This is a genomic window from Paenibacillus sp. FSL R5-0766, from assembly GCF_037971845.1.
Taxonomy (GTDB): domain Bacteria; phylum Bacillota; class Bacilli; order Paenibacillales; family Paenibacillaceae; genus Paenibacillus.
This window is the reverse complement of sequence record NZ_CP150227.1, coordinates 576,714-1,038,086: the sequence shown is the minus strand read 5'-3', so window position 1 is coordinate 1,038,086 and position 461,373 is coordinate 576,714. Positions and strand designations below refer to the sequence as shown.

The 461,373-nt window shown below is 46.8% G+C and carries 393 protein-coding genes, 9 rRNA genes, 1 pseudogene and 6 riboswitches (2 of these 409 running past the window's edge); of the genes and pseudogenes, 111 read left to right on the top strand and 292 right to left on the bottom strand.

Features of this window, described 5'->3' with window-relative positions:
- Positions 1-674 carry the 3' portion of an aldo/keto reductase family protein gene (locus MKY66_RS04700; protein ID WP_076213201.1) on the top strand. Its footprint begins 316 nt before the window's first position, so the window shows 674 of its 990 coding nt (coding positions 317-990); the start codon falls outside the window, past its left edge; the stop codon is at positions 672-674.
- A 199-nt stretch (positions 675-873) separates the two neighbouring features.
- On the opposite strand, the gene MKY66_RS04695 is transcribed toward MKY66_RS04700, so the two are convergent.
- From MKY66_RS04695 to MKY66_RS04680, 4 genes are all read right to left on the bottom strand, one after another.
- Positions 874-1,761 (bottom strand): LysR family transcriptional regulator, encoded by an 888-nt coding sequence (locus MKY66_RS04695; RefSeq protein WP_076213579.1) that lies wholly within the window; start codon positions 1,759-1,761, stop codon positions 874-876.
- Positions 1,762-1,792: 31 nt separating this feature from the next.
- Positions 1,793-2,263, bottom strand: a complete 471-nt coding sequence (locus tag MKY66_RS04690) for an SMI1/KNR4 family protein (protein ID WP_076213200.1) — start codon at positions 2,261-2,263, stop codon at positions 1,793-1,795.
- 110 nt (positions 2,264-2,373) lie between these two features.
- Positions 2,374-3,474, bottom strand: coding sequence for a beta-eliminating lyase-related protein (locus MKY66_RS04685; protein ID WP_076213197.1), 1,101 nt, complete (start codon positions 3,472-3,474; stop codon positions 2,374-2,376).
- Between the two features lie 54 nt (positions 3,475-3,528).
- Positions 3,529-4,389: a LysR family transcriptional regulator gene (locus tag MKY66_RS04680; protein ID WP_076213194.1), complete on the bottom strand. Its 861-nt coding sequence runs from the start codon at positions 4,387-4,389 to the stop codon at positions 3,529-3,531.
- A gap of 181 nt (positions 4,390-4,570) precedes the next feature.
- Between MKY66_RS04680 and MKY66_RS04675 the strand changes: the two genes are divergently transcribed.
- From MKY66_RS04675 to MKY66_RS04660, 4 genes are all read left to right on the top strand, one after another.
- A complete protein-coding gene (locus tag MKY66_RS04675) occupies positions 4,571-5,560 on the top strand; it encodes a zinc-binding dehydrogenase (protein ID WP_076213192.1) in 990 nt (329 codons plus the stop codon).
- 393 nt (positions 5,561-5,953) lie between these two features.
- A complete protein-coding gene (locus tag MKY66_RS04670; protein ID WP_076213187.1) occupies positions 5,954-6,172 on the top strand; it encodes a bacteriocin immunity protein in 219 nt (72 codons plus the stop codon).
- Positions 6,173-6,199: 27 nt separating this feature from the next.
- Positions 6,200-6,430, top strand: a complete 231-nt coding sequence (locus tag MKY66_RS04665) for a hypothetical protein (RefSeq protein ID WP_076213184.1) — start codon at positions 6,200-6,202, stop codon at positions 6,428-6,430.
- A 75-nt stretch (positions 6,431-6,505) separates the two neighbouring features.
- Positions 6,506-7,294 carry a formate/nitrite transporter family protein gene (locus tag MKY66_RS04660; RefSeq protein ID WP_017690511.1) on the top strand — a complete coding sequence of 263 codons (789 nt, stop codon included), beginning with the start codon at positions 6,506-6,508 and terminating at the stop codon, positions 7,292-7,294.
- Between the two features lie 263 nt (positions 7,295-7,557).
- Here MKY66_RS04660 and MKY66_RS04655 read toward each other — a convergent pair whose 3' ends face one another.
- From MKY66_RS04655 to nirB, 8 genes are all read right to left on the bottom strand, one after another.
- Complete coding sequence (locus MKY66_RS04655) at positions 7,558-8,544, bottom strand: WXG100 family type VII secretion target (RefSeq protein ID WP_076213182.1); 987 nt, start codon at positions 8,542-8,544, stop codon at positions 7,558-7,560.
- A gap of 69 nt (positions 8,545-8,613) precedes the next feature.
- Positions 8,614-9,054: an acetyltransferase gene (locus tag MKY66_RS04650; protein WP_076213179.1), complete on the bottom strand. Its 441-nt coding sequence runs from the start codon at positions 9,052-9,054 to the stop codon at positions 8,614-8,616.
- Between the two features lie 154 nt (positions 9,055-9,208).
- Positions 9,209-10,777: a glycoside hydrolase family 30 beta sandwich domain-containing protein gene (locus MKY66_RS04645; protein ID WP_076213576.1), complete on the bottom strand. Its 1,569-nt coding sequence runs from the start codon at positions 10,775-10,777 to the stop codon at positions 9,209-9,211.
- Positions 10,778-10,923: 146 nt separating this feature from the next.
- On the bottom strand, positions 10,924-13,635 hold the full coding sequence (locus MKY66_RS04640; RefSeq protein WP_076213176.1) for a beta-glucosidase: 2,712 nt from the start codon (positions 13,633-13,635) through the stop codon (positions 10,924-10,926).
- Positions 13,636-14,297: 662 nt separating this feature from the next.
- A complete protein-coding gene (locus tag MKY66_RS04635) occupies positions 14,298-19,268 on the bottom strand; it encodes a DUF4132 domain-containing protein (protein WP_076213174.1) in 4,971 nt (1,656 codons plus the stop codon).
- Positions 19,269-19,292: 24 nt separating this feature from the next.
- The gene (locus tag MKY66_RS04630) at positions 19,293-19,712 is read right to left on the bottom strand and encodes a hypothetical protein (RefSeq protein ID WP_076213171.1); all 420 of its coding nucleotides are present in this window, start codon (positions 19,710-19,712) and stop codon (positions 19,293-19,295) included.
- Positions 19,713-20,054: 342 nt separating this feature from the next.
- Entirely contained in the window at positions 20,055-22,187 is a 2,133-nt protein-coding gene (locus tag MKY66_RS04625; RefSeq protein WP_076213573.1) for a molybdopterin oxidoreductase family protein, read from the bottom strand.
- Between the two features lie 21 nt (positions 22,188-22,208).
- On the bottom strand, positions 22,209-24,323 hold the full coding sequence (gene nirB / locus MKY66_RS04620) for a nitrite reductase large subunit NirB (protein WP_076213168.1): 2,115 nt from the start codon (positions 24,321-24,323) through the stop codon (positions 22,209-22,211).
- Positions 24,324-24,748: 425 nt separating this feature from the next.
- Here nirB and MKY66_RS04615 point away from each other — a divergent pair, with 425 nt between their 5' ends.
- Entirely contained in the window at positions 24,749-25,978 is a 1,230-nt protein-coding gene (locus MKY66_RS04615; RefSeq protein ID WP_076213570.1) for a nitrate/nitrite transporter, read from the top strand.
- A 130-nt stretch (positions 25,979-26,108) separates the two neighbouring features.
- Here MKY66_RS04615 and fabF read toward each other — a convergent pair whose 3' ends face one another.
- A complete protein-coding gene (fabF, locus tag MKY66_RS04610; protein WP_076213567.1) occupies positions 26,109-27,347 on the bottom strand; it encodes a beta-ketoacyl-ACP synthase II in 1,239 nt (412 codons plus the stop codon).
- Between the two features lie 143 nt (positions 27,348-27,490).
- Here fabF and MKY66_RS04605 point away from each other — a divergent pair, with 143 nt between their 5' ends.
- Together MKY66_RS04605 and MKY66_RS04600 are read left to right on the top strand one after the other, a co-directional pair.
- Positions 27,491-28,354: a helix-turn-helix transcriptional regulator gene (locus MKY66_RS04605; protein ID WP_076213166.1), complete on the top strand. Its 864-nt coding sequence runs from the start codon at positions 27,491-27,493 to the stop codon at positions 28,352-28,354.
- A gap of 149 nt (positions 28,355-28,503) precedes the next feature.
- A complete protein-coding gene (locus MKY66_RS04600; RefSeq protein ID WP_076213163.1) occupies positions 28,504-29,178 on the top strand; it encodes a response regulator transcription factor in 675 nt (224 codons plus the stop codon).
- Positions 29,179-29,197: 19 nt separating this feature from the next.
- Here the strand turns inward: MKY66_RS04600 and MKY66_RS04595 are convergent, their stop codons facing one another.
- The 10 genes from MKY66_RS04595 to MKY66_RS04550 form a co-directional block, all read right to left on the bottom strand.
- Entirely contained in the window at positions 29,198-32,440 is a 3,243-nt protein-coding gene (locus MKY66_RS04595) for a response regulator (RefSeq protein WP_076213144.1), read from the bottom strand.
- A 177-nt stretch (positions 32,441-32,617) separates the two neighbouring features.
- Positions 32,618-32,923, bottom strand: a complete 306-nt coding sequence (locus MKY66_RS04590; RefSeq protein ID WP_036672654.1) for a PAS domain-containing protein — start codon at positions 32,921-32,923, stop codon at positions 32,618-32,620.
- 72 nt (positions 32,924-32,995) lie between these two features.
- Positions 32,996-34,993, bottom strand: a complete 1,998-nt coding sequence (locus tag MKY66_RS04585) for a methyl-accepting chemotaxis protein (RefSeq protein ID WP_076213142.1) — start codon at positions 34,991-34,993, stop codon at positions 32,996-32,998.
- 539 nt (positions 34,994-35,532) lie between these two features.
- Positions 35,533-36,390, bottom strand: a complete 858-nt coding sequence (locus MKY66_RS04580) for a MetQ/NlpA family ABC transporter substrate-binding protein (protein ID WP_083657230.1) — start codon at positions 36,388-36,390, stop codon at positions 35,533-35,535.
- A gap of 46 nt (positions 36,391-36,436) precedes the next feature.
- Positions 36,437-37,108 (bottom strand): methionine ABC transporter permease, encoded by a 672-nt coding sequence (locus MKY66_RS04575; protein WP_076213137.1) that lies wholly within the window; start codon positions 37,106-37,108, stop codon positions 36,437-36,439.
- On the bottom strand, positions 37,105-37,914 hold the full coding sequence (locus tag MKY66_RS04570; RefSeq protein WP_076213134.1) for an ATP-binding cassette domain-containing protein: 810 nt from the start codon (positions 37,912-37,914) through the stop codon (positions 37,105-37,107). The genes MKY66_RS04575 and MKY66_RS04570 overlap by 4 nt, the downstream gene beginning before the upstream one ends.
- 131 nt (positions 37,915-38,045) lie before the next feature.
- Complete coding sequence (locus MKY66_RS04565; RefSeq protein WP_076213131.1) at positions 38,046-40,349, bottom strand: PQQ-binding-like beta-propeller repeat protein; 2,304 nt, start codon at positions 40,347-40,349, stop codon at positions 38,046-38,048.
- A gap of 102 nt (positions 40,350-40,451) precedes the next feature.
- Positions 40,452-41,246, bottom strand: coding sequence for an energy-coupling factor transporter transmembrane component T (locus MKY66_RS04560; protein WP_076213129.1), 795 nt, complete (start codon positions 41,244-41,246; stop codon positions 40,452-40,454).
- The gene (locus MKY66_RS04555) at positions 41,221-42,792 is read right to left on the bottom strand and encodes an ABC transporter ATP-binding protein (protein ID WP_076213126.1); all 1,572 of its coding nucleotides are present in this window, start codon (positions 42,790-42,792) and stop codon (positions 41,221-41,223) included. Before MKY66_RS04555 ends, MKY66_RS04560 begins: the two co-directional genes overlap by 26 nt.
- Complete coding sequence (locus tag MKY66_RS04550; protein ID WP_076213124.1) at positions 42,793-43,386, bottom strand: ECF transporter S component; 594 nt, start codon at positions 43,384-43,386, stop codon at positions 42,793-42,795.
- 442 nt (positions 43,387-43,828) lie between these two features.
- Positions 43,829-43,939, bottom strand: a riboswitch (TPP riboswitch).
- Between the two features lie 166 nt (positions 43,940-44,105).
- Between MKY66_RS04550 and MKY66_RS04545 the strand changes: the two genes are divergently transcribed.
- Positions 44,106-45,059, top strand: a complete 954-nt coding sequence (locus tag MKY66_RS04545) for a copper amine oxidase N-terminal domain-containing protein (protein WP_076213121.1) — start codon at positions 44,106-44,108, stop codon at positions 45,057-45,059.
- 185 nt (positions 45,060-45,244) lie between these two features.
- Here the strand turns inward: MKY66_RS04545 and MKY66_RS04540 are convergent, their stop codons facing one another.
- Together MKY66_RS04540 and MKY66_RS04535 are read right to left on the bottom strand one after the other, a co-directional pair.
- On the bottom strand, positions 45,245-45,913 hold the full coding sequence (locus MKY66_RS04540; protein WP_036606151.1) for a pectate lyase: 669 nt from the start codon (positions 45,911-45,913) through the stop codon (positions 45,245-45,247).
- A 349-nt stretch (positions 45,914-46,262) separates the two neighbouring features.
- Positions 46,263-47,138, bottom strand: a complete 876-nt coding sequence (locus MKY66_RS04535) for a radical SAM/SPASM domain-containing protein (RefSeq protein WP_036606150.1) — start codon at positions 47,136-47,138, stop codon at positions 46,263-46,265.
- Between the two features lie 218 nt (positions 47,139-47,356).
- Positions 47,357-47,459: riboswitch (TPP riboswitch) on the top strand.
- A gap of 161 nt (positions 47,460-47,620) precedes the next feature.
- Between MKY66_RS04535 and MKY66_RS04530 the strand changes: the two genes are divergently transcribed.
- From MKY66_RS04530 to MKY66_RS04500, 7 genes are all read left to right on the top strand, one after another.
- On the top strand, positions 47,621-48,388 hold the full coding sequence (locus tag MKY66_RS04530; protein WP_076213119.1) for an ABC transporter ATP-binding protein: 768 nt from the start codon (positions 47,621-47,623) through the stop codon (positions 48,386-48,388).
- A complete protein-coding gene (locus MKY66_RS04525; protein WP_083657207.1) occupies positions 48,375-49,193 on the top strand; it encodes an ABC transporter permease in 819 nt (272 codons plus the stop codon). The genes MKY66_RS04530 and MKY66_RS04525 overlap by 14 nt, the downstream gene beginning before the upstream one ends.
- Positions 49,194-49,253: 60 nt before the next feature.
- A complete protein-coding gene (locus tag MKY66_RS04520; protein WP_076213117.1) occupies positions 49,254-50,327 on the top strand; it encodes an ABC transporter substrate-binding protein in 1,074 nt (357 codons plus the stop codon).
- Positions 50,328-50,492: 165 nt separating this feature from the next.
- Positions 50,493-51,305 (top strand): hydroxyethylthiazole kinase, encoded by an 813-nt coding sequence (thiM, locus tag MKY66_RS04515; protein ID WP_076213115.1) that lies wholly within the window; start codon positions 50,493-50,495, stop codon positions 51,303-51,305.
- The gene (gene thiD, locus MKY66_RS04510; RefSeq protein WP_076213113.1) at positions 51,302-52,114 is read left to right on the top strand and encodes a bifunctional hydroxymethylpyrimidine kinase/phosphomethylpyrimidine kinase; all 813 of its coding nucleotides are present in this window, start codon (positions 51,302-51,304) and stop codon (positions 52,112-52,114) included. The genes thiM and thiD overlap by 4 nt, the downstream gene beginning before the upstream one ends.
- Entirely contained in the window at positions 52,114-52,779 is a 666-nt protein-coding gene (thiE, locus tag MKY66_RS04505) for a thiamine phosphate synthase (RefSeq protein ID WP_076213110.1), read from the top strand. Before thiD ends, thiE begins: the two co-directional genes overlap by 1 nt.
- A 314-nt stretch (positions 52,780-53,093) precedes the next feature.
- Positions 53,094-53,837 carry a MerR family transcriptional regulator gene (locus tag MKY66_RS04500; protein WP_076213107.1) on the top strand — a complete coding sequence of 248 codons (744 nt, stop codon included), beginning with the start codon at positions 53,094-53,096 and terminating at the stop codon, positions 53,835-53,837.
- A gap of 554 nt (positions 53,838-54,391) precedes the next feature.
- Here MKY66_RS04500 and MKY66_RS04495 read toward each other — a convergent pair.
- The 14 genes from MKY66_RS04495 to MKY66_RS04430 form a co-directional block, all read right to left on the bottom strand.
- Positions 54,392-54,874: a hypothetical protein gene (locus MKY66_RS04495; RefSeq protein ID WP_150366312.1), complete on the bottom strand. Its 483-nt coding sequence runs from the start codon at positions 54,872-54,874 to the stop codon at positions 54,392-54,394.
- A gap of 329 nt (positions 54,875-55,203) precedes the next feature.
- On the bottom strand, positions 55,204-55,860 hold the full coding sequence (locus tag MKY66_RS04490) for a deoxynucleoside kinase (RefSeq protein WP_036672670.1): 657 nt from the start codon (positions 55,858-55,860) through the stop codon (positions 55,204-55,206).
- Positions 55,857-56,480, bottom strand: a complete 624-nt coding sequence (locus MKY66_RS04485; RefSeq protein WP_017690540.1) for a deoxynucleoside kinase — start codon at positions 56,478-56,480, stop codon at positions 55,857-55,859. The genes MKY66_RS04490 and MKY66_RS04485 overlap by 4 nt, the downstream gene beginning before the upstream one ends.
- Before the next feature lie 186 nt (positions 56,481-56,666).
- Positions 56,667-56,783: ribosomal RNA gene (gene rrf / locus MKY66_RS04480) — 5S ribosomal RNA — on the bottom strand.
- Between the two features lie 75 nt (positions 56,784-56,858).
- A 23S ribosomal RNA gene (locus MKY66_RS04475) occupies positions 56,859-59,908 on the bottom strand.
- A 309-nt stretch (positions 59,909-60,217) separates the two neighbouring features.
- Positions 60,218-61,770: ribosomal RNA gene (locus tag MKY66_RS04470) — 16S ribosomal RNA — on the bottom strand.
- The 16S, 23S and 5S rRNA genes sit together here, the layout of an rRNA operon.
- Before the next feature lie 704 nt (positions 61,771-62,474).
- Positions 62,475-63,650: an ABC transporter permease gene (locus MKY66_RS04465; RefSeq protein ID WP_076217243.1), complete on the bottom strand. Its 1,176-nt coding sequence runs from the start codon at positions 63,648-63,650 to the stop codon at positions 62,475-62,477.
- Between the two features lie 80 nt (positions 63,651-63,730).
- Positions 63,731-64,162: a MarR family transcriptional regulator gene (locus MKY66_RS04460; protein ID WP_076217244.1), complete on the bottom strand. Its 432-nt coding sequence runs from the start codon at positions 64,160-64,162 to the stop codon at positions 63,731-63,733.
- Positions 64,163-64,326: 164 nt separating this feature from the next.
- Positions 64,327-64,494 (bottom strand): DUF3934 family protein, encoded by a 168-nt coding sequence (locus MKY66_RS04455; RefSeq protein ID WP_074093608.1) that lies wholly within the window; start codon positions 64,492-64,494, stop codon positions 64,327-64,329.
- Between the two features lie 137 nt (positions 64,495-64,631).
- Positions 64,632-65,852 (bottom strand): MFS transporter, encoded by a 1,221-nt coding sequence (locus MKY66_RS04450; RefSeq protein WP_076217245.1) that lies wholly within the window; start codon positions 65,850-65,852, stop codon positions 64,632-64,634.
- 32 nt (positions 65,853-65,884) lie between these two features.
- A complete protein-coding gene (locus MKY66_RS04445) occupies positions 65,885-66,484 on the bottom strand; it encodes a TetR/AcrR family transcriptional regulator (protein WP_076217252.1) in 600 nt (199 codons plus the stop codon).
- 121 nt (positions 66,485-66,605) lie between these two features.
- Positions 66,606-67,754, bottom strand: a complete 1,149-nt coding sequence (locus MKY66_RS04440; protein ID WP_076217246.1) for a trypsin-like peptidase domain-containing protein — start codon at positions 67,752-67,754, stop codon at positions 66,606-66,608.
- Positions 67,755-67,765: 11 nt separating this feature from the next.
- Entirely contained in the window at positions 67,766-68,881 is a 1,116-nt protein-coding gene (locus MKY66_RS04435) for a hypothetical protein (protein ID WP_076217247.1), read from the bottom strand.
- Between the two features lie 288 nt (positions 68,882-69,169).
- Entirely contained in the window at positions 69,170-69,586 is a 417-nt protein-coding gene (locus tag MKY66_RS04430; protein ID WP_076217253.1) for a VOC family protein, read from the bottom strand.
- Between the two features lie 279 nt (positions 69,587-69,865).
- Between MKY66_RS04430 and MKY66_RS04425 the strand changes: the two genes are divergently transcribed.
- On the top strand, positions 69,866-70,621 hold the full coding sequence (locus MKY66_RS04425; protein ID WP_076217248.1) for a class I SAM-dependent methyltransferase: 756 nt from the start codon (positions 69,866-69,868) through the stop codon (positions 70,619-70,621).
- Positions 70,622-70,732: 111 nt separating this feature from the next.
- Here the strand turns inward: MKY66_RS04425 and MKY66_RS04420 are convergent, their stop codons facing one another.
- Positions 70,733-72,820 (bottom strand): penicillin-binding transpeptidase domain-containing protein, encoded by a 2,088-nt coding sequence (locus MKY66_RS04420; protein WP_076217249.1) that lies wholly within the window; start codon positions 72,818-72,820, stop codon positions 70,733-70,735.
- A 177-nt stretch (positions 72,821-72,997) separates the two neighbouring features.
- Between MKY66_RS04420 and MKY66_RS04415 the strand changes: the two genes are divergently transcribed.
- Positions 72,998-73,402: a CBS domain-containing protein gene (locus MKY66_RS04415; protein WP_047840578.1), complete on the top strand. Its 405-nt coding sequence runs from the start codon at positions 72,998-73,000 to the stop codon at positions 73,400-73,402.
- A gap of 101 nt (positions 73,403-73,503) precedes the next feature.
- Here MKY66_RS04415 and MKY66_RS04410 read toward each other — a convergent pair whose 3' ends face one another.
- The 4 genes from MKY66_RS04410 to MKY66_RS04395 all read right to left on the bottom strand — a co-directional run bounded on the left by MKY66_RS04410 (position 73,504) and on the right by MKY66_RS04395 (position 76,705).
- Positions 73,504-73,944 (bottom strand): hypothetical protein, encoded by a 441-nt coding sequence (locus MKY66_RS04410; RefSeq protein ID WP_076217250.1) that lies wholly within the window; start codon positions 73,942-73,944, stop codon positions 73,504-73,506.
- A complete protein-coding gene (locus MKY66_RS04405) occupies positions 73,941-74,390 on the bottom strand; it encodes a hypothetical protein (protein WP_076217251.1) in 450 nt (149 codons plus the stop codon). Before MKY66_RS04405 ends, MKY66_RS04410 begins: the two co-directional genes overlap by 4 nt.
- A gap of 409 nt (positions 74,391-74,799) precedes the next feature.
- Positions 74,800-76,086: an IS110 family transposase gene (locus tag MKY66_RS04400; protein ID WP_339806924.1), complete on the bottom strand. Its 1,287-nt coding sequence runs from the start codon at positions 76,084-76,086 to the stop codon at positions 74,800-74,802.
- A gap of 142 nt (positions 76,087-76,228) precedes the next feature.
- Positions 76,229-76,705, bottom strand: coding sequence for a GyrI-like domain-containing protein (locus MKY66_RS04395; protein WP_076214907.1), 477 nt, complete (start codon positions 76,703-76,705; stop codon positions 76,229-76,231).
- A gap of 376 nt (positions 76,706-77,081) precedes the next feature.
- On the opposite strand from MKY66_RS04395, the gene MKY66_RS04390 reads away from it, so the two are divergent.
- The gene (locus MKY66_RS04390) at positions 77,082-77,648 is read left to right on the top strand and encodes a hypothetical protein (protein ID WP_339806922.1); all 567 of its coding nucleotides are present in this window, start codon (positions 77,082-77,084) and stop codon (positions 77,646-77,648) included.
- A 257-nt stretch (positions 77,649-77,905) separates the two neighbouring features.
- Positions 77,906-80,125 carry an S-layer homology domain-containing protein gene (locus MKY66_RS04385; RefSeq protein WP_339806920.1) on the top strand — a complete coding sequence of 740 codons (2,220 nt, stop codon included), beginning with the start codon at positions 77,906-77,908 and terminating at the stop codon, positions 80,123-80,125.
- Between the two features lie 144 nt (positions 80,126-80,269).
- Here the strand turns inward: MKY66_RS04385 and MKY66_RS04380 are convergent, their stop codons facing one another.
- From MKY66_RS04380 to MKY66_RS04350, 7 genes are all read right to left on the bottom strand, one after another.
- Positions 80,270-81,256, bottom strand: coding sequence for a phosphotransferase (locus tag MKY66_RS04380; RefSeq protein WP_076214915.1), 987 nt, complete (start codon positions 81,254-81,256; stop codon positions 80,270-80,272).
- A gap of 405 nt (positions 81,257-81,661) precedes the next feature.
- Positions 81,662-82,210 carry a hypothetical protein gene (locus tag MKY66_RS04375; RefSeq protein ID WP_143760375.1) on the bottom strand — a complete coding sequence of 183 codons (549 nt, stop codon included), beginning with the start codon at positions 82,208-82,210 and terminating at the stop codon, positions 81,662-81,664.
- Between the two features lie 4 nt (positions 82,211-82,214).
- The gene (locus MKY66_RS04370) at positions 82,215-83,798 is read right to left on the bottom strand and encodes a glycosyltransferase family 39 protein (protein ID WP_076214920.1); all 1,584 of its coding nucleotides are present in this window, start codon (positions 83,796-83,798) and stop codon (positions 82,215-82,217) included.
- Between the two features lie 198 nt (positions 83,799-83,996).
- Positions 83,997-84,206 carry a helix-turn-helix transcriptional regulator gene (locus MKY66_RS04365; RefSeq protein ID WP_036605982.1) on the bottom strand — a complete coding sequence of 70 codons (210 nt, stop codon included), beginning with the start codon at positions 84,204-84,206 and terminating at the stop codon, positions 83,997-83,999.
- Between the two features lie 319 nt (positions 84,207-84,525).
- Positions 84,526-85,059 (bottom strand): isochorismatase family protein, encoded by a 534-nt coding sequence (locus tag MKY66_RS04360; RefSeq protein WP_076214922.1) that lies wholly within the window; start codon positions 85,057-85,059, stop codon positions 84,526-84,528.
- 42 nt (positions 85,060-85,101) lie between these two features.
- Positions 85,102-85,488, bottom strand: a complete 387-nt coding sequence (locus tag MKY66_RS04355) for a DUF1801 domain-containing protein (protein WP_076214925.1) — start codon at positions 85,486-85,488, stop codon at positions 85,102-85,104.
- A 141-nt stretch (positions 85,489-85,629) separates the two neighbouring features.
- The gene (locus MKY66_RS04350) at positions 85,630-86,292 is read right to left on the bottom strand and encodes a SprT family zinc-dependent metalloprotease (RefSeq protein ID WP_076214927.1); all 663 of its coding nucleotides are present in this window, start codon (positions 86,290-86,292) and stop codon (positions 85,630-85,632) included.
- A 149-nt stretch (positions 86,293-86,441) separates the two neighbouring features.
- Here MKY66_RS04350 and MKY66_RS04345 point away from each other — a divergent pair, with 149 nt between their 5' ends.
- Positions 86,442-87,209: a GNAT family N-acetyltransferase gene (locus tag MKY66_RS04345; RefSeq protein ID WP_076214929.1), complete on the top strand. Its 768-nt coding sequence runs from the start codon at positions 86,442-86,444 to the stop codon at positions 87,207-87,209.
- Positions 87,210-87,297: 88 nt separating this feature from the next.
- Here the strand turns inward: MKY66_RS04345 and MKY66_RS04340 are convergent, their stop codons facing one another.
- From MKY66_RS04340 to MKY66_RS04310, 7 genes are read right to left on the bottom strand one after another with little or no spacing between them, the layout of a single operon-like run.
- Complete coding sequence (locus MKY66_RS04340; protein WP_256704310.1) at positions 87,298-88,506, bottom strand: clostripain-related cysteine peptidase; 1,209 nt, start codon at positions 88,504-88,506, stop codon at positions 87,298-87,300.
- Between the two features lie 23 nt (positions 88,507-88,529).
- On the bottom strand, positions 88,530-88,991 hold the full coding sequence (locus tag MKY66_RS04335; RefSeq protein WP_076214931.1) for a GNAT family N-acetyltransferase: 462 nt from the start codon (positions 88,989-88,991) through the stop codon (positions 88,530-88,532).
- A gap of 14 nt (positions 88,992-89,005) precedes the next feature.
- Positions 89,006-90,811 carry an ABC transporter ATP-binding protein gene (locus MKY66_RS04330; protein WP_256704311.1) on the bottom strand — a complete coding sequence of 602 codons (1,806 nt, stop codon included), beginning with the start codon at positions 90,809-90,811 and terminating at the stop codon, positions 89,006-89,008.
- On the bottom strand, positions 90,808-92,757 hold the full coding sequence (locus MKY66_RS04325) for an ABC transporter ATP-binding protein (protein ID WP_076214934.1): 1,950 nt from the start codon (positions 92,755-92,757) through the stop codon (positions 90,808-90,810). Before MKY66_RS04325 ends, MKY66_RS04330 begins: the two co-directional genes overlap by 4 nt.
- Before the next feature lie 46 nt (positions 92,758-92,803).
- Entirely contained in the window at positions 92,804-94,810 is a 2,007-nt protein-coding gene (locus MKY66_RS04320; RefSeq protein WP_076214937.1) for an asparagine synthetase B family protein, read from the bottom strand.
- Positions 94,807-95,271 carry a lasso peptide biosynthesis B2 protein gene (locus tag MKY66_RS04315; protein ID WP_076214939.1) on the bottom strand — a complete coding sequence of 155 codons (465 nt, stop codon included), beginning with the start codon at positions 95,269-95,271 and terminating at the stop codon, positions 94,807-94,809. The genes MKY66_RS04320 and MKY66_RS04315 overlap by 4 nt, the downstream gene beginning before the upstream one ends.
- Positions 95,268-95,537 (bottom strand): PqqD family peptide modification chaperone, encoded by a 270-nt coding sequence (locus MKY66_RS04310; RefSeq protein ID WP_076214942.1) that lies wholly within the window; start codon positions 95,535-95,537, stop codon positions 95,268-95,270. Before MKY66_RS04310 ends, MKY66_RS04315 begins: the two co-directional genes overlap by 4 nt.
- 378 nt (positions 95,538-95,915) lie before the next feature.
- Between MKY66_RS04310 and MKY66_RS04305 the strand changes: the two genes are divergently transcribed.
- Positions 95,916-96,542: a response regulator transcription factor gene (locus MKY66_RS04305; protein WP_076214944.1), complete on the top strand. Its 627-nt coding sequence runs from the start codon at positions 95,916-95,918 to the stop codon at positions 96,540-96,542.
- A 139-nt stretch (positions 96,543-96,681) separates the two neighbouring features.
- On the opposite strand, the gene MKY66_RS04300 is transcribed toward MKY66_RS04305, so the two are convergent.
- Both MKY66_RS04300 and MKY66_RS04295 read right to left on the bottom strand, forming a co-directional pair.
- Positions 96,682-99,060: a glycosyl hydrolase family 65 protein gene (locus tag MKY66_RS04300; RefSeq protein WP_076214947.1), complete on the bottom strand. Its 2,379-nt coding sequence runs from the start codon at positions 99,058-99,060 to the stop codon at positions 96,682-96,684.
- Positions 99,061-99,189: 129 nt separating this feature from the next.
- Positions 99,190-99,609, bottom strand: coding sequence for an ester cyclase (locus tag MKY66_RS04295; RefSeq protein ID WP_076214949.1), 420 nt, complete (start codon positions 99,607-99,609; stop codon positions 99,190-99,192).
- Between the two features lie 306 nt (positions 99,610-99,915).
- On the opposite strand from MKY66_RS04295, the gene MKY66_RS04290 reads away from it, so the two are divergent.
- Positions 99,916-102,438 carry a transglutaminase-like domain-containing protein gene (locus MKY66_RS04290; RefSeq protein ID WP_076214951.1) on the top strand — a complete coding sequence of 841 codons (2,523 nt, stop codon included), beginning with the start codon at positions 99,916-99,918 and terminating at the stop codon, positions 102,436-102,438.
- Between the two features lie 70 nt (positions 102,439-102,508).
- On the opposite strand, the gene MKY66_RS04285 is transcribed toward MKY66_RS04290, so the two are convergent.
- Positions 102,509-103,504 carry a hypothetical protein gene (locus MKY66_RS04285; RefSeq protein WP_076214954.1) on the bottom strand — a complete coding sequence of 332 codons (996 nt, stop codon included), beginning with the start codon at positions 103,502-103,504 and terminating at the stop codon, positions 102,509-102,511.
- 257 nt (positions 103,505-103,761) lie between these two features.
- Positions 103,762-104,664 (bottom strand): SDR family oxidoreductase, encoded by a 903-nt coding sequence (locus tag MKY66_RS04280; RefSeq protein WP_076214957.1) that lies wholly within the window; start codon positions 104,662-104,664, stop codon positions 103,762-103,764.
- A gap of 353 nt (positions 104,665-105,017) precedes the next feature.
- On the opposite strand from MKY66_RS04280, the gene MKY66_RS04275 reads away from it, so the two are divergent.
- Positions 105,018-106,022 (top strand): MerR family transcriptional regulator, encoded by a 1,005-nt coding sequence (locus MKY66_RS04275; protein WP_076214959.1) that lies wholly within the window; start codon positions 105,018-105,020, stop codon positions 106,020-106,022.
- Positions 106,023-106,048: 26 nt separating this feature from the next.
- Here MKY66_RS04275 and MKY66_RS04270 read toward each other — a convergent pair whose 3' ends face one another.
- Positions 106,049-107,578 (bottom strand): acetylhydrolase, encoded by a 1,530-nt coding sequence (locus MKY66_RS04270; RefSeq protein ID WP_076214962.1) that lies wholly within the window; start codon positions 107,576-107,578, stop codon positions 106,049-106,051.
- A gap of 61 nt (positions 107,579-107,639) precedes the next feature.
- Between MKY66_RS04270 and MKY66_RS04265 the strand changes: the two genes are divergently transcribed.
- The 3 genes from MKY66_RS04265 (at position 107,640) to MKY66_RS04255 (ending at position 109,338) form a co-directional block, all read left to right on the top strand.
- On the top strand, positions 107,640-107,861 hold the full coding sequence (locus MKY66_RS04265) for a hypothetical protein (RefSeq protein ID WP_076214964.1): 222 nt from the start codon (positions 107,640-107,642) through the stop codon (positions 107,859-107,861).
- 46 nt (positions 107,862-107,907) lie between these two features.
- Positions 107,908-108,273, top strand: coding sequence for a DUF6713 family protein (locus MKY66_RS04260; RefSeq protein WP_076214967.1), 366 nt, complete (start codon positions 107,908-107,910; stop codon positions 108,271-108,273).
- A 72-nt stretch (positions 108,274-108,345) separates the two neighbouring features.
- Positions 108,346-109,338: a DUF4003 family protein gene (locus tag MKY66_RS04255; protein ID WP_076214969.1), complete on the top strand. Its 993-nt coding sequence runs from the start codon at positions 108,346-108,348 to the stop codon at positions 109,336-109,338.
- A gap of 106 nt (positions 109,339-109,444) precedes the next feature.
- Here MKY66_RS04255 and MKY66_RS04250 read toward each other — a convergent pair whose 3' ends face one another.
- The 3 genes from MKY66_RS04250 to MKY66_RS04240 form a co-directional block, all read right to left on the bottom strand.
- The gene (locus tag MKY66_RS04250) at positions 109,445-110,440 is read right to left on the bottom strand and encodes a phosphotransferase (protein ID WP_076214972.1); all 996 of its coding nucleotides are present in this window, start codon (positions 110,438-110,440) and stop codon (positions 109,445-109,447) included.
- Positions 110,441-110,608: 168 nt separating this feature from the next.
- On the bottom strand, positions 110,609-112,384 hold the full coding sequence (gene sulP, locus MKY66_RS04245) for a sulfate permease (protein ID WP_076214975.1): 1,776 nt from the start codon (positions 112,382-112,384) through the stop codon (positions 110,609-110,611).
- Between the two features lie 166 nt (positions 112,385-112,550).
- Positions 112,551-112,880 carry a metalloregulator ArsR/SmtB family transcription factor gene (locus tag MKY66_RS04240; RefSeq protein ID WP_017690603.1) on the bottom strand — a complete coding sequence of 110 codons (330 nt, stop codon included), beginning with the start codon at positions 112,878-112,880 and terminating at the stop codon, positions 112,551-112,553.
- 194 nt (positions 112,881-113,074) lie between these two features.
- Between MKY66_RS04240 and MKY66_RS04235 the strand changes: the two genes are divergently transcribed.
- Positions 113,075-114,019 carry an alpha/beta hydrolase gene (locus tag MKY66_RS04235; protein ID WP_076214978.1) on the top strand — a complete coding sequence of 315 codons (945 nt, stop codon included), beginning with the start codon at positions 113,075-113,077 and terminating at the stop codon, positions 114,017-114,019.
- 123 nt (positions 114,020-114,142) lie between these two features.
- Here the strand turns inward: MKY66_RS04235 and MKY66_RS04230 are convergent, their stop codons facing one another.
- From MKY66_RS04230 to MKY66_RS04190, 9 genes are all read right to left on the bottom strand, one after another.
- Complete coding sequence (locus tag MKY66_RS04230; RefSeq protein WP_076214980.1) at positions 114,143-115,720, bottom strand: glycoside hydrolase family 43 protein; 1,578 nt, start codon at positions 115,718-115,720, stop codon at positions 114,143-114,145.
- Positions 115,717-116,550 (bottom strand): carbohydrate ABC transporter permease, encoded by an 834-nt coding sequence (locus tag MKY66_RS04225; protein WP_081745822.1) that lies wholly within the window; start codon positions 116,548-116,550, stop codon positions 115,717-115,719. The genes MKY66_RS04230 and MKY66_RS04225 overlap by 4 nt, the downstream gene beginning before the upstream one ends.
- An 81-nt stretch (positions 116,551-116,631) precedes the next feature.
- Positions 116,632-117,606, bottom strand: coding sequence for an ABC transporter permease subunit (locus MKY66_RS04220; RefSeq protein ID WP_036606005.1), 975 nt, complete (start codon positions 117,604-117,606; stop codon positions 116,632-116,634).
- A gap of 136 nt (positions 117,607-117,742) precedes the next feature.
- Entirely contained in the window at positions 117,743-119,416 is a 1,674-nt protein-coding gene (locus MKY66_RS04215) for an extracellular solute-binding protein (protein WP_256704312.1), read from the bottom strand.
- 175 nt (positions 119,417-119,591) lie between these two features.
- Complete coding sequence (locus MKY66_RS04210) at positions 119,592-121,166, bottom strand: response regulator (protein ID WP_076214986.1); 1,575 nt, start codon at positions 121,164-121,166, stop codon at positions 119,592-119,594.
- Positions 121,167-121,177: 11 nt separating this feature from the next.
- Positions 121,178-122,980, bottom strand: coding sequence for a sensor histidine kinase (locus MKY66_RS04205; RefSeq protein ID WP_076214989.1), 1,803 nt, complete (start codon positions 122,978-122,980; stop codon positions 121,178-121,180).
- A 199-nt stretch (positions 122,981-123,179) separates the two neighbouring features.
- A complete protein-coding gene (locus MKY66_RS04200) occupies positions 123,180-124,028 on the bottom strand; it encodes a GNAT family N-acetyltransferase (RefSeq protein WP_076214992.1) in 849 nt (282 codons plus the stop codon).
- Between the two features lie 210 nt (positions 124,029-124,238).
- A complete protein-coding gene (gene gnpA / locus MKY66_RS04195) occupies positions 124,239-126,419 on the bottom strand; it encodes a 1,3-beta-galactosyl-N-acetylhexosamine phosphorylase (RefSeq protein WP_076214995.1) in 2,181 nt (726 codons plus the stop codon).
- Between the two features lie 13 nt (positions 126,420-126,432).
- A complete protein-coding gene (locus MKY66_RS04190) occupies positions 126,433-127,452 on the bottom strand; it encodes a glycoside hydrolase family 88 protein (protein ID WP_076214998.1) in 1,020 nt (339 codons plus the stop codon).
- Between the two features lie 171 nt (positions 127,453-127,623).
- On the opposite strand from MKY66_RS04190, the gene MKY66_RS04185 reads away from it, so the two are divergent.
- Positions 127,624-128,571, top strand: a complete 948-nt coding sequence (locus MKY66_RS04185) for an AraC family transcriptional regulator (protein WP_076215001.1) — start codon at positions 127,624-127,626, stop codon at positions 128,569-128,571.
- 47 nt (positions 128,572-128,618) lie between these two features.
- Complete coding sequence (locus tag MKY66_RS04180) at positions 128,619-128,750, top strand: hypothetical protein (RefSeq protein WP_256704313.1); 132 nt, start codon at positions 128,619-128,621, stop codon at positions 128,748-128,750.
- 171 nt (positions 128,751-128,921) lie between these two features.
- On the opposite strand, the gene MKY66_RS04175 is transcribed toward MKY66_RS04180, so the two are convergent.
- The 4 genes from MKY66_RS04175 to lpdA form a co-directional block, all read right to left on the bottom strand.
- On the bottom strand, positions 128,922-130,103 hold the full coding sequence (locus tag MKY66_RS04175) for a DUF4317 domain-containing protein (protein ID WP_036668338.1): 1,182 nt from the start codon (positions 130,101-130,103) through the stop codon (positions 128,922-128,924).
- Positions 130,104-130,466: 363 nt separating this feature from the next.
- Positions 130,467-131,639 (bottom strand): ABC transporter permease, encoded by a 1,173-nt coding sequence (locus MKY66_RS04170; protein WP_076215004.1) that lies wholly within the window; start codon positions 131,637-131,639, stop codon positions 130,467-130,469.
- Positions 131,623-132,255, bottom strand: a complete 633-nt coding sequence (locus tag MKY66_RS04165; RefSeq protein WP_076215007.1) for an HlyD family efflux transporter periplasmic adaptor subunit — start codon at positions 132,253-132,255, stop codon at positions 131,623-131,625. Before MKY66_RS04165 ends, MKY66_RS04170 begins: the two co-directional genes overlap by 17 nt.
- Positions 132,256-132,476: 221 nt before the next feature.
- The gene (gene lpdA, locus MKY66_RS04160) at positions 132,477-133,880 is read right to left on the bottom strand and encodes a dihydrolipoyl dehydrogenase (RefSeq protein ID WP_076215010.1); all 1,404 of its coding nucleotides are present in this window, start codon (positions 133,878-133,880) and stop codon (positions 132,477-132,479) included.
- Between the two features lie 201 nt (positions 133,881-134,081).
- On the opposite strand from lpdA, the gene MKY66_RS04155 reads away from it, so the two are divergent.
- Positions 134,082-134,657 (top strand): TetR/AcrR family transcriptional regulator, encoded by a 576-nt coding sequence (locus MKY66_RS04155; RefSeq protein WP_074093544.1) that lies wholly within the window; start codon positions 134,082-134,084, stop codon positions 134,655-134,657.
- 578 nt (positions 134,658-135,235) lie between these two features.
- Here MKY66_RS04155 and MKY66_RS04150 read toward each other — a convergent pair.
- Positions 135,236-135,943, bottom strand: coding sequence for a DNA alkylation repair protein (locus MKY66_RS04150; RefSeq protein ID WP_076215013.1), 708 nt, complete (start codon positions 135,941-135,943; stop codon positions 135,236-135,238).
- Between the two features lie 514 nt (positions 135,944-136,457).
- On the opposite strand from MKY66_RS04150, the gene MKY66_RS04145 reads away from it, so the two are divergent.
- Both MKY66_RS04145 and MKY66_RS04140 read left to right on the top strand, forming a co-directional pair.
- Complete coding sequence (locus tag MKY66_RS04145) at positions 136,458-137,621, top strand: glycoside hydrolase family 27 protein (protein ID WP_076215015.1); 1,164 nt, start codon at positions 136,458-136,460, stop codon at positions 137,619-137,621.
- Positions 137,622-137,825 (top strand): hypothetical protein, encoded by a 204-nt coding sequence (locus MKY66_RS04140; protein WP_074093540.1) that lies wholly within the window; start codon positions 137,622-137,624, stop codon positions 137,823-137,825.
- A gap of 2 nt (positions 137,826-137,827) precedes the next feature.
- On the opposite strand, the gene MKY66_RS04135 is transcribed toward MKY66_RS04140, so the two are convergent.
- Positions 137,828-138,637, bottom strand: a complete 810-nt coding sequence (locus tag MKY66_RS04135; RefSeq protein WP_076215018.1) for an AraC family transcriptional regulator — start codon at positions 138,635-138,637, stop codon at positions 137,828-137,830.
- 81 nt (positions 138,638-138,718) lie between these two features.
- Between MKY66_RS04135 and MKY66_RS04130 the strand changes: the two genes are divergently transcribed.
- Complete coding sequence (locus MKY66_RS04130; RefSeq protein WP_076215021.1) at positions 138,719-140,254, top strand: carboxylesterase family protein; 1,536 nt, start codon at positions 138,719-138,721, stop codon at positions 140,252-140,254.
- A 236-nt stretch (positions 140,255-140,490) separates the two neighbouring features.
- Here MKY66_RS04130 and MKY66_RS04125 read toward each other — a convergent pair whose 3' ends face one another.
- Both MKY66_RS04125 and MKY66_RS04120 read right to left on the bottom strand, forming a co-directional pair.
- Positions 140,491-141,834: a HAMP domain-containing sensor histidine kinase gene (locus MKY66_RS04125; protein WP_076215024.1), complete on the bottom strand. Its 1,344-nt coding sequence runs from the start codon at positions 141,832-141,834 to the stop codon at positions 140,491-140,493.
- A complete protein-coding gene (locus tag MKY66_RS04120; RefSeq protein WP_076215027.1) occupies positions 141,827-142,519 on the bottom strand; it encodes a response regulator transcription factor in 693 nt (230 codons plus the stop codon). Before MKY66_RS04120 ends, MKY66_RS04125 begins: the two co-directional genes overlap by 8 nt.
- 159 nt (positions 142,520-142,678) lie before the next feature.
- Between MKY66_RS04120 and MKY66_RS04115 the strand changes: the two genes are divergently transcribed.
- Together MKY66_RS04115 and MKY66_RS04110 are read left to right on the top strand one after the other, a co-directional pair.
- A complete protein-coding gene (locus MKY66_RS04115) occupies positions 142,679-143,440 on the top strand; it encodes a TVP38/TMEM64 family protein (protein WP_076215029.1) in 762 nt (253 codons plus the stop codon).
- A 41-nt stretch (positions 143,441-143,481) separates the two neighbouring features.
- Positions 143,482-144,060: a GNAT family N-acetyltransferase gene (locus MKY66_RS04110; protein ID WP_076215032.1), complete on the top strand. Its 579-nt coding sequence runs from the start codon at positions 143,482-143,484 to the stop codon at positions 144,058-144,060.
- A gap of 195 nt (positions 144,061-144,255) precedes the next feature.
- Here the strand turns inward: MKY66_RS04110 and MKY66_RS04105 are convergent, their stop codons facing one another.
- Together MKY66_RS04105 and MKY66_RS04100 are read right to left on the bottom strand one after the other, a co-directional pair.
- Positions 144,256-145,422, bottom strand: a complete 1,167-nt coding sequence (locus MKY66_RS04105; RefSeq protein ID WP_076215035.1) for a cobalamin-independent methionine synthase II family protein — start codon at positions 145,420-145,422, stop codon at positions 144,256-144,258.
- 114 nt (positions 145,423-145,536) lie between these two features.
- Positions 145,537-146,106: a hypothetical protein gene (locus MKY66_RS04100; RefSeq protein ID WP_076215038.1), complete on the bottom strand. Its 570-nt coding sequence runs from the start codon at positions 146,104-146,106 to the stop codon at positions 145,537-145,539.
- Between the two features lie 252 nt (positions 146,107-146,358).
- On the opposite strand from MKY66_RS04100, the gene MKY66_RS04095 reads away from it, so the two are divergent.
- On the top strand, positions 146,359-147,414 hold the full coding sequence (locus MKY66_RS04095; protein ID WP_076215040.1) for an ankyrin repeat domain-containing protein: 1,056 nt from the start codon (positions 146,359-146,361) through the stop codon (positions 147,412-147,414).
- A 98-nt stretch (positions 147,415-147,512) separates the two neighbouring features.
- Here the strand turns inward: MKY66_RS04095 and MKY66_RS04090 are convergent, their stop codons facing one another.
- Positions 147,513-148,487: a tRNA-dihydrouridine synthase gene (locus MKY66_RS04090; protein ID WP_076215043.1), complete on the bottom strand. Its 975-nt coding sequence runs from the start codon at positions 148,485-148,487 to the stop codon at positions 147,513-147,515.
- A 387-nt stretch (positions 148,488-148,874) separates the two neighbouring features.
- Here MKY66_RS04090 and MKY66_RS04085 point away from each other — a divergent pair, with 387 nt between their 5' ends.
- From MKY66_RS04085 to MKY66_RS04075, 3 genes are all read left to right on the top strand, one after another.
- Positions 148,875-149,081, top strand: a complete 207-nt coding sequence (locus MKY66_RS04085; RefSeq protein ID WP_076215046.1) for a DUF2536 family protein — start codon at positions 148,875-148,877, stop codon at positions 149,079-149,081.
- Between the two features lie 260 nt (positions 149,082-149,341).
- Complete coding sequence (locus tag MKY66_RS04080) at positions 149,342-150,220, top strand: GNAT family N-acetyltransferase (protein ID WP_076215049.1); 879 nt, start codon at positions 149,342-149,344, stop codon at positions 150,218-150,220.
- Positions 150,221-150,474: 254 nt separating this feature from the next.
- The gene (locus MKY66_RS04075) at positions 150,475-152,241 is read left to right on the top strand and encodes a leucine-rich repeat domain-containing protein (RefSeq protein ID WP_256704314.1); all 1,767 of its coding nucleotides are present in this window, start codon (positions 150,475-150,477) and stop codon (positions 152,239-152,241) included.
- 138 nt (positions 152,242-152,379) lie between these two features.
- On the opposite strand, the gene MKY66_RS04070 is transcribed toward MKY66_RS04075, so the two are convergent.
- Positions 152,380-152,961, bottom strand: coding sequence for a TetR/AcrR family transcriptional regulator (locus MKY66_RS04070; RefSeq protein ID WP_076215055.1), 582 nt, complete (start codon positions 152,959-152,961; stop codon positions 152,380-152,382).
- 149 nt (positions 152,962-153,110) lie between these two features.
- Between MKY66_RS04070 and MKY66_RS04065 the strand changes: the two genes are divergently transcribed.
- A complete protein-coding gene (locus tag MKY66_RS04065) occupies positions 153,111-154,049 on the top strand; it encodes a 2-dehydropantoate 2-reductase N-terminal domain-containing protein (RefSeq protein ID WP_076215058.1) in 939 nt (312 codons plus the stop codon).
- 128 nt (positions 154,050-154,177) lie between these two features.
- Here the strand turns inward: MKY66_RS04065 and rlmD are convergent, their stop codons facing one another.
- From rlmD to tnpA, 4 genes are all read right to left on the bottom strand, one after another.
- Complete coding sequence (gene rlmD, locus MKY66_RS04060) at positions 154,178-155,779, bottom strand: 23S rRNA (uracil(1939)-C(5))-methyltransferase RlmD (RefSeq protein WP_076215061.1); 1,602 nt, start codon at positions 155,777-155,779, stop codon at positions 154,178-154,180.
- 28 nt (positions 155,780-155,807) lie between these two features.
- A complete protein-coding gene (locus MKY66_RS04055) occupies positions 155,808-156,689 on the bottom strand; it encodes a diacylglycerol kinase (RefSeq protein ID WP_017690659.1) in 882 nt (293 codons plus the stop codon).
- A 364-nt stretch (positions 156,690-157,053) separates the two neighbouring features.
- On the bottom strand, positions 157,054-158,133 hold the full coding sequence (locus MKY66_RS04050) for an RNA-guided endonuclease TnpB family protein (protein WP_076215064.1): 1,080 nt from the start codon (positions 158,131-158,133) through the stop codon (positions 157,054-157,056).
- A 5-nt stretch (positions 158,134-158,138) separates the two neighbouring features.
- Positions 158,139-158,537 carry an IS200/IS605 family transposase gene (tnpA, locus tag MKY66_RS04045; protein WP_047840510.1) on the bottom strand — a complete coding sequence of 133 codons (399 nt, stop codon included), beginning with the start codon at positions 158,535-158,537 and terminating at the stop codon, positions 158,139-158,141.
- Positions 158,538-159,004: 467 nt separating this feature from the next.
- Here tnpA and MKY66_RS04040 point away from each other — a divergent pair, with 467 nt between their 5' ends.
- The gene (locus MKY66_RS04040) at positions 159,005-159,721 is read left to right on the top strand and encodes an NPP1 family protein (protein WP_076215067.1); all 717 of its coding nucleotides are present in this window, start codon (positions 159,005-159,007) and stop codon (positions 159,719-159,721) included.
- A 189-nt stretch (positions 159,722-159,910) separates the two neighbouring features.
- Here the strand turns inward: MKY66_RS04040 and MKY66_RS04035 are convergent, their stop codons facing one another.
- Entirely contained in the window at positions 159,911-160,327 is a 417-nt protein-coding gene (locus tag MKY66_RS04035) for a DUF4395 family protein (RefSeq protein ID WP_076215070.1), read from the bottom strand.
- A 71-nt stretch (positions 160,328-160,398) separates the two neighbouring features.
- Positions 160,399-161,325 carry a 2-dehydropantoate 2-reductase N-terminal domain-containing protein gene (locus tag MKY66_RS04030; protein WP_076215073.1) on the bottom strand — a complete coding sequence of 309 codons (927 nt, stop codon included), beginning with the start codon at positions 161,323-161,325 and terminating at the stop codon, positions 160,399-160,401.
- Positions 161,326-161,493: 168 nt separating this feature from the next.
- Here MKY66_RS04030 and MKY66_RS04025 point away from each other — a divergent pair, with 168 nt between their 5' ends.
- Positions 161,494-162,063 (top strand): TetR/AcrR family transcriptional regulator, encoded by a 570-nt coding sequence (locus MKY66_RS04025; RefSeq protein ID WP_076215076.1) that lies wholly within the window; start codon positions 161,494-161,496, stop codon positions 162,061-162,063.
- Positions 162,064-162,208: 145 nt separating this feature from the next.
- Here the strand turns inward: MKY66_RS04025 and MKY66_RS04020 are convergent, their stop codons facing one another.
- Positions 162,209-162,994 carry a CbiX/SirB N-terminal domain-containing protein gene (locus tag MKY66_RS04020; RefSeq protein ID WP_076215079.1) on the bottom strand — a complete coding sequence of 262 codons (786 nt, stop codon included), beginning with the start codon at positions 162,992-162,994 and terminating at the stop codon, positions 162,209-162,211.
- 1 nt (position 162,995) lies between these two features.
- Positions 162,996-163,286: a YerC/YecD family TrpR-related protein gene (locus MKY66_RS04015; RefSeq protein WP_017690665.1), complete on the bottom strand. Its 291-nt coding sequence runs from the start codon at positions 163,284-163,286 to the stop codon at positions 162,996-162,998.
- A gap of 452 nt (positions 163,287-163,738) precedes the next feature.
- On the opposite strand from MKY66_RS04015, the gene MKY66_RS04010 reads away from it, so the two are divergent.
- A complete protein-coding gene (locus MKY66_RS04010; RefSeq protein WP_179088568.1) occupies positions 163,739-164,374 on the top strand; it encodes a hypothetical protein in 636 nt (211 codons plus the stop codon).
- A 133-nt stretch (positions 164,375-164,507) separates the two neighbouring features.
- Entirely contained in the window at positions 164,508-165,596 is a 1,089-nt protein-coding gene (locus tag MKY66_RS04005; RefSeq protein WP_076215082.1) for a DNA alkylation repair protein, read from the top strand.
- Between the two features lie 283 nt (positions 165,597-165,879).
- Here MKY66_RS04005 and corA read toward each other — a convergent pair whose 3' ends face one another.
- From corA to MKY66_RS03985, 4 genes are all read right to left on the bottom strand, one after another.
- On the bottom strand, positions 165,880-166,839 hold the full coding sequence (corA, locus tag MKY66_RS04000; protein ID WP_076215085.1) for a magnesium/cobalt transporter CorA: 960 nt from the start codon (positions 166,837-166,839) through the stop codon (positions 165,880-165,882).
- A 307-nt stretch (positions 166,840-167,146) separates the two neighbouring features.
- Positions 167,147-168,136, bottom strand: a complete 990-nt coding sequence (locus tag MKY66_RS03995) for an inorganic phosphate transporter (RefSeq protein WP_076215088.1) — start codon at positions 168,134-168,136, stop codon at positions 167,147-167,149.
- Positions 168,137-168,150: 14 nt separating this feature from the next.
- Positions 168,151-168,768, bottom strand: a complete 618-nt coding sequence (locus MKY66_RS03990) for a DUF47 family protein (RefSeq protein ID WP_076215091.1) — start codon at positions 168,766-168,768, stop codon at positions 168,151-168,153.
- 316 nt (positions 168,769-169,084) lie between these two features.
- Positions 169,085-170,161 (bottom strand): DUF3048 domain-containing protein, encoded by a 1,077-nt coding sequence (locus MKY66_RS03985; RefSeq protein ID WP_083657297.1) that lies wholly within the window; start codon positions 170,159-170,161, stop codon positions 169,085-169,087.
- Between the two features lie 338 nt (positions 170,162-170,499).
- On the opposite strand from MKY66_RS03985, the gene MKY66_RS03980 reads away from it, so the two are divergent.
- Positions 170,500-171,042 carry a DoxX family protein gene (locus tag MKY66_RS03980; protein WP_017690672.1) on the top strand — a complete coding sequence of 181 codons (543 nt, stop codon included), beginning with the start codon at positions 170,500-170,502 and terminating at the stop codon, positions 171,040-171,042.
- A 156-nt stretch (positions 171,043-171,198) separates the two neighbouring features.
- Positions 171,199-171,411 (top strand): hypothetical protein, encoded by a 213-nt coding sequence (locus MKY66_RS03975; RefSeq protein ID WP_017690673.1) that lies wholly within the window; start codon positions 171,199-171,201, stop codon positions 171,409-171,411.
- Between the two features lie 168 nt (positions 171,412-171,579).
- On the opposite strand, the gene MKY66_RS03970 is transcribed toward MKY66_RS03975, so the two are convergent.
- The 3 genes from MKY66_RS03970 to MKY66_RS03960 all read right to left on the bottom strand — a co-directional run bounded on the left by MKY66_RS03970 (position 171,580) and on the right by MKY66_RS03960 (position 173,787).
- Entirely contained in the window at positions 171,580-172,365 is a 786-nt protein-coding gene (locus MKY66_RS03970) for a class III extradiol ring-cleavage dioxygenase (RefSeq protein WP_017690674.1), read from the bottom strand.
- Between the two features lie 103 nt (positions 172,366-172,468).
- Positions 172,469-173,299 (bottom strand): alpha/beta fold hydrolase, encoded by an 831-nt coding sequence (locus MKY66_RS03965; protein ID WP_036606057.1) that lies wholly within the window; start codon positions 173,297-173,299, stop codon positions 172,469-172,471.
- Between the two features lie 254 nt (positions 173,300-173,553).
- Positions 173,554-173,787 (bottom strand): hypothetical protein, encoded by a 234-nt coding sequence (locus MKY66_RS03960; protein WP_047840502.1) that lies wholly within the window; start codon positions 173,785-173,787, stop codon positions 173,554-173,556.
- A gap of 412 nt (positions 173,788-174,199) precedes the next feature.
- Here MKY66_RS03960 and MKY66_RS03955 point away from each other — a divergent pair, with 412 nt between their 5' ends.
- The gene (locus MKY66_RS03955) at positions 174,200-175,012 is read left to right on the top strand and encodes a DUF1129 family protein (RefSeq protein WP_083657299.1); all 813 of its coding nucleotides are present in this window, start codon (positions 174,200-174,202) and stop codon (positions 175,010-175,012) included.
- A gap of 25 nt (positions 175,013-175,037) precedes the next feature.
- Here the strand turns inward: MKY66_RS03955 and MKY66_RS03950 are convergent, their stop codons facing one another.
- Both MKY66_RS03950 and MKY66_RS03945 read right to left on the bottom strand, forming a co-directional pair.
- Positions 175,038-175,943, bottom strand: a complete 906-nt coding sequence (locus MKY66_RS03950; protein WP_076215094.1) for an AraC family transcriptional regulator — start codon at positions 175,941-175,943, stop codon at positions 175,038-175,040.
- Positions 175,944-176,248: 305 nt separating this feature from the next.
- Positions 176,249-179,386 (bottom strand): copper amine oxidase N-terminal domain-containing protein, encoded by a 3,138-nt coding sequence (locus tag MKY66_RS03945; protein ID WP_179088569.1) that lies wholly within the window; start codon positions 179,384-179,386, stop codon positions 176,249-176,251.
- Between the two features lie 314 nt (positions 179,387-179,700).
- Here MKY66_RS03945 and MKY66_RS03940 point away from each other — a divergent pair, with 314 nt between their 5' ends.
- Positions 179,701-180,669, top strand: a complete 969-nt coding sequence (locus tag MKY66_RS03940; RefSeq protein ID WP_076215100.1) for a hypothetical protein — start codon at positions 179,701-179,703, stop codon at positions 180,667-180,669.
- A gap of 154 nt (positions 180,670-180,823) precedes the next feature.
- Here the strand turns inward: MKY66_RS03940 and MKY66_RS03935 are convergent, their stop codons facing one another.
- From MKY66_RS03935 to MKY66_RS03825, 23 genes are all read right to left on the bottom strand, one after another.
- Entirely contained in the window at positions 180,824-181,426 is a 603-nt protein-coding gene (locus MKY66_RS03935; RefSeq protein WP_339806892.1) for a GNAT family N-acetyltransferase, read from the bottom strand.
- On the bottom strand, positions 181,426-182,718 hold the full coding sequence (ilvA, locus tag MKY66_RS03930; RefSeq protein ID WP_017690682.1) for a threonine ammonia-lyase IlvA: 1,293 nt from the start codon (positions 182,716-182,718) through the stop codon (positions 181,426-181,428). Before ilvA ends, MKY66_RS03935 begins: the two co-directional genes overlap by 1 nt.
- A gap of 63 nt (positions 182,719-182,781) precedes the next feature.
- A complete protein-coding gene (locus MKY66_RS03925; RefSeq protein WP_076215105.1) occupies positions 182,782-183,672 on the bottom strand; it encodes an alpha/beta hydrolase in 891 nt (296 codons plus the stop codon).
- 381 nt (positions 183,673-184,053) lie between these two features.
- Positions 184,054-184,659, bottom strand: coding sequence for an alpha/beta hydrolase (locus tag MKY66_RS03920; protein WP_076215168.1), 606 nt, complete (start codon positions 184,657-184,659; stop codon positions 184,054-184,056).
- Positions 184,660-184,673: 14 nt separating this feature from the next.
- Positions 184,674-185,627 carry a ring-cleaving dioxygenase gene (locus tag MKY66_RS03915; protein WP_143760376.1) on the bottom strand — a complete coding sequence of 318 codons (954 nt, stop codon included), beginning with the start codon at positions 185,625-185,627 and terminating at the stop codon, positions 184,674-184,676.
- 240 nt (positions 185,628-185,867) lie between these two features.
- On the bottom strand, positions 185,868-186,950 hold the full coding sequence (locus MKY66_RS03910) for a hemolysin family protein (protein ID WP_076215108.1): 1,083 nt from the start codon (positions 186,948-186,950) through the stop codon (positions 185,868-185,870).
- A gap of 281 nt (positions 186,951-187,231) precedes the next feature.
- Entirely contained in the window at positions 187,232-188,569 is a 1,338-nt protein-coding gene (locus MKY66_RS03905; protein WP_076215111.1) for a hemolysin family protein, read from the bottom strand.
- Positions 188,570-189,277: 708 nt separating this feature from the next.
- A complete protein-coding gene (gene purD / locus MKY66_RS03900; RefSeq protein WP_076215114.1) occupies positions 189,278-190,543 on the bottom strand; it encodes a phosphoribosylamine--glycine ligase in 1,266 nt (421 codons plus the stop codon).
- 128 nt (positions 190,544-190,671) lie between these two features.
- Positions 190,672-192,219, bottom strand: a complete 1,548-nt coding sequence (gene purH / locus MKY66_RS03895) for a bifunctional phosphoribosylaminoimidazolecarboxamide formyltransferase/IMP cyclohydrolase (protein ID WP_076215117.1) — start codon at positions 192,217-192,219, stop codon at positions 190,672-190,674.
- A gap of 295 nt (positions 192,220-192,514) precedes the next feature.
- Entirely contained in the window at positions 192,515-193,132 is a 618-nt protein-coding gene (gene purN, locus MKY66_RS03890) for a phosphoribosylglycinamide formyltransferase (protein WP_076215120.1), read from the bottom strand.
- Positions 193,132-194,172 (bottom strand): phosphoribosylformylglycinamidine cyclo-ligase, encoded by a 1,041-nt coding sequence (purM, locus tag MKY66_RS03885; protein WP_076215123.1) that lies wholly within the window; start codon positions 194,170-194,172, stop codon positions 193,132-193,134. Before purM ends, purN begins: the two co-directional genes overlap by 1 nt.
- Before the next feature lie 442 nt (positions 194,173-194,614).
- Positions 194,615-196,093: an amidophosphoribosyltransferase gene (gene purF / locus MKY66_RS03880; protein ID WP_076215126.1), complete on the bottom strand. Its 1,479-nt coding sequence runs from the start codon at positions 196,091-196,093 to the stop codon at positions 194,615-194,617.
- Positions 196,078-198,321, bottom strand: coding sequence for a phosphoribosylformylglycinamidine synthase subunit PurL (gene purL, locus MKY66_RS03875; protein WP_076215129.1), 2,244 nt, complete (start codon positions 198,319-198,321; stop codon positions 196,078-196,080). The genes purF and purL overlap by 16 nt, the downstream gene beginning before the upstream one ends.
- Entirely contained in the window at positions 198,299-198,988 is a 690-nt protein-coding gene (gene purQ, locus MKY66_RS03870) for a phosphoribosylformylglycinamidine synthase subunit PurQ (protein ID WP_036606071.1), read from the bottom strand. Before purQ ends, purL begins: the two co-directional genes overlap by 23 nt.
- A 4-nt stretch (positions 198,989-198,992) precedes the next feature.
- Complete coding sequence (gene purS, locus MKY66_RS03865) at positions 198,993-199,238, bottom strand: phosphoribosylformylglycinamidine synthase subunit PurS (protein WP_017690695.1); 246 nt, start codon at positions 199,236-199,238, stop codon at positions 198,993-198,995.
- A gap of 556 nt (positions 199,239-199,794) precedes the next feature.
- Positions 199,795-200,667: a phosphoribosylaminoimidazolesuccinocarboxamide synthase gene (locus tag MKY66_RS03860; RefSeq protein WP_076215132.1), complete on the bottom strand. Its 873-nt coding sequence runs from the start codon at positions 200,665-200,667 to the stop codon at positions 199,795-199,797.
- 234 nt (positions 200,668-200,901) lie between these two features.
- On the bottom strand, positions 200,902-202,200 hold the full coding sequence (gene purB / locus MKY66_RS03855; RefSeq protein WP_036668399.1) for an adenylosuccinate lyase: 1,299 nt from the start codon (positions 202,198-202,200) through the stop codon (positions 200,902-200,904).
- Positions 202,197-203,399 (bottom strand): 5-(carboxyamino)imidazole ribonucleotide synthase, encoded by a 1,203-nt coding sequence (gene purK / locus MKY66_RS03850; RefSeq protein WP_076215135.1) that lies wholly within the window; start codon positions 203,397-203,399, stop codon positions 202,197-202,199. Before purK ends, purB begins: the two co-directional genes overlap by 4 nt.
- Positions 203,396-203,881 (bottom strand): 5-(carboxyamino)imidazole ribonucleotide mutase, encoded by a 486-nt coding sequence (purE, locus tag MKY66_RS03845; RefSeq protein WP_076215138.1) that lies wholly within the window; start codon positions 203,879-203,881, stop codon positions 203,396-203,398. The genes purK and purE overlap by 4 nt, the downstream gene beginning before the upstream one ends.
- Positions 203,882-204,074: 193 nt before the next feature.
- Positions 204,075-204,176, bottom strand: a riboswitch (purine riboswitch).
- Positions 204,177-204,449: 273 nt separating this feature from the next.
- A complete protein-coding gene (locus MKY66_RS03840) occupies positions 204,450-204,884 on the bottom strand; it encodes a universal stress protein (protein WP_076215141.1) in 435 nt (144 codons plus the stop codon).
- Between the two features lie 211 nt (positions 204,885-205,095).
- Positions 205,096-205,359 carry a DUF1294 domain-containing protein gene (locus MKY66_RS03835; protein ID WP_017690702.1) on the bottom strand — a complete coding sequence of 88 codons (264 nt, stop codon included), beginning with the start codon at positions 205,357-205,359 and terminating at the stop codon, positions 205,096-205,098.
- A gap of 126 nt (positions 205,360-205,485) precedes the next feature.
- Positions 205,486-205,623, bottom strand: a complete 138-nt coding sequence (locus tag MKY66_RS03830; RefSeq protein WP_017690703.1) for a hypothetical protein — start codon at positions 205,621-205,623, stop codon at positions 205,486-205,488.
- A gap of 161 nt (positions 205,624-205,784) precedes the next feature.
- Positions 205,785-207,914: a DNA topoisomerase III gene (locus tag MKY66_RS03825; protein WP_076215144.1), complete on the bottom strand. Its 2,130-nt coding sequence runs from the start codon at positions 207,912-207,914 to the stop codon at positions 205,785-205,787.
- Between the two features lie 372 nt (positions 207,915-208,286).
- On the opposite strand from MKY66_RS03825, the gene MKY66_RS03820 reads away from it, so the two are divergent.
- Positions 208,287-210,221, top strand: coding sequence for an amidase family protein (locus MKY66_RS03820; protein WP_076215147.1), 1,935 nt, complete (start codon positions 208,287-208,289; stop codon positions 210,219-210,221).
- A 174-nt stretch (positions 210,222-210,395) separates the two neighbouring features.
- On the opposite strand, the gene MKY66_RS03815 is transcribed toward MKY66_RS03820, so the two are convergent.
- Positions 210,396-211,403 carry a ketoacyl-ACP synthase III gene (locus MKY66_RS03815; RefSeq protein WP_076215150.1) on the bottom strand — a complete coding sequence of 336 codons (1,008 nt, stop codon included), beginning with the start codon at positions 211,401-211,403 and terminating at the stop codon, positions 210,396-210,398.
- A 300-nt stretch (positions 211,404-211,703) separates the two neighbouring features.
- On the opposite strand from MKY66_RS03815, the gene MKY66_RS03810 reads away from it, so the two are divergent.
- Positions 211,704-212,258: an NADPH-dependent FMN reductase gene (locus MKY66_RS03810; protein ID WP_076215153.1), complete on the top strand. Its 555-nt coding sequence runs from the start codon at positions 211,704-211,706 to the stop codon at positions 212,256-212,258.
- A 183-nt stretch (positions 212,259-212,441) separates the two neighbouring features.
- Here the strand turns inward: MKY66_RS03810 and rrf (MKY66_RS03805) are convergent.
- From rrf (MKY66_RS03805) to MKY66_RS03785, 5 genes are all read right to left on the bottom strand, one after another.
- Positions 212,442-212,558: ribosomal RNA gene (rrf, locus tag MKY66_RS03805) — 5S ribosomal RNA — on the bottom strand.
- A gap of 78 nt (positions 212,559-212,636) precedes the next feature.
- Positions 212,637-215,564 (bottom strand): 23S ribosomal RNA (locus tag MKY66_RS03800).
- 312 nt (positions 215,565-215,876) lie between these two features.
- Positions 215,877-217,429, bottom strand: a 16S ribosomal RNA gene (locus MKY66_RS03795).
- 775 nt (positions 217,430-218,204) lie between these two features.
- Positions 218,205-219,581 carry an NCS2 family permease gene (locus tag MKY66_RS03790; protein ID WP_047841443.1) on the bottom strand — a complete coding sequence of 459 codons (1,377 nt, stop codon included), beginning with the start codon at positions 219,579-219,581 and terminating at the stop codon, positions 218,205-218,207.
- A gap of 171 nt (positions 219,582-219,752) precedes the next feature.
- Positions 219,753-219,852, bottom strand: a riboswitch (purine riboswitch).
- Between the two features lie 402 nt (positions 219,853-220,254).
- Positions 220,255-220,488 carry a hypothetical protein gene (locus MKY66_RS03785; RefSeq protein ID WP_339806890.1) on the bottom strand — a complete coding sequence of 78 codons (234 nt, stop codon included), beginning with the start codon at positions 220,486-220,488 and terminating at the stop codon, positions 220,255-220,257.
- Between the two features lie 255 nt (positions 220,489-220,743).
- Here MKY66_RS03785 and MKY66_RS03780 point away from each other — a divergent pair, with 255 nt between their 5' ends.
- A complete protein-coding gene (locus MKY66_RS03780; RefSeq protein ID WP_076217189.1) occupies positions 220,744-222,000 on the top strand; it encodes a hypothetical protein in 1,257 nt (418 codons plus the stop codon).
- A 102-nt stretch (positions 222,001-222,102) separates the two neighbouring features.
- Here the strand turns inward: MKY66_RS03780 and guaA are convergent, their stop codons facing one another.
- The 5 genes from guaA to MKY66_RS03755 all read right to left on the bottom strand — a co-directional run bounded on the left by guaA (position 222,103) and on the right by MKY66_RS03755 (position 229,892).
- On the bottom strand, positions 222,103-223,641 hold the full coding sequence (gene guaA, locus MKY66_RS03775; protein ID WP_076217188.1) for a glutamine-hydrolyzing GMP synthase: 1,539 nt from the start codon (positions 223,639-223,641) through the stop codon (positions 222,103-222,105).
- 380 nt (positions 223,642-224,021) lie between these two features.
- A complete protein-coding gene (locus MKY66_RS03770) occupies positions 224,022-226,307 on the bottom strand; it encodes a transglutaminase-like domain-containing protein (RefSeq protein ID WP_076217187.1) in 2,286 nt (761 codons plus the stop codon).
- Entirely contained in the window at positions 226,294-227,565 is a 1,272-nt protein-coding gene (locus tag MKY66_RS03765) for a DUF58 domain-containing protein (protein ID WP_076217186.1), read from the bottom strand. Before MKY66_RS03765 ends, MKY66_RS03770 begins: the two co-directional genes overlap by 14 nt.
- Positions 227,562-228,536 carry a MoxR family ATPase gene (locus MKY66_RS03760; protein ID WP_339806887.1) on the bottom strand — a complete coding sequence of 325 codons (975 nt, stop codon included), beginning with the start codon at positions 228,534-228,536 and terminating at the stop codon, positions 227,562-227,564. The genes MKY66_RS03765 and MKY66_RS03760 overlap by 4 nt, the downstream gene beginning before the upstream one ends.
- A gap of 117 nt (positions 228,537-228,653) precedes the next feature.
- A complete protein-coding gene (locus MKY66_RS03755; RefSeq protein WP_339806885.1) occupies positions 228,654-229,892 on the bottom strand; it encodes a polysaccharide deacetylase family protein in 1,239 nt (412 codons plus the stop codon).
- Between the two features lie 303 nt (positions 229,893-230,195).
- On the opposite strand from MKY66_RS03755, the gene MKY66_RS03750 reads away from it, so the two are divergent.
- From MKY66_RS03750 to MKY66_RS03725, 6 genes are all read left to right on the top strand, one after another.
- A complete protein-coding gene (locus tag MKY66_RS03750) occupies positions 230,196-230,843 on the top strand; it encodes a DedA family protein (protein WP_076217183.1) in 648 nt (215 codons plus the stop codon).
- Positions 230,844-230,972: 129 nt separating this feature from the next.
- The gene (locus MKY66_RS03745) at positions 230,973-232,487 is read left to right on the top strand and encodes a spore germination protein (RefSeq protein ID WP_076217182.1); all 1,515 of its coding nucleotides are present in this window, start codon (positions 230,973-230,975) and stop codon (positions 232,485-232,487) included.
- Positions 232,488-232,507: 20 nt separating this feature from the next.
- Positions 232,508-233,707, top strand: a complete 1,200-nt coding sequence (locus MKY66_RS03740; RefSeq protein ID WP_076217181.1) for a Ger(x)C family spore germination protein — start codon at positions 232,508-232,510, stop codon at positions 233,705-233,707.
- A gap of 15 nt (positions 233,708-233,722) precedes the next feature.
- Complete coding sequence (locus MKY66_RS03735; RefSeq protein ID WP_076217180.1) at positions 233,723-233,959, top strand: hypothetical protein; 237 nt, start codon at positions 233,723-233,725, stop codon at positions 233,957-233,959.
- Between the two features lie 21 nt (positions 233,960-233,980).
- Positions 233,981-235,105: an endospore germination permease gene (locus MKY66_RS03730; RefSeq protein WP_076217179.1), complete on the top strand. Its 1,125-nt coding sequence runs from the start codon at positions 233,981-233,983 to the stop codon at positions 235,103-235,105.
- A gap of 47 nt (positions 235,106-235,152) precedes the next feature.
- Entirely contained in the window at positions 235,153-236,256 is a 1,104-nt protein-coding gene (locus MKY66_RS03725) for an endospore germination permease (RefSeq protein ID WP_076217178.1), read from the top strand.
- Positions 236,257-236,353: 97 nt separating this feature from the next.
- Here MKY66_RS03725 and bcp read toward each other — a convergent pair whose 3' ends face one another.
- The 4 genes from bcp to MKY66_RS03705 are packed head-to-tail and all read right to left on the bottom strand — an operon-like array spanning position 236,354 to position 239,497.
- Entirely contained in the window at positions 236,354-236,818 is a 465-nt protein-coding gene (bcp, locus tag MKY66_RS03720; protein WP_076217177.1) for a thioredoxin-dependent thiol peroxidase, read from the bottom strand.
- A gap of 45 nt (positions 236,819-236,863) precedes the next feature.
- Entirely contained in the window at positions 236,864-237,649 is a 786-nt protein-coding gene (locus MKY66_RS03715) for an ABC-2 family transporter protein (RefSeq protein WP_076217176.1), read from the bottom strand.
- A 5-nt stretch (positions 237,650-237,654) separates the two neighbouring features.
- Positions 237,655-238,449, bottom strand: a complete 795-nt coding sequence (locus MKY66_RS03710) for an ABC-2 family transporter protein (protein WP_036614077.1) — start codon at positions 238,447-238,449, stop codon at positions 237,655-237,657.
- Position 238,450: 1 nt separating this feature from the next.
- The gene (locus MKY66_RS03705; RefSeq protein WP_076217175.1) at positions 238,451-239,497 is read right to left on the bottom strand and encodes an ABC transporter ATP-binding protein; all 1,047 of its coding nucleotides are present in this window, start codon (positions 239,495-239,497) and stop codon (positions 238,451-238,453) included.
- A gap of 215 nt (positions 239,498-239,712) precedes the next feature.
- Between MKY66_RS03705 and MKY66_RS03700 the strand changes: the two genes are divergently transcribed.
- A complete protein-coding gene (locus tag MKY66_RS03700; RefSeq protein ID WP_076217174.1) occupies positions 239,713-240,756 on the top strand; it encodes an LCP family protein in 1,044 nt (347 codons plus the stop codon).
- Between the two features lie 136 nt (positions 240,757-240,892).
- Positions 240,893-242,239, top strand: a complete 1,347-nt coding sequence (locus MKY66_RS03695) for a glutamate-1-semialdehyde 2,1-aminomutase (protein ID WP_076217173.1) — start codon at positions 240,893-240,895, stop codon at positions 242,237-242,239.
- 111 nt (positions 242,240-242,350) lie between these two features.
- Here the strand turns inward: MKY66_RS03695 and MKY66_RS03690 are convergent, their stop codons facing one another.
- Positions 242,351-243,745, bottom strand: coding sequence for a PLP-dependent aminotransferase family protein (locus MKY66_RS03690; protein WP_076217172.1), 1,395 nt, complete (start codon positions 243,743-243,745; stop codon positions 242,351-242,353).
- 159 nt (positions 243,746-243,904) lie between these two features.
- Between MKY66_RS03690 and MKY66_RS03685 the strand changes: the two genes are divergently transcribed.
- From MKY66_RS03685 to MKY66_RS03670, 4 genes are all read left to right on the top strand, one after another.
- The gene (locus MKY66_RS03685; protein WP_076217171.1) at positions 243,905-244,840 is read left to right on the top strand and encodes a DMT family transporter; all 936 of its coding nucleotides are present in this window, start codon (positions 243,905-243,907) and stop codon (positions 244,838-244,840) included.
- A gap of 174 nt (positions 244,841-245,014) precedes the next feature.
- Positions 245,015-246,121: an endospore germination permease gene (locus MKY66_RS03680; protein WP_076217170.1), complete on the top strand. Its 1,107-nt coding sequence runs from the start codon at positions 245,015-245,017 to the stop codon at positions 246,119-246,121.
- Positions 246,102-247,571 (top strand): spore germination protein, encoded by a 1,470-nt coding sequence (locus MKY66_RS03675; protein WP_076217169.1) that lies wholly within the window; start codon positions 246,102-246,104, stop codon positions 247,569-247,571. The genes MKY66_RS03680 and MKY66_RS03675 overlap by 20 nt, the downstream gene beginning before the upstream one ends.
- Entirely contained in the window at positions 247,568-248,725 is a 1,158-nt protein-coding gene (locus MKY66_RS03670; RefSeq protein ID WP_179088606.1) for a Ger(x)C family spore germination protein, read from the top strand. The genes MKY66_RS03675 and MKY66_RS03670 overlap by 4 nt, the downstream gene beginning before the upstream one ends.
- A 90-nt stretch (positions 248,726-248,815) precedes the next feature.
- Here MKY66_RS03670 and MKY66_RS03665 read toward each other — a convergent pair whose 3' ends face one another.
- The 14 genes from MKY66_RS03665 to MKY66_RS03600 form a co-directional block, all read right to left on the bottom strand.
- Positions 248,816-249,232, bottom strand: coding sequence for a sensory rhodopsin transducer (locus MKY66_RS03665; protein WP_076217168.1), 417 nt, complete (start codon positions 249,230-249,232; stop codon positions 248,816-248,818).
- Positions 249,233-250,150: 918 nt separating this feature from the next.
- On the bottom strand, positions 250,151-251,392 hold the full coding sequence (locus MKY66_RS03660; protein ID WP_256704368.1) for a rhamnogalacturonan acetylesterase: 1,242 nt from the start codon (positions 251,390-251,392) through the stop codon (positions 250,151-250,153).
- 72 nt (positions 251,393-251,464) lie between these two features.
- Positions 251,465-252,304, bottom strand: a complete 840-nt coding sequence (locus MKY66_RS03655; RefSeq protein ID WP_076216735.1) for a carbohydrate ABC transporter permease — start codon at positions 252,302-252,304, stop codon at positions 251,465-251,467.
- A gap of 2 nt (positions 252,305-252,306) precedes the next feature.
- Positions 252,307-253,209: a sugar ABC transporter permease gene (locus tag MKY66_RS03650; protein ID WP_047841423.1), complete on the bottom strand. Its 903-nt coding sequence runs from the start codon at positions 253,207-253,209 to the stop codon at positions 252,307-252,309.
- A gap of 139 nt (positions 253,210-253,348) precedes the next feature.
- On the bottom strand, positions 253,349-254,632 hold the full coding sequence (locus tag MKY66_RS03645) for a sugar ABC transporter substrate-binding protein (RefSeq protein WP_076216734.1): 1,284 nt from the start codon (positions 254,630-254,632) through the stop codon (positions 253,349-253,351).
- Positions 254,633-254,853: 221 nt separating this feature from the next.
- Positions 254,854-256,407 (bottom strand): response regulator transcription factor, encoded by a 1,554-nt coding sequence (locus MKY66_RS03640; RefSeq protein WP_076216733.1) that lies wholly within the window; start codon positions 256,405-256,407, stop codon positions 254,854-254,856.
- Positions 256,382-258,169: a histidine kinase gene (locus MKY66_RS03635; RefSeq protein WP_076216732.1), complete on the bottom strand. Its 1,788-nt coding sequence runs from the start codon at positions 258,167-258,169 to the stop codon at positions 256,382-256,384. The genes MKY66_RS03640 and MKY66_RS03635 overlap by 26 nt, the downstream gene beginning before the upstream one ends.
- 250 nt (positions 258,170-258,419) lie before the next feature.
- Positions 258,420-259,742, bottom strand: coding sequence for a stalk domain-containing protein (locus MKY66_RS03630; RefSeq protein ID WP_076216731.1), 1,323 nt, complete (start codon positions 259,740-259,742; stop codon positions 258,420-258,422).
- 201 nt (positions 259,743-259,943) lie between these two features.
- Positions 259,944-260,234, bottom strand: a complete 291-nt coding sequence (locus tag MKY66_RS03625; protein ID WP_076216730.1) for a hypothetical protein — start codon at positions 260,232-260,234, stop codon at positions 259,944-259,946.
- Between the two features lie 230 nt (positions 260,235-260,464).
- Positions 260,465-261,337 carry an inositol monophosphatase family protein gene (locus MKY66_RS03620; RefSeq protein WP_076216729.1) on the bottom strand — a complete coding sequence of 291 codons (873 nt, stop codon included), beginning with the start codon at positions 261,335-261,337 and terminating at the stop codon, positions 260,465-260,467.
- A gap of 98 nt (positions 261,338-261,435) precedes the next feature.
- Complete coding sequence (uvsE, locus tag MKY66_RS03615; protein WP_076216728.1) at positions 261,436-262,437, bottom strand: UV DNA damage repair endonuclease UvsE; 1,002 nt, start codon at positions 262,435-262,437, stop codon at positions 261,436-261,438.
- A gap of 155 nt (positions 262,438-262,592) precedes the next feature.
- Complete coding sequence (locus MKY66_RS03610; RefSeq protein WP_017690758.1) at positions 262,593-262,916, bottom strand: hypothetical protein; 324 nt, start codon at positions 262,914-262,916, stop codon at positions 262,593-262,595.
- A gap of 30 nt (positions 262,917-262,946) precedes the next feature.
- Positions 262,947-264,047 carry a D-alanine--D-alanine ligase gene (locus MKY66_RS03605; RefSeq protein ID WP_036614110.1) on the bottom strand — a complete coding sequence of 367 codons (1,101 nt, stop codon included), beginning with the start codon at positions 264,045-264,047 and terminating at the stop codon, positions 262,947-262,949.
- A gap of 137 nt (positions 264,048-264,184) precedes the next feature.
- Positions 264,185-265,189 (bottom strand): amidase domain-containing protein, encoded by a 1,005-nt coding sequence (locus MKY66_RS03600; protein ID WP_036614248.1) that lies wholly within the window; start codon positions 265,187-265,189, stop codon positions 264,185-264,187.
- 377 nt (positions 265,190-265,566) lie between these two features.
- On the opposite strand from MKY66_RS03600, the gene acnA reads away from it, so the two are divergent.
- A complete protein-coding gene (gene acnA / locus MKY66_RS03595; RefSeq protein WP_076216727.1) occupies positions 265,567-268,281 on the top strand; it encodes an aconitate hydratase AcnA in 2,715 nt (904 codons plus the stop codon).
- Between the two features lie 136 nt (positions 268,282-268,417).
- Here the strand turns inward: acnA and MKY66_RS03590 are convergent, their stop codons facing one another.
- The 5 genes from MKY66_RS03590 to MKY66_RS03570 all read right to left on the bottom strand — a co-directional run bounded on the left by MKY66_RS03590 (position 268,418) and on the right by MKY66_RS03570 (position 271,968).
- Positions 268,418-268,627, bottom strand: coding sequence for a hypothetical protein (locus MKY66_RS03590; protein ID WP_076216726.1), 210 nt, complete (start codon positions 268,625-268,627; stop codon positions 268,418-268,420).
- Between the two features lie 13 nt (positions 268,628-268,640).
- On the bottom strand, positions 268,641-269,201 hold the full coding sequence (locus MKY66_RS03585) for a VanZ family protein (RefSeq protein WP_076216725.1): 561 nt from the start codon (positions 269,199-269,201) through the stop codon (positions 268,641-268,643).
- A 28-nt stretch (positions 269,202-269,229) separates the two neighbouring features.
- Positions 269,230-270,093, bottom strand: a complete 864-nt coding sequence (locus MKY66_RS03580; protein ID WP_076216724.1) for a M15 family metallopeptidase — start codon at positions 270,091-270,093, stop codon at positions 269,230-269,232.
- A gap of 98 nt (positions 270,094-270,191) precedes the next feature.
- Positions 270,192-271,280 carry a HAMP domain-containing sensor histidine kinase gene (locus MKY66_RS03575; RefSeq protein ID WP_076216723.1) on the bottom strand — a complete coding sequence of 363 codons (1,089 nt, stop codon included), beginning with the start codon at positions 271,278-271,280 and terminating at the stop codon, positions 270,192-270,194.
- On the bottom strand, positions 271,273-271,968 hold the full coding sequence (locus tag MKY66_RS03570; RefSeq protein ID WP_076216722.1) for a response regulator transcription factor: 696 nt from the start codon (positions 271,966-271,968) through the stop codon (positions 271,273-271,275). Before MKY66_RS03570 ends, MKY66_RS03575 begins: the two co-directional genes overlap by 8 nt.
- Positions 271,969-272,052: 84 nt before the next feature.
- On the opposite strand from MKY66_RS03570, the gene MKY66_RS03565 reads away from it, so the two are divergent.
- The 4 genes from MKY66_RS03565 (at position 272,053) to MKY66_RS03550 (ending at position 275,401) form a co-directional block, all read left to right on the top strand.
- The gene (locus MKY66_RS03565; RefSeq protein WP_076216721.1) at positions 272,053-273,003 is read left to right on the top strand and encodes a YafY family protein; all 951 of its coding nucleotides are present in this window, start codon (positions 272,053-272,055) and stop codon (positions 273,001-273,003) included.
- A 73-nt stretch (positions 273,004-273,076) separates the two neighbouring features.
- Positions 273,077-273,898 (top strand): zinc ribbon domain-containing protein, encoded by an 822-nt coding sequence (locus tag MKY66_RS03560; RefSeq protein WP_076216720.1) that lies wholly within the window; start codon positions 273,077-273,079, stop codon positions 273,896-273,898.
- 466 nt (positions 273,899-274,364) lie between these two features.
- The gene (locus MKY66_RS03555) at positions 274,365-274,532 is read left to right on the top strand and encodes a hypothetical protein (protein ID WP_017690769.1); all 168 of its coding nucleotides are present in this window, start codon (positions 274,365-274,367) and stop codon (positions 274,530-274,532) included.
- A 182-nt stretch (positions 274,533-274,714) separates the two neighbouring features.
- Positions 274,715-275,401, top strand: coding sequence for a hypothetical protein (locus MKY66_RS03550; protein WP_076216719.1), 687 nt, complete (start codon positions 274,715-274,717; stop codon positions 275,399-275,401).
- Between the two features lie 453 nt (positions 275,402-275,854).
- Here MKY66_RS03550 and thiC read toward each other — a convergent pair whose 3' ends face one another.
- Positions 275,855-277,639, bottom strand: coding sequence for a phosphomethylpyrimidine synthase ThiC (thiC, locus tag MKY66_RS03545; protein ID WP_143760399.1), 1,785 nt, complete (start codon positions 277,637-277,639; stop codon positions 275,855-275,857).
- Positions 277,640-278,060: 421 nt separating this feature from the next.
- Positions 278,061-278,174: riboswitch (TPP riboswitch) on the bottom strand.
- 148 nt (positions 278,175-278,322) lie between these two features.
- Entirely contained in the window at positions 278,323-279,066 is a 744-nt protein-coding gene (locus MKY66_RS03540) for an IclR family transcriptional regulator (protein ID WP_076216717.1), read from the bottom strand.
- A gap of 359 nt (positions 279,067-279,425) precedes the next feature.
- Here MKY66_RS03540 and MKY66_RS03535 point away from each other — a divergent pair, with 359 nt between their 5' ends.
- Positions 279,426-280,451, top strand: coding sequence for an alpha/beta hydrolase (locus MKY66_RS03535; protein ID WP_076216716.1), 1,026 nt, complete (start codon positions 279,426-279,428; stop codon positions 280,449-280,451).
- A gap of 150 nt (positions 280,452-280,601) precedes the next feature.
- Positions 280,602-281,882 (top strand): Fe-Mn family superoxide dismutase, encoded by a 1,281-nt coding sequence (locus MKY66_RS03530; RefSeq protein WP_076216715.1) that lies wholly within the window; start codon positions 280,602-280,604, stop codon positions 281,880-281,882.
- Positions 281,883-282,029: 147 nt separating this feature from the next.
- Here MKY66_RS03530 and MKY66_RS03525 read toward each other — a convergent pair whose 3' ends face one another.
- From MKY66_RS03525 to MKY66_RS03490, 8 genes are all read right to left on the bottom strand, one after another.
- On the bottom strand, positions 282,030-282,254 hold the full coding sequence (locus MKY66_RS03525; RefSeq protein WP_036614132.1) for a hypothetical protein: 225 nt from the start codon (positions 282,252-282,254) through the stop codon (positions 282,030-282,032).
- Positions 282,255-282,324: 70 nt separating this feature from the next.
- Positions 282,325-283,179, bottom strand: coding sequence for a lipoate--protein ligase (locus MKY66_RS03520; RefSeq protein ID WP_083657391.1), 855 nt, complete (start codon positions 283,177-283,179; stop codon positions 282,325-282,327).
- 189 nt (positions 283,180-283,368) lie between these two features.
- On the bottom strand, positions 283,369-283,962 hold the full coding sequence (folE, locus tag MKY66_RS03515) for a GTP cyclohydrolase I FolE (protein WP_036668229.1): 594 nt from the start codon (positions 283,960-283,962) through the stop codon (positions 283,369-283,371).
- Between the two features lie 113 nt (positions 283,963-284,075).
- The gene (locus MKY66_RS03510; RefSeq protein ID WP_017690778.1) at positions 284,076-284,339 is read right to left on the bottom strand and encodes a YneF family protein; all 264 of its coding nucleotides are present in this window, start codon (positions 284,337-284,339) and stop codon (positions 284,076-284,078) included.
- Positions 284,340-284,505: 166 nt separating this feature from the next.
- Positions 284,506-285,537, bottom strand: a complete 1,032-nt coding sequence (locus MKY66_RS03505; protein ID WP_076216714.1) for an HD domain-containing phosphohydrolase — start codon at positions 285,535-285,537, stop codon at positions 284,506-284,508.
- A 15-nt stretch (positions 285,538-285,552) separates the two neighbouring features.
- Positions 285,553-287,433 (bottom strand): tRNA epoxyqueuosine(34) reductase QueG, encoded by a 1,881-nt coding sequence (gene queG, locus MKY66_RS03500; RefSeq protein ID WP_076216713.1) that lies wholly within the window; start codon positions 287,431-287,433, stop codon positions 285,553-285,555.
- 171 nt (positions 287,434-287,604) lie between these two features.
- Complete coding sequence (lepB, locus tag MKY66_RS03495) at positions 287,605-288,210, bottom strand: signal peptidase I (protein WP_240768333.1); 606 nt, start codon at positions 288,208-288,210, stop codon at positions 287,605-287,607.
- A 326-nt stretch (positions 288,211-288,536) separates the two neighbouring features.
- Positions 288,537-288,962: a GNAT family N-acetyltransferase gene (locus tag MKY66_RS03490; RefSeq protein WP_017690782.1), complete on the bottom strand. Its 426-nt coding sequence runs from the start codon at positions 288,960-288,962 to the stop codon at positions 288,537-288,539.
- Positions 288,963-289,380: 418 nt separating this feature from the next.
- Between MKY66_RS03490 and MKY66_RS03485 the strand changes: the two genes are divergently transcribed.
- Complete coding sequence (locus tag MKY66_RS03485) at positions 289,381-289,992, top strand: superoxide dismutase (RefSeq protein ID WP_036614138.1); 612 nt, start codon at positions 289,381-289,383, stop codon at positions 289,990-289,992.
- A 265-nt stretch (positions 289,993-290,257) separates the two neighbouring features.
- On the opposite strand, the gene mutY is transcribed toward MKY66_RS03485, so the two are convergent.
- Both mutY and acpS read right to left on the bottom strand, forming a co-directional pair.
- The gene (gene mutY, locus MKY66_RS03480) at positions 290,258-291,622 is read right to left on the bottom strand and encodes an A/G-specific adenine glycosylase (RefSeq protein ID WP_076216712.1); all 1,365 of its coding nucleotides are present in this window, start codon (positions 291,620-291,622) and stop codon (positions 290,258-290,260) included.
- A gap of 29 nt (positions 291,623-291,651) precedes the next feature.
- Positions 291,652-292,050, bottom strand: a complete 399-nt coding sequence (gene acpS / locus MKY66_RS03475; protein ID WP_076216711.1) for a holo-ACP synthase — start codon at positions 292,048-292,050, stop codon at positions 291,652-291,654.
- Between the two features lie 374 nt (positions 292,051-292,424).
- On the opposite strand from acpS, the gene MKY66_RS03470 reads away from it, so the two are divergent.
- Positions 292,425-293,240, top strand: coding sequence for an alpha/beta fold hydrolase (locus MKY66_RS03470; RefSeq protein WP_076216710.1), 816 nt, complete (start codon positions 292,425-292,427; stop codon positions 293,238-293,240).
- A 161-nt stretch (positions 293,241-293,401) separates the two neighbouring features.
- Here the strand turns inward: MKY66_RS03470 and nadE are convergent, their stop codons facing one another.
- The 3 genes from nadE to MKY66_RS03455 all read right to left on the bottom strand — a co-directional run bounded on the left by nadE (position 293,402) and on the right by MKY66_RS03455 (position 296,703).
- A complete protein-coding gene (gene nadE / locus MKY66_RS03465) occupies positions 293,402-294,211 on the bottom strand; it encodes an ammonia-dependent NAD(+) synthetase (protein WP_076216709.1) in 810 nt (269 codons plus the stop codon).
- A gap of 140 nt (positions 294,212-294,351) precedes the next feature.
- On the bottom strand, positions 294,352-294,786 hold the full coding sequence (locus tag MKY66_RS03460) for a BrxA/BrxB family bacilliredoxin (RefSeq protein WP_017690788.1): 435 nt from the start codon (positions 294,784-294,786) through the stop codon (positions 294,352-294,354).
- Positions 294,787-295,008: 222 nt separating this feature from the next.
- The gene (locus tag MKY66_RS03455) at positions 295,009-296,703 is read right to left on the bottom strand and encodes an ATP-binding protein (RefSeq protein ID WP_179088587.1); all 1,695 of its coding nucleotides are present in this window, start codon (positions 296,701-296,703) and stop codon (positions 295,009-295,011) included.
- 195 nt (positions 296,704-296,898) lie between these two features.
- On the opposite strand from MKY66_RS03455, the gene MKY66_RS03450 reads away from it, so the two are divergent.
- Positions 296,899-298,167, top strand: a complete 1,269-nt coding sequence (locus MKY66_RS03450; RefSeq protein WP_076216708.1) for an NAD(P)/FAD-dependent oxidoreductase — start codon at positions 296,899-296,901, stop codon at positions 298,165-298,167.
- A 177-nt stretch (positions 298,168-298,344) separates the two neighbouring features.
- Here the strand turns inward: MKY66_RS03450 and MKY66_RS03445 are convergent, their stop codons facing one another.
- The 3 genes from MKY66_RS03445 to MKY66_RS03435 all read right to left on the bottom strand — a co-directional run bounded on the left by MKY66_RS03445 (position 298,345) and on the right by MKY66_RS03435 (position 300,841).
- A complete protein-coding gene (locus MKY66_RS03445) occupies positions 298,345-298,728 on the bottom strand; it encodes a hypothetical protein (protein ID WP_076216707.1) in 384 nt (127 codons plus the stop codon).
- 112 nt (positions 298,729-298,840) lie between these two features.
- Complete coding sequence (locus MKY66_RS03440; protein WP_076216706.1) at positions 298,841-300,088, bottom strand: ABC transporter permease; 1,248 nt, start codon at positions 300,086-300,088, stop codon at positions 298,841-298,843.
- Between the two features lie 21 nt (positions 300,089-300,109).
- On the bottom strand, positions 300,110-300,841 hold the full coding sequence (locus tag MKY66_RS03435; protein WP_076216705.1) for an ABC transporter ATP-binding protein: 732 nt from the start codon (positions 300,839-300,841) through the stop codon (positions 300,110-300,112).
- 195 nt (positions 300,842-301,036) lie between these two features.
- Between MKY66_RS03435 and MKY66_RS03430 the strand changes: the two genes are divergently transcribed.
- A complete protein-coding gene (locus MKY66_RS03430) occupies positions 301,037-301,330 on the top strand; it encodes an AbrB/MazE/SpoVT family DNA-binding domain-containing protein (protein WP_105405851.1) in 294 nt (97 codons plus the stop codon).
- A gap of 1 nt (position 301,331) precedes the next feature.
- Positions 301,332-301,739 carry a type II toxin-antitoxin system death-on-curing family toxin gene (locus MKY66_RS03425; RefSeq protein WP_076216703.1) on the top strand — a complete coding sequence of 136 codons (408 nt, stop codon included), beginning with the start codon at positions 301,332-301,334 and terminating at the stop codon, positions 301,737-301,739.
- A gap of 63 nt (positions 301,740-301,802) precedes the next feature.
- On the opposite strand, the gene MKY66_RS03420 is transcribed toward MKY66_RS03425, so the two are convergent.
- From MKY66_RS03420 to MKY66_RS03385, 8 genes are all read right to left on the bottom strand, one after another.
- Positions 301,803-303,104, bottom strand: a complete 1,302-nt coding sequence (locus MKY66_RS03420) for a hypothetical protein (protein WP_076216702.1) — start codon at positions 303,102-303,104, stop codon at positions 301,803-301,805.
- Between the two features lie 49 nt (positions 303,105-303,153).
- Positions 303,154-304,503 carry a hypothetical protein gene (locus MKY66_RS03415; protein ID WP_076216701.1) on the bottom strand — a complete coding sequence of 450 codons (1,350 nt, stop codon included), beginning with the start codon at positions 304,501-304,503 and terminating at the stop codon, positions 303,154-303,156.
- A 206-nt stretch (positions 304,504-304,709) separates the two neighbouring features.
- Positions 304,710-305,840, bottom strand: coding sequence for an MFS transporter (locus tag MKY66_RS03410; RefSeq protein WP_256704365.1), 1,131 nt, complete (start codon positions 305,838-305,840; stop codon positions 304,710-304,712).
- Between the two features lie 186 nt (positions 305,841-306,026).
- A complete protein-coding gene (locus MKY66_RS03405) occupies positions 306,027-306,881 on the bottom strand; it encodes a hypothetical protein (RefSeq protein WP_076216700.1) in 855 nt (284 codons plus the stop codon).
- A gap of 140 nt (positions 306,882-307,021) precedes the next feature.
- Entirely contained in the window at positions 307,022-308,332 is a 1,311-nt protein-coding gene (locus tag MKY66_RS03400) for a PIN domain-containing protein (protein ID WP_076216699.1), read from the bottom strand.
- A 275-nt stretch (positions 308,333-308,607) separates the two neighbouring features.
- Complete coding sequence (locus tag MKY66_RS03395; protein WP_076216698.1) at positions 308,608-308,988, bottom strand: hypothetical protein; 381 nt, start codon at positions 308,986-308,988, stop codon at positions 308,608-308,610.
- On the bottom strand, positions 308,963-309,313 hold the full coding sequence (locus MKY66_RS03390; RefSeq protein ID WP_076216697.1) for a hypothetical protein: 351 nt from the start codon (positions 309,311-309,313) through the stop codon (positions 308,963-308,965). Before MKY66_RS03390 ends, MKY66_RS03395 begins: the two co-directional genes overlap by 26 nt.
- Positions 309,314-309,401: 88 nt before the next feature.
- On the bottom strand, positions 309,402-309,542 hold the full coding sequence (locus MKY66_RS03385) for a hypothetical protein (RefSeq protein ID WP_256704364.1): 141 nt from the start codon (positions 309,540-309,542) through the stop codon (positions 309,402-309,404).
- 331 nt (positions 309,543-309,873) lie between these two features.
- Between MKY66_RS03385 and MKY66_RS03380 the strand changes: the two genes are divergently transcribed.
- Positions 309,874-310,335, top strand: coding sequence for a MarR family transcriptional regulator (locus tag MKY66_RS03380; protein ID WP_076216696.1), 462 nt, complete (start codon positions 309,874-309,876; stop codon positions 310,333-310,335).
- A gap of 99 nt (positions 310,336-310,434) precedes the next feature.
- Here the strand turns inward: MKY66_RS03380 and MKY66_RS03375 are convergent, their stop codons facing one another.
- From MKY66_RS03375 to MKY66_RS03365, 3 genes are all read right to left on the bottom strand, one after another.
- Positions 310,435-311,958, bottom strand: a complete 1,524-nt coding sequence (locus tag MKY66_RS03375; protein WP_076216695.1) for an MDR family MFS transporter — start codon at positions 311,956-311,958, stop codon at positions 310,435-310,437.
- A gap of 217 nt (positions 311,959-312,175) precedes the next feature.
- The gene (locus tag MKY66_RS03370) at positions 312,176-312,748 is read right to left on the bottom strand and encodes a GNAT family protein (protein WP_076216694.1); all 573 of its coding nucleotides are present in this window, start codon (positions 312,746-312,748) and stop codon (positions 312,176-312,178) included.
- A 199-nt stretch (positions 312,749-312,947) separates the two neighbouring features.
- Positions 312,948-313,244 carry a hypothetical protein gene (locus MKY66_RS03365; RefSeq protein WP_036614170.1) on the bottom strand — a complete coding sequence of 99 codons (297 nt, stop codon included), beginning with the start codon at positions 313,242-313,244 and terminating at the stop codon, positions 312,948-312,950.
- A 185-nt stretch (positions 313,245-313,429) separates the two neighbouring features.
- On the opposite strand from MKY66_RS03365, the gene MKY66_RS03360 reads away from it, so the two are divergent.
- Positions 313,430-313,927 carry a GAF domain-containing protein gene (locus tag MKY66_RS03360; protein WP_036614172.1) on the top strand — a complete coding sequence of 166 codons (498 nt, stop codon included), beginning with the start codon at positions 313,430-313,432 and terminating at the stop codon, positions 313,925-313,927.
- 151 nt (positions 313,928-314,078) lie between these two features.
- Here the strand turns inward: MKY66_RS03360 and MKY66_RS03355 are convergent, their stop codons facing one another.
- From MKY66_RS03355 to MKY66_RS03325, 7 genes are all read right to left on the bottom strand, one after another.
- Positions 314,079-314,891: a TipAS antibiotic-recognition domain-containing protein gene (locus tag MKY66_RS03355; RefSeq protein ID WP_076216693.1), complete on the bottom strand. Its 813-nt coding sequence runs from the start codon at positions 314,889-314,891 to the stop codon at positions 314,079-314,081.
- 369 nt (positions 314,892-315,260) lie between these two features.
- A complete protein-coding gene (locus MKY66_RS03350; RefSeq protein WP_076216692.1) occupies positions 315,261-316,685 on the bottom strand; it encodes an aldehyde dehydrogenase family protein in 1,425 nt (474 codons plus the stop codon).
- A 162-nt stretch (positions 316,686-316,847) separates the two neighbouring features.
- Positions 316,848-317,270, bottom strand: a complete 423-nt coding sequence (locus MKY66_RS03345) for a universal stress protein (protein ID WP_083657389.1) — start codon at positions 317,268-317,270, stop codon at positions 316,848-316,850.
- An 18-nt stretch (positions 317,271-317,288) separates the two neighbouring features.
- Positions 317,289-318,509, bottom strand: coding sequence for an MFS transporter (locus tag MKY66_RS03340; protein WP_036614180.1), 1,221 nt, complete (start codon positions 318,507-318,509; stop codon positions 317,289-317,291).
- A gap of 230 nt (positions 318,510-318,739) precedes the next feature.
- A complete protein-coding gene (locus tag MKY66_RS03335) occupies positions 318,740-319,192 on the bottom strand; it encodes a MerR family transcriptional regulator (protein WP_076216690.1) in 453 nt (150 codons plus the stop codon).
- Positions 319,193-319,390: 198 nt separating this feature from the next.
- Positions 319,391-319,753, bottom strand: a complete 363-nt coding sequence (locus tag MKY66_RS03330) for an SdpI family protein (protein ID WP_076216689.1) — start codon at positions 319,751-319,753, stop codon at positions 319,391-319,393.
- Between the two features lie 103 nt (positions 319,754-319,856).
- Positions 319,857-322,211: a heavy metal translocating P-type ATPase gene (locus MKY66_RS03325; RefSeq protein ID WP_076216688.1), complete on the bottom strand. Its 2,355-nt coding sequence runs from the start codon at positions 322,209-322,211 to the stop codon at positions 319,857-319,859.
- 226 nt (positions 322,212-322,437) lie between these two features.
- On the opposite strand from MKY66_RS03325, the gene MKY66_RS03320 reads away from it, so the two are divergent.
- Positions 322,438-322,809, top strand: a complete 372-nt coding sequence (locus tag MKY66_RS03320) for a metalloregulator ArsR/SmtB family transcription factor (protein ID WP_036614212.1) — start codon at positions 322,438-322,440, stop codon at positions 322,807-322,809.
- A 151-nt stretch (positions 322,810-322,960) separates the two neighbouring features.
- On the opposite strand, the gene MKY66_RS03315 is transcribed toward MKY66_RS03320, so the two are convergent.
- The 11 genes from MKY66_RS03315 to MKY66_RS03265 form a co-directional block, all read right to left on the bottom strand.
- On the bottom strand, positions 322,961-324,121 hold the full coding sequence (locus MKY66_RS03315) for an AI-2E family transporter (RefSeq protein WP_047841385.1): 1,161 nt from the start codon (positions 324,119-324,121) through the stop codon (positions 322,961-322,963).
- Positions 324,122-324,452: 331 nt separating this feature from the next.
- Positions 324,453-325,487 (bottom strand): LLM class flavin-dependent oxidoreductase, encoded by a 1,035-nt coding sequence (locus tag MKY66_RS03310; protein ID WP_076216687.1) that lies wholly within the window; start codon positions 325,485-325,487, stop codon positions 324,453-324,455.
- A gap of 159 nt (positions 325,488-325,646) precedes the next feature.
- Positions 325,647-325,958 (bottom strand): metalloregulator ArsR/SmtB family transcription factor, encoded by a 312-nt coding sequence (locus MKY66_RS03305; RefSeq protein ID WP_036668255.1) that lies wholly within the window; start codon positions 325,956-325,958, stop codon positions 325,647-325,649.
- Positions 325,959-326,072: 114 nt separating this feature from the next.
- On the bottom strand, positions 326,073-326,654 hold the full coding sequence (locus tag MKY66_RS03300; RefSeq protein ID WP_076216686.1) for an NAD(P)H-dependent oxidoreductase: 582 nt from the start codon (positions 326,652-326,654) through the stop codon (positions 326,073-326,075).
- 167 nt (positions 326,655-326,821) lie between these two features.
- Positions 326,822-327,244 carry a MarR family transcriptional regulator gene (locus MKY66_RS03295; RefSeq protein ID WP_076216685.1) on the bottom strand — a complete coding sequence of 141 codons (423 nt, stop codon included), beginning with the start codon at positions 327,242-327,244 and terminating at the stop codon, positions 326,822-326,824.
- A gap of 181 nt (positions 327,245-327,425) precedes the next feature.
- Positions 327,426-328,103 carry an NAD(P)H-dependent oxidoreductase gene (locus MKY66_RS03290; protein WP_076216684.1) on the bottom strand — a complete coding sequence of 226 codons (678 nt, stop codon included), beginning with the start codon at positions 328,101-328,103 and terminating at the stop codon, positions 327,426-327,428.
- 209 nt (positions 328,104-328,312) lie between these two features.
- Entirely contained in the window at positions 328,313-330,058 is a 1,746-nt protein-coding gene (locus MKY66_RS03285) for a methyl-accepting chemotaxis protein (RefSeq protein ID WP_076216683.1), read from the bottom strand.
- 195 nt (positions 330,059-330,253) lie between these two features.
- The gene (locus MKY66_RS03280; protein ID WP_076216682.1) at positions 330,254-330,712 is read right to left on the bottom strand and encodes a DUF523 domain-containing protein; all 459 of its coding nucleotides are present in this window, start codon (positions 330,710-330,712) and stop codon (positions 330,254-330,256) included.
- A gap of 58 nt (positions 330,713-330,770) precedes the next feature.
- Positions 330,771-332,054, bottom strand: a complete 1,284-nt coding sequence (locus MKY66_RS03275) for a hypothetical protein (protein WP_076216681.1) — start codon at positions 332,052-332,054, stop codon at positions 330,771-330,773.
- Positions 332,051-332,629 carry an RNA polymerase sigma factor gene (locus MKY66_RS03270; RefSeq protein ID WP_076216680.1) on the bottom strand — a complete coding sequence of 193 codons (579 nt, stop codon included), beginning with the start codon at positions 332,627-332,629 and terminating at the stop codon, positions 332,051-332,053. The genes MKY66_RS03275 and MKY66_RS03270 overlap by 4 nt, the downstream gene beginning before the upstream one ends.
- Before the next feature lie 233 nt (positions 332,630-332,862).
- Positions 332,863-333,597: a class I SAM-dependent methyltransferase gene (locus MKY66_RS03265; RefSeq protein WP_076216679.1), complete on the bottom strand. Its 735-nt coding sequence runs from the start codon at positions 333,595-333,597 to the stop codon at positions 332,863-332,865.
- Between the two features lie 162 nt (positions 333,598-333,759).
- Between MKY66_RS03265 and MKY66_RS03260 the strand changes: the two genes are divergently transcribed.
- Both MKY66_RS03260 and MKY66_RS03255 read left to right on the top strand, forming a co-directional pair.
- Positions 333,760-335,115 carry an MATE family efflux transporter gene (locus MKY66_RS03260; RefSeq protein WP_076216678.1) on the top strand — a complete coding sequence of 452 codons (1,356 nt, stop codon included), beginning with the start codon at positions 333,760-333,762 and terminating at the stop codon, positions 335,113-335,115.
- Positions 335,116-335,496: 381 nt separating this feature from the next.
- Positions 335,497-335,919, top strand: coding sequence for a hypothetical protein (locus tag MKY66_RS03255; protein ID WP_076216677.1), 423 nt, complete (start codon positions 335,497-335,499; stop codon positions 335,917-335,919).
- 159 nt (positions 335,920-336,078) lie between these two features.
- On the opposite strand, the gene rrf (MKY66_RS03250) is transcribed toward MKY66_RS03255, so the two are convergent.
- The 4 genes from rrf (MKY66_RS03250) to MKY66_RS03235 form a co-directional block, all read right to left on the bottom strand.
- Positions 336,079-336,195, bottom strand: a 5S ribosomal RNA gene (gene rrf / locus MKY66_RS03250).
- Between the two features lie 74 nt (positions 336,196-336,269).
- Positions 336,270-339,317 (bottom strand): 23S ribosomal RNA (locus MKY66_RS03245).
- Between the two features lie 304 nt (positions 339,318-339,621).
- Positions 339,622-341,174, bottom strand: a 16S ribosomal RNA gene (locus tag MKY66_RS03240).
- A gap of 536 nt (positions 341,175-341,710) precedes the next feature.
- A complete protein-coding gene (locus tag MKY66_RS03235) occupies positions 341,711-342,931 on the bottom strand; it encodes a TraB/GumN family protein (RefSeq protein ID WP_076215453.1) in 1,221 nt (406 codons plus the stop codon).
- Positions 342,932-343,371: 440 nt separating this feature from the next.
- Between MKY66_RS03235 and MKY66_RS03230 the strand changes: the two genes are divergently transcribed.
- From MKY66_RS03230 to MKY66_RS03200, 7 genes are all read left to right on the top strand, one after another.
- On the top strand, positions 343,372-344,055 hold the full coding sequence (locus MKY66_RS03230) for a response regulator transcription factor (protein ID WP_076215458.1): 684 nt from the start codon (positions 343,372-343,374) through the stop codon (positions 344,053-344,055).
- 351 nt (positions 344,056-344,406) lie between these two features.
- Positions 344,407-345,114, top strand: a complete 708-nt coding sequence (locus MKY66_RS03225) for an ATP-binding protein (RefSeq protein WP_339806859.1) — start codon at positions 344,407-344,409, stop codon at positions 345,112-345,114.
- A gap of 139 nt (positions 345,115-345,253) precedes the next feature.
- Positions 345,254-346,036, top strand: a complete 783-nt coding sequence (locus MKY66_RS03220) for an ABC transporter ATP-binding protein (protein ID WP_076215463.1) — start codon at positions 345,254-345,256, stop codon at positions 346,034-346,036.
- On the top strand, positions 346,023-347,957 hold the full coding sequence (locus MKY66_RS03215) for an ABC transporter permease (protein ID WP_076215466.1): 1,935 nt from the start codon (positions 346,023-346,025) through the stop codon (positions 347,955-347,957). Before MKY66_RS03220 ends, MKY66_RS03215 begins: the two co-directional genes overlap by 14 nt.
- 26 nt (positions 347,958-347,983) lie before the next feature.
- Positions 347,984-348,340: a YxeA family protein gene (locus MKY66_RS03210; protein ID WP_076215469.1), complete on the top strand. Its 357-nt coding sequence runs from the start codon at positions 347,984-347,986 to the stop codon at positions 348,338-348,340.
- Between the two features lie 119 nt (positions 348,341-348,459).
- Complete coding sequence (locus tag MKY66_RS03205; RefSeq protein ID WP_076215471.1) at positions 348,460-349,173, top strand: response regulator transcription factor; 714 nt, start codon at positions 348,460-348,462, stop codon at positions 349,171-349,173.
- Between the two features lie 40 nt (positions 349,174-349,213).
- A complete protein-coding gene (locus MKY66_RS03200) occupies positions 349,214-351,100 on the top strand; it encodes an ATP-binding protein (RefSeq protein ID WP_179088571.1) in 1,887 nt (628 codons plus the stop codon).
- A gap of 207 nt (positions 351,101-351,307) precedes the next feature.
- On the opposite strand, the gene MKY66_RS03195 is transcribed toward MKY66_RS03200, so the two are convergent.
- Positions 351,308-352,675, bottom strand: coding sequence for an extracellular solute-binding protein (locus MKY66_RS03195; RefSeq protein ID WP_076215477.1), 1,368 nt, complete (start codon positions 352,673-352,675; stop codon positions 351,308-351,310).
- A 206-nt stretch (positions 352,676-352,881) separates the two neighbouring features.
- Here MKY66_RS03195 and MKY66_RS03190 point away from each other — a divergent pair.
- Positions 352,882-353,010, top strand: a pseudogene (locus MKY66_RS03190) (DNA-binding response regulator); the annotation flags it as partial.
- A 371-nt stretch (positions 353,011-353,381) separates the two neighbouring features.
- Here MKY66_RS03190 and MKY66_RS03185 read toward each other — a convergent pair.
- From MKY66_RS03185 to MKY66_RS03165, 5 genes are all read right to left on the bottom strand, one after another.
- A complete protein-coding gene (locus MKY66_RS03185; RefSeq protein ID WP_076215482.1) occupies positions 353,382-354,677 on the bottom strand; it encodes an ABC transporter permease in 1,296 nt (431 codons plus the stop codon).
- Positions 354,670-355,572, bottom strand: a complete 903-nt coding sequence (locus MKY66_RS03180) for an ATP-binding cassette domain-containing protein (RefSeq protein WP_036668607.1) — start codon at positions 355,570-355,572, stop codon at positions 354,670-354,672. Before MKY66_RS03180 ends, MKY66_RS03185 begins: the two co-directional genes overlap by 8 nt.
- A gap of 20 nt (positions 355,573-355,592) precedes the next feature.
- Positions 355,593-356,489, bottom strand: a complete 897-nt coding sequence (locus tag MKY66_RS03175; RefSeq protein ID WP_076215484.1) for an ABC transporter ATP-binding protein — start codon at positions 356,487-356,489, stop codon at positions 355,593-355,595.
- A gap of 14 nt (positions 356,490-356,503) precedes the next feature.
- On the bottom strand, positions 356,504-356,893 hold the full coding sequence (locus MKY66_RS03170) for a GntR family transcriptional regulator (protein ID WP_036613231.1): 390 nt from the start codon (positions 356,891-356,893) through the stop codon (positions 356,504-356,506).
- An 89-nt stretch (positions 356,894-356,982) separates the two neighbouring features.
- The gene (locus MKY66_RS03165; protein WP_076215682.1) at positions 356,983-357,696 is read right to left on the bottom strand and encodes a hypothetical protein; all 714 of its coding nucleotides are present in this window, start codon (positions 357,694-357,696) and stop codon (positions 356,983-356,985) included.
- A 209-nt stretch (positions 357,697-357,905) separates the two neighbouring features.
- Here MKY66_RS03165 and MKY66_RS03160 point away from each other — a divergent pair, with 209 nt between their 5' ends.
- Positions 357,906-358,235, top strand: a complete 330-nt coding sequence (locus MKY66_RS03160) for a hypothetical protein (protein WP_076215486.1) — start codon at positions 357,906-357,908, stop codon at positions 358,233-358,235.
- Positions 358,236-358,345: 110 nt separating this feature from the next.
- Here the strand turns inward: MKY66_RS03160 and MKY66_RS03155 are convergent, their stop codons facing one another.
- The 9 genes from MKY66_RS03155 to MKY66_RS03115 form a co-directional block, all read right to left on the bottom strand.
- Complete coding sequence (locus tag MKY66_RS03155; RefSeq protein ID WP_076215489.1) at positions 358,346-358,717, bottom strand: hypothetical protein; 372 nt, start codon at positions 358,715-358,717, stop codon at positions 358,346-358,348.
- Between the two features lie 142 nt (positions 358,718-358,859).
- Complete coding sequence (locus MKY66_RS03150; RefSeq protein ID WP_036613174.1) at positions 358,860-359,324, bottom strand: DUF420 domain-containing protein; 465 nt, start codon at positions 359,322-359,324, stop codon at positions 358,860-358,862.
- A gap of 34 nt (positions 359,325-359,358) precedes the next feature.
- Positions 359,359-360,282: a cytochrome c oxidase assembly factor CtaG gene (gene ctaG / locus MKY66_RS03145; protein WP_076215497.1), complete on the bottom strand. Its 924-nt coding sequence runs from the start codon at positions 360,280-360,282 to the stop codon at positions 359,359-359,361.
- Positions 360,283-360,390: 108 nt separating this feature from the next.
- Positions 360,391-360,711 (bottom strand): cytochrome C oxidase subunit IV family protein, encoded by a 321-nt coding sequence (locus MKY66_RS03140; RefSeq protein ID WP_036613178.1) that lies wholly within the window; start codon positions 360,709-360,711, stop codon positions 360,391-360,393.
- Positions 360,712-360,714: 3 nt separating this feature from the next.
- Positions 360,715-361,341 carry a cytochrome c oxidase subunit 3 gene (locus tag MKY66_RS03135; protein WP_076215499.1) on the bottom strand — a complete coding sequence of 209 codons (627 nt, stop codon included), beginning with the start codon at positions 361,339-361,341 and terminating at the stop codon, positions 360,715-360,717.
- Positions 361,338-363,227 carry a cytochrome c oxidase subunit I gene (ctaD, locus tag MKY66_RS03130; protein WP_076215502.1) on the bottom strand — a complete coding sequence of 630 codons (1,890 nt, stop codon included), beginning with the start codon at positions 363,225-363,227 and terminating at the stop codon, positions 361,338-361,340. Before ctaD ends, MKY66_RS03135 begins: the two co-directional genes overlap by 4 nt.
- A 32-nt stretch (positions 363,228-363,259) precedes the next feature.
- Positions 363,260-364,312: a cytochrome c oxidase subunit II gene (gene coxB / locus MKY66_RS03125; protein WP_047840266.1), complete on the bottom strand. Its 1,053-nt coding sequence runs from the start codon at positions 364,310-364,312 to the stop codon at positions 363,260-363,262.
- Between the two features lie 565 nt (positions 364,313-364,877).
- A complete protein-coding gene (map, locus tag MKY66_RS03120) occupies positions 364,878-365,639 on the bottom strand; it encodes a type I methionyl aminopeptidase (RefSeq protein ID WP_076215505.1) in 762 nt (253 codons plus the stop codon).
- 133 nt (positions 365,640-365,772) lie between these two features.
- On the bottom strand, positions 365,773-365,961 hold the full coding sequence (locus MKY66_RS03115; RefSeq protein WP_017690840.1) for a hypothetical protein: 189 nt from the start codon (positions 365,959-365,961) through the stop codon (positions 365,773-365,775).
- 399 nt (positions 365,962-366,360) lie between these two features.
- On the opposite strand from MKY66_RS03115, the gene MKY66_RS03110 reads away from it, so the two are divergent.
- Positions 366,361-366,636, top strand: coding sequence for a transposase (locus MKY66_RS03110; protein ID WP_076215507.1), 276 nt, complete (start codon positions 366,361-366,363; stop codon positions 366,634-366,636).
- 196 nt (positions 366,637-366,832) lie between these two features.
- Complete coding sequence (locus tag MKY66_RS03105) at positions 366,833-367,171, top strand: hypothetical protein (RefSeq protein ID WP_076215510.1); 339 nt, start codon at positions 366,833-366,835, stop codon at positions 367,169-367,171.
- Positions 367,172-367,441: 270 nt separating this feature from the next.
- Here the strand turns inward: MKY66_RS03105 and MKY66_RS03100 are convergent, their stop codons facing one another.
- Together MKY66_RS03100 and MKY66_RS03095 are read right to left on the bottom strand one after the other, a co-directional pair.
- The gene (locus tag MKY66_RS03100; RefSeq protein WP_076215513.1) at positions 367,442-368,803 is read right to left on the bottom strand and encodes a nucleobase:cation symporter-2 family protein; all 1,362 of its coding nucleotides are present in this window, start codon (positions 368,801-368,803) and stop codon (positions 367,442-367,444) included.
- 1 nt (position 368,804) lies between these two features.
- Positions 368,805-369,392, bottom strand: a complete 588-nt coding sequence (locus MKY66_RS03095; RefSeq protein WP_036613196.1) for a xanthine phosphoribosyltransferase — start codon at positions 369,390-369,392, stop codon at positions 368,805-368,807.
- A 300-nt stretch (positions 369,393-369,692) separates the two neighbouring features.
- Positions 369,693-369,792, bottom strand: a riboswitch (purine riboswitch).
- A 270-nt stretch (positions 369,793-370,062) separates the two neighbouring features.
- On the opposite strand from MKY66_RS03095, the gene mscL reads away from it, so the two are divergent.
- A complete protein-coding gene (gene mscL / locus MKY66_RS03090; RefSeq protein ID WP_076215515.1) occupies positions 370,063-370,557 on the top strand; it encodes a large conductance mechanosensitive channel protein MscL in 495 nt (164 codons plus the stop codon).
- Positions 370,558-370,798: 241 nt separating this feature from the next.
- Here the strand turns inward: mscL and MKY66_RS03085 are convergent, their stop codons facing one another.
- On the bottom strand, positions 370,799-371,101 hold the full coding sequence (locus MKY66_RS03085; RefSeq protein ID WP_076215518.1) for a hypothetical protein: 303 nt from the start codon (positions 371,099-371,101) through the stop codon (positions 370,799-370,801).
- A 79-nt stretch (positions 371,102-371,180) separates the two neighbouring features.
- Here MKY66_RS03085 and MKY66_RS03080 point away from each other — a divergent pair, with 79 nt between their 5' ends.
- Complete coding sequence (locus MKY66_RS03080; RefSeq protein WP_076215520.1) at positions 371,181-371,873, top strand: NUDIX domain-containing protein; 693 nt, start codon at positions 371,181-371,183, stop codon at positions 371,871-371,873.
- A 254-nt stretch (positions 371,874-372,127) separates the two neighbouring features.
- On the opposite strand, the gene MKY66_RS03075 is transcribed toward MKY66_RS03080, so the two are convergent.
- The gene (locus tag MKY66_RS03075) at positions 372,128-372,934 is read right to left on the bottom strand and encodes a TrmB family transcriptional regulator (RefSeq protein WP_076215523.1); all 807 of its coding nucleotides are present in this window, start codon (positions 372,932-372,934) and stop codon (positions 372,128-372,130) included.
- Between the two features lie 78 nt (positions 372,935-373,012).
- Positions 373,013-373,828 (bottom strand): zinc ribbon domain-containing protein, encoded by an 816-nt coding sequence (locus tag MKY66_RS03070; protein ID WP_076215526.1) that lies wholly within the window; start codon positions 373,826-373,828, stop codon positions 373,013-373,015.
- 398 nt (positions 373,829-374,226) lie between these two features.
- Here MKY66_RS03070 and MKY66_RS03065 point away from each other — a divergent pair, with 398 nt between their 5' ends.
- Positions 374,227-376,809: a UvrD-helicase domain-containing protein gene (locus tag MKY66_RS03065; RefSeq protein WP_076215528.1), complete on the top strand. Its 2,583-nt coding sequence runs from the start codon at positions 374,227-374,229 to the stop codon at positions 376,807-376,809.
- Between the two features lie 149 nt (positions 376,810-376,958).
- On the top strand, positions 376,959-377,327 hold the full coding sequence (locus tag MKY66_RS03060) for a hypothetical protein (RefSeq protein ID WP_076215531.1): 369 nt from the start codon (positions 376,959-376,961) through the stop codon (positions 377,325-377,327).
- A 90-nt stretch (positions 377,328-377,417) separates the two neighbouring features.
- On the opposite strand, the gene MKY66_RS03055 is transcribed toward MKY66_RS03060, so the two are convergent.
- Positions 377,418-378,488: a Gfo/Idh/MocA family oxidoreductase gene (locus tag MKY66_RS03055; protein WP_076215533.1), complete on the bottom strand. Its 1,071-nt coding sequence runs from the start codon at positions 378,486-378,488 to the stop codon at positions 377,418-377,420.
- Positions 378,489-378,535: 47 nt separating this feature from the next.
- Positions 378,536-379,012: a GNAT family N-acetyltransferase gene (locus MKY66_RS03050; protein ID WP_062837317.1), complete on the bottom strand. Its 477-nt coding sequence runs from the start codon at positions 379,010-379,012 to the stop codon at positions 378,536-378,538.
- A gap of 261 nt (positions 379,013-379,273) precedes the next feature.
- Here MKY66_RS03050 and MKY66_RS03045 point away from each other — a divergent pair, with 261 nt between their 5' ends.
- Positions 379,274-380,332 carry a copper amine oxidase N-terminal domain-containing protein gene (locus MKY66_RS03045; protein ID WP_339806844.1) on the top strand — a complete coding sequence of 353 codons (1,059 nt, stop codon included), beginning with the start codon at positions 379,274-379,276 and terminating at the stop codon, positions 380,330-380,332.
- Positions 380,333-380,934: 602 nt separating this feature from the next.
- Here MKY66_RS03045 and MKY66_RS03040 read toward each other — a convergent pair.
- The 11 genes from MKY66_RS03040 to MKY66_RS02990 form a co-directional block, all read right to left on the bottom strand.
- The gene (locus MKY66_RS03040) at positions 380,935-381,336 is read right to left on the bottom strand and encodes a RidA family protein (protein WP_076215537.1); all 402 of its coding nucleotides are present in this window, start codon (positions 381,334-381,336) and stop codon (positions 380,935-380,937) included.
- Between the two features lie 234 nt (positions 381,337-381,570).
- Positions 381,571-382,545, bottom strand: a complete 975-nt coding sequence (locus tag MKY66_RS03035; RefSeq protein WP_076215540.1) for a M15 family metallopeptidase — start codon at positions 382,543-382,545, stop codon at positions 381,571-381,573.
- Positions 382,546-382,971: 426 nt separating this feature from the next.
- Positions 382,972-383,784, bottom strand: a complete 813-nt coding sequence (locus MKY66_RS03030) for a hypothetical protein (protein WP_339806841.1) — start codon at positions 383,782-383,784, stop codon at positions 382,972-382,974.
- A gap of 46 nt (positions 383,785-383,830) precedes the next feature.
- Positions 383,831-387,034, bottom strand: a complete 3,204-nt coding sequence (locus MKY66_RS03025; RefSeq protein WP_076215546.1) for a DEAD/DEAH box helicase — start codon at positions 387,032-387,034, stop codon at positions 383,831-383,833.
- Between the two features lie 205 nt (positions 387,035-387,239).
- Positions 387,240-387,659, bottom strand: coding sequence for a chemotaxis protein CheW (locus MKY66_RS03020; protein WP_169480758.1), 420 nt, complete (start codon positions 387,657-387,659; stop codon positions 387,240-387,242).
- 625 nt (positions 387,660-388,284) lie between these two features.
- Entirely contained in the window at positions 388,285-389,232 is a 948-nt protein-coding gene (locus MKY66_RS03015; RefSeq protein WP_076215549.1) for an aminopeptidase, read from the bottom strand.
- Positions 389,233-389,325: 93 nt separating this feature from the next.
- A complete protein-coding gene (locus MKY66_RS03010) occupies positions 389,326-391,257 on the bottom strand; it encodes an alpha/beta fold hydrolase (protein WP_076215687.1) in 1,932 nt (643 codons plus the stop codon).
- 81 nt (positions 391,258-391,338) lie between these two features.
- Positions 391,339-391,905, bottom strand: a complete 567-nt coding sequence (locus MKY66_RS03005) for a TetR/AcrR family transcriptional regulator (protein WP_036607516.1) — start codon at positions 391,903-391,905, stop codon at positions 391,339-391,341.
- A 472-nt stretch (positions 391,906-392,377) separates the two neighbouring features.
- Positions 392,378-393,676 carry an ABC transporter substrate-binding protein gene (locus tag MKY66_RS03000; RefSeq protein WP_036607334.1) on the bottom strand — a complete coding sequence of 433 codons (1,299 nt, stop codon included), beginning with the start codon at positions 393,674-393,676 and terminating at the stop codon, positions 392,378-392,380.
- 767 nt (positions 393,677-394,443) lie between these two features.
- Positions 394,444-395,280, bottom strand: a complete 837-nt coding sequence (locus tag MKY66_RS02995) for a carbohydrate ABC transporter permease (protein WP_076215555.1) — start codon at positions 395,278-395,280, stop codon at positions 394,444-394,446.
- Positions 395,280-396,161 carry a sugar ABC transporter permease gene (locus tag MKY66_RS02990; protein WP_036607341.1) on the bottom strand — a complete coding sequence of 294 codons (882 nt, stop codon included), beginning with the start codon at positions 396,159-396,161 and terminating at the stop codon, positions 395,280-395,282. The genes MKY66_RS02995 and MKY66_RS02990 overlap by 1 nt, the downstream gene beginning before the upstream one ends.
- Before the next feature lie 143 nt (positions 396,162-396,304).
- Between MKY66_RS02990 and MKY66_RS02985 the strand changes: the two genes are divergently transcribed.
- Both MKY66_RS02985 and MKY66_RS02980 read left to right on the top strand, forming a co-directional pair.
- Complete coding sequence (locus MKY66_RS02985) at positions 396,305-398,134, top strand: sensor histidine kinase (protein WP_076215557.1); 1,830 nt, start codon at positions 396,305-396,307, stop codon at positions 398,132-398,134.
- A 5-nt stretch (positions 398,135-398,139) separates the two neighbouring features.
- A complete protein-coding gene (locus tag MKY66_RS02980) occupies positions 398,140-399,768 on the top strand; it encodes a response regulator (RefSeq protein WP_076215560.1) in 1,629 nt (542 codons plus the stop codon).
- A gap of 360 nt (positions 399,769-400,128) precedes the next feature.
- On the opposite strand, the gene MKY66_RS02975 is transcribed toward MKY66_RS02980, so the two are convergent.
- Positions 400,129-401,094 carry an arsenic resistance protein gene (locus tag MKY66_RS02975; RefSeq protein WP_076215563.1) on the bottom strand — a complete coding sequence of 322 codons (966 nt, stop codon included), beginning with the start codon at positions 401,092-401,094 and terminating at the stop codon, positions 400,129-400,131.
- Between the two features lie 225 nt (positions 401,095-401,319).
- On the opposite strand from MKY66_RS02975, the gene MKY66_RS02970 reads away from it, so the two are divergent.
- Entirely contained in the window at positions 401,320-402,078 is a 759-nt protein-coding gene (locus tag MKY66_RS02970) for a tryptophan-rich sensory protein (protein ID WP_076215566.1), read from the top strand.
- A gap of 105 nt (positions 402,079-402,183) precedes the next feature.
- Here MKY66_RS02970 and MKY66_RS02965 read toward each other — a convergent pair whose 3' ends face one another.
- From MKY66_RS02965 to MKY66_RS02950, 4 genes are all read right to left on the bottom strand, one after another.
- Entirely contained in the window at positions 402,184-402,558 is a 375-nt protein-coding gene (locus MKY66_RS02965; protein ID WP_076215569.1) for a RidA family protein, read from the bottom strand.
- Positions 402,559-402,707: 149 nt separating this feature from the next.
- A complete protein-coding gene (locus MKY66_RS02960) occupies positions 402,708-403,364 on the bottom strand; it encodes an oxidoreductase (protein ID WP_076215689.1) in 657 nt (218 codons plus the stop codon).
- A 154-nt stretch (positions 403,365-403,518) separates the two neighbouring features.
- Entirely contained in the window at positions 403,519-404,730 is a 1,212-nt protein-coding gene (locus tag MKY66_RS02955; protein ID WP_179088572.1) for an MFS transporter, read from the bottom strand.
- A gap of 154 nt (positions 404,731-404,884) precedes the next feature.
- Positions 404,885-406,300, bottom strand: coding sequence for an ATP-binding protein (locus MKY66_RS02950; protein ID WP_076215575.1), 1,416 nt, complete (start codon positions 406,298-406,300; stop codon positions 404,885-404,887).
- A 240-nt stretch (positions 406,301-406,540) separates the two neighbouring features.
- Between MKY66_RS02950 and MKY66_RS02945 the strand changes: the two genes are divergently transcribed.
- Positions 406,541-407,194, top strand: a complete 654-nt coding sequence (locus tag MKY66_RS02945; protein WP_083657323.1) for a phosphatase PAP2 family protein — start codon at positions 406,541-406,543, stop codon at positions 407,192-407,194.
- A 4-nt stretch (positions 407,195-407,198) separates the two neighbouring features.
- Here the strand turns inward: MKY66_RS02945 and MKY66_RS02940 are convergent, their stop codons facing one another.
- The 6 genes from MKY66_RS02940 to MKY66_RS02915 all read right to left on the bottom strand — a co-directional run bounded on the left by MKY66_RS02940 (position 407,199) and on the right by MKY66_RS02915 (position 412,277).
- Positions 407,199-408,710, bottom strand: a complete 1,512-nt coding sequence (locus MKY66_RS02940; protein ID WP_076215578.1) for an HD domain-containing phosphohydrolase — start codon at positions 408,708-408,710, stop codon at positions 407,199-407,201.
- A 191-nt stretch (positions 408,711-408,901) separates the two neighbouring features.
- On the bottom strand, positions 408,902-409,885 hold the full coding sequence (locus tag MKY66_RS02935) for an anti-sigma factor (protein ID WP_076215581.1): 984 nt from the start codon (positions 409,883-409,885) through the stop codon (positions 408,902-408,904).
- Positions 409,882-410,478 (bottom strand): sigma-70 family RNA polymerase sigma factor, encoded by a 597-nt coding sequence (locus MKY66_RS02930; RefSeq protein WP_076215584.1) that lies wholly within the window; start codon positions 410,476-410,478, stop codon positions 409,882-409,884. Before MKY66_RS02930 ends, MKY66_RS02935 begins: the two co-directional genes overlap by 4 nt.
- A 968-nt stretch (positions 410,479-411,446) precedes the next feature.
- The gene (locus tag MKY66_RS02925) at positions 411,447-411,758 is read right to left on the bottom strand and encodes a hypothetical protein (protein ID WP_076215587.1); all 312 of its coding nucleotides are present in this window, start codon (positions 411,756-411,758) and stop codon (positions 411,447-411,449) included.
- Positions 411,759-412,021: 263 nt separating this feature from the next.
- Positions 412,022-412,129: a sporulation protein YjcZ gene (locus tag MKY66_RS02920; protein WP_201028111.1), complete on the bottom strand. Its 108-nt coding sequence runs from the start codon at positions 412,127-412,129 to the stop codon at positions 412,022-412,024.
- Positions 412,130-412,172: 43 nt separating this feature from the next.
- Positions 412,173-412,277 carry a hypothetical protein gene (locus tag MKY66_RS02915; protein ID WP_017690880.1) on the bottom strand — a complete coding sequence of 35 codons (105 nt, stop codon included), beginning with the start codon at positions 412,275-412,277 and terminating at the stop codon, positions 412,173-412,175.
- A gap of 290 nt (positions 412,278-412,567) precedes the next feature.
- Here MKY66_RS02915 and MKY66_RS02910 point away from each other — a divergent pair, with 290 nt between their 5' ends.
- Positions 412,568-413,596 carry a PsbP-related protein gene (locus MKY66_RS02910; RefSeq protein WP_076215590.1) on the top strand — a complete coding sequence of 343 codons (1,029 nt, stop codon included), beginning with the start codon at positions 412,568-412,570 and terminating at the stop codon, positions 413,594-413,596.
- 180 nt (positions 413,597-413,776) lie between these two features.
- Here the strand turns inward: MKY66_RS02910 and MKY66_RS02905 are convergent, their stop codons facing one another.
- Positions 413,777-414,103 (bottom strand): MTH1187 family thiamine-binding protein, encoded by a 327-nt coding sequence (locus tag MKY66_RS02905; protein ID WP_076215593.1) that lies wholly within the window; start codon positions 414,101-414,103, stop codon positions 413,777-413,779.
- A gap of 774 nt (positions 414,104-414,877) precedes the next feature.
- On the opposite strand from MKY66_RS02905, the gene MKY66_RS02900 reads away from it, so the two are divergent.
- Positions 414,878-417,196 (top strand): ribonucleoside-diphosphate reductase subunit alpha, encoded by a 2,319-nt coding sequence (locus tag MKY66_RS02900; RefSeq protein ID WP_076215595.1) that lies wholly within the window; start codon positions 414,878-414,880, stop codon positions 417,194-417,196.
- A gap of 178 nt (positions 417,197-417,374) precedes the next feature.
- Positions 417,375-418,406 carry a ribonucleotide-diphosphate reductase subunit beta gene (locus MKY66_RS02895; protein ID WP_036607380.1) on the top strand — a complete coding sequence of 344 codons (1,032 nt, stop codon included), beginning with the start codon at positions 417,375-417,377 and terminating at the stop codon, positions 418,404-418,406.
- Positions 418,407-418,789: 383 nt separating this feature from the next.
- Here MKY66_RS02895 and MKY66_RS02890 read toward each other — a convergent pair whose 3' ends face one another.
- Positions 418,790-419,497 (bottom strand): helix-turn-helix domain-containing protein, encoded by a 708-nt coding sequence (locus MKY66_RS02890; RefSeq protein ID WP_076215598.1) that lies wholly within the window; start codon positions 419,495-419,497, stop codon positions 418,790-418,792.
- Between the two features lie 212 nt (positions 419,498-419,709).
- On the opposite strand from MKY66_RS02890, the gene MKY66_RS02885 reads away from it, so the two are divergent.
- Both MKY66_RS02885 and MKY66_RS02880 read left to right on the top strand, forming a co-directional pair.
- Positions 419,710-420,684: an SMI1/KNR4 family protein gene (locus tag MKY66_RS02885; RefSeq protein WP_076215601.1), complete on the top strand. Its 975-nt coding sequence runs from the start codon at positions 419,710-419,712 to the stop codon at positions 420,682-420,684.
- Positions 420,685-420,705: 21 nt separating this feature from the next.
- Complete coding sequence (locus MKY66_RS02880; RefSeq protein ID WP_076215604.1) at positions 420,706-421,740, top strand: aminoglycoside phosphotransferase family protein; 1,035 nt, start codon at positions 420,706-420,708, stop codon at positions 421,738-421,740.
- A gap of 127 nt (positions 421,741-421,867) precedes the next feature.
- On the opposite strand, the gene MKY66_RS02875 is transcribed toward MKY66_RS02880, so the two are convergent.
- From MKY66_RS02875 to MKY66_RS02735, 29 genes are all read right to left on the bottom strand, one after another.
- Complete coding sequence (locus MKY66_RS02875; protein ID WP_076215607.1) at positions 421,868-423,121, bottom strand: MFS transporter; 1,254 nt, start codon at positions 423,119-423,121, stop codon at positions 421,868-421,870.
- On the bottom strand, positions 423,099-423,701 hold the full coding sequence (locus MKY66_RS02870; RefSeq protein WP_076215609.1) for a non-canonical purine NTP pyrophosphatase: 603 nt from the start codon (positions 423,699-423,701) through the stop codon (positions 423,099-423,101). Before MKY66_RS02870 ends, MKY66_RS02875 begins: the two co-directional genes overlap by 23 nt.
- 14 nt (positions 423,702-423,715) lie before the next feature.
- Positions 423,716-424,384: a ribulose-phosphate 3-epimerase gene (locus MKY66_RS02865; RefSeq protein ID WP_083657325.1), complete on the bottom strand. Its 669-nt coding sequence runs from the start codon at positions 424,382-424,384 to the stop codon at positions 423,716-423,718.
- Entirely contained in the window at positions 424,381-425,265 is an 885-nt protein-coding gene (gene prs / locus MKY66_RS02860) for a ribose-phosphate diphosphokinase (RefSeq protein ID WP_076215612.1), read from the bottom strand. The genes MKY66_RS02865 and prs overlap by 4 nt, the downstream gene beginning before the upstream one ends.
- A complete protein-coding gene (locus tag MKY66_RS02855) occupies positions 425,258-425,764 on the bottom strand; it encodes a phosphoribosyltransferase family protein (RefSeq protein WP_076215614.1) in 507 nt (168 codons plus the stop codon). Before MKY66_RS02855 ends, prs begins: the two co-directional genes overlap by 8 nt.
- The gene (gene aepX, locus MKY66_RS02850; RefSeq protein WP_076215617.1) at positions 425,761-426,681 is read right to left on the bottom strand and encodes a phosphoenolpyruvate mutase; all 921 of its coding nucleotides are present in this window, start codon (positions 426,679-426,681) and stop codon (positions 425,761-425,763) included. Before aepX ends, MKY66_RS02855 begins: the two co-directional genes overlap by 4 nt.
- Before the next feature lie 16 nt (positions 426,682-426,697).
- Positions 426,698-427,723: a type II glyceraldehyde-3-phosphate dehydrogenase gene (locus tag MKY66_RS02845; RefSeq protein ID WP_076215620.1), complete on the bottom strand. Its 1,026-nt coding sequence runs from the start codon at positions 427,721-427,723 to the stop codon at positions 426,698-426,700.
- 12 nt (positions 427,724-427,735) lie between these two features.
- Positions 427,736-428,266, bottom strand: coding sequence for a hypothetical protein (locus tag MKY66_RS02840; RefSeq protein WP_339806826.1), 531 nt, complete (start codon positions 428,264-428,266; stop codon positions 427,736-427,738).
- A 31-nt stretch (positions 428,267-428,297) separates the two neighbouring features.
- Positions 428,298-429,302 carry an isocitrate/isopropylmalate family dehydrogenase gene (locus MKY66_RS02835; RefSeq protein WP_076215624.1) on the bottom strand — a complete coding sequence of 335 codons (1,005 nt, stop codon included), beginning with the start codon at positions 429,300-429,302 and terminating at the stop codon, positions 428,298-428,300.
- Entirely contained in the window at positions 429,295-429,792 is a 498-nt protein-coding gene (locus MKY66_RS02830) for a 3-isopropylmalate dehydratase (RefSeq protein WP_076215627.1), read from the bottom strand. The genes MKY66_RS02835 and MKY66_RS02830 overlap by 8 nt, the downstream gene beginning before the upstream one ends.
- A complete protein-coding gene (locus MKY66_RS02825; RefSeq protein WP_076215629.1) occupies positions 429,782-431,065 on the bottom strand; it encodes a 3-isopropylmalate dehydratase large subunit in 1,284 nt (427 codons plus the stop codon). The genes MKY66_RS02830 and MKY66_RS02825 overlap by 11 nt, the downstream gene beginning before the upstream one ends.
- Before the next feature lie 14 nt (positions 431,066-431,079).
- On the bottom strand, positions 431,080-432,210 hold the full coding sequence (locus MKY66_RS02820) for a homocitrate synthase family protein (RefSeq protein WP_076215632.1): 1,131 nt from the start codon (positions 432,208-432,210) through the stop codon (positions 431,080-431,082).
- Between the two features lie 322 nt (positions 432,211-432,532).
- Entirely contained in the window at positions 432,533-434,344 is a 1,812-nt protein-coding gene (locus MKY66_RS02815) for a S9 family peptidase (protein ID WP_076215634.1), read from the bottom strand.
- Between the two features lie 124 nt (positions 434,345-434,468).
- Positions 434,469-435,125 (bottom strand): 4'-phosphopantetheinyl transferase superfamily protein, encoded by a 657-nt coding sequence (locus MKY66_RS02810; RefSeq protein WP_143760383.1) that lies wholly within the window; start codon positions 435,123-435,125, stop codon positions 434,469-434,471.
- A gap of 135 nt (positions 435,126-435,260) precedes the next feature.
- Positions 435,261-436,478, bottom strand: a complete 1,218-nt coding sequence (locus MKY66_RS02805; protein ID WP_076215639.1) for a pitrilysin family protein — start codon at positions 436,476-436,478, stop codon at positions 435,261-435,263.
- A 15-nt stretch (positions 436,479-436,493) separates the two neighbouring features.
- Positions 436,494-437,801 carry an insulinase family protein gene (locus MKY66_RS02800; RefSeq protein ID WP_076215642.1) on the bottom strand — a complete coding sequence of 436 codons (1,308 nt, stop codon included), beginning with the start codon at positions 437,799-437,801 and terminating at the stop codon, positions 436,494-436,496.
- A 25-nt stretch (positions 437,802-437,826) separates the two neighbouring features.
- Complete coding sequence (locus MKY66_RS02795; RefSeq protein WP_076215644.1) at positions 437,827-438,804, bottom strand: hypothetical protein; 978 nt, start codon at positions 438,802-438,804, stop codon at positions 437,827-437,829.
- Positions 438,801-439,934 (bottom strand): arginase family protein, encoded by a 1,134-nt coding sequence (locus MKY66_RS02790; protein WP_076215647.1) that lies wholly within the window; start codon positions 439,932-439,934, stop codon positions 438,801-438,803. The genes MKY66_RS02795 and MKY66_RS02790 overlap by 4 nt, the downstream gene beginning before the upstream one ends.
- A gap of 33 nt (positions 439,935-439,967) precedes the next feature.
- Positions 439,968-441,347: an MATE family efflux transporter gene (locus tag MKY66_RS02785; protein ID WP_076215649.1), complete on the bottom strand. Its 1,380-nt coding sequence runs from the start codon at positions 441,345-441,347 to the stop codon at positions 439,968-439,970.
- Positions 441,348-441,366: 19 nt separating this feature from the next.
- Positions 441,367-442,320 (bottom strand): hypothetical protein, encoded by a 954-nt coding sequence (locus tag MKY66_RS02780; protein WP_076215652.1) that lies wholly within the window; start codon positions 442,318-442,320, stop codon positions 441,367-441,369.
- The gene (locus MKY66_RS02775; RefSeq protein WP_083657329.1) at positions 442,313-443,470 is read right to left on the bottom strand and encodes an acyl-CoA dehydrogenase family protein; all 1,158 of its coding nucleotides are present in this window, start codon (positions 443,468-443,470) and stop codon (positions 442,313-442,315) included. Before MKY66_RS02775 ends, MKY66_RS02780 begins: the two co-directional genes overlap by 8 nt.
- Positions 443,470-444,204: a hypothetical protein gene (locus MKY66_RS02770; protein WP_076215657.1), complete on the bottom strand. Its 735-nt coding sequence runs from the start codon at positions 444,202-444,204 to the stop codon at positions 443,470-443,472. Before MKY66_RS02770 ends, MKY66_RS02775 begins: the two co-directional genes overlap by 1 nt.
- A 25-nt stretch (positions 444,205-444,229) precedes the next feature.
- Positions 444,230-445,177, bottom strand: a complete 948-nt coding sequence (locus tag MKY66_RS02765; protein ID WP_076215659.1) for a ketoacyl-ACP synthase III family protein — start codon at positions 445,175-445,177, stop codon at positions 444,230-444,232.
- A gap of 19 nt (positions 445,178-445,196) precedes the next feature.
- The gene (locus MKY66_RS02760) at positions 445,197-446,069 is read right to left on the bottom strand and encodes a hypothetical protein (RefSeq protein ID WP_076215662.1); all 873 of its coding nucleotides are present in this window, start codon (positions 446,067-446,069) and stop codon (positions 445,197-445,199) included.
- On the bottom strand, positions 446,069-446,329 hold the full coding sequence (locus MKY66_RS02755) for a phosphopantetheine-binding protein (protein ID WP_076215664.1): 261 nt from the start codon (positions 446,327-446,329) through the stop codon (positions 446,069-446,071). Before MKY66_RS02755 ends, MKY66_RS02760 begins: the two co-directional genes overlap by 1 nt.
- 15 nt (positions 446,330-446,344) lie before the next feature.
- Positions 446,345-447,634: a diaminopimelate decarboxylase gene (gene lysA, locus MKY66_RS02750; protein WP_076215667.1), complete on the bottom strand. Its 1,290-nt coding sequence runs from the start codon at positions 447,632-447,634 to the stop codon at positions 446,345-446,347.
- Entirely contained in the window at positions 447,635-449,023 is a 1,389-nt protein-coding gene (locus MKY66_RS02745; RefSeq protein WP_339806814.1) for an ATP-grasp domain-containing protein, read from the bottom strand.
- Complete coding sequence (locus MKY66_RS02740) at positions 448,965-449,972, bottom strand: ketoacyl-ACP synthase III family protein (protein WP_076215672.1); 1,008 nt, start codon at positions 449,970-449,972, stop codon at positions 448,965-448,967. The genes MKY66_RS02745 and MKY66_RS02740 overlap by 59 nt, the downstream gene beginning before the upstream one ends.
- Before the next feature lie 118 nt (positions 449,973-450,090).
- Entirely contained in the window at positions 450,091-450,312 is a 222-nt protein-coding gene (locus MKY66_RS02735; RefSeq protein ID WP_047840312.1) for a hypothetical protein, read from the bottom strand.
- A 188-nt stretch (positions 450,313-450,500) separates the two neighbouring features.
- Between MKY66_RS02735 and MKY66_RS02730 the strand changes: the two genes are divergently transcribed.
- On the top strand, positions 450,501-451,751 hold the full coding sequence (locus MKY66_RS02730; protein ID WP_179088573.1) for a helix-turn-helix transcriptional regulator: 1,251 nt from the start codon (positions 450,501-450,503) through the stop codon (positions 451,749-451,751).
- A 26-nt stretch (positions 451,752-451,777) separates the two neighbouring features.
- On the opposite strand, the gene MKY66_RS02725 is transcribed toward MKY66_RS02730, so the two are convergent.
- Positions 451,778-452,086: a hypothetical protein gene (locus MKY66_RS02725; RefSeq protein ID WP_047840314.1), complete on the bottom strand. Its 309-nt coding sequence runs from the start codon at positions 452,084-452,086 to the stop codon at positions 451,778-451,780.
- A 23-nt stretch (positions 452,087-452,109) separates the two neighbouring features.
- Positions 452,110-452,529 carry a metallothiol transferase FosB gene (fosB, locus tag MKY66_RS02720; RefSeq protein ID WP_036672156.1) on the bottom strand — a complete coding sequence of 140 codons (420 nt, stop codon included), beginning with the start codon at positions 452,527-452,529 and terminating at the stop codon, positions 452,110-452,112.
- A gap of 157 nt (positions 452,530-452,686) precedes the next feature.
- On the opposite strand from fosB, the gene MKY66_RS02715 reads away from it, so the two are divergent.
- The 4 genes from MKY66_RS02715 to MKY66_RS02700 all read left to right on the top strand — a co-directional run bounded on the left by MKY66_RS02715 (position 452,687) and on the right by MKY66_RS02700 (position 458,434).
- Entirely contained in the window at positions 452,687-453,586 is a 900-nt protein-coding gene (locus MKY66_RS02715) for a glucose 1-dehydrogenase (RefSeq protein WP_076215677.1), read from the top strand.
- A gap of 182 nt (positions 453,587-453,768) precedes the next feature.
- The gene (locus tag MKY66_RS02710) at positions 453,769-455,379 is read left to right on the top strand and encodes a gamma-glutamyltransferase family protein (protein ID WP_076215697.1); all 1,611 of its coding nucleotides are present in this window, start codon (positions 453,769-453,771) and stop codon (positions 455,377-455,379) included.
- Positions 455,380-455,747: 368 nt separating this feature from the next.
- On the top strand, positions 455,748-456,755 hold the full coding sequence (locus tag MKY66_RS02705; protein WP_083657335.1) for a BMP family ABC transporter substrate-binding protein: 1,008 nt from the start codon (positions 455,748-455,750) through the stop codon (positions 456,753-456,755).
- Between the two features lie 26 nt (positions 456,756-456,781).
- Complete coding sequence (locus MKY66_RS02700; RefSeq protein WP_076215680.1) at positions 456,782-458,434, top strand: methyl-accepting chemotaxis protein; 1,653 nt, start codon at positions 456,782-456,784, stop codon at positions 458,432-458,434.
- 725 nt (positions 458,435-459,159) lie between these two features.
- Here MKY66_RS02700 and MKY66_RS02695 read toward each other — a convergent pair.
- Positions 459,160-460,278 carry an IS110 family transposase gene (locus MKY66_RS02695; protein ID WP_076217270.1) on the bottom strand — a complete coding sequence of 373 codons (1,119 nt, stop codon included), beginning with the start codon at positions 460,276-460,278 and terminating at the stop codon, positions 459,160-459,162.
- A gap of 205 nt (positions 460,279-460,483) precedes the next feature.
- Positions 460,484-461,373, bottom strand: partial view of an NAD(P)H-hydrate dehydratase gene (locus tag MKY66_RS02690; protein ID WP_076216066.1) — the 3' portion only. It continues 790 nt past the right edge of the window; only the last 890 of its 1,680 coding nucleotides appear in the window; the start codon falls outside the window, past its right edge; it ends in the stop codon at positions 460,484-460,486.

The following is a 461,373-nucleotide window of genomic DNA, read 5'->3' as shown; positions in this document are numbered from 1 at the left end:
CATTACGGCGCTTACAGACGGATTATATCGATGTCTATTACGCTCACCGTTATGATTACAACACTCCGCTGGAAGAGACGTTTCTGGCATTCTCCGATCTGGTGCGTCAGGGCAAAGTTCATTACATTGGCGTAAGTGAATGGAACGCAGATCAGATTGCACGAGCAGCCGCTTTGGCGAAGGAACTTCATGTCCCCTTTATTGCAAGTCAGCCCCAGTATTCAATGTTATGGCGTGTGATTGAGCAAGAAGTGGTGCCTGCAAGCGACCAAGCAGGACTTGGACAGATTACATGGTCTCCTCTGGCTCAGGGTATACTATCAGGCAAATATGCGCCTAACGAAGCATTGCCCACCGGATCACGCGCAGCTGCTGAGGCAGGAGCACCCTTTTTCAATAAACTGGCTGGTCAGTGGTTACGTGAAGATGCTCTTACCGCTGTGCAACAGCTTGTTCCACTCGCTAAAGAGATTGGTCTAACTCTTCCTCAACTCGCTGTGGCGTGGGTTCTACAACATTCGTATGTTAGTTCCGTGATTATCGGTGCATCCCGGCCAGAGCAGGTATTGGAAAATGTAAAAGCCTCCGGTGTGAAACTGGACCCTGCGATCATGACTCGTATTGATGAAATATTGAATCCATGGATTGAGCGTGATCCAACCAAGACGGGATAGTTTCTTTTTTTACTACTCACAACATACTAAGTTGTACTAATCATTTACACGAGAACGGAGAGGACAGAAAAAACCTGAAAAAGCGGAGCGTTCGCCTTTATCACCAGATTTTCCCCTTGAGAAAAGGGATCGAAAAAAATCTGGGGATAACAGCGATTGGAAGGTTGTTCTGTCATCGCAGTGTAAGTGTAAATAACCTTTAGCGCAACTCATATTCCCCATCAACAAAGTTCATAAAACGTGATACCACTTCCTGATTCATATCCGTCCGCCATGCCGTGTACAACGGTACGGAGGGCGGATTTTCTTGTAATGGAAGAAAGACTACACCCTTTCGCTGGAACACATCCACCGATGACGGAACAATGGAAATGCCCATGCCCGCCGCAACGAGATTCACAATCGTATACATCTGGATCGCTTCCTGCGTAATTCGAGGATCTACGCCATGCTCCCTGCAATAATCCAGAACGAGACGATGGAACGGAGAACCCAGATGCCGTGGGAATAAAATAAAATCTTCATCCGCCAGTTCTCGAATTGAAACTTGAGTCTGAGAAGCCAACGGGTGATGATCTGGCAATACGGCAATCAACGTTTCCATCTGACAGGGGCGGAACGAGACATGACGAGTATCTTCCTGATATCGCAAAAATCCAATATGGATCTGTCCGTCTTCCAGAGCCTGCAATTGTTGGGACGAAGTCATCTCACGCAGCGTCAATTCAATCTGCGGATACGCAGCGCGAAATTTCCTAAGGACATCCACCATAATGCTCCCCGAAGCCGAATCCACAAAGGCTATGGTTATATGCCCGATGATGCCCTGATCTGCTTTTTGCGTAAGCTGAATGGATCGTTCGAGCTGGGCCATGATTAGCCTGGCCTGTTCCAGAAATACCGCACCTGCCGGGGTGAGACGAACCATTTTTCTGGTGCGCTCCAACAGCTTCACGCCAAGCTCATCCTCTAAATTCTGAATCTGCTGGCTCAGCGGTGGTTGCGTCATATTTAATTTTTCCGCTGCACGGTGGAAATGAAGTTCTTCTGCCACGGTGATAAAGTATCTTAACTTTCGAATATCCATAAGCCGATTGCGCATCCTTCCGTCTACCTTGTTAATTCATTTGTTCCTGAACCCAGATTGCCGACTCAGCCAGCATTGTCATCAATTCATTAAAATCCACAGCAATCTCCCGCAGAGGAGTTTCCCCTGCATCGTGGATCAACATCATTATCTTGCCTGAACTTTGATCCAGTATAGCCGTACTTCCTTCACCAAATCCACCAATCGGGAAAGGCTGGAGGTCAGCTGGCAGCTCGTATTCTTTCTCATATTCACGGTATACTTCCAAAAAATCCGGATAAGCCCAGCTCAGTTCTTTCACCGAATACAAGGCAGGATCGCCAAAATTACATGCACCGAATTCAAGCAAAAGTGCGCGATACGCTGCGGGCAGTTTTACATTATACTTTTGCTCAAAATCCTCAATGCTCTGTTGCGTTTCAGGAGTACATCCTTCTCCCATTGTTGTATTGTAGGCTTTTACCAAAAGATCACGAATCGGTTCCAATTCTATCGACGTCACTTGAACTCCCCCTTTTAGGTACCTTTCGTCACTGATCAGCCGTTGTGAATTCAATAGTTCTGAAGCGCAACACCTTACCCAAAAAAGAGTCGAACATTAAAATCAACTTTTTATCTCACCTGTTTACGCAACTCTTGATCCAGCCATTCCAGTGCTGCACGCAGCTTGTCCTGGGGAACTTTCTCATAACGATCACCCATAGACAATTCAAAGGCACAGCTGTTCCCACTCGTCTTGTTCAGATATGAAGTCATTCCTATGCCATACTGCTTAGCCATTTGCACCAGAATTGGTTCAACTTCGGCAGCAGCGAGCGCAAAGTGCACATGAAACATATTCGATACCGGTACCTCGGGTAACGTTTGTATCCCGTGACACGCATTCAGTAGTAAGGCGAGTTCTTGAGCCTGCTCGTAATACAACTCCATTTTGCCAATCCGTTCATTGAAATAATACTGAGAACTCAGAATATACGGATACAGGCCGATCAGATCTCCGCCGTGCCGACGTTTCCATACTTTCGATTCCTGCATCACATCGGGATCTCCCGCCAATATAGCCCCCGCAATACCTCCAATGCCTTTATAAAAGGACACATACACCGTATCAAACAAACTGCAAATCTCCGCAGGCGTTTTCTGATAATAGGGAGTAATCTCAAACAGGCGTGCCCCGTCCAGATGCAGCTTAATCCCGCGTTCACGACAATAGGCCGAGATCGCTTCCAACTCTTCATACGCTGGCAATTGCCCGCCAATCTCGCGTTGCGGCAGTTCCAACAGCAGACAGGAAATGTCCTCATCGAGCGCCTGTACATCTTGCAAACGAATCAAACGATCCTTGTCCGCAAGCAAAATTGATTCAATCTGATGCAGCTCTTTCAGTCCGTCTTCCTCATGGATTTCCAGATGACACAGAGGGTGGTAAGCTACTCGCTTTACTCCTTTGCGATCACACCAGATCCGTAATGCAATCTGCTGTGCCATCGTTCCACTTGGAAAAAATACCGCCGATTCCTTGCCAAGAACGTTAGCCATCTGTTGCTGAAATTCTTCAATGAGGGGGCCGTTGCCGTAGTGATCACTGAACACCTCGCCATCGATCTGGTCCAGTACGTTCTGAAGTACCTTCACTTGGCGACTACCATGACCACCTACAATAAAGTCTGCCTGATTAAAGGCATCACCCAACGTTAACGCAGTTTCTTTCAAGATCACTCACTCCTTTATAGTGCATGTTCATAAACGGACTTTATGAACAACCTCTTATCGTTCTGGTTCTGTAATAATCTCAACCAAAGCGCTGAGCGCACTAGATATATGTTCACCACGGGAATATACAAATCCTACTTCCAACCGGCAATAGGGGTCGGGCAAAGACATCACCGCGATCTCGCCTCTTAATTCTGCTTTGGTAACCGAAGAACGTGGCAGCAATGATACACCAAGCCCGGCAGATACACCATTTAGAATCGTGTCCAGTGTTCCATATTCCATGATGTTAAGCGTGTGGATACCCTGATCTTTCAAAAAGGATTCCGCCTGATCGCGATGAGTGCATCCGATCTCAAAAAACAACATCGGCCTGGACAATAACGTGTACATCTCATGCGCTCCAGGTTCAGCGATCAACACCAATTCCTCGTCATACATCTTCATATAATTCAGCTCAGGATGATCAATCGGGCCATATATTAAGGCTCCATGCAATTCATGTTGGATGACCTTCTGGTTCAATTCATGGGTCCCACCCGTGACAAGCGAATGTTGTACTTCCGGGTAGCATGAAGTATATTCAGCCAAGAGCGGCGTCAGAAAAGTAGAAGCTGCTGTCTCTATGGCACCTAGACGAAGCATGCCCGCTGGTGGGTTACCCACTTGTGTGGCCTGCTCTGCTTCATATAATAATTCCAATATTCTATCCGCATACCCAAGCAGGTTCTCTCCTGCTGGTGTAAGCGACATCCCCCGATTGGAACGATGAAATAGCGGTACTTGCAGTTGGGTCTCCAACTGTTTAATCCGTGCTGTTACATTGGACTGCACATAATTAAGTGAGAGCGCAGCTTTACTGATACTACCTTCGCGGGCAACCGCCTGAAATATTTTCAAATCACCTGCATCCATACCCTGATCACCTGCCCGTCGTTATATCGGCATTCTGCATCATCCGATTCATGCAAAGTGCTTATCTATTATTTTCAATGATACTGACAATCATTTTTGTTCATTTTACGTGAATCTGCTCCGTCTGTACAATGAGGCTCAGTAGTGAAATCTGGCTACACAGACAGGAGGAATATTGAACATGAAAGCTATTATCCATTCGGGCCAGAGTGGCCTTGCAGGTCTTCAATATACAGAGTCAATCTCTCGGGCACCAGAAGCCGGGGAAGTGCAGATTCAATTAAAATCCGCTGGTATCAACCATCGGGATCTATTCATCATGGCGGGACGCGGAACCCAGGACACCCCGCTCATTCCCGGTTCCGATGGAGCAGGGATTATCGTAGCGATTGGCGAAAGCGTAAGAGGGTTCGCGATAGGAGATGAAGTCATTATCCATCCTACGCTTGGTTGGGAACATGCATCTGAAGTGCCGACCGTACCCGATATTGTTGGTGGCCCTACGGATGGAACGCTGGCTCAATATATAACGTTGCCTGCTGAAAATACCCTGCCTAAGCCAGCCCACCTATCCTGGGAGGAAGCAGGTGTGCTGTCCCTTTCAGCCCTGACGGCCTATCGCGCCTTATTCACTCGTGGTGTATTGAAGCAAGGTGAACATGTCCTCATTCCCGGTATTGGCGGTGGTGTAGCGACCTATGCCCTCCTCATGGCAGTGGCGGCTGGTGCCAAGGTGACCGTCACCTCCAGAAGTGAAGCCAAAAGAAATGAAGCTCTGCGTTTGGGCGCTGCCCAGGCACTGGATAGTCATGCCGATTGGAGTATGCAGAACGATATGGAACCTGTGGACATCATCTTGGATAGCATCGGACAAGCCATGTTCCCAAAATATTTTGATATAATCAGACCAGGTGGACGTATCGTGATGTATGGTGCAAGTTCGGGGGATGATCTGACCGTACCCATTCGCTCTATCTTCTTCCCGCAGATCAGTCTGATCGGCACCTCTATGGGCAGCCGTGAGGAGTTTGTCCAAATGCTGCAGTGGGTGGAACAACATGATATACATCCTGTAATTGATGGCGTATATCCATTGCAAGACGTAGCAAAAGCATTCGAACGCATGGAAAAAGGCGCGCAATTTGGTAATCTGGCTATCCTTATGGAGTGATATCTATTTTGAGATGGGCCTTCATGAATTGTTGAAAATTGATTTACGATAATGGGGTGAATCCATCTGACCCGTCTAGCTAAACGTATACTAATTTTTCTTGTTGCTATTATGCTTTTGGCCCAAATTCCTATGTTAAAAGAAACCTTAGCCCGCGGAGTTACTACGTTATATGTGAAGATAAAGTATCCCGAACATTCCTTTCAATTCCAAGACTTCAACTACGAGTCTCATTTCGGGAACTATATCATTTCATATACTGATCAAGACGAACAACTCATTAGTCTGATGCTTGAGCCCAAATTTTTTCCGGTGCTCATTATATATGATCCTTTGAATCAGCCCATGAAAGACTAGTTAGTTCACACTCTGAATCATTCAGGAGGTATCGATATGGATAATCGATTGCATTTGGTCGAATTGGTTCGCAAACTGATGGACTCTGAAGGAACGGAAGCCGAGTTGGATGACATGTTGACGGAGCTACAGCAGCAGGTACCATATGCGGAGATCAGTAATCTGATTTTTTGGGATGATCGAGACCTGACGCCTGAACAGATTGTGGAAGAAGCCTTGGCTTCCCATCCAATCATTCTTCCGCCCCAATCATAATATTGTTCAGGAGGTGAACGATAGGATATGTCTGACATGTCTGATTTAAATCATAATAAAAACAATGAACACCCTGATTTTAACGAAATCAGCGGTGAAGAAAACATATTAGTCAGAGGAGCGGCCTTTGCTATGCTTGTTGCACATCAACAAGTTAATGGTGCAGCATCCGCGCTAGAATCACTTCAATCCGATCCTGATTTTGGCTCTTCTGCAATGCGTGTACTGCATTCGAATCAAGGAAATAATAATCAATAAACCAAGTTTGATCTCCCCAATTTCCATAATTTCGTTATAATGGTAAGCAAGACATCATGCTATTGGAGGAGAATTATGGAAACGGAAGCTTTACGCAACGTGGAACAACTAGCTTTGAAGAAACACAAGATATACAAACAAAGCTTAATCAGGTACCTTGCACGCTCCATGTTGGCCAGTATGTTTATCGGATTCGGCGTCATCGTGGCGTTTAAGACAGGTAACTTCTTTTATATGGAGCAGTCCCCGTTTACCTATCCGATGGCGGCAATTACATTTGGCGCGGCCATCATTCTGATCGCCTATGGCGGGGGTGACCTGTTCACGGGAAATACGTTTTATTACACGTATGCGGCGCTGCGCAAGAAGCTGCGCTGGTTCGAAGTGATCAAACTGTGGATTGCGAGTTATAGTGGTAACCTGATGGGCGCAGCCGTGTTTGCCTTGTTAATCTACCTGACCGGATTGTTCGACTCGTCTCAGGTGAACGGTTTTCTGTTAAGCGTGGTGGAGCATAAGATGGAAGTTCCAACCATGCAGCTCTTTTTCCGGGGAATCCTGTGTAACTGGCTTGTATGTATGGCGTTTTTTGTCCCGATGTTCATGAAGGAGAATGGAGCCAAAATGTTTGCCATGATGCTCTTTGTGTTCTGCTTCTTCATCTCGGGATATGAGCACAGCATCGCCAATATGTGTACGTTCGCGATTGCACTTGTGCTGAATCACCCGGGGACGATCTCATTTGAAGGCGTGCTTCACAACCTGGTTCCCGTGACCTTGGGTAATCTGGTGGGTGGTGTGCTGCTGATGGGCTTCATGTATTATGCGGTGAACAAACCGTTTCTGGATGAAGAGACGCATTAATCTTTGGCAAAAAAGATCTCCTTACAGCCCGGTCCATCGACCGTGGCTGCTCGGTAAGGAGAACACAAAAAACCCCGGCAACCTTCCCATCTCAGGGAGAAGATTGCCGGGGTGTTTCTCTATAGGCAGGCTCACGGATAAGCCGCCTGCCCTCCACACGCATAGCCATGTGATACACAATCACATGGCTCCATGCAGTGGGTTGGCAAGCAGGCCGCAACCAGGTACCCCTGCGTTGCCCGCTTGCCAACCCCATCCGTGGCTTAGAAGTAATCCCGCCACGGCGTATATTCAATATCGTTGTCGCCACGCGTGACCACGATCATATTTTCCATTTTGCCCGTTTCCTTATTGGTACGGTAGATCATCGTACGTGTCTCGCCTTCTTCCGGCACAGAGAACAGGAACTTGTCCGCGACGAAGGAAGAACCCAATCCAGTGGCATGTTCTGTAAAGGCAGAGCCTGTCTTGCTTGTAAGCAGCAGACCAATGCCGTAGGCTGTAGCCGTTTGTGCCACTTTGCCAAAGAGATGCTCGCCTTGACTGGTCGTATGCGTTTGCTCCGAATACTTATATTTTTCCGTATCCTTGCTATAATCTACCACATTGCCCTGTTTATCCAGACTGATGGTTGTCGTTTCGCCCTTATCGCTTTTTACCTGATACGTACCCACGATGGAATCCTCGGTAATTTTCACCGTCTTGCCCGTATTGGGGTCAGTCTGATAGATTACATCTTCATACTGAAGCCGAATGATGTTCATGCTGGCCTGAATCTGTTGCGCCAGTTCTTCGTCACCCATCTCTTTGGCTTTCTTCAGCATTTCATCATAGTTCTGGTATTTCTCAGCATCCTTCTCATCCCATTCATCCATGTTCTTTGGTGGACCTGGCGTTTTGTCCAGATCATCGCCTTTATTTTTGCCCATGGTTGATAGCGCCCGCGCTGCGGTCAGCGCCGTCATGATTGCCTGGCTCACCGCCTCTTCATCTGTCGTACGGAAACGCTCGGCAATCTTCTTAAGCTCCGACTGAATGGACAGAACCAGTTCCAGAACAGATTTCATCGTACCTTGAGCCGGTGAATAATCGTTATAAAAACGCTCACGCTCCATGCCATCCCAGTTGCTGCGCATGATACTCATCTTGCCGTCCAATGTGGACATGAAGCCCGATAATTGCTGATGTGCCTGAGCGAACTGCCCACTGACCGTCTCCAGTTGTTCCGGTGTCACCTTGATCTGTGTCATCCTGCACACTCCTCTTCGTGTTCATTAACATCCTGTGGTCAACCAATGACGCTCTCTCTCAACCTGTTCCTATATGATCTCCAGATGCAACAGTGGAAACGGATTACCGGAACTATCCAATTCAGATCGCCCCATCTGTACAAATCCCATCTTTTCATAGAATCGGGCTGCCCCAGTATTCTGCTCATTAACATCCACCTTGAGGTGACGGCCTTTGATTTTGAAGGTATGGTTTATTAGCAGACGTCCCAGACCCTGTCCGTGTTGGCTCGGATCTACAAATAACATCTCGATAAAGTTATCATCCAAACCAATAAAACCCACGGGTTGTTGCTCCGTATTCAGCGCTTCCCAAACCTCGACTTGCCTTTGTTGCAACACATCACTCACCACTTTTTTGTAGAACTGAATGTGATGCTCTTCCAAAAACGTATGTGTTGCCCGAACAGAACTCTCCCAGATCTCGACCAACTTGTCATGATCCTGTTCCCGATATGCAACGACTAACATGTCCGACGTATGCTCCTTCTCTATTAAAAGTAAAAGGTTATGTAAAAGCCCGATCCTGGGATCGGACTTGTTTAATACATCAAATTTGAAATAACTCTACGTTTATTTTATCATGTTCATCATTCAATCTGTACCCATAATTTCCAATATTGAGTCAACGTTCTACCTCCGTTTTTGGCTTCCAACGGAAGGTTGCTGCCGATTGGGAAGGCAGTATATATCGAAAAGAATCTCCATCTATGACTACATCAAAGGAAACTTCTGCCTCACCCGTGTTAGCTGCAACCAGCACCATCGTTCCATCTGGATTGCGGAAGGTTACGTTCTCGATCTTGCCCTGTTCTTGCGTGGAATCCACTCTCACAGCTCCTGGACGTACATAACGGCTGATGTGGCCTAACGCATAATACTCGACATTTCTCGTGATTTCATCACTGTCGGGGTCAATCGTCACAACCCCACGACAGTTCTCACAGCCACCGTTCGTGGGTCCACCTTGCGGATCGAGTGCGATGTTCCAGAGCAGCACATTTTTTGCCCAGTTACGAGGTGCACCAATGATGAGATTGGACATCTGCCAGCTCAGATTCTCGCCAAAATCTGGACTCCACTCCCCACCACTACATTCGGTAAAATAGATATTTTTGTCTGGGAAGCGCTCATGCACTTCCGACATGGCAGATGGATCACCTGCATAACAGTGGAAAGCAGATCCATCGATATAAGCAGCAGCCTGCTCATCACCAAGCACCTTGTCGGTATATTCAACCGCCTGATCCCAGTTATGATCATACGCGATGATTCGCGTGTCCAGTCCCGCATCCTGTAGAGCCGGGCCGAGATAATCCTGAATGAACATCGCTTGTTCTTCAGCTCCCATACTCATACTCGGATATTTGTCCGAGGTGAACTCCGGTTCATTTTGCAACGTGATCCCGTAGATGGGAATGTCCTTTGTCTGATAAGCTTTGATATATTTCACAAAATATCTTGCGTACGCTTCGTACACCTGAGGATCGTTGTAATCCAGATACCAACCGTTCGTGGTCTTCTCCCCATACTTCATCCAGGCCGGGGCCGTCCACGGGGTACCCAACACTTTAAGATCCGGTTTCAGCCAAGTCACACGCTCCAGCATATTCACAACTTCCTGATCTTTATCGATCGAAAAGTGTTCCATGTCATAATCCGTGCCAGACTCGATATCATCATAGGTATAACTTGAAGCCAAACCTGATTCATCCACTGAATAATCGGAAGCACCAATTGTATGACGTACCATATCCATGTTCAGCCCTTCCATCGTAAACAGTTCCTTCAGCAGTTGCTCTTGTTGTTCCTCTGAAAGCTGGTTGATCAGATGTGCCGACGACCCCGTCATCGCTGCGCCAAATCCATCCATGGTCTGATACGTCTTGTCCGGGTCAATCTGTATGGTAAACTCCGACGAAGACGTGTCTGACTCCTGCGTTGAAAAAACTGAAGAACTTGTGTTTGCATCATGGTGATCGATAATTGGAATGGGCTTCTGTGGTGTAAGCAGATTTTGCTGATCTCCCGTGGTTAACCAGACTTCGGCCGTTCTCTGCTTATCCACAACCGGTGTCGGAGCGGGTTGTTCACTTCGGTTGAAGATAAGCCCGATTCCTATACCGATACAACAAACAGCTGCGATCAACAGGATCATCCATCGTTTGGAATGCTCTCGCCAGCCTATGTTCATCATGCTTCACTATCCTTCCATTGTGGAAAAAGCCGCGGCCACTAGGCCACGACTAAATTTCCTAATCTATATAAAGTAGAACCAACTGCATTTGACACAAATAACTTCACTGGGAGAACAACTTTTCGATCTCCCTGATTGCACTTTTATTTACCAGACTTGCTTCCGATATTCACACTGCCTGTCAGACGAATATCATCGGATGCACTGCCGACATACACTTGAACTTTACCCTTAGGCATTACCCATTCATGTGATGTTTCATCCCAATAGGACAGTGCGCTGCGATCCAGTTGAATGTTGACCCGCTGCTGCTTGCCTGCTTTGAGATCAATCTTCGCCCAGCCAGCAAGTTGTTTCTTCGGAGTCTCGACTTTGGTTGGCAGATTGCCAACATAGACCTGTACAACTTCTGCACCGTCAACTTTACCGGTATTACGCAGATTCAGGGATACTTCTACGGTTTCCTTATCACCTTTACCAGTGTTCTTCACATGTAGATTACGATAATTAAAATCGGTATACGACAGTCCGTGTCCAAAAGCAAACGCCGGTGTCATGCCTTCTTTGTCATATCCTTTATACCCTACAAAAATACCCTCGGAATAGTTGCCCACCCCGTTAACACCCGGGAATTGTTCCGCAGTGGATACCGGGGTCTGGGAATCATCTGATGGGAACGTCACCGGCAACTTACCGGATGGATTCACATCACCAAACAGCACACGTGCCACTGCATTACCTTGTTCCTGACCTGCATACCAAGCCTGAACGATGGATGGCACTTCTTTTTGCCAGGAATCCATTTCAACAGCGCGACCACTCATTTGCACCACAATCGTTTTTGGATTGGCTGCTGCTACCTTGCGGATCAGCTGCTCCTGGTTATTCGGCAGCTTCAGGTCGGAACGGTCGACGTAACCTTCACTGTCATACGTACGAGTTACCACGACGGCAACATCTGATTTTTTTGCCAGATCAACTGCTTTTTGCATTTTGATATCCACAGCGTCTTCTGGAGCTTCCCAGCCAAAACGAACCTGCGCACCCATATCATGATTGGTCTGTACCGGGAAATCCGTACGATACTCAATTCGAATATTGTGGGACTCGCCTTCTTTGAACGTGATTTCTTTATTCGTTGTACTCAATGTTTCACCTTGATTGTCTACGAGTAACTTATCATCCACATACAGTTTTGCGGAACCTAGACTGGTCAGGGACAGTTTATATTCACCCGTTTGAGGTGCTGTGATCGCCCCTGTCCAACGAGCAGACATTTTGGCATTGAATTTCGTAGGTGTCACTGGAAGCTTGGAAGATTGCGCGTTAAAACCTTCATAGTTGTAGAATCCAAGATTCATATTAACCTGATGATCTGTTCGGACCAAAGAAGGATTACCCTCCATATCTTTATTCGTCCAGTATTCAGCACGCAGACCGTATTCCGCACGATCTGTACCATAGTCTCTTTCACTTTCCTGAGCATCCGCTGGTGATAAAAGAGTAGAAGGTACGGCGGATGGTCCATTAAATGCATCTCCTGCGGAGATAGGATCCGTTCCGGCAGCATATTTTACATCCACACCGTTACCAGCACGGTTACGAATGCCTTGCAGCGGACTTACAGTATACGTTGGATTAACCAGACTGCTACCTCCACCAGCAGCCGATGCGTTATCTGCATCCGGTCCGATGACAGCGATGGATTTCACGTTTTTCTTGGACAGCGGCAGTGTATTATCGTTGTTTTGCAAAAGAACCATGCTCTCTTCTGCAATTTCACGTGCCTGTTTGCCGTCTTTCTTGGCATTGATTTGTGTATTTGTTACCGGGTTATCAAACAGCCCTTTATCGAACATTTGAAGCAAAATGCGTCTAACCTTCTCATCAATGGTTTGCTCGCTGACTTCGCCATTGTTCACGGCTTCCAGTAGCTTACTTCCCCATTTGCCGTAAGGCTCTCCAGGTGTCTCCAGATCCAGACCCGCATTAGCAGATTTGGCCGTGCTGAAGTTTGCGCCGTAGTCACTCATGACAAACCCTTCGAAGCCAAACTGATTCTTAAGGACATCTGTCAGCATCTCCTTGTTCTCACAAGCATATGTACCGTTCACCTGGTTAAATGAACACATTGCTGAACCAAGATCCGCTTTTTCGACCATCGCCTGGAACGGACGTGCATAGACTTCCTGAATGGCACGTTCGCTGGCTGTTGCATTGGTCGTGAAACGTTCCGTCTCCTGGTTGTTCAGGATATAGTGTTTCGCTGTAGCAATAACTGGATTACTTTGAATCCCGTTCACATACGCTGCACCCATGCCGGAAGCCAGTAGCGGATCTTCCCCGAGAGATTCGAAGTTCCGGGAACCCCATGGTGTACGTGCAATATCCAGCCCAGGGCCGAGCACTACATTATGTGTTGTATCATGTGCTTCCTGACCGATCAGATCGCCATATTTCTTGGCCAGATTGGTATCCCAGGAAGCGGCAAGCGCGATGGGTGCAGGCAATGCCGTGGACTTTTTGTCCTGCACATCCGGGTTAGCCACACGTACTCCTGCGGGTCCATCTGCCATCTGTAATGCCGGAATGCCGAGGCGCTCCAATCCATCATTATAGAAACCATAATAGTTATTTACTTTACCAGTTACGAATCCAACTTTCTCCTCCAGCGTCATCTCCTTGAGCAACAGCTCGGTGCGTTCTTCCGCAGATAGAGATGTGTTCATCCATGGCCGATCGGCCCCGGATTCCGCCTCCGCGGCGAAGGCGTGTAACGGCATAGCCGCCACCGCCACGATGATTAATAACATAAACCATCGTTTGAGGAAAATCAGATTGAGTCTTCTGTTCATGTTGTAAGCTCTCCTTCTCTCTTGATCATTTTTCTTGTGCACATATTGAATACATGTATACAAGGGAATGCAAACTGGCTTGATCCCAGTCTTTCAAGCATTCAGGTCGTCCTGCACATGGCTTCCGAAACTGCAGCCTGCAAGCCAGTCAGCAGATTTCGCTTTCTAACGATAGCCGACATGATCATGAATTACATCCCCTTAAATTTGGTAAATGACCGATTAGAACAAGCCTAGTTCTTTGGAATCACCATATTAATAATTCAGATAACAAGATAAGAAAACGAATTATTTACATTTCCGTAACTACTTTAGAACAGATTCTTAACTTTTAAAAACAGTCGGTTCGACCCACTCCCAATCAACCAATTAATGCAATTAATTATCAGATTAAGGAATATACCCACACACTCTGGGTCCTAAGTCTATTTGAAAACGGAACCAATCCGGTCCATTGAAATATCCAAAAATATAAAAGCAACTGAGGTCCCTTTTAACAGGTTCTTCAGCTGCCTTTATGTTGGAATTGCTCCATATTGTTCACTTTCCGACCATGATTCTTGTTCTACACTCGTTATATTGAGATTCGAAGTTACATTGAAATCGGAGTAACAAATAAAAAACCGCCCCAAGAGGGGCGGCTCACTTCTGTTCAATCACTTCTAGTTCTGTAATTGTGCAAGAATCTGCGGGTCCTTAATCTTTTTATCTTCAGCGAGCAACATCACCTTGGACAGAATCTCAGCTGTTCTCGGATCTTCATCCAGGAATGGCAGGAAGATTCGCCCCCGATGCTGACTGTGCACCGGAACAATATGAAGTGCACCTGTGGCTTGTTTGAACACATTACCACTTCCCAGATGAACAGCATACTCACCTAATTCACCATCAATTCGTGCGTAATTCCCGTCCAAACGTACATTGTCGATCTTCAGCAGACGCAACGACTCATTCACAATGACGTGGCGCATCTCGATTGTTGTCAGGCTGGCTTCCGGATCTACGCCTCCCACATGTGCAACGCTGACCACCAGATCGATATCACGCATAACTTCGGAGAAGAACGTCAGCGGCACATCTTGCAGCGCTACAGGTTTGTAGCTCTTGCGATCGTAGAACTGCACCGTCTCCAAGGTAGGTGCTTCGGTATCTGCTGGTGAGAACCAATCTGCCATGGCATAGAGATTCGCGATCAGATTATGCTCATAACTTACCTTCTGCAGACCTTCCTCATAACTGACAGTCCATTGGCGTCCTTTCAGCAGAGCTACTGCTTTTTTCGGTTGAATCTGATACCCGGCATATCGGCGAGACACCGTACCATTAGCCAATTCGTCCTCGTTAGGAAGATACAGCTCACGGAATACCTGCTTGAACGGCTGACGCTCCTGACGGGTGAACAGATCCCGCTGGAACTCACTCCAGCTTCCGCTCTGATACAGATGAAGCGGATGAGCAATCAACAGTTGATCCTGTTCCGCTAGTGCCTGGATCGTACCCTCCGGTCCTGGAGCAACCAATCCACTGGACGATACATCGAATCTCCCAGTCATGTCACCTGACTGGAAGACAAGTGTTCTTACCAGCGGTTGTATAACCGGATTTTGCATCAGACTGGCAATTTCCTCACGTGTAAATGACGTTCCAGCAGTCATCGAACGTTCCAGCTCCTGCCGTGCACGGCGATACTGATCCACCAGATCCGATTTCAGCTCTTTCAGTTCAGCGATATATCCATCTTTTTTGAACCGGGCAGGTACAGATTTGAGTGTCTTGCTTTTGCTAACGATAACCATCTCGGGTTGGCCTTCCTCATCAATGACCAATTGTGCCGTCGTGTCAGCATCCAATGCATGAGGTTCAAAGAAGGATTTCATCTCATCCAACTTACGTGCTTCCATGTCCCACATCAGCCGCGTAACATCGGCATAACCTGCATTACGAGCAAGATTGCCCAGTGCAATCTGTGAGGCCACACCTTCACTGGCACGGCGTTGCGCACCGAATTGTTTGCTCTGCATCAGGAACTTCTGAATGAAGTCGTATCGCTCACGCAGATCCTGTTCGCGATTTACAGCGAATGGAATCAAACTGTAGGTTAACAAATGATCCTTGTTTCGCTTGTCTGACACGGACTCACGCATATCGTCCAATCGAAGCTTGCCCAGTGCAGCATCTGCGAACAATTGGGATCTGCGGTGATTAGATCCCCCGGAAATGTACTTGGCACAATCGTATAACAGATTGAATCGTTCCTCTCCGACAGCAGCATAGGCTTCTTCAAACCATGCGATATCAAACGCACCTTCATTAAAGTCCTGTGGTGAGATTGGAGAATAGTGGGCCACGATGGTTTCTTTCTCCGCAGTAAAGCGTTCATTAATATGGGCATGGAAGTACCAGGCTGCACTGCGAAGACCTTCCCATCCCAGATGTTTCGCTACAATCTCCATCCACTGCGGGGCGTACATGGCTGCTTCCAGCAATTTTTTCTCATTCACCGGATACTTATGGAGCAACTCCCCAAGACGCTTATCATCTTCTCCATCCCGTGGATGACAATTCTGAATTAAATAGCTAAACGTCTCTTTACGTGTTGTGTTGTCTCCATAACTATAGATATATCCACGGACAAATGTATCCTGATCCATCGCCGAGACCAGATGTACCCAGTGTTCCATGCCTTCAATTCGATCCAGTTTCATGGCAAGTGTGCTTACTTCTGTAGAGAGTTCTCCCCGGGTCAGCTCAATCTCCAGAATGCGATCGACCACCGCATCTCGCAATTGAACAAGCTTCGGATCACTCGCGATCATTTCTGTACGAGTGGATGTTAAGTCCCGAATAAACAACAGACGATTCCCACCGACCAGCACCTGTCGATATATCTCTTGATCATCAATCAGGTTCAACTGGTACGCACGCAGGAAATCTTCAAGTGACAGTAAAGACAGCGGCTGACTACTCTCTACAAGACTGGTGAACTGGTAAGCCGTCTGGAAGAACCGTCTGAAGCTGTTATCGTCATGGATTTTGCCACGAACTACATAATTCCAAGGTCCAGTCATAATATGAAGCATACCTGACTCTTTCTCGAGTTGATCAGCAGGCATACTTGCGATGATGGAGGCCCAGGTTTTCTCAGCTATTTCAAACGTGTCGATCGGATCGCTATCCTGAAATGCCGCCGATATCAGTGCCACTACCTGATCCTTATACGTTAACGAATCCAGCATCTGCTGCAGCTTTTCGATGTCATCCAGAGGATAGATCCGTTCGGCAAACGACTTGCGCCAGCCTTCCAATAACGGAATCTTCTGCAATTCGTCATAGTCATACTGCTCACGGAAATAACTGTAATGGTCGCTCAAATTGCCATTGAACTCCCCGAGCTGTATAGCCATGTATAGCTGCATCAGTTCCACACTGTTGAACTCGGCATGTTGAATATAGTTCTCCCATACGTCATGAAGCGGGAACTGTTCCATCTGCTTCATTTCATTCCGCTCTCCATACGGAACCTTGGAGCGAAGACTCGCTCCGACTAACAATGTGTCTTTATAGCCAGCGTAGTATTCCACTTGATACTCATAATCCCTGTGTTCATGCACTAATTCACTAAGTCCCTCCAGAAATGGTCTGGTCTTATCCAGAGAGAGTGTAAAAATATCCTTCGGATTATGGCCCTTGAGATCACGCTTCTCATCCAGCAATGGCTCACGTCGCTTCGGATCAAATAAACCAAATCCATTAGAAACTGTGTAACGTCTCCCCTGATCAGTCAGCTTATCCAGTAGTTTCTGTTCCTTGGCAGTGGGTGTCTCAATCAGCTGCGCCAATGGCTGCAATTGCTCCTGCTGATCTATCCGCTCTGGATCTGCCGCAATCTCGGTCAATAATTCTAGCGCACCCAAGCGCTGCAGTTCACTCTTGGCCTGCAAAAGTCGCTTCAGCGAGACCTCCAATTGGTCCACAGGTTGCAGTAACAATACATGGATGACCTTCTGACGAAGTGAGCCTGTTTTGAGCTTCATCAACGCCTCCATCTGTTTCATCTCATCAACCGTCAACGTGAGCAGCTTCGCTTTGGCGAGTGCACTCTCCCGATTACTGATGCTTTTATCGGACAAACTCTCAAACACAAACTGTCTTTGCACCTCATTATCAGGATGCTGAACAAACTGGGACAACAGTTCTCCGCGTAGTTCCGGGCTTAAACGGTCCTTGATTGCGATGACCTCCCCGATCCATTCCGGGTCCATATCATAAGCGGCCAAATATAACATTTTCTTGACTACATCATCCGTATCCATCCGGTAGTGAACATACTCAAGTACACCCGATGGTCCACCTGACCCGCCTTTTGGAATGGCACCCAGCATCTGTTTGAACCGATCAAAGTCCTGACGCCGCAAGGCCTTATCTCCAAGAGCAGGCAATGGCCACACGTAGACGCTACGCTGATTCTCTCCATTCTCAAAACTCCAGTTGTACATATACATCGCATCATAGTTGGTCACAATCCAGTGCATCAACTCGGTGTCCTGCGCCTCCAGATAACGACGTGCAATGTTCAAACGAAGCTCTCTGTTCTGGCTGTTAGCCAGTACGTATTGGGCAACAATCTTCTGATATAACTGACCTTGATCCATAATCTCGATTATCTTGCTCTTCAATTCATTCTCTTCAATGACCGCTGTCGCCCACAGACTGATAAAGAGTTTGTTGGCGTTAGCTTCCTGCTGCCAGGCCTCGCGTACTTCTGCTTGCACAAGCGCCTGATAGGCCTGTTCAATCAACTGTGCGGCAACACGCTGGTTGGCTGCTTCTAGGCCGATCCCCGTCCATACGGCAAGCGCTCTTACCACAGAACTGAAACGAATCAGGTTGTTGTCGATAATGATTTTTAATATGTAAATATAGGCTTCCAGTGTCCCTTCATCCATCCGCTCCACAATGCTTTGGCGCAGCCCTTCCTGCAACCTTGCTGCAACGAGCAGCTCACCCACCATCTGATAGGCATCCGCCTGATCGCTCATGAATATACCTTTGATCATTTCATGGGTTAACAGCGCCGTCTGATTGTCACCATAGATAATATCATGCAGCGCCTGCTTCATATCTCCGCCCTGATGATCCAGTTCATAAGCGATACAATCCGCCAGGACCCAACGGATCTCATGCAGATAATCCAGCTTGTACTCACGAAGTGACACATATTCTTCCAAAGAGAAGTTTTTCATTTCCATACGGAACAATCCCATCAGTTTGCGAATGACCTGTTCTACATGCTGCTCCGGATCGGATGTGCGAAAAGGCCGGCGTTCATAGTTGTTACTGTATGGGAAACGAGTCGCACGCTCTGCAATATAACGGAATCGTGCAACCAATGACTCGCTCGCCAGATGCTGGAGCACACCCAACAGTGGCTCGAATAATGTTTTCTGCGTTTCTGCAGCCAACCTTCCAAGCAACTTATCAGTATTCAAAAACATCTTTTCGTCTCCACGCAAATACGTAGACCCGGCGATCTCCACAACATAGCCTGCCAGCTCAAGCTGTACCCCTGTCAACGACTTGGCTCTTTCCTGCAATCCATCCATATACACCTGTACTTGCTCTTCCTGATTCATCCTGTTCTCCTCCTTCATCGCTCTTTACCAAAGACGTCCGGCAAGCATTGTAAAACGAATAAACACCACGTTATCTCCGTCTTTTACAACAAGTGACTCATCCAGTTCCTGCAATTCTTCATCGTTGAGAAACACTTTATACAACCCATCCTCATAGGCGGTTATCGCTGTATCCATCGCAACTTCCAGATCAGGAACACCCTCATTGTATACTGCGCCAAACCCGACTTTCCCCACCGCTCCTTGCGCGTCAATATCATCCGGCATCAGGTAGGCGAACAATTCTGCCTGTTGTTTCTTGTCCTGAAGCGCTTTTACTTGTACAGCCACCATGTTCTCAATGAGCTGCCTTAACGTATGAGTTGTTTCCGGAAGTTCGGCAGCTTGCTTGGCAAGTACCGGCTTGCGTTTGCCCAGACTTTTTACCGTTATCCATACATTCACTGCATTACCTCCCTTGTCCTGCTCTATTTGAAGAAGCTTCCATAAGCCCCGATATCTATACCACGATGCGGAATATCCTAAACTCGAAATGACGATCTGTCTCTAAATAAAATATAAAATACGTACATATGTACCCCTAATGAACATCATAACTAAAATTCAATCCATATTCATGAGCCAATCCTCATGTTTACGTGGAACCACGGAACTATGGCATACTTGCGTACATATACGCAAAAAAAGCCGCACAGTCTCATATAAATATGGACTGTGCAGCCGCTTAGCTACCATTAGAACAGCTTATGATGCCTGAGAACCTTTATAAACTGAAACCTGCATGAATCATCTGGCCAAGCGCAAAGGTCGAATGGTTACGGCCACTGTCTTGAACCCAGGCATTCGGCAGAACGGATCTAGCTCTGGTCTGGTGGCCCGATTCACATTCTGAATGCCACCCCAATGCATCGGCACGAACAAGGTATCCTCCCGAATCGAATCTTTGATGCGCGAACGAACCGTGAAGCTTCCATACGTCGATTGAATCTCTACCCACTCTCCATCGTGAATACGATAACGGGCAGCGGTAGCCGGGTGAAGTTCAACAAAGTTCTCCAATTCACGAGCTGCCAGTGCCGGACTTCGATGTGTCTGCACCCCTGTAAGATAATGAGGCAGCACACGCCCATTGGTGAGAATTAGGGGGAATTTCGGCGATACATCATTCCAGCCCGGGCTGGATTCAAATGTGAATGCCGCTTTGCCGTCCGGGTGAGCGAATCGTTCACCGAACAGCAGTCCTTCTCCCTGATCCTCCAGGGCAGAACACGGCCAGTATACCCCTTTCCCGTTACGCAAACGCTCATAGGTAATGCCATAGTAATCAGCCACTCCGCCGCGGCTCGCCACCCGAAGCTCATTAAATATATCCTCAGCATTGTCATATTCAAAGTAAGAAGCTTTACCCAATTGCGCGGCAATCCGGCATAATATATCCCAATCATCAAGCGTTTCTCCCGGCGCAGGTAGCCCCTGTTCACGGAGCAGAACACGCCCCTCCAGATTGGTCAGTGTACCTTCATTCTCCATATAAGATGTAACCGGCAGAACCAGATCAGCCATGCGCGCTGTCTCCGATAGGAACATATCTGCCACGATCAGAAAGTCCAGCTTGCGCAGACCTTCTTCCACCAAACGCACATTGGGATTGGATACGACCGGGTTGGAGCCCATTACAAGCAACGCCCGAATCTCCTGATCATGGACCTTCTCCATCATCTCGTAGGCGGATACCCCTTTGCCTGGCAAACTTGCAGGGTCTACACCCCAGACGGATGCCACATAGGCACGATCGGCTTCATTTTCAATGGATCGATAGCCCGGCAGCTGGTCAGCCTTCTGTCCATGCTCCCGTCCGCCTTGCCCATTTCCTTGACCTGTGATGGCACCATATCCGCATCCTTCTCGGCCGATTTTGCCAGTCGCGAGCACCAAGTTCAAAAAGTGTCTGACGGCCATATGTCCATCCGTCTGTTGTTCCACACCACGTGCTGTCATGATCATGCCTGTCTCTGCCTCACCGTAAGCCATCGCAGCCTGACGAATCAGCGCCAGATCAACCCCGCACGCTTGTGCCGCCTGTTCGAGTTGCAGATCAGCCAACCCTTGTATCAATTGCTCGTAACCATGCGTTCGTTTGTCTATAAAATGAGGGTTCACCAATCCGGCATCCATAATCACCTTCAACATGGCATCCGCTAGCAGAGCATCCATGCCGGGTTTCACCTGCAAGTGAAGGTCAGCAATGGCTGCGGTTGCCGTCTTGCGTGGATCAATAACAATAATGAAGGCTCCGTTCTCCTTCGCCTGATTAAAGTATGGCAGAAGGGTAGGTTGGCATTCTGCAATATTGGTACCTGCAAGTACAATGCAGCCTGCCTTGGGAATATCGGACAAACGAAACGTCAATCCACGATCCATCCCGAACACCTTACTGCCAGCTGAAGCCGCAGCTGACATGCAGAACCGTCCATTATAGTCGATATATTTTGTCCCCAATGCAACTCTGGCGAACTTGCCGAGCAGATAGGCTGTTTCATTGGTCAAAGATCCGCCTCCGTAGACTCCGACCGTATCTGCTCCGTATGAATCTTTCAAGTCCTGAAACCGCTCTGCGATGGTCTGAATGGCCTCCTCCCAGGAACAGGATTCAAGCTCGCCATTGCGACGAATGAGCGGATGCATTAATCGTTGACCACTGAGCGCATGTTGATGAGCATTCATACCCTTCACACACAACCTGCCCTGGGAGGCTTCATTCGGAACACCCTGAACCGTATACTCACCACGACGCTGGCCCGCAACAGGTGCAGCCAATTCTTCAACAGTCATCTTGCACTGCACACTGCAATACGGACACTGGGTTTCCTTAACATAGAGCTTGGAGGCTGTTGGTTCTGAACTCACGGATAATCCCATCTTTCCATCCCCGCCTTTCATCTATATATCAGCTTGAAGTGTAGCTGCAAGTTCCTTCTGTAACTGGTCATCCAGCAGCGTTTCCCGAATGGACATGAATCCCAATCGTTCCGTCCATGCCCATAACGGCTCATCATACCAAGCGGTTTGGCGATACCATTGAAGGCAGGCTGATGCGAGTGCTGCCGCTTGTACCTCTGTTTCAGCCACCCCGAGCAAGCCACCTTGTTTGACCGGATGTTCTGCATGACCGCCTGCATAGATCTCCCAACCAGCTGGTGAAGCCAGCAAGCCGATATCTTGCACCAGTGCGCTCACCAACGAACCAGGCCCTGGTGCAACGCCCATATTTACCGGCGACGGCATCGCAGCACCGATCCAACTCGCACGAAGCTGTGCAGCCAAACCACCTGCATCCCTTGCATAGGATAACAGTGGAATATGATCATCCCAGCGCACCTGAACCTCTGAGTGACCTTCAATCTCTCGAACAACTATCGTTCCTCCGGATACCTGTAAGTAATAATGAATTACGGGGCGACATACAGAGCAACCATGTTCCGAATCCCAACCCAGCTTCTGCAAGATCAATGATATGTCTGGTAGCCCTACCTCCATAACAACGATGTCATCCAGCATTTCCTTTAGTTCTGCATGCCCAAGCTCCGTACAACTGCAGACCGGCAATGAAGCAGGTTTATCCGGTATGGCGACCACTACAGTACCCCCGTTATTTTTCAGGTTATGTGTATGTTTTAATAGAGCAGCCACCATCGGGCGACAGCCACCGCATGAACCAGAAGCCTTGGTCTGCTCCTTCACCTGATCTGCCGTCTCGAGACCCTGTTCCTGAATAGCTTTCATAATGGCAGCCTTGGTCACATTGTTGCAGGCACATACGGTCTCTTGAGCCGGTAATGCCGCCGCAGCCACTTCAGCTGGATCCGGGGCCCCTTCACGCGGTGCCAATTCCGCCACATCCGCACCTCGTTGCACAAGTCCAAGCAATGCTGTTCCTTCGGTTGTATCTCCAAATAAAATGGCTCCACGCACTTTGCCAGCCTGCATCAGTACTTTTTTGTATGTGCCTTGAATGCCATCCAGATGTTGAATTGCGGTCTGCATGCCTTCCCCGCTAATCTCACCCGCCGAGAAAACATCAACTCCTGATACCTTCAGTTGTGAATAAGGAATTGAACCCTTATATTCAGAAGTTTCCTTTCCACAGAGCGTACGTGCGAGCACCTTCCCCTGTTCGTATAAGGGGGCCACCAGACCATAACTGATTCCCCGATGTTCAGCACATTCCCCAACTGCGTAGATATCCGGTACACTAGTGCGCATATAATCATCCACCATGATTGCCCGATTCGTAGCGATTCCGCTTCGTCTAGCCAGGTCCACATTCGGCCGAATCCCAACAGCGACAATGACAACCTGAGCTTCAAGCTTGGAACCATCTGTAAAGAGCAGCCCCTGCGCCTGCAATCGCCCGGTAATTTTCTGCGTATTTTTGGCCAAAAGAAAGGACATACCCTGCCCTTCAAGTTCCTGTTGAAGCATCGCGGCAGCATTCTGATCCAACTGCCGGTTCATAATGTAATGTGCGTTATGGACCACCACAGCTTCCATGCCCAAATGCAGCAACCCGCGCGCAGCCTCCAGCCCAAGCAATCCGCCACCAATGACGGCGGCCTTGCGATAGGTTTTGGAATAATCAGACATGCGCGTACAATCATCAATCGTTCGGAAGGACATGACCCGCTCTTTATCAATCCCCGGAATCGGTGGGATAAAAGGTGAAGAACCTGTCGCCAGAATCAGGACATCATAGGTTTCTTTTAGTCCAGATTCAGTCTCTATATATTTTCCACGGATATCAATGCGGTGTACCGTTTCACCTGTACATAGCCGGATATGATGCTCGGCATACCAAGTCCAATCATTGATAATGATATCCTGTAACGAATGCTCGCCCTGCAATACTTTTGATAACATGATCCGATTGTAGTTGGGACGGGGTTCATTACCGTAGATTACAATCTCATACGTATCAGGCTCCAGTGCGATAATCTCTTCGACACACTTCACTCCAGCCATGCCATTCCCGATAATTACCAGTTTGCTTCTGCTCATGGGCTGCCCCCTATCTCTCTCACCTGAAAATAAACAGAAAAATCCCTTCTCCATGATTCGGAAAAGGGCACCGTTGCCTCCGGAATCCACACGCCTTTGTGTGGATTCATATTAGATTCAGATTAAGGGAATCCGAATCTAATGTCAACTAAATTAACATTAAAATTGTGAACAACGATTAAAAAATGAATTATTTAAAATCCCATGTAATTTTTGTTGACATATACATTTTCTCTTGATTATAATTTGAATCAAAATCACAGTGCTGTGATCAACTCAGATGCGGGAACACAATGACGTGTACCGCCTGTCGGCAACGGGGCCGCAAATCGTTCAGATCTGGACGAATTGCGGCCTTTTTCTGCCTTAACAAGCACATAGACAAATCACGAAGATCTCAATTGGATGAGGAGCGATGATGGATGATGGAGAGCAAAAGTTTTTGGAAAAGCGGGCATAAGCCCACCCTATTCGGAGCGTTTATGTATTTTGACATCAGTTTTATGATATGGGGAATGTTGGGTCCACTCGCAGTTGTGATAGCATTGGACTATCCGATGACTCCACTGGAAAAGGCCAATCTGGTCGCATTGCCTATCCTTGGTGGCTCCATCCTGCGGCTTGTGCTTGGCTTCATGTCTGATTATATAGGTCCGAAATTGACCGCACAGATTGGAATGCTCGTCACGCTGGTTCCTTTATTACTCGGCTGGTTATGGGTTGACTCTTTAAGCCAACTGTATGTGGTGGCACTCTTGCTGGGTGTCGCAGGCGCTTCCTTTGCTGCTGCGCTACCTCTGGCAGGCCAATGGTATGGCAAAGAGCATCAGGGTCTGGCCATGGGTATTGCCGGGGCGGGTAACAGTGGAACCGTACTAGCGACGTTGTTTGCCAATCGTTTGGCTACGCATTTTGGCAGCTGGGAAGTTGTGTTTGGACTTGCTATTATACCGATCGCTATCGTATTCATCCTCTTTTCCATCTTTGCCAAGAATAGCCCTAACCGACCTGAACCCAAGAAATTGTCCCAATATGGAAGTCTGCTTAAACAAAAAGATGCTTGGGTATTCTGTGCCTTCTATTGTGTAACCTTTGGTGGTTTCGTTGGATTATGTAACTATCTCACCATCTTCTTCAACACCCAGTATGGGCTCTCTCCTGTTCGTGCCGCAGACATTACCACCTTCTGTGTGATCGCAGGCAGTTTCTTCCGGCCTGTAGGGGGTTATCTGGCGGACAAAATTGGCGGAACCCGCATGCTGACTTTCCTGTACACTGGAGCCTGCATCATGTTGATCGGAGTATCCTTCATGCCACCGCTTCCTGTGGTAGTAGTCATGCTGTTCCTCGGTATGATGTGTCTGGGAGCCGGAAATGGCTCCGTGTTCCAACTGGTTCCCCAACGTTTCGGCAATGAGATTGGCCTGATGACAGGTATTGTGGGTGCCGCTGGCGGATTGGGCGGGTATGCACTGCCGCTGATTCTCGGTCAACTGTATAGTAGCTATCAATCCTATACACCAGGTTTTGTCATTCTTAGCCTGATTGCAGCTGCTTCCCTGTTCCTGGTTCTCTTCATGCAATCCCGCTGGCGTGTGAGCTGGTTGAGCCGAGGTAACAAAGGCATGGCGGAATCGACATCCCTCTCTTCCTGAGGCGTACAACCACTTGGCCGCTAACCAAGGTACAGTGTATGTGGATGATCCCGAAGTCGAAGTAAGCAAAGAACAGCGCAGCCCGATGGGTCTACGCTGTTCTTTCTGCTTAAAGCTGCTTTCTTTCTGCTTAAGATGAATATTTTTGAAGAATAATAACCGCATTATGACCGCCAAAACCAAAGGAATTAGACATCCCAATCCGCAAATCTGCTTTTCTTGCCTCGTTTGGCACATAATCCAGATCACATTCGGGGTCCTTCTGCTCCTGATTGATGGTCGGAGGAATGATGCCATGCCGCAGACTTTGAATAAGTGAGATCGCCTCCGCACCGCCTGCTGCACCAAGCATATGTCCCGTCATGGACTTATTCGCTGTGACCGGAATATCATAAGCACTTGTCCCGAAAAGTTGCTTAATCGCTCTTGTCTCAGACAGATCACCTGCCTCCGTACTGGTGGCATGAGCGTTAATCACATCAATGTCCTCAGGTCCAATCTGAGCTTCTTTCAGTGATGCTTTCATCGCCAGATATGCACCCCGCCCTTCCGGGTGGGTAGCTACCATATGATACGCATCTGAACTGGCACCATATCCAATTACTTCAGCAAGAATATTCGCCCCTCTTGCTAGAGCATGAGATAGTGACTCAACGATCAGAATTCCGGCGCCCTCCGCCATGACAAAACCGTCTCTCCCCGCATCAAATGGACGGCTTGCTGCTTGGAACGCTTCATTTCGTGTAGACAACGCTGTCGCATTACCAAAGCTTGCCAGTGACACCTCTGTTACAGCAGCCTCTGTTCCCCCAGCAATAATAACATCGGCTCCGCCATGACGAATTAACCGGAAAGCCTCTCCAATGGCTGTATTGCCAATGGAACAAGCGGTTACTGGCGACAATGTCGGTCCCCAGCAACCAAACCTCATACTAACCATAGCTGCCGCCATATTGGATATCATCATGGGTACCAGTGTTGGGCTGACTCGCGCAGGTCCCCGATCGGACAGGACCTTGCCTTGTTCCATCAATGTCTGGATGCCGCCTATGCCTGAACCAATATATACCCCTACGCGTTCGCGGTCCAGTTCGTCCATCACAAGACCCGATTGTGATACAGCCTGATCCGCAGCAGCAACAGCAAATTGAACGAATCGATCCATGCGCCTTGCTTCCTTGCGTCCAAAACGTTCTTCACCATCAAAGTCACGGACCACACCAGCGATTTTCGTTTTGTACGAAGCTGTATCAAAATGTTCTATATGCGATATACCTGATCTACCCTCAATCAATCCGTTCCAGAATGTATCTACATTATTTCCCAAAGGAGAGATAACTCCCATTCCCGTAATCACGACTCGTTCCATGTCCATTCCATCCTCCTTCAATGCTGTTGTCTACCTTACGCTTACGCTCTGCTACTAATAGTGCACTTTCGAATATCCTATTACAAGTTGTCAATTATAATAGTATAATGACTACCATGATAACGAGGATTGAAGGTGATGGATTGAACTACGATGTCAGGTTACAGGCATTGTCCACTTTTCTGAAAACACAGCGTTCCAAAATTTCTCCCGAATCGGTCGGTTTACCCACTGGAAGTCGGAGAAGAACGCCTGGGCTGAGGAGAGAAGAGGTTTCCCAACTGGCAGGAGTGAGTACAACATGGTATACCTGGCTTGAACAAGGTCGGGATATTCAGGTATCCCATTCCGTGTTGGATAACATTGCTTCAGCACTGAGGCTTACTGCGGATGAACGAAAGTATCTGTTTTCGCTCGCCATGGAGCATCATACAGAGCTGCCCACACTGGAAGAAGAACCGGTTCAACTTCACCCTTCCTTGCAGAAAATTTTGCAAGAACTTCATCACTGCCCTACCGTGATCTCGGATCGGCGTTGTTACATTGTCGGCTGGAATGACGCAGCCCGCCATGTTTTTATGGACTTTGAACAGATTGCCCCCGAACAGCGGAATATGATCAGTCTGTTATTTGATCGCAAGGAATTTCGCAGGCTTGCGGTGAACTGGGAGGACTTTGTTAGCGGATTTCTGGCGATTTTCCGTGCCTATTATGGTCAGTATGTCGATGATGAGTGGTATAATTTATTTCTGGATGACATGATGAACAGACATCCCGATTTTCACACCCTTTGGAAACAAAGCAGCGTCAGCAGTGCTCCGGATGTCTTAATCGAATTCAGACATTCCAAAGCAGGCAAAATGTTGTTTGATCTGACTTCGTTGCAGGTTCAAGGCAGCTCCGATCTACGTTGCAGTGTCTACACGCCGGCACCAGAGACCGCTACCGAGCGTAAACTGATGCGCCTGATCGAGCGTGAAGCGGATCCACATGTTGGCAAGCATTGACTCAGAATCTCAGGTCTTGCCCAATCATGTTAGAATCCTGACATCCTTTTGTTGCATATTTTAATTATCAGGGTATACATGATCAAGTATATTAAGCTAACCCATGGATCATAGACCTTCTACACGAAGTCGATTCAGAAAGGAATATCATGACCAAAGTGCTTATCATTGAGGACGATAACATGTTAGGAGATACATTATCCCTGTATTTGCAAGGTGAGGGGTATGATGTTATCCGTGTCGCTAACGCAAGAGATGGTCTTCTACAACTTCAAGCGCGGCCTGATATCCTGCTTCTTGACCTGTTGCTCCCTGATTCGGAAGGCAAGAATCCCTGTTCTCTCATGCGTCAGCATACAGCAATTCCCATCATCGTCATCTCTTCGTTAACCGAAGTCTCGGAGCGAATTCGATCATTAATAGATGGAGCTGATGATTATGTATGCAAGCCTTTCAGCATGCAGGAAGTGAAAGCACGTATTGAGGCTGTATTACGTCGTTACTCCATATTGAACAGCTCCATTGTCACTGTACAGGATTGCGGAATTTCTCTCGATGTGGCTCGGCGAGCCGTCCTGTTGAATAACCAGCGAGTGGAGATGACATTCTCCGAATTTGAGATCATGAAGCTATTTGTCCTTAATCCCGGCAAAGTCTATAGTCGTTATGCCTTGATTGAAGCCATTCGTGGTATTGATGCTTATATTAATGATCGCACCATCGATGTGCACATTACCAAGCTTCGTAAAAAAATTGAAGAAAACCCGAAAAACCCCCAATATATTCAAACCATCTGGGGGGTCGGATATAAGTTCACACCTTAACACATCAGCTTCATTCATGTCACCAGGGCAGAGACCCGGTAATGATATCAATCTCTTTTTGTACCTTCTCCAATACCGAACTCAGTTCCTCTTCTTCGAATAACGCACGGGACAAAAGCGATTCCAGTTGAAAAACCAGACGTAACAGCTCCACTGCATGCAGATTGGCAGCCACGCCTCGGAGAGAATGAACGCTGCGGATCGCACCAGCAATCTGCTGCTGGCGAAGTTGAGTGGTCAGTTTGTTCTGAAACGAGTCATACTCCATCCTGAATTTCGTGAGCGCATATTGCAGAATATGTGGCTTGCCGTCCATCTGCCTGATCGCCTTATCTACATCAATTCCGCTAATCTCCCGCATACCTCTCAGATCAATCCATGTTGCCAATATGTCTGCCATCTGTTGTTCATGGATGGGTTTGGTCAGGATGGCATTCATCCCAGCCTCCATACATCTCTCATGATCTATTTGTAGGGCATTTGCTGTAAGCGCGATTATGGGTGTACGATCATATCCCCTCATCTTGCGAATATGTCGCGTTGCTTCCACTCCATTCATATCAGGCATGTACAGATCCATTAGAATCAATTCCCATACCTGTTCGTCTAACTTTCTCAGAACCTCTGTGCCACTGGCTGCCAGCGTCACTTGGAACCCTTTATGTTCCAGCATCGCCCGAATCGCCAGTTGATTGATCTCATGATCCTCAGCTATCAGGATGTGTCCTTTCTGATCAAGCGAATAGGGGTCGTCGCCTTCAGCCAACTGACTTTTGACCAGCGGCCCTTCACCCTGAAGTGCAAGAATGACTTCGAATAATCCCAGACGTGTAATCGGTTTGACCATCATGATATCAGGGTGTACGGATCTCTCCTCAATCCACAGCGCATTTTCGCTAAATGCCCGTGTGTACCCCAACACCTGAATTTTCGTTCGATCCAAACGCTTCATAAAGTTGTCCCATAACGAACCATTGACTGTGTCCTCTATATCCATATCCAACATGATCAACATCGAACTTGTCCCTTCGGCTTCAGGAGTATACCCATCACTCTCCATCATATGGTTCAAGGAAGTATACAGCGTCGGATTCATCCCGAATGAATAAAGCAGCTGCTTCAGGTTTTCGCCCATCCGTTCATCATCTTCAATGATAACCACATCATTCGCACCATATAGGAGAGGGTGTGTCTGCAGGGAGAAACTCTCTTCTTCTTCCGAATCCGCAAGTTCAAATATCAAGTCGAATGAAAATAGACTGTACTCTCCAAGCACGCTGTCCACCCGCAAGTCTCCTCCCAATGAGGTTACCAGCAGGTAACAGATGACCAGCCCAAGTCCTGAGCCACCATATGTTCGATAAGTGGAAGGCTCCGCTTGCGTAAACGGGACAAAAATATGCTCCAGTTGTTCAGGTGAAATTCCAATCCCCGTGTCTTCGATCTCAAAACGAACCTGTACTCGCTCGGCCTCCAATGAAATTACCTCTGCCTGCAAGATAACATATCCATGTTCTGTGAATTTAATCGCGTTACTGAGCAGATTTAATAACACCTGCTCAAGTCGAAAAGGATCACCAATTACCGTTAATGGCAGATCGGGGTCGGTTGTAAAGATCACTTCGATATCTTTGTACCCGAGGGCCACACCGATCTGATCTGCCACACGCTTGAACACATCCTCTGGTGCAAAGGGTACTTTCTCCAAAATCAGTTTACCTGCCTCCATTTTCGAGAAATCAAGAATATCATTCACCAGAGTAAGCAGGGTTTGTGAGGATGCATTGATTTTACTCAAATAATCTAATTGTTGTGAGGTTAGATCTGTCCGTTGAAGCAACAACGAAAAGCTGATAATACCGCTCAGTGGGGTACGAATCTCATGACTCATGAATGCAAGAAACTCACTCTTTGCCTGACTGGCTTTGTCAGCCTTAACACGTCGGTACTGATCCGAAATGTCATGAATAACTGCCTTGACTTTCTCACACGAGTTAGGGGATTTTACAGGGTAAAGGTGAACCCGAACATGTTGTTCTTTCCCTTTCCCAACAATGAGACTCAATTCCGTATCCTGAGGTATATTGTGGTGTAAAACTTTTTGAAAAGATAACACCCAGTTCGCCGACTGCTCAATGAATATCAATTCTTCAAGCTCACGGCCCATGACTTCATGCCTGTCGAGATCAAGAACATCCAGAAATTTCTGATTAACTGACACCACACATCTGTTGCCATCCAAACCGACAAACCAGTCTGTCGACACTCGTTCAAGTGTACGGTATCGTTCCTCACTCTCTTGAATCCTTCGTTTAACTGCTCTGTGTTCCGTAATATCAAGTCCATACCCTATGACATACTTCACCATACCTTCTTCTCGCAGCGGACGAAGCTTCACCAGTGAATAGTAACCTCCATGCTCAATCTCGTAAAAGAAAGACTCCCCTTTCCATGCCCGGTCGAACTGCTTCCGCAGGAACTCTATCTTCTCCTGAGGTAAAATATCCAATGTGCCCAGTTTGTAATCTTGCTTCAGACTACTCATATCCAAGCCCAGTTGGGAGAGCATCTCTCCCTCAAGCACAAGATACTCGAATTTTCCGTTCTGTTTTCGGATTTTAAAAGTAAAACCCGGCTGCATACGAAGCATCTCCAGCATTTCCTGATCCCTCTGAATGACCAATCTCCTATATCGATGATTTTGGTTCAGATAATACAGGAATAATATAACGGACAGCAGGCAGATACATTGAAAAAAGAGAATCTGCCCCATCATTAGCAGAGAAGGGGAATTTGTCTTTAGTGCAGACAACTCATACACAGTAATCAACAGCAACGCTCCGGACAACCACTTCTGCATAAATCCCCTGATATACTTAAAGATCAGACATATGGCTACGACAAATAACAACTCTGTCAACGCATACTGCCAGTTTTCCAACAAGGGATTACGCCCCATATTAATCCGAAATATCCACATGAATGCAAAAGTAACGAAAGCAGAGCGACTCCCACCAAAATAAGCAGCAAGCAGATACACAATGGCCCGGAAATTCAACAATGTACCATCCTCAAGCACAATAGAGAAATAATAGAGCGCCGTGCCCAACATGCTCAGCGTAACACCAATAATGATCCGAGTCGTGATGGATGTTGAACGGGTAGCATTTGTATGGTTCAGATAGTGATGAATCAGGAAAAGAAAGCTCAAAATCAGCGTAAAATTCAGTACAAGATCGCGTAGCAATTGGTCACCGTCCACATTACGACTTCAGGATTTCATGCATTCAATGAATGTTGTCAGATTCATGGTCGCAGTTCCTCAGTACACAAATCATAGTATGCCGTGCTCCCTTATTCAATTGACGATATTGACCATTTTCTTGAAAATAATTACTACTTTCAGCTAACATCCCCTTATCACCAAACAACGTTTTTTTCATGAAAATTCATCATTAAATATGCTGATATAAAAAAGAGAATCATCCAAATGAACCGATGTAATCGTGACCTGAGCTTCCCATACTTCCTGATCAGCCTTCATTAATTTGGCTACGCCGGACCAGGTCTGGTTCCCTCTCCAGTGGGTATCCATAAGCAATCGTGCAGGCTGACCTATGGTGCTTTCCCGTGAGAATCCTGTTTTGGTTACATAAACGGAATTCACATCCAGAATCACACCCTCCTCATCTGTAATCATGACCGCATCCGTTAGCAGTAAGAAGGCTTTGAGTTCCAGTTGCATGGTTGTCCACTCCCTCTAATGAAACATGATGTGATGCTGTCCCTGTGTGATACCCTCTTCTACGATCTCTTTTTAATACTTAAACTGTCTAATCAGGCGCTGTAGCTCTTCAGCCAGGGTAGACAAGCCCCGAGCCGAGGAAGAAATCTGCTCCATCGCTGCCAATTGCTCCTCTGAGGAAGCAGCCACTTCTTCGGAGGCCGCGGCGTTGCCTGAAGCAATACCTGCCAGTTCATTGGACACAGCAGATACTTCCTGTACACCTGCTGTGATCTCTTGCGACGTGGCAGCAATCTCTTCAATCTGAGGTGTCGTTTCCCGCATGCTATCCAGAATGCGTTCAAACTTCCGAATGGCCTCTGTTGAGATTTCCATACCCTCTCCAACCTCTGAAGTCACCTTCTCCATCATGCGAACGGAAGCAGCCATATCTTCCTGTACCGCTGTGGTTAGCACGGTAATTTCATTGACGGATTGCCCTGATTGCTCTGCCAACTTGCGTACCTCCGCTGCTACAACGGCGAATCCATTCCCATGCGTACCTGCACGAGCTGCTTCAATGGATGCATTCAGCGCGAGCAGATTGGTCTGCTTGGCTATATTTCCGATTAACTCCGTGATGGCTGAAATTTGGTGTGATCGTTCATATAACGCCTGAATCAATTGGTTTGTCTGTTCTACCGTCTCTTGAATCGAGTGCATCTGACTCACCGTCTGCTTGACGGTGTTGCCGCCTTCTTCCGCTTGTACCGTTGTATGTTTCGCCAAATCAGCAACTTGTATGGAACGTTCGGCGATTCGTGTTATCCCAATTGTTATTTCATTCATGGCCTGATGGTTGTGGTCAATACCTTCGGTCTGTCTCTCCGCACCACTCGCAATTTCCTGAATGGCTCGCGCGACCTGCTCACTGGCCGCACTGGTTGATTCCGCACTCTGAGTCATCTCATCCGACGAGATGACAACCTGGCTTGTACTGTTTTCCACATTTTGAATCAGCACACGCAGATTGTGCTGCATTTTGCCAAAGGCATCACTCAGTTCACCAATCTCATCATGGCTTGTGCTAGTAATCGTTTGGGTTAGATCCCCTTCACTCACCTGGATCGCCTGATCCTTCAACTGACGAATGGGTCTAATGATGGATCGCATCACAAGCCAGATAATCACAATACCAACAACGAGGCAGGAGACAATAACAATAATCATTCGTTTTAGAATTGGTGCTGCCGCATCGTCTACCTCAGAAGAGAACATGGTGCCAGCGACCTTCCATCCCGTGGATGCATTCGTTGCGTAATACATCACTTTATCCGTTTGATCAACGGTATAGTTGAAGTTGCCCGATTCATTCGCATACACCGGTTTCCAAAAATCCTCTGTTGCATCTGTTCCGGGTTCTACCGTGGGATGGTAGATATACTTTTCGCTGGCATCCAATAGGATCAGATATCCCTGTTCTCCCACGTTAATTCCACTAACCAAGGTACTGATATTCGACAGATTCAGATCCAGCTGGACTACACCAGATTGGTCATTCAATGCCTTGGCGATGGTGATGGTGATTTCGTTTGTCTCGGCAGAAATATAAGGGTCTGTAACAATGACCTGCTCTGGAGTACTCATCGCTTCTGTGTACCATGGTCTTGTTCGCGGATCGTAATCTTCAGGCATTTCCGCATCGGAGGACATCAGGTAAACACCGGCTTCTGTTCCCACTCCTATGGTGATGATGTCTTTGTTCTGTGCAGCGTACCCCTTCAATTCGTTCACAACCCGAACCTCTGCATCTTCTTGACGTAATTCCTCTGCGAGTGTATTCGCATAATATTCAATGTGGTCGCGCTTGGCATTAATCGAAAGATCGATGGTCGCACTGGCAAGGTTCACGTTTTCCATTGCACTATGTAGAATTTGCTTCTCAACTTCATTCTTCGCACTGTTATAAGACAAGACTCCAATACTGAACGATGGAATGGCCAAGAAAGCAATAAAGGACACCACCAGTTTCGTCTTAAAGTTATTAAGGATCTTATTAAACCAATTCGATTTGCTATTTTTGGGGGACAAATTTCTCTACCTCTTCCAGATTAATTTAGTTTTACTTGATCTACTTATAAGTTGAACTAGAGATATTTACACTTGCCACTCCGATAACAGAACAACCTTCCAATCGCTGTTATCCCCAGATTTTTTTTAATTCCCCTTTTTTAGGGGAAATTCGGTGATAAAGGCGACCGCTTCGCTTTTTCAGTTTTTTCTGTCCTCTCCGTTTTCGTGTAAATGATTAGTACAGCTTATATAGCTCTTGGTCTAGCTCTCTTAGAGTACAAAGGCCTCCTTCCTCAAGATATTAAAAATTAGGTCCTGCCTCTCGCAAAAGACAATTTTCGCACTAGAAATATTACTTAAATCTCTTAATTTATAATCCTAAAGAACTACTTTCAAACAAATTATACGAAAAAACTATTAAATAAAGTAACCCAGCGATATGACCAAATTGTTAAATTTTTAAATACTTGTTACAATAACCTGCCGAATTCCATAAAAAAAGATCCAAGCGTTATCGCTCAGATCTCAAAAGCTGTTCACATAGGACTACATATTCTTTATTCAAATGCCGGGATCGCAATATCTGCATACTTCTCTTCGAAGAAAGCTTTGACCTCTGGACCTGCCATGCGTTTAGCCAGCTTCTGAATCGCTTCGGAGTCCTTGTTATCCTCACGGGCAACCATGGTGATCGCAAAATGGGAATCATCCTTCTCGGTTAACAATGCATCCTTTTTCGGTGTAAGACCGAGCGGACTGGCATATGCCGGAGTCATGGCTACCAGATCAGCATCATCCATCATGCGAGCCAGCATCAACAAGTCCACTTCCTCAAACTTGAAGTTCTTTGTATTCTCGGTGATGTCTGCCTGTGTGGCGTTAAAACCTACGCCCTCTTTCAGCTTAATCAATCCGTTCTGCTCCAGCATCACAAGAGAGCGACCAATGTTGGAAGGATCGTTTGCAATTGCAATCGTTGCACCTTCTGGCAATTCCTCAATCGTTTTGTACTTTTTGGAGTAGCCGCCATAGATGGCATTATAGATAGGCTGTACAGCCACCAGATTGGCATTGTTCGCTTCATTATACTGGGTCATGTAAGGCACGTGTTGGAAGAAGTTTGCGTCCACTTCTTTATTCGCGAGTGCCGTATTTGGTTGAACGTTATCTGACAGCACAACAACTTCCAGATTGACGCCATCTTCCTTCAAAAGCGGTTTAACAATATCCAGTACGTCTGTCATCGGCGGAATCAACGTGGCTACTTTCAGCGTAACTTCTTGTGCAGCTTGTGTATCTTCTTTTGTTCCTTCAGCCGCAGGTGTTTCTTCTTTTTTGCCACAAGCAGCTACAACCAGCATTACTGCAAGCAACATAAGCATCATTTTTGCTTTCATTTCATGTCTACCCCTCATCGTATAATCTGTATTGGTTATTCGTAATAATGCACGGTCCAACCGTTCAGGATCTGCGATCCAGCCAGTGGGACAGTCTGCTACCTGTGAATTGGATCATCTGTACCAGGATAATCATAATGATGATCGTAAATACCATAATTTCCGTTTCGAAGCGCTGATAACCGTAGCGAATGGCAAAATCACCAACCCCGCCGCCACCTACAATGCCCATCACCGTTGAGTAGGAGATGAAGCTAATCGTAGCTGTCGTGAGTCCCAGTACAAGGCCAGATCGTGCCTCCACGTACAAGAATTTCACCACAAGTTGCATCGTCGATGCCCCCATGGAAGCAGCAGCTTCAACCACTCCCCTCGGTACATCCAGCAATGCTTGTTCCACCAGTCTGGCGTAGTAGGCAATCGCAATAACCGAGAGTGGCACGGTTGCCGCCAGTGTACCTATGGACGTTCCCACAACAATCCGTGTGAATGGAATCATGAATACAACCAGCAGTAAGAACGGAAACGAACGAACGATGTTAACGATACTGCCGAGTACAAAGGACAGCGTTTGATTCTGATACCGCTGTCCTCTCCGGAATAAGTACAGCAGTGTACCCAGAGGTAACCCGATCAGAACAGCTGCCGCAATGGAGATACCCACCATGACAAAAGTCTCTCCGATCGCCTGGCATATCTCATGCTGATACTTCAGCACAGACTCAGGTAACCTCATGACTTGTCCTCCTGTTCTGCCTGACGGAACAAAGACGAACCTGTCATCCCGTATTCGTCACCCGCAAGCAAGGAGGTCAGCAGATCAGGCTGCGGAGCAGGGATACTGCTCACTTCCGCTTTAGACAACGTACGAACGAGTCGCCCATCCTTCATGACGGATATCCTGTGACATAGTCTGCGAGCCACTTCCATCTCATGTGTCACCACGACAATGGTCACGCCCAGCGTTTCATTGATATGTCGCAGCACATCCAGAATACCGTTCGTGGTCTGTGGATCAAGCGAAGAGGTCGGTTCATCACAGAGCAGCACATCCGGACGACTGGCGAGCGCTCGTGCAATGGCCACACGCTGCTTCTGTCCACCACTAAGCTGTGCAGGATATTGATCCGCCTTGTCTTCCAGTCCAACAAACCGTAGTACCTCAAGTCCACGTTCAACTCGCTGCGCACGAGATATACCCGCCAGTTCCAATGGCATGCAGACATTGCCACTCACTGTTCGGTTACCGACCAGATTGAAGTGTTGAAAGATCATGCCAATGGATCTTCGTGCCTGACGCAGACTCTGTTCATTCATCTGGGTCAGGTGCTGCCCATTCACAACAACCTCACCATCATCCGGCCTTTCCAATCCGTTGAGCATCCGCAGAAGCGTGGATTTGCCTGCACCACTCGATCCGATGATGCCATGTATTTCTCCTTGTCCCACTTCGAGGGACACCGAGCTTAATGCTTCGAATCCCTGATCTGCACGGGAAACGCGCTCGTTATAACGTTTGCTTACACCATATAATGAGATCATGGAGAGTCCTCCCGTGAATGATCATGCATGGTTCTTCAAGAACACATGAAGAAAGCCCGCACAGCCGATAACCGGAGCGCGAGCAAGCCTGTTCATTTATAATAAATCAACATCCCTTACGAGACAAGCTTTTAAGGTGAGATTGCCTCCTGAAGGCGGCTGGCTTCATATGCACGAAAACGTCCGTTGGACGAACCCACGTACACTTCATTGCCGATCCGGTTAATCATTCCATTCTTCGCATCCCGGTCGCGATGCTCCGGGTTTCCCATCACAACGTCATGTACACGACCTAACAATGCTCCATTATTTTTATTCAATACCAACCAGTCCTCGTCCATGGGCAGCAGCAACTGATCATCAATGACCAGATAACTTCCCTGATTCGTCGGATGCCTTAGTGTTGCAATCGTATCTTTGGCATTCCAACGCGTCTCCCCCGTTTTATAATCCACAGCCGCCGGGTAGCCATTCTTAATCACATACAACTGATCCTCTTCCACCAGTCCTCGTTCAATCTTGCCCTTGAGCGTCCAGCGTGTTTTGCCTGTCTTGGCATCATACAGGGTGGTTGTAAAATCTTCATATTCTCCGTAATGATTGCCACTCTTGTTCTCACGGATCAACAGCATGCCATCATTCAGCTCCTCAAATCTCTGTCCTACCCGAGCAGGGAATTGGGCAAGCTTTTTCCCCGTGTTCAGATCAAGCAGAAGCCACTGATTATCTAGTGATAGCCATCTTTCAGCATTCGTGGTTGCAAAGGGATCAAGACGTTCAATTCCACCAGTATATGGATCATTCCAAAATTGTTCTATGGTGGATCGTTTGCCCTTCAAGCTCCATACGGTTCGGCCCGATTGCGGATCGACTGCAACCAGCTTATTCTTTTCCCAATACAACACATAAGGGTCATCTGCACTCTTGTTCAATATTTCATAACCCGTAGCCAGTTTTCGCGTCCACAATGTTTTTCCGTTTGCACTGTCCAGAACCGTTAACCAACTGTTGCTTGAGCTCTCAACAACCGGGTTATCCACAACCACAACGTTCTTAGCAGCGGTGATGCCATTTAGTCTAAAATTTTGCTTAGGAGTGTACGTCCACATGACCTTTCCGCTCTTCAAGTTCAGATGACGAATACGATCCACGTATTTTTTCTTGTCAGGGTCATAATCGGTGTAGATTGTAACGTATTGGCGCTCTGCATCCACCTCTGCCTGCTGTCTTCCAAAGCCCCCATTAATCCCCCATAATTTCTGGCCCGAATGTCGGTCAAGAGCATATATGGAACCTTCGTAGTAATCCCCGCTAAATCCACCGTCATCCCCTTTCATCAGGAGTACATCATCCGTGGCTGCTTGTAAAAAAGTGTAGTTAATATCCCCCTGGTTGGTCCATACCGGTTTCCAAGGGATTGTCGTTGGCAGTGTTGTGCCATAGATTTTTGTTGTGAACCCATATTCATCCGCCCGACTGATGTTCCAATCGGAAACGACAGCATTTCGATTATCCTGTGCTAAATTCCAGCGTGTTCTGACCAGTCTGCCATTTCTGTTGAATGTGACCAGAAATTGCGCATCTTCCCGCTCATATCTCCAGGTCTGTCCAATACTCATTGAATCACCCGTGAAATTTAGATTGCTTGAACTCTCTTTCCAATCCGGCTCGCCTAACCACCCAGCCACTTGTTTGGATGTGGTTGCCTTGTTCAGCTTAACATCTGTCAGATGGCGTATAACCGAAGTTGGCAGCGATGCATCCTGTTGGAACCAGCTATCAGCCACATTCATCCGCTGTTCTATAGCCTGTGCCTTGATCCAGAAGAGTCCTGGCCGATACGTGAAGGATTCTTTATTCCAGACTCGTGGGGCAATGGAGACCCCATACCATCCTTTCCACTTTGCAACAATAACAGCCTGATCTGTTAGCGCTTTCTCACTAGACCAGATTGTAGAACTATCTGGAGCCAGATACAGCTTGCTGCCTGATTGGAGCGTGAAGCTTTGGGGAGCTGTTTCCGTCATGCTTCTGCTCTCCTTCAAGGCATACCAACTTGGCAGCCAAAAGTCTCCATGATCGGTTGACTTAAGCTGCACCCACTCGCCTCGAACCGAGGCCAACGTATACTTTTCGTATTTTGATGTATAGTATTCAATCCCCATCTGGTCAGCAGCCACACTGCCGTCCCTTCTGTTTTTGAACAGAGGAATGTCATTCATGAGTGTAACGGGTTCTCCTTGTTTGTAGGCCAACTGTGTTGATAAGACTTGAGAACTTGCCCCCAAGGCTTGTGGTGTTGTAACCAAAGCTTGTCCTCCAAGCACGACCATTTTGGAATCCAGCAGCATCCATCCCGTCAACAGCGCAGCTGATAATCCAGTCATGGTAATCCATTTGTACCCCGTTCTCTGCCTGTCAGGACCCGTCTTCACTCTCGTTCATCCCCATCCATTAGAAGGTATTTCCAATAGAGACGCAGAAAAAAAGGAAAAAGTTACTGTTTACCTCAATATATTTCTATCTATCTCCCAATATTACCTTACATCCACCATCGTAGCATGATAAGGAAAGGTAACCCCGATGTAATAAGCAGCTGTTAAGGTGAGGATATAATAAAATACAAACCACAGATCAGCTCGCGAATAGCCAATCTGAATGTAATACGTTCGGCTCGCGCCATCTGTGAACCCTTTCGCTTCCATCGCTACCGCCATTCGCTGTGCACGGCGAATGCTCTGTGCCAGCAGCGGAATAGCGTAACGCTTGAGTGTACCATACACGTTCCAGCGAGAGCCACGTTGCCGTGTTCCACGTATACGAATAGCGTAACGGAGCGTCTGGAATTCATCCAGCAAAATCGGGATCATGCGCATCGCGGCCAGAAAGCTATAGGCATATTTTGCAGGAAGCCGCCACTGCTGCATCAGGGAATAAAACAGCCTTACCGGCTTCGTTGTCAGTCCGAACAGCAAGCCAGCCGCTGCCATGCTCAACGAGCGAAAACCCAAGTGTAGACCGCGATAGAAACTCTCTTCGGTTATGTGAATCAATCCCCACTTATACCATGTGGTCTCACCCTTACCAAACATCATCATACCTGTAGACGTGGAGATAAACACCAGAATGAATGGTGATGCGTACAGCATCAATCTATACCACGGATGACCTGTCCAGCACAGTAACAGCATCATCGCCAACGCTACGTTGGCCATTACATTCAGATTGTGAATGAGGATAACGATGACAAACATCATCGTCAGAATGATCATCTTTAATCCCGGATTGACGTTATGAAGCCAGGTTTCACGGTGAGGAAACGACAGTTGCATCAGATAACCTCCCCTCATCTACCGTCCAGATTCGGGTGCAATATCTTTTTACAATTTCACGATCATGGGTAACCATAACAATGGCTGTTCCCTCTCTCCGCAATTGCTCCAGCTGTGCTAACATGGCGAACGTATTCCGGGCATCCTGTCCAAAAGTAGGTTCATCCAACAGCAGTATTCGCTGCTCTCTCACCAGTGCAGAGGCAACGCTCAAGCGTCGTTTCTGCCCCATCGATAATTGGTAGGGATGACGCTCGGACAGGTCGATTAGTCCAAATTGATTCAACATATGATCAGTTCTGGCAAGTCTTTCTTCCGTTGTAAGCCTGCCCCCCAGTAATGAGAATTCCACTTCTTCCGCGACCGTGTTGGTCACAAATTGAAACTCCGGGTTCTGAAATACAAACGCAATTCGATCTGCAAGCTGCTCCGTTTTGCCAGAAGGCTGACCTTCCACCTCATAATGACCTGTTGTTTTCAGGATATTCATCAGAGATAACAACAATGAACTCTTGCCTGCTCCATTAGCTCCGACAATACCAATCCAGTCTCCATGCCATACTTTGGCCTGTTCCACCTGAATGAAGGGTGTTTTCCCACGCCATCCGGTGAACTGCTGCAAGTCCAGTGCAGGCTGAGAGGCGGGTGATACAGGTGATAAGGATGAGACGTGAGATATGGGGGATATACCCGGTGTATCGGATAAGCCAGACGATTGCTGTGCTTCCAAACTTGAGATGCCGTGATCCACACACACTTGAAGCTCTCCAGTAGCACTTCCCTCTTCTTCCTTAGCTGCCTGCTCGTGCTCATCCCACACACCCGGATACCAGATTCCATAAGCCTTCAGCTTGCCCCGTTCATCCGTAAATACCTGCTGTGCTGGCCCATCCGCCACAATCTTTCCTTCAGGTGACAACACAATGATGCGGTCGACCATATCCACAATCTCGTTTATTTTGTGTTCAACGATGATGATCGTTTTGTCACTGGCGATCCGTTTGACGGTATCCCATACCTGGGAAGTCCCCTCATCGTCCAGCAGTGCAGTGGGTTCATCCAAAAACAATACCTCCGGGTCCATGGCAAGCATCGAAGCAATTGCAAGACGCTGCTTCATCCCCTGAGACATGGACTGGATCAATACACGATTCTGTTCAAAGGATAACCCCACTTGTTTCAGATAATATTCAATCAGAGCAGGCATCTCTTCACGCGAAATATTTCGGTTTTCCAGAACAAATGCGATCTCTTCATCCGTAAAGGTCATACAGAACTGGGTATCCGGATCTTGAAAGACCACTCCTGCTTGGGCGGGAACCTGAATATCATCACATTTCATCGGAATCTCAACCGAACGTGGTATCAGACCGCTCAGAATTTGCAATAACGTCGATTTACCGGAGCCACTTGGGCCAAGCAACAGCACTTTCTCCCCTTGACGCACAGAAAGAGACAAGCCTTGAAATACCAAGGCTTTCTCTCCCGGGAACTTGCATCTTAGATTAGTTACACTTACCGCTTGCGAATTCCCCTCTCCGCTCATCTAATCCAGCGCCTCATAATCCTGTTTGGATACCGGTCTGAGTGAGCGTGTTACACCGGTCAGTTCCAATGCTTTGGCGAGATAATAAGCGAACACTCCAGCAATCAGAATACTTCCAATGAAGCGGAACCCGATAAATAACGTATAATTCCAGGCCGAGAGTGAATCAATATATCCGTACTGGTAATCCAGCAAAAGCGAAGCCGCTGCAGCTCCTACGGCTGCAAGACAGGTGACAAACAGATTGGTTTTGCGATACAAAAATGCGGCGAAGAATATCTCAGCTCCCAATCCTTGCAACAGACCATACACCAGTGTGGACATGCCCCATTCACTACCCAAGAAAGCACTTACCGTTGAAGCCGCAACTTCGGCAAGAATAGCCACGCCTGGTTTACGAATGATAACAAAAGCAAACGTGCCCGCCATAAACCACATGCCATAGATCATCTGCTCCGCATGAACGCCAAATGGTTTCATCAAGTCATATGTAGGTCCCCATATCTTGTAAATCACCCCAAACACTACTGCGATCACGATGGTTACCAGAATATCCGTTAGTTTCAATCGCTTGTTGCCTGCTGTTGTTGCCATGTTCTCTACGTCCTTCCTTTGTTCCCTGTGGGGGTTGTAAAAGTGTGTGTTCAAAAAGACTGGTTTTCAGTACCAAGAAGATAGGATGAAGCTAGAAATGGAGTAGCCGAGCGTAGGGAAAACTACGTGAGCAACCGCAATGTTTCCAAAGGAAACATACTTCGTAAGCCTCCCGCTTATTTCGGCTGAATTCCATATTCGATGCTGATGATGCCGTCAGGCATCCTTCGTAATCAAAAGCAGACTTTTTGAACAACCTCTAAAAATAAAAGAAAAAGCCTCCCCGATTCCGGGCAGGCCTTACGCACAGTGTACAATCCTCACAATGATGTATTGGATGGATGTCGAAAATACGGAATATCAACCAGCTCTCCTCCGCCCTGGCAGATACACCACCACAGTTCAAAGAGGTCTGTTGTTCATTCCCACAATTCACCCTTACATATTGCAAATCCATGTTCTCTACGCTGGCATTACCCAGATCAGATGTACGGTCAGCGGCACAAGGCCACTCTCTCAGCCCAACTTCATTGAGCTCCCGGTTCACTTATTTCATTGCTTCTAATGTACATCAGATGGGTATTTGTGGCAATCCCTAGAAGAATCATCATGCTTCATTTGGGGTAAAAGGAAGGGGATATCTAACGATTCACTTTCCATAATATGCAACATTTAGGTTATACAGTCCGTCTTAAACATTAGAAGGGAGATTGATACTGATGAAAAATTACAACTCTGTTTGGCAGCTTAAAACATGGAAAATGGTCCTTGCCGCTTCGATACTCACCGCAGGCACGGCACCAGCCTTACTCTCATCCACTGTGGCGGAAGCCGCAGCAACTAAACCTAAACCGACAGCTTATATTAACAATGTTCAAGCTCAATATGATGTTGTCATACGGCAGGGTATTACGTACGTGGCATTGACGGAGCTTCAATTCCTTGGCAACTATACGTTTGGCTACAATAACAAAACAAAAGAGATCAGTATTAGCACAGGCAGCGATAAGTATGTCCTTACACCTAACAGCAAAACAATGAAAAAAAACGGTCAGAATGCGACATTATCCTCCGCGCCGATTCTGGTGAATGGTAAAGCGATGCTTCCGCTCCGTGCCATCGGTGAAGCTTTTGGTGCCAAGGTGCAATGGAACCAGAAGGCCAAGGAAGCTTACATTTACACTACAGATGCTACGATTGTAAAAGAATATAACAGTTCCGATCTGACTGTGGCACGTGAAGCCGCATTGCATCTGCCACGCTTCTCTGAACTGGGACAAGCACGTCTGGACATTCGCAACCCTTTGGGTCCGGTGGATTCCTCCATTGAATACATTTTTGAACAAGGTAAAAAAGATCGTTTCTTCGTTGTTGAGGATAACGATCTGATCAGCTATTATATCCTTAAAAATGGAAGTGCCCTGCTACAATGGCAGGCCAACATCAGCAAAACTGCTGGAACCATCGGAGACCTGTTCTTTATTAAAACCAAAGCCGTTGCTGAAGCAGGGACTCGTCCTTCCGTAGCAGGTCATACACTCGTGTCATTTAAGTACTCTCACATGCTTGAAGAAACCTCTTACGAGATCATGAACAAATTGGGCTCCATCGATACCGGTTCTGTTGCCCCCGAGAAAGGCAAAGTCATTGTTGAAGTTCCGGGAGAAAAATAATTGAGCCTCCGCTATAAAATATTGCTCAGCAGAACTATACTATGACATCTGCATTACAAAAGAGCGTCCCTCAAAGTCAGTGTGGCAATGACCTTGGGACGCTCTTTTTAGCGTTATATTCCAAATTACTTCCAGTCACAAGCGGGGCTTAAACCTTTAACAACTCAAGCGATTCAATCTTCTGTTTAATATTGCGTGTTTCCAGACTGGCTCGTTTTCCCTGAAGCAAACCCCTTGAACAACGTTGGTACTTTGGAATAACGGGTATTCGTAATTTTGCCTTGTGATGTACTGCTGTCTGTACGCATAATCGAATCTTTCACATTGGAAATGTTGGAGTTATCCAGCGTCATGTTAACTGCAAAGGAAGTTCCACCATTTTGGCGAACCAGTTTGCCAATATCGTCTGCACGGAAATTTTTGATGTTAATTGTTCCAGCTGCATTCATCTGGAACACTTTATCATAAGCCTTATACGCTGCCCCACCGGTAATGTTAACCGTTCCGGCAGACTTCAATGTCAGTGCATCCTCACCCACATCCTGCCAGACCACATTCGATATATTACAGTTGCCATAACAGTGAACACCATCAGCAGCTGGTGATCCAATGTTTACGTTTTTGAGCGTGGCCCCTGCCTCCAGACGGAAGACTGGCTTCTGATTTTCTGCTTGAGATCCGTCGCCTAGTGTGGAAGGATTAGCTACAAATGTTTTGCCTTGACCATCATAGGTCGTGCCCTTTGGAACAACAATGGTTGAATTTACAACGGTAGGTGCAGCCGCAGCCGGAACGGCACCAAATATAGAAGCAACCAAACCAGCGGACAGTAACAACGTCAACATTTTTTTCATAATTTTATTCCTCCCTTATTCTCTCGTTATTTGGTATTGTACAAGCCTGAGCTTGTCCTGGGAGATCGTCAGAGGTGCACCTCTGTCCGACCCACAACCTAATCCTACCAAATAAGGAAGGTAACTAGAATAATCATTAGATCAGATATATCATGACAACGCATAATCCCTGTCATATCGGCATTTTTTGCATATCAGGTCTCTCAAACAATATGCTGATATCAACCTCAGGTATGCTCATTTGTAATGTATGTACCCTTCACTTGAATCCCCGATCACAAAGAAAGACCACTACATTTGTCTCCAAATGTGTGATCTTGAATGTCTTCTGGCTTCCTCATATAAGATATCAGGCTCCAAATCTCTGACGATAACCGCACTTTCGACACAACTCTTCTACAGCTTCGCGTTTGGAGAAGCCATATACCAGATTGTTCGCTCGCTCACCCTCAATAATCTCCGAGAATGACTTCTCGTGCACATTACCCAGGTTAATCACACCCTCGCCATCGAGACAGCATGGAACCACCGTTCCATCTACAAGCACAGCTGCCTGACCACGCAATGCATGGCAGAAGCCTTTGCCGTCATCTTCAGGTGCATCCAGACTTGGCCACTGGAACTCATGGTCCTGATTCAGGTATACATTTGGGGCAATTTTGACCCCACTGCCTGGGACTACTTTTTCCTCAATACGGAAGTCCAGATTGAACTCACGTTCCAATACTTCAAGGGTCTCCCGATTTCGATTCATCTGAGCATTTGTGAAGTTATCCTGTGTCAGATTCCACAGTCGGAATGAGATGATGACATTGTGCTTAACGGCCTCGTGTACAAAGGACAAAATATGACGCAGGTAACCGTCACGGTCTGTTGAACCTTCATGCCCATCGAAGCTGTGCAGGGAGAAATTCATCTGCCGCAGCGCCGGTTTGCCAAGCAATTTATGCTGAGTCTTGGGCAACAGGGTACCATTCGTTGTAATGTTCACCTTGAGTCCCTTCTCATGTGCGGAATCGAGCAACAGATCTATTTTGGGATGCAACAAGGGTTCGCCTTTGACATGTAGATAAATATGATTGGTGTGTGGTTTAACTTGATCCAGTATATTGTTGAAGACTTCAGGGTCAATGAATCCTTTGGCACGCTGCGTCTGTGGACAGAAGCTGCAAGCCAGATTGCAGATACTCGTGATCTCAATATATACTTTTTTGAACGTTTTCAACTCGGGTCCCCATTCTGCCTAGGAGGGAGAACAATCCCACCTGCATTTTGTGATCCGGCCTATACGGGCCATCCCTATTATATCGGGTTCATGAGCTGAGGTAAATTGTTCGGTTGTTCGGGTCTGACTCCAAGTTCATCTCAAGAATTCCATCATGCTGCCTCTTTACAGTTCATGTTCAAGTGATATATGCTGAACACACAACTGCATATCTTGAACTTTTGCACTAGGGGAGCCTTGCGGCTGAGACGAATATGACTATTCGGACCCTTTGAACCTGATCTGGATCATACCAGCGGAGGGAAGTGGAGCGGCCTTTTAGTAAGCGGAATTTTATCATGTATATGTGAAGATAAACTGCGGATCTAACTTACAGACCCACTCATTTCTCCGGAAATGGGTGGGTCTTTTTTGTTTCTTTTGGCAGAGTACAAGATGCCGTTGTTATTCCAGCAGTCTGACATCAAGGGGGTGAGGATCAGATGGATAACCATGTAACCATTCACAACATAAGCTTTGCTTTTCCCGAAAAAAAGGATTCCCCCGTGCTCTCCAATGTCTCGCTTCAGGTTCAACAAGGAGAATTTGTCTCGCTCATCGGCTCCAGCGGATCAGGTAAAAGCACGCTCTTCAAGCTGCTCGCAGGCTTGCATGAGCCAACCGTTGGCACCATCGATATAGCTGATGTACCGCAAGGACAAAGGCTCGGACGAGTCGCCTATATGCCGCAGAAAGATCTGCTGTTATCCTGGCGAACCGTCATGGAGAACTGCATGCTGCCTGCCGAGCTTGCACCAGGCCGACAGAACAAGGACAAGTTACGGGCAAACATCCTAGCTGGGTTGGCAAGGTTCGGCCTGTCAGGTTATGAGCAGGCCTATCCAGATGAGTTATCCGGCGGCATGCGGCAGCGGGTGGCATTGCTTCGTACCTTGCTTACAGGCGGGCAGCTCATGTTGCTGGATGAACCCTTCGGTGCACTCGACGCCTTAACCAAACGAGAAATGCATCGCTGGTTGCTGGAGCTGTGGGAGGGCTTTGGCCAAACCGTATTGTTTATTACACATGACATTGAGGAAGCCCTGCTGTTAAGTGACCGTATCATTCTGTTAACTCCAGGAGGGCAAGGTCAGCAGTTGCGGGGGATGACGGTTCCTTTACCACGCCCAAGGCATTCGGACATGATCTACGAACCGGCTCTCGTGCAGATGAGACAACAACTGGAGGAACAATTACATGCGAAGCGATAGGGTTATGGTTAGCGTCCGGTCGTGGCTCTCGAAGTGGTTTTCCCAATATGGTTTGTTTATTGTGCCCATGTTCTTATTACTGACGATCTGGGAAACGATTGTGCGCATGGGATGGGTGCCCTCCTTCATCATTCCTGCACCCACGGCCATCATAGGCTCACTGGTTGAGCATCGTCGTCTGCTGTTGACCATCCATCTGCCTGCTACCTTTATGGAAGTTGTTGTTGGTTTTGGCTTGTCCATGGTGACTGGAATTACGCTGGCAACAGGCATGCATATGAACCGATCGATTGAAAAAGCCTTGTATCCCTTCATCGTGATCAGTCAGACCATCCCGCTGATTGCCTTGTCTCCCGTATTTATCTTGTGGTTTGGTTACACGTTGTGGAGCAAAGTCGCGGTGGTATTCTTAATCGCATTCTTCCCCATTGTGGTCAGTACCTACGATGGACTCCGCCAAGGCGATCCAGAGCAGCGTGAACTGCTGCTCACCATGGGCGCCAGCAAGTGGGATATTTTTCGCAAACTCCAGGTTCCACTGGCACTTCCCTCTTTTTTCTCGGGGCTAAAGATGTCTGTGGTGTACTGCGTGGTTGGGGCGACGATTGGCGAATGGCTTGGTGGCAGCAAAGGTCTCGGATATTTCAGCCGTCGTATGTCCAGCAACATGAACACGGATGCGATGTTTGCCGCTATTGTGCTTTTATCCCTGCTTGGGATCGTTTTGTTTGTACTGATTGCCTGGCTGGAGAAACGGTTTAGCATACGGCGTCATCGTCACGGAGGCAAAAGGAACGTTGGATAATACTTAGACAGAAATTAGATATAAATACAAATCAAAACGATGAAATGAGGAACTTCATTTATGAATAACAAAGGTATATACTCGCTGCTTCCCGTCATGCTCATTAGCCTTTTGCTGTTCGTTAGCGGATGCAGCACCACGAATACCAGCAAAAACACGCCAACAACAGACTCTGCAACCCATGCACAACAAACAGACAAGCCTGCAACAGAACCAGCATCAGACGCCAAAGATAAACTGTCCATCATGCTCGACTGGTACCCGAACGCAGTACACTCCTTCATCTATGTGGCTCAGGAAAAAGGGTACTTCGCAGACCAAGGTCTGGATGTCGAAATTCAGATGCCTGCGGATACCAATGATTCGCTCAAACTTGTTGCTGCCGGAAAAATTGATCTGGCCTTAAGCTACCAGCCCCAAATCTTACTCGCGCGTGGCGAGAACATTCCTGTACGTTCCATTGCTGCTGTTGTTCGGCATCCACTTGTGCATCTGTTGACCGAAGCAAATGGCAACGTGAGCTTACCCAAAGATCTTGAAGGAAAAACTGTCGGTTATTCCTCAATTCCGTTGTATGAAGCGATGGTTCGTACGATGATCAGCCACGATGGTGGCAATCCCGACAACATGAATCTGGTTGACGTTGGGTTCGATCTGATTCCTTCGCTGGCTTCCGGACAGGTGGATGCAATTATGGGTGGTTTTATTAACCATGAACAATTAATTTTGGAGAAAGAAGGACATGCCATGAAATCGATTAACCCCGTCGATTATGGCGTGCCTGATTATTATGAATTGGTCATGACTGCGAGTGAAGCTGGCATTGAAGCGAAAAAAGACCAAATTACCCGGTTCGTCAAAGCGATCCAGGAAGGACAGAAATATGTAAAGGAGCATCCAGATGAAGCCTTGAATATTCTGCTCGCTCATGAGAATGAAACGTCTCCGCTTGACCCGGAGATCGAAACCAAAAGCCTGGCTATTTTACTGCCACTTATGAATGAAGAAGGCCAACCGTTTGGTCGGCAGGAAATGGAATCGTGGGAAAATGTACGCGCATGGCTCGTTGAACAGGATTTGATTCCTGAATCGGTGAAAGCCGAGGATGCTTTTATTACTCTGCAAGGAGAGTAAATGATTTAGATTTTACGTTTCTGCTTTTCCCGCATTAATGATCTGGCTGTTGTTAGACTCTGCGCCCCAACTCAACAAGGAGACTCATATCCTATTATTCTGCTGAGTGACCCTTCATACCGGTCTTCTACCGATGGTGTTACTTCAAAACAAGGAGGAAACTATATGTCTTATCTGGAACGTGTTCGTACACAAAACCCGTTGGTACACAATATCACCAATCTTGTCGTGGCTCCCTTTACAGCCAATGGCCTGCTTGCAATAGGTGCGTCCCCTTTTATGGCCTATGCTCATGAAGAGGTCACTGATGTCGCCAAGATGTCAGGAGCTGTAGTACTCAACATTGGTACTCTCGATGACAAAGTCGTTCAGGCGATCCGTCTGGCAGGCCAATCGGCTAATGCGCATCATGTGCCTGTTGTGCTTGATCCCGTCGGCGCAGGCGCAACCACATATCGCACGGAAACCGTGCAGATGCTCGTTCGTGAACTTCGTCTCACGGTACTGCGCGGCAATGTGGCGGAGGTCGCCAATGTCATCGGTGAGAGCTGGAGTATCAAAGGTGTGGATGCAGGATCAGGTGAGGGCGACCGAATCGGCATTGCGGAGCGGGCAGCACATAAACTTGGCTGTGTCGTGGTCATTACCGGAAAAGAAGATATCATTACTGATGGACAATCCACATTCCTCACGAGTAATGGTCATGCCCTGCTCACTCAGGTCACAGGTGCTGGCTGTCTGCTCAGTTCGGTGATTGGTGCTTTTACAGCCATAGCGGAATCAGGAGCCGATCTTCTAGGCAGTGTTGTTGAAGCGCTCGCGTTTTATGGTGTAGCAGCTGAACTGGCGGCAGAGCGGACAGCTCATCAGGGGCCGGGCAGCTTCCAGATTGAATTGTTGAATCAACTGGCACAAGTAACACCAGACCTCTTGGCAGAACGCGCACAGATCCGTCAGATCCGTGGAGGTGCAGTATGAGTATTGCTCAAGCGCTAACCATTGCAGGCTCCGATAACGGGGGCGGCGCAGGCATTCAGGCCGATCTGAAAACATTCCAAGAACTTGGTGTATACGGCATGACCGTTATCACCGCTATTGCTGCCCAAAATACAACTGGTGTGCAGGGCGTTTTTCCCATCCCTTACGATGGCATTGCCCAGCAATTGGACTCGACCGGCGAAGACTTTCAACCAACCGCAACGAAGAGCGGCATGTTATATAGTGCCGAGATTATTCGTCTAGTGGCTGAGAAATGGCAGCAATACCGTTGGTCAAATCTGGTCATCGACCCTGTGATGGTAGCCAAAGGTGGCGCCCCCCTTCTCCAGCAGGAAGCTGTAAAGGCGTTGGTTACGGATCTGTTGCCCCATGCCCTGATCACAACACCCAATATCCCAGAAGCGGAACTGCTTACCGAGATGTCTATCACCAATCTGAGTCAGCGGGAAGAAGCCGCAAGACGGATTGTACAGATGGGCTCAACGTATGCTTTGGTCAAAGGTGGTCATGATGAAGGAAGTGGTATGATCGTGGATGTGCTCTACGATGGGCAGTCTTTTCATTACCTGGAGAATGTTCGTGTGGTAACACGTCATACACACGGAACAGGATGCACGTACTCTGCTGCGATCACCGCAGAGTTAGCAAAGGGTTCACCTGTTCTTTCTGCCGTTATGACCGCGCGAGCATTCATTCAGGCAGCCATCGAAGATGAGTTGGGGATTGGGGCCGGACATGGGCCGACAAATCATTTTGCGTATCAGCGCAGACAGCGGGGTGAGCAGTGATGCGCCCTTGGGATGCAGAAGCGGTACAACGCGCGATGCAGGTATATTTGGTGATGGGCAGCGTTAATACAACGCAAGACCCTGTGGAAGTGCTGCGCCAGGCCATTGCTGGCGGCATCACGCTGTTCCAGTTCCGTGAAAAGGGAACTGGCGCCCTGGTTGGCGAAGCTCGCATCACGCTTGCGATGCGGCTTCGCGAGGTGTGCAGCCAGCACGAGGTCCCGTTCATCGTGAACGATGATGTGGAGCTGGCTGTAGCGGTGGAGGCCGACGGCGTGCATGTCGGCCAGGAAGATGCGGACGCAGCGCTGGTACGCGCCCGCATTGGAGATGGGCGGATGCTTGGCGTATCCGCCCACTCTGTGGATGAGGCGCGCCGTGCCGTGCAGGCGGGCGCCGACTACCTTGGCGTCGGGCCCATGTACCCGACGCGCTCCAAAGCGGATGCCCACGCTGTGCTGGGCCCCGCAGGGGTGGCGGAACTGCGCGCCGCAGGCATCGCAGTTCCGATTGTGGGTATCGGCGGCATTACGCCCGATACCACGGCCGCCGTGATGGCGGCTGGAGCCGACGGCGTAGCCGTCATCTCCGCCATCGCGGGCGCGGCCGATGTGCGCGCAGCGGCTGCGCAGTTCGCTGCGATAGTGCGCGGGATGCAGGCGTAGCCCTGCTCTCCCTGCACTGCCAGCCCCGTGGGCTGCACCGCATACATGGTGCGGCCCACAACCGCTCACGCTCCTCTCCATAAAAGAGGAGCCTCACAACACGCGGCAGCCACCCATGTCTTCGACTTAGAAGCACAGCCGCTCCCCTACAGTGACTGAATGTTATAATAATTCAGTCATATCCAGTCACATCCTGTCACCAGACCATAATCAAGATGCAGCTTCCATGCTCGCATCTTATTTTTTTCATTTTCAACGGTTGACTCTCACGTAACGTGACACTGTACAATCGGTGTTGTAAGGAGGTTTCACACATGGCCATGAAAGTAAAGGAAGTTGCCGAGCTTGCCTCGATCAGTGTGCGCACACTGCATCATTATGATGAGATCGGACTATTAACCCCGGACGAAGTGACTTCTGCCGGGTATCGATTATATTCAGATGCCAACCTGGAACGGTTACAGCAGATTTTGTTTTTCAAGGAACTCGACTTCTCTCTGAAGGAGATCAAAAACATTATAACCAACCCCTCCTTCAATCCGGAAGAAGCACTTAAAATGCATCGACTTATACTGCTGGAGAAGCGCCAACGCTTGGACCAGATGATTGCTACCATTGATAGAACGGTTTTACACGTGAGAGGAGAAATTAAAATGACAGCCAAAGAACAATTCGAAGGATTTGATTTTAGCCAGAATCCGTATGAGCAAGAAGCGCGGGAACGTTGGGGAGACCATGCCGTCGATCACGCAAATCAGAAGCTGCACAGTAAATCAACCACAGATCAGAAGGCTCTATCCGATCAAATGAACGAAATCTACAAACATCTGGCTGCACTTCGTCACATAGAACCAGCATCTGCGGAAGCACAGGCAGGCATCAAGGAATGGTACACCTGGCTGAACCAAATGGGAAGCTACTCCCCTGAAGCCTTCAGAGGACTTGGTCAGATGTACGTGGATGATGAACGCTTCACGCGTAATATTGATCAGTTTGGCGATGGTTTGGCAGTATTTATGAGAGATGCTATGGCTGTATTTGCTGACCAAAACAAATAATATAGCCTTGTATTCAACCACATACAGTATTATTCAACTCTCATTGCCGTCAGATGTGGATTGTAAACGATAGTCTAGAAGTTAACCCCCTGTCCTGTAAAAAAAAATTTTCGTCATCAGCTTTATTCGCAGTAAATGACCATTCGGATATTTGAACCTACCTTCTGGGGTGGCCATTTCGTTCTTATAATTAACCTTATGAACATGTTGGATATATACTAGGGTTACGTTGTAAATAAATTGAATCGATCCGAATTGTTGCAAAAGTTATGAGCAATATCCCCCCTACCTGGTGGATACACAAAAGGGACGTACACCCTCAGGCGTATCGTCCCTTTTATGTATGCAAGTAACCCAGCCGCAATATGAACAAGCCTAACTGCTGCTCACTCTGAGTACTTTATAAATATCTTTTAAAGTAGATTGCTCTTTACTACGTTTTACTTCTGCTCCCCGTCTTCGATATAACTTCACCAGATGCTTAGGATGATGAGCATTAAGTTTCTTCTGTCCAACGTTCTTCATTTTGCTGCCAGCGTACACCGTCTATCCGATTAAGCTCTTGGTGCGTGATCCGATGAAGATGCATCCGTAGCTAGACTGGTTCTCGCCATCCGGCCAGGAATCTGCCAAGCAGACACAATCGCAAGCACGATGAATAACAAATCAATCGGTTGACTGAAATAGTCCTGGAAGGTTTCCACAAACGCACTGATCATCTCGCTATCAAACACAAGTTCCATCACGCTTACATCACCAAACAGTTCGGAAGTAAAATAAACCACCGTCAGATATTTCCCCAACAAAATGCCTACGAGCGCAAACAGTACGGCAATAATCTTATGTACTGTCGCAATTCGTTTATTGGAGAACAACACAACTGCGTAGCCCGTGAGCGCTCCAATCAAAATCGCAATTAATCCCACCTCATACTCGGTCATTGCAGCAATAGCTGCCCATACAATGCCTCCCAGAATGGCTGCAATTAAGCCACCAATGATCGGCATACCGATTTTAACTCCTTGTTTCTCTTCCACGTTGTCTTTCCCTCCTGAGTAATGCATATGCTTCTTTTCCAGAATTCACCTTTCCTATGAAACCACAAAAAGACCTATTATTCAACATTTTTCTACTTTTGGTGAACATATATTTATATAATAGAAAAGATATATTAAGCATTCATTTCCTTATTCGCTCGAATATATCATTTTAGTTTTATCCACAAACATCTCATAATCATTTCCTTGGCACATAAAAAAAACATCCCTCCAACAGCATAATAGCCGTAGAAGGGACGTTGTCCATATCTGTATCATAGATATAACCAATGTAACCGAGAAAAATACATTGTAAAACTCGCTCTATCTTACCTTTGCACTTCCTTGGAAGGCTGAATGACAGCTGCAATCTGTGCCAAAATAGCATCAACCGATGCCGGATCATGCACATCATACTCATCAATGTTCAGACGCAACACAGGGCAAGCTGTAAACTGATCAATCCACACGGAATAGCGCTCGTGCATGTGTTCCCAGTACGAACGATCCGTCTGAATCTCCATCTCGCGTCCGCGTTCCGTAATACGGTTTAAAATCGAAGGCAGACTGCCTTCCAGATAGATCAGCACGTCTGGATGTGGGAAATACGGTGTCATTACCATCGCTTCAAACAAACTGCTGTATGTCTCGAAATCTGTAGCAGACATGGTTCCTTGATCCGCATGCATTTGTGCAAAAATGCCCGTATCTTCATAGATGGAACGATCCTGAACGAATCCCCCACCTAGTTCAAAAATCTTCTTCTGTTCCTTGAAGCGCTCTGCCAGGAAATAAATCTGTAGATGGAAGCTCCAACGTTCAAAGTCATGATAGAACTTCTCCAAATATGGATTATGATCAACTTGTTCCAGAGAAGTCTTGAAATTCAAACGCTGTGCAAGCGCAGCCGTTAACGTGGATTTACCCACTCCAACCGTACCTGCTACCGTAATTAATGCATTCGTTGGAATGCCATAGTTATTCATATGATATACTCCTTTACCTGATTAACAATTTGCCTGAAGTGCTCAGGATGTTCCACAAAATCGAGTTGCTCCGCATTGACTTTAATGATTACTGGCGGATTTGAGCTATTTGCCAGATAGTCCATGCCTGTTTTGTAATCAGCAATGAGTTGTTCCATATATGCCGGGTCCATATCCTGCTCAAATGAGCGTCCACGCTTGTTAATGCGGTACATCAACGTATCGAGTTCAGCTTCAATATAAAGCACCAGATTGGGCTTTGGCAGATCATCTGTTAACAGATGATAGATTTGACGATATTTATCCCGTTTCGTTCCCTTTAAGGTACGATCGGCAAAAATCATATTTTTATAGATATGATAGTCTGAAATGACTGGGGTATTCTGCTCTACATAATGAGCACCCGTGTCTTCCAGTTGTTTAAACCGATTACACAGAAAAAACATTTCCAATTGGAAACTCCACTCGTCGATATCCTGATAAAAGGAAGCCAGAAATGGATTCTCTTCTACGATTTCTTTAACTAACGGAAGATTCAATTCATGGGAAAGCATCGTTGCCAACGTTGTTTTCCCCGCTCCGATCGGACCTTCCACGGCAATAAACGGGGCTGATTTCATCGTGTTCACTGTTCCTCCTCGTACTTATGCGTGTTTCCGTTTTCTATATAGACCTCACCTATTGTATCACAGCTTTAAGGATTGGAACGCCAGTATTTTATGTATATAACAAGTCAAATCACAACTATTGAATTACATTAAAATAAAAAAGACACACTCGATATCATCAAGTGTGTCTTCCCTATTGCTTGGCGGCGTCCTACTCTCCCAGGACCCTGCGGTCCAAGTACCATCGGCGCTAGAGGGCTTAACGGTCGTGTTCGGGATGGGTACGTGTGGAACCCCTCCGCCATCGCCACCAAACGCGTAGCTTACATTTCAGAGATCGTTCTCTGAAAACTAGATTCGAAACGAAACATGCGAATTATCACTTGCTAATTGGATAAGCCCTCGACCGATTAGTACTGGTCAGCTCCATGCATTGCTGCACTTCCACCCCCAGCCTATCTACCTCGTCGTCTTCAAGGGGTCTTACATACTGGGAAATCTCATCTTGAGGGGGGCTTCACGCTTAGATGCTTTCAGCGTTTATCCCGTCCGTACATAGCTACCCAGCGGTGCTCCTGGCGGAACAACTGGTACACCAGCGGTACGTCCATCCCGGTCCTCTCGTACTAAGGACAGCTCCTCTCAAATTTCCTACGCCCACGACAGATAGGGACCGAACTGTCTCACGACGTTCTGAACCCAGCTCGCGTACCGCTTTAATGGGCGAACAGCCCAACCCTTGGGACCTACTTCAGCCCCAGGATGCGATGAGCCGACATCGAGGTGCCAAACCTCCCCGTCGATGTGGACTCTTGGGGGAGATAAGCCTGTTATCCCCAGGGTAGCTTTTATCCGTTGAGCGATGGCCCTTCCATGCGGTACCACCGGATCACTAAGCCCGACTTTCGTCCCTGCTCGACTTGTAGGTCTCGCAGTCAAGCTCCCTTATGCCTTTGCACTCTTCGAATGATTTCCAACCATTCTGAGGGAACCTTTGGGCGCCTCCGTTACTCTTTAGGAGGCGACCGCCCCAGTCAAACTGCCCACCTGACACTGTCCCCGCACCGGATTACGGTACCAGGTTAGAACCTAGATACGATCAGGGTGGTATCCCAACGTTGCCTCCATGCAAGCTGGCGCTCACACTTCAAAGGCTCCCACCTATCCTGTACAGATCGTACCCAAATTCAATATCAAGCTGCAGTAAAGCTCCATGGGGTCTTTCCGTCTTGTCGCGGGTAACCTGCATCTTCACAGGTATTAAAATTTCACCGGATCTCTCGTTGAGACAGCGCCCAAGTCGTTACGCCATTCGTGCGGGTCAGAATTTACCTGACAAGGAATTTCGCTACCTTAGGACCGTTATAGTTACGGCCGCCGTTTACTGGGGCTTCGGTTCACAGCTTCGGGATGACTCCCTAACCACTCCCCTTAACCTTCCAGCACCGGGCAGGCGTCAGCCCGTATACTTCGCCTTACGGCTTCGCACAGACCTGTGTTTTTGCTAAACAGTCGCTTGGGCCTTTTCACTGCGGCCCCCTCGTGCTATTCACACTACCGGGGCACCCCTTCTCCCGAAGTTACGGGGTCATTTTGCCGAGTTCCTTAACGAGAGTTCTTCCGCGCGCCTTAGAATACTCTTCTCGCCTACCTGTGTCGGTTTGCGGTACGGGCACCATCACCTGGCTAGAGGCTTTTCTTGGCAGTGTGAGATCATGACCTTCGCTACTATAATTTTCGCTCCCCATCACAGCTCAGCCTTACAATGTGCGGATTTGCCTACACATCAGCCTTACTGCTTAGACGGACATCCATCAGTCCGCGTCACTACCCTACTGCGTCCCCCCATTGCTCATAACGGCTTACGGTGGTACAGGAATTTCGACCTGTTGTCCTTCGACTACGCCTTTCGGCCTCGCCTTAGGTCCCGACTTACCCTGAGCGGACGAGCCTTCCTCAGGAACCCTTAGGCTTTCGGCGGATCAGATTCTCACTGATCTTTTCGTTACTCATACCGGCATTCTCACTTGTATAATGTCCAGCGCTCCTTACGGTACACCTTCAACCCTTATACAACGCTCCCCTACCCCTGGATCGACTTCACTCCAGCTTCGAAGTCCTGTGTTTATCCCCTGGGAAGCATTTGGTCATCCAAGATAGAATCTCTTGTCAGACAAAAATGTCCTTGTGGTAAACACCGCCTCAAAGAAGCAGTGAAGTCGATCCAAGCCATAGCTTCGGTGGTGTGTTTAGCCCCGTTACATTTTCGGCGCAGAGTCACTCGACCAGTGAGCTATTACGCACTCTTTCAATGGTGGCTGCTTCTAAGCCAACATCCTGGTTGTCTGTGCAACTCCACATCCTTTCCCACTTAACACACACTTGGGGACCTTAGCTGATGGTCTGGGCTGTTTCCCTTTTGACAATGGATCTTAGCACTCACTGTCTGACTCCCGGAAGTAAGTCTATGGCATTCGGAGTTTGACTGAGCTTGGTAACCCTTGCGGGCCCCGCACCCAATCAGTGCTCTACCTCCACGACTCTGTTTTCCGAGGCTAGCCCTAAAGCTATTTCGGGGAGAACCAGCTATCTCCGAGTTCGATTGGAATTTCTCCGCTACCCCCACCTCATCCCCGCATTTTTCAACATGCGTGGGTTCGGGCCTCCAGTGCGTGTTACCGCACCTTCACCCTGGACAGGGGTAGATCACCCGGTTTCGGGTCTACGTCCACGTACTAATTCGCCCTATTCAGACTCGCTTTCGCTGCGGCTCCGGCTCTTCACCTTAACCTTGCACGGGAACGTAACTCGCCGGTTCATTCTACAAAAGGCACGCCATCACCCCTAAAACGGGCTCTGACTTTTTGTAAGCACACGGTTTCAGGTTCTATTTCACTCCCCTTCCGGGGTGCTTTTCACCTTTCCCTCACGGTACTGCTTCACTATCGGTCGCTAGGAAGTATTTAGCCTTGGCAGATGGTCCTGCCGGATTCATACGGGGTTTCACGTGCCCCGCACTACTCGGGATCCGTCTCGGAGGGAACCAACTTTCAACTACAGGGCTTTTACCTTCTTTGGCGGGCCTTTCCAGACCTCTTCGCTTAACCGGTTCCTTTGTAACTCCATGTGAGACGTCCCACAACCCCAAAGAGCAAGCTCTCTGGTTTGGGCTTCTCCGCGTTCGCTCGCCGCTACTGACGGAATCACTATTGTTTTCTCTTCCTCAGGGTACTTAGATGTTTCAGTTCCCCTGGTATGCCTCTACACAACCTATGTATTCAGTTGTGAGTAACTGGAAATTACCCCAGCTGGGTTTCCCCATTCGGACACCCCCGGATCAAAGCTTGCTTACAGCTCCCCGAGGCAGTTTCGTTGTTCGCCACGTCCTTCATCGGCTCCTAGCGCCTAGGCATCCTCCGTGTGCTCTTAGTAGCTTAACCATTGCGCTCGTGTTCGAGCTGTCGCTCCGCTTGGTTTGGACTACGTCCAAATCCAAAAGTCGCTCCATTTCGATCACTCGCTCCAGCAATCTACCGTTTTTATTGAAACTTGTTTAACACAAGTTCAGCTAAAAAAGAATGTTCTAATTCGCGTTTGTTTCGTTTCGATATCTAGTTTTCAAAGAACAAGCTCCATGCAAAAGCAAGCTGTTTTGAGAGTTTGAGCTCTCAAAACTGAGCAACGAGTGAGTGTTTTGCAGCTAAGCTGCATATTTGAATGTTTCCGTTGCAGGAAACGATTCTCCATAGAAAGGAGGTGATCCAGCCGCACCTTCCGATACGGCTACCTTGTTACGACTTCACCCCAATCATCTATCCCACCTTCGGCGGCTGGCTCCTTGCGGTTACCCCACCGACTTCGGGTGTTATAAACTCTCGTGGTGTGACGGGCGGTGTGTACAAGACCCGGGAACGTATTCACCGCGGCATGCTGATCCGCGATTACTAGCAATTCCGACTTCATGCAGGCGAGTTGCAGCCTGCAATCCGAACTGAGACCGGCTTTGTTGGGATTGGCTCCATCTCGCGATTTCGCAGCCCGTTGTACCGGCCATTGTAGTACGTGTGTAGCCCAGGTCATAAGGGGCATGATGATTTGACGTCATCCCCACCTTCCTCCGGTTTGTCACCGGCAGTCTATCTAGAGTGCCCACCCGAAGTGCTGGCAACTAAATATAAGGGTTGCGCTCGTTGCGGGACTTAACCCAACATCTCACGACACGAGCTGACGACAACCATGCACCACCTGTCTCCTCTGTCCCGAAGGAAAGATACATCTCTGTACCGATCAGAGGGATGTCAAGACCTGGTAAGGTTCTTCGCGTTGCTTCGAATTAAACCACATACTCCACTGCTTGTGCGGGTCCCCGTCAATTCCTTTGAGTTTCAGTCTTGCGACCGTACTCCCCAGGCGGAGTGCTTAATGTGTTAACTTCGGCACCAAGGGTATCGAAACCCCTAACACCTAGCACTCATCGTTTACGGCGTGGACTACCAGGGTATCTAATCCTGTTTGCTCCCCACGCTTTCGCGCCTCAGCGTCAGTTACAGCCCAGAGAGTCGCCTTCGCCACTGGTGTTCCTCCACATATCTACGCATTTCACCGCTACACGTGGAATTCCACTCTCCTCTTCTGCACTCAAGTCACCCAGTTTCCAGTGCGATCCGGGGTTGAGCCCCGGGATTAAACACCAGACTTAAATGACCGCCTGCGCGCGCTTTACGCCCAATAATTCCGGACAACGCTTGCCCCCTACGTATTACCGCGGCTGCTGGCACGTAGTTAGCCGGGGCTTTCTTCTCAGGTACCGTCACCTTGAGAGCAGTTACTCTCCCAAGCGTTCTTCCCTGGCAACAGAGCTTTACGATCCGAAAACCTTCATCACTCACGCGGCATTGCTCCGTCAGGCTTTCGCCCATTGCGGAAGATTCCCTACTGCTGCCTCCCGTAGGAGTCTGGGCCGTGTCTCAGTCCCAGTGTGGCCGATCACCCTCTCAGGTCGGCTACGCATCGTCGCCTTGGTGAGCCGTTACCCCACCAACTAGCTAATGCGCCGCAGGCCCATCCCCAAGTGACAGATTACTCCGTCTTTCCAGTTTCCTTCAGGCGAAGAAAACAACTATTCGGTATTAGCTACCATTTCCGGTAGTTGTCCCAAACTTGAGGGCAGGTTGCCTACGTGTTACTCACCCGTCCGCCGCTAACCATCAGAGAAGCAAGCTTCTCATCAAGTCCGCTCGACTTGCATGTATTAGGCATGCCGCCAGCGTTCGTCCTGAGCCAGGATCAAACTCTCCAATAAAGTATTGAAAAGAGCGATAAGCTCATTTTGAATCTGACGAGATTAAAAATCTCATTTGTGCTCCAGTCGATTCAAGCCAAGGCTTGTCTCGAACTTTCGCGTTCATTCTGCAAGCAGAATGTTTACTCACTCGTTGTTCAGTTTTCAAAGATCAAACTTGTTTTGTTACCGAATGTTGTTCTCTTCAGCAACTCTTATATAATATCATGTCCGAACCAACTTTGCAAGCTCTTTTTTTAAGTTTCTTTCGAAGCTTATTCGTTTCGCTTGCCGCACCATGTGAACCGTGTTTTCTTGGCCGGATTAATAATATATCACGTATAGATATTAATTACAATACTTAATTTAATAAAATTCATTTACCACAAATCAACTACCTTTACTGTGTCGCTCTCCTCTATATCCCAGCGTAAAGTTTATTATAGCTTAAATGACATTCTTTCCATTCATACACCACAATACATGTCTAATTGATTTTAAACTTATTAGCCTACATCTCCTCTCATATATTTTAGCTTCATTAAATATGCACAATTTAGGTTGTCCTTTTATCAAGGTCATGCAGGATTACTGCGGGGCACTGTAAGTTACCACGAGTATAAGTAGAAGTATTATAGAAGACACACAAAAAAAGTGATGCACGCATATTACTATACGTGAACCACTTTCTTGTGTGTTATTACATTATATATAGAAGGAAACTCTTAGTGTTGTGCCTGTGCTGATGCTGGAGGCGTCATCGTCATTTGTCCATTACCTGCTTTTTGCATGCCAACTCGTAGCACCGTAATCCCCCACGTAATAATCGAGATCAACAGAAGATGAACCATGTATCCCCCCACTGCTTCTCCACTATAGATCAAACGCATAAATCCCTGTACCCCATTGGAAGCGGGTAGAAAGTCTCCAATATAACGGTAGAATGGCGCCAGCATCTCGGCTGGGATGATATTTCCTGCTGTCATCAACTGGAGTGGAACCATCGCTACATTAAATAGAGGGCCTGCATTGCCAAACAGGGCAAAACTCATCTGTGTAAAACAGATACAAGCCAGACTCACCAGCACATGATACAGATACAAAGCGCTGAAGGAGCTCGCAACATCCGTGAACTGAAGAGCTACTGTATCCACAATTAAGGGAACGATCACAGCTATACATAATAACAGCATTTGCCGTCCCCAGAAGATTTCCCATTTGGAATGGGTACGCTTCATGATATTCGACGTAATATTGAACTGAATATTCATGGTCATCGAAGCAATGTAGGTGATAAAACCCAGAATCATGGGCAGCATCGATGTTGCAAAATCACTTACACTGTTCGTTTTATTAATTTCAGCCTTCACAGGCCCTTCATTCATCTTCGCCATCGCTTGTCCAATGGCTGCACTCAGTTCATCGCTGTTTGTACTATCGCTATTGAGTGTCACTTGAACCTTGGATTCCAGAATCCCTTGACCCATTTGTGCAGTCATTCCGGTCGCGGCATGTTCCACAATGGATTTGGCTACATCTGCATTTCCCTGATTGATATAAAAGGACAAACTCGCCTCTGTACCTCCTTTAATCTGGTCAGTGAATCCTTTCGGAATAATAATAACCATCGCATAGTTACCTGCATTCATCTGTTGCTCAGCTTCCTCGGCAGTACCCAGTACATTAACATGGAAAGGCGCGAGCGTTTCAATCTGCTTCTGTACCTCTGTTCCCTGTGTCCCGTCTTCGTTCACCAGAGCAACTTGAAGTTGATCCACTCTCTCCGTGGCTTGATGATACCCCGTCATCCAGATCACAACAAATAACAACGGAACAATCAATGCAAAAACCAATCCTATTTTTGTCTGTGGCACTTTAAGAAAATCTTTGAAGCTTTTCATTCGTTCACGACTCCCATTAGTTAAAATTAAAATAATTGCACTGCATATATATGCACATGCACATAATTGTTCAAAAAAATTTATTTCATCTTTTCATAGATGCGATTCATCACATTCAAGAATGCTTCAAGCTCTTCAGGGGAACATTCGGCGAGTGCCTCTTGCTCTTGCTTTTTTGACTTAGGTGTCAGAAATTTATTCATTTCCAGTCCTTCCGCCGTCAAACAAAGCAAAACCGCTCTGCGGTCCTGTGGATCTTCTTCTCTTGTCACCAGACCTTTGCGAATCAACTTGTCTATAATTTTGCCTACCGTTGTCTGGTCCCGCACTGTTAATTCAGCCAGTTTTTTCTGTGATATATGGCTTCCAGCCTTGCTCAATTCATTCAAGACTGCAAATTGTTCCGGAGTAATATCCTGTTCACTCAGATTTCTGGTTGTTGTTTTTTTATATGCCAGATACGTCCGTGACAGAATCAGTCCAAGTGGATTTTCATCCATATTAACAGGCATGCTGATGCTCCTTTCTCTATATAGTAGCACTACCATCTAATTTGCGTAAGCTCTATATTATTACCAGATCTGCAATACTGTCAATTTAATTTTTATATTTCCAAGCAAAAAGAGACCCACCCGTTAGTCAGGCAGCTCTCTCCTCTGGCATCGTCAAACCATACTTACTCGGGCTTGCCACTTGAAGTTTCGGTATCGTCCTTCTTCTTTGTGCCTTTACTTTTATAAGGCTTCGGGGCACTTTTCGCCCGATTTGCAGCGGCTTGCCAACGGTTCCAGCCTTTTTTACCCGTACCACGGCCGGTGCCGCCTTTTCCTTTTGCATTGCTCATGTGATCACTCCAATAATCCTGTATATGCTTAAAAATGACCGTCCTCGGTAACTTATTATGCAACCCAGCCCATCTAATTCACTTCCAGCATTTCTTATTATACCAAAAATCGATGCTCCTACGTCTTTTCTGCACAATTACATTTCATCCTTCGGTTGTTTCACCGATTTGCCCCCTCTGAGTACCCGTAAGGATAACAGGAAACAGATCGCCAAAACGGCTGCTGCCGAAACATAAGGATAGTTAATATTCACATCGAACAGTGCTCCAGCTACGATCGGACCTGCGATATTCCCCAAACTGGTATACGCCGAATTCAGTCCGGCCACAAAGCCCTGTTGTTCTTGTGCCAGTTTGGACATCTGTGTACTGATCGCCGGACGTAAAATATCCATACCCAGAAAGACGATAAACGTTACGACAAGAATGAGCCAATACGTATGCACAAACAAGGTCAACAGTACAAATACAGCTACAAATAACAGACAGACCGAAATGACCATCTTTTCACCAAACCGATTGAGCAACCAACCGATCAGGGATACTTGCACAACCGCACCCGCGATGGAGCCAAATGTAATGATAAATGCAATGTCTTTGGTCGTGAAGCCAAACTTGTGATCCACAAACAGTGAAAATACCGTCTCGTAGTTCGCGAGACCAAATGCCATAACAAACACGATGATCAAGCTGAAAAAGTATGGTTCACGGTATGAATTCAGCAATTGGGATACCATACCCGGAGCTTTGACCTTCGCTGCGCCAGCGACAGGTTTACTTTGTTCTCCTGTGCTTCGTGCAGATTCCGGCAAAATAATCAAGGTAATGATCGCTGCCAGCAAACCGGCAACCCCTGCGGCGTAGAACGGAATTCGAATGCCAAAGTCTGCGATGTATCCACCAATTCCCGGGCCGATGATAAAGCCGGTTGTAATCGCTGCATTAATCAATCCCATACCTTTGCCGCGTTCTTCCTCTGTTGTAATATCTGCGGTGTAAGCCATAACCGCCGGGAAGATCATCGCTGCACCAATACCGCCTAACATGCGGGCTGCGAAGAGCAAGACCGGTGCATTGACCGCACCAAACATAAACTCCGATACGGCAAAGATCAGCATGCCGCCAACGATAATTTTTTTACGTCCCCATGTATCCGACCAACGACCCGCAAGCGGGGAGAACAGAAACTGGGTGAAGGAAAATGCCGCTACCAGCAATCCAACCGTGAATCCGGTGATATGCAGTAGATCCATATACGCAGGCATGATCGGCACAACCAGACCAATACCAGTAAAAACAAGAAAAATATTAAACATTAACAGCAGCAGTGCGCCCCTGTTCCGTGTTAGTAATGCCATAATTCCATCCTCCGTAGTTGTCAAAATGTTGCTTAAGCTTTATCTTTTGCAATCCCATGCAAGAATACACTGGCAGCCTGTCGGTATAACGCAAGAGCCTGATCAGGCTCCATCCTCCGTGACATCTGACTAAGACCAATAATGGTACTTTCCAATATCAGTGCGAGATGATCTACATTGTCTGCTTTGAACTCACCGCTCTCAATGCCTTGCTCTATCATTTGTTTATTAAATTGAATATGCCGCTCAAACATTAAGGATATCCGTTCCTCAATATCATTTTCTTTCTTTTCCCCTGTGAAGAACTCATCAGCAGCCTTCGTCAGCGGATGATTCATATCGTCCAGAACTAATTGTTCCGCCAAACCATAAATCTTCTCAGTGGAGGTGCGATAGAGATGTTCTTTGGTCGCCCAACTCGCTTCCCACTCCCGATCCCACTCATCAATTAGATAGAGGAATAGACCTTCCTTACTTTTAAAATGGTAATATATATTGCCTTTGCTGCTGCCCGTCGCAGCTACAATATCCTCAATGGACGTTGCTTTATAACCTTTTTGTACAAAAAGGGCTTTGGAAGCATCCGCAAGTTTTTTCTTGGTCTGCTCAGTTTGAAGTTGCTTTTTATTCATATTCATTCCATTTCACTCCGTCCCATGCATACTGAACATTCGTTCTGTATTTTAACAGATGCACCCAATATAAGCAATGAAAAAGGAGAATTGGCACATAGGCCAACTCCCCCTACCTAATTCATTTCATCTTTTTACCCTGACCATGTAATATTTTCAGTTGACCATTCTCGTAACCAATCTGATACGTAACCTTGTACTTCGCCGTTACATATTCACCATCCCTACGTTCATCCGCTGAAATGACAGCAGTGACTTCTATCTCATCATTACCCTTGTCAGAAGACGCGACCTCCCCGATCGTCACATAACCGGTGTTGAGATACCCCTCACGGAACTTGGCATAAGTTGTGCCGCCTTGCCAGTCACTTCCGAGTAATGCATAGGATTCGACGTAGTCACTCAGGTTCAGATAGCTATAGAAGTCAGTAACCAATGCCTCAGCTTCCAAGGAAGAAGCAGATATTCTCGAAGTACCTTCACCAACCATTTGGACAGCTTTTGTGTTGGACGAATGGTTGGACCATGCCTGCACCTGCTTCAGTACACTGGTAATCGGGATACTGAATCCGAGTCCGGCTTCCTGTTTCACCCCTGTTGAATTAATGCCAAGCACTTCACCCGTCTCTGCATTGATCAATGGACCACCGCTATTACCGTTGGTGATGGGGGCCGAGATTTGGTACATATTCGTATAGATGTACGGCGAAATCTCAAAACTGCGTTCGACACCGCTTATGATTCCCGTTGTTACCGTGTTTTCGAAGCCTAACGGGCTACCCAGTGCCAGGATCTCATCTCCAACCTCCGCTTTAGACTTCGCAATGGGCAACGGCTTCAATTCTTTCAAATCAGGTACCCTTATGACAGCAACGTCTGTTTCTTCCCCAATCCCGATAACGGTACCTTTATATTCCTCATGATTCAACGTACGGATGGTCACTTCCTTTGATCCTTCCACCACATGCGCGTTAGTCACAACATCTCCCTGATCATTGTAAAGAAAACCGGAGCCCAATCCACTGCTACTCTCAATCGTAACCACTTTTTTCTGACTCTCTTCAATAATCTGTTTACGCGTTTTCTTCACGGTTGTCTTGGAGGCAGACTTCGCCTTCGGGGTTTCAATCTCTTTTGCAGTAACAACAGCCAGTCTGGGACCAACCTCCAGCTCATCAGCCGAATGCTGATGTATCCATAACACGCCTCCTGCCCCAGCCCCGATAATGATTGCACTGGATATGATTGTACTCCATGTTCTTTTAGACATTTTAACTCCCCCTACTCCAGATACCATGTTGCATTCGTAACAGATACGTCTGCTGCTTCGTACACACCATAATAATAGGTTTCAAAATAACCCTGTTCTCCGGTATCCAGTGTGACTGGATAGACATATGCATCTGTCTCACCGATATAATCACCATCAGTGCTATTAATATTGATTATCAGTGCAATCGACCAAATCGGACGTGTACCGTTGTTAGCTACCATCCCACTAATATGTAGATCACCATAAATATCCAGTTCTGCTGTGAGCTCCACAACACTTACTGCTCCTGTCCGATTTCTCAATTCTTCCTCAGCTGCTTGCTGTTCTGCTAACAAGATACGTTCTTCTTCCGCTTTCTCAAATGCCTTCTTCTCACGTAGTATCTCTTCTCGATATGTTGTCAGTTTCACTTCCTCAGGTGCATAAGACAACCCTTGATCAACGGTTTGCAGTGCCGCCGTAAAATTCTTTTTCTTCACTTGCTGCTCAGCCTGCTTATAACTAATCCCGGTCAGTTTATCTACAATTTGCTTCTCTACTGCTTCGGCTTCCTTGCCATTCAAGTTTGATACTGCTTTGAGTTTCTCTGCAAGACCCTCAACCGTTGTCAGAGTATCAATCTCCTTTTTCACCTTCAGTACAGCCAGCGTGACCTTTCTGTTACTTAATGCGGCACGGACTTTGGCAAAAATCGGTTCCTCTCGCTCCTTCAATACTTTGGACACAGCCTGAATAGTCTTGTCTCCTGCCGACAATTTTCCTGTTTTTAGACTTGTGGCAGCATCGTTCAACTGATTCATCAAATTGAACGCTTTCGCCGTGATTTGGCGATCCTGTATAAGTGCATCCACATTCGGGCGTAACGCGAGAGCTGCATCCAGGAGTTGCAATGCTTCTTTATATTTCCCGTCCAGTGCAGCTTGTTCTGCTTGCAGATGCAGTGCTTTTACCTCTGCATTTATACCGCTCTCCTGATTATAATAGTACGTCAAAAGAGCCCCCATTACCGCTGCCAACAGTAGGGGAATGATCCAGCTAAATGTACGACCTTGATTGGCACTTTCTTGTCTTGGTGCAGGCTGTTGTTGCCGGGATAGTGATTCAGCTGGTACTGCTTCTTTCAATTTAGTGCTACACTTTCTGCATGTTTTATCCCCTGGGCCGTTTTTAGTCCCGCATACGTGACAATACACCCTGATCCCTCCATCTAAAAAACATATGTATACTTCGCTCTCTGATACTTCAGCATGTTGTATGCTTCGATTCAAATCGCCAACGTGAATCGACATTTATCATATAGCAAAAAGGTAAAATACACCATATGTTCTATAGATATCACGTTTGAACGAGTCATACTGAATGCAAAAGAACCTTCCTATTAATCTAGGAAGGCTCTAGTTATTTTCATTTTATTACTCCGAAGGAAAAGCACTTAGATCCATATAGGAGACTTCCCACAGATGATCATCCAGATCCTGAAAACTCCATCCGTACATGAATCCGTGATCCTGCGGTTCATTGGATGGCTTCGCTCCTGCATCTAGGGCAGCTTGTACAATCACATCTACCTGCTCACGGCTATCTACAGACAGGGCAACGATAACTTCGGTTGTATCGGCAGCATTGGAGATTTTTTTCGAAATGAAGGATTGGAAGCGTTCCTCCACCAGAAGCATGACATAAATATTTTCCCCGATGATCATACAAGTAGCAGACTCGTCCGTAAAATTGGCGTCAAACTCAAACCCCACCTTGGTAAAAAACTCAACGGATTTCTTCAAATCTTGAACAGGTAAATTGACAAAAATCTGCTTAGCACGAATAGCCACCATAGATCACCTCGAACCTCATAGAATAGATTTCACCTCAAAATAACACCTCGCGAATACGCTGTCAATTGAATATAATGGAGACATTCCAACTTGTGAGGTGACACGGATGTTGCTCCGTATTGTTCGAAGTATATAGTTGTCGGGCTGGGTCAAAACGCGTACCAGCTATCAAGGGACACGTCTGTCCATTTGATCGTATTCGACCATATACACTAGAACGATTTGGCACAACTCTCTTGTCCTGTTCAAACAAACTCACATTGGAGGAATATGAAAATGAAAAACAAAATAGATTATGCTGACTTTTATGAACGCATAGGCCGGGCGAATGGCTGGAACTTCAGCTCCATGAACGTGGTCTCGGAGAAAATCGGATGGAACTTCTATGAGGAAGTTGTTCGCCATACACGACCGTCCGATCTGTTGCTGGATATTGGGACGGGTGGTGGAGAATCCATTCTGTCCATTGCGGAAGAAGCTTTATTCCTAGTGGGAATTGATCTCGCTCAAGGAATGATTGAGACCGCACAGCATAATCTTCAGGCTACGGGCGGTCATTCCAATGTACGCTTTCTTCATATGGACGCAGAAAAACTGGATTTTCCAGATTGCTTCTTTAATGTGGTATCTTCCAGACACTCCGGGTTCTCTGCTTCAGAAGTATTTAGGGTTCTTGCTCAGGGTGGGATATTTCTAACCCAGCAGGTCAGCGAACATGATAAATCCAACCTTTCAGAAGCTTTTGGCCGTGGACAGAGCCTTGGCATTCAACCTGGCACATTGATGGAACGATACAAGCATGAACTTCAAAAAGCAGGTTTCCATGACATTCAAGTCCGTGAATATAATGTGGTGGAGCATTACGCTACACCCGAAGATTTGATGTTTCTCCTAACCCATGCACCCATCATTCCTGATTTCGGAAAGGTAGAAACTGACTTCGAACAATTCCAGCAGTTTGTGAAAGAAAATCACGATGAGAAGGGCATTCGTACCAACTCTGCACGCTTCATGATTACTGCAAGGAAATAAATGATCCCATATTGAATAAAATGAAACCAAAAAAGGCCCGGTCACATGTGAGAACGATAACATGGTGACCGGGTCTTTATATTATGCTTGCGAGGCTATATTAAATCGGAGTTACTGCGTAATCTCTAACTTTTCCAAAAAAGGCTTTAATTTATCCACGACATAGTGGCTTCCGCCCCGGCCGTTCACCTCTTCAATTACAGCGGATAACAGGAAGGTCGGAGAGTCAGTATCAAATACTACGAAAAATCCGTTTTCCTGCCCCTTCTCTCCCTTCTTTGCTTTCAGCTCCGCTGTTCCCGTTTTGCCCGCGAGTCCTCCAGGTATTGAATTCAAGGTGTGAGCGGTGCCTCCCTGCCGTGAAACAACTTCTCCCAGCGCATCCTTAACCGTATTTGCGGCTTCCGGAGTAATGATTACCTCAGGGGCAGTGCTTTCTTTTCCCTCGATCAGAACAGGTTTCACCAGCTTCCCTTCATTAATAAAAGGTGTAAATGACGATGCCAGATGAATCGGGGACATCAACATCTCCCCTTGCCCGTAGGACGTATCCGCGAGCAACACCTCAGACGACAGATTCAGATTCGCTTCGTTGGCATATTGGCTCGGCTTCAGATACAATTCATCCAGTCCAAAGTTATCGCCAAAACCAAATTTCTGGATCCCATCAATAAACTTGGCGCTGCCCATCTCGATCGCTTCCATGGCAAAGTAAATATTGTCAGAGTATACTAGTGCGTCGATCATGTTAACGGGGGATAAACTCTTCACACGCTTAACATAATAACCGCCCCAGCTATCATCTTTGCGCCATTGCAAGCCAGAGATATCATGGGTTTTGTCCGCTGTGGTCACCTTCTCCATCAGTCCTGCTGCGGCTGTAATGGCTTTGAAGGTTGATCCTGGTGCATACCGGGTAGTGACTCTGTTGATAAAAGGAAGCTTCTCATTCGCCGAATAAGCATCCCATTCTGCCTGAGTAAGTCCTGTAACCATCTTGTTCGGGTTATAGGAAGGCGCACTGACCAACGCCAGCAGGTTGCCGTCCGTCGGATTCATCAGAACCATCGCACCCGCGTCTCCTCCGCTGGATAATGTCTGATATAATTTCTTTTGCTGCTTGGAGCTAATCGTCAGCTGAACATTCTGTCCATCTACAGCATCCTTGCGAATAAGCTCAGAAAGCGAGTTACCGGATTCATCGGTGATTTCAATCAGACCGCCACGCTCACCGCGCAGTTGCTTCTCCATGGACTGCTCCAAACCTGCTTTCCCAATCCAATCCTCGGCGCGATAATACCCTTCCGTATCCTTATCCAGATCTTCCTTGGTGGCCTTGCGCACGTAACCAATCAGGTGCGCAGCCGCCTCGCCGAGTGGATAATAGCGGATTTCCTTGCTTTGCATTGTAACCCCGCTTAAAGATTCTGGTACGTCAAACTCCTCCGTTGAACCAATCGGGACAAAATACTCCGGCTTCACCCATGTCTGCGCAAGCGCCTTCTGAATGGCATCTTCCGAAACCTGATAATGGCTCGCGATTCGGGTAATCATCTGGTCCGGGTTATCACCAAGTTTCTCAGGTACAATGCCCCATTCATTCATCGTACCCTTGGTAGCGAGCGGCAAACCATCACGATCCACAATGTCTCCACGATCCGGGAACAGTGTCCTCACTCGTACCTTACTGCCCTTAACCATGTCATTCAGGATCAGCGAAGGCTGCCAGTTAATTTGCCAGTTTTTACCCCCGTCCTCAAGCTCGTGCCGGACCAGTTTCAATGTATGCGTCTCACTGACTTCTCCCAAAAAAGTTGTCAGTTGCAGATTATAATCCACCTCATACGTATCCGGGTTTTGTTTCTCTGCATCGGTCTTACTGCGATCGGAAGCCGTTTCGGCAACATCCACAGGTTTAACCTCCGCCTTGATGGTGGATACTTCCATACCCGAATAGATCGCATTGTATTTCTCAACAAATTGTTCCTTGTTCATGCCCGACTCTTGCAGCGAAGTAGATGTCATCAAGGTGTACAACTGGTCAAATTCTTTTTTTTGCAGATGCTCTATGTACTGATTCACGGTAGTCTGGGGTTTGGCCTCTGCTTCTTTGTTATTCTGCATGTATAGATACATTCCGATTCCACCTGCAAACAAGATGGGCAGCAGTCCGTACATTAATTTACGTTTGGATTTCATGGTTACATCACCTCTAATATACACTATAGATTTCCAGAGCCATTTAAACAATGAAACAAATCTGACGAATTTATCATTAAAAATAGCCGAAAGCTCACATAATATGTTTAAATAAGGAGAGTGAGATTACATACTAAAGCTTTTTTGCTATGCAAAAGGCTGAAAAGGAGCCCGATGATGGAAATCAGCTATTTTTTACTCCCCAAAGCCGAAGTGGCCTATATCAAGTCTACCGCTTCCATGAAAGATGCTATTGAGCAATTGGAATCGCAACACTACACCGCCATTCCCGTGATTGACCAGGATGGAAAATATGTTGCTACCCTGTCCGAAGGCGATTTGTTATGGAAAATGCGAAATACACCCGGATTGACTTTTGATACGATGGATCAGGTTCAGGTCCATGAGATTAACAATCGGGTATATAATGAATGTGTATTCATTGAGGCTGAAATGGAGGATATGCTGACACTTGCAGCAGACCAAAATTTTGTGCCCGTGGTGGATGTCGATCGTGTCTTCCTCGGTATTATCCGTCGTAAGGATATTATTGAATACTATACGCGTAACATTTCGGATTAGATGAAGTCAAACATCACGTAATAATCGAAAGGGTACTCCTGTGGTCATATTTTGGCCAAATCGGGGTACCCTTTTTGTTTCATGGTATGGTCGGAATCACTCTACTTGCGTTTAGCCCGCTCTTCAATGTAATAACTCAACACGTCCCCCGGGCTTCCCTGAAATGCACGCTCTCTGCCGAACTCATACGCCTGATGCAGATACGAATACGCCTCGTCATGCTGCTCAAGTCTCATGCAGATCATGCCGAGATCGACCAACGGACTCGTACTTCTATCCGAACTCCGTGTACTTAACGATATCTCAGCCCATGGCTTCGCCAGTTCATACTGCTTCAAATCGATATGTGCATTCGCATGACAGGATGCGATCCAGCTTGCAATCTCCCATTCCATCTTCGGCTCGGGCAACATGCCCCAAGCCTGATCATAATAGATAAGTGCTTGTTCATGTTGCTGCGTCTCATCCAGCACATTACCGGCTTCTACCGTTTCTACAATTTGTCGCTCCAGTTCGGCATGTTCCGGTGTCAGATCTTTCATTGCACCGTCTCCTCCTCCAGGACGAAATACCACTCCAGAAAAGCATTGAAATCAGCCCACTGTGGCTCACTCTCGCCATTAAGAAACCGTTCAATCGATTCGCCCAGTTCCACCAGCACCACTTCTCCCGTCTGACGGTTGTAGAAAAATCCACCTTCACCTTCAAAACTGTCCAGTGGAATATATGCCTCGGGAAGTCCCAGTGTAAGCTGTGCTACATTCATGTCTTCCATATATACGGTGTTCTCCATAAACCAGCAGATCTGATACAACTCCTGATGCCTGCTGTAGAAAGTCGGTCCATCCTCTGCATGTAGATAAAATTGTGCAAAATCCGACTGAAGATCGATCTCCAGCTTTTGCAATGCTTCTTCGTAGGCTGCTGGAACATCTTCATGCCACCAGCCTTGCTCCTGGCAATGATCAATCACTTTATTGGATAACATCGCAGACCTCCCACTATAAAGTAATGTTTTCGCCTGTTTTCTCGTCCATTCGTAGATTTACAACCTCGACATCTTGGCTTGATGGGGGAATATTGGTTCAGAACCAGATTTTGCTGTAATGACCGGTGACGGGAACAGAGCTTGGACTCCATTTTTTATCCAAACTGTGGTCATGCTTATGATCGCACAGTGGATCTCCACATCTCCCTCGGGGTTCACCCTCCCATGTCACGCGGGGTCATTGCCCTTACATTCCTTCGTTCTACCTGCCAAGGGGTGGAGGCCGATTCTTGCTCCTAAACGGGGTCGTTGCCCTTATGGAATGGTATTCTTCGGCTTCTCCGGTGCTTCAATTGTCTCGTTATACATCTGTGAACGAGTGGAGATTTCAGACTATTGATTCTTTGAACTAAGCTGCAATCTGTTGTAACTGCGCTTGTCGTACAGGACCAAGAACTTCGTTTGCGTTGTACTCTATTTCCTTCGTCCCCAGCGTGTGCAGGACGCGTATCAGTTTGCCGCAGAGCGCGATGAGCGACTGTTTTTTCTTCAGCGGATTTTGACTTCGTGTTGTGAAATACTTGTGAAGGGCCTTGAACTCCTCATTCTTAGCTACCATTGGCATGACGCAACGGAACAATAGGGCTCTTAGTCGAGATCGTCCACGCTTGGTAATGCCAGTTTTACCCTTACGCTTACCAGAACTATTTTCTTTTAGATTCAAGCCCGCCAATCGGATGATTTGTTGTCCGTGGTCGTAATGACTCAAATCGCCAACCTCAGCCAGAAATCCTGCAACGGTAACCGCGCCAACGCCTGGGATATTCAACATCTGCGTTGTTCCCGGTATCTCACTTAAGATGTCCATGACCTGTTTCATGGTCGTTTCCACCTGTTTAGAGAAAAGCTCATACTGGTCGAGCAAGCTCAGAAGCTCCAGTCTCGCAGCTCGTAACCCTTCGGTAAGCCCGATGGATATCCCGGCTGTCGCAAAGAGCTTTTCCGCTCTCTTGATACCGACTCCGCGCTTCACTTCCGTTTTCCAGTGTGCGAGAACGCCTCTGGCGCCTGTAGAGACGATCTCTTCCGGTGTCGGAAACTGGCGCATGGTCATCAAGGAAGTTTTGCCTTCCCAATCTTTAAACACGCTCAAATACTCTGGAAAATAGCGGTCGAACCAATTATGCACACGTGCCTTGACTTGGTTTAAACTCACCATAACCTTCTCACGGAAATTCATGAGGATGCGTAGTTCGGCATATTCCATTGCCGGCAATTTGGGCTCCGAGTACTTCCCGTTTCGAATGAGATCTGCAATGACTTTGGCATCCTTATAGTCACTCTTCGTCGGCGAGTTATCCTCAAGTTCCTTGCTCTTGTTTACGTGATGCGGGTTCACAATGACGATCTTGATATCTCGAGCTTCCAGAAAAGCGGCTAGCGGAAACCAGTAGTGCCCGGTAGGCTCGATTCCGAAAACAATGTCCGTTTTCAGATGAACCTCCTGAAGTTCTTTCATCCATGTTACTAGCTTCGTTAACCCTTCCTGATCGTTGTGGAACACGCAGTCTTTTCCTAATTCAATGCCACGGAAATCTACCGCTCTAGCTACGTGAATCTTTTTAGCAATGTCTGCTCCAATGACTAGCGTTTCTTCCGTAATTCGCGTAATCCGTTGATTCTGTTTCTGTTTCATCTTATACTTCATTATGTGCGCCTCTTTTCGTATGTGGGTATTGTTCTTGTCCGGAACAACGATTCCCAGTATACTAGAGGCGCATTTTTCATTCAAAGCTCAAATTACTTCATTACAGGAATGGCTCCTAATTCAATTTTGCTCACACAGATTTTACAGGTATCCAGACTTGGGGAGGTGTGCCGTGACCTTTGTACACTTCAAGTTCCGGAATCCCTGCATGCTTATATGTAGTGGAAGGAAACCACTCTCTCATAATATGGTGCCACAACCGTTGTATCGCCTCCGGCTTTAATTCATCCGCTTCAAATACAACCCAATGGGACGCGGGAAGTTCGATGGACACCAAACCTTCAGGCACTTCACCTGAGCGAGAGGTAGCAATCCAATACTCCATTTGATTGTCCTTCAGCTCTCTCTGATCTACACAGATGCCCACCAGACCGGGAATAGCTCCGTTATTGAACCCGTTTAAAAGTTCCTCAATGCCGTCTGCCAAAGCATCCTGCCACATCTTAGGAATTTCTCTTAAATTCTCTCCACCCACACAAGAGAACGTTCGTTTGATGCCCACAAAGGTAAGGGACTGTTGTTGGATCACATGTTCATTCACATTCATTAGATGGACTCCTCTCCGAGAGCGATACGGGGCACGGTTCTCCATGACCCATTCATGTTGTCTCATAGTTGATATGTATCTCCGTTATGTCCTACAGATACTTTATCAAAAGAGCAGAACGATTGGAAATAGCGCCGGTGCTACTGGTCATATGAAAGTAGCAGGAACAGAAGTAGACGTGCGATTCATGACTTAAAAGAATATTTACCTACCATTCGTTCCTGCTCGATGTTGGGAGATAGAAATACCGAGTTTGCCCCCGTCCTTCATTTCCTTATTCTGGTGCAACTTTCTCCTTAGTCATTCGTCTAACTACTGACCAACAACTAAGGAGATGACTATGCGAATAACTTGCAGCCCCGGTTTCCCAGGAAGCATGATTGGATCGATTGATCTTCAGCCATCGAAGTATTACAGCGCACCTTCCATGAACAGCAAGATCACAGAATATGTTGACCCCGAACTCGTTACCATTCCCTATGTGGAAGATCCGGAATTCGGATCACACTTTGAGGCCATGAAGGTCATGAACGGAACTTATAAAGATGAAATGCATGTAAGCTATGATGTCGAGTTTACGATTGATGTGGACAAAAAAGGTTATATTACGCAATTTGAACATACGTTCCAGCTGGAGCGTTATTTGGATCTGGTACGAACGCAGTCCTATAAAGTGATCAAGACAAACTGGCGCGGACAAACATTTCACGTGATGACATACAGTTACCTAGAGGAAGTCATTCATCCGAAAAATGTTCTTTTTAGATGTAACAATGCCGAGGATGTCTTCGTCGTGGCTGAACTTATGCCCCATCGTGTTGGTGGCATTGTAGTACAACCCAATAATCTTTATCTTCATTTCCGTGCATTAATCTCGGCACGAGATGATCTTTACCCATTAGAATATATGTGTGAGCCTGATTTCGACCTGAGTCTCGACTAAAAAGTAGATACATATTTAGAAAGAGCATAAGCTGTCCCGTATCAGCGGGGTGGCCTGTGCTCTTTTTTCAACAAATGAACCACCAACTCCCTAATTCAAACACCCTCCTTTATATACTCGGCCTTATGCTCTCATGCCTGGCTCTAAGCAAAACCAGCTGTAATGTCGATGAATATACCATAATGCTGAACATGCATATGTTCTTCGTACGTTCAGATATGAGAGGGGTTGGAAACATGGTTTACCGGAAAAATAAAATGAAATCACTGTTCGCTCTGCCCTTGGCAGGCCTGCTGTTTCTGTTATGGGGTGCTCAATCTGCACATGCGGAACAGGTCGACAGTTTGTTGCCTGAGCGAAGTCAGCAGGAGATCATTCAAAAGTGGAATCAGTGGATGAATGGCAATGATACATCTCCCCTGTATACAGAGATACCTTCGACAAGTGCTCCCTACTCTGCTGGTGTGATAAGTGACGCCTATCTGGAACAAGGGCTGAACGCAGCCAACTTTTATCGTTTTATCACGGGGCTACAGGGCGATCTTGTCCTTGATCCTACCTTGAATCGTCAAGCCCAGCATGGGGCTGTTGTGGTCTCCACGGGTGGATACCTGTCCCATTATCCAGAGCAGCCAGGAGATATGCCAAAGGATTTCTTTGACACCGGTTCAAAGTCTGCCAGCAGCTCCAATCTGTACGTTACCAGCAGTGCCAAGAGTAACGTTCTGACAAAAAGCATACAGGCCTACATGAATGATTCAGACGCCTCCAATATTGATCGACTCGGTCATCGGCGCTGGATTTTGAGTCCACAACTGCAACGAATCGGATTTGGACTCGCCACTCGTAGTGAAGCAGGCAAGACATATGATCAGTACTATAGTGCCATGCAGGTATTTGATAAAAGCAGAACTGGTGGAACTTCGTTCAACTACAGCCTGTTCCCGAATCAGGGCGCATTTCCAATCGAAGCCTTTGGCAGTACACAGGCCTGGTCTGTTCAACTGAATACAGATGTATTCGCGAAACCATCACTATCTGAGGTACAGGTCGAGATGACTCGGACTTCCGATCAACGTACGTGGACCTTTAATGCCAAGAATCAGAATAGTGGCTTTCCAACCGGTTATTACAACGTGGACCCTGCGGATAAACAATGGTTTAATCAAGCCTATTTCAATGTAGAGACAGGTGGATATGGATATGGCTACGCCATCATCTTCCGTCCGGACGATGTGCAATTGTTAAAGAACGGCGATACGTTCAACATTCGAATTACAGGTCTGCAAAAGAAAAATGGTACAGCAGCGGAGATCTCATACTCCACACGTTTCTTCCATGTTGACGGTGTTCAAGATGCCACTCTTACCCGTATAACGCCAGGACAACAAAACCTGAACGTCCGAGCAGGAGAACAGATTGATCTACCTTCAATCACTGCAGTGAATGATAACGGAACATCCTATGTTCCACAATCTAACGTTTCCTTCACCACGACGTCAGATCGCATTGCCATCAAGGATGGAAAAATCATTGGACTTCAGGCTGGTAAAGCCGAAATTCGGATTCGTTTTGAAGGGAAAGAAGTGGTTGTCTCTGTTACGGTCACGGGAATCCCCCAATTAACTGATATCCGTACACATTGGGCGAAAGATGCCATTCAATGGGCCGTTCAACAGGAGATGGTCAGTGGATACGAGGATGGAACGTTCAAACCCAACAATCAGGTGAGTGAAGCCGAATTCCTCTCCATGTTGTTTAAGCTGTATGCGAATTCCGATGTCATTCAGAGCATTGATGCTGCAGAGGGACAAGCTATCCAAGGAAACATCTGGAGTGATCGTTATTATACCTATGCTTCCGCGTTGAATCTGAAACTGGATGCCAGCAAACAAAATCCGAAGCTGCGCAATCATGCCTTGAACCGAACAGAAGTAGCCGTAATCGTGGCGGGGCTTGGCGGTAAAAATTATACCCAGGATGAAGATGCCATCCGGTATCTGCTGAACATGGGATACTCTTCCGGCAAAACTGCAGCTACGGTGCAAGGTTATGCGGGACAAGAATCCTTGACCCGGGCTGAGGCTGTTGTTTTTCTCCAGAACCTGAAGGAAAAAGGCTTCGAACTATGGAGCAGACCGAAGAATGCCACTGAAGCTACCGAGAATGAAAAGAACGGTGGACTACCGGATCAGACCATGAAAGCAGTATATTCTGCCGATCACACGCTGGTCCTTCAAGGTACGTTCCCGGCGTATGCCAACCAGACAATGCCGATTAAAATTCATGGTCCTTCGCCTGCTGTAGAGCATATCCAAACGCAGCAGGTTACAACAGATGCTTATGGCAATTTCGAATTAACGGTAAGTAACCTTGATGCGAAGGAACTTAACCTCTATGTGGACGTACGCGAAGACTATGCCTACTGGATCAGTGTAGAAGCGGGGCGTACTGCGATAAGTGATTATACCGAGTAATATGTAAAAAACAGCTTAGGAATCCTACATTGAATTCCTAAGCTGGTTTGTTTGTTGTGAAGACTGATTATGGTATGAGACATGACATACGTTCAATGTTCAGTGTTCAATGTATTGGTGGATATAACTTTTTACGTGTAGACTTTAAATCGGATGACCAAATTGCTCTGCCTTTTCTGTCATTATCCTCTCTAACCTCGCTCTTAGTCCGCTCATCCACTCCGGCTCATGTGACCACTGCTCTGCAACAGATCGAAGCATACGCACATAACCGTACAAGTTGGCAAAACGGCGACAAGCGGGGAACATACTCTCCAGATCATAACGTTCTCCTGCCTCGGACCAGTAACCATTCAGGAACAATTGTTTCTTCTGCTCCCATTGTTCAGGCTCGATCTCCTCACGTAAACTATCCAGACTCTGTTCCACGTCCATCGCGTACCAGTGATACATCGAGTCATCAAAATCAATGGCATAACAAGACTGGCTATCTTCGTCATAGAAGACATTATCCAATTCAAAATCGTAGTGGATGAGTCCGAAATTTTGCTGGGTCATCGGCCAAGTCGCAAAATATGTTCGGAGAAACTCCACCTCGTTCAAAGCAGCCGTTTCACCAGGAAAACCCTTCAGGATCTCCTGCATCCAATCCAAAACCTCCGTATAGGTCCAACGTTTCTCCTTTTGCTCAGGTATGAATGATCGCGATAAATGATGCAGTTCACCCAAAGCCTCACCATAGCTGTACAGGATGGAGTCATTCAGATCAATGCTTCCTAACTGTGAACCTGGCACTCTCTTGAATACGGAAGCGTAGTACGGCCCCCATGGCGTGTAAGCTTCTACGAGTTCTTTCCCAGTGTGGGAAGGTACGGCCTCCATGGCCCCATAATAATTCATTCGAAGATAACGGAGGAACTCCAGTTCAGCGCCAAGGTTGACATGATTTTTTTCCTCTACCGGGGCAAAACGAAGCAATCTCACTTTCCCCTGATCTCTGAACGGATACACGGCATTGGAGGATATACGATAATACTTAAACATGTCCAGCGATTCGGGATCATAACTCCAATTCTTCAGGATCATCTCGGCAAGGTCGTTATTTTGAAATAAATATTTTAATTTTAACATGGGCAGTTCTCCTTTTGGATCGTTTTATGTGGAGTGCTTACAACCATCAAATCCCTATTTTTGCGCGCAAAAAGCCGCAGGCTATGCCTGCGGCTTTTTAAAATTCTGAATGTATGAGAAATTTGCACAAGCAAATAAACCTCGCATACGCCAGAAAAATTGAGCAGTTATATCCCTATATATCAGCAGATCTCAGACCGGACTGGGAAACTGGATGTTTCCACCATGCATCTGAATGGTCTGCCGGAATTATTCAGTTTATGCTTACCTTCATTGTAGTGATAGAACATACCATCTTAGACCGTCGTTTCATGACGCTCACTCCCTTCAAAAAACCAGTTGTTACCATAATAGCCGATAAGCCAAATGTAAGCAATTACAAAATGACGATACTCCCATCCTTTTTTACTGGACAACCATCACCCGTTCCACCGTCTCGGTGTTGTCCTTATACCACACCATCACGATGTCTTCTTTTTGAAGATCAGACACTGGAATGGACGAATTAGCACTTGGGCTGGAATTGCCCGAACGCGGCGTGCCCATACCTTCAGTAATAGTGACATCATCACTTATACTCAATTTCATTTCCATTCCGGTATCCTTCCATCCCCTACTTGGAGATGAGGTATCCTGCACCTCAAGTAACGCCAGCGTAACTGTGTTTCCATTCACGGAGATGACTCTACCAGTAATGTCGGCATTCATCATCCCCTGCGTCATGCCAGAACTGCCTGTTCGATCATTCATGCCCGCGGTCCCTCTTCCACCTCTCGGTGTTCTCCCATTCATGCCCAAGCCACCACCATTCGGCATACCGCCACCGTTCATGCCTTGCGCAGAACTGGTCTTGGTAATATTCTGAGCGGTTATCACATCGCAAGCCGTTAGCATAACCGAACATCCCAGCAGTAGGAGTAGCGTAACCGATGTAAAATATTTATTTTTTCGCATATGATCACCTTTTTCTCAGGGAATATCTCTCCAAGGTACCTTTACGATGGAATATGAAGTCATACGTATCACTGAAACCCATATAGGACAGCACAACCAACAACGGATATACAGGGTAGATGTATCTCGACTTAATCTCCCACAGAATATAAAATCCGATGAATCCGAGAATGACCAGGATTAAGGAGACTTCATCATACCGTTTACGACGAATTCCACCAACCAACCGGATGGAAATAAAACAGTACATCAAAAAATTCATCACATATACGATCCAGAGCAAACCTGTCCGATAAGCGGAATCCCCCTGCAACAACTCGGTTATCGCATTGGTGTAACTGTAGGAGCCTGCGATTCCGCCTCCCCTTCCTCTTCCGGCACCCATGGAACTTTCATTGCCGATTCCGTAGCGGTCCATCTGGTATGTCCCTTCGGTCCAGGTCCATATGATCTTTTTATAATACATCTGCACCAAGTCACTCGCACTTGCTTCAGACAGCTTGTTGCTGATTTCTTGTTTGAATAATGCTGCGCTCTCTGCCTTACTATAGTTGGCCTGCCTCTGGTAGATCTGATAACTCTCCATATTGTCCCAGAAGCCAAAACGCTCCAGATTAATCCCCATATTCAGCCACATATAGACCGGTGCAGCATTCTCTCCAACAGGTTCGCTCACAGCACCGGAGGATTGAAGAACCGCATTCTGAGTCCAGGTTGGTACATTAAACAACATAGCTAGCACACCGATGGAAATCACAACTTTCTTCATTCCGATGCTCCGCATATTCAGCAGGATGTAGATGATGGCAGCGATTAACACGATTACGCCAATGCTTCGGAAGTAATTGCCCAACGTGAGAAAAACGGCGGCAATAACAATTGTTTTCCAAAACTTTTCACGTACAAAACGAATAACAAAGTATAAACAAGATGTCAGAAATGCTGTAGCAACCACATCGTTATAGATCAGGTTGTTCAGGAATAAGGAAGGCAGGTACGTGGCTGCAAAGATTAACACACCGTAATCACGTTCCGTGGATCTGTCGTTCACTTGTTTGTAGATAAGATAAATCATGAACGTCGTTAATGTTGAAAACAAAATATTAAAAAGTTTGATGACCAGATAGTTGTCCGGGAACAGGTACAGCAATGTCTTCAGGTACAACACGATCGAGTAGTTAAACGGGAACATGTGCAGATAACCACCCACTTCAAACGAAGAGTAGTCTTGGTCATACAGCATGTTCATGGCGAGTGAGAGAACGGTCTGTGAATCATCGGTGGGTACTCTCGGAAATACAAAAATGATGATGATCTGAATGACCAGAGAACATAACAGCACAATCGGAATGACAATCTTTGGGCTGTATTTGTTCAGCTTCAGACATAGAGTGTATAACCCGACACCTGAACCAAGAAGCAAAAGAATGACCGGGAGAAAAACACTCCACTGCTGCATGCCCAAAATGGGATTGTCCCCATACAATGCATAGTTATACTGTGCCCGCACCAACAAGGACGAGGCAATAAACACCGCAACAAACACGAGCAAAATGAGATAAAACGACTTATGCAGCACCTTAGACATGCGAAAACTCCTTTTCGATTACAGGATTCCGTGAGTATTATAATGGCTCTGGCTGAAAAATCGCTGAAAGGGAGTAACGCTTGCGATCGGTGCGGATCAGTATGTGTATACAAACAGAAAAAGACCGTCCCTTCGATAAGGTAACGGTCTATATATCCATTTTTTGAGAAGTACAGGGCCTTAGCTAATTGTTGAAGATCACTTCTCGTCCTTAATAAACTCAATGATATCCTGGATGTCACAATCCAAAGCCTCACATATTCGATTCAGCGTATCAAACTTCACACCATCGGTTTCTTCATTATATAATTTGGCAATCCCATTTCTATGTAATCCGGTTAGTCGGGATAAATCAGCAATATTAATTCTTTTCTCACCCATAATACGAGATAAATGAACCTTGATCATACGAATTCCCCTCCAAACTAAAATGCACACTGTGATGTTGACAAGGAATGCCTTGTGACAGTATTTGAAGCAATTATGTTGATGCTTACCTTTGGTTTGCTCATCGTTGCCATTCTGTCCGATAAACGCAAATAGACCGCCCCCGTAGCAAAGGATTGCGGTCTATTTCATCGTGCCCTTATGTTACCGGAGCCCACCGCCCTTAAAAGCGGCTATTGCTCGGAGGAGTCGTGTTACCAGCACGGCTCTCTTTGCATTTTACGTCTAATCTGCTCTTATTATACCATACTCAAATCTCCGGCGTCACATGTAAACCACGCTAGATACGATACATTTCTTTATACTCATTCACATATAAAACTTCAATACAATTGGACCAGTTCAGAATCGAACCGACAAAATCCTGAATGTCCAGACCCGGCATCTCATACGTCTCCGCTGTGTTCACCGAACCTGTTGCGTCCTCAATCAAGGTTACCTTAAACCCTTCGTGTTCCGCAGTAATTGCCGTAAACAGACAACAATATTCCATGTTGAATCCAACAATAAATACATGTTCTACCTGATGCTCTTGTAGCCAAGTTCTTAGCTCCGGATTGCTGAAGGCACTTGGTTTGCTTTTCTCCATAACGGGATACTGACCCGTACCCATTATAATCTCCAGGTTTGCAGTATTCTTATAGAACAGTGAAGAGCCCTCCTGATCGTAATCTACATGTTTCATGTATATGATTGGCTCATGTTGCTGTTCAAAATCAGCGATAACCGCTTCAATTTTGCCCAACTGAACTGTGAAATCCTTCAATGATGTAATACCATACTGCACATCCAACACGATTAGTGCTTTGTTCATCTGCACTTCCCCTTCAGTAGACTAACAGGTTTTTACCATTTATTACTTCTTCTGCTTCTTCTCCGAAGCTTTTTCCACATTTTCTTTCACCCGATACTCCACAATCCGGCGGATCAGATCCTCCGGCAATGGCTGATCCAGCGGAAACTGGACAGATCCCTTAGCCCCTTTGTACTTGGAGAGTTCCTCCTTAAACGCCAGAATCCCACTGGGAGCAGGGTAAAACCCAATATGATGCTGGTATGCGGCAAAATGAACCAGATTCCCATGCTGTGCATACGTGGGCATCTTGTAACTGATCTTCTCTTCGGCGTTCGGAGCCGACTCGCGAATAATCTGTCTTAACGCCTGTAATCTCACCTGTACATCAGGTGCAAACTCCGAGATATATTCATCTACCAGCACCGAATAATGGTTACTCTCAGCCATCTTGGACTCCTTCCACCACGGATACATCAATGGATTCGTGGTACGGGCATATTTGCTTTTATTGTACTTCAAATGGACAAGCGGAACAGCTATTTTACTGCAACTGAGGGATGTATCGTTTTTGAAAGCTTAAGCCTGAAATTACAACGTCATGGCTCGACCATTGCGCATCAGATAATCTTCTTTTGCTTTGTAATCCGGCATGATGCTGCCGATCCGCCGCCAGAAGGAGCGATCATGATTCATGTGGTGAATATGACAAAGTTCATGAATGATGACATAATCCATCACTTCCAGTGGTACCATCGCCAGGCGATAATTGAACGTAAGTTTTTTGTCCCAGCTGCAACTGCCCCACTTGGTGGGAGAATCTACAATCTCTACTGACTTCGGTTTCACCTTCAACTCTTGCTGATAACGTCCGATGCGCTCCCCAATCATGCGTTTACACTCGGCAAAATAAAACTTCTTCAAATTCGCTCGCAGCTCTTCTTCTGTCAGACCCTCTACAGGGATTAAGTCATGCAGTGCATGCTCCTTGCCAAAAAGCAAAAACTTCCCCTTGCCCTCATCTTCGTATTCCTTGGCTTGAGGACCGTCGAGCGCCCGCTGCATCAGAGCGGATTTCTTCAAAATCACATCCCCGTGCTGCTCTACAAGTTGCCGGATCATGTCTTCACTGGTACCATTGGGTGCTTTGATTGTTACCATATAAGGCAAGTCCATCGTGATGGAAACTTTCTTGCGTTTGCCGTATTGGATATGACAGTTAATGCTGTGATTATTTAATTCTATAGTTAGCATAATGCGCTCCGCTTCTGAAGTTATTCAACCAAATCAAATTGTATACTATCTCCCATGATAATGCATACTGTTTGGCGATATATCTATTTGCATTGTATTTTTATACATTATTATGTATTATTATTTAATCATAAAATCGGAGGGTGGATATGACGAATACCATAGATTCAGAACACAAAACCATTGAAGAACTATCGCTTAACCACTGGCAGTCCTTGTCTACCTTACTATATGACGGTTGGGTACTGCGTTTTGCCAAAGGTTATACCAAGCGTGCCAACTCCGTTCAACCGATCCACTACTCCACGCTGGATGTGCATGAAAAGATTGAGGAATGTGAGCGCATCTATGCTTCCAATCAGTTAAGTACCATATTTAAGATCACACCGTTTATTCAGCCGGATCATCTAGACCAACTTTTGCAAGACAAAGGGTATGCTGTTGTGGATTTCACCTACCTCCAGACTCGGAGTCTGGAACATATCAAAGAGCCTGAGCACCAAGCTGTACAGATTGACGAGCAGTTAACCACAACGTGGCTGGATCACTTTTGCCGACTGAATCAGGTGAATGATCTGCAACGGGAAACGACAGAACAAATGTTACATAATATCCGCACAAAGGTAGGTTTCATCTCGCTGTTGATCGACGGGCAAGTTGTCGCCTGTGGGTTCGGTGTGATCGAGCGTGGCTACATTGGATTATATGACATCATTACAGACGCTAACTTCCGGAATCGGGGGCTTGCTGAACAGATGATCCTTCATCTCCTCCATTGGGCAAAAAAACAGGGCGCTACCTCCAGTTACCTGCAAGTGGTTGCGAATAATGCACCTGCCTTGAAGCTTTACGCCAAGCTGGGTTATTCAGAGATTTATAGCTATTGGTACAGAGTCAAAGAATCGAGTGAGTCCTGATCTGCTTCCTAAACAATAAAACACCTCACTTGTTTGGTATTCTGGAAGGGTGCTGACCCTGCCAACAAGTAAGGTGTGTAACCCTATGTTAGTCGCGAGTGTTCTGAGGCAGCCGTGACAGCAATGCTGAGTATTCAGCAATAAAAGCCTTATAGTGCGGGTCAAAGTCCAGCTTCTGATAAGCACTGGCCTTTTCAATAAAACGGCTGACATCCTTATCTGGAAAATAAACGCTTATCCCTTCTCCCTTAGGATGCTCCGGTGATCTCATGTTAAAAACAACCGCTTTTTGAATTGTTTTTTTGACGCGGTCCGCCTCGGTCTCAGCTTTCATTCTTTTCCCGATCAAGGTAAACAAATCAGCAAGATCCACCAAATCGGCTTCGTCCGCATAATCCTCGGCTTGATCCCGTGCTTGTCTCAAATGACTTATTCCCTTTGTCATAGCTTGGGGCTTTAACAATCTTTTGCCAAATGACTCGACTGCCTTCATAACCTCTTCCATCCGATCCAGTCGAATGATCGATTGCTGAAGGTCCTCCTCTTCGCCGTTTTCCTTCGACTGTTCCAGATATCCTTGAGCAATCGTTCTGCCCAACTCAAGGGTGGAAATCCCGGGCTTGTCTTGAACTGCCTTCAGCATTTTTGTATAATCCCACCCATTCTGATTCGTGTAATCGACAGAGGCAAGCATATATTCCCCATAGTTCCTAAGTGCATAGGCCACCTCCACACTTGCCATTTTGCAATTATCGAAGCCAATGAGTTCAAATTTAATTCCCGTTTCGTTATAGGCGCGTCCAATTCCTTTTTGAAGCTCGGTCAAGCTCATTTTTTTATTTCCATAGTGCTCGTCGCCGCCGTATCCATCGATCGGTCCAAGACCGTGCCCCCAGAACATAAGCACATGCTTCCGAGCTGGATATTCACGGGTCCCCCAGCGAATGAAATCTGTAAGGGAATCGGATGTATCCATATTTTGCGAGCCTGCGTTATCCAGAAGGGCCAACCTCCCCTTTTCCACACGCCATCGTTGATTCAGACCGGACTCAATGGACGAATGCTCCCAGCTTCGGGCCCCTCCTGTCTGAACAACAACATTTACATTGCCGGAAGAGCCGACACTCATCATTTCCTTCAAGTCATCGCTTGCCATATGAAAATCACTTTCCATATCAGAACCAATCATATAGATGAGAAAGGTGTAATCGGCCTGCCGATCGGATGCTTTTAGTTCAGATATAGGAAGAAACGAGACAAGCAGAATGAACACAAGCAGCCGTATTATTCTTTTCATTGCCATCCCTCCTTGTTTCCGCTCTACACTTTAATATTAGCGATATGCCATAAAGAAAAATAACCGTCTTCATCGGGAGCTTCGTTCTCCAGTACAAAACCAGTAGACTGGAAACACTTCAAACAAGCAGCGTTGTCGGCTTCAATTCCAGCGTACCATTTATGGATCGTTTCCAGTTTGGGAAGCTGCATAGCTTTTCCAATCACTGCTCTGCCGCAGCCCCTGCCTCGAACCGACGGATCGACAACGATGGCAATACTTCCCGTATTCTGCTCCTCCTGCTCAATCATACTTACACCTACGGCTTTACCCTGCGAGAACGCTACCCACACGTCATAACCAGGATGCTGCTGCACGTGCTGATGCCACTCGTCTAAAGGAAGCATTCCCTCCAAGCGCCGATGAACCTCTGCATCCTTAAACCACTCCTCCAGCATCGCCAGATCTCTTACCATAAACGGTCGCATATTGTCAATCACGCTCATTTCATCTCACCTCTTTATCTATATTTTTGAGCCTGCATATTGTACAGTTCGGCATACCCTGCCCCATTTTCCAATAATTGGTCGTGGGTTCCCGTCTCCATGATTCTGCCCTGTTCCATATAGACTACATAATCTGCGTGTCGTGCAGTGCTTAACCGATGCGAGACGATGACCACCGTCTTGTTTTTCATTAAATCCCGCATTCGCTGGAACACGTCTTCCTCCATGAACACATCAAGCGCAGAGGAAGGTTCGTCCATAATCAGTAATCCGGCAATATCCTTTCTCATAAAAGCACGGGATAATGCAATCCGCTGCCATTCTCCTCCTGAAAGGCTTCTGCCTCCGAATAGCCTGCCTAGCTGTGTATCATATTTTTGCCCCAGCTTGTGGAGATATTCGTCTACTCCGCCCAGCTTGGCAGCTCTTTCGATTATCCTTTGCTCGTTAACAGCCGCAAGATTACCTAGTCCAATATTGTCCCGAAGATTCATTTCATAGCGCACAAAATCCTGGAATACGGCTGTAGCCTGTGTCCGATAGGCAGCGATATCATACTCGCCCAGCGGAATACCGTTGTAAAACACCACTCCTTCATTAGGATCAAAGAAGCGCAGGAGCAGTTTGACAAGCGTGCTTTTGCCTGACCCGTTTTCACCGACCAACACGGTCACTTTTCCAGCAGGGATGATAAGCTCTGGGATATCCAGCACAACTTTGGTTTCATCATACCGGAAATGGACCCCTTCCAGCCGGAAGCCCTCTTTGACGGACACCGCCGGAGGGCATGGGCCTGACTTCATTTCATTCTCGCTATAGAGAAAAGAACGAATCTTCTCCAGATGTCTGGCTTCCCTGGGACCGATCGCAAAAGCTGCAAACAATTCATTCATTCCCTCATTCAACTGTATAGTGGCACCAATAAATAAAAAGATGTCCCCTGCTGTGAAGTGACCGGAAAGCGCATGTCCAACTAGATAAATAATGATGAGACCGGCGGCCAGCGACTGGAGCACAGACCACAATAATTGATGGAGAGCCAGTTTCCGTTGGTCGGCTGAAAGTGTAAGCAGAAGCTCTCGTGATGTGTTCAGATATCTCTCTTTAAAAAAAGGAACAAGACCAAATACCTTCAGCTCTCCGGCTGTTTCAGGCCTGAGCGGCGTACCAGCGTAATACTCAGCACGCCGCCTTAATTCCTGGACCTCCTCGCGTCCTTCAAAGGTAACGTTGTTGAGCTTCGCTTCCCAGTACAGCTTGGGAACGACCAATGCCAGCAAGACAATCGGGGCCCAGGGAGCGATCGTTCCAATCATTATACTCCCGGCTGCAATCACGACCACTCCTCCGATGGTCTGAGAAATAATCGTTAACCACATTGTAACGAAGTATTCGTTATATTGAATAACCCGAGTTTTTGTATGGAAACCTGCCTTTTCAAAAGGAGCAATATCCGGAATCGACATTGCTTTGCTGATCAACAACTCATCAATATGTGCTTGAAGTTTGGCAGTCAACAGGCGTTTGTGCATCTCTGATACGGGTTGGAGGGCATCCACAGCTAATGTTAGCCCAATATACAACAGCACCATCCAAGCTAGCGCATCCCATGATGCAAGGACAAACGGATGCTCAGCCAATCTGTCAATGATCTGGGCACTCAGCCACACAAGCAGCGGACCAAGCAATGCCTCAAGCATTTTAATGGCAAAAACGGTACACACTTTTACTGGTGAGCATGTCCATAGCAAGGACAGTCCAAACAAAACGGAGGAGGCCATCTGTCGTCGCCTGGCTGTGATTCGTTGCAATGCTATCACTGGATATGCTCCTCCCCTTGAAAAGATTTTCCCTGCAAACGGAACATGGTTGCATACTCCCCATTTTTGCACATTAAGGCCTCATGGCTACCTTCTTCCACGATACAACCATTTTTCAGGACAAGTATTCGATCTGCTAGTTTAACCGTGCTGAACCGATGAGAGATCATGATCACCGTTTTACCTTTTGTCATTTTTTGAAACTGATTGAAAATCTCATATTCAGCCCGGATGTCAAGAGACGCAGCCGGTTCATCCAGAATGACCAGACCTGCTTGACGAACCATCGCTCTGGCTAACGCCACGCGTTGCCATTGTCCACCCGAGAAATCAGTACCTCCCCATTCGGGGCCCAAGAGGGTTTCGATTCCATGAGGCAGCGCCGAAACGATCTGGTCCAGCCTTGAATCTTGAAGTACTTGATTCATCTCCCTGTCGCTCAGTTTAGCGTTCATGCTGCCTATCATAATGTTCTCGCGCAGGGATAACTCGTATTTTCCGAATTCCTGAAAAACAACCGAGATATGCTCTCTCAGCTCCCTGACATCAAACGAGCGAATATCCACACCGTTGATTTTAATCTCGCCTTCGCAAAACTCATAGAAGCGGCACAACAGCTTGACAAGTGTTGTTTTACCCGACCCATTGGCGCCAACAATCGCGATGCGCTCCCCGGGCGATATGCTGAAACTGATATGGTCAAGAACCCAGGGGGAACGTTTATCTTCACTCTCATTAACATCCTCAGCATAGTCGTGGACTTCGTCCTCGTTTTCGTCATCAATTTCCTCACTGTCCAGGTCCAGGTCGAAATCATCAGCTGCTTCCTCGGAAGCAGCACTCTCCTGATCCTGATATGGATACTTGAAGCTTACTCCCTTGAATTCTATAGATAGGGGGCCAGCATTCACTGGAACGGGATGTGAAGGCATCCGGATATCTTCCTCTGCATTCATAAATAAGACGAAATCATTTCCCATTCTCCAGATATCAATCGTGTCTGCCCCTTCCTTGGCAATCTCTCTTAAGGAAACAGACAATTGAAACACAGCCCCTAAATACAGAGCAATATCCCCCAGCGAAATCGAGCCCGATCCAGATTGACTTACTACCCAAAAGTATGCTCCTCCTGCCACCATACCCGAAAAAAGACCGGTGAAAACCGTTCCTTTGGCGCTTTTGGCCTGGATCATTCGAAACTGTTCATACAGCCGAGCAAACGTGTGTTGATAGATGTTATGGAAATGGCTGCCCAAACCAAACAGGCGAATTTCCTTGGCGGCACGTCGACTAATCATTAGGCTTCGAGTATAATCCAATCTTCTTCTTGTAACTGCATATTCTTTGGCATACTGCCATTCCATCTCGTTGTAACGGTTCTGCATAAATGCAAAAGGAGCTGTTGACAGCACCAGAATAATGGACAGCATCGGAGAGAGCACGGCAATCAGCATAATAATACCAATCGTCGAAAAAATAGATGTGCACAAATTCGCGCTGAAATTCAGGAGCTGTGCTGGTAGCCAATTGGAGCGATCCCGCAAGGCTTCCAGCCGGTTTCGGTGTTCCTCCTCTTCAAAAAAGCGCATGCCGGGAATACGTTCAAAAGCATCCAGCAAAACGCTATTCACAGTAATGATAGATCGCTCCGATAGCAGCATTTTAAGCCAGGTTTGCGCGGCGTTCACGAGGCTGAGCAAAACCAGGCTACAAGCATAGACAATAGCCCACTGCGCCGCGTATGATTCTGAAGCGTTTGGCGCAATTCCATCGATAATTTGTTTAGAAGCATAGAGCTGAAGTGCTGGAACAGCCCCCTCAATGAATATGAACAATACGATAAGCACGGTTAATACCGGACCGGATTTCCACAACATTCGCACGAGTAAATGGGTTGTTTGCCATGTTCGTTCTGCTCTGCTGCACCGTCCTTCATAATCAGCCATGTGTTTCTCCATTCGTCTGCACCTTTATGATTGAAATGGCCCTGAATCAGGCATGAAAATACATAGGTTTCTTCTCATTCAGATTAACCTCCTCGATATCTCCGAGCAGCCTTGCCGGAGCCGGCCTGGAGCGGTTGAGCACATGTTCTTTGCCCCGGCTCATCTCCTGTAGCCAAATCTCCAAGTCGATAACAGAGCGCATATATTGGTAACCCATGCCCAGATCATTATTCGGGTCCTCCGAACGGATTGCCATGGCGACCAAGTGTTTCCACCACGTTTTCTGGTCAATAATCCCCAGTTCCGTAACAAGCACACGCTGTCCGCTCGCGAACAATTGCAAAATATGCTTGCGATCGTTCAAAAAGCTTTTTCTGGCCATATGGGCATAGGTTGTTTTGGACGACCTGTTATAGACATACGAAGGCAAGATATCTGTGAATGCTTTTCGAAGCAGCAGCTTGGAACCAGCATAGCTGTCTTGCTCCCCCTTCAAGAGATCATAATGTTGCTCCGGCGGAACCGAGAATGAAAATTCGATCATGCGACGGTCCAGAAACGGATGATATGCAGGCAAGGTAACACTTACAGAGTCCATGTATCTTGCACGTGGCCACAGAAAGTCATAATGATAACGCTTTCCCCAGTAATTTAGTGGCCTGCTTTTTCGGTATCGATGAACCTCCCCCGCATTCATCTGCCGTTCTCTCAAGAGATGTTCGTTTGTAAAAAATTCTGGCAAGTCGTACTCCGTATCCGACCATAACAGCTTATAGTACAATTTTTCTCCAATATAAGGAATGAATGGCGCCAAACCATATTGGAAACCCCTTTTCAGCATGGGGCCCGCTCGATTGCCAGTCCATTTTCGGAGCTGACGAATGCCTTCCCGATAGCGCTTTTGCCGAAAATAGGAATCAATGACAGCAGCCTCACCGCTATATATGAAGTCTCCGCCTTCACCCGTCAAAACGGCAGCAGTTCCAAATTGCCGAGCAAGCACTGTAAATGTTTCGTTCACAAGTGAATTGGCTCGGGGATCTGGACCATCCACGAACCATAGCGGGTCCCTGCCAATTTCGGCATTTGGTATTCTCGCCGTGGCGTCTGCATGAATGATCAGGCCGGGAATGCGCAGATCCTTCATCATTTTTTTGACGAGATCCTTATCATGGCTTGGCATCATATCCGGCTCGGCAAAAGAGATGTTGACAGCCAGAACCTGCTCTCGGTTCCCGCTGGCAATGGCGGCTGCTACAACCGCAGCCGAGTCGAGTCCTCCGCTCAGTTCAACAATTCGTTTGCTACCATTAAAACGTTCCGAGGTCACCTGCTTCAGCAATTGACGAAATTGAGGGGCAGCATCCTCCGTGAGCTGTGGCCTGCTTGTCAGTTCCCGCATTCCCCAGTAGCTTTGCACTTTCACCTGATGATTGTTCCACCAGGCAATGGAGGCCGTGGGCAGCTTGCGAATGCCTTTAAAAAAAGTGCGCTCCTCCAGTCCGTTCTCCCCCACCGCAAAGCCTGAAGTCGGATACATTCGGCACACGTCTTCATCAACCTCAAAAGGAATATCCTGAAGCAGCAAAAGCACACGTAGGTCGTTGGCAACAAACCATTCATTTCTTGGACTTATCCAATAATAAACAGGTCGGGTTGCATAGCTGTCCGTAGCAACAATCAAGCTGCTTCGTTTCTGGTCCCAGTACACCAGTGTAAATTCCCCTTGAGACTTGCATAGTTGATATTCAGGTTTCTCTTGAAGCAAACGGTAAGCTTGCTCCTGCTGATGAAATGAAAGGGACGGGAAATCGTCGGCATGGGCTTGCAACTCACCGCTTGCCCAGCCATCCAGAATGATGGGAAAATCAAGACGGACATCCGTGAAGGAACTGGAAACCTGCGGTCCGTAACCATAGGAGAGCGTTGCTAAATGGAACGTGTCGTCCGTATATACATCCACACCGGTAACCCTTGCCCACCTTTTAATTGAATCCATCCACTCTAACCAAATATTTCGATTTTGGCCCTGCATAGCAATCCATATCTTCATCCCAGAGATAGCACCCACCTCTCGGCATATTCGCTCATATTATATGTTTTCAACACCTTCAAATCATTTCCTTTATGATTGGGGTCAATAGTCCGACCGTCTTCCAAACGCACCCATGCATGAGAAAACAATTTTTCATCTATCTTTTTCACACCGATCAACAAGTCACTCTCATAGCCGGCACTAAACAAAATGGCCTGAACTGTCATAGCTATGGAAACACACGAGGTGATGAGATGATCATTTTCATCCATTTCATACATCATCTGACCAAGTCTGCACAATTCGGCCGTCTCGATCCGATTCGCTTCCCTTCGTCCTGCGCTTACATGAAGCGGATACATATGTATTGCAATTTTTTCATAAGCATCTACAAAATCCGTCTCCAGCAGTAACAGGCGGACAAAAGCATGGACCGTGGTAAAATAAACCTTGTTATGGACAGGGATCGACTTGCTCATGAGGCATCGACCTTGACCAGATTTTTAGCCCAAAGTTCCTGAATAGCGTTTTGCAGAATATCGGTTAATTCAGCCTCGGATTGATCAAATTCACTTTTCCATTTACTCAGAATTTGGTCGAATTCCCTTGTCCCAGTCTCCAGTTCCAGCCACAGCTCCATCAACGCGCCTTCAAGTCCAAAATATTCGCCGTTATTGATATCCAGCACGATACATTCCTCGCTTAATGACGTCGTGGCGGTTTCCTCGCTTCGGGCAATTTTCATGCCTGCTACCCCTCTCTGCAAGGTAATATATAGTATATGGAAATGAGTAGAGAGAGCCGAAAGGCCCTCTCTGGTGAACATATAATGCCTTTGAAATTAACCACGTTTTACTCCACGGCCGTTTTTACCATCTCCCGGCTTACTTTTCTTGGAGAGAGTTACTGTCAGGAATGCACCATAACTCTTCAAAGGAGCCACTTGAACTTTACGCATATATTTCACCACCTCTCAACTTGAAATATATTACATTTTTAATATATCATAGAAATAATGGGTTTTAACCGCAATCAATCCCCAAAACCCGCCAAGATTCCACAAATCCGCTTGTTACGGTTATTTTGTGGTCCGAAAGAAAATAATACATACGAGGTGTATATCATGCTGAACGTAATTCTGGTAGACGATCATAAAGCATTCACCTGTGGAATGAAGCTCATTTTGGAACAAAACAACATGAAGGTAACCGTACTTCATTCAGCCCTTGAAACGCTAGACTTCATAAAAGAACAGGCCAATGCGATAGACCTTTACCTGTATGACTTGTCTATGCCGGACCTTAACGGAATTGAACTGGCAACCAAAACACTGGAGATCATTCCTGATGCAAGAATCATGCTTTTCTATTCCCAGGAGGATATGATTCAGCTGTTTCAAATGTCGGTACAGGCAGGCATTCGCGGATTTATCGACAAGTCTTTTTCAGCTCAGCAGGTGCTCACAAGCATTTCCATGTGCATGGAAGAGGCGGTTATCTTTTCCCTGGATTTCCTTAAAGCGATTTTCACTCCGACAGCTTCCTTTAATGCTCCTGAAACTGTGCTGACAGAGTTCGAAATAAAATTGCTACAACAGGTGGCAAAAGGTGAAACCAATAAACAAATCGCGGAGTCTCTTTTCATGTCTACTCGAAATGTCGAATATCACTTGGGACGTGTTTATAAAAAACTGAGGGTTAGCTCCAGAACATATGCTGTGCACAAATGCAAGATTCTTAACTTGATATAAATGCAAAAGTGAAGGTGTCTCATAAGCATATCGGTGAAGAGTAATAACACCGATACGTTCAAAAGGGACGAAGCAGATGCCGCTGCTTCGTCCCTTCTCATGAATGCTGTATATCAAACAAGTGACCGCTTTACCTTTTCTACAATGGCAGCTTCACCAGAACCTCATATTTCATACCGGCTTGTATATTCTTGATGATGTCGCCTTCAATGCGTTGGCCGTCAACATGCACTTCAATCGTCTGGACAGTTGCATCCTTTTTCATGTTTACATTCAGCTCAGCCCCGCGGAACAACCGCGTAACTGATGCCTCGTTCCAATCTTCTGGTAACTGCGGACGCACTTGAAGTCCTTGTGCATGACCTTGTAGTCCAAACAATCCGTCGATCAGACAACGATACACCCAAGGCACCGTGCCCGTGTTGAACAGATGACTGGAGCGCCCAGCTGTACGTGGGAATTGACGATAAGCTCCGCGATAATAATTCGGGATAAATACAGGTAATTGCCCCCGCTGGAGAATATCCTCGGCATCAGGGCCCGGAATCATTTTACGCAGCAGACGATACGCCTTCTCCTTCTCGCCCACCAGGTACAACGCATAAATATAGAACGCCGCCGCGTGATTGTACACTGCACCGTTCTCCGCACTTCCCGGATGTTTCTGCGTAACACGGCCTACATCTTCCCGCATCGCTGTGAAAGACGGCGCGAGCTTTTCGACACCATACGGCGTCTCCAATTGCTCCTCTACGGCACGGATTAACTTCTCCTTTTTCTCCTGATCCGCAGCACCGCTCATAAGTGCCCAACTCTGAGGATTGATGTAGATGCGTCCTTCCACGTCTTTGCTTACCCCAAACACGACGTTATCATCCGTAATTCCGCGCGCATACCAGTCCCCATCCCACAGATACTCATTGGCTATCGCATTGGTCTGATTGGCTTCCAGACGGAATTCCGCTGCAACCTCGACATGCCCTGCCTGTTCACTAATATCTGCCCACACATTGAACGCATATGCCGTCGCAATGGTCAGCCAGCCGGATACGCCTTTGCCTTTGTATCCCACCATGTTCATCGGATCACACCAGTCACCCTGATTGATATAGTTCAACCCACGCGCATCGCGCTCATGGATCAACCAGCGCATTGCAAGATTCATATGCTCCAGTACGGAAACCTTTTGTTCACTGTCTGTAAAAGCAACCTGCTCCTCCAAAATGCTATAGTCATTCGTCTCATCCAGATAGGTCTTCATACAGACAGGGAGCCAGATACAATGATCAGTATGAGGAACCTGGTTAATATATTTCAATTCTGCGTCCGGGTGCAAAATAATTCCGTCTGGCATCGCGCCGCTTATATGCTGTTGAGACAAAGCGGTTAAGAACGCAGCTCGTGCAATCTGCGGCTGAATGTAACTCATGCCCATGTTGTCCTGCAAATAATTCCGCGTCTGCGGATCGGTTGTCAGACGATTGGTTTTGCCATGATAGTACATCTGGCGAGGCAGCCAGTGATTTACGACATTATCTAACCAGCTGTCCGGTGTCTCGATCTGGATGTTTCCTTGCCCTTCCGCAATATACTCAGCATACTCCTGCTCTGCTGCGGTGAAACCATCCTGTCCATCCTTATTCTGTTTCACAAAATAATGCTGACGGATGCCTTCAATCTCTGTCTCATCATGAGCCGGGCCAAAAATAAATCGATATGCCTGCTCCGCTCCCGCTTCCAGTTCGACTCTATATTGCAATACAGCCACAGGTGTCTCATACCGCGAATCTCCACCTGCGAGTGTCTCCGACTGAAGGGCCGAAGGATTATGTAGACCGCCTTCGCCTTCAAAGCTCTCATGATTCACTTCCCACGCGGTCGGCTGGTGATCTGCAAGCAGATAGGTTTTGTCGCTGTAATTTTTAATTTTGCTATAATCCTGATACTTCTGATACGGCGTAACCGCCGAGCAGACAATGCCCTGCAAATCTTCCACATATGAACCGGATTGGTTCATCCAGGACATATAGCCAACCGTATAATACGGGTAGATACTAAGCTTGCGTTTTCTCGAAGACAGATTGGTTACCTTCACACGCCATAGCTCCATGACATCTTCCTTCGGCAGGCGCAGGGACATCTCGATGCAAATGTCGTCTTGGACGACTTTCCAATGAATATCGTGTTTGCCTACGGAGTACGTATAGCTATCCGCTTGCTTGCGAACCGGTTCATACGGGGCTGAGAAAATTTCGCCACTTATTTCATCTTTAATGTAGACAAACCGTCCCGGATGGTGGGCATAGTATGGCTGCTCCGGTTGCATAAACGTCTTGGCTTCCAGGTTGGGCGCATACGAGTATTTGGCAGGTTCGGGCTGCATGAATTGGGCCACCGCGTACCCCCGGCAATTCACATGAATCATCATCTTTTCATTCCAAAGGAATCCGGATGCCTTCGGTAAACTTGTCGGGCTTGTTAGTTCAACATATTGATTATCTTCCGTTGCTTTAATCATCACTGAACCTCACTTTCAGATAATGGAGTCAAAAGACAGAAAACGTTTTAGGTAACTTGTATACAACTTTGTCCATTATAACACGGGAACGCTTACAAAGAACTGAAAACTAAAAAAGAGCTGAGAAACTCAGCTCCGATTACGTTCCAATTGTTTCTCGATGCCCAACCTGTCGATCTGTATCCAATACTCTGCAAATTGTTCTTTTTCCACTCGGTATACCGCACTCGCAATTTCAATCACCGGGAGGTTGGTTGGACTGTATCCGTCCACTTCGCCAATATGGGTACCCGTTTGTCTCCAGCGCACATAAACTTTATCACCTTGCGTCAGCAACTCCAGAATTTCGAGTGAAAACTCCCCGTATGCTTCGATCATTTCTCGCACATGATCTGCATAATCAGAAGGTGTTCGGGTCACCGTGACCTCTTCTTCAGATATCACTTGATGAGCCAGTACCTGATCCGCCATCACTTTGCTTGCGTAATCAGGATTTCGGCCTGATCGGACTTCTTCAAAAAAGGTTCTGACAATCTGTTCTGCTGTCATACGCCAACCTAGCCTCCTCAATTTATTCTGCTGTTATATATATAAATATGTAGTAACTCTTGTATATTAACATGGTCCCCTCGCTACAGAATTACAACTGTTCTATTGTTCTACAGGACTTAAAACCTATCCTCTCACCTTGACAATGCGTCAATATGACCATAAACTAGCAAAGGATATTAGGAAATTAATAGGAGGTTTGACCGTTAAGAGGTTCGAGTATGGGTTTTAACCATATCTGATAATCTTTCGGTGTGTAGAAACGTAGCATTAGAGCAACTCAGAAAAACAAGAAAGCGGTGTATCATGAAACGTCTATTTTTCATTATGTTTGCGCTCACCCTGTTACTGGCTGGATGCCAGAGTACTGAGCAGGAAAGCAGTCCGTCCGTGAATAATCCTACAGAAGTAGTAGAAGGTTCTACCATTTTAAGTTTGAAGCAGAAATACGGCTCTGAATCGGAACAAGCGATCATGCCGATGTACAACGTAGCTCAGGATGAAGAATTTACGTTCAAGTTTAAAGCCGATTTACGTAAAAGTAGCCTGCGAGCTAGTGACATTATTAGTGTACATACCGATATTAAAGCACTCAAAGCAAGCGATGTATACGCCATTCCAGAGACAAACGACAATAGTGTTTCCATTAAACCTCTTGGATGGGGCGTTTTAAGTTCAGATTCCATGATGAACAAGGATCAAAGTTCTTGGGGCGGTGCCCCAATCTACTACATTCGCCTGAACTATGATCCGGATGCAGAAAAACTAACACTACTCGATAAACCCATCATTATTCCGTTTACAGTGAAATCGGAGTTACCCGTACCCAACCTAAGATACGAAATTGACAAAGATAGACGGTTCAAGTTGGTCTGGGACAAGGTTGAAGGTGCCACCGAATATAAAATTTATAAACGTTCTGACCTAACCAACTTCGATACAAATGTACCTCTAACTGGCGCAGAGGACGCTTTCAGTAATAGTCTGCCTTTAGATATTGCGGTAACAACAGAGACGTCTTTCAATGATTTTATGAAAGACGGAAAAGGCGGGGTAGGCACTTATAATGAAATGATAACTACCACTCAGAACCATGGTATACGAGGAGAATATTATGTCACTGCAATTGGTGGAGGCAAAGAATCCAATTTTAGCAGAGGTGTCCCTACAGCTCCGCTTGCTTCCCAGTTACCAACATCTCTGAAAGAACAATTGTATAGGGAGAAATTAAAGAATATAGATGTACTTCCTCAGAAAACAACAGTTGAGTACAATGACGGCTCTCTAGCCCGTGAAACCATTGTCTATGATACCGCTAACGTAGAGATTTCAGAGTTCAATGAAACGAATATTCCTTTTCACATTAAAGGAACAGCTCTGAAAAGCTATGTGCGCGTAGAGAATGTGACTCAAGCAGATTTGGACAAACTTGCTCAGCAAACCGTAGCCGATTCCAGCAACGGACTGGTGGAACCGAAGAATGACACACCTTACGTCCCTGCACCTGATGTGCCAACGATCATCAACAATCATGATGCACCTGAGTCTGCAACGGAAACAGAAGAAGCATCGGCTTCGGAAACTTCAACTACAGAGTCTACAACCGATACGGGAACGTCAGAAGATGCAACTGATCCTCTATCTACTGAGGCTTCCGATGATACTTCTGATAATTCTTCAGATATGGCTTCTGAAGAAACTTCCAATGAAGCACCTGCTCCAGCTCGCGAAGCTGAAGAAGACAACTTGGTAGATGAACAGAAATCCAATACACAGCAAAATGTAGAACAAGGTAATCAGGAAACCGTGCCTCAGCCTGCTACAGGTGATGCAATGATCAATGCAGATTCCGCATTGGAAGAAGTTTTAGCCAAAAACATGATTGCGGCACAAGATAAAATTTCGTTAAAAGCTTTCCCCGAAGCTCAAAATTTCACGACACTCTCAGATGTTGTTCTGAAAGTGATGTACCAGAATCCATTGATTCTTGGTGTGGAAGGTTTCGAATACAACTATGGTACACTTACCCTTTCCATTTATTACAATGAATCGGCTAGTGGTATCCAGAAGAAGCAAGATGAGATTATTGCCAAAGCAAATGAAGTTGTGGCTTCCATTATCAAGAATGGTATGAACGAAGACGAGAAACGGAAAGCCATCTACGATTATCTGAACGATAACGCAAAGTATGATGATGCAGCGCTGGAAAATGCGGAGCAAAACAACTTCAAAAATGTCGATCCACAGTTTAATGACTCGTTTACCACATACGGTATTCTGGTCAAAGGAGTTGGGGTATGTGCCAGCTATGCTTCCGTTTACAAATTGCTCTCCGATCTCTCGGGATTGGAAAGCATCGTTGTAACGGGCGCTTCCAGCGGCGTTCCACATGCATGGAACAAGGTCAAAATCGGGAACGAATGGTTCCATGTCGATGCCACCAACAACCTGACGAACTCCGGCATCCCGTATTTCCTGTACAATGCCAATGATGAGACTGCTGCAAGTCAGAAAACGATAGCGGATCAAGATTATTGGCTTGATTCCGAGCTCACGATGTTTAATGGCGAGAGCGATGCCAATGATTATTATGTGCAGAATGATCTCGAAGTCGCGTCCATTAATGAGTACAAAACCAAGGCTGAGAGTGAACTCAAAAAAGGAGAGAACCGCGTCATTCTCCGTTTCGCCTCACCTGTTGACTCTGATGAGCTGATGACAGCTGCCGGTGAAGCCCTCGCTGCAGTGGATGAAGCGCTTCTGAATACAGCACAATTAGCCACACTCGGCAGTTATGCCATTTTGGACCCGAAACCAGAGCAGAAGTAACTTAGTTACACAGCAATCCCCTTTGCTTTCTAACAAGCAAAGGGGATTTTTTGTCTATTATTGGATGACTTCAAGCCATTGATTTAACCTGTTGCAATCTGGTAATAAAAGAAGAAATAAATGCTTTCTCTTTCATGAGATTCTGTTGCAACCTCTCACTTATTTTACTGAGTGTACTTGCATCACGCGTTATATTGTATTTCAGAACTATATTTCTCAATTTAAAGTAGTCCTGTTTCAGAATAGTGCTTAATTCCATAAAGGTTGCATCTCGTTCAATGATTGATTTCTCCATTAAATAAGATAAACGTAACTCCATAAGTAGTTTATGTTCATACAAGAGATGAAAGACTCGTGAATCCAATGCTTCTCCAACTAGAGCTGCCTGCTCAATGTCGGTAAAGATACGTTGAATGGCTTGCATTCCAAAATCGTATTTTTGATCTCGCACTAAGTCATATGTCTCGCTTGAGTTAAGATAGTTTTCCATCGCCGTTATCATCTGCTCCACATGAATTGCATAATTGATATTCTGAATTGGCTTGAGGAATCTCACTTCTGTCCAAAAACTGTACTCATTAGACATGGTCCAGTAGCCTTTCTCAAGTTCATCCAGACTACATACGGTTTGTATGAATTTACCATCATCAAGATTGTCAGCAATGTATATCAAATTTTGATCCAGGTCATATCCGTACACCAATAATTCGTGCATGAGATGTTCTTTTTGATAATAGTCTGTACACGCAATGTAGTATCGATCTGCATAAATATATAGATAATATCCCATATCTATCGCTTCTGTAATCACTTGCTTAAGTGATGTTCCCCATTTGCTAATCACAATTTCTTGTGGCAGGTTGTAAAAGGAAATTCCCGGACAGGTACTTAACAGAAACTGATGAGAATCAAACGAAAAAATTCCCCATCCATGTGCATACCTGATTTGTATAAAGTTATTGAAAATCCATGGCCATAAATCTTCGTTCATAACGGATGTTAATGTCCCATATGATGTGTACGTGCTTATGACAGGGTCACCTAGTTTAAGTACATTCTTGGCCATTACAGAATTCCTCCTTCGATTCCTAGGCATAGTGTATTGATCTGAACAGATTCATTGTATAAGCAACGCACTCTCGGAGCTGGGAGCGAAGAACATGTTCTTGAATATATTACCATGTACCTTTCCTGTTTTATATAAGAACGCTTTCATATATGAAAATATTTTATTTCTCTCATCTTAACGACAAAAAAGAGGATACCGCCCCCACAATATGGAGACCGTATCCTCTTATACAATGATCGGATTACCTAAGATATTTAAGGACTAACCGTACCGCCATTTGCATTCAATGTCTCGCCACTCACATAGCTGGATTCCTGGCTTGCCAGGAACACAAATGCCGGAGCCATCTCGGCAGGTTGTCCTGCCCGACCAAGCGGTGTATTGGAGCCGAAATCAGCCAGCTTCTCGACTGGTTGTCCACCCACGACCTGGAGCGGTGTCCATACCGGTCCTGGTGCAACAACATTGACACGGATCCCTTTGCTACCCACCTGTTGTGCCAGCGCTTTGCTGAACGTGTTAATGGATGCCTTCGTTGTTGCATAATCCAGCAGGATTGGCGAAGGTTTGTACGCCTGAATCGATGATGTGTTGATAATGGAGCTGCCCGGCTTCATGTGTTTCACAGCTGCTTTGCAGAGCCAGAACATGGAATAGACATTTGTTTTGAACGTTGCATCGAACTGCTCGGTGGTCAGATCCGCAATCTGCTCTACAAACTGTTGCTTACCTGCCACGTTAGCGAGGATATCAATCCCGCCAAGCTCTTTTACCGCAGACTCAATGAGTTCCTCACAGTATTTCTCATCCTTCAGGTCACCTGGCTTCGTAATCGCTTTGCGCCCAGCTTCCTCAATCAGTTTCACAACTTCCTGTGCATCTGCTTCCTCTTCCGGCAGATATGCCAGAACGACATCTGCACCTTCACGGGCAAAAGCAATTGCTGCCGCTCGGCCAATTCCGCTGTCGGCTCCGGTCACAACTGCTTTGCGTCCTGTTAAACGTCCGCTGCCTTTATAACTTTTCTCACCCGCATCGGGAACAGGGGTCATCTCACGCTGGAGCCCCGGCTCATCCTGCTGCTGTTTCCACTCCGGTGTAGCCTTCGGATATTGGGTCGTTGGATCTTGCATGGTGTGCTGGTCTTGATTAGCCATGTTCAATTTCCTCCTTGGTTATTTACATTGATCACTACGATCACAGAATAACCTTCCGATCGCTGTTATCCCCAGATTTTTTTTCTCTCCCTTATATAAGGTGAAAATCCGGTGATAGCGTATGCTTCCGATGTAGCTTTCTTTCAGAAAGCTTTTAGGCGAGCACTCCGTTTCTTCAGATTATTTCTGTGCTCTTCGTTATCATGTAAATATTAAATTTATTATCAGAAGTTGTTTGCGTAAAAGTTGCACTCTTTCCTTTGTAACCGAGATGGGTGGAATTTAAACTGGACCTGCTACATTTCCTTGGCAACTATTCCAGTGTTGAATCTCCTCTAACTGGAGATTGTATAATGAATCATGAGGTGATCTCGTTGAATGCAAACAAAGAACCCTATTCCATCGGTGAAGCAGCCAAACTGATCGGCTCCACGGTGAAAACGATCCGTTATTACGATGAGATTGAACTGTTACAACCCACCAGTCATACGGAAGGTGGGCATCGACTCTATACAACGCAAGACTTGTGGCAACTCGAACTCATTACAACACTACGTTATCTGAATTTCAGCATACCGGATATTCGAAAGCTCATGTCTGGTGAACTGGCGGTAGCACAGGCATTGGATCTGCAGATTGAAGCCTTGGAAACCCAGATCGGCACGTTGAATTCCATGCTCTCCATTTTGCAGCAGGCGAAGCAGCATGAAGAAGACACTTCACTGCATTCGGAACAGTCTCTTACCTACATCTCCAGTCTGGTAGAATCCCTGACGGCCAATGCGAGCAGGCGAAAACAATTTGTTGCTGCCAAGGTGGATGAATCCCATCTGCTGGACAGCATTCCGCAGGATTGGAGAGTGTCCTTCCTGCACTTTTTCGACAAATACATGATGAAAGATACCAAACTGACGGCTCAGCAAACACTGGCCTGGAAGGAAATTCAGGAACTGATCAATGATCCGGCATATTGGGCAGATCTGGCTCAGCTGGAGGTTCCGTTCTTCATTATGGCGAATCAGCCACAAGTCGAAGCGGATGTCTGGGTGAAAAAAATGGAGGCTATTCGCATTCGCACTACCGAAGCGCTGGACAAGCGTTGGGCAATCGATAGCCCTGCTGTGCAAAGCATGGTGTGGGACTTTGTGTTGATGTATGCAAGTGTCGAGCATGCCGAAACACCTGAAGTATTTTTTAGTAAACAGGCCCGATATATGCTGGACTCCGTGACCGATCGCATTCTGCGTTTTAACAAGCTGTGCAAGGTGATGAATCCCGAATGGAGCCAGATTGTAGATGGCATTAACCTGTTGCAGGAGGGCATGCGGTTACGATTAAAACAAATGGAAGAGGACTGAGTTTCAGTCTCCTTCCATTTTTACGTTTAGCCTTTTTTCAACAAATAGGATTCATGTTCTCCCACTTCCGTGTCCATATGGAGCGGTTGCCCTTTCAAGTAGTGGTTGAAGAAATCAATCGTCGTATCGTTGACCAACCGTTGTGTCCCCCGCGCATCTACACCCTGTGTCCTTTCGAGCAGTGGAGAGATCAGGTAGAGGTCGGAGAAACTCAGATGTTTGGTGTTGGTCAGCTCCATCCAGTAGTTCCCTCCTGCGGTTACCGGCTCATAGCGCTCATACACTTCCTCATAATATTTCTCGGCTTCTGGGCGGGTCGTGCCCATCGCAGCAATTTCCTTGTCACTCATCACACTTGTACCTGCAACGGTTGAGTCTGCACTCATCATCAGGAACGGCTTGCCCACACCTTCCGCAGGGATACGTTTCTCGCCAAACAATACACCGTCCATATTCATGCCTGCTTTCACACGTGGATCATCCATTAACATCTGTACTGTTGTTGCTCCGCCAAATGAATGCCCAAACATGCCGATGTTGTCCAGATCCATACGTCCGGTAAAGCGTCCGCTCGGATCTTCCGCACCCAACTTCTCTACCTCATCCAGTACAAACTGTGCATCCTGCACCCATGTCTCATTCAACTTGTCCATGTAACTGAATTGCAGCTGCTCAAAGCCTTCTTTCCCTTCGGATTCAAACTGCGCCACACGTCCATCCGGGAATACGGACACCAGACTGTTATACGTGTGATTAATGCCTACAACAATGTAACCTTGACTGACCAGCTGCTCGACCTGGAACGTATTCTGATTTTCATAGCCATGCAGACCATGAGAGAAAAGAACAACCGGATACTTGGCTTCGGCATCAGACAACTGAGCTTCCTGTATCGCATGCGTTTTGACCTGACTCAGACTGGAAAATAAAAGCTTTGGCAGTTTCAACACTTCATTGAAGGCTGTCCCGTAGATCTCCGGCTTATTAACATAAGGAGCTGCTGCGCCCTCTACATCTGGATTCGTTGGATACCAGATCTGTACCATCAGCTCCCGTTGATCACCAGCTGTTCTCGTCATAATTTCCTCCCGACTGCTGTCTGTCCAATCGTAGGATACCGTTCCGATTCCATAAGGACCTGCTGGCTTGGCAAACGAAAACACCGGGAACAGCAGCGGCAAGCCAATGCTTACAACAGCGTATACCAACACCAGGAGAGACGTTGCGATGATTCGAACATGTCCGAATTTCCCCGCCACAGGTGATGTGGAAGTGGATACCCCAGAACGTTTACTGTTCAGCAAGGTTACACCTGACTGTTGCTGGCGTCTTGCCTTTGTAAATAACACAACCAGTGGAACCAACGTGAGCAGATACGCTGGAATCATCGGCCAACGAAGTCCTTCGACCACACCATGGATGGTCAGCAGCACACCTGATATAGCGAATCCACTCCATACCATTTCCCGAAAATGTTGACTCTGTCTCCCAATCCCGATTCCCCCCACGAACATAAGCAGGTTGAAAATAAGATAAATCCATTCTACTGTCCTCATAAGATGTAAGCCCCCTTGTCTGCCTCCAATCTTAAAACCTCCAGTTACAGGAGATTCAAGTATGAATTTTGCGGATAAAAAAATGCACTCCCTGAATGACGCTGAATCACCCTCAGGTTCTCCAATCGTTTCAAGGAATGCACGTATGAAATTACGTTATAAGTTGACTTTGGAATATGAGACTAGCGATCTTCGCCACCATCTCGTTGCCCCAACGCTTTCTGAATCGGAACTGGCTGAATGCCAGCGCGAACCTTTTTTCATATTTTGCCAAATCAAATGACCTTTAGTAAGATAGGAGCAGATTGAATAGGAAAAGGAGACTTTACATGCCTGACTTTTTACTGGTTTTATTTTTGTTTAACCTGTCTCTCTTTCTGCTTCACGAAATGGATGCCATCAGGCGGTCCGAGTGGAAATTGTTTATGGTGTTAAAAGATATGGAAGATGATAAAGCGTATAGGTATTTCACTTGGATTCACCTGCCAATGTATACCATCATCCTCTCTCTTCTTTTTAGCTCGTATCAAAACATTACATTTTGGGTGCTGGATATCTTTTTCATCATACATACCGTATTACACTTCTTTTTCGAAAAACATCCTCGAAATGAATTTAAAAACGGGTTCTCCAGATCATTGATCTACCCTATGGGAATAATCGCTTTAATTCATTTGATATTCCTAATCATCTAATTTGTTTACACCGACAGAATGAAGGAAGCTGGAAGGGTATTGTTGAATTACAGTGAATATGGAGGTGTGCCTATGCAGCAGCAGCATGCAGAACGAGTTGAATTATTTGTTTCCAACACCCAGATCATCAAGAAGTCGTTCAAATGGCAACATGCGATGATGCACCGTCTGGCTGCCCTGCTCTATGCAGCGGAGAATAAAACAGCGGATGGGGAAGCCATTCGTCTAAGCCATGAGTTGATTAAGCAAAACACAAAACTCTTCTCTGCATTCAGAGGTAATTCGGCCATTAGCATTGCTGCCATGCTCTCCCTTACAACAGATGAAGAGACGAGATTGGTAGATACCCTGCATGTCTATGACTTGATGAAAGAGATCAAATTCCGCACATCGGATTATCTGGTTATTGCCGCCTATCAGATCGCTACTCAGACATCACCTGACCAGTTTCAACCTACGGTGGAGCGGGCCAAATCATTTTATGACGGCATGAAAGCAGAGCATCGTTTCCTCACTGGACAGGATGACTACATTTTCGCTGCCATGTTAGCACTTTCCGATCTCGAGGTGGATACTGGTGTGGCACGTATGGAACAACTTTATGGCGAATTAAAACCGGAGTTCTCTTCCAGAAACAGTGTGCAGGCGTTAACACAGGTACTGGTTCTTGGAGATGATCCCCCGGATGCAGGTGCTCGTGTGATTGCCTTAAATGAAGCTTTTCGCAAAAGGAATCTTCGAATGGACAAAACGTATACGTTAGCCTCTCTCGGAATACTTTCTCTACTGCCTTCGGACAGAGAGTCATTAGTGGATGAAGTCGTGGAAACAAATGACTGGTTACGGACTCAAAAAGGCTTTGGTGCATGGTCAATCGACAAACAGGAGTTGCTCCTGTTCTCGTCTGCTCTGGTAGCCATTCAACATGTAGAGAATCTGCGGAACGGTGTTCTGACCACAACCATCTCAACCAGCATCACAAACATTATTATTGCCCAGCAGGCCGCCATGGCCGCAGCTGCCACAGCATCGGCTGCTGCCGCTTCTTCATCATCATCGAACTAATAAGTGACCCTGTTACCTTCAATATAAGATGAAAAAGACCCTCCCGAGTTCAAGTTGACTCGGAAGGGTCTTAAAACATTCAAACCTACACCTAAAATAATGTTCATCATTTGCTAGGATATAACCCCGTATCCCGGAACTCTTCCACGAAACTATCCAGCCAATCCGAACCATAGTCCAGCGCACCCATATCACTCTCAATAAAAGCAACATCTAGTCCCATCACCCAGAATCGGCGAGCAACAATAAAGAGATCAACCGCCTGCTCATCTTCGGCAGAGAAACTTCTGACTGAACGATATCCTGTCATTAACGCATCCCATAATACTGCCTTTCGCTCATCAGACTGTCTTTTTCGAACTTTCACTTGAGCTAAATCATAGGCACGCCAGCCTTTGGCTGCCCACTCGAAGTCATAATGGATGAACTGATGTTCCTGTTGAAACACATTGTTATTCCCATGCATATCGCCGTGGCACAGACCAAAGTCCAAGTCTTGTCTGGAAGTGGCAACGATGCGTTCTTTTAACGTTGCCGCAAACGTATGGAGAAATGCTGCTGCTTCATTGTTCTCACCGATATAGTGGATAATTCGCTCAAGGGGGTCGTCAATAAGTAACTTCAGATCCAGCTCATATCGTGGCAGCTCCATGTTCACCTGATCCATAGCCTTATGCAATTCAGCGGCAGATTGACCAAAGGCGTAACAAGACTCCTCATCCTCCAGGTTGTTCTCCGTACCCTCAATATACCGAAACATCACAGCAACCCGCTTGCCTTCCGCAACCTCCAACACCGTATATCCCGTATAATCTTTCTTCTCGATGTATTCTCCAATGTCGGTATGTTCCGCAGAACCTAGAACGTTCTTCAGTTGAGACAATAACGATAATTCGTAGCGAACATCTTCCTCCGTAATTTCAGTACGGTAGATACGGAGAATATACATGCCACTGGACGTGCGAACCCGGTAGGTATCATTCAATCCTCTAAGCCAAAACAAACATTCTTCCCATGTTCCAATGTCATATTGATTACTCAATGCAGACTCCAGGTACCTGGGGTTAAGCACTGAACGTAAAGCAGTCGGTTGAATGGACATATGGTTGCTCCTTCGGTTTAATATGATTATTTCTCATCTGATGAACGATGTAATCCTTTCACCTATCAACCTATAACATAGTATATTTTTCGTTTATTTTCCAGAATATATATTTTGATAAACAAATACTCTTTAGACTCCTATAGCTCCATCTCTCTCATCAGCAGGTTAGATAGGGCTATTTACATTGACTCGCTTTCCAGGTTTCAGCAGGTTATTACACTCTGGGTCGGTGCCAGCACTCGACAATGCAGCACATTCACGAAAGGCAAAATGTTTGCAACCCCTACATTTCTGAACATCCAGATGTACTAATGCATAATTGATGGCTTCACCCGTGTGCTCAAACATATGATCCGAACCAATCCGTTCAATCAAACCTGTTCTCTTCAGCATCTCCAGAGGTTGCGCCTGAATGCCTGAAAGTAAAACCCTGCCCCCGGATCTCTCCATATGTTTGACAACACGGGCCAGATTGGATTCACCTGTCGTATCCATAAAAGGGACCTTGCCCATGCGCAACAGCAGAGTGCCTGGGCGCCGATGAATCGAATCCATGACCGACTTCTCGAACATATCCGCTGCGCCGAAAAAAAGTGGCCCTTCAATTGTATAAAGACTTATTTGCGGACAGTCATGTCCTTCCCGAACCATGTGGGCCATGACTTTCTCATGTTTATGATCGGGATCGGGTAGTACTTTGGCAACCTTCAACATCTCACTCATCCGTTTAACAAATAAAAGGACCGCCAGAATCAACCCCACCTCTACAGCCGTTGTTAAACTTGTAAATACGGTCAGCAAAAAGGTAATCAGCAGAACGAGTGAATCACTCGTTTTGGTTTTCATGACATGGACGAAGGATCTTCGTTCACTCATATTCCAGGCAACCAGCATGAGAACGGGAGCCATACTGGCAAGAGGAATGTGGGATGCATATGGCGCAAAAAGAACAAGTACCAGCAAAACCACCACACCGTGAATCACGCCAGACCATGGCGATACTGAGCCGGATTTGATATTGGTTGCTGTACGTGCAATCGCTCCTGTTGCAGGAATACCACCAAATAACGGCGTCACCATATTAGCAATCCCCTGCCCAATCAACTCTCGATTGCTGTTATGCCGACTTCCGGTCATGCCATCGGCAACAACTGCGGATAGCAGCGATTCAATTCCACCCAGCATGGCGATGACAAAAGCGGGTTGCAGCAAGTTCACGATACGCTCCCAAGTGATCTCAGGCACATGAAACTGAGGCAAAGAGTTAGGTATCGCGCCAAAGGACGAACCAATTGTAGCCACCTGCCCTTCAAAAAAGAACGCTGCGACTACCGTCGAAAGAACCAGGCCCACCAGTGATGCAGGCACCTTTGGTGCAAACCTGGGCACAAGCAGAAGAACAGCCAAACAGATTCCAGCTGTAAGCACACTGTATATATTAATCGTCGAGATATGCATTCCGATTTCTTTCATATTGGACCAGAAATCCTCGTGTTTCTCGATGCCTCGAAGTCCCAGAAAGTTCGTAATTTGTCCGCTAAAAATAATGACGGCGATCCCTGCCGTAAAACCGATAGTCACCGGCCTTGGAATAAACTTGATTAGCGCCCCAAGCTTGAATACGCCCATTAGAACAAGCATCAATCCCGCCATCATTCCGGCGATCAGCAGATTCTCATATCCATACTGCATCACAATGGCAAATAGGATCGGAATGAATGCCCCCGTTGGCCCGCCAATCTGGAACTTGGACCCACCAAGCAAGGAAATGAGAATCCCGGCGATTACTGTGGTATATAATCCATACTCCGGTTTGACCCCGGAAGCGATGGCAAAGGCCATACCGAGTGGAATTGCAATGATACCTACAATCAGCCCCGATAACAGATCCTTGCGAAAAGCGGCAGCACTGTACCCTCCATATCTCCCCATCCATCTCATGTACAAAAACCTTCTTTTCTTCATATATTTGAATATTTGAATATATTTAAAAGACTACTCCCCTGCATACGTCCTGTCAATCGGATTACGCACAACCCCAGCAGGAACCTAACACAAAAAAACAAGAACCTCCGGTGATTACACCCCGTTGCTCTTGTTTATTGTGTCAGGACTCTTTACGAATATCTTCCAGCATGGAAATAGCATCAACCAGATGATTGTCAAAAATCTGTTTGGTGACTGCCAACAGGTCCTTAATCAGCGGATCACGCAGCGAATAGGTGACGGTTGTCCCTTCTTTTATTCCATGGACAACGTTTTTGCTACGCAATACAGCCAGTTGCTGTGAAACAGCAGAGCCTTCCGATCCCAGAATGCTTTGCAGTTCATTCACGTTCTTGGCTCCTTCACTCAGCAGCTCCAGAATCTGAATCCGCATGGGGTGTGCCAACGCTTTGAAAAAATCCGCTTTAAACTGTTGTATGCTCTGATTCATACGCTATGCCCCTTCAATCGAACTTTTGAAGATGCAAATATCATAACATAGAACGGGTACCATGCTTTACTCTAACCGTAAACGGTTTGATGGAAAAATTAAGATTGACCTTGAAGTACACTTCAACCTTTATACTTTACTTATAGTCTCCACAGATCGTATATCTGAACTCCATCAGGAAGGGTGATTCCTCAATGAACATGTATATCCATAATCACAAACGCTCGCTCACGAGCTTTCTATTCGAGAAATATATCGGAACGTTGGATACCAAGAATTTTTTTTCAACACGCGAGCTTACCCGCAAACACCTGGATCATATGGGCTTGGAAAACATTAAACCTTATACCTTGGGTAAAACAAAACTGTCATCTTCCATCAAAGAGCGCTCCCTTGAAGACATGCAGGTGTTCACCTTAAACGATCAGCATTCCCGTGAACAGAGGGTCATTCTCTACATTCATGGCGGGGCGCATACACACCAGCCGCTGTCTTTACACTGGAAATTCATGGACCGCATGGCTCAGGCTCTGAATGCCAAAGTTGTTGCTCCCATCTATCCAAAGGTTCCTCATTTTAATTATCAGCACACGTATCCGAAACTGCTCAATCTATACCGGGATCTGCTTGCCTCCGTGGACGACCCGGCACAACTCACCATTATGGGGGATTCCGCAGGCGGGAACATATCCCTGGCCTTGGCCCATTATCTGAAGATGCATGATCTCCCGCAGCCCAAAGATATCATCTTATTATCACCTTGTGTGGATATGGTGCTGGACAATCCGGTCATATTCGATTACGAGACCCGCGACCCTATGCTCGCTGTGGAAGGGTATGATGTCATCCGGCGGATCTGGGCAGCTGACAAACCGTTGAACGATCCGTTAATCAGTCCAATCTACGGAGATTTCGCCGGTTTGGGCAAAATCAGTATCTTTATCGGGACTCACGAGGGCTTGTTTCCTGATAATATGAAGCTCGACAAGCTGCTGACGGATCAAAGAGTCGATCATCAAACATACGTTTACCCCAAAATGAACCATGTCTTTGTCCTCTATCCGATTCCGGAAGCCAGGGATGCTCAGCGTAAAATAGTTAACATCATTAAAGACTCAACATATGAAACTAATCAATAAGCTGTAATGCGTCCCTCACTCCCCTCACAGTTTTCCCTTTGAGAAAAAGAACGGAAAAAAGCTCAATCCCTGGACTACCGCCACCGGATTGAGCTTTCTTGCTGTTATTCTGTCATCTAAATATTATTTATATGAACCATATTCAAACCAGTCAAAGTCCGCTACCTGATCGGAAGAAGTACCGTTGCTGCTGCTAAACATTCCGATACAGCAGCCAACAAATCCACCAGCTACTTCGGTGCTCAAACTGCTTGTATCCACCTGTTCTGCAACCAAATGATACTGACTTCCATCCGTGCTGTAATAGAAGTTGAGTTGCTGACCTGTTGCGGCCAGTTTGATATACACCCGCGATACATCACCCTCCAGCGCGATTTGCGCAATGTGGCTATCCTGACCATCTATAACGGTCACCACACGTAGCACCTGCTGTTTATCCGCCAGAGCACGCTCAATCCGTACGTGATACAGATCGTTCTGAATGACGACAAGACCAGCCGTTTCGTTTGCATTTCCGGGCACAAATTCCATCGCTGTAGCTGCGACATAATCCATATGCCTTTGACGCAGACAAACAAAGCTGGAATTTTCTTTTTCCTTCAATGTTTGCGGTTTCAGCTTCAGCCGCAAGTATCCTTTTCGTTCGGTTAATGAATAGAGATCCTCCTGAGGATTGCGCAGGAACATCCATTGCAAGCCCAGTTTATCACTGTCAAAATGGTCAAAACGCAGTTGCGGCTCTACCGGAACAGGCTTCAAATCCAACGTGCCCTGCTCCTCCAGGATTCCGCGGCCCTCATTGACAACAGGCCATCCGTCCTCCCAAACGACAGAAGCAAGGAACGTCTCCCGTCCCAGGTTGCTATAGCTCCCTCCATATGGACGCGAAGCAAGCATGACCATGAACCATTGACCGTTCGCAGCCTGCACCAAGTCGGCATGTCCTACATTAACAACAGGGTAACGTTTACCCAAATGGCGATGTGTAATGATTGGATTATTCGGATTCCCGACGTATCCTTCGGTCAAACTTTTACTACGAGCAATGGTCACGGCATGGTTTGGCCCTGTGCCTCCCTCTGCAATCAATAAATAGTAATATTCATCGATCTTATACAGATGCGGGCCTTCCGGCCAGATGACATCCACCATCGCCCCGCGCCACAGAACGTAACTGTCTCCCACCAGCTTCATACTGCCCAGATCCAACTCCCGTAGCCACACTTCCCAGTTCCCATTGTAACGAACTCCCTCGGAGCAAGGACGTGTACCAAGGTAATACGCTTTGCCGTCATCGAAGAAAATCGTAGGGTCTATGCCTTCTGCGCCTTCAATAAAATAAGGATCAGACCATGGCCCAGCCGGGTCGGTAGCGGTTACAACAAAATTGCCGCCATGTGATACATTGGTTGTAATCATATAGAAGGTGCCTTCATGATACCGGAGCGTTGGTGCGAATATCCCCTGTGAATGGCCTGCTCCCTGAAGATTTAACTGTGAAGGGCGGTCCAGCACATTGCCAATCTGTTTCCAATTCACTAGATCACGGCTCTGAAAGATCGGAACGCCAGGAAAATAGGCAAATGTTGATGTCACCAGATAAAAATCTTCACCCACCCGGCATACGGACGGATCTGGATAAAACCCGGGCATAATCGGATTGTTAAACGTGCATTGTTCGCTTTGATTTACATTCTTCATTCTTTTACCCCTCCAATGGTTAGTCCAGTCACAAAGTATTTTTGCAAGAACGGATACAGTAAAACAATCGGCATTGCCGTCACAACCGTGATTGCTGCTCGAATGGATACAGGCGTCACCATGTTGGTTACATTTTTGAATGAATCCACGTTGACCGTTCCCCCCTGTGAGGTCGCAGAGGATAACAATTTCATCAGCTCATACTGCAAGGTGGTCAAATTCCGATTTCCTGCCGTGTACAACATGGAGTCAAACCAGGAGTTCCACTGACCTACAGCAATAAACAGTGCAACCGTAGCCAGAACCGGCTTGGATAGGGGAAGCACGATACGCATGAAAATCCGAAAATCTCCGGCTCCATCCATCTTCGCGGATTCAATCAATCCCTCAGACAGTCCCTGAATGTAGGTACGAATGACGATCATGTTGAACACCCCGATCAACCCGGGAATAATGTATACCCAGAAGCTGTTCAGCAGCCCCACTTGTTTGATCAACATGTATCCCGGAATTAAACCACCGCTGAAATACATCGTCATGACAAACAGCGTTGTGACCAATTTGTTAAACATATACTCCTTGCGGCTCAGTACATAGGCCAGCATGGCTGTACAGAACAGCTGTACAACCGTTCCCACCACGGTTCTGGCGACCGAAACAAATGCGGCTTGTGTCAGATTCGGGTTTTGGAATACGGAGACGTAATTTTGCAGCGTCCATTCCCTCGGCCAGAGATAGATCCCCCCACGGATCGTATCCAGCCCATTATTGAAAGATACGGCAATGGTGTTTAAAAAAGGATATAACGTAACAACCATGACAAGCAACATAAATATTCCATTGGTGATGGAAAAAATAGAGTCTCCCAAGCTTCGTTTTCTGCTAAATCTCTTCACAGCTCTGCCCCCTTATCATATCAATCGCTCTTCACCAAGAGACTTGGCAATCCCGTTGGCGATAAATATGAGCACCAGACTGACCACACTTTTGAAAATGCCTGCTGCGGTGGCAAGTGAGTAGTTGCCGAGATTAATCCCGTATTTCAAAACAAAAATGTCGATCGTCTCGGATACATCCTGCACAAGTCCGTTCCCCAGCAAGTATTGAATCTCAAAACCCGCGTTCAGTACGTTACCAACGTTGATGATAAGCAGGATAATAATCGTTGGTTTGATGCTTGGAAGTGTGACATTGAACATTTTACGAAACCGTCCGGCTCCGTCGATGGAAGCTGCCTCGTACAAGCTCGGATTAATCGACGCCATGGCCGCCAGATAAATAATCGTGCCCCAGCCAATTTCCTTCCACATGCTGGACAGACCTACAATCCCCCAGAAGTATTTGGGTTCGGCAAAAAAATTGATCGGTGCATCAATCAGGCCCAATTTCGTCAACAGCACATTCACTATTCCTGTTTCCGTTGACAATACATTCGCAACAATACCTGTTACGATGATCCATGACAGGAAATGCGGAAGGTAGGAAACCGTCTGTACCACGCGTTTGAACAGTACCATTCGCAGTTCATTCAGTAAGAGTGCCAGGCCAATCGAGCCGACAAATCCCAGAAACAGACTGATCAGGCTCATCGCCAGCGTATTGCGAATGACACGTAAAAATGTAGGGTCCGTGAATAACGTTCGAAAATGATCCACTCCCACCCAATCCTGCTCCATAAAACCAATGCCCGGTCTATAATTCTGAAACGCCATCAACCAGCCCCATAATGGTCCATACGCAAAAATAGCGATAAACGCAATAAACGGAAATGACATCCACATTAGTTGTCGCTGACTTTTCATTCTGGACAGGTTGTACCCGATCCAGCTTGTTCCCGCCGGGATATGGCTGGTTTTTAACGAAGGCTGCAACTCCTTTTTGGCCATGTTTTTTCTCTCCTTGCTTACGAGTTTATCTATATCACCCAGTCTGGGTGAATCGATTCCATTCCTATCCAATCTCCCAATCTAGTGTGTAAGAAAGGCTACGGGGTTCCCCATAGCCTTTCTGTGTGACAGGCCTTTATCCCCACAGTTCCATACGTCTGCGGACTTCTTCCGTCAGCGCATCTTCATACGCTTTAATATCTGCATTTTCTTTGAGTGTGGCTTGATATTCTTCCCATGCCTTATCAAATTCGGCTGGTGAAGTCATAATCACTTTGGGTAGCCATTTGCGTTTTACATCGTCCATTTTCTGTCTGGCGATGGTCTCCGGTTTATTCGGTTCAAAATTATAGGTATAGATCGGGAACCACGGTTCATTTTCCTCCGCAGGCTCCAGGAAGTCGGTAAACTTCGTATATCCATAAGCCTTCAGCACTTTTTTGTCGATGTCATTCAATGTGGCAAGATACTCCTCCGGCTGCTCCTTAGGGTCAAGAGCATTCTTCCCGTCAGCGGTCATGCCTTCATGATGCGGGAAATAGACCAACGGGCTTCCCGTGTTTGCCAGCACCCAGTCCGGATCTTTGGAATTCGCACGTTGCTCTTCATTTCTGGAGAACACACCTTTATCATCGACTTGATAATCCACGCCTTCCTGTCCCCAGGTTCTCAATACCTCCATCTCAGGGTCCAACAAATCATTAATATATTGAAGTGCTCCCTCGATATCCTCGCAACTCTTTGTAATGGCCAGGCCACCATTCACATTAAGGATTGGATTGTTCTGATAGCGCCCTTTAACATCCTCGGAGAGTGTAATGGACAACGGTACATAGGTTTTGTCATACAATTTTTGCTTCACGAGTGATGCCTCGGCGTCAAGGAACTGCCATCCTTGATCCACCATGCCCAGCACACGTCCGGTTGAAATTTTGGAAATATATTGATCATAGTTTGCTGTAAAGGTTTCGTTATCAACTAGGCCTTGATGATATACCTCATTGATCTTCTTGAAATATGCTTTCGCTTCCGGAATGGTATTATAGTTCTTGGCTGTCAGCGTTTCTTTATCAACGATGGCTGCGCCTTCGTTCGGATAACCAGCCATGAAGAGCGGAGGGTTCTCCAGTGCGAAATAACGCCAGTCATAGGAGATAATTTCAAATCCAATGGTTGGCTGACCATCAACGGTCGGGTGAGCTGCTTTATACCGTTCAATCAAGTCGAAGTATTGGTCAAGCGTTTTGATTGTCGGATAATTATCCCACTCCAGTACGGCCTTCTGAATCCAGAATGCTTCTCCGTCATGGGATACTTTCATCGACTTTTCTTGTATATTTCCGAATTGAGGAATGAAGTAGATATGTCCATCCGTCGTATTTTTCATCTTCTTCCAGTCTTCGCCCAGGTAATTTTTGATGTTTGGATATTTATCGATGTAATCCTCAAGTGGTACTAACGCTCCTGCTGCTACCAGTTGCTGAGTACCATCACTCCCATCGATAAAATCGGGATATTCGCCGCCTGCAATGAGTACACCAATCCGCTCTTTGGCTGTTTGGCCCGTAAGCCAGTCCATCGTGACTCTGACGCCTGTTTTTTCCTCAATAGCCTTTAACACCCGATTATCGTCAGGCGCAATTTTTCCCGGTACGGCAAAAAATGCGGAAAATTGTTTCAATTCCCTTCCATCTGCTGTCTTTTCCCCTTTCGAGGACGATCCCGGTGTACATCCAGTGAGTGCGATGACCAGTATTAAAGCTAGCAGAGCACTGTACTTGATTCTTTTTCTAACATCCTTTTTCATCATGACCCCTCCATCGATTATATTGACAGAAGCTTTTTGGAAAGCGCTTTCCAAAGGCTGACTTAAAATTATCATGCTTCCATGCCCCTCTCAACGGGATAAACTATAGATGGAATCCCACTAATTCCAGCATCTGCGAAAAAAAATATCCCGCCGCTCCGTCAAGGAGTGCAGGATGTTAATCAAGAGAGTACGCAGCATGGGCACTTTTACGATATTGTGCAGGAGTCTCCCCCATGAGTTTCTCGAACCGGCTAATAAAGTAATCGGAATCCCGATATCCCACCATTGTTGCGATTTCGTATACTCTTTGATCTGTTCTGCGCAACAGCCGGGCGGCTTCCTCAATACGCAATTGATTCAAATAATCACTGAAGCTGATCGAGAAATGCTTTTTGAAAATCTGACCCAGATATGCACTATTCATGTAAAACTGCTCCCCGAGCAATTTCAGGCTGATATTTTCTCTGTAATGCTCGTGAATGAAGGCCTCAATTTTGGCTAATACGCCCATCGCATTTGACTTTTGCTGCTCCTTCAGTTTCTCTGCGCACATGAGCGAGAATTCACATAAATGTTCAATGTTTTCCTCCATGGATAACATCGCGTAGTTCACCTTCAGAAAAGTCGATTCCATCAGCCCGGAATCTGGAGTAACCGTATCGTTATTCACGAGATCCAGCAATGTGTATGCCAAATAATGCAAGTGGATGCGGACAATACCAGGCTCGATTCGCTCATCCAGAAAAAATTGAAAAATCGCCGTTGCATGACTGTATAACTCATCCGTCTGCTGTTCCTCAATAGACTTAACTAGCCCATCAAACAATTGTTTTTCGAACTGTCCCGGCCGATTAACAAATAAAGTCGTATCCATAAGTTCGAAGTAATAAATGGGCCTGCAAGTGGTGAAGAAACGTAAGCTTTTCATTATGCCGCAGGATTGATAAGACTCGTGCAGCGCCTCCAACTCATGTACTTCCTTCCCTACATAACAAGCAATAGCCGCCTCTTGACCATGGCTCAGATCGGCATGTAACCGGGTCAAATATTGCTCCAAGGTCACTGCCTCACGGCTCACCATCAGGTCCGTAACCATGAGCAGAACCGCATTTTTATCACCTGTGAATGGCTTCAAAATTTGTCCCGGCAAGGGCCTGCCCACCCATGCCTCAACCCGAGCACACCAATCCGTTCCCTGTTCTGGACCAGCTTCCGCCTCAATCAGGATGCAACGCAGTATGCCGGCATCTTGATAGTGGGGCTGCAGACTCGTGACAGCATCCTCCTCAGCCACCTCAAGCAAAATTGACTGCATATGCTGAGCCATAATAATCCGATCTTTTTTTTGCTGATATCGCTTCTCTTCTGTCCGCGCATTAAATGCGACCCTGAACTCCTCAAGCACCTGAACCAGTTCGGTCTTCACAATAGGCTTGAGAATATAGTCATCCACCTGGTATTTAATTGCCTGCTTGGCATATCCGAACTCATAGAATCCACTTAGAAGAATCAGCTTGATGTCACCGCTATATTGCTCGTACAAGGTTTTGGCAAGCTGCATTCCGTCCATTTCCGGCATCTTAATGTCGGAAATCACCAGATCGGGCTGCATAGCGCGAATGCACTCCAATGCCTGCATTCCATTGGAAGCCTGACCGCAAATCTGAAACCCGTAAGACTCCCAATCAATTAACAATAGAAGACCTTTGCGAATAAATGGCTCATCGTCCACAATCAGCACGTTGATCATATCCTCGCTCCTTATTCTTGAGATGCCTGCATAAGAGGAATTTGAATGTCAATCGTTGTTCCCTTCCCCTTTTCACTGAATATGTGCACCTGAACGAAATCATCAAAATACATCCGCAGCCGAATATATGCATTCATCATGCCAATGCTGCTAAGCTCGCTCATCCGATCCATACTCGGGTCTTGCATCATTTGGCGGAGCGATGCCAGCTTGTCCTGATCCATACCGACTCCGGTATCTCGAATGGAAATGTACAGTTCATTACTTCGAATTTCGAATAATACCTCCACGACCCCATCATTCGACGTCCCCTCAATACCATGGATACAAGCATTCTCCACAAAGGTGAGAACGGTTAGTTTGGGTATCATCATGGCAGCAATGGATTCGTCTGTGATCCGGATTGCAAATTGCAACTTTTCGCCAAAGCGATACTGCTGGATACTCAGATAACTCTCCACAAAATTGATTTCCTCTGAAATTGTAATCAGATCGTCGCCCCAATTGATCGTCTGACGTAACAGCAGTGCCAGTTTATGAATGACATCGGAGGTTTCAAGCTCGTCCTTGATCAAACTCCTCATACGGATCGTTTCAAGCGTGTTGAACATGAAATGGGGATTCACCTGACTCTGAAGGGCTTTCAGCTCCGCCTGTTTCTTGGAGAGCTCAAGGGCTTGCCGCTCCACCTGACCCTTAAACACAATCTCGATCAGGTTCTTGATCTTGATGACCATCATGTTATAACTATGGGTCAGGCTGCCGATCTCGTCCTTGCCCACAGGTCCCGATATCACTTCAAATTTCTCATGCTTCACTTGATCCAGGTGCTTCGCTATCCGATCAACTCTGATGACCAGTGATCTGGATATCAACCAGATTAGCAGTGTCGGCACCAACAGATTAAGAATGATTAGTAGAGTCAAATTAAGCTTGGAATTAACAATCTCCGACAGAACGTCCAGTTTCTCCGTACTGACAATAATCTGCCAATCCTCGGATACGACGGGAATCGATTGCATGGATTGAACAGGGTCAATTGGACTGTTTGCAATCAGATTAAATGGCTTGCGCATCTGATTCATTTTTGAATCGTTCGAGAAAATGACCCTGCCATCCGAAACGACATACACCTTCCCATTTGCTCCCTCATTTTTAAGCGATTTGTTGATGAAAGCGTAGTCCAGATCAACCTTTAACACCTTTTCAACCTGCTGCTCCCCAAAGTAATCCAGCTTACGAATAATGCTTACTTTGCGTCCTCCCTGACTTTGCGACATCTCCGCCTGCTGTTTGTCAAAATACGAATAGATCATGATATGGTCGCTCGTGTTCATCAGCGCCTGATACCAATCACTTTTCTTCACCTCATCATCCAGCTTAATAAAGTTTCCTCCATTGACGAAGGTATCATTGCCAACATAAAACGTAATTTGATTCACCTGCTGGTAGCTGTAGTAGTACCTGACCAGATTGTTGTTGCTAAGCATATCATAGTAGGCAGAGTAATAGTCTTCCTGATCGCGATACTTGAACTCCATGAACCGGTTCAGCGTTCCATCGGTATAGAGAAAATTGGACACATACAAGCTATTGTCTATACTGTTCCGCAGGTTGAACTTGATCCTTTGCTGCATTTCATTGAATCGGCTATGCTCCTTCTCTTCAATGTTACCTTTGATGCTTTGGTAAAACACGGTATTTGTGACCAGGACCGGGACCAGCACACAAAAAATGAACAATATGTACAACTTGGTTTTGAGACTCCAATCATCCAGAAACTGAATGCGCTTACAGTAAGTCTTGCGGCTCATGTCTTATCGTTGTCTCCTCTAACCATGTCATATATCAACATTATTATAACGAGTACGGGATGGGTTGGATACTGCAATCCAGGATTTCCGGGAAGCCTTTATTCAACCTCCCGTTCAACTGGCCCAACAGGACAGACACTAACACCCCACATATTTTCGTATGAACCCGATCTGATCCTACGTCGAAACAGCGATCACGTTATAATTTTAAGAGCATTTCGTACTGGCCCACATGATATTCAAAACCTGATTTGACCAAGAGGAAATCTTGCATCGGTTTCAGATGAGACTCCACATTGAGGACACTGATTCTAGGCGATTCTGTGCGTTGGACCATCTCTGTCAGGATGCTGCTTGCAATACCTTTGCCCCGGTAATTTTGGTTCACTGCAAGCTGTGGAATATCACCTGTTTTTTGATCTATAATGCCATAACCAACAATGCTGTGATCCTGACGTGCTACCACATAGATAAAAGCCTCCGGTACAGCGTAGATGGAATCAATTGAATTTTGCCAGGAGGGCTCCACATCCCAAAATTCCTTAAACTGTTCCACATCGATTCTCTCCACACATTCCACCGTGCAAGTCGTTTGCGGTATGAATTGATCTTTTTGCAACTGGAAACATGAAAATTCCCTTTGAATTTTGAAGTTTTGTTTACTGTACAGCTGAACTGCAGATTCGTTGGATTGGATCACTTCCAGCAAATATTGCTCTACATTTTTTTCTTTTAACAGCTTTTGAATATTCAAGAGCAAATCGCTTGTAATGCCTTGCCGTCTGCAATCTTTAACAACGCCTGTCCCAAGATCATATGCAGTCGCCTTTCCATTCCAGCTTCGAAGTCCATTGATAACAAATCCAACCATTCTCTCATCTTTAAAGGCTCCCATAGATATTTCGGGGTGATACCCCCTTCGTTGGAGCATTTGTTGAAACTTCCAAAAAGGCAAATCCATTTTAACCTGGTAGTCGGAGAACGCATCCACAAACGCCTCGTGAAGTGTTGCCATGCTTATTTGGTCCAACATTTTATAACTGTACATTAGGGCAATCTCTCCTTTAAAAAGATGAAAACAATAATATATTAGGGCTAATGATCCCTATCCTTATTTAAATATTCTACTAAATAGTTTTAACACTATACAGTAATATCCGTACGATAAAATCTGCTTTCTTCAGAGTTTTCAGACACGCCCTAATAACTAAAATAGACCGCTTCCTGGTTAAGGAATACGGTCTATCGAGTCATTATTCTATGGGGATACCGATTTTGTTAAACCAATTTTGGTGATCACCGTATCATACGGGTCCAATTCCACGGTCTGTTTTCCATGCTCTGTATTGATCGTCGTGGACTGAACCTGATCACTATTATTGATCACAACCAATATGTTGCTCTCAGGGTAGTAGGCGCACTCGGTATACAAGTTATCCGTAATGTACTTTGTTTCATGGAATTCATTGCCCGCAAATCGAATCAAATTCAGAAGTAGTCTTGTATTTTCCCAGCTGAATTCGAAGGAAGGCAGATAGATCCCTTTTCCTTTTCCAAAAGCATGTGTGGACAGTGTGATCTGACCATCCGTTTCACTCACTACAGCTGCTGATCCATCAGTAAGATAAATGTTATCTTTCGGAAGTATACTGGCCCCCTCAGGCACCAAACCATGCTCATCGTGAGTATCGTACGACCATTTTCCATGAACAACTCTGGCGCCTGTATCCTCATCCACCCCAAGTACATGAGCCATTCTGAAAAAGCTGTCGTACCCGTCCATTGCCGAAGGCTGGTTAACGCCAATAAAGGTACCACCCTCATGCACCCACTGGGTCAGAATGTCTACACATTGGTGGTCTTTCCAGTGCTCTCCACCGCTCCATGCTGAACCTGCAGAGCCGGCATTGATGACAACATCTATATCCTTCAATGCGCCCTGACGAATATCATCAAAATCAATAAACTGCACGTCAACAGGCAACCCGGCTAATGCCTCATTCACATGAATCAGATCATGCATATGCGTTTCATGAAAATGACCGGACAAGGTCCACGATCTTAACTTGCCCCAGCTATGCAGCACGGCTACCTTTGTCTTGATCTGATAAGGCTTTCCAGCCTGATGTAGCTCTTTCATTTCCCTGAATTCATGGGCAATCTTCTCGATATAATCCACAAAGTCCGGGTAAGGCTCAACCAGATGCAAATATCCACCCAGTCCAATCCGGTCAATCGACTCACGCAGCAGCGCACGCCGGATATTAATCCAGTATTTCTTCGCATCCAGGGTAGGGTCTCCTCCCTCTTTGAAGGTAGGAAGCCCGCCTAAGCCAACTGGGAACAAGTAGGGATGCAAGCGAATCTCATGGGTACCAGCCTTAACGCCTGAGCACATTCTTGCCTCGTAACCGGAGAACACACATTTGATCATGCCGTCGAATCCAAATTCCTCAAAGCGATCATTGTACGGCTCCATGCCCACCCAGCTGTCATCATAGAAGACATACGCCAGCTTGTTATGTTTGTGGACAATATCAATCAACTTTTTACCGAATTCAATGACAAAATCATTGATAAATGCCATCCAGTCCAGTTTGCGCTGATCCGCAGGCATGTGAGTGACCTGATATTTACCGCCATTTACAAAGTCCTCGGCGGAGAGTGAATACCCAAATTTTTGAGCAAACAGATCCAGCGCTCTCGAACTCACCGTGAAATCGTATGAACCCCAATCTGAGAACAGATGGCGATTCCGCTCATCACTGCCCCAGATCCAGGCGAAGTTATAAAATAGGGACGTAAAACGTACAACCGTTGTTTCCGGGTGGTCTTGGCACCACTTTTCCATCCAATCCAGCAGATAGGTTTGTGTTTCCGTATAGATCGGGTCAATCTGCATCAGATGCTCTTTGTCCCAATTATTCGTTGTATGATTGTACATGGAAATCTCTTCCCAGATCCGATAGACCATGAAACTCACCGTGTATTTATGCCAAGGAGCAACACCGGTAATGACAACATTGCCAGATTCCCTTTCATAATTCCACTGTCCTCTAGGTACCTCTTCCCCAGTCGTTCGGTCGTACACCTGCCAATACTTAAACGCTTCTTTGGAATCATTCACCCTGAATTGTTCAGCGAAGAAATCCTCCATCAGATAGATGGATACATAATCTTGTACAGCGACCTTCGGATTCGTAATGAGAAAACATTGCTGCAGTTTATCCAGATTACGGGATGCCCACTCATTATGATCCCGAATAATGCAAATGGTTGAATAGATGCCATATCCGGCATTGATAATCTCATCAGACAACTTTGTACCGTCACTGTCACGGATCACATCGGCACCCCAGCGATCGGCAAGTTCCAGTGTCAGTGCTTCATAACCGGATTCTCCCGGTAGTGTAAAGGAGCCTTTGGTTAATTTGGACAATTGGGTTCCCTCCCTATCTCAACATATCGGACAGAAAAGCGAGTGCCAGGCCCTGACCCCAGCCCTGAATCCAGTCTTTTGGAATATTGCGATAGCCATCCCGATCCTTCATTACCGCCGTACCGCCCGATACACCAAGCACGCGTCCATCTTCGCTAATGTTGTTCAGGATGCCTTCCAGTGCCTTTTGCACGTATTTGGTATGTAGTGGATTGCCGTTATTGATCATCGCTGCTGCAATACCCGCGGAAGCTGACACCTCTTCATACGATTCTTCGTCATCCAGAACCGTACGCCACAAGCCGTTCTCGGTCTGTACCAGCTTGAGAGCCGCCAATTGATCACGAAGGGCACACTCTACATCCATACATTGCGGATACAAGTACCAGTCGTTGAGCTGAGGTTTCACCTGAGACATCGTATAGGCTCCCCAAGCATTCGCTCTGCCCCAGTAAAATCCGGACATGTGGTCCTTATTAATATTGTTATAACCGTGATACCACAGACTGCTGCTCGGATCTTGCAGGTATTTGATATGCCAGTAATACTGATTCAGCGCATCCTGAATCATGGCTTCGTCTTTTAATTTGCTACCTACGCGGAGCAGGAAAAATGCTGCCATAAACAAGGTATCCGCCCAAGCCTGTTCCGGAAAATCATTGGAAACCGATACCGTATGCTGAAGCACATTGTCTCCAAAGCGAAGTGCATGATTCTGGAGATAATCGACTTTGCTGAGGACAATGTCCCAATATTTCTGATCCCCGGTTTCTTCATATAAAGTGATGAGCACATGGCCCATGGCACATGTATTTACCGTCCAACTTGGCAGACCCAGCTCGATATATTCGTCTGCCCATTTCACCAGCCTGTCCAGAATCTCTTGGTTGCCTGTCGTTTGATAGGCTCTGGATACGCCATAATAAGCCACTCCACCGGGCCAATCCCATGTCAGATCCATATCCAGTGTTTTCTTGGTAACGCTGTCTATTACGTTTAGAATCTGTTCCCTGTCATATTTCACTTGAAGCATTGTTATTCCCCTCTCCCTGCGCACACGCCCCCAAGTGCGCCCTGAGAGGTGTCCGTCCATTTTTGTAAACGCTTTACTTATTCCATTGTACGCAGTAAAATAGTCTCATTCTAAGCATATTCATAACAAAACTGCGCAATTTCAATCATTTATACATAGGAGTCCTCGAAAATGCCCAAACCGAAGAAACCTGTCATTGAATATCGTCACTACAGCCTGCCCATTGATTTCCCTGTCCTGTTACTCAGTGGAGACCGCTGGAGAATATCCGATATCAAGAGTGAGCATCTTCATTTCCATAACCACATGGAGATTGGCATCTGTTATTCAGATGGAGGCATTATGGAGATTAAGGGAGAATCTGTGCCTTTTCGGGCAGGCGACATCACGTTCATTCCCCGCTATCTTCCGCATACCACATACAGTTCGCCTAATAACGCCAGCCTGTGGGCATATATCTTTTTTTCACCGGAAGAACTCTTCCGCCATTCGCTCAAAACAGCACAAACTCACATTGAACCGAATCTATGGGCGATTCAGGGAACCAATTGCATTCTGAATAAGGAACAGCATCCCAAAATTCATATGCTCGCAACTTCAATCGTTGAAGAAATGAAGCAGCAGTCCCCCTACTATCGGGAGAGCGCGTATGGCTTGTTGATGTCTCTATATATCGAACTGCTTCGAATTCATGCGAGCAGCGAACGCTTGTCATCTCAGGATCACGAACGGGAAAGAGACCTCCAAGGTGACTTGGTCATCTCACCCGTGCTAGAGTTTATCACCAAAAACTATATGATGCCTGTGACCATCGATTACCTCGCTGATCTGTGTCATCTGAGTACAACGCATTTTCGCCGCAAGTTCCATGAAATTATGGGAACCACACCGCTCGATTTTCTGAACAGTACCCGGATTGAAGAGGCATGCAAACGATTGAAAAGCACGGAGGCCTCCATTCTGTCTATCTCTGAGCAAGTCGGCTTCCGATCCATCTCCAGCTTTAACCGCTGTTTCGCCAAACTGATGGGAGAATCACCCAAAGTCTGGCGCAAAGGCGCTCATACAGAAGCACAGTCTGCAAAAGCGTCGATATTGGAATTTACGGGGTGGGTATGAATTCACGTAGAACATCAATAAAAAGAAAATTATGAGTGGGCTTTCGCGTGGTCCAGACAGCTGGAGCTGGATTTCATCATGACGATGGAAACTGCTGCCTGGTGCTGGAGGAATTGCTCAAAGAGGAGCTTGGCTCCAGTCCGGCAGCGGATATCAAACAACTGTTGCGACAATCATGAAACAGCAAAAAAGCCCATGCCTTGGCATACTGAACTGCTCCTATCGTAGTTTTCTATGGTCTACTATGATAGGGAGCAGTTCAGTGTTACTTAAGGCTTGGGATTTTTGCAATAGATGGACGTTCATTCGTCCTTGCAGGATGATTTTACATCATCAATGTCTAGAATCAATTACTCATTTATAAGTTTTTCTGTATTAAGGGTAAAGCCTTCAATCACGACATCTTCGTCCACTTCAATCATGATGCAACGTCTGCCTTGGTAGTTCACCTGTTTCACATATCTCAGGTCTTGCGGGCTAACCGAAATCGTAGCAACCTTGGTCTCGATCTTAATGGACTTGGACGTAAACTTCGGCATAACACTGGTCGCCTTCATCTCATAGTTCTTGTTATCAACGATCGTTTCGAAGGCACGTTCTACTTTCTCCGTTGTCAGATCCTCTATACCGCTTGCGGTCAGTACACGTTCCAGATCTTTATAATCCAGCTTTGGAGGTTCTTCCTCATGGGACTCTTCGTTAATTTCGATAACTCGGTTGATCTCCTCGTATACATGTGCAATGGTGGCTGAATCGAGCTGTTCACCGGCCACTTCCTTCACGATATCTTCGAAGATCGCCCGTTCTTCCAGTGCGGTTACGGATCTTTCTCCATTCAGTACATTTTCAACAAAATGCGGATCCGGGAAATTGGATTTCCCTGTACAATACAATACACGATTCACATCGGAGTAGTTGTCCGTCACGCTAGGGTACAAGAATCCTTGCTCTGGCGTGCTTAATTTGATAATCGGATCTACAATGATGTTGTATTTGAATTCTCTCTCCACGTAATCAAACAAGAGTGTTTTCCGCTGTTTCTCCGTGGAATTCACACTGCACAGAATGAACGGATGGGCGAACACCTCATTCTTCTCACTCTCTTCCGTAGCTTCGTTTCTAGCCTTGGTCGGCAAGTAATACTGTCCACGCACGAACGTAGCTACCATGTCCCGCTCAAACTTCGTATCCACCAACATTCGATCCACGAGCAACAGCATCAGATCCTGCCATTCATCCGGATCACCTGTTACCAGCGCCTGGTGAAGCAGTACCTGAGCCGGGTCCTCCGCCGCTTCCTGGAACTTCAATTCAAACAACTTCTGATCCAAATCACCTGTCAGCAATTTTTTGAAATTGCCCATGTACAGCTCTTGCTTCTCTCTGTCCACCAGTTCGAACGGGTGACGCTCCCAGTGATAGACCTCATTCGTTTCCTTCGTAATATACACGTTGAGAATATCATAAATATTCAGTAGATCGTGATCGAGTTTAAACTGCTTGCGTATATGCGCGACTTCTTTTTTATTCATGATTCGTTAGACAACTCCCATAATAAATAATTTTATCTGTATGCAGCTCTATATCCTAAAAGCCAGTGCTCCCTTGGAAGTTTTCATCTGAGCAGTAGGTCACAAATGGGCTCAGCTATGGAGTAGCTGGATCAAGCCGTTCTTGCTCTCCATTTCTGTACTCTCAGTGAGAAATTATATCATATAATGATGACGATTAATGAGAAACAATCTATGGTATTTCCCTCTTTATCACGATCCATTTTTTGAATATGGAAAATAACTCGCCGTATGGGAGCACGAATGAGATTTAAAAGAAAACAGAAAGACGCAACAGGAATGACTCCGTGCGTCTTTTTTCGTTGTTTAACGATTCTTAAATAATTAATTACTGCTCGGTAATATATCCGTATTCAACAGGGGTGCTCTGCTGGAAGAAACTTTCCTTGTTTCCCGCAGAAACAGTAATCCCATGAACAAGGACACTCCGCCAATAATAATCAGCAATGCCCCCAACTCCTGACTGTAGGCTGTCAGCGCCCCGTCCCTAAACGCCATTCCACGAATCAGACGGTTAAGCCAGTTCATGGGTAATGCCCATGCGAACATTTGGAACGGTTCTGGGAACACCAGTGGCGTTAATTGAATTCCCGTAGCCAGAAAGGAGGGATACAATACAAAGCTGGTTCGTAGGCTTACTTTCGACATGTCTTTGGCAGTGTATCCAATCAGCATACCCATGAGTGACAAGGCAAAAGCATAAACAACCAACGGAATGATAAAATGATGAGGCTCTGCTTCAAACCGCATTCCCCCCACCTGCTTTAATAATCCATAGGATAGAAGTAGCGAAAGCGAACTCAACACAGTGTAAGGTACACTCCGAACCCATAGCTGGAAAGGTGACCTTCCGTTTGTAAACAGTTTCCCTTCCTGACGAAGCCGGGGTACAATTGAGCCCGCTGCGCTTGTTGTAATCATCAATACTACGATATTTACAAACCCAAGCACCATAAAACCGATATAACTGGAGGTTGGATTAGACAGCAGCCGCTGCTGAAGGGATAACGGTGACACGATTCCTTTAGCTGTCTCGGCATCCATCCCTTTTTGGACCAGACGTGTCATGGAAAGGGTCATATTTTCCGTCTGGATGATCTCCTGAATCGCAGTGCGAATACCGGTTAACCCCGAGGGCATCGTGTTATCCATCAAGATGCCGATATTCGTCGATTTCCCTTGTTGTTGACGCAATCCCAACTGATTGGGAAGCATAATGACCGCTACAGCCTGCTCGTTGGCAAGCAATGTTTCAGGACTCATTCGGCTCGCATATACGCTTTTGACGCTCATGTATTGTGACGCATTTATTTTGGAGATCAATTGCCGTGAATATTCGCTATGATCCTCATCAATGACCACAACTGTTGATTTATTAAGTTGATTCTGCGAGAACATTAATCCGAAAAATAAGGCTGCAATCATTGGCCCAATAAAAATTAGCTGTATATACTTACTGCCCGCGACGTACTTCCATTCGTCAATCAGTGATTTCATCAAGTTTCACCTCTGCCGTCATCCCCGGAAGCAAATCGGTATTCGAATCCATCGATATTCGGACCAGAAACATACTTAAATCCGCTTGCCCTTTTTCCCGTGACATGCGCAAGGTTGCGAACAGAGGAGCAGATGAGATAGAATTAACAGTTCCTTTCACCTGCATTGGCTGATCCAAATACGGAAAATGAACATCAATACTTTGATTCACTTCAAGCTGTTGAATTTCACTTTCCTGTATGTAAAGGTCGGTGTAATACGTATTCTTTTGTACAACTGCCAGCGGGACTCCTGCTTGAACTTGATCCCCCTTCTCTACATTAACTCGGTCAACCAATCCGTCATACGGTGCGAGTACCTCCTTATCTCCCTCCCCGGCTGATTTCACTTTAAAAAGCACCTCTCCCTCTCTCACGGAGTCACCTGCAGACGCGCCCGCCTCTGCAATCGCCCCAGGACTATTCTGATAAAACAATGTCGTTTGCTCTGCCTCAAGTATGCCTTGTTTCCGGCTCTCGGCCTGACTTACAGCATCCTTCCCTTTAACAGCCAAAAGTGAACCTCCAACAATGAGCACCATCGCAATTCCAATATACAAACCCGCTTTTATCTTCATTCTTTTATCTCTCCCATTCCCAATACTCGTGTATACAAGTTGAACTAAAAATATTTACACTGGACACTCCGATGACAGAACAACCTTCCGATCGCTGTTATCCCCAGATTTTTTGATTCCTTTTATAAAGGGTAAATCCAGTGATAAAGGCGAACGCTCCGCTTCTTCAGGTTCTTTCTGTCCTCTCCGTTTCGTGTAAATGTTTAGTTCAATTTATATAGTTAAATTTGCTGTGCACTTTTACTTTTCATCATCATTTTGGTGACTGCGTTCTCGGCTGCCTCCATGATCACTTCTCCCAAAGTCGGATGAGGATGAATCGTCATGGCCAGATCTTCCACGGTTGCCCCCATCTCGACCGCAAGTGCAAGCTCCGATATCAGTGTGGATGCCTCCACGCCGACGATTTGCGCGCCAATGACAATTCCTGAAGTCGGGTCAGCCACTATTTTCACAAAACCTTCGGTTTCCCTTAACGCCAATGCTCTTCCGTTGATTCCAAAAGAAGATTTTCCAATAATCACCGGAACGGCCTGTGCTTTGGCTTCCGTCTCACTTACCCCAACACTGGATAGCTCCGGTTCCGAAAAGACAACAAGCGGAATCACCTTGTAATCCACTTTGGAGGTAAGACCCGCAATGGCCTCTGCAGCTACTTTGGCTTCATAGGAGGCCTTGTGAGCGAGCGCCGGACCGGCCGTAATATCTCCAATGGCATAAATGTGTGGGATAACCGTTCTGCACTGTTCATCCGTCTCAACCAGTCCTTTGTTTGTTACGGGCAAGCCTATGCGTTCCAGTCCTAACTGGCCGTCTGTATTGGGTTTCCTGCCGATTGTGACCAATATATATTCCGCTGTAACCTGATGCTGCTCCTGATTTTTTGAATAATGAAGTGTAATGGAATTCGCCTTGTGCTCCACCTTTTCGGCAATCGCTCCGGTTACGATCTGGATGCCGTCCGCCTTTAATTGTTTGACTACAGGGGCTGCAAGTTCCGCCTCGAATCCAGGCAATACTTGTGCGCCTCCCTCCAGAATCGTTACCTTGGTTCCGAATTTGGCATACATCTGTCCAAGCTCCACCCCAATATAACCTCCGCCGATCACGATCAGACTACTCGGAACCTCCTGTAGAGATAATGCTTCAGTGGAAGATAAGATGCGGCCTCCAACTGGAAATGCTGGCAGCTCAATTGGACGAGACCCCGTTGCCAGTATGAGATTTTTAAAAGAAATGTTTTGCTCCTTTCCAGTTTGCTGGATCATGGCTGTGTGCTCATCCACCAGACTGGCCTCTCCTTCCAGAATGTTCACACCCGCAGTCTTTAACAAATAGTGGACGCCACCTGCCTGTTTATTCACAACTCCCTGTTTAAAATCTTGAGCAGTCTTAAATGTCGCTGCCGCGTCAACTTGATTGAACTGTCTGAACAAATCATAGCGATGCGATTCCGCAATTAAGGCTTTGGATGGTATGCAACCCACATGTGTACAGACCCCGCCGAGCTGTTTACGTTCAACAATTGCCGTTTTCATCCCCAACTGCGAAGAACGAAGCGCCGCCACATATCCACCTGGACCTGATCCAATAACTAACGTATCCACAGATTCAAGCTTGCTCATATTCTGATACCTCCCGATTTGAAGTGAATTTAAAATATGATGACTGTAATATATTATAACCATCATATTTTAAGACCGTCAACAACCGTATTTGGTCCTTTTGTAAAGCAACAGATATTCAGTCGCCAAATTGACAGGCTTTATTATGATGACTATAATATTTTAGAAAAGCAGAATGATGAAGCTATGGAGTGAGTGATCATGCCCTATCCCAAAGGACATAAGATAAAAGTACGAGGTAAGATTGTTGAGAGTGCGGCTCGAGCTTTTCGCACCAATGGTATCCAGGAGGTGAGTGTACCGTTTATTATGAAGGGAGCTGGATTAACTCACGGAGGGTTCTATTCACACTTTGACAACAAGGAACAATTGGTTGCCGAAGCCTGTGAATATGCCATTAGTGATACCATTACACTTCTACAGAACGTGGCTGATCAGGAAGAGCAGAATTCCAAAATTAATAAAGTAATCGATTATTATTTGAGTCCGTATCACCGCGACCAAACGGAAATGAGCTGTATTTTCCCCGCCCTTTCCAGCGAAATATCCCGTTCGTCCGAAGAGGTTCGGCAGGTATTTACCCATGAATTGGAGCGGATGATCGCTTTTATCTCCAATCTGGCTGAGATCGATGTGTCCAGAGGTCGTGCACTGTTCAGTACAATGGTTGGCTCGCTTGTACTTGCACGCTCTGTTAGTGATCCTGAGCTTAGCGACAGCTTTCTCTCGGCGGGCAGGCAGCAAGCCAAAGAAATGGTTAAAAGGAACGATATGTAGCCTTGATGTTGCTATATGCTTATTATCTAGCTGTCAACAAAAAACACGCCAATAAATGGCGTGTTTTTCTTATCTGTTTGCAACTAAATAACTTCCATACTAGCCACCGTAACGCTCTTCTCGCATATAAAGTACGAGGTCATTAACATTCCAAAACTTTTATAAAAACGAATTATTGTTCATCTATTAGCTCCAAGAAAAATATGGTATACTCACAGAGCAATGGAAAGGCTTATATGGGCGGTCGGCTAATCTCCCGGAAGGGAGGTGATGCCTTGTGACAGTATTTGAAGCGATTATGCTAATGCTTACCTTCGGTTCGCTGATTGTAGCGCTGCTGTCCAATAAACACAAGTAGACCGCCCACCCTTGCAAAGGTTGCGGTCTACTTGATCGTGTATCCTCTTGTTAAGCCCACCGCCCTTAAAAGCGGCTATTGCGTCAGAGAGTCGTGTTACCGCACGGCTCTCTTTGCATTATAAGCTGTTTCTGTCCTCATTATAACATGGAGATTGTGGATTTCAATCCCACGATAACCATATGTTCCGTAAGTTGAAACTGATGATACGGCAAAAATTTCAGCATCTTACATATTTACGTTTGAACCCCGTCCGCCCTTTTTCCACTGCCTTTTGGATATTCTCAGAGGCATTCAGCAGCTTGCTCTTGGGCATGTCCTTGTTCACTTCGACAGGGCCGACGGCCTTGGCCGTTTCCACTGCCTGATCGTGCAACGGTTGATAGGATGTTGCAACGGTATACAGGAAGTTGTTCATCGAATATTTCGTTCGTTCCGGAGATTCGTGAATCGTCTTTTTGACCTGTTCTAGCATCTCCATCAGTTTATTCTCCGAAAATTCAGCATCCTTTCGACTGCCGAGCAACCAACAGTAACAGCTCCATCCTGCTGACATTTTCAATTCATCTCCGCTGGCGATCCACTTATCCGAAACTTCTTGAGCAATATCCGTCTCTGCCAACGTGACGGCAACGATGAAGTCAGAGATCATGTAAAAATAAGCAGCGTCAATCCAACGGTCAAAATCGGCTTCCGTCATCGCTTGAGGATCGGCTATCACGCCAGCAAAGTACATCGCATCATAATTTCCCGTTGCATATAGTTGCTCTGCCAAAGGTTGATCCTTTTTGATCCGCTTCGCCATTGGTTTCATCGCCCCGGTTGCCACGCCAAATAACGGTTCATGCGCACCATTGGAGATATAGATTTTTTTCGTTCGTTCTTTGCCCAGCGCTTCTAGCTCCTGCATCACTTCATCTAGATTCATTTCGTGACACTCCCAATCCTATAAATTATATATCTGATCATATCAAACAGTCACTTATGTTTAACGAAAAACCGATGGAAATCGCACATTATCCAATTGGGACCATTCTGCCATATGCATTATCGTCCCGGCGCGATTGTAACCTTTCGTATGAGGAATTCGCCACTGGGGTATTTTTCCTAAAAAAACTGAATACTATTCAAATTTCCCTGTTGCTCTGACAACCTATTCGAGCATTATCATCGATCATAACATCTATACCATTGTTTCGCACAGCTCCCTGAAAAGATAGATATACCTTCTTTGCAGACAGACATTTTTCCTTTCTTATGCTTCTACCGGCAACTTCTGATACCTGCCGAGAGCCGGATTGGAAGAGATAATTCTCCCTGCACAAGCAGAGCAACATATGTCCATGTGCAAGCAACGTTAAGCTATGGCAGGAAACGTCGCTCATCGTTTATGTTCAGTTTAGTGTTGTTAACCAAACCGAGATGAGGAAGGATGCGAGAGCATGAGCAACAATCAAGTGTTAGGCTTTGCCCCTGCCCTGGGCTGGAATTCGTGGAATACCTTTACGTGGGATATTAACGAACAATTAATTCGGGATGTCGCTGATGTGTTTGTATCGGAAGGTTATCTGGCCGCTGGTTACGAGTATATTGTCATTGATGATTGCTGGAGCCTGAAGGAACGTGATGCGAGCGGTAATCTGGTGGCTGACCCGGAGAAATTCCCGAGTGGAATGAGAGCGCTTTCCGATTATATCCATAGCAAAGGACTAAAGTTCGGAATGTATTCATGCGTGGGTACACATACATGTGCCGGGTATCCAGGCAGCTTCGAGCATGAATTCCAGGATGCTACCCTTTTTGCCGAATGGGGCGTTGATTATTTGAAGTATGATTACTGCTTCAAGCCGCGCCATATCTCAGGAGAGCTGCTGTACAAACGGATGAGCCTTGCGCTCAAAAACTGCGGACGCGATATCCTGTTCTCCGCCTGCAACTGGGGAGCCGACGACGTATACGATTGGATTCGGGAATCGGGCGCTCATATGTACCGCTCCACCGGCGATATCCGCGACAATTGGGATTCAGTGAAGGAACTTGCCCTGTCCCAACTGGGAAAACAAAGCTACACCGGCTCCTTCTGCCATAACGACATGGATATGCTGATTGTAGGTATGTACGGTGGAAGCAACAATGATTATATTGGCAGCATCGGCGGATGCAACGACATCGAATATAAAACCCACTTCTCTCTCTGGTCCATCATGGGTTCACCGCTAATGATTGGATGTGACGTGCGTAAGGCTAACCAGATTACAAAGGATATTCTCCTGAATCCTGACCTGATCGCTATCAATCAGGATGTAGAAGCGCGCGGAGCTTACCGCATTAAACCAGAACCGCAATGGTTTCACACAGACGATGTATTTATGCTGGTGAAGGTACTCACAGATGGAGATCTAGCTATTGGTTTCTTCAACCTGAGTGACAGCCAGCGGGAATTGTCTTTGCAATTTTGGGATATGGGTCTGCCTTACGCTGCCGGTTATGCCCTGTCCCTGTATGACTGCTGGGAACATCAAGAGCTTGGCGTGTTCCGTGAACGCTTCGCTCCCGTTGTCGCAGCACATGATTGTTTAGTTGTGCGTGCCAAACTGGTGAAATAGATGGCTCAACATCGCCTGTGCACCTCCTGTCAGGTCCCGCTCTCTTCAGACGATGTGGGCATCTACCTCAAATTGATCTCGCGCTCTGCCCAGCAATTTCTGTGCATTGATTGTATAGGAGTGAAGCTTAACTGTGGACGTGAGCCTATTGAGAAGCTGATCCGTTATTTCCGAGAGTCCGGGAACTGCGCCCTGTTCCGTTAACGTTATGCCTTTGTCCGGTGCAGCATCATGAACGATGTTGGCGTGTGTGAAGTTGCTTTCTTGAATACTTTGGAAAAATATAACGGGTCATTGTAGCCGACAGAATAGGCTACCGATTGAATCGGTAGATCCGACGTCTTCAGCAGTTCACAGGCGCGTCCGATTCGGCAGGATGTAATATACTCCAAAACAGACTTGCCGGTTGCTGCCTTAAACAGACGAAACAAATAACTGCGCTCCAGATTAACTGCCTTTACAATCTCGGTGACGGTTAATGTCGGCTTCCAGTAGTTCTGCTCGATGTACTTTCTCGCCAGCCAAACATAATCCTTGGCGTCTACCTGCGGCTCTTTCGGATAATGTTCCATATAGTAGGAGAGCAACAGACGCAAACGCGCATCCGCCCGTAGTAATTCATAGGATGATGCACCCGCGTTCCAGGCAAGGTGGAAAAAGGGCTGCAGTGTCTCCGGCGACACCGTCACCACGGGTTGTACCTCTGAGAGCTGTGTCAGCCCCAGCATCCGCCCGGCATCCTCACCGCTAAACTCCACCCAGACGTACTCCCATGGATCTTGCGGGTCTGGATAATAGTAAATTTCCTTTTGCGGAAATATGATAAAGCTTTCCCCCGTAACGAGCCGAAAAACGTGGCCGCCCGTCTCCAGCGTCCCTTGGCCGCGGATAACATAGTGCAGCGCATAAACGTCACGTACGCCTGGCCCCCATTGGTGAGCGTTGGCTGGTTTGTGACCACCGCTGATAAAATACAAATTACTGGCTCTACTGCTCTCATGCCAAATCGGATTCAACCTTGATTCCCCCTTTCTAATGCCACGTTGATCAGATGTTCGGTAATGCTTACACGCTAAATCCAGAGAGGAGAATGTTGTATGCTTAGAATGGTTACGGTAGAACATGGACAAGTGCAAGGACTGCCCGCGGCGGACCCGCGGATTACCAGCTTCAAGGGAATTCCTTTTGCCGCACCTCCTGTAGGTGAGAACCGCTGGCGAGCTCCGCAGCCGCAGTCGAACTGGGAAGGTGTACTGCAAGCATTTGATTTTGCCCCCATCTCCATGCAAGCCCCAACAGTCATCGATGATAACAATATCTATACCCGCGAATGGGCTGTTGATCCCGACCTGCCCATGGACGAGGATTGTCTGTATCTGAATGTCTGGACACCAGCCAAGCGCACGGACGAGAAGCTGCCTGTTTTTGTCTGGTATTTCGGCGGGGGCCTACAAGTCGGCCATACAGCCGAAATGGAATTTGATGGCGAACGAATCGCTCGTAGAGGTATTGTCGTTGTGACGATTAATTATCGGCTGAATGCCTTTGGCTTCCTGTGCCATCCTGAGATTAGTGGCGAATCCCCCCATGCACCCGCCAACTTTGGTCATCTTGATCAACAAGCAGGTACCCAGTGGGTCAAACGCAACATTGCCGCCTTTGGTGGTGATCCAGACCAGATCACCATCGGCGGACAGTCGGCAGGCGGAGGAAGTGTACTCAGCCAGATGACCTCTCCTCAAAATAAAGGCTTGTTCCAGCGAGCCGTCATCATGAGCGGTATAGCTACCGAGTTGTACCCGAAGGTCCGCGTGCCTTCTGTCCGTTCCACACTAAGGGATGCAGAGCAAGCAGGGGTTGAGTTTTTCGGCTTCCTGGGCGTATCTTCCCTGACTGAGGCGAGACAACTGGAAGCTGAATATCTCCGTGACAAAGCACTCGAATACAAAAGCTTCTGGGGAACCGTCATCGACGAACAATTCTGCGCAGGCGATCCGTTTACTCGTTTTGTTCAGCAGGAGCGCGAGGCGATACCCGTAATGCTGGGGCATACGTCTTCTGAATTTTGGACCCGGCCCGCCGCAGGCAATCTGGAAGAACTGAAGCAGATGGCTGTGGAGTTGTTTGGCGAAGACGCTCCTGCCTTTTTGCAGCTATGTGAGGCTGATACCGAACAAATCGAACATGCTTTGCAACAAGCATCGGTCCGCATGATCCAACATGCCATTCTGCTCGCCATCCGTGCGAACAGCGGTCATCCGTCTGAAACGCCTCTCTACTATTATAACTTCGACGCCGAGATTCCGGGCTGGGACCAACCAGGCACTTTTCACTCCGTCGATCTGTGGTTTTTCTTCGAAACACTTGCCAAATGCTGGCGGCCTTTCACAGGCAAGCATTATGATCTGGCTCGCCAGATGTGTAATTACTTATCCAACTTTATTGCTACAGGTGACCCAAACGGTTCGGACTCCACCGGAAAGCTGATGCCTCATTGGACTCCTTGTACTACGGAACAGCCGTATCTAATAGAATTTGGCGATCAGGCTCAATTACAGAAGGCTGAGCCCGGACCGATGCTCGCGTTTTTAATTGAACAATATTTCAAGAAACAGAATGCACCTGTTGTTTAAAACATGAGGTTTGCCCTCTCACGATATATGTAAGAGCCATGCTGTCGCATGGCTCTTTTTGTATAGTGTGAATGGTAGAGCGATGTTCATTCGCGTATGCCTATTTAGCAAGTTACCCAACTACAGAAGCCTAAGGTAACAATCAGGCAGCCAAAGGAATCCCACGAACATTCAGCATCATTCAAGGAGATTCGTTTTTGTTGCTCGCGATAATGATAACGTCTCTCTCCCCTCCATTATATATGAGTCTGAGTTGATTTGTTGAAGATGACAGGTAGCTTAATCTGTAGTGAAAAGGTATCTTCTTCCTCCGATACTGTCAACGTCCCGTTGTGCTGCTGGATCATTTTCTGACAACTAACGAGCCCGATTTCATTGCTATCATTCTTTTTGCCAACATGTTTAATCTTATTCTCCACCTCAAGAATGACCCATTGTTGCTTCAAAGAAATCTGGATATGAACGGGATGCCCTGGATCGGCGTATTTTCGAATATTTGAAAATATGTTATCCATTACGCGACGCATGGCGACCAGATTGATTTCCAGCAAAAACTCCTCATGATGTGCATCTGTCTGAACCTGCACGTCTATATCGTCCAAAACCACTAATTGCTCATCTATGAGTTGATCGATAAGCGCTCTGCCCTCATACATTTCAAATTCTACTTCCTCTTCTTCAGCGGCCGAGGATACCGTAAAATATTCGAATAGTTTGTCTGACAGCACTTTGATCTGATAGGCCTTCTCCCGGCTATTATGAATATACTGCAACAGATCCTCATGTGTCTTATATTTGTTTAGCTCTATGATATCCATATATCCTAATAGAATCGTGAGTGGCGTTCGCAAATCATGGGAAATCGCCGTGATCAATTCACGGTTGGCCATCCTGACCCTCTCCTCGCTGTCCAGCCGCTCCACAAATGATTTCCTCATCTCATCAATACTCTGGGCCAGAGATGACAGTTCATCCTTTCCCGATATCGTGATCGAATAATCCAAATTTCCACCTTCGAGTATTTTGATCTCTTGTTCAAGCACGCCAATATAAGATGTTTTCTTATTAATCATCAGTAGAAAGGAAACAATGAACACAATGGCCGCTATGAAAACACCAATAATCAGAATGAGGTTGTAATATTGATACTCATAAAAGCTAACCAAGTATATCTGGGCATCCTGATCCGCAAAATGGATGGTGGTGATGGGTATTTTCGATGGCACAAATTGAGTTAACAACTCTTCATTAATGGCAGGATCAACTTCCGTGTTGGAGGAAAATATCAATTTGTCTTTTGCAAAAATATACAGATTTAAGTAGCGCTCATGTCTTATCCAAGCAGACAATTCCTCATGATCACGGGTTGACACGTTCTGGTTATTCACAAATGCTTCGAATCGATCCAGCGCATCTTGCTGCCTGTTCTCTACAAAAGTGGATTTGCTTAAATAACTATCCAATACAGTCTCGCCAACAACTTGTAAAATAACGAGTGCACTTATGGAAATGACCAAAGAAATGACAACCGCCAGAACCAGTTTAATCTTCAGCTTTTTTCCGATTAATAATCTATTCAATTTTGTACCCCTTCCCCCAAACGGTCTTCACATATTTAGGGTTCTGCGGGTCATCCTCCAGTTTGCCTCTCAAATTACGAATATGAACCATCACTGTGTTATTACACGTATAAAAGTATGGTTGCCCCCAAACACTCTCATATATATTTTCTGCCGAGAATACCTTTCGTCGCTTCTTAGCCAATAGCAGCAATATCTGGTATTCAATTTCTGTCAGAGCAATCTCCTTCTCCCCAACAAACACGGCTTTTGAATCCTGATGGACGGTAAGATCCTTAACGATAATTTGGTCCGCTTCTTCCGTCTTCTCCTTGCCACGATATACATAATACCTCCGCAGTAAAGCCTTCACCCGCGAAACGAGTTCTGTATAGGAAAAGGGTTTGGACAAAAAGTCATCACTGCCTGAGGAAAAGGCCAATTGTTTGTCAGAATCCTGCGTTTTCGCCGTGAGAAACAGGATCGGTGCGCTTGTTTTTTCACGAATCTCCAGACACGCCTTCAGCCCCGATTTATTGGGCATCATCATATCCAAAATAATGAGATCCGTCTCTTCGTTCACTTTATCAATCGCATCTTGACCATCTATCGCTTCAATCACTTCAAAATTCTCACTCTCTAACAAAATCCTTACAATTTCACGAATTTCACTGTTATCATCAGCAATTAGAATTTTCTTGCTCATCTGATCCCTCCGTCTAATTTCAGTATAATATGCGCTATTAGCGACTACCAGCAAATACAATCGACTTAAGAATTCTTCAGAAGTTATGTAGGTATCTCTTAATAATTTCGTCTTATACTGTAAATATGTAGAAGTTATTACACAAAGGGGTCGTCAGGAATGCCACAAACTTCGAAAAAAGTAATGATTAACATATTGTTGGGTCTGTTCATCATGTTGTCCATTGGTCTACTGGTGTATTATTCTCCTGCCCTTATTAAAATCATGTCTTCCATGGACAACTTCAGAGCGTATATTCATTCAACAGGCCATTGGGGTCCGGTCATGTTTATTTTATTCCAGATTCTTCAGATCGTGGTTGCACCTATTCCAGGAGAAGTGGTACAGGTTGCAGGCGGTTATATCTATGGGGTTACAATTGGGTCCTTGTATACTACAATAGGCTTGATTATAGGCTCAGCGATCGCCTTCTATTTCACCCGTTATATCGGTCGCACCTATATTTCACGGCTAATGCAAAAGAATAATAATAAGTGGATGTCGTTAATTCATGATGAGAAGAAGTTCTCCGCATTTTTATTCATCTTTTTCGTAATTCCCGGCTTGCCCAAAGACATGCTTGTATTTGTCGCCGCACTTACATCGATTAGTTCGTTTAGGTTCTTCACGATCCTTATCGTTGGTCGTCTGCCGTGGATCATCGCATCTACCGTTATAGGGTCTACGATTCATATGCAACAATACACAATCGCCATTATTATTTCTGTTATCGCTGTAATCGGGTTTGTACTCGGTTATATCTATAGGGAGAAATTGGTGGGATTGTTCTCCCGGTCAGACAGTACCAAAGCCAAACCCAAGGCTATACCCAGTTATAGTACGAATAGGGAGTCTCGTAAAATAAAAAGAGATACAACATGAACACAGCCAATCTATTGATATGAAAACCGGAGGTATATCTTATGCAAACACTTGAAACCAATCGATTAATCCTGAGAAATTTCACCTTAACGGACGCAGCCGGACTGTTGGAATACACAGCAAATCCCAGAGTGAATTGTTTTATGGATCAACGAATTTCCACATTGGAAGATGCGGCAGCAGAAGTCGCAAAAAGAAGCAGTGATGATTCCCACATCGCGGTCTGCCTGAAGGACAGTAACGAGTTGATCGGTGAGCTGTTTGGTATGAGGGAAGATCGGGATTCCGATACGGATAAGGATTCGAATTCAGATACCTATAGTATTGGTTGGAATTTTAATGGAAGATATGAAGGGAAAGGGTATGCCAGTGAGAGCGCCAATGCTTTCATCGAAAATCTCTTTATGGAACAGGGAATCAGAAGATTGTACGCTTATGTCGAGGATGATAACTTCCGTTCTCAGAAACTGTGTGAGAAGCTGGGCATGCGCCGGGAAGGTCTTTTTTTGGAGTTCATTTCATTTGTCAAAAATGAAGACGGCACACCGAAATACGAGAATACGTATCAGTATGCTTTGTTGAAAAAGGAATGGCTGGCACAGCGTGAATCACAGAAATAAAGAAAGACATACCTATGCCTCATCATTAGTTTAAAATTTATAGAAATAAGAACGTACCTATACGTACGTTTTACAACAAATACGGCGGCTTCTCCCTGGATAGATTCCAGAGGAAAAGTCGCCGTTTCATTATCGCACAGAACACTATTGTTCGAGCAATGTGTTTATATGGTCACAATACATTCAGCTTAAATCCTAGACGTTACTGCCCCAATATTGCTTTGCAATCTTCTGCCCTTGATCAATCTTCGCCCATTGCTGAGCTTCGCTTAATTCGTTACCGCCATCACAAGATGCAAAGCCGCATTGGTGAGACAACAACAGCCGATCCTTATCGATGATTTTGGATGCTTCGTCCAGCAAACGGACAACGCGTGCTTCATCATCGAGTGTACTCGTTTTGGAAGACAACAGACCCAGTACAATTTCCGTTTCAGGTCTGTCCTTGAACACTTCCAGAGCTTCAATTGAACCCGCACGATCATCATCCCACTCCAGGAAGAAACGGTCATACTTCAATTGCTTCAGGAACAGATTCGCAATTTTGGCATACGATCCACCACCCATGTTGCGGGAATCATAATTGCCGCGGCAGTTATGTGTCCACATTTTCAAGCCAAGGCTATGACCAAAGTCAATCACGGTATTATTAATATCAATGAATTCGGTAGCGAGACCCTTTACTTCATCTTGATTAATATTTTCCCCTGTAAAAGGAGAGTTCGGGTTGTCGTCTGCAAACAGTTCCCATAAGCAATCATCGAATTGCAGGATTTTGCCGCCTATAGCAGCGAATTCTTCAACGAATTCCTTATACGCGATTACAAGACCCTCTTTGAGCTCCTGTTTGTTCTGATAAACGGAATCCGTACCTCCAATGTTATCCGACCAGGAAAGCTCACCGAATATATGGGATGGCGATGGTACGCAAAGTTTCGTTTGTTGCTCGCCAGCCGTGTCTTGCAGTTGTTGGAACAACTTAATGAAATGATGATTTTTTCCGCTCAATTTGTCAGTGATGCGCAGTCCAATATCTTTGCGTGTTTCATACTTCGAAGTTCCGTCCACATCTCTGAAAAAATAGCCATGATCCGCGATGTAACGCTTCACTCCGCCAAATCCCCATACAAAGTCCAGATGCCACATCGATTTGGAGAATTCGCCATCGGTAACCACGGACAAGTTATGTTCGATTTCCTTTGCGACAACTTGTTTGATTGCCTCTGTCTCACACTTCTCATATCCTTCGTAGTTTTCATAGAACGGATATTGGATATCATCATTATGTTCAATATGTGTTTTATATTTCAGCAGCTCATCCGGCCGCAATAAACTTCCTACGATCTGGAACTTATCAGTCATGTAAAAAACCCCCTCGTTGTATACAATGATCATATCACGCTGAGAGCAGTTAGAAGGGATACTTAAAAACCATAACTGGTTATAGTTAAAAACTATATCAAAAGTTATTCCATTTCACACCGTACGACGACGCAGTTCATAAAAATATTGTACCGCTGGATGCTTTAATTTGACCTGCTCCGACATGTTCAGAATTCGTTTTTTGCCAACGCGTCTGTCCATTAAAGCCAGAATATTAAACAAGATATCCTTGCTCTCCAGATTATCCTCTATAGAAGTTGATAGATACGCCGTAGCTGCAACGGTAAAATTCGATTTACTGAGTGCGGTCTGAGCCAACAACAGCTCTTTGGCATGTACGGAGATTTTTCTACTTCTTGCCATGACTTGAAGACGATCCTCGGGAATGGGTCCTTTGGAATCTTTTCGAATAGCTTCAATCTCTTCATCGCTCACAGGAATCATGATTTCCGGGTCGCTCTTGATCTCCTGCTCTGTCTGATACCATCGGATTGGGGTTGTTGTATCGCTCATGTTGAGTACATTCTTTTTATCTACAGTAATATAACAATTGCCTGATTTATCAGGTGAATAGCTATAGCTGGTGGCACGGTACTCCACCCTTCCAACTAACGCAGGACTAAGAAAACTCTCCAGTTGTTGCTTCAATTTACTCCAGGACATAAATCCTCCTATTATCAAAAGCCTACCGCACGAATTGCGGCGATCATTTCAAATATTTTTCAATCCGTCTCCAGTATCAACATTCATCTAAATTATAACATAGCAAACCAAATTGATGATGGAAGAAACCCAGTTATTGGTTTTAAAATTCCCTATGTGATAAAATTGCAGAAAATTATCTACTTACTATTAAATCGTCATAGCCTACCATTGAAACATACGGTGTTATTCACAAAGGAGAGGAAGAGTGTAATGACTACGAAGAAAGCAACCTTACCTGCTCATATGGAAAAACTCGTTAAAGATAATGATATCGCTACCGTAAAAGTAATTTTCGAACAATGCGAATGGGATGCACGTGGGGGTTACAGCAAAGGTACGGCCCTCAGCTTTCGGCATATTTCGGATGAATTGGTCCGCTGGCTGGTAGCGCAAGGAGCAGACATTAATGCACGCGACAAATATCAACGCACGCCTTTACATGCCCATGCCTCACACTGGTCAGGAAATGTACCCCTGTTCCTTGAATTAGGTGCGGATCTGGACGCTGTGGATTACCAAAATGAAACACCGTTACATGCAGCGGTCAATGGGTATCGAACCAAAGTGGTTCAAGAGTTGGTAAACCAAGGCGCTACGATTAACGTAGAAAATAAACAGGGAAATACGCCATTAGCTAAGGGGTTAGCCAATTGCAGGAATAGCGATATAGTCAATCTGGCAGAGATTGCCGCAATTATGCTGGATGCCGGAGCATCGGTCACCCCGGATATGAAAGAATCGGTGAAGCGGATCGGTAAGGATTTTGAATTCGTCCGTGAGAAGTTTAATAAGGACAAGGTCGATGAAGTTTCAGACGCGCTGATCAAACTGTACCAGTTATTTGATGTCGAGCCGGTAGTGAGTCGGATCATGCACGATGGGACTACCCCCATTCAGGTAAAGGCAACCACTTGGACCAAACAGCACCAAGAGCTGTGGGAATATCTCATTCCGGCCCAGGGCCACGCTCAAACGGTGCAGGGAGAGGTCATCCGCATCACAGGACGTGTGTCCCATGAAGTATTGGATAATGGCGGTGGAAACTGGGATGCGGAGTATCGTAAGATGCTGGATGCACTGATTCGTCACTTGGGCACTGGTGCACCACTTGCCCCGACACTGCTCCAAGAGGCAGCAGACTTGGTCAGCAGGCTTCGCGATGGATACGATTTTGATGCGCCTGCCAGATTATCCGAGTTGGCGGTATTATGGGTGCTTGCCAATCCTCAACCGGTCGCGATGGAGAAGCCTGCGTATACGCGTTAAACAGCAAAGCAAAAAAAAAGAAGCGGAAGAGTTACCGCTTCTTTTTTTTGCTATTAATCTACCTGAATCATACTCCGTATCCATGATTACGTCTTACTCTACTCTACCTGTTCATTACTTTCAAACTCAATGAGCAATTCGCGTACTTTAGAAGTGGTTTTGGCGTTCATCAAGCTGTTTCTCAGCTCACTAGCACCGCGGAAGCCACGAACATAGATTTTGAAAAAACGGGCCAGCGGGCTGAACGAACGCGGTTCAAGCTCGGAATATTGATCATGGAGATCCAGATGCAGCCGTAGCAGATCAAGCAATTCCTTACTGCTGTGTTCCTTCGGCTCCTTTTCAAAAGCAAATGGATTCTGGAAAATACCGCGTCCAATCATAATACCATCCACACCATATTGCTCCACGAGTCTCAGGCCTGTCTCACGGTCAGGAATATCCCCATTAATCGTCAGCAGTGTATTAGGAGCTATCTCATCCCGCAGTTTTTTAATCTCCGGAATCAGTTCCCAGTGAGCGTCTACTTTGCTCATTTCTTCTCTCGTCCGCAAGTGAATGGACAGATTCACGATGTCTTGTTGCAAAATATGGGTTAACCAGTCGCGCCATTCATCGACCTCAGTAAATCCGAGACGCGTTTTTACACTGACCGGCAGCCCCCCGGCTTTCGCCGCCTGAATAATCTCCGCCGCAAGGGCTGGCCGGCAGATCAAGCCGCTTCCTTTTCCATTCTCGGCTACATTCGCTACCGGACAGCCCATATTGATATCGATGCCTTTAAATCCTTCTTTCGCCATACCGATACTCATCTCACGAAAGAATTCCGGTTTATCTCCCCAGATATGAGCCACAATCGGCTGTTCATCCGCTGTAAACGTCAAACGCCCGCGCACACTATGGTGCCCCTCCGGGTGACAATAACTCTCTGTATTCGCAAACTCCGTAAAAAACACATCCGGTCTGCCCGCTTCACCTACGACATGCCTAAACACAACATCCGTCACATCTTCCATCGGTGCCAGTATAAAAAATGGTCGTGGCAATTCACGCCAAAAGTTTTCCTTTGTCATTTCAAAAGCTCCTCTATACATTCCAGGACAGTATCTGTCCTCATTAATAGTTAAAATAGTAAACCTCGTAACTCATGCATCTGCTGCCTATCATTTACATGATCATTCGTTTTTCGTTGCAATTCACATTATGGTGTCCTAGCCTTCTTCTTCACTTATACCATGCAAATGTAACTTTGTTCAAACAGCAGTATCTGTTATTACTTCCATTAGATCTTCAAATTATTGAAAGTTCGATGATCTCAAAATTGCCCTTTCCCGATTTTATCACGTCTTTATTAGATTTTCAGCCCGATTGCTCTTGCCGAACTGGAAAAGCTCCTCTAAAATGAAGCTCGACAGGCTTTTAACCTGCAAATCGAGATTTTAAGGAGGCCTGAATTATATATGGAAATTTCACTGGATATGATCAAAGACAAAGTTGAATGCTTGCAGGCTTATGACTTCCGTGAACTGGAACGAGCGATCGAAGAACGAATCGGAATGAACAAAGCATTAATGCTGCGCGTGAAGCAAGTTCAGCATCAAGTGACGTTTGACCCTTTTCGCAACAAGATGTTATATAGTGCAATCGTGCATTTTAACGTAGATTAATGGACCAAGATTTTAAATAGTGAAAAACAGTTCACTGACGCAATTTCATTTAAACATATCCGATAAAACATGCAAAAAAGAAGACGCGAATTCGCTCGCGTCTCTTTCTATACGAAACTCCACTTTCTCTTGTTAAAACTCCTGCTTAACCAACAACAACTTATAAGCAGAATTTCACCTGTAATCATACTTTACATAGTTAAATACGGGATCGTACCACTATACAAACAGTCACTTTTGAGGATTAAGGGGAGAATACCATGCAAGAATTAAAATTTATGAAGAATTATAAAAACAATGAAGTACTGCGCAAGAGTTTTTTCGAGCTTGCTGTCAACACGTTTGAGATCAATTTTGAAGATTGGTATCGACAAGGATACTGGGGCGAGCGTTACATCCCTTATTCATATGTCGATGGAGACCAGGTTATTGCCAACGTTTCTGTTAACATCCTTGAGCTCATCATTCACGGTGAGAAGAAAAAAGCGATTCAAATCGGCACGGTGATGACACATCCTGATTATCGGGGAAAAGGACTCTCTACAGATTTAATGAACAAAGTTTTAGAGGAATACGAGAACAAGTACGATTACATGTACCTTTTTGCCAATGAATCGGTGCTTGATTTTTACCCCAAGTTTGGGTTTAAGCCTGTGGAGGAGCATCTTTTTTCAATGAATTATACGGCAAAAAAATCACCTGAGCCTGCGCACATCCGAAAACTAAATGTAACTAGCGCGGAGGATTTACGTCTTATTCAAAAATTTGCATCGGAAAGATTACCTGTTTCTCAGCATTTCGCAACCCATCATGCTCAAGGAATACTCATGTTTTATTGCCTGAATGTCTTTAGTGATGATATTTATTACTTGGAAAACGAAAACGTCATTGTTATTTATCAGAAAGAAGACAATCATATTGAGCTCTTCGACGTTATTAGCTTAAACGAAATGAATATGAAAGATATCTTGGATAAGATTGCAGATGAAGATACGGAGAAAATAACCTTTCATTTCACTCCAGATGATCACGGTCTTGATCTAAAAAGTTCGATCACCAATGAAGGTTTATTTGTAAGAACCCCTGGTGAACATCTCTACCCTGTGCACGTTAAACATCCGATTACATCTATTGCTTGATGATACTTAAAAAAGATCAAAAAGGAGCAGGATTCCCTGCTCCTTCGTTATGTGAAACTTCTTTCTCTCATCAAACGTAAATTCACAAGGTATAATGAAATCAGATGACCGTTCAGCATGATCTTATGACCATCATAATGAAGGAGGGGACATTCGTGGCGTTTATCCCGCTAAACTGCCCCAATTGCAACGGAAGAATTGAATACAAGAAGGATGAGGTTTTAAAGTGTCCCTATTGTGAAACAGAGCTTCTATTGAAGCAAAATCATGTCTATTACGTAGACCAGACCATTAATCATTACCATGGAACGCCCCCTAAAGTACCACCGAAGCAGACTGCCTCCGTAAAGGTAATGCTGATACTGATGTTAGTCCTAACTGGCGCGATCGGTACATATTTTTATTATAGCAACAGCTCCACCTATCCAAAAACAGAAGCCAATCTGCCTGTGCGAAAGATGCCTGAAAGCGAGGTTCTGCTTTCATTTTTGCGAGATATCTTCGATAAAGGGGCCGCCTTGCCAACAGAGGAGGAATTGGCTCGTATTCGCTATTTAACCGTAGAGCATTCGGAGAATGATCAGTGGAAGTTTACATATAGCCTCTCCGATCCTTTCAGCGATGAACAGGCCGAGAAGATCACTTATATTACTCAGGACAAGAAACTGAATAGCCAGCGGATTGATCAGCGTGATTTTGAAGCTTTTAAGGGACTGACGGCATTGGACCTGACGAATACCTATGAAATATCCCAGACGGACCAAACCACTTTGGCCCATATGCCCGGATTAAAAAGTTATGGTGGCGCTTTTAACGAATCCTTTAGTACATTTTCGGGCTACTTTGGCGACAAGTCTAAAATTACGGAGCTTACCACTCAGCTTCGCAGTAATCAGGAATTGGCCATGCTGCTGGAATTCCCCAATCTGAACTCTTTATTCATTACCTATGTGGATGAGTCCGTAACAGATCTTCACTTGTTAAACCAATTGCCAATCAAGTCCCTGTCGCTCACCTTTGTCAATGAACTCGGATGGTTATCGTCCATGACCGGGCTATCATCCTTGTCTATACAGTACAGTGAAACCACAGACCTGCAGCCGCTGTATGCCTTGACCCAGCTTCAGGAGCTTCAGTTGTCCTATTTAACGAACGTAAAGTCTATCGACTTTGTGCAAAATATGCCTGCTCTACAAACGTTAGATATTGAAAATGTAAACTTCTCCAGTCTGGGGCGCTTGACCGGCAAAAACTCTATTACCACACTACGCCTGGCTTCTCTAAGTGAGCTTGGCTCGGTAAAGGCCATAAACAGTCTGCCCTCTTTGCGGGAATTAACGTTGTCCGGCTACTACGAGAATGCAGAAGCGCTGACACTGCCTAAAGTAGAGCGAGTGGAAATTCCAAGCTCCTTTCTCCCCGGGCTAAAGGCCCCGGCTACAACCAGTCTGACGCTCCGTGGCGGAAGTGGGGAATTGAACTTGGCTGTGCTGGGGAAATTCCCGAAACTGGAGCAACTCTCGCTCTGGGAGATCGATGAAATAACCCGTCTTGCCGCCCTGGACGGCTTGTCCCGCCTAGAGACCTTAAACATTAACGACTCGTCACTGTTCAAGGAAAGCGATGCCTTATTTCGTTTGAAGCAGGTGAAATCTTTGATGTGCTCCGAGTGTAGGCTGAACTTTGAACAAAAGGCGGCCGCGGAGAACAGCGTGCTTGAACACTTGACCTTAGAACACCCATATTTCAGCATAAACAACACCTCTGTTACTGAAGTTGACCAGATGATGCCTTACTTTGCCAAACTGTCCGCTCTACGTTTCTTCACTATGCAAGACAGCAATTTGGCTTCTCTCGAATTCATGATCAACTGGCAGGCCATAGAAGAGCTTCATCTCGAGAACAATGCCGTTTCCAATATCGAGACCCTAAGCCAGCTGCCTGATCTGCAAAAGGTATATCTATCCGGTAATTCGGTACAAAACAAATCCGTGCTTGGCACGGGTGTGCATGTGTATTAATTACCGGCTGGGATGATGGGAGTTTTAGACTATTTTAGTTAATGGATGCTATTGAAACAAAGACAAAAAAGGGGTTCGAGAATCGTATATAAATTCTCGAACCCCTTATGTTTATGTTTAGCTTTCTAACCATCATCGCTACACTCCAGAACGCTGCGAATTGACCGTGCCAAAGATATGATACGGTGTTATCCCCTTTGCAAATAGACTATCGATCAGCTTGATCAATTCTTCCGACGATAGATCTTTGTCTCTGTGTATCCAAAGACGAAACATAGATATTAATGTTGATATGTAAAACTCGATGATATATGGTGCCAAGACATCATCTGTTGGAAAATCCACAATCAATCGCTCAAAGGGAATTTCTCTTTTCAAGCGTTCCACAAAATGAACAGAACCATAGTCGCCCAAGAGGGCTTTCAGAACTGAAATGTCCTCTGCATTTTCCAAGCATTGAAGTGCATCCTGGAACGTATGTGTAGAAAACTCTCTACCTGCCATCTCCTCGTTAATGGATTTCAAAACACGCTCTTCAACGCAGTCCAACAACTCATAGATATCTGTAAAGTATTGATAAAATGTACTCCGATTATATCCTGATTGGTTAGCAATCTCTTGAATGGATATTTTTTCGATTGGTTTTTGGCTATATAAATCGCAGAATACATTTATGAATGTCTGCCTTGTTTTATCCGTAATTTCAGGTTGCTTTTTCATTATTTGCCTCCGTTTGCTGTTCGATCAATTATCCGACAGATATTAAAAATCTGATGGTTGATGACCGTATAGTGAATCAATACAATATCATTATACAACACGTTGTTGGATCATCAACAAGGATGAATATGGATTATTAGGAGGCTAAGATGAGAATTTTATTTTTCGGTAGAGGTGTAATATCGACCCAATACGCGTGGGCTTTCGAAAAGGCAGGCCACACCGTTGAGTTTTACGTTAGAAAAGGGAGAAAAGAAACCTTCGGAAGTCATATAGCGCTTGAAATGTGGGATGCACGAAGAGGGAAGCAGTTAATCCAGGAAAGCTGGAAAGTCAAGCTGCATGAGGAGATAAGGCCAAATTACGATCTCATTATTGCGAGTGTCAACACGGAGCAACTTCCCGAAGCAGCACAATTACTATCGACTACCGCTGGTAACACCCCGATCCTAATATTCAATAATATTTGGCAAGATTTAAAATTATCGATCTCGCCCTTGTCTATGAACAATGTTGTCTTTGGGTTCCCAGGAGCAGGAGGCGGCATTGAGGACAATAAGCTTAGGGGCGGCTTTTTAAAAATGATATTTTTGGAAAAACCACGGGTAGGCACGGAACAGATAAACAACAAGGTCAAAGAACTATTTGAAAGCGCCCATTTTAAAATCAATTGGATCAAGGATATGCAAAGCTGGTTATGGAATCACTATGCCATGAATGCGGCGATGGAGACCGAGGTGTTAAAACGGGGAAGCTTCCCAGCACTCTTGAATCATAGTGACTCATTCGCAAATGTAGGCAAGAGTATGCGGGAAATGAAGCCTGTTCTTAAAGCAAGAGGCGCAAAGATGGACGCGATTACTCTACTGTTGACCAAGATCCCACCAGCACTTATCGGCACGCTGTTTAACAAGGTTATTTTTGCAAAGGGCAACTTACCACGACTTTTCATTGAATACAATAATAGTAAGTCCAGTTTTGCAGTACTTGAAGTTGTGAGAGAAGCCAAAAAGTTAGGTATACCTTTGCCACGTCTTACCTTGGCATTAGAAAACACTGAACAACACACAGCTATTAAAAACGGATAAACTGGAAAACTTGATATTGTTCAGACCAGCATCAACTCTAGTAATGGTTATAACAACTATAGCCCGAGCTTTAGAAGCTTCGGGCAAAGCAGCTATTTATTAAAACAGGTAAATGTAGCTTCAAAACACTACACCCTAACCAACATCGCCACCGACTCCACATGCACCGTGTGTGGGAACATGTCCACCGGCGTGACCTCAACCGTGCGATAGCCACCATCCTCCAGCACACGCAGATCACGTGCCAACGTACTCGGATTACAGCTCACATACACCACACGCTCCGGCTTCATCTCCAGGATCGTTTCCAGCAAACGTGGATCACAGCCTTTACGCGGTGGATCGACTACGATGACGTCGGCCTCGATGCCTTGTTCTTTCCAGCGTGGAATAACGTCCTCTGAGGCACCAACTTCGAACTTCACGTTACGCATTTCGTTCAACATCGCATTGCTACGCGCATCCTCGATAGCTTCTGGCACAATCTCAACCCCGTACACCTGATCCGCATGTTGCGCGAGGAAAAGAGAGATCGTTCCGATGCCGCAATAGGCATCAATTACAGTTTCTTTGCCACTCAGTCCGGCGTACTCCACCGTTTTCCCATACAGTACTTCCGTCTGCACTGGATTCACCTGATAAAACGAACGCGCTGAGATCGCAAATTGCACATCACCGATATAATCATAGATTACATCACGGCCCCACAGGACGCGGGTTTCATCGCCAAAGATAACGTTGGTCTGTTTCTTGTTCACGTTATGGCAGATGCTCGCTACATGCGGAATCGCTTCACGGATACTGCCAATCCATTCGTCTTTGTACGGGATGTCTCGACCATTGGTGACCAAAACAAGCATCATCTCGCCTGTACGGAATGCCTTCTTCACAACGACATGACGCAATAGACCGCGGCCTGTCTCTTCGTTATAGGCGCTGATTCCAAAATGACTGCCCATCTCCTTCACCTTTGCAACCACTTCGTCATTATGCTCATGCTGAATGAGACAGCTTTCCATATCAATGATCCGATGGCTTCCTTTAGCGTAAAAACCACCTACCAGACCACCCTCGGTAACGCCAATCGGCACCTGTGCCTTATTCCGATAGCGCCATGGCTCGTCCATACCCATCGTAGGCAGTACGCGAATGCCCTGCTCTGCATCTTCTGCATCCTCCACTATCACGTTCAGCTTGCCAATCCGCTGCAAATTATCGACTACCAACTGGCGTTTCCACGCAAGCTGTCCGGCATAGCTCATATGCTGGATCTGGCAGCCGCCGCACTGATCGTAGATCGGGCAAGGCGCGGACACACGATCTGGGCTTGCTTTCACGATCTCCAGCAGTTTGGCGTAGCCGTACTGCTTCTTGGTTTTCATTACGCGCACACGCACGGTTTCACCTGGAAGCGCACCCTGCACAAAGAGCGTGTATCCATTCGCACGACCTACACCCTCACCGTCATGGTTCATGCCAATGATGTCGATGACGGTCTCTTCATTTTTGCTAACAGGCAGTCCTTCGATTGGTACAGATTCCCGCGCTCTCCCTTTTGGACGAACGGCAGAAAGAGATGCGCCTTGTGGCCGCACCTCTTTTCCCTGCTGACGTGTAGATGGACGAGATGTTTGACTTGGCTGACGGGACGCTGAAGCGTTCCCTTGCCCCTGAGAGGCAGCCGAATTCCGGCGGTTTTTTCCACGACCGCTGCGGTTCGTATTAGACAACGTACATTCACTTCTTTCTTTTTAGTATTTAACGATACAACATCAGATGATGACGCAGATTCGTAAAGGTAGCTGGCAATGTGCCGCCCAACTCTCCATCGAGGTTCAGCTGCACATAGCCCGGGGACGTAACTTCCATATGACTCGTCTGGAAATGAACCACTTTCTTGTCATTCAGATGCTCCCCACGCAGCGCGAGCGTTACGAGGCGGATCATATCGGCCAGATTACACTTGCGGACACCGATCACATCGAACAGACCATCATCAATGGTTGCACCTGGAGCCAACTTCTCAAATCCCCCGACCGAATTGGTATTGGCGATGAGGAATAACATGAATTCATCATGGATTTCTTCCTGACCGTCGGCGCGAATAATCAGCTCCTGTGGAGACAGGCTTGCCATTTTCTCAATACCCTTCATATAATAGGCCAGTTGCCCAATCATCGTTTTCAGACGACTCGGTACTTCATAGGTCAGTTCAGTCAGTGATCCACCGCCGGCGATGTTGATAAAATATTTATCATTCGCTTTGCCCAGATCGAGCGGACGAAGTTGCTGGTTAATGACCAGATCCACGTAATCTTCCCACTGTCTCGGAATACCGAGTGCACGTGCAAAATCATTCGTTGTTCCCAAAGGAAACACACCCAGCGGCGGACGATTCTCCCGCTCGGCCATACCGTTGATGACTTCGTACAATGTGCCATCGCCGCCAGCAGCAATAATCATGTCATATCCGCGTTCAATCGCGAGTTCAGCTTCCCGGGTTGCGTCACCTTCACCCGTTGTTGCGTGACATGAAGCTTCAATACCACCTTGATCCAAACGCTGCAAAATATCAGCCAGACGTTTCTTCATTTCTTCCCGGCCTGAGGTCGGATTATATATTAAGCGAGCTTTTTTCATCTCATACGCCACCTATTCCACATTATCCATGAGTCTGAAGGACCTCATAATCTTACGTTGCACGAGTCCACAAAAGGGTATATTTTTTACACAATAATGAACTTCCGTTAATGTTGCTCTAATCTTTCGTCTTACCTATATCTATGCATCAGGAATTCCGTCTCATGCCAAAGCCTTTAACTCCTATCATATCATCAAATGTAAAGATGTCCTAGCCTTTGACACTCCCATCCCTAAAGGGGCAAGATCACTAAAGTGATTGGGATTCTTAGCTAAGCTTAACGTCCTCATTTCATTTCTGCTTTGGACAGATGCTAAGATTAGGGTATGCCATTACCCCTCCTAAGACAGTGCATATAGCATCTTAGGCTGATTGACTGTTACCGCCAATCACAGTTGCGTAGCGAATATTCATCGCCCCAACGATATCACGATGTCTCTTGAATCCACATGGGCACGTATATCTTCTATCTTGCGCCTTGTTCTTTTTTGAACATTCTGGACAGGTTTGACTTGAATATGCAGGGTTCACATATTCCACTTTGATCCCTGCCATGTTTGCTTTGTATTCAATGAATTGTGCCAAACGGTAGAATGACCATGTGTGTAGATTCTTTTCGTTTTTACGACTTGTTCTTGTCGTCTGCCTAATATTCGTTAGTTGCTCTAAGCGAATGACAGAAGTCTTATTTTCGACTGCGAAATTAACGATTTCACGACTGACTTTGTGGTCTTTGTCTTTCATCCATTGTTGTTCTTTATCATCTAACTTGCGAATAGCGTTCACTTTCTTTTGTTTTCCTAGTTTTTGACGAACACTACGAAACTTCCGTTTCTTGTATTTGTTTTCTCGCCCATTCCCAAAGAATCGAGCGTGATCATTATCTGTGATGGCTACGGCAGGGACTTTCAGCCCTAAATCAATGCCCAAAATCCGCATACCCGTTTTTTCAGTTATTGGCATGGTGACAGCAATTTGGGCTATCCACTTACCTGAGCTTTTCGTGACACGGAGCGTACCAAGTTTATGCTTCAAAAGGTCAACGTTTCGATGGTCCTTGTCGATGAACAATGCACGAATTTTTAAACGCTTAGATTTTCCCTCTACCATGAATGGAATGGAAATGTGCGTGAAGTCAAGAGAATAGTTTTGGTTATTCCATACGCAAATCGGTTTCTTTAGGATCGGTATGATTGCGTATTTACTTTTCTTAACTTTGTTAGAGAAGACACTATTCGCATCCTTAATCGCTTGATTTTTTACTGCACTTGGTAGATTAGCAGGAATGTCTTTTGTTGTCTTCTTCAACCTTTTCTTTTCTTCTACCATCTCGGCCACGAGTGTATTAACAACTCGGATATATTCATGACTACTTTGTTGCAATAGTTGGATCTGCTCTTTAGTCGGCAGCAGCTTTACCTTAACCGTTAGGGTCTGAGACAGTTACTTCACCCCCTTGTCTTTTGTTGTTCAACATAACGCTTGATGGTCTCACTTGATACATTTCCAGCGGTAGAAACAAAATAGGAACGTGTCCACAAACTGGGCAAATGCAGAAGGTGTGGAAACTCTTCTCGTAGTTTTTTTGATGTGACTCCTTTTATTTTTGCCATGATATCAGCAGGGCTTAATGTTGGAAGTGCATTGAGAAACATATGTGTATGGTCTTTGTCGCACTCCATGGCAACAATCACAATTTTAAGCTCTGCACATACCTCATGCACCAGTTCCTTGAAGCGCTGTTCTACCTCTAATTTGAGAAATATCTTTCTTCTGTATCGTGGGCAGAACACAAAATGATAGTTCAACAAAGATACGGTTGTGTTTGTTCTTCTATATTCATTCATATCTATATTGTATCAGTTTAATAGATGAATTGAAACAAACTAAAAAAAATTAAGAAGGCAGACATTTCGGATACTTGAAGCATCACAATAGTGATACTCCGTATCCGACCTCACTTTCATCCCACATCTAAAGAATTGGGCTTTCTCGTTCGGGAATTCTGTAATCTATAAGTATATTTTTGCATATATGTATCCACTAATCCATCCATTACCCAATAAACCTCACGCACCACTCCTGAATCTTCCCCACTACCTTTTATGTAAAATAGTCTCATTAATCAACCATTCTGCCCGCTTGGACAGGAATTAGTCTTCGATTTCGATGATCTTCATATGATTATGACATAGATATGCTACAAATTTACAAATCTTAAGATGAAAAGATAAATAACATAAACCTTTTTCCAATATAGTTTTAGTGAACCCTCAACTTAGCACTACATCATACCCTTGAAGGAGAAGTGTAAATGAAAAAAATCGTGTTAATGCTCATGGTTTCGCTTATGGCCTGTATTCCTTGGGTCACTGTTATTGAAGCGGCAGAAATTAATCATGATCAGGTAGTCGGATTCCAGGAAGTTACGCCTGTCACCGTCACGCAACAAGCAGCCAAGCGTTTTCAGCCTTTTCTAAAAGTCTATCATGGATGTGTGCCTTTTCCCGCAGTGGATCAACAGGGCAATACCAGTGCTGGCTTGAATACGTCCGGGTCATCGAATGGAAACTGTAGCTCAAGTACAGGCCAGATCTACTCCCGCTCCACATGGCACAATGGGGTGTGGGCTATCATGTATTCGTGGTATTTCCCCAAAGACTCCCCTTCCTCAGGACTCGGCCATCGTCATGATTGGGAAGGGATCGTCGTGTGGGTCGATAATCCGGCAGCGGCCAATCCCCAAATCCTCTCCATCGCATATTCCGGTCACGGACAGTTCACCAACGTCACTCCGAGCAATAACAATACACAAGGTAATCATCCGTTGATTTCCTATAATAGTACCTGGCCGCTGAACCATGAGCTTGGCGTTACCAACACTGTTGGGGGAACACAACCTTTAATCGGATGGGACGACCTGACTTCTGCCGCACGAAATGCGCTCAATACGACGAACTTTGGCAGTGCCAACGTGCCTTTCAACGATAACAATTTCACCAACAATTTAAACAAAGCCTGGTTCAGATAAGATAAAAAAGAAAATCCCCTTCAAGTGAACAGCTCACTTGAGGGGGATTTTCTTATAATGCGATCGTATTCCGATCGCCATATAGGTCCAGCTAAAAGCTTCCCGCCAGAAAGCTCCTCGGAACATGACTGTCTTTATCCTTACTCGAAGAATAAGTTTTTCTTTCATCATATGGCTCTTCAGCCAACCTCAAAATCCAATTTTTCTACCTGCACGCAGCTGTTTGTACCAGAAATACACCGTGCAACCCACACAATAACCCAGCAAAGCCGCGCTTGCAGCCGCGAGAAGCATGACGGAGAATACATACCCTGCGCCTACCCAACCAAGCGAGAACGAGATGAGTGACAGAGACAGGAAGAGTACAGCCAGAATATTGTTGAATCGCTGGAGCTCCACCGCCTGCGTCTCTGTCCCTTGACCAGTCAGCACGACTTTGCCAATTTGCACAAACAGATTCAATTTGCCACTGGAAACTAGCCCCACCACCTGAATGATCCACAGCAAGCCCAGAACTACCAGCGGATTGAACACAAACGAGAGTAAAACAAACAATACAATACCGACCTGATTCGCTTTCACATAGCGCATAGGTATTTCCCGCATCTGTATATCTCCTTATCCCCATTTTATTAGTTGGTTTTATTGTAGTCGGTATGCAGGGAATGAGCAATACATCATTTAAGGGGAGTAAAATCTCTTTTCAGCACGTCCCAATGGGGAGTCGGGACGCCTGTTGTCTTTTTCCAATCGGTAAATGCATTATTTAACGCCTCAATCTCTCCAAAAGAACCCGCAATCAGCTTATGAATTGGAAGCACACTATAGATCTTCAACAGAAGGTGCAACATCCGTTGATGCTTGCGAATCATTTTAGCCTGAATCTCCGGTATAATCGTTATGCCCATAGCCTCAAGCACGCTGAAGCCCTCATCCATCGCCCTAATCATATGTTGGATTTGCTTTCTGTTCCCGTCCAACTTGATCAATTCGCGCTTCTCATTAAAGCTCACCGCATTAAGCATCAGAATGGGGATGATATGGCTTTTCAGCCAGGCATCAATATCGCTCAGGACATTTAACTTGTATTTCACATGTTGGAAAGCTTGATCCAGCAAAGGTTTGAAGCCTATCTCACCGTCTAGACTGCCGATCACCATTTGTCCGCTACCTCCACCGATCGATAACATTCGGTCCTTTTCCCGCTTCCCTGCACTCACATGGAATCCAAACGCGACCTGTTTTGCTACCCTGCTGTTTTCCTCCAAAAAATTTTGCATGCTTCGCGCATCTGCGTTGTTTCCCACAATCACAATATTGCTGCTCTGATTGTCTGCCAGAATAGGTAACACAGAAGGAAAATCATTATATTTCATGACAACAAAAATCAGATCATATTGGTCATCCATTTCCAACGTTCTGGCTACCCGAACCTGATCAACTGTCGTTTTGAATTGAAAAACATGCCGGATGACGATTCCATCCTTCTCCAGCTCCTCTGCCCGCTTCCCTCTAGCCAGAATGGTGACTTCATTGCCGCCGCGCACCAGAACATGCGCCAGTTGACTGCCCAAAACACCTGCACCATACACTAATATTTTCATTGGTTATCCCTCTACTTCATATTTTATCAATATTCGTTGCTTTATGAACATTTGTTGATAAAATAAGAGTAACAAAGCACCTACTGTGCTTCAATCGTTAAAATATCCGTTTTTGTTGAATAATCAACGAATGATTCCTTATTGTTGAAAACCATCATAGGAGGGGCCATGGACAGACGAGTACTCAAGACACGAAAGGCGATAATCGAAGCTTTTGTGGGGTTACTGGAAGAACGGGATTTCGAGCAAATTACGATAAACGATATTGCTGATCGGGCTAATGTAAACCGAGGAACCATCTATTTGCATTACGCAGACAAGTTCGACCTGTTGGATCAATGCATTGAGACCTATTTGCAGCAGTTGTTGGATGCCTGTATGATCGAAAGATCTACTACAACACCCGTTACGGCCAAGGATGCGCTTCTCCGAACCTTCTGCTATCTGGAACAACATGCCACAACCTATACCACACTTCTAACCAAAAAAGGTATTCCGGCATTCCGTAGTAAGTTGATGACATTGTTGGTCCAGGGAGTGGAGGAACAGATGAATGCCTGTGGCATCCAGGAAGGTATGAAAAAAGAGATCACCATACAGTTTCTTGCTTCCGCTGCTGTGGGCCTCCTGGAGTGGTGGATTATGAATTCCATGCCTTATCCGGCTGAGGAGATCGTTGACCAATTAATAAGTTTACTGGAGCTACATCTGCAATTGCACGCACCCATTAATGGATAGCCCAATTTCTTTCAAGTGATCTACAACAAACAAAAACCACGTCCTTCGACGTGGTTTGATTGTTTATGAAGCTATGGAGTTCAAATCAATTGATACGACATTACTGCGAGCGATGTGATTACACACCTATGCCAAAGCGATCACTTCAAGAAGAAGCTTTAACTTCGTTACAACTCCCCAGCAAAATCTGGATCTGATGCTCCAGCCACTGCCCGAGCAATGGATGTGGCAACAGTGTCTCACCGCTGTACACATAGTTCAGTTCCTGCAGCCGATCCGGGATAACGTTCCTCGTGAAATAACCGGCACTCAAAAACAGCGGCGCCACAATGACTCGGTTCCCCCGCTCTTCGCTCCAGTACTTCACTTTATCGTACACACTCTCCGGATTCAGCAATGCATAATCCGTATGGGCTACACCACTAACTTCCTGCACACGCTCTGCAAGGGAAGAAATTCCGGCTTCCCAACGCTCGCGAAAACCATCATGAATACTACCATGGCCTACCAGCAGAATCGTTTCTTCCTCCGGTTGCTGCGACAGTAATCGGACTTTGTCCCACACCATCACGGCAATATCCGGATCGCTATCCATTGGATAACCGAAGTGAACCCGAGCCTTCACATCGAACGGTTCCAGATCCGTTTCGCGATCAGGTGTTTCCTTTGCACCAATGGCATATTCAATTTCATCCACATGTGTACTCCCGGACGAAACAAATAGAGGTACGACCAGAATATCGGTTACGCCTTGTGCTTCCAGTCGGTCGATACCGTCCTGGATCAGGCGTCCTTCCACAAGTTCAAGAAAACCGGCTTCAACCGGTAATGGAACAGGCAGATTCAACCGGGAGATCGCGTCATCGACGGATTCCACCCAGGTCTGCTCCTGTGAACCGTGACTGATGATGAGTACACCCGGCTTCTTCATGTTAGCGTCCCAGGCGTTCCAGCGTCATTTTATAACCATCATTACCGTAATTCAGGCAGCGTTTCACACGTGAAATTGTAGCTGTACTCGCACCTGTCTCTGCTTCAATCTGGTTATACGTATTGCCTTTACCCAACATACGAGCCACTTCCAGCCGCTGGGACATGGATTGGATCTCGTTAACTGTGCAGAGGTCATCAAAGAAAACATAACACTCTTCAATATCTTTTAGCGTCAAAATAGCCTCGAATAGTTGTTCAATGCTTTTATCATTTAGCTTTTTCAGCTGCATTTCATCATCATCCCCTAGCGGTTACTGTGTACCTACATTGTACTCACCCTGAGTTGGTATTTCAAGCGTTACCGATTTCACGCACTACAGAATAAAAATACATGTTACCGCTTACAAAAGGTACCATTGTCCTCCCCTCGCGTACATCGGGCGAAATTACCGCACTATTTCCCAGTTTTCACCTGTATATATCCGATTACTTATGTAGGATTTCAACCCTCCTAAATGTTACAATTTTGTGTCCAAACTGCATTTTACTCTTCGGGAACCTGCCATCATACATGCGCCCAAATCCGCAAATATCCCGTTTTCCGGGATACCCGCCTACGCCGTCTCTCCGCGAATGACATACAGTATAACAAAAGGGAGTTCCACAAGGGTCTATGATGTACATCTGTCATGCAACTCATGGAACGCAATTCCGAAATCCAATAGAAGGAACGTGATCGTTCATGCCACAGCATTATTATCACCGCCAGCCAGCACCAGGGCAGCGTCCGTCTTCTCATGCTCATCGGCAGGCACATACTTCTGCCTATATGCCGCCCGGTGTGGTTCCGCGGTCTTTGAATGAAACTCAGATTCAACCGATGTATCCTGGAGTAGAGCCCCATTACCCGGGCTTCGGTGAAGTCGAAGCTTCTGCAGTCGTACCCTATGGGCAAGGTGTGGCTGGCGGGAACTTTTATGGAGGTGCAGCTCAGGTTGTTCCCCCAGCTCCGGTAACGGCGCCTGCTACTGGCAGTTCCGGCTTTTCATTAGCCAACATCGGTGAGTTAAAAGGAATGATCGACCGCTTTGGCGGTATTGATGGAATCATGAGTGGAATAGGCAAAATGCAGAAGGTTGTTGGTGGGATCCAGCAGATGGCTCCGATGATGAAACTCGTTATGGGCATTCTGCCTTTTGGAAAAGGAAAAACGAATAAAAGTGCAGCTGATGCAGACTATGAAGAATATACGCCACCCCGGAAACGCAAAAGTAAACGCCGGAACAAAGCAACGAATGTTCCACGTCGCCGCAATACAACTCCAATCCGCCGCAAATCCAATTCCACGAAGCGCCGTCCCAAAAGTCGCAAAGGTTAAAAAAATTCAGGCACCCCCTTACAGAAGGCGGGTGCCTTAACACCGTTCATCCTTATACAAATAAAGTTTAGGAACTTACGTTCTTATTTCTGTAATTTGAGGTATACTGGATAGTAACTAAAGGAGGCGGACCATGGAACTTATCAAAGACAAATACACTCCCGCATTAATCGATCGGACCGGCGAACAGTTGCGCCAATTCTACCCGAAGCTCGATACACAGCAATTTCATGAATTGGTTTTCGCTGAAGGATGGGAAAAGTTGGAATTCAAAGCACGCATTCGCAGAATCACACTGGCCTTGACCCAGGTACTGCCGGACAATTATGAGGAAGCATTACATATTATCGAACAAGCCGCCCCGATGATGAGAGGCGTTGAATATCTGTTTGTACCGGATTTTATCGAAGTGAACGGACTTGACTCAGATGATTACGAGTTATCCATGAAGTATCTGACCCTCTTCACACCTTATTCCAGCTCGGAGTTCGCGGTACGCCCGTTTATTGAACATTATCCAATCCAAACGATGAAACATATGATGGCGTGGGCAGAGAGCAACAACGAGCATATCCGCAGACTTGCCAGTGAGGGCAGCCGGCCACGTTTGCCATGGGGTGCGAAACTCCAGAACTTTATCACCGATCCAACACCTGTACTTCCGATTCTCCATGCATTGAAACAGGACGAGTCCCTCTATGTTCGCAAAAGTGTCGCGAATCATCTGAATGACATCTCCAAGGACCACCCTGAACTGGTTATGGATCTGGCCACAACCTGGTACGGACAACATGTACACACAGACTGGATTGTTCGGCATGCCAGCAGGTCATTACTGAAGAAAGGACATAGCAAAGCACTAAGTCTTTTTGGTTATAATGAGCAGGATTCGATTCACATTGAGCAGCTTCAGCTTGTCCAGGATACGATTAGCATTGGCGAGGATCTTCATTTTTCGTTTGATGTCGTTAATGAGAGCGGCGAATCACAGATGCTGCGTATTGAATATGAGATGGGTTATATGAAGGCAAACGGCAAACAGGCCCCCAAACGGTTCAAATGCTCCGATAAAATGTACCCGACAGGCAGAACCAAAGTAGCCACTAAACAATCGTTCAAAGTCATCACGACGAGAACATATTATGCCGGTCTGCATACGCTTACCATTGTTGTGAATGGCAAAGAAGCAGCTACAACTTCTTTTGTTCTTGAAATGGAGTAAAAGGAAGTCATCATAAGTTATACACAGCTTGTTGAAGCGAAATAGTTATTCACATGTGGATACATTTTTTCAAAACTTCTAATAGAAGAATCAGAAAGGCCACCTGGCAATCATCTTCCGACAGGTTATTCCATTCCTGCCTGAGATCCTTGTCCAGTGGCCCATTTTATATGTAAACAACGTTGCTTCAGCTATGCGATCTTCTTCTGATGATCTGCTCGCAATACCGTGCGCTTATCACCGAAAGATGGAACTGCATACGGAGCAGTAAGGCGTACGATTCTCACTTAAACCAGCCCCGTTTTACAAACCAGGCCACCATGCTCCCGCCAAGCACAAACATTAACAGCAGCACCGCACCATAACCAAACTTCCATTGAAGCTCAGGCATATAGGCAAAGTTCATGCCATAAATACCCGCGATCAGTGTGAGCGGCATAAATACAGTCGTAATCACCGTGAGTGTCTTCATGATCTGATTCATCCGGTTGGAGTTCAGGGAAATATAACTGTCGCGCAGGTCAGCAGTCATCTCCCGATCGGCTTCAATCATGTCCGTCAGCTTCAATAAATGGTCATAGATATCGGTAAAATAAGCCGTATGTTCACCTGTTCGCTGCACATGCTGGGAGTTCACTACCCGATAGAGCAGATCTCGCATCGGTACTACGGTTCTTCTAAGCTTTAGCAATCGAGTCCGCAGATCAAACACCTGGTTCATCAAGTCTTCAACCGATTCTTGTCCACCCCGGTTCTCCAGTTCAGCCAGTTCATCCTCAATCGCAAATAGAGACGGAAAATAATGATCGACCAGCTTGTCCATCACGGTATAGGCTGCTGCCACCGGACCTCGCGCCCAGATGGTTCGTTCATGTGCATGGTGCAACAAGCGTTCCCACGCTTCATCCACTTCCTCCAATACGCCATGATGAAAAGACACTAGGAAGTTTGATCCGAGAAACAAGTCAACCTCCTCGGCTTCCAGTGTGGACGGGTTCAGTGCATGCAGTACAAGAAACTGCAGATTATCATAATAATCGAGCTTGGGCCGTTGCAATACATGCAGACAGTCCTCTATGGCTAATGGATGAAAATGAAAATATGTATCCAGCAAACGGCTTTCCTCTTCCGTTGGCTGGTTAAAGTCCGCCCATACCCAGGCGTAATCGTTCAGATTTAGCTGTGTAAGTGGTACGTTAACGGAGACTTGATGTTCTCGTGTAATGGCGAGTGTACGAATCATAAATCAGATCACATCCTTGTCCTGTATCTTTACGTTATTGTACACAGGTACCTTCAAACTCGACAACAAAAAAAGCCAACCCTGTTGGCTTCTCTCATTTCCCTATCCACAGTTCCCTGTATCCACAGGAATATCTTCTTTTGGTTTATCATTCCACGGATGGCTATCCACATATCCAGCCTGTCCACACGTTCATGCACAGGCGTCTCTTGATTTTGGTTGTATAATTGTCCACATATCCCGATATTCACACAGTTATGAACAGATTGTCCGGTAACCCCGAATTTGTTCGGGATAACTTCTCTTTTTAGAAAATAATCCAGTACAACAATCCTGCCAGTGCAGCAGTAATCGGAATCGTAATGAACCACGTAATAATAATACGTCCAGCAAGTCCCCATTTCACCGCAGAGAAACGTTTCGCGGAGCCCACACCCAGAATAGCTGATGTGATCGCGTGCGTTGTACTAACTGGAAGGTGAAGCAACGTTGCTGTGAAAATAACGGATGCAGCTGACAGATCGGCGGCAAATCCGTTGATCGGTTCAATTTTAAAGATTTTGGTACCCATCGTTTTGATGATTTTCCAACCACCAATGGATGTACCCAGAGCCATCGCAGTTGCTGCTGAGATTTTAACCCACAGCGGAACATCCAGATTATCCTGCACACCTGCTGCAACCAAAGCAAACGTAATAATCCCCATCGCTTTCTGTGCATCATTCGTACCATGCGTGAATGCTTGCAGTGCTGCCGTGAAAATCTGTACCGTACGGAAACCTTTGTTCACGTTATGCGGACTGCGTTTGGCGAAAATATATTTGAGAATCGTCATGACCACATAACCGATGGCAAATGCGATCAGAGGTGATAATAACAAACCTCCGACGATATCAATGAATCCGCTCCATTTCACTTTATCAGATCCTGCGCCAACGAGTACGGCACCTGCAAGGGCTCCAATAAGTGCATGTGAGGATGAGGACGGAATACCGAACCACCATGTAACCAGGTTCCAGATAATCGCTGATATCAAGGTGACTATGACGACCTCTATCCCGTTATCCAGCGTGGTGGGGTCGGTCACACTCCCCCCAATCGTCTTCGCAACGCCTGTAAACATCATCGCACCGACAAAGTTCATCACCGCTGCCAAAAGGATCGCGCGACGTGGCGTTAGTGCCCGTGTTGATACCGAAGTGGCAATGGCATTCGCCGTGTCGTGAAAACCGTTGATGAAGTCAAACGCCAGTGCAAGGAAGACGACTATACCTAATACCCAAATCGTTGTTTCCATTATTCTCTGGCTCCTTAAGAATTACGCATAATGATGGATTCGAGCACATTCGCCACGTCTTCACAAGCATCCGTTGTTGTCTCAAGACGCTCGTAAATTTCCTTACGTTTGATCAGTTCAATCGGATCAGACACGGTAGCGAAGAGATGTTTGATACACATGCGCAGCACTTCGTCGCCCTGGTTTTCCAGATCATTCAAACGAATGGTGTATTCACGGATGGCCAGCAATTTTTTCTGCGACAGCAGATGGATTGCCTTCTGAATTTCGTAAGCCGATTGGCGCAAAATTTCAGAGAACTGAACGATAAATTCGTCCGGATCCGTCAGTTGGTACATATAGAAACGGGAAGCCGTTGCTTCGAGTCCGTCCAATACGTCATCAAGTGTTGTTGTCAGCTCCATGATATCATCGCGTTCGATCGGCGTGATAAATGTTTTGTTGAGTTCTGTAATGATCGTATGCACGTAATCATCACATTTCGACTCGTACTTCTTCATTTCATTAGCGAAAAGAGTCACATCCTGAAGGTTGGAAACATGCTGGGAGAAATAATCTGCCGCTTGAACAACCGTATCTGCCATGTTCTCCAGTGTCTCAAAAAATATATCCTTCTTCTTCTTAAGCTTCATAGCTCTATCCCCTTTACGAGAAAAATTGCTGATAACCGATGAAACATGAAATGACAACCTTTGATATCTTATCATATTTGTTTCATGGTTTGTACAAAAGGTGTGATCCTTTTTTATATTCTTATCACATTAATCTGAAATGAATCTTAATTATTTGGAATAATGGTAAATTCAAGTCAAGATTTTACACAGAGTTTACAATTCGACATCAAAATTAAGAATCGACACGATTCTACTTTTCACGCTAAGGACAAATATAATGCCTTTTCGACGACAAAATGGATACATGTTTCATTGTTTTCTTTCATTACATCCTTTATTGCTGCACAGCCAGCTTCACGTGACTGGAAAATTCCGGTTGATTGGGAACAATGCTGATAAAGGTTTTACCCGGCACAAGAGCAACTTCATTACCACCCTGAACAAATCGTATAATATCCCCCTGCTTCTTCACCCACTGCCCACGAATCATCTTGCCCTTCTGAAACAACATGGCTTCCCCGCCCTGTTCCAAATTAACGGACAACCGACCTACACTATCGAGCACCTTGTGATCTGCACCTGCCACAATGATGTTGGCTGCGCCAAGTTGAGTACCATTATCCAGATCCTGATCTGACTTGCCATTCACCATTCTCATATATCGTCCGCTAACTTCATCATAATCATACGTCACCCGGTAACTATCCAATAAATAATGGATATCGAATTGCTTCACTGCCTCTCCTGCAGATGTCGCGCCTTCTTCGTTATAGATGTATAGGGGAGACTTGAAGTCATGGCTATAACCCTTGATATCTGCCCCTTCCCTCAGCTTGTCCGCTGAAGTATACAGATTATGTGGGGCTTTACGATCCGAGGAACGCCAGAAGTAAGGTCCACCATTCGAGATTTCATCCATATGCTGTTTCTGCTGCCTTTGCAAAATGGAATACGCCTCCGGACTGCCTCCGGCGTGAACAAGTACCCCATCATAACTCTCGCCCAGCTCAATCAGATATGGACGTATACTGCGGACAGGTCCAACCGTCTCCGCACCGCCTTCACTCTGGAAGATGGCTATGAAACGGGTAATGCCTCCCTCAGCGAGGACTTCGAGAATGATATCGGCTGAACTAAGACCCGATTGGGGCCGAGCTGCGGGTGCATTATTAATCATTACGGCGAGTGGTCGACGCGTAATCGCTTCATCTACAGGCAGACCCGTCAGAGGTGCTGTATAAAGAGACGTGTTGGATTCCTCCACGTTCTGTTCTTCTTGTACAGGTGCAGGTGTCGGTTCTGGATGAAGTGGCATCTGGGTCGCCTCCTGGTTTTGGCAGGCAACAAGACTCAATGAGAGAATAAAGAGAGATGCGGCCGATGCTGCTTTGTTCCATTTAAAAAGCTTCAATATAGGACCTCCTGAACGATATGGCCTGGTTCTAAGTTGTGAGATATGTCTCATGTGGGCAACCATTTCACGTATTTCTTTCCATTTAATCACACCCCATCCGATTTGTCTGCGCCCAGAAGGCCTTGATACAGCTTGAAATTCACATTTGAAACAGCATATAGCCAGAAAAATATGTCCTAAATGTGAACTTCTCAAACCTTACTTAAAATTTTAACTAGATTGTGATTTTAATCACAAACAAAACGACTTTTGAACTATACAATAAAGACATCAAAGGTGATCACTTAGAAAAAGAAAAAACAACACACACTAAATTCCATGAAGGAGTGGTTCATATGTTCAGCACAAACCAATGGCTTAGAGAAAACAAAGTAGCAATGTGGATTTTGACAGTACTTCGGGTGTATATCGGTTATGATTGGATGACTCACGGATGGAGCAAATTGACTGGCGGATTCGAAGCTGGCGGGTTCCTTGCAGGGGCATTGGAAAAAACAACGGGTGATCATCCAGCAGTTCAAGCATGGTGGGGAACGTTCCTTGAGAAATTCGCAGTACCAAACGCAGGACTGTTCGACTTCGTTATCCCATTGGGTGAATTCCTTGTAGGTTTGGGTCTCATCCTCGGTTGCTTCACTACACTAGCAGCACTGATGGCTATGGTCATGAACTTCGCATTCCTCTTCTCGGGAACAGTAAGCACGAATGCTCAACTGGTTGTAATGGAAATCTTCCTTGTCGTTGCTGGTGCAAATGCAGGTAAAATCGGTCTGGATCACTGGGTACTGCCTTACCTTCGCGGATTGTTCACTCGTAACAACAAAGGAAATCTTCCTAAAGACACACCAACGATTAGCCCTACTCAAAAAACAGCTTAAGCAATCATTCATAGCATTCTCGACCCTGCTCCCAATCCCCCTGGAGAGCAGGGCTTTTTGCTTTCCAAAATTAGCCCGGATGCCTGACTGACTTGCCCATCCACAGAAAACCGTATTATGATGAATATAAAGTTGAACATCAAAGGAGTACACGATATGCCGACCCAGCGCCGTCTTGAGACCGATGCGGACTTTCAGGAAGCCATGAATATGAAGTATAAGGTTCGAGTTTTTAAAGATAATCACCAGATTGACTCCGGTGGCATCATTATCCGTTTTGACAGCAATACCGTAGTGGTACAATCCAGTGTCAGTGAGCTCGCTTATCATTCGCGTACAGACTGTGAATTGTTCGAAATCCGCAAATAAAGATCTATTTCATGAATAAGTCCCTGTATTGAAAAAAGGTTACTGTAGCCCACCAAGGGTGTACAGGAACCTTCTTTTGTTTATATATCGTAATTGTATGCAATTAATACACGTTATCCGTACAAAACTGGCTTCAAACACCATAATTAGGCTGTTGTCTGTTCCAAGTTACACGCCGTCTCCAAACTGCCAGCAGTTCAAACTGAGCGTTCCATAAGGGTAAGACTGGAATAGACGCTTCGCTGATCGGGACATATCCGCTGTACCCATGGCGTAGAACAAAGGTGCAATGTGTTCTGTACCATACGACGGAACCGCCGTACGTGCATGAGGGGCCTTTTTCTCATATTGAAACAGTTCTCTTGTGTTCCACTGCTGCAAGCGCTCCCCGATCCAGTTATCAAATTCCACCGCCCACTCTTGTGGTTCATCCGTATTGCCCAGCAATCGCAAATTGTGAACCGTTCCACCGCTGCCAATGATTAACACATCATCATGACGCAGCTGTTCCAGCATTCGGCCAATATCATACTGTTCCTGCGGCGTACGCAGTGAGTCTACAGATACAGCAATCACAGGAATGTTAGCCTCGGGATACATATGGAGCAACGGTACCCATACGCCATGATCCAGCCCTCGGCCTCGAATCGGCTGATGTGCCAGATTACTGCGGGTGAACAAAGCACATATCTCGTTCGCTAAATCTGGCTGTCCAGATGCAGGGTATTCCATCGTATACATCGTAGAAGGAAATCCGTAAAAATCATGCAAGGTCTGATGTGTATCATCCATCGTCACGGACGGTTCAGGACAATCCCAATGCGCCGTAAATACAACAATGGCTTTCGGAGCCGGCAGCCTGTCTCCAAGCTGGTTCAAGAAGTGAGTGTAGTCATTGCTCTCCACCGCCAGAGCGGGAGAACCATGCGCAATGAAAAGTGCGGGTAATGTCATTGCTGCCAACCTCCAGACACGGATAGAATGCTTACTCCTCTATTTTACCCTTAAGAAGGCGCTTTTCCAAGCCGACATCCCCAAACAGTTGTAATCCTGCCACTTATATCATCCAGTGCTGCCAATCCTGCTCGATCTTCTGACGTTCGCCAAGCCACTCTCTGGTACGCGTAATTAGCTGTTCCCGCTCTTTACCTGAAGAGAAGGTGTGATCGCCCTGGAAGATGATCTCCTTGTCACAGCGGCCCTCTTGGCGCATCCAGAATACCTTTTGATACAGGAATGCGTAGTCTACAGGAATAATCTCATCTGACGTGCCATGCACAACGAGAACATCACCGCTAAACTTAACTGCTTCCTGGAATGGCTGTTGTTCAGCAAGAGACTCGAAGAACGTCGGTGTGAATTTGTATCCCAGATAATCAGCCGCACCCAGTTTCACGCCTTCATCGTATACTTCCCGTCCCGTAATCTTCACGATATCATTGAATGGATAACCCACGGAGGACCACATCACCAGGTTTTTGACACGTTTGTCACGTACAGCAGTTAGCAATGCAACGGCACCACCCAGACTATGACCAATCAGCGTAACGCGCGTAGGATCTACATCACTGCAATTGACCGCGTAGTCCAGCACCGAACGGGTCTGCAGCACCATGGACTCCAGTCCCTCCGCTCCATACTCCCCGCTGCTCTCTCCGCAACCGATATAATCGAAACGCAGGACCAGATAACCGTCTTCAGCCAGCTCCCGTGCAGTCTTTACAAACAAACGATCCACGCCGATCCGGCTACCAACGAAGCCGTGGCAGATGACCGCCAGAGGGACTCGCTGCTGACTCTTCTCCTCCTTGATATCTTTCACAACCGGATAATGAATCGTGGCTGTTAATTCTTCCTGTCCATGACGGATACTGATCTGACGTTCCATACCGATTTCCCCTTTCCTTGCTTAGCCTGTTGAGCTTCATTTATTAAATATATATAATCCGATAAGTTTAGTGTGTATTAAGATGTTATTCATATATTATCATCCTGTAACCTTCAAGTCAACGTATGTAAGAACCCTTTCTACGTCGACTACCAATCTACATTTTATCGGATAATAGGCGCAAAAAAATGAGCCACGCTGATGACAGCTGGCCCGGATATCATTTGGAATTCAAACCAAGTGTTGCAGGGTCGTTATTCGTAGCTTCTACGGAACATCTCGTGGGTCTCCACCCGTCCATTCCACTCATGCTCATGACCCGAATCACTATTGTCCCAGAAACTTCTTCCCTTCAAATTGCCATCTGTCAGTTCTTCTGCATACTCCGTATCCTCCAGGTTCTCTTCAAAGGATACAACCTCGTCCACGACTCCACGGGAGTTGCTGTTCAGTAGCAGCTTCCGCGTCAATTCTGTTTGTTTATCCATAACAAGCACACTCCAATCTTGGATTTCTGTTGGAAATGCTACTATTGTGATGGAATCGGCTGCTCTTTATGCATACTTCACACAATCGTTAGATCTGGGAGGGGTGAGGGTATTTTTTCACATGAACAGGGGAAAATAAACGAACAAACATAGGCAGCATATACCTCGGAACCCTTCTGCCGAAAGGAATGAATTCATGGAACATCTACTGGAATGGATTCAACATCACGGTAAACTGGTGCTGTTATGCACCTGTGTTATACTGGCCTGTGTATGGATATGGGTCCATCATGAGCAGCTTTTTTATAAGGAATGACTTTGCGAAACGAGAGCCCTTCCCGTATACTAAAATACCGTCAGGGTCTTCAGTCCATTGGAAGATCAGAACGTGTGTAGACAGGGGGAGCAATCATTGGGGATTTCCTATAAGAAGCTTAAAGAAATACAGAATCGGCAAATAACCGAGATGAGTCGAATGACACCTGAACATGTGAAATTGTATGACCAGATCAGTACAATTGCGCGTCATGCGCCAGTGGACGAGAGAACACAGGAAGAGTGGATACTCTCTGCAGGAAAAGCGATCGTACAGGCTCAACGGGATAACAAACCCGCTCGCGAGTTATACGGACCTGATCTGGAACAAGACATCCATGCACAGCTCGGGATAACAAATACAGCACCAGAGAAGACGGCTGCCGTTAAGGTGGGTAAATCCAGCCCAACCCTTGGTAATAGTCCAACAGCTTCATCGAAAAAGAATGCCAACGCTGTAGAACCACAGCCAACTGAGAATCCAGAGCCTGTGAAACGGACACCAAAGTGGTATGCCATGATCGCTTGGGTGGCTTTGTCTTTTGTCATGCTGATTCAAGGATGTGTGGGATTGTTCGTGGGTTGGACTGGCGGAGATACGGAACCGTTCCAACACATCAGTCTGTTCTCTCTGATCATTGCGGCAGTTGGAGGGATCGCATTGGTGGAGATGCTTCGCCGTCTTGCTGAGCGACCAGACGATGAAGGAGCGGACAAGAACACCGTACCTAAGGTTAACCTTAAGGGAATCATCATCTACATCGTCATCGTGGTCCTTGTGCTCTTTGTAGGGTATCCACTGCGTGATAAACTTCCGGTATTTGCACTGGCTCCGTGGGTGAGTGCCGTGATCGGAGTTGTGGGACTTGCAACGGTAAGGCCTTTATTTGGACAAAAGAAAACAGCATAACACGTATATAAGCGATTAAGGGGCTTCACGAATTCGTGAGGTCTTTTTCCATTTGGAGCTGGTTCCGATGTTTGATTCCTTTGCCCGGTGTCTCTCCAAACTCCCGCTTGAACATCCGGATAAAATAGTTCACTTCCATCCCTACGGTCTCTGCCGCCTCTCGTACACTTGCTCTTGGATGCTTGTCCAGCCATTCCGAAGCCTTCTGCAAACGTAATCGCTGCATATATTGATGCCCTGTCACGCCATAATGCTGGTGAAATAATCGGTTGAGATGCTGCACCGAATAACCCACTGCGTCAGCAACATGCTTCAATAACAGGTCATCCTGGTAGTGCGTATGCATCAATGCTACTGCTCGGACGAGTGCATCCTTGCTCGGATCGGGCTCCCGATTAGAGTGTTTTACAGTGCCGTCCTGTGCCATCGATGATCCAATACCTCCGATGCCGACATCAGATGGAATTTTCGATTGTGCTATATCCAAAATAAGCTGGTAGATCAGGGTTGATGTGTTCCACATCTCCGTTGCTCCTTGATCCAGCGCATGCCAGAGATTGGTCACCCGTGACCAGATGATTTCAAAACCAGAGATATGGCACGGTTCGTTCTGAAGCAAACCCGTGGATTGTAGTACCGATCCAGCCGATGTACCGCCAATACCGATATAACCCAGTTCCCCTTTGGATTTGGAATGAGGCACATACTCATGCGCAACCTCGGGTTCCACGATGAATAACTGCCCTGCTCCCATCGTCCATGTCCCTTTTCCCGTTATCTTGAACTGCCCTTCACCACCGCGTGACAAAAACAACTGATACACCGGAAATCCATCCGGTCTATGCAGAACTTTCTCTTCCTGCGTGCCTACACAATACAGGTACAGCGGCAACCGGGAATCCGGCAGGCCTGTCAAACGAAATGCAAGCATTCCATCATTCCTTTCGGCTCATAGGCTTTTACATAAGGTAAACTAAAGATATTTACACTGGCCACTCCGTTTCGTGTAAATGTTTAGCTCGATCTATATAGACAACTTTCCTTTATTATCCATTATTTATTCCCGATGTAACAATGGTCTTAGGAACCTTTTTGGCGACAAGATTTTCATAAAGCAAGTTTGAAATACACGCCAGACGATCGTTGTTCAGACATAATGAAAACACCCTTTCCGGATGGAAAGGGTGTTCGAGTTTGTTTCAGTGTAAATTTTTACATTCAACCCTGTGGAGGTGTTTACCCCTCACTTGAGGCTGGTGGATTGGTAGTAGACATCTGCTCCTGTGTAGGCGTAGGCTGAGCTTTTTCAAGCTTGAATGTATCCGATGGGCCTGAAAGTGTATGTTTATTCGTTGTTGTATTTGCAGCAACTGAAAGAATATACACCTTGTACTCGGCTCCTTCCACCAGATTGGCTCCAGTTGAATCTATAGCTGTTTTTGTTAAAGTAACTTCAACCCCTGCAGGATTTCCAATTGGGTAGCTAGTGTTAGAGCTTGCTGTAGTAATATCCAAATTATCTGTTCCTTTAACAATAAAGAGTCGGTATGCAGAAATCCCCGTTTCAGCAGTTGGTTTAGTAAAGCTAAGCTTATAACTCGCTTCGGTTACAGTACTTGTATTTTGAAGGCCTGTTATAGTGGCAGTTTGAACCGCATTTGCTTGTGCAAAGATATTAAACTCATTGGAAGCAGAGGACAGATTGGAAACACGTGATGTACTGTCCGAAACGGACAAGACAAACACTCTGTATTTCTGTCCAGCTACAAGGACACTACCATTAATATCTCGATGTCCACCGTTTAGTACTACCGGACTGCCTGCATTGTTTTTATTAATTTCAATAAAAGAATTAATTCCAAGAGCAGAACTTGTATTGAATGCACTCACTTGGTTAGCAGGCACAATCAAAATACGATAATTGGAGATATTGGCCTCGTTAGTTGCCTTATTGAAGGTTATTGTTACATCCGAAGGCGTTCCAGACTGTCCTTGATCTTTAACGATTGCATTCACATTACTCGCCACTGCTACAGCGGAATTTGAAGTCAGTGTGATTACACTGGAGGCTGACGATAGTGCATTTGCCAAAGATGTATTATTATTCACAGCCATCACGTACACGCGATAGCCCACATCATTACGAATAAAGTCACCATCCACTGTTCTCGAACCATTAGATAAAGTAATCGTCTGGTTACTTCCAGTTCTACTTACATACGTATAATTTGAGCTATTCACTACATTGGCTGTGTTCAGATTAAACGTGCTACCAGACTTCACCACAAACACCCGATAGTGATTCACATTTGTCTCATCTGCGGATTTAGTGAACGTTACACGCAGATCGCGTCCATCTCCAGTATCCCCAATATCAGATGGCATCACACTGCTCGGAGCGGTTACAGCCGCGTTTGCCGACAGTGTAATCTGTGAAGAGTAACCAGACAAAGCATTCTGACTGGAGTTTCCGTTGTTATTCACCGACAGCACGAATACCCGATAAGCAACGTTATTGGTAATGGTATAACCATTCGTATCTACCGCATAGTTTGGAAGCGTAACGGACAGGTTACCACCCGTTTTGTTCACCTGCGTATAGTTGTTCGACGCATTTGCAGCGCTCAGCGTGAAGCTGCCCACATTAGCGGAACGGACTACATACACTCTATAGGCGGAGATTCTGGATTCATCCGCAGCTTTGTTGAAAGAAACCCGCAGATCACGCCCATCACCGTAGTCACTAATATCCGCAACAGCCAGGTTGCTAATAATTCCCGCGTTACCGTTCGTTGTTAGTCTCAGCACAGTGGAGGAAGTTGACAGCGCATTGGTGTATCCATTTTGCTGATTGCCCACCGCCATCACAAAGATGCGATAATCTTGCAGATTCGTCACGTTATAACCGCTTGTGTCCTTCATGGATGAAGGCAAAGTCGTTGTAATGTTGTTGCCTGTTTTGTTCACCGTATAGTACAGACTGGAGGACAGATTGCTTGCCGTTGTCAGATTAAAGCTGCTGGCAACCGAGTTACGCACCACAAAGACGCGATAATTCGCCACCTTGGACTCATCCGATGAACGGTTGAAAGTCACCTGAATATCACGGCCAACTCCATAATCCGAGTTATCCTTCACCTGTGTAATTACCGGAGACGTTGCTGTGTTCACCGACAGCGTAAGTGAAGATGATGCTGCGGACAGCTTGCTGTCTGTTGTTGTATTTGTGCTTACCGAAAGGATGTAGACCACATACGCTGTGTTACTTTTGATCAATTCGCCGGACGTATCCCGTGTCGAAGAAGTCAGCTTGCTTTTGACCGCAGCCGTGTTGCCTTTGTATATGATCGTGGAGTTCGAACTGGACACTTTGTTCGCTGCAGCCAGATTGAATGCAGAAGAATCCTTCGCTTTAACAACAAATGCACGATAATACGTAATGTTCGATGTTGTGCTCGGCTGCGTGAAGTTAATCTCCAGATCGCGGCCATCGCCATAGTCACTAATATCTGCGGCACGCAGGCTTGTAACCGCCTGTACTGTGGATTTCACATTATTGAGCTTCAATGCTTGGGAAGACCAGTTCAATGCATTTTTATAATTATTGCTGCTGTTACCAACAGTCAGTACATACAGACGATACGTTTCATTGCTGTTAAGCAAATCCCCGTTCACGTCACGTGTCTGCGCGTTAAGTGTCAGTTTCGGGTTGTTGCCATTCGGTGTAACCGATGTATAGTTCGCAGAAGGTACGGCAGTGGCTGAGGACTCCGTGAAGCTATTCACATCGCGAGTTTTCACCAGCATAATCCGGTAAGCAGATACCGCCTTCTCTGAAGTTGGACGTGTGAAGCTCACGGTCAAGTCACGACCATCTCCGTTACTTCCGGATACCGAACCGTAGATGTTCCATGCAGCATATTGTGTCTCATCCACTGGTGGCGTTGCCGTTGTCTTGATATCTACACGTTGATTGCGCGAGTTCCAGAATACTTTCTCTCCAAAAGCTTCACTGACAAAGCGAATTGGAACCATTGTGTTGCCCTTAATCGTGTTTGCAGGTACATCCAGCGATATCGCTTCCCCGTTGATGTATGCCGTTTTGGAACCAAGTTTCAAAGTAACTTCCTGATCGTCGCGAGTTGCAACAATCGTTTTGGTTCTGTTCGTGTATGATACCTTCGCGTCCAATCCTTCAAAAATGGACCGAAGCGGAACGAGCACGCGTCCACCTTTCATCACAGGTGCCTGAGCAGATGATAACTCTGCATCATTAATATATATACTGATCCTCGCAGCTGCATCCATAACCGACGTTGGAAGTGCGGACATCAGCATGGCCGATACAGCCAGCGCTGACATTACCTTCTTCACTTGTTTTCCTCCCGCTTTCCTCATATCCATATCCCCATTCTCGCAATTAGTTAACATCGAAATAGATTCGCTGTTCATTTCATTATTCCTGTATTTTCCTATGCACAACTAAGACGTTCTGATAAGCTCAAAGGTTTCCAGTTGTACAAAAAATATTTTCGCAGAAATCTCCCTCTATCTTCCACCCTCCAAAAGTTAAAAATAACAGAAGAATTTGTCACCATTCCGCAACCACATTCTGCACCAATTGGGTTAATGTATAGTGACTAGTGAACAACACCTATCATTTTCTCAACTACGGGAGGTTCATATCTATGACATCATTGTTCCAATCTGCCAATCGTAAAGGCATGCGCACCTTCATTACAGTTACGGCCATCCTCATGTTGCTCCAAACAGCTGTCGGTCCATTATCCGGAGTTGCTGCTGCCGCATCTTCCAGTACAGATACCAAAGTCACAACTGCCAGTTCAACAACGATATATAAAACATTTCAGTCCATGCTCTACAAAAAGAACGGCTTGCCTGCCGCGGATACTTATCTCGAATCTCATATCAATCAAGTCACCACTCATCATGCAACTCTGATGGTCTTACAACTGGAGAATGCCCGCAACAAGGCGTTAACAGCCATGACGGACCGTCTACTGGTGCCTAATGTTCAAGACAAGATGATCAAAGCCTACAAGTGGAATGATAGCTTCACCCAACTGATGAGCCGCACCAACGACGCCAGTCTGCGTGCACTGCTCCAGCAAGCACGGGATAGCGGTTATCGCCTGGTTATGCTGGAAGGTTCTCTTTATCCAATCATGAACTATATGTCTTTTCAGAAATATATCTCGTACGTGAAGCCAGACATCAAACAATACATTAATATCATGGCGGTCGAAACCAGTAACCTTGCCGCCGACGATGGTGCACTGGTTATTGGCTATCAGGAAATACTCAATCGCGCTTTGAAGCAGGAACGATTTCTGAACGAATATCCCAAGTCCAATCGGGTACAACAGGTGAAGAACCTGATGAATAACTATACCTTGTATACGTTTTATGGCCTGAATAATACGCCTTTATTTGACTATGAAACGAACAAAATGACTGCCAATGCCCAGAAAGGTTACAAAGCTGTCTTACAACGTAACTCATCCGAAGACAGTGCCTTCCTGACCAAACTCGAAAAGTTCATGGACATCGTAAACGAAGCCAAATTCGAGAAAACCGCTGCTGTCGAGAAATGGCTGGAACAGAATGTGCCGGTCAGCGACTATGCGAATTATTGAGTTAATCCGCTCCCATGGTTAATATCCGGTTCAAGTTCATGCTAAGTTCCATCCAACATATCACCATACCAAAAACCGCCACAGGATTCGCCCCTATGGCGGTTTCTTCTTTGTTTCTATAGTCAGAACTGACTCAACCCGTCAGCTCCCTGCACTATTGAATCGGTTTGACCATATGATTATACTCATGTCCAGCGATGACAATCACATCGTCTTTGACATATCCCTGCCGTTCGTACAGCATTAGCGCACGGCCGTTGTCTCGTTCTACAATCAGGGATACCTGTGAGTGACCCAGGTCTCTGCCCTGCTGCTCAAAAGCAGCCATCAGTGCCCGGCCGATGCCCTGCCCCTGATAAGCTTCACTTACCGAGAGAGTATCCAGATAATACTCCCCCGGACGGGTTTCTTTGACCAATGCATACTTCTCATCCCGGCTTCGTCCAGTTCGATTCAGAATCGGCTGGTCCAGACGATCTGCTTCACCGCCATCATAGGCTACCAGAATTCCCGCAATCAGCCCATCCTGCTCCATCACGGTCACATGACGATAGCTAATCCGGTTGTTTTCCTGTACATAAAACGCCTGCAAAATCTGCATCGCCTTCTCATGATCCGCCTCACCCGCTAGCGAGTATGCAATGTCCCCGATCGCCTGATACAGTAACGGAATGACCTGATCTGCATCTTCTATGCGCGCAGGTCGGATCAGAGGAGATGTTTCTTGGTGATCTGATTGCATACTGGAATGTTTCATCAGATTAACATGTTGAACAGATTTAGATTTTTGTTCAGTTCGGTATAGGCGATACCTTTGCGGTTCATACGTTCAATGAGCGGGTGGTAATCTTCCTTGTACATCAGCTCGATGCCCACCAAGGCAGGGCCATTTTCCTTATCATGCTTTTTCGTATATTCAAACCGGGTGATATCATCATTCTTCCCTAGAACTTCCTCCAGGAATTCACGTAAAGCTCCTGCACGCTGCGGGAAATTAACCATGAAATAATACTTCAGACCTTCATAGATCAGGGAACGTTCCTTGATCTCCTGCATCCGGTCGATATCGTTGTTCCCGCCACTAATTACGCAGACCACCGTCTTGCCCACGATTTGCTCACGATACTGCTCAAGCGCCGCAACAGCCAGGGAACCGGCAGGCTCGACAACAATCGCATTTTCATTATATAACTCCAGAATAGTTGTACAGGCTTTGCCTTCTGGCACTTTCACAATGTCATCAAGTATACTATTGCAGATATCAAAGGTGAGGTCGCCCACACGTTTCACCGCTGCGCCATCCACAAATTTATCAATGTCATCCAACGTCACAACCTGTTTGCGGAACATCGCCTCACTCATGGAAGCTGCCCCAAGTGGCTCAACTCCAATGATGCGTGTCTCTGGACTCACGGTCTTCATGTAGGTTCCCACGCCGGCTGCCAACCCTCCGCCACCAATCGTCACGAATACATAGTCGGCATTCTCATCGAGACTTTCCATAATTTCCATCGCTACCGTACCATTACCTGCAATAATCTTGGGTTGATCAAACGGATGGATGAACGTCATGCCCTGTTCGTCACATGCACGCATTGCTTCTGCATAAGCATCATCATACGTATCTCCGATCAGCACCACTTCAACGTTGCTGCCGCCAAAACGTCTCACCTGCTTCACCTTCTGGTTCGGTGTTGTACTCGGCATGAAGATTTTGCCGTTAATTCCGAGCGCATTACAGCTAAAAGCAACACCCTGAGCATGGTTGCCCGCACTCGCACAGACAATACCCTTCTCCATCTCGGCTGGTGTCAGACTGCGAATCATATTATAGGCACCTCGAATTTTGAACGAACGCACCACTTGAAGGTCTTCCCTTTTCAGATACACATTACAGTTATATTTGGCCGACAATACAGCATCTCGCTGTAACGGCGTTCTTACAATGACCTCACGCAGCACATGATGTGCGCGCACGATATCTTCCATGCCAACACTGGCACGACCGGGACTTGTGGTTCCCGTTGGTTCTTGTTCAACTGGTTTCATGTTGTCTCCACACTCCGCTTTTATGGTCTAGCAATGTCGCGCACTGCTTTTCTTTGTATTGTATCACTTTTGTTCTGTTCTTGCGCCTGAGCTCACATCATTTATCATTCGTACAATTTCATCAATAATGACCTGAGGGTCTGTATACATAACCATATGTCCCGATTGATCCGCCCCAATCCATCTCGCATTGGATAGTTGGCTCACCGTCTGGCGATGCGCCGTGATAAGGGCGGGTCTGATTTTCCCCTCTCCCTTGCCCGGTTTCGTACCCGAGATCACGCTAACTTCCAGATCACCTAGAGCCGGAGGATGTTTCAGCAACGCTGCCATGTCATCCAGAAATGTTTTGCCTTCTGCAAGCATCGTGCTGGCTGCCCGTACAGTGAAATCCTCCTTGAGGTGATCCGCTGCCACATCGTCAGGCTGAACACTTCCAGCTTTGCTGCCAAGCATCTTATATAAGCCAGTCCGCGCCATGATTGGAATAATGAAACCGTTAATGGCAAAGCTCTTTTTAGTAAGCTTGGAAAAATACATTTCGCAATGCTCGTCTGATGGATCTACCAGAATAATGCCACGTAATCGAGATAGATGTGCAGCTGCCGCAGCCCGTACAATCGTACCTCCCCAGCTATGTCCAACCAGAATGAATGGGCCCGAACCAAGAGCCGTCAGCAGATCCCCTAGATCTCCTGCAATGCGTTCAAGACTGCGCGGAGCCGAGTCGACGTCACTTCGTCCTGCGCCTGCCCTATCATACACAACAGCACGTGCATGCTCAGCAATGGCTGGTGCAACCAGTCCCCAGTTTGATCTGGAGGCGCCCATACCGGACTCAAATACAACCGTTAGATCGCCTGTTCCCCTGTACATATAATGTAGTTTGCGACCATCGCGGGTCTGAACAAACGCACTTGAACCAAATGTATGTGAGCTAGGGTTAGGATTCATATTTCCCTCCTGATTACATGCATAGTCATCTATCACCGAATCTAATTGAAAATGATTATCAATTACTTCATTATAGAATAATCCATGCTTTACGACAACCATGTTGCTTCAGCAAGATACAGGCGTTCTGTCGCATCTATCACGTTTCAAGGATCATTCCCCGCCCCACCGTTCTGCTAAGCCTCCTTTTTCCTTATGAAAAAGAAAACCCGATCCATAATCAGATCGGGTAACTGTCCCAGCCATATGCGGCTGGCCATCATATATAAAAATATACAAAAACAGCCCGATTTCAATTTCCATCAGGGCTGTTTTTAACTGCTTTAGCTTCACGATACCTAGGATTAAACATACTGCTCATTCAATAAGGAAACACCCAATTTACGCCTGTGTCTTAAACCAAGCTGCCGCGGCTTCAGCCTCGGTACGAGTCAACTGATGACCCTGACGCTCCCAATGCATGTTTACATCGGCACCTGCACCGCTGAGCAGCGAAGCCAATTCGTCCGTTTCACGTCTGGGTACAATCGGATCATTCTCGCCCGCACCAATGAACACAGGCAGACCTTTCAGATCCGGCAGGTCAAGTCCGCGCAGCGGTACCATCGGATGATGCAGAATTGCACCTTTGAATACATCTGCTTGATGGAAGATCAAGCTTGCCGCAATGTTGGCACCGTTAGAGTAACCCAGTGCATACACGCTAGAGCGATCAAAACCGTATTCCACCGCAGCTGCATCTACAAAAGATCCCAGCTCTGCCGTACGAGCAATCAGATCCTCTTCGTCAAAAATGCCTTCGGCCAGGCGGCGGAAGAAACGGGGCATCCCGTTCTCCGATACATTACCCCGCACCCCAAGTATGCCAGCTCCTGGTGCGATCATCTCCGCCAGACCAACCAGATCGTTCTCGGTTCCGCCTGTACCGTGAAGTAACAGGATTGTTGGCGCATCCGGCTGAGCACCTGCTTTATAGATATGTTTCATTGTATTGGTTGTGGTCATGATTTGGACTCCCCTTTCCATTCACGTACTTCAATTCGTGGCAACAATTGTTCAATCTGTTCGCGCTGTGGTTCATACCATTCAGGCAACATCAGTTTCTCACCCATGCTCTCTGCTGGTTCATCCCGTGCAAATCCCGGAGGATCCGTAGCCAGTTCGAACAGTATACCACCCGGCTCCCGGAAATACACAGCGTTGAAGTATTGACGGTCAATGACTGGCGTTGGATGATACCCGGATTGTTCAAGATCCTGCTGGATTTGTTCATGCTCCGCGTAATCTTTGGCACGCCATGCAATATGGTGGACCGTACCGGCTCCGCCAATCCCGCGTTGGATGCCTGTGGACTGAATATCGATGATCTGACCGATATCGCCGCTTGCCTGAAGACGAAGGAGTCCGTTCTCTTCACCGACCTGCTCCAGACCCAGTTTGCTCACCAAGACGTCCATGGTTTTTTCAGGAACGTGGCTGAACAATACGGCTCCGCCAAATCCTTTAATGGCATGCTCCGGTGTCACACCGTTGAAACTCCAGTTGCTTGGCTGACCGCCTTCACGCTCAACCAGTTCAAGCAGCAGACCCCCTTTGTCGAAGAAACGAATGTACTGCTCACCAAATCTGGTTTTATTTTCATATGGAATGTCGAAGGAAGCAAGACGTTCTTTCCAGAAAGGCAGGCTTCCTACAGGAACCGCATATACGGTAACTCCAGTCTGACCTGACCCAATGACACCTCTTCTTGAATTTTGTTGTGGGAAAAAGGTAATGATTGTGCCCGGTGCACCCTGCTCATTCCCGTAATACAAGTGATACACGTCCGGTGCATCAAAGTTAATTGTTTTTTTCACCAGTCTGAGCGCCAACACACCTGCATAAAAATCAACGTTTTTCTGCGCATCGTCAACAAAAGCGGTAATATGATGAATTCCTGAAGTTCTGAACATAATCTCCACTCCCTTGGTTTTAGTTGTATCATAGGTTGTTTTTGCTTCTTTTATTTATTGCTTTTCGTTATTTATCTTTAAATTAAGATTCTTTAAATTCATATTAATCCATTGAACCACAATATGCAAGCTTTTATTTTAAAATTAAGATTAAATACAAAAAGCAGGCCCCGATCACTCCGGGAACCTGCTTAGCATTATAACGATTGATTAGGTTGTTTCGTATTCCTGTATTACTGCTTCTTAAACCAGTTTCATTCTTTTTGGTGGATTCACCAAATCTTTATGCTCGTATTCATCCTTGATATCTCCGACAATCTCTTCAAGGATATCCTCCATTGTAACCATACCAACCGTACCACCTGCCTCGTTTTTCACGGTTGCAATGTGTACGCGGCTTTGCTGCATCTGGATCAGTACATCCTTGATTGGAGAACGCTCGGAGAAACTCGGCGTATTGTGAACAAATGTCTCCATATTGAAGTCTCTGCCCGCAGCTACACTCGTCAGCATTTCTTTGGTGTTGATAAAGCCCACAAAATGCGCCTGATCCCCATTCGCAATAACAGGGTATCTCGTGTATTCGTGTCGATTCAGCGTTTCAATGATCTGATCAAGTGGCATTTCCTTATTCAACGTAACAATTTTATCTCGTGGAATCATGATCTCCTGAAGCAGACGCTCATCAAAAGCAAAAATGTTTTTGAGATAGTCCAGCTCCGTCTGGTTGATCTCGCCACTCTCATAGCTCTGTGCCATAATCAGCTTCAGCTCTTCTTCCGAGTGAACGGTATCATGTCCGGCAGGTTTTACACCAAAGATACCAAGCAACAGACGAGCAGCTCCATTTAATGCATAAATGAACGGATTCATGATTTTACCGAACCAGTACAGTGGTGGTGCCAGCAACAGCGTCATTCTCTCTGCAAACTGAATCGCCAGTGTTTTCGGTGCCAATTCACCAATTACCACGTGCAGGAACGTAATGATCGCCAGAGCGATACCGTAGGAAAGCACGGTAGACAATGCCGCCGGCACTTCCATGCGCTCAAAGAGCGGATGCAGCATTTTCTCAACGGTAGGTTCACCCAAGGCTCCCAATACCAGCGCCGTGATGGTAATCCCCAATTGACATGCCGACAGATAATAATCCAGGTTGTGCGCCACTTTTTTGGCCAGTACTGCCTTTTTGTTTCCTTCCGAGATCAATTGATCGATTCGGGACATCCGTACTTTAAGAATTGCAAATTCGGCTCCAACGAAAAAGGCTGTCAGACCTATAAATACGGCTACTAAAAATAAATTCAAGGCTATTATTCCGTCCAATGATTTCCCTCAGGTTGAGGGATTCACCTCCAAGTAAAATTTATATTAAGGTTGCACGAGTGATGTTCCGATGACGGCTCGTTCTTCCGATCGCCATTGCCTCCAAATTTTCCTGATTGTTGTTTTCAAAGGTTTAAAATTGGTTTGCAAACGCGAATGCTACGCTTCTTCAGAATCGATTCCGTCCCCTACACTGTTACGTTGCCAAAACGCTTTAAATTCTGAGGGCAGTAGCCAAATAGGCAGTCAAACCCTAGATTACAGTCATGATCGAACCAACATCACGCTAGGTCGCTAGTAGCTTCCTCAATCTGCGCACCGCTCACTCGTTCCAGAAGAACTTGCTTGATGTGATAATTTTCGGTGTCCACAACGGTCCAGACATAATCGCCGTGTTCTACCGTGTCTCCTTTTTCCACCCCTACACCCTTCTGGTATTGAATCCATCCGGCCACGGTGTCCATCTCTTCATTTCCTTCAAAGCTAAGTCCGAACTGCCGCTCCAGTTCATCCAAAAGTACCCGGCCATTAATGAGATATTGATTCTCTCCGGTCTCCTGAATATCGGCCACCTCATCATCATCGAATTCATCGCGTATCTCACCGACAAGCTCCTCCAGAATATCCTCCATCGTAATGATACCCGAGGTACCGCCGTATTCATCCACAACCACGGCCATGTGTACACGTTCCTGCTGCATTTTAATCATTGCATCCTGAATACTTGTAACTTCGGAGACGAATGGGATCTCACGAACGAACTCCCGTAGTTGATACGATCTTGCGGCAACCATGTCAGGCAAAATCTTTTTCACATTCACAACGCCGATAATGCGGTCCTTGTCCCCATCCTCGATTACAGGGTAACGTGAATAGTTATGTTCATCCAATATAGGAATAATATCGTCATAGGTCATATCCTGATCTAATGTCACTAGTTCCGTACGCGGTACCATGATGTCTTTGGCATCACGTTCGTCGAACACAAATACATTTTCCAGATATGAAAGCTTGGTCTTGTTGTTCTCGTCCCCTTCATAACTCTGGTTCATGATGATTTTGATCTCGTCCTCCGAGTAGGCTTGATCATGTTTGGCAGGCTTCACACCGAATCCCCGCAGAAGAACACGGGAGGCTCCATTAAGCGCCCAGATGAATGGGTACATGACTTTACCAAACCAGTATAGCGATGGGGAGAGCATCAACGTCAGTTTTTCCGAAAACTGAATCGCCAGCGTTTTGGGTGCCATCTCACCAACAACCACATGCAAGAACGTAACGAGTATAAAGGCGATCGCATAAGAAGCAATCGACGAGATTGAAGCAGGTACATCTAAATAATTGAATACCGGATATAACAATCTCTCAACCGTCGGTTTTCCGAGTGCACCCAATCCCAGTGCGGTGACCGTAATACCGAGCTGACAGGCTGACAGATAATAATCCAGGTCCGAGACAACTTTTTTGGCGAGTACTGCCTTTTTATTGCCTTCCGCGACCAGTTGATCCACTCTTGATGTACGAATTTTGACTACAGCAAATTCCGATGCTACGAAAAATGCAGTCAATGCAATCAAGATAATAAGTAAAGCGATATTCAATATGGTAATTATGTCCAATGATTTCCCCGGTTCTCAGGGATTCACCTCCAGAGATAGTTACAGCGTGATCCGTTAACTACGTTAACCATTCATCCGCTGTTTTTTCGTTCATCATGGCTTATGCCTTATATGAAATCGAATAATGATCATATTTGTATATGTCGTACGGTTTGACCTTGTAAAATACAAAACAGGAATTCAAGATGAAGTCAATGACTTGCAGAAACTTCTCCATTCAAATCGGGTTACCCCTCATGCTGTCAATTGTTCCTCGCTTAACTCCACCTAGATTCGCCATTTGGACAATTTACAATATCGCCTACCCAATAGATATCCACCTCCCCTCATACGCATTCCTGTTTCCGAAAAGTATACCATGATTCCAGCACAACCATCCAGTTGCACGTTATGGTTTGGCACAAGCTTACAGTTTAATGTTCACAAATTAGTCTTTATGTATGTTACGAACTTTATATAATATGTTTGGTATGACCTTATAAGGTGATATTCTTCACATAATTAGTATAGTCCAATTTATAAAAATACTACCCCTTAATTTAGGGCATTAAACATGCCTGATTTAATCCTGTACTGTATCTTTCCCATGTTCTTTCCCGTATGGACAAGTCCAGCCGTTTGCACAAGATACATCTATATACGTAGCAAAGAGCCCGCAGGATGCAACAACCTTACGGCGCACATCTTTACGGGCTCTTAATATTCATTCTAGACCAGTGCTTTGGCAGCAATATCCGTCCGTTGATGTTTGCCATCAAAATGGATACATTCGGCCTGTGCATAGGCTTTGTTTCTAGCTTCTGCAATATCCGCACCAAGGCCAACTACGCCCAGGATCCGTCCACCATTGGTGACCCAGTCTCCTGCTTCACTACGCGCTGTACCTGCGTGGAATACCACGGCATCTTGCACTTGATCCAGACCTTCAATGACTACGCCTTTGGCATAAGGACCCGGATAACCTCCTGAAGCAAGCACCACACATACTGCGGCTTCATCGCTCCATTCAATTTCAATGTCTGCCAGCTTGCCATGAACGGTTGCCCAGAAGATATCGAACAGGTCACTCTTCAATCGTGGTAAAACAACCTGTGTCTCGGGATCACCGAAACGTGCGTTGAACTCAATCGTTTTAGGTTTACCATCTGGTGAAATCATCAGCCCAGCGAACAACACGCCTTGGAACGGACGCCCTTCGGATACCATGGCCTTGGCTGTTGGTTTGATGATTGTCTCTACGGCTTCTTCAATAATGGATGCAGGAATGTGTGGCAAAGGTGAATATGTACCCATACCTCCTGTGTTTGGCCCCTGATCATTATCGAATACAGGTTTGTGATCCTGTGCTGCAGCCATTGGACGAACCGTCTCCCCATCGACAAAAGCCAGAATCGACATTTCCTGTCCTGCGAGGAATTCCTCGATAATCACTTTGGCTCCTGCTTCACCAAATACTTTGTCAACCATGATACTGCGAAGTGCCTGATCAGCCTCTTCACGCGAATAAGCTACCGTCACACCTTTGCCCGCTGCCAAACCATCTGCCTTGATGACAACCGGAATTGCTTGCTCATTCAGGTATGCTTGAGCCTGTTCGTAGTTGTCGAATTTTTCATAGGCTGCCGTTGGAATGTTGTATTTGTGCAGCAGATCCTTCATGAACGTTTTACTTCCTTCGATCTCTGCTGCATTACGACGGGGTCCGAATACCGGAATATCTGTCACGTCAAATGCATCCACGATCCCATCCGCAAGCGGATCATCCGGACCAATAACCACCAGACCCACTTTAAGCTCTACAGCAAGAGCCGTTAGTTTATCGAATTCATTTACCGCAATGGCATGACACTCAGCGAGCTGAGCAATACCTGCATTTCCCGGTGCACAGTGAATCTTGTCTACCTTTGGACTCTTTGCCAGCGCCCAGATGATGGCATGTTCCCGGCCACCGCCGCCTACTACCAGAATATCCATTCGTTCTGTTCCCCCTCCGTGCATAACTGGATTTGTTACGCTAATGTCTGTTAAAAACCTAAAAAAGAGGGGGTGTACCATAAGTCATAAGTATGACTGGCGACACCCCTTATTAAACCTTTTTCGCTCTAGTGTTTGAAGTGACGAACGCCTGTGAAGACCATGGCAATTCCGTATTCATTCGCTACTTTGATGGATTCTTCATCTTTGATCGAACCACCAGGTTGAATTACTGCTGTAATTCCGGCTTTTGCTGCCAGTTCCAGCGTATCACCCATTGGGAAGAACGCATCGGATGCCAGAATAGCACCTTTTGCTTGCTCGCCCGCTTGCTCAATCGCAATTTTGGCTGCACCCACACGATTCATTTGTCCAGCGCCCACACCTACGGTCATATCATTCGCAGCAAGTACAATCGCATTGGATTTCACGTGTTTAACTACTTTCCAGCCAAACAACAGCTGTTTCAGTTCTTCTTCCGATGGTGCACGATCCGTTACCACGTTCAGCTCGCTCGCTTCAATGGAATGCACATCCGACTGTTGCACGATCATGCCGCCGTCGATGGACGTAACCACGAATTGGCTTTCCCGTTTACGAGCAGCATTTAGTTCGCCCGTTTTGAGCAAACGAATGTTTTTCTTCTTCGTCAGGATATCGAGAGCTTCTTGCGTAAAGTCAGGGGCAAGTACGATTTCCAGGAAAATCTCGCTCAATTTGCCTGCTGTATCGCTGTCGATAATGCGGTTTGCTGCCACAATGCCACCAAAGATAGACGTTGGATCTGCAGCATATGCCTTGCTGTAAGCTTCATAGATACTTGCGCCAATACCTACGCCGCATGGGTTCATATGTTTAACCGCGACAACGGCTGGTTCTTCAAATTCTTTGACAATCTGCAATGCTGCGTTAGCATCGTTGATGTTATTGTAAGACAACTCTTTGCCATGCAATTGCTCGGCTGTTGTCAACGTATCTTGAGCAGCCAGCGGTTTGCGGTAGAATGCCGCCTGCTGATGTGGATTTTCGCCGTAACGCAAATCCTGGAGTTTTTCGTAAGTAACCGTCAGACGCTCTGGCAGTGGATCGCCATTTACGTTGGACAGGTAATCGGAGATGAGTGCATCGTAAGCCGCCGTATGACGGAACACTTTTGCCGCAAGCCGTTTGCGAGTTTCTAGAGTTGTGTCTCCATCGTGGCGCACTTCCTCCAGCACTTGGCTGTAATCAGATGCGTCTACAACGACACTGACAAAGGCATGGTTTTTGGCTGCCGAGCGAAGCATCGTTGGACCGCCAATATCGATGTTCTCGATGGCATCTTCGTATGCCACATCCGGTTTCGCAATAGTCTCTTGGAATGGGTACAGGTTCACGACAACCAGATCGATATAGCCGAGACCGAGTTCTTCCATCTGGCGTGTGTGCTCTTCGTTATCACGCACAGCCAACAACCCACTATGAACTGCCGGATGTAATGTTTTGACACGTCCGTCCATGATTTCCGGAAATCCGGTCACATCCGAAATTCCGATGACAGGTACGCCTTCCTTCGACAACAGGCTGCTTGTACCTCCTGTCGAAATAATCTCCACACCCATTTGCGACAGCTCGCGGCAAAAGTCCACGATGCCCGTTTTATCCGATACGCTAACCAGCGCTCTTTTGATACTCACAATATGCTCCTCCTTTAATGTCCCATGGCTTCGCGTTTCCTGACGAAACACAGCCGATTTATTTCCCGAGAAATATCACAAAATGCGTACCAATATTCGACTTCTGTTATAGAAGTTGAACCAAGATGTTTACACGGGACACTCCGATGACAGAATAACCTTCCAATCGCTGTTATCCCCAGATTTTTTGATTCCCTTTTCTTTAAGGGAAAATCCGGTGATAAAGGCGAGCGCTTTGCTTCTCCAGCTTATTTCTGTCCTCTTCGTTAATGTGTAAAAAAAATTTCAACTTATATCAAACCGGCTTGTTAACAGTGACGTGACGTCCGTCTAATTGAACCAGACCTTGCGCGAACCAGGAAACCACTTCAGGGTATAACTGCTGTTCAGCCGCATGAATGGAACGGCTGATTGACTCAGGCGTATCCTCTGGCAAAATGGGAACCGGATGCTGGGCAATAATCGGTCCGGTATCCATTCCTCCGTCCACAAAGTGCACGGTCACGCCCGTAACTTTCACGCCGTATTCCAATGCCTGTCCAATCGCGTCCTTGCCTGCAAATGCCGGTAGCAAGGACGGATGGATGTTAATCAACCGCCCTGCGTAACGATCCACCACAACCGAAGTCAACAATCTCATATATCCCGCAAGAACAACCAAGTCGATCTTTTTGGATTCAAGCACTTCCACGATCTCTGCCTCATAGGCTTCACGGGAAGCATAATTTTTCGGAGTAAACAGATGACAGTCCACGCCTGCGTCCTGTGCCCGCTGCACAACACGTGCAGCCGGTTTATCACACACGAGCAGATCAACGGATGCATTCAGCCCACCGTTTCGTACTGCATCGACCAATGACTGAAAGTTGGACCCTTCACCCGAGGCAAACACAGCTATGCGGTAGTTCGCCATTAAACATCCGCTCCCGTGAAGGTTACTCGCGCATCTCCTTCAGTAACTCGGCCAATGATGTACGCTTCTTCACCAGATGCTTTCAATTGTTGCAGCGCTTCTGTTGCATCTGCTTCATTAACGACCAGTACAAGCCCAACACCCATGTTAAATGTGGTGAACATGTCACGGTTTGAGACAGCTCCCTTTTCCTGTAACAGGTTGAAGATCGGCAGGATCGGCCAAGAACCGTAGTCAATATCCACATTCACGTTGCTTGGCAACATACGTGGGATATTCTCGATAAAGCCACCACCTGTAATGTGTGCCATGCCTTTTACTTTTACTTTTTCCAGCAGGGACAACAGGGATTTAACATAGATCTTTGTAGGTTCCAGCAGGGAATCACCCAGCTTACCGCCCAGTTCCGCTACTTCATCATGCAGATCAAGTCCCGCATCTTCCAACAAAAGTCTGCGTACCAGCGAGAATCCGTTACTGTGCACACCGCTAGAGGCAAGTCCAATCACTGTGTCGCCAGGGGCGATGGTTGTACCGTTGATGATCTTTGCTTTGTCCACGATACCCACCGTGAATCCGGCAATATCGTATTCACCTTCACTGTACATGCCTGGCATCTCCGCCGTCTCTCCACCGATCAGCGCACAACCCGATTGATGACAGCCTTCAGCGATTCCCGCAACAATAGCTTCGATCTTCTCAGGAATGACTTTGTCACATGCCAGATAGTCAAGGAAGAAGAGTGGTTCTGCACCCTGTACCACAATGTCGTTCACACACATCGCTACCGCGTCGATTCCGATGGTATCGTGACGGTCCATGGCAAATGCAATTTTCAGCTTGGTGCCTACGCCATCCGTACCGGATACAAGCACCGGCTCATCGTATTTATCTTTGTTCAAACCGAACAGGGCGCCAAAGCCTCCCAGATCTGTCATCACTTCCGGACGGAAGGTACGCTTCACGTGTTTTTTCATCCGTTCAACCGCTTCATTACCTGCCGCGATATCAACGCCGGCCTTTTTATATGCTTCAGACAAGTGGAATCATCTCCTTTTTTTTCGCCCCACCTAAATCCTCCCGCCCGGGAGGACCCCATAGGACCTTGGCAGGCCCTCTGGACACCCGCCAAAAAAGCGGTGCAGAGGTGGCTGGTGTGATCTTGCTATGGTTGGTTCGTGCGTGATCTCGCGGGATTGTTCGCTGATTCCGTTGGCTGCAAGCCATCGGTCGGCGAACCCCGCTCAGCTACGCTGCGGGGCAAGCCCGCTGGGCAGCTGCTTCTCCTGGCTGCCCTAGCCCCTGTTGCTCCGCAAAGCGGGGCTTAAGGGCGCGGGCTTGGCCCGGGGGCAGCTGCTTCGCTCGGCTGCCTGACCCCTGTTGCTCCGCAAAGCGGGGCTTAAGGGCTCGGACTTGGCCCGGGGGCAGCTTGCTTCGCCTGGTTGCCTAACCCCTGTTGCTCCGCAAAGCGGGGCTTGAGGGCTAACAGCTGCAGCCGAATTTTTCCTCGCCGCCAAAATCGAGGCGGGTTGGGTAATCATGATCAAAACATGCGAGGCAAAGCCCGCCTTTGGGATCATCCTGATTATCTCCCTGAATCGATGCTATCAGTCCATCCGGACTGAGGAACGACAGGGAATCCGCATTAATCTCACGGCAAATTTCTTCCACCGACAGTTGTGAGGCGATCAATTCACGGCTATCCGGGGTATCTATGCCATAGAAACACGGGTTTTTGAAAGGTGGTGATGTAATGCGTACATGGACCTCGGTAGCTCCTGCATCACGCAGCATGTTCACGATCCGCCGGGAAGTTGTTCCACGTACAATGGAATCGTCAATCATAACCACACGTTTGCCTTCTACAACGCGGCGCACAGCGCTCAGCTTCATCTTCACGCCCTGCTCCCGCAATTCCTGGCTTGGCTGGATAAACGTACGTCCGGTGTATTTATTTTTGATCATACCCATCTCATACGGAATACCTGTCTGTTCAGCGTATCCAATCGCCGCCGAGATGCTGGAATCTGGTACCCCCGTAACCAAGTCCGCATCCACAAACGACTCAATCGCCATCCGGCTTCCCATCCGTTTACGGGCAGCATGCTGATTCGCACCATTCATATCACTATCCGGACGAGCAAAATATATATATTCCATCGCGCATAATGCCTTGCGGTGTTTATGATGATCGAAGCGATCCTCATGTAGACCATCCGCATCCAGCACAAGCAGTTCACCCGGTTCAATATCACGAATTAACTCTGCACCAATTGTTTCCAGTGCACACGTCTCGGATGCAAACAGATACGCATCTCCCAGCTTACCCATCGTCAGCGGACGAAGTCCGTGCGGATCAGAAGCCACAAGCAGCTTGTCATTGGTCATGATCAGAAATGCATAACCGCCCACAATGCGCTGGAATGCCTCTTTTGCCGCTTCCACAAGCCCTTTGGAGGATCGTGCAATCAGATGCGCAATGACCTCGGTATCACTTGTTGTTTGAAAAATGGACCCACTCTGCTCCAGCTCACGCCGAATCGTGGGTGCATTTACAATGTTTCCGTTGGTCGCTACTGCCAAATCGCCATCACGGTATTTGAATACCAATGGCTGTGCGTTCGTCAGTTTACTGTCACCACTTGTTGAATAACGGACATGTCCAATGGAAATATCCCCGGTCAACGTCTGCATCAGGTCTTTGGTGAACACTTCCTTCACCAGACCCATGCCGCGATGATAGTTAAACTGGCTGCCATCACTCACACACATGCCTGCACTTTCTTCGCCCCGATGTTGCAGCGCATGCAGTCCATAATAGGAGAGCGAAGCCGCGTCAGGGTGCCTGAACACCCCGAACACGCCGCATTCTTCCTTCAATTTGTCGAGTCCTTCCTTGCCGGACCCTTCATTATAATAATCGCCTGTCCACAACGGTCCTGTCGTCAGTTCATGAGACATGGAATCGCATCCTCCCAGACCTGAGCCAAACCTCCTACAGGTTCGCTCACGGCTGATGTTCCGTTCAATTCAATCGTCAGGTTACTTCCTTCTACACGTCCAATCACAGCTACAGGTACACCGCGCTCACGTACAAATGCTTCAAGTTTACCCGCTTGCTCTGGCGTAGCCGACAACAAGATACGGGATTGGCTCTCACTGAACAGGGCGTGATCTGCACGCAATGCAGTCTCCACATTCACCTGTGCTCCTACGTTACCGCTGATACAAGATTCTGCGAGTGCTACAGCCAAGCCGCCTTCAGACAAATCATGTGCCGAGCGAACGAGACCGGATTGAATAGCTTCCAGCACAGTTCCCAGCAATGCTTTTTCCGTTTGCAAGTTCAATTCTGGTGGACGACCTTCCGTCTGACCATGAACCGCGTATTGCAGCTCGCTGCCACCCAGTTCAGCTTTTGTTTCACCGAGGAGGATGATAACATCACCTTCGGATTTGAATGCTTGTGTCGTGATATGATCCGTATCATGAACGAGACCTACCATACCGACAACTGGCGTTGGATAGATGGAGCCTTTGGCGTTTTCGTTATACAGACTTACGTTACCACCGATGACCGGCGTATCCAGTACACGGCAAGCTTCCGCCATACCGTCTACCGCCTTCTCCATTTGCCAGAAAATATCCGGCTTCTCCGGGTTACCGAAGTTCAGGTTATCCGTGATCGCCAGCGGCTCAGCACCAGAACATACAATGTTACGCGCTGCTTCACTTACGGCAATCCGTCCACCAACTTCAGGATCAAGGTACACATAACGTCCATTACAGTCCGTTGTCATCGCGAGACCTTTGCGTGTGCCACGAATCGTAACTACGGCTGCATCCGAACCAGGACGAACGGCAGTGCTTGTACGCACCATGTAATCGTATTGATCATACACCCATTTTTTACTCGCTACGGTTGGTGAAGCCAGCACTTGTTTCAGCGCTCCGCCGAGATCCGACACTTCGTCGTAACGAAGCGTGTCGATGGAAGCACTTTGCTCGTAGTAGGCAGGTACAGAAGAAGGTTTGTCATACACTGGACATTCGTCAACCAAAGCCGTTACCGGCATATCTCCGACCACTTCGCCGTGGTGAATCAATTTCAGACGACCATCATCCGTTACTTTGCCAACTTTGGCACAGATCACGCCCCAACGTTCAAAGATTTCCATCGCCTGCGCCTCATCCTTCGGCTCAACAACGAACAACATCCGTTCCTGGGACTCGGACAACATCATCTCGTAAGGCGTCATGCCTTCTTCACGCTGTGGCACCTGATCCAGATACAGTTCCAGACCGTTACCTGCTTTACTTGCCATCTCTGCACTCGAACATGTCAGACCGGCAGCTCCCATATCCTGAATCCCGAGCACAATGCCCGTGTCGATCAATTCCAGACAGGATTCCATCACCAGTTTCTCCATAAACGGATCACCGACCTGAACCGCTGTCCGTTGGGACTCGGATTCTTCCGTTAATTCAACCGATGCAAAGGTTGCTCCATGAATACCATCACGGCCAGTTGGCGGCCCAACATAGTACACAGGGTTACCTACACCTTTAGCTACGCCGCGCTGGATCTTGTCATGATCAATCAGACCCACACACATGGCGTTAACCAGTGGATTACCTTCGTAGCTCTCATCAAACATGACTTCGCCCGCAACCGTAGGAATACCGATACAGTTACCGTATCCAGCAATACCCGCTACCACATGTTCGAACAAATATTTAACGCGATCGCTCTCCAGCTTGCCGAAACGAAGGGAGTTCAACAATGCTACTGGTCTTGCGCCCATGGAGAAAATATCACGGATAATGCCGCCCACACCCGTTGCCGCACCTTGATAAGGCTCAACCGCGGAAGGATGGTTATGGCTTTCAATTTTGAATACAACGGCCTGGTTATCACCGATATCGACGATACCGGCACCTTCACCAGGTCCCATCAGGACACGTGGTCCAGTGGTTGGGAAACGGCGCAGCAATGGCTTGGAGTTTTTATAAGCACAATGCTCGGACCACATTACACTGAACACACCAATTTCCGTGTAGTTTGGCTTGCGCCCCATGAACTCACAGATCAGCTCATACTCGCTGTCAGATACGCCCATTTGTGCGTAAAGTTTATGTTCTGCGACCTGTTCTGCTGTTGGTTCCTTAGCGGATAGCTGCTGCGTCATGCCGATCCCTCCATGCTTTCAAAATAGATGTAAACATACGTTTGCCGTCTTCCGAACCAAACAGTGAATCCACTGCACGCTCTGGATGCGGCATCATGCCGACCACGTTTCCAGCCTCGTTACAGACTCCTGCAATATCACCCAGGGAACCGTTCGGGTTGGTCCCGTACGTAAATACGATCTGGTTGTTCGCTTGCAGACTCGCGAGCGTCTCCTCGTCGCAATAATAGTTGCCTTCACCGTGAGCAATCGGGATGATAATCTCTTCGCCTGGTGCATAGTCACGTGTAAATGGTGTATCTGCATTCGCCACTTTCAATACTGTATCGTGACAACGGAATTTCAAGGAAGTGTTACGGATCAATGCACCTGGAAGCAATCCCGCTTCCGTCAGGATCTGGAATCCGTTGCAAATACCCAAAATATATTTACCTTGTTCAGCAGCTTTCGCTACCTCGTTCATTACCGGTGCAAAGCGGGAAATCGCTCCACAACGCAAGTAGTCACCATAAGAGAAACCACCCGGAACTAAAATACAATCATAAGCCGATAGATCTGTAGCCGTGTGCCATACATAATCAACTTCTTGCCCAATGGCATCTTCCACTGCCTTATAACAGTCGATGTCGCAGTTGGAGCCAGGGAACACAAGAACTGCAAATTTCATGAGATTAACCCTCCAATTCGTAGCGGTAATCTTCAACAACGGTGTTGGCCAGCAGCTTTTCACACATGACTTTCAAACGTTTCTCCGCTTCCGCACGATCTGTTGTATCCAGGTTCAGTTCCATGACTTTACCGATCCGTACACTTTCCACTTCGTTGAATCCCATTGAATGCAGGGCTCCTTGAACAGCTACGCCTTGCGGGTCGAGTACGCTTTGCTTAATAGTGACATATACGGTTGCTTTGATCATGATCCTTATGTTCCTCCTCAGTAATGAACGGGATAAATGCTTTACGCTGTTAAAAAAAGTGACTTTGGTGCTTGCTCCGGGGCGGATTGTTCTTTCCGGTCGCTTGTTGTCCCCAGGTTTTTTGGATTGTTTTGGCCCGCTCTGCGGTCAAAACCCGGGGACAAAGGCGAACGCTTCGCTCCTTTAAGAACAATTCCGCCCCTCCGCTAGTCCATGCGACGTTTCTTAAAGGCCTAAACCTTTTACGTTGCACGGTGGGTAATGGTCTAGCCTGACCATTACTTGAAACAATTAATGGTCTTTAAGTTACTTTAGTAATTAGTGAATTTAATTCTCTTAATTTTTCAGGCTTCCCCTACCTGTGGGAAGCCACCGCTCTTAATTGCCTCACCCACCAGTTTGAACACTGGCGGAGGGAAAGATTTGAGCTAGAGAAACGAAGTGCTCGCCTTTGCAACCGGAATGTTTCCTTTTGAAAAAAGGATTCTAATCAAAACATTCCGGGGGCAACAGCGATCGAAAGCCAAACTTTCCCATAGCTCTCGCTCAAACGTTATTATTTCGTTAAACGGTTATAAATATCGACGTATCTTGCGGTTGTTGCTTCAACTACCGCTTGTGGGAGTGGATCGGGTTTGCTGTTCTTGTCCCAATCGGTTCCAGCGAGATAGGTGCGCACTGGCTCTTTATCCATGCTGTCGATCTCGATGTCGAGTTCATAATTCTCTTTGGCCCAGAAGCGTGAAGCGTCTGGCGTGAAGATTTCGTCAATCAGGATGACCTTGCCATCCACGATGCCGAACTCGAATTTGCAATCTGCCAGAATGATGCCACGCTGATCGCAATAGTCACGAGCGAATTCGTACAGGCGCAGACTTTTTTCCTGAAGCTCCATTGCAAGTCCGTCTCCCACCAGTTCTTTCATGCGATCCATTGGGATGTCCTCATCGTGACCAACATCGTTTTTGGCTGCCGGGGTGAAAATGGGAACTTCGAGCTTGGCGTTTTTGCGAAGTCCATCAGGCAGTTTAATGCCATTCACTTCACCACTCGTCTCGTATTGTCTCCATCCCCCACCCGTGATGTATCCACGCACGACACATTCAATATCAATGCGTTCTGCTTTGCGGGTTACCATGATGCGGTCTTTGAGCAATTCAGGGTCTGTGATGAGATCACCCAGTTGATTCACATCGGTATGAACGACGTGATTCGCCATCATGTCACCCGTCAGTTCAAACCAGAAACTGCTGAGTTTGTTCAGTACGTTTCCTTTCTCGGGAACTGCCGGGTCCAGCACGTAATCAAATGCCGAGATTCGGTCGGTAACCACGATTAGAAAATGTTCACCCAGATCGTACAATTCACGTACTTTTCCTTTATATAACAGAGGTGCTTTAACGAGATCTGCCGCAGTGGACAGTGCCATGGGCTCACCTTCTTTCAGGAGATGTAAGGCTAAGGACAGAATCCTGATGGCGCGGACTCCACTCCGATGACAGAACAATCTTCCGATCGCTGTTATCCCCAGATTTTTTGATTCCACTTTTGCAAAGTGAAAATCCGGGGATAAAGGCGAACGCTTTGCTTCTTCAGCTTATTTCTGTCCTCTGCGTTCCCTGCTGAACCATCATTCTGCGCTATAGCCTTGTGGGAGTTTATATTAGTCGTTCAAACCAAGCTTTTTGAAGATGGTGTCTACGTGCTTCAGGTGCCATGACGGGTTGAACGCATCTGCGATTTCTTCTTCGTTCAGTACTTCCGTGATTTCTGGTGTGGATTTCACGATATCCTGGAACTGGCGTTGTTCTTCCCATGCTTGCATCGCACGTGGTTGAACGGTATCGTATGCTTGCTCGCGGCTGAAGCCTTTGTCGATCAGCTTTGTCATGATACGACCGGAGAATGGTACCCCGTAGGTGCGCTCCATGTTGCGTTTCATGTTCTCAGGGAAAACCGTCAGGTTCTTCACGATGTTACCAAAACGGTTCAGCATGTAGTTCAGCAGCATCGTTGCATCCGGTAAAATGATACGTTCTACGGAAGAATGCGAGATGTCGCGCTCGTGCCAGAGCGTTACGTTCTCGTATGCCGATACCATATGTCCGCGAATGACGCGGGACAGACCGGAGATGTTTTCACTACCGATCGGGTTACGCTTGTGCGGCATCGCGGAAGATCCTTTTTGACCTTTAGCAAAAGCTTCTTCCACTTCACGGAATTCACTCTTCTGCAGTGCACGTACCTCTGTAGCAAACTTGTCCAGGGACGTTGCGATCAACGCCAGTGTAGCCATATACTCCGCGTGACGATCACGTTGCAATGTTTGAGTCGAGATTGGCGCAGGTTTCGTGCCCAACTTCTCGCAGACAAACTCTTCAACAAACGGATCGATGTTCGCGTACGTTCCTACTGCGCCTGAGATTTTGCCGTATTGTACATTGTCTGCTGCATGACGGAAACGCTCCAGGTTCCGTTTCATCTCTTCATGCCACAATGCCATTTTCAGTCCAAATGTTGTTGGCTCTGCATGTACACCGTGCGTACGTCCCATCATTGGTGTGTGCTGATAAGCCAATGCTTTTTCACGAAGAATTTCAATGAAATTCACGATATCCTTTTCCAGAATCTCATTCGCTTGACGCAGTACATAACCCAGAGCCGTATCCACGACATCTGTGGAAGTCAGACCGTAGTGTACCCATTTCCGCTCCGCACCCAGACTTTCAGATACCGTACGTGTAAATGCGATAACGTCATGACGTGTTTCTTTTTCAATCTCATAGATGCGATCGATGTCAAAAGATGCGTTCTGACGAAGCAATGCTGCTTCTTCCTTAGGGATAACACCCAGTTCGGCCCACGCCTCACATGCACAAATTTCAACTTCCAGCCACGATTGGAATTTGTTCTCTTCGGTCCAGATGGCTCTCATTTCGGGTCTGCTATAACGTTCAATCATGAATTTGTATTCCTCCAGAGGTTAGTTTGTTCAATCCATTGCAATCCTTCTTCAACATCCTGACAGAGCAGATTCACATGCCCCATCTTCCGTCCTGTTTTCGCTTCGGTTTTACCATATATATGAAGCTTAGGAATCACACCGAGTTCTATCGCTTCCGCATCAGGTTGCCCTGTTCTGGCGATAATGCCTTCCAGATGTTCTCCAAGCACATTGACCATAACAACCGGACTCAATAACGAAGTGTCCCCAAGTGGTAACCCGCAGATGGCACGGATATGTTGTTCGAACTGAGAAGTCGCACAAGCTTCCATCGTATAGTGACCGGAATTATGTGGTCTTGGTGCCAGTTCGTTAACGTACAGTCTTCCATCCGCCGCTACAAACAGTTCCACAGCCAGCAACCCAACAGCCTTCATCGATTCTGCTACCGCTGCTGCCAGCTTTTGAGCTTCAATCTGGATATCTGCGGCAACTCTAGCCGGTACAATTGAAGCATGCAAAATGTTATTTACATGAATGTTCTCCGCTGGCGGGAACGTTTTGATCTCCCCATTTGTACTACGCGCTACAACGACCGATATTTCGCATTCAAACTTGATGAATTGTTCCAGCACCAGTTCCGCACCAGTAGCCGCAAGTTCTTCGTATGCCGCAACAGCCTGACTTGCTTCCCGGATGACCCGTTGACCTTTGCCATCGTAGCCTCCAGTCACCGTCTTCAGTACACATGGCACTCCAAGTTCGCTAACAGCAGCAAGCATTGTATCCGCACTTGTGATCTCACGATAAGGCGCGACTCTTACTCCAGCAGCTTCGATCGCACGTTTTTCACGCAACCGATGTTGTGTGGTGTACAGTAACGCACTTCCTTGTGGAACGTAAGACTCACGCTCGAGCAGCCCAGCGACTTCTGCATCCACATTTTCGAATTCATACGTAATGACATCGCATTGCCGAGCCAGTTCAAGTGCAGCTTTGGCATCGTCATAACCAGCTTCAATCTGACGAGCAACTTGACCACAAGGTGCATCCGCAGCCGGATCAAGAGTAACGAATCGATAACCCATTGCCGTTCCTGCGAGCGTCATCATACGTCCGAGCTGTCCGCCTCCAAGAATGCCGATGGTTGTTTTCCCGGGCAACAGGAATTTTTTTAGCTCTCCTGCTATACCGGATTGGTTCCCGACTCTATTCATAGTTCTTCACTACTTTCGAGTACTTCTTGTTTGATGCGCTCTCGGCGAGCTTCAGAGCGACGTTGGACATCCAGGTCAAAAGCACCGATCATTTGAGCTGCCAGCAATCCTGCATTCGTTGCCCCTGCCTTGCCAATCGCCACAGTTGCGACGGGAATACCACCAGGCATCTGAACAATGGACAACAAGGAATCGAGACCGTTCAATGCTTTGGACTGAACCGGAACGCCAATGACCGGAAGCATCGTTTTGGCGGCAACCATACCGGGTAGATGTGCTGCCCCGCCTGCCCCTGCAATGATCACCTTGAATCCTCGATCAATTGCTTGCTCTGCGTATTCAAACATCAAATCCGGTGTACGATGGGCGGAGACCACCTTTTTCTCATACCCAATCTCCAGCTCGTCCAGCACCTCGCACGCATGTTTCATCGTTTCCCAATCCGACTTGCTGCCCATAATTACAGCGACTTGCAGTGACATGAATACATCCAACTCCCGTCTGCGCTTTTTGATTACATCTGACTATTGAGGAACTCTTATTACGTGTGAAATGAAAAAATCCGCTACCCGCGAAAACATCACATTTTCTCCGGACACCGGACTCCAAGAAATACGTATCCCTCATTTGGGCATGCCAAAAGGGGGCTTGCTGTCCGCATCTGGTTGCATGCGACTCTCAGCCGTATCTCCTCGTAGTCCGGAAATTTACGGTTCCCGGGTAGATACTTCCGGGCCCTATTCCCGGCGTTATACGAGCAAATATCTATCAAACTATCTTCGTTCATTTTTGTAATCTCTTATTACATATTTCGTTCCTACTCGACCTTATTCTTACCTGATCGACACATCTAACATTCTAACAATCCCCTACAGCTAATGTCAACTTAAAGACGAACATTTAACATATTGACAAATATAATGTTCGGGAATTGCTTCTTTAAATTCGCTTAACCATCCATTTCATCCCATAAAAGAAAGCCGGCTCCTCTTCAATCTCTCGAAGACAACCGGCTTCCTGCTTATCAGTGCGTACACACTTCATCCATTCCTATTTTACGACCAGTACTGGAACCTGCGCATGCTGCACCACATTGTGACTGACACTACCCAGGACAAATTCCCGAATTCCACCCAGTCCGCGGCTACCAATAATAATGATATCAGAATCATTTTCTTTGGCAAAGTCAAGCAATACTTCCGCAGCCGCTCCTTGAATCAGATCCACATTGGCCGTTACACCCGCAGCCTGAATTCGTTCTTTCGCTTCATCTGTCGTCTGCACCGCCAGATTGTAATAGTCATTATTAAGGGAAGGTGGCAGTGGAGCCAACCCCTCACCGATGAATACACGCGGGAAATCAAAAGCATGAATGACATCCAATACTGCATTTGGGGACACTTTCGCTAGCTCAATCGCACGATCAAGTGCTTTATTTGAAGCTTTGGAACCATCATAAGCCACTAATATTTTGGAAAATAACATGTGAATCCCGTCCCTTCCTTTATATGTAGAGCACGCGAAGCAAGCTTCGGTCTGACATGTAATAAACTAACAGAACCATATAACTCCTTAAACGTCCCAGAGTCACTATGAACCATTTATACGAATGAATTTACATATCAGACGAATTAATGATACACCTTTCACTTCAGCGTAAGTCTTGTTCGAATGGTTACGCATTTGTTCCATGTGTTCATTGAATAAAGTAACCATAGATTACCGCATTTAAGAACAACAACAACGGAATGCCAATGGTGAAGCTGGGGTGTTTGGTCTTATGCCTTTTCCGATACATCGCGATCCAGACTCCCAAAGCACCGCCTATAAATGCTAATAAGAATAACGTCCGTTCGGGTGTACGGTCACGACGCTGTTGTGCACGCCTCTTATCATCCGACATCACCAGATAACCAACTACATTAATAAATAAAAACCACAATATAAGTCCGGTTTGCATATAATTCTAGCGATCCCCCTGTCCCGGGACATCTCCCTGTCTCCATTATAGTCCTCATCAGAGACATGTTCAACGCACCGGGTAGGGAACCGCAATTTTGTGTAATAACGATAACCTCGCTCTGACCTAGGACTCCTGTTTTGGAATACCGTTCAGACTTGGTGCTCTTTTGGCTGCTTTGTCCGGGCGCACAGCGATACTCTCTTCCCGAATACTGTCTTTGTTTTGCTGGTTATGGATCTTCTCTGGTTTGTTATGCGGCATGTAGGTATCACCTCCTTGGCTTACGTTGCCTGAAAACGGAGGATCTTATACCGCATCACATGTATGATTAGGGATACGCGCAGCAATCCCTCTCCATAACGTCAGTTATTCACAACTAGCATTACATGCGTGATGCGATCTGCGCTAACTCAGAGCTTGCTCTACTTTCCCTTTTTCTCCATAGCCGCCTTCAGCAGATCTCCAAGGTTAGAACCAATTGACTCCTGCTTCGCATATTGTTTCACCAGCTTTTGCTGATCGCGTTTGTTCACATGCTGTTTGTCCTTATCCAACGTTTCTGTAATACCACAAGGAAGACATTGCACGTATAAACCGGCCTTGCCTTCTTTGATTTCCATCTTTTTGTGGCACTGGGCACAACGTCGGTTGGACAGTCTCTTCTCTGCCGAACGACGATATCCACAGTCCTCGGTAGGACATACAAGAAACTTGCCGCGCTTGCCCTTCTTCTCCAACAACCGTGCGTTACAGTCCGGGCAATGGCTATTGGACACATTATGCGGCTTGTACTCTGCTTTGCTGCCTTTTACCGTAGACACCAACTCTTTTGCCATGGATCGGATACTATCCAGAAACGGCCCCGGTTTCCCTTGCCCACGAGCGATGCGTTCCAGTTCAGCTTCCCAGCGAGCAGTTAGATCCGGAGAACGAAGCTGCGGAGCAGCCAGTTCAATCAACTGTTTTCCTTTGCCAGTCGGGTGCATGCTGTTGCCCTGACGATCTATTGTATCGGAACTGACCAGCTTCTCGATAATATCCGCACGTGTAGCCGGAGTGCCCAGTCCATGCTTTTCCATCTGGGAAAGCAAAGCAGCTTCGGTATACCGTTTGGGCGGCATCGTTCGTCCACTTTTGATATGGCAACGCTGAACCGTCACGGACTGTCCTTGCTGCACATCTGGTAAAAGCGCACGCTCATGCTCTGCTGCATCATCCACACGGTCATCGTCATCATCGCTGTAATCGCCGCCGTATACTTCACGCCATCCACTTTCTTTCACTGTTGTACCTTTAACATGGAAGGAGTCATTCCCCACCTGAACCGTGATCGCAACCGAATCGTACTTCGCTGCCGGATAGAACAGGCTGATAAAACGACGTACGATCAGATCGTACAGTTTGCGTTCCTCTGGATTCAATTGATTCAAAAGCAACGTCTGCTCCGTTGGGATAATCGCATGGTGATCCGTAACTTTGCTGTCATCCACAATACGTTTGGTGATATTCAGATTTTTGCGCAGCAAAGGACGTGCCAAAGACGCATAAGGTCCAATGGCTACACTGTCCAGACGTTCTTTCAATGTAGCTGTCATATCGGAAGTCAGATACCGGCTGTCCGTACGTGGGTACGTCACGAGTTTGTGCTGTTCATACAGACGTTGCAGGACATTTGATGTTTGCTTTGCAGAGAAACCATATTTCCGGTTGGCATCCCGTTGCAGTTCCGTCAGGTCATATGCCAGTGGATGTGGCTCTACTTTCTCACTTTTCTTCACCTGGGCAATCGTGCCCTTGCGTCCGTCTACCCGTTTCTTCAATTCTTGCGTTTCTTGAGGGTCGAAAATTCGTGAATCTCCCCCAGCTGCCCGCCACACAGCCTGAAAACCTCCCAAATCTGCCGTTAACGTCTCATACTCCTGCGAGCGGAAACCATTAATTTCATTTTCTCTATCCATAATCATGCCCAAAGTCGGCGTTTGGACCCGTCCAGCAGACAACTGCGCATTGAAACGAACAGTTAGTGCACGGGTCACGTTAAGTCCAATCATCCAGTCGGCTTCCGCCCGGCAACGTGCAGATTCATAAAGACGGTCGAACTGACTGCCTGGCTTCAGCGAAGCAAATCCGTCTTTGATCGCCTTATCTGTCTGGGATGAAATCCACAGGCGTTTAAAAGGTTTTTTCCACCCCGCCATCTGCATAATCCAACGGGCCAGCAATTCTCCCTCACGGGCTGCATCCGTCGCAATGACCAGCTCACTCACATCCTGACGTTTCATTAACTGCTGCACGGCTTTATATTGATGGTTGGTCTCTTTAAGTACCTTCAGTTTCGTACGCTCTGGCAGAATGGGCAGGTCCTCCAGATTCCATGTTGCATACTTTTTGTCGTAATCCTCGGGTTCAGCTAATCCAACCAGATGTCCAAGCGCCCAGGTAACGATATATTTCGGGCCTTCCATATAACTTTTATGTTTATCACGCGCACCCATAACTCTGGCTATTTCGCGTGCTACAGATGGTTTTTCTGCGAGTACCAATGTCTTCACTTCATATCTCTTCCTCTCTGGTAGAACGTTATGTCTCTTTTATTCCTATCTTTTCATTATATCATTTCACACTAAAGGTATGCTCTGTCATCTCTACTTCCTAATCTACTCGTATCCTGTAACCTCATGTTTAATTAACATATCGATTACATGTTATATTTCTTCACATTAAAATATGTAATAGTTTTTCTGAGAACATGTAAACAGAAGCATGAATAAGTATTAACACTGTACAGTATTGATGTATACGTTTTTATGGATAAATATAAACATTGTAAGATTACCTGACATAACTATACAATGTGTCAAAAGCATAGAAACAGAATCGCTGCTAACACACATCAATGAGACACAGGAAGGGAGCGTGGATGCATGACTTATCATGGATCTGTATTGAAAAAAAGTGGGGCTTTGTTACTGGCGGGAGCTGTTGTTGCCACAACATGGGGAGGAACGGTGCCTTCGGCATCAGCCGCAACGGCAACGCCTACGAGTAAAACAACAGTAGCAGCTGTATCCAAAGGAAAAGCGCCTGCTACTCCGGCAGCATTTGTTCAGGCCATGGAAGAAGCGGCTACACTTGCAGGTTTCCCTTTTACCATGGACAAGCTCTCCGGCACAACCGTACAACGCAAAGATGCTGCGGTCGCCTTGCAACAATGGCTCAAGGTGGATTCGACTACCGAATCATTCAAGGATGTCCCGGATGAAGCCACTTTCGCAGGTGCTGTTGGTGCATTGAATACCGCTGGGCTAATGAAAGGTTATACCGATTCCCTCTTCCTTCCAAACGCTGTACTTACCGAGAATGACCTCTCCATACTGAAAGACCGCATTTATAACTACATAAAACCGTTTGTTCTGGAGGAAGCAACCATTATGGATCTCCAGACCGCAATGACGCAAGGAAAACTGACATCAAAAGAGCTGGTTCAGAAATATCTGGACCGCATTGAAAAATACGATGATCAAGGGGTAAGCATAAACGCCGTATTAACCCTGAACCCGGATGCACTCCAAATTGCGGAGCAACTGGATGAAGAACGTGCAGCTCAAGGTGCTCGCGGGCCTCTGCATGGCGTTCCGATTCTGGTCAAAGATAACTTTGATACCAATGACATGCCTACAACCGCAGGCTGTATATGTCTGAAAGATTCCGTCCCTGCTCACGATGCTGAACAAGTCAAGAAACTCAAAGCAGCTGGCGCCATTATTTTGGGCAAAACCAACCTGCATGAATTCGCATTTGGTATCACGACATCCAGCTCATTAGGTGGACAAACACTGAACCCTTACGCCCTGGACCACTATCCAGGTGGCTCAAGCGGTGGAACAGGTGCAGCCATTGCATCAAACTTTGCTGCAGCCGGCATGGGTACAGACACTGGTGGTTCGATTCGAATCCCATCCAGCTTCAACAGCCTTGTGGGTATCCGCCCAACCATCGGACTGTCCAGCCGTGAAGGCATTATCCCATTGGCTTTGACACAGGATGTAGGTGGACCTATGGCTCGTACGGTTAGTGATGCTGCAATTATGTTGGATGCTACAGCCGGCTATGATAAAAAAGATGTCGCTACAGCTTACGCGGTTGGAAAAATCCCTTCCAGCTATACAGACTTCTTGGATGTAAACGGACTGAAAGGTGCACGCATCGGTGTGGCCACAGAACTCATCCCAAGTACCAAAGCTGAAGAAAAAGCCGTTGCTGACGTGATCAACACCGCTGTAGAAGAACTGAAGACACTAGGCGCTACCGCAGTTCCAATTTCCATCCCGAACTTGGCTGAGATCAACAAATACCCAAGTCTCAGCGGATATGAATTCAAGTTCCAACTGAATGACTATCTGGACTCATTGGGTGCAGACGCTCCATATCACAGTCTGTCCGAGATCATCGCTTCCGGAGAGTTCGACAAATCTCAGGAGCAATCCATGAAGACTCGGGATGCACGCCAAACGTTGGAGACTACCGAATACAAGGACATCGTCCTGAAACGCACCCAAGTTACACGTGAGTCCCTGCTGAAAGTTATGGCAGACAACAACCTGGATGCCATCATCTATCCTACGTCCACACAAGCCGCTGGTGTTATTGGCGAAGGACAAAACTCTGGTGGTAACAACCGATTGAGTCCTTTCTCCGGCTTCCCGGCGATTACGGTCCCTGCTGGTTTCACAACTGATGGTTTGCCAGTAGGCATGGAATTCCTTGGTCGTGCCTTTGATGAAGGAACCTTGATCAAGCTGGCTTACAGCTACGAACAAGGTACACATCACCGCCAAGCGCCTAAGCTTACGCCGTAAAATATTTATGGGATTAAGCAATTCCGGTTAACACAAAAAATAGATGCAATCATATCACTTTTTTGAAACGAGTTAACCCATTAAAGAGACCACCTTCTTCATGACAGCATGAAGTTTGGGTGGTCTCTTTTATGTTCTCTATTTATTTTTGTGTTGCATACCGTCGGATGTTACTCATTCCTGAACCTTGTCTGGCACGCCCCATTTCAGCACCAGACCTGCGTACGTCAGACCACCGCCAAAGCCAAAGAGAGCTACGTTCTGTCCTTCTTTCAATTTCCCTTCATCCACTGCAAGCTGTAAAGCTAGCGGAATGGAAGCAGCAGATGTGTTCCCACGATACTCGACACTGGTTAAAGTACGTTCCAAAGGAACCGGACCACGTTCGCAAACAGCTTCAATCATTCTCATGTTGGCACTATGCGGGACAAACCAGTCAATCTGGTCAGGGCTTAATTCAGCTTTCGTTATAAGTTTACCCAATTGCTCTGGAATCGTCCGTACAGCCCACTTATAGATCTCTCTCCCATTCTGAACAAGGCATCCCTCGCCCTGTAAAGGCACACCATTCATCTCCGAAGACAGACCACTCTTATAGAGATGTACACCGCCTTCTCCATGTGTACCTGATATGGCTGCCATAAAGTCACCTTCTCCAACCGCAGCTTTCTCAACCAAGAAGGCTCCCGCCCCGTCACCAAACAATACACAAGTCGTGCGGTCAGTGTAATCCGTAATTTTGGATAATGTCTCTGCTCCAATAACCAGTACTTTGCGGTACATTCCACTGGTCACCAGACTGTCGGCTAGCTGTAGCCCGTAGGTAAAACCAGCGCATGCAGCATTTAAATCCAGTACGCCCGTGTGTGGGATCTTAAGATTAGCCTGTACTCTGGATGCGGTACTTGGGAAAGCATATTCAGGTGTACTTGTAGCCACAAGGATCATATCCACATCTTCTACACTTACATCATAACGATGTATCATATCTTCTACAGCCTTCGTTGCGAGGTCAGATACAAATTGATCTTCAGATGCAATTCGCCGTTCTCTCATGCCTGTACGCTGTACAATCCATTCGTCACTTGTCTCGACTAATTTCTCCAGATCAGCATTCGTTAATATTCGATCCGGTACATACGTCCCCATTGCCGTGATAGTTGCCTTTGATTGATGATTCATACCGGTAGTCACCTCACTTGTTTTTTATCATTATAGCACTAAGTCTTAGTACTTGGTACTAATTTTATAAAATATTTATCACGTTTCTTTCGTCAGTTGTTTATTGTAAGTGATCGCTTCATTCTATTACCCAGAGCAATACAAACGATGGCATGCATTTTTGATGAAGAATTGTGGATATTCCCTGACTAACATGAAGAATGCCTTAATTATATGCGTTTTTTATAGACAGCTCATTCAAACAGGAGGAAAATAAACAAATTGCCCTACATTACTAAAGAATAGAGATGATCTATATCCATGAAAAAAGAATTAAATATCCTTGCCATTTCCGGAAGTCTGCGCAATCGGTCCTCCAATTCGTTACTAATGCACGCCATGATTAAACTGGCTCACACTAACCTTAAGTTTGAAGTATATGACGGATTAAATGATCTGCCGCATTTTAACCCTGACCTCGATGTCGAGGAGGGTCCAGTGTCCGTACAGAACTTGAGAGCCCAACTTAAGCATTCGGATGGTGTCCTTATCTGCACGCCAGAGTATGGAAACGGCGTTCCTGGGGTCTTAAAAAACGCACTAGATTGGGGTGTATCTTCTGGAGAATGGCTCAATAAACCCACCATTGTCATTGCTGCTTCCCCAAGCCCCATGGGAGGTGACAAAGCCCATGCTTCCTTATTGCTCACACTAAAAATGATTAATGCACAAGTTCTACAGGAGGGCTGTTTAACCATTCCTCATATTACATTGAAAATGAACAAACAAGGAGTCATCATTGATTCGGAAACCCAGTGTGCATTGCAGAACTCCCTTACAATCCTTGAGGAAGCTTGCAACCAAATGAAAGTATAGACAGATGTTGCTTAATTAAATGAACGATAGAGAAATGATCCATTTAAAGTTATTTAAAATTCTCATAAATATTGAAATAAAAAACAGCCCTGGTAAATAACCAAGGCTGTTAAGGTTTATATAAGCATTTAGATAAAAACAAAAAAGACACACTCAAAATCATCAAGTGCGTCTTCCTATATTGCTTGGCGGCGTCCTACTCTCCCAGGACCCTGCGGTCCAAGTACCATCGGCGCTAGAGGGCTTAACGGTCGTGTTCGGGATGGGTACGTGTGGAACCCCTCCGCCATCGCCACCAAACGCATAGCTTAGCTTACATTCAGAGATCGTTCTCTGAAAACTAGATTCGAAACGAAACATGCGAATTATCACTTGCTATTGGATAAGCCCTCGACCGATTAGTACTGGTCAGCTCCATGCATTGCTGCACTTCCACCCCCAGCCTATCTACCTCGTCGTCTTCAAGGGGTCTTACATACTGGGAAATCTCATCTTGAGGGGGGCTTCACGCTTAGATGCTTTCAGCGTTTATCCCGTCCGTACATAGCTACCCAGCGGTGCTCCTGGCGGAACAACTGGTACACCAGCGGTACGTCCATCCCGGTCCTCTCGTACTAAGGACAGCTCCTCTCAAATTTCCTACGCCCACGACAGATAGGGACCGAACTGTCTCACGACGTTCTGAACCCAGCTCGCGTACCGCTTTAATGGGCGAACAGCCCAACCCTTGGGACCTACTTCAGCCCCAGGATGCGATGAGCCGACATCGAGGTGCCAAACCTCCCCGTCGATGTGGACTCTTGGGGGAGATAAGCCTGTTATCCCCAGGGTAGCTTTTATCCGTTGAGCGATGGCCCTTCCATGCGGTACCACCGGATCACTAAGCCCGACTTTCGTCCCTGCTCGACTTGTAGGTCTCGCAGTCAAGCTCCCTTATGCCTTTGCACTCTTCGAATGATTTCCAACCATTCTGAGGGAACCTTTGGGCGCCTCCGTTACTCTTTAGGAGGCGACCGCCCCAGTCAAACTGCCCACCTGACACTGTCCCCGCACCGGATTACGGTACCAGGTTAGAACCTAGATACGATCAGGGTGGTATCCCAACGTTGCCTCCACACAAGCTGGCGCTCATGCTTCAAAGGCTCCCACCTATCCTGTACAGATCGTACCCAAATTCAATATCAAGCTGCAGTAAAGCTCCATGGGGTCTTTCCGTCTTGTCGCGGGTAACCTGCATCTTCACAGGTATTAAAATTTCACCGGATCTCTCGTTGAGACAGCGCCCAAGTCGTTACGCCATTCGTGCGGGTCAGAATTTACCTGACAAGGAATTTCGCTACCTTAGGACCGTTATAGTTACGGCCGCCGTTTACTGGGGCTTCGGTTCACAGCTTCGGGATGACTCCCTAACCACTCCCCTTAACCTTCCAGCACCGGGCAGGCGTCAGCCCGTATACTTCGCCTTACGGCTTCGCACAGACCTGTGTTTTTGCTAAACAGTCGCTTGGGCCTTTTCACTGCGGCCCCCTCGTGCTATTCACACTACCGGGGCACCCCTTCTCCCGAAGTTACGGGGTCATTTTGCCGAGTTCCTTAACGAGAGTTCTTCCGCGCGCCTTAGAATACTCTTCTCGCCTACCTGTGTCGGTTTGCGGTACGGGCACCATCACCTGGCTAGAGGCTTTTCTTGGCAGTGTGAGATCATGACCTTCGCTACTATAATTTTCGCTCCCCATCACAGCTCAGCCTTACAATGTGCGGATTTGCCTACACATCAGCCTTACTGCTTAGACGGACATCCATCAGTCCGCGTCACTACCCTACTGCGTCCCCCCATTGCTCATAACGGCTTACGGTGGTACAGGAATTTCGACCTGTTGTCCTTCGACTACGCCTTTCGGCCTCGCCTTAGGTCCCGACTTACCCTGAGCGGACGAGCCTTCCTCAGGAACCCTTAGGCTTTCGGCGGATCAGATTCTCACTGATCTTTTCGTTACTCATACCGGCATTCTCACTTGTATAATGTCCAGCGCTCCTTACGGTACACCTTCAACCCTTATACAACGCTCCCCTACCCCTGATGCAAAGCATCAAGCCATAGCTTCGGTGGTGTGTTTAGCCCCGTTACATTTTCGGCGCAGAGTCACTCGACCAGTGAGCTATTACGCACTCTTTCAATGATGGCTGCTTCTAAGCCAACATCCTGGTTGTCTGTGCAACTCCACATCCTTTCCCACTTAACACACACTTGGGGACCTTAGCTGATGGTCTGGGCTGTTTCCCTTTTGACAATGGATCTTAGCACTCACTGTCTGACTCCCGGAAGTAAGTCTATGGCATTCGGAGTTTGACTGAGCTTGGTAACCCTTGCGGGCCCCGCACCCAATCAGTGCTCTACCTCCACGACTCTGTTTTCCGAGGCTAGCCCTAAAGCTATTTCGGGGAGAACCAGCTATCTCCGAGTTCGATTGGAATTTCTCCGCTACCCCCACCTCATCCCCGCATTTTTCAACATGCGTGGGTTCGGGCCTCCAGTGCGTGTTACCGCACCTTCACCCTGGACAGGGGTAGATCACCCGGTTTCGGGTCTACGTCCACGTACTATGTCGCCCTATTCAGACTCGCTTTCGCTGCGGCTCCGGCTCTTCACCTTAACCTTGCACGGGAACGTAACTCGCCGGTTCATTCTACAAAAGGCACGCCATCACCCCTAAAACGGGCTCTGACTTTTTGTAAGCACACGGTTTCAGGTTCTATTTCACTCCCCTTCCGGGGTGCTTTTCACCTTTCCCTCACGGTACTGCTTCACTATCGGTCGCTAGGAAGTATTTAGCCTTGGCAGATGGTCCTGCCGGATTCATACGGGGTTTCACGTGCCCCGCACTACTCGGGATCCGTCTCGGAGGGAACCAACTTTCAACTACAGGGCTTTTACCTTCTTTGGCGGGCCTTTCCAGACCTCTTCGCTTAACCGGTTCCTTTGTAACTCCATGTGAGACGTCCCACAACCCCAAAGAGCAAGCTCTTTGGTTTGGGCTTCTCCGCGTTCGCTCGCCGCTACTGACGGAATCACTATTGTTTTCTCTTCCTCAGGGTACTTAGATGTTTCAGTTCCCCTGGTATGCCTCTACACAACCTATGTATTCAGTTGTGAGTAACTGGAAATTACCCCAGCTGGGTTTCCCCATTCGGACACCCCCGGATCAAAGCTTGCTTACAGCTCCCCGAGGCAGTTTCGTTGTTCGCCACGTCCTTCATCGGCTCCTAGCGCCTAGGCATCCTCCGTGTGCTCTTAGTAGCTTAACCATTTTGTTCCGGTTTCGGTCGCTCGCTTCCCTTGTTTTGCTTGCGCAAAGCCAAAAGTCGCTCTCACCCGATACCATCACAAAAGCAATTTAACTACCTTTATACACTTGACTTGTTTGCACAAGTTTAGCTTAAAGGAATGTTCTAATTCGCGTTTGTTTCGTTTCGATATCTAGTTTTCAAAGAACAAGCTCCATGCAAAAGCAAGCTGTTTGAGAGTTTGAGCTCTCAAAACTGAGCAACGAGTGAGTAGTTTGTGCAGATCTAGTCTGCGATTTGAATGTTTCCGTTGCAGGAAACGATTCTCCATAGAAAGGAGGTGATCCAGCCGCACCTTCCGATACGGCTACCTTGTTACGACTTCACCCCAATCATCTATCCCACCTTCGGCGGCTGGCTCCTTGCGGTTACCCCACCGACTTCGGGTGTTATAAACTCTCGTGGTGTGACGGGCGGTGTGTACAAGACCCGGGAACGTATTCACCGCGGCATGCTGATCCGCGATTACTAGCAATTCCGACTTCATGCAGGCGAGTTGCAGCCTGCAATCCGAACTGAGACCGGCTTTGTTGGGATTGGCTCCATCTCGCGATTTCGCAGCCCGTTGTACCGGCCATTGTAGTACGTGTGTAGCCCAGGTCATAAGGGGCATGATGATTTGACGTCATCCCCACCTTCCTCCGGTTTGTCACCGGCAGTCTATCTAGAGTGCCCACCCGAAGTGCTGGCAACTAAATATAAGGGTTGCGCTCGTTGCGGGACTTAACCCAACATCTCACGACACGAGCTGACGACAACCATGCACCACCTGTCTCCTCTGTCCCGAAGGAAAGATACATCTCTGTATCGATCAGAGGGATGTCAAGACCTGGTAAGGTTCTTCGCGTTGCTTCGAATTAAACCACATACTCCACTGCTTGTGCGGGTCCCCGTCAATTCCTTTGAGTTTCAGTCTTGCGACCGTACTCCCCAGGCGGAGTGCTTAATGTGTTAACTTCGGCACCAAGGGTATCGAAACCCCTAACACCTAGCACTCATCGTTTACGGCGTGGACTACCAGGGTATCTAATCCTGTTTGCTCCCCACGCTTTCGCGCCTCAGCGTCAGTTACAGCCCAGAGAGTCGCCTTCGCCACTGGTGTTCCTCCACATATCTACGCATTTCACCGCTACACGTGGAATTCCACTCTCCTCTTCTGCACTCAAGTCACCCAGTTTCCAGTGCGATCCGGGGTTGAGCCCCGGGATTAAACACCAGACTTAAATGACCGCCTGCGCGCGCTTTACGCCCAATAATTCCGGACAACGCTTGCCCCCTACGTATTACCGCGGCTGCTGGCACGTAGTTAGCCGGGGCTTTCTTCTCAGGTACCGTCACCTTGAGAGCAGTTACTCTCCCAAGCGTTCTTCCCTGGCAACAGAGCTTTACGATCCGAAAACCTTCATCACTCACGCGGCATTGCTCCGTCAGGCTTTCGCCCATTGCGGAAGATTCCCTACTGCTGCCTCCCGTAGGAGTCTGGGCCGTGTCTCAGTCCCAGTGTGGCCGATCACCCTCTCAGGTCGGCTACGCATCGTCGCCTTGGTGAGCCGTTACCTCACCAACTAGCTAATGCGCCGCAGGCCCATCCCCAAGTGACAGATTGCTCCGTCTTTCCAGTTTCCTTCAGGCGAAGAAAACAATTATTCGGTATTAGCTACCGTTTCCGGTAGTTGTCCCAAACTTGAGGGCAGGTTGCCTACGTGTTACTCACCCGTCCGCCGCTAAGTATCAAGGAAGCAAGCTTCCTATCAACTCCGCTCGACTTGCATGTATTAGGCATGCCGCCAGCGTTCGTCCTGAGCCAGGATCAAACTCTCCAATAAAGTATTGAAAAGAGCGATAAGCTCATTTTGAATCTGACGAGATTAAAAATCTCATTTGTGCTCCAGTCGATTCAAGCCAAGGCTTGTCTCAAACTTTCGCGTTCATTCTGCAAGCAGAATGTTTACTCACTCGTTGTTCAGTTTTCAAAGATCAAACTTATTTCGTTACCGAATGTTGTTCTCTTCAGCAACTCTTATATAATATCATGTTCGAACCAACTGTGCAAGCTCTTTTTTTAAGTTTCTTTCGAAGCTTATTTCATTCGCTTGCCGCACCGTGTATCTCGTGTTTTTTTGGCCGGAAATAGAATATACCATGTACAGTTATGGAACGCAAGTCTTTTTTTCGATAAACATTAAATTCTTATAAAATGAGTATCCTGTAGACCTTTTAACAAGTATCTCCTTATAACCAGCTAAATGATACATCTGCGCACTAACTTTAATGATCGGAGTAATTAACTCACATACGCAAAAAGGTTTTTCATATGATTCCTAATCCAACTTATAGAGAAACTCATGTTGTATACAGTACAGACTCATCACGTTATAGAACTTATTAACCGATGATTTCATTGGATAAACAACCAACAGATCATAGAACATTATACTCATTCCTTCTATATAGAAGAAAACATTTTTGAAATTCATTTTGCTCAAGAAAAGAATACAAAAAAAAGCGAAAGCTCCGGGTTTTAAATCCCGTGGCTTCCGCTTCTTTCATATATAAGGTAACAAACTTATCTACGTATTCTTCATTAAAATTAATGCACGCTTACTCCCCGCCAATAAATACGTATCGGCAAACCACAATGAGCGCCAAGATCCACATAAGCCAGTGAATTTTCACTTTACGCTCTGTAACCAAGTTACTGAACACCGCCAGAATCACATAAGATACGATACCTGCGGAGATCCCGTTTGCGATTCCACCTGTAAAAGGCATCAATACAATCGTAAGGAACGCGGGGAAAGCTTGAAGGAAATCATCCCACTCGATGCTACGTACTTGACTCATCATAAGCACACCCACGATGATCAATGCCGGAGCCGTCGCAGCGGATGGAACAACCAGCGCAAGCGGTGCGATAAATAGGGCCAAAATGAACAACAAACCTGTTGTTACCGAAGTCAGTCCTGTACGTCCACCTGCCTCAACACCTGAAGCACTTTCAACGTAAGCTGTAATGGTACTTGTACCCAGTGCAGCACCTGCACTGACACCAACTGCATCGACGAGCATCGCTTTACCGATCGTTTTCTCGCCTTTTTTCTTATCCTTCATAATCCCCATACGCGTTGCAGTACCTACCATCGTACCAAACGTGTCGAACAATTCAACGAAGGTAAAGATAAAGATGATCTCGAACAATCCCAGACTGATTGCACCTTTCAAATCCAGCTGTCCAACCGCCAGATCACTAAAGTTAGGCAACCAGCTTGCGCCTGAAAGACCACTCAGATTCGTAACGCCCATCGGAATACCAATCAGCGTTGTTGCTACGATCCCGATCAGCAGAGCGCCTTTGACGCGCATAACCATCAGAATAGCAATAAGGAGCAAACCAATCAGGGCCAGCAACGCATCGTGGTGCGTTACAAAGTTGCCCAATGACAAGTTAAAACTGCTACCTGGAATCGGCTGACTCAGATCTGCGTCTGGTGCAACATTAACTGTTACAGCCACGAGATTAGCAAGTTTGAAACCAATAATGGTAATAAAGAGACCGATACCCACCGTTATGGCCATTTTGATCGACTGCGGAACTGCTACAAGCAGCATTTGCCGAATCTTTGTCACGGTCAAAATAATGAACACGATACCGGAAAGGAATACCGCTCCGAGAGCTGCTTGCCAAGTAATCGCTCCATTCGAACTTAGAACGACAGTCATGAAGTACGCATTCAATCCCATACCTGGTGCAAGCGCAATCGGAATATTCACGAACAATCCCATAATAATAGTCATTAATCCGGCGCCGACGGCTGTTGCAAAGAATACTGCATTATCCGACATCCCCGCACCGGCTTGTCCCAAGAACAACGTATTTACAAAAAGAATGTAAGCCATTGTCATAAACGTAGTGAGACCCGCAACAATCTCCGTTCTAACGTTTGTTCCGTTTTCTTTTAATTTAAAGAAACGATCCATAATTACTAACTCCCCCTTAGAGATGTTGAAGCCATATTGAAAAACGACAAATGACCCTGATGAAGATTCTTCACCCAGGGTCCAGCTGACAAGGAGTGGCACGATGCCTTTACTAAGAACAAAAAAAATTCTAATGTGCGTGATGTCCATGCAATCATGTAGAATTCATCTGCTTAGCCTTCTCCTCTTCGTAGCCAGATCATTAGGGTGATCTCGTAGAGACTCCCGGGCCAATCCCCAGGATTATACGAATAAGTATGCGCTATTTGTTTGTTTCCCATCACTATTTTAGGAGGGCAGTATGTTTTTGTCAATGAGAAAAACGAATATTAATCTCGCCCTTATATAATATCGTTCGTATTATTTAACAGATTGAACCAGTTCAGCGGTTTACAACCCAATTGAATACGCTTTTTTCGGTGTAATCTCAATGGGATATGTCCATTCTTTCAGACTGAAAGTTCCGCAGGATAACATAAAAAAGCTAACCTGATCAAAGAGCAGAAGCGCTCTAATCAGGCTAGCTTATATTTCTGATGCGTTTTAGCAATCAGGTGAATGATGATCTAGGAGTAACGATATCTCGTATTCCGAAGACTTAAACTCATTAGGTATATGGAGCAACTTGCGACATACGCCGGAACTACTTTTTACCGGATCAGTCCTATGTTAATTAAATCTCTGTCTGCGGAGTATCCTGTATATCTTGTTGTTCCTGATTTGTGTTTGTTGTTAAGTCAGAGGATAACTCCTGGTTTTTGGTCTGATCGGAAGAAGCATCCGCTGCCTCTAAATTCACAAATGGAAAGTCCCCCGAACCGGAAGCCAGATCTTGCATACCTGAACCGCATCCTGCCAGCATCACCATCAGAAACGCACTTCCAATGCCCATCTTCCATTTGCTCATATAGTCGGTTTTACGCATACATTCATTCTCCTTTCAGTAGCCATATAGCTCTTAGTATGTACTTATTGTACAGGCCGGACCTGAAAGGATCATGAAGTGAACTTTAAAATGGGATGAAATTCGAAATTCCAAGCAAGTATCAGGTAGAGACTCATTATTTGGATCTAATGAAACTGACTACCTCTACAAACTTAACTATTATTATAAAATTACCGATATAAAACATGAAAAATCACGTATTATGGAGGTTATGAGATGTATTTTGGAAAAAAATTAATTATGGGCATGTTGTCTTTCCTATTGATAGCGGGATGTCTGGCTGGCGCTGTCGTAGCAAAGGATTCAAAAGTCAATGGGTTTTCTATTGATGTAACAAGCGATTCAACCCTAATACCTGGTCAGGGTATATCGGTGAACGTCGGAATTCTCAACACTGGCGCCCCTCATGAAAATGGAGACGTCCAATCAGCGACTATCGTTTTAAGCTATGATGAGAATATCTTTACAACGGATGAAGATGAAGTACTACGGTTTGACGAAACACTTGGAAAATACATATGGAGAGACGATGCCTTTATCATTCCTACCGACTATTTTGAATCCAAGGATTACACGATCCAAAATCCAGAACCCGCAGATCTTGACCCTAATGACGGTAAACAAGAAATTATTATTTCGATTTCAGCCAAAAATGGTAAATCAATTAGTTCTTCCTCCGGCGAAGCATTTATATCTTTTCATCTAAAAACTAAAGAAGACAGTTTGAATAAACAAACGTCTATTGAAGTTTTACCGGCTATGACTCTCTTGGTAAATCACACTGGAGAATCAATTCAGAATTATAACACAACACCAGCAAATATTTTCGTTTCTATGCCAAAGAACATTTTCGTTGTTGCGGGGACAATGCGACCTGAATTTCTACCCTTCATTTTCAGTTTAAATGATGGCAACGAACTGAATGCACTTGCATACTTTGAAAATGGGGATGCTGTCTATGTAACGGATATGGTCACATGGCATTCAACAAACACAGAAGTATTAAAGCCCCATGGAAACGGTAATGTACAAGCTGTAGGCTTAGGAACTGCCTCAATAAAGGTCTCATTCGGTTCTATAACTGGTGAGAAAATGATTAAAGTTGTAACACCTGCCACTGCCGCCATATTGAATGCAGAGCCTGAGCCATATGCTACCGTAGTTAGATCAGACTCCAAGCCAATAGAAGTTCAAGTTATTATAAATGGCAAACTAATCTCAGATTCAGGCCGCATCGTTAATGGGTCCGTATACATTCCTTTACGTGCTATCAGCGAATCCTTCGGTGTTGTCGTAGGCTATGATTCCTCCAAGAAGTTACCAGTGCTCTATGGCAGTCCCCTGACACAGTCCAGAAATATCTCAGGAATTTCATATGTTAAAGCAAAGGATATCCCGTCTCTACTTGGCGCAAACATTAAATGGAGCAACGCAACTAAGAAATTATATATAGAGTATCCTTCCAAACCTTAATAATCAACAATAGCTTGAGCACAAAAAATACTCTTCTCTATTTGCTTAAATTCACAGATAGAGAAGAGTATTTTAATTATACATTCAAGTTTATACTGCGTTCTATTCCCACTCGATCGTTGCAGGTGGTTTGGAAGTTACGTCATAGACGATACGGTTTACGTTATCAACTTCGTTAACAATCCGTACGGAGATTTTCTCCAACACATCCCAAGGGATACGTGCCCAGTCAGCTGTCATACCGTCGATGGATGTTACAGCACGGATACCTACAGTGTAGGAATACGTACGCGCATCACCCATAACGCCAACACTCTTCATGTTCGGCAGGGCTGTGAAGTACTGCCAGATTTCGCGGTCGAGACCGGCTTTGGCAATCTCTTCACGCAGGATGTAGTCTGAATCACGAACGATGGTAAGTTTCTCTTCGGTAACCTCACCAAGAACACGGATCGCAAGACCTGGACCAGGGAACGGCTGACGGTGAACAATTTCGTCCGGCAAGCCACACTCGGTACCGACTTTACGTACTTCATCCTTGAACAGCGTGCTCAGCGGCTCGATCAGTTTGAAGTTCATGTCCTCAGGCAGACCGCCCACGTTGTGGTGGGATTTGATGGTCTGTGCAGTCGCTGTACCACTTTCCACGATGTCCGTGTACAGTGTACCTTGTGCCAGGAATGCAAAGTCATCGAACTGCTTGGACTCTTCGTCAAATACGTAAATAAACTCGTTACCGATGATTTTACGTTTTTGTTCCGGATCATCCACGCCAGCTAGCTTGGACATGAAGCGCTCTTGTGCATCAATTTTGACAACTTTCATGTCGAATTTGCCGACAAATGTCTCCATTACACTTTCTGCTTCGCCTTTACGTAGCAGACCGTGGTCGATAAACATACATGTCAGTTGATCACCAATGGCTTTGTGAAGCAATGCAGCTACAACGGAAGAATCTACACCGCCGCTAAGCGCACACAGTACTTTACTGTCGCCCACTTTTTCACGAATGTCTTTAATGGTGTCATCGATGAATGTCTCCATCGTCCAGTTGCCTTCGCAACCACAGATTTCGAACAGGAAGTTACGAATCATGTCGTTACCGCGAACAGAGTGACGTACCTCCGGATGGAACTGAACAGCATACAATTTACGTTCATCGTTGCTCATGGCAGCGATTGGCGCACTTTCCGTGCCTGCATCCAGTTTGAAACCTGGAGGAAGTGTAACCACGTGGTCACCGTGACTCATCCATACCGTATGTTCGCCTTCAATGCCTTTTGCCAGTGTAGATCCAGCAGCAAACTCAAGGTCGGCTTTACCGTACTCACGCTTCTCGGAACGTTCTACTTTACCTTCGAGCTGTTGGGCCATAAGCTGCATTCCGTAGCAGATACCGAAGATTGGCAAGCCTAGGTCATAGACACCTGGGTCCACGTGTGGAGCATTCTCAGCGTATACGCTGGACGGCCCACCTGAAAATACGATTCCTTTTGGTGCCATTTCTGCGATCTTTTCCGCCGGTGTGTTATACGGCAAAAGCTCGCTGTATACGCCAAGATCCCGGATTCTTCTGGCGATTAACTGGTTGTATTGGCCCCCAAAGTCAAGGACAACCACAATCTCATTCTGCTTATTCATAACCGTGCCTCCCTCAATTCAATGAAACTAATTATACGCAACGACAAAACATACCGTCAAGGAAAGGCGAAACTCCTTTTTTCGACATATCAAAACAGGATTACCAATTGCCTATAAATATGAAATTTCGAATAGAAAAGCTTGGCAGCAAGATGCTGGTTCAAGTGTATGATCGTGGAAAGACGCCTCGTTCGCAGCGCAGCGCGAAAGGCGTCTTATGTATGGCATGCAGCGATGAAGCAAACGCTGCATTTAAATAACAATGCGCAGGCCAATGGCGATCTTCATCTGCCTACAAGTGGCCAAGCTCTATTGGAAAGCGATAGCGATTGTATAGCAGCTGATTCGCATCTTTGGTGTAACGTTGTAACATCCTTGTGTTACAACGCCTGCAACCGCCGGGCCAGACGAAGTGCCCGGCGCAGGAAGTCCAGACTGTCCGCGCGCAACGGACGGTCTGGGCCGTACAGCAGCCGTTCCCAGTCGGCTGCAAACCGCGCGATGTCCGCGCCGTCCGCGCCTGCGGCCAAAGCCGGTGACGCTGCATATTCACGCAGCGTCATACCCGGCGGCCGCGGGCCGTACCGGCGCGCGAGCGCGGCCCAGACCGGAGCGGCGGCGCCCAGCAGCCGCTCGCGGTCTGGAAAGCTGCTGCGCGGCCACGCCAGCAGCAGCCTTATCCGCAGCGCGGGGCGTAGCCGCCGCATGCGGACCAGAGCAGCGGCGCCCAGCAGGGCCGCTGCCACAAGGGCTGCCGCGAGCCATGGCTCCGCGGCAATGGCCCGTGCGCGGGCGAGCAGCCATGCGCCCGCGTAACCCAATCCGCCGCTCATATACGGCGGAGTCTCCGTAACAGACTGCGCCCCGGCGAGCGCTGCGACACCTTCGCCCGCGCCTTGCGCCATGGTGAAGCCTGGCGTGGCCTCTATCGGCATCCAGCCTGCACCCGGAAAATACACCTCTACCCAGGAATGTGCATCTCCCTGTGAAATCACATACTGACTGGGCACATCCGGGTCAGCAACTCCGGGACCAAAGCCTTTAACCCAGCGTGCGGGGATACCTTCCGAACGAAGTAACACAATCATAGCTGTGGAGAAATGATTGCAATACCCCTGCCGGGTGACGAATAAAAAATCGTCCACAAAATCGGTTCCACGCGGTGGCATACGGGTATCCAACGTATACTCGGCATGAGCAGCCAGATAAGTCTTTACAGCTTGCACAGCGTCATACCGGGTCTCACTGCCTTGAATGATTTCCTTGGCAAGCGTCTGCACTCGATCAGGGAGTGGTGTAGGTAATTGCAGATAGTCCCTCCGAATGGATGCCGGATCTTTCCCTTTATTCGTTTCCTCAAGAAGACGTAACTGTTCAGGGGATGCGACAGGAACCATGACGTCTGCCGAATAATTTTTAACCTTATCGTCCCCTGAGCTCGCGAGCCACAATGTTGCCGAATCGCGATTAGACAGCAAAGAAAACATGTTTTCCTGATTATCCTTGTTCTTATCCTGGAACGATACGTTAACCGGTATGCCCCCGGTAAAGAGAGGATTTGGTCCTTTCCACTCTCGCTGCATCGTAACGGTTTGGCGAATGCGACTCCAATAGGTTGGATTCTCCCAACCATCAGCACGCAGCATTCCGGATGGACTTGCCGTTTCGAAGCTTTGACCCGGGTCACTCCAAGTACTACCGTTATAATATGAACGGGTCTCCCCTCGCCAATACGTTACTTTCGGACTCTTCGCTATAAAAAAGATGGAATTCCCCTGCACCAACGGTGCTCCCATAGGCGCATCCGCTGTGCTATATCCCGTGACTGCCGTTGCAGCAGGGATACTACTGTGCTGTGTATAACCTGCCCAGCGAGCTAGGCGTTCACCCATCTGCTCCAAAGATATGCGTTCCGGTTGAGGAATGGAAGCAAACTGGCCAGGTAACGCGGAGAGAAGCACCATACCTGCGGAAGCAACGATAGTAACGGCACTCCAACGGCCATAGGGGCTGCCACGATAACTTGGAGTAGTGACTCCTCCATTGAGACGTAATAGCTGAAGCAGAGCCTGAATAAGAAAAGTCCATAGGACAGACCGTATTACGGAAGCATACACATCCAGCCCCGCAAAAGATTCAAGCAGAAGCAAATAGAGCAGCGTTGCACTGCCAAACAGCATAACGCTTCGACGTAACAATACGAGGGATTGCACAGAAGCCATGAGCATGCTCCAGCCGCACATCATGAACAAACCTCTCGTTTCTGTACTAATCGAGTGGAATCGCCAGTTATTTATAAAAGTGTCCATATCCGCTGAAAATATTCCCGGATAAGCGACTGCCCAACGGACAGGATCATCTCCTCCGTACATCAGACATAAAGCAGCGAGTGCAATGAATAATCGGATCAGTACTCCAGTGATCCATCCTGTACGAATCAATCCCACGAGCAGCAATGCTCCCGTTAATCCCGCCATTACGGACAAGAACCTTTCACTGCCCTGCTGATCTGATGATGTTACCGGATATATCCACTCCAGAGACAGTATAAGTAAAATGGCCGAAATAAAAATTCTGTACAGGACAGGTACGATAACATATCCCTCATCCTTTATGTCTATCACAGAATTCTGGTTCACAGCTTTATTACCATTACGCTCCCACATCCGTTACCTCCACCTTTCCCAATGAAGATAACGCAACGTCTGTAACCGCGTGTATAAGCACCCCGCTGTGACGAAGCCGCTCCAAACTTAAGCTGTCATATCCCAATCCATTCATCAATCTATCCGTTGATCCTAATTGGTTTTGGTTCTGGTCCGCTTCAGTCAATTGCACCTCTACACGATAACCCGACCCGATTGCAGTTATGATCCATTCGGCCAGAACCGGATCCATCTTGCCTGTGAGAACCACAATTCGCGACCCACTCGTCAGTCCATCCAGCATCTCCGTTCGAAGCGAAACAGAGCCTGATTGTGCTTTGGATATCCGTGCCTCCGCTAACTTGTCCAGTCCATGATTCTCATCATCTGCATGGAACGGCCCATGTTGCCATTGATACTGTGCATCATAGCTCTTATCGCCACCTTCCATCCACAGATGATAAGGAATGTCATCCCGCTCAGCGGTATGAATCCAGCGGGCAGCTGCAAGAACCACTCGTTCAAAAGCAGGTACATCCAAGTTCTCCCGCTGTTTTACGTCATACCCCGACGCGCCTTCATACACAAGGATGCCGAGCGAAGACAGATCCGTAGTATCGGGCAGAAAGGTCTGAAGTTTTCCCGTTTTGGCTGTACTTTTCCAATGAACTCGTCCCAGTGGGTCACCCTGCTGATATTCACGGAACTCAGGACTACGGTTACCCTGACTATTTCTTCGCTCTGACAGAGTCCCTTCGATCATCGCTTTGAATTCTACCGAATCCCCCTTCCCCCAAGCCGTTGCTTGAGGAACAACAATCAGGGGTGTACCTCCTGCGGTCTCTGCGGAGAGGGTATTCCAGCCAAACATATCCCCCCAATACAATCTGCCCGTATCCCATCTGTAGACTCCTCTGCGTAAACCGGAACATTCATATTGATAGGAAAATTGTCGCCGTGTTCCCGGGAAAATCAATTTGCGATGAACACCTGCAGGTGTGTTCTCACACAGAACGATCCATAACAATGGAATACGGCAATTGAATTCCAGTTCGACAAGAACCCGTACCTGCTCGCCTGCCTCAATCCGGTTCGCGTGTATTTTCCGACGGATATGAATACGCCGGGGTCCGAACCAATGGAGAAGCAGACCTCCTGTGAACATCAAGAAAGCTATAACAGATAGAAACAACGCCGCTTTGCCCCCATGCCACTGATACAAGGAAGCAAAAGCCACCACCAAGACAGCACTCACAATCCGTTGTCCCAGCGCAGTCATTGCCTCCGTCCCCTTCCCTGTGATGCCATCTGTACAGGTACCGGGACCGATGACAATGCTTCTTCAATGACTTGTACTTGCCCCCAAACCTCCGCTCTGTTCTGTGCCTTCAATTGAATACGGTGGGAAAGGACAGGCACAGCTACCTCTTTCACATCATCCGGAATGACATAACTGCGTCCTTGAAGATAGGCAAATGACTGCGCCGCAGCCATCCAGGCCAGTGTTCCACGCGGACTGATGCCCAATCTGACCGCCGGAAGACTGCGAGAGGCTACAGCAACGGCCACCAGATACTGTTTGACGACGGGATCAACATGTACCTGTTTGACTTCGCGCTGCATGGCTACGACCTCTTCAGCAAGCAGGACAGGGCGAAGTTCATCAAGCGCTTCTCTACCTTGCATGCGGGTCAACAATTCCAATTCCTGTTCCGGATCGGGATACCCCAGTCCAATTCTCATGATAAATCGATCCAGCTGCGCTTCAGGCAGACGGTACGTACCTTCGAACTGTAACGGATTCTGTGTCGCCAGCAGAAAGAACGGGCGTGGCAAGGCATAGGTTGTGCCATCAACCGTAATACGTCGTTCCTCCATTGCCTCCAGCAGGGCAGACTGAGTGCGAGGTGAAGCGCGATTTATTTCATCAGCCAGGACAACGTTGGACATGACAGGCCCGGGCCGAAACTTGAATTCAGCTGTATGTGGATGATAGATTGAAGTCCCCGTAACATCTGCCGGCATGACATCGGACGTGAATTGAATCCGGCCCATGGAGCAGTCCAGTGCAGAAGCAACGGCACGAACCAGCATCGTTTTCCCGGTACCCGGCACATCTTCCAGAAGTACATGACCTCCACTGAGCATTGCAGTGAGGACATAACGAATCTCTGTTTTTTTGCCAATAATCACACTCTCAACACGCTTCATGACCCTGTTTAACAATTCAACAGCATGTTCATGTTCCATTCGGATATAAGACATTTCTCTAATCTCCTTCCGTTCATCCGCATTCCTGAACCATAGTAATCTATGATTCAGTGTTGCCCGGAAGTAGAGAGAATAGTCCTGCAAGAATGACTTTCTTCAGATCATTTTATACTTATATATGTTGTTCATTGCCGAAATGGATCTGGAAGTGCCTGCCTTTACCGTCCACTCTGCTTCATTACTGGTTAAGGAATTCACCCTCAACCCCATCTGCTCCAGTAACTCACGTAACGGAACCCAGATGGTTCCCCCCTGACTCTGTACTGCTCCCGTTTCAATTGTCCCTGTTGTTGTCAGTGTTCCGCTCACGCTGTCTGCATGAATCGTTCTTTCCTTCCATACTGCTATGGCCGTCCTTGTTTCAGAGTCCCAGCGAGTGCTGCCCCCGAATTTTTTCATGAACGTACGCAAAGGCACCATGATTCGCTGACCCTCCATGCGGAACTCACCCGGTTGCAAGGTAGCTGCAGCCAATCCCACCTCTACCTTCAACTTCTTGCTTGCAAGCCATAATGTTGCGTTCGCTTCTACATGCTCTGCGATCCAGGCCTTTCCTGGCGCCTTGCGGGCCTTATACTTACCATCTGGATGCACACGGAATTGAACTGGTTGATCTGTACTTTTTATGGTGTCAAAACGATATCCATGATCACGATAATATTTGATAATACCCGGAAGTGCTTTTACCGTTTCAGCATGTGCACCACCGTCATGCATCAGGACAATGACCGAACGTGCTCCCGCAGGTACTTTGGTCGAATTGCTGAGGATCTCTTTGGCCGGAACACCTTTACGTTTGGAATCCCCACTATCGACGTTCCAGTCCATGACGGTGTATCCACCCAAATGCAGCAAATCAAAATAACTCTGGTCAAAATGCCCGTAGGTACCGCCTGGTGCTCGCACCAGATTCGGACGGAAACCGGTTATACGCTCCAGTACTTCCTCTGTCTGCTTAATTTGTTTCCAGAACACTTTAAAATCACTGTACAACTGTTCGTATTGATGATTAAACGTATGATTGCCCAAAGCATGTCCATCCTCCACAAGCCCCCGGATTAACTCCGGATAACGCTCTGCCTGCTCACCCAGCACAAAAAATGTAGCCAAAACCTTCTCCTTGCGCAAAATATTCAACACTTCACGGGTATGGTTACCCGGTCCGTCGTCAAAACTCAGATAGACTACCTTGTCTTGGGTTTTCTTTTCTGCCGAGATCGGATCATCTGAGCCGGAAGCAGAAGACGCGTAAGCTACGCCTGCATAGGCAGCGAATGCACATAACAAGACCGCCACTCGTACGAGAATGACAGACCATTGTTTAGATAAAAACATATGTATGGATGTTACGGGGACTTCCCCTTTTTCCCTGATTCTGAAACCCGATCTCTGTACCATTTACGAATCGACCTCCACTGTCTCTAGTAATTTGCTGATAGACTTCAGCAGATTTGTTAGAATTATATGGAGACTACATGGAAAAAAGACGTGATTTTGTTTAATATTTTTTCACAATTTGCTATCTAGCCTGATTGATTCTTCGCTTCAGATTAGGTAGCATAATGAACAAGCAGAACACATTAAAACACCTTGGAGAGTATTCATGCTCCCACCCCGTATTCAGGAGAGTGAAATCTATTGGAATTGCTTGAGAAGATCCAACATCTGTTTGGGTCCTACGGATACAGCGTATTGTTTTTTGGCTTGTTGCTTGAATTCATCGCACTTCCCTTTCCTGGTGAAACAACGATGGCTTACGCAGGGTTTCTATCCTACAAGGGGCATCTGGACTTCGGAATCCTCACCATACTGGCTTTTCTGGGAACAACGATTGGCATGACAATCACTTATTTTATTGGAGCCAAAGCAGGACTGCCCTTTATAACACGATACGGAAAATGGTTTCTACTGAAGCAGGACAAGCTCGATAAAACGCAAAAGTGGTTCGCCAAGTATGGTAATGCCTTAATCTTCATCGGTTATTTCATTCCGGGTGTAAGGCATTTCACCGGATATTTTGCGGGCATAGCCGCTGTTCCCTTTCGCAAATTCGCTCTCTACGCCTATTCAGGTGCACTGTTCTGGGTTGTACTGTTTCTGGGCATTGGCAAAATATTTGGCCCCCAGTGGAACGCCGTATTCCATCTGGCTCATCAATATGCTGCATATATCGTGGGAGGAATCGGCCTACTGCTTATCGCAGCCGTGCTCTATCGTTACCGCAAAGCATGGACAGCTAGATCCACCGTATCCAAGCCAGCCCCTGTTCGACAAAGACAAAAGTAAATTCGAACGAGCGTCCATCTAAAATAAGCAAGGAGTTGCGATTAATCGCGGCTCCTTTTTTTTGTGATAATCCGAATTCATCCAGGTCATACTAACTTGAAAATATAGGGTGTATAGGGAGGTGAAGGCATGCGTGAATCGTCGCTGGAAAGCCAAGATCAGAGGCAAATCTCTCCGGATCTAAGCGAAAATATGGAATACTGCAAGCAAGTGATGGGGAACAGCAACGACTTGATGATGCGCCCTCTCCAGTGTCTACATAAATGGCCTGCCGTCATGTTATACATCGATGGATTGGTGGATGTTCAGATTCTGAATCACTCCATCATGGAATCCTTATTGCATAAGCGTGATCTTCCTGATTTTTCAGCAGATGATGAACATCTGAATTACCTCCAAAACGATGTTCTGATCGCAAGTGATGTCCTGCTCGTCAATGATATGGATGAAGTGCTGAACGCTCTGTTGTCGGGATCAGCGATCTTACTACTGGAAGGATCTGTACGAGGATTGAAAATTGGCGCAGCAGGCTGGGAAGATCGATCCGTTGGAGAGCCTGTATCCCAAACCGTCGTTCGTGGACCGATGGAAGGTTTCAATGAAAACCTGCGTACCAACACTTCATTAATTCGCAAACGAATCCGAGATCCTCATCTCTGGATCGAAGAAAGAGAGATCGGTCGAGTTACCAAGACCCGAGTTGCTATGCTGTACCTGGAACATGTCGTAGATCAGGAGATAGTGCAGGAACTAAGGCGAAGACTGGATGAGATTGATATCGACAGCATTCTCGAGGGAGGATACATCGAAGAGCTGGTTGAGGATAAGACAAGGACTATTTTTCCAACAGTATATAATAGCGAACGACCCGATACTGTAACCGCGGCGCTGCTGGAAGGCCGGGTCGCAATCATTGTCGACGGGACACCGTTTGTTTTAGTTGTTCCCGCCTTGTTTGTTCATTTCTTTCAGTCACCTGAAGATTATTATCAGCGAGCTGATATAAGTACACTGATTCGATTGATCCGATATCTGGCCTTTTTTATCGCACTGCTCTCTCCGTCCTTTTATATTGCCATTACTACTTTTCATCAGGAGATGCTTCCTACCAACCTTCTAATCAGTTTGGCGGCTCAGCGAGAAGGTGTGCCTTTCCCGGCTTTTATTGAAGCCCTGTTGATGGAGCTAACTTATGAGATTCTGCGAGAAGCAGGCATTCGGATACCGAAGACGGTCGGTCAGGCTGTGTCCATTGTGGGTACGCTTGTTATTGGTCAAGCCGCGGTAGATGCGGGGGTTGTATCTGCTGCAATGGTCATCATCGTATCCATCACTGCGATATCCAGTTATGTCATTCCCGAAAATGGGCTATCCATCTCGGTACGTATGTTGCGGTTCGTTCTGATGATCCTGGCCGCTGCCTTCGGATTCTATGGCATCCTGATTGTGTTGTTAATTACCGTAACGCATCTTTGCAGCTTGCGTTCTTTCGGGGTACCTTATATGTCCCCTTTTGCACCCTTTATCCAGAAGGATCTCAAAGACACGATCTTTCGTGTACCCTGGTCCCGTATGAAAACTCGTCCGCTCTCTACCAGCACAACAAATGAAACTAGACAGTCCACCAAAAAAACGAAGCGGTAATTCGGTAAGGAGCGCACACCATGAATAGATGCTTACGCTTAATATTATCCTGTGTCATTCTGCTTCCTCTCCTTACCGGATGCTGGGATCGGCAGGAATTGAATGAACTTGGCATTATGCTGGGTCTCGGTGTGGACAAAGATGGAGATATGATCAAAGTGAGTGCTCAGGTCGTTGTTCCAAATGAGGTATCTTCCAAAGCAGGGGGAGGGAAAGGGACAGCCGTTACACAGTACGAAGCGTCCGCTACAACCTTGTTTGAAGCCATTCAGAAATTAACGGAGACCAGCCCGCGCAGAATCTTCCTTGCACATATCCGGGTTCTGGTATTTGGTGAAGAATATGCACGTAAAAACGGAATATATGATGTTATAGAGGCGTTAATGCGTGAGCCTACAGCAAGACCTGATTATTACGTCCTAGTTGCTAAGAATACTACTGCTTCCCAGCTGCTTGACGTACTTACACCTTTAGATAATACTCCAGCTGAAAAAATATTTAATTCTCTCGATATATCTTCTAAGACCTGGTCCCCCACTACCACGGTCACCGGGGATGAATTACTCGAGTTCATGATATCGCCTGGCATCCAGCCCGTCATTACGGGTGTAGAGATCCTCGGTCCCAAAAGCCATAGCGGGAATAAAGACAATATATCGACCATTCGCTCACCAGCTCGCCTCAATACGACGGGACTGAGTGTATTCAAGAAAGACAAGCTGATTGGTTGGTTAAATGAGGATGAATCCAAAGGCTACAATTATATCCGTGACAATGTAAAATCAACGGTCAGCCATATGCCTTGTCGCAAGCAAGGCAACGTGACGTTTAAGGCGCTCCGTACAACAACGAAAAGAAAAGCAGAAATCGTAAATGATAAGCCTGTAATCCACATCGATGTCAAGAATGTCTCCTCCATCGGTGCAGTTGAATGCGGGATCAAGATTGGTTCGATGAAAGTTCTCAAAGAACTTGAAGCCGATAGTGAAGAACGATTAATTGAACTGATGCAGAACTCTGTCAATTCAGTAAAACGCAAATTCCATGTCGATATATTTGGTTTTGGACAGGAAGTGTACCATGCAGATCCCAAGTTCTTCAAGAAGATAGAAAATGAGTGGGATAAACATTTTGAAGAACTGGATATCAAGTACAAAACCAATGTGCAGATTAAACGTGTCGGTACAATGGATGATTCATTCAGAAACGAAGTAAAGTAAAGGAGTGAGAGAAGCTTGCTGATTACACTTGCGGTTATTGTCGTAGCAGCCATTATTGGCTGGATTGATCTGCCTGGTCTCATTCACCGGAAAGAGTGGCGAGAAACAGCCGTATACAGTGTAATGCTTCTCACCGCTACGGTGTTCAGCGTTATAGCTTCCAATCTATGGGAAATCCCTAGTCCACTTTATATCATCATGTGGATCTACGACCCTGTGAACCACATATTAGCACGACTGACTGGAACTTAGGAGATAAGGGAGGGGTATATCATGCTTGAAAAGGGAAGGATCGGAACAAGACAATTATCCACCCTAACATTTATGTTAGTGGTTGGAGACATGATGTTGATCTACCCTTCCGTTATCACGTCCTATGCCAAGCAAGATGCCTGGATATGTGCTCTTATCGGTGTTCCACTCGGAATGGCTCTCATGGCTCTGATTATGAAATTGGGAAGTATGCATCCAGGGGAGAATCTGGTACAGATTACCCGAAGTATTTTGGGCTTTTGGCCGGGTACCTTTTTCTCCTGCTTCTACTTGTTTTTCTTCCTGATTGGTACATCTACACATACTCGGGAAGTTGGCGATTTCATGACTTCCCAGATCTTACAGTATACTCCTATACGTGTCATCATTCTTATGTTTGTTATTGCTATAGGATGGGGTGTATACCATGGCCTGGAGACGATCGCAAGAACCAGTGAACTCCTGATACCAATCGTCATTCTTTTCACAATGGTACTCGCCATCTGTCTACTTCCACAGGTTGAAACCAGTAATCTGGAGCCAGTAGCAGACACGGGTGTTGTCTCCTTTGCGCAGGGCATTCTGGTGAGTATCATTTATCCCGTCGGCGAAACCATCCCCATTTTGATGGTCCTGCCCTACGTCGCAAACAGTGCCCACCGTATGCGTGACATTATCTTTTCAGCAGGGCTCGGCAATCTAATCCTTGCTATTCTGGTTACCATATCCATGCTCGTTCTCGGCCCTTTCCTTACCCAACATAATATATACGCTTCGTTTGTCTTGTCTCAGAAGATTAGCATTGGCGGATTTTTCGAACGCATCGAGGTCATTATGGCTTGCTCCTGGCTCATTGCTACCTACTTCAAAGCGATAATCTACTTATATGCCTTTATTGTTGGATGCGCAGAACTGTTCAAACTTAAGCATTTCAAGATGCTCATTCTACCATCGACACTGCTCGTTTATGGCATGGCCAATCTCGTCGCGCCCAGTCTGACATTTATTATCATCACCATCGTTCCGTACTGGGTAGATTGGGACACCACGTTAGGTATCATTCTTCCGGGTATGCTGGTTCTAATACAGTTAGTGAAGTCCCGAAGAAAATCCAAATCGCCACCTCAATCAGCCACTGAAGGATAATTCTGAGGAGTAATGTAACATTAATCCATGGGAAGGAGCAGAAGGACATGTTGATGAAGGAAAAACTCACAATTCGGCAGTTCACCCTGCTCACCTTCCTGGTTATGATTGGAGATATGGTTCTGATCTACCCTTCAGTCGTTACCGCAGTAGGCAAACAGGACGCATGGTTCTGTTCTCTCATTGGTCTGCCGATCGGTCTTGGCATCATGTGGGTTCTATATAAATTGCATCGAACACATCCACAGTTGTCGCTTTTTGAAATATGTAACAAGTTACTCGGGGCCTGGGTTGGTTCTGTGCTTTCAGTTGCCTATCTATTTTATTTCGCGATAGGTGCAGCCATATGTGTCCGTGAGGTCGGTGACTTCATGACAACCCAGATCTATCTACAGACCCCGATCCGGGTCATTATTCTAATGATCATTTGCTCCTTGGCCTGGGGGCTCATCCATGGTTTTCGTACGATAGGATTAAGCTCCGAGCTGTTAACCCCCATCGTTGTGGTGTTTATAGCTTTTCTCTTCCTTGGGCTTCTTCCTCAAGCCAAAAGTTCTAATCTTCTGCCTTACTTCGACATTCCCTGGATACATTTAGTAGAGTCTGTCATCCGCGGAGCATTTACTTCCTTTGGTGAACTTATTGTTCTTTCCGTATTTCTCCCCTATGTGGACCCCGGGCCCCATTTCAAACGGGATTTCTTGCTGGCTACCTTCTTTGGAGGATTACTATTAAGCTTGTTATTGTTGCTCTCACTCATGGTGATGGGACCTACGCTGACGCAGCACAGCATCTATATTTCATATGCCCTTTCGCAAAAAATTAATATTGGTAATTTCTTCGAACGAATCGAGGCATTCATGGCTATCGCCTGGTTGATCTCTACCTATTTTAAAAGTCTGCTGTATCTATTTGCTTTTGTGCTGGGAACAGCACAATTATTTCAATTAAAGACGTATAAACCTCTCATTTTGCCTTCGTCTCTGTTATTATTTGCCCTCGGTATCCTGATTGCTCCGAATGTTATTTTCTATACAGATACGATTATGCCTGCTTGGGTAGACTGGGATATCACCGTCAGCTTCATCATTCCCTTGTTCCTCCTGCTGGTATATCGCATTCGTTCACGCAAGCATAAGAAACAGTATTAAAGTACTGGAAATCCGCATATGCAAAAGGCTGTGTTCACGGCAACTTCCGCGAGCACAGCCTTATATTGTTGATTAATTAATATTCTGCCGGGGCAGCCTATATGGACTTCAGAGCCTCAAGTGCTGCCTCGATATGTCCTTTGACCCGAACTTTGGACCAGTCCTTGATCAATTTCCCCTCTTCATCAATCAGAAAAGTGGAGCGAACCATACCCATGTACTCCTTGCCATACATTTTCTTCAGCTGCCATACACCGTATTGCTCGGCTACAACGTGCTCTTCATCCGATAACAAGGTAAACGGCAGTCCATATTTGGCAATAAACTTGTCATGTTGTTTCATCGGATCGGTGCTGATTCCGAGAATGACCGTGTTCAGCCCTTCAAATTCAGCATGTCGATCCCGAAAATCACAAGCCTGTTGTGTACAGGACGAGGTCATATCTTTGGGATAAAAATAAAGCAGCACCCGCTGTCCGCGGTAATCCGAAAGCTTTACCGATTCTCCCGTACTGGACGGAAGCTCAAAATCCGGTGCCAATTCGCCTACTTTTAACGTCATGTCAGTTCCTCCCTAATCTCCCCCATGAATTACTATAGGGCGTTATTATGAACCTGCTCCGCGATAACGCTTCACGCCAAAATTCCACAAAAGCAAGCCCATGGAGCCAAATACCAATCCTATCACAGGTGTAAGCAGCGCCATGCGATGCATCTCGGACCTTTCCAGGAACAAGGCTGCGGGATAGATCCCCACGAAGGCAAACGGAATGATCCAGGTTAACAGCACCTGAATGGCACGGTTATAGATCGTTACAGGGTAGCGTCCATATCCTTGAATGTTATACATCAACGGCAGGATACCTGTTGGCGCGTCCGAATAAAAGGATAGTGAAGTCAATGTGGTATAGATGCCGGCATAGATCATCACTGAGCTGAGTGCCAAAATAATCAATGCCGGGATATGCCACCATTCCAGCATCAGACCCATCTCTGCTCCACTGAAGATCATGATGATCAGGCCGATAAACGAGCCCACGAGTGCAGGCGGATCCACATTTTCAAGCAAGATCTGGAACAGGTTATGTGCAGGACGTGTCAGGATCCGATCCATCTCTCCTTTGACGATGTACCGCTCGCTGAATCCCCACAGATTGATAAAACAACTGAAGATGCCATAGGGCACCATAAAATATCCATAAACAAAGAGCACTTCACTCTCACTCCAGCCGCCCAAGTTATCCGTATGGCGAAAGACCACAAAGATAAAGATCAGGTTGGTTGCCTGGAACAGCAGATCCGATAGGATCTCCACCCAGAAATCAGCACGGTACGTGAGTCGTGTTTTCATGTAATTTTTCAAATATTCCCAGATCAGACCCATATAGTACATATCTGTTATCCCCCTTGCACGAACAGACGCTTGCGCGCCTTACGCCAGATCAATACCATCGGAAGCAGCAGTACGGCAAACCAGAACACCTGAATACCGAGCACACTCCAGATGGCGGTACCTTCCACTCTTCCAGTGAACACGGAACCGGGCAGATACGTAATGGCCTGAAAAGGCAATACTTTCATCACCGCGGACATCCAGCCTGGATACAGGCTGATCGGGATGATTAGACCAGAGAACAAATCAACCACGACGCGTTTCATACGCATCATGCCTTCATTGTTTTCCACAAAGAATGCCGCCAGTCCCGTTATCACATTAATCTGGGAATTAATGAGGAAACTGAAGAACAGCATGACGAGAAAGCCAATCCACGCCGATGGCGCCGTAGGCAATTCAACCGGGAACAGCAGAATGGCGATGAGCATCCCCGGAATCATGAGGAGCAGGAAGCGGAAAATACCTTCGCCAAGACCCTGCATCATTTTGACCATAACGTAATTGATCGGCCTGATGAATTGAATCGCAATGGAGCCATCCCGTATATCTGCGGCAATCTCCCGGTCCAGGTTGTTAAAGTAAAAGGCACGTGCCATCCAGGATACAGCGATGTAAGTGGTCATCTGCGCTGCCGTGAAGCCGCCGAGTTCACCACTGCTACCGTAAATGGCTTGCCAGGTAAAGTAATACACGCCGATATTCAGCGTATATATCAAAATGCCGGAGTAATAATTCACCCGGTATGCCAGCATCGTTAGAAAACGGATGCGCATAAAATCAATAAATGCACTATTCATCTCAGGATACACCCACCGCTTCTTTCCCTGCTCCCACAATCTCTGGACGCTCGGCGGAACCGGATTGGTAAATACTGCGCACAATCTCATCCGTGTTAATCTCGATAATCTGAATATCGGTAATATCAGCCTGTCCAACGACACGTCCGAGTACATCCGAGACATTCAGTTCCAGCGGAATCCATACAGATGCGGACAATTCATTCTCTACCGTCCAACGGACAGGCAACCCATCAGTCCATTCCTGCATCTGACTGATGTTGTGAGCTGAACCAAACTTGAAGCGGATCTCCCGCTCCTTACCCCACTGGGACTTGAGATGATCCAGACCTCCATCATAGATGATGTTGCCTGCATCAAGCATGATCACCCGGGAGCACAGTGCCTCAATGTCCTGCAAATCGTGGGTTGTGAGCAGTATGGTCGTTCCATGCTCCTTGTTCATGTCTTTCAAGAAATCCCGAATTTCCGACTTCACCACAATATCCAAACCAATAGTTGGTTCGTCCAGGAAAACAATACTTGGATTATGCAACAAGGCTGCCACTAACTCGCAGCGCATGCGCTGACCGAGACTGAGCTTCCGTACCGGACGGCTTAGCAGGTCCTGAAGCTGCAACCGCTCAACCAGTTCATCCAGCCGTTTGCGGAAATCGACCTCTTCGACACGATATACTTTGCGCAATAAATGGAAGGATTCGATAACGCCAATATCCCACCACAATTGACTGCGCTGACCAAAAACGACACCAATATTCTGTACAAACTTCTCCCGTTCCTGATACGGAACATATCCACCAACCGATATTTGCCCTGAAGTAGGCACCAAAATGCCGGTCAACATCTTGATCGTTGTTGATTTACCGGCACCGTTCTCCCCAATATATCCGCATATTTCGCCTTGCGGAATCTGAAATGAAATATCATTTACAGCCAATACCTCCTGGTATTGACGTGCAAACAGGTCCTGGAACGCGCCCTTCAGCCCACCTCGGCTTTTCTGGACGCTAAACGACTTGCGCAAATCTTTGACATCAATCGCCAGCATGATTATACCTCACTTGGATTTTGTTGAAATTGCTTGTAGCCCAAAAAGAAATTATAATGGTATCAGTCAAAATTCAGCAAGCTTTAAAAATAGTCTGGAGCCGCGTCTTGTGCCTGATGACGATGGAGACGTGAGCGGAAGGCTTCGGCTAGATTATAACAGAAACAACTTTGGACTTATTTTATATTTTATCTCAATTACAAAGGAGAGCTAGCATGACCAGAAAGACGAAGAGAACCATCTGGATTTCTCTTGCCGCCTTCGTGTTAATTATTGGAGGAGCAGCGACATATTATTTCGGTTCTATTCTCAATCAGTTGGACGGTTTGGCAAAGGACGGTGACGATTCACCATTCGCAGGTATCGAGAATGTGGAGAAAGTAAATACTCCTGACCCACCCAAATGGGAAGGCACAGAAACGGTAAATATTCTCGTTATGGGTGTCGATGCACGTGGATTGAAAAAAGGTGAAGTTCCTCGCTCCGACAGCATGATGGTTGTATCGCTCGACCCTCTTACCAAAAAAATTAATCTGTTCTCCATTCTGCGCGACACTTACGTCAATATTGACGGGTACGGTAAGGAGCGGATCAACACCGCGATCACGCATGGCCCTAACGTAGCGATGCAAGCTGCGGGCGACCTGCTCGGCATTCCTGTACAGTATTATGTGTATACGGATTTCCAGGGATTCATCAAATTGGTGGATGCCGTTGGCGGCGTGGATTTCGATGTGGAGAAGGACATGCACTATACAAGTAAAGCAGACAATAACGAATACGATATTGATCTCAAAAAAGGGTATCAGCATCTGGATGGCGAAACAGCGCTCATGTACGTTCGTTTCCGTCATGATGCGATGTCGGATTTCGCTCGTTCCGAGCGTCAGCGTGAATTGCTGAAAGCTGTAACAGCGAAAATGCAGTCAACAACTACCATTGCCAAGCTGCCTGCCATTCTGGAACAGGTTAATCCTTACGTAGATACAAATCTGACACTCTCCGATATGTGGAAGCTGGGTGGACTCGGTTACCAGAGCAGCATGAACGGCAGTGAGCAGATCCCGCCAATGAACCTGCTGAAAGAAGAACGGACAGCTGGTGGAGCGCAGGTATTGACGGTTACGAATGAAGAGAAGCTGAAGCAGCATATTCAGGATATTATTCATCCACCTGCTACAACGGATGATAGTACGACCAGCACCGAAGATAAAACAGCCAGTGGTGATGATCAAAAGTCAGAGCAACCGGCTCAGTAATGTAAACTAAACATGCAGAGGGCAGCCATTACGCTGCCCTCTCGTTGTGCCCGGCTATCATATTATGAGAAAATCATCATATCTTTCTGTGGTTTGTACCTTTATCATATTTTGAATGACGAAAGGAAGTTATCTTATGAATACATCACGTTCCCGTTCCGAACTTCTATACGCAGAAGCACTTGAGCATATTGTAGGAGGTGTTAACAGCCCTTCACGCTCTTTTAAAGCCGTTGGTGGTGGTGCACCTGTATTTATGAAAAAAGCCCAAGGCGCCCACTTCTGGGATGTCGATGACAACCGTTATATTGATTATCTGGCCGCTTACGGTCCGATTGTTACAGGACATGCCCACCCGCATATTACGCAGGCCATTACGGAAGCAGCAGCAAATGGAGTACTGTACGGTACCCCAACAGAGCTGGAGATCAAGCTCGCCAAAATGCTGAAGGAAGCCATTCCTTCCATGGATAAAGTGCGTTTTGTAAACTCCGGTACGGAAGCAGTCATGACCACGATTCGGGTGGCTCGTGCCTACACCAAACGCAACAAGATCGTAAAATTCGCCGGATGTTACCACGGTCACTCGGACCTGGTGCTTGTAGCTGCCGGTTCTGGCCCTTCTACGCTGGGTATCCCGGATAGTGCAGGCATTCCAACCAGTATTGCGCAAGAGGTCATCACCGTGCCTTACAATGATCTGGACAGCCTCAAAGCTGCACTGGAGCACTGGGGTGACGATGTTGCTGCGGTTATGGTTGAACCGATCGTAGGTAATTTCGGTATGGTTATGCCGGAACCTGGCTTCCTGGAGGGTCTCTGTGCCATGACACGGGCCAACGGCTCACTGGTTATCTATGACGAGGTTATTACGGCTTTCCGTTTCCATTACGGTTCTACACAGACATATGCCGGACTCGATAATCATGCGGAGATTGAACCCGATCTGACAGCTCTTGGCAAAATTATTGGCGGCGGCCTGCCAATCGGTGCTTACGGCGGCCGCAAACATGTTATGGAGCAGGTTGCCCCACTCGGCCCTGCTTATCAGGCGGGAACGATGGCTGGTAACCCTGCATCCATCTCGGCTGGTATCGCATGTCTGGAGGTCCTGCAAGGTGCGGGTGTGTATGAAGAGATGGAACGTCTTGCTATCGACCTGACAGCAGGTCTGCAAGCTTCTGCTGACCGTCATGGGATTGCACTGACGATCAACCGGATTCGTGGTGCGTTCTCCACCCATTTCTGTAATCATCCGGTGACGAACTACGATCATGCTCAAGACACGGATGGAGAGCTGTTTGCTTCCTTCTTCCGTCATATGCTGGACCGTGGCATTAACCTCGCTCCATCCAAATATGAGGCCTGGTTCCTGACCACGGCTCATACAGATGAGGATGTTCAGTCTACATTGGAAGCTGCAGAAGCTTCCTTCAAGGCGATGGCTCAGGAACAAATCGGATTATTTCCATCTACCATATAGCGTACAAGCTGTATTATAGATGGAAAACAACTCATGGAAAAGGCGTTCAACAAGTAATCAACTTGTGTGGACGCCTTTTGTTATTTACGGACAACATTCCGATTCTTCAATTTATTTCTGTCTGATCTGAAGTTTTAAAATTTCCTCCCGGATCTTCTGCATCCCTTCCTCGATTCGCTGCTTCGGCACATTGGAGATGTTTAATCGCAGCATTTGATCCTGATGGACCTGATATGTTCCCTCCGGATAATACCGTTCTGTCGTATCAACGATGACTCCGCGCTTTTGAAGCCGGGACAGCAGAACACGAAGCGGCATATTACCCGCCAAAGGCAATACGGTATGCTCTCCTCCTGTTCGAGGAGCCTCCATAAATGGAGCAAAGTCTGGATATGTGTCCAGTTGCTCATGCACCGTGTGCATCCGGGCAGCATAGCGGTTACGAATCACTTTCCTGTGATGAGCAAACATTCCGCTGTGGACATAGATCTCCAGCGCAGCTTGAGACAGGACGGAAGTGTCGATATCGAGCATTTTTTTGTAAGCCCCAAAAGATTCAATTAGAGGTGAAGGCAGAACAGCTACACCAATGCGCAAGCCTGGAAACAAAATTTTGGAATAACTCTTCAAATAGATGACCCGGCCTTCAGTATCATAGGACCATAGCGGGTCCTGTTTCGTACTGTCCTCCAGATCGGCCAGATAATCGTCCTCCACCAGATAGACATCGTACCGCTGTGCAAGCCGGATCAGTCTCTTCTTGTCAGCAACAGTCAACGATGTGCCAATCGGATTGTGAAAGCGCGGCATGACATAGAAAAACTTGATATCTCCTTCAGCAAACTGACGTTCAAGCGATGCCCAGTCCAGCCCATCCAGGGCACGTCTCACACCGGCAATCGGCACATTCAATCCACTCAGTAGCGAGGGCATATTGTGATAGGTCGGTAGTTCAAGCAGTACTTTTCTCTTTCCATTGGGAAAAGGCATCAATGCCAGTACAGCCAGTGCCTGTTGCACACCTGATGTGATGAAGAACTGCTCCGATCTGGCAAATACCTGATAATCCGCAAACTGCTTCTGCAACAGCATGATAAGCGAAGGTAATCCCTGATCTGTGCCATACATAAATAACTCTGCTTGCTTCTTCTCCATCGCCTGATCCACACAATGACGAAAGTCTGCATAAGGGAACACCCTTGGATCGGGAGCAGCTGAAGCAAAGTCCAACGCTCCCTGCCAGTCCATGTCCTGAGCACCTGTCCCGTTCTGTACGGCATAATAACCGGATTGAGGTATGGCATACACCAAATGCCGCTGCTCCAGCCACTCATATGCACGAATAGCCGTGCTTACACTGCATTGATATTGTTCTGCTACAACTCGAACGGCTGGAAGACGGATGCCCTTATCTGCCCACTGGTGACGATCCTGCTGCTGCATCTGTTCCTGAATCCATTGCTTTAATGCTTCGGCAATCACTTCGTATTTTCTCAATGCACCCATCCCTCTCCAACAACTGTACCGATACAGTTTAACCTTTTATCTATTGTAGCACGATGCACCTGGCAGTATATTGAATAAGGCCAGCACATGCCTCGAACCTGACATAATTCAGGATAATGAAAGATAAAGCGCTATGACTACTGTATTGGAGGAGCATTCATGAACACAACACACACTCGGGGATACGCCTATATCGCAGCTGTATTGTACGCAGCTATTATCGGTCTATCTTTTTTATTTGTTAAAATGACAGTCTCTGTTGCACATCCAATTGATGTGCTTGCCCACCGATTCGCGCTGTCGCTGATCGTTGTCAGCATTCCTGTCATTTTTGGCTGGATCAAAATCCGACTGAGCCTTCGTGATCTGTGGCGAATCATTCCACTGGGGCTTTTATCTCCCGTCTTATTTTTTGCCTTTCAAGCCTTTGGACTTGTCTCTTCCAACTCATCGGAAGCGGGTATTATTCAGGCCATGGCCCCTGTATTCACACTTGTTCTCGCTTCAGTCTTCCTGAAAGAACGCACATACACGATGCAGAAGCTGTTCCTGCTTCTATCTGTTGCTGGAGTGGTCTTTATTTTCATGATGCAAGGAAGCGGCATGTCTATAGGTAATCTGAAGGGCATTGCATTATTGCTGCTATCCACAGTCTGTTTTGCAGGGTATGGTGTGCTTGCAAGACCATTAACCCAGAAGTACAAACCAATGGAATTAACCTGGGTCACACTGATGGTTGGCTGTATTGTATTTAACGCCGCTTCCCTGATCCTGCATGCGTCCAGCGGTTCCATGATGGACTACATCAAACCACTTGGAGATACATCCTATCTGGGTGCACTCGCCTATCTGGCGATCCTCTCCACCATGGTCTCCACCCTGCTCGCGAGCTATGCTTTGACTCATCTGGAGGCTTCGCAAATGAGTGTATTCAGCAATCTGTCCACGCTTATCTCCATCGTAGGAGGTGCATGGATATTACATGAACCAGTGGGTTACTACCACTATATTGGTGCATTGTTGATTATCGCTGGTGTGCTTGGCACCAATATGAGCGGTCGCAAACAGAGGCTGGTCAGTGGGATCAAAGCGTGAAAGAGATTCTTATCGAAGGGACCCGACAAGCCAGGAATGCTGCCCGGGAAACAATGCTAGAGGTACGATAAGCCATGGGTATTCAGTATTTTAAGCTCTAAGTGCCTGTATGAAGGGCTTCAATCACGTTAACACTGCTGAGGACAGTCTATTGGGAAAAGGGGACACCTCAGCATGAAACGTACACAGCCATCTTTTTTGCAAGCCATGATGTTAATCATGTTATCCGTTGGTCTAGTCTGCCACGTTCTGATTATTCCTGCCCTGTTGTCTGCGGCTAAAAGGGATTCCTGGATCTCTGTTCTGTTGTCTACAGGACCCTACCTTGTATTTGCGCTCATGCTTGCCTATGTTTCTCGTTTTCTCCAGCACCAAACGCTGCATGATTGGCTAACTTCCCATCTTGGTAAGCCTCTTGGCTTGCTATTTCGGATTGGAAATAGTCTTTTTTTTCTGTCCGTCATCTATATCACCTTACACGATACCACCACTTGGGCCAAAACCAGTTACCTGACGGAAACTCCTACTTTGGTTACCAGCATTGCACTTATGTCGCTCTGTGCCTATGCGGCTTATAAAGGCATGCGTTCTTTGGCTTTCACAGCAGGATTGATCCTGCCCCTCGTTGTACTGCTTGGCTTCTATGTTGCGATTGTGAATACCCAATATAAGGATTACAGTCGTCTGCTTCCTGTCCTTGAACAGGGCTGGCATCCCGTGCTCCACGGTATGGTTTATAGTCTTGCAGGCATGTTTGAACTGCTATTCATCTGGTACATACAACCCCACCTCTCCAAACAGATTCGTGTATGGCAGTATCTGATGCTCGCACTCATTATTGTCGGTCTGACAATAGGTCCACTCATTGGTGCTATCGTCGAATTTAATCCTTTTGAGGCTGCCAAAATGAGATTTCCTGCCTTTGAGGAGTGGCGCATTGCCTCATTGGGCAAGTACATTGCACAAACTGACTTCTTTTCCATCTACCAGTGGCTCGCCGGCTCGTTTACCCGAATTAGTCTTGCTATGTATATTGTGGTAGAAATTTGGGATATTAAGAGCACATCCAAAAGAATCATCAGCTGTATCTCTTTAGCCGTTCTATTTATAATCTCTATGCTGTACCGTCTAGACGATATTACATTCGAAAAGCTGCTTGTCGATTACATATTCCCGTTCAATCTCATCTATCTTAGCGGACTAGCAATAATTGCAACGACCGTCGCATTCATCAGCTCACGCCATCAGAGGAGGAAACATCATGGAGCATCCAACGATTGACACCACGTCCCATGAAACACTGCTTGCCTCTTTGAAAGAACAATTCAACCCCTGCGCGGATGTCGTTATTCAAACGTTTCCAGCAAAAAATGAAAATGATTTACCGATCATTGTGCTATATTGCGATGGTCTCAGTGATGCTAAACAAATCAATCAGTTTATCATTCCCCGACTCGAAGAGCATTCCTTGCTCGAAGAAGATTCGCACACGAAAGAACTTGGATTAACATTAAATCCAGTGGAAGACCTTCGAGATACGAAAAATTTAAATCTGTTGATTTTTAGCGGACAACTGTTGTTGATCTTCGGCAACGGCGATCAATCCTGCAGTTTGGATATTGCGAGCATACCAGGGCGCAACCCTGAAGAATCTGCCATCGAGTCTTCTATAAAAGGGCCTCGCGATGGATTTACCGAAGAGCTGATTGTAAATATCGCACTCATTCGTAAACGGATGAAAACCTCTTCCATGTGCTATGAAAAATATGTTAAAGGTGGGCGAACTCAAACCTCTATTGGCCTATTGTATGTAAAAGACATTATAAATCCGGAGATCCTAAAAGAAGCACGTAAAAATATAGATAAAATTGAAGTTGACGGTATTATTGGGACTTCTGTTATGGAAGGAGCAGTTATGGGAGGCATTCGCAGTATCTTTCCTCTCACCGATAATACAGAGCGACCTGACTATGTCGTGGACTCGCTCTTAAATGGGCGTTTTGCTGTTCTGATCGAAGGTTCTCCTGTAGCGGTCATCGCACCAACTACACTTTTCAATCAGTTGAAATCACCGGAAGATGAGAACACTCCTTTCTTCATTGTGACTTTTGAACGCATCCTGCGGATTTCCGGTTTGCTGATTGCTTGCTTTTTTCCTGGATTCTATATCGGCCTCACCAGTTTTAATGTGGAGCAGATCCCTCTCCCGCTTCTGGCAACGATTGCTGGTACTCGTATGGGGTTGCCCATGCCTGTAACGCTGGAAGCCTTTTTAATGATTTTTATGTTCGAGCTATTCAATGAAGCTGGCCGCAGACTTCCTCGTGCTTTGGGCCAAACTGTCAGTGTGGTAGGCGGACTCATTATTGGAGATGCAGCTATTCGTGCCGGGATTACTTCTCCTACCATCATTGTAACGGTAGCGATTTCAGTTATCTCCAGCTATATTCTAGTAAATACGGTGCTCAGTGGGGCTACTGCTCATGTTCGGATCGGAATGCTCATTATCTCTTCAATCCTTGGATTATTTGGATTTATGATCGGACTGTTCGCGCTGTTGGTGCACCTCGTATCGTTGGAGTGTTATGGCGTATCCTATCTGTCACCCGTATCTCCCTATATTCCCGGAGACTTCACTCAGGCCGTATCCATGCCCCCTTCGATGAAAAGAACCAAACGTCCAGCAGCACTTCATACCCAGGATTCCACCCGCCGGAGGAAGCGTCCGTGAAAAGATGGGTATCCATAAGTGGGCTTCTTATAAGCTGTTTGATCCTGCTAACGGGGTGCTGGGATTCCAAAGAGGTGCAAAGTATTAACTTCATCACAGCGATAGGGATTGACTATGTGGACAACCGATATATTGCGTATGCCCAGTTAATTGACTTCTCCAGTATCGCCAAGCAAGAAGGGCCGACTTCGCGGGAAGCAAGCGATATCTGGATTGGACGAGGTGAAGGCAAAACCTTAAGTATGGCTATTAATAACCTCTATCAAACTTCACAGCAACAAACATTGTGGACCCATGTAAAGGCGATTGTTTTATCAAAAAATGCCCTGAGCGGGCGGCTGGAGGATGTTTTTAACACACTATTACATTCGGGTCAGATGAGATATACACCATGGATCTACGGCACGGAACAAAGCATACCCGATGTGCTTGCCCCCTCTGCCCTGCTGAACCAATCTACCCAGACCATTGAGCTATTTGAACCGATCAAGCTGTACAAGCAGCATTCTGCCTTCGAACCCATCCGTCTTCATCAGCTTCTTGACGGTATTCGTGAGCCTGCTTCGGTTATCCTATTACCTTCGATCACCAATAAAAACCAAACCTGGTTCAATGGGGATGAAGCTCCCCCCTTGATTAAAACAGATGGATTTTTTGTCATTTCACAGGGCAGAAGTCAAGGGAAAGTGGCAGGGGAGGACGCAGATGGTACTCGTTTCGTAAATTATAATCGTGTCTACCAGTACCCGCTGTACGTTTACAAGAATGGAGGCAAGACCCCTGATCTCACACTTCGCCTCCATAATCCGCATACGAAAATTTCATCAAGGAAAGAAGGAAATGGAGTCATTTTCGACCTGATCACTTCGGTAAAAGGTGTCATTGTCGAGGATAACGGCTCCCACCAATCTCCTCGCACAATGGAGAAATCAGCCGAGAAACAGATCGAATCCGAAATTCGGACAACATTCGAAAAAAACAAATCACGGAAAATCGATTCCTATGGCCTAGCAGAACATCTGTATCGTCATGACCTTGCGATGTGGAAAGAACAGGTTCAGCAACGTGCTGATCCCATCAAACGATTCAAACTTGGCAAAGTGGAGGTTCGTGTAAAAATCCTTAATGCCAGCACATACAAATACACTGAGTAATACACAAAGAGGACCAGTCACCTGCAGTGTGAATGCAAGGTTGCTGGCCATTTTCTCTTCTACCTCTTGCTGGTTATCTTGCATTTCGTATCACGTCAGCGGATACGCCATGACACTCATCAAAGCCAATTCAGGCTGGGTCGTGTCCAAACGACTGTACTGGACGATAACGGGGATATTACTCGAAACCGTAATCGCATAAGGCACGCCTGGCGGAATAGACTGCTCCCCGGATCGTAGCGATGCAGTGCGAATGTGCTTCGTCCTCCTCGCTGGCACTTCAGCGACCATACCTTCGAGTGGTTCTCTGTCTTCAAAATAAATCGTGATGTACAGCTCCGCATCCGTGGCACTGGTGTTCAGTACACAGATGCTCTCATGACTCTCCAATGCGCCCCGGCTCTCCGGGGGAATGTAACCATCCGGAATAACCCAGTAGGTGTGACCTGTAGCTGCTGAAACATTCTTACGGGCAGATGTGCCTGATTCTGTCTGGTCAGGTGTCATTGAAATACCTCCTCCTTTTTTTTGCGAGTGCAATATTAAGTTAAAAATCTGCGGGCTCGCGGGGCAGTCGCTTCGGCGGACGGATCGGGCTGTGGGCCGCTGTTGGCTCGGGATTTCATTGGCTCATTCGCGGGGCCAACTCTTAAAACCCGTGGGCTCGCGGGGCAGTCGCTTCGGCGGACGGATCGGGCTGTGGGCCGCTGTTGGCTCGGGATTTCTATTCAATTCCCCCCTCAGCAGGGGAAATCCCGCTCCAAAGGCGGACGCTTCGCTCCCTCTACCCGATTCCGCCCTCCTCCGCTGCTACGCTCGCCGAACTGATTTAAAAAAATTATTGCCTTCGCTATTCGCTGGGCAACTTTTTGCTTGCTCATTACTTCGTTTAACTCGCTACAGCTTTTAAACCCTGAATAGCTCGCAGGGCAGCCGCTTCGGCGGACGGATCGGGCTGTGGGCCGCTGTTGGCTCGGGATTTCTATTCATTCCCCCTCAGCAGGGGAAATCCCGCTCCAAAGGCGGACGCTTCGCTCCCTCTACCCGATTCCGCCCTCCTCCGCTGCTACGCTCGCCGAACTGATTTAAAAAAATTATTGCCTTCGCTATTCGCTGGGCAACTTTTTGCTTGCTCATTACTTCGTTTAACTCGCTACAGCTTTTAAACCCTGAATAGCTCGCAGGGCAGCCGCTTCGGCGGACGGATCGGGCTGTGGGCCGCTGTTGGCTCGGGATTTCTATTCATTCCCCCTCAGCAGGGGAAATCCCGCTCCAAAGGCGGACGCTTCGCTCCCTCTACCCGATTCCGCCCTCCTCCGCTGCTACGCTCCCCTGTTTTTAAAAGATTATTGCCTTCGCTATTCGCTGGGCAACTTTTGCTGGCTCGTTATTTAATTAACTTGCTTAATCATTAAGGGCATGAACCTACCGGAGATACATCTGCAGCGGTTGCAATTGCAACTCGCGGATGGCTTCTGCCACCTGCTGGGCAAGGCGGCGGGCGCCGCGTTCCTGAAAATGCGTGTTATCCTCCACGCCTGAGGGGAAGTTCACATACTCGCCTGGCAACACCCACATAAAGTCGTCCTTGGTGCCTTCAACGCCCGCCTGCTCGAACAGAAGACGGCTGCGCTCAGCCAGATCGATCAGCGGAACATCTTCCTCTTCCGCCAGCTCACGAACGGCGATGATATAATCGCCGTGGGTATCGGTCAATGTGCCATCATCCGCAAAATAGCGACGATGCACCGGGGTGATGAGCACTGGACGAGCCTTGGCTTCGCGTGCAGCGTCGATATACTTTTTCAAATATTCCTTATATGTTGTGAATGGGTCCGTGCCACGTTCAGGGTCCGGCTTCTCATCGTTATGTCCAAATTGAATAAACAGAAAATCTTCGGGCTTGATTTGCTCCAGAATGGCGCTTAATCTACCTTCATTGATGAAACTGCGGGAACTTCGGCCTGACTGGGCGTGATTATCTATTGCCACATCATGTTTGAACTGTGCTGGCAATAACTGGCCCCAACCGCAATACGGATATCCGCTTTCCGGCTGATCTGTTACGGTTGAATCCCCCGCAAGAAATACGGTCATGGTCTGATTCGCAAGAGTAATCTCTAACGCATTGATTCTCGGTGCAGGACCGGAGAATGACAGACGAAGTCTGCCGCCGCGAACAACAACCGAGAATCTTACCTCTGCGCATTGTCCAGGAAGTGTGCGAATCGTTGGCAGTACAAGCCTGCCTTCACCAGCTTTCACGCGGGTCACTGTCTCAGCCAATTCATCCCCTGCAACAAGTAATACTTGGTAGGTTCCGTCGGGAACATCCACGATGAACGATGCTTTGAGCGGAATACAGAAGCCTGAACGCAATCGGGCAGACATGGTTGTCTGCCCCGGATTGTTATGATATTGTTTCGTAGGATCCGACACATCGTCATCACGAATGCGTTGTTTCTCATACACCAGAGATCCTGCCTCGAATCCGTACCCTCCGCGTCCCTCATATGCGGTTGTTGCAGTTACTTTCAGATAATCCCCTGTCTCATCTGCTCTTCCCGAGTCCGGTCCAAAGTTAAACTTCCAGCTGGTCACGGACACTGCCTGGCCCTCTGCCGCTGCCTCCATGGCAACGGCCTGACTACCCTGAGCTTTATTCAAAAGCGATACCCTCCTTGGTTAACTTTTGTAAACGTTTATTCGGGCAAAGATACGAAGATACAGTAATCCGGCTTATCCTTTCAATCCGCTGGTGCTCATCCCTTGAACAATTTGTTTCTGGAAGATGAAGAACACAGCTACAACCGGAACCAGACTGACGATGGACATGGCGAACATTGCGCCCCAGTTGGAAGCAGATTCGCTATCGAGGAACATTTTCAGCGCCATCGACACAGTGTATTTATCAGGCGAGTTCAGGTACAATACCGGACCGAGCAGATCCTCCCATCTCCAGTAGAAGGAGAAGATGGCTGCAGTCGCCAGAGAAGACTTGATGAGCGGCATAATAATCTGGATATACAGTCTGAATTTGTTACATCCATCGATGGTTGCAGCCTCATCCAGCTCCTTCGGAATCGTTCGAATGAACTGTACCATCAGGAAGATGAAGAATGGCATTCCGAAGAATGTAGGGACAACGATTGGCAAGATAGTATTCAGCCAGCCGAGCTTCGTGAAAATGATGTACTGAGGAACCAATACCACGTCATGTGGCAGCATCAGTGTTAACATCATCAAGGAGAACCAGAATGTACGTCCCTTGAAGTTAAGTCTGGCAAAACCAAAAGCGATCAGCGATGACGATATCACGGCACCGATAGTGGAAATAACCACGATTACAAGTGAGTTGGTGATGTAATCCATAAACGGTCTTCCAGCTGTGCCTTTCCAGCCATCCACATAGTTGCTCCAGATCCACTCCGTAGGGAACAGAGTATCCGCAGTGACGAATATCGTACGGCTTTCCTTGAATGAACTGAAGAGCATCCATAGGACGGGATAGAGCATCAGGAGGGCAAGAGCTGCAACGAACAGGTGATAAACGGGCCACTTTACATTTCTCCAAACCATCGTTACTTCCCTCCTTCAGATTCGTAGAACACCCAGTACTTGGATGTCAGGAAGACAGCTACCGTGAGTATACCGATCATGATGAGCATGATCCAGGCCATTGCCGAAGCATAACCCATGTTGTTAAACATAAACGCCTGACGGAACAGATACAGGGAGTACAGCATCGTACCGTCCATTGGACCGCCTTCGCCTTTGGAGATAATATAGGCAGGTACAAACGTCATGAATGCTCCAATCGTCTGCATAATCATATTGAACAGGACGATCGGGCTAAGCAGTGGCAAGGTGATGCTGAAAAATTTCCGTATAGGATTCGCGCCATCCACACCTGCTGCCTCGTACATCTCAGTAGGGATATTTTTGAGACCAGCCAGGAAGATCAGCATGGACGAACCAAACTGCCACACAGACAGTGAGATGAGCATAACCAGGGACGCATTCGGGTCACCAAACCAGCTTATAGGCCCGATCCCGATTGCCGTTAGAGCACTGTTGATAACACCCTCATTACTGAAGAGGTTACGCCACATAATGGATACGGCCACACTACCACCGATAATGGATGGCAGGTAATACAGCGTCCGGTACGTTCCAATCATACGAGAGCCAGTGTTTAGGACCATCGCTACGAAGAGGGCAAAGATCAACCTTAACGGTACCCCAATGAATACATAGAGAAACGTTACTTTAACCGAGTTCCAATATTTCGGGTCATCAAAAAACATTTTGGTGTAGTTATCAAGCCCAATCCACCGCGGAGAAGTGAACAAGTTATAACTCGTGAACGACATATATAAGGACACAAACATGGGGATGAGTGTGAAGCCCAGGAATCCAATAATAAACGGGCTTATGAACGCATATCCAGTTAAGTTTCTACGTAACGACGAATACTGCCTCAATGGAACGAACCTCCTTCATGGATCAGCTTGCTCCCTCATCCTGGCTTCGGTCATCTGGACGGGGAAAGGCCCTCGCATTCGCGAGTAGCCCCATTCCCGACCATCCCTGAAGTGGGACGAGCAAGCCATCATTCAACTGTTATTTATTGTTCGCAAGTACAGATTCGGCGTTCTTGCGGAATGTCTCTGCTGCTTGTTCAGGTGTAATTTTGCCAAAGTTCAACTCTTCAACCACATCTGCCAGAGCAGAGATTACTTCAGGTGAACCAACCGGTGGCGGAGAACTCATTGGTGAAGCCTTAGGCTCCATGGCTGCTACGAATTCAAAGACTTGTTTCGTTGCGTCACTCAGCTCAGGTGCGATAGCTTCTTTGATTGCTCCTGAGATTGGCACACCGCGCTCACCTTTGATCAGTTTGTTGGCTTCCACGTCATTCACCCAGAAATCAATGAATTTGGCCGCTTCTTCCTTCACTTTGGAGTTGGACGTTACACCCCAATACATACTTGGTTGCATATATAGTCCTTTTTCCATATCCGGTCCTGGCATTGGAGCGATTTCGAGTGGACGGTTCGCTACCTGTTGCAAGGCTACGAACTGGTTGGACCATTGCCATACGCCAATTCCTTTTTCCTTCACGAGATCCGATTCCTCAATAATGCCTTTGGTTTGGTTGGCTACATCCGGCGTAGGTGCTGCACCTTGCTCGATCATGCGGCGCATGAGTCCGAAGAACTCCACAAACAATTGATCATCATCATAACCAAGACCTGTTCCTTCCGCATTGTAAAGCGACAATCCTTTGGTACGCAGGAAGTAGTGGAAGAAAATATCCGGAGCTATCCCTCCATCCAAATACAGACCTTTCTCTGCGGTTTGTTTACCCAGTGCTTCGTACGATTCCCAAGTCATATTGTCAGGGATTGCATCCACGCCTGCTTTTTTAAGCAATGCCGGATCATATTGGAAGCCCAGAACGTTAACACCGGCAGGTACACCGTATTGTTTACCGTTAATTACACCTGTGCTGATAACATTCTCGGACACATCGTCCACTTTGATCTGGTTGCCAAGATAAGGCGCTAGATCCTCAAGCTGACCATTCTGTGCATATTGGCTGATGTAGGAAATATCCATCTGAACGATGTCAGGCAACTGATTTGCCGCTGCTTGTGGTGCGAGCTTTTTCCAGTAGTCATCAAATGAAGCATATTCCACGTCGATTTTGACATTCGGGTTTTTCGATTTGTACAGGTCGATGACCTTCTGTGTATATTCATGCCTTGCATCCGAGCCCCACCAAGCGATCCGCAGGGTAACTGAGTCATCTCCAGATGCTCCTTCAGTTCCTCCACCTGAGCTACATGCCGCTGTAAACACGAGCAAAGCAGCCATCATCAGGAATATTGCCTTTTTCACCATGCCAATCTCCCCTTTTATGTTGATATGGTTGTGTGAACGAGTTATCCTTTTATTTCTGATAACGCTTTCACAAACTTGTTAATGTCATTTTCGCAAATGTACGACCAGAGTTGAATACACAAAACCGTCTTGTTGGTTCAAAAAACAGAGGAGGACAACAGTCCCCTCTCGGCGCTGTTCGTCCTCCCCAGACATGAATCACATGATTTGGTAGTCCATTGTTATATGCCGATCCTGCGGAATTCCGTAGGTGTCATACCGGTCCACTTTTTGAACACCTGACTGAAATATTGTGAATTCCCGCCAAATCCGAACAATTCAGCAAGCTCAAACACTTTCACATCCCCGCCTCTGCGAATATGGTCACATGCGCGTTCAATGCGTAGACGATTCACGTAATTGGAGAAATTCTCTCCTGTGACTTTTTTGAAAATCTTGCCCAAATAATCGGGATTCATATACAACATCTGATGGGCGACTCCATTGAGAGAGAGATCCGCCTCTCCATAATGACGATCCACGATATCCATCATCTTCTCCACGGCAGAAGACTGGCGACTGATATGGTTTTTGTAATAACCGGAAGTTAATCGGGCTGCACTGCTTGCAACAAAAGACTTCAAGCCAGATAACGTATCGATATGCGGCAGTTCTGCCATACGCTGGGTGAATTCCGTTGCCTCCTCAGGTGGACAGACATGAACCATCGCCGAGTACAGCTGCACTACGTAAGAGCGAGTCACTTCAATTTCCAGCTGCTGACGTGATAATAGATCAAACAGACGCTCCACCTCTACCGCTGTTTCCTCGGTATTGCCTGATTTGATCAACTGACACAGTTGCTCCGCATCCTGTTCTACATGTAATCCGTCGCATTCTCCGGCCAGTACCAGATCATTCTTTGTAATCAGCTTGCCTTCACCGATAAAAAAGCGATGGTTCAGATACTGCAACGCCTCACGAAACAACCGCCGGGACTGAATCATTCGATCTGCTTCACTCAGCGCAGCGGTCACTTCCAATTTATATAGTCTGGTGAATGCAGCCCGAACCTCTTCAATACTTTCTTTCAGTCCGGCCGGATCAGCTGAATCCGCGAGCAGAATGAGGAGTTTGCCTTCAATGGTCGTGCTTAACAGGACATGTGGGAGCAGGTCACTGGCAATGTTTTTGATCGCAAATAAGTGACTGTAATCATGTTCATCTACAATTCGGAACAACAGTAACCGAACTGCGTTCTCTTCAAGCTCCAGATCAAACAGCTCCTGATAATACTCCAGATCAACCGGCCCATAGGTGCGGTTGGTCATGAACTCCAGCAGAAATTGCTCCTTCACATGCGGAAGGACACGCTGCAATCGCTGTTTCATCTCACCTGCAACATGCTCCTTCACCTGGGCATCCTGATGTTCCTGCAACAGTTCAGTTAATGCATCATGGATCTGATTCTCGTTGCAGGGTTTGAGCAAATAATGCTTCACACCGTATTGCATCGCTCTGCGAGCATATTCGAACTCTTTGTAGCCGGATAACATTATGAAACGTACACCCGGATATGCTTCGGATGCCTTCTCTATGAGTCCGAGACCATCCAGACCTGGCATGGAAATATCCGTAATAATAATATCGGGTCTCGACTGCCCAATTTTGTCCAATGCTTCAATCCCGTTCCTCGCCGTACCCACCAATTCCGTTCCTGCCGCGGCCCAATCGACCACTTGGGAAATCCCCTCCAGAATGACACGTTCATCATCTACGAGCATCACTTTGTACATCGTCATCGTCCTCTCTGATCCAAGGTATGCTGATCGATACTACAGTTCCTGATCCGGGCTTGCTGCTCATCACCATTCCACCTTCATCGCCGAAGGTCAGTCTGATTCGTTCCTGGATGTTAGATAACCCAATGCCCTGTCCTCTTGTCTGAATACGTCCTTCGTGTAGTTGTTCCAGGAATTCCGGTGTCATCCCCGGACCGTCATCCTCGACTTCAATAATCACCTTATCTCCCTCTGCTCTCGCCCGGATTCGAATCCGGCAAGGGTCAATGCTTGGTTCGAGTGCATAGTGTATGGCGTTCTCCACCAACGGCTGTAATGTTAACTTCGGTATCCGCGCCGTTCCTACCTCTGGGGCAATCTCCATATCGAAGTCCAGTCTTTCCTCAAAACGCGTGCGCTGAATCGTCACGTAACTGCGGACAATGTCCAGCTCTCTTTCCAGTGTTATCCACTTCTCGGACATGTTCACAGAGCTACGCAGCAGAAATCCGAGGGCCTCAACCATTTCCGAGATCTGTCGTTGCTTCTGTACTTTAGCCAGCCAGTTAATCGATTCCAGCGTGTTGTATAGAAAATGTGGATTAATCTGCGCCTGAAGCGCTTTCAACTCCGTCTCACGAATCACCAGTTGCTTCGCATAATTCTCATCAATCAATTCACGTATCCGTTGAAGCATCATCTTGAATGTGCGATGCAGCAGCCCAACCTCATTCTGTGGAGATATCGGAACATTGCCGAGAGCAGCCTCCTCCAGCTTATCCAGATCGCCTTTTTCGATATTACGCATCTTTTTGATCAACTGTGCAATCGGATGAGTAATACTGCGAGAGAATCTCGCTCCAATGATAAGCGCCGCCAGAAAAATCATAATGAAGATCACCGTGACCAACTGTTTGACAAACTGGATTTGTTTAAACATCTGGTCAAACGGGGTTGTGTACAAATAGGTCCAATCCGTATAGGAAGAATGGGCACGAGCTACAAAGTGTCTCCCCTGCTCCAACATGGCAATCCCATAGGGCTGGGTGCGCTTCAGTTCAGACTCAATCTCGGCTTCACTGACCGACGATTCTGTTGGATAGATCACTTCTTTTCCATCCGTAATGAGTAATTGGGAGTCCTCAGCCGGTTCTTGCATCTGGTCCTGTACAATTCGGTCCAGCCGTACGCGGATGATCAGTGTGCCGAGGTCCTCCAATGTAAATGCTCCGCCAATAAAGGATTTCACCTGTCGGACCGACAAAAGCCTGGACTGTTTATCCCCACTGGTATGCCATGCATTGGAGCCCGAGTATTGCTGTCCCAGTGCAACCAGTTCCTTTTGCTTCGACTCCGAAATTCCCTCCCGATTGCCTGCGGCCATAACGTTATTATCATTATCGATAAATAGCATGGAATAGACGTATTTTTCGGAACCGGCATAAGCGACTAACCTGTTGGTAATTTTTTTGCGTAATCCATTTTTCTCATAACCCGTTTCGGCCTTTTTCAGTTGGAGCAGATATTGCTGAAGCGGCTCGTCCGACATCACCTTGAAGGAGAGATTAGAAATTTCACGAAGTTGATTCTCAATACCTACCGAAGACATATTGAGGACCTGCGAGGATTTCTCATAGATCTGACGGTCATAGATACTGAACACATATCGGAGTACGGACGCATAAAACGTAAAGCTGATCAACATCAAAAGTCCGATGAGAAGAATCGTTTTGTGATGAATCGGCAGTGTTGTGAAAGCGTTCTTAATTTTGTTCATCCTAAGCGCTCCTTTGGCTTTCGAGGGGTGCCTGTCATGCTATAGGTTAGTGGTTTTATTGTAAGTTATTTTCATATTTACACATCCATTGGTCATCTGACAAGATATATTTATGCAACATTTCAGGTCATTAGAGAAGGTATACATCTGTGTCAGCAACGCAAAAAGAACACAAAACAGCCAGAATACCTTGAACAGATCAAGGGATTCTGGCTGTTGAATAACATCATGCTAAAGCATGAACTACAATTTACGGGTTAACAAAAACAGTTTTCAGCTTCGCTACATATTGCACATCAAAGCCAAGACCTTCAGCCACCATGGCAAGTGGTACATATGTTTTGGACTCTTTGCCTACCTTATTCAGGAATGCAGGTGTATCCACAGTAACCGATGCTCCATTTACCTTCACAGCATTGGCACCAATCTTCACAGCAACCTTTCGGTCTCCATATGTAATGGTTGCGGTTGAAGTTTTGTTATCCCACACCGTAGTAGCCCCGACAGCGTTTACGATGTCTTGAATCGCCACAAAGTTTTTGCCGTTACGGATAATCGGTTTGTACGGTGTATTTAATGTTTTGCCACTCACAATAATGTTCATCGGCTCACCTGTCGCAGGTGCAGTCAGCTTGGTGTAGTCGCCCCAGATCGTTTTGGCAAATACTTCGGCAATGGCCGCATATCCAAATTGGTTCGGGTGGAAATCACGATCTTTGATCATATGTGTCATCGTGCCTTCACCACCAACAAACTCCTTGGCCACGTGTGCGACTTTGACATCGGTACCCTGAGCAGTGAATTGTGCTGCAATGCCATCAATGGTCTGTGTGAAACCTTGGGATGCCTCCATCAGTTTGGCATAGAGTGCCTTGCCTGCTACTTCTGGCATCGGTTGATACTGATCGGCGATGACAATTGTAGCTGTCGGATTAATTTCATGGATATCATTAATCGTTGCACTTACATTGGCTGTATATGTTGCGAGTAATTCTTTTACCTTCGCTTGCAGATCCTGATCACTCAGTTTGTCTGCTGTACCGAGAAGCTCAGATACATCATTTCCCCCAATGGTAATTGCAACCAGATTGGCCTGTGCTACACTCTCACGGATTGTAGCAGTATTGGCTCCGATCTGTCCCGCTCTTGGATCAGGAAGACTTGGTTGAATGGCTTCAGAAGTCAGCGTTTTGCCATCCTTAATTGCAGTAGTGAAATTTTTCAGGCCACTGGTTTTCAATCCGGCAATCCCGTAGTTGTCCACCTGTGTACGTCCATGCAGCAAACCTTGCTCATGCAAACGTTCTACATAACCATATGGCAATTCTTTTGTGTTGGGCTCATAACCTACCGTTATGGAATCTCCCAATGTGACGATGCGGAATTCCTTGGTTACGGCTACTGCATCTTTCTTCGCTGTCAGCGAAGTCTCGTTTGTACCTGCTGGCAATACACCGGTTTTGGTGTCAGCCGCGTGTGCAGGCAGTGCAGATGATGTAAAGAGCAGCATTCCTGCCAACATGCTTACTGTTAAAACGGCAGCTGTATTTTCCCATATCCGTTTACGCTTCATTCAGGTAACACTCCTTCTCGTGAATCTATAATTACACTAATATATAGTACATCGGTCATTCCAATGATATAAGTCGTGTTACTCTATTCTATCATTTTAAAGTAGGCGTTGTCCTCTCTACTGAGAGCACACATGAAATAACAGACTCCCTGGAGGGGAGCCTGTTACTGGTTAAGCTCAGCTATGACGTTCAGTGATTAGTTAAGATTGCGGCTTATTTGAGTCTTCAGCAATCAAATGACCCTTGTCGCTCTCCGGTTTGTTCCCGGTAGCTCGCTCCAGATATCGATCATAACGATCATCCACTTCGCGTGCCATCTTCCGGTACTTTAACGTTTCCTCGACAATTGGATCACGTTCTGTCTGGATTCGCACTTCATATTTGGGAGGAATCAGCTGGCGTTCACGCTGATCGGTGTCGCCGGACTCTTCCATGTCCCCTTCCGTCAGCATATCACTGAGCCGTCGTTCCAGTTCTTTGGATTCATCCATTGTTCTCGCTCCTTTAATTAAAGTCATACATGCGTTAATTATTACTATTGTACTTTCACTTCGTGTACAGAACCATCTTCCGATCGCTGTTATCCCCAGATTTCTTTGATTCCCTTTTCCAAGGGAGAAATCCGGCGATAAAGGCGAGCGCTCCGCTTCTTCAGATGCTTTCTGTCCCCTCCGTTAATGTACAATTAAAAGTAATTAAAGCATGGATGAGTTGAATAAACTCACTCCAGACCGGTTGCTTTCGCTTCCTTCAGTACATCCGTCAGTGCATCATGGATTTTGCCATTGCTGGCAACGACATGATTCACAGACAGTTGGTAAGGCGTTCCGATGGTATCGGTCACCTTGCCACCAGATTCTTCAACCAGCAGCGCACCTGCGGCAATATCCCACGGTTTCAATCCAACTTCGGTGTAAGCGCTGAGACGTCCTGCGGCAACATACGCCAGATGAAGGGCGGCAGATCCGCCTGCACGCAAGTTACGAACTTGCGGAGCAAGCGCCTGTACAGCGGCCATATTCAGTGGCAACGCAAAGGTTGTGTCTGCCGGGAATCCAACCGCAATCAGGCTCTGAGCCAGTTCCTCTTCACCAGATACAAGCATCCGGTTTCCGTGAACATATGCTCCTTTCCCTTTTTCCGCAACAAACATTTCATCACGGGAAGGGTCGTAGATCACGCCGACAATGACTTCACCATTATGAGCCAATGCGATGGATACCGAATAAAACGGGAATCCGTGTACAAAGTTTGTCGTTCCATCCACAGGATCAACAATCCACAGGAACTCTTCTTCCTCAGCCTCTTTCAGTGCTTTTGCCGAAGCTTCCGGTCCCGGTTCAACGCCTTCTTCACCCAAAATAGCATGGTGGGGAAAATGCGTGAGAATCAGGCGGCGGATCATCTGCTCCGCTCCTTTATCCACTTCGGTCACCAGATCTTGGGGTGAATATTTGGTACCAATTTCAGCTACCGTCCCAAGACGGCTTTTGATCCATTCGCCAGCTTTGGAAGCTGCATTAATGGCAACGGCAGTATAGCTTTTGCTTGTCACGACATAAGGTGTCTTTTCCTTCTCATTCAAAGCGTTCACTCTACTTTCTATATCAATCTACGAAAAGTTGAAATACTTGTTAAAAGTATACGCCCCACAGGTCATAAAGTTTCTCGTTGCCCAGGCCCCTTTTGGCACTACGGATGAATGATGACGGTAGACTCGTCCACCCACTCCACACCCTCTTCGTGATAGAATGCCAGCTTCTGCATCAGTTGCACAAGAGCCTCATCCTTGCGTTTGGCCTCAATCATCACGTCAAGTCTTGGGGTGTCTGCTGCGATATGACGCAAGAAATCGAGCACAGGCTCTACCTCTACACCATCAGCATGACCTCGCAGATCCTTCTCGCTCTTCGGACTGGAGACATGAATTTTGGGTGGCAATGGCTGATCAGCCGGTGAATCTGCCTGGGCAAGCGGCGACTGCCAGGTTTTTAGAATATCAGGCCACAGATCCCATGCCTGTTCTCCTTCGTTGTTCACCCACTGGTGATGAATATCCAGCACCATGGGCAATCCCAAGCGCTGGCACACGGCTAGTGTCTCAGGCGCATTGAACGTTTTGTCATCATTTTCGAGTGTGAGCCGCTCCTGAATGTCCCGATCCAGCTTCAAAAAGTTTTCTTCAAAACGAAGCGCCGCCGAAGGCTTGTCCCCGTATGCACCACCAATATGTATATTGTTCTTGGCAGTGGCATTCAGTCCCATGGCATCCAGCATCCGGACATGATGACGAAGGTCGCGGATCGAGTTGTGCAGAACTTGCTCGCGGGGGGTACTAAGTACGGTAAAATGATCCGGATGAAAGGACACACGCATATGATTTTCCTTCACAAAATCACCAATGGCCGCAAAGTCCTGCTTCAGTGCCGGGAACGGATCCCAGTCATTCAGGTCCTCGTGTGTTGCCAGTGGAATCAATTTGGAAGAGAAGCGATATACATGAATATGGCTACCCTTGTTGTGCCTGAGCAAACGTAATGTATTGTGCAGGTTCTCGGCTGCAATCCGTTCGAGCTTGCGGATCGCTGCTTCCCTGTCATCGATTTTGTTAAAACTCGACATGGTCATGGTCCGGGAAGGCGAGGCGTTCTCTATAAGCACGGACATTGCCACGTAACCAAAGCGTACGAGCATGAATCTCTTCCTCTCTATTAGGGCGGAGAACCCGCACGGCATATTCAGCCGTCAGGATGTACCGTCACTGTATATAACCAAGTTTTACCCTAAAAGAGTGACCATAATCGTATTCTGGCAAATCAGTCCTTCCGACCCGCACTTACAGTCAACAACTACTCCTGTGCTTGCTCTCCAAAGAACATCTCATCCGCAAGGGCAGTCTGGATGCGTGATTCTTCCTCAGTCAATTTGCGGATGAGTAGCATCTCCACCTCGGTTACCTCTTGCCCCTGGAAGTTGATCTCCGCAATGGAAACCACGATCTTGACGATGGCTACAGCCACGTTATCCGGTGTGTATGCAATCACTTTCTGGCCGGTAGGAAATACCCGGAAGCCCTGTTTGACCATTTTGCCGCGTCCGTATTCAAGCAGTTCGAACAGCTCCTGCTCATTCTTGAACTTGCATACGGAATTGAATTCAGTCTGAAATCCCATGCATATCCCTCCTGATCTTGTGGTCGCAGGCTACGCCTGTACGCCGTTCTCGTAATTCAGTGCCTGCTTGCGGTTGTAACGCTCCAGTGCCAGTTCAATCATGCGATCCAGCAGTTCGGCATACGATACACCTGTCTCACGCCAAAGAAGTGGATACATGCTGTATGGTGTGAAACCAGGCATGGTGTTGACTTCATTAATAAGCAAGGCGCCGTCATTTTTCCGAATGAAGAAGTCGGCACGTGAAATACCGTTACCTTCAATCGCACGGAACGCCTGCAAAGCTGCCTCGCGAATGCGATCTGCGGCCTCTGGGTCCAGTGGAGCTGGAATCAGCATCTGTGATTGACCATCAATATACTTAGCTGCATAGTCATAATACTCACCGGAGGATACGATCTCACCTGGAACGGAAGCCATGGGCTCGTCATTGCCGAGGACACTGACCTCAACTTCGCGGGCTTCAACGAACTCCTCAATGACAACCTTCGTATCATACCGAAGTGCGAACTCGACAGCTGTCTTCAGCTCATCGCGGTTACGTGCTTTGGAGATGCCTACACTGGAGCCCAGATTCGCCGGTTTGATAAAACATGGATACCCCAGCTGATCTTCGACCTGCACGATCATTTCGTGCTCTGTCTGCTTCCATTGTGTCGCGTTAAAATACGTAAAAGCACATTGGTCAATGCCGGCCTGTGCAAACAGCTTTTTCATGACCACTTTGTCCATGCCGCCAGCCGAAGCCAGTACACCTGCACCTACATATGGCATATCCGCCATCTCAAACATGCCCTGAATGGTGCCATCCTCTCCAAACGTACCATGCAGCAGAGGGAACATCACGTCCAGCGCTTCTGCTCCGCCATACAAACGGCCAAACAGGGCGTTCAGCGCATCCTGCGTTCCGCCTGCCGATTGCTCCAGCTTCAAGTCTTCAATCTGCGCGAACGGCGCATGCATGACAGGTCCTTTTTTCCACGTCCCCTGCTTGGAGATATAAAAAGGAACCAGTTCATACTTTTCATAATCAAATGCGTTTGTTACAGCAAACGCCGTTTGCAGCGACACCTCATGCTCGCCCGATTTTCCGCCGTACACGACGCCTACTTTTAATTTATCCATACTCATGTGTACCCTCCGATTATCTGTGCCTGATGCTGTCATGTTTGCATGCTCAGCACCCTTGTTATTCTGCTTGCATTATCTGGTCTTATTTTACACGGAACTGGATGTCTGCGTCACCGCATCCCGAAAATCTTTCGTCATCAAAACTCATCTGCAATATGAAAAAGCCGGTATACCGTCCGCTCCGTCCAAGCGTAAGAATCCCGGTAATCCCAAAATCGGTGACGGCTGCTAACCGTATGTGCGTTAACAAGCGGCATGCCGCCCGCATCAAACGCGGTCACAACGGTGCTGTGCTGAAATCGTCCATCTCCATCCCAATCGTAGAGAATAACATCGCCGAGCATCAGCTGCTCAGGACGCTCTACTTCTGTCGCGGTCAGACCCCAGCTGCTGCCTGACAAATAACGCTCCAGACTGTTGGAAACTGCCCAACTGTAACTCCACATTTCGGAGCCGTTCACATATCCTTTATACCACCAGCCGGCTTCTCTTCTACCAGTATAGTGGATGGGTGCGCCCCCTGCAAAGAGACATTGGGACACGTAATTGGTACAATCCACATCAAATTCCTCAAATGCCGGATTCCCCGCATTCCACCATCGATCTGCATAGGCAACCGCCAGATCTCTGCGATATGACTGTTGCCGTGAGCTTCTTCCTTGACCCAGCACTTCCCGATTCAGCAGCGGCCGATTCATCGCCTGTACAAAATCAGCTTGTTGAAACGGACGTCCTTCCCCAGCAGGGCGACGCTCCGGCACTTCTCGCTCGACCCGTCCAATGATCCATCCACCACTCTGCCGCAGAAAGGTTAACCGCTCCCGCTCAATCCGGTCCTCCCGGTGGGTGATCCCGCTCTTCTCGTAGAACAGTCTGCTGTACAATTGTACATCCACCACTGCTTCTTCCTGGCCATCCATAAGCGTGCGTACAAGCTTGGCGCTGGTCTCGCTGCGAAGAGGCACGGCGCGCCGCTTACGATACCATTCGTCCAGCCTTGCCATACGCTCTCCCCGTTCCACCACGAAGTCAGGATCGGTAACGATCCGTTCGCTGGTCTGTGGACGGTAGTCGATCTCACAGCGATTGTACTGGTTCACGTAAGTATATAAGGCACTCTTCCATTCCCGTTCCAAGCCTATGTCCCCCTTTGGCATGAGTTCTGTCTGGAATATTTCATTGCGTATATAAACTCCTACTATTCATATGAAAGGGTCTTCGGTTGTATGTACACGGCTCAGGAGGGAGATCCGAAATTCAGCAAATACAGGTACACAAGATATCTTATTCCTGCTCGCTTCACGTAAACGCCTTCATCGGTCCAAAAGCTTGCTTGATCAGGCAAAAAGACCTTTACGTACGGAGGTGAAAACGGTATACTTAAAACTAAAGTTATGATTATGAAATTACGTTTCATCTGATGAAACCAACACACAAGAACACGGAACGATGAAGGCCTGTTCTTCACCTAAATGAACGTTTTCTTCATCTCACCGACACATCCCAAGGAGGTACATGTATGTCAGCAAAGAATCATTTCTCCGCCGCTCGCAGTCTTGAGGTTGGAGGCAAGTCTTACCGCTACTACAGTCTCGATGCTCTTCAGGAAAACGGCCACGGCGATCTTTCCAGGCTCCCTTTCTCCATTAAAGTGTTGCTTGAAGCAGCAATTCGTCAATTCGACGGACGTGCCATCACCGAAGAACACGTAAAACAACTGACCGGCTGGGCAGATGGCCGTGACAATAACAAGGAAATTCCATTCATCCCTGCACGTATCGTTCTGCAGGATTTCACCGGTGTACCGGTTGTCGTTGACCTCGCTGCAATGCGTGATACTGTGAAAAAAGCAGGCGGCGATCCAAAACAGATCAACCCGCTCGTACCTGTCGATCTCGTTATCGACCACTCCGTTATGGTTGATGCTTTTGGTACCAACGATGCACTTGATTACAATATCAAAGTTGAGTTTGAGCGTAATGAAGAGCGTTACCGCTTCTTGCGTTGGGCACAAACGGCGTTCAACAACTTCCGTGCAGTTCCACCATCCACAGGGATCGTTCACCAGGTTAACCTGGAGTATCTGGCTTCCGTGGCAGCAACAAAAACCGTTGACGGCGAAACTGTTGTTTTCCCGGATTCCCTCGTAGGTACAGACTCCCACACCACCATGATCAACGGACTTGGCGTTGTTGGTTGGGGTGTTGGTGGAATCGAGGCCGAAGCAGGTATGCTGGGCCAACCGCTTTATTTTGTAACACCGGACGTTATTGGTTTCAAACTGACAGGCAGCCTGAGTGAAGGCGCAACAGCAACGGATCTTGCACTGACCGTTACCCAATTGCTTCGTAAAAAAGGCGTTGTTGGTAAATTCGTTGAGTTCTACGGACCAGGTCTTGCCAACATCGGTCTGGCTGACCGTGCAACAGTAGCCAACATGGCACCAGAATATGGCGCTACCATCGGTTTCTTCCCTGTTGATAGTGAAACGTTGAACTATCTGCGTAACACTGGCCGTCCTGACGAACAGGTTGAATTGGTTGAAGCTTATTACAAAGCTCAAGGCATGTTCCGTACTTCCAGCACCGTTGATCCTGAATTCACAGATGTGATTGAACTGGATCTCGGCTCTGTTGTACCAAGTCTTGCCGGACCAAAACGTCCACAGGATCGCATCGAGCTGACACAAATGAAAGAAAGCTTCAACAGCATCATCCGCACACCTGTAGATAAAGGCGGCTACGGTCTGAGCGATGAGAAAATCGAACAATCCGTACCTGTGAAGCATCCGGACGGTTCCAACAGTGAACTGAAGGCAGGCGCTGTTGTGATCGCGGCGATCACAAGTTGCACGAACACTTCGAATCCAAGTGTTATGGTTGGAGCGGGACTGCTGGCGAAAAAAGCAGTTGAACGCGGCCTGACCAAACCAGGATATGTGAAAAGCAGTCTGACACCAGGCTCCCTTGTTGTTACCGAGTATCTGGAAAAAGCAGGTCTGATCACGTATCTCGACAAACTCGGATTCAACGTTGCCGGCTACGGTTGTGCAACATGCATAGGTAACTCCGGCCCACTGCCGGACGAAGTGAGCGAAGCTATTGCTGAGAACGATATGACCGTAGCGGCTGTATTGTCTGGTAACCGTAACTTCGAAGGCCGTGTGCATGCACAGGTTAAAGCCAACTATCTGGCATCACCACCACTCGTTGTGGCATATGCACTTGCGGGTACAGTGAATATTGACTTTGAAACCGATCCAATCGGTTATGATACGAACAATGAGCCTGTATTCCTGAAAGACCTCTGGCCTACATCCGAGGAAATCAAGGATACCATCGCAAGTTCCCTGAACGCTCAGATGTTCCGCAACAAGTACGAGAATGTATTTACAGCCAATGAGCGTTGGAATTCAATCTCTGTACCGGAAGGTGAATTGTACGAGTGGGACCCGAACTCCACGTACATTCAGAACCCTCCGTTCTTCCAAGAGCTTGGCGACAAGTTGAACGATATCGCAGATATCCGTTCTGCACGTGTTATGGCATTGCTTGCGGATTCCGTAACAACGGATCACATCTCGCCAGCAGGTAATATTGCACCATCCAGCCCGGCTGGACTGTACCTGAAAGAGCATGGCGTAGAGCGCAAAGACTTCAACTCCTACGGTTCACGCCGTGGTAACCATGAAGTGATGATGCGTGGTACGTTTGCCAACATTCGTATTCGTAACCAGGTGGCTCCAGGCACCGAGGGTGGTATTACGAAGTACCTGCCAACGGACGAAGAAATGTCCATCTATGATGCTTCCATGAAGTATCAGGATGAAGGACAGAACCTGATCGTTATCGCAGGTAAAGAGTATGGTACAGGAAGCTCCCGTGACTGGGCGGCAAAAGGAACATTCTTGCTCGGCGTCAAAGCCGTTATCGCAGAAAGCTTCGAGCGGATTCACCGTAGTAACCTGGTCGGCATGGGCGTAATGCCATTGCAATTCCAGGAAGGTCACGGCTGGTCCAGCCTCGGCCTGAACGGACGTGAAACGTATGACATTACTGGCCTCAGCAATGATGTGAAGCCAGGACAAGAGTTGAAAGTTACCGTAACTCGTGAAGACGGTACACAGTTCGACTTCCCTGTTATCGCTCGTCTGGACAGCATGGTTGACGTGGATTACTACCATAACGGCGGTATTCTGCAAACCGTATTGCGTCAAATGATGAAAAAAGCTTAATGATATAAATCATTAATGTGATGAAGTTATACAAAAGCTCCCTGCCACGTGCAATCAGCACGTGGCGGGGAGCTTTTTGGCTTTGTTTTTTATACTCGGGATATATTTAAAAATCATTCCTCAGCCTAACTTCCTTCTAATGCCCAATGTGATGTGAGGCTTGATCTAACAGTTGAATTGTGCCCATGATCAGAAACAGACACGACAGAGCAATTAACGAGCCTCCAACCCATCTAGACATGATCACTCGCTCCGCAATCTGTTTTTCCGAAGCATCCGTTACCTTGTGTGGATAAACGAGAAACATTAGCCCTGCGCTAATGAACAGTACAGCCATTATAATCAAGTTGTTCTCCTCCTTACACGTGACTTTCCTTAGAATTTAACTTTTTCGTCGTCACGCGGGATTCTCCTCCCGACAACACCTTTTTCAGACCCATAGCCATAGTGAAAACAATATATCCAATCAAGCCGCCGAGTGTATTAAGCATCAGATCATCCACATCGAATATCCCCATGCCAGTCAATAATTGTGTCACTTCATAACCCAGACTGAGCAGCAGAGACAGCAAGAGTACCTTTACTCCAGAGAATAACTTGTTGCCCGTCAACAGAGGAATGAAGATGCCCAGCGGGATAAAAGCCAGTATATTGCCTACCAGATGGATTGCGGTGCCCGGACGATGTAACGACAGGCTGTTCCAGTCTCGTGAGATTTCCTGAAATGGTATCAGGTTGACGGTTCGCGTATGGATCAGATCCGGTTGTTGCAATAACGCCATCAGTCGATCCTTCACGAAGCCAAAATCGACCGGGCTTCCTTTGAACAGGATCAGCTTAGTCAGCAGATATAAATAGATAATGAAAATGGCAATCCAAAGGATATAATGTTTGCTTTTCTTCTGGTTGTTGTGCTTCATGTTGTTTTGCCTCCCTTGTGTTGCCCTGTTATTTCTTTACGGTGACGATGACGCCATCCATGTTATCACCCGATATTTCAGTTTGGCCTTGCTCAGGTATGTAAACGGTTGTGTCTCGGGTGGCCCGATAATAACGGATATGATACTGCTCTTCCTCTACTTCCACAGTAATGTTCTCTTTCTCTTTAAGCATATCGAGATACTCTTCCAGCACCAGATTATTCTTATACATGACAGCACTGTGCGGCAGCCCTACATATCGAAAGTGCCATGGTTCATATTGAATACCGGTGATGCGCACTTTATCCTTTGGGTAACGTAAAATAAATCCGTATTTCCATGCATTCTTTTCCAGCCAGGCACCCTCTGGTGCTTCATTCATCGCAGCCAAGCTCGAGCCGATATCCAGCGATAAACCAAGATTATGCTCACTGTGTCCCGCAGGAAGCGCATAGTCTGAACCCTTTTCCCGATATAACTCGTCCTGCTTTTCAAAATCCCTGTACCCGCTGCTGACGAGAAAATATCGGACTCCCTCTTCGCCTGCTGCTTCAACCATCCTCTGAAACTCCTGCGCCACCTGCCGTGATAACATGATTTTCTGATCCAGTATTCCATATCCACGAAGCAGATCATCCTCATGTGCCACATATACAATATCGGATTTAACTCCTTCCGGGTGAACGGGGTATTGCTTATCAACCAGTAACAAATTGCCCTTATGTACCTGATCCTGAATGTTTCCGGTGACGGATACGGTATAACCTGCGGGATTTTCACGCGTATTCTGAATCTCGATGGGTAACTCATCCTTCTGCTGAATCCATCCCGGTGATTGCGTAACGATATATCCGATCACAATAATACATATCAAAAAGCCCCACTTTTTCATGCTTGCTCCTCCTTTTACCTCATACATCAAGGATAGACAACACAAGTTAAAGAAAAAGCAGGGCAATTTTAAAGTTTTTCTTAAATTTGACGTCAACCTTATTGGAAGACGGGCAAACGAACTTCGAACTGCGTCCATACCACATCACTCTGGGCCGAAATTGTACCGTCATGTTGCTCCACAATATTGCGAGCGATAAATAGGCCGAGGCCAGTCCCACCCTCCTGAGGAGTCCGGGCACGATCTCCGGTGTAATACATATCGAAGATATGCGGCAATTCCTCCGGACGAATATGTCCACCATAGTTAATTACCTGAATGATGACCTGTTCTGCATCCCGATATCCATTAATATCTACATACATGCCATCCTTGCCATGCCGTGCAGCGTTAATTAGCAGATTCTCGAACACACGAGCCAGCAGCTCGCCATCACCGGAGACCGTAAGGTCAGTGTCTATTTTTAGTCGGGCGACTAGTTGGTTCTTTTCGAATACAGGATAGAGCTCTTCGTTCATCTGCTTCAGCAGTTCGCTAAGATCCAGCCGTGTCTTGTTTATAGGCAGCATGCCATAGTTCATACGAGTAATTTCGAACAAATCATCAATCAGCTTCTCCAGACGCTGTGATTTGGTGAATGCAATCGACGTAAAGTGCCGCACCTGCTCCTCTGTTAGCTGATCATCCTTCATGAGCAGATCCAAATATCCAAGCACAGACGTCAGCGGTGTTCGCAGGTCATGCGCCAGATTGACAACAAGCTGGTCCTTACTATTTTCAGCAAAATCCCCTCGTTCTACCGCTTCCCTTAACTTCTCACTTGCCAGGTTCACATCCTCCGCAATCGTACCTAACTCGTCCTTCGAGGAGATCTGCACACGGTGCTGAAAGTCTCCATTGGCCAAATGTCTGATCCCTGTAGAAATGTCCTTGAAATACGTCGCGTAAGGCTTGGTAAACCAAAAGAAAAACAGAATGGCCAGTGGGATAAATAAAATCAGAAAGAAATAAATATCTCCGATACTTTTCATAAAATGACGATATTCAGCGAGCTGATCTTCTGCACGGACACCCGAATAATAGGCTTGCATAAGCTTATAAATCCCATAGGTGATTGCGCCAGAGGCAAGCATGCTTAACCCTAACAACATAATCATGGTTGTGCGAAAACTTCTTCGTTTAGTCATTAAACGTGTACCCCACACCCCAGATCGTTTTGATAAACTTGTTCTTGTTCACATCTTCCCCCAGCTTTTTGCGCAGGGTCCGAATGTGGACCATCACGGTATTCCCGCTCTCGTAATAGGCTTCTCCCCAGACCTGTTCAAAAATACTTTCCGCACTGAACACCTGCTTGGGGTGGCTCGCGAGCAGATACAAAATATCGAACTCCTTCGGTGTTAGTTCCACTAGTTTGCCGTAGAGTGTAACGCGATGTTGATCTGGCGTGATGATGAGCCCACCCTTCTCCAGAATGGACCTCTGAACAGGCGCAGACTGGCTGAATTGCAGCGAACGACGCAACTGAGAGTTGACCCGGGCAACAAGCTCCATCGGATTGAACGGTTTGGTCATATAATCGTCCGCGCCCATCACGAGTCCCGTAATTTTGTCCATATCAGACGTTTTGGCACTCAGGAAAATGATCGGTAAATGATGCTGTTCCCTAATTTTACGGGTCACCTCATACCCATCCATGCCAGGCATCATAATGTCCAGAATCGCCAAATCTATCGCTTGGGTCTGAACAGCTTGAACCGCCGCCTTCCCGTCAAAGGCCTTGATGGTGTGATATCCTTCTTTTTGTAGATGTAAAGCAACCAGATCAGCGATCTCAACTTCATCGTCTGCGATCAGAATCGTAATTCGCTTCATTGCTTATTCCACTCCTATGTGTGATGCTGGGCATTATAACATATTTGAGTCCAACAGATAAACCAATGAAAGGAATCCATACATATGAAACTGGAGCGTTTATTAGCCATCGTAGTGCTACTAATCAATCGTGGGCGAGTCCAAGCCAAAGACCTGGCAGATATGTTCGAAGTATCGATCCGGACCATCTATCGGGATATCGATACATTGGGTCAAGCAGGCATCCCGGTGGTGACGTATCAAGGGGCAAGCGGCGGGATTGGTCTGGCAGAGGGTTACCGTCTGGATCGAAACGTATTAACAGACAAGGACCTCGCTTCCATCGTCACTGCACTGCGCAGTGTATCTACTTCCCATGCCAATGCGGCACGTGAGCTTCTGGTCGAAAAACTCAGCAGTATCGTACCTGAATCCAAAAATGACGATTTTCAGGCCAATACCAATCGATTCATCGTGGATTATTCAACCTGGACGCATCCCGAAGCGCTGAAAATCAAGCTTGAACTTATCGAACAGGGTATGGATCAATTACGACCCGTAACCTTTACCTACTGCAGTGCGGAAGGTATCCAGACTCACCGAACTGCCGACCCTCATACCATCGTACTCAAGAAACATTCCTGGTATCTGTATGCTTTTTGCCACGAGCGGAATCAATTTCGCATGTTCAAGCTTGTGCGTATGCAAGATGTCACGCTTGCTAATGAGCACTTCGAGCGTAAAGTCATCAACCCACAGGACAGACCCTGGCAACAGGAATGGAGCCGTCCGGACAATCAGGCCAGGTTAACCTTGAAATTCCATGCTCGCGTCCGTCATATTGCGGAAGAATGGTTTGGGATCGAGAACGTCATGCCTGATGGGACTGGGTATTATATTAGCCAAGTTGCTTTTCCCGAGGATGGCTGGTTATATGGGTTCATTCTCGGCTTCGGTGCAGATGTTGAAGTATTGGAACCTCAGCATATTAGGGATGAAATCTGCCGTATCGCGGAGCAAATTGTACAAAATTATATCTCCCCGACTCAAACCTGACAGACAGCTGTCCAGTTCCTCCCCGTATACTTCAGATATATTCAATCTGTACATATACAAGGAGGAACCAATCATGAACGTCACTGTATGTCAAAGCTGCGGCATGCCGCTCACAACCCCTGCCCAATTCGGAACGGAAGCAGATGGAAGCACAACCCGTGAGTACTGTAGCTATTGTTACAAAGAAGGTCAGTTCGAGCAGCCCGGTATGTCACTCGAAGGCATGACCGAGATGTGCACTGCCATTCTGAAGGACGAGGGCATGGACGAGGAATCCGCTCGTTCGATGCTGCGTAACCAGCTTCCTTTTTTGAAACGTTGGCGCACAAATACAACGGATCAACATGCTCAATCTCTTGTGGAAAACTCTACTACTAGTTCTGCTAACCCTCGTCAGGTAACAACAGATCATTCGTTCTCTGCCCAGCCCGTTCGTTATGTCACGCTCCCAGGCAAACGTCTTGCTGGCGTATCCGCCCGCACAACCAACGCCATTGAGATCAGTGGCAAAGGCTGTATTCAGGGACTCTGGAACAATTATTTTGCCTCAGATCACCTCCCTGCACCCGAAGTTATTCGCTATGGTTGTTACACGGATTACACCGATGGCATAACCGGAGAATACACCATACTGGTAGGGCATGAGGTCAGTCCGAACGAATCATTGCCTGAAGGATTGAATGACATTCTACTCCCTCCTGCAACTTACGCCGTATTCACCTCCAGAAAAGGAGCGATGGCAGAGGTTGTTGGCGAAGCCTGGGGAGCCGTATGGGCATGGGAGAAACAAAGCGATCGTACGTTCACCGGGGATTTTGAATTATATGATGAACGCAGCCTGAATCCCGAAAGTGTACAAGTAGATATATACATCGCTGTTCATCAAAATAGATAAAACCAACACAATGCCACCTCATACAGGATCAAAGTTTCCTCGCATCCTTTTTCATATCACGAAAGCTGCCGGGTTCGCTCGGCAGTCTTTTTGTTATATCCGGAACTACATTACCACCTAAACAACCCGACCATGGTACCAAGTTAGTTAGCATGCTTTGCATCATTTAACCAGACAATATGCCTCATAAGCGGGTACCATTGACTTCCTTAAAATTGGGACTATTCACATAACAACCGATTCGATCCTCCCATATCAAACCTCTCATATCAGGTTCTTTACTCCTGAATTTTCCTAAAACCGTTTACATCTCCTTAAAACCGGGTAAAATCACTACAATCCAATTGGAATTACATTCTAAAGTCATCTATTTCGTCTAACAAGTCACATGTACCTATATGCGCACCTGGCATGGTAACCAGTCGAAATAAATAATTTAAAAAAATGCTTTAAAGGAGGAACCAAGATGATCCGCATGCCTATTCAGCAAATGATCCCGTACCACCACCAATATCCGCGCAACACGGCGACCACTGCTCCTAAAAAGGAGAATGAGAACACTCAAGGTCTATCCTTTCATGAAATTTTACAGCAAAAAATGGCGAAGAAAAACGCTTCTCCTTCCCTTAGATAAAAATGGACACCGGACCGACCCTAGTCGAGTCAGGTTATCAACCGTCTTTCCGCAGCTTGGCGGAAGGGCGGTTATTGGCGTGGAGCCATAAACGACTGTACAGTTCTCAGGCATGTTTCTATAATGGTTTAAATATCTAAAAGATCCATGACATATACGAACTGTTAAAGGGGACTTAGCACATGATCACCATTGGTTGTTTTCACGCTCATTATTCCAACATCGCCTTAATTGAAGAGACGCTTGCTCCTTATGAAGTTGAATTGGTCCATTATGTCGATCCAGGTCTGGATCGTCTTAAACATGACGCTGACTTTAACGAGGTCGTCATTCACAAGAAAGTAGCCCAGACGCTCCAATGGATCGCCGAGTGTCATGCCCATGCCATTCTGGTCACGTGTACTCTGTTTGCGACAGTACTGGAGCAGGAAGCCACACAGGTCCCTGTGCCTGTGATCGGCATAGATGATCCGTTATTGCAGGAGATGCGGCGAGTACCAGGAGATTACATCATCGCATTCACCAACCCGGCAACTATTGAAGGAACGATGGCACGGGTGAATCAGGCATTACAGCAAGAGGATGAGAATGGGCAACTACACGTTGCCAAGACATCTCAGACGGAAGCAGTGTGCATCTCTGGGACATTTGAGTTGATTATGCGTGGAGATCAGCAAGGATATCTCGAAGCGGTACGAGAAGGCTTACATCAGATTGCTGAGCAGTATCCGGATAAAACGGTAGTGGCAGCCCAACTGTCTATGGCTCCCGCTGCTGCACAGGTTACAATAGATCGCGGTATTCCAATCCATAGCCCGCTGGCATTGCTTGCGACGTATTTGGAGAATAATTTGGGCCTGGCTCGATAGTAGTGGCTGGTTTGAAGTGAAATTTTACAATCGCTAAAACATGTGAAAACTACTGTGGTGGGAAATAGGCTTGCCCCCAGTGGGAGGTGATCCTATGAACTTCTCTTTTAACGATGTAATCGTGTTCGCGATGTTAATTATTGCGCTCCTGACATACATTGATCGTAAAAAGAAGTGACCCGCCACAGGTTGACGGCCTGACGGGTCACTTCATCTGAACTTGCTGCACTCGGAGGAATACCCACCGCAAATGCTGTGCAGGAGTAGCCATTGGCCTGGCTACTCTTATTGGTGTTTACTTACATTCATTTTATTAAACATCTGCTAGACAATCAACCATAATGCTGATAAAAAGTATCAGGAAGCTGATCAATAAGATGAAAAAGTCGACATGATAGCAGTATTCTCACCTTCAAACGATGTCAGACTGCCCAGCTTGCGCTGTACCGGCGCCTAGGAGCGTGTCCGATATTCCTCCGCCTTTTCCTGCATCCCGGCAGCTACAGCCTCATTCTCGGACAATCCTTTGTCCGCCGCAAAGGCACGAATGTCCTGCGTGATGCGCATGCTACAGAACTTTGGTCCGCACATGGAGCAGAAGTGAGCTTCTTTGGCTCCTTCTGCTGGCAGCGTCTCATCATGGTAGGACAGCGCACGTTCAGGGTCCAGTGACAGGTTGAACTGGTCACGCCAACGGAACTCGAACCGCGCTTTGGACAATGCGTCATCGCGGCGCTGGGCACGTGGATGTCCCTTCGCCAGATCGGCAGCGTGGGCCGCGATCTTGTAGGCGATGACCCCTTCCCGCACATCATCCTTGTTGGGCAGGCCCAAATGTTCTTTTGGCGTAACATAACAGAGCATCGACGTGCCGAACCAGCCAATCATGGCCGCACCAATGGCGGATGTGATGTGATCGTAACCCGGGGCAATGTCGGTCGTCAGCGGCCCCAGCGTATAGAACGGTGCTTCTTTACATATCTCCATCTGCAAGTCCACATTCTCCTTGATCTTATGCATCGGCACATGCCCAGGACCTTCGATCATCACCTGCACATCATGCTTCCACGCGATCTGCGTCAGTTCCCCGAGCGTAGCCAGTTCCGCCATCTGTGCTTCATCATTCGCGTCGTAGATACTGCCAGGACGAAGTCCATCTCCCAGCGAAAACGCCACATCATACCTTTTCATAATCTCGCAGATTTCTTCAAAATGAGTGTACAAAAAATTCTCCTGATGATGCGCTAGACACCATGCTGCCATAATGGACCCACCGCGAGACACAATGCCTGTCATCCGCTTGGCCGTCATCGGGATATAACGCAGCAGTACACCTGCATGAATCGTAAAGTAGTCCACGCCCTGCTCTGCCTGCTCAATGAGCGTGTCACGGTATAACTCCCAGGTCAGCGCTTCCGCTTCGCCATTCACCTTCTCCAGCGCCTGATACAGCGGCACCGTACCAATCGGCACAGGTGAATTACGGATGATCCATTCCCGGGTGGTATGAATGTTTTTGCCTGTGGACAGATCCATCACCGTATCCGATCCCCAGCGTACCGCCCAGGTCATCTTCTCGACCTCTTCCTCGATGGAAGAGGATACAGCAGAGTTGCCAATGTTGGCATTGATCTTCACATGAAAATGACGACCGATCAACATCGGCTCACTCTCCGGGTGATTGATGTTAGACGGCAGGATGGCCCGTCCACTCGCCAGCTCTTGCCGCACAAATTCCGGTTCCACGCCTTCACGAATGGCGGCAAACTCCATCTCTGCCGTAATGACTCCCTGCCTCGCGTAGTGCATCTGGGTCACACAGCGGCCTGTCTGTGCTCGCAGCGGTTTGCCTCGTAATCCGGGGTACTCTTCAGCGCCGGCTCTCTTCCCTCCGGGTTTCAGTCCGTTATCCTCCGGTTTAACTGTACGGCCTTGGTAAGCTTCGACATCGCCGCGCTCTGTGATCCAACGTGTGCGCAGGGATGGCAGACCTGCACGGATATCCGCATGAAATGCGGGATCGGTCATCGGGCCGCTCGTATCGTAGACACGCAGCGGTTCGTTATGCTCCACCCCTTGGGGAGTATTCGTGTCATGAAGGGCTATTTCACGTTCAGGAACAGCAATGTCTGGCCGTGAGCCCTGAATGTAGACTTTGCGGCTGCCGGGAAAGGGCTGAACCCGTCCGGCCGCCCCTGTTTCTTTTTCCACCTGCTGATCGTTATGTTCCTGTTCCATCGCTTGTTGTCCCGTTTGATTTCTTGTACTCATGTTCACTTGTCTCCTCCTCAGTGTTCGTTCGCTTGTTTGGTTGGTTTCATCATTAGGTCACTTACGTACCTGTCCCAAATCATGCGCAATGCAGAGAAGAAAGAGCGATCCTACACCAGACCAGGGGAGACATTATTTATGTACAGTTCACAACAGACCGAAGGCTGCCGCAGATCATGGATCTATGGTGACTTCCCTCCTCATCCAAGCCCACTTTCGCAGGTTATTGAAAAAGAGGCCCATAGAATCCGCGCTATATCGCCTGTTCCCTGTATATAAAAAAGCCGGTCCCCGAAGGAACCGACTTTTAATGTCCATCACCAATAATGCACCTTTATGAAGCTCCTTAACGGAGCCCTACAAGGGTCACATCATGTGGTGGTTGTGGTCATATCGCCGATTACTTCCCTACGCTGGTATGATCCAGATCAGGTGCAAAGGGTCCGGAATCTCATGCGATTCCGTCTCAGTCCGGACAATTCGGACTCCCCTAGTAACGTTAACAAGTTGCGGCATACACATGCCGCAGTTCATATTCAATGATGCTGGCTCCGCTGGGCCGTCCATAACAGAGTAGCGCAACCGGAACATAAAAACAACCTTTATATTCCAGAACACCAACTCAATTGGAGAATAACCTTACCTCAACATCAGGATAACATGAGCCCCATTTGCGTAGCCGCTTCCTTTAGCACAGGTGCGTATTCATGCAATGTCTCCTGTGAGAGTCGGCTGACAGGCCCTGAGACCGAGAGTGCGGCTGCAATATTGCCTCTGCGATCCATAATCGGTACAGATACCGCGGCAGCTCCCGGCTCACGTTCCTCATAACTCGTCGCATATCCGTTATCCCGGATATCTCCCATCTGCGCCAAATACACCGCCGGATCAATAAACACCGGCCATTCAGGCCCATTCATCAGTTCTTCACGATCCTCATCCGTGGCAAACGCCATCAAAACTTTGCTGGAAGCGCCCACAGACAGCGGCAGTCTAACACCAACGGGAGCAACTCGGCGAATCGCCTGATCACTTTGCACAGCTTGAATCCGTATCCTTTCACTCCCATCACGCAGGTACAGACTCACGGTCTCCCCCAATCGATCTCTCAGTCGCTCCATCGCAGGCAGCAGCAGAATAGCGGGATCATCACTGCGGGACATGTGAGCCGACAATTCCCAGATTCGGATGCCAAGTCTGTACTTCTCTGTTGCTGCATCGCGGATCACGAACCCTCGATCCTCCAGCGTAGCCATCAAACGGTGCACTGTACTTTTGTGCAGGCCAATCTGGCTGGCAATTTCGGTGAGTCCCAGATCACTGCGTGTGGTAAAACATAATAATATATCCAGCGCCCGTTCCACAGCCCGGACGGTTAACTTGCGATCTTCCATGGCATGATGCCCTCCTCATGTTTCATCACATGAAACTTGGTTACATAAATTATATGAGAAACGGTCTCATCTGTAAACCAAAAAGAGCCAAAATCAAAATATGCCAACGTGTAAATTTTTCCTTTTTATAAGACTTAATCCCCTGTAATTTACACACTAAGGTAATGTTACCCATATATCTTAAGAACTATATAACAATTGCGTAACAAATGCCCTCAATCAATTGACTTTGACTATATTGGAACATACGATAAAGATATATTACATTAAGATATCGCTCTGAAGCAGGCTCTGAAATCGACGCAATTCTCTTTTCATGTCGTTGTTATCTTCAACTGAACTTCAAAGGAGGGGCATTCATGTATCCAACATCCCAGAGCGAAGCCCCGCTGCAGACAAAAGTGTCCGATCTGCCCTCTTCCCTATCACCGAGGCTGATTCGGTTCAAACATATTATCGTAGCGTTGCTGCTCTCCGTTGTATTTTTTCTACTGTTTTGTTTTATTGCACTGCATGGTTATATCGCATGGGTATTATCCAATCCTATTGTAGCGCCGGTCTTCTCCAATCCAATGCAGGCCAAGAACATGAAGTACGAAGACATCACGTTCCCGGCAGCAGATGGCAGCCGGACGATGCAGGGATGGTATATACCTGCTGACAACGCTGCAAGCAAAACGATTATTTTCAGTCACGGCTATGGTGCCAATCGTGAAGAAACATGGGTACCCATGTATGACCTGGCCCACTATGCCCATCAACTTGGGTTCAACGTGGTCATGTTCGATTATGGCTTCGCCTCACAGGTGAACAAAGCTGTAGCCACAGGTGGCAAAGCTGAGTCACAGCAATTGCTGGGTGCCATCCAGTTCGCCAAGCAGCGAGGTGCGCAGGAACTGGTTGTCTGGGGTTTCTCCATGGGTGCCGGTACGGCCCTTCAAACTGGACTGATTACCCAGGAAGTGGATGCGATGATTCTGGACAGTACGTTCCTGCTTGAGCCGGATACGCTGTACCACAACATTCATAACCAGATCGATCTCCCGCGTCAGCCTACACTCGAGATCATGAATCTGTTGTTCCCTGTTCTGAATGGTACCGGATTACAACAGATTCCATACCAGGAAGTGAAAAAGGAAGATTATCCGTTCCCGATTTTCTTCATCCATGGCACAGAGGACGAGAAGGCGCCTTATCCAATTGCGGAGCATCTCGCCGCCAACCAGACCAATCCATACTCCGATGAATGGATTGTCCAGGATGCGCATCATGAGTTGATCTTCCGGGAGCATCCAAAGGAATATCTGCGCCGTGTCTCAACTTTCCTGAGTCATGTAACGAAAACAAGCAGTGACGATGTACAGAACACGAATAGTGGAGAATAACCAAATTTCAATCATCCGAATTTTTTCAGAGCCCTCAGGGGCTCTTTTTTTGCACTCATAGGACAACAAGCTCGCGGAATATACTCTTGGGACGCATGAACAGACGGTCTGCATGCAATGAATTTGATCTGAAGGAGGTTCAAAATAAAGATGAACTGGTATGGATATGGTCACCTGCTGCCTCTGCGGACATTGGAGGAAATCCGTTTCTGGAAAGAGCAGGAGAAAGAACATACACTCGTCATTCGTGCCCTGGTTCCTGATCTGGAGCCCCCATACGTCAAGCTACTGGAGGAATGGGAGGTTACCTTTGCAAACAGTGAGCGAGTAGCCAATCAGCTTTTAAAACAACTATTGCCTGGAACCCATCCGCCTGCTCCCTACATGGTTCGTTGTATCGATCAACTTGTGTTGGCAGCTCGGCAGCAATCGAGAGAGTTCATCAAACAGCTATACGTTCTTCTGGAGCAAAGTGCTGCTGTGCAAGCTGTTCCGCTTGCCAAAGTACTCATTCTGCATTTTATCCGCGAGTCGGAGTATTTTCTGGGCGTATTGGATACGCTTGGCCAACCTGGCATTTTGCGTGAAACGGATTCGGAGCCATCACTTTTTCTGGAAAATGCGTTGCATACGTCAGAGTCAGGAAGCGTCCATCGCCAAGCTTCAGAAGCTCCAACTTCTCCAGAGGGAAATGTAAATGCACCTGCCGGTTCAGCTCATATCCAATCCGCAACCATTCAACCACCTTCTACCGGAACAACACAAGCCACACCCAGCTCTACAGCACCTCCCGTAAAAGAGAAGCCGGTTCCCATCGGAGGACACACACTGCCGCCTCTCCCCTATGCGTACAATGCGCTAGAGCCACATATTGATGAGCTGACGATGCGTATCCATCATGACAAACACCATCAATCTTATGTGGACGGACTAAATGTAGCAGAGAAGAAGCTGGCGGAATCGAGAAAAAAGAATAACTTTGAACTCATCAAACATTGGGAACGTGAACTTGCCTTCAACGGGGCAGGCCACTACCTGCATACGATCTTCTGGACAATTATGAATCCTGCTGGCGGCGGCAAACCTTCCGGTATGCTGGCAGAGCAGATCAAGCGGGATTTCGGAAGTTATGAAGCGTTTAAGAATCAATTCACGGAAGCCGCGAACAAGGTGGAAGGCAGTGGCTGGGCGATGCTTGTCTGGAGCCCGAGAGCACATCGTTTGGAGATTTTGCAGGCGGAAAAACACCAGAACCTGTCCCAGTCCGATATCGTACCGCTCCTGCCACTGGATGTGTGGGAACATGCCTACTATCTGAAACATCAGAATGAACGCAAAAAGTATATTGAAGACTGGTGGAACGTTGTCTACTGGCCCGCTATTGCCGAGCGTTACGAAACGGCACGCAAGTTGTTGTGGCCGCCTTATTAAGCTTGGGGTTAGATGGATTAGAGAAAAAAGAGATATCTCCAGCCGAATGACTGAACGATATCTCTTTTGGTGTAGACAAAAAAGCAAGCCTCTTGTAAAAAGAGACTTACTTGTATTTTGAGAGACTTCCTATTTCTAAATGTTCACTTAAGAAGCACAGCCCTCGCACGCCACATAGTTGTCGCCAACCTGTTTGCTAATGGAGATCAGATCGCCCAGCTTGATATCAGACTCATCTGTAAACTCCAGATCGGCTATACGTGCAACGATCAGTGCAGCAGCCTCTTCCTTGCTTGTTGCCATTTGGCTGAACTCGGATTTTTCGCCTGTTGATACAACCTCATATAAATACGTATATCTCAATGTGTCCATCCTAACACTCTCCTTCCGAAATCACATCATATCATCTCTATTAACCAATTCCAAGCCCTAGTAAAAAGTGTTAATCGTAGCGCAGCTTCATCTGCTCAGCTGTCAGGCGTACTTCTTCAGAGCCAACGCTAAGCACCCTGCTGGTCTCCGCCTGTGGATAGTGATCGCGCAGTGTTCGAACCAAAGCCGCAGTATATGCCGCTGCTGAAGGTACACCTGCCAATTCTTTCAGACTTGCCATCGTGCCAGGCTGAACATCGGGATATCCTTCACTCGCCCCGCCTGCTGCATGCTGATAGAATTGTCGCACATCTGCTGCCAATTGATCACCCTGACCGTCCACGATGATAAAAGCCGTAATGATATACGCCTTTGCCTGCCTGCGCTGGGCAATACCACAGAATTTCAATCCACCTACACTGACATCATAATCTCCCGGGCAAAAAGCACCCTGAACCTCGCCAGTTTGCGCCTGATTCGACCACTGCGTTAGCGACTCGGCAATAATCGAAGCCATCTCCCGGAAATCATCATGAATATTGATGGCATGTCCGGGATTAGGCAGAATCAGCGACACATTAACTACCCCTGGGTTCAAGGGTACTGCCGCTCCACCGGAAGGCCGAACACAGACCGCTGTCCCTTGGCTTCTAATCTGCTCCATCGCTTCTACAGCCTGTGGCAACCTGCGGTCACGCAGACCCGCTACAAAGGCATCTGGGTGTCTCCATATATGTGCAATAGGTAGATGCCCTGCCCCAACCCGCCTGCACATAACTTCTTCCCAAGCAAAAGCTTCGAGTACACTACTACCTTGTCGCATGAGTGGTGTCTCCCAGATTTGCAGACGCAATGAAGCCTGTTGATCTGCCTGTAGTCCCTTTTCCGGCTGAACCGGATGATCTGAATGGGAAGGTACACTCATCGTTCCATTACCTCCGGCTTAACGAATTCATATGTATCCAGTATACAGGAATGACAACGCATATATAAATAAGCCGGTTCCCAGGGAACACGGCTTATTTATATCACATCCTATGGCTTAGAAACTGCTGCTTCCAAAACCAAAGGAACTTACACATCCGACTTGTCCAACGAGTAGACATACCTGATCTTAATCTTTGACCAAAGACAAGAACTCCGCACGTTGGGCCGGATTCTCACGGAAAGAACCACGTACAGCAGACGTAACCGTCTTGCTTCCAGGTTTCTTCACGCCGCGGGAACACATGCACAAGTGCTCGCCTTCCACAACGACCATAACTCCATGAGGTTCAACGGCCTCTGTCAGAATGTCAGCGATCTGTGAAGTAATACGTTCCTGAACTTGCAGGCGACGTGTTACTGCTTCGACCAGCCGAGCCATTTTGCTCAGACCAACGATCTTGCCGCTTGGTACATAGCCAATGTGTACCTTGCCGAAAAACGGCGCCATGTGGTGCTCACACTGACTGTAGTAGACAATATCCTTGACGATAACCAGTTCTTCATGATTCTCGTCAAACGTGACACCGAGCACATCGCGCGGGTCTACTTCATATCCACCAAAAATTTCTTCATACATTCGGGTCACACGTGCAGGCGTTTCAAGCAGCCCTTCACGTGTACTATCTTCTCCGATCAATTTCAGGATCTGCTCTACATGATACTCGATCTTCTCCCGATTGTCGGATACTTTTGAATTCAAATAATCTTTAACGCCAGCCACTGCCAAACGCCTCCTTTCGAACCACTACTGTAAGAGGTTGTTCAAAAAGTCCGCTTCTCGGTACTGAAAACCCAACTTTTTGAACACGCACTTTAAGCAGTTATTCCCTGCTATTATTTTCGGCGGCCCGAACTTTTACGCGCAGGATGCTGTTGCGGCTGAGGCATTTTCGCTCCTGGCTGCTGATTCTTCATCATCTGCTGGGCACGCTGCATTTGCTTGCCATTCAGGTTGTAGCCCATTTGCTTCGCCATTTTCTGAAGCATGTCCGGATTGCTTTGCATTTTCTCAAGTTGTTTACGCAAGTAGAACACCCCGATGAAAAATCCCCCGACCAGACCAACAATCAATGTGATAATCGGTATAACAATATCCATCTCTTAGACACCTCTGTATGCATTCTAAAAAGCCTGATAATCCGTGTAAACTTCATGATGTTCGACACATATGTTGCAAGCCTGACACAGACCGGATTTCCTGAAAGTATCATAGCATTTCCGCACGCCTTGAGCAAACGGATTTTCCAGTTGAACCGTACACAAGCTACGTCATGACAGCTTCAATGAAAACGGTTGTATGCTGAGCCAGATCGATTTCAACCACATCCAGAGAATAACGCGTACTTCCGCGCGCCACCCTGATTACAGGTCTGCCGGGCAATCCCCGATGTTGACGCACAATGACTCCAGTCTCTTTGGTGGACAGTCGTACCGCTGTACCATTGGGATACACGGATACACTCTTGTTGAACTCAATCAGAATGTCCCGATCCAGCTTTGTACCAGACAACGCCATCATCTCTTCACAGGCCTCATGTGGCATCAAACTGTCCTTGGATAAACCATTAATGAGATTATCATAGATATTAGCCACACTAACGATTCTCGCAAACAGATGAATGTCACTCCCCTTGATCCCTCTCGGCATGCCTGTACCATCTACATGCTCATGATGTTGCAGGGCTGTATGGGCGACCAACAGACTGAACTCCCGTTTGTTCTTAATTACTTCGAATCCACGCCATGTATGGTGCAGCGAAGAATTTGCCGCAGAGCCACTGCCAGGAGGTTCCCCCACTTTGCCTATATCATGCAATAATGCCCCCACAGCAAGGTCCTTCAGTTGATTATAATTGAGTCCCATATTCAGTCCGATGACCGAAGACAATAAACATACATTCATCGCATGAACATACTGTGCATTGTCTTTGGTACGAATATCGGTGAGCTGCACAAGCATTTCACGCCCGTTCAGTACATCATTCAGCAATTTCTCTATACTGAGGGCAACCTTTCTCGGACTCCAGTCTTTCCCGGAACGAATGGATTCGAGTGTGACACTCATTTCATTAATTATTGCCCGTTTCGTGGTCTCATCCAGAATGTCTTCTGTATCCACATCTTTATACGCTTCATCCTGGATGTATAACATGGTCACGCCAATACGCTTCAGCGTATTGACCATGTATACGGTGAGCTGGACTCCGGCAGACAGCAACACCGTGCCGTTACTGGAATATACCGTCTTGCCCAGAAGCTCCCCCGCTTCCACGCTCTCCACGTTTACATACTTCATGAACGTCCCCCGCTCTTACGATAGCTGCTCCAATGCGAGCAATTGCTCCTTGGTTTGCAGACCGCCTACATAACCCACCAGGGTACCGTCTTTACCACTGATACGGTGACAGGGAATAATAATCGGAATCGGATTCTTGCTAATGGCGTCCAGAACTGCACGAACAGCCTTGGGTCTGCCGATGATTTCCGCAACCTGTTGGTGTGATGAGGCCTCTCCATAAGATATATCGGACAGAACTTGCCATACTTGTAGCTGGAATGGTGTTCCAAGCCGATCAAGCTGCAAGTCGAACGTTTTTCTCTCCCCTGCAAAATACTCCTTTAACTGCTTTGCAGCTTCGCTGAGCTTCTCTTCATTCTTCTCATATCGATACTCGCCAATCCAGATGCGGGCCCATTGTTGCAGATGAGCTTCGCGTACGTGAAAGGCGCCAAAATCGATGTGACACAGCCCTTCATCCGTCGCGCATAACGTAAGAGTACCAATCGGTGTCAGTACCTCATCGTAATATACGGGCTTGCCATGAAGACCCGTAACGGCTGAAGGTTTCCACGCTGCGGCTTCCGGTTTGTCAGGCTGTGCAGACTGCTCACTACCCGGTTCAATCCCGGCTTCCATTTTCAAATCCTGTTGTAACGCACGTAAGGCATTGTTCTCGTTGTTCTGTTCCTCTGGCTGCTTCTCACTCACTTGTCCAGCCTGTGGCTGTTTGGGTAAGGTCTCGGACGAACTCAGTCGCTCCTCGGCCTTCTGCAGCATGCTTAGTACGTTCCCATCTTGTTCGTTAGCGGCAGCTTCCCCAATTGCTCTCATGGCGTCTTCTCCTCCAATTCTGCTTAACGCCCAGGCTGCGGTTCCCCGCAACTCGGGGCGCGGATCACGTTTTAATACTTCTGTAAGTTTGGGTACAGCACTTTTGTCTTTGAAATTGCCCAGGGCAATAACGGCGTTGCGTTGAATCGGCTTCTTGCCCCGCCAAGCGGCGGAACTCTGACCGAAACGTTCCTTGAATTCCCGGTTACCGATGTCCAGCAACGGCAGCAGGAGTGGCTTCACAATCTCCGGATCGGGGTGAAACTCGGGATGGTGATCCCAGTTCTTGCCCCGGTTCTTCGGACAAACAATCTGACACGTATCACAACCGTACAGACGGTTGCCTATTTTCAGCATAAATTCTTCATCCACGAACCCTTTCGTCTGGGTTACAAAAGAAATACAACGTTGTGCATTCAACTGCCCCGGCCCCACTAATGCTCCTGTAGGACAGGCATCGATACATTTTGTACATTCACCGCAGTCTTCGGTCACAGGTGTGTCTGGTTGAAAAGGAATATTCGTTACCAGTTCCCCGAGGAAAATCCATGAACCGAATTTGGGTGATATAATGGCACAGTTTTTGGCGCTAAAACCAATCCCCGCACGCTGGGACACCGCACGATCCACCAATGCTCCGGTGTCTACCATGCTTTCGATCATGGCCTCAGGTACACGTTCACGTATAAAGTTCACCAGCTTGTCCATAGCTGCACGCAGGACCTGATGATAATCCTGGCCCCAAGCCGAACGGGCAAAAATGCCCCGATATGCACCGGGCTCCGATTTCGGCGGATTCACCATTTTGGATGGGTATGCCACGGCTATTGCAATAAGTGAAGCGGGCTCGCCATCTTTTAAGGCAGGGTGCACTCTTTTTTCAATATCCGGCTCTTCAAAACCTGAAGCATACCCCTTATCCCGCGACTGCTCCAGCAGCGACTTCAGGGAAACAAAGGGATCAGCCGAAGCAAATCCGATATCATCAATGCCCAGTCCGGGGCCAGCTGCCTTGATCTCCTGTTTTAACTTCTCCCATACGGAGGCATCCTGTGCTGCCCCGGTCTGTACGCTCGTCATTTCTCTTCCCTCTCTTCTTCCGACACTTATTCCGTAAACAGTGAACGCCCGCCTCACGGTAAGAGGACAGGCGTTAATTTCTATATATGCCTTACATACTTGAATTCAAACGGAGCGAGTCTATATGGTTTAACGCAAAATGCAGTCTGAAGTTGTTGTCCTGTCAGCATTTTACAATTTCTTCAATTCAGAAAACGGCCAGAAAATAAATTCAGCCTTGCCTACAATCTGGTCGGATGTAATACTGCCAAACACTCGGCTATCCTTACTTTTGCCTTCATGACGATTATCCCCCATCACGAAGAAATGATCCGGCTCCAGTGTGATTGGGCCAAAATCCGGGTCCTGCACCTCAATATCGGTGTACGTTTCCGCTTGTTGCTCGCCGTTCACATATAGATGGTGATCCCTAACTTCAATTGTATCTCCCGGAAGTCCAACGATCCGTTTCACCAGAAAATCTTTCTTCTCTACACCTTCACTTGGATCACGAAGTACGATCACATCTGATCGGGAAGGAGTACCCAGATGATATACAATTTTGTTGACAAAAAGGCGATCTCGCTCAACCAGTGTCGGCTGCATGGACTGTCCCTTGACCATCGACAGATTGAACACAAACAGGTTCAGCAGCATCATAATTACAAAAGCAACAACAATCGTTTTGACCCAGTCCCACAGCTCGACAACCCAGGATTTCCCCGGTTGTTCAGGCTTTGACGGTTCATTTCGTTGCTCGGAAGTCACATGTTCCATTGAATGATTATTGGAATTCAAAGGGACACCTCATTTATTAAATAGTTAAATTAAACTTGTAACCTGGTGACCATACTCCCTTTCAGTCTACTTCATTTGGGAGAGTGAAACAATTGGTTATGAGCACCAATACCCTGGTTATCGTGAATACAGCCGCGATAGTCGCGGTGATTTAAATAAAATTCGGAGACTTTGAAGCATGTTCATAAAATGAGGAAATCAGAGGTCTATGACGCGAAGAACACTCATATAAATAGAAAGGCACATCCCTCACGTTCTTACACGTTAAAGAGATATGCCTAATATGAAATGAAAATCTTTTTTTTATTTCTTTTTAAACATGCAAACTAAGCTTTGGACAAAATACTAAGAGTCTGGAAAGCGCTCATAATCTGATTGGCACCGTAACCCATTGCTTCATATAGAGGCATGGCTACTTTGTTGTGCTCATCACCCGCCACCCATACTTGGCTGACTTTACGCTGCTGGAACCGCTGTTCCATAGCCTCAACAAGTGTTTTGCCGACTCCACGGCGACGATAGTCTGGATGAACCGCAATACGGTAGATACAACCCTGGTTGTGATCAATCGTACCGATCAAAGCGCCTACGAGGTCTCCCTCTTCTTCCGCAACCATGATCAGGTCAGAATCCCATGACAATTGACGGGCAAACGGGCCCATCGTGTTCTCATAACACTCTTCCGATAGTGCAACCTGGAGAAGCTCCGTCATCTGGCTTGCATCACTCAACTGAAAGGAACGAACGTGCATGTCTTAAATCTCCCTTTTCGTTAGCTTAGATGAGGTTTTTACAAAAAGGGAATCCCTTTTTACCAAAAACCCAATGTTCATATAATGACAAAAAACGAGAAAATACCGCTTCTTCGTCAATTAAACCATACTTTTCTCCATAAAACACGCATTTTCTTTTGAAAGCGCTTAATTGTAACCGTTTACATACGAATATTAAACTTTTCATCTATTTAAACGCCTGAAAACACATAAATAGTTGCATAAAGGGTAAAATATGTTTGTTATCTCTGGCCCATCATTAGATCAACGCCTCGGGGGACTTAATAAACAAAAATGTTGCTTAATTAGCTCGAATGCGGTTTAATATTAGTGGCAAGGGTATTATTACATATGTACCTGTTTTCAAAAAAACTAAAATCTCAGGAGGTATTTCATTATGACTTTTCAATTACCAGCACTTCCTTACGCTAACGACGCACTGGAACCACATATCGATGCAAAAACGATGGAAATCCACCACGATCGCCATCACAATACTTATGTAACTAACTTGAACGCAGCTCTGGAAAGCGCTCCTGAACTGCAAGAAAAAAGCTTGGAAGATCTGATTGCTAACCTTGACAGCGTACCAGAAGGCATCCGCACAGCGGTTCGCAACAATGGTGGTGGACATGCTAACCACAGCTTGTTCTGGGAAATCATCGGACCTAACGGCGGCGGCGCTCCTACAGGCGATATCGCAGCAGCTATCGATAGCGAACTGGGTGGCTTTGATAAATTCAAAGAAGATTTCGCTAAAGCAGCTACAACTCGCTTCGGTTCCGGCTGGGCTTGGCTCGTAGTTGGTAAAGATGGCAAGTTGTCCATCACTAGCACACCTAACCAAGACAGCCCTCTCTTCGAAGGTCTGACTCCGGTTCTGGGTCTGGATGTATGGGAGCACGCTTACTACCTGAACTACCAAAACAAACGTCCTGACTACATCGCTGCTTTCTGGAATGTAATCAACTGGGATGAAGTGAACAAACGTTACGCTTCTGCAAAATAAGACTGTTAGCATGCAACAGTTAACATAAAAGAGAGCCTGATTCGGTCGTCGTGACCGTGATCAGGCTCTCTTTTTGCTACCATTATAGTTATAGTAATGGGTGGTTTGTTTCTAACGAACCCCGGACACGCTATCGCTCCATATTTCATCGTATCGCGAACCTAAGGAATCTCAGTGTAGCTATTACCCCAAATACGGGTTTTGATGCGCAGTTTTGGGTTTATTTAGCTATGATAACGTCACCCAGGTTCGTTAGCTCCCCCATTTAATCATTCACTTGATCATACGCACCAGCAAAATAACTGCTGATCAGCTTCAGAAATATATTCGGGAATGCCAGCTTGTCCATGTCTTCCGGACCGATCCAGCGGTAGGTCAAGCCATCGCCTTTACCTGTCAGTGTCGGAGTGCTCAGCGCTAGGTCACTAACATCAGATGGTGCCAACATCTCTCCATCGTTAAGCGATGTTGCGATGTTCTGCGCATTAGCCGTGCCTGGCTCCGATGAATGCGTTGTGTCTGACTCAGGTGACACAGCTGATGATGAGGCTGTGCCCTCCCTTGTTGCCACCTGTGCATCGTAGGCGGCTCTGGCTTCCGCTGCGATCAGCGGAAGCTCACTGCTCTGGTCCTGCTCGGTACACTTATACACCTGCAGGCTCCAGACAATGTGGCTGAACACATGCTCCGCATGGGTAGCCAGCCCTTCCGGGCGGGCAGCGAAGCCTTCCGCCCACAGACTGCCGGCCAGCAATGCCATGGCCGGCTCATCCGCCAGCGGCGCCGCCTTCTTGCTGGCTGCGGCGGGCGCCGCGAGCACATGCGGCAGCTCCCACATGCGGGCCAATAGGCCCGTGTCTGGGCGCTGGCGCACAAGCACTTGGCCGCGATGAGCACCGCGGCCCTCCACAATCGCGACCAGCCGCTGCTCAGGGCGCGGCGGCTTCGCCTTGGTCTTGACCGGCAGTGTAAGCTCTCTTCCGGCGATGCGGCCGGAACATTGCTCCATGACCGGGCAAGTCAGGCAGTGCGGCGCTTTGGGTGTACACACCAGCGCGCCAAGCTCCATCAGCGCCTGATTGAAATCACGCGCCCGCCCTTCCGGAATGAGCTCTCCTGCGAGCTCTTCCATCAACACCCGGGTGCTGCCCTTCATAATGTCCTCATCGATGAGGAAGTATCGGGACAGTACCCGCATGACATTGCCATCTACCGCAGGCTGCGGCTGGTTGAAGGCAATGCTGAGAATGGCCCCGGCAGTATACGGGCCCACTCCTTTCAATGCAAAGACAGCCGGCTTGTCCTGTGGCATCTCTCCTCCGTGCAGTTCCATGACTTGTCTGGCGGCTGCCTGAAGATTACGTGCACGGGAGTAATAACCGAGTCCCTCCCAATTTTTCAACACATCCTCTTCCGGTGCTTCCGCCAATGCCTGCACAGTCGGGAAATTCCCGATAAAACGATTGAAATACGGAATTACCGTATCGACCCGAGTCTGCTGAAGCATAATCTCCGATACCCATGTGAAATACGGATTGTTGTGGCGACGCCACGGCAAATCCCGTCGGTTGATCATATACCAGTCCAGCAAATTCACGCTGAAATGTTGTTTCTGTTCCTGTAAACCCATATTTCCGTCCTCTCCTATTGCCAAGCTAACTACTTTTCCATCTGCTCCACGATCGCAAAGGCCGCTGCCAATTCCGTCTGATGTGTAATACTCAAATGAATGTCATATTGCTTATCATATGGCAGCTGCAGACGTTCCCAGGCTTGACTGGACAGCGAGGCCACGGGACGTCCTGTCCCATCAGGCAGCACCTCAATGTCAGTGAAGCCCATGACACCACCTATACCGCAGCCAAATGCCTTAGACACCGCTTCTTTCGCTGCAAATCGACCGGATACAAACTCCGTCATCCGCTTCCCTCGACGAACTGCGATCTCACGCTCTGCTGGCGTTAAAATTCGTTTCAGAAATGCTTCCGCATGGCGACCGGACAATAACTTCCGCATACGTCCAATCTCCAGCACATCATTACCAATGCCATATATCATCAACGCTTCACCCGCTTAATCTTTTATACTGTAAGAGGTTATTCAAAAAGTCCGCTTTTGATTACGAAGGATGCCTAATGGCATCATCAGCTTCGAACATGGAATTCAGCCGAAATGTCCGTTGCTCACGTAGCTTATACTACGCTCCGCTACTCCATTTCTAGCTTCATTCCATCTTCTCGGTACTGAAAACCGCTCTTTTTGAACCTTCATTGTAAAAGATCTCCATTCAATCACATGATCTGATCCGTAACTCTCCGAACACGTATTCTATTGTAGCAGGAGGGGCGCACAGAAGCGAGTACCTATCCGCATTACCATATATGCTAAAATATGAATCAGGAATCGTCTGAAATTCTTAGGAGGTCTGAATCATGCCCATAACTTTTGAATTGCCCACTGACGTAGATGCGACCATTCGCGGGGACTTTTTCCCTGCACAACAACCCGCTCAAGGTGTCATCGTTCTGTCTCACGGATACAAAGGCTTCAAAGACTGGGGCATGTTCCCCTATGCAGCTTCACAGCTAAGCCAGACGCATCATGTGCTGACCTTTAATTTCTCTCACAACGGTATCGGCGAATATCTGGAGCAATTCTCTGAACTTGAAAAGTTCGCAGTGAATACCTACAGCCGGGAGCTTGGCGATCTGGCCCTGGTACTGGAACATGTAGCTACACAACCTGAACTCGCTGGACTTCCTGTATATCTGGTTGGTCATAGCCGCGGTGCGGGCGTAAGTCTCGTCTATGCACTGGATCATCCCGAACAGCTGGAAGGTGTCGTCTCCTGGAATGGTATAACCAACCTGGATCTCTTCACAGCGGAGCAAAAAGAAGAAATGCGCACACATGGCCGGAGCCATGTCGTTAACGGACGTACAGGTCAGCAGATGCCACTGGACGTGGCTATTCTGGAAGACATGGACAAGCATAGCGAACGTTACGCTATCATTGACCGCTTGGCTTCTTCACCTGTGCGAGTCGCACTCATTCAGGGAACAGAAGATCCACAGCGTCTGAGAGAGGGTTCTGCCGCACTGGTTCAAGCCCGCCCTGATATCCCATGGCACCAGATTCCTGATGGGAATCATACCTTTAATACCGTACATCCATTTAAAGAAACCACTCCGCAACTGGAGCAAGCCATCACCCTAACCCTGCAACAGATCAAAGACTGGAATAGCTAACTCATCTTTAATATAGTAGTTACCTGGATTTTTACTGTTTCTCGTTCCATATAACAAAAAGAGTCACTGCGTGAGCAGTGACTCTTTTTGCATTCCCTAAGAGGGACGTTATTTCATTGTTGGTGTTAACAGCTTATAACCAGCATGCTTTTCCACCCGTATTAGATACCAGGAATGGCATTGCGTTTGTGATGTGTGCGCGTATAGAACGCTTCGAGGCGCTCTTGTGCAGCCGGATCGATCTGTTTGCCTTCGAGATAGTCGCTGTTCGCTTCATACGTAATTCCCAGCTCATCTTCGTCCGTCTGACCTTCCCATAGTCCTGCCGATGGTGCTTTGTCCAAAATAGCCTGTGGCACATTCAGATATGCTGCCAGCTGGCGTACCTGACGTTTGTTCAGAGTGCTCAGTGGTGTGATATCCACAGCACCGTCGCCCCATTTGGTATAGAAACCCGTGATGGCTTCGGACGCATGATCCGTACCTACAACGAGCAGGTTCTCTTCAAACGAAAGCGCATATTGCATAACCATACGAGTTCTCGCCTTGACATTACCTTTGCCTTGGTGAGTCATATGGCGTGGGCTTCCCAAGGATTTGAAACCTTGCTCCACTTCCAGCGCAATCTCGTTAACTGCATCTTCGATATTGGTTTCCACGACATGCTTCAGATCGTATGCTTTGGCTACAGCGTAGCTGTGGTCGATATCGGATTGTTCACCATAAGGTTGGAACACGCCAAGCGTTTTGTACTCTTGGTTGTTCTCTTGTGTAAGCTCGTCCGTCGCTTTTTTGCAAAGCGCCGTAGCCACTGCACTGTCAATACCGCCGCTGATCGCAATCAGCAAACCCTTGGCACCCGCATTTTTCACATACGTCTTCAGAAAATCAACACGCTTGCGTACTTCCTCTTCTTCATTAATGCTTGGTTTAACCTTCAATTCAGCGATGATCTGTTGTTGCAAACTCATCGTTCACACACCCCGTTTCTAAATGAATGAAATTTGATGTCCAGCTTGAAAGGTCCAAATGGTTCAATAACCTTATCTATCCAAAATGAAACGCCCCGGCATCGGCGATCCGAAGGGCGGGGCGTTCTATTGGAGCGAAATTAACGGCAGTAACGGTCAAATGCACTTTTGAGATCAGCCGCAATATCCTCTGCAGAACGGTCTTCCACTTGATGACGCTCGATAAAGTGAACGAGTTCGCCGTCTTTCATCAGAGCGATGGACGGTGAAGATGGAGGATACGGTGCAAAGAATTCACGTGCTTTTGCAGTTGCTTCTTTGTCCTGACCAGCAAATACAGTGTACAGGTGATCCGGTGTAATATCGTGCTGCAGTGCTTGGGACACACCTGGGCGACATTGACCTGCGGCACATCCGCATACAGAGTTAATGACAACCAGCGCTGTTCCTTTTGCATCCGGAAGACTTGCTTCCACTTCTTCAGGAGTACGCAACTCCTGGATTCCTAGACGAGTTAAATCATCCCGCATCGGTTGAACCATATCTTTCATGTATTGATCAAATGACATCGACATTCGGTTTCACTCCTTATAAATGGTTATTCTATGATCTCGATAAAATTAAAGGCCAATAAACTCTCCAAAACAACGTTACATTCATATCGAACATTATGGATGTAATGATGTGCTATTCCTATTATACATCCATAAGCAATGAAAGCAAGATTCAGAAACCGCCTGCGGAAAGGCTTCTTCCATAATATTATGTCTCAATGTCTGGCAAAATATGCTGAATGACTAACGTTCAAATGCCACTTTGAAGGTCGTGCCCTGGCCTTCCTCCGATTCCACAGTAATGGTTCCATTATGTCGTTCCACAATACTTAGGCACATGGACAATCCAAGTCCGGTTCCCTTGGCTTTTGTGGTATAGAAAGGTTCAAACAGCTTTTCCTTCTTCACTCTGGGTAGACCAGGCCCTGTGTCACGTACACACAGTTCCACTTTGTCATCGACTATCCGCGTCTCCAGCGTAAGCACGCCCTTCTCATTCATGGCTTCCATCCCGTTACGGGCCAGATTGAGTACCACCTGTTTGATTTCCTTTGGATTGAGGTGCAACTTCGGTACATTATGGTCCAGCATGAGTTCAATACTCTGACCACGCAGGTTCGCATCGGCCCACAACAATGGACTGAGTTCATGAATGATATCATGCAGCTGGGATTCCTCTTTTTCCGCAATCCGATCCTGGGCCAGCGATAGAAAATCATTAATGATACTATTCGCCCGGTCCAGCTCTTCCAGAACGATTCGATAATAGTGATCGAGGGAGTCAGGACTCTTTTCCTGCATGAGTTGAAGAAAACCCCGCACAACCGCCATTGGATTACGCACTTCATGCGTAATGCTTGCAGCCATCTGCCCCACCAGACTGAGACGATCCACATTATCCAGTTCACTTCGCAACATCTCAAGCTCCGTGATATCCTGAATGATCAGCATGGCACCTGTAACTTCACTCGCAGACTCTGTTGAAAAGGCATAAATCGGTACGGTTCGGGACTGAAATACGTGTGCACCGTAACGAACGGTCAACCCACTAATCTCACCATGAACGATGGCTCTGCGAATGCTTTTATCCATCTTGTCCGCCTGACCTTGTTCAACAAATTGACTGGCAGGCTGTCCAATGAGATCAAGCGTGGACGTACATGGTAGCTGCTCCCTTGCGGTTTGCTCCATCATCTCATTGACAAATATCACTGTACCTTGTTTATCTACAGTGGCAATGGAGAGAGGCACTGCGTTCAGAATCTGATGAAGTTTCTCCGTTTCGGCTATGTATCGATGGTGGACTTCCGAGAGATGCTGCTCCAGCCCGCGATAGTGCTTCATCCGTTCCAGCCATAGCAGACTCAGACTACCCGCAACAATGGCTCCAGTGGTATACCCAAGTGCTGTAAGTATTATGTAGGTCGCAGAGTACGTGGATTCATTCTGGAGGGATGCGATCCATAACAAACTCGTTACAACCAGTTCCATTGTAATCAGGATGATGAGGATCGTCATTTTGCGCGAAGGTGTATTATGCTTGAATCGTTTGGCAGACAACCATACAATAGGATAGAGAAGAATGCCCGTATGAAGGAGAAATCCGTACAGATCATAGGAATGCGCGAAAAGGAAATAGAAGAGAATATGTAGTATGGACATCGTTAAGCCTATAACGGACTTACAATACAAAATAACAAGTATTACAGGTACGATGCTTAGTGATATGGGTACAGTCACTGGACTCCCGTGAAGCGCGAACAGCAAACACAATAGCATGCTCGCGACACTCGCGACAGCAAAAACGGTCTGCATCATTCCGGCATGTTCCAGCTTAGCCACAGCCCGCTTGGAGAGCCCCAGATGGAATAAGGGAATCAGGTATACCGCCGACCCCGCCAGCAGTACTTGTAAAAGAATGTCCTTTAACGCAACCACAATGCCATCTCCTCCTCTGCCTGCACATTCCCTCATGTATTTCTGATTAAAACATAGGCGACAGTATATTACAATATATCCCTTGAGACTCCATAATAGAACTACTCATAACTCTATTATATTTCAGAAAAAGCCAGGAGTAGACACATTTTACGTAAAACAGACAAAATCAATGAAAAAAGAGGGTAATAACATATGTATGATGTCATAGTAATTGGTGGTGGATCTGCGGGCCTGATGGCTTGCGTTGCTGCTGCCGAGCATGGAGCCTCCGTGCTTCTGCTGGATAAAGGAGATCAACTGGGTCGTAAACTCGGCATCTCTGGCGGAGGTCGATGCAATGTAACCAATGCCAAGGAAACGGATGAACTCATCCGACATATTCCGGGTAATGGACGCTTTTTATATAGTTCGTTTCAGAATCTGGACAACCAGGGAATCATGCGATTCTTCGAAAATCTCGGAATTGCCCTGAAAGAAGAAGACAACGGCAGAATGTTCCCTGTAACCGATAAAGCGAAAACAGTCGTGGATGCACTGGTAGGAAAGATTGTTTCCCTCGGCGTTGAGATTCGCACCAAAGAACCGGTCAAGGAAATTATTCAGAATGGTCAGCAGGTACAGGGTGTTAAATTGATATCAGGTAAAACCATTCTTGGACGCTCTGTCATCATCGCTACAGGCGGCAAATCCGTACCCCAAACCGGATCAACCGGAGACGGTTATCCTTGGGCCGAGGCTGCGGGCCACACGATTACGGAGTTATATCCGACCGAAGTGCCCATTGTGTCTGGAGAGAGTTGGATTCAGTCCAAAGAACTGCAAGGTTTGTCTTTGAGGGATATCGCTCTATCCGTAGTGGATGCCAAAGGAAAAACGGTCATCTCCCATCGCGGGGATATGATCTTCACGCATTTTGGAGTATCGGGACCCGTCGCACTGCGTTGCAGCCAATTTATCCGCAAGGTTCAGATGAAGTCTGGAAACCCACAGGTCATGATGAGCATTGATCTGTTCCCGGAGCTGTCCTTGGGTGCATTGGAAGCACAGGTGCAACAGGTATTGGAACAAGAATCCCGCAAGGCTGTCAAAAACATTTTAAAAACATGGGTTCCTGAACGCATGATTCCCTTAATGATGAAACGGGCAGAGATCAGTGATGACCTTACGTTCCACCATTTTCCCAAAGGTATGTTAAGCACCTTGTGCGGGCTAATGAAAGCTTTTACCTTCCGTGCAGACGGAACGAGATCGCTCAAAGAAGCCTTTGTTACTGGGGGAGGAATCCACTTAAAGGAGATATACCCAAAAACAATGGAATCCAAGCTGCTGCCTGGACTATTCTTTTGCGGTGAAGTTTTGGATATTCACGGCTACACCGGAGGGTATAATATCACTGCTGCTTTCTCCACGGGATATACGGCTGGCATGCATGCGGCTGAATATAAACACGTTACATCATAATAAAGGTTGTTCAAAAAGTCCGCTTTTGATTACGAATCATGCCTAATGGCATCATCAGCGATGAATTGCTTCAGATGCCAAAAACCCCGATATCCACTATCTGTGGACAATCGGGGTTTTTGGGCATTGTTCCATTTTAGAAAAATTGGATCGAACTGCTCTTAGCTCGTGATGCTTCTATGCTTTCACACTACCTGAGAATCCATCAGCCGAATCATCGTATGTCGGGTCATCGCTATAGTTATGTCTGCCTTGCTCCGTCTGACTTCCCTGGTTTCCGTTCGCATAACCCTCATGCCAGTCTTCATTCACAAGATGAGCCGGAATTGATATATTCTGAAACTGATCCAGCTCTTCCGTTTGCGCGGCAAATACGGCACTTCCTCCATGAGATTGTACAATCTCTACGGCAGACTGGGGATCTTGGCGATCTGTGGGGATGTACAATTCCAGCGGGCCGGACTGATACGGCTTATATCCCAATTCCTCCAAGGTTGCCCTGGCGGCATTCAACGCTGAATCGTCTGAAAAATGCACCTGTAGTTCGCTATTATCCATCATCGTCTCTTCCTCCTTGCTACAGCTAATCTCTCATCATCCAAGGATGAGATTCTTCTTCTATAGCATGGGCAGATATAGCGCGTCATATGCTCGGAAATACAAAGGAATTCTTTTAGGCCCGGGTCAGCCGGACCCATCCGGCAATTGATAACACACATAGTCCGAAGGCCACCGCACCTGCAGCTGTCAGAATACCGACGATCCAGCCGAGCCAGGCCAATCCCAGCGTGAATCCCATAAGAATACCAATCGGGACAAACAACATCCGAACCATCATTGAACCTGCAAGATGCAGCGCCTCCGAGTCATACGTTATGAGCTGAACATAGTCCGACGTTGCAAACACATCCCAGGAACGATAAAACATCACCGTCAACATGATGATTAATAACGCACACACGATGATATTGACCGGAAAAGGTGGCAAGGCAACTGCTGCGATGGATAGTCCGCCAAGCTGCAGATACAATTTCATCGTGGCCGAGTTCCGGAAAAATGACTTGAATGCAATCTCCGCTGTCCGATTCGCGATGGAACGATTACGTAACAGTTTACGCGGTTTGCGGAAGATGATGGACCGTGTTCGTGGGGCTTTCGGCTTGCTCACCGCCCGGCTTAACATTAGAGCTGTAAGCTGCAGCCTGCTCCGCAGATCCTCCCGCACATCCCCTTCAAACGTTCCCTTCATCAATAGCCTCATCTGTCCAACTGTAATTAGAAGAAGCATGATAATTACGATTCCAAAACTGATTTTCCACGTCTGTCCATGCATCCATGATGTCGCATGAATGGTCATATAACCTATGCCAATGACGAGAGGGATCATCTGAATCCAACGCCGCCATCCTGTAAGTCGAACCTTTGTCATATGTAGTGTTATGGCTTGTAATGAAGCTACTGCACCAAACCAGACAGCCATAAGTGCAATCTGGAGATTCGACATCTCATAGACACGGGACCACAGGGGAGCGGTCAGCGCTGTAATCAGGATCATTTTGCCCAGATGTTGCAGACAGGACCGGTAGAGCCCTTGCCTCATTAACGTGCGCATCCACAACGGCCTTGATTTCAGAAACAATACATCCGCTTCCTCCACAAATATCAACACACCCCCTGTAAGCATAACGACGTCAATCAACCCGGTCAGTAGGGGGAGCGGTAATCCTGTCGCCCATGCAGGCAGTGGTTTGGTCCACAGACTCGTGTACCATCCAATCAGATAGAGCAGACCCGGAACAAGCAGGTATACCCACACCGTCCAATCCACGACGAGTCTGAGATTTTTCATCTGTTCCTTGAAGTGCTCTTTGCGTCTTCGTCTGTATAAACGAAGTGGGGTATAACGCTGGGAAGTTTCCATTCTCTCTCACCCTCTCTCTATCTAAGACGTCAGTACATCGAAACAGTCAAACAAAGAGGCTTCCGGCAATCCTGCCGCTTCACGGATCTCATCCAATGTTCCCTCGGCATCCGATCTGCCCGAAGCAATCAGAATAAACCGGTCGCAGATTCGTTCAGCGGTATCCAGTACATGCGTAGACATAAGCACACCCGCGCCGCGGCGACGTTCATCATCAAGTAATTTTAGAAAATCCTTGGTTGCACGAGGGTCCAGTCCGATGAACGGCTCGTCCACAATATAGATATCCGGTGAAGACAGAAATCCGATCATCAGCATCATTTTCTGCCGCATGCCCTTTGAGAAACTGGCCGGAAGATCATTTCGAACATGGTCCATGCCGAAACGAACCAACAGCTCCTCCGCTCTGGCAACAAAAGCTTCTTCCTCCATTTCATACGCCGCTGCCGCCAGATCAAGATGTTCCCATAGCGTCATATATTCATAAAAAACCGGTTGCTCCGGAATATAGGCATAACGACCATCTCCCCCAATCGTCACTTCATAGTTCGCATGTTCCAGCAGACCAAGAAGCGTTTTGATTGTGGTACTTTTGCCCGCACCATTGGGTCCGATAATACCTACCAATTCTCCTCGCGCCACATTCATTCGAATATTGCGTATGGTTGATTGTCCCGGCTCGTATCCTGCCTCTGTAATATGTACGTCCAATATGGACTCGTGTATGGCTGTACTGTTATATTCCGTTCCCATATCATTCACTCCCTGTTCTGATCAGGCGTTTATTTCATTCTTTATGTTTTATTGTAATCGAGTTGCGGGTTGTATGTTTGATCATTTTGAGCATTTTGAAGTACAAACCATGTTATAATGTTATTACATACTAACATTATTACATACAAATGTATTACTTTCATAAGTTAGATCATACTATAGGAGGAATATATCATGAATGGTGGGGCTCAGATGAAAGAGGAGCATTCCAAAAGAAAAATTCTTTCTCGCAAAATAGGCAAGATGGGAAACAGCTTGGGCATTAGCTTGCCTAAGGTTTTGATTGATAAGCTCCATGTTTCTCAGGGCGATGAGATTGAATTTATTGAAAACAGTCAGGGAGAAATTGTACTAAAAAAGGTTAAACAAATGAAAATACCCGAAAATGTAAGACCCGAAGTACTGGAAGCTTTCTTCGACGTTTTCGAAGAAGATGAGGATATCCTTAATGATTTAAGGGATCGTTAGGATGACCATATTCCTTTCCATTGAAGAAGTAGTAGCTGCTCACCATTTTATGATGAAGAAAATGAATGATACAGCACAAGCTGGGATTAAGGATTCTGCTTTGTTGGATTCTGCGATAAATAGACCTCTCCAAAGTTTGTTTGGAGAGGATGCCTACCCTTCCATATTTGACAAAGCTACTGCCTTATTAGAGTCATTGGTTAAAAACCACTGTTTCTATAACGGAAATAAACGTACAGCTTATCTTGTAACCAAGTCCTTTCTGCGAGTGAATGGCTACCATTTGCAGATGGAACGTAAATATGCCGTAGAATTTATGGTCAACATTGCCGAGGGCAAGTATACATTTGAAAAGATAGTACACTTATTAGAAGAACATTCAGAAGAACGTAGCTCATATGTCTTATAAGTGAAAAAAAGAAGCAGGGGTTCCGGAGCCCCAGCTTCTTCATATTACAGTGAAAATCTCATATTACCGATTTGTCTCCACCACAGATGTAGTTGCAATCTCTGCATCTGCATCCACGTTCAGATCCAGATCCAGTGCGCCACGGCTTTCGTTTGCGTAGTTGCTGTCCACATTACGCTCACGGTCATTCACGCTATTGTTGCGTTCGGATTGAGCCATCGTTGCACTCTCTCCTTCTGCTTTCGCGTTCAGACCCAGATCCAGTGCGCCGTGGCTTTCACTCGCGTAGCTACTGCTCGTGTTACGTTCACCGTCTTTCACGCTGTCATTGCGTTCGGATTGAGCCATCGTTGCACTCTCCCCTTCCGCTTTCGCGTTCAGACCCAGATCCAGTGCGCCGTGGCTTTCACTCGCGTAGCTGCTGTTCACGGTACGCTTTCCGTCTTTCACGCTGTTGTTGCGTTCAGATTGAGCCATTGTTGCACTCTCTCCTTCTGCATTCACGTTCAGACCCAGATCCAGTGCGCCGCGGCTTTCGCTCGCGCAGCTGCTGTTCACGTTACGCTCACGATCATTCACGCTGTTATTGCGTTCAGATTGAGTCCATGTTGCACTCTCTCCCTCCGCTTTCGCGTTCAGACCGAGATCCAGTGCTCCGCGGCTTTCGCTCGCGTAGCTACTGCTCGTGTTACGTTCACCGTCTTTCACGCTGTTGTTGCGTTCGGATTGAGCCATCGTTGCACTCTCTCCTTCGGCTTTGGCGTTCAGACCCAGATCCAGTGCTCCACGGCTTTCGTTTGCGTAGTTGCTGTTCACAGTACGCTCGCTGTCTTTCACGCTGTTAGTGCGTTCGGATTGAGCCATTGTTGCACTCTCTCCTTCGGCTTTCGCGTTCAGACCCAGATCCAGTGCGCCGCGGCTTTCGCTCGCGTAGCTACTGTTCACGTTCCGATCATCGCCGCCTCTTGAATAGTCGCTCATCGTTGTACCTTCTCCCGACACATTGGCATTCAGGCCAAGGCCCAGCTTGCCAGAACTACTACGCTCAACTGTGTGGTCGGAAGAACGATCATTGTAACGGTTCATACTCTCGGAAGATAAGCCGGCATTAAGGCCAAGATCCAGATTTAATGCTCCGCTTGCACTGGATGAACCTCCGTAGCTACCATGGTTACCGTAACCTGTGTCACGGTGTCCTGACAGAAGAGATCCCAGCTCCAGGCGCAAACCTGCATTTAGATCCAGATTGCCACTGCTGTTATTGCTATAGCTATCTGCGTAAGTTGCCTGCGAAGCTCCCAGCAATCCAGCTACCAACGTACCCGACAATACCGACAATTTTACCCAACGATTCACTTTTTTCATGATGATATACACTCCTTCTCAATTTTGGTTGAATTAACGCCATTGTTGTCTAAGAGAAAGAGGTATATTGCGGCGGCCGCCCAGGCGGTGCCTGTGACCATTGACTGAACCCATCCAACCGTTCCATTCGGAAAGCAAAATCGTAATCTGGTGTAACCAGACCTGTTGTTGCTCCCGGAAGCGCAGCGGCTGGAGCGGTTGCTCCACCTCCAGTTACACCGGACGAACCGGAGCTTGTCCCTGCGGAAGCATTAGCTGCTCCGGGAGAAGTTGCTGCAACAGACCAACTGGTTGGTCGTTCTGTGCGAGGTTGTAATGGAGATGTTGCATCGGCATCATCTTGTTTCAGATTGACTCCCTGGTTAATCTGCACTTGTTCAGTGACAGCTGGTTCAGCAGATGTCTGATCTACGAGGAATAACTCGTTATCTGGCAAACCTGCATTAACATCAGAATCCTGCGTCAGATCGGTTCCTTCCATAGGCAATGCCTGCGGGACAACAGGTTGTTCTGGACGTACTACTGGTTCCGGGGTGACCTCCACCACTTTGCCCGTAACCTGTATTGCGTCCTGTCCTTCCTCGTTGTTCTGTGGTGAAACAGGATCTGTGAGTACACTCGTATTGGAAGTTTCAACATCGGGTGTTTTGAAGAGCATCGGCTTTTCCGGAGTGACTACAGACCGTTCCGGCTTCACACTTGGAATCTCCACCTTTTCCTGATCAGGATTGAGTTCAGCGGATACGTCTACAACTGGAACTTCTGCTCTCACAGAAGGAAGCTGGACATTTCCCTTACTCAGATCCACTTGGGATGAAGAAATATTGACGGAAGTAACTTCAGGTACATCCACCTTCACGGAAGGCAATTCAACCTTGCCCTGCCGAAGGTCTGTTTTCACAGCAGACGTCTCTGCCTTGATTACATCGGGTACCTCTGCGGTAACGCCAGGCAAGGAAGCTGTACCTTCGTTGAGGTTCACCTGACTGCTTGATACATCGGCTCTGATCACCGGTGTATCCGCCTGTACAGACGGCAGTTCGACGGTTCCCTTCTTCGCATCAATCCCAATCTCTGATGTTCCGGCCGATCCAAGCGGTGTATCTACTTTCAGCTCAGATACACTCAGCTTACCTGTGGATTCATTCGCTTTGATCGACGGAACTTCAACATCCAGTAGTGGTGTGGATACCGATACCGACGGAGTCAGATTCAACCCGCCATCCGAATCACGTGAAAACAAATTTAGCGACAATCCGCTGGACGGTTTATCCGCAGATACCTTAGCATCATCCGCATACACATGTGACGTTCCAAAACCCAGCATCAAAGTCCCGGCGAGTATAACCAGTGGTATGCTTCCAAGACGCACAATCGATTTTGGTAACTTTACATTCAAATTGCTTCACCCCCTTTCCGCTAATGCGTTGGTGGGACAAGGCATATGAGTTTTCCCCTAGGAATAATTAGAATACAGGGATTTCTGCCTGTTCCTCATTAAACGTGAAGGCGTTTACTCAAACGCTTTTTAATCAAAAACTAAAATTTGAAGTAAATTCAAACCTTCATTTCAACTGTTCTAACCTGAGCAGATCCGGCCTGTTTTTAGTCGCCTGCAATCATTGTTTTGGCTGCAATGGAACCATTCAGATCGGCTTTTTCCCCATTGCGTTTCATCAAATAAATCAAACCAAGCAGGGTCAGCAAAATGCCTGAACAGACAAAAGCCGGCACTACACCAAATGAGGTGACCATAAATCCGCCTACCACCGGGCCCATAATATTACTGGCTGTCATCACGCTGCCTACCGTTCCAAATACCCTGCCTGTCATCGCCTCAGGTGTTTGTTCCTGTAACAGGATCTGAAAGGGGACAATTGCAAACCCAATTCCGACACCTGCCAGGGCAAAGAGGGATACTAACAACAGATTGGCACCTAGCCCGGCGTGCGGCCAAATTCCAACAATAACTCCGGCTCCGCCGATAACCAGACCCATGAGTATGGTACCCAGACCCATTTTCAAAACATGCCCTGCATGCTTCCACTTCCGTACACTCATCGCTGCAATTAATGTACCTACAGCACTGGCCGCCACGCACCACCCCAGCAGATCACTTGAAATTCCGGGAAGTTGTCTGAATAACACTACAGTCTGTGAATCGGCAAATTGCAGAAAAAGTATGGCTGAAGCAAGCAAAATCAGAGACGTTCCTACATGAGGGAGAGATGCGAGCATGCGAATGCCCTCCTGTGTTTCTTTCCAAAAAGAGCCTTTTGAGCGGTTGCGAACACCCCCAGCTGTCTCTTCCTCTACTTCTGTTACGTTATGAATTGCAGATTGGATCACCCGAGTTCCAGGAATCCACAATAAAATGATGCCGGAGATCAGAAAGGACGCTGAATCGATAACAAAACACCAGGTAATTCCAAAGGCGGCTACCAAAAGTCCGCCAAGCGCCGGACCAATAATTTTGGACATCTGTTCAATGATCGAGCTGATGGATACAGCTTGCGCAAGTTGTTCGCGAGGTACGATTTCCTTCAGCTTTCCGTTTTTGGCCGGAGAGAAGATTACATCAAACAGGGATTTGAGGACAAGCAGTATGTAGACATGCCAGATCTGGTCAGCAAAAATTAACGCACCCACGATGATGATCCGTGCACCATCGGCTACAATCATCAGCCATTTTCGGTTCAGGCGATCTGCAAGTGTGCCTGCGAATGGCCCTCTCAACAGACTTGTGTGTCAGGCAGTACGATTCGCCAGACAGCTCAGGGCAACCAGGATGGTTGCATGGACGTTTGAGTTTAATTGGCATCGTCAATGCGTTTGAGAATCTTACATGTACACATCTCATTACCTCCATACTGAGTAAATTGAAAAGAAAAAGACGGCCTAAGCCGCCTGAATAATATCCATTTAATCATTTTCCCCTGAATTATATAGCCAATCATGGTGCTGAGGTGTATCATGATCCAAATCTTGCACATTTATAAATTCAGGCAGCATTGCCCTCACGCTCTCATCTTCTGAGCAACCGAAATAATAGAACAGTATTGTTTGCTCCTCTTTTGAGAATTGAGAAAAAAGAATTAGAGTATGCTCCGAATCCTTAGTTTTAAGATTAAGATTTCGAGAGTGCTTTTTAATCAGGTTTAACATGCAAACTATATTATTTAAATAATGAGCTATGCTAAACATAGGATCGTTTATAACTTTATTTACTCTAGAAATTAATTGTTCTTTGGTTTCGACATTAATTATCGCAGACATCATTGCTACATATTTACCATGAATAGCAGCCCTCCCACTTCCTGAATGAGAGGTTAGAGTTTGAATTATTGTATAGTGTAGATCTATCAACTTGAAAAATGTATTCTCAAAGCTCTGTTCTAGCATAATATTCTTCTGTCCTTCTAACTGATCCCCGTTTCGAGTCACCTCTTTTCTTTGCATCTCCAACTCTTTTCTTTGCAAAGATAACTCATATCTTTGTACATAAAGAGTATAAACCAATCCTCCGAAAGCGAATGCAGAAAACAACGCATTGACCGCTCCGAATGTATCTCCAAAAGTTCCCCTATCACTCCATTCATCAAAAAATGGATAAATCAACACGCCCGACAAAGCCCATATTATAAAAAAGGCTAGAAAAATTGATCGGAGTTTCCAAACAATAAAAGGTTTCTTCTTGTTCTCGTCCTTACTTGAGTCACCCTTTTCCAAGTCTTCTACGATAAATTTGTTGTAAAATTCATTAATCTTTTTTTTCATATGTATGACTCTCCTTTTATATGTTTGCTAGGAGGATTATACATAAGCATCTAGATATTTACTATGAAATATTTCCAATGAGTTATTCATATCTATATAGACTGGTGAACTCAATACATAAAAAAAGAGCGACAATTTTGTCACTCGGTAATTACAATACTCGCGTCTTTAAAAGGAAATGCAGATTGGGCTAAATCATTCAGCACTTGAATCATTGAATCTGGAAACTTCTTTGTACCTTCAAGATCCAGGCTGTAGTAGTGTGTTCCTCCCAAATCCATATTGAACTTATAATAAATCTTAATATCATTGCCATAAATAATTTTCATAAATCTCTTCAGAGAATTCCTGAAATTGGAATATTCTTCATCATCTATGCCATCTTCTAGACTCACCATAAAACTCAGTTTAAATTTAGGATCGATTTCTGGAAAATCCTCATTAATATGGATTGCCTCTAACACCGAATTATCTAATATTTTTACGTCTATGGATTTAGCATTATTTCTTTGGTTTGAAAGTTTAACTTCATCATCGTGTTTCTTTAATTCTTTAATGCCTTTTATGGCCCCGGTAACTTTATCATTATCTAAATATGAATCGTCCAACTTCAACCTTTTCTTTGCATACTCTAAAAATCTTTCAGAGTTATAAAGATAGAATTGTTTGCCTTTACATTCCTTTTTAAATTCATGGACTAGTTCAGGATGCGGGCCCTTTTTTTCTCCCTTAACCTTATAAACCCAGTCCTCTTTGCTGTCATCGGTTACCAGTATAACTGATTTTATGGAGTCTTCATCACGTGCTTTGTCCAGAATTTGTTGCCAATAAACAAGATCTCCATACTCATCTTTGTAAGTGACGCCGTTATGAAGAGTTGTCTCACCTTCCTTTTCTTTCAAATCCTTATATCCAGGAGGAATTTTCGCTTGATATCGAACGCTTCCAATTTCATAAAGCTCTTTTAATCTATCAGGAGTAAACGGAACTCCTACATTATTTCCAATTAAATGAGTTACTTTATTTTGAATTTCTAACAGGTCTGGTTGAGACTCATGCTGTTTTGACAGTTCCTCCTCTATATCTATTAGACATTGGTTCAGTATTCCTTCAATGCCTTCAGACTCTAGATTTGAATGCCTTAAACCTGCCAATTCATCAATTAGTTTACTAACAGATTCGTTACATTGTTCTTTGAACTTAGTGTATGCTTTCTTTTGATTATAAATCTCTTCGTGCAAATGTTTATGATACTCAAGAGCAACTTGGTGTGGTATCCAAATTCTTTCTTTGACATTTTCCATTATTTTGAACATCGCTTCTCTTGAATCTTTTGGAAATCTATATAGATTAATAAGCATGTTGGCATCAAAAACAAACGTACACTCAGTCCATAATTCTTCAAACTCTCTCTCTGTCGGTGAGTAATATCCGGAAAATTCCTGTCGCATATATTAACCTCTTTCTGTACTAGATATCAAGAGGTGCATTTCGACAAAAAAAGTATAAATCCTTCTTTCAAAGAAAAAAGGGAGAACTCTTATCTCCTTTCCCCACAAACTGCACCCTTGACGATCCACGTCTAAGGACAAATAGTCCCACAGCACAGCCGAGTCCAAGCGCGATAACGGGCACTAGGCACACCGGAGAGGGGTTAACCTCTCTATGTGCCTAGTGTATTGCTGTTTCACCGTCATTCGATTGCCAACATACCGTCAATTTACCGTCACTTTTCGGAGGGCCAAAGCATTCCACAATCCTTGAGTGTGTTGGATATGCTTAGTAGCCCCTTGTTGATCCGTCTATCTACCGTTCTTTCACTCATGCCGCGCCCCTGAAAGAGTGCAACTGTATGTTTGCGGCGGGTCGATTTAATGTACTGGTGTGTAATGATATCCCGAGCCTCTTTATCCAAGATGGCATCAATGGCCGCATTCACCACGTCAACTTGAATTTTATAAGCAGTGTACTTGGCATGTTGATCTGGAGTCAATACTGTCACTTTACCCAAAACTTTCATCGATGCAAGCCACTGGTGATAATCCACCGTCAGTAGCTCAACAACCCGATTGATGTCCTTATCATCCGCACTTGGTATCAATTCCATTTGGACCATCACCGCCCCCATGAGCTGCACCCTCTCCCGATTGATTCATAAGTCGTTTGTTCTCAACATACAAGACGGTGCATTCATGCTGCCAATAAGCGACATCACGATTCAGTGATTCTACCTTCTCTTGTTGTATGTCCATATGAGAAGCAGACTCCCTATCTTGGTTGTACAATGCCTCTCTGTTGCTATCAGCCAAAGCTTTATACTTGTCCAGCTGGTGAAGCAGAGTACAGAACAATTCATAATCGGATTCATCGAATCGTTCCTTCGCCAGTGTATCCAATTTAGCTTGTACATCCTTTAATATCGGTGCTGTCATTTCCCCACCGCCTCAGACTGATGCAACTCCTTAGAATGGGTAGTGCGGCGGAAAGTGTGACAAATGTAATCTCCCCTGGCGTTGCATTCTAGCGGATACCCACGAGGGTCAGGATGGCGAGCAGATGCAGCCAATCCCCCAGATTGGAGATGGCCTGTGCCACCATCAATGTTACAAAAGATCGGTTATTCTTCAACGGTCGATGTCCTTCAAACGTTAATTGACTCAACCTCCTGCCAGAGATGCGGAGAAGAAGCCGCACCTCAAGGATGATTTTTCGGTATGATGAATGATCAAATTTTAAATGCTAAAAATGCAAATCTTGTGACATATCGCATGTTTTTCGTAGAAATAGAAGTTTACAATTAAACCATGGTGACAACCTGAATCTTCAAACATAACTAACCAACTAACCAACGCATATAAGTTGAAATTATTTTTTATATGAACAGCATAACGATGGGGATAACAGTGATTGGAAGGTTGTTCTATGCTCATCGTGGTAGGTTGTAACTTCATCATTTCAACTTATAAAACTAATCTGAAAAGGCGGGATCAGCATGCTGGAATTACAAGAAATCGGAACCGAACGTTCACTTCATCTGTACCGCACCTTGGCCCAGACATTCAAGAGCGTGAATGAACACGCTGTATCCGGAAGCAAAGTGCATGGCTTCAACCCTACTGCATACGGGGTGCTCGAAGTGTTATATATGAAAGGAGCTCAGCCGATTCAACAGGTTGGTGCACAACTTCTGCTGCAAAGTGGTAATGTGACCTATGTGATCGATAAGCTGGAGCAAAAAGGATTGTTACACCGCAAACATTGTCCGCAAGACAGACGTATCATCTTTGTGGAACTGACCGAAGAAGGACAGCGCACCATGGATGACATCTATCCAGGCTATGCGTTGAAGATTGATCGGGCTGTAAGTGGACTGAGCGAGGAAGACAAGGAATTGCTGTCCGAACTCTTGGGAAGGCTTGCACATTCTGCAGACCGTTTATCAGCGAACAGCTAGACCATTCTTTGCACTTGTCCATCAACAAAAATAACCGGATTTGCCTGACATCGGCGAATCCGGTTTTTCATATGTTTTTTGTATATATATATCTTCTTTTTACTTTGAGCCTTGTGGCTGCGGTGGAGCATCTGCATCTTCGGGTACAATTAAACGTTTGCGTAAAGCCAGCGTCGTTACCCACGACACCAATGCAATGACGAACATAATCACAAACAGGGAATGCAGGCTTCCTTCCAGAACGTTACGCAGTAGCGCCCATTTGTCATCAGATAAGGCAGCATCCGTATGTGGTGCGAGCAGTTCATTCAGATCATTCTCCGAAATTCCAGCCTCAACCAGATTCTGTTCATTCGATAACGTGGAGATCCGATAGTTCAACCAAGTGCCAAAAGCCGCTGCACCAATCGTCTGTCCCAATGTACGCATGAACGTATGCAGTGCGGTAGAGGAACCACGCTCCTTATACCCTACAGAAGACTGCGCAATAATGGTGAAGATCGTAAACGCAAATCCGAAACCGAGACCATAAATAAAGGTCAATATAAAGAGCACAGCCTGCGGGGATGTCCCGCCGACCAGAAAGAGTCCACCAGATCCGATCGCAATTCCGGTTAACCCAATCAATGCGGTCATACGTGATCCAATTTTCATCAATAGGCGGCCTGCCAACACACTACCAATGAGCCAGCCCACCGACATTGGCGCGAGCAGCAGCCCAGATTCCGTCGCATTACCTCCCCGAACCCCCTGCACCCAGAGCGGCAAATAACTGGTCAGGCCGATCATCAAAGTACTGGTCAGCAGTCCGGCGATATTCGCCACACGGATGTCCCGAATTCGGAACAAATGTAGTGGAACCATAGGGGCCTGAGCTCTTTTTTCCACCACGAAAAATAAAATGATAAACAGAGCGGCGACCACACTCAGCACAACAATCAGCGGAGAACTCCAGGCATAATACTGCCCACCCGCCGACAGGACGAATAACAATGCAGTAATGCCCACCGTGAAGGTCAGTGCACCAACATAGTCAATTTTGGCTGTACGCGGCGAGATATCTTCCTTCAGATAACGAAATACAAACCACATTGCAAGCAGACCAAACGGCACATTAAAACCAAAGATCCACTGCCAGCCGAGATTATCTACAAAATAACCACCAAGCAGCGGTCCCGCCAGAGAGGAAATGCCCCACACGGAGCTAATCCATCCCTGGATTTTGCCACGTTCTTCAATGGCGTAGATGTCCCCAATAATCGTAAATGTAACAGGAACTACCGCACCCGCACCAATCCCTTGAATAGCACGGAAAATAATCAATTGCTCCATGTTCTGCGAAAGACAGCACAAGAGTGAACCCAGTAAAAATAACGCACAGCCAATCAGAAATACAGGCTTTCGTCCATACAGGTCACTGATTTTGCCAAAAATAGGCGTACTCACAGCCATCGTCAACAGATATGCGGTGAAAATCCAGCTCAGCAGCTGTACACTCCCCAGCTCACTGACAATGGTCGGCCCTGCCGGACCAATTACGGTGCCTTCAATCGCTGACAGAAATGTCGCGAGCAACAGCCCCGTCAAGATGAAACTGCGCTTTAAACCTCCGGTTGCATTCACACAAACCCTTCTCTCTTCGTTTCTCTATATAATTGGTACGTTAATTTACACATCTACTACGAACCAGAACAAGCTTCCGATCGCTGTTATCCCCAGATTTTTTTCTTCTCCTCTCTAAAGGAGAAATCCGGTGATAAAGGCGATCGCTTCGCTTCTCCAGCTTTGTTCTGTTTCTTCGTTTACGTGTAAAATTAAAAACAATTATATATTGTCTCTTTTATTTACCTCGCTTGCGAAGGAACTCATCATACAGCATGGAATACATCACCATATCCTTGTATCCGGTGGACGTATGTTGCACCTGTCGCAGCAACCCTTCTCGCGTGAAGCCGCGGTTTGTCAGGAACTCGCCAGACGCCAGATTACGCGGATCAACCAGCGCTTCAATTCGATTAAGACCCATGGTCTCATACCCGAAGGGCAGCAATGCGGAGAAAGCCTCCGTCATATAACCGCGGCGCCAATAATCACGTCCCAGCTCATAACCGATCTCACCTCGGAATGCGCCTTCAAGCTGCCATGTGTTAAAGCCACAGCTGCCGATGAGCTTGCCTGTTTCTTTGAGTTCGATCCCCCAGCGGATCGCATTCTCTTCTCCTGCCATTTGGTTGAGCAGTCCAATCATGTCCGCCGCTTCGCTTGTCCCAATCATGGGTGCAAGATTCATGTAACGGGTCACCTCGCGATCTGACCAGCATGCGAACATCTGGGCCGCATCCCGGCGACGCATTTTACGCAGACGAAGCCGCGCAGTCTCCATTTCGGGAATTCTTCCTTTGCATTTATACATATAAAGACACTCCGATCCGATCTATCTCCGCAGACCATAATATTCACTAGTCATCTAATCATAACCTGCGCCGAATGGCAACTGTTCAGTCATGGACACACGTCAAAAAACCGGGCCAATTTCGCTCCCGGTCTTGTTGTACGTATGGAACAATTCAAGTTTGAGTGAATTATGGAATCATGGCTTGTCCTAATGAATTTTAAGCTTTGGACGTTTTCTTGCCCTTCCCCAGTAATTCATCGCTAACCCGGCCAAACACAGCCGTGATTTCCTTGAATTCTTCGATGCCAGTCCCGGTCAGGCTCCATTGGTCCCCGTGGGCGGTCAGGAAATTCTCCTGTGTCAGGTGTTCAAGCTCCTGCTTGATCTCCCGCTCTCCAACGCGATAGCCCCGTTCTTCCAATAGGGGTAATGCCTCGCTAACGTTCAAATCCTGATTTTGCGCGAAATATAGTAGATGAATCCGTACAAAAAGATTCTGTACCTCTGCATGCATAAGCCAAGCTCCTTCCCGGGTTATAGCCCTCCGTGGTTGCTAAGTAATTACCCCACGTAAGAAGCTGAGAAACAGGAGGATTCTTCAGGTATTCCCTTCCCTTTCCGAAATCCTCCGCTTGACTAACCGCATCCTCTGCACTATCTTGAAAATAAGTACCATTTTGCTCGGGAGGGTGATTTACCATGTTTCAAGCTGTTTCCTATGAAGGAACACGAAGTGAGCAGCACACCGCCGTCCTGGGACAGTTAAGTGCTCTGATCCGCGATGAACCTAGTGCGATTGCCAATCTGGCCAACGCTGCTGCGCTGCTCAATGTATTTATGACCGACACCAATTGGGTCGGCTTCTATCTGTATGATGGAAAAGAACTGGTCCTCGGGCCATTCCAAGGACTGCCTGCCTGTATCCGAATTCCATTGGGACGTGGTGTATGCGGCACATCTGCTGCCGAAAAACGTACCCTGGTCGTTGATGATGTTCATGCCTTCCCAGGCCACATTGCCTGTGATGCAGCATCGAACAGTGAGATCGTCGTACCGATTATCAAAAACGGCGAGCTGTACGGGGTGCTGGATATCGACAGCCCGATCAAAAACCGTTTTGACGACGAAGACCGCGTCTTCCTGGAGAAAGCCGTAAGCCTGCTCACAGAGCAGTTGGAGGCAACCATACCCCTTTAGGAAATGATGAATAAGGTGATCGGAGTCTCATCACACACGATGATGAAGAACCCGTAATAACAAAGAGCGCAGTCCTCTCAGAGGTCTGCGCTCTTTGTTATCCTTTATGATTCACACCCATGTTCTTGCTCGCCCATGTTACTTTATGCATCTAGGATAAATCATGTTCCGCTTTAATCATCATCCCATCCCGCAGGAATTCAGCCAATTTCGGGTGATAACCATCGTACATCTGACGGAAATTTTTATGCTCCACATACAGATTGGCCAAATCCCGATAGATCTCAGCGGTGGGTGTATAATAACCTTTGATCCATTCAAGATGCCTGCCAATAATCCGTTGTACTTTTGCACTACCGGGTTCCAATCCATCCTCAATGGCCTGTTGCAAGTCCAGATGAACCTGGTCAATTCTCGCCTGGGAATCCAGATAATCTTCTTTTGACTTCAACTCCTGATTTTCAGGCAATGTGGATGTATTGGAAGATTGGATGTCAGACCTCTGAGTACCTTCTGTCTGCACATGGTTCATATCATTAGTGACTACAGGGTCAGAACCCGATTCATTCAGCAACTGGTGACGTCCCTTATTTACAAAACCGATATACAGCTCATGTTCATCAAGTTCCTGTTCACCTTGCAAATGAGAGATCGTTTTGTCCAGTGTCTGAATCAATCCATGCAGACGGAGTGCCTTCTCCAGCATGTCAATCCGATGCTGCTTCATGATGCGTATGACATCCTGGGGATTATCCCGGAGCATCGGGGCAATCTCATTCTCCTTCATACCTACTTCCTTACAGAAAAGGATTTGCTGGAGTCTCAACAATTCCTGCTTTTCATAATAGATGTCCTCATCTACATCCCCAAAGGCCGGATTCAGAAGACCTGTCTCTGCATACTGGCTCAGTTCGTTCAGACTTACGCCTGACATTCCCGATACGTCCACCATGGAATACGCCATTTGAATACACCTCCTGCCTGTCCTGCAACTCCAGAGTTCAGGCTTAATTCATACTGCATTTTATTTGAATAATGAGAGAATATAAGACTTTCGGCAATGCTGTACCGCTTCATTCCGCTCGTGCTCTGGATGGGTACATCATGCTTCGGTGATATGAGCGGCGTTTAGTCAGTTATGTTGCGGTATGTTAACTATGTTATACCCGTCTCATCAGATGTGAACCCGCAGTCAGCGAAGAATCTGCATGTATTTTTGAAACTTTTTCTATGATCTTCATATAAAAAAAACCTGTGCCATTATTCTGGCACAGGAGTGTGTAGTTATGTTTTCATTGTCATACGGTATATTGAGTAAAAGAATGGAAGAGATTCACCCTTTGTTAAACATAACAAACTTCAATTCCGTCATTTCCTCTACAGCATATTTTACACCTTCTCGTCCGATACCACTCTGTTTCACCCCACCATAGGGCATGTGATCCACTCGGAACGTCGGAATATCGTTAATCATAACTCCGCCTGCTTCGATCTGATCGACAGCATGGAGGGCGGTATGAATATCGTTTGTAAATACGCCTGCCTGAAGCCCGTATATCGAATCGTTAACATGTTCAATACCCTCTTCAACGGAATCTACCGTATTGATCACAACGATGGGTGCAAACACTTCCTGACAGGATACCTTGGCATCATGCGGAACGTTAATCAGTACCGTTGGACGCAGAATGCCTCCTTCAGCTTGACCGCCTGCTGCCACCTCAGCTCCTGCCTGTTTGGCTTCTTCAATCCAATCGAGTGTACGCTGTACATCCTTGGAAGTAATCAGCGCAGAGACCACCGTATCCGGGCTCAGCGGGTCTCCGACCACCACTTGTTTGGCCGCTTCAGCGAAACGCCGGATGAATTCTTCCGAGATGTCACGATGTACGTAGATTCGCTGTAGCGAGATACATACCTGTCCCTGATAGGTGAAAGCACCGGTCACGCATCGAGGAATCACTTTGTCCAGGTCTGCGTCCTTATCCACGATCACCGCTGCATTCGACCCAAGCTCCAGTGTCACGCGTTTGAGTCCTGCTTTGCTACGAATGCTCGTGCCTACCGCTGGACTGCCTGTAAACGTAATGTGAGCAACATGGGGGTGCTCCACAAGCACATCACCAATCGTTTTGCCATCACCGCTCACCACGTTCAGTGCACCATCCGGCAATCCGGCTTCCTGAAGCAGATTAGCGATGTAATAGGAAGACAGAGGCGTCTGCTCCGCAGGTTTGAGAACAATCGTATTGCCCGCTGCCAGCGCTGGGCCTACCTTGTGGGCTACCAGATTCATTGGAAAATTAAACGGTGTGATCGCACCGATGACGCCTAGAGGTTGCCGCATCGTATAGCCAATACGACCTTCTCCACCTTTGGCTGCATCCATCGGAACCGTCTCTCCGGTCAGTCGCTTGGCTTCTTCAGCGGCAAAACGATACGTTTCCACCGTACGATCAACCTCAGCCAGTGCTGCCGTAATTGGCTTCGCCGCTTCAAGCGCTATGATTCGCGCTGCTTCTTCTTTGCGTTCTTCAAGCATGGAGGACAACTTGTACAGAATATCTGCACGCTGATGTGCAGGCATCTGGCGCATTGCCTTCCCAGCCTGAACGGCAGCTGCAATAGCAGCCTCCGCTTCCTCGGCTGAAGCCGACGAGACTTCTGCGAGCGTTTCCCCGGAGTATGGTGCTTGAAGTGTTTTATAATCTACGGATTCGGTCAGTTTGCCACCGATAAACAGATGTTGTTTTTTCATATGCTGCATCCCCCATCCTTTTAGAGCCTATTGAACTTAATCTATTTATACACTATTTCCGTGCCATCAACCCACTACGATATTCGGCAATCATAGCTTGTAACGTACCTGATGAGCCATGGTGGCGATCTTGAGCTATTGCATTATAAAGGATTTCACAACCTATTTAACCGTCAGGACGGGGCACTCTGCATGTTTTAACACACCATGGCTGACACTGCCCACGATCATCTCTGCGAGCATGCCTTTTCCACCTGTTCCCATCACGATCATTCCACAATCTCGTTCTCGCGCTACACGGCAGATCTCATTAACGGGATCACCCGCAATCAGCAGTGTCTCATATGCTACGTCTCGTCCGGACAACTGTCTGATCACCGGTTCTATAATATGCTGCCCTTCTTCGGCAATCCGAGCTTCCAGATCAACACCCAATGCAGGTTCATTAATGGAGATGGCAGGATTAACATGCACGATCAACAGACTTGCAGGTTGTTTCATATCTTCAGCCAGAATCAATGCTTGTTCCAAAGCCTTATGCGCATGATCCGAACCATCAACAGCAACTAATATACGTTTCAGCATTGCAATTCCTCCTGTGAATTAATGAGATGTAATGGCGGAATCGATATCCCGCAAATGATGACGGCGCACCAGCAGTACCACGACTCCAACCAGAACCATTAATGCGCCAAAATAAAACGGCGTTTCCGGCAGGAACCACTCGGACAATTTACCCGCAAGCCATGGAGCAAGTGCACCGCCCAGGAAACGAACGAAGCTGTATGCAGCAGAAGCAACAGAACGCTCCACAGGTGCAGCTTCCATAACAGCCGTTGTAATCAATGTGTTGTTAATCCCAAGGAAAATCCCCGCTACAATGACTGCCACAATAACGGTAGTTGGTGAACCCATCACCGTACCTACTGCCATAACAACTAGATCAATCGCGAACAATGTAAGCATGACACTCATGGACGGAACCGATCCGAATCGGCGTTGTAATCTTGGTGCGACGAATACCGACGTAATCGCTAGCATCAGTCCCCAGCCAAAGAATACATAACCCAGGCCGTGCTCATCCAGATTCATGACATATGGTGAATAAGCCATCAAGGTAAAGAATCCAAAGTTATACAGGAAGGCGGTAATCGCCAATGTTTTCAGTGAAGGATAACTTAATGCTTTGAACGGATCGGACAAAGAACTGCGTGTTTTCGGTTTAGCCATTTTGGGCAGCATAAATGTAATGCTGATAAAGGCAATCGCCATCAGGACAGCCACCCCATAGAACGGGCCACGCCAAGAGATGGAACCTAGTTCACCACCAAGCAGCGGTCCAACCGCAATCCCCAGACCAAGCGCTGCTTCGTACAAAATAATCGCTTTGGCTGTCCCCGACGTGGACAGTCCCACAATGGCAGATAACGCCGTTGCGATGAACAAGGCATTACCCAGTCCCCAACCGCCACGGTAACCAACCAGTGCACCTACCGTGTCTGAGGTACCGCCGAGGAACGAGAAGATAATAATCAGCAGTATCCCGCTGAGCAACGTCCACTTCACACCAATCCGGCTGGATACGACACCTGTAATCAGCATCGCTACCCCGGTTACAGCGTTATAACTCGTAAATAGCAGTGACACCTGGCTTTTCGAAGCATGCAGCTGATCTGCAATCGCAGGCAGAATCGGGTCAACCAGACCCAGACCCATAAAGGATATGATACATGCAAAAGCAACCGCCCATACCGCTCGCGGTTGGGATAACAGGCCCCCACGTGATGACGGCAATTCGTCCGGTAATGATGGCTCTCTTTTCATACGTAATTCCTCCTGTGAATAATTTATGTGGTGAAACTTTTCATTTGAAAATAACTGTGAAAACGATGAAAACATTGCGTTCATTTTCAGAATTAGAGGTAACAAAACGGCACAAATGACACCGAAACATCCGGTGTTTGTACAGGATCGCCACAGGTACTGTGGTGCTCACTCCATGTAGCGATTATGTGTATACAGTTTTGTTTATTAAATATTAGATGCTAATTGGGTTAGCCGTCTTCATCACCCTGCGGATCATGTGCCTGTAACCTCTGAATACCCCTCCGAACGCGTTCACGCAGCTCTTCCAGTTCAGTCTGTACGGCATATATGCTCTGAAGTTTCTGCTCAATCAGTTGCAACTGACCATCCAGCGTTGTCTCCATCGCGGTAAGCTTCTCGATCCGTTCTCTTACTTCGGTCGTCTGCTGGTAGTCAAAACGTTGTTCGTTCAAGGCATCTGCCGTTGCCACATAGGTATGTAGCTCCTGAAGGGAGAATCCAAGTACCTCTTTGGCGCGAACCACCTTTTTCAGATAATCGATATCCTCCCGAGTGTACAATCGCGTCCCGCCATCTGTCCGCTGAGGTGAAGGCATGACACCAATCTCTTCATAATACCGAATGGTTCGCTTGGTCAAACCACATTCCTTGGCTACGTCGTCGATTTTATATAAACTCATTTCCCTCACCTCTTTCATATGTATGTAATGTTATGTACATAATTATATATAATATTAACGTTAACGTCAACGTTAGATTTCATGTATGAAGTATTAGCAAGTTTAACAGCCTCTTCGCTTCTCTATCTTCAACAAAAAAAGACCCGCTTCAAACGCGAGTCTTCCCCTCTACACTCTACACGATTCATTCATTATACCTTAAACGTTCTGCTCATTCTGTTGCTGTTGCTGTTGAGCACGCTGCATTTGCTTCAACCGGCCTTCAACTCTGGTAAACAATCTGAACGTATAAAATCCTGTAGCAACCAGACTCAGCACCAAAGCTCGTACATCTGTAAGCCAGAAACCGATAATGCCGAATATCGTAATGATCACACCAAATTGCATCATCAGATTGGCGCTATAACTTTGCGCTTCGTCCCACAACTCGGGATTACTCATTGCACGCGGGGTCCGATAACCATATATTCCGTTAATCATTTTCGGTGGTTTTTTGAACACCATGAACCCCAGAATGAAATAACACACTCCAATGATGATCCCAACTACTGCTCCTGTCAAAACGTTCTCCCCTTCACTATATAACTTCCTAAACCACATGCCATAAAAAATATAAAAACGGCTCTACGTATATACGAAGAGCCGCCTGGATCGTTTCGTAAACTTAGATATTCTTCACTCGAAGTACACGCATGGCGTTCAGTACAGCCAGCACTGTGACACCCACATCGGAGAATACCGCTTCCCACATGGTAGCTATGCCGAACACACCGAGTAGCAGGAAAATCGCTTTAACCCCCAAAGCAAACGCGATATTTTGCCACACAATCATTCGTGTACGCTTAGCAATGCGGATTGCACTCGCTAGTTTCGACGGTTCATCGGTCATGATGACCACATCTGCTGCTTCAATCGCGGCATCTGAACCAAGTCCACCCATGGCCACACCCACATCGGCGCGTGCCAGCACAGGTGTATCGTTGATACCGTCACCAACAAACACCATTTTCTCCTTCGGAGATTTGGCAGCTTCCAGTTGTTCCAGTCGCTCGACTTTATCCTGTGGCAACAATTCAGCGTAGACCTCATCCACACCCAGCTCACGTCCTACCGCTTCACCTACGGCTTTGGCATCACCTGTCAGCATGACCGTTTTGCGGATGCCGAGTTTCTTCAGCGCCTGAATAGCAGCGGCTGCGTCATCCTTCACTTCATCGGCAATGATCAGATGACCAACATACATGCCAGCTTCAGCCACGTGGACCATCGTTCCAGCCGTCTCTGGTGTGGTATAGGATATACCCGCCTGCTTCATTAATTTGGCGTTGCCTGCCAGCACTTCCCGACCATCGACGCTCACCTTGATCCCATGTCCAGCAACTTCATCATAACCTTCCACACCTTGCGTGGGAATGGCCTTGGCCCAAGCTGCGCGAATGGATTCGGCAATCGGATGATTGGAATTGGCTTCCGCAATGGCTGCCAGCTCCATCAGTTCATCTTCCGTACGTCCACCTTCGGGACGAATGGCTGTTACTTTGAATACACCTTTGGTTAGTGTACCCGTTTTATCAAAAACAACAACTTTTACATCGTTCAACGCTTCAAGGTAGTTACTGCCTTTGACAAGAATCCCGTTACGTGAAGCTGCTCCGATACCACCAAAGAATCCAAGTGGAATAGAAACCACCAACGCACAAGGGCATGAGATAACCAGGAAGACCAATGCACGATAGATCCAATCGGCAAATGTTGCACCACTAAGTATCAACGGCGGAACAAATGCAATCACGGCTGCAAGGATAACAACAACCGGTGTGTAATAACGAGCAAATTTACTAATAAAATGTTCTGTTTTCGCTTTCCGACTGCTCGCGTTCTGCACCAGGTCCAAAATTTTGGATACCGTTGATTCACCAAACGTTTTGGTAACTTCAATTGTCAACATACCATTTTTGTTCACAAATCCACTCAGTACATCACTTCCGGACTCCAGCTCACGAGGTACGGATTCACCTGTCAGAGCAGAAGTGTCCACCATGGAACGCCCAGCTCTAACGATACCATCCAGCGGTACTCGCTCTCCTGCTTTCACGACAATACGATCACCAATCCGTACGTCTTCCGGAGATACACGCCGTGTCTCGTCACCCGAACCGGTCAGGATATTCGCGTAGTCAGGGCGAATGTCCATGAGCGCTTGAATCGACTTGCGTGACCGATTAACCGCCATGCCCTGAAATAGCTCCCCGAGCTGATAAAAGAGCATGACCGCTACCCCTTCCGGATACTCTCCAATCGCAAAGGCACCCAAGGTAGCGACGGACATCAGGAAGTATTCATCGAACACCTGACCGCGGATGATGTTTTTGGACGCCTGGAGCACGATATCTCCCCCGGCAATCAGATATGCGAGCGCATATAGAGTAAACTGTGCCCAGCCCTCCAGCGGCGACCAGATTGCGGCTGCGAGCAACACAGAACCTGTAGCAAGACGAGCAAGTAACACTTTTGTCTGTCCTGCACCATGTTCATGTGAGTGGCCTGCATGGGCATCATCATGCGTATGACTGTGATCATGTCCAGCATGACTTCCGTGCTCATGCACATGACCATGTGTGTGTCCCTCTGAATCTGAGTGATCATGAGTATGCGATTGTTTGCCATGTGAATGTGAATGTCCATGATCATGTCCGGTATGGTCATGACTGTGGTTATGCGCAACAGCTGCACTCCCTGTATCTGTATGGGTGTGCGCATGTCCGTTCACGTGTTTTCCTTTTTCCGAAATGCGAATATGCGGCTCCAGCCGAAGCACTTTGCGCTTTGCTTCTTCCACTACCTGTTCATCCATATCGGAAGTGGTGTGTAGCGATAGTGTTTTGGTAACAAAATTGACAGAGCATTCGTTAATGCCCTTAATTTTTTTGACGCCATTCTCAATCTTCAATGCGCAGTTCGCACAATCCAGTCCATCAAGCAGCAGTTCCCTTTTCACCTGTTCCTGTCCGGTTCCCATGTGAATTCTCCCCTTTGCAGTACAAAAACGATGTTATATTTCAATTGCATTCAATGTATGAGCACTCATTCATATGTTTGGTTACCCCTATTATATGCACGCCTAAACATGAGTGTCAACAATCGTTGTTGATTTTTCATACAGATTATGCTAATAGTAATCATTTCGCTTTAGGCGGGTTTTGGATATAATAGAACTATAGTTGTTAACAAGGCGGTGATAGGAAATGGAACAACCGGTTAAAGCACCAAGCGAATGTGATGCAGCCTGCTCAGGTACTGAAGCCGACGTGCAGACGATTCGCACTTCACTCATAGATCGGGAGACCTCTTCCGAGATGGCAGATTGGTTCAAGGCATTCAGCGACCCCACACGTCTACGTATTATTGATGCGCTGTTACAGAAGGAATTATGTGTTCATGACCTGACGGTTCTGCTCGACATGGGACAGTCGGCCATTTCACACCAGCTGCGTTCACTCCGCAACATGCGGATCGTCAAGCGGCGTAAGGAAGGCAAGACCGTGTACTACTCTCTGGATGATGCTCATATTGAGCAGATTTTCCTGCAAACGCTCCAACATATTAAACACAGCTAGGCAGCAGCCAAGCTTGTTCATGCAGAAGAACCCCCGCCTCTCGGCTATATGCCGATGGACGGGGGTTCTTCTTGGTAAGGGTACCGTTTTATACAGGATACAAAGTGACTAAATCTTCTGATTAACTATCTCTTGGAGCTTGCCACTTCGGTTATAAAAGATTGTTCTTGTTCGGGTCGTACAGGCCCGATCTGTCCTTAAACCAGTTGAAGATATGTGATACACATACTTTGAGCACCGCGTATCCTGGAACAGCGAGCAGAATGCCCACGACTCCAAACAGATTACCCGAAGTCAGAATGACAAAGATAATCGTGATAGGATGAATCTTCAGCGTTTTGCCCATGATCTGTGGTGAGATGAATTTACCTTCGATTAACTGCACGATTGTCCATACAGCAACCATCTTCAGCAGCATCACCGGCGAAGTAACCAGGGCCACGATCAACGCAGGTGTAATTGCAATTGCTGGTCCCAGATAAGGAACAACACTCGTGAACGAGGCGATAATGGCAAGAATCAGTGCATAATCCAGGCCAATGACCATATAACCGATATAGAGCAGAATACCGATGCAGAAGCTGACGATAATCTGTCCACGAATGAATGAACTGATCTGGTGATTGATGTCTTCCAGTACATGCATTGCGCCCGTACGGCTCTTGATCGGCAGGAAAGACAGAATTTTCGCTGGCAGCTTCTTGCCGTCTTTCAGCAGATAGAACAGAATGAACGGAACCGTTACGATGGACAGCACGGTCTCAGTGAAAGCTCCGAGGAATCCGCCCAATTTGGTCCAGGTCGAGTTCAGAATTTCAGTAGCCTTTTGGGAGATTGTTCCCCACCAGTCCTGCGAATTCAGATTCACCGTCTCCTGGAACTGACCGAACAGTTGGCTGCCCGTGAGTTCCTCAAACTGCTGTTTTACCGTCTCGCTGTATGTTGGGAAATTTTCGATCAGCCCCATAATCTGGTTCCGCACAACCGGAATGACTGCCAACACTACAACGGTCAGAATGCCTCCAATCGCAAGATACAGGATCAGAATGGACCAGCCTCGCTTAATTTTCCACCTTTCCATCACATCCACAATCGGATTCAGCAGATAATAGAGTATTCCTGACAGAATAATAGGTAGCACGATGGTTTTAATGAGTACTGCGAGCGGATGAAGAACAAAGGATACTTTGGTCAGAACCATCACGTTCAGTCCCACCAACAGCAGAATCAGCAGGAATAGGACAAACTTGTTGTTAAGAAAAAATCGCTTGAACCGCTCCGGCCAAACGCGGGGTTGCTCAGGTTGCTCCATAGGCGTGTCGTCCTCTCTTATGTATCCTTAATTAAAAATCAAACTGTAACTCTAGATAAACGCCCCTTACACACGAATAAAATAAAGTATCTTGTACAAGCCAACATATGTATAACACTCTGGATTTATACGTATGGTGCTGATTAACCGTTTCAAATTAAACCGCTAAAGTCATTTTACCCCAAAATGAGTCTTCTGCCCCACACGAATCATTTGCAAATTCTCCCTATTCAAAAACGGCCCGCCTCACTGGGAGACGAACCGTAAATTAGAAGCTATAGCTTACCATTAAGCCAGCTTTTACGCTAAAAAATTAAAATTAAAATTAAGATTAAGCTTTTCCCGCCAATTGTGCGATCAACTCATAGGAGTGCAGACGTGCCTTATGATCATAGATCATCGACGTAATAATCAGCTCATCTGCCTGTGTCTGCCGAATAAAGGATTCCAGCTGTCCACGTACCGTTTCTGGTGAACCATTAACAGCTGCCTTGAGCGTCTGCTCAACACCAGCCTTCTCACGATCCGTCCATTTGCCTTCCATCTCTGCCGGAGGCTGTACCAATCCCGTTGTGCCACGAATAATGTTCAGGAACTGCTGCTGCATCGTTGTACCCAGCCATGCTGCTTCCTCGTCTGTATCTGCAACAACAGCGTTAACACCAACAATCACATGCGGCTCCTTCAAGCTTTCAGATGGTTGGAAGTTGTTTCGATACGTCTCTAATGCAATCCGGGTGTAATCGGGCGAGAAGTGGCTGGCAAAAGCAAACGGCAATCCTAGCTGACCTGCCAGACGTGCACTGAAATCACTGGACCCCAAGAGGTAAATCGGAATATTCAATCCTTCTCCAGGAACTGCGCGAACAGGCGCATGATAAGACGTCGCCGAAGCATCAAAGTATGCTCTAAGTTCTGCCAACAACTCAGGGAAATCTTCCCCACTGTTCAGATCTTTGCGTAGTGCAAGCGATGTACGGCGGTCACTACCTGGTGCGCGACCCAGTCCCAGATCAATTCTGCCAGGATACAAGGATTCCAGTGTGCCGAACTGCTCAGCGATGACAAGCGGTGCATGGTTGGGCAACATGATGCCTCCTGAACCCAGACGAATCGTTTTGGTTCCACCAGCCAGATATCCAATAACAACCGAAGTTGCGGATGAAGCAATACCCGGCATGTTGTGATGTTCAGCTACCCAGTAACGGTGATATCCCCACTGCTCTGCATGCTGTGCCAGATCCAGGCTGTTGCGCAGTGCATCAGCAGGTGTTGCACCCACTACAACAGGAGCCAGATCCAGGATGGAAAGCTTAACGTCATGAATATGTTCTTTATGGGATGTAGCTGTATTTTCTGTAGTCATTATCGTTTAATCTCCTCGATGATTATATTTTTGTATATCCAGATATATAGATTAATTAAATCGCAAATGGATATGGTGATGTGATGATAAACTAGCCGTTTACATCCGGACGGAATCCCTGCGTGCATGTGCATCCTAGCTTCCGTTCCGGCATCCGGCTTATAACTCGTTCTGCACGTACTCGGCAAACTGACGGATTGTCTCCTCGTTGCGCCGATAATACGTCCATTGTCCTCTTCGCTCGGAGAGCAGCAATCCTGCCTTGAGCATAGTCAGCAGATAACTGGATATAACCGACTGAGCCAGTCCAGCCTTCACTTGAATCGTACCAACACAGATTCCGTTCTTGCCACCATCCGGATGCTGTGATAGTTCCAGCGGTGGAAAGTGTTGCTCCGGGTTTTTGAGCCACAACAAGATTTGTCTACGTGTCTCGTTCGATAATGCTTTGAATATAAGTATAGGTTCCATGGGTACGATTATACCCCCTTTCATCCATTTTGCAAACACATGAACAAACAAACCGACTCTTGATCGAGTCGGTCTGGTATCATATGGAATCCTTATAGGGAACCAACATCTATATTAGAATTTGGTCGTTACCGTCTGTTTAACCTGATCCAACATCGCTTGATATGCTGGTGCATCCAGATATCCAATACTACCGAAGAGCAGATGATCTACGGTTTCAATACCTACAAAATCGAAGATACCTACATCTGAAGTTATTTTCAGTCCAGCAGTCATGCCGATCTGATCATAAATTTCACTTGGTGTACCATGGGTGTTGATAATGAGGCCTTTTTTGCCTGTCAGCAATTTCTCGATTCCTGCTTCACCTGCTGCATACGCAAAACCATAGGCGAATACACGGTCAACGTACCCTTTCAGAATGGCAGGAAGACCTGTCCACCAGATCGGATAGATGAATGTGATAACTTCTGCATTCGTAACAAACTCTTGTTCCGTAGCGATATCCTGTGGTGTCTGTCCTGCGCGCATGGAAGCTGTATCGGCTTCAGTCAGTACGGGTTGGAATCCAAGCTTATATAAGTCACGAACGACTACTTCATGGCCTTGAGCTTCGAGAGCTTCTACAGCAGTATTGAGGATTGCGTTATTCAAGCTGTCTGTGTGCGGGTGAGCATATATGATAAGATGTTTCATAGTGTGAATCCCTCCAGGTTTGGTTTGAGTTAGGTTGCGAAAATGGGGTTACATTGATACGCTGCCTCATACATAGATATCTATGTATATGGGTAAAAAAATATTTGGGCTCCTCTGCCTCCATCCCAGTCAAATCTGGAAGGGTTGCAGACAGAAGAGTTCATTCATTATAACTTTCGGACAATAATGGACAGCAAGCTCTCCAATTGCTCCGACTGTTCATCGGACAGGCCACTATAGATGATGTCATTAATCTGCTCTGATACCTGATGAAAGATCGGTTCGAGTCGCTTCCCCTGTTCGGTTAGGCGAATCATCGTCACCCGGCTATCTTCCGCACTCTTGTTGCGTTCAACATAGCCAAGCTTCTCCAGCTTGTTGACCAGTACCGTTACCGTTGGTTGCGTGCGTTGAACACGTTCAGCCAACATCTTGATCGACAGCGTCTCTTCCCGGTACAAGAACATCAACACATCTCCATGAGAAGGAACAATCCCTGTTACCTCATGATGTTCCAATTCGTGTACAATCCGTTTGTTGACATGGTCCCTGATTCTTGCAATCAGTGCAATTGCGTTGTATTTAGGCATGACCTCATTATACATAGACATCTATGTATTTTCAAGTTCTTTTTTATAAAAAGAAAAACAGCCCTCTCCACCCTTCTAGCATGTGGAAAATATCGGGCTGTTTCGAGTATGCTTTGATCCTGTTCTATAATGTTAGATCTTAGATCATCTTTTTTGGATTCATGTCAAATTCATGCTGAATTCAGTTAATCCATTGCGTGATTTTCTCAACGGATTGTCGGGACTTCTCACGCTGGGGCTCCTCTGCCCGATAACCGAAGGCTGCCATCATAGAGACGCCCCATGCGCCATTTTCCAGCAAGCCCTCTTCTTCCATAATACGGTGGACGTCCTCACGGCTGAAACCTTCGATTGGACAAGAATCAATCTCGATCTGAGCTGCCGCCGTCATCATGTTGCCAAGTGCAATATAAGTTTGTTTAGATGCCCAGTCGAATAATGATCGTGGATTATCCAGAATTTTCTGGTTATTTTGGAACTTTCCATAAGCCTCACTTGTTAGCTCAAATACGTTATTTGGCATTCCCTTTGTTTCCTTCAACATGTACTCCGCATAAGGAGAATTATAACTGGCATCGGACCGGGCCAAAATAACAACAAAATGGCTTGCTGTAGCCAATTGCTTTTGAGCGCCGGAAGAGAATTCGGATAGACGCTTACGCAGGTTCGGATTTTGTACAATCAGAAACTTCCACGGTTCAAGACCAATGGAACTTGGTGATAATCTGCCTGTTTCCAATATAAATTGAAAATCCTCTTCCGAGATTTTGCGGGTAGCATCAAATATCTTTGTTGCATGCCGGAAATGATACGCCTTTAAGATGTCTTCCTTTGTCTTTGACTTTGTTGTAACTTCCATGCAGCTCCACGTCCTTTAATATATTTTTTTATGTTGAACAATAATGTTACAGTGATTTCATCTCAAGCATTAGTTTAGGACCTATGCGTATAAATTAAAAGTACGCACATTATTGTTTCTTGGTTTATAAAAGTAAGTATTGGATGAAGACAGCAATAATCCACTAGGCACTTACATGGCCCTAGTGGATTATCTGCGACTCTTTCCTTTTAAATCTTGAAATCTTGAACCAGCTTATTCAGATTTAATGCACTATCCTTGACTTGATCAGATTGTTTAACTACTTCCACAGATTGCGCAGCAGAGGCGACCATATGTCCTGCGATTTCCTGACTGGATGCAGCGGATTGTTCACTGGCTGATGCAATCTCGTGAATGGAGCCCACTAGTATTTTGATATTCGCAGTCACTTGTTGTGAGGTTGCATTGAGATCTTTAACTGCATTGGCATGATCAAGGGAATCGACATAATACTGTTCAGCTGTATCCTCCAATAATTTATAATCTTTGCCAACCTGATTGAACATAAAGGATAGCAACTCTTTGGCATTCGAGGACAGATTGGTTACAGACTGCATAACTTCTTCCGTGACCTGCTGAATTTGATCGGCAGCCTGTCTGGAATCATCAGCCAACTTTCGAATCTCGCTTGCAACAACCGCAAAACCTCTGCCTGCTTCTCCAGCCCTTGCAGCTTCAATGGATGCATTGAGTGCAAGCAGATTAGTCTGCGCTGTAACATCCAAAATAGACTGAGATAATATACCAATCTGATCTACAGCTGTTGCACGTTCCAGCGCTTCTGACATCTTCTTACTCGTATGATCATACATGTCTATGGCTGCTCGGCTCGATTCGCGGGCTTCCTGCTTCAACTTTTCAGCCTTCGTGCTGGTCACATAGGCGGACTCTGCTTGTTTAGATGTCTGTTCCGATATATATTCAGCTCCCTGTTGCATCTCAGCAGCCGAATGATTCATATTTTCCGTATGGGCTGAAGCCTCTTCCATTGCAGCCGAGAGCTCTTCAACTGTAGCTGATACTTCACGAATCCGTTCATTCAGACCAGCCATGTTCTGGTTGGTAAGATCACTAACCTGGTTGATATGATGAGATTCCTGAACTACACCACGAATGACATTGGTTGTGGAATCGGTCATTGTACGAATAGCTCGTGCGATGACACTTATCTCATTATTTCCCTGTGTTAGATGTGGATCTAGGGATGCCGTTAAGTTGCCTTGCGTTATTTCTTCACAATAACGGGTAATTGCTTTCATTCGTTGACGTATACTGCGAATCATTACAAATGAAATAAGAATGAGTGCTGCAAGTGAAAACAAAAGAACCGAACCGAGCACCAATGCTCGCTGCTGAATCACTTCTTGTGTATCCGCATAGAGCTTGGCTGACTCTTCTTCGTTATACGCACTCAAAAGGGTGATCGTCTCCACAATCGCTGTACTGCTTTTGTTAATTCTTCCTCTCTCTTCACTATCGTAGGTGCCTGACATCTTTTTGGTATCCATGATTTGCTCAATATCCTGATAATATGTATCCATCTTTGCTACCAAATCTGCAAATATCTCTTTTTCTTTGGTATCCAATGTTCTTGCTGAAAATTCATTCAAGCCATCCGTGATACTCTTCTTACCCTTCTGAACCTGATCGTACTGTTTGTCGGTGTACTCTGCATTATCAAGAACCTTTGTATAATTGGCACGCATATTATAGAAATTACTTTTCAATTCAAGAACATTGGTTTGATGCTGGAAACGGTCATTGTAGAGGATTCCTTGTCCCGTTTTTGCTTCGTTCATTCCGAAAATTCCGATCAGAAAGACAGTAAACAAGCCGATTAGACTAATCACAGTCATGATGACCATCGTTGTTGTTAATTTCATATTTTTGAGTTTATTTCCTTTCTTATATTTTGGCTTAGACTGAATTGACATGATTATTCCCCCACTTTAAATAGTAGATAGCCTTATATATCTTATATCTATATCGTATGTATCCATATTGTTTGTTAGCATTTCAGGAAAATTGACTTTATTCTTTTAATGAGAAAAGTAATGGGAGACAACAGAAAAGCCGCCAGGATATAATCCAGCGACTTTTCTGTGAATATGAAACGATATCTGTGCGACCTATAGTTGCTCCATCCACTCATTTTCAGAAATGACGGTATATCCTTCTTGTCGCAGCAATGCTGATGTGACACCTTCACCAGTTACCTTGTGATTGGCAAAATTCCCATCATAGATCATCTGTGTACCACAGGACGGACTAAACTCCTTCAGTACCACACACGATACATTCAATTCTCGCGCCCATTCAAGCGTCTGATAGGCTCCCTTAATATACAGCTCTGTGACATCCTTGCCACTTTTCTCGATCACTTTTGCAGTGCCTGCCAGTACATCCTTGCCCGTGCCAGCGATAATTTCAGCTGGTTCCCGTGGAGTGGAGAATCCGCCAAGCAGCTCCGGACATACCATCTTAGCCTGCTCCTTCTCCACAAGCTCCTGAATTTTCTCATCCAGGCTCGCTGTTCCATTGTAACGGCAAGCTACCCCCGCCAGACATGAACTCACCAAATATTTCATCGTTATCTCCTTATACTCATTCCATCTATGAAGTAAATTGTAACATATAAGATCAGCCCTATAACTCACCTCTGGTAATCATCGTAATTTTTACATCTTCATTGTAGCGAACCCGTATCACATCTTTCGGCGACTCTAGTTCAAATATGGCAATCCCCGGATTATCAGCTTCCCTATGAAGACTGTATCCATCGAGGTTGACGTTGAATACTTTTTTAATCATCGGCCCTACTTCGTCCCTAAGGAGAGATTCCTTCACATCATAAATCTTCTGATGGTACGCCTCTACTTCATCCCAATTGGCAAAATCATCTCGATAAGAATTCTCCCCAATAATAGAGTAAACCTTAGTTTCTTCTCCTACAGTCATTTGAACCAAGTAATGATCATTGAAACTAAGATTAATTATATCTCTCCTAATTTCATCATCTTTGGAACGACTTACACCCCTAAGTTTTAGAGATGTTTCACCGAATACTGCATTAACGGCATCCTCCGCATCCGCCAGCGCTGCCTGGGATACTTGATCAGGTCTAAGGTCGCCTGTTATCGATATAGACTTGTCCTGCTGCCATACAATCTCACCATAACCATCGCCAGTCTCATTTTCTAACCATAATGTCGTATGTGATATCGGCTCCAATTCCCCTTGCTTCATACTCACAAAACGTTGGACTGATGCAGGTTTAAGCGTTGGAGTGCTGCCTATACTTTGCAAAAGCGTTGGAACTTGACGCAGATAACGGTGCTCCAACTCGCTTGGCTGCATCTCACGTCTCATCTGTACTTCACGCAGATTTCCTGTTGTCGCATCGAGCCATATCTGCGCATACTCCTTCTCGCTTTCATTTCCAGCCTCTACATATATTCTGCCGGACACAGGCAGGTCTTCCACTTTCATAATCTTCAGCTGTTTACCCAGATCATCTCGCATCGTAGTCGCAACATTTCTTTTCATTTTGTCGGTTAGCAGATTTGTGTTCAAACCATCGGATAACTGTAACGCTGCTGTCGGATAGACCTGCTCGATCATGGGTTTTACCAGCTGTCCATCATCCCAGATCCATAGGAACAATCCAGCAGCAATAACCAACGCACCCATGCCGGCAACAAGAGTCCCTCTTCTAGGGTGACGCTTGTGTGACACGTTACCTACTTGCGGTCTAAACGGCCTGGATGACCTGGAACTGTCCTCTGACCTATCTCCCTTGCTTTCCTCTTCCGACTTCTTCATCCACTCCACCTGTTGAAGCACCTTTCGCTTGTGATCCTCTGTAAAAGGAGCCGATGCAAACGGTCCTTTCCGGATTTCCTTCTCCCATTGCTCATCCTTGTGTGTCATTTGCTTCGCTCCTCCCATTGTTTCCGTACCTTATCCTTACCTCGGGAAAGTCTGGATTTTACTGTGCCTAAGCTGATTTTCAACATCTCAGCAATCTCACTCGTCGTAAGCTCATATTTCAGATTCAGCAAAAGAATCTCCCGGAACTTATTTGGCAACGCCAGAACAATATCCCAGATTTCATGGATATGCTCCTTACGCATCACTTCCATCTCGGCCGAAGGATGTGCAGACTGCTCTGCAATCATGACTCTTTGGCTCGAATCCCCACGCTCTGTCTCAATGGGTAACGTCTCTCCCCACAGGCTGCTACGAAAAAATCTGGATTTTCGATATGTAAAAGTGGTGTTCCTAGTAATCGTCAACAGCCATGTTTTCAGTGAGCAATCTCCACGATAATGAGCGATCCCCGAGTACGCCCGAATAAATACCTCCTGTGACAATTCATCTGCCTGTTCGGCACTTTTGGTCAGAAAATAAGCATAATTCCAGACGTCATTTCCGTAGTCATCCATTATGCTACCTAGTGTGTAATTGTCTATGGTCTGAGCCTGTGCCAGTAATTGATCATCCAACTGTTGTTCACCTCACTTAATATGACTGAGTCTAATGTGGTTTGGTTCCCTGTTTTGGACATTATTTCTTATTATTGTAGCAAAATAAAAAAACAGCATGTTCAACATCTCTGAACACACTGATTCCTTCAAGTTTGCTTAGTTAGAAATCTCTATCAGAAAGCTTTTAGGCGAACGCTCCACTTCCTCGGTTTCTTTCTGGCCTCTGGTCTAACGTATCATCATTTTCATCGTTATATTTTAACCGCAGCAATCATCAGAAACATCGGTCTTCGATTCTCGTCTCTCATGCCAGGAACCTGTTCAATCATCTCCGGTGATGGTTTGGATTCAGCCACCTTTTGAATAGCAAACCCCGCCTTAATCAGTTCATTGAGATGTGTTGCCAGTGTGCGATGATATTTGACCACATCCTGATTCAAAAAGTTCGCCACACGCTTGCCTTCATCGTGGTAATCATCCACGGGCCAGTGAAGAATCTCACCTGTGGGTCCGTAATGCCAATCCTGGGCAGCGCGAGCGGTGAAGATGGGATGTTCGGAAGATAGTACAAATGTGCCCCCTTCAATAAGACAATCATTGATTTTAGCGTACACCGTGTCTAACCGTTCAATATAATGCAAGGCAAGTGAACTAATCACAACGTCGAATTGTCCTGGTGCAAAATCAATATCTTCAATTGCCAGCTGCTTATACTGGATCTGCGGGTCGTCCGTCATTTCACGAGCACGCTGAAGCATATTTTCAGACAGATCTACACCGATCACTGAACTCGCTTGCTGCTCTCGCGCATACCGGCAGTGCCACCCAAAACCACATCCCAAATCCAGCACACGCTTGTCCTTCAAATCAGGCAAAAGAGTCTGCAATTCATGCCACTCCCCGGCTGCATCCAGCCCTTGAACGGAACGAGCCATCTTACTATAGTTGTCGAAAAATTCAGCTTCATCGTATTTATTTTGTTTCATCAAGAGATTCCTCCCGCTTTATAAATATCCACCTACTCTATCACATAAACGATATTTAAACGCAAAAGTTGCCAAGAGAATTCATGGCGTGTTATCATACAGAACGAACGTTCAGTATTATTAAATACAGAATGAACATTCAGTTTACTAACGGAGGTCATTATGAATACGAATTGGACGCATCCATTGGAAGGGCAATCTGTAGGTAAAGCTTTTATAAGTTACCTCGTGCCTTCTGTATTGGGGATGCTGGTAGTTGCTTTTAATTTTATTATCGACGGCATTATGGTTGGACACAAACTGGGCTCTACCGCGATGGCCGGGATCGGCATTGCCTCACCTGTTTACACTCTTTTTGTTGCCATGTCACTGTGGATTGGTATGGGCGGGGCAACCTTGTACTCCAACGCTATGGGTAGAAAAGATATCCCATCAGCCAAACAAATTTTCACCAAATCCATTATGCTCATTATGTTAGTTACGGTAGCCATTGGATATGTTGCATTTACATTCAAAGACAAGCTGGTATACTCCCTCGGTGCAAACGCCGAGACCTTCCCGTTTGCTTCGGACTATATGAATATCATGTTGTTGTTCGGGTTTGTTTTCACCATTGAGAATGCACTCTCTATCTTTGTACGAAACGATGGGAATCCCAACACATCCATGTACGCTCAGATTACGTTTGCTGTAGCCAATATCATCATCAATTATATAACATTGTATGTACTCGAATGGGGTGTACGCGGTGTGGCCCTCGGTACAATTGTATCGGCGTCTCTTGCGTTACTTGTCCTGTTCACTCATTTTTTCAAAAAAACAAATAATCTCACATTCACCCGGTTCAAATGGAACAACAAACTGCTGGCTTCCCTTCTACTCATTGGTTTCCCCAGCTTTCTGGCTGAACTTGGCATGTCGGTCTTCTCTGTCTCTCACAATATCTCCATGGACCGCATTGCAGGCACGGATGGTGTAGCATCCTTTACCGTGTTGAACTATATTCATGGTGTTGTATTGTTGGCTTTCCTGGGTCTGGCATCCGCTGCCCAACCTCTGATAAGCTATTATCACGGTGCCAATAAGATTAAACGGGTACAACAAACGATACGTTTAGCCACTAAAACAGCTCTGGCATGCGGTCTATTGTTACTGGTTGTTGTTCAGATCGGTGCACCTTATTTCGTGCAAATCTTTGGAAACTTCAGTAGCGGCGTAACGGATAATGCCGTTTACGGATTACGTATATTCACATTTGCCTATGTGTTTATGGGTGTTAACTTTGTTATGAGCACCTATTTCCAATCTGTGGGTAATGCCAAAATGGCCATCTGGATTACAGCTGCGCGTGAAATGATTATCATGATTGCGTTGATTGCAGTCCTGCCTTCATTCTTTGGTGTCACGGGTGTGTGGCTTGCCGTACCGCTGTCCGAAATGCTGGTTCTCGCAACCATAGCCGTATACTATAGAAAACGATCCCTTACGGATCGAATAAACGCGTTGCGCCCTGAGTAGCCATAACGGATTAAATGAACGTATAGAGAAAAGATATAGCCCTGCTCGGTCTACATAGATCGGGTAGGGCTTTGTTTTGCTTGAAGCAAATGTAATGAAAACCAAATATCGTATCGTCCGTTGTGCTATTAACGGTTGCTTGAAAACTATAGCTATAGAAAATGTGAATGATATATGAATAAAGTATATATTTAACAAAAATAGGATATAAAAATCTCTTTATATAATTGTATATATTTGTTAATTGGAGTATGGTTGTCTTGTCAAACTATATACGGCGCCAGACCTCCCCTCACTTTTATCCTAGGAAATGACTGTGAGGAAAGCTACTGCGAGTATGATCAATCCCGACTTATATATATGAAAAGGAGATGTTCGATTGTGAAGAAATATCAAAAAACTGCAATTTCAGCTCTCTCTTCCATGGCTTTGCTCCTAGCATCTGTTCCAGCAGTATTTGCTGATGAAACGTCAATGCCTATAACTCCTTCACAAGATACTCAGATAAAACAGGAACAAGAAGCTACTATCTTTGCCCAAAACCTTTTAGTAGAGTATTTTGATGGAGGTTACTCAACGGATATATATTTGAGTGGAAATGTCACGTTTTCTTTTCTTCCTCGTTCAACTGGGGAATATGTATTTAATGTTGTTGATATGAGTGGAAATTTGAAGGGAAGTGGACGAGTAATCGCATCAGACTTGAGAACAAAAACCATCACTTTAGGGAATCTGTATGGTTACCATAAAATCGTAGGATACTCACCTAATGGTGGGGGAGGAGATTACCAAATTCACTATTAAAATATACTAAGTCGTAGGAATCACACTGTATTTGTTTACTTACGGAATGTCATACAGCGCAGGGGAGACCTATCGGCTTTCACTCAATTCTTTATATGCAATGTATAAAATAGTAAAATAAAAAGACACACTCGATATTATCAAGTGTGTCTTCCTATTGCTTGGCGGCGTCCTACTCTCCCAGGACCCTGCGGTCCAAGTACCATCGGCGCTAGAGGGCTTAACGGTCGTGTTCGGGATGGGTACGTGTGGAACCCCTCCGCCATCGCCACCAAACGCGTAGCTTACATTCAGAGTGTTGTTCTCTGAAAACTAGATTCGAAACGAAACATGCGATTTAGAACTTGCTATTGGATAAGCCCTCGACCGATTAGTACTGGTCAGCTCCATGCATTGCTGCACTTCCACCCCCAGCCTATCTACCTCGTCGTCTTCAAGGGGTCTTACATACTGGGAAATCTCATCTTGAGGGGGGCTTCACGCTTAGATGCTTTCAGCGTTTATCCCGTCCGTACATAGCTACCCAGCGGTGCTCCTGGCGGAACAACTGGTACACCAGCGGTACGTCCATCCCGGTCCTCTCGTACTAAGGACAGCTCCTCTCAAATTTCCTACGCCCACGACAGATAGGGACCGAACTGTCTCACGACGTTCTGAACCCAGCTCGCGTACCGCTTTAATGGGCGAACAGCCCAACCCTTGGGACCTACTTCAGCCCCAGGATGCGATGAGCCGACATCGAGGTGCCAAACCTCCCCGTCGATGTGGACTCTTGGGGGAGATAAGCCTGTTATCCCCAGGGTAGCTTTTATCCGTTGAGCGATGGCCCTTCCATGCGGTACCACCGGATCACTAAGCCCGACTTTCGTCCCTGCTCGACTTGTAGGTCTCGCAGTCAAGCTCCCTTATGCCTTTGCACTCTTCGAATGATTTCCAACCATTCTGAGGGAACCTTTGGGCGCCTCCGTTACTCTTTAGGAGGCGACCGCCCCAGTCAAACTGCCCACCTGACACTGTCCCCGCACCGGATTACGGTACCAGGTTAGAACCTAGATACGATCAGGGTGGTATCCCAACGTTGCCTCCACGCAAGCTGGCGCTCACGTTTCAAAGGCTCCCACCTATCCTGTACAGATCGTACCCAAATTCAATATCAAGCTGCAGTAAAGCTCCATGGGGTCTTTCCGTCTTGTCGCGGGTAACCTGCATCTTCACAGGTATTAAAATTTCACCGGATCTCTCGTTGAGACAGCGCCCAAGTCGTTACGCCATTCGTGCGGGTCAGAATTTACCTGACAAGGAATTTCGCTACCTTAGGACCGTTATAGTTACGGCCGCCGTTTACTGGGGCTTCGGTTCACAGCTTCGGATTGCTCCTAACCACTCCCCTTAACCTTCCAGCACCGGGCAGGCGTCAGCCCGTATACTTCGCCTTACGGCTTCGCACAGACCTGTGTTTTTGCTAAACAGTCGCTTGGGCCTTTTCACTGCGGCCCCCTCGTGCTATTCACACTACCGGGGCACCCCTTCTCCCGAAGTTACGGGGTCATTTTGCCGAGTTCCTTAACGAGAGTTCTTCCGCGCGCCTTAGAATACTCTTCTCGCCTACCTGTGTCGGTTTGCGGTACGGGCACCATCACCTGGCTAGAGGCTTTTCTTGGCAGTGTGAGATCATGACCTTCGCTACTATAATTTTCGCTCCCCATCACAGCTCAGCCTTACAATGTGCGGATTTGCCTACACATCAGCCTTACTGCTTAGACGGACATCCATCAGTCCGCGTCACTACCCTACTGCGTCCCCCCATTGCTCATAACGGCTTACGGTGGTACAGGAATTTCGACCTGTTGTCCTTCGACTACGCCTTTCGGCCTCGCCTTAGGTCCCGACTTACCCTGAGCGGACGAGCCTTCCTCAGGAACCCTTAGGCTTTCGGCGGATCAGATTCTCACTGATCTTTTCGTTACTCATACCGGCATTCTCACTTGTATAATGTCCAGCGCTCCTTACGGTACACCTTCAACCCTTATACAACGCTCCCCTACCCCTGGATCGACTTCACTCCAGCTTCGAAGTCCTGTGTTTATCCCCTGGGAAGCATTTGGTCATCCAAGATAGAATCTCTTGTCAGACAAAAATGTCCTTGTGGTAAACACCGCCTCAAAGAAGCAGTGAAGTCGATCCAAGCCATAGCTTCGGTGGTGTGTTTAGCCCCGTTACATTTTCGGCGCAGAGTCACTCGACCAGTGAGCTATTACGCACTCTTTCAATGGTGGCTGCTTCTAAGCCAACATCCTGGTTGTCTGTGCAACTCCACATCCTTTCCCACTTAACACACACTTGGGGACCTTAGCTGATGGTCTGGGCTGTTTCCCTTTTGACAATGGATCTTAGCACTCACTGTCTGACTCCCGGAAGTAAGTCTATGGCATTCGGAGTTTGACTGAGCTTGGTAACCCTTGCGGGCCCCGCACCCAATCAGTGCTCTACCTCCACGACTCTGTTTTCCGAGGCTAGCCCTAAAGCTATTTCGGGGAGAACCAGCTATCTCCGAGTTCGATTGGAATTTCTCCGCTACCCCCACCTCATCCCCGCATTTTTCAACATGCGTGGGTTCGGGCCTCCAGTGCGTGTTACCGCACCTTCACCCTGGACAGGGGTAGATCACCCGGTTTCGGGTCTACGTCCACGTACTAAGTCGCCCTATTCAGACTCGCTTTCGCTGCGGCTCCGGCTCTTCACCTTAACCTTGCACGGGAACGTAACTCGCCGGTTCATTCTACAAAAGGCACGCCATCACCCCTAAAACGGGCTCTGACTTTTTGTAAGCACACGGTTTCAGGTTCTATTTCACTCCCCTTCCGGGGTGCTTTTCACCTTTCCCTCACGGTACTGCTTCACTATCGGTCGCTAGGAAGTATTTAGCCTTGGCAGATGGTCCTGCCGGATTCATACGGGGTTTCACGTGCCCCGCACTACTCGGGATCCGTCTCGGAGGGAACAGACTTTCAACTACAGGGCTTTTACCTTCTTTGGCGGGCCTTTCCAGACCTCTTCGCTTAACCGGTTCCTTTGTAACTCCATGTGAGACGTCCCACAACCCCAAAGAGCAAGCTCTCTGGTTTGGGCTTCTCCGCGTTCGCTCGCCGCTACTGACGGAATCACTATTGTTTTCTCTTCCTCAGGGTACTTAGATGTTTCAGTTCCCCTGGTATGCCTCTACACAACCTATGTATTCAGTTGTGAGTAACTGGAAATTACCCCAGCTGGGTTTCCCCATTCGGACACCCCCGGATCAAAGCTTGCTTACAGCTCCCCGAGGCAGTTTCGTTGTTCGCCACGTCCTTCATCGGCTCCTAGCGCCTAGGCATCCTCCGTGTGCTCTTAGTAGCTTAACCTCGTGCTCCGGTTTCGACTGCTCGCTTCCCTTGGTTTGCTTGCGCAAAGCCAAAAGTCACTCCCATTCGATACCATCGTACGTGCAATCTACCTTATAAACACTTCACTTGTTTGCACAAGTTCAGCTTAAAGGAATGTTCTAATTCGCGTTTGTTTCGTTTCGATATCTAGTTTTCAAAGAACAAGCTCCATGCAAAAGCAAGCTGTTTGAGAGTTTGAGCTCTCAAAACTGAGCAACGAGTGAGTGTTTTGCAGCTAAGCTGCAGTTTTGAATGTTTCCACTCGGGAAACGATTCTCCATAGAAAGGAGGTGATCCAGCCGCACCTTCCGATACGGCTACCTTGTTACGACTTCACCCCAATCATCTATCCCACCTTCGGCGGCTGGCTCCTTGCGGTTACCCCACCGACTTCGGGTGTTATAAACTCTCGTGGTGTGACGGGCGGTGTGTACAAGACCCGGGAACGTATTCACCGCGGCATGCTGATCCGCGATTACTAGCAATTCCGACTTCATGCAGGCGAGTTGCAGCCTGCAATCCGAACTGAGACCGGCTTTGTTGGGATTGGCTCCATCTCGCGATTTCGCAGCCCGTTGTACCGGCCATTGTAGTACGTGTGTAGCCCAGGTCATAAGGGGCATGATGATTTGACGTCATCCCCACCTTCCTCCGGTTTGTCACCGGCAGTCTATCTAGAGTGCCCACCCAAAGTGCTGGCAACTAAATATAAGGGTTGCGCTCGTTGCGGGACTTAACCCAACATCTCACGACACGAGCTGACGACAACCATGCACCACCTGTCTTGAATGTTCCGAAGAAAAGGTACATCTCTGCACCGGTCATTCAGATGTCAAGACCTGGTAAGGTTCTTCGCGTTGCTTCGAATTAAACCACATACTCCACTGCTTGTGCGGGTCCCCGTCAATTCCTTTGAGTTTCAGTCTTGCGACCGTACTCCCCAGGCGGAGTGCTTAATGTGTTAACTTCGGCACCAAGGGTATCGAAACCCCTAACACCTAGCACTCATCGTTTACGGCGTGGACTACCAGGGTATCTAATCCTGTTTGCTCCCCACGCTTTCGCGCCTCAGCGTCAGTTACAGCCCAGAGAGTCGCCTTCGCCACTGGTGTTCCTCCACATATCTACGCATTTCACCGCTACACGTGGAATTCCACTCTCCTCTTCTGCACTCAAGTCACCCAGTTTCCAGTGCGATCCGGGGTTGAGCCCCGGGATTAAACACCAGACTTAAATGACCGCCTGCGCGCGCTTTACGCCCAATAATTCCGGACAACGCTTGCCCCCTACGTATTACCGCGGCTGCTGGCACGTAGTTAGCCGGGGCTTTCTTCTCAGGTACCGTCACCTTGAGAGCAGTTACTCTCCCAAGCGTTCTTCCCTGGCAACAGAGCTTTACGATCCGAAAACCTTCATCACTCACGCGGCATTGCTCCGTCAGGCTTTCGCCCATTGCGGAAGATTCCCTACTGCTGCCTCCCGTAGGAGTCTGGGCCGTGTCTCAGTCCCAGTGTGGCCGATCACCCTCTCAGGTCGGCTACGCATCGTCGCCTTGGTGAGCCGTTACCCCACCAACTAGCTAATGCGCCGCAGGCCCATCCCCAAGTGACAGATTGCTCCGTCTTTCCAGTTTCCTTCAGGCGAAGGAAACAACTATTCGGTATTAGCTACCGTTTCCGGTAGTTGTCCCAAACTTGAGGGCAGGTTGCCTACGTGTTACTCACCCGTCCGCCGCTAAGTATCAAGGAAGCAAGCTTCCTATCAACTCCGCTCGACTTGCATGTATTAGGCATGCCGCCAGCGTTCGTCCTGAGCCAGGATCAAACTCTCCAATAAAGTATTGAAAAGAGCGATAAGCTCATTTTGAATCTGACGAGATTAAAAATCTCATTTGTGCTCCAGCTGATTCAAGCCAAGGCTTGTTTCAACTTTTGCGTTCATTCTGCAAGCAGAATGTTTACTCACTCGTTGTTCAGTTTTCAAAGATCAAACTTGTTTCGTTACCGAATGTCGTTCTCTTCAGCAACTCTTATATAATATCATGTCCGAACCAACTTTGCAAGCTCTTTTTTTAAGTTTCTTTCGAAGCTTATTTTATTCGCTTGCCGCACCGTGTATCTCGTGTTTTTTTGGCCGGAAATAGAATATACCATGTAGATCATACACTTGTAAAGAGTTAATTTCAAAACATATCAAATCCACGATCTAACCATATTAAGGACCTTCAATCTACAACGAACTCTTAGGTTCAATTGTATTATCCTGCAGCTTGATCTTCTTTATTTAATCTGTCTTTCTTCTATATATAAGAAGGTAACTCTCTCAACTCTTATATTCGAGACGAAAGGGTTACCTTCTATAGTAGTCTATATTTATTTACGTTCTACTTTATATCCTTTATCCTCAAGCAGTTTCACGATGCCGTGATCACCCAAGTAGTGTGCCGCGCCAACAACAATGAAATATTCCTCACCTTTGCCGTTTTTCAAGTAACCATCGATTTTGTCCGCCATACCAATGTTACGATCAACCAGCATTGCTTTGTTATATTCCTCGTTAGTGGAGAAGCTGTTTGTCAGTTCAAGCAGTTGCTCGTCATTACCCGTTTTCCACATTTCAGCCATTTCATTCACACTGTTATCCAACACGTCGAAGTTTTCAATTGTCGCTTTCAGTGTTTCCTCTTGTGTTTCTTTGGAAAAGTCGTTAAACATGCCAAGTTGAGATTGATAACTCTCTAACTCAATAACTGGAAGTTTGCGCTCGATCGCTTTCTGGATGAAATACAGATCCACTCCTGCTGACGCTTCGTATCCTGCCGTTGTGGACTTCAAACTTGCAAGTGTGCTCTCTACTACCCAAGGCTTAAATGCATCCAAGGCGTTAGACTCCAGACCATTTTTCTTCAATACATCACCCAGCTTAGTATACGTTTCACTGGAAATGTGGTCTTTCAGTGTTGTTCCATCTTGATACGAACCCAGACTTAGAACCAGCTTTTGCTGCTCTTCATCAGCGGCTTTGCTAATATCAATCTCTACCCCGAGATAGTCAGCTTCCGCAAAGGCTTCTTCAAACTCCGGACGCAATGGATAGAAGCTCTCATCAGCAATATGCATGGACCCTACCAGATAGACCGTGTTGCCATTGCTTTCAACTTCCCACATGAATCCACGTCCACCGGTTTGAGCAGTTTCGGTTGTTCCACCTTTGGATACCAACAGCACCGTGCGCGTTGCAGCATCCCAGCGAACTTCGTAACCTGCTGCATCACCAACGATGCGGATTGGCGCATACGTTACACCGTTGATACGTGTAAGCTTGCTTTTGAGTGTAATCGTTTTGCCATCTACTACAGCCGTGATCGTATCATCTGTCGCAGTTGTTAGCTTCACGTCCATAGCATCCAGCGTAGTCCGCAGTGGAACTAATGTTGTACCTTTCTCAAGGATTGGTGCTCCTGTAGCATATTTCACAGCTTGGTCATTAACCTTGACGGAAGTTCCTTGTGGAGCAGCCATGGCTGGTACTGCAGACGCGAGCAATCCTACCGAGATTGTAAGAGACAAGAGCATGCGTTTCCAATTCTTCATGTTATGTAATCTCCTTTATTGAATATAGTTGCCAATCCAATTTTTAATAGAATGGACATACTTAGATACTACGGTTAAAGATGGGAAATGGTGCCACTACAAAACTGGAGTAGCACTCCCTTCATTACTCTCATTAAAGTAAGAAACCATAAAACGAAACAATCATATAGGTAATATTCGCAAAGTCTGAGCTATTCCAAGATAAATAGATACTGATCAGTGCTAGGAAAAAGAACACTATAGCCTCTGTGATGTAGACATTCACTTTATTCTTTTCTGCGCTAATTCCAACTCCATCAAGACCTAACTCTATGGCTAGAGCTGCTAATGATTCCTTAGAGGAATACAAGGCACCAACAATCCCCCGCTTACTCCACTCTATTCTTATAATATAGTAGTATGAACTATATACATTACAAAAGGGAGAGAAAGTTTACTCTATGGAATTTAATATATTTATAGTTGAAGATGATCAGGCATTATTCGACGCGTTACAAACAGGGCTGGAAGCTTGGGCGTTTCGGGTTACGAAACCGGATGATTTTAATGAGGTTATGCGTTCGTTTCTTGATCAGCAACCTCATCTTGTAATCATGGATATCACGTTGCCTAAATTTGACGGTTTTCATTGGTGTAGAGAAATTCGATCTGTATCCGAAGTACCCATCATTTTTTTATCCTCCCGCGATCACCCGTTAGATATGGTTATGGCGCTTAATATGGGTGCGGATGATTTTGTCCAAAAACCCTTTCATACGAATGTACTGTATGCCAAAATTCAAGCGGTTCTTCGTCGGACGTACGCTTATGGGGAAACACAGACAGATACACTTGAATGGAACGGTGCCTTAATTGATTTAAAGCGAGGGGTTATCCGAAAATCAGCCGAGGAAGTAGATTTGACCAAAAACGAATTATTCTTGCTGATTTCGCTGGTGAAGTCCAACAATTCCGTCATTTCACGTCATGATCTGATTCGTAAGCTATGGGAAGATGAACAGTTTGTAAATGATAATACACTTACAACCAATATCACCCGTTTGCGACAGAAGCTAGACCCGCTTGGACTTTCAGACGCTATTGTGACAAAGAAAGGGATGGGTTATATGGCAGTGACTTTATAGGAGGAAATACATGATATGTTAATACGTTACGTTAGTTCAAAAAAAAGCTGGATTCTGCTGTTTATCACCTTGCTGGGTGTGACTGACCTGCTTATAATTTTCGATCAGGGAGTAAGCGTTACACCCACCTCTTTCATATATTTAAATGGGCTTTATATTATTTTGTTTGTTGTATTTTTCATTTGGCGGTACAGGAAAGAAACCAGGTATCTGGAAGCAGTTGCTAAACTAAAGAAAGACATGCAAACTAACTGGTTTGAGAGTCTCCCTCACCCTGACAATGAATTAGATAAGATAACGAACAACGTATTAAGAGAGGCCTCAGCCCATTTCAAACAAATGCTTTCTCAAATGAAAGAAGCCCAGCTGATTGAGAATGATTTTACTGCCTCCTGGATTCATGAAATCAAGACTCCTCTTACTGCTATGAAACTGATTATGGACGCGCAAAGTAACCCGGATATAAGTAAAATTGAAACAGAGTGGCTGCGGATTCATCTGCTTGTTGAACAGCAGCTGTACATGACACGCCTTCCTGCCCTGGAATCGGACTATGTCCTTGAAAGGCTGTCTGTACAACGTCTCGCGGTAGAAGAAGTACAGGAACTGGCTCCTTGGTGTATGGAGAAGAATCTGGCAGTCAATATTGAAGGCAATGATGCCGCTGTTGTTACAGACCGTAAATGGTGTCGATTCATTATCAGACAGATCCTGACCAATGCCATCAAATATAGTCCTTCCGAAACGTCACTCACGTTCAGAACAGTTGTTACGGAACAAGAGAATGTCTATCTGGACATAATTGACGAAGGTCCGGGTATTCAGCCTCATGACTTGCCGCGTATATTTGATAAAGGTTTTACCGGTGGGAATGGAAGGATTCATAATGCCGCTACTGGGCTCGGCCTCTATCTTGCCCAAACTGTTGCAGCCAAGATAGGAATTACACTTCAAGTCCAGTCCAGTCAGTCGCAAGGTACAACAATGCGAATGACTTTTATTGATTTAAATGCATTCGAGATCGTTAGAAGAGGGCATGCGGAAAATATCCCGTTATGAACAACCAAGGTTAACTTGGTTGTTTTTTTGTTAACCTGACAAATTCGTCACCTTCCGTTTCAACTCGTCACCCAAAGCGTGCGACACCAGAGATATTTGCATATAAACTTGATCTATAACCACATATGGGAGGTTCATCATGAATGAAATAAATGAACAAACAGTATTACATGCCCGCAATGTTCAAAAAGCGTATGGCTCGAGAGGCAGCACCCAACATGTTTTGAAAGGCATTAATTTACGCGTTCTGCGTAGAGAGTTCGTCGGTATCATGGGTCCCTCTGGTTCCGGTAAAACCACCCTGCTAAACGTACTTGCGACAATTGACCGAACAACTGACGGTACAATATTAATTGATAATGAAGATATTTCCGCCATGACTAACTCCGCCCTTTCCGCGTTCCGCCGCAACAAGCTTGGATTTATCTTCCAGGATTACAATCTTCTTGATACGTTGACGGTAAAGGAAAATATCCTTCTGCCGGTATCACTTAGCAAGCTAAGTAAGAAGCAGGCGGAGATAGAATTTGCAGCAATTGCAGATGTGCTGGGCATTCGGGAATTGTCGGAGAAATACCCCTTCGAAATATCAGGAGGGCAAAAACAGCGCACTGCAGCTGGTCGGGCTTTAATCCATCAGCCTTCTATCATCTTTGCCGACGAACCGACGGGGGCCCTAGATTCCAAGTCAGCGTCATCACTGTTGTCCGTAATGGATGAGGTGAATCGGACTAGAGAGGTCACTATCATCATGGTCACACACGATCCAGTCGCATCCAGCTATTGTAACCGCGTGATCTTTTTAAAAGACGGGAAGATTTATTCCGAACTCTACCGGGGGGAGAAATCCAGACAGTCGTTTTTTAAGGAAATCATTGATGTGCAGGCTGTACTAGGGGGCGATAATATTGACGGTATTTGATCTGGCAATCCGCAGTATGCGGCAAAATGTGAAGCATTACTATCTGTATTTCTTCGCACTAATTTTCAGCATGAGCCTGTTCTTCATCTTTGCATCTCTCAAGTATGATCAGCAGGTACAGAATATGCTGGATTCAAGTGTGAACTTTACTACAGCCTTCCAGTCTGCAGCAGTCCTGCTTATGGTAATCATAGGGATCTTCACTGTTTCATCTAACAGCATATTCTTACGAAGACGCAGCCGAGAAATTGGATTATATCAGCTCATAGGGCTTTCCAAAGGTTGGATTATCCGTTATTTACTCCTTGAGAATATCTTGCTAGGTTTAGGCGCTTTGATAACAGGGATCATCTGCGGAGCAATCGTATCCCGTATGTTTGTCCTGATTTTAATGAATCTGCTCAACTTGAACGGTCTGCCTTCGATAGACTTTTCTGTACTGGCAGCGTTAGAAACGGCCGTAGTGTTTATTCTCGTCATTGTTATTACTTCTATTCAGATGATAGTAATGATCACTCGTAGAACCCTGTTGGGCTTATTCCAGGCAGATAAGCAGCCTGACCTTATCAGCAAGCGGCCCTCTATTTTTACGGCTATAATCGCTGTACTTGGTGTTATATTGATTGGCTACGGGTATCAGTTATCGGGCCATATGGTAGATGAACAATTAGTGTTTAATGCGCTGCTGGTAATGGCATCTACAATAATAGGAACCTATATCTTATTTAGGGTGACAATCAGATGGTGTCTCTACTGGTTCCGCAAACGTAAAAATGGACATCTGAGCTTGTACAATAGTCTGTCGCTTGCTCCGTTGATGCACCGTATGAAAGCCAATGCCAACTCGCTTACATTAATTACTGTGCTGTCGGCTTTAACCCTTACACTGGTTACCATGGCATATTCTATCTACTACTCCGTAGAGCAAGTCACCCGCAAAGATTATCCATATGATTTCGCAATTGAGAATAACCAGCGGGATGCAGATGCTTTTACAGCCGAGCTGGAGAGCAAAGGGATTCATTACAACCACTATACCATCAATACGTTCCGGACTAACGGTGTTGTTCTGGATCCGTTGATTGAATCCGGGTTTAGAGAAGGCATGTTATTATGGCTTCCGGCTGAACAGTTGCAAAAATCCGGCAGAGATGTCCCTGTACCTGACTTTGACGAGGCAATAGAATATAGCGCTTCTGCTCTAAGCGCATATGATGACATTGATCTCACCAAACGTTATCCAACTATGATTGAACTGCGCTCAGAAACACAGACCAAGAGCTATACCCTGAATGAAATATTTTTGGAGAATATCGTGAACGCCGGAATATCAGGTGGTAGACAAATGTTAGTATCTGAAGCCACCTTGGAAGAGATTGAGAGAAGAATGTCCAATATGGACGGTTTCGAACGGGTTGAAATAGATACATTTCTAGTCCCGGACAATAAGGAACTTGCGCTGGCCTCCTCTCTCTATCAGAAATATAATACGGACGATTATTATTCGGCAGACTTTTATTCCCGATACACAAGTTTGCTCCAGCAATCCGGTTTATTAATTTTTATAGCTGCCTTTCTAGGACTTGCTTTTCTTGCTTCAACCGGCAGCATTCTCTACTTTAAACAGATGAGCGAAGCCGAGCAGGAAAAACAGAGCTTTAGAACTTTGCGTCAGCTTGGGTTTGATGAAAAGATGATCATGAAAGGCATCTTGAGAAAGCAGATGCTGGTGTTTCTACTGCCGCTGTTCATTGGAATATTGCATTCGGTCTATGCAGTCAAGGCAAGTTACTTCATAACTCTTTCGGACGATACCATCCCTGCAATGATTTCGATGGGAGCTTATGCCTCCATCTACTTCCTGTTCGCTTTCTTCACACTTGGGTATTACAAAAAAATCGTTCAGAACGCTATGTTATAACAACTACCACGAGGAGGTAATATAACATGAAAAAAACCGTTATTTTTATTTTGATCGCACTGACTGTTTGCTCTGCCCTATATTTAACATTCAAACAGGAGTTTGATCAGTTCAACCCATTCTATGAGGAACAATATGTATACGCGTTAATCAATAAACCAGCCAAGAAGGAAGGTAAAAATGAATGGATTCGCCACAGATATAATCTGACAGGATACACAGGAGAGGGAGAAAAGAAAAAGATCACTTTCTCTTCAAGCAAAGAACAGAAAGCGGAAGGTTATGTAAGGGTGCTTGCTAAGGGAGCCTATACCAAAGAATGGATTTTGATTGAAGAGATAATGATTCCCGAGAACGTTTTAAAACAGTTACGCTCTCATTGAACATATGATGCCTGACCAGCAACGCAAAAGACAGCGATTGCTGGTCATAGCTCCGTCAAGTAGACAATATAAAAAGAAATTTTAAAAAAAAGAAGATACAGGAATCAAGGGAGGACTCTATGGCGGAAAGTACAATTTTAATGGTGGATGATGAAGCGGAAATTATCCAATTAATGAGTATTTATTTCAATAACGAAGGTTACAAGCTCCTGCAAGCATCGAATGGAATGGAGGCGCTGAGGATTCTGCAAACCAAGCAAGTTGATCTAATTGTACTGGATCTAATGATGCCCAAGATGGATGGTTTGCAAGCGTGTATGAAAATACGAGAGACGAATCCAATTCCCATCATTATGTTGTCCGCTAAAAGCCAAGATATTGATAAAATATCAGGCCTCAGTATCGGCGCTGATGACTATGTAACCAAACCATTCAACCCGCTCGAGCTGATCGCACGGATCAAGTCGCAGCTTCGAAGAATGAACCAGTTCAACTCCGTTCTGGGAAATGTGAACGAAATACATATCGAAAACGTCGTGATTAATAATGCATCCCACACAGTAACGGTCGATCAGCAGGAAATCAAATTGACTCCCCGTGAGTTCGCGCTCCTACACATGCTGGCTGTCAATAGAGGGATGGTACTGAGCATGGATCGCATCTACCAAGAAGTCTGGAATGAGCCTTTTATGGAGTCGAAGAATAGCGTCATGGTTCATATCCGTAAGCTCCGTGAGAAGATAGAATCCAATCCACGTGAACCGAGGATCATTAAAACCGTGTGGGGGATTGGATACAAAATCGAAAGCGATTTAAAAGCAAGGGGTGAGTAGGATCCAACCACAGTGGCTCTATACAATTCGGTGGAGATTAATGCTAATCACGGTTACAAGCCTAGTTTTAACAGGCACAGCTATTTTTTTGGGGTATGTCATGGCGGGAGCGCTGCAAAAAATTGAATACGTAGCTGTTCCGATCAATTGGCTCATTGAGTATGCAGGGTCCGTTCGTGTGATGATCATAACGGGTATCGTTTTGTCCCCTATCACTTTCTTCCTAGCCAGCTTCCGTTTGATTCGTGATTTACGTGAAATCAACACAGGATTGCAGGAAATATCGGCAGGGCGCTTCGGGCAGCTTGTAAGGGTTAAGGGCAAGGATGAGTTAAGCATCATTGCCGAGAGTATGAATCAATTGAGCAGCGAATGGGACCATTATCTTGCGAAAATCACACACGGTCTGGAGGAGATTGCGAGCGGGCAGTTCGACCATCAAATCCCGGAAATTGCCGATCATCAACTGGGAGAAGTAGCGCTCAGCATCAACCGGATGAGCATGCAGTTGAAGCATTCGATTGCGGAGGAACGCAAGGCGGAAAAGACCAAAAATGATCTGATTACCGGTGTATCTCATGACCTGCGAACTCCACTGACCTCGATTCTTGGCTTTCTCGAAGTCATCGAGAAGGATCGGTATCAAGATGAGGTGGAGATGCGTTATTACGTCAACATTGCATATGAGAAATCTTTGGCACTTCGGAGATTGATCGATGAACTATTCGAATATACACGGGTCAATAACGGCATGCCTCTGGAACTGAACGAACTTAATATGACCGGGTTAATAGGTCAGCTTGCCGAGGAGTTCGTGCCGATTACCAAGAGCGCAGGCATGAAAATCAGGCTAAATGTCCAAGAGGGAGACTTCAAAATTCAAGCTGACGGAGCATTGTTGGTACGGGCATACGAGAATATACTCGCCAATGCCATCCAGTATGGGCGTATGGGCAAATATATCGATATCGATATTGCACAAGATGGAGATATGCTAGTTGTACGGATTCAAAACTATGGAGTCCCTATTCCCGAGCGGGATTTACCTTTTATTTTTGATCGTTTCTACCGGGTAGACAGCTCCAGGTCGAAGCAGACCGGAGGTACAGGTCTCGGTCTCGCCATAACAAAAAGTATTGTCGAGGTACACGGAGGCGGCATCACTGCGCACAGCAGCAAAAAGGCAACCTGGTTTGAAACACGGTTATCAATGTTCGGACCCAATCAGACGCAAGTGGCTGTTACGGAAGAAGCCCAAAACGAAATCAATCGGATACCGACCGTGCTTCCGGAACAAGACCTTGTACCAAAACAAAGAATATTTCCTTGGCTTCGACACCTGTCTCTCTCCAGGATAGCTGCTGTACCCATGATCTTGTTGATCGTCTGCGCAGTGGTACTATTCAGTATGAAGAATTCATTTACCTCTAATCTCGTGGTGAAGTTACCTTCCATCTTCTCTGAAAATGAAGATTCAACGCTGATGCCAACAACCGGCAAGGACGAATTGGTTCTAATCACCGGTAAAACAGACAAAGACTATACACTGCTCATTCATAACTACCTTTTCGACGGGCATGACCTAATTATCCAATACTCCATGAAACATTCTGACCAGATATCGGAGACGCAGTGGGCGAAACAATCGGTCAAACCGACTTTTATGTTAGATCCTTCAACGATAAAGATAGTTCCGGGCATCGCCACAGATTCAGGAGTAGTGTTCGCCAAAAATGGCACCCTCCATTTTTATTTTATCGAGAATTCGCCACCTCCAGACCAGTTCCTGTTGAAAGTCAACGTAAATCAGTTAGTTCTGTCCAATGGCCCGGATCAGCAGGATCTGCTCACTGGAGACTGGAGCTTCGAAATTCCTGTGAAGAAAAATTATGAGCAAAAAAACAACGGTCAAAGCGCGCCCTTGTAGAATTCAACCAAAATGTAGTAGACATCGATAACTGCAAGCTCCTCTTTAACCCGCTTGCCCATTTCGCATAAAAAAAGCGACCCAACCCTTCGAGAAGGGTAGGTCGCACCTTATTGTTTTACCTCTATCGAATCCGACTCGCCGCAAGACCGGGTCAAACGTTCTCACTCCCCCACTCTTTTCATCTCTTCAATGAGTCTTCACATTCTATTTCTTTGGCGCCTGATCCTTTTTCAATTTATCAGCAACAGCTTGAGTGCTGGACTGAATAGCAGCAGTTCCTTTGTCTAATGTTTTCTTCCCGTTTACTACTTGTGTCAATTCTTTCAATACAATTGACCGAAATCTCAATTCAAAATTTGGTGACTTGTTCATGAGAACATAACTTGTTATCGATGAATCCAGATTAGGTCTTAATTTATAGAATGCATCCAACTTGTATCCTGAGTACTCCTTAATCATGCGAGATAGAGGAGCACCGATACTATTGTTCGAATTCTTGGGTTTATAGTATTCATTAGCGTAGTCATCTCCATTGAAATATTTGATGAAATCCCAAGCGGCATCAACATGAGCTGCGCCTGCTGGAATCGCGAATATCTCATTAATATACACGTTCCCTGTTGACTTCCGGTCCTTAGCGGCAGGGCCGGCAGCAATACCAAGTGTGAAAGGTTTATAATTTTTCACACCTTTTTTTGCTGCTTGCAGGGACTGTATCTGACTAATAGAGGCTACTTTCATAGCTGATCGTCCCATAATGAACGAGCTACTTTCCAAGTAACTTTTACCGGATAGACTGATCATCTCGTCAAGTACCCCGGACTTCGTTGCCTCGCTCGACAGACGATAAGCATTTTTCCACGCTGTTGTATTTGCAGTAGCCTTTAGGGTACTTGGATTCATGTACGTTAATCCTTCTGTTTTGGCGATTTCCATTACCAAATTGCTTGATCCAGTGGAGCTTAGACCCCAAATTCGGGAATTCTTATCTCCCTTGGTTGGGAATTTCTTAGCAAGATTCAATATCTCTTCCCATGTCATCCCATCCGTTGGTGTTTTAACATTGTACTTTTTAAATAAATCAGCATTATATAGAAGAGCGTACGAATCCGCTTTTGGGCTTAAGCCATAAAGTTTACCACCGCCTTGTTTCTTCAATTCATCAAGCAAGCCTGGGTATAACGTTGTCGTGTCATACGTATCTCGCTTAATTAAAGGTTCTAAATCGACCAGCTTTTTATCTTTAGACATTTGTTGGTATTGGTAAGGGGGTAGCATCACAAGATCGGGTGAATACTTATTGATTGCCCCGTTGTAATCCTTAATCGCTTCCATACCTCCAGGTGTAACTACTTCGATATTCACATTCGGGTACTTCTGACTAAATAGATCTCCATATGTCATTTTGAAATCATTTTCGTTCCAGTACAATACTTTTAAAGTACGTGTAGAATCTGCCCCGTTGTCCGAATTTGCAGAGACTTGCTTACCTGTGCTAAAAACTGTTGACATACCGATTAACATAACACTTAAGCTAACAAGCATGGCCTTCTGTAATACCTTATGCTTCAAAAATAAAACCTCCACTCATTTATTGTTCAAACGATTATTCGCTTGTGTTGAATTAAGTATAGAGGTCAAAGCTTATCATCTAACTACTGGACTTCTTATCATTTCCTTAAATAATGCTGACGTTATTCAATGCATAAGAAATATCACATATAATTATCGTGCTGCTCTTCAATGTAAGAAAGGATACAGGAATTAAGGGAGGATCTATGGCGGAAGGCACGATTTTGATGGTGGATGATGAAGCGGAAATTATCCAATTAATGAGTATGTATTTCAATAACGAAGGTTACCAGCTCCTGCAAGCGTCGAATGGCCTGGAAGCGCTGAAGCCTCTCTTTCAGAGCGTAATCAGGCAGATTCACTTCGGCGTCCCGAAGGACATGCGAAGCATTGAACTGGATTTTAACCCTAATGGAGAAAATGGTTCGTGCTTTCCTTCAATAAGCGTGGAACAACGCCAAAGGAAAAATGACTGTTGTTTAATGGTTATGTGAAACGCAAAAAAAGCTGCCTCATAAAAAAACTAGAAGCCCCTCCTGCTTTTTCGGTTGGCGGTTCTATGTTATTTTTACAAACACAAGGTGATGGCACCGTTCTTAGAACACTTAAAAAAGTATCTACCGTTAGCGTAACGAAAAAGGAGCAGTTGCCAACCGGCAAACTGCTCCTTGCTAAAAACATGCGCTTTTTAAAAAAAATACTCAATCTAGATCTTATAAGCCTTCATGGCTTTGAACAATTCCTTAAAGGTCGGACGTTTGCCGTACATCAGCACACCTGTGCGATAGATTTTGGCTGCAAGCCATCCGAAGATGATAATGGATACAATAAGAATCGCTAAGGACGTTAGAATCTCCCAAGTTGGCGCAACTCCTGCGCCAATTCGTACCAGAATCGCGGTAGGCGATGTGAATGGAATGAAGCTTGCGATTTTCAACAAGAGAATGTTCGGCGTAGAAATACTGAAGATCGCAATATAGAAGGAAACAAGCGACAACATCGTAATCGGCAGAACAGCCTGACCGAGTTCTTCAGTACGGCTTACCATTGAACCAATGGCAGCAAACAACACGGCATATAGGAAGTAACCCAGAATGTAGAATATGAGTCCGTACACAATAACCGCAATATTCACATCACTTACACTCATATTGAAATCACCTAATACTGCACGGTTATGCGGCAGCAAGATATTTCCGGCAACCACCGCTCCGAAGATCCCGATTTGCAGCATCCCCACCATGAAAATCCCGATGATTTTACCAAACATCTGACTGAGCGGTGATACACTCGTAATCAAAATCTCCATAATACGTGAGCTCTTCTCAGCTGTGATCTCGGAGGCAATCATGTTACCTGTCATCATCGTTGAGGTAAACAGCAGGATGATCAGCAAGTACACTACAATATAGTTAATCGGGCTCATTGCACCTTCAGACTCAGTACCTGCTCCGCTCTCATCTGTACTCAAACTTTGCTCGGTGAGCTTCACAGGTGTTGTAATCAGTTCCTTCTGCTCCGCTGTGAGTACATCCTTCACAACCACATCCAGCTTCACACTCTGTAATGCAGCTTCGATGGATGCAATGATCTGAGGTGAGACGTCTTCTGCTGAATATAGAATGGGCTGCGGGAACTCTTGCCCGGAAACAGCTTCAAACTTCAGATAACCATCGGTAAGCCCTGCTTCCACATCCGCCGCAAGAGCAACTTCATCTTTGTCACCACTGGCAATGAATCGATAGGCCTGATCTCCTTGAGCCGCAGAGAAGCTCTCCAGTTTCTCGGAAACTTCAGGCTGCCCTGTACTCAAAAGACCAATATTTACAGGATTACTGCTTGAAGCTCCACCAATGGAACCCCCATTAAATAAGGTAATGAAATACGGGACATTGAGTCCGATTGAAATTAAAAGTGCAAGTACAATGGTCGTCACCATGAATGATTTCGTTTTAACTTTGTTTTTAAATGTAAAACCCGTAATCGTTCCCATTTTATTCATTCGACTCACCTACCTCACGAATAAAGATTTGGTTAAGCGTTGGTTCCTTCAGTTCAAAGTGTTCCACTGTCGTCTGGGTCATGGCTGTTCTCAGAATCTCTTGAGCCGCTTCCACCTGACTAATATGTATCAGGTAACCGCGCTCATTCCGCTCGACTTTCTTTACACCAGACAACTGTTCGAGTCCTTCCACACTACCAATCGTACCCAGGAATACCTGTTCACGCGGATACCGACTCTTGATCTCCTTGATCTCTCCTTGTACGACCGTGTTGGAACGATGCAGAATAGTAATCTGACGACACAACTCTTCAACGTGCTCCATACGGTGTGTTGAGAACAGGATTGCTGTACCTTCGTCACGCAATTCTTTGACGGTGGACTTGAGTAATTCCACGTTCACAGGATCCAGTCCACTGAACGCTTCATCCAGAATGAGAATCTGCGGTCTATGCACCACAGCAGCGATAAAGCCCATTTTCTGCTGATTACCTTTGGATAACTCCTCAATCTTCTTATCGTAATACTCAGGTACCTCAAACCGATTCAGCCAGTACTTGAGGCTCTGATCTGCGTCCTTGCCATTCATGCCACGAAGTCGTGCCAGGTAATTAATCTGTTCGCTGACTTTCACCTTCGGGTACAATCCGCGCTCTTCCGGAAGATAACCCATAATCTGTTGCAGCTCCGTATTATAGGGCTTGCCGTTGTACAGGATATTCCCTCCGTCCGGGTGAATCAGTCCGAGCACCATGCGCATTGTTGTTGTTTTACCTGCACCATTGGCTCCGAGCAGTCCGTAAATCTCCCCCTCTTTTACATTGAGCGTGACTCCATTAACGGCTGTTTTGTCTGCATATTGCTTGACGACTTGCTTCAATTCCAATCGGTTCATCATTTATCGTCTCCCTTCGGTTATTTCCACTGTACGGGTGCATACCCGGCAATCCAGAATGCCAGCACTTCATCCAATTCCAAGTTACGGATTTTCAATACTCGGTTATTCGACAGCTCCAGCCTTTCCTGCGCTTCGCTGACCCGGGTTGTAATTACGCGAACCAGACCTCCCTCTTCCAAAGAAGATTCAACAACACCGGGGATACTCTCTGGCCTTAAGTCTCCTTCATACCAGACTTCCTTCCACTGATCGAGCACCATATCTTTCTCAGCCATCCCCAGTGACTGACCACGGTGCATCAATACGATGTAATCCGCAAGCCTTTTGACTTCGTCCGCAATATGTGTGGCAATCAGAATCGTGGTGTCTCCCCCCGCCATGAAGGTACGGAACTGCTCAACCATCACTTTCCAGGCAAAGGGGTCCAGTCCTGATGAAGGCTCATCCAAAAGTAATAGTCTTGGGCGAGCTGCAATTGCAGCTGCAATCTCAAATTTGCGCCGTTCTCCCTTGGACATCTTGTTCAGCTTCACATCAACAGGTACTTCCATATCCTGAATCAGTTGGTCAAACAACTTCATATCCCAACGTGGGTACCAGTACGCCCGGAAATGGGCTGCTTCTTGTGCTGTTATCCGGTTCTCTTCCACACCAGCGTTATCTGCCACAAAACCAATCTGTTGTCTCAGTTCAATGGGAAGTGGCCCATCATGTTCCTGACCAAACCATATAATCTGCCCAGCATCTGGCAGCACCACTTGCTGCAACATGTTAAGAAGAGTGCTTTTGCCTGAACCGTTGTGACCGAGAATAGCCACTATATACCCTTCCGGGATGGTCAGATCAATTGGGCCAATAACTCTGCGTTTTCGCATTTTGGATACGCCATTCAACTGGATTGCTATGGGTTCCACGTATGAATCACTCCCTACTTCACGTAAATAGCCTTCAGGACTTCCCGGAACAGGCTCTCCATCTCTTCTTCCGTACAGCCTACCGATTTCCCAGACTGCACCGCTGCCTGCATCGCTTCTTGTGCGGCCTTTAATCTATAATTTTCTCTGTCGCCGGCTTCTACTTGGGCCACAAATGTACCTGTCCCCTGCTTCGTACGAAGCAAGCCTTCATTCTCCAGATCCTGATAGACCCGTCTAACCGTAATAACACTGCAATTCAGTGCTCCGGCGAACTCACGAATGGACGGCAAATGTGTTCCCTCCCCCAACTGACCCGTAATAATTAACGATCTTAACTGATTTTCAATTTGGTGGTATAAAGGTTCAGCGCTATTTTCATTAATTTGAATGGGTATTTTCACATCTTGCACCTCGCCCTCCGGTACACTCCAGTCTGTTACCTGACCGTGCCGGTTTCATCCTGTATTCGTACATAAGCTCAATTCTCATTTTAATTCAAATCCCGATGAACCAGCTTCTTCAGCGTAAAACGACTAGACAGCCATAATCCCGCTACGCCAGCTACCAGAGAAATCCACATGATCGGGGAAAGCAGCCCCCATGATTTACTTCCATCCATCACAATCCGCAAGCCGTAACTGCCTGACATTCGAATCAGTATGGATATGCCAATGGCGATGGGTATAAAAAGCGTACTGAGAAGCAAGTATTTCTTGCCACTGTTCAGAAACTCTCCGTAAATATAGAATCCTGTTACCAATAGGCCATAACCTGTACAGGTAAGGCTAAAGGCCAGATACTGATCCCATCGGAATCCTTCGGCATGAAGGTTAACCACGTATAACGATCCGTAGAAAAAGATTCCATTGTACGTAAACGCCATCAGAGACTGCTGTAGCCTGGACCACATCACCACTTGTTCAGGGATGGGGATTCTGCGATAGTAGGCCAGCATCTGCGTATAAGAATCTTCGTGTATGTAACGGAAGGAGCGCCTGCAGAACATAAACCCTTGAAATGGCAACATAATCAAAAAGAAGGAATCCACTACTGGATTAATGAAATCTGTCTGTTGTTGTCCTACTAACATCACACCGCTCATGCCGCCAGTGTATATCATGAATATTGCAGACCATAGCCATTGGAGCTTATCCTTACTCGTCTGGCTACGGGTCAACCACCACGCCTGCTTCCATTCGTTCATATGCATGCCTGCCTTTCACCTTTCACTCACTCATCTTGCTTACTGTGTTCACTGTGTTTACTGTATATATTAATATACACAGTATACAGACCAAATTCTCATCCCGTCAACCCCTAATTTTCCTGAATCAGGAAGACGGGATGGGACACTTTTCAAATTTACGTTAAAATAAACTATATTAACGAATCAAAGAAAGGAAGGTTACAGCTATGGATTGGCTGGTAGAGATCGGATTTGTTCTCCTTTTCCTTATTGTCGTTATCTGGTTGGTCCTCCGGGATGAGCCTCATCGTCATTCTGCCAAAAAAGGCAGACACCGCATTCGCCGTAACAACGGTTATACGGACTCTGCTTCGGGATATCCGGTCATTACAGGAGATGACTCCTATGATCGACATGCCAGACACACAGCGGATCACAAACATCATGATTCAGATTCTTCATCAGGCACACATTCTCATCACAACAGCGATAGTGGTAGCAGCAACGACAGCAGCGGGGATAGTGGCGGCGGAGACAGTGGGGGTGGCGGGGATTAAACATCATTCCCCAATCACAAAAGAAGGGCTGTACCCATTATTGTGTAAACACAATTCGGGTACAGCCCTTTGCCGTTCTCTAGCACCTGTTAGAAGAAGAGACCTTGGGATTATACGAGGTTATAACCACTAGGCAGACTGCGATCCCTGCGGATTGCGCGAATCTGAGCCAGCGTTAACCGTTGATTGGTGGAGATCAGGGATTCCACATCGTTGCCACGGATCAGATCATCCAAATCTCTCAAGTTGGTGTTGCCTCGGAAGACCCGGAATCCACCTTGGAAGTTAGGACGTGTAAACACAACCAGTGTTGCATTGGAACTTGTTGAGAAAAAGCGCAGGCTCTCCACCCCATCCAAAATATTGTCCAGGTTGCGGAGCCCCGTGTTGCCACGATAGATGCGGCTTCTCCCTCTGTAGCTCTCTTCTGAATACACGGTAAGACGTGGATACGTTTGACTGACGTTGACTGTTTTTTTCATTTTGTTTCCCCCTCTCGAACTCATTCTATGAACGAATGAGAGAGGAAGCGTGGACGAAGCGTCTACTAGATTCGTCCATTTTCATATTTTCAGAAGAGAGTAGTGACGCACGCCCGAGTAACCAGAGGTTATATCTATACTTTTATACGCCGAGGATAACTTCCCATACCGGACGTGTATGACCACCAGGATATAAGAGGTATAAAAGAACATACACAACAACACCTGTTAGCGCTGACCCGAACCAGATCATGGACGTGAACTTGCCCCAGCGGCGATGTGTTCCGAACTTCTTTTTGAACCCCAGCACCAGTGTGGAGATGCCGAATATCGCTGCCACGGTAGCGAGGATAATATGAAAGATCAGAAATATCCGATAAAAGATCTCCAGATCCGGGTCCCCGCCCCAAGCTGTATTGCCCACGAACACTGTACGAGACATATAGATCACAAAGAAGATTAGAGCTGCAATCGCACCTGCTACCATCGCGGACTGATGAGCCTCACGTTTACCACGAATAATCAGTACCCATCCAATTCCCACCAGTACTGCACTAATCACAATGAAAGAAGTACTGATCGTTGGTAGCCAAAAATACATATCCATCGTGTGTTCCCCCTCTTGTCAGAACATTACTTCATTATTTGGCAGCCGGATTGAGCGGCCCCCCTGCGCCCCCTGCAGGATACGAATCATCATCATCTTCCTGCTTCTCTTTCCGATACCATTGGAAAAAGACATAAGCCAGCATGGAGGCAAAGATTCCTTCCTGAATAAACTTCATTACAATGCCACCGACCTGCTGATCTTCCTTCGCGGAAGACAGGAAGTTGAAGAACGCAGGCCCACCGAATGAGCGAAGTAACGCCGTAGAATCTCCAGACACACAATAACGCATTGCTTCAGCCCATACTGCCGGGTTGCTGTACGTCTGATACAATGGCTCGGACGCAAAGATAATCAATCCGCACGCAGGCGTAAGCAGCACCATATTCAGAAAAATAAAACCGATCTTGGATAACCCCGATGCTTGTCTGCCTTCTGGCAACGGATTCAGCAATGTCCACCACATGAGCATCGAGGTGATGAACAAAGCAATATAATACAACCGGTGAACGGTAAAATTCAGCATGACATAATCATGTACAATCGGTAGGTGATACAGCGAGAACAGCCCGTTAAAGAGCACGGCCGCAACGATTGGATGAGCCAGGAACGATAGCTGTCGTGTAGGCAACCAGCGTACGACTCTGCGCCATACCCAGATCGGCAAACCTTTCATCATCAGCGGCGGAGCTACCAGGTAGGAGAACGCCATGCTCACCATGTGGAAGCTAAACATCACGTGACCAAGCAGATTAAATGGTCCAGCTTGAGCCAGATACAGGACAAACAGCCCTGTAATAAACATGATTTTCTGTGCAGCAGTCGCAGGTACTGCATCCTTTATTTGCTCGCTTAACGGTCCCACAAGCACCAGATAAGCCGCGGCAATAATCAGAAATAAAGCCAATATAAGCGGACTCCATAAGTCGTTGAAGCTAAAATATTGCAACCCGAGCATACGGGAAACCTCCCCGTGACCTGATTTGGTTGTTGCCTTCATTACTTTGAGAAGATTCATTCGCCAAAAAGGGGAAAAGACGGCGGCAATGCGCCGCCGCCATCTCTTTTACCACCAGACCCAATAGAGTGCCATAATGATGCACGTAAAGGCTACGAAAAAGCCAAAGGCCATGAACAGAATTGGCATCAAGTGCCCTTTGTCCTTCAAGTGCATCCAATATCCCAATTGAACGAATACTTGAAGAATAGCCATGACGAGCAAAATAATAATGATAAAGGTTGTGTTGACCCCTCCGGCAGAAGCAGCCGCAAACGCAATCAGCGTAAGAATAATGGAGAAGATAAACACCACGACGTGTTTCTGTGGCCCTTCCGTCCGGTGACGGTGTTTCACAGGCTGTTGATCTGTCTTATCCTGTGCCGACATGTGCTACCCCACCTTTCCGAGCAGGTACACGACCGTAAAGATGAACACCCATACCACGTCAATAAAGTGCCAGTACATTGCGGAGACGTATACTTTAGGTGCGGTTACGACCGTCAATCCTTTTTTGAACAGCTGACCGATAATGATTCCGATCCACACAATACCAAAAGCAACGTGGGCTCCGTGGAACCCGACCAGTGTATAGAATGCTGAACTGAATGCACTCGTGGTCATGCCAAACTCTTTATGTTTCACATACTCGTAGAACTCGTAAATTTCCAGTGCGAGAAATCCAATACCCAGTACTACCGTGATGCCAAGCCACAACGCCAGTGCGTCTCGCTTGCCCTTATGCATGGCCTGAATCGCAAATACACTTGTCAAACTACTGACCAGGAGAATGAACGTTGCAGCGGCCACAAGTGGCAGGTGGAACAGTTCATTCGCCGTAGGTCCATCATTGGTTTGGCCACGAAGAGCCAGGAAGGTAGCAAAGAGTGTACCGAACAGTACCGTCTCGCCGCCAAGGAACAACCAGAAGGCGATAAGCTTGTTACGGCCTTCTAGCGTTGCTTTCTCCGGTTCATGCGGCAATTTGTCGTTCACCGGTTCGGCATGTGAGGTTGTCATGTTCTAGCCCCCTTCTCATCCTGATCCTCCGGTTCAATATGCCAGCCATGATCATCATAAAGTGAACGAAGTGCCATTGCGCCAAATGTGATTACGAGACCGATAATAACTACAATATAATTGTTAAAAATGACATTCATAAATGCATTACCAAATTCATCCTTGCTGAACATCAAGCCAAGTCCGGCGATAAAGATACCTACTGACATTACAAACGGCAACGGCGTTGCTGAAGGCATATGAATCGAACCTACAGGTTCTGCCGGTGTCATCTCCGTATGTCCTGCCATTTTTTCCTTCCAATATGCATCAATTCCGCGTACCAGCGGCGTCTGCTTGAAGTTATATTCCGGCGGCGGAGATGGAATAGACCATTCCAGTGTACGGCCGTCTTCCCACGGATCGTTTGGCGCGCCAGCCGGTTTTCTCATTGTGATCACGATGTTCACGAGGAACATGATAACCCCAACACCCATTAAAAACGCACCGACGGAGCTGACCAGATTGAGCAGGTCAAAGTCCTGATTCGGCAAGTATGTAACGATCCGGCGCTGCATCCCCATCAGACCGAGGAAATGCTGTACAAAGAACGTTAATTGGAAACCGATCATAAATGTCCAGAACGTCCATTTGCCCAGTGTTTCGCTGAGAATACGTCCGAACATCTTCGGCCACCAGTAATGCAGTCCCGAGAACAATCCAAGTACGAGTCCCCCTACAATAACGTAGTGGAAGTGGGCTACAACAAAGTACGTATCATGGAACTGGAAGTCTGCCGGAGCAGATGCCAGCATAACGCCTGTAACACCACCCATAACGAAGGTTGGGACGAATCCAACGGCAAACAGGTTTGCCGCGGTAAAGCGGATCTGTCCACCCCACATCGTAAAGAGCCAGTTAAAGATTTTGATCCCGGTAGGTACGGCAATCAACATCGTGGAGATGGAGAAAAGCGCGTTGGCTACATTACCCAGACCTGTTGTAAACATGTGATGCGCCCATACCATGAAGCCCAGGAAGGCAATCAGGATGGTGGCAAATACCATGGAGCTGTATCCGAACAACCGTTTACGCGAGAAGGTCGGAATAACCTCCGAGATAATACCAAATGCCGGCAAAATAAGAATGTATACTTCCGGGTGCCCGAAGATCCAGAAGATGTGCTGCCAGAGTACGGGGTTACCGCCACCTGCGACATCGAAGAAATTCGCTCCCAGTATACGGTCAAACGTCAAAAGTACAAGCCCTACCGTGATGGCAGGAAACGCAAAAAGGATAATGGCAGATGTAATAAATGTCGTCCATGTAAACATCGGCATCCGCATGTAGGACATGCCTGGAGCACGCATTGTAATAATCGTTGCGAGAAAGTTAATGCCCCCGATGAGCGTTCCCAGACCCGCGATCTGAAGGCCGATGGTGTAGAAATCCACACCATGCGTTCCACTGTACTCACTGCCCGATAGCGGCGTATATGAGGTCCAGCCCGCATCCGGCGCTCCGCCCATAACCCAGCTCAGGTTCAGCAACAATCCACCAAACAGGAACGTCCAGAAACCCAGCGCGTTAAGAAACGGGAAAGCAACGTCCCGTGCCCCGATCTGCAAAGGCACTACAGCATTCATAATGGCAAAAATAAGTGGCATGACACCAAGGAAAATCATCGTTGTTCCATGCATTGTAATCAATTCGTTGAAGACCTGTGCTGATACAAAATTATTCATAGGCTTCATCAGTTGAATCCGAATCAAAATGGCTTCAATGCCGCCGATTCCAAAGAAAAATCCACCCGCAACCAAATAGAGAATGGCGATTTTTTTGTGATCGACGGTGGTGATCCAATCCATCAAGCCCCTGTACCTCTTGACGCTATGCGCATGAGCCAAGGTTGTGTACCCCCTTCTTCGTCCTTGCTGTTCTATTCATAGTCCAATTTGTAGTTGGCCAGATATTCGGCAATTCCGTCGATTTCTTCATCCGTCAACCCAAGATCTTTGGGATTCGGCATGGTATTGCCCGGCTTCACGGATTGTGGATCATGGAGCCATTCTTTCATGTTATCCAGTACCGGACTACCTTCTTCCTGTCCCTCGCGAGAATTCAGCAAAATGCCTGCGACAGATTCCTTGCCGCCGATTCCCGTCAGGTTAGGTGCAACCGGTCCACCTTGATCACCAACAGCGTGGCAAGAAAGGCAGTTTGTTTTGAACTTTTCGGCCAATTGAGTATCTTCAGGAAGGACTGCGGGTGCTTTCATCTGGTTCACCCATCTGTCAAAGGATTCCTGACTCACTGCTTTTACCTTAAACTCCATGAAAGCATGTGATCTGCCACATAACTCGGCACATTTACCGCGGTAAACGCCTTCATTCGGTGCAGAGAAACTGAACTTGTTAAGTGTTCCATCCGGGTTTGTGTCCATTTTGCCCGCAAGTGACGGCACCCAGAAGGAGTGAAGCACGTCAGCGGTTTTTAATTCGAATGCGATTTTGGTTCCGGTCGGGATGATGAGATCTTGAGCGGTGGTTACGTCATATTGAGGATAAGTGAATTCCCACCAGTACTGATGCGAGGTGACTTGGACCTTAAGTGCGTTTTTGTCATTGGACAGATCTTCGCCTTGGGCAAAAATCGTTTGGACCGTCGGTACTGCCAGAACAATAACCAGCAATAACGGAATGGCTGTCCATATTACTTCCAGCTTGAAATTACCTTCAACCTGTTCGGGCATCTCAGTCTGCCCGGCTCGTCTACGAAACCGGATCAGAACATAGGCCGCTATGGCAAATACAATGATGAGCACCACGATCATAATCGCGATGGATAACTTCATCAGATCATATTGGCCTTGCGCTACAGGACCCTGAGGTTTCATTACCGACAAGTCTTCCCGCCCGCATGCGGATAGCAGCAAAGAGAACACCGCCAGCAAGGGGAGAATTCGCTTTGCAACCTGCCACTGTTTCATCATTGATCTACCCCACTTTTTTACGTTTTCGTAGATTACCGTTGTCGTTCGGTAGAAAGGCAACAAAAGGTACGTTTCAGCACGATACGCATAATCCTCTTCATCATACAGAACGCTTACAAAAATAACGCTTCCAGTACTCCCGTGATTTCCTGCTCAGGGCATGTCTGCGCATTCTTCCAATTCATTCTATATGCTTCAATCACTTATTAAATATAAGTTGAGGGTATGATTTTGTCAATCTTTGGACACATGTTCACAAATTGTTCACTTTATGTAAAAAACCGCTCTGCAACTTGATTTGCAAACGATTTCAGTTAAAAGTATTACACTCTACATTTGAAAATTTTTGCCAAATTTCGGTGATAAAACTCGATTTATTGGTGATTTTTCTCACATTGAAAACATGTGCTATTATGCAAAAAAAAGATCATAATTTATGGAAAACCTCTTCCATATCCATTCAGAAGACATGCCTATCGCTCCATACCGCTATCTTCAAGCTCAAAACAGCATGGAGCATGTCGGAGAAAGTTCAACTCAAGTCCTCATCTTCACTGACTTCATCTCACGTGCCATCGGTCAGAATCAAGGGGCCATTCCCAGTAATCGCAACCGTATGCTCATACTGGACCCCCCAGCTGCCATCTACCGTCCTTACCGTCCATCCATCTTCATCCCACACAACGGCCCCGGAACTGCCTTTTGTAAAGATTGGTTCAATCGTAATAACCATGCCTTCTGTCAGCATCGTGCCCGTTCTGCGTTTGCCATAAGGCAGAACATTTGGGGGTTCATGAATATATTGACCAATCCCATGACCAATGAGCGGCTTCACAATTCCGTACCGATACAGTCTGGCTGTTCGTTCAATGGCACTTCCAATATCTCCGAGTGTATTACCTGGAACTGCCTGGGCAATCGCCCGCTCAAGGGCCTTCTCCGTTCGTCTCATCAGCTTGCGAATGGATCTGCTTGTTTCGCCAATTCCATATGTCCAGGCCGAGTCAGCAAGCCAGCCGTCTTTGTTCACCACCATATCGATGGTCACTACATCCCCGCTCGCCAACTCCTCTTCCCCAGGAAATCCGTGGCAGACCACTTCATTAACAGAGGCACACGTCGCGTACGGATATCCTTTATACCCTTTTTGCTCCGGTGTGGCTCCTCGTACTGCCAGAAACTCTTCCACCCGCTCATTAATCTCTGCTGTCGTGATACCGGGGATCATCCACTGCTCAATATGCTGGTGACAACTTCGCAAAATTCGTCCAGCTTCCCGCATGTAGCCAATCTCTTCTTTGGTTTTCAAAATAGGGTCCACATGCATTCATCCTTCCCGCTGTAGGTGTACTCCCATATATATGCAGCAGGAACGCAAAAAAAACCGCCTGCCGGAGCTTATCGCCCGGGAGACGGTTCTATTCATTATCGGAACAGTATAATCAGAGTTGTGTGTTGTTTCAGGACACGGAAGAATCCATCTTGACAAGCTCATGCTCAACCACAGAAGTCAATTCTTCCTCGTATCCACCCGTAATCCGGTATTTTCTCACGTACTCCTTCACGAATTTTTTTGGATCTTTAGGACGGAAAATCCGAGTCATTTCCCTCAAACTTTCTTTGACCTCATTGTGACCTTTCGTTGCCATTGTAATTCCCTCCCAAAACGTTGAAAGTGAATGCTCCGTTTAGAGAATGCCGAATAAGTCTTAAATGCCATCCATGAAGTTGTGTGCGCGGCTTAAAGCAAGCTTTAGGTCGGGAACCTCGCTAGAAAGCAAGTACCTGACACTATAAATACCCGATATGATTCGGAATGAATCATAATCTTATTGTAGCATATTCGGAAGTATCTTACGACTTGACGATTTCCTCTAATAAATATAACGGTTTTCATGCCCAAAAAGTTTAATTCCGAATCATATGTTATGAATGCCGCCATTCTATACGGAATTAATATATCCAGCATAACACTGAACTATTCGGGGGATATTATCACGGACAACCCATACAGTTAAATTACTGGTATCCAAAGGAGGCGTCGTCTCATGGACCGCAAAGAACAGGATATGCTGCCCCTTTCGCATGAAAAGGTGGAAGTAGACGGAGTTTACATTAACGAAGCCGGACGTGAGGAACATCTGCACCGGGGGCAACACTTCCCGGCTGACCCCGTTCTAGGCAAGTCGGAATGGAAACTGACCGAATATGCATTTGATAATCATCATGAAGGAAGAACCGATGAACGTTTGGTTCCCAAAGAAAACGACACCGATAAAAAAGGCAAGATCGACAGCCCACGCAGACAGTTTCAGGGTGGGTAGTGATTATTTTTGTTAGAAGTACCGAATTCTTCATCCGGACAGGGGCAGATCATGCTGTAACTAAGCTGATCCTGTCCCTGTTTCATGTTTTTGACTGTTCTTTCACTCCATCCTATTATAGGCAAATAAATCTCCGGTTCAGTTCTGTCCACCTCCCTCATAACCTAGTTAAAAAGGTCAAAGGAGGCTGGACCGGATGTCCCCCATGAAATCATCTAGCGGTCTGGATGAAAATATTGCTGGCATGCTTTGTTATCTGTTTACCTTTGTAGGAGGAATTGTCTTTCTCGCTGTGGAGAAGCGGAGCCGGTTTGTGCTATTCCATGCGCTGCAATCTGTAACGGTCTTTGGCATCATTATGGTCGGGCATGTATTATCAGCTTTCCTTCCGTTGTTCGAACCACTGGTGGCATCGCTGTTATCCCTGCTTGGTGTAGTGGTCTGGCTGATTATGGTCGTTACCAGCCTGCAGGGGAAATGGCTAAAACTGCCGTGGGTTGGCGATTTTGCAGAGAAGCAGTTGCGTCATCTGTAGTCCCTGCTCATCATAGTTAAATAAAACAAAAAACACCGAAGACACAACTCTGTTGAGCCTGTATCTTCGGTGTTTCGCATCTAAAAGTGTCTCTTTCTTTCATTCGTTCATGCGCTTGAACATTCATAGCATAAACGATGTATATCATAAACCATTCATGCTGTATATCATCATGATTAACCTGATTCATTATTCATCTTGTGAATCGTCTATTCATAACAGTTAACATAACAATCCTGCTGGATGATAAGCCTGGCCTAATTCGGCTAATTAAGCTGACTTGCCCGTCTCTCCAAGGATGGCATCTGCCTGTTGTTCAGCCATTTGGGCGGCTGTTTCCTTGGTACCCAGACCGTTGAACAGCAGGTTCATGAAGATCGCTGTGAAACTGCCTGCAATGATACCATTACCGAGCATAATCTGAGCCCAAGCCGGTGCACCTGCGAACAACTCAGGCACAACGGTAACCCCAAGCCCCATACCTACAGAACAAGCGATGACAAACAGATTCTCATGTCGGTTCAGATCGACCTGACTGCCGATAATCCGAATGCCTGATGATACCACCATGCCAAACAAGGCCACCATGGCTCCGCCAAGTACTGCCCCTGGAACGAGCTGTGCGAGGGCTGCAATTTTGGGTACAAATCCAATGACCACCAGGATTCCACCAGCCACCACAATGACATCACGCGTCTTCACACGTGTCATCTGTACCAGCCCTACATTTTGCGAATACGTTGTATACGGGAAAGAGTTGAAAATACCACCTAACACAATGGCTAGACCCTCTGCGCGATAACCGCGCGCCAGATCCTTGGACGACAGGTCCTTGTCCAGAATTTTGCCCAGAGCCATAAATACACCTGTGGACTCCGCCACGCTGACAATCGCCACCAGGATCATCGTCAGAATCGGTACAATCTCAAACGTCGGTCTGCCGAAGTAAAACGGCTGAACAACATGGAACCAACTTGCATCGCGAATAGGTGCAAAATTAACCTCACCCATGAACCCTGCTGCCACCGTACCTGCCAGCAGACCAATCAGTACCGAGATGGAACGAATAAAACCTGTAGTGAATCGAGTCATTAGAATGATAAAGAGCAGCACGCCGAAACCGAGCATGAGATTAACTCCGCTGCCAAAATCTTCTGATCCCTGACCGCCGCCCAGATCGTGGAAAGCAACGGGAATCAAGGTTAAACCGATGATCGTAACCACCGACCCCGTAACCACGGGTGGAAAGAGCCGAATAAGCTTCCCAAAGATTCCGGAGAAGATCAATACGAACAGCCCTGAGGCAATAATCGCTCCGTAAATGGCAGATACCCCACTATTCATCCCGATTAGGATCATCGGAGACACGGCCTGAAATGCACAACCGAGCATGACAGGCAGCCCTACGCCGAAATATTTATTTCCCCATACCTGAAGCAGTGTAGCCACACCACATGCGAGTAGGTCAATGGCAATGAGATAGGTTAGTTGTTCCTGTGTAAAACCCAATGCATTACTAACGATCAATGGGACAACAACAGCTCCTGCATACATCGCAAGCACGTGCTGTAGTCCGAGGGAGAACGTTTTGATTGGATGCCGATGACGCTGAAAAATACGTTCGCGTGCCATATTAGTTCGTGCCCTCCTCGTCCGCAAATGTAACCTGTCCATCCGACAGTGCCCCGATGCGAACCAATGATTCCACACGGTATCCTGCTTCTTTCAGCAAGCGACCTCCCGGCTGGAATGCTTTTTCAATCACAATACCGATACCCACCACTTCGGCTCCAACCTGCTCCACAATGCGAGCCAGACCAAATGCTGCTTCACCATTCGCCAGAAAATCATCAATGATCAGCACGCGATCACCAGGCTTCATGAACTTCTTGGCAACGGTAATTTCATTCGTCTCCTGCTTCGTGAAGGAGTAGACCTTCTCTACCAGAATATCTTCTGTCAGTGTGAGCGACTTCTGCTTCCGTGCAAAGATCAACGGCACGTTCAGCTCCAACGCAGTCATGATGCCTGGTGCAATCCCTGACGACTCAATAGTCAGCACACGTGTGATATTCTCACCTTCAAAGCGCCGAATGAATTCCTTGCCCACTTCCTTCATCAAAACCGGGTCCATCTGGTGGTTCAGGAATGAATCCACTTTGAGTACTTGCTCGGACAGGACGATACCTTCCTGTCTTACCTTGTCTTTTAACAATTGCATTGTAATTCTTCCCCCTGAATGCCCTCCGCACAGAAGCTCACATGCTCTTCCAATCGCATGGTAAAAAAGCAAAAAGCCCGCCTTTTCACACGCTGCGGAATAACCGGAGACGGGAAAGACGGACTTGTACGTATATGGACAAGCCGTATGGATGCTGCAAAGTGTGCTGGATGGACAGAATGACAGGAGTTCATTCCTGTTGTGAGAAACCTCAAACAGTGTAATCAGAAACAGATTAAAGCCACTTGAACCTGCTCTTCAGTCAAACTGCCTGAGAATAATCTCATGCCAACCATACAAACATTGCAATATCTTTCCCGTAGTCCGATCATTCCGGTGATCGGGTAGAGACATGCAGGCCTATTCCTGCACATATACGAGTAACGGCATATTTAATTTTTGGCTCCATGATTCGTTACAATGTATGATCGCGAACCTGAATATAAATGGTTAAACATAACTGACAATGTTAGAAGTATACCGAATCGGCGGCGTGAAATAAAGAAGTATTTTCATGGAAGTTGCGGAAACTTGTCTTAATTTGCAAACAGGGGGTGATTGCAGCGTGTTTTTTATGTACAATATGAGAACGGAAGCGCGGATCTGAACGGAGAATGGATGGAAACGCGACCTATATTTTGAATCGAATGATCAAAGGAGATATGCAAACATGAAAGGCGTACTTAACGAATTCAAGGAATTTGCCGTCCGCGGCAACGTCATCGATCTGGCGGTCGGTGTCATTATCGGGGCTGCTTTTGGTAAAATCGTCACGTCCCTCGTGAATGATATCATCATGCCACCGGTGGGTAAACTGATGGGTGGAATCGACTTCAGTCAAAAAATCATCAACCTGGACCGGGATATCAAAACAGCAAACGGACAGGACATCACCACCCTCGCTCAAGCCAACGAAGCTGGGGCTACCGTGATTGCTTATGGTCAGTTCATCAACGTTATGATTGATTTTCTTATCGTTGCCTTCTGTATCTTCATGCTTGTGAAGGGCATCAACTATCTGAAAAGCAAAGAACACAAAAAGCCCGAGCCGCAAAAAACGACCAAGGCTTGCAAGTATTGCCTATCGGAAATTCCAGCCGCAGCTACCCGCTGCTCGCACTGTACTTCAGAGCTTGAAGCTGAAGGCACCGGCGCTCCGGCATAATCACGATAAACGTTTTAAAGACGCGCCGAGTTGAATTACGGATATAAATCCTGATGCAAGGGACAACCTCTTACTTGCTAGGGTTTATGTATGAAAAGCTAGCCATATGGGCTTCATTAACAATGGTTGCGTAGGTTAAAGATTTGAAGGTTCCACCGTAAAGGTGGGGCCTTTTTTGTGCCTATCATACATGTATTACATATGCTCCCCCATGAATTTCATTCGCGGCCATGCTCATGAATTAGAAACGGCGTGGCAGCAAATGCTCCAGGATCGACTTCAGATCTTTATCTTCTTTGTAAACTTCTTCCCCAGTATCAAGCTCTGTCACACGAATATATTCAAAGTTTGCCGAAGCATTCACTGGCTTGAACAACAATTGGGCCTCATCTTCCAAACGCACATTAAATCCCATATCCTTAAACATGCTGCTTAACTGACTGTTAGCCGGTTCCTGACCTTGCCCTACAAATATAAGTCCTCTAAGACTTTTACGTTCCTGAGGTTGCGGATAAATCACCTGAAAGTGTACAATGCATTCCATACGATGGTTCCCCTTTCGTTTAAAACATACTTTGTGAAATTTTGAACTTTAAAATCTGCTATATAAGGAGATACGTTTCATGACCCCAGAACGTTTCGACATTTATGACGATCAGCAACATTGGATCGGTACAGCACTGCGCAGTGAGGTCCATGCCAAAGGATATTGGCACCGTTCATTCCACTGCTGGATCGTGCGTGACGAAGGCGAGCAACGACGGGTTCTTTTTCAGCGGCGACGTGATATTAAGGATACCTTCCCCGGATGTTACGACATTACAGCAGCAGGTCATCTTACCGCAGGTGAACAACTGCAAGACGCCAGTCGTGAGCTGGAGGAAGAACTGGGTGTTTATACTCCATTCGAGGCACTAACCTATCTACTCACGGCTACACAGCAGCTCCAAGGAGAAGTGCGTGGTGTCCCATTCATAGATCGGGAATTCAGCGCCGTCTATGGATTATGTCTGAACCAGCCGCTTGAAGCCTACGTTCTGCAGCCCAGCGAGGTGGATAGCCTGTATGAAGTGCCGCTGGATGATCTACTCGCTTTGTTTCGTAATGAGATCGACGTCATTCAAGCTACCGGAGTTCAGACCCAGCCATTGACATCACCACCACATTCCATCGGTCATAAGGACCCATTAAGTGATCATGCAGCTGATGCACCGGCACGTATCGTTCGCGAGATTTGGGCAACGGAATTTGTACCTCACGGTACAGCTTATTATACGGATGTGCTGGAAGCTCTGTATCACGTGCCCAAAGAGTGATCATGTACGATCCAGTTCAATCGAATGTTCATAGCTTCATTTTCTCAAAAATAGCATAACTTCATACCTTTACTATCGACTTGACTGGAAACAGATGCTGTGACGAACATCACTGTCATCTCTCAAACCAGCACAAACAGGCGTCTGCCTTCCGGCAGCGCCTGCTTTATGTACACACGTATTCGTTTCATCAAGATAGATACCTTTGTGCTGGCATGTTCTCTCCATCAGAGGTGAATTAGTCGCCGATCTGTCTAGCTCTGGTCACCTTCTCCTGAAGGAGAAGACCAATAACGCGCAGAGAGTTCTTCGTACCGGTGCCCATAGCGGGACTCCAGTTCCTCCCCCATATCCTGTTCCAGTTCGTACAACACCAGCTCTTGAGCAAAATGATTCAGCAGCAGTCCGGTCATTACCGGATGCTCCGTCACTACTGCCTGTGTGGCACATGATTCCCCGCGCATGCCCAGCATGCACCAGCGGCGGTCCACCACCAGAGAGAATTTCCGACCATTACCTGTGCCGTACAAAGGTAATCCCGGTAAAGGGACAGGCTGATCGAGCATGCCTTCGCCACCATCACACGACCATAACAGCCGCACACCCCGAGCTTCAGCCTGCTGTAAGTCATTACGTAGCAACTCTGCCTCTTCACGCCAAACGTCTACGACAATCTCATGCTGAGCCTCGGCCAATTCACGGCTCAGATTCTCAAACACATTCTTGTCACCTTCGACGTTATAGAAGACAGGTTTCTCCGGTTCACTTTTGGGCATGCTGCTCTGGACATAATCCAGCGAGGTACGCATTTGATCGGAGATCATACGTGTCATCTCCTCCGGCTTCAGCACACTATACTTCGCCGGTTCCCCCGGACTACACCGCAAGAATCCACGCTGTTCCAGCCGTTGCAGGGTCGCATATACATTGGAACGGGACACGCCAAGCCGCTTCGCAACCTCATATCCTGAGGCTGATCCCTGACGAGCGAGTTCCACCATAATTTTAGATTCCATCTCGGTAAACCCGAGATGACGCAAATGATGCAGCAGTTGGTCCATATTCCCGTCCCCCCATGCTGTCAGCAACCCGCACTGCCTCACACTGATGCGATGCGGCAGTGCTACTACTGCATCAGATCAGATCTGTTCGGCACCACATCGCGGGCACCACTTCGACCCTTTGGGCAGCTCGGCTGCACAAATCTGACAATTCACCATTTCACGTGATACTTCGGTCTGTACGTCCACCGTGTTCACGATCGGGTTGTTTTCTTTCCAGTAGCGAATGCGTTCGTCCAGTTCCTGCTGACGCTCACGTTCCCGTTGCATCTCTTCGTCTCTGCGACGTTCCCACTCCGCATCAAACGCTTCCTTTTCTTCCTGGGTAAATTCCGTACTGTTATATTCCGATTCCGTTTCCAGATCCGCTATGGACGGAATGACCGTATGATACGGCTCGTCTTCCTCCAGTTCCAACTCAGGTGGCGCATCGTAGAAGTCCGGCTCTTCAGTTGGGGTCTGAGCTACAGCTGCCTCCTGTCTTGCGGCTGTGGTGGCTCCTGCGACTCCTGCTGCTCCTACTTTGGGCGCTGCTGTCTTGAGTTCACCCAACTTGCGTCCGCATTTAGGGCAGAAGTTGGCATCCAGGGAAGCGACGTGTCCACACTCGCACAACCGTTCGTTCTTAAGTTGTGCAATCTTGTTGCGCAGACTATCAATCTCGTCCTGCAATTCGTCGCAGAGCTGCGACAGATCCACCATTTCTTTTTCCGCACGCGTCATATCCTGTGCCCGATAACCCTCATAGAAGATGCGACCCATATCTGTAAAATGGACTTCCTGTTCCTGTTGCAAGCCCACAATCTGGTTGTTCAGTTTCCCAATCTCAACGGCGTGCTGGGCACGCTCTGTTGCTTTGTTCGCTCCGTCTTTGATGCGCTGAAGCAGTTTCATGACCATTCCTCCTCTGTCCCGTCAAAACCAATATTATCATTTCAAATTTTAGAGGTTATTCAGAAAGACTGAAAACCAGACTTTTTGAACACATACTTGTGGTAAATTAGCATATTACATCCTTCATGCAAAATGCTCAGGCATATAACTTATACGATATCATGCCAAAAAGTTGCGTAATCTCGTGCAGGTGCCCGTTTTATACCGATACTGGATGAAATCGGGGGCTTTCGTCAAGACCATATGTTCGGGTATAATGAAGCTTTGACCATACTTAACCGCCTGATTAGGCGACTAACTCTATCATACCAATTTACAATGCGATTGTGAAAAGGGCAAATGGTTTACTTTTAGCCGGGATAGTCCTATCCCTGAATGCATACAGAGGTGGATGAAACATGTTAAGTCCGAACTCAACGTTCTACCCCCGTCCGCTCGGGGTTACCCCGGCGGCGTCCCTGCCCCAGTCCCCTTCTGCTCCGCTGGAGACCAGTCGGCAACTCGTGGGCAATGATCAACAGGATGCCTTTTATTTTCGTTCTTTGGAAGAGGCAGGCATCAAGTTAAACGCACCACAAATCTCGGCAGTCCGTCACGGCAGAGGACCCATTCTGACGCTCGCCGGAGCCGGTTGTGGCAAAACAACTGTACTGGCTGCAAGAGCCGGTTACCTCATAGAGGTCAGTGGCGTACATGCAGGCAGTATCCTGCTGGTGACGTTCACGAACAAAGCCGCCACCGAGATGAAAGACCGGATCGCCGCATTGCCAGGTATACGCCCAGCAGCCGCGAGAGCCGTACAGGCTCGTACCTTCCACTCTTTTGCGCTGACATTATTGCGTCATTACGGTGTGCAGGAAGAGATCTTTGGCGAGTCGCGAGCCCAGCATACGGTGCTGAAGATGCTTCTTCGCCAAAATGGCATGAGTGAAGCCTTCCAGCCCGAAAGTCTGCTGGCCATGCTGTCCGCATGGAAGATGCAAGGATCGGAAACAACCGATCTGCCTGAGAAATCGCAGGAAGAACGCGATGCCAAGCGCGTTCTTCTTGGTTACGAAGCCTGGAAGCAGGATCGCGGCAAAATGGATTTTGATGATATTTTACTACGGGCAGCCGCGCTGCTTCGTGATCCTGCTGTTCTGGGGCCGCTTCAGAAGCGTTTCCAGTACATTATGGTGGATGAGTTCCAGGATACCAATCATCTGCAGTATGAAATTGTGCAAAAACTGGCTTCCGCCCACCGCAACCTGATGGTTGTGGGAGACGACGACCAGACGATCTATACCTTTAATGGCGCACGCCAGGAATCGATATTGGAATTCGATAAAGTATACCCCGGCGCACGCATTGTGACGCTGGATATCAATTATCGTAGTGATGCACGCATTCTGGGACTCGGAAGTGAACTGGTCGCCCGCAATAAACGCAGACGTGACAAACGGCTACGTGCCGCTGGAAACCGCGGAGATGCGCCTCGCTTCGCTACACCTTCCAATGCAGAGGAAGAAGCGGCGTGGGTTGTAAACCAGCTGTGCCAGCAGGTTGAAGAAGGACAACACACCTATCGCGATATTGCGATTCTTCACCGGACAGCCAGCAGCAGCCGGGCTGTATTTGAGCAGCTTGTGTTGAAAGATGTGCCTTTTGTACAGCATGGTGCTTCCCCGGTGTTCTATGACCAGTCTCTCATCAGACCCCTGATGGATCATCTGCGTCTGTCCCTTGATCCACGTGCCATGGATGCTCTCCCCAGTGCATTGGGACCGCTCTATGTATCACGTGATGCAGGGCTGGAGTGGATTCAGCGCTGTGAACAACAACAGGCGAAGAAATATCCGCTCATCCATCTGGTGAAATGGGACAAGCTGAAACCGTTCCAGCAGGAACAGGTCAAGGAACGCATCAAGCTGATCAAATCACTGCACAAACTAAAGCCCATCATCGCCATTCAGGAGATGCGCAGGCAGTTCTACGACAAGTATATGGAAAGTGGTGATCCTAGCATCTTCACCCATTATAAGGAAACGATGCTGGAAACCCTGGATGAATTCGAAGCTGCCGTCAAAAAATTCGAAACGGTAGAAGAGTTCATCCAATTCGCGGATGAGCTCTCCCGCAGACACCGTGAGATGGAATCTTTGCGCCGTGCACAGGACAGTGACGCAGTGCAGCTGATGACCATTCACCGGGCCAAAGGACTGGAGTTCCCTTGTGTATACTGGATCGGAGCCAGTGAAGGCATTGTGCCCCACAGTACCGCACTACGCCAGGATATCCCCGAGGATCAGAAAGCTGCGCTCGCTGTGCAGCAGACAGACGCGGAGCTGGACATGGCGCTGGAGGAAGAACGCAGGCTCGCCTATGTTGCCATCACACGGGCCAAGCAGTACTTGTATGTCACCTCGCCAGCGAGCCATCACGGAAAGCCAGCAGATGTGTCCCGCTTCCTGCTTGAAGCCTTCGGCATGGAAGTTCCGGACAAACGCAAACCGCGTGAGGAGAGCAGGACGAGCGGCCAGACTTCATATGGGAAAGGTAATGGACAGTATGCTCGCTCGTCCGGCTCGGGTGCCCGTTCCGAAGGTCGGGATGTGGCACAGCGCCGAGCCATCAGCCACAGTGACCGTCGTGACTACGAGGTTCACAACGAACGTGATGAGGATCGCTTCGGTGAACGGCGTGGCAGTGGTGAAATTCGCAACCATAAGGCGTTCAGTACCACTGGTGTGAGACCAACAGCTGCGAGTTCCTCCAGTTCACAGTCGCACACTTCAGGTTCAGGTAATGCTGAGCGTACAGAGACTGTTGCGGTCTGGAAGTGCAGTTCATCCACCTGTAAAGCGTGGTTAAGACAGAAGCCAGCTGTACCTTCTAAAGCAACCAAGAAAGCATCATCGGGTCCTCCCGCCTGTCCCCTGTGTTCAGGATCGATGGAGGCCGGTACCCGCCAGGTTCCCGTAACGGGGAGATTTGGGAAATAACTCAAAGGAAGAGGTAATGGCTGGTCATATGTGACTGAACATGTGGATGAGTAAATAACACACGAGCATAGTAGCTCGTTTCAGGGCGCTTTTTGCTGTTTATTAACAGTAGAAGCGTCTTTTTTCCATTTCAGAATGGGGGTTGGATTATGCAGGACGGCAAACAACATCTGTATGTATCGGTAACACATAATCTTATTGAGCAAACCAAGAACGAATCTACACCTTTTGAGGTGTTGGTGGATGACGAACAGTTGGGCCGATTAAAAGATCTGATGAAGGTGCTGGAGGATGACGATGCCTATACATTGCAACGGGCACCAGTACCCTACAAATCAGCAGACCACGATGAGGCAACAGAGCAATTTTCGGATGGCATGACCTTGCTGTATACCTTTCTGTATGACCATGGCACGCCGGAAACCCGGCAGGCAATTGAGAGCATGAATGTGCTCCCAAGGCTGCAGGATACGGATTATGATGACCCTGGGTACGAGAATTCACCACTGAATAAATGACCTGATGCCAAAAAGCATGCGTAACCGCAGATCACGCGGAAGACGCATGCTTTTTAATATGATGAAGGACAACTGCCATGTAAAATGGACTCAATCTAGACGAATCTCCTGCCCTTTCTCAGCGGATTCGTAGATTCCGCACAACATGCGCGTGGAAGCCACCCCGTCCGCAATTGGGCTGATCGGCTCTGTACCGTTCAGACAACAATCCACAAAGTGGTCAATCTGGTTCTGGAATGCACTATGAATATGGAGACCCGTATTGTCCGTCTGGGGTTCAATATTCAGGATGGTATTATTTTTCTCCGTGACGATCAGTGTCTCCGGTTCCAGTTCGAACCCACCACGCTCGCCGTATAATTTCACCGAAGATTCATCTCCGCGTGCATGCAGGGTAAAGCTCACATCCACCGCCAGCGAAGCCCCGTTTTCAAACCGTATGAGCGCATTCGCCATATCTTCCACGTCATTCACAGCTGCGCTGTAGTCGGCTGCTTTGTAAAAAGAAAGATGTTCGATGTGGGCACGATTGCCCAACTTCCGATACGTATTACCACTGACCGAAACAGGTTTCGGCTTGCCCATAAGGTACCAACACTGGTCAATAATATGTACGCCGAGATCAATCAGGGGACCACCGCCGGAACGGCTTTTATCAGCAAACCAACCGCCTGGATTGCCGTGACGTCGCAGAATGGAAGCCTTGGCATAATACAGTTCACCAAACTCTCCGGCATCAATGAATCTGCGCATCATCTGCATATTGTTATCATACCGCCGCACAAATCCAACGATAAACGTACGTCCGCTCTTCTTCACCGCTTCTTCAATCCGCAGTGCATCTTCCACATTGGTTGCGACCGGTTTCTCCAGCAACACATGCTTGCCTGCCTCCAGTGCAGCAATGGCAAATTCGGCGTGTGTATTATTCCAGGTACAGATACTGACAGCATCCACATGCGGGTCCTCCAGCATCTCCCGATAATCGGTGTATACGGATTGGGCATCATACTTCTGCGCAGCAGCCTTAGCCCGTTCTTCGTTCAGATCGCAGATGGCATAGATGACGGCATCCTCGTTTTTGGCATAACACCTCATATGAAGATCCGAGATTGATCCTGTACCAATCATTCCGATGTGCAACATTTGTTTTGTGCTCATCATCGTCCTCCCTTCCTTTTGCACAACTTCCACAACATCATTATCGTCTAGTCTGCCCGCAGCATGCCTTCGTAAATACCCGGCGTTGAATTTTCAATCTTCACGGCACCCAGCGTCCGGGCATAGAAATCCACAGGTCCCGCTGATCCGATAATCGCATACCCGTAACCGTCCGCCTTCATCGCATGCATACAGGCCAGTAACAAGGCTGTGCCTACACCTTTGCCCCTTGCATCCTGGCTCACACCTGTCGGTCCGAAGAAGTTGCGACATGTCGCTTCGTAACAGGCAAATCCAATCATTTTCCCATGCTCAACCGCAATATAACAGGACACCGGCTGACGCGCAAAAGCGACCTCACATTCATCCACCCAAGCCTGACTAAAATGTGACCTCACCCAATCCAGTACAAGCTGTTTTTCTGGGGCAATGGCTCTACGAATCACAATAGAGGATTCCTCCAGCGTTCTCAGTCCACTCTCTTGCTCCGGCAAACGATAGAGCGCTACCAACATATCACTCATCTAATCCGTTCCTCCTCGTACTTGAATGTGAAATAGGACAATGGTTTGGCCACTTACCTGAAATTAACCTGATCCTGCTGCAGATAACCTGCAATACAAGCGATATTTCTAATTTAAACTAACCTACCGCTTACATTCATTACATTTCAACTGCAACACTTAGACGATTTGTCCCGTCTATTAACTTGAAGCGCGGCCCTAAGGAAGATTTTACCGCGTCAGTACACAGATTAGAAGGGATGAATATTGATGAACAACAACATGAAAAAAGTAAGTGCACTGATGGCCCTATCCATGGCATTGGGTGGTGGAGCCGCTTATGCAGCAACACTGGACAACACACAACCAGTCCATCAAACATCCGTTTCAGCAGATAGTACCGCAGCGAGTGTAGTAAACGTATCCGTGAATGGTGCATCCATCTCTGATGGTTATTGGAACAAAGATGGCAAAGTAGCCATGATCCCGCTGCGTGATCTTACCGACGCACTGGGTATTGAACTGGAATGGAATAAAGAAACTAAAACTGCAGAGCTGACTCGTGGTGCTCTGTGGACACAGGTAATCACAGGCAAGGATCAATATTCCGTGAATAAAATGTCGCTCACGCTGGGTACAGCGCCCGAAATCACAGGCGGCAAATTGTATGTACCGGTTTCTTTTGCTGAGAAAGCACTGCATGGACAAGTGAACACAACAGGAAATCAGGTGACGATCTCCAGTGAAGAGGACGTGAAGACGGTTACTGAACGTGGTGTAATTACCAGAATCTCGAACCAAGATAAATATAAGTCCATCCAAATTGGCGGTGCAGGTACGGATGGTATTGTGCTTAATCTAAGCGATGAGACAAAATTCATCTCAGTTGAGGGGAAAGAGATTGCACTGACTGATCTGGCCATTGGCATGAACGTGGAAGCTGAGCATTCCCTGATCACCACCCGCAGCCTGCCACCACAAACGCCGACCTATACAGTCACTGTACTGGATGCGGCTACAGCATCTGAGGCACAACCTAAAGAGCTTCTGGGCACAGCGGGTACAATTGAAAATGTAACAACAGCTGAAGGCAGCATCACACAGATTGAGATCACAGGTACACGGTTAACAGAAACAGCTCCTGACCATGTCGTGCTGAACATTGCTAAAGACACGCTGATCGTGAACCACGAAGGTGAAACGGTGAAAGCTGAAGAACTGACCAAAGGCGCTAAAGTCATTGGGTTCTACAGCCCTGTGTTGACACGCAGCCTGCCTCCAATCGGAACGGCTTGGAAAGTGGTTGTTGAAACACCTGCAGCAGAGCTGGAAGCGAAATAATACGGTTGGAAAAACGTCTGGCTGAAACACATGTTATATGTTGTTGCAGACGACCGTTTGCATCGCTTAGCATGGGGTCATGAGTGTGGAGCATCATAATGAACAGCCATTCGCATGTAGCTCCTGGCGCGCGGTGTAATGAGTTTGGCGCATCAAGAGCTCAGCCGTGCGGCTAGGAGACGAAGTTAATTCAAAACAACCTTATCCGCTTGTCTTCTGACAGGCACGGGTAAGGTTGTTTTTTGGTTTTGGTTTGTTAGAGCGTGTCTTCAAACTTGCTCCAAAGAGAAGCGTATCTGAATTTTTTCGGAGCAGACATGCGCGAAATGAGTTACATACGACATGTGGTTGCATACTGAATGTAAGAGCAAGCGGCGTTAACGCTAATGAATCTGAGGCGTCTTATTCAAGGATTTGAAGCACCCGCAAAATCTAAGGAATCTGAGACACGCTATCTTAGAATAAACAGCTGTTTACAGTGTTTTTATCAGAGGAATTCGAGAAATAACGTGTCTGGTGTTCTTTACATTTTAAGAAGAGGACCTGAGGGCCAAATAAGACGTCCTGTGTTCCTTAGGAAATCCTCAGACCATTCGCCAGAATCAACCGGCTTGGATTTCATCTTCAACGATCGCTTCCACTTCAATCTCAACCATCAACAAGGGATCAATGAGTGCGCTAACTTCAACCATGGTGGCTACAGGCTGGATCTGTCCAAAAAATTCACCGTGCGCCTTGCCAACTTCCTCCCATCTGGAGATATCGGTCACATACATCCGGGTTCTCACCACATGCGACATGTCAGCACCCAACTCTTTTAATGCATTTTCAATCGTCTGCAAAACGAACCTTGTCTGTGCATACGGATCACCCGCCCCAACAACTACACCATCTTGCATCGCGGTTGTACCCGCCACTTCAATTCGGTTTCCTACACGGATGGCACGGCAATATCCAACCAATGGTTCCCATGGGGAACCCGTAAATACCTGCTGTCTGCTCATTCTCTCGTCCCTCGCTTTGGTTGTATTTGTCTCTTCAAATTAAACATGAATTATATCAGTCCCCCATCATCTCAGACAATGGAATCAATTTTAATTCTATCTTAACTCCATTAACATTTTTGCACAGAAAAAAATCCCCTGAATGACTGCCCATTGGTTAGATCAAGGACGGTTCATTCGGGGATTTATGAGAATTAGTATTAGTATCTTTTCTTTAAGGATGAAACATCCGCATTACAACTTGATATTAGCCTCATCGAAGTATTCTTCCAGAGTTAACCCACTCTTCGCCACATCCGGTGCCAAATCTGTACCGATGTACCGGATATGCCAAGGCTCATAGACGTACCCTGTGGTATCTTCTTCACCTTGCAGATAACGGATGACATATCCGTATTCTGCAGCGTGTTCAGCCAGCCACTGGCCTTCCTTCGATGTGCCAAATACCTCTTCCAGCACATTGCCCACACTCGGGCTGGATACATCAATGGCAAGACCGGTCTGATGTTCGCTTCGGCCTGGCACAGAGCTCACGCGATCTGTGTATTCTTGACCTTTGGTTTTGACATTATTGTTATAGATGGATACCTGACGCTGATATGAACGGTAACCGGACACCGCACGAAGCTCAATACCATCTGCTTTTGCACCTGCAAACAACTTCTCCAGTGCCTCCGCAGCTTCCTTGCGCATATGCCGCTTCTCGTGTGGTTCGTCGAAGGAGAACGGTACATCCGGCTCTACCAGATCGTCCGGCTCGTACCCGTCAGGCAGACTCCGTTGCTTGTTCACAATGACGGTCATAGACTCCGCATTGGTTACCACGGATTGTGCATCAATCGTTGTTTGCAGTGCGCTGATACTGCGTTTCTCCAGCAATGGATCTTCCACTGTCGCGCCATTCCCATTGTCCGAAGAACCTTGCCCTTCGCCCGCTGAAGCATTCCCAGACTCGCTATCCGTGCCTTCACCGCTGTTGCCAGAAGATGATGTGTCATCCCCGCCAGTATTGTCGCCATCCGTTCCTTTATCCTCCGTAAAATGAACCGTTGTGCCGTCCGTCTCCTGTTGTGTGTTACCTGTTCCATTCGGATTCTGGCTCTCCTCTGTGCCTGAACCGTTCTGGCACGCGGCAAGCAATGCTCCGCATATCATCAATGAGGACAGCATAACCACCATGCGGCGCTGTCTTCCTGTAGTTGATTTCATGTAAAAACTCCTATCGCAATAATATAAATGCTGTCTAATAAATGACTAAAGAATATTTACACTAGTCACTCCGATGACAGAACAACCTTCTGATCGCTGTTATCCCCAGATTTCTTTGATTCCTTTTTATAAAGGGAAAATCCGTGGATAAAGGCGAACGCTCCGCTTCCTCAGGTTATTTCTGTCCTCTCCGTTTTGTGTAAATGTTTAGTTCAATTATATAGTTGTCTACGTGCAGTGTTCCCTGCGACAGTATACCTTAATTGGGAGCGAAGCTCCACCGGTAAAGACCTCCTTTAGAAGAGATCCGAATGAACATATACGGACTGTACAGCCTGTATGATCGTTTTTTGGACTTTTAGAGCAACATGCTGCAATAAAAACAAGCAGGGGTGATCTGAGATCTCCCCCGCTCTGATGGGTGCATCATTTGGTTGCCGGGCTGTCCGTCTTCTTCTGGACAGCCTGCCACATCCGCGCGGCTACACGCTCGCGGATCAAATCCAGCCCTGCGGTGGCCGGTACGCCCGGCAGCAGCGCCGTCAGCTCCGGCAAGGCCGGCGGCTTGCCCGGCTGCGCGAGGCGCACCTCAACGGCGCCAAAGCCCGGCCCCGGCTGGTGCATGGCGCCGTCCGCGGCGGCCTCGGCGATCCACTCGCCGGCGGCCGCGCCGCCTTCGCCGCCCCGCACTTGCGGGCGGCCAGCCGTTTCCGCTGCGCGGCCGGGGCCGCTGGGATCATGGGCGAGTTCCTCCGCCCATGCCCCCAGCACGCCGGCGAGCAGCGCTTCGCGCGGCAGGCCGGCGTGCGCCAGCTGCAGCAGCGGCTCGGCCGCGAGGCGCGCGGCTACGGCGCGCTCAGCGGCCGTGGCATGCGCGCAGCCAGTGCGGCCGCAGGTGCACGCCACGGCCGCGCTGGCCGTGGCTGCACCTGGCGAGCCCTCGGGCGCTTGCGCAGCCGGCAGCAGCCCGGCGAGCTCCTCGGACGCCGGGCCACCGCGCAGCAGGGCGTACAGCGTCAGCGGGCGCTTGCGCAGCTGAGCTAGTACAGCCTCGCGCTGGGCTTCGCTCAGTCGCACCGGCGTTCCCGTGACCGTGAACATGCCTGCGGCTGATCCGGTCTTGCCCTCAGCAGCGGAAGCAGAAACGGAAACCTCCTGGTCCGCATCCGCTGCTATATTTACTTCTGCTGTCCATCCACCGGGGGACATATGCAGCTCAATCTTCCATTTTTCGCTCACAATAATCCCCCTTTCTCAACATCTATATTCCTCTGAATGTTCAAGGTCACAGCCACGTCTCACCCTGAAGTGAGATTAGGCCACGCAGCTCATCATCCGACATCTCGGTCAGCCAATTCTCACCCGAACCAACGACCTGCTCGGACAGTGCCTTCTTGCTTTCGATCAGCTCATCAATCCGTTCCTCCAGCGTTCCCTGACAGATCAACTTATGCACCTGCACGTTGCGATTCTGTCCTATTCGGAATACACGGTCCGTCGCCTGATTCTCAACCGCGGGATTCCACCACCGATCATAGTGAACGACATGACTCGCACGTGTCAGATTCAGACCCACACCTCCGGCACGAAGAGATAGAACAAACATGGACGGCCCCTCTCCTTTTTGGAAAGTCTCCACCATATCATCCCTTTGCGCCTTCGACACACCACCATGCAGGAAATAAGGTTCTTCCTCATATCGCTGTTTCAACCTCGATACCAGCAGATCTCCCATAGCAACATACTGCGTGAAGATCAGGGCCGATTCCCCGTTATCACGGATGGCGTCCAGCAGTTCAAGCAATCGTTCCATCTTACCAGATGCCTCAGCCTTGCCGTGGTCTTTCCGATTACTGTCCGCCAGCACTGGATGATCACAGATCTGCTTGAGCTTGGTCAAGGAGGAAAGAACAATCCCCTTCCGGGCAATGCCATTTCTGCCGTCCAGACCACCCATCAGATCATCCACTACACGTTGGTACAACACCGTCTGCTCCGGCGTCAGGGAACAGTAGGATTTCAGTTCAAGCTTCTCTGGCAGATCCTTGCGAATATCCGGATCACTTTTCAGCCTGCGCAGCATGAATGGAGATACCAGTCGATGAAGCTCACGCAAGGATGCTGCATTTTCTTCGGATGGCCCCAGTCCCGTATACCGCTGACGGAACGATGAAGCTGTGCCCAGATACCCCGGATTGAGAAACTGGAAAATCGACCAAAGTTCGCTCAATCGGTTCTCTACAGGTGTTCCCGTCATCGCAATACGATGAAGTGTAGACAGGCGCATTACACTTTGCGCTTGTTTGGTACGGTAGTTCTTAATATATTGAGCCTCATCCAGCACAATGGTGGACCAGTGCAGCGAAGCCAGATCCGGGCCATCTCTGCCTGCCAGATGATAGGTCGTCAGTACAATGTCATGTGTCTGCGCTTCTGCCTGAAAATCATTCCCGTGCAACCGTTGTCCGCCATGATGAATGTACAGCGACAGATCCGGGGCAAATCGCTTCAGCTCACGCTGCCAGTTTCCGAGCAGCGAGGTAGGACACACAATAAGTGCAGGCAGATGAACAGGCTGCTCATTCGTGTGCTGATCCGCCGAGAAAGAATCATCTGATCCATTCAGCAGCTCATTCTCACGTGCTTCCTCTTCAGCCGCCTGGCGTTCCTCGTGTTTGCGGTCCAGCAGACAGGTAATTACCTGAATGGTCTTCCCAAGTCCCATATCGTCCGCAAGACATACGCCAAAGCCCAGCTCACGCATCGCGGATAACCATTGGTAGCCTCGTTCCTGATAAGGTCTGAGTTCACCATGCAATTCTGCCGGAACCTGACGAGGCTCAATGCTGCGAAGCACCTGTCCATCGAGCAGGAAAGCAAGCATCCCATCAGATTCGGCACCAAAGACGGAAAGGCCCTTCCATGCGGAATCCTCCCCTTCATCCGCTGCCAGATGCAGCCATTCGGAGAGAGGCATATATTGTTCTTCTTCTTTTTTCATGTAACGCAGAACTTGACGAATCTCTTTTGTATCCACTTCAATCCATTCACCACGGAACATGACATAAGGTACTGTGGATTCAGCCAGTGCTGCCAGTTCCTCCGCCGTGACCGGTTTCCCATCCAGCATAGGCTCCGCCTTGAAAGCAACCAATTGTTCCATGCCCAGTGCCGATGTCGCTCCAGGCAACCGCTCTGTTCCCCGATTCAACATCTGCAGACGCAGTCCCGCACGACGTTTCCCGGCACGACTCCACCTTGAAGGCATGAGAACGGTTATCCCGGCCTTCTGCAAACGTGGAACCGCATGCGTGAGAAATTCAAAGAAACCCTGCTGCTCCAGCTTAATTTCTTCCGGACGAGCAGTAAGCAACGCTGTCTCCAGTTCAGGTGCCAATTCTGCTGCTTGCCCGAGTGCCATCAACAATTGCTCTGCCGCCGAGGTATACAACACCTTACCTCGGTCCAGATCTCGCTCCGGATGTGCCCAGATGGTCCGTGCAGGCAACCTCAGGCTTGGTTCCTGCTCACTGTCCACCCAAAAGCTTATTCCCCAGATCGTTTCATGTTCGCCCAGTGGAGGCTCCAAGCGGAGCACCAGCTTCAATTGGCCTTCAGCAGGTGCCATCTCTTCTGCTCCCACGATTGGCATTGACGTTCCACCAACTTCTTGCAACGTATGAATAAACGCTGTCATATCGTCCGTCGGCCCTTGCACCGTCACAGGACGGAACATCGAGATCAGACTGTTCCACCAGAGTTCGGCTACTGGCGAAGATCCGCGTCGATATGGGGTACGATAACGGGACAGTTCACTGTCCATACCCTCCAGTTCACTTGTCACTACAGCATGAATCATGCCACTCATGAATGAAAATAATACCGCAGCCCCTGCTTCTTCACGCGTTTCCGGTTCCAATGAAGCATAAGCTCCAGGAGCAGCCAATCCAATCGGAGGCATCGCTTCTGCAAGATCGCGGAAGCGTTCGATGTCCTCCTCCTGCTGCAAGCGTGGCCGCCATACACCTGTTAATGTCTCTTGCCCGGTCCGTCGCCGTGCTCCGGTTTTTGCTGCGAATTCAGCCGATGGAGCAATTGCTCCCCGCAACAGCAGCTCCTGTGTGAACTGCGCTGCCTTGATCCAGTAACGCATCTCTTCTCCAACCTGAATTCCGGCTGCATTTAACAAACGGTCATCCCATTGCAACAGCAGCCTGAAGGCATCCTTGGGCGAGACTGCCAATCCTTCCAATGTGCGTCCCAGCAGTTGACGCCGCTTCGTGTTCTTCGCTTCAGCCGTGTTCCTTAGCGGATTCGGCCAGCGCAGCTCCGCAAGACGCAGAGCGGCAGGCTGAAACAGACGACCCCCGTCGCCAAAATTCAACCTTCTTACCACGTGGCTCCATGCATCCACACGTGGTTCCGATGTTTCACCGGAAAAACAAAAAAATACGTCACCAAGCCATACTCCATACAGCGATTGCATCATTAAAGTCTCCCGTCATCCCTTCGCATTGTTACTCTCCATCATATACGAAAATGACCGGATTTAAAAACCTTTGCCCATAAAAAGTGGTTATTTCAATGCTTAGCGGCACAAAAAAATGTCCCTTCTCCCGAAAAGCGGATGAGGAACATTTGGGTAAACCGAAGGATAATACTGAATATTGAAAGAATTACGGATTGTTATACTACTATGATCTGATCAAACTGCCCAGTAACACATCCAGGTTCAAAATGCCCGCACGATGATCTTCACAGAACCCGATTTTGTCAAAAACGCCAAGCATGAAACGGCGGTGTTCCTCAGCGGGTTCCTCGAAACGATCATAACTTACGACAGAATCGACCATATCTACGATCAGCGGTACAAATCCACCTTTGTAAGGCACCACAATAATACGTGTAGAAGTGGTATCCTCCTGGTCTGGCATGCCTAACAATACACGAAGACTCACCACCGAAACGACCTTACCGTACAGCGAAGCAAAACCTCGGATCTCCGGGCTTCCAAATGGAACTGTTGTCACCTGCACCATTCTGATGATCTCATGAACTTCATCGATTCGTAGTGCAAAGATCTGGTCTCCTACCGAAAAATTAATATATTGCATTCCCTCGTCCATAGTTATCCCCATATCCTCTCATTCCGTATAATCAGACTACTTTCGTCCCATTAGATGTTACTTTGGTGTATCGGTTATTTTTGACCAAATGTTTAGGCTTCAGATCAATTTTGCCAACTTCAACAGACGTTGCATTACGGTTGCTGTCTCTGCTCTGCTCATTTGCCCTGCTGTGGAGGGTGGTGGAAGTTAGTCGTTTTAGAATTGAGCGTAAGTAACCTGACATTGGATTGAAAAATTATATTCAAAAAAAAGACCAAAGATCAGCTTTATACCGATTTTTGGTCTTTTTTATCCCCATATATTATGGATCTGTTTCTATGTTTTCAAATACTTGGAACAAAAAAGCGTTATTCCTGTGGATAACTTGTTTAATTACCCCAAAACGACTGTTTTATCGCATGAAAACGCGAGTTATACCTGATTTGTGGATAAGTTGTGCACATATTGCACACATGCTGTTGATATCTTTGGCGTTTCATGTGGATATTCATTAATTTAATGTGGACATGTTGTGTATTTGTTTGTAAATCTGACGTAAAATCTGAATTTCCGCTTCAGTTATCCATTACTGTGGACACGTTGTGGACACGCCCAATTTCCTTCGCTGTAGTTATTCGACCAATTCACCCTGACGCATGATCAGCTTGTCATCGATGTACACGTCCGGCTTTTGTACAACTGCATCAATATGAACACCCGCGGCAATCGTTCCACCAAATGTGTTATTGCTGCCAAAGGCCACATGAATTGTCCCGTACACCTTCTCATCTTCCAGCACCACACCTGTGATTCGTGCCTTGTTATTGGTACCGATCCCGAATTCGCCGAGAAAACGACCATCGCCCTCACCAAGCGTTTCCAGTAATTGAGCCCCATCTGGTCCTTCGGCTGACACCAACCGTCCTTCACTAACGGTTAATAACATCGGTTCACGGAGTGCCCCAATTCCAGCAACGGAACCATCTACAACAATACTGCCCTCGCCCTTGCCCTCAACGGGAGCAATATAAGCTTCTCCTGACGGCAAGTTGCCCGATTCACCGGGGTTCAAATACATACCTGTGCTTGGTACACCGTTACGATCTTCAATGGAAAAGGAAAGGCTATGGCCCTGCTTCTCTATTCGCACATGGCGACCTGCGGTTAATAGAGCCGTTACCTTCTCGGTCAACGCCTTTACTTGCGAATATTCAGCTGTAATGGCTCCGTTCACAAACATATCCTCTGTCATGCCGGGCATGGTTGCCACTCGGGTCCCTGAAGCAGCGGCTTTTTTGCGTGCCTGGGTATGTGTTAATGAATATCGCGTTACACACACGGCTACATCTGCTCGAATCATGGCCTCTGCAATCGGCGCAGGCGGCTCTTCTCCAGATCTGCTGCGTTCCTTCATGATTAACAGGACCGACTCTGCACCAAGTGCTTTGCCTGCCTCATAGATGGATTCAGCCAGATCCCGTTTCATATCATCTGCGACAACTACCAGATTCTCTCCACTGCGCAGTCCGAGACATTCGGTTAGCACATTTTTACTGATTTCCACACGTTGCTTGCTCATACATTCATCTCTCCTGTCTTTGGTTCAGCTCTCAAAAGTCGACTTGACCCTTTCGACAATTGGCACGGGATTCCTGCATGTCCAAACCTGAACTCACCTTAAGGTATCGGCCCATTCGGCGAGGATTGCAGCTGTTTCCTTATACTGAAACGTCGGAAAGTAATGTCCATAGGATACATCTATCCGTTTGACCTGTGAGTTCATATCCTGGGGATAGTGATATTCCTGATCTTGATTGGCCCATACAACTAATACATTCTTGGCATAATGCTGACTTTCCATTTTCGCCCACAACGTTGATCTGGCGCCTTTCCTCTGACCCGAATGGATCCAGCGCAACAAGTCTGCATGTGCTCCTGCAATGCGAGGGGACTGGAGACTGGAGCGTATTCTCTTGCCCATGGTATCGGCCATAACACTTCTGTCGCCTACGCCGCTATGTGAACTGAACATTTGATTCCAACTTTTCTCCGATCTGCCACGCAGCAGGGAGCGCATCACCCCTCTTGGCAAACGGGAAACCCATTTCAGCACATTCGGATTCGAATTGTTAGCTACTGGCTGAAGCAAACCTAGCCGAATGTCTGTCCGCCCGCTACGCATCTGTGCCGCAGCTGCAATAGCAGCCCCTATTGAATGACCAACCAGCTTCACCGGACCCTCAAACTCATCAAGAGCCGTAAGCAGTGCATCCACCTGACCTTCAAATGCTTCATCTCCCTGATGCACCGGGGACCGTCCGAATCCAGCGAGATCGATTAACCATACCGGGTTCCCCGTCCGGTCCCTAAGCTGTTTTCCTAACGGTAACATCTCATCCGCAGATTGAAGCAAACCATGTACAATAATCCAAGGCTCTCCCTCACCCTCCCAACCAAGCATAGCCATATTTCCACTTCGAGACCGAATATAATCTGTCGGAAAACCCTCAGGTAACGGCGTATACCGAAAACGATAGTCCAGATCGGCTGTAACCAGCGGAAGCTGTTCCCGGATGTCCGGCCAGGATTGCCCCATACGTGTGAACAGAGCCTCCGTCTCTTCAACCGGGAATGACCTGTTGGTAATAAAAGCAACCGACTCCGCTGGAACACCACTGATGCGTGAACCACCTGATTTCATGATCCATTGAATCCATGGTAATGGCACAGCCCCTTTGGGCTTGGGTACGTCCAATTGCTGCGCCAAGAGTTGCAGCAGTTCCTTCATATTGGGACTGTCTTCCCTCCGCGCCAACAGTGGATAAGTTCCTCCGACTGGAGCGGCTTCCCTGGATAGAAAAACAAGCGTCTGTGCAACAATGTCATTCTCCACAAGCGGTAACCAATAGGATGAACCTCCCGGCACTACTGGCATAAGTCCTTTCTGAATCGCCTGAATGAGCAGCCCAATCCCACCCGTTTGCTCGGTTTCACCGGTGGGACGTGGTCCAACCACTGTGCTCGGATTTACAACGGATAAGGGATAGTGATGCTGTTCTGCATGCTCGCGAATAAGCAGATCGGCATGAAACTTCATCTCTTCATATGCACTTTCATTGTTATCCACATGCTCAACCTGTAGATAATTCCCCTGTTCATTTCGCTCTCCATAAGGACTCATATAACCAACAACGTGGATAAAGTGTCTCAATCCATGAGTACGGTGGATTTCCTGTGCAAGCTGCGCCACTTCTCTGGCCCCGTTCATAAATATCTGCTCGGCTACTGTTCGTCCCAAAGTGACGTCCATCGTTCCTCCCGCATGCATGATCACATTTGCTTCAAGAGCACGCTCCCGATCTGCTGCGGTAAGGCCAAGACCCGACATAGACAAATCACCTTTAATAAAGGTAATCCGGTCGAAATCCTTCACTCCATAAGCCTTGAGCACCGTTCTGGCTCGCTGTTCCGAACGAACCAACAAGAGCAATTGTACGTCTCCCTGCGTGAGTTGTTTGACCGTCTCTTTGCCGATAAAACCTGTACTTCCTGTCATAAAAATGGTCGTGTCTGCAATATCAGACTTGCTTATTACCTGATTCATGTTTGTTGTATGTAAAATCATTGTGTTACGGCTCCTTTTAGTACTATATAGTACTAGTTATATTCAAAAAAAGAGCTTCGATTAACGAAGCATCTGACAAAACGTACGTGCCGATTGTTCTATAATCCCAACATCACGGGCAGTTCCTGCTAGGATTAGTGAACCCTCCAGTGCGGCAATAAACAACAACGCAGCCGGTCCCGGCTCGATCTCTTTGCGAAATTCACCGCGATCCAAACCTTGCTGAAACAACTTCTCCACCATCGGTCTAAGTTCACGAAAGAATCTGGATATGCTTTCCTTCACTTGGGGTGCACTGTCCGGTGTCTGCATATATAACGTGACAAAAGGACAGCTCCCTTCGTAATTTCGGCCCTCAATGCCTGCCGACAGTAATGCCATGAATGAGTAGATACGCTCCTCCACTCCTCGCTCACGCTGACTGAGCAGCAGATACAGCTCCGACTCATACTGGGCAATCCAGTATTGTACCACGGCCTGGAGCAGTTCCTCCTTGTTTTTAAAATGATAATAAATATTCGACTTGGATACCCCACTCACTCGCACGACCTCATCCATGCTGACGTAGCTGTACCCCTGACGCAGAAATAATTGTGCCGCCACTTCAACTGCCTTGGTCCGGTTCACCGGATTGGTACTTTTGGATTTGGCGGGTCCCGTGTTCATTTTTGGATTTGTCATATTTAGAACTATACAGTACTAAACAGTTGAAAACAAGTATTTCTGTTAACAAAAGAGGACCTCCCACTCCAGCTACTCCATACTTGTCCACATTTAGAGTGTTATACACACAGGATATCCACATATAGTATTAACTCTGTGTTAAATAAGTCATTAGATCGTTAAACCGCTTTGAGGTTATCCACATTTCAGGAATATAGCTGACTTTGAACTTTTCAGAGAGCGTCATTGGCTCCTCGGAAAAACAAAAACAGGCCAACCAGAATAAGATTTCTGGCTAACCTGTTTCAATAGGCTAACTTTTTCTTTGGTAACCTGTGGATACTAGTTAATTTGGATAACTACCCTAAATTGAAGCTTCGGTCGGATCATCCTTTTTAATCAATATGACCAGATAGTATACCGTCCATGATCCGGATTATTTTTTCAGACTATCCCAGTTCTGTTGCAATGCGTCGAGCAATCCGGCTTTATCCGATTTGCCTGCAACGTAAGCCTGAATTGTGCTGCCATACTCTTGTGGAACCCCTTCAGGGAAACGGTTGAAGTTCCAGCTGAGTGTTTTATTTTCCTGGCTATACTTCATGATCTCTGTGGCGAGGTCACCCAGATCCTCTTCGGATGCCGTGATGGAACTGAACGCCGGAATGAATTTGAATTCTTTTGTCATGTATTGTTTCCCGATATCCGAAGTTACGAGCCATTCCAAAAACTCTTTTGCTTCCGGTTTCACTTGGGAATTCTTGTTCACAACCCAATAGTTCGGCACGCCGACAAACAATTTGTCATTTGGTTCATTGTTAATTGGCATTGGCAGGATACCCAGATTCAGATCTGGATCAATTCCATCGATCTGTACTTGAGTCCAGTTCCCTTGTTGCATCATCGCCGCTTCTCCACTCGCAAACAACGTAACTTGCGTATTGTAGTCGGTTGTGAGCGGGTTTTTGTTGCTGTATTTCAGCGTTAAGTCGAGCAAGTTGATCCAGTCGGCGAACACTTGGTTGCCAGGAATCTTCTCCGTACTTTCGTTGAGTCCTTGGATGAATTTCACCGGATCTGCCTGATTTGCAAATGCGACGTTTACGTTATGATTGCCCAGCACCCACCACTCCTGATACCCGTTAGAGAATGGGGTAATGCCTGCGGCTTGAAGTTTCTGTGCCGCTTGATCCAATTGTTCCAGTGTCGTTGGAATTTCGGTAATACCTGCTTTTTGGAAGAGGTCTTTGTTATAGATGAAACCATAACCCTCCAGCGCGAGCGGCTGTCCATAGAGCTTGCCGTCTTTGGTCATTGGCTCTTTGGCTACTTCGAGTGCATCCTTGGCCCATGATTCTCCAGACAGATCTTCCAGATATTCAAGCCATGTATCCAATTCACGATAACCACCTACGTTGAATATGTCCGGTTGTTCGCCAGCGGCAAACTTGGCTTTTAATGCAGCACCGTAGTCACTACCGCCACCTACGGTTTGAATGTCCAGTTTGACACCTGGATGGGAGGATTCATATTCCGCTTTGAGACGATTGAGTGCTTCCGCAATTTCGACTTTGAATTGGAAGATTTTAATGGTTTTATCTCCAGCAGCAGCCTCGCCACCACCTTGAGCATCCGTGTTGACCGGACTGCCACTCTTGTCTCCATTGCCACAACCCGCGAGCATTACCGAAAAAGCAATCAGCATAAGCAACGTCAACTTTGTCATTCTTTTCATACATACACTCTCCCTATAGTAGTTTCAGTATAACCGTTCCACTAATGAATATTTACACTGGCACTCCGATGACAGAATAACCTTCCGATCGCTGTTATCCCCAGATTTTTTTTGATCCATTATTAATGGGACAAATACGGGGATAAAGGCGAACGCTTCGCTTCTTCAAGTTATTTCTGTCCTCTCCGTTATCGTTGTAAATGTTTAGTTGAACTCATCAAGCCTTTATCAAGGAAGGAGCCCAATCTATCTGGGCCTCCTTCTCCCCTTTGCACACCTCCGTGCGAGGTGGGAGCAAAGGGATCAGGATGCGATGCAGGAGCGGAGCGTTCGCCTTTGATACTCGGTAGCTTCCTTGCCCCAATACATTCAGGCCACCGAGGAGCAACAGCGACCGAAAGCGCAACTTGATCCCGGTAGCGACCCTGCCTCGCACTCCGCCACAGCGCCCCTTCCCTCGCACACTCCCCTTCTACCTCACCGATCTGATCTTTAAATCTTTTTTTCTTGGTCTTTTCCCTTTATTGCTCTTTTCTCTTTATCGATGCTTTCTCTTCCCCAGGAGTCATGCCCAAGCTATGCGGGCATGACTCCCCTTTGCACACCTCCGTGCGAGGTGGGAGCAAAGGGATCAAGGATGCGATGCAGGAGCGGAGCGTTCGCCTTTGATACTCGGTGGCTTCCTTGCCCTAATCCATTCAGGCCACCGAGGAGCAACAGCGACCGAAAGCGCAACTTGATCCCGCTAGCGACCTGCACTCGCACCCTCACCCTTTAACTGATCCAGCCGTAATCCCCTGAATGATATACTTCTGCATCAGCAGGAAGAAGATAATGATCGGCATGATACCGAGCACAAGTGCCGGCAAAGCCAGATCCCATTGCTTCGTATATTGACCGAAGAGTGCAAAGGTCGCAATTGGGATCGTACGCAGGTTGGAGCTTTGCAGGATCAGGGATGGAAGCAGATAATCATTCCAGATCCAGAGTGTGTTCAGAATGATGACGGTTACATACATCGGTTTCATGAGTGGAAATACGATCCGGAAGAACACTCCGTAGACCGAGCTTCCATCCACACGGGCCGCTTCCTCAATCTCCAGCGGGACGGATTTTACGAATCCGTGGAACAGGAAGACCGACATCGGTGCCCCGAAACCGAGATAACAGATAATGAGGCCACCAAGGCTGTCGATCAATCCCAGATTACTGGTTACAGTAACAAGTGGAATCATGATAGACTGGAACGGAATCACCATGGCTGCAATGAACATGCCGAACAAAATCCGGTTGAACCGGGTATTGCTGCGAACCATTCGATACGCGGCCATGGAACTGATCAGCACAAGCAACAGATTGCTGACCACCGTAACGATAAGCGAGTTCATCAGCGCGGACGGGAAGTTAATTTTCTCCCAAGCGTTCGCATAGTTGCCCCACTGGAATACTTCCGGCCATGCAGCCGAATTGGTGAGCAGATCACCGAAGGTTTTGACCGAATTCACAAACAGGAAGTAGAACGGAACCAGGAATAAAAGTCCAATGAGTACCATGACAATCTCAGTTAGAATGGTACTGAAGCGGTAATTTTTTGTCGTCTCCATTAGGCTTCTACCTCCTTGCTCTTCGTCAGACGTACCTGAATCATGGTGATAATGGCAACGATTACGAAGAACACGAGCGCTTTGGCGGTTCCGATGCCATATCTGTTATTCACAAAAGCTTCATTGTAAATATTAAGTGCAACCGACTCTGTCGATCCGAACGGTCCACCTTTGGTTAGCGACAGATTGAGATCGAACATTTTGAACGACCAGGAGATCGCCAGGAACAGACAGATCGTTACACCCGGCATAATGAGCGGAAGAATGATGCTCCGCAGTACCTGCCAGCGACTTGCGCCATCAATCTCGGCGGCTTCCAGCAAATCAGGGGATACATTTGTCAGAGATGAGATGTAGATGACCATCAGATATCCTGCGGTCTGCCATACAAACACAATCACGATTCCCCAGAAGGCAGTTGGTTCATCTCCCAGCCAAGGAAGGTTGAAGAAGGACCAGCCGGTTACATCGCCTACTGCTGAAAACCCTTTCACAAATATGAACTGCCAGATAAAGCCGAGCAACAACCCACCGATCACGTTAGGCATAAAAAAGATCGTACGCAGAATGTTTCTCGTCTTAAGCGGTTTGGTCAGGAAATACGCCAGGAAAAAACCGATCACATTGGTCAGTACTACACCAACCACGGTGAAGCGCACCGTAAACCAAAACGCCGTTTGGAACTTGGGATCATTCGCAAACACATGCACGAAGTTATCAAACCCTACCCAATTAATGTTCTCGGATACCCCGTTCCAATCCGTGAAGGAATACACCATGCCAAGCAGGAAAGGGACCACGATGATGAGAATAAAAAACACGATGGAGGGACCCACGAACACAAGCTGCTGTAACAGCTGTGAAGATTTGCGATGCTTCATATCGTTCTCCCCTTCTATAGATGGATGAAATTGGTCTCTTTTTCTATTAAACCCCATTATCGCCGAGGGAAACACCGACCCTTGTGAACAGTTGGGGGTAAAATATTGTCCTCTCTTAACCTGCAACCAGAAGGGGTGTTCCGATGTCCAAATACTACAGTATACGCACCAAATTGATTGCCTTTATGCTCATTGCTACCACCCTTCCGCTGCTCGCATCGATCAGCATGACGTTTATTCAGACCAAAACGGCCTTGCGGGAACAGGCTGTTGAAGAGAACAAACGCCTGATCTACCAAGCGTCCACCAATCTCAACAACTATGTGGATAACGTGGCCAGAGCGTCGCTCGCTGTGTATAACGACCCGAACTTTCTGCGTAACTTGGCAAAGATTCCTGGTGATTATCGTGCGGTTGCCGAGGTGTACACCACTTTGCAGACGATCCGCGCGGCAGTGCCGGATGTATTCCAGCTGTATTTGCACTCTTTTGCCGCCAATCAATCCACCTTAATTACCAATCCCTTTCCGAAGCGGGAGGAACGCAAACAGGCCTATTCCGGCTCGCTTCATGGAAAAACAAGTGGTGACAGCCCGGATATCTGGGTGGAATCGGCCCACATGAGTCACACGTACGGATTCAAGGCTGCCTCCCCCGATGATCCTGCAAGAACAGTCATTACCTTGCATCGGGTGATCAAAGATATTCCGTCCACCGAGCGTCTGGGTGTACTCGCCATTGATCTGAATATGAATACCATTGCAGCAATCTGTGGCAGGCTGTATGATCCGGCTAAGGAACAGATCTATGTTGTGGATGGTCAGAATCAGATCATTTACCAGGGGCGTTCCGAGGTCAATCATACGGATGCACTACGAGAGGAAACGGCTAGTGAACTGAATATCGCGCGATCTAGCGCAGGTACAGCCCAGAATGTCGCAGGACATTTTGAACAGGATCGTTCCATGTATGTATACCAGCAACTTGGCAGCACGTACGCTGACTGGACCATCGTCAAACAGATTCCGAATGAGACGTTATATGCCAGAGCGACCACACTTACGTGGAATAACGCGATGATTGCCATTGCAGCACTAGTGTTGGTCATTGTTGCAACCTTGTTCATCTCCATCCGAATCACCGGTCCGCTCAAGCAACTTATGCGGTATATGAACCAAATTCAAGCCGGGCGTCTGCATGTGGATATCCATCTATCCAGTCGAGATGAATTCGGGGTGCTCGCTCGTCATTTCCGGGATATGATGGATACGGTAAATAATCTTATTTTGCGTGAATATCGACTCGAGATCGCCAATAAGACAAATCAGCTCAAAGCGTTGCAAGCGCAGATTCATCCGCATTTTCTATATAACACACTGCAATCGATCGGTACACTTGCCCTTCAACAGCAAGGACAACGGGCGTATACCCTACTATCTTCCCTGTCCAAAATGCTGCGCTACAGCATGCGGGATCAGACCTGCGTGACCTTACGCGAAGAGGCGGAGCATGCCCGATTATATCTGGAACTACAGCAGGAGCGGTTTGGTGACCGCCTTGAGGTGGATTTGGATTTTGCCGAAGATACCCTGTCTGTCGAAATGCCAAGAATGACGTTACAACCTTTAATTGAGAACTATTTCAAACATGGAGCAGATATTCAGCCTGGCAAAGGTCACATATCCCTATCCAGCCGCCGGATCAATGATCATTGGATTGAAATAGAACTGAATAATAACGGCCCCTCCATACCTGAAGATAAATTACTGGAGATCCGCGGATGGCTGCATCAGAGTCATACAACAACCGGGTTATCCACACAAGAATCCAACGAGTCTGAATCCATCGGTCTACGAAATGTAATACGCCGACTTCAATTGAACTCACATCCCGGTCACTCAGCCAGGCTGGAGATCAACAATCAGGAACCCAATGGTGTGAAGATCACGGTTAAACTATACGCGGGAGAGTGAACAACATGAAGGTACTGCTTGTAGATGATGAAAAACATGTCCGCGATGCCATAAGGTTGCTTGGTCATTGGAAAGACTTTGGCATTGATACATTACTTGAAGCAGCAGACGGGGATGAAGCCATCGCCGCCATCACGGCACATCAACCTCAAATCATACTCAGTGACATGCGTATGCCGGGCAAGGACGGTATGGCATTGCTTGAATGGATATCGGCTCACACCCCGCACAGCAAGGTGCTGGTTATCAGCGGATATGATGATTTTGAACTTGTGAGGCATGCAATCAGGCATGGTGGCATGGACTACCTCCTGAAACCTGTGGAAGCAGATGAGCTGAATGCATCTCTATTAAAGGCCGTTACAGCTTGGGAAGAGGAAGACGCCATTCGGATACAATCCACCAGGCAATCCATTGTTGTTAATCGAATGCGCCCACACTACCAGGATCGTCTGCTCACCGAACTTGCCGTTGGAAGAGGCAGCAGCCCATCACACATGCAGCGATTGCAGGATGAGTTAAATCTCCCCTATCTAATCCCTGTCTGTAGTGTCGCTGTCACCAGCCTGTCCCATCTGGATGCAGATTGTCTGGCAAAATACCGCAGTCAACCGGACCTGCTAGTGTTCTCGGTCCTCAATATCGGTGCCGAGATGTTATCCACACCAGACGAAGGCGTAATGTTTCGTCAGTTGGATCAACCGGACGAGATTGTTCTGCTGCATTGGGGTCCATCCACTTCATTGGAACATATTCTGGAGAAGGTCAATCATGGATTGGAACAGACGATTCAGCGCCGGCTTCATTTTGGGATCTCCAGCTGTGAGTCTTATCCTGGCGGAATCTCAGCAGCCTATCTGGAAGCAAGTTCAAGGCTGTGGAGACGTAATGCTTTGCAAATTAAACAGCGAATCCATGCTTCAGTGGAATCATCAAATGGGAATAAAATCAGGCGTTTAACCGCCCATGAAGAGCCCCTGCGTATGGCAGCCATGAGCTGCCGGGCTTCCAGTGTATCTGCTGCGGTCGCCGAGTGGATTGACCCGATTACTGATCTTGAGGTTGTCAGTGCTGAGCAGATCCAGCAATGGATCGACGAGCTGGAATGGATGCTGAGCCGCTGGCTTGATGATACGGCAGGTTCGTCATTCCAAGAGGAAGAAGTGACGGAGGAACAGTCTATTCCCTTTGCCGAGTTACCTTTGGACGCTGAAGGACTGTTATCCTTCCCCCTGCTTCGTTCATTATTGGAACAACGGCTGCTTGCCGCAGGAAAGGCGCTCACCGCTCATCACCACGCCAATCCTGATCCCATGAGTGAGATTGCACGTTATATGGACGCCCATTATCAGGAGGACCTGTCCTTACAGCAGATTGCCGCACGTTTCTATCTGAGCCGGGAGTATATCTCACGCAAATTCAAACAGCAATTTGGTCTGAACTGGTCGGAATATCTGGGCAAACTGCGAATCAATAACGCCAAGCTGTTACTGCAAAATCCTTCCCTGCGAGTCGCCAAAATCTCGGAGATGGTTGGATTTCAGGATGAAAAGTATTTCAGCAAAGTGTTCAAAAAAATGGAGGGCATCACGCCAGCAGAATATCGTAAAACATTATTGGAGGCGGGTACGTAACGAGTACCTGATTCGAATCAAAAAGAGTACTCCCGGCATGGCCCATCGGAAGTACTCTTTTTATTTTACTTTTACAGAAAATAGCATAGATCATGACGACTTGTTGACTCTTCCTTTTCTAAGATAGGATACGATCCGAGAGATTGTACCTATTAAAATTACAGCCATAAATCCATAAGCCATATTATTTCCTGTCTTATGAGCTACTACGGGGAAATAGATGAGGCTGAACAGTAATAGGACAATATCCAGGTAGAACATAATCTTTCGATAAATAGGGATTCTCACCTCCCCCTTTTATTTACCATAAATGGTTTTATTAATTATAATAGATCATAACATAGATACGTCCTAGTCCGCTCACCGATCCCGCAAAATCACCGCAGGTACAAGTCGAATGTAGATTAGCTCCCCTACAAGCTCCACCATCGTCTGTGTAACAATAACAGCCGCAGCAATGGTTGCCCATTCTGGTGGGAGTGCCAGCGCCAACGGCAGAACAACCAGCGAATTCCGTGTGGCTGAACTGAAAATCAACGCCCGCCCGGTGGCTGGATTCAATCGAAACCCATTAGCAATGATCCGAGATATCCAAGGCATAATGATCAGAAAAGCAACGTAGATCGGGATCACGTTCACGATAATTGCCATATCATTGTAGACTTTGCCAATCTGGGAAGCGACAACCACGATCAGCGCAAGTGCCATCATCGGAACCGGGAGCCATGCCGTTGCATTCATGACCTGCTCCCCGCTCACTTTACCTCTTGAGAGAACTTGTGTAACAACAGCAAGCAGCAGTGGAATAACGATCAGAAACAGAAAAGCCTCCACAAACGGCCCTACCTGCATGATCTGCGCCACCTCGTTACCCATCAATAGCCATAAATAAAACGGCAACAAGATCATTTGTATAACGAATAAAAGAGGTGTTGCGGCGAGCATCAGCTTCTCATTGCCCCTGCCGAATTGTGTGAACACAATGACGTAATCAATACAGGGCGTTAACAGTACCAGATAGACTCCGATTAGAACGCCTGGTGATTGCGGAAAGACAAGTGTGAGCAACCATACAACTACAGGTACTGCAATAAAATTAGCCACCAGTAGCGCCCCCATAAATCGAAAATTGGACCAGGACTCTTTTAACTGTAAAAAGGGAATCTGTACAAACATGCTGTATAACAAAATGGCAAGAACCGGGGACACGGTGTAGTGTAAAACATTCCCCCATACCGGATTACTCAGCCCTATCGCTACTCCTAAGAACAATGCAACTACATAGAACCAGGTTTGCTGTCGCTCCATCGTTTCTCTTGTGAGCATTCTCTTCCTCCTCTTCTGGTGGGACATCGTGGGCATGGACATATTTCCGCTTCGTTTCGCGTACATTGGGACAGAGTACCGTTCCAACGTAGTGGCAGAGCACAAGAATCTGAAAGAACAACTTGTGAATTTTTTGCGGCTGTTATTAGAATGTGCAAGAACTGGGTATATTCATTGTAGACTGACCCGTGGTTCATTCATTCGTTAAACCAAGGAGGAAACACAATGTCACGTAACAATCCGTACAAGTGGTTAAACGCCATTGGTTTTATCGCTGTAATTATCGTGAATTACCTCTCCAACGCTCTGCCGATCGGGGGCAAGACCAATAAAGAAGTATCGGATATGTATCCTGTGCTGCTCACACCTTCTGGCTATGCCTTCTCTATATGGGGTTTGATCTACTTGCTATTGGCAGGGTTTGTGATCTATCAGTTCGTGCCTGCTTCCTGGAAAAGGGACTCGATTACCCGTCTCGGGTATTGGTTCCTAGCAAGTTGTGCCTTTAACGTCGCATGGATTTTTGCTTTTCAAAACTTGCAAACTGGTCTCGCCTTACTGATTATTGTACTGCTTCTATTGTCCTTGATCGTGCTGTATGTAAAAACACGTACTATCACTGTGCCAACCACTGCTGAGATCTGGCTTGTGAAGCTGCCATTCAGCATCTATCTCGGATGGGTTAGCGTGGCAACAATTGTCAATGCAGCTGTTCTGTTATATAAAATTGGCTGGGATGGTTTTGGTCTCAGCGAACCGACCTGGACGATCATCATGCTGATTGTGGGTATGGTGCTGGCTGTACTCGTTAGTTTCCGTTATCGCGATAGCATATACCCACTTGTATTCACATGGGCGTATATCGCCATTGCACTTAAACAAAAGGATGTCACTTCCGTATATTATACGGCAATCATCATTGCGATCGTACTGGCCATCTATGCAGTATGGTTGTTCTTCGCCCGTAATCAGGATCGCGATTGAGCGACTCAACTTCAATATTAATACAAAAACGTAACGCAAACAGCCGATTCTGGTCATTCGACCTGAAATCGGCTTTTATGTATACCGTAGTGAATGAAAGTTGTCCTATTTCAGGGCAATAACTTCAATCTCCACCAGTGCATCTTTTGGCAAACGAGCAACTTCCACTGCACTGCGTGCAGGATAAGGCTGTTCGAAGAACGTGCTATAGACTTCATTCACAGGAACAAAATCGTTCATATCCTTCAGGAACACCGTCGTTTTCACGATTTTATCCATACTTGTACCTGCTGCTTCAAGAATAGCCTTCACATTGCTCAAGGACAGACGTGTCTGCTCCTGTACATCTGCACCGAATTCTCCCGTTTGAGGATTCAGGCCAAGTTGCCCGGAAGTGTAGATGAAATCGCCTGCATCAACGGCTTGACTGTATGGACCAATGGTGCCTGGCGCCTGATCGGTAGAGATTGGTTTTTTCATGGGACGAGTTCTCCTTTGTGTTCGTTATCCTGCTGCCGCATGGAGTCAGGGTTCGAACTCATTTTTGTTGCCTATTATACCACGATCTACCACAAGCGAGAAACGCTCCTGCCTATACAGATGAAGCAAACAGCTCGTTCAAAGGTTTCTTAACCTCCGTCCGCGCCAAGGACATGAATGACTTCATTCGCATACACATGGTTTCCCTTGGCTTGCACCAGTGCAATATTGGTCATGGCCTGTGCAATGGTTGCGGCGTGGACCGCCCGGTATTTGTCCGCTCTGCCTTTCATCCAGCGATCCAGAAACTTCATGGCATGGGCAGCCATCTGCTCACCGAACCGCTTCTCGTTTCGATCTCCCAGAATTAAGGAAGGGCGGAAGATATGCAATGACGGTAAACCGATATCGGACAATGCCTCCTCCATTTCCCCTTTGGTCCGACTGTAAAAGACTCTGGAACCTGCACTCGCTCCCATGGAGGAGATCACCAGCATCTGTGATACACCATGTCGCTTCGCAATCGTAGCTGCACGAACCGGGTAATGATAATCCACCTGACGGAAACTGTCCTGACTGCCTGCTTTTTTGATCGTTGTACCCAAACAACAATACAGGTCATCGATTCCATCGAATAAGTGGTCTTGGCTCTCCAGCTGTTCCCAGTCCACCACATGCTGTTCCAGTTTGGGATGTTGCAGCTCAAGCGGACGTCTAACCAGAACCCGAACCAGGCTGTATGCCGAGTGTTCCAGCAGATGATGAACCAGTAATTCGCCTACAAGCCCCGTGGCTCCAATCACCATGGCTTTCCGTTCGAGACGATTCAATTACATCCCTCCACTTCGCCATCTTTTTTTGAAGTCATACCAGATACATATGATCAATCTAAACATTTACAAGGTTGTTCTGTCATCGAAGTGCCAGTGTAAATATTCATTAGTTGAAATTATATCGTTTCTATTTTAACAGTACACGACGTCCAAGGGTAAATGTCAGAATCAGCATCACGACACCAACCCCCACCTGAAATCCATAGGCTGAGATCCAGGCCAGCGCATCGGACCAAGTCCCCATCTTTTCATACAACCAGCCACCCAACAACGGCCCGAGAAACGAAGTTACTCCGGTCAGAGCCGAATACACCGCGACAAACATCGGTCTTTCACTTTTGGGTGTGTCTCCAATCGTAAAGTTAAATGCCAGCTGATTGAATCCACCTACACCGATCCCAAGGAAGATATGAGATAAAAATAATGCGATCAATACGGGCATGAACGACATTAACCCCCACGACAAACAGGAGAGTGCAATGACTGGCAATGTCCAAAATAGGAGCGTTTTGTTGCTGAATCTGGCATTCAGATTGCCCCAGACATAGAAACCGGCCATCATAACCAGCGTCTGGACTACCGTGATCAGGGATACGGTCTGATAATTAATATTCAATAGATCCAACATCACATAGGAATAGAGCGGAACAATCAAGGTCTGGATCAATAACCAGACAGCCAGGAACAGCGTTGCTTTCAGGAAAGAACGATCCTGGAACGGCTTGATGAACATGCGCCAGAAAACCTTTTCGGTAGAACGTTCAAAGGGCACATCCGGATAAAAGAAATAGATGACTGTATTGGCAATGGCACAGATCCACACCGGAATAAACAGGATCAGAAAGCCCATTTCTCCGGGGTAACGGTCCAAAACAATACCACCAGCGAATAAGCATACGCTTCCAAGAGCATTCAGAATCGTATTTCGAATTCCAAAATAACGCCCTCTCACCTTGGCAGGTACGATATCGCCAATCAGTGAAGTCCAGATCATGCCGCCGATGGTATTTGATATAAAAGCAACCGTATACACGCCAATATATACGCTTACCCACCACTCTTTGGGAAATATAAACGGGATCAGTCCCGTCGCACTCCACAAGATACGATGTGTGCCCACAAATAGTAGCAACATGCGTTTTCGGCTGCGAATACGCTGCATCCAGTAAGCTGCTCCGATCTGGGCAATGTTTACGAACGTTGTAATCGCGAGCACAAAGCCGATATGTCTCGACCCGGCCCCAAGGTACAGCAGAAATCCGGTTAAAAACGGGCCTCCCAGCAAGGTCTGTAAAATAATTGCCGGTACACCCTCCCATGTTGCAATCGATAAATTCATGCGTTGTGTCGAACCCTTGCGCCGTGGTTTGCTTGCTGACGGGGGAGGGTTAACGTTGACCGTCTTCTGTATGGGGATACACTCCTTAGACCGGGTCTCAAAAGCCGGTCGATGCTAGTTGTCATCCCAAATTCTACTCACAGCGCGAAGGTTGTCAACTCATTTTTTCACGGTCCAACGGAAGATAGAGATGGAAGGTGCTTCCTTTACCTTCAGTGCTCTCCAGTTCAATCGATCCCCCCAGTAATCTCGCTAAATCCCTACTGATCGACAGACCTAGTCCGGTACCGCCAAATTTTCGACTAATCGACCCGTCTGCCTGCTGAAATGCTTCAAATATGGAATGATGCTTGTCCTCCGAAATACCAATGCCTGTGTCCTGAACGGAGAAAATAAGCCATCGATTCTGAATACCTGCATTCTTAATCTGCTTGGTGCTTACGGTCAACGTGACTTTCCCCCGGTGAGTGAACTTGATGGCATTGGACATCAGATTCCGCAAAATCTGTTGAACCCGCTGGGGATCAGACCAGAGCGTCTCGGGCAACCCCTGTTTTTTGTCCAGAACCAACTGAATTCCCTTTTTCTCGGCAACGAGTTGAAAGTGGCTCATGGCATATTCTGTAAGTTGTGCGACACTGATATCCTCCAGTACAATATCCAGCCGCCCCGCTTCTACTTTGGAAAGATCCAGAATATCGTTAATGAGCGTGAGCAGTTCCTGCCCGGACTGGTCGATCATATTGGCAAAACGTACAATATCCTCCTGATCCATCGTGTCGGCATTCTCGCTGATCATCTGGGCAAAGTTAATGACACTGTTCAGTGGTGTACGCAGTTCATGGGACATATTGGCGAGAAATTCGGATTTATACTGTGAGGCAATCATCAATTGTTTCGCTCGATCCTCCAGTACAATCTGGGCTTTCTGTAACTCTTCCTTTTGCACAGACAATAGCCGGTTTGTACTCTGGATCAGCAAAATACGATTCTGTTCATTCTGAAAATCACGTAAAATAAATGCAAAAATAAGGCTCAGAAAAATGCCTGTAGGGAGTGTATAAGGCATAATATGTGAAAAGAAGTATGTAGCCGGGATCACACCAACGATAGCAATGTTTACACTATTGACCACATTGACGATAACTGTAACAAGGATTCCTTTAATAATCAGCCTGTAGTTGCTGCGTCTCATCCATATATTCAGACCTGCACATATCACGCCCAAAACAGACATGTTAAGTACTGCCGCCAATGTAGCATCCGTGATGCCAAAAGTCAGCCTCGACAGCCCAATTCCAATACCCACGATGATTACGCTATAGGGTTGTCTATACGTTAGAACGGCTACAATTAAAGGAACATATCGAAGATCAAAGACCACTTCATCGGTGAGTTGAAACCCAAAAACCGTACTGATCCAACCTGCAAATATAAGGACAAGCACGGAGCTGATCTGCTTCACTCGGGAAGAGGTACGTATTACGACATATTTATAGAACACACTAGCAAGATATGCAATGGTAATAAGCATCCCCATATTCAATACGAACATTTTTGAAAATTGCATTCACTCACTCCTGTTGTACCGACTTTACTGGCCAAAGTGCCTTCGTCCGTATGTGTCTCTATCATATCATGCCCATTGAAACTTCCGCATTCCTTCTTCGTCAAAAAAATACACAAAAATACACAAATCAGGATTCAATTTGTGCGCTGGTCGTAGTAGAATATATTGTTGTTTAAATTTGAATTAGTTATTTGCTGGGGTCATGCTCCTAGGGAGCATGAATGAAAGGAGTAAGGTGTTGTGCAATTGTTAAAAAGCAAATCCTATTGGCTGTCATTGAGTTTAATGCTGTCTTTGGCCGTCATGGGGCTCTTCTATGATATTCTTAATAGTCCAGAACGCGGGTTCGTAGTGCTTGATTCGCCGCTTGACCGGATCATTCCTTACGTGCCTGGCATGTCTATTCCATATTTGGGCTGGTACCCGTTTGTATTCGGTGTGCTCGCTTACCTGTGTGCCAAGGATCGCCTGACGTATTACCGTGTCTTGTTATCCATGAATATCTGTGTCTGGATATGTTATCTGATCTACTTCAACTTTCAGACCATGGTACCGCGCCCGGAACTGACGGGTACAGGCCTGGGAGCTTCTGTTCTCGGATGGCTCTATAGCCAGGATCGTCCTTATAATTGTTTTCCAAGTATTCATTCTCTTCACTCTTATTTGGTTATGCGTGCCGTTCTCTCGGTTCCAAGCATCCGCAAACCCATCAAGATTTTGGTGGCTGCCGGGGCAGCAACCATTATAGTATCCACGCTAATGATCAAACAACATGTGATCTATGACGCCTTGGGTGCAGTCATACTCGGCGAATGTGTTCTCACCATCATAACAGGCCTCGCTCTACACCGGAGACGCAGAAAAGAATCGAAGTGGACCGAGGGAATCAACTGATCCCTCACTTCGATGGTTTCTGAAGATGCTGTTGTCGTCTCCATTCATCAATAAACAAACCTGCAAAATAGGGGTCCCATTGGGTCCCTTTTCCTTCTTCCAAAATCGTTAGCGCTTTCTCGTGACTCATCCCATTCCGATATGGTCGATCGGACGTCATGGCATCAAAGGCATCCGCTACCGCAATGATGCGGCCAAAAAGGGGAATATCTTCACCAGCCATCCCATCCGGGTATCCTTTGCCATCATATCTCTCATGGTGAGATCGTACACCTGGCAGAAAGTCGGCCATGGCATCAATAGGCTCTATCTGTAACAAAATACTTTCTCCCTGCACGGGATGTGTACGAATAATCGCAAATTCCTCATCGCTTAGTTTTCCATCCTTCAGCAGCACCTCATCAGGTATGCCGATTTTCCCGATATCATGAAGCAGGGCTGATTTGTACAATAAATCCGCCTGTTCCTCATTCATTCCGCTCAGCTTACCAATCATCAGCGAATACTCTGCCACACGCATGGAATGCCCTGCCGTGTACTTATCTCGGGCGTCTAAAGCAGCAGCCAGTGTAGAAAAATAACTTTGCAATAACTGTCGATTGCGCTCCTGTCTCATCTCCAGCCGATTAATCATCATATTAAAGCCGGAGATCAGTGCCGAAAACTCATCCGCATATAGATCCGGAGCTCGTCGGCCAAGATCTCCCCCCTGAATTCGGTTCATCTCATGTGTCAGTTCAGCAACTGGATCACGAACATCACGAATCAACAGCCAGCTTCCCACCAGCGCAAACCCCGCGCCCAGAACAACGATGAGAATTCCCCACAGTATGTACTCTTTCGCAAATTCACTGTCCATATACTGAAGTCGGATATATGTAGCAAGGAAAAATAGAAATAAAGGAAATAAGCCAATCAGTGCCGTACTTAGCTGAAATTTACGCTGGATCGATACCAGGATGCGCCCTCCCAGTGAAGGTTCCATCCCGTATTGGACTTTGCCTCGATGACGAATCTCAAGTAACAGGGGTCTAATCGCCCGCACCGTTAGGTAATACTCAATCAGCGCATGCATGATGGCAATCAGAAAGGCACACGCAGCGGCCACGACAGTATAGAAGTAAGGAAATTCAAGCCACCCTGTGGATATCATCCATAATGTTAATCCGGCTGCCGGAAGTGAGAAGCCAAGCATGTGCGGACCCATGATCCGATATATGGTCTGTCCCGGGAAACGATGAATTTTCTCATACATGTGGTTCAATTCGTCTCTCTCGTGATGCTCGGAAGTGAAAAATTGTCTTATGGGGCCAAGCTGTACCCACAGCGTAATTAATTCTGCAACCAGCATGAACAAGAGTGAAATCAGTACAATGAAGATGAGTCGAACAAATTGAATATTGGGTATTTGCAGAGTAGATACCATAACTACTGTACCGACAACAAAAACAGCTGCCAGTGAACCGATCAGATAATTGCGTATTAGGCGAAAGATAAATGAACGGTATGCTTCCAACTGAACCCCTCACTCTCTATGTGCAACCAGTTCTCCCTTGAGACACAGGGAGATTAAGGGTATTGCCTTCTATTTGTTTATCGGTTGCTCCGACTAAAAAAATTAATAAAATCCAATGGGTGGGTATCAGAACTGGAAAACACAAAAAGGCTGCTCTACGACGGAGCAGCCTTTGGTGATATATCCTATATTTATCCTTTAATCTTGGCAGCCAGAATCATTGTACCGCGTGGCTCATCTCCCATTGCATCCGGTTCAAGCGTGATGGCAACCGTATCATAGTCGTTGGCCGAATCCAATGTGTAGTATACTGCTCCCGTTCCGTCACGACTAAGGAAAGTACCCGCATTCTGAGGGGTATCTCCTTTGATCAACCAGACCTGAAAAGCCTCGTTGCCTTCCAGGTCCGGCAGGTTCTCAGCCTGCACAACCAGGTGAGTGCCTTTGCTGTCAATAACGATGGTTGCGAGACCCTGAGCTACAATGTCCTGCGTTGCAGGATTCAGCTTCACTGCCTCGCCAGTCTGCATGCCCTGTGCGGGCTTCAGAGCTGATGCCAGCTGCTCTTGCAGCTGTGCATTCTGCGCCTGTGCCTGCACCAGTTGCTCTTGCGTAGCCGACGAGCCCGCCGCTTGCTGCGTCAGCGAGTCGATCTGGCTCTGCAGCTGCGCCGTGTACACGCCCAGCAACAGTGCCACGGCCGCAAGGCCGGCACTGGCTATGCGCCAGGCGCTGCTGCTGCGCGCACGCGCGCGCGCTTGTGGCTGCCATGGCTGTGCCTGGGCAGCCTCTTCCACCCGGGCCGCAGGCACCGCCGTTACCGGCGGCAAGCCTGGACCGGGCTGCGCCGCACGTTTGTGCTGCGGCGCAAGATCCGCCTGAAGCACCACGGGTGCTTCAGGCTCTGCAGGAGCAGCCGCTGGCTTCGCCTCGGCGCTCTCCTGCACGTGTCCGAGCACGTTGCCCAGCACACGTGCTCGCATGCCTTGCGGCGGTGCTACAGGTTCCGCCGCAAGTGGCAGGAAGCCAGTCACTTCCTGCAATTCCCTTACCTCCTGGCGGCAAGGTTCGCAAGTTGCCATATGCGCTTCAAACGCCGCCACTTCCTCTGCTTCCAGTCCGCCCAGCACATACATCGGTGCCAGATCAGACCACTCCTCATGTCGTTCTATCATGGATGTATGCCCTCCCTTCCCGCGTCCGGATGCAATTCAGCATCGGCCAGCAACTTTTGGAGCTGTCGCATGGCAAGCCTGACACGGCTCTTTACTGTACCCAGCGGAATCCCGAATCGGCTGGATACTTCCTGCTGGGTTAATCCCGCATAATAAATCGATTCTATAACTTGTTGCTGATCACCGTTCAATTGGGACAACGCCTCTTTAATCCGGGTACCTTCCCATTTACGCTGCACTTCTTCTTCCGTGTTCGTATGTTCATCGGCATAGGCCGCCAGTGTCTCGTGTTCAACTGAAGTAGCCGCTGCCCCTTTTGATTTCCGCCTCAGCATGTCCACTGCAATGTTACGCGTAATCGCAAACATCCATGTGGTCAGCTTCCCCTGTGAGGCATCGTAACGTTCAGCATTATTCCAGACCCGCATAAAAAGTTCCTGAACGGTCTCTTCTGCCGTCATGGGATCACCAACGATCCGGTAGGCAAAAGAATACACCGCTCGCTCATAACGGTCATATAAAAGCTCCAGTGCGGAGGCATCACGTTCCGCGATCTGTCGCATTAACCTGCTGTCCTCCATCGATTCAGTCATGCGAGGGCCCCTTTCTGTTTCTTCCCTCTTATTATAACCTACGCAGAAACTTTTGAAGAGGATTACCCCTATGAAGAAATAGTTTGAAAAATTTTCTGTATCTTTCAAACTAACCTTTCACTTTCCAACTTAAAAACAGTCCGAAAACATGCTGCTCTGGTCGCGCTTTCCTTTTTATTGCAAATAATTACAGCCTGTGGTATACTATAAAAGTTGTATTAAACAACCTCATATGATTTCTGTCTTCTTTAAACCCCGGAATATTTTCTTCATGCTGCGACCGCAGCGAATTTTTAAGCACAACTAACCTATGAAGATTGAAGAACCTGAATCACAATAACCCGGTAGTACAGAGTTTCACAAGATGTTCCCATTCACACTGGCGCGGTCATCGGAGCCGCAAGGACAAAAGAGAGGTAGGGCTTTTGTTGTTTTGGATATCACTTATTCTTGAGAAGATTGAAAACATACACAAAGCACCCGGAATTGGGTTCCGGGTGTTTATCTATGTCTACATATTCAATTCAGCAACATCTACAGACAATCGCCCCCCACAATTGAGAAAAGTCTTCCTTCCACTCACCAGACGTTAACGAATCCTGCACACTTTATATTAAGGATTTCTGTGCTATGTAAAATCTAACGAATCTCAGCCACGTTAATCCATGTCACTTCATGAATATAGGCTCCAAACATGCCCAGGTTCAGATAATAAGACGTCTACGATTCGTTAAACTTTGTGAAATGGCAAAAATTCATGGAATAGCGTCTGTGGAGTTCGTTAAAGAAAGTAATCCCAACGTTCCTTCACTTCTAATAAGAAAGGGACACCGCAGGATGAAATCCTACGCCGTCCCTTTCTGAATCATAGGTACGTTCTGCCTCAACATGGAACTCAATCGGAGTTTATTTAGAGCAACTATCGCAACGATCCATGATCAGCAAAGTCTCCTTGCATTCACAAATCCTTAGATAAACATCGTTTTGGAGATGATAACCAGCAAGATGAACAGTACAAGGATCGTGCCCATGGAACCCCAGCTTCCGCCGCCATGACCATAGGATACCCCACAACCCTGGTGATAACCATGCATCATTGGAGCCTGATTGGCATGGTGTCCGTATCCATAGCCATATCCCATTGGCATTGTTCCACAACCATATCCATACCCATGCATTTCATGACCTGTGTATTGGTATCCTTGCATATGCTCATAACCTCCCGTATGTCCGTATACGTGTCCCTGTCCGTTCGGTGAATTCGGTTTTACTTCGCTCATTGTTCATTCCTCCTTAACATTTGCCTACACCCCTAAGCTATGTATTCAGCCTACCTCTGGACCGGGCTATCGCCCTCATTTTGACAAAATGGGCGTTTAGCCATTAGGTACCTTCCCCATTTTCGAAACATACTCAGTCATTCCATTTCTTGAATTGCACCATTTCTTCCGTTCAACCACGCGCTATCTTATCTTCCTGGCTCTACACCATGCTTGTCCTCTAGTAAAAAAACCCCACCGGTTGCCCGGCAGAGCTCGTCATATTATACCCAGAATGATTTAGTGATGATTACGAGAAGAATGAACAGAACCAGGATTGCTCCAGTCGATGTCCAGCCGCCGTATCCTACGCCTTCAACTACTTTGCTCATGCAGAACCCTCCTTTACGAATATATTAGGGTCCAAGTGGTTTATTAGATCAAGAATGCTTTAGAGATGATGACCAACAAGATAAAGAGAACCAAGATCGCGCCAGTCGATGTCCATGCGCCGCCGTATCCACCTACTACTCCACTCATGTAAACCCCTCCTTTGATTTGAGGTACAGTTCACTATATGCACCAATCACACATGGGACCGGGCTCAGGTCGAAAATGGGCTGTTTTTTTTCACCGACTATTCGCTAATTGCACCTACATAAAGGGTTAGTTCTTAAGTCGGAATGTTATGTTCAAATATGTTTAAGTCATACATAAATCCTACGGTTATATCAACCAAATGTATGTACTATCGCTCAAAATGGATACCCATACGGTATATTATTAGCTTTTAACTTGTTAAATACAGATAAATTACCTTTTTAGTAATTATGAATACTGAAATCTTTATTGTCTCAACAGAAGCACAGGCTACGAAATACACTACATATAGTGGAGAAGGATTTTCTTTTGCATATCCTGAATCCTGGAAAAGCGTAGATACAAGTCAAATGAATGCTCCATCCATTAAAGCTGCTTTTTCAGACCAATCTTCATCAGTCACATTTGCAGATAATATGAATCTGACGATTGAGGCCAGCTCAACCGGTTCAATTAATCCTGAAGAATACGCCAATAATATAGTGGATTATTACACACAAAGCGGTTCAAGCATCGGCATTTCCGATTATAAAAAAACCAGCTACACAAACAAACCTTATAAAGAATATAGCGCTGGTGTCTTGGAAGGAGCCTATAAGCATTCCTCGGGTACAGATGTTATCCTTGTGCAGTATCTGATTCCGACCAATACAGAACTCTATACCATGACGTTAACCTACGCCAAGGATACTTATAATCAGGATGAGATCAAAGATATCCTTGATTCCCTAAGCATTACTGCTTCTCTGGAGCAAACAGCGCCAACTGCAACGACTGGAAATTCATCTGCCACAGCATCAGCTGCCGATTTCTTTAATGAGTTAACTCCGTACATTACGGAAGATACAGCCTTCATGGAGCAGGCTTCCTATGATTTCTTTGGCAAGCATAGCGATGTATTCCCTGCCAGCACAGCAGAACTCCGCAAAAAGGCGAAGGATCTCGTTGACACCAATGTGACGACCCGCCATCTGAATAAAAATGTGGCTAACTATTATGATCAATTCGTGCAAGTTAGCGGTGAAGTCATTTCAGTTGAGGAAGATAGCTCGCTCGGAGCAACCTTCTCTATCGTTCATGTCATGGATGAGAACGGAAACGATATTATAGCGTTATATCCTGCAACGACCGGAGATTTGCTTGATGGTGATTATGCCACGGTTATCGGTGCACCAATTACCAACTTCTCTTTTGAAAATGTTGGCGGTGGTTACACCAACGCCACTTTGATTGGAGCCTCATTGGTAGTTGCAGATTAATTGATGATAAATGTGTGTACACAAAGGACCAGCTTATGAACGCTAAGCTGGTCCTTTTTTGTCTTTCAGTTTATAAATGTCAGAAATTCACGTTAGCTACACAATATACACAATCTAAGCTTTAATTAATGACTTATAACATACTGAATAACCGAATATACGGATGTTTACACTAATCCATTAGTTAGGTCTCGCCTGATGTGACGTCAGTTTATCCTGAACCGATTGTAACTTCTGTATACTTGAGGCATCCGGTTTATCACGACGGTCGTCAATTTTGACGGATGTGGAAACACGCTGAGCTCCTGACAAAAACGGCGCTTCATGTAGAGCCGCAATTGCTGTAAAGATATCGTTAAGTGGTCCCTCAATAATGGTGCTCATGGAAGTTAACTGATATGTAATGCCCCGTTGATGTTCCAATACCTTTTGCATCTCCGCCACATAACTGCTTAGACTGGTTGTACCCGTTCCGATTGGAATTACAGTCACTTCTGCTATTGCCATTTTGCTCCGCCTCCTCTGGGCCCCGTGAACAACCGCTGCCGCTGATTTTAGTCGATTTTTGACTATTATTATTCTACCAGTTGAATGTGTTACAATTCAAACTGACGTGAAGACGTCATTCAAATTGTTCAAAATTTTTTTTGATAAATCTTCAAATCTTCCAGTCCTTTTCCTTTGCGGATTCCTGGCTTAAATGGTATACTCGGAATTACGTTTTACTGGTTCTGCCCACTTTACAAACACAATATGTTGGGTTACAGTATGTTGACAGCTACAAAATGTAGTAACACTAGATTTCTCCGCTTCTAATAGTCACCTTCTGCAATCTCGCGAAAAACAGGATGAAATCACCTCCAAAGGCACGTCCCTGTAGGTGTAAATCGCTTTCTCGAAACAGAGTTGACACGGAGGTTAACGGGGCTGTTTGGACTGCATCCGGTATCCTTAAACTACAGGCACATCTGCATATAGACAAAAGCTTACATAAGCACTCTTTTCTGTCGATATCCCGAAACTCCAAGACAGTAAGGAAGCCAGAGCATCCATGGGCATTTTCAGCCGCGAGGCGGGAGAATGCTTTTTATATGAGCATGTTCTGCATTGTGCTGCTTTGTGCTCCTCAAGTTGAGCGATTTAAGACATGAACTTGTCACCGCCGTTTCAGTCCGCAAAACGTAACCTATTTTCTTTTTCTCACCGTAAGAAGACACTCAATTCTTTATATAAAGAATTTCTCCAATTTATCTCTTAAACATGCGAAAGCGAGGAATATTCATGCCACAAGTTGTGACCAAGCCGAACAACCGCCAGCTTGCCTTTGATGATATGCGCATCTCGGTATATGCCGACCGTATTCTGGAAGGACTGGAAATGCTGGATAAGGAACGTCTGGTACGTGGGGTAAACAGCAAGCTCCGCCGTGATGAAGTTACCGGAGACGAAATCAGCAACGCTTTTATCATGAGCGCACTGGAATTGGTAACTAAAGAGGAGCCTAATTGGAAATTTGCAGCGGCACGCTCCCTGCTCACTTCCCTGTACAAAAAAGCGGCTACCAACCGCAGATACAAGTCTTACCCGGACGAGCCTTATGGCGCATTCCACCCCCTTCTTGTAGATCTCGTGAAAAAAGGCATCTACCGTGAAGAACTGCTGGAATGTTACACCAAAGAACAGATCGACGAACTTGCTGAGTGCATTGACTACCGCAACGACCTGCTCTTCGATTACATCGGCTTGCTCACACTGGCAGAACGTTACCTCGCACACGATTTTGATGGAAAAGTAATGGAATTGCCGCAAGAGCGTTATATGGTTATCGCCATGTTCCTAATGCACCAAGAGCCTGCCGAGAAACGTATGGATCTCGTCAAGGAAGCATACTGGGCAATGAGCAACATGTATATGACCGCAGCTACTCCTACGATGTCCAATGCAGGTAAAAAAGTAGCCGGTCAGCTCTCCAGCTGCTTCATTGATACGGTGGACGACTCACTCGAAGGTATCTTCGATTCCAACACGGATGTAGCTCGTCTGAGCAAAATGGGTGGCGGCATCGGCGTTTACCTCGGCAAAGTCAGAGCTCGTGGATCGGATATCCGTGGTCACCAAAATACAAGTTCCGGTGTAATCCCTTGGATTCGCCAACTGAATAATACAGCGGTCAGCGTAGACCAGCTCGGTACGCGTAAAGGTGCTATTGCCGTGTACTTGGACGTCTTCCACAAAGACATTCTGGCCTTCCTCGATCTGAAGCTGAACAACGGCGACGAGCGTATGCGTGCGCATGACGTATTCCACGGCATCTGTCTGCCTGACTTGTTCATGGAGCGGGTATCCACTCGTGGCGAATGGAGCCTGTTCTGTCCGCACGAAACAAAGAAAGTGATGGGCTGGAAGGACGAGAATGGTCGTGCACTCGGACTGGAAGATTTCTATGATGAGTCCTTTGGCGAAGGTGCGTTCCGTGATAAATACGAAGAAGCAGTGAATCACCCACTGCTGTCCCGGATTACAGTACAGGCGATTGACATCATGAAGCGCGTACTGAAATCCCAACTGGAGACAGGTACGCCATACATGTTCTACCGGGATACGGTTAACCGCTCGAATCCTAACCGTGCACACGGTATGGTATACTCCTCCAACCTGTGTACCGAAATTATGCAGAACCAGTCTGCCACTGTGATTGAAAAGGAAGAACTCGTAACCAAGGATGGACAAACTCGCATCGTGATTTCCAAAGTGCCTGGCGACTTTGTTGTCTGTAACCTGAACTCCATCCATCTGGCACGTGCTATACCTCATAATGTATTGGAACGTCTCATTCCAATTCAGGTGCGCATGCTGGACAACGTTATCGACATTAACAATATTGAAGTGCTGCAAGCTCAATATACCAACAGCCAATATCGCGCAGTCGGTCTGGGAACGTTTGGACTTCACCACCTGCTTGCTCTCGAAGGCATTCATTGGGAGTCTGACGAAGCTGTAGCGTATAACGATAATCTGTATGAAAAAATTAACTACCTGCTTGTGAAATCCAGTATGGAGCTGTCCAAAGAAAAAGGACATTATCCGAAATTCAAAGGTTCCGATTGGGAAAGTGGTCATTACTTCGATCAACGCGAGTACACATCAGGTGAGCGCGTAGGCGAGTTCGTGACAACCGAACAGTGGAAAGAACTACAAGCCGAAGTACGACAAAACGGTGTACGTAATGCCTGGTTGTTCGCCATTGCACCTAACGGTTCCACGTCCATTATTGCTGGTTCAACGGCTAGTATTGATCCGCTCTATGAGCTGTTATCTTATGAAGAGAAAACAACTTACAAAATTGCCAATCCGGCTCCGGATCTGTCCGAAAAAACAAGCCCTTATTACCAAACGGCGTTCCAGGTGGATCAACATGCTTCCATTAATATGGCGGCTGCCCGTCAGCGCCACGTCGATCAGGGACAAAGTTTCAACTTCTACGTTCGACCAGATATTAAAGCAACAGAATTCCTGGAATTGCATCTGCACGCCTGGAGAGCCGGCATGAAATCAACTTATTATGTTCGTAGCCGTGCATTAACGATTGAAGAATCTTGATTTTTGCGCAATTTACGCTTTATCCATGATAGAGAAGATTTACTAGATTCGAGGTGACCACCAGGGCATCCTGTTTTGATTGCAAAATGGCGTTGTCCTGGTTCTTTTTTGCCTAAAACACGATCACAGCATCGCAAGATGTTGATATAGATGCCACATTCAAGGAGTGAACGGAACAATGCAAGTACAGAAAATTTTCAACACCGAAGCCCCTAACCAATCAACCCGTATTATTGAAGGTGAATGCTCCGGTATCCTGAACTGGAACGACATTCGCATGCCTCATATGTACAAATTGTACAAAGTACTGCTGCTTAACCACTGGATCGCAGACGAGATTCCAATGTCCAAAGATGCTTCCCAGTTTGCTCAACTGGACGAGGAAGAACAACGTACATTCAAAATCAACATCTCCCTGCTCGCTGTACTTGATTCCATGCAGACGATGTTTGTTGGTGATGTAAAACGTTACTTTACCGATTCTTCACTCGAAGCGATCTCGGCCATTATCGGACAACAGGAAGTTGTTCATAACCAATCCTACTCCTACGTCCTGTCTTCGATCGTATCTGATCGGGAGCAAAAGGAAATTTTTGAATACTGGAAACATGATCCAGTCCTGCTTGACCGCAACCGTTTCATCGCAGACATCTACCAAACTTTCCGGGACGAGCCGTCTCCACAGACGTTCTTCCAGGCTATGGTAGCCGATCTGGTACTCGAAGGTATCTTCTTCTATAGTACGTTTGCCTTCTTCTACAATCTGGCCCGTGACCAGAAAATGATGGCAACCAGCCAGATGATCTCGTATATCCAGCGTGACGAAAATCAACACTGTTACTTCTTCGCTGAAGTGTACAAACAGTTGCTGGTGGACTTCCCTGAACTGAATACACCTGAGAACATGGACTACGTATACACAACCATCCATCGTGCTGTTGAGCTTGAAACCAACTGGGCACATTACACACTCAGCAACGTGCGCGGTATTGACCTGAACGAGTTGGAAGATTACATCAAGTACATCGCCAACAAACGTCTGCGTCTGATGGGTATGGAAAAAGCATATGAAGGTGTGGATGTAAACTGCATGCCTTGGATCAAACCATTCTCCGATGAAGCACTGAATGCAACCAAAACCGACTTCTTTGAAGCTAAATCCCGTAACTACGGTAAAGTTGGCGACGATAACGGATTTGACGATTTGTAATAAAGATTCTCCATATTGAATTAAACTGAAAATTATCTACACAGACACTACGATGACAGAACAACTTTCCAATCGCTGTTATCCCCAGATTTTTTGATTCCCTTTCTCAAGGGAAAATCCGGTGATAAAGGCGAACGCTACGCTTTTTCAAGTTCTTTCTGTCCTCTCCGTTATTGTGTAAATGATTAGTTCAATTCATATCGTTTTAATCACATAGACTATAAAAAAACAACACTCCCTGAACTGTGGCTATAACGCCTAAGTTCAGGGAGTGTTGTTTAATTCGTATGTACAACTTCATATCAGCGTTGAACTATTATAATTTAATAGAGATATTTCTTTTCATAATAATATATGAAAAATCATTCTCAATAAAACGAAAATTACTTTTCGGTATCTTTAAAGCCAAGACGTTGCCTCCCCAAATGGTGTTTCCAAACTTGTGCATCGGTTTCTTCTTCAGGTGTTAAGTTCAATTTAGTTCCGAGTGTCCGTTCGAATTCCCCTTTGTATTTATCTTCATATAAGGCAATTTGCCCTGTGTGGTAATCCAGGTCACTGACTTCTATTGTGGATTGGTGTTCTGCCTCTTCTTTTTTCCACATAGTCACAATGTCTTTAATCGTCGTTCTCTTACCTGATCCATACACATATGTAGTATCGTCTGGGATGAGATTATGTTTGTTGGACCCGGCTCTTTGAATCCCCATAAAACGGCCTTGATCAATCCAGTTGAAAATCGTCGTAATACTTACTCCAAAAAATACAGATAATTCTTTAGGAGTATAAGAACGTACAGCTTCAATAGAAGGAACCCCACTGTCTGTAATTCCTGTCGGTACATCCACTGCTTGACTTAACGCATGTTTGAGAAGAGTAACATACTTTTCTCTAAAAATATCAGCATCTTCAAAGATAGATTCATCCAGGCTACGAACAAATTCAGCATTATTTTTGACTGCAAGTGCCAGCACCTTGAACAGTAAAATACTATTATCCGAATTACTTAAGCTCTGAACTAACTCAGAAGCAATCTCATCCGTGTTCTGACTAAATATATTCTTTTCAACTCTTGTGATTCCCATATCCATCTCACCTCACACTCCTAGTATAGGATAGTAAAGTTTAACTTTAAACACAATACTTAAACAAAGTTAAACATAAATTAAACTTTAAATTTTGAACTTAAAGTATACTTAAACAGTATGCGACGAAGAGCTTGATTTATACATTCTCCAACCAACACATACTTATTATATAATGAAAGAGATTCATACCCCTCCTACGGAAGTGAGGCCTATTCATGGAAAGAGAACTGCTGGAACAAATCAACTTATGGCATGAGCAGGACCAATTCAGTCTCATTATTGAACATATTGAACGTATCCCCGTCGCAGAGTGGGATTATGATCTGATTGGTCAACTCGCCAGAGCCTATAACAATGACGCACGTTACCGCGAAGCCATTCAACATTTGTTGTCTGTCCAGGAGCAAGGGGTAAGCGACCCGCTCTGGCAATATCGCTTGGGTTACGCATACTGTCACATCGCGAGCTATGAACAGGCACTACTGGCTTTTGAGAGAGCTGATGAACTTCTGCCCCATGATGAATCTACCCTTGAATTCCTTCGCGAGATTCGTCCCGAAGCGGACAAGATGCGTCAAGATCGCCAGCGTCATGAAGAGGAGCTTGCCGCATTCGAACAGAGCGGTATACAGAACCATCTAAGAGCCGCTTCAGGGACTTATGATCCCGCAACGTTCTGGGTACAGAGTGATTATGCGCAGGACAATCATGTATCAGAACCTTTTGATGAAGAAGAAATTGTGTCTATTGAGCAAGAACTAGGTTACAAACTGCCCGCTTCCTATATACAACTGATGAATACGCAAAACGGCGGTATCCCTGCGCTCACTGTATTTCCCACCCAAGAAGCGACTTCCTGGGCTGAGGATCACATTGCCATTTCAAGCATTATGGGAATTGGACACGATAAAATATACGCACTCGCTGGTGAGCTGGGAAGTCGGTTCATGATCGAGGATTGGGGATACCCCGATCTGGGGATTGTGATCTGTGATTGTCCATCCGCTGGTCATGATGTTGTTATGCTGGATTATCGCTTCTGCGGCCCTGAAGGTGAACCCTGTGTAGTTCATGTAGATCAGGAAAATGATTATGAGATTACATATCTTGCGCCGAATTTTGAAGCTTTCATCCGTGGATTGGTCGATGAGGATACGTATGACCTGTCTGACGAAGAGAATGAGGACTAAAACCCAGGAGGGTCCGGCCATATGACAACACGTATATATTTTGGTTCCAATCAACTTGGCGAAGTGGCCGCAGTTTCATTGCAGGATGCGCTGAATGAGCTTGACCTGGGAACCCTTGAAGATTATCGACGAACGGATAAAGGTGTTATGGGTCAGACACTGCTCATTCGCTCTTCCCGTGGAGAGTATATTCTGAAAGGCAATCCTTTATATGCAGGACAGTTACAGGAAGAAAAGTTCTTTGTAGAACAACTGGCAAAACATACGTCCATTCCTGTCCCTGATCCATATTTATTACATGAAGATACCCATCTGCTAGGCTGGAGTTATGCCATAATGCCACGCCTGCCCGGGAATCACCTGTATGATCCAGCATTCCAGGCTTCACTGTCACAGCAAGATCAGGAAGAGATCGCCAGTATGTTTGCCCATACTTTGGCTGAACTGCACCGCTGGAAGGTGCCTGATGCCGGGGAGTATGACCCTGTAGCGCAGCAGATTGTTTCCTTTGCAGGCGATTATCTGGACTGGTTGTACGGAACCATTCGTCACTGGTTACATGATGCTGAACAGTACTCGGTGATTACGGATGAAGATGTTCAGTGGGTGGACGAGCAATTCAAGAATGCTGAACCGGCATTTCGGTCCAGAGCTGTTCCGTGTTTTGTCATGGGAGACTTCAAGGTCGAGAATATTCTGATTCAACATCTGGACGACCGTTCTTCAGGGTGGCAGATTAGTGGTTTGTTCGATTTTACAACCGCCTATTTCGGAGACGGCACAGCCGACCTAACCAAAATATCCACCAGGTATGTTCGTGAGGGGCAACCAGAACTGGCCGCACAGTTCCTTCGCTGCTACCGGGATCTGGTCTGTGCAGCAGATGAGGAGAAATGCCAACACTTCCGCACACGTCTCAGCATGCATCTGCTCTATCAACGTATCTTGTGGTGGGGGGAAGCCAAAGCGACAGGACAAGTGACATGGGCAGCCGACCTGCCTTTTGCAAAGTGGGCTCAGCAGTCCATTAATTCGATTGTCGCATTGCTGGATTAGTAGAGTGTCCGTAGGTTACAAAAAAAGGATCATGTACCCAAATGCCTTTTGGTGTACACGATCCTGATTTCCCATTCATGTATTTGACCTCCTGATATTTGCTACAACTAGAACTTATGTGAATACATCACTCTTTTTTAGCCGTATAAGCAGTTGAAACAGCAGAGGAATGATGTGAGAATGGATTTGATCTCATAAATATAAGCCATACAAGTGAAATGACAAGTAAAAGGCCTCCTGCAATAAAATAAACAATTGAAACCTCATACACACTCATAATTATATAGGATAGTAATGGTCCCAAAGCTGCGCCAACATCAACAAAAATAGTATATAATGTCATTGCCTTTACTCGATCTGTCTGTGCCGCTGCATTATTAGCAGCAAAGGTATCTGTGGCAGTTACCAATAAAGTAGAACTTATTTGGAAAATCAATAAAAACATAAGAAGAAGACCGATGGATTGGAGATTCCCTAAAACAATAAATAGACACCCCGCTAGAAATAAAGGAATCAGTAGCAAGGGATGTTTGGAACGACTGGAATCGATTTTCTTCCCGAAGAATGGTGCCACAAAAGGCTCCCATCCCCATCTTATCGCTTGAATCATCCCAGTAAGGGTTGCTGCCCCAATAACCAGTGTAAGGAAGCTCCAGTCACCTGCATAAATCCGTCCAATCAACGGGCTTAAAGTGGAAGAAAACAGGCCGAAAATAACCAAGCCTACACTTCCTCCAGTTATCAAGACGAGAACAAAATAAGGAGATCGTATGCGAGTACCTGTTAAATGAGCGTTAGCCTGTTCCTGATGGTTGTCCTGTTGAGGAATGAATAACCAGATAAATGGAAAAAAGCACAAACCAATGACTGAGAATAACGTAGTTACAAATAAAACGGATGTCTGGTCTACAAGTATCCCCCCACTTAACATACCTGCAAGAGAACCAAGCCCCCACAAACCATTATAAAGGCCGATATACTTGCCTCTGTTCGTATCATCCGTTATATTTACAATACTCAGGAAACCTCCAAGTCGAAGGAGTGACCATCCAACTCCCCAGCAAGCACGCATAATCAACAGGCTCCAAAACTCCTGTAGCAAGCCATAGGACGCTGTTGTAACTATAGCAATACCTAAAGCCAACAGCACTCCAGTCCTCAACTGAAAGTGCTTATAAAACAACCCAACAAGAGGATTAACGGGAAGTCGAATTAGACGGTTAATTGAAAGTAGAAGACCAATCTGCCATACAGCACTTAATCCAAATTCCTTCCAATAAATAGGAAGAACAACAAAGAGCATCGCATCTCCCAACACGGCGACTCCGGTCAGGATCGCAATTCCTCTTACTTTGTTACTAATATTCAGATTTGGCTGCATACGCATTCCCTTCTATCATTGCTTTTAGCTTCTCAATAGCCATTCGCCTGTGGTCATTTTGTTCAAATTCACCAGCTTCCATTTCGGCTATGGTTTTCCCGCTGGAGAGCTCGAAAATTTGAGAATATCCTGAATCTTTATCTCCTCTTTTTTCAGTTGTTATCTCTCCATGCAGTTTAGCCTCCACTACAACAGATTGACCGTTGGGAAAAATCGCCGCAATTGCACTTTGAAAATACGCCTCTCTATTGCTTTCATTATTCATTTTCGTTACGATTTGCTCCGCTCTGTCATCATCCGTACCTTCCATCCATCTTGCAGTTTTAACACCTGGAAAACCATTCAACGCATTCACAAAGAGCCCCGAGTCTTCACCAATAATGATTGATTCACCATCGTTAGGGATCGCTTGTACTTTCAATAAAGCATTGTCCTCACACGTATCCCCGGTTTCCTCAACATCACTAATATCCGTATGATGATAATTCTCTAAGGTGAATACTGGGAAATTTAATGATTTCAGCCCCTTACTTAACCACTGCTTTTTCGACTTGTTCCATGTTGCTAATACGATTTTCATTTCCCTTCTCCTTTTTAAGTTAAGGTCTTATGTAGATTTCTAGTTGTTTGTTTGAATTGTTTAACAGCCTCTTCTGTTCCGCCACTATGATGAAAAATACCTGTTCCAACTACAATCCCGTCGACCTGACTCTCGTAAATTACATGGAGATTATCCAACTTCACTCCACCATCCAGTATAATATCTTGGTTTAAATTCTGATGTTTAAGAATGTTTGCTAAATGTAATGCTTTTGTCAATGAAGGCTTTAATAATTTTTGACCAATAAAGCCTGGATTTACGCCCATAATAATAAATTGGTCCACTTCTCTAAGGAGTTCACTCAAATTATTTAGAGATATGCTAGGATTAATGGCGATACCGGCCTTTATTCCAGCACTCTTTATTTTATAAATAACTCTTAGAGGGTCATGGATGACCTCGGGGTGAATAGTAATTATGTCGGGTGCTAAACTAATAAAGAGATCTAAATGTTCAAACGGCTTATCACTCATTAGATGAATTTCACATTTCAGAGGGGTATAGTTTATAATTCTTTGAGTTGCTTCTATTCCGAAGGTGAAATTAGGAACAAGATGGCCGTCCATAATATCGATATGCAACCAGTCTGCTGCTGCTACAGCATCTAATTCGTCTTGAAGTTTTAGCGGGTTCGCACACATTATAGAAGGACCAATTTTCACAGCACATCACTTCTTTCAAGTGTTATAAATGAATAAATTAATTTTTCTATACTAACAGAACTCTGACAGGAAGGAATAGTATCTGTACAATAAATCTCTAAATCTGCATCCACTTTCTCTTGAATATAAGAAGAGTCTGCAAAGAAATGAGTGACACCATACTTAATACGAGAAGCACCATTGCTCATTAAATGCTGACATAAGGGAATGAGAGTTGAGCCAGAGGAACATAGATCGTCTATTATGATTGCTGTGGTTCCTTCTACCTCCACCTCGTTTTCATACCATGTCTCCCCATTCAGGTTCTTATATTTGTTTAAAGCAAGAAATGGAATATCTAGAATACCTGCAATTTTCTGAATACGATTTCGGCTTCCTTTATCCGGGCAAATCAAAATCGGTCGTTCGATCTCTATTCCACGAATCCAATCGACGAATAAATCGTCTGTACTTATATTTATAATTTCTACATGCGTTTCAACATTAATATTCGAATTATGAAGCTCAAAAGTGACCAATGTGTTTACTCCTAATAATTCCAATATCTTTACTACTATTTCCAAAGAGAAAGGCTCGCCCGGATGTGTTCTTCTGTCTTGTCTAGAGTAGGCCAGATAAGGAACAATGCAAGTTATAGTCCTTGCTCTATTAAACCTTAGAACATCAACCATCTGAAACAAGTGGCGAAGATTCTCATCTTGAGGTGGACTGGTATTTTGAATGATAATGACATCTTCATTTGTTATATCTTCTTCAAGTTTGATGCAGGATTCCCCATCAGGGAAAAAACGGATGCTGCTTTTTAATTGATGAATATTTGGATATTGGTTCAATTTATCTGCGAGATGAGTAGACGCCGGGCCTAGCCACACTTTAAACATGAGTCACACCTTCTCTCTCCCAAGGAAATTCCACCCAAACTAATTTATTGTTAATAGGATTAGGAGAAAACATGCGACTTATAATTCCGCTGTATTTATCTTGTTTAATTTGTTCGAAATCTGCAAACAATGACACAAACTGAACATTAATATTGTCCCCATACTTATTAATGATAAGGTTCTCAACTATAGAAAATCCATCGCCAAGTGCAACAATATCATCAACGATAAGCACATTGTAAACTTGCTTCAATTCAGGAAGAGCAGGCTCAGCAATCACTTTCATAGTTGAATCCAAATCAAAAGCATCCTCACTATTCGTTTTTCTCGCAACAACAACTCCAAAATTTTTGCAATTGAATCTGTGAGATAACGCTACAGCTAATGGCAATCCCCCTCTTGCAATCCCTATGATCAAATCCCATTCCGTATCACCCATCTTGTGACAAATACGATCCATGTCTTGTTCGAACGCATCCCAGTCATATTTTTTAATCATCTTGGTATTTCCACACCACTTTCCCTGTATTCTACAAGACGCCCTTCATACCATTGCTGAGTTTGATTTAAGTCATCTGTACCTATAAGGTTAAAAACCTTTTTCACTTCCGCCACTTCATCCTCGATGTACCTACTCGTACCCGATTCAATGATATTACTCAATACATTTTGTATAGAGCTCACGGAAGCCCTTAATGCCTGATTAGCATAAATCACCATACTGTAGTGATGCCGAACGAGTTCCTCTATCTCAACACTACAATAGGTAGTCGGTACAACGATTAGAGGAACGTTTCTGTTTTCTTGTTGCCATCGAGAAGAAAATGAGAAAACCTCTTCTGTATCCTTGGATTTGGAATGTACTAAAAGAGCGTCCGCCCCAGCATCTGTATACGATCTTGCCCTTCTCAACGCATCTTCCAAACCAGTTCCTGCAATAAACGATTCAAGTCGGGCAATGACCATAAAATCTTCTGTACGTTGTGTGCGTTTAGCAACCTCAATTTTGGTAGAAAACTCGTCAATATCCGCAAGATGTTGGCCGCCCGCTAAAAAACTGTTTCTCTTAGGGAAAAGCTTGTCTTCTATACAAACGGCAGCAATCCCTCTTCTCTCGTACTCGGTAATCATCCTTTTAACATTATTCACTTCACCAAAACCAGTATCACAATCAGCTATTACCGGTATACTGGTTGCTTTATCCATAACTTCAGCTGCCTCTAAAAATTCTGTCATATTAAGAATGCTCGCATCAGGTACGCCATGAGTTGCTGAAATTCCCAGTCCACTAGCCCAAATAGCATCAAAACCAACTTGTTCACCAATGATAGCGGACAAAGCATCATGAGCTCCGACAACTTTCACAATATTCCGGGAATACAAAGCGTCTCGCAATTTTTTTTGTTTATTGTACATATGAAGCACCTCTCCCTTATTTCACTTGGTAGGATTCCATTCCTTTATTAATGCCCAGGGCCTTATCTGTCTTATAGATGATTTCTTCTGCCATCAAATTTGAAAATTTCGCCCTAATGGAGTCGATCGTTTCCGGGACCACAATGGATTCCATATGAATAGAGGCCATAAAGTATAATTTCTGACCTACAACTTCAATAGAGTCTTCAAGTATAATTACAAATGGTCGATCCCCTCTCTTTCTATGAGAATAAGATTGTTCAATGCTCGAAGTACTCTGACTATATTTTTGAGGCAGCAGTTGAATTCTGGGATGCTCTGCAAATCTCTTTTTTACACCTTCTGAATGATATTCTCTATCGATATCAATAGAGAATATAAGAAGATGTCCATGCGTCATGGGTGCAGCAACCGCCTTCGTATATATCTCTATATCAGGAAGCAAGAGATTTACATCATTAGCATGGTGAGACTTGTCTGTAGTTATGGACAATCCATTAACTATCCCTTTTGAGCTTTTATCCGGATCTGTGCCGCATCTCACCAGGGTGACAAATACATGTTTTATATCAAACACTTGTAATAACGCATGTAAAATCCTCACTATACCTGTAGTGTTGCAGCTCGCAACTCTGATCAATGTTTCATTTTTAACATCAGTGGTGTTGATAAAAGAATTGTAGGTCACACCCAGCCTTTCACTCTCTCCTCCTTGAAGAATAACGGAAACGTTGTACTCGCGGTATAAAAGTAAGTTCTTCTCGGCTTGTCCTCTGGGTGTACAATCCACAATAATACTTACATTTTCTAAGAGATCTTTAATATCTCCCAGTGGTTCAATATCCACTTGAAGGAAATCATCATTTAAATTAATATCACTTAAATATATAGGAATGCCTTGAATTTGAGCAGTAAGAGCATTAGTATTTAATCTTCTAAACACGACACCTACCAGTTCCATGTCATCTTGAAGTCTGACAGCCTCCGCAACTCTTTTTCCAATCGTGCCATAACCAACAATCCCGACTTTAGTTTTTTTCATTATACTGTTGCCTCATTTACGATTAATTAATAAGTATTGATTATCAATAGCAATCCAGAAACTGACTGTATGATCAGAAAGGGTGGTAATCGTGCTTGTGAACAAAAAAATATAATTTGAAGTATAGCCATACTCGGAGTTATCCCTAAAAAACTCGAAGAATTTCGCAGTATCATCCAGACTAAAAGGTTCAGGTACGATAACTGAATTTAACTTTTCTTGAAACAAATCAACGATGTACTCCGCTGGCATATTCTTTTTGAAACTTACTACAACGTTCATAATATTCGTTCTGGTGTGTGGAACAACACATGTATTTACACATATAACATGTCCTTTATGAATCACTTCGTGCACTTCCAAAAATTTCATGGCGTCGACTGGACCAACATTGGAGTTCAAATAGTCTCCTGCTGCAACACAAAGAGTACATACAGCTCCCTTTACATCATCAAATGTGTTAAAAAAGGTAGAGATAAAGCGGGTAATAACTGCATTTCTAAAGTCAGGGTCACGACTAAAATCAGAAAACATACCTTCCATATGCTGACCTGGAAGTCCAATCATATTCGACTCATGCATAAAGACTCATTTCCTTAATTTCTTTTTTGATTTCTTGTGCAAATTCCATTGTGGAAGCTTGTCCCCCACTATCAAATGTCGTGATGTTTTTTTTTGAAACATTTTCAATAGCTAGCCTTATCATTTTGGCTTCCTCATGCAGTTCAATTTCTTCTAACAAAAGAGCACTTGCAAGAATTAAACCTGTTGGATTGGCTATGTTCTTCCCCTTTAGTTCCGGTGCACTTCCATGTGCGGCTTCAACTAAAACAATATCACGATTAATACTTGCACTTGGTACTAATGCATGACTCCCCAACAACCCGGCTCCTAAACTCGAAAGTATATCTCCGAACGTATTTGTTGTCAGGATAACGTCATAATTTTCAGGATGCATCACCAAATCTGCTGTCAGACTGTCAATTAATTGATCCTCCGTCTGCAATAAAGAATACTGTTCCCCTATACGTTGTGCTGTTTCCAGAAACATGCCTTCCGTTTTTTTTAGATTATTTGCTTTATGAGCTATTGTTACTTTATTTCGCTTTTTTTCATAAGCTTTTTTAAATGCATAGGAGGCTATTCGCTTACAGCCAGCCGCAGTTGCAACTTTAACAGCATAGGCTGCATCACCTGCCTCCCATTCTATAGCACCATATAAATCTTCTGTATTTTCACGAATTAATAAAATATCAATCTCTCTATGATGAGAAACGATAGGTCTCATGCATACATACAAATCAAGTTCCCTGCGTATGACCCAATTTGCGCTTCTTTGCCCTTTCCCTGCATAGGTTGTGAACGGACCCTTGAGCGCAATACCTTTACTCTTAATTGCTCTCAAGGTCTCTTCCGGTACAATTTCATTATGCTTTTCATAATACTCCAGACCAGCGTGATGCTCCTCCCAGTTGAATGAGACCGTAGTTAACGCAGATAATATTTCAGTAGTAGCATTTATTAGTTCAGTTCCAATTCCGTCCCCTTTAATTAAAACCCCATCAATTGATCTATGCATAAAAGCCTCCATTTTTTTTGATGTAGTTTAATAGCCCTCCACTTTTTGAAATATCAAGAATCTCTCGAGGAAGCGCCGGGGTTTTTATATGTAAATCTCGTTCCACAACAGTTAGCGTCCTGTTTTCAGGATCGTATACAATTTGATCATGTTCTCTGATTTTAGAAGTATCACAAGTAATGAGAAGCAATCCGATATTGATTGCGTTTCTGTAAAAGATCCTGGCAAATGACTTTGCAATCACAGCCGTAATCCCCGCATGTTTGATAATAATGGGAGCTTGTTCTCTGGAAGAGCCACAACCGAAATTTTCGCCAGCCACAATAAAATCTCCAGAAGTAATCTCATCATAGAAATGAGGTCTAATGTTTTCCATTATATGTTTCACAAGTACATCAGGATCAATGGATTCATGTTTATACTTTCCAGCAATAATATCATCGGTATTAATATGATCTCCAAACCAATGAGCCTTCCCTTTAAAATTCATAATAAGCCGCTGACTCCTTCCCAACATCCGAACTTGCTGTTAAATAGCCCTTAATGGCAGTAGCAGCCACAGTTTCCGGAGACCCTAAAATAATGAAAGAATTCGCATTCCCCATTCTCCCTTTAAAGTTACGATTGGCTGTCGAGAGTACATACTCCCCGTCTCCCGGCACACCTAAATGTGTACCTATACAGGCACCACATCCTGGAGGAGTGATAACCGCACCTGCTTCAATGAAAATTTCAATGTAGCCCAATTCAAGGGATTTTTTATAAACTTCTCTAGACCCTGGAGTGATATTGAGACGAATATCAGAATGTACCTTCTGCCCCTTCAATATATTGGCAGCTGCTTCCATATCAGATATTCGCCCATTCGTACAAGTTCCCAGAAAACATATATTAACCGGTTTACCTTCAACCTCTTTTAGAGGCACTATATTTTCCAGATTATGAGGAAGTGCAACCAATGGCTCCAAAGTAGACAGATCAATCGTGTGTTCTGCGACGTAATCTGCATCACTGTCAGACCAAATGCCACTTAATTGGTGGCCTAATCTTTTATGAAGATAATCTTGACACACTTCATCAAGAGGCATAATTGCACATTTGCCCCCCATCTCAATGGCCATATTACAAATTGTAAAACGATGATCCATATTTAAGCTCTGTAGCCCTTCACCTGCTATTTCCAAACACATATTTGTTGCCCCACTTACACCAATTAGTCTAACCAGCTCTAAAGCAAGGTCTTTGGCGCTTGCAGAATGAGGTAATATACCAATTAAATTGATTTTGATACTTTCAGGTACCCTTACCCAAGCTTGCCCTGTATACATCCCAACTGTTATGTCAGTTGAGCCCATTCCGGTTCCTAAACAATTTAGAGCCCCATAGGTTACGGTATGAGAATCAGACCCGATGACAAAGTCACCAGGCTTAACCCACCCTTGTTCTGGCAACAATACATGGGACACACCTTCGCCAGAATCAAACAACTTAATATCCGCTTCTGATGCAAAACTCCTCATAATCTGCTGCAAGTTAGCAGCTCCTTGGTTTGGTGCTGGGCCACAATGATCTATCACCATTACCACTTTTTCATTATCAAAAACTTTATTTGTATTAAATTCCTCTTTCAGCATTTTGATTGCCAAGGGTGCATTTCCATCCTGTGCCATTACCAAATCCAAATTGGCAATCACGATATCTCCCGCAGTCACATCCGTGTTCGATTTGTTTGATAAAATTTTCTCGATTACCGTTTTCCCCATCTTCAAGCCTCTCTTCACGTTAATCTGACTTGTTTGTACTCTTCATAGATTGAGATCACTTCTTCATCTGTTATTTCTTGCTTGGAAGTAACGGCTTTATATCTAACCTGTTCTACAACTTTCTCCAACTCATCTCTTTGGGCATTCACATTATGTTTATGGAGGATATAAAGAATTGCATTACTGCCACTATGTTTCCCTATTACAATTTTCCTCTCACCTCCGACTAATTCCGGTGGATAAGGCTCAAACGCTTCCGGGATTTTAAGAACACCGTCTACGTGAATGCCTGATTCATGTGCAAACATAGCATCCCCGGTGACAGCTTTATTTTTGGAAATAGGTCTTCCAGAAGCAACAGAAACATATTCACTGAGTTCCTTTAAAAGGGACAAATTCACATTTAAATCAATCTGATTATGTTTGATAAGTCCTAACAATACCTCGTCGATCGGAGCTAACCCTGCCCTTTCGCCTAAACCATTCACTGTAAAGTGAACATGGGTAGCACCGCCTTTGACTGCAGCAAGTGTATTCGCAGTAGCTAGTCCGAAGTCATTATGCATATGTGCCATAATAGGCAATCCAGACTCTATCGAAATTTTTCTAAACAGATCATGTGCCTTAAAGGGAGTTAATATTCCGATGGTGTCTGAGCATCTCATTCGGTCTGCTCCTGCCTCTTTGGCGGCCTTCGCATAATGAACCAAAAAATCTTCTTCGGCTCTGCCACTATCCTCTGCACTGACCGATACCCATGCTCCTTGGCTTTTAGCATACTGAACCAACTCTTGCATCGTTTCGACTACCCATTCTCTAGATTTCTCAAACTTGTTTTGTAAATGGTGGTCTGAAGCAGGGAGACCGATATGTACAGAATTCAATCCACATGCAAACGAAGCTTCCAAGTCAGACTTTCTTCCACGATTCCATCCTATCAAACGCGCAGAAATGCCTGCATTGAGAATGGCAGAAATAGCTTCTGTTTCTGGTCCTCCCATTGCAGGAGTTCCCACTTCAATCGCAGTAACACCAACAGAATCGAGATATTTTGCAATTTGAACTTTCTCTTCAAGATTGAAGGAAACCCCTGGGGATTGTTCACCTTCACGCAAAGTAGTATCTTCCAGCCATAATTTATTCATTTTCTCACTCCGTTCGTTTTATTCTATGTATATTACTTTTTATCCATAAAAAGTAATATACATAGAATAAAACAGTTTCATCATCGTAGTGTTAAACAAACCTTCTCTTAATGTAAATAATTTACTTATTTTAAAATAAAAGTTCCCGTCAGCCATATTGCACAAATGATAAGACACGAAATCTAAAATGATGGGATGTTTGGGTAAGATATCCTCAAAAATCGATTGTTTCCTTATTATTCTTTTAAGAATTAAAAAGGAGCCGTTAACATCTAACGACTCGGATACTTACTATACGTATATTAGAGCTATAAACTACCAATCAAACGTGCAAGGCCGGTTTCTCCTGATGTTTCTGCAAAAACTCCAGCATCCGGCGGTACACGAGAATCTCGTTTGTCTTCCTGGAGAAGCCATGACCTTCATCATCCAAAACGATGTATTCCACATCAAGTCCCTTCGACTGGAGCGCGGCCACGATCTGATCGGATTCGGCCTTCACGACCCTTGGATCATTAGCACCTTGAATGACCAGCATTGGGTTCACCATCTGATCGAGATACGTAATCGGTGAATCCTTCGTTAAGCGTTCGCGGTCACGGACCGGATCACCCAGCCAGTTATCCATCATCGGCTTCCAGTCTTCCGGTACGGATTCCAGGAATGTGAACAAGTTACTTGGCCCAAAAATATCCACCGCAGCCCGGAACAGCTCCGGATGGCGACCTGCCAATAACAGGGTCATATATCCCCCGTAACTTCCACCTACCACAAACAACCGCTCTGGCGAGGTAATTCCCTGATCAAACAACCAGTTGATCCCGGCAACACAGTCCAGCCTTGGACCCTCACCCCAATCACGCTCAACCATCTTGACGAATTCCGCACCATATCCGGTACTGCCACGGAAATTCGGTGCAAAGACATGATAGCCCTGAGCGAGCATCATCTGGAACATCGGCCGAAAAAACTTCGCTTCGGATGCTTGCGGCCCACCATGAGGCCAAAATACGGTGTAACCATTGGCCTGCTCTGGTTTTGCTTTGAACAAGAGAGCTTCAATCTCCAGTCCGTCGTAGGAGTTATACTGAATAACGTCAGGGTACACGAGATCACTTGGATCCAGTCCGGTTACCCGATTGGCAGTCAGCGGCTCCCAGGACTCAGCACCTGCTATTTTGCGATAAATGTTATGCGGTTGGATCGCTCCACGTCCGAGGATATACACATTGCCAGCCTTCGTAACGTTCACCTGCTCTATCGTATCCAGCGGCATCTCTATGCGCCGAGGCTCATCGGCATTTTTGCCCAATACGTACATACGATTCTCTGGCCCTGTAAGTGTCCAGAAATATAAGGTCTCGGAAGCCTGATGCCAGCGGATGAACTCCACATCTTCCCCTTCGATTCTGCACAATAAGCGGAATTCGCGGGTATCAATACGGTATTCAGCCACATAGGCGTATGCGGAGTCATCATTGGTAATGAACAGAAGACGATTATCATCTGCAAAAATCAGATCAGATACCTGACTATAACGTTCTGAAGCTGGCAGAATCACCATTTCTTCATTGTTACGATACAGATGCGCCGTCTGATACGTATTGGAGTACATTTTTAAAATGACATAACTCTTCTCGTCAGGACTTACAGCAACCAGGCTGCTCGTAACCTCTTCTCCACTGTATAACAGTTCATCTTCCCCTGTCTCCAGATCGATGCGACGTGAATTAAGATAATTTGGATTACCCGCGCTGGTGACATAATAGAGACGCTGTCCATCCTCGGACAACTCAGAGAAATAACAGCGATCATTTGCTTCCGCCGGAACCACAGGCAGTGGAACACCACCCTCGGGTGGAAGTGCATACAGATGATAGTTCTCATCTCCATCCCGATCAAACGCGGTAAGCAGATGACGTCCTTGCGGGTCTGCTTTGATAAATTGACTGCTCTGATTCAAGTACGTTAAAGGATACGGGTATCCTCCAGGCAAATCCATCGCCCAAATATTCGGCTGACCGTTCAGATTGCTGTCCATGAACAAACGTTTCTCGTCTGCCGATACGGCAAAATGCGAAATACGGTACGTCTGAAAATATTGCTCGACATCCGGTTTGGGGAACTGAATCATGACAAACCTCCTTGGAATTGAACCAACGAATTTAACATTGGTAAATTAAGGTACCATTTGTCCATATTATAGGTAATGTCAATGTTTAGACAATAGATATGTGAGTTATAATTTAAAATTATCCTTAGCTTTGTTTATTATCAGCAACATTCATCCAGCGTACAAGTGGTCTTGTCTTCCCTGTAGTGCATAAGGTGGCGGAATAATTCGGACCTACGTTCAAAGACTGCAAATTATAATGTTGCCCTTCCCGTTCCACAACGTGATGCCCATCTAACCCTTCTCCCATCACCATCGTATTCAGTTTTCGCCACTGTCCGGACAGAGATTGACCACACGCCTTAATCCAAGCCTCTTTTTGTGTGAGAACTTGCCAAACACGCCGGATCGTTACCTGTTCTTCCTCCCTGTGATCCAGTACATAACACTTCTCCTCTTCCGTCAAAAATCGGCTGATCACCGCGCTCATCTGCAGCAACGGACGTACATGCTCAAGATCAATTCCCAGCTCTGTATGAGCCGCTAATGCCAGTACACAACATCCTTCGGTATGAGAAAGGTTAAACTGTGGTCCGCTCTGAACATAGGGTTTGCCTGAAGCCCCATATTCAATATGAATATCTGACGCTGATTGACCCGTGTACATTGCCAGTACTTCTCTCAGAAATGTACGCGACATAACCAGCTTCCGAGCATCATTCATGGATTGTTTCTGTTTTCTCTGTACACGTTCAATTTCATCCTCGCTCAGTACACAGGTGTCTATATCCAACCTAGACAAAAAAACCTCTCCCTTGTGCGGAAGAGGCTGCGCCCAGATATGTACTTCATTTGCCACAAAATGAACCTCAGCGGATCCCTTCCATCCTGTAAATGCAGGTATCACAAGGCCACCCCCTCTCCCTACTCTTCTTGCTCAACGAACAACGGACATCCTCAGATGACTCGGTTTCGCTATACGTCTTAGGTGGATTCCGATCTCCTCATCCGTCAGTTTCATAGCACATTCGCTCATTTGCATGTAATCCAGCCCGATAACGCCATATTCAGAGATGTGCATGCAACGTTTTTTCAATGAATCCATATCTGCATAGTGGTTACTGATCCACTTCATCCGAGCATAGTGTATATCTTCGGAAGAGAGCATACGGTCCTGAATGCGACTGCATTCTTCCTTAACTCGTTGATGTAATTCAACGGGATCAACGGAATACCCACAGACATTGGAGAAAGCAAATTCCTGCCTGTAATAGTGATCCCAATGACTCCCCTTCCCGAGCAAACCTGACTTCACACTCTCTGTAAAGAATGTTGAAGTCTCTCCTAAAAGGGCTTCGATACCAATCATGGTTGCAACCTGAGTCTCCAATTGCGTAACCGGCTTCTCTTCCTGAAAGCCAAACCGGACAAGAGGTATCGAAGATCCACCATTCATTTCCTTATAAGTCTCGTCCTGTTCCTGCAACGGCTGAATGAATGGAGTAGGGGACATGATCTTGGGTTGATCCATCGAAAAGTTCTCTAACCATTCGAATATCTCCGTCGGTTCAACAGGTCCCACTACTGCCACAGACATTCGAGAAGCCGCATAATGACTTGTATAGGCATTGCTCAGCCATTCTACGGTAATGTCGGCAATACTCTCCGGTGTGCCCGCAACATCCTGTGTGATTGGATGGTCGTTACCATACATCATCTGCAACAATTGCTGAAGAGCCAGCCAGGAGGGTTGATCCTTGTACATTTCCAGTTCCTGATGAATCGCCGCCCGCTCACGCTCAATGTTTCCTTTCGTGAAATAGGGGGTTGCAATCATATTCATAAAAAGTTGAAGGCTGTTCCTTAGATTGCCTGTACAAGCAAGTTGGTACGTCGTTACATCATAACGCGTCAGCGCCGACGTTGAGGCCCCTTCGGCATGAAGAAGTGATTTGACGGACTGACCATCGGGATTATAAAACATCATGTGTTCGAGGAAATGTGCCGTACCCGCAAGCGTAATATCGTGAATGGACCCATAGGGTACAGAACAGGATACAAATGTATGACTATATTTGGGTTGTGGCAGTATACTCACGTTCAGGCCGTTGGATAAACGCTTGCAGACACATGAATTTAATGTGGTACTACTCATGATTTCCCTCCTGTACTATGCGGAATATTCACTCTCAGGGTACAGAATCCATGTGACTTCTTTCCTTAACCCGGTAGCAACGGAAGCCACCCTTTCAGGCGTTACTTCTGCTATTTCTTCAAGGAATTGTACAGTCGTCATCTGACTTTCGCTCAACACCTGATCCATATGATTAGTAATGACCTGATGTGGCAGATCGAATCCGACCTGAACATAATGCATCACATTCTGCACAGCGGTATATAACTCCCTCTCGGATACATCTCCGTCACAGATTCTCTTCCATTCCATATCGATTCCTTCGAGAACAGCCGTCACGTTAGCACTGCTGGTGCCCGTTGTAATGTGAAGCGTTTCCCGAAAATCATCCAATGTGCTGGTAACTTGATATACCAACTGGGAACGTTCACGTAATTCAACCTGCAACCGGGACGCGGGTGTCGCTCCAAATAAGGTATGGAATACAAACAAAGCCGGATATAAAGCAGAGCCATATCGAATACCTGTACTATAAGTAACATTGATCTTGCACTGTTGGATGTCCAACAGTTCCATCATCATGGCTTCAGCCTCCCGCTGCTCGGCAGGATTACCTTGTCTCCCCTCTACTTCCGAACAACAGCGTTTGAACACTTCCCTGTTCCCACATTCAAATTGTTCCCAGATCAGATCCATAATTCGCCCAGGATGAATATCACCAAGAACATGAACATGGATCGGAATGTGGATCAATGCCTGATAGTGCCGACACAACTCATGAGATATGACACAATGCCGTAATTCATCCAGAGCCAATTGACGGTTCTGCCCTTCATACCCCATCCATTCCAGACAACGGCTCTGCACCACCTTGTCCCAATCTGTTCCATCATGCGCGAAATGATGTTCGGTCCAAGCCATTTCATCCTGTACCTGCATCTCATCGAACATGCCATGATCATCAACCGCCGGGTCATACAACAAGCCTGCGAGTAATTGCACAGCGCTATGTATGGCTTCCATCTGTGTTCCAGTTATTAACTTATTTTGTGTTATACGAGGTATGCGCATCGTGATCGAGGCAATCTGAGTATCGCCTTTGTAATCAAAACGACAGGTCAGGTCTGCACCATACAGGGACCATAACTGTTGCTGGAGTAGCCGGTTCGATGGAAAGCGACGACAGCTGTTCATTAACAAACGGACGATCATGACAAATATTGCTGAGGGTATGGTTTGCTGTGCATTGATCAGATTAATCTGCACGTAATCATTGGCATATTGTTGAGTTGGCAGCACATGCACCGACAGATTGTTACGCCTCTCCGTAGTAAAAGACTGCATCTTTCGCCCCTCCTCTCACTTCCATCTACGAACTGATGTTATAGACTGCTCCACTGTCCGTGTTTAGACCGAGCTGTCCAAAACCATCAAGTGGCTTGGAAATCCAGTCCACACGGCTGACTGCTTCATCAGTAATTGACGTTTCATCATCTCGCCAGTGAATGACCTGCTGGTGATGCCTGTCCCAGAAACGCCACAATGCTGGTTGGCTTAACAGTTGCTCGCGAAATGGCTCGTATATCCTATCAGCAGAAGCCTGAATATCCTGATCCAATACAACTGGTGGCAGAAAAACGATCTTGGAACGAAAGTCCTCTGTAAGGGTCATAAAGTATACACATACTGGCTTTTGTGTTTTGGCCAAAATACGAAAAATACCACTTCGAGTGCGAATTTTCGAACTTAGAAAAGGTAGTTCAACAGCATGGTTATCCGTATTGAATCCGGTCTGTCCATCTACAAAAAGACTGAATGATCCACCTTTCCGCAAATGGGAATACAGCCTGATACCAATCATCTCATCCTCCGCATTGAGCAGTTCCGCACCTGCATACTTGCGGATGGCCTCCCAACCGGACAGCTTCTTCTCCTGTTCCACTGTTTCCTGCTCGGCGATCAGATAGAATGGAAGCTTGGCAGACATATGGCCTGCACGTATTTCCTGTCCAATCGTAATCATATTGTGCCTCACAAAACCATAATGCCAGGTTAATAATGCCCCACCTTCACGCAACGTTGCCTGCAGATGTTCCCGCCCCTCTACCTCATCCCACTCCATAAACGAATAGGGGCTTTTTTTGTGTTCATTAATTGTACGAAGAAATGCGAGATAGTCCATCCAGATGGACTCCGCAGACTGTTTTGGCTTAAGCGGAGCCATCTCCTTGATAATGTTCATCAGTGCATAAAAGGACCCCAAATGAATGCCATCCTGCCGCTCCTTATGAAGTTCATCTCTGACCTGTTCACGATACATATCATACAAAGATCTAAAGTTCATCATCTACGTGTCCCCTCCAAGGCTTGAGAAACTCTAGTAGCAACTTTTCCATGTCGCAGGTAATTTCGATGCATGCCATCCATCATATACGTAAGCATTCTGAGGGCCATCTCATATTGCCCCGGAATGCATTCATCCGATTCCGCTTCCTGTCCTTCCACCATATCAAAGCCCACGTAGGGCAAGGAGGATTCCAGCGCTGCGACCACACAGTTTCGGGTGTTAAACCATGAGGGGCCTCCACTGATAGGAAAATCAACATAAGGAAAACTCCCAGGATCAAGACAATCTAAGTCAAACGATAAATAGGCCGCCTCCGCCTGAAACTTGTGCTGTATATCAAGCAGGGTTGTCCGCACTCGTTCCGGGGTCATCTGTTCTGCAGGAATCTGAACCAATTTGGGATGTTTGTACATCTGATCTACAGAACGAAGGCCGCGCAGACCAATCTGCACGACTGCGGCGATGCCGTCCTCCGTCAGTAGATGCCTCACAAAATTGGCATGATGCATCTCACTCTGATGAATAGCATCCACCCCGCAATCATGGTGGGCATCAAACTGGACGAGTATGATTCTTGCATTGGATCGACTCAATATGGATTTCAGGATGGAATACGTAATGGAATGATCTCCACCAATGCAGCACAGTAGCGCCTCTTCCCTTTCGGTATATACCAGAGCTGAGTTAAGCCCCTTCGAGTAGGAAGAATCCGTATCATCTGTTTGGCAAGTACCCAAATCCTGCATTATTACTGATTCAAGTAATCTCTGGCCACTGCCAATGTCATATAGTCCTGATATGCGGGATTGCGTCAGAGCTGGATACATTACCTTTTTCCAAGATTCGGCCCGAAGAGATTGCTCAAATCCCGCGACTTTTGATCCCTCCATACCTGAACCTCCCGAATAGGGAATACCCAGCATATAGAGATGCGGTGAATCTTGACCTACGAGAGGTTCCAGTGAAAAATAAGGCTCATCTGGAGGGTCAATGCCATCTAGCTGGGGGATCGGACGTGTCTCCAATTCTTCAGCGGGTTCAATCTGATAGAACTGGCTGAACGTCTCATCGGCTGCAATCAACGTTTCGCCGATGCGGCGTACCAGGTATGCAGGTTCCGGAGCTTTCATAAAGAGACCTCCTTTATTTGATATTGGTTATATCTAGGTCGAATAACTCTGAGCAGCTAGACCCTCCTGCTCATCCGCGTCAGTTGGTTTATGCCCGGATGAATCTGTATAGTCCTTTTTGAACAGCCTGATCACGGGTAAGATGCATAATAAACTCGCTGCATTAACAAAAGCAATGACGCCATAGAAGTATCCCACATGATCAAAGATTCGTGTCAGCCCCCACCCTGCAACAATAATAAGCAGAAAATAAGCAGCATTCATAAGCAAGGCCTGATAGCCGCGTCCGCTCTGTTCCATGGTAAGCAGCGTTGTCATCATAGGACCCATGGTCAGATAGGAAAGGGAAACCACTGCCAGATATCGGGCCGCTTCTGCACGGGATACGGGGTCCGCAATCAGAAAAGCTGTCAACGGTTCCCGCCATACCCAGATGGATACGGCAATTACGGCATAAAGAATGAATGACTGTACCAGGCCTCTGCGATAGCTCTCGTATGCACGTGGTCGATGAGCCTCTTTGAGATTATGATTAATCATGATCCCGATAGCCGATCCAATAACGATTCCGGGCAGTATAGCCATCGTCTGAATTCGGTATCCAACTCCGAACCCAGCAACTACCCCTTCCCCAAATCGACTGACGATTTTGTTGAAAAAGAAAGTACTCAAAAAGATAAGACAGTACGAAATAAATACGGGAATGCCTACCTGCTGAAGTGCAATGAGATGTTTCCACACCAATGTTATCCGTTCATACACAAATTCCTTCCTCAATATCAGAATCAGAAGGCTTATGAGCAAAGAGAGTGTTGAAGAAATAAGATTGGCGTATACAATTCCCTTCAATTCCATTCCAGCCACCGAAACGAACCAGTACACCAGCATAATGTTGAGCGAAGCCGTACCTACGGAATTCCACGCTGCCGCTTGAGCCCGGCCCAACCCACGCAATGCGGCACCACCCACCGCTGCGAGCACAGCGGGCACACCTGCTGCCATCATGCCCGCCACATAAATGGTAAACATGGGCCTTACATCCATAGGGACGGCATAAAACCAGGAGAGAAGTGGCGACACCAGCATAACCACACCGCCAGCAACAATTGAAAAAATAGCTGCGCTGCCAAGCATATGCCCAAGTAGCGATGTAAAAGCCCGCGAACCCTCCGCTCTGCTCCGTGAGACAGCAACCTGAACCGACAATTGCATGGCTTCCACAAGCGCAATCATGATAAAGGAAATGGGAATATACAGTGATAGCACATATAACACGGTCTGACTGGTATGACCCATAAAAAAAACATTGACCAGCTGCGTTGTTACGTTAACCAAAGAAGCAAGCAGCATCGGTATTGCAGTGCGGATTAACAGCCGGTTCACCGATCCCGAAGTGTAATCCAGACCTTTCAAATTTAATCCCCTCCTCCATTCATGATGTCTTCACTTCCTGATGTAGTGTGAGACGACTCAGGACAGGCATATGTACTACATGTACACAACAGGCTGATAACAGCCGTTCGCCATCCCAGGATATCAATAGAACACGATCATCTACCTTTATATTTCCGTTCTGTAATTGTTCAGCGAGCTGTATCCACACGTCGCCACTTTGGTAATCAATAGTTTCAGGTACGTGGTAGACTGACTTGATCAAGGATATGCCTGGCTTCGAATAAGGGATTATGTGTCTACGTAAACGGGATTGAAGAAGAATATTCTCCGTCTGACCAGCATCCATGAACTCATCTATAATGGATATAATCTCTGAAGCCATAACACTCCCTTCGATATCGTCAACCGTTCTCTTTCCTATATAATTCACGGCAAGAGCACCGGACTGTCTGTTTAACTCCAAGGCAACAGCCATATCAGACAGATCTCCGGGAGAATCGTGCTCTTCAATCACACGTTGTTCCGCCAGAACAAACATTCCCCGTTCCTCTCTCCCTAGTGTCCATGCTGCAGCCTGCACTCCTTCCGTAGCAGCGAGTGGTCCCATATGGGAAAGTGCCAGTGGATAGTCCACCTTCCAGGAGGTAGACTCCAGAATTCGGGCCAAAGGTGGATTCATGGCGTAACGTTCAGGATAGGTCTGGGCCAGAATCAGCAGATCCCAGCGCTCACTTGTACCAGAAGCCAAAGGTTCCATGACAACAAGCGCAAGATCACCGGCAGTTACCCGTTGATCATCGGATCGCAAAGAGCGGGTTCGCACAGTAGACCTGTCATAATAGTTCTCTTCCATATATATGTGTGGAGATAAGTAATAGTAATCTTCCACATCGAGCATGTCCGTGGTATACAAGTGATCTTCGGCCGTAACCCAACAGATATGATTAACATAGACAGACATCGCGGGAGGATTATTTAGCGTATCAGGCATGCTTCATTTTTCCATTGGCATAGGCTTGGAAAACGTTGATCTTCTGAATGGAGGTAGTTCCTTCCATGAATTCGAAGGCACGCGCATCCCGATACCATTTATTCAATAAAGGATGGTCAATCATGGAACCAGGTCCCATCAGGTCAAGCGCCAGTTCCGTGGCCTCCTCAGCCAGTGCTCCAGCACGAATTTTGCTCAGGGAAGCCAGATACCCTTTCTGCACATCCGCATCAATCTCCGCCGCGGCGCTGCGAATCATGCTACGGATTGAATGCAGGCGCATCTCCAGTCGCTCTAACTCCACCTTCTCCCTCTCCGAGAAAACAGACCTCTGCTCCTTCACATAATCATATGCTGCCCGTGCGACTCCAAGCGCAAGTGCAGCGACACCAGGCCGCATACGATGAAAGGTCTGAAGCGCGCCCCATAATCCACGCTTGGTTGGACTGAGATGACGCCCGATAATATCTTCCTCAGCCAGCGGAAAACCATCCAACGTAAGGTGACTCAATTGCACACCTCTAACCCCCATCGTATCCAGAGGTGTGGCGCTGAATCCCTGCACAGACGTGTCTACCAGCGCGATCTGGATGCCGAGAGGCGTACGATTGGTCTGAGCAAATACCAGTCCGATGCTGGCACGACTACCATTACCGATGTAGAACTTCTGTCCGTCAAGGTTCAGTCCGCCTTCCTTGTTCCGCGAAATTCGTGTGCCAATACCCGTAGCATCCGAGCCCTTTTCCGGTTCAGTAAGAGCGAAGAATGACCACGCGGGTCCCTTGAGAAAATGAGAATAGTACCGCTCCTTCTGTTGTGAGTCAGCCAGAGCTGATATGATTACACTGGACATTGATGGACCCGGGCTCCCGAGAAATACACCGGCATCACCTGCTGACAGTTCCTCAATCGCGATAACTCTTTCCAGACAGGAAAGACCATAATATCGTTCCTGACCTACAGTGACGATCGGTTCACCGCCATATTCCGGCGGGATCATCATGCGATTGATGGTTCGCAGAGATGCCAGATGTGTGAACTCAGCTATACGCTCAGGTTCACGGTCAATGACCAGGCCAATATCACGTAATTCCGTGGCATATTGTTTCATTTCCTGCTCAAAAACAGCAATGGTAGATCGTGTAATCATCAGAAGGCCTCCTTCGGAATGAGCAGCATATTTTTGACCATTTGACCTGCATACACGTAAGCCGAGATCGCATGTCGCAAATAGCCAAACCCTCCTCCAAGACGCTGTAATTGACGGAAGGCCTCATCCAGTTCTTGATGAACCCATGTGCGTGTACGAGCCTCCGAAATGCCTGATTGCTCCAATACGAATTCATCCGACTGAATAGTCTCAGCCATATATAGTACAGTCAATACATCAGCAATCATGCCCTTGACCAGTTGATGCTGAAGTGTGGATTGCCCCCCTGAGTTGCGACTGGATAGATGATTACGCACTTGCTCCAATCCTGCGCTGCACAGTTCAGTACGGAAATAAAGCAACCGTTTTCGGAGATCAGCTATATCACCTGTTACATCATCTTGTTTTTCAAAAAATGCCACATCTTCATTCCGAAGTTCCGATATTCGGTAGAGTAAAAGACCTGAAGGCTCCAACATCCGATCTTCCACCCGATCCGCACGTACCTGTTTCCATTCGTAGATATGGCCTGTCTCTGCATGACATATCCATGGCCCACTTTTCACGAGTTCAGGTGTCGCCAGTATTATCCCCCCTTGGCATAACAACACGGGACGTGTATCCAAACGCAACATTGCTGCTTCCAGCAGATCTGTTACAGTGGGTACCGGACGACCTGCGGCCTCTGCACCAACCGGCACAGTGCCTACCTCATCAGAATTCAAGACTGACATATGCACTCCTCCTATTGACTCATGATCAACAATCTCCATGCTCAATTAACGCAAAACCAAAAAAACTGCCCAGCCCAATGCTGACCAGTACGGACCTGTCCCCCTTATGCACCCATTCATTCTCTAGCCCGGAGCTTAGATTGATGAACGCATCCGTGGAGAAGGTATGTCCAATCCGCGGGATATTATCCAGGTAAATTTGTTTTTGATCCACGCCTGTACGCTTTGAAAACTCCTTCCATGTAGTCCAATTGACGTTGTGGGGAAAGATATGATCTACATCATGAAGTGTCAGGCCCTCTGCTGACAGCAGCTCTTCCATGCCTCGAATGATATGATCCACATACAGCTTGTTAAATGACGTCATCTCTTCCACTTCAGCATAATATCCGGTATGGAACCTCGTATCCAGAAGAACATGAGCAGCCTGTAAGACGTGCTGACCATGGTTTCTGGATAGAAGCATGGCAACAGCCGAGTCACCCAGAATCGTAGACTTTCGAATATATCTCCAGTCGGGTGGCATGAAATTAAACTGATCGGCACACACCAATAAAACATTACGAATATCAGGCTGTGTACGGGAGATTCGTTCAAGCCATTGAAGAGCGGCTATCGAGGACGCACAGTTCATCTGTGAAATACTATAAAAGGGGATATGCTCAAGCCCATATTCACTCAGAGCCCGCTGCAAGGGCTTATAATCCCCTGGTGCTTGTACATGTGCAGAATGGGCATAGAGCACAAGGTCAATGGCAGGCAAGGGTTGTCTGTCAACAAGCTGTCCAATCGCGCGAACGATAGAATGATCCAGATGCTGACCCGGAGGGGTAACGGGAACACCGTTCAGACGATGATATTTGCGCAGTAATTGAAGCTCTCCTTTACCCAGTCCCAAGGATTCGAGGATAACCTCGGGCTCTTCGATCTGATCAGGCAAATACACACCGATATCCACTATACCCAGTCCCATCACGTTTCCCTCCTCCTGATTACAGCTCTTCGTATCCACCTGCATGAATGAGAAGTGCATAGATAAACTTGTCATCTGGCTCCAGGTGCATCAGACATATGTATTCATCTGTGCACCGATCTTCAAGAAGTTGCTTCAGACCAAAGAATGGTGCAGCGCTCCAGTGAGCAGGATCGTAACTCCCTTGCCAGCCTGTAGCATGAAACCATTCGGTACCGGACACTTCCTGCTCCAACAGCGGATGGACAAGAAGACTGATCTGAGCCAGATTAACGGATACCTGAACGCAAAGCCTATCCAGCAGCAATTCTGCTGTCTCGGCAATCGAACTCTCGGCATATTGTATTTCCACACCGACAAGGGATGAACCGCCTTCTGCCAACCGATCCAGAACCAGAACAGCTCCCGTGTCGGGTTCTACAATCTCGCCCACTCCTTCCGTCTCATAGGGAAGAGACGTCTGATCAAGCACAAGCAACATTCCCCGATCGTAATTGCCGCTGTTCAGATAATGCTGGAGCATATGAAGTGCCGCGAACGGTGCCCCGAACCCCATATCGTTCACGGCAAAACTCAGGAACCGTGCCTGATAACGGTCCATCAGATAGTTGACAATGGAGATATCTGGACGAATATTGGGAAAATGATAGGCCAGCAGGAGAACATCCACGTCTCCCATGATCTGATCCAACCCCGACTCTTCGAGCAGTAGTACACTCATATCATGATAGGCATTGTTATAACGACCCTCCAGCAGATGAAACCGGGGTACCACGGGGGACCCCGCCAACAAATCACTGTGAAATCTTAACAACTCCGGATGTTCGAACGGAGGCTGCTTGTCCGTAAACAGCCTGACCTTCATGTCCCGGATGGTAACAGGCGCCGCCATCAGGCAGCAACGAGTTGCTTTTCGATATATACAGCTAGCGAACCCACTGTGTTAAATACATCTGGCTCCAGTTCATCCGGGTCGATCTCCAGCCCATCAATACGGTCTTCCAACGTCATCAATAGTTCCAGAACAGACGTTGAATCCAGATGAAGTTCATCAAATAAGGATGTGTCCCATGTAACAGCGTGGTTCTCTTCCATATTCAGCACTTCGGCAAGGGCACCTTTGATTTCTTCAAGCAATACTGCGGTTGTCATGATCATCATCTCTCCTCATCTGTTGGTTACTGCGGAATGTGAAACAGGGATCAAACGCTGTTTGCCCAGTAGATCTTCGGGAGTATCCCTTTCCCGAATCAGATGGGCTTCTCCACCACTAATCATCACTTCAGCTGGACTTCCATGACTGAGAAAATGGGTCGGTGAAGCAGTAGGGCCGTAGGCACCGGAATGAAATACACCAATTAAATCCCCTTGTTCAACGGGAGGCAGGTTTACTTTTTTGCCAATAACATCATTCGGGGTACACAAAGGGCCAGTAATATTAAACTCTGCAACCGGGGATTCTCCGTAACGTGACAAAGATGCAATCGGGAAATTGCGCTTCACATACGAACCGATTCCGACCGCAGCCATATGACAATTGGTACCACCATCGGTCACAACAAACGTCTCTCCATACGACTCCTTGACATATAAGGCTCGGCTAACCAGCATCCCACTGGTTCCCACCAGATACCTTCCCAGTTCCATGAACAGTCTGATGTCAGGATGCTTTTCCTTGAATTGTTCGAACAAAGGGTTCAACTGTGCAGACAGGGCACTCACAGACAGCGGCTGTTCTCCCTCGTAATACGGAACTCCAAGACCACCGCCCACATCTACCATCTGCAGCCGAATACCCAGTTGCTCCTCCAGCCGTTCGGCAAGCTCCAGAATGTGACGTGTGTTCTCCACAATAGGTTCCACGTCAAGCATACGGGTCCCCATGTATACATGCAGACCGATAATATCCACATGTGAGCATCGTTCCAATTGCTGTCGCCCCTGCATCACAGTATCCTCATCCATGCCAAACTGGCGTGGTTTGCCACCCATCGTGAGCCGTGAGCCCTTCACGGTAAAAGAAGGATTGATTCTCAGTGCCACGGGGACAATCCGTCCCTCTTCAGCTGCAATGGCTTCAATACGGTTAAGCTCCTGAAACGATTCACAGACGATTGCGTAAATGCCATGACGAATGCATGCGGTTATCTCCGCGTCGGTCTTGCCTGGTCCGAGGAAGATTATACGCTCCGGATTTGTACCCGCCTGTAGTGCGGTATGTAATTCGGCCATGGAACAGACCTCTGCCTGGGCTCCAAGCCCCTGAAGCAGGTGAACAATTGAAATATTGGGATTAGCCTTTAATGAGTAGAACAATTCCACCTTTGGAGTCAGCAGGCTGCGAAGTTCTTCATATACTCGCTCTAATACCTCAGCGTCATAGACGTATAATGGTGTACCGAATCGTGCAGCGATGGTCGAAATCGCAAGCCCTTGAATCTGATAATCTCCAGACATCTACTTCACCTCGTTTATGAATGATAACTTGGCTTCAACCGCAGCATCCGTCGCCCGTAGCTGCTCAGCCGAATGAGCAATAATGACACCATAGAGACGACCAGAGAACACACGATCTTCACCTTTGAAGGCCGCATTGACCGTTGCAAAATTGTTGATAAGTATGCCCTCGCCCTTCAGCGGATCAAATAACAGAGGACCAAGTGTTGACCTTAACTTTTCATAATCCAGGCGGTGATTCAAACGAAGTGTATATTTTTTGGCCAAAGCTAACATCCCCTCAGGAATCCACTGGTTCTGGATCTCAGTCTGATACGTCGACATGTTAAACCTTGCATTGATCTCCAGATTAGGCCACACACTTCCGTCCTCATCCAGAATGGCATCGATACCGGCTACACCGTAATATCCGTCCCGATGGAGCGCAGCCCCAATCTGCAATGCCGCATCCCGAATCACCTCAATCTGCGCAACGCTGAGACGTGGTGGCATGAGATGCCCCTGATGAACACCCTGTTCAACCAAGGATTCCTTTACACCAAGAAATTCGATTTCTCCACTTTTATAAACTAAAATCTGGTAATTCAGATCACATGTTTTGTTCATCCACTGCTCCAGCACATAATTCACAGCTCTTGTCCCATTCTTGCTTGCCTGTTTCTCCAGTAATTTCATGCATTTGTGGAAACGGGCTTCATCTGCAATAACGGTGATTCCCTTGCCCGAGACGCCCATCGAATCCTTCATGACAATGCGCCCGCCCTGTTCCAACACGGATTTCATACGTTCAAATCCGGACGTAAGTTCCTCCAGTGAGTAACACTCACAGCCAGGAATCTGGCGGATACCCAGTTCGGCATTAAGCCTTCGGGAGTAGCCCTTATCATTGACTTTGCGGAAAATGTCAGCCGGTGGTACCGCAAGGGGAATACCTGTGCGTTGGGATAGTTCTTCTTCCTGATCCGAGGCTCCGAAGGGAACCAGATAAGCCTGTATATCCTGTCTATCTGCCAGTTCACGCAGCCTGTCCAGCGTACGCTGACAATGCAGGATGTTAGCTGTAATATTCAATCCCGGTTCATTATATTCAGTAGCAATTAAACGTGATCGACCAAAACCGATGGCCTGTGCATCTGCTATAAACCCGGAATCCGGCAGTTCCTTGAGCAATACGACATCCTGTTCACCTGCCAGGAAAATCCCCAGCTCCTCCATCCGGTTTACAACGTCAGCAGCCGAACCAACACTCAGGGAAGGCAACTTCAGTACCCCCTGCTCATTCCAGTATTCTTCGACTTCAAAATTGTTTATATAAATAAAAACAGCTTCATCATGACCTGTAAGCGCCTGCTTCAGCTTTCTCGAAAATCCGGTCAACAGTGTGGTCAATCTCATCACCTCGTTCTTCTGCGAACTGCATCACCGCCACGCTGAATGTTGCTCCCAGCCCAACCGTGACAAGCAAATAGTAGTCGTCCTTCTGCAAAAGCCCCTGATCTGAAATCTCTTTCAGATTGATATAGGGATCGGAACAGAAGCAATGCCCGATTTCGCCCACATTGGATGTGTACACCCGCTCCAATGGATAGGACAATCGTGCAGCAACCTTTTTCCATGAAGACAGATTCACATTGTGCGGGACAATATAACGGATATCCTCCAACGTCAGGCCCGCCCCATCGATTGCCTCGTGAATGACATCACAGAGCTGGGGTGTATAGATTTCCTGAAATTCCTTGAGCGTCTCGGGATCACCTGTCAGCACGTTGCAGAATTGTCCAAGGGTTACGTTCGTAAGCCCCATCATCCTGCTTCCCGGGCCGGATTTACCAAGCAGTATGGCGGCCGCAGCTTCGCCCATAACGGTTGTATTGGGGATGAGCTGTACAATGGGACTGAATGTTTTTTCACCTGTTACGATTAAAATATGATCATCCTCTTCCAAAGAGGGCAGCAATGTTGCAGCAACATCTAGCGCAATCAGACCGGAGGCACAGTTCTGCTGTGTCAGTGAAAACGCAATGGCATGATGCATACCGTAAGCCTGCTTCAGACCTTGCAATACCTTCATTGGAAAGGGGAAATTTTCCTGAATTGTGTGGCAATAAATGATATACTTAATAGAAGATGGAACAACTGTCGGACTGTTTACCACCTGGGCGAGTACACGTCCTAACAGCTTAGTCAGATCACCGTCTTTGTCTTGCGGAACCTGTTTCAGACCGTGAATTTTCTCCAACACTTTGGTCTGGGCTTGTTTGAGTCCCAGATGTTCGTTTAACTCCCGGACAGGAACGAAGAACTTGGGAATGTATGACCATATTTGCTTGATATGCATCGGTTTAGGACACCTCGTTATACCCATCATACGGAGCACTCTCAATATAGGGAGAGAGCTTCATCCGAAGCTCTCATCTATTGGACTAACCATAATGCCATAGAGTAGATACAAGGGATTATGCACGAGCCGCTACTGCACGAGCAGATACCGCACGAGCTGCTACTGCGCGAGCCGATACTGCGCGAGCTGCTACTGCACGGGCAGAGACTGCACGAGCAGAGACTGCACGAGCACTAACTTCACGCGTTTCGCCCAGCACGTTCACTTCCGATTGTACTGCTTCCAACTCTTTGTTCTTCAATTGTTCCAATGTAATGGGAGTCGCTTTAATGATCATTGATTTATTCCTCCTTTCGTCTTGGATACTATCATTCTATAATCTCCCAATTTGGATTTAAACTGTAAAAGGAGGTAAATGGATTTCTCGCACGCCTTACCCCTTGCTCATACCAAATCCCAGCATTCAATATACAACTCACATTTCACAACGTAATTACAAACTAATTCAAGGGACGGTGAATGATCATGATCGGACCCAAAATTCGGGAAATCCGGGAACAACTTGGACTGTCTCAGAAACAACTGGCAGGTGAGGATATGACACGCTCATACATCAGCCTCATCGAAAAAGGCAGAGCCGTTCCCTCTCAGCGTATGTTGAAAATCATTGCTCGCAGACTCAATACACCAATGGAGTACTTCTTGGGAGGAAGTGCAACAACGGACACCGATATTGGTGAAGCTGTCCTGGACAAAGCCAAAGCCTACTATGCTGAGCAGAATGATCCTGCCTGTATCCGTATGGCTCACAAAGTTCTGACTCTGACGGAAGACTCACTGGATCAAACGGAAGCCTATCTGCTCATCATGCGAAGCCACAATAGGCTTGGCGATTACCGCCAAGCTCTGGATGATGGGGAAACTGCGGCTTTTACAGTCACCCGAACAGGAGACCGGGAGCGCATTGTCGACTATTACCTGGAAATGGGAAGAGCTGCATTTCATGCAGAACTGTTTCACGCTGCCCGAAAATACTACGAACAGTCTTATACGTACAGCAGCAAACTCAAACATCTGCAAGATAAACATATCCGTTCGTTAACCTTTCTCGGAACAACCCATTTGCGGCTCGGTAACGTGGATAAGGGACTGGATTATTATCTCAAAGCCGAAAAAGAAGCCCAAATGATCGGGCAACCGGAGTTATATGGCGAAATTACGTTGGGTTTGGGCAAGGCCTATTATATGTCCGAACAGGACGGACACTTGCTCTTAAGTTATGACTGGACCAAGAAATCGGTAGATTCATATAAACAGGCAAATAGTAAATCCTATGTACTTGCTCTTCACAATCTGGCTGTCATTCAACTTCATATGGGACAAAAAAAAGAAGCCCTTCCCTTGCTGTCAGAATGCGCCGATATCTACGACAAACGCAATCTGCCTCACAAGAAGGCTTCTATATTAGAGGAAATCAGCAAAATCTATCTCGAAGAACGGCAACCTTTACTGGCTGAAACAGCCATCAAGGAAGCTCTTCAACTGCTGGATCAACGAGATGAAGGCATGCTCCGTGCAAAACTATATCGTCTTCTCGGCATTGTATTTCATGAGAAAGACAACACCAATGAAGGCTATTACTTCCTTCGAATGAGTTACGATCTGCTTAAACGCATCCATGCAGATCGTGAGGCTGATATTAGCCACAAACTTTTAATTCTTAGCGGACAAGAACAGAAAATGAATTATGATGACTATAAATCCTATATCAAATAAATACGGCCCCCATCTTCTCCTAACAACTATTCAGGAACAGGATCATTCAGATCAAGCGGGTGCACCGTTATTTGTTTATCTGACGAATAGCCCAATGATACACGGGACTGAAGAGCTTCCCCTGAATTTTGAAGATGTCCATTGTACAATGAAAACAACATGACAATGGCCATAGACAACCCGCTCGCAACAATCCGAAGCTTGAATCTTTTATTATCCACGTCCATCTCTCCTTGTGCATATGGTTTGGCAGCCGAACATACCGTGTACACTTCAGCGAACCTAAGATGTATTGTACGGATAATTGCAATGACTTTAAATACGTTAATTACCATTTACCTCTACTTGCACATGAAACTCATGTATAAAAGGTCATATGATCTTTGTCTTCGCGATAATAATCCAGCCTTTGCTTCATCGTACCTGTATGCAGTTCAAACAAATGACCATCCGGATCGGTGAAATAAACGGATAATGCATCCCGCGGATCTCTTGGCCTTCCGGGAAGAATGTCTGCCCCCGCTGCTCGCAGCTGCTGCACAGACGCGTCGAACTCCTCTTCTGTAACGGTAAATGCAATATGGGTATAGGTTCGTTCCGTATAGTTGCGAATAACATCCTCCTGATTCAGGGCAATCCACAGACCGGCCAGCTCAAAATAAGCCAGTTTGCGTCCTTTCACCTGAATTCGGGCACCGAGAGCCTGCTCATAAAAGGTAATGGCCCGCTCCAGATTGGATACGGAAAAGCACAAATGATTAATTCCCTGAATATTCATGTGGCTCCTGACACCTCCATCGATTTAAGGATCTATCCTTATTATGGTATATTCTGTGCAATAAAAACAACCGCTCTGCTGTTCCCTCCCGCACCTTCTTCTGGGCGAATGCATAGGTTATCCGTATCAATGAACGTTCGAGGAGGATGTAAAGCGAATGAATCCTGTCTATCCTTTTTATGGTGAGAAAACGGTATGCAAGGCGCAAAAGCTGGCCTTTCCACCCCAGCATCAGGACCAGCAACCCGGTCTGGAAACTCTGATGGTGCCTGAACCGATCAGTGAAGATCCTGCCTATATCGGCAGCTGCAAACTCCAAGGTAAAGTTGCCATTATTACGGGTGGTGACAGTGGAATCGGCCGGGCGGCTGCTATCGCTTTTGCGAAAGAAGGGGCAGATATAGTCATTGCTTATCTATATGAACGGACAGATGCCGAAAGGACTCGTGAACGGATCGAAGAACTGGGACAGCGCTGTCTGTTAATTGAAATTGATCTCCGCTTAAAGAAAAACTGTGAAGCCGTCATTCGCACAACGATGGAAACGTACGGGAAGATCGATATTCTGGTTAACAACCATGGCGTACAGTATGTGCAGCCAAGCATTGTTGATATTACGGAAGAGCAGCTGTATCACACCTTCCAGACGAACGTGTTCGCCTATTTCTTTCTGATCCAGGCCGCTCTCCCCCATCTGTGCAGAGGTGCCTCCATTATTAATACGGCTTCCATTACGGCATACAAAGGTAACATCCAGTTAATCGATTATTCCTCCACCAAAGGAGCTGTCGTATCGCTGACTCGTGTACTCGCCCAATCGCTCGCTGCGCAAGGGATTCGTGTAAATTCCGTCGCCCCGGGACCCATCTGGACACCGCTCATTCCTGCCAGTTTCTCCGCGGAGGATGTGCAGGTATTTGGAACAGATACGCCTATGGGTCGGGCTGGTCAGCCTTACGAACTGGCGGCAGCTTACGTTTATCTCGCCTCCCGCGATTCGTCCTACGTCACAGGTGAATGCATTCATGTAAATGGCGGCGATATGGTAACAACTTAGGGTGATATCGTTAACTGATGTTACTCCGCTTGGTAAAAACATATCTGAACGATGTGCTGCTGATGTCAGGTTGGATTTGGGAAGTGTGACAGGATATCGGTTGTTCGGTTGCGAAGAAGGTTAGGAGTATGATCCGGTTATGCCGGAGCCTGACATCTTGCGACAAGGAGCTGAACAACCTGATGAACTTCGATCCACTCTACCAACCGTACCCCTCTTACCGCGTGCCCGTGTATGCCAAACAAGGCATGGTCGCCACGTCACAGCCACTGGCTGCACAAGCAGGTCTGGATGTATTGAAAAAAGGCGGCAATGCCATTGACGCCGCCATTGCAACTGCTGCAGCGCTGACGGTGCTGGAGCCCACGTCCAATGGCATTGGTGGCGATGCTTTTGCCCTCGTCTGGACCGAGGGCAAACTGCATGGCCTGAATGCCAGCGGCCCTGCGCCTCAGGGCATATCCATTGAGGCGCTTCAAGCGGCAGGCCATACGGAGATGCCGAAGCTTGGAGTTGTTCCGGTGACGGTGCCTGGCGCACCGGCGGGTTGGGCCGAGCTGAGCCGCCGTTTCGGGCGGCTCACGCTGGCGGAAGCGCTGGAACCGGCCATCCGCTATGCGGAGGAAGGTTATCCGCTTGCGCCTGGGCTGGCCCGCCACTGGGCAAGGGCAGCCGAGATCTATGCACGCCAGGGCGATGCGAAGGCAGGGCGTGCGTGGTTTGAGACATTTGCTCCAGGCGGGCGTGTTCCCGCAGCTGGAGAGATGTGGCGCTCGCCGGATCATGCGGCGACTTTGCGCCAGATTGGCGAGAGCGAAGCGCGAGACTTTTACGAAGGAGAACTGGCAGAGTGTATTCATTCCTTTATGGCAGAACACGGTGGTTATCTGACTCGCGAAGATCTGAAGGCTTTTCAGCCGGAGTGGGTTGATCCCATCTCCGTCTCCTATCGCGGATACGATGTATGGGAGATTCCGCCGAATGGACAAGGACTGATTGCTCTCGCGGCGCTTAATCTGTTGAAAGGTTACACATTCGACGAGAAAGAATCTGTTCAGGCATATCATCAGCAACTTGAAGCCATGAAGCTGGCATTTGCAGATGGGGAGAAATATATTACCGAAGAACGCAAAATGGGTGTAACGGTGAAGGAACTGCTGTCTGAAGCATACGCGGATGAACGGCGCAAACTCATTGGTGATACCGCACGTGCACCTGAGGCAGGTGATCCACGAGCAAGTGGAACGGTCTATCTGGCTACGGCGGATGGTGAAGGCAACATGGTTTCGTTTATCCAGAGTAACTATATGGGCTTCGGCTCTGGATTGGTTGTTCCGGGGACAGGCATTGCTTTGCAGAATCGTGGACATAACTTCTCACTGGACCCTAATCATGCCAACGCCCTGGTGCCAGGCAAACGAACGTATCACACGATCATTCCGGGGTTCCTCACCCGCGGCAGCGAAGCGGTGGGGCCATTCGGTGTCATGGGTGGTTTCATGCAACCGCAGGGTCATGTGCAGGTGGTCATGAATACGATCGATTATCATCTGAACCCACAGGCCGCCTTGGATTCTCCGCGCTGGCAGTGGACGAAGGGCAAAACAATTCTCGTGGAACCGGGTTTCCCGCAGCATATCGCTCAGGCACTCGCCCGCAAAGGACATGATATTCAAGTGGCAGTTGATCCATCCCAGTTTGGACGCGGTCAGATCATCTGGCGCAACCCGGACACTAGCGTATTATGCGGGGGTACGGAAACCCGAGCGGATGGCTCGATTGCGGCTTGGTAAAACTCACGTCATTTTTATAATAGGATGATCACCTTATCATCCGTATAGGGTGAAATTTTAAGGCACAAGAGAGATGATTCATGTCATCTCTCTTGTGCCTTTTTTTCGACTTCTAACATCAGTAAACAACATACTGTAGATATTTATGTACCCTTTTAACCAGAGAAATGTAAAAATAATGTGTAATTCATGAAAAATACTTATTTTTTCGTAAATTTTCACTACATACCATAAATCACAGTGCCGTTCTGACCGATATAGATAAAGGGAAATCCTCACCATACGTGTCATCATGTACACGTCATTCCCTGGAGCTAAGGAACCATGCAAAACAGAAAAATGCGACTACAGAAATGAGGGTAACACACATGAAAACAAACAAGAACAGACGCGCAGGTCTAGGTCTCACCCTAATGATGATCCTGACGGTACTGATCCTGGGGGCATGTTCGGCCAATAATACAACAACAGCAACAGACACAAGAACGAAGGTTGGAATCGTACTTACGGAAGTCGGTCTGGGTGACCGTTCTTTTAATGATGCTGCTTTTGATGGACTGGTTCAGGCCAGAAATGAGAAAAGCATTGTCTTTGACTATCGTGAACCGGGCGACAATGCCGAAGCTGCATTTGAAGAGTTTGCGGAAGCCAAATTCGATCTGGTTATCGGCCTGAGTGATGCTGTCCAAGCGGATATGGAGAAAGTTGCAACCAAGTATCCTGACCAGCAGTTCCTCATGATTGACAGTCAGTCCGAACTGCCTAACATCGCCTCCATTTCATTCCGGGCGGAAGAAGGAAGTTATCTGGCAGGTGTTATTGCCGCTATGGCTTCAACGGAAGATCATGTCGGCTTCCTTGGTGGAATAGAGATACCAGTCCTTCGTAATTTCGAGCAGGGTTTTAAACAAGGTGTTCTGGCTGTCAAGCCGAATGCAAGCGTTGATGTCGTCTACGCAGGGGACTTCGGTGATGCCGATCTCGGTGAACAATTGGCTACACAGATGATTCAGGAAAAGGGCGCTGACGTGATCTACGTTGCTGCTGGTCTCACAGGCGTAGGCGCACTGACGGAGATTCAGAAATTAGGGAAATACGCCATCGGTGTAGATACCGATCAATTCTTTTTGGCGGAAAAATCCATTCTTACGTCCATGCTGAAAAATGTGGATGTCTCTATCTATAATGCCGTTAACACGTTTGTTCAAAACAATCATACCTTCCCTCAAAAGGAAATCGTGGAGGGGCTGGCGGAGAACGCCGTGGGTCTGACTGCTCTACATAATATCACGCTCAGTGATGAACAACAGCAAACCTTCGAAGATCTGAAGGCTAAGATCTCTTCCGGTCAAATCAAAATTACGCTTGATCAATAACCCATCGGATACAAGGAGGTACGCACATGAAACTACAGGGAAAACTGATACTTAATGCTCTAATTTCACTGCTTCTATGCCTTGTGCTAGTCGCTTATATTATCATGCAATTGCTCGGTATGAATGCCAAAAATCAAAATCTGGTACCTGCCATGCTCAAGGTGAGTGAACTGAATGCCAATCAGATTCAGACCCAACAAGCGCTGGATGTCTACTCATTCTCCATGACAGCAGGAAACCAGGACGCCGTACTTCGCTTGCTGGATGAAGGTCAAACGATGATTCAGGAGCTTACGGACGGATTGCTCGAAACAGATCAGCAGTTACAACTCATTCAGTCCATCGAGACAAAATTAGAAGCTCTCAACCAGGGAGCCACCGAAGCGATGAGCGAGATGAACAGTGCGGAAGCGAAACGTTACAGCACTCGGGTTCGGGGCATACAGAATGATATCTATTCGTTAGATGAGATGACTCGGGATCGTTATGATCAATACACCGTCGATTTGGAACATGACATTCAGCAAACGTGGCAAACCGCTCTGGTAGGAGCCATCGTATTGCTTGTCGCCGTAATGCTGTTTAATATGTATACTTCACGTCAGATCGCCAAACGTATTCGAACACTCAAAGACGCCGCTGGACAAATTGCGGACGGGGACCTGACCGGACAATTACCGGAAGCTCGGGGCAAAGATGAACTCGATGACCTGAGTCGCTCCTTCGGTATCATGACTCATAATATCCGCGGCATTATTCAATCGATTGGTGCGGCGGGTCATCGTGTCGATCTGATGGCACAAGATATTGACCGTGGCAATGATACAGCCCAAGCGATCGTACAGCAAGTATCCCGCACCACGGAGGAACTGTCGATTGGCAGTCAAAAGATTGCCGAGGATCTGAGTGAAACGGTGATGGTTGTGGACAAAATGCAGTCTACCTTCAATAGCAATCTGGAGGCCACTTCCCAATCGGTGATCGATGGACGTGAAGTATTAACTACCGTTGAGGAAGGTAATAAGGCTGTAGCAGAGCAACTCCGCCTGGCCGAAGTGAATCGTCTGGCGATGTCCGAGGTGGAACAAACGGTGCGGGAACTGGAAGAAAGTGCGGTTCGAATCACTACGATGACGGCATACGTATCGGAGATTGCCAAACAAACGACCATGCTCTCGTTAAATGCCTCCATAGAGGCTGCTCGCGCTGGAGAAGCCGGACGTGGCTTCGCTGTTGTTGCCGGCGAGGTGAACAAACTCGCCGAACAATCTGCGCAATCGGTCAAACATATCTATGCGGCTGTGGGCGAGATCACCACCTCCATGGACAAGGTGAAGAACTCTGTAGCACAGAGCATGCAGCTATTCGGCGAACAGGAACAAGCCACTGGCCAGACTCGCGAATCCTTCTCTGCTATTCGTGAAAGTGTGGAGCGCATTAGTACGGGTATCCATCAGCTTGCTGAGGACATGCAACAATCCAATGAACTCAGTACACAGGTGCAACAGGCCATCGAAAATATCAGTGCCATCACCGAGCAGTCGGCTGCCAGCAGTGAAGAGATTACCGCCTCCACGTCGGAACAACAACGTTCCTTCGCTGATGCAAGTATCAAGGTGAAGTCATTGCGTGATATCAGTGCAGAGATGCATCAGGAACTGCTGCGTTTCCGGTTGTAATCAAGATATCGGGAGAATTCGGACCGGGCGTAGTTCGGATGTCGTTGAGATGCAGGTTAGATGCAGATTATAGGCAAGTTATGGGCAGGTTATAGGCGAGCCAGGATCAGGTAGCGTTAACATACAAACAAATAAAGGGGAGTCTCCGTCATGAATCATGACAGGGCTCCCCTTTTCAGTAACTAATCATTGTTTCATCTAATCATCGTTCCCATGGCACGCGCAAGACGGTAAGCAGACACGAAAGTTGATAACAAGGTATCAGCGTTTCAGATCCAAACGTTTAACAAACTGAGCAAACCTTATTAGGCCACTAATTGCAGATTCTAAAAACTAACGAATTTCAGGCATTCTATTCCCTAATTCAGCCTGGTTTTACAGGTATATTCTCTGAAATACACAGAAATAACGTGGATAAGGTTCGTTGCTATGAACGTTTTTGTCAAACCCAGCACCACATGCTGCTTTTCTCCGAAGCCCTAAGCGCGGGAGTCCATATGCGAGCGACGGTTGGCACGCTGCTATCCGTGGGTTGGTTACCACATGGTATGCCTTCGTCAAGGAGAGCTGTTACAAGCTAGCCACGCACGTTCAGCCCAATAAAAGCCTAGTGCAAACGAACCTCGTATATTCTCTCCTGAACCTTCCATGAACTCCCGGGCCTAAGGCTCCGGGTTTTCCCTTTTTCCTTTTAAACCATCCGTCTCTTCAAGATGAAAAACAGATCACTGAGCGTTCGGTAGCTCCAACGTTCGGGCGACCGCCCAAATGAACCCGGTCAGTTCCCTGGCTACGGCGGTAACTGCGACATTTTTATGTTTGTTTAATCCATAAACTAAACGGCGGAATTTTCGATGCAGCCTTTCCTGGGCTTTCCATGAAATAAGCTGTATGTCCGCAGGCAGACCTTCCAAACGGCGGGCCAAGTCCCCTTTAATCGCAGGCCGATGACGGTAACTCCATGCCGATTCAATCAAGGTTCGACGCAATCGTCCATTTCCCGCTTTGGTGAGCGAGCCTCGTTGGGTACGGATTCCAGACGAATGCTCGCGTGGAACCAGGCCCAAGTAAGCCATGAGCTGGGCAGGAGAACGGAACCGGGCAAAGGAACCGATCTCCGCAGCAAGCGTGACGGCCGTAAGAAATCCAATGCCACGCAAAGACTGTAAAATTTGAATCAAATCGGCTTTGGAACTGGTCGCCGCCTCTTCAATCAAGGCTTTTTCCAGTCGACCGATGCGTTGCTCGATCTCGTCCATGGCATGAAGGTACTCCGTAAACGCAATCTGCATGGGCACATTCGGGAAGGTCAGTTGTCCAAGCCATACGCGATATTTTTTCGTCCAGCGACGTTTGATATGTTCCGGCGGATGGATCTGGTGGCGCAATAAAAATTTGAGTACGCGTTGACGAGCCCGGTGAGCATCTTCTTTTGCCGATTCGCGTGCCCGAACCAATTCACGAAGCGCCTCATCTTCACGTGCTGGAACGTAAATCGGTGTAAGCTCGCCTGCACGGAACAGACGTGCCAGTTGCTCGGCATCCCGTCGATCTGTTTTCACATGATCGCCGGAGCGTTTCGGAATGAGTGAAGGGGCAATGACGACACAGGCAGCTCCCATCGATTCGATCCAGCGGTAGGTTTCGTAACCTGTAGGACCGGCCTCATAACAAAACGACAGGGTGCTTGCCGGGCCCAGTTCTTTGATGAGTTTGCGTAAGGCAGCAGCCGTATGAGCAATGGTACCGTAATACCGGGGCTTGTCGTGACCCTCGTCAGCAATAGCGACAGAAATTTTTTCTTTGGATACATCTAAACCGATGAATTTTGTGGTAGACTTCATAGGGATAGCTCTCCTTTGCTGTGTAGCTCTGAAATGGTGGTCTTCTTACTGTCCATTTTAACCTACGATGTGCAGCAATATGGAGGGCTATTTTTTTGCGGTTACGTTCATCATAGCTAGCTTTTGCTCCTCCATGTATACCGTGGCATAAGGTGTGTAAGATTCGTTAGAGCACTGACGAGCTTGTCCCACACCTGCCCCATCCTCACAGTGCGTCGATGATATCTCCGGCCAGTAGGGACGACGGGTCACCGCGCAGCAGGGCTGCGCGTTCGGCGGCCTGTCCGTGGAGATATACGCCGAACGTGGCGGCTTGCTCCGCGCTGAGCCCTTGGGCAAGCAGACCGGCGATGATGCCGGTCAATACGTCCCCGGCACCGCCAGTTGCCATGCCGGCGTGCCCGGTGGTGTTGATGTACGCCTCGCCGGATGGCGTTGCGATGACCGTTCGTGCTCCCTTGAGCACAAGGGTCATGCCCTGCTCGCGGGCGTATTTTGCAGCGTGTCCTATGCGGTCACGCTGCACCTCTGGGGTCGACATGCCCAGCAGTCGGCCCATCTCGCCAGGGTGCGGCGTCAGGATTGTCGCCGCACTTCGCTGGCCCCAGTCGCGAGGCCCATGTGGGCCAGCGTCTGCCAGCATGTTGAGGGCGTCCGCGTCGATGACGAGCGGACGATCCGTATGTTGCCACAGACGGCGCAGCCAGTCTGTGTCGCCCTGGAAGCGGCCAAGGCCGGGGCCGGTCGCGAGCACGTCGCGGCTCTCCGCGAGACGCAGCACGGCGTCGGCGGAAGCCGCGTTCCATTCGCCGCTGTCGCCATCGGCGGCGGCAGCGAGCATGAGCTCGGGCACGGTGCCGATGACATGCGGCAGCAGTGCCGCGGGCAGCGCCCATGTGGCGAGCCCGCAGCCTGCGCGCAGCGCGGCTTTGGCCGAGAGCAGGCCAGCGCCGCTCATCGGCAGACTTCCTGCGGCCAGCAACACGTGGCCGTAGGTGCCCTTGTGGCCGTCCGGTGCCCGTAGACGGCCTGTATCCACGCGCAGCGCACCGCGCAGCACCTCGTCCGTCAGCAGACGGACCGAGGGGCCATGCT

What these genes read in the sequence shown, in the direction of transcription:
- MKY66_RS03830 (WP_017690703.1), bottom strand. Translation starts at nt 205,623, where the DNA reads ATGCCGCATAACAAACCAGAGAAGATCCATAACCAGCAAAACAAAGAC.
- MKY66_RS03710 (WP_036614077.1), bottom strand. Translation starts at nt 238,449, where the DNA reads ATGAATAGTGCATTTATTGATTTTATGCGCATCCGTTTTCTAACGATG.
- MKY66_RS03810 (WP_076215153.1), top strand. Translation starts at nt 211,704, where the DNA reads ATGAAAAAAGAATTAAATATCCTTGCCATTTCCGGAAGTCTGCGCAAT.
- MKY66_RS04270 (WP_076214962.1), bottom strand. Translation starts at nt 107,578, where the DNA reads ATGAGGACAGTAGAATGGATTTATCTTATTTTCAACCTGCTTATGTTC.
- MKY66_RS03950 (WP_076215094.1), bottom strand. Translation starts at nt 175,943, where the DNA reads ATGCTTGCATTTCGTTTGACAGGCCTGCCGGATTCCCGGTTGCCGCTG.
- MKY66_RS03280 (WP_076216682.1), bottom strand. Translation starts at nt 330,712, where the DNA reads ATGAAATATTTGGTGAGTTCATGTCTGGCGGGGGTAGCTTGCCGTTAC.
- coxB (WP_047840266.1), bottom strand. Translation starts at nt 364,312, where the DNA reads ATGATGAAACAGTGGCAGGTTGCAAAGCGAATTCTCCCCTTGCTGGCG.
- MKY66_RS03700 (WP_076217174.1), top strand. Translation starts at nt 239,713, where the DNA reads ATGACCAGAAAGACGAAGAGAACCATCTGGATTTCTCTTGCCGCCTTC.
- MKY66_RS03220 (WP_076215463.1), top strand. Translation starts at nt 345,254, where the DNA reads ATGAATGAAATAAATGAACAAACAGTATTACATGCCCGCAATGTTCAA.
- MKY66_RS03405 (WP_076216700.1), bottom strand. Translation starts at nt 306,881, where the DNA reads ATGAAAAAAAAGATTAATGAATTTTACAACAAATTTATCGTAGAAGAC.
- purL (WP_076215129.1), bottom strand. Translation starts at nt 198,321, where the DNA reads ATGACGCAGCAGCTATCCGCTAAGGAACCAACAGCAGAACAGGTCGCA.
- MKY66_RS03370 (WP_076216694.1), bottom strand. Translation starts at nt 312,748, where the DNA reads ATGTATAAATGCAAAGGAAGAATTCCCGAAATGGAGACTGCGCGGCTT.
- MKY66_RS03925 (WP_076215105.1), bottom strand. Translation starts at nt 183,672, where the DNA reads ATGAATCCTAACCCTAGCTCACATACATTTGGTTCAAGTGCGTTTGTT.
- MKY66_RS03785 (WP_339806890.1), bottom strand. Translation starts at nt 220,488, where the DNA reads ATGAGCAAATGGAAGATGGGCATTGGAAGTGCGTTTCTGATGGTGATG.
- MKY66_RS04065 (WP_076215058.1), top strand. Translation starts at nt 153,111, where the DNA reads ATGAGAATTTTATTTTTCGGTAGAGGTGTAATATCGACCCAATACGCG.
- MKY66_RS03460 (WP_017690788.1), bottom strand. Translation starts at nt 294,786, where the DNA reads ATGTCGATGTCATTTGATCAATACATGAAAGATATGGTTCAACCGATG.
- MKY66_RS02910 (WP_076215590.1), top strand. Translation starts at nt 412,568, where the DNA reads ATGAATACTGAAATCTTTATTGTCTCAACAGAAGCACAGGCTACGAAA.
- MKY66_RS04235 (WP_076214978.1), top strand. Translation starts at nt 113,075, where the DNA reads ATGAACATGTATATCCATAATCACAAACGCTCGCTCACGAGCTTTCTA.
- MKY66_RS04230 (WP_076214980.1), bottom strand. Translation starts at nt 115,720, where the DNA reads ATGAAGAATGTAAATCAAAGCGAACAATGCACGTTTAACAATCCGATT.
- MKY66_RS04030 (WP_076215073.1), bottom strand. Translation starts at nt 161,325, where the DNA reads ATGAAAATATTAGTGTATGGTGCAGGTGTTTTGGGCAGTCAACTGGCG.
- MKY66_RS03530 (WP_076216715.1), top strand. Translation starts at nt 280,602, where the DNA reads ATGAACTGGTATGGATATGGTCACCTGCTGCCTCTGCGGACATTGGAG.
- MKY66_RS04370 (WP_076214920.1), bottom strand. Translation starts at nt 83,798, where the DNA reads ATGTCTAAGGTGCTGCATAAGTCGTTTTATCTCATTTTGCTCGTGTTT.
- purE (WP_076215138.1), bottom strand. Translation starts at nt 203,881, where the DNA reads ATGTCACTGCAAGTCGCTGTAATTATGGGCAGCAAGTCGGATTGGGAA.
- MKY66_RS04120 (WP_076215027.1), bottom strand. Translation starts at nt 142,519, where the DNA reads ATGAGCAAGAAAATTCTAATTGCTGATGATAACAGTGAAATTCGTGAA.
- MKY66_RS04615 (WP_076213570.1), top strand. Translation starts at nt 24,749, where the DNA reads ATGGAGAGCAAAAGTTTTTGGAAAAGCGGGCATAAGCCCACCCTATTC.
- MKY66_RS04055 (WP_017690659.1), bottom strand. Translation starts at nt 156,689, where the DNA reads ATGAAAAAAGCTCGCTTAATATATAATCCGACCTCAGGCCGGGAAGAA.
- MKY66_RS03355 (WP_076216693.1), bottom strand. Translation starts at nt 314,891, where the DNA reads ATGGCGTATTCCATGGTGGACGTATCGGGAATGTCAGGCGTAAGTCTG.
- MKY66_RS04600 (WP_076213163.1), top strand. Translation starts at nt 28,504, where the DNA reads ATGACCAAAGTGCTTATCATTGAGGACGATAACATGTTAGGAGATACA.
- MKY66_RS03780 (WP_076217189.1), top strand. Translation starts at nt 220,744, where the DNA reads ATGTATTTTGGAAAAAAATTAATTATGGGCATGTTGTCTTTCCTATTG.
- MKY66_RS04285 (WP_076214954.1), bottom strand. Translation starts at nt 103,504, where the DNA reads ATGGCCAAGAATGTACTTAAACTAGGTGACCCTGTCATAAGCACGTAC.
- MKY66_RS04305 (WP_076214944.1), top strand. Translation starts at nt 95,916, where the DNA reads ATGCTGAACGTAATTCTGGTAGACGATCATAAAGCATTCACCTGTGGA.
- purF (WP_076215126.1), bottom strand. Translation starts at nt 196,093, where the DNA reads ATGTCTCATGAACTGACGACAGGACCGTTGTGGACAGGCGATTATTAT.
- MKY66_RS04640 (WP_076213176.1), bottom strand. Translation starts at nt 13,635, where the DNA reads ATGAACAGAAGACTCAATCTGATTTTCCTCAAACGATGGTTTATGTTA.
- MKY66_RS03665 (WP_076217168.1), bottom strand. Translation starts at nt 249,232, where the DNA reads ATGACACCTGACCAGACAGAATCAGGCACATCTGCCCGTAAGAATGTT.
- MKY66_RS03705 (WP_076217175.1), bottom strand. Translation starts at nt 239,497, where the DNA reads ATGCTGGCGATTGATGTCAAAGATTTGCGCAAGTCGTTTAGCGTCCAG.
- MKY66_RS02725 (WP_047840314.1), bottom strand. Translation starts at nt 452,086, where the DNA reads ATGGTAATTAACGTATTTAAAGTCATTGCAATTATCCGTACAATACAT.
- MKY66_RS04350 (WP_076214927.1), bottom strand. Translation starts at nt 86,292, where the DNA reads ATGCTAACTATAGAATTAAATAATCACAGCATTAACTGTCATATCCAA.
- MKY66_RS03010 (WP_076215687.1), bottom strand. Translation starts at nt 391,257, where the DNA reads ATGAATCAGGTAATAAGCAAGTCTGATATTGCAGACACGACCATTTTT.
- MKY66_RS04335 (WP_076214931.1), bottom strand. Translation starts at nt 88,991, where the DNA reads ATGAGCGTGATTGACAATATGCGACCGTTTATGGTAAGAGATCTGGCG.
- MKY66_RS04205 (WP_076214989.1), bottom strand. Translation starts at nt 122,980, where the DNA reads ATGAGCCGCAAGACTTACTGTAAGCGCATTCAGTTTCTGGATGATTGG.
- MKY66_RS04415 (WP_047840578.1), top strand. Translation starts at nt 72,998, where the DNA reads ATGGAAATCAGCTATTTTTTACTCCCCAAAGCCGAAGTGGCCTATATC.
- MKY66_RS02840 (WP_339806826.1), bottom strand. Translation starts at nt 428,266, where the DNA reads ATGGAAGGTATGTTTTCTGATTTTAGTCGTGACCCTGACTTTAGAAAT.
- MKY66_RS04280 (WP_076214957.1), bottom strand. Translation starts at nt 104,664, where the DNA reads ATGGCTAATCAAGACCAGCACACCATGCAAGATCCAACGACCCAATAT.
- MKY66_RS04390 (WP_339806922.1), top strand. Translation starts at nt 77,082, where the DNA reads ATGATTGGATCGATTGATCTTCAGCCATCGAAGTATTACAGCGCACCT.
- MKY66_RS03290 (WP_076216684.1), bottom strand. Translation starts at nt 328,103, where the DNA reads ATGGAAGTTACAACAAAGTCAAAGACAAAGGAAGACATCTTAAAGGCG.
- MKY66_RS04035 (WP_076215070.1), bottom strand. Translation starts at nt 160,327, where the DNA reads ATGCGGGAAATACCTATGCGCTATGTGAAAGCGAATCAGGTCGGTATT.
- MKY66_RS04570 (WP_076213134.1), bottom strand. Translation starts at nt 37,914, where the DNA reads ATGATCTCATTATATGGTGTAAGCAAACGTTATAACGAGCGCGTTTCC.
- thiM (WP_076213115.1), top strand. Translation starts at nt 50,493, where the DNA reads ATGTCTTATCTGGAACGTGTTCGTACACAAAACCCGTTGGTACACAAT.
- nadE (WP_076216709.1), bottom strand. Translation starts at nt 294,211, where the DNA reads ATGAGTTTGCAACAACAGATCATCGCTGAATTGAAGGTTAAACCAAGC.
- MKY66_RS03505 (WP_076216714.1), bottom strand. Translation starts at nt 285,537, where the DNA reads ATGAAGTATGTAAACGTGGAGAGCGTGGAAGCGGGGGAGCTTCTGGGC.
- MKY66_RS03995 (WP_076215088.1), bottom strand. Translation starts at nt 168,136, where the DNA reads ATGGAAACAACGATTTGGGTATTAGGTATAGTCGTCTTCCTTGCACTG.
- MKY66_RS04670 (WP_076213187.1), top strand. Translation starts at nt 5,954, where the DNA reads ATGGATAATCGATTGCATTTGGTCGAATTGGTTCGCAAACTGATGGAC.
- MKY66_RS03230 (WP_076215458.1), top strand. Translation starts at nt 343,372, where the DNA reads ATGGAATTTAATATATTTATAGTTGAAGATGATCAGGCATTATTCGAC.
- MKY66_RS03980 (WP_017690672.1), top strand. Translation starts at nt 170,500, where the DNA reads ATGTTCAGCACAAACCAATGGCTTAGAGAAAACAAAGTAGCAATGTGG.
- MKY66_RS02935 (WP_076215581.1), bottom strand. Translation starts at nt 409,885, where the DNA reads ATGATAGAACGACATGAGGAGTGGTCTGATCTGGCACCGATGTATGTG.
- MKY66_RS03425 (WP_076216703.1), top strand. Translation starts at nt 301,332, where the DNA reads ATGACCATATTCCTTTCCATTGAAGAAGTAGTAGCTGCTCACCATTTT.
- MKY66_RS03035 (WP_076215540.1), bottom strand. Translation starts at nt 382,545, where the DNA reads ATGAAATCAACTACAGGAAGACAGCGCCGCATGGTGGTTATGCTGTCC.
- MKY66_RS04450 (WP_076217245.1), bottom strand. Translation starts at nt 65,852, where the DNA reads ATGGCATTACTAACACGGAACAGGGGCGCACTGCTGCTGTTAATGTTT.
- MKY66_RS02765 (WP_076215659.1), bottom strand. Translation starts at nt 445,177, where the DNA reads ATGGGACTGGGTATAGTGGATATCGGTGTGTATTTGCCTGATCAGATC.
- MKY66_RS04445 (WP_076217252.1), bottom strand. Translation starts at nt 66,484, where the DNA reads ATGAATAAAAAGCAACTTCAAACTGAGCAGACCAAGAAAAAACTTGCG.
- MKY66_RS03365 (WP_036614170.1), bottom strand. Translation starts at nt 313,244, where the DNA reads ATGCATGCAGAGGTACAGAATCTTTTTGTACGGATTCATCTACTATAT.
- MKY66_RS03445 (WP_076216707.1), bottom strand. Translation starts at nt 298,728, where the DNA reads ATGATGGATAATAGCGAACTACAGGTGCATTTTTCAGACGATTCAGCG.
- MKY66_RS03745 (WP_076217182.1), top strand. Translation starts at nt 230,973, where the DNA reads ATGCGTGAATCGTCGCTGGAAAGCCAAGATCAGAGGCAAATCTCTCCG.
- MKY66_RS02805 (WP_076215639.1), bottom strand. Translation starts at nt 436,478, where the DNA reads ATGAGTAGTACCACATTAAATTCATGTGTCTGCAAGCGTTTATCCAAC.
- MKY66_RS04090 (WP_076215043.1), bottom strand. Translation starts at nt 148,487, where the DNA reads ATGACAAAGGAAAACTTTTGGCGTGAATTGCCACGACCATTTTTTATA.
- MKY66_RS04295 (WP_076214949.1), bottom strand. Translation starts at nt 99,609, where the DNA reads ATGACAGCAGAACAGATTGTCAGAACCTTTTTTGAAGAAGTCCGATCA.
- MKY66_RS03525 (WP_036614132.1), bottom strand. Translation starts at nt 282,254, where the DNA reads ATGGACACATTGAGATATACGTATTTATATGAGGTTGTATCAACAGGC.
- MKY66_RS04115 (WP_076215029.1), top strand. Translation starts at nt 142,679, where the DNA reads ATGCCACAAACTTCGAAAAAAGTAATGATTAACATATTGTTGGGTCTG.
- MKY66_RS04580 (WP_083657230.1), bottom strand. Translation starts at nt 36,390, where the DNA reads ATGAGGGGTAGACATGAAATGAAAGCAAAAATGATGCTTATGTTGCTT.
- MKY66_RS03610 (WP_017690758.1), bottom strand. Translation starts at nt 262,916, where the DNA reads ATGGGATTTCAGACTGAATTCAATTCCGTATGCAAGTTCAAGAATGAG.
- MKY66_RS03765 (WP_076217186.1), bottom strand. Translation starts at nt 227,565, where the DNA reads ATGACTGCGCTGGGACAACGGATTGTGAGTGCTGTCTTGGTGGTGGCT.
- MKY66_RS04105 (WP_076215035.1), bottom strand. Translation starts at nt 145,422, where the DNA reads ATGACTGATAAGTTCCAGATCGTAGGAAGTTTATTGCGGCCGGATGAG.
- MKY66_RS04080 (WP_076215049.1), top strand. Translation starts at nt 149,342, where the DNA reads ATGCAAGAATTAAAATTTATGAAGAATTATAAAAACAATGAAGTACTG.
- MKY66_RS03540 (WP_076216717.1), bottom strand. Translation starts at nt 279,066, where the DNA reads ATGGAAGATCGCAAGTTAACCGTCCGGGCTGTGGAACGGGCGCTGGAT.
- MKY66_RS03345 (WP_083657389.1), bottom strand. Translation starts at nt 317,270, where the DNA reads ATGCTGAAACGTATATTAGTTGCTGTTGATGGTTCGGATCATGCGCAT.
- MKY66_RS02930 (WP_076215584.1), bottom strand. Translation starts at nt 410,478, where the DNA reads ATGACTGAATCGATGGAGGACAGCAGGTTAATGCGACAGATCGCGGAA.
- MKY66_RS03725 (WP_076217178.1), top strand. Translation starts at nt 235,153, where the DNA reads ATGTTGATGAAGGAAAAACTCACAATTCGGCAGTTCACCCTGCTCACC.
- MKY66_RS03070 (WP_076215526.1), bottom strand. Translation starts at nt 373,828, where the DNA reads ATGAAACTGCTTCAGCGCATCAAAGACGGAGCGAACAAAGCAACAGAG.
- MKY66_RS02950 (WP_076215575.1), bottom strand. Translation starts at nt 406,300, where the DNA reads ATGCAATTTTCAAAAATGTTCGTATTGAATATGGGGATGCTTATTACC.
- lysA (WP_076215667.1), bottom strand. Translation starts at nt 447,634, where the DNA reads ATGTCTGGAGATTATCAGATTCAAGGGCTTGCGATTTCGACCATCGCT.
- MKY66_RS03585 (WP_076216725.1), bottom strand. Translation starts at nt 269,201, where the DNA reads ATGAAGCACAACAACCAGAAGAAAAGCAAACATTATATCCTTTGGATT.
- MKY66_RS03340 (WP_036614180.1), bottom strand. Translation starts at nt 318,509, where the DNA reads ATGAAAAGAGAGCCATCATTACCGGACGAATTGCCGTCATCACGTGGG.
- MKY66_RS04310 (WP_076214942.1), bottom strand. Translation starts at nt 95,537, where the DNA reads ATGAAAATTGCCCGAAGCGAGGAAACCGCCACGACGTCATTAAGCGAG.
- MKY66_RS03920 (WP_076215168.1), bottom strand. Translation starts at nt 184,659, where the DNA reads ATGAAACATATCTATAAAGCAGGTGCTCAGCCGGATGCGCCAACAATC.
- MKY66_RS04155 (WP_074093544.1), top strand. Translation starts at nt 134,082, where the DNA reads ATGCCCTATCCCAAAGGACATAAGATAAAAGTACGAGGTAAGATTGTT.
- MKY66_RS04275 (WP_076214959.1), top strand. Translation starts at nt 105,018, where the DNA reads ATGAATCATGAGGTGATCTCGTTGAATGCAAACAAAGAACCCTATTCC.
- MKY66_RS02755 (WP_076215664.1), bottom strand. Translation starts at nt 446,329, where the DNA reads ATGACAACCGCAGTATTGCTTGAAGAAATCAAAGGTGCCCTTGCCGAA.
- MKY66_RS04320 (WP_076214937.1), bottom strand. Translation starts at nt 94,810, where the DNA reads ATGAAGATATGGATTGCTATGCAGGGCCAAAATCGAAATATTTGGTTA.
- MKY66_RS04645 (WP_076213576.1), bottom strand. Translation starts at nt 10,777, where the DNA reads ATGAACATAGGCTGGCGAGAGCATTCCAAACGATGGATGATCCTGTTG.
- corA (WP_076215085.1), bottom strand. Translation starts at nt 166,839, where the DNA reads ATGATTCGTACACTCGCCATTACACGAGAACATCAAGTCTCCGTTAAC.
- MKY66_RS02885 (WP_076215601.1), top strand. Translation starts at nt 419,710, where the DNA reads ATGGAAAGAGAACTGCTGGAACAAATCAACTTATGGCATGAGCAGGAC.
- MKY66_RS02960 (WP_076215689.1), bottom strand. Translation starts at nt 403,364, where the DNA reads ATGGTGATTGGAGCCACGGGGCTTGTAGGCGAATTACTGGTTCATCAT.
- MKY66_RS03580 (WP_076216724.1), bottom strand. Translation starts at nt 270,093, where the DNA reads ATGAAAAAGTGGGGCTTTTTGATATGTATTATTGTGATCGGATATATC.
- MKY66_RS03235 (WP_076215453.1), bottom strand. Translation starts at nt 342,931, where the DNA reads ATGAAGAATTGGAAACGCATGCTCTTGTCTCTTACAATCTCGGTAGGA.
- MKY66_RS03730 (WP_076217179.1), top strand. Translation starts at nt 233,981, where the DNA reads ATGCTTGAAAAGGGAAGGATCGGAACAAGACAATTATCCACCCTAACA.
- MKY66_RS03015 (WP_076215549.1), bottom strand. Translation starts at nt 389,232, where the DNA reads ATGAGCAAGCAACGTGTGGAAATCAGTAAAAATGTGCTAACCGAATGT.
- MKY66_RS04145 (WP_076215015.1), top strand. Translation starts at nt 136,458, where the DNA reads ATGAGCAACAATCAAGTGTTAGGCTTTGCCCCTGCCCTGGGCTGGAAT.
- MKY66_RS03450 (WP_076216708.1), top strand. Translation starts at nt 296,899, where the DNA reads ATGTATGATGTCATAGTAATTGGTGGTGGATCTGCGGGCCTGATGGCT.
- MKY66_RS04695 (WP_076213579.1), bottom strand. Translation starts at nt 1,761, where the DNA reads ATGGATATTCGAAAGTTAAGATACTTTATCACCGTGGCAGAAGAACTT.
- MKY66_RS03110 (WP_076215507.1), top strand. Translation starts at nt 366,361, where the DNA reads ATGGACCGCAAAGAACAGGATATGCTGCCCCTTTCGCATGAAAAGGTG.
- MKY66_RS04500 (WP_076213107.1), top strand. Translation starts at nt 53,094, where the DNA reads ATGGCCATGAAAGTAAAGGAAGTTGCCGAGCTTGCCTCGATCAGTGTG.
- MKY66_RS02790 (WP_076215647.1), bottom strand. Translation starts at nt 439,934, where the DNA reads ATGAAAGCTCCGGAACCTGCATACCTGGTACGCCGCATCGGCGAAACG.
- MKY66_RS04110 (WP_076215032.1), top strand. Translation starts at nt 143,482, where the DNA reads ATGCAAACACTTGAAACCAATCGATTAATCCTGAGAAATTTCACCTTA.
- MKY66_RS03760 (WP_339806887.1), bottom strand. Translation starts at nt 228,536, where the DNA reads ATGGAACATGAACATGCTGTTGAATTGTTAAACAGGGTCATGAAGCGT.
- MKY66_RS03965 (WP_036606057.1), bottom strand. Translation starts at nt 173,299, where the DNA reads ATGGAACGTCAGATCAGTATCCGTCATGGACAGGAAGAATTAACAGCC.
- MKY66_RS03575 (WP_076216723.1), bottom strand. Translation starts at nt 271,280, where the DNA reads ATGACTAAACGAAGAAGTTTTCGCACAACCATGATTATGTTGTTAGGG.
- MKY66_RS04010 (WP_179088568.1), top strand. Translation starts at nt 163,739, where the DNA reads ATGCCACAGCATTATTATCACCGCCAGCCAGCACCAGGGCAGCGTCCG.
- MKY66_RS03770 (WP_076217187.1), bottom strand. Translation starts at nt 226,307, where the DNA reads ATGTGGGAGCGTAATGGTAATAAAGCTGTGAACCAGAATTCTGTGATA.
- MKY66_RS04520 (WP_076213117.1), top strand. Translation starts at nt 49,254, where the DNA reads ATGAATAACAAAGGTATATACTCGCTGCTTCCCGTCATGCTCATTAGC.
- MKY66_RS03085 (WP_076215518.1), bottom strand. Translation starts at nt 371,101, where the DNA reads ATGGAATGCATTGTACACTTTCAGGTGATTTATCCGCAACCTCAGGAA.
- MKY66_RS03140 (WP_036613178.1), bottom strand. Translation starts at nt 360,711, where the DNA reads ATGTCGGCACAGGATAAGACAGATCAACAGCCTGTGAAACACCGTCAC.
- MKY66_RS03790 (WP_047841443.1), bottom strand. Translation starts at nt 219,581, where the DNA reads ATGGATCGTTTCTTTAAATTAAAAGAAAACGGAACAAACGTTAGAACG.
- nirB (WP_076213168.1), bottom strand. Translation starts at nt 24,323, where the DNA reads ATGAGCAGAAGCAAACTGGTAATTATCGGGAATGGCATGGCTGGAGTG.
- MKY66_RS03020 (WP_169480758.1), bottom strand. Translation starts at nt 387,659, where the DNA reads ATGCAATATATTAATTTTTCGGTAGGAGACCAGATCTTTGCACTACGA.
- MKY66_RS03180 (WP_036668607.1), bottom strand. Translation starts at nt 355,572, where the DNA reads ATGAACCGATTGGAATTGAAGCAAGTCGTCAAGCAATATGCAGACAAA.
- MKY66_RS04220 (WP_036606005.1), bottom strand. Translation starts at nt 117,606, where the DNA reads ATGGCCAAAAAGGAGTTGCAGCCTTCGTTAAAAACCAGCCATATCCCG.
- MKY66_RS02715 (WP_076215677.1), top strand. Translation starts at nt 452,687, where the DNA reads ATGAATCCTGTCTATCCTTTTTATGGTGAGAAAACGGTATGCAAGGCG.
- MKY66_RS03060 (WP_076215531.1), top strand. Translation starts at nt 376,959, where the DNA reads ATGCAGGACGGCAAACAACATCTGTATGTATCGGTAACACATAATCTT.
- MKY66_RS02700 (WP_076215680.1), top strand. Translation starts at nt 456,782, where the DNA reads ATGAAACTACAGGGAAAACTGATACTTAATGCTCTAATTTCACTGCTT.
- MKY66_RS03300 (WP_076216686.1), bottom strand. Translation starts at nt 326,654, where the DNA reads ATGAAACATCTTATCATATATGCTCACCCGCACACAGACAGCTTGAAT.
- MKY66_RS03470 (WP_076216710.1), top strand. Translation starts at nt 292,425, where the DNA reads ATGCCCATAACTTTTGAATTGCCCACTGACGTAGATGCGACCATTCGC.
- MKY66_RS02730 (WP_179088573.1), top strand. Translation starts at nt 450,501, where the DNA reads ATGATCGGACCCAAAATTCGGGAAATCCGGGAACAACTTGGACTGTCT.
- MKY66_RS02775 (WP_083657329.1), bottom strand. Translation starts at nt 443,470, where the DNA reads ATGATTACACGATCTACCATTGCTGTTTTTGAGCAGGAAATGAAACAA.
- MKY66_RS02695 (WP_076217270.1), bottom strand. Translation starts at nt 460,278, where the DNA reads ATGAAGTCTACCACAAAATTCATCGGTTTAGATGTATCCAAAGAAAAA.
- MKY66_RS03360 (WP_036614172.1), top strand. Translation starts at nt 313,430, where the DNA reads ATGTTTCAAGCTGTTTCCTATGAAGGAACACGAAGTGAGCAGCACACC.
- MKY66_RS04215 (WP_256704312.1), bottom strand. Translation starts at nt 119,416, where the DNA reads ATGATGAAAAAGGATGTTAGAAAAAGAATCAAGTACAGTGCTCTGCTA.
- MKY66_RS03305 (WP_036668255.1), bottom strand. Translation starts at nt 325,958, where the DNA reads ATGGAACCTATACTTATATTCAAAGCATTATCGAACGAGACACGTAGA.
- MKY66_RS03115 (WP_017690840.1), bottom strand. Translation starts at nt 365,961, where the DNA reads ATGGCAACGAAAGGTCACAATGAGGTCAAAGAAAGTTTGAGGGAAATG.
- MKY66_RS04040 (WP_076215067.1), top strand. Translation starts at nt 159,005, where the DNA reads ATGAAAAAAATCGTGTTAATGCTCATGGTTTCGCTTATGGCCTGTATT.
- MKY66_RS04455 (WP_074093608.1), bottom strand. Translation starts at nt 64,494, where the DNA reads ATGAGCAATGCAAAAGGAAAAGGCGGCACCGGCCGTGGTACGGGTAAA.
- ilvA (WP_017690682.1), bottom strand. Translation starts at nt 182,718, where the DNA reads ATGAAACCAGTTGAACAAGAACCAACGGGAACCACAAGTCCCGGTCGT.
- MKY66_RS03680 (WP_076217170.1), top strand. Translation starts at nt 245,015, where the DNA reads ATGAAACGTACACAGCCATCTTTTTTGCAAGCCATGATGTTAATCATG.
- MKY66_RS04575 (WP_076213137.1), bottom strand. Translation starts at nt 37,108, where the DNA reads ATGAGGTTACCTGAGTCTGTGCTGAAGTATCAGCATGAGATATGCCAG.
- MKY66_RS03320 (WP_036614212.1), top strand. Translation starts at nt 322,438, where the DNA reads ATGGAACAACCGGTTAAAGCACCAAGCGAATGTGATGCAGCCTGCTCA.
- MKY66_RS03200 (WP_179088571.1), top strand. Translation starts at nt 349,214, where the DNA reads ATGCTAATCACGGTTACAAGCCTAGTTTTAACAGGCACAGCTATTTTT.
- MKY66_RS03695 (WP_076217173.1), top strand. Translation starts at nt 240,893, where the DNA reads ATGAATACATCACGTTCCCGTTCCGAACTTCTATACGCAGAAGCACTT.
- MKY66_RS03095 (WP_036613196.1), bottom strand. Translation starts at nt 369,392, where the DNA reads ATGCAATTGTTAAAAGACAAGGTAAGACAGGAAGGTATCGTCCTGTCC.
- MKY66_RS04095 (WP_076215040.1), top strand. Translation starts at nt 146,359, where the DNA reads ATGACTACGAAGAAAGCAACCTTACCTGCTCATATGGAAAAACTCGTT.
- MKY66_RS03510 (WP_017690778.1), bottom strand. Translation starts at nt 284,339, where the DNA reads ATGGATATTGTTATACCGATTATCACATTGATTGTTGGTCTGGTCGGG.
- MKY66_RS04300 (WP_076214947.1), bottom strand. Translation starts at nt 99,060, where the DNA reads ATGATTAAAGCAACGGAAGATAATCAATATGTTGAACTAACAAGCCCG.
- MKY66_RS04150 (WP_076215013.1), bottom strand. Translation starts at nt 135,943, where the DNA reads ATGAATCTAGATGAAGTGATGCAGGAGCTAGAAGCGCTGGGCAAAGAA.
- MKY66_RS03485 (WP_036614138.1), top strand. Translation starts at nt 289,381, where the DNA reads ATGACTTTTCAATTACCAGCACTTCCTTACGCTAACGACGCACTGGAA.
- MKY66_RS03400 (WP_076216699.1), bottom strand. Translation starts at nt 308,332, where the DNA reads ATGCGACAGGAATTTTCCGGATATTACTCACCGACAGAGAGAGAGTTT.
- MKY66_RS02895 (WP_036607380.1), top strand. Translation starts at nt 417,375, where the DNA reads ATGCAAGTACAGAAAATTTTCAACACCGAAGCCCCTAACCAATCAACC.
- MKY66_RS04015 (WP_017690665.1), bottom strand. Translation starts at nt 163,286, where the DNA reads ATGCAGCTGAAAAAGCTAAATGATAAAAGCATTGAACAACTATTCGAG.
- MKY66_RS04530 (WP_076213119.1), top strand. Translation starts at nt 47,621, where the DNA reads ATGGATAACCATGTAACCATTCACAACATAAGCTTTGCTTTTCCCGAA.
- MKY66_RS02760 (WP_076215662.1), bottom strand. Translation starts at nt 446,069, where the DNA reads ATGGCGGCGCCTGTTACCATCCGGGACATGAAGGTCAGGCTGTTTACG.
- MKY66_RS02780 (WP_076215652.1), bottom strand. Translation starts at nt 442,320, where the DNA reads ATGCCTGATACGCTAAATAATCCTCCCGCGATGTCTGTCTATGTTAAT.
- MKY66_RS04555 (WP_076213126.1), bottom strand. Translation starts at nt 42,792, where the DNA reads ATGAGCGGAGAGGGGAATTCGCAAGCGGTAAGTGTAACTAATCTAAGA.
- MKY66_RS03550 (WP_076216719.1), top strand. Translation starts at nt 274,715, where the DNA reads ATGATCACCATTGGTTGTTTTCACGCTCATTATTCCAACATCGCCTTA.
- MKY66_RS03645 (WP_076216734.1), bottom strand. Translation starts at nt 254,632, where the DNA reads ATGGTGAAAAAGGCAATATTCCTGATGATGGCTGCTTTGCTCGTGTTT.
- MKY66_RS02965 (WP_076215569.1), bottom strand. Translation starts at nt 402,558, where the DNA reads ATGAAAAAACCAATCTCTACCGATCAGGCGCCAGGCACCATTGGTCCA.
- MKY66_RS04005 (WP_076215082.1), top strand. Translation starts at nt 164,508, where the DNA reads ATGGAACTTATCAAAGACAAATACACTCCCGCATTAATCGATCGGACC.
- MKY66_RS03555 (WP_017690769.1), top strand. Translation starts at nt 274,365, where the DNA reads ATGATCCGCATGCCTATTCAGCAAATGATCCCGTACCACCACCAATAT.
- MKY66_RS04165 (WP_076215007.1), bottom strand. Translation starts at nt 132,255, where the DNA reads ATGAAGATAAAAGCGGGTTTGTATATTGGAATTGCGATGGTGCTCATT.
- MKY66_RS03715 (WP_076217176.1), bottom strand. Translation starts at nt 237,649, where the DNA reads ATGTACTATATGGGTCTGATCTGGGAATATTTGAAAAATTACATGAAA.
- MKY66_RS02710 (WP_076215697.1), top strand. Translation starts at nt 453,769, where the DNA reads ATGAACTTCGATCCACTCTACCAACCGTACCCCTCTTACCGCGTGCCC.
- MKY66_RS02875 (WP_076215607.1), bottom strand. Translation starts at nt 423,121, where the DNA reads ATGCAGCCAAATCTGAATATTAGTAACAAAGTAAGAGGAATTGCGATC.
- MKY66_RS04225 (WP_081745822.1), bottom strand. Translation starts at nt 116,550, where the DNA reads ATGTTGCTTGTCATGGTTGTTACGTTATATCCTTTTTTAAACACCATT.
- MKY66_RS02770 (WP_076215657.1), bottom strand. Translation starts at nt 444,204, where the DNA reads ATGTCAGTCTTGAATTCTGATGAGGTAGGCACTGTGCCGGTTGGTGCA.
- purD (WP_076215114.1), bottom strand. Translation starts at nt 190,543, where the DNA reads ATGGATATTCTGGTAGTAGGCGGCGGTGGCCGGGAACATGCCATCATC.
- MKY66_RS03050 (WP_062837317.1), bottom strand. Translation starts at nt 379,012, where the DNA reads ATGAGTGATATGTTGGTAGCGCTCTATCGTTTGCCGGAGCAAGAGAGT.
- prs (WP_076215612.1), bottom strand. Translation starts at nt 425,265, where the DNA reads ATGTTTAAAGTGTGGCTAGGCCCGGCGTCTACTCATCTCGCAGATAAA.
- MKY66_RS04265 (WP_076214964.1), top strand. Translation starts at nt 107,640, where the DNA reads ATGAATTTTGCGGATAAAAAAATGCACTCCCTGAATGACGCTGAATCA.
- MKY66_RS02900 (WP_076215595.1), top strand. Translation starts at nt 414,878, where the DNA reads ATGCCACAAGTTGTGACCAAGCCGAACAACCGCCAGCTTGCCTTTGAT.
- fosB (WP_036672156.1), bottom strand. Translation starts at nt 452,529, where the DNA reads ATGAATATTCAGGGAATTAATCATTTGTGCTTTTCCGTATCCAATCTG.
- MKY66_RS03185 (WP_076215482.1), bottom strand. Translation starts at nt 354,677, where the DNA reads ATGAATAAAATGGGAACGATTACGGGTTTTACATTTAAAAACAAAGTT.
- MKY66_RS03755 (WP_339806885.1), bottom strand. Translation starts at nt 229,892, where the DNA reads ATGTTTTTATCTAAACAATGGTCTGTCATTCTCGTACGAGTGGCGGTC.
- mutY (WP_076216712.1), bottom strand. Translation starts at nt 291,622, where the DNA reads ATGGGTTTACAGGAACAGAAACAACATTTCAGCGTGAATTTGCTGGAC.
- MKY66_RS02735 (WP_047840312.1), bottom strand. Translation starts at nt 450,312, where the DNA reads ATGATCATTAAAGCGACTCCCATTACATTGGAACAATTGAAGAACAAA.
- MKY66_RS04100 (WP_076215038.1), bottom strand. Translation starts at nt 146,106, where the DNA reads ATGTCCTGGAGTAAATTGAAGCAACAACTGGAGAGTTTTCTTAGTCCT.
- MKY66_RS03420 (WP_076216702.1), bottom strand. Translation starts at nt 303,104, where the DNA reads ATGAAAAAAGTGAATCGTTGGGTAAAATTGTCGGTATTGTCGGGTACG.
- MKY66_RS03960 (WP_047840502.1), bottom strand. Translation starts at nt 173,787, where the DNA reads ATGGATAAACAAACAGAATTGACGCGGAAGCTGCTACTGAACAGCAAC.
- MKY66_RS03100 (WP_076215513.1), bottom strand. Translation starts at nt 368,803, where the DNA reads ATGGCACGCGAACGTATTTTTCAGCGTCATCGGCATCCAATCAAAACG.
- MKY66_RS03635 (WP_076216732.1), bottom strand. Translation starts at nt 258,169, where the DNA reads ATGAACAAAATTAAGAACGCTTTCACAACACTGCCGATTCATCACAAA.
- MKY66_RS03560 (WP_076216720.1), top strand. Translation starts at nt 273,077, where the DNA reads ATGAACGTCACTGTATGTCAAAGCTGCGGCATGCCGCTCACAACCCCT.
- MKY66_RS03135 (WP_076215499.1), bottom strand. Translation starts at nt 361,341, where the DNA reads ATGACAACCTCACATGCCGAACCGGTGAACGACAAATTGCCGCATGAA.
- MKY66_RS04650 (WP_076213179.1), bottom strand. Translation starts at nt 9,054, where the DNA reads ATGTTAGTCGTTGCATATCGGGAACAGGATCATGACAAGTTGGTCGAG.
- MKY66_RS04540 (WP_036606151.1), bottom strand. Translation starts at nt 45,913, where the DNA reads ATGAAAAAAATGTTGACGTTGTTACTGTCCGCTGGTTTGGTTGCTTCT.
- sulP (WP_076214975.1), bottom strand. Translation starts at nt 112,384, where the DNA reads ATGAGATGGATGGGGAGATATGGAGGGTACAGTGCTGCCGCTTTTCGC.
- MKY66_RS04410 (WP_076217250.1), bottom strand. Translation starts at nt 73,944, where the DNA reads ATGAAAGATCTGACACCGGAACATGCCGAACTGGAGCGACAAATTGTA.
- MKY66_RS02995 (WP_076215555.1), bottom strand. Translation starts at nt 395,280, where the DNA reads ATGGAGACGACAAAAAATTACCGCTTCAGTACCATTCTAACTGAGATT.
- MKY66_RS03570 (WP_076216722.1), bottom strand. Translation starts at nt 271,968, where the DNA reads ATGAAGCGAATTACGATTCTGATCGCAGACGATGAAGTTGAGATCGCT.
- MKY66_RS04255 (WP_076214969.1), top strand. Translation starts at nt 108,346, where the DNA reads ATGCAGCAGCAGCATGCAGAACGAGTTGAATTATTTGTTTCCAACACC.
- ctaG (WP_076215497.1), bottom strand. Translation starts at nt 360,282, where the DNA reads ATGCTCGGGTTGCAATATTTTAGCTTCAACGACTTATGGAGTCCGCTT.
- MKY66_RS04625 (WP_076213573.1), bottom strand. Translation starts at nt 22,187, where the DNA reads ATGGGATTATCCGTGAGTTCAGAACCAACAGCCTCCAAGCTCTATGTT.
- MKY66_RS02855 (WP_076215614.1), bottom strand. Translation starts at nt 425,764, where the DNA reads ATGATTAAAAAATATGACTGGGATGCGTTCGAACAAGACATGGATCGT.
- MKY66_RS03295 (WP_076216685.1), bottom strand. Translation starts at nt 327,244, where the DNA reads ATGCCTAAATACAACGCAATTGCACTGATTGCAAGAATCAGGGACCAT.
- MKY66_RS04085 (WP_076215046.1), top strand. Translation starts at nt 148,875, where the DNA reads ATGGAAATTTCACTGGATATGATCAAAGACAAAGTTGAATGCTTGCAG.
- MKY66_RS04680 (WP_076213194.1), bottom strand. Translation starts at nt 4,389, where the DNA reads ATGGATGCAGGTGATTTGAAAATATTTCAGGCGGTTGCCCGCGAAGGT.
- MKY66_RS02815 (WP_076215634.1), bottom strand. Translation starts at nt 434,344, where the DNA reads ATGATTCAGTTCCCCAAACCGGATGTCGAGCAATATTTTCAGACGTAC.
- MKY66_RS02920 (WP_201028111.1), bottom strand. Translation starts at nt 412,129, where the DNA reads ATGAGCAAAGTAGTTGAAGGCGTAGGATACGGCGGCTGGACATCGACT.
- MKY66_RS03605 (WP_036614110.1), bottom strand. Translation starts at nt 264,047, where the DNA reads ATGAGTATGGATAAATTAAAAGTAGGCGTCGTGTACGGCGGAAAATCG.
- MKY66_RS03000 (WP_036607334.1), bottom strand. Translation starts at nt 393,676, where the DNA reads ATGAAAAGAATGACAAAGTTGACGTTGCTTATGCTGATTGCTTTTTCG.
- MKY66_RS02835 (WP_076215624.1), bottom strand. Translation starts at nt 429,302, where the DNA reads ATGCATAGATCAATTGATGGGGTTTTAATTAAAGGGGACGGAATTGGA.
- purQ (WP_036606071.1), bottom strand. Translation starts at nt 198,988, where the DNA reads ATGAAATTTGCAGTTCTTGTGTTCCCTGGCTCCAACTGCGACATCGAC.
- MKY66_RS03625 (WP_076216730.1), bottom strand. Translation starts at nt 260,234, where the DNA reads ATGGATGAATCCAAAGAACTGGAACGACGGCTCAGTGATATGCTGACG.
- MKY66_RS04190 (WP_076214998.1), bottom strand. Translation starts at nt 127,452, where the DNA reads ATGCTTCAAGTGAAATATGACAGGGAACAGATTCTAAACGTAATAGAC.
- acpS (WP_076216711.1), bottom strand. Translation starts at nt 292,050, where the DNA reads ATGATATATGGCATTGGTAATGATGTGCTGGAGATTGGACGTATGCGG.
- MKY66_RS02825 (WP_076215629.1), bottom strand. Translation starts at nt 431,065, where the DNA reads ATGGGGAAAACGGTAATCGAGAAAATTTTATCAAACAAATCGAACACG.
- MKY66_RS04485 (WP_017690540.1), bottom strand. Translation starts at nt 56,480, where the DNA reads ATGAAATCAGCCCCGTTTATTGCCGTGGAAGGTCCGATCGGAGCGGGG.
- queG (WP_076216713.1), bottom strand. Translation starts at nt 287,433, where the DNA reads ATGACGAGCGTACAGACCGGGGCAGCACAGGATGCCTCCGTATGGGAG.
- MKY66_RS03675 (WP_076217169.1), top strand. Translation starts at nt 246,102, where the DNA reads ATGGAGCATCCAACGATTGACACCACGTCCCATGAAACACTGCTTGCC.
- MKY66_RS02970 (WP_076215566.1), top strand. Translation starts at nt 401,320, where the DNA reads ATGTCACGTAACAATCCGTACAAGTGGTTAAACGCCATTGGTTTTATC.
- MKY66_RS04130 (WP_076215021.1), top strand. Translation starts at nt 138,719, where the DNA reads ATGCTTAGAATGGTTACGGTAGAACATGGACAAGTGCAAGGACTGCCC.
- MKY66_RS04400 (WP_339806924.1), bottom strand. Translation starts at nt 76,086, where the DNA reads ATGAAACAGAAACAGAATCAACGGATTACGCGAATTACGGAAGAAACG.
- MKY66_RS04345 (WP_076214929.1), top strand. Translation starts at nt 86,442, where the DNA reads ATGACGAATACCATAGATTCAGAACACAAAACCATTGAAGAACTATCG.
- MKY66_RS03335 (WP_076216690.1), bottom strand. Translation starts at nt 319,192, where the DNA reads ATGAGTTTATATAAAATCGACGACGTAGCCAAGGAATGTGGTTTGACC.
- MKY66_RS04525 (WP_083657207.1), top strand. Translation starts at nt 48,375, where the DNA reads ATGCGAAGCGATAGGGTTATGGTTAGCGTCCGGTCGTGGCTCTCGAAG.
- map (WP_076215505.1), bottom strand. Translation starts at nt 365,639, where the DNA reads ATGCATGTGGACCCTATTTTGAAAACCAAAGAAGAGATTGGCTACATG.
- MKY66_RS03815 (WP_076215150.1), bottom strand. Translation starts at nt 211,403, where the DNA reads ATGAATCATCAATCAAAGGCAACTATCACGGCAATGGGGACGTATGTA.
- MKY66_RS04635 (WP_076213174.1), bottom strand. Translation starts at nt 19,268, where the DNA reads ATGAATCAGGAAGAGCAAGTACAGGTGTATATGGATGGATTGCAGGAA.
- MKY66_RS03935 (WP_339806892.1), bottom strand. Translation starts at nt 181,426, where the DNA reads ATGAAACATTCCAGTATGCAATCAGATCACCAAGAAACATCTCCTCTG.
- MKY66_RS03535 (WP_076216716.1), top strand. Translation starts at nt 279,426, where the DNA reads ATGTATCCAACATCCCAGAGCGAAGCCCCGCTGCAGACAAAAGTGTCC.
- MKY66_RS04660 (WP_017690511.1), top strand. Translation starts at nt 6,506, where the DNA reads ATGGAAACGGAAGCTTTACGCAACGTGGAACAACTAGCTTTGAAGAAA.
- purB (WP_036668399.1), bottom strand. Translation starts at nt 202,200, where the DNA reads ATGATTGAACGTTATAGCAGACCCGAAATGAGAGCCATCTGGACCGAA.
- MKY66_RS04240 (WP_017690603.1), bottom strand. Translation starts at nt 112,880, where the DNA reads ATGAATCAGAGCATACAACAGTTTAAAGCGGATTTTTTCAAAGCGTTG.
- bcp (WP_076217177.1), bottom strand. Translation starts at nt 236,818, where the DNA reads ATGACGTTAAAAGTAGGCGAATTGGCACCGGATTTTGAGCTTCCGTCC.
- MKY66_RS02975 (WP_076215563.1), bottom strand. Translation starts at nt 401,094, where the DNA reads ATGCTCACAAGAGAAACGATGGAGCGACAGCAAACCTGGTTCTATGTA.
- MKY66_RS03150 (WP_036613174.1), bottom strand. Translation starts at nt 359,324, where the DNA reads ATGGATATGTATTTTTGGCTACCAACGATCAGTACTTCTTTCATTGTG.
- MKY66_RS04020 (WP_076215079.1), bottom strand. Translation starts at nt 162,994, where the DNA reads ATGAAGAAGCCGGGTGTACTCATCATCAGTCACGGTTCACAGGAGCAG.
- MKY66_RS03350 (WP_076216692.1), bottom strand. Translation starts at nt 316,685, where the DNA reads ATGAAAAAACAACATCTGTTTATCGGTGGCAAACTGACCGAATCCGTA.
- MKY66_RS03260 (WP_076216678.1), top strand. Translation starts at nt 333,760, where the DNA reads ATGAATACGAATTGGACGCATCCATTGGAAGGGCAATCTGTAGGTAAA.
- fabF (WP_076213567.1), bottom strand. Translation starts at nt 27,347, where the DNA reads ATGGAACGAGTCGTGATTACGGGAATGGGAGTTATCTCTCCTTTGGGA.
- MKY66_RS03860 (WP_076215132.1), bottom strand. Translation starts at nt 200,667, where the DNA reads ATGGCACTGTCCACTGCGGCAGATCTCGTTAAAGCACCTCTGTTATAT.
- MKY66_RS03075 (WP_076215523.1), bottom strand. Translation starts at nt 372,934, where the DNA reads ATGGACCAACTGCTGCATCATTTGCGTCATCTCGGGTTTACCGAGATG.
- MKY66_RS03205 (WP_076215471.1), top strand. Translation starts at nt 348,460, where the DNA reads ATGGCGGAAAGTACAATTTTAATGGTGGATGATGAAGCGGAAATTATC.
- tnpA (WP_047840510.1), bottom strand. Translation starts at nt 158,537, where the DNA reads ATGAATGAATATAGAAGAACAAACACAACCGTATCTTTGTTGAACTAT.
- MKY66_RS02740 (WP_076215672.1), bottom strand. Translation starts at nt 449,972, where the DNA reads ATGCATATCAAGCAAATATGGTCATACATTCCCAAGTTCTTCGTTCCT.
- MKY66_RS03430 (WP_105405851.1), top strand. Translation starts at nt 301,037, where the DNA reads ATGAATGGTGGGGCTCAGATGAAAGAGGAGCATTCCAAAAGAAAAATT.
- MKY66_RS02980 (WP_076215560.1), top strand. Translation starts at nt 398,140, where the DNA reads ATGAAGGTACTGCTTGTAGATGATGAAAAACATGTCCGCGATGCCATA.
- MKY66_RS03210 (WP_076215469.1), top strand. Translation starts at nt 347,984, where the DNA reads ATGAAAAAAACCGTTATTTTTATTTTGATCGCACTGACTGTTTGCTCT.
- MKY66_RS04550 (WP_076213124.1), bottom strand. Translation starts at nt 43,386, where the DNA reads ATGGCAACAACAGCAGGCAACAAGCGATTGAAACTAACGGATATTCTG.
- MKY66_RS03380 (WP_076216696.1), top strand. Translation starts at nt 309,874, where the DNA reads ATGCTGGAATTACAAGAAATCGGAACCGAACGTTCACTTCATCTGTAC.
- MKY66_RS03065 (WP_076215528.1), top strand. Translation starts at nt 374,227, where the DNA reads ATGTTAAGTCCGAACTCAACGTTCTACCCCCGTCCGCTCGGGGTTACC.
- MKY66_RS03105 (WP_076215510.1), top strand. Translation starts at nt 366,833, where the DNA reads ATGTCCCCCATGAAATCATCTAGCGGTCTGGATGAAAATATTGCTGGC.
- MKY66_RS03155 (WP_076215489.1), bottom strand. Translation starts at nt 358,717, where the DNA reads ATGAAAAAAACAGTCAACGTCAGTCAAACGTATCCACGTCTTACCGTG.
- MKY66_RS02870 (WP_076215609.1), bottom strand. Translation starts at nt 423,701, where the DNA reads ATGAAAATCGTATTAGCAACATGGAACAAGTCGAAAAAGCAGTGGTTA.
- MKY66_RS02845 (WP_076215620.1), bottom strand. Translation starts at nt 427,723, where the DNA reads ATGAAAAAAACTAAAGTCGGGATTGTTGGTTATGGCACGATTGGAAAA.
- MKY66_RS02890 (WP_076215598.1), bottom strand. Translation starts at nt 419,497, where the DNA reads ATGGATATGGGAATCACAAGAGTTGAAAAGAATATATTTAGTCAGAAC.
- MKY66_RS02880 (WP_076215604.1), top strand. Translation starts at nt 420,706, where the DNA reads ATGACAACACGTATATATTTTGGTTCCAATCAACTTGGCGAAGTGGCC.
- MKY66_RS03045 (WP_339806844.1), top strand. Translation starts at nt 379,274, where the DNA reads ATGAAAAAAGTAAGTGCACTGATGGCCCTATCCATGGCATTGGGTGGT.
- MKY66_RS03080 (WP_076215520.1), top strand. Translation starts at nt 371,181, where the DNA reads ATGACCCCAGAACGTTTCGACATTTATGACGATCAGCAACATTGGATC.
- MKY66_RS04560 (WP_076213129.1), bottom strand. Translation starts at nt 41,246, where the DNA reads ATGCAACTGTCGTTTCCTCACCGTGAAACCTGGCTTCATAACGTCAAT.
- MKY66_RS04365 (WP_036605982.1), bottom strand. Translation starts at nt 84,206, where the DNA reads ATGATCAAGGTTCATTTATCTCGTATTATGGGTGAGAAAAGAATTAAT.
- MKY66_RS03225 (WP_339806859.1), top strand. Translation starts at nt 344,407, where the DNA reads ATGAAAGAAGCCCAGCTGATTGAGAATGATTTTACTGCCTCCTGGATT.
- MKY66_RS03285 (WP_076216683.1), bottom strand. Translation starts at nt 330,058, where the DNA reads ATGTCAATTCAGTCTAAGCCAAAATATAAGAAAGGAAATAAACTCAAA.
- MKY66_RS04665 (WP_076213184.1), top strand. Translation starts at nt 6,200, where the DNA reads ATGTCTGACATGTCTGATTTAAATCATAATAAAAACAATGAACACCCT.
- MKY66_RS03740 (WP_076217181.1), top strand. Translation starts at nt 232,508, where the DNA reads ATGAATAGATGCTTACGCTTAATATTATCCTGTGTCATTCTGCTTCCT.
- MKY66_RS03325 (WP_076216688.1), bottom strand. Translation starts at nt 322,211, where the DNA reads ATGGGAACCGGACAGGAACAGGTGAAAAGGGAACTGCTGCTTGATGGA.
- MKY66_RS03490 (WP_017690782.1), bottom strand. Translation starts at nt 288,962, where the DNA reads ATGCACGTTCGTTCCTTTCAGTTGAGTGATGCAAGCCAGATGACGGAG.
- MKY66_RS03640 (WP_076216733.1), bottom strand. Translation starts at nt 256,407, where the DNA reads ATGTACAAAGTGATGCTCGTAGATGATGAACGTGTCATTCTGGAGGGG.
- thiE (WP_076213110.1), top strand. Translation starts at nt 52,114, where the DNA reads ATGCGCCCTTGGGATGCAGAAGCGGTACAACGCGCGATGCAGGTATAT.
- MKY66_RS04465 (WP_076217243.1), bottom strand. Translation starts at nt 63,650, where the DNA reads ATGAAAAGCTTCAAAGATTTTCTTAAAGTGCCACAGACAAAAATAGGA.
- MKY66_RS03990 (WP_076215091.1), bottom strand. Translation starts at nt 168,768, where the DNA reads ATGAAGCTTAAGAAGAAGAAGGATATATTTTTTGAGACACTGGAGAAC.
- MKY66_RS03055 (WP_076215533.1), bottom strand. Translation starts at nt 378,488, where the DNA reads ATGAGCACAAAACAAATGTTGCACATCGGAATGATTGGTACAGGATCA.
- MKY66_RS04175 (WP_036668338.1), bottom strand. Translation starts at nt 130,103, where the DNA reads ATGAATAAAAAAGAAGTCGCGCATATACGCAAGCAGTTTAAACTCGAT.
- MKY66_RS03315 (WP_047841385.1), bottom strand. Translation starts at nt 324,121, where the DNA reads ATGGAGCAACCTGAGCAACCCCGCGTTTGGCCGGAGCGGTTCAAGCGA.
- MKY66_RS02800 (WP_076215642.1), bottom strand. Translation starts at nt 437,801, where the DNA reads ATGCAGTCTTTTACTACGGAGAGGCGTAACAATCTGTCGGTGCATGTG.
- acnA (WP_076216727.1), top strand. Translation starts at nt 265,567, where the DNA reads ATGTCAGCAAAGAATCATTTCTCCGCCGCTCGCAGTCTTGAGGTTGGA.
- MKY66_RS03390 (WP_076216697.1), bottom strand. Translation starts at nt 309,313, where the DNA reads ATGACAGCACCGATATTAAAGGATGTACAAGCTAAATTGGATACACTG.
- aepX (WP_076215617.1), bottom strand. Translation starts at nt 426,681, where the DNA reads ATGTACAATAAACAAAAAAAATTGCGAGACGCTTTGTATTCCCGGAAT.
- MKY66_RS02820 (WP_076215632.1), bottom strand. Translation starts at nt 432,210, where the DNA reads ATGAATAAATTATGGCTGGAAGATACTACTTTGCGTGAAGGTGAACAA.
- MKY66_RS03970 (WP_017690674.1), bottom strand. Translation starts at nt 172,365, where the DNA reads ATGACATTACCCGCACTTTTCATTGCGCATGGTTCTCCCGCTCTGGCG.
- MKY66_RS03040 (WP_076215537.1), bottom strand. Translation starts at nt 381,336, where the DNA reads ATGAGCAGACAGCAGGTATTTACGGGTTCCCCATGGGAACCATTGGTT.
- MKY66_RS02915 (WP_017690880.1), bottom strand. Translation starts at nt 412,277, where the DNA reads ATGAGTGGAGTAGTAGGTGGATACGGCGGCGCATGGACATCGACTGGC.
- MKY66_RS02955 (WP_179088572.1), bottom strand. Translation starts at nt 404,730, where the DNA reads ATGAATTTATCGATTGCAACATGGGAGGGTGTACCGGCAATTATTTTA.
- MKY66_RS03565 (WP_076216721.1), top strand. Translation starts at nt 272,053, where the DNA reads ATGAAACTGGAGCGTTTATTAGCCATCGTAGTGCTACTAATCAATCGT.
- MKY66_RS04440 (WP_076217246.1), bottom strand. Translation starts at nt 67,754, where the DNA reads ATGTCTAAAAGAACATGGAGTACAATCATATCCAGTGCAATCATTATC.
- lpdA (WP_076215010.1), bottom strand. Translation starts at nt 133,880, where the DNA reads ATGAGCAAGCTTGAATCTGTGGATACGTTAGTTATTGGATCAGGTCCA.
- MKY66_RS04200 (WP_076214992.1), bottom strand. Translation starts at nt 124,028, where the DNA reads ATGTACAGTTATAAAATGTTGGACCAAATAAGCATGGCAACACTTCAC.
- MKY66_RS04375 (WP_143760375.1), bottom strand. Translation starts at nt 82,210, where the DNA reads ATGCGAAAAAATAAATATTTTACATCGGTTACGCTACTCCTACTGCTG.
- purS (WP_017690695.1), bottom strand. Translation starts at nt 199,238, where the DNA reads ATGATCAAAGCAACCGTATATGTCACTATTAAGCAAAGCGTACTCGAC.
- MKY66_RS03630 (WP_076216731.1), bottom strand. Translation starts at nt 259,742, where the DNA reads ATGAAGCGTAAACGGATATGGGAAAATACAGCTGCCGTTTTAACAGTA.
- MKY66_RS02990 (WP_036607341.1), bottom strand. Translation starts at nt 396,161, where the DNA reads ATGAAGCATCGCAAATCTTCACAGCTGTTACAGCAGCTTGTGTTCGTG.
- uvsE (WP_076216728.1), bottom strand. Translation starts at nt 262,437, where the DNA reads ATGCTCGTACGCTTTGGTTACGTGGCAATGTCCGTGCTTATAGAGAAC.
- MKY66_RS04490 (WP_036672670.1), bottom strand. Translation starts at nt 55,860, where the DNA reads ATGAATAACTATGGCATTCCAACGAATGCATTAATTACGGTAGCAGGT.
- MKY66_RS04380 (WP_076214915.1), bottom strand. Translation starts at nt 81,256, where the DNA reads ATGTTAAAATTAAAATATTTATTTCAAAATAACGACCTTGCCGAGATG.
- MKY66_RS04250 (WP_076214972.1), bottom strand. Translation starts at nt 110,440, where the DNA reads ATGTCCATTCAACCGACTGCTTTACGTTCAGTGCTTAACCCCAGGTAC.
- MKY66_RS04675 (WP_076213192.1), top strand. Translation starts at nt 4,571, where the DNA reads ATGAAAGCTATTATCCATTCGGGCCAGAGTGGCCTTGCAGGTCTTCAA.
- MKY66_RS04210 (WP_076214986.1), bottom strand. Translation starts at nt 121,166, where the DNA reads ATGATCAACGTGCTGATTGTGGACGATGAGCCATTTATTCGCAAAGGT.
- MKY66_RS04325 (WP_076214934.1), bottom strand. Translation starts at nt 92,757, where the DNA reads ATGGCTGATTATGAAGGACGGTGCAGCAGAGCAGAACGAACATGGCAA.
- MKY66_RS04290 (WP_076214951.1), top strand. Translation starts at nt 99,916, where the DNA reads ATGAAACGTCTATTTTTCATTATGTTTGCGCTCACCCTGTTACTGGCT.
- MKY66_RS04545 (WP_076213121.1), top strand. Translation starts at nt 44,106, where the DNA reads ATGAAAAATTACAACTCTGTTTGGCAGCTTAAAACATGGAAAATGGTC.
- MKY66_RS03395 (WP_076216698.1), bottom strand. Translation starts at nt 308,988, where the DNA reads ATGGAATTGATACCAAGTGCGGATGATAAGGACATCAATCGGGTTGTT.
- MKY66_RS03975 (WP_017690673.1), top strand. Translation starts at nt 171,199, where the DNA reads ATGCCGACCCAGCGCCGTCTTGAGACCGATGCGGACTTTCAGGAAGCC.
- MKY66_RS02705 (WP_083657335.1), top strand. Translation starts at nt 455,748, where the DNA reads ATGAAAACAAACAAGAACAGACGCGCAGGTCTAGGTCTCACCCTAATG.
- MKY66_RS03690 (WP_076217172.1), bottom strand. Translation starts at nt 243,745, where the DNA reads ATGGGTGCATTGAGAAAATACGAAGTGATTGCCGAAGCATTAAAGCAA.
- MKY66_RS03940 (WP_076215100.1), top strand. Translation starts at nt 179,701, where the DNA reads ATGACATCATTGTTCCAATCTGCCAATCGTAAAGGCATGCGCACCTTC.
- MKY66_RS04460 (WP_076217244.1), bottom strand. Translation starts at nt 64,162, where the DNA reads ATGCCTGTTAATATGGATGAAAATCCACTTGGACTGATTCTGTCACGG.
- MKY66_RS04425 (WP_076217248.1), top strand. Translation starts at nt 69,866, where the DNA reads ATGAAAAACAAAATAGATTATGCTGACTTTTATGAACGCATAGGCCGG.
- MKY66_RS04355 (WP_076214925.1), bottom strand. Translation starts at nt 85,488, where the DNA reads ATGGCTGAGAGTAACCATTATTCGGTGCTGGTAGATGAATATATCTCG.
- MKY66_RS03160 (WP_076215486.1), top strand. Translation starts at nt 357,906, where the DNA reads ATGGATTGGCTGGTAGAGATCGGATTTGTTCTCCTTTTCCTTATTGTC.
- purN (WP_076215120.1), bottom strand. Translation starts at nt 193,132, where the DNA reads ATGGCGAACTACCGCATAGCTGTGTTTGCCTCGGGTGAAGGGTCCAAC.
- MKY66_RS02795 (WP_076215644.1), bottom strand. Translation starts at nt 438,804, where the DNA reads ATGATGAACTTTAGATCTTTGTATGATATGTATCGTGAACAGGTCAGA.
- MKY66_RS03820 (WP_076215147.1), top strand. Translation starts at nt 208,287, where the DNA reads ATGACTTATCATGGATCTGTATTGAAAAAAAGTGGGGCTTTGTTACTG.
- MKY66_RS03435 (WP_076216705.1), bottom strand. Translation starts at nt 300,841, where the DNA reads ATGGGAACGGAATATAACAGTACAGCCATACACGAGTCCATATTGGAC.
- mscL (WP_076215515.1), top strand. Translation starts at nt 370,063, where the DNA reads ATGAAAGGCGTACTTAACGAATTCAAGGAATTTGCCGTCCGCGGCAAC.
- MKY66_RS04025 (WP_076215076.1), top strand. Translation starts at nt 161,494, where the DNA reads ATGGACAGACGAGTACTCAAGACACGAAAGGCGATAATCGAAGCTTTT.
- MKY66_RS03275 (WP_076216681.1), bottom strand. Translation starts at nt 332,054, where the DNA reads ATGACACACAAGGATGAGCAATGGGAGAAGGAAATCCGGAAAGGACCG.
- MKY66_RS02905 (WP_076215593.1), bottom strand. Translation starts at nt 414,103, where the DNA reads ATGGCAATAGCAGAAGTGACTGTAATTCCAATCGGAACGGGTACAACC.
- MKY66_RS04395 (WP_076214907.1), bottom strand. Translation starts at nt 76,705, where the DNA reads ATGAATGTGAATGAACATGTGATCCAACAACAGTCCCTTACCTTTGTG.
- MKY66_RS03025 (WP_076215546.1), bottom strand. Translation starts at nt 387,034, where the DNA reads ATGATGCAATCGCTGTATGGAGTATGGCTTGGTGACGTATTTTTTTGT.
- MKY66_RS03265 (WP_076216679.1), bottom strand. Translation starts at nt 333,597, where the DNA reads ATGAAACAAAATAAATACGATGAAGCTGAATTTTTCGACAACTATAGT.
- MKY66_RS04420 (WP_076217249.1), bottom strand. Translation starts at nt 72,820, where the DNA reads ATGAAATCCAAACGTAAATTAATGTACGGACTGCTGCCCATCTTGTTT.
- MKY66_RS04260 (WP_076214967.1), top strand. Translation starts at nt 107,908, where the DNA reads ATGCCTGACTTTTTACTGGTTTTATTTTTGTTTAACCTGTCTCTCTTT.
- MKY66_RS04405 (WP_076217251.1), bottom strand. Translation starts at nt 74,390, where the DNA reads ATGTTATCCAATAAAGTGATTGATCATTGCCAGGAGCAAGGCTGGTGG.
- thiC (WP_143760399.1), bottom strand. Translation starts at nt 277,639, where the DNA reads ATGGAACAGGAACATAACGATCAGCAGGTGGAAAAAGAAACAGGGGCG.
- thiD (WP_076213113.1), top strand. Translation starts at nt 51,302, where the DNA reads ATGAGTATTGCTCAAGCGCTAACCATTGCAGGCTCCGATAACGGGGGC.
- MKY66_RS04185 (WP_076215001.1), top strand. Translation starts at nt 127,624, where the DNA reads ATGCCCAAACCGAAGAAACCTGTCATTGAATATCGTCACTACAGCCTG.
- MKY66_RS04070 (WP_076215055.1), bottom strand. Translation starts at nt 152,961, where the DNA reads ATGAAAAAGCAACCTGAAATTACGGATAAAACAAGGCAGACATTCATA.
- MKY66_RS02985 (WP_076215557.1), top strand. Translation starts at nt 396,305, where the DNA reads ATGTCCAAATACTACAGTATACGCACCAAATTGATTGCCTTTATGCTC.
- purK (WP_076215135.1), bottom strand. Translation starts at nt 203,399, where the DNA reads ATGAATAGAGTCGGGAACCAATCCGGTATAGCAGGAGAGCTAAAAAAA.
- MKY66_RS03520 (WP_083657391.1), bottom strand. Translation starts at nt 283,179, where the DNA reads ATGAGTGTACCTTCCCATTCAGATCATCCGGTTCAGCCGGAAAAGGGA.
- MKY66_RS04655 (WP_076213182.1), bottom strand. Translation starts at nt 8,544, where the DNA reads ATGACACAGATCAAGGTGACACCGGAACAACTGGAGACGGTCAGTGGG.
- MKY66_RS02925 (WP_076215587.1), bottom strand. Translation starts at nt 411,758, where the DNA reads ATGAGCGAAGTAAAACCGAATTCACCGAACGGACAGGGACACGTATAC.
- MKY66_RS03655 (WP_076216735.1), bottom strand. Translation starts at nt 252,304, where the DNA reads ATGGTTTGGAGAAATGTAAAGTGGCCCGTTTATCACCTGTTCGTTGCA.
- MKY66_RS03310 (WP_076216687.1), bottom strand. Translation starts at nt 325,487, where the DNA reads ATGACTACAGAAAATACAGCTACATCCCATAAAGAACATATTCATGAC.
- MKY66_RS03440 (WP_076216706.1), bottom strand. Translation starts at nt 300,088, where the DNA reads ATGGAAACTTCCCAGCGTTATACCCCACTTCGTTTATACAGACGAAGA.
- MKY66_RS04590 (WP_036672654.1), bottom strand. Translation starts at nt 32,923, where the DNA reads ATGCAACTGGAACTCAAAGCCTTCTTACTGCTAACGGATGCGGTCATG.
- MKY66_RS03835 (WP_017690702.1), bottom strand. Translation starts at nt 205,359, where the DNA reads ATGCAAACCGGACTTATATTGTGGTTTTTATTTATTAATGTAGTTGGT.
- MKY66_RS03840 (WP_076215141.1), bottom strand. Translation starts at nt 204,884, where the DNA reads ATGTTATTTTCCAAAATATTAGTGGCTTATGATGGTTCCAAAGCTTCA.
- MKY66_RS03685 (WP_076217171.1), top strand. Translation starts at nt 243,905, where the DNA reads ATGAACACAACACACACTCGGGGATACGCCTATATCGCAGCTGTATTG.
- MKY66_RS04385 (WP_339806920.1), top strand. Translation starts at nt 77,906, where the DNA reads ATGAAATCACTGTTCGCTCTGCCCTTGGCAGGCCTGCTGTTTCTGTTA.
- MKY66_RS04170 (WP_076215004.1), bottom strand. Translation starts at nt 131,639, where the DNA reads ATGAAATCACTGATTGACGAATGGAAGTACGTCGCGGGCAGTAAGTAT.
- MKY66_RS04340 (WP_256704310.1), bottom strand. Translation starts at nt 88,506, where the DNA reads ATGAAAAGAATAATACGGCTGCTTGTGTTCATTCTGCTTGTCTCGTTT.
- MKY66_RS04315 (WP_076214939.1), bottom strand. Translation starts at nt 95,271, where the DNA reads ATGAGCAAGTCGATCCCTGTCCATAACAAGGTTTATTTTACCACGGTC.
- guaA (WP_076217188.1), bottom strand. Translation starts at nt 223,641, where the DNA reads ATGAATAAGCAGAATGAGATTGTGGTTGTCCTTGACTTTGGGGGCCAA.
- MKY66_RS04140 (WP_074093540.1), top strand. Translation starts at nt 137,622, where the DNA reads ATGGCTCAACATCGCCTGTGCACCTCCTGTCAGGTCCCGCTCTCTTCA.
- MKY66_RS02830 (WP_076215627.1), bottom strand. Translation starts at nt 429,792, where the DNA reads ATGAATTTTAAAGGGAAGGCTCATTGGTTTGGAGATCATATTAATACC.
- MKY66_RS04360 (WP_076214922.1), bottom strand. Translation starts at nt 85,059, where the DNA reads ATGAACAAAGCACTAATCGTGTTGGATGTGCAGTATGGTATTACATCA.
- MKY66_RS03165 (WP_076215682.1), bottom strand. Translation starts at nt 357,696, where the DNA reads ATGAACGAATGGAAGCAGGCGTGGTGGTTGACCCGTAGCCAGACGAGT.